Raw genomic sequence first — 411,426 nt, 5'->3', positions numbered from 1 at the left:
ACACCATCTTCTGGGGCATGATCTGTGGCGCGACCTTGCTGGCGGTCATCATCCCGCTGTCAGGGCATGGTTATGGTTTCCCGCTTACGGCACGCTGGCTGGGTGGCCTGCTCTATCTGGCCCTCTTCGGCTCGGTGGCGGGTTTTCTGTTCTATCTCGAACTGGTTCGTCGCATCGGTGCCGACAAGGCCGCCTATGCCACCATTCTCTCCCCCGTCATTGCGCTGGGCATGTCTGCCTTCTTCGAACAGGTCCACTGGTCCATTCCCATGCTGGCAGGGCTGGTCCTGATCCTGCTTGGCAACGTGCTGGCATTCCTGCGCCGCAAGCCCCTGCCCCAACCCGTCGAGGTGGAGCAGGGCTGAGGCCGGTTTGACAGAATGAGGGTCCGGTTTTCTGATGGTCGCCTGACACCCACCCTCGGGAGACGATCTGATGAAACCCGCCTCTGGCCAGACACCTGGCCTCGCCCTTCTGGAAAAAGAGGGTATTGCCTACACGCTGCACAGCCATGACTACGACCCCGATGCCAGTCGCAAGGGCCTGCAGGCAGCAGAGTCACTCGGTGTCGCACCGGAGCGCGTTTTCAAGACATTGATGGTCTGGGTAGACAAGGACAAACCCGCCTGCGCGGTTATCCGCTCGGACCATAAGCTGCATCTCAAGGCTGTTGCGGCCGCGTTGGGCGGCAAATCGGCCGCCATGATGGCCCCGCCCGATGCCGAGCGCCTGACGGCCTACAAGACTGGCGGCATCAGCCCCTTCGGACAAAAAAAACGCGTGCCGATCCTTCTGGACCGACACGCGCTTGAGCAGGAAACGATCTTCGTGAATGCAGGCCGCAGGGGGCTGCAATGCGAGATCACCCCCGAACCGACCGCCAGCCATTTTGGCTGGACGGTAGCGGCCCTTGCTGAATGATCAGAACCCGGTGGAGAGCGTGACCATCGCCGAGAACGGCGGGTTGAGGTAGTAGGACGGCTGACCACCTGAAGCGATCATGGTGCCATACACACCCTTGGTCGGGTTCAGGTTGGTGGTGAAGCCATACACACCGTTGCGGAACTTGGCGCCCGTGAGGTTGGTCATGTTCAGCTGGATCTGCGGTGACTTCATGAAACCCTTGTTCTTGAAGCGATAGCCGATACCCACCTGGTTGGTGACATATTGCGGGATCGAGCTGTCATTCATGAAGCTGGCATATTGCTTGCCGACATAGATGACCTGACCCGAGAACCAGAAGCTGCCATCGTCATAATCGAGGCCGAACTTGGCCTGCTTGGACGGCGAACGAATGGCAATCTTGCCAGCCGTCGGCAGCAGGTCACGGCCTACGCGAATGTTGTTGTCGATCGTCGAGTGCAGATATTCGAACGTCGCATAGGGGCGGATATGGTGCCAGGCGCGTGTGGCGATCTGGATATCGACGCCACGCGTAGTCTGGCCACCAGCGTTGACCGTCTGGCTGTAGCTCGCGCCTGCCGTCCCGTCATAGTAGTTGAGGGTCTGCTGACGGTTGGTCAGGTTATAGTTGAAGAACGAGATCGAGCCGACGATCAGCTCACCGTTATAGCGGTAACCGAGTTCTTCCTGGATGGTGTATTCCGGCTTGGAGGCCCCACCCTTCTGGGTCTGCGCGCCTGCCGTGTTGTAGTAATCGACCAGCGAGGTGTTGGACGGCGCCTTGAAGTTGGTGCTGCCCGACACGTAGATCTGGTGCTCCTTGTTGAAGTTCCAGGCGATGCCGATCTGCGGCAGCGGCTCAGGCGTATGCAGGTTGCGGTTGTACTGCGTGCCCGGCGTGTAGTTGTACATACGACGGGTGACCATCGCTTCCTTGAAGCCGATCTGGATGTTCAGGCGGTCATTGAAGTACTTCATCGTGTCGCCGATGAAGATCATGTTAACCTGCGTGAGCGACAGGAAGTCACGGGCGCGGAAAGGCTGGCCTGTGGTCGTCTTGATGACGTCTGTGGTGCCCCAGATGTTGTTCGCCTCACCGGTCGACTGGTTCACGATGCCATAGGGCGAGTACTGGTAGAGATTGGCGTACTCATACCACCAGCCCAGCGAGATATCGTGGTGATGATCGGGCTTGTAATGCAGCGAGATGGTATTGCCGGTGCGGAACTGCTCCTGGTTCGACGGCGCCAGTGCCAGAACGCTCTTGGCACCACCGAGATCAAGCTTGACGGCCTGGTTGCCCATATAGCTGGAGGCATTGATGACCGAGGCACCCGTGCCATTACCGATGCCGTGCCAGAAATACAGTGAATCCTCGAGAGTCAGCTTGGGCGTGATGACGATATGGGTCGGCAGGGCTGCAACCACGTTCTCGAACGGGTTGACGTGCAGCTTGTAATAATTCGCACCCGCTGCGGTCGGACCTGCATAATCCGTGGCGTAGTTGGTTGAATAACCGGTCGTGCGCCACTGGCTCAGATTCGGGGCCAGATAGAAATCGTTGGTCTGGTCGTTATAGGCTACGGTCAGACCGGTATGGCTTCCGTTGCGGAAGTCCTTCACCATCTTGAAATCGTAGTGGTACTTTTCGGCCTGGCCGGGGCCACGCCACGTGTTGCCCTTGGTGTGGCTGAACGCAAACATGGCGCGTACGCCGCTATTGCCGATATCGCCGGAGTTCAGGCGAATGAACTGACGGAACGTGTCGAACGAGCCGAAAGACACATCCATCACCCCGCCGAAGCGATGTGTGGGGTTGCTCATGGTCATGGTCGTCATACCAGCCGAGGCGCTCAGCACCGGGGTATCGAGATTGACCGAGCCCGGCTGCATCGAGACGCTCTCGAGGTTTTCGGATTCGAGCACTTCGTTGGCGTAAAACTGGCCACCACCGATATCGTTCAGCGGCGCGCCATCGAGCAGCCAGCCGATTTCCGTAGTGTCGAAGCCACGTACGTTGGTCTGACCCGTATAGAGACCGAAAGGATCGGCCTGGGTGACGTTCGCGGCGGGCATCATGGCGATGACCTGCTGCAGGTTCACGCTTGGCGCCAGCTTGGCGATGAAGTCATGCGTAATGGTCTGGACAGCCTTGGGGGCCGTCTCGACGCGCAGCAGGCCAGCACCCGGCTGACGGCTACGGCTGCTACGGCCGGTGACTGCAATTTCTTCAGGCTGCGAGCGGGCCATGACCGGCTGAGGCGCCGGGCGCATGACGGGGGCAACAGTACCCGCGGCCGGTGCCGTTGTAACAGACGAGGCTGCTACGGGCCTGGCTTTTGTCGTCCGGTGTGTGGACGCATGGTGCTTGTTACGGGTCGGCGCGGCGGTCGATACCTGGACGCTGCCTGCAAGGGCTGTGCCTGCAAGAAGCATCATAAGACAACGATGCGTGAAACTGGACGACATAGAGTGGCGTTTCCCTCGGCACTGGACAAAAAGGACTGGCTCTACTCGACATCAACAATATCGTTACGATATCGGACAGAAACCTACTTCCCGGCTACCAGTTACGTTGAGCAACAGCAACGAAAGCCGCGTGACAATTGCGCAGTCATGACAGAATCGTCACGCACTGTTACCCATCTGCATCATAGCGTGCTTCCTAAAGCGTTCATGGGCTGCTAATCGCTCCGCATATCCTGCGATGGAGCCTTGCCCTGCCTGCTTTCCGCCCCGCCGACCGCGTGCCGCCCAGAAACCTCTGGAAGCCCGCACTCACGATTATCGTTCTGGTGGGGCTGCTTGTGATCGCACGCGAATTTCAGGTGACACGCTCTGCGCTGACCCTGATCGAAAGCTGGAAGAACAATCCCGCCGCACCGGTGCTGTTTCTGCTGATCGGTATTCCCTACAGCCTGTTCGGGCTGCCGCGTCAGGCGCTTTGTCTCGCGGCCGGGCTGGTATTCGGCGCGGTCATCGGTTTTGCCCTGTCCACCATTGCCTCGCTCACGGGTGCCCTGCTCGGCTTTATATGGATGCGCCGTCTGGCCTCACCCCAAACGCGTGAGCGCTGGCAGGCGCGATTCAGGGGGAGGCTGCAGCTTATCGGGCATGTTCTGGCGAACTCGCCTTTTCAGGCTGTGCTGACCTTGCGGCTCCTGCCCGTGGGATCTGCCATCATGGTTACGGCAGCGGCTGGACTCTATGGTGTACCGCTGGCCGCTTTCGGCTGGGCCACGCTGCTGGGCGCCATCCCCCAGAATCTGGTTTTCGTCCTGATCGGTGCCGGGGCGCAGCTTGGGCAGAATATCCAGATCGGTCTCGGATTGCTGCTTTTTGCCGGATCATCCTTTCTGGCCTGGTTCCTGCTCGCCAGAGCGCGTCGAGAGGGTAGCGCGCTCGCCCAGTTGGCGGACAAGGCCGACCCCGATCAGCCTGTGTGATATGCCCCTGCGTCGCGCTCAAAATTGACTCCGGAGAGGGAGTTCTCGTGGGTGATATTTGCGGCAGGTCAAAAAAATCATTGAAAAACGGCCGGGCTGCGATATCTGACACCTCATCGCCAGAGACTGGCCAAAAAGCTGCCTTCTTAAAACCGCCTTCTCCCTGTTGCGCTTGATGAGCGTGACGCCCGGCCGAAACGGGGCATTCGTCCTTATCTCATAGTCCTTTATCCAGCAGGAGCGCCTCATGGCCTCTCCCGACGGGATCTCTCTTTCTGTTACCCCAACATCGGGGCGTCAGACCGACTCAATTCAGCCGCCTGTTGTCATGCCCAGCTGGCTTCCCCTGCTGCTCGGGTTTCTGACCGCGGTGGGGCCGGTCTCGACCGATATCTACCTGCCTGCCTTCCCCGCGCTGGAAAAGTCACTGCATTCCCCCGCAGGAAGCGCTGGCATGACGCTCTCAGCGTGGATGGTGGGGCTTGCCATCGGGCAGATCAGCATGGGGCCGCTTGCAGATCGCTTCGGACGGCGCATCCCGATGCTGCTTGGCATGATCGTCTATACGGCGGGCAGTGTCGGCTGCGCCATGGCGACCACCATGAGCGCCATGTGCTTCTTCCGGCTCATTGCGGCCATCGCCGCATCGGCCAGTATCGTGATCCCGAGTGCCTGCGTGCGTGACGTTTCCACGGGAAACGAGGCCGCAAAGCTCATGTCGAAGCTCATTCTGATACAGGGAATTGTGCCCATTCTGGCCCCGATGCTGGGTGGCATCGCACTCGACTACATCAGCTGGCGGGCCATTTTCTGGGTCTCGGCTGTCTATGGCGGCCTGTGTGTCCTGCTGCTGCTGCGTGCCTTTCCCGAGACGCTGCCGCCTGAAAGCCGGCGCGAACTGCGCCCCCTCTCCCTGCTGCATCGCTATCTTTCCATCGCCCGCGAGCGCTGCTTCATCACCAATGCCCTGGTCTGGGGATTCTGCGGCTTCCTGTCCTTTACCTATCTCACAGCCGCGCCGACCGTGTTCGAGCATATCTTCGGTTTCACGCCTGCCCATTATGGCATGTTGTTTGGTCTGTTTGCGGTCTGCATGATCGGGTCGTCACAGATCAACGGGGCTCTGGTAGGACGTGTCAGCTCATCGGCCATGCTGGGCTGGGCGCTGGCCATTTCGATTCTGGGGGCCATCGCGTTGCTGGTCGTGGTGATGCTGGCCGAGCAATATCCCGGCCCGACACATCATATCCGCCCCATCATGCTCATTCCCATCGTGGGCTGCATGATGATCACTCTGGGCATGACCGGCATTATCGGCCCCAATGCGATGGTCGGCGCACTCAGCAACCAGTCGCAGTTTGCCGGGAGCGCCTCGGCTTTTGCCGGCACCATGCAATATGCGCTGGGATCGCTCGCCAGCACGGCAATCGGCCTTCTGCCAGCCAACAGCCCGATGCCCATGGCCGCGCTCATGCTTTTTGCCGGGTTGATGATGGGCGTATTTGCCATATTGCGCCCCCACGGCCACAAGACGGTATCGTCAGCAAAATGATCGTCTGGCCCAATGGTGGAGAGTTAACTCATGTCCGATTCGCCTGTCCTTCTTGTCGAGGATGACGATTCTGTCGCCCTGATCGTCGAGACGATCCTCTCCACCCTTGGCAAGACGATCCTGCGGGCCGGCTCAGCCCAGCAGGCCATTGCGCTTGCAGGCTCTGATACCCCCGGCCTGATCATCACCGATCTCAATCTGCCCGGTGACATGGGGGGCGATGCGCTATCCCTGCATCTGCGCAAGGCTCAGCCCGCACTACCCGTCATCCTGATCTCGGGAGATTTCGACGATGATACTGCCCGCGATGATCTGGTGCCCGGCGCGGTGATCCTGCCCAAGCCTTTCCGGCGGGCTGCCCTGCTTGAGGCCATTGAAAAGGCCACGGCGCGCGCAGTCTGACATTTACTTTCGAGACCCGAACCGGCTAGATGCCGCGCCTTTTGATGATCTTGTAAAGCAGGGAAGAGAAGCAGGAACATGACCCAGACACCGATTCATGGCGATCAGCCCGAACTCGACCTCAAGAAGTATATTCGCGAGATCCCGGATTTCCCAAAGCCCGGTATCCTGTTTTACGATATCTCCACCCTCATCCGTAACGCCGATGCCTGGCAGATCGCGACAGCCCGTCTGGCCCGCGCCATCGCACCGTGGCAGCCCGATCTGCTGGCCGGGATCGAAAGCCGCGGCTTCCTGACGGCGGCACCTGTTGCCATGCGCCTTGGCTGTGGTTTCATCATGCTGCGCAAGCCGGGCAAGTTGCCGGGCAAGACCATTTCGCTGAAATACGGGCTGGAATACGGTCAGGACGAGCTGCATATCCAGGAAGACGCGATCAAGCCCGGTCAGCGCGTTGTGGTGCTGGACGATCTGCTTGCCACGGGTGGCACGCTCGCCGCCTCGATCCGCCTGCTCAAGAATGTCGGGGCCGAGGTTGTGGGCACATCGGTTCTGGTCGAACTTGACGGTCTGGGCGGCCGTGAGAAGCTGGACGCCCCCCTCCATTCGCTTCTAACCTACCCGGCCTGAGGGCCAGCCCAAGGCCAGACAGCCGACGCGTATGACCCGTGGGGGACGCCTTGTCCCCCCGATACGTTCTGGCGGTGATGGCAGGCCCCGTTCTGATGGAGCCTCGTCATGACAGATCGCCTCTCCTCGCTCTGGCAGCAGCGTTACCGCTCGCCCCTCCCCGCATCACTCGAGACGTCGCAAAACGCGGCCCCCATCTGCCAGAGCGCCGTTCTCGACAGCCTACTCTCCCACCGTTCGGTCAGAGCCTATCGGCCCGATGCCCTGCCAGAGGGCACACTGGAAGCCGCCATCGCGGCCGCCCAATCCGCCGCAACGTCGAGCAACCTTCAGTGCTGGAGCGTTATCGCCATTGAGTCGTCAGAGCGACGCGAGGTTTTCGCCCGACTCTGCGGCAATCAGGCGCATATCGCCGCCGCGCCGCTCTTTCTGGTCTGGCTGGCTGACATCTCACGTCTGGAACGCCTCGCCACTCAGGCAGGCCAGCCTGCCGAGGCACTCGACTATACCGAATCCTTCCTTATAGCGGCCATCGACGCGGCTCTCGCCGCGCAGAATGCCGTGGCCGCCCTCGAAGCAGCAGGTCTTGGAACTGTCTATATCGGTGGGTTGCGCAATCATCCGCTTGAGGTCGCAAAGGAGCTCGACCTGCCAAAGGGCTGCGTCGGACTTTTTGGCCTGTGCGTGGGCTATGAGGATGAGACACGCCCCGCCAGCATCAAACCGCGCCTGCCCCAACGCGCCGTGCTGCATCGAGACCGTTACGACACCACGCAGGAAGCTGGAGCCATCGCCAGCTTCGATGCAGCTGACAACGCCTTCCAGCAGGAACAGTCACTGCCGCCTCGCCTCTGGTCCGAGGCCATGGTCAAACGCATCGTTTCACGTGAAGGCCTGCATGGCCGCGATACCCTGCTTGCCTCTCTCAAGGCCCTCGGTTTCCCGATGAAATAGGCTTGCGCCCAGCCGGACAGCTTTCCTCGCCTCTCAGGAAAGCTTCGGCTTGGTTGCGTCCGGCCTGGCACCGCTCAGGATGATATCGATGAACTGGACGGCCTGTTCCGGACGGTCGCCCGCAATCGTGCAGACACCATAAACCGCGCGTAGCATATCCATCGGGTCCACGTCGTCGCGCAGATCTCCCTGCGCGACACAGGCGGCAGCGAGTTTCTCCATGGTTTCGACAATGGGACCGCCCGTGCGGGCGTAAAGTGCCGATGAACCACCGGAGAGCGTATTGAAGACGGGCGTCATGGCCTGCTTCGTGGCAGCATAGCCGACAAAAAGCCGCATCCATGCCCGCAAGGCCTCAAGCGGGGGATGAGCCGCACGAAGCGTATCGGCTGCACTGAGCAACTGGTCACGCTCATCCGCATAAACAGCCTCGATCAGGGCAGAACGATCGGCAAAGTGACGATAGAGCGTGCCGACACCCACACCCGCACGGGCTGCGATTTCGTCCATGCGTATATCGGTCTCACCGGTCACGAAGGCCTGGCGTGCAGCGGCCATCAATGCCTGACGGCTCCGCTGCCCATCGGCGCGGGGGCGCCTCTGGCGGGGCGTCTCGCCCATGATCATTGTCCCCTTGTTAAACGGAATTTGATTCCGTATATGTAAAGCGGAGTATGCTTCCGTTTAGCGCGCGTCCTGTCGGCCGGCAAGATGTGCGCGCCTTATGCCCTGCGAGGCTGTTCATGTCTGCTCTAACTTCTTCTCCCGCTACTCCGGCGATGACGCCGGACACCAAGTTCAATGCGCAATCCACCACCGATGATGTGCTTGCCGGTCTCTCCCTGGCTGGGAAACGCTATCTCGTCACCGGTGTTTCTGCCGGTCTCGGGGTCGAGACTGCCCGCGCCTTGGTGGCTCATGGTGCCGAGGTTATCGGCACGGCCCGTGATCTGGCCAAGGCAGCAAGGGCGACTGCCAGCATCGACCCGACACGCCTGCAAATCGAGAAACTTGCGCTCGATGATCTGGCAAGTGTCCGTGACTGCGCCGAACGATTGCTGGCACGGGGCGTGACATTCGATGCGATCATTGCCAATGCGGGTGTCATGGCCACACCGCAGGGTGTGACGAAGGACGGTTTTGAAACCCAGTTTGGCACGAACCATCTGGGTCATTTCGTCCTGGTAAACCGACTGATCCCGCTGGTCAGGCCCGGTGGACGCGTGGTCATGCTTTCCTCTGCCGGGCACCGCTACAGCGATGTCGATCTGGAGGATCCAGGGTTCCTGACAACAGACTATACGCCCTTCGGCGCTTACGGACGATCCAAGACAGCCAATATCCTGTTCGCGGTCGCGCTGGATGCCCGACACAGGGCTCGCGGCATACGGGCCGTTGCCATGCATCCGGGCGGAATCGCCACCGAGCTGGTGCGCCACATGGCTGAAGGTGAGATCGAGGCCATGATCGAGCACATCAGCCAGCAGGAGGCCGAGGCAGGTCGACCGCCTTTTCGCTTCAAGACCATTCCTCAAGGGGCTGCCAGCACTGTCTGGGCCGCGACCCGCGCGGAACCGTCAGAGATTGGCGGCCGCTATGGTGAAGATTGCAGCATCAGCGCGGTTGTGCCGGATGACCAGCCGCTTGGAATCACCATTCCCGGCGTGCGGGCCTATGCGGTCGACCCCGAGCGGGCCGAGGCTCTGTGGACCCTGAGCGAGAAAATGGTGGGTGAAACCTTCCCCACACCGTGATCTGTGGAAGCGGCCTCGCCAATCACACGAGGTCGCGCACCCTCCGGGAACATTGCACCATTGACTGGGCAGGATCGCCCACGCTCATTGCTATTGGCGGGAATAGCTGGCCCCGCTCTGTCGCCAACAGCCTGATCCGCCTATCGACCGGGTGGAGCCAAGGCTTCAGCGAGCGGTGACGGCAAATCCCGAGTTCTCCCAAGGATCAGATCGGTCCCTGCCCTCACCCCCGGCTCATGCGCTCAGCCAAGAGCCTTGACGAGGCTTTCCGATGTGATCTGATCGATGGAACGGGCGCCGGTCAGGGTCATCGCCACACGCAACTCCTTCTCCATCAGGTCGAGCAGCTTCTCCACACCACGCTGACCGTCTGCGGCAAGGGCATATACAAAGGCGCGTCCGAGCAAAACAGCATCGGCGCCAAGAGCGACCATGCGGGCGATATCAAGCCCCGAACGCACACCGGAATCAGCCAGAATAGCCAACTCACCCTTCACGGCATCGGCGATGGGCGGCAGGGCGCGACAGCTTGAGAGGACACCATCGAGCTGTCGGCCGCCGTGGTTGGACACCACAATGCCATCTGCGCCAAAACGCACAGCGTCACGGGCATCTTCAGGATCGAGAATACCCTTGATGAGCATCGGGCCTTTCCAGAAAGTCCGGATCCATTCCAGATCCTTCCAGCTGATCGACGGGTCGAAGTTCTGCGCCAGCCAGCCGATATAGTCCTCGAGACCTGTCGGATTGCCACGATAAGCCGATATATTGCCCAGATCATGAGGCTTGCCTCTGACCCCGACATTCCAGGCCCATTCAGGGTGGAGCACAGCCTGGGCAATGCGTCGTGCTGCGGCATAGGGACCGGACATACCCGAATGCACATCGCGGTACCGTGCCCCCGGTGTCGGCATATCGACCGTGAAGACCAGCGTTGTCACCCCGGCGTCACGCGCGCGCTCCAGCACATTGCGCATGAAGCCTCGATCCTTGAGTACATAAAGCTGGAACCAGATCGGGGCCGGGCTCTGGCTCTGCACCTCTTCGATCGGGCAGACAGAAACCGTGGAAAGCGTGAAGGGTATGCCCTTGCGCGCCGCAGCCCTGGCTGCCTGAACCTCGCCGCGACGCGCATACATACCTGTCAGACCGACCGGCGCCAGGGCCGCGGGAATGGCAAATTTCTGCCCCAGCAGCGAGACCGATGTGTCCAGACCCGAGACATTGCGCAGCACGCGTTGCCTCAAGGCGACATGGGAGAGATCCGCCTGATTCCGACGCATCGTATATTCTGCATAGGCCCCCCCATCGATGTAGTGGAACAGGAAAGGCGGCAATTTGCGTCTGGCAGCCTTGCGATAATCCGTCGGGGCGGAAATCAGCATCGGGTCGGACTCCTGGGGTCGTATCGTTACAATTGCATAAGCAAGGCCCGATCGCCCGACCGGGTCCAGTCACATCCCTGTGGCCCGCCCCGGCTGTCTCGTCTGCCGGGGAGCGACGAGAGGGCGTGCCCTGCCTCGAACACACGGCCTTGGGCGGAGCCGAAAGGCTACCATTGGACAATCGATCGTTTATCCACGGTATTCGGGCGCCAGGGAGGTTGGCGCCGTATGACCCGTCGAAGAATAACAGGCCTTCCATTCCGGGCGGCATGGCCGAAAGCCGCCCGGATGGCATAGACTTAACGCAGGATACCGGTGTGACCCACGCTGTAGCGGCCCGGCTGCGGCCAGACGGTCAGACCATGCGGTTCAGCCCCTACGGGGATCTTCTTCACATCGCCGGTCTCGGTGTTAATGGCATAGGCCACATCATCGAAACGGCCGGAGAGCCAGAGCAATTTTCCATCCGCACTGACATTGCCCATATCCGGGCTGCCACCGCCGGGGATCGGCCAGGTCTTGACGACCTTGTCTGTCGCGAAATCGATCACTGACACGCTGCCGGGGCTGTGGCGCGGGCCATGAATCCTGTGTGAACCACGATTGGCCACATACATGAACTTGCCGTCACGGCTGGGGTATTCGCCATGCGTACCGGGGCCAGTCGGGATGAAGCCGGTTTCCTTGAAGCTGTCACCATCGACCACGAACACACCATCGGCATGCATATCGGCAATGTAGAATTTATGGCCGTCCGGGGCAGTTAGGATATCCTGCGGCATCCCACCCTTCGACAGCTTGAGATACCCGATCAGGCTGCGGTTGACCGTATCGATCTTGGCCAGATAGCCACCAAATTCACAGGTGAAAATGGCATAACGGCCATCGATCGAGAAGTCGGCGTGGTTGATGCCCTTGCACTGCGGCGCCTCAACCGAGCCGATAAGGGCCATGGTATGCGGGTCACGGAAATCCAGACGCTCATGCGCTTCAGCCACCACGATGGCGTATTTGCCATCCGGGGTGAAATACATGTTGTAGGGGTCGTCCACCGTGACAGCAGGGCCCGGCTTGCCCGTACGCGGGTCGATCGGGGTCAGGCTGCCATCATTGCTGCCTTCGGCGTTATTGGTGACCCACAATGTCCGCAGATCCCAGCTGGGCACCACATGCTGCGGGCTGCGACCCACCTTGAAGGTGTCGACCACCTTGAACGTTGCGGGATCGATGACCGAGACGCTGTTGCCACGCAGATTGGGCACATAAACCCGCGCCAGATCATCCTTGATGGCCGGCGAGATCTTGCCCGAAATCGTCTCGCTATAGATGTTTTTGGGGTCAATGACCGCAGGCATGCCGGGAATTGTCTGCACGGCACCGGCAACTGGGGTGGCCGCGCTCGTTGCGGCCGGGGGCGTCACCTGAACGACGGGGGCGACTGGCGCTGTGCTGGCGGGCGTTGTGCTGCCGGCCGTAGTGCTGGTCGGGGTAGCGCTGGATGAAGGCGCGGCAGACGGCGTTGTGGCGGCAGAAGCCGGGGCTTGTGAGGTTACACCCGAAGCCGCCGATGATGCTGTAGCCGGTGCGGATGCCGCCTGTGCCGGAGCTGCAGGGGTTTCCTGCGCACGTGTCGCCTGGGCGGTGGCCAATGACAGGCCAACCAGCGAGACGATGAACGCGTGATGTGAAAACTTCATAGATGCTCCTTGATAACGGTTCTGCCTAGCGTGACGCGCCGAGGGCATCGAGCGCCGCCTGAACCTGAATCGCTGTTCCGATCTGCCCCAACGCCACAGTCGCCGGGCGCGGGTCGCCTCCATAAACGCCCTGTGCGCTGTCTGGCAGCGCAGCACTGTGCAACGCCTGCTCACGCACCATCGTCGGATCGATAGCAAGCATGAGCGCTGTATCGCTCAGATCCGCATGTTTGCCCAAATCCTTGCCATATCCCTTTTGCCGCAGGATCTCGGCATAGCGTGTGCCGATACTGTCATAATAGGCTGCGAGGTAGATGGCCTCGCCCTGACCACGCCACTTATTGTTCAGCTTGTCCACCGCCGCCTTGAGATAGGACAAATACCCGCCATGGTCGGCAATAAACACGACACGCCGGAAGCCCTGAACATGAAAACTGTCCCCCGCCCCCATGATCAACCCCTCAAACACAGCAGGCGGGATCGAGATCGTCCCGGCAAAACGCATATGAGAGGTGCGGGGGGAGGTTCCGCCTTCAGGTACGTAGGCAATGACCGGGGCAACAAGCGTATGGCCCAGCCGGGCGGCGATACGATCCGCCTGTACTTCGGCCCGCACATTGTGCTTGCCGACGGCAATATAGGGGCCGCTTTGCTCGGTTCCCCCTACGGGTACGATGATCGTGTCTGTACCGGACTGGATGCGGGACTGGATTTCGGTCCAGGTCAGTCTTGCAAAGGACACTGTCTCGGCATGACCTGTCGACGGATGAATGAGGCAGGTCAGCGCCGAGGCAACCAACAGACAGGCCGCACGCCTGACATCGGGAATAAAAGCCAAACCGAGATCTTTCACCGGAAAACCTGACACATGATACGCCTTGCCCTGCGTCTGCGGGGCCTGAGCGGATCAGGTTTTAACATAGCTGAAGCGGTGCGCCAGAGAGGCGCACCAAAAGACCAACTTCAGGGTGCGATGCCCCTGCTTGCCACTATATCTGGCTTCATTCTGCAACCGGCCCTTGCTCCCGGCCCGCCAATGCCGTGCCCCCATCGGGGCAAACCGCATGACGCGGCACCGGGAGCAAAACCACCCGCCCCTTGCGCTGTCATGTTGCAGAGTTTTGCTAGCACTGTAAAACCTGCTGGCTCCCATACAGTCCCGCTTTCACGCCTTCACTTCAGGATACCATTTTCATGGCGCTCGACCCCGTTGGCCTCAACGCCCTTCTGGCCCCCGAACCCATCGACAGTGTCGCCCATGTCATTCAGGTCGCTCTGACACCTGTTTTCATGCTGTCAGGTGTTGCCTCGCTGCTGACCCTGTTCAATACGCGTCTGGCGCGGGTTTCAGACCATGTTGAGGAAGTCGCCCATCGCCTGCAGGACGACCATGAGGGCGACCCGGATGAGACAGCGCGACTGAAGCGGCACCAGAATCGACTGCGCCGGCGGGTGTTTGCTCTGGATTGTGCCATCATGCTGGGCGGCGTTGGCGGGGCCTCCACCTGCGGCGCGGCATTGGCCCTGTTTCTGGGCAGCCTGCATAATAGCCAGACTGTGGCCTGGCTGATCTTCCTGTTCGGGGGTGCGCTGTTCTGTACGGTCGGAGCGCTGTCGTCTTTTCTGGTGGATACGCTTCTGGCCTGGCATGGCCTGAAAAGAGATGGAGCCCTGCCTAAGCCCGTGACCACCATCAAAGCAACAAGATAGGCCTTGGGACACCTTGGCGGGATATTTTATTTCGCCAAATACCCGTAGGTAAAATCCAAATAGAAACCGAAGTCGTTCCATGCGTTTATTGCATTGCTGGAGCGCGTTTTGAGCGATTGCTTCGGGCCGGTTTTGGGCGCTCTTACCGCGCCCACACACCAGATACCTTAGGAATAGCTTATGTTCACCGTTGAAATCCTCAACCTCGTCTCTCATCCGCTCAGCGCTCTGAGCGCTCTGACGATGGTTTCTTTCATTCCCGTTATTGGCGCTCTGCTGGTTGCCACGATCGCAGCCGATCGTACAGCCTGATTTAACGTCGGAAATAATTGTGAATACTTGAAGAAGAGATTAATCACCCGTTTGGGCGTCATCCCGTCTTCAAGAAATTCATCACTGTTGTTTGCTCACCGCCCTCAACGGCGGGTCGGTGCAAACAATCCCAGATCCAGCTTATGACCATTGGAATAGTTGAGCCCGGTCACGCGGCCATATTCCGTCAGGGCAACACCCTGCGCATCCAGCGCTGAACGAAGCGCTGCTTCATCCTTGCGATCAACCAGCACCAGAGAACACGCCATATTGGCTGTGAGATACCGTGCGGCATCGGGCACACCGAGCAGCTTCGTGTTCGATCCGGCCAGAAACGCCAGGCTGGGCTCGGAATAGGATACCGAGACGAGCGTGCTCTCCTCACAAGGCTTGTAATCCTCGTAAAGCGCCGCAGCGCGGGGCGCGAGCTGCAACAGGCCAAGATTGGGTATGACCGTAAGGAAGATGCCGGCATGGATCACAACAGCCGCGCTGATCATGACCCAGGCCGCCTGAAGGCGTCGCGCTTTCCACAGAAGCCAGAACCCGTAAATCACCAGAGGCAAAGCGCCTGCCACGGCAATCGACGCTCCAATATCGAAGCGATGTTCGCTCTGCCATAGCAAGGCGAGTCCAGCCACGGCAAAGACTAGAGCCAGTGCGCCCCAGAGCAGTCCATAGACCCCCATCAGCCCCCGTGCCCACAAGGCAGAGGGTCGGCGCAGCGGCCACCTGACTAGCGTGGCCGCTACCAGAATGGCAATTGCGGGGTAGGTGGGCAGAACATAATGCGGCAGCTTGGTCGCAATTGCCTCGAAAACCAGCCAATGGGGGACAATCCAGCACAGCAGGAAGCGCACAGCTGGTTCGCGGTGACGCGCCCAGATGGCAGGCAAACCCAGCACCAGAAAGAGCGATCCAGGCCAGAAAGCGAGCAGGAACACCACGGCATGAAAGCCCGGCGGCAAACCATGCGCCTGCTGCCCGTGTCCGATCTTGCCAAGGAAATTGGTTCCGACTGCGCGTGAGAAGAAGGCACCGTGGCTGACCACGCCAATCGCGATGCACCAGGGCAGCACGACAGCCAGAGTGACCAGCCAGCCCCATGAAGGGCGCAAACGCCGGAACCAACTTGCCTGCTTTTCAATCACACGCAGGGCGAGCGGCGTGGCAAGCCCTGGAATGAGAACGACCGGCCCCTTGAGCATGAGCCCACAACCCAACGCGCCCCAATACAAAAGTGCGATGGTGACCGGCGTTTCGCGGTTGCGCTGGGCATCGAGATAAGCGCGCAGCAAGGCCGTCTCGACCAGAAGGATATCGAGCAGCAAGACGGTGTCGATGGTCGCCATCCGCCCTTCGGCCGTCAGCAACGTCGAGACCGCCAGCAGGGCCGCGGCCACAAGGCCGGTCATTCCACCAAAAAGCAGCGCGCCCAGATAGGCTGTCAAAGTTACCGCAGACACGGCGGCAATCAGGCTCGGGATTCGATAGGGCCAGGCAACATGACGGTCATGAGGACCGCCGAAGATTTTCTGAGCCGTTGCCTCCAGCCAGTAAATCCCAGCGGGCTGCAGATAGCGGGGCTGATCGAGAAAACGGACATCGATGAAATTGCCGCTTTCGAGCATCTGGGCCGACGCTTCCATATAGCGTGGCTCATCGCGATCGAGCGGCACGAGGCTCATCCGCCCAGGCAGAAAAATTGCCAGCGTCAGCAGCGCTACGCCAAGGTAATGGCGCCAGGTCAGAGTCATGAGAGCCCTCAGCGTTCGGTTACGCGGCCCGGCAGTCTCGTGCGATTGAGCAGCCACATGACACCCAGAAGATCACGGATGCCGACGAGCGCGCGATTGAGATTGGTATATTTGGACTGGCCGTGCAGACGCGCCCGGTGACGGGTCTCGACACAGATCAGCTTTGCCCCGTAGCACCCGAGAAGGGCGGGCAGAAAGCGATGCACACCCTCGAATTGCGGAATACGCAGGAAGGTATCACGCGCGAACAGCTTCATGGGGGCGCCCGTATCGGGGCAGCCATCATTGAGCAGTCGACGACGCAGCCCGTTGGCCAGTCGCGTGGCGATCACGCGTGAAAGACGGTCATTCCGCTTGAGGCGAACGCCCACAACCAGAGGTTCGCCCTCTTTGAAGGCTTCGGCACGTTTGAGCATGTCGATAATGACCGCGGGATCATCCTGACCGTCGCCATCCAGCGTGGCAATCCAGCGTCCCTGGGCCGCCTCGATGCCGGTACGCAGCGCCGCAGACTTGCCCCGACACCGATCATGACTCAGCAGGCGCAGGGCAGGAAGGAGGCTTTCACGGGCAGAGAGGAGTTGGGGCACCGTCGCATCGCGGCTGCCATCATCAACGAAGATGATTTCGATATCCGGCGCGTTCTCGAACACATTCGCGAGTTCCTCGCAAACGGGGCGGATATTCTCGGCCTCGTTCAGAACGGCGATAACGATGGAGAGACGAATAGTCATGGCAGGAACCGCCTATGAATTGTCCGGGCCATGGAGCCCGGACAGATGATCAGGCCGCGTTCTGGTTGCGCGATCCGGCTTCGTTGGAAGCCTTCAAAGCCTGTGGCAGATCACTGATGCCACGGTCAAGCAGGGCTGAAGCGCCTGCCTGCTCGGCAGTAAGATGCTGGGTCAGCAGGCTGCGTGTCGCCTGAATGGCTGCATCGGCTGCCATTTCACGCACTTCGCGAATGGCTGCGCGCTCGGAAGCCGCAATACGGTCACGGGCCATCTGCTCGCGGCGGGCTGCCACGGCTTCTGCCTCGCGACGGGCGTTTTCGGCAATGCTGGCCGCCTCGGCGCGCGAACGCTCGATCAGGGCACGGGATTCGGCCAGAGCCTGCTCACGCTCACGCGTGGCATCTTCAAGCATCTTCTCGGCCTCTCGGCGCAGGCGGCTTGCCTCGTCCAGGTTGCTGCGCACCTGATCGGCACGTGCATCGAGAACGGCTGCAATGGCCGCCCAGAGCTTGCGTCCGAAGAACAGGAAGAACAGGACGAAGGAAATAGCGACATAGAAACGCTGATCATGAAACATCGCGTATTCTCCTCAGCCCTTGCTGGCCGCAAGCCCGGCCTGGACTGCGTCCTGCACCTGGGCCCGGGAAACCGCATTTTCCAGACCTGCGGGACGCAGCAGCTTTTCGATCAGGCTCTGGGCCGTTTCGGTAGCGACTGTCGGCAGGCTGGCAAGCGCTTCGGCACGGGCAGAAGCAATGCGCTTTTCAGCTTCGACAATATCGGCATGAAGCCGATGGTTCATTTCGTGGGTCTGTGCCTCGGCAGCCATACGGGCTTCGTGAACGACCCGGTCGATATTGGCCTGAGCCTGTGCAGCCGCGTCGTGGCGGGCGCGTCGCAGTTCGTCAACGGCGCGGTCAGCGTCGTCACGGGCACGGCGGGCAATATCGAGATCGCCCTCGATCCGGTTGCGTCGATGGGTCAGAACCCCTTCGATGCGCGGCAGGGCCGAGCGGCTCAGAATGACGTAAAAGACCGCGAAAATGACAGCGCCCCAGACCACCTGCCCGATGAGCAGGGGGTTGGAGAAGTCAAGCTGCGGCATGCCAACGGCCCAGGCCCGTCCCGGCACAGTGCCGAGCGCAAGCACGACGGCAAGCGTGGCAGCGAGATTTCGAGACGGAAGGCGCATGACTGTTACCCCTGCCTCTGGATCAGACGAAGAGGATCAGGAAGGCGATGAGGAGAGCGAAAAGCGCAACGGCTTCCGTCAGCGCGAAGCCGAGCATGCCGAGGCCGAACACGTGCGGGCGTGCGGCCGGGTTGCGGGCGATCGAGCTCACCAGCGTCGAGAAGATGTTGCCGAGGCCGATGCCGACACCGGCAAGAGCGATAACAGCAATACCGGCGCCAATTTCGCGAGCAGCAGAGACGTCCATGAGTCAGGTTCCTTGGTTACGACGATACAACAGTTGAGCGTGGGTCGCGGCGTGCACTCAGTGCGCCACAGCCTCACGCAGATAAATGCAGGTGAGGATGGCGAACACATAAGCCTGCAGAACGCCCACCAGCAATTCCAGAGCCGTCAGTGCGACATTGATGACGACAGGCGCCACAGCCAGCACCGACCCGAATGCCCCAAGACCCGCCAGCATCAGGGTAAAGCCGGCGAAAACTTCGAGCAGAACGTGACCAGCCATCATGTTGGCGAAAAGTCGGATCGACAGGCTGACAGGTCGCGAAAGGAAAGAAAGGATCTCGATCGGCACCAGAAGCGGCGCGAGGAACACAGGGGCGCCATCGGGCAGGAAATGCGCGAAGAACTTGAAACCCTGGTGCTTCAGCGAAGCGAGAATAGACACCACAAAAACCAGCAGGGCCAGCGACACGGTCACGGCAATATGGCTGGTAAAGGTGAAGCAATACGGGATCAGGCCGAGATAGTTACCGGCCAAAATGAAGAAGAACAGCGCGAATACGAACGGGAAGAAGGCCGTGCCTTCCTTACCGATCGTCTCTGTCGCCATGTTATGGATGAAGTCATAGCCCAGTTCGGCTGCTGCCTGCAGACGACCCGGGACAACAGCCGCGGGGCGCATGCCGATATACAGGAAGGCCAGAACAAGGATGACAGCCACCAGCATGAAAGCCGGAGACTGACTGAAGCGCAGCGCCTCGCCAATCTGCCCGAGAACAGGATGAAGCTCGAACTGGCCGAGCGCGTCAATCGTTGATCCGGCGGCCAAGCTGCCTCTCCCGTTTACGATGCAGACTTCCAGGCTCATGCCGGAAATCCATGAAACTCACAGTTTAAAGGGTGCAGCTTGCGGCTTCACCCCGTCAGACGTTGGCGTTTTTCACCGCACGCCAGACATTCAGCATTCCTGCTGCACCGCCGATGAGCGAGAACAGGATCAGGAAGAGCGGTCTGGTGCCACACAGGCGATCAAGCCCGTATCCCATAACCACACCGACAACCAGCGCCGCGACCATTTCGGTCCCGATCCGCATTGCCAGCCCGAATGCCGAATAATCGGCATTGCTTTCATCCCCTGTGGAAACCGAGTCCGACTTTCCGCTTTTGCCGCGCATCCGGAGTTCTGCATCGGCCAGCCTCTTGTTGAAGCTGTCGGCGCCTTGCTCCGCCTGCGAGGAAACGTTCAGGTCGTCCTGTGCGCCCACGATTCCATACCTCGCTTTTCTCCCCTGTGCGGGGAGTCCTTGGTGCGCGTCTGCTACCCATGTCGACGTGTCGTGTCAACGCCTCGTAACTGCAGGACAATGATTTCTTGGCCCTGTCATGACTGCGTTACTGGCCCCTCACCTCGCCTGTCAGCTCACGTCTCGTTCTGTCCAGTGCCTCTGCGTAACGACGCAGCACATATTTCTCGCTCAGCAGCCCCACGACACGACGCGAGAGACGATCGGCGATCACAACAAGGGCATCGGCCTCGGCCTGCTCGAAAAATGCGGCTGCTTCCCGGCAGGTCATCTCCGGCAGCAGCGTCAAATTCTGATGTAGGGCCAGGTCGCCAAGCATCCTGTCATCGGGGTGATCGGGCGCATGGACCTCGGAGAGAAGTACGATCCCACGATATGTTCCGGATGCATCAACGAGCACGATCTGCGGCGTTGCACCAAGAGGGCAGCATTGCCGCGCCTGGCCAAGCAGGGTGTCGGGGGTGAAGCAGGTCATCTCCTGGCGCATCATCCGCCCCACGGTCAGTTCACGCAGCCAGCTGATATCGATGGCAGAGCGAATCGATTCGCCGCGTTGATGGAAACGCCATGTGGCAAATGAGTAGCCAAACAGACGCCGCACCGTGAGCAGGGACATCACACTGGCCAGCAGAACACCGCTTGCCAGAGAGAGATCAGCCGTCATCTCAAGGATAAGGCAGGTCATGGTCATCGGCACACCGATGATCGCCACCGCCGTGGCACTCATGCCGAGAATGGCGCAGGTGGTCATTGACAAGGCTGCCGGGAAGAGCGCTGTCAGCCCATGCCCGAAAATCGACCCTGACAACACGCCGAGAAAAAGCGAGGCGAAGAAAAGGCCGCCGCGAAAGCCGCTCCCGATCGAGATGGACGAGGCAACAGCCTTGAACACCAGCAAAATGACGAGTGTCGAGACTGGCAACCCTTCGACCAGCACCTTGCGGACGGCTGCGTGGCCCGCAGACAGGATGGATGGCGAGTAAAGGGCGAGGGCACCCACCATCAACCCGCCCAGACCGGGCCTGACCCAGCCCGGCAGAGACAGCCGCCTGAACAGGCCCTCGGCAAATGTCACGCCATACATGACGGCAATGCCCGCGAGACCACATGTGACGCCAAGCAGCATAACCGGCAGGCTGTCACGCATTCCCAAAGCAGCATGCGGTAGCATGGTGACTGTCGCTGTTACCCCGCCAAGCAGGCGCACAACACCGACAGCACTGATGCTCGCGATCGCGACAGGGGCCAGATTGACGAGAGAATACGTCCCGATCACCAGCTCAAAGGCATAGAAGGCCCCTGCCAGGGGAGCATCGAACGCCGCGCCAATAGCGCCCCCCGCACCGCATCCCACCAGGATACGCATATCGGCGCGGCGCACGCGGAACAGAGCGCCACATCGTGAGCCCAGAGCCGCAGCAATCTGCGAGAACCCGGCTTCTAGGCCGAGCGAGGCACCACAGCCATTGGACATGAAGGTCTGAAACGCCACGATGGCACTGTCACGCACCGACATACGCCCACCGTGAAGGGCATTGGCCTCGATCGGATCAACGGGGCGATGTCGGTAGCGCCGCGCGACGATCAGCCCGAACATGCCGAGCGCAAGACCGCCAAGGCAGGGCATGAGCACGGTGCGCCAAGGGTCGAGACGGTCAAGCCCTGAAAGTCTGCCATCATTATGCAGGTCGTAAAGCAGCCTGTGGGCCAGCAGCGTTGCCCGCGTCATGAGCCAGACACTCAATCCAGCAAAAATTCCGACACAAGATGATAGGACAGTCAACCAGATTTCATTGGATCGGACGAGGGCGCGGGCATAGTAGGGCACATGCACCCTGTGGCGAATACGCCTAAAAGCCTGTCGCCGCGCAGTTCTGTGGAACCCTGAACCCAAGAGAGATCCTGACATGACTTTGAGGACCGAAGGAAAGCGCTGTCCTTATTGTCGTCCGGACTTGTCGCAGGCAACAGAAAACCCCAGACTTCCGCTCCATTCCGCCTTCAAGGCCCCATACCGGCCGCATTGCTGCCCCCATCGGGCAGCGCTTCACGCAATGGCCCCCGTCGTCCCTCTGCTCATAAGGACTCACCCATCGTGCTTCTGAACGTTATCGAGCGCCTCCCGGCCCAGCCCGCGGGTCATCCGCCGGTCGTGTTCCTGCATGGCCTGTTCGGACGCGCACGCAATATGGGGTTCCTCCAGCGCCAGGTGGCGCGTACCCATCGCACGCTTGCGCTCGACTTACGCAATCATGGCGAGAGCCCTCACGGGCCGATGGACTACCCGACCATGGTGGATGATGTGGTGGAAACCCTGCGTGCGCAGGAAGCCCTGCCCGCCATACTGGTGGGCCATTCCATGGGCGGCAAGCTCGCCATGATCATGGCGCTGCAATATCCCGAGCTCGTGGCAGGGCTGCTGATCGGCGATATGGCACCGGCCCGCACCGGCTTTGGGCAAGCCGCCCTGGCGGAAGCGATGCTGCATATCCACTTTCCCGACCATCTCGACCGGCAGGAAGCCGACCAGCTTCTCGCCCGGGAAATTCCCAACCGAAGTGTGCGTGACCTGATGCTCCAGAATGTTCGCCTCGGCAGCGATCCGGGCTGGCAGATCGGCCTGCAGGACATCACCAACTCGATGCCCAACATCGAGAACTGGCCTTACATGCCCGAAGGCTATGTTTATGAAGGGCCGACGCTTTTTCTGCGTGGCGAGCATTCGCCTTATATCGGCAAGGATCATGAACCGGTCATGAGGCGGCTCTTTCCTCATTATCGTCTGGAAACGATCCCCGATGCTGGGCACTGGCTCCACGCGGATAATCCCAAGCTGTTCACCGAGAAAATGCTCGCTTTCATCGATACGATATGACCACTCGCCTTTTTGCACCAAGGTTTCGACCCGCCATGATCAAACGCGCTGCCCTGTTGCTGCTGCTGTTCCAGGCTGGCTATGCCCAGGTTGGGCATGCGCGGGCCGAGCCTCTTCCCGCCCTAACCCGTGAAGGACTCCAGGCGCTCAATCTCGCCCAGGCCTCCATGGCGTTTCACTCCGTCGCGGGTGCCAATAATGAAACCCCGGCCGTGGCCGATCTCTACCAGACGGCCCTGATCAATGGCGGCTTTGCCGCTGACACCATCACCATTACCCGACAGGATGATACCGCCTATCTGGTTTTACGCTGGCAAGGTCATGACCCGTCGCTCAAACCGCTGGTGATTTCAGGCCATATGGACGTCGTTGCGGCCAATCCCTCTGACTGGATGCACGACCCGTTCAAGCCCGTCACGGAGAATGGCTATCTTTATGGTCGCGGGGCGAGCGACATGAAGATGAGCAACGCTCTTGCGATTACGGCGCTCATTCATCTCAGGCAGCAAGGCTTCGTTCCGGATCGCAAGATCATCCTGGCGTTATCAGGCGATGAGGAAACGGAAATGAAAACGGGCCAGACCCTGGCCCGTATGTTCTCCAATGCCGCCGAGGTTCTCAACCTCGATGTTGGGGGAGGTGTGCTGGATGAGGAGACAAACCGCCCCCTCTTCTACACATGGTCCGGCGCCGAGAAGACTTACGCTGATATCAATCTCAGCGTAACAGACCCAGGCGGGCATTCCTCCGAGCCACGCCCGCGCAACGCCATCAACGTGCTGGCAGCGGCCCTGCTCAAGATCCAGGCCCATCCCTTTCGGCCGGAACTTAATGCGCTGACACGCAGCTATTTCATGAATGCTGCACGTTTCTCGTCCCCACGCCTTGCTGCGGCCATGCGGGTCTTTGCTGCAACGCCTGACAATGCCAAAGCCGTTTCGATCCTGCGCGCCGAGCCCTCTCTGGTGGGCAGCATTGGCACGACCTGTGTTGCAACAACCATCCGTGGTGGCCATGCGCTCAATGCGCTGCCCCAGCATGCCGATGCCAACATCAATTGCCGCATCTTTCCCGGTCATTCGCGTCTCGACATCATTCACGACCTGATCGAGATCATAGCGGACCCCTCCATCCATCTTCAGGATCAGAGCGCTGGTACGGTCGAGACACAGCCTTCACCGCTCGATACGCCCTTTGCCAGCGCCGTAACCCGCGCAGCGCAAACTGCTTATCCGGACGTGCCAGTTTTTCCGAGCATGAGTTCGGGGGCGAGCGACAGCATGTGGTTCAGAGCGCGCGGGATACCGAGTTATGGCGCCTGCCCGATTTTCATGAAAGCCTCGGATAACTTCAGCCATGGGCTCAATGAGCGCGTCCCGCTTTCCGCCATCACACCGGGGCTCCATTTCCTCCTGTCCCTGATACCCACCCTCTCAGGGCGCTGATACCCTCAAGGCGAGGGGGAATTCTCCTCGCGGGCCTTATCTCGACAGGTGGAAGACTCAATGAGCCGGGACAGCCCCCCGTTTCATCCGGTCAGGGCATTACGCACCGACTTTCCTTCCTCCGAGAGACGCCACAGATACCATGCCAGTGCAGAGCGCCAAGGCGTGAAACGTGCGCCCTCAACCCGCAATTGCGCCGGCTTCGGAGGCAAATCGAGGCCGCGCAGTTTTTGCCATCCTGCCCGTACGGCAAAGTCATCGACAGGCAGCACATCGTGCCGTCCCAGTGTAAAGATGAGTAACATCTCTACGGTCCAGCGCCCCACCCCCCTCAACGCAGTCAACCGGGCGATCAGGGTTTCGTCGTCCAGCAAGGCGGCCTCTGTGGAACCTGGCACGATGCCGTCCAGACGCGCCTGCGCGAGGCCACGTAAAGCGAGATACTTGGCCGCAGAAAGACCGCAGCCCCTGAGCGTTTCTTCCGGCAGGGAAAGCAGAAAGCCGGGCTCGGGCATGTCTCCGCCTGACAGGGCACAGACGCGCCCCAGTATGGCCTCTGCCGCGCGCCCGTGGAGCTGCTGGCCGATGATGGCCCGTATCAGGGCCTGATAGGGTGTCTTGCCATCAGCCCCCCGCAGGCGGCAGGGGCCGATGCGGGCCATGACTTCCGCCAGAGCCGGATCCTGCCCGAGACAGGCATAGAGAGCTGGGTCTTCGAGCACCGGTTTTTCCTCTTATGTAACAGGCAAGACGTTCACGCGCTTGGCAAGATCATGGGTCCAATGTCATGATAGCGCCAGATGCCAGATCGTGTCGTGATCCAGGGAAATCTCCCTGCCCGGCCACGTGGCGGCGTGTGTTCTGATTCTTGCAGGTGTTCTTCTGAAACGCACCCGACCCGTCGATCCGGCGCCCCCTTCATCCGGTGCGGCCCCTATGCCGCGCCCGGATAGAAAACGGGCACGAAACGAGCCGTTGCTTTATGCACCAACGGCAAAGTCGATGCGCGCCCTGCCCCCGATGCGTGGCACGCGCGCACCCCTGACCCATTACGAGCCAAAGACCGGGCTTGAACCCGATCTCAAACCGGCTGGCGCGTCGCTCATTCGCCCCCAGATTCTGGAAGATCAGGGCGTTGTCACCGTTCTCATTGCCTCGGCCATTACGCACGCAATCATCCTGGGCCTGCTGATCTATGAAGGCGCCCGCCATGCGCGAGGCCTGCCGGAGGGAATCGAACAGCCACAGGTCGAGATGATGTTTGCGCCGCCCTCGCGCAGTGGCATGGCGGGGCCGCATGAAGACAAACCCGGCGGTGAGGAAAAACCATCGCAGAGTCATGATGCGCCTTCAGCTTCCAGCCCCGAGAAGGAGCAGGAACAGCAGCCAGACCAAGCCGAATCTACGCCCACCCCGGCCATGCCCACGCCAACACCGCCTGCAGCCCCCCCTGTGCCCGATGGTCCCTCAACCGAAATTCCCAAGACACAGACCGACCGGCCCGTAAGCCCCGGCATCGCCAAATCGGGTACGAAAACCCAGACGCGTGCCCACAGCCATCGCTCCAGCCGACGCCCGACCACGAAACAGTCGGATAACCCGTTTGCAAACATGACGACGCTCGATTTCGGCGAGGCCCCCTCCACCCCGCGCCGCCAGCGTGGACGCCGTGGCGGCTCGGGTGCGCCCATCGACATGTCGCTCGGCCCGCTTTCGACCAATGGCCAGATCAATGCGCCCTTCATGACGCGCAACTCCATACGCGGCGTGAGCGACGATTATGGCAGCGAGATCGACCGCTGGATCCGTGCGCACCTCTATTACCCTGAGGACGCCATCAAGAACGGCGAAGACGGCCCCTCTTCTGTTCATGTCGTGCTCGACCGCACAGGCCGTGTGAAATCAGTGCGCCTTACTGGGCAGTCGGGCTCCTACTCGCTTGATGCCGCAACGACAGGCATGTTCCAGGGCGCGCATCTGCCACCCGTTCCGCCCGATATGAAGGGCGACCATTTCGATATCGACCTCACGATTAACTACATCCTGATCAGACGCTGAGACCCGTATGAGCCTGGACTCCGTTCGCGACGAACTCGCCCGCCTCGCCCCCGATCTGTCGATCATCGATGACGGCCGCAGCACCGCCACCGTTCTCGAAGCGGCCGATGTGCACGGTGTCGTACCAGACCAGATCGCGAAAACCCTTTGCGTGGATGTAGGCGGGCGTATTGTCCTGGTCGTCATGGCTGGAACAGCGCGGCTCGATAACAAGCGCGCCCGCGAGGCTCTGGGCGGCAAACCCCGCTTTTTGGGACCCGAAGCTGTGATGGACGTCACCAGTCACCCTGTGGGCGGTGTCTGCCCCTTTGGCCTGCCCGCACCTCTCCCGGTCTATTGCGACGAATCCCTGCGCGCCTTCGAGGAAATTATCCCCGCCGCCGGATCGATCACAGCCTCGGTGCGCATGACGCCGCAACGCCTTGTCGAACTGACAGACGGTGTTTGGGTGCATGTAAGGCAGGATAGAAGATAAGGCGGCCACTCGTTTTTCACGAGTCCCAAACCAAGGTGAGCGGGTCACCCCGTTTATAGACGTCTTGACCCGCACCACATTTGCGCAAGCATGACACCTTGCGACTGTATCCCTATCTCAGCAGAAAGCTCGGACCTTATCGGGTAGCAGCTCTCTCAAACATCATCGCAAATAAATGCTCGTTGACTCTCCATCCCGCGCCTTGGGGTGCAAAATGCATTTACGCCTCCACAGAGCTTCATGATCGCCAAGGGTGCCCATTGGAAGCTACGGCTTTTGCTCGTGGCACGGGTGCGCCCCAGCTTACGAAACTCAACTTTCCGATACGGAAAAGAAAACATGCGTCTATTTGAGTGACCATGAACCTTGATACTGCCAGCTCGGTCTCATCTGTATCTTAATGCAGGAGTACACAGCTTTTACGTGAGACTTAACGGTTACTCCGCAACCGAGCAGAGCGCGATCCCCAACGAACTCCAAAACCAACTAGATAAATCGTAATATAATATACAAATCTTACAAACGAAAACTTCTCACATGATGGGACAAGTATAGATTCATGTATATAAATATAACATCATGATGTTACAATATTAATTTGTTGTATAAAACTATATTAAACGATTATTAACGTTTATTTGTTGATAACAAACAAATGTCGTTATTGAATTGCCAACAGATTATTACTAAGTCCTTTCAACGGGATTGAACATTTCGTTCAGGCACACAACGGCATACACAAAGAAGATACGATACTATTGTTGTATGTTTATTGTATTATATTGTCTGTTTGTGGCCATATAGTTGATTACACCATAATGGACGCTGCAGAACGTGTCAAATTCTTCTAAAATTAGTGGCCGTGATACTCAAGTTCCTCGTCGCGTCTATCCCGCGATTGTGGAACCTCCTATCGAGAAACCAGCTCCGGCAAAACCGAAGAAATTATGGCAATATAAACGTTTCTGGTTGCTGTTTGGCCTCCCCAACATTTTTGCCATTGTCTATTATGGCCTGATCGCTTCTCCCATCTATGTATCCCATGCGTCACTTGAAGTATCCGGGTCAGGGCGCAGCAGTGATGCCTTGGCTTCGCTGCTGACTGGATATTCTGCATCTGGCGGGACGGGCGCCTACGTCGTACAGGATTTCATCGCCACTCCTGATGAATTCAAACGTGTCGACTCACATTTCGATCTTGCTGCGCAATACAAGCAATACGATTTCATCAGCCGTTTTGGCAGCTTCGGCAGCATGTTTTCACACAGCGATATCGCACTATGGTCGAGTTATAAAAAGGCTGCGCAGGTTACGATCAGCAAGAGCGGCATCGCGGAAATTGCCGTACATGGACCGACGGCCCAACAGGCCCATGATGTTGCCCTCTTCATTCTCAACGATACGGTCGACCATATCCGCAACCTGAACCGTCGTGAGCAAGTCGACTATACCAGCGCCGCCAATGGCGAGGTCGAACGTCTCGAGAAGGCACTCCAGGAGGACCAACGGACATTGCAGGCGTTCAGGGTCAGAACCGGCATCTATCAACCCGCCTCCTATTTCACGACAATGACGACCCATATGACCGAGCTTTTGCTCAAACGCCTGGACACGTCTGCCAAGATAGCAGGACTCCTTGGTGCAACCCCGAACAGCATAGCCGCAAAGGCTTTCACCTCACAGCTTTCCATCATCGATTCCATGATCGACAAGGCCCACGGCAATATAGCCGAGATCAATCAGACCTCGGCCGAATTCGCCGCGCTTGAGACGAAGCAGGATATCGATGCGCGCCTTCTGGCACAGGCCCAGGCGGCCCTGATGCAATCGAGCATCAAAGCCAGCCAGGATCACTATTATATACACAAGATCGGATATCCATCTCTGCTTCAGGGGTCAGAGTATCCAAACCGCCTGTTCAATATATTCCTCGTGTTTTGCATAAGTGCCCTGGTGATCGCGGTGGCGCGTCCCACACGTTGATCGCTCCGTACAGACGTGTAGCGCCGTGGCCTTCGCAGGCAATCGCCTGAGGGAGCGGCTTACATGGCCAATTCGAGCCCTTGTCAGGCCCATGCCCGTCATGACGCGGGCAACAGTCTCGAAAGACCTATCATGCGTATCCCGCCCTATCATCTCCTCCTGTCTCTGGCAGCCGGCCTGAGCCTTGCTGCCTGCACGATGCCAGAGGCTGGCCCCTCCGTGAAAGCGTTGAAGAAAACTCCCGACGTTACAATCATACCGGCAACGCGCTCGCTTGTTGACACACTGGCCCAGAGCGCCAGAACCCGCCGTGACGAACGACTCAGACAGGCACTATCTGCCATTCGCGGTCGTGGCAGCTTCGCACACGATCACAAGCTTGGCGTGGGCGACACAATTCATGTCGGTCTGTGGATATTCTCCCAGGGTGCCGGCCAAGAAGGCGATGTGTCATCAGCGCCAGGGCCCACAGTCACCGATATCGGTACGTTTTCGGTGGCAAGCGACGGTACGATCACGCTGCCCTACGTGCATAAGGTTCGTGTCGTTGGCATGAGCGTGCCGCACGCACAGGAAGTCCTGACAAGGGCCTATCAGAAGCTCGGCACCATGCAAAACCCTGCGGTTGCCCTGACATCCGGGCCGGCTACGGGCGAGAGCGCCGACTCAGACGGCATCATCGTGACAGGAGCGACCGGACGGCCGATTGTTCTGCCCTGGAATGCGGGAGGGGTGACGATGGCACGCGCGCTGACCGCAGCGATGGGCGACGGAACCACGGTTTTCAGCGCCAAGAACAATGCTGCCGGTGATCATGCCGATGCCTCTGTGAGCGTCTCGAGACATAACCAGACCATCGCGCGCCTTCCTATGCTGGAGGCGCTTGAGCAGGACATTCCCTTGCGACCCGGCGATCATCTGATCGTAAGACATGATGCGAGCGTGCGCGTCACGACTCTTGGTGGTGGTATTACCCATAACACGCTGCTTGGCTTCTCGGAATCGCCGACCCTTATCCAGGTGATTGCAGCCGCTCAGGGCCTGAATGTTGAAACCGCCAATGATCGTGAGATCTTCGTATTGCGTCGCACAGCGGGTACCGTCACGCCTATACTCTATGTCTTCCCGATGCATTCAGGCGATGGCCTGATTACCGCGCAGCGTTTTCCTATCGAGGATGAAGACGTCGTCTATGTCGGTGAAGCGCCCATTGTTCCGGTCGAACGCGTGATCACGACCTTTTTGCAGCTTGGGCTGATTGCTGCCGTCGCCCGATAAAGAAGACCGCTCGCTCTGCTCCAGCAGCGGAGAATCCAGGATATCTGACGCGCATGACCGATTTCACCCGTTTTCTGATCGATGGGGGCATCCATCCTGATGATGCTGCCGCCATTGGCCCCACCATCAGGTCACACGAAGAACTGGAACACTGGCTGGATAGCCACTATCCGGATGAGTTGACCCCTGCGCCAGAGCGGTTCCCGATTGGTGCGCCCTATGTCGAAACACGCTGGAAACATAACGTCCGCGCGATGTTCGCCCGTTTCAAACAGAACGATTTGCCAGCGGGCACGCCGCCGGACTGGATACGCGTTGCATCGCGTCGACGCCTCCGGGCCAGACTAGCGACGTTTCTGACAACCTTCATCATGGTCTGGCTGACATACTCGACAATGCACTTCCAGATTGGCGCTCACACGCTATCGGGGCAAGTGTTCTACTGGGTATGGAGTGCTCTCAACGCTCTCATGATCTATCTGATGGTGACGAGTTTCTATAAACTCGTCATCGGCAGTTATCACGCTTCGAAAGGGGCCGAGGGAAACCCTTATCACCCTATGCATACCGCACGCGATCCAGGCCCTGAGGCACGCGTCGCGATCATTTATCCTGTCTATCATGAGGATGCGACGGCGGTCGCAGCACGTCTGTCTGCTGCATGGACAACTCTCGTCGAGCACGCCCCGAAGCACGCGCATCTTTACGATCTGTTTATCGTCTCCGACTCCCGCAAGATCGAATACTGGGTTGCTGAGCAGGCTGCTGTTTACAACCTGCGCACCATGCACCCGGATGCGCGTGTATATTACCGATGGCGCCCTTCGAACCATCATGCAAAGCTGGGCAATATCGTCGATTTCTGCAGACGTTGGAGCAAACGCTATCGCTACATGTGGATGATGGATGCTGATTCGCTGATGGATGGCAAGGCGATCCATACCACTCTACGCATGATGGAAGGCAATTACAGACTAGGCATTCTGCAAACAAACCCCAAGCCCATTCTGCGGACCAGTCTGTTCGGCAGAATGCAGCAATTCACTTCGCATATCTGCGGCACAGCCTTCTCCCACGCTATGACCGCCATGCATATGGGTCATGCTGCCTATGTTGGGCATAATGCCATGATACGCATGGAACCTTTTGTTCAGCATTGTATGCTTCCCGCCCTTACCGGGGCGGCTCCCTGGGGGGGCAAGCCTCTTTCCCACGACATTCTGGAAGCAGCCATGATGTCGAGGGCCGGGTATGAAGTCTGGTTCCTGCCCGAAATTGAAGGAAGTTACGAGGAAATCCCGTCAAATCTCGGCTCGTTCCTCCAACGTGAACGCCGATGGATGCAGGGCAATCTTCAACACATGCGCTTTCTGCTGATGCAGGGGATCACAGGGCTCCATCGGGAGACCTTCTTCAATGGCGTCATGGGCTATTTGACCTGCCCAATCTGGTGCGTGTTCCTGCTGATTGCCTTGCATAACACGACGTCATTCCTGCAATCAGGCACTATTGCCCCTCAGTTCATAACGTCGATCGAAGCTCCGGCTCTCATGCTTTTATGTGCAACGGTCGTATTTCTTTTCCTGCCCCGGATCATCGCGATCGCCACACATATGCGCCATCGTGAGGCAATGCGTTATGCGGGACAGGACAAGATCATCTTTTCGACTCTGCTCGAAGTGATTTTCTTTTTCTTCATTTCGCCGGTCATCATGGTCTGTCTCTCACGTTTCTTTTGGTTGTGGCTGAGGCGTAGCACGATTTCCTGGGGCACCCAGCAGCGCGATGATGCAGCCACGCCCTGGAAAGATGTCTGGACCCAGTTCGGCTGGGTAACGCTTCTGGGCCTGCTGCTTGCCTGCTACGTCAATTACCAGATCTCTATCGTGCCGGAGCAGCAACTCGTCCGGCTGGACATGCTCTCAAATCACCGGCTTACGCCTGTATCCATCCTGTTCTGGTTTTTGCCACTCATTCTTGGATTGACCCTAAGCCCACTTCTGGCGAGGATTTCATCCGAAACTTACCCGGTCATGCGTCGTATCGGACTGTTCTGTATCCCTGAGGAGCTCGAACAGCCCCGGGTGATTACATTGATGTTCGAAGCTCTGGACCATCTGAAGAAGTTCATGCCTGATCCAGAAGACCAGGTGGCCACGGTGCAATATGCTGTGAGCAACTCTTTCTTCTATCTCAATCACCGGCCCCAGACACGAATCAAGCCTCATCTGGCCAAGCGCCTCGAGCCGAAACTGACTTCAGGAACACCCTTGACGATCGCCGAGCTTGGTCATGCGCTCAGGGAGCGTCATTGCTTCGACGTTCTCAATGCTCGCCATGGAGGAGGACTATTGTCATCGGAATCAGCCGATGATCGGGGCTGACAGCGCCAGGACGTCCTGCTAACGAGACGTTCCAGATCTGCGACCAAAAGGCGCATCGCTATAAAGCATACCCGACCGGCAGGACTCTTGCTGCTTCCTCAGTCGGCTCCCTGCCGCACTCCACGGCAGGGACCTGACGGGTTTACTCCGCAGCTTCGGCGTAGCTGGAGATATCCGGGCAGGAACAGACCAGATTACGGTCACCCCAGGCATTGTCGATACGATTGACCGGCGCGAAATACTTCACGCGGTCCAGCCCGTTGGGGAAGCAGCCCTGCATACGGTCGTATTCGCGGTCCCATTCACCCACCAGATCGGCAGTGCTATGGGGCGCGTGACGCAGGGGGCTGGCTTCCATGGCAATGCTGCCGGACTCGATCGCACGGATCTCCTCACGGATAGCGATCATGGCATCGCAGAAGCGATCGAGCTCAGCCTTGCCCTCGGACTCGGTGGGCTCGATCATGAAGGTGCCTGCCACAGGAAAGCTGACCGTCGGGGCATGGAAGCCATGGTCGATCAGGCGCTTGGCGATGTCATCCACCGTAACGCCCACAGCGTCTTTGAGCGGACGCAGGTCGATGATGCATTCATGCGCCGTGCGGCCACTGGCGCCACGATAAAGCACGGGGTAGTGCGGCTCGAGGCGTGCTGCGATGTAATTGGCATTCAGGATGGCCATTTCAGTGGCCTCCCGCAGGCCGTCATCGCCCATCATGAGCACATACGCGACCGAAATCGGCAGGATCGAAGCTGAACCGAAAGGGGCAGCCGATACGGCGCGAGCATCGCCGCGCTCAGGACGGCCAGGCAGATGCGGGGCGAGATGCGCCTTGACCCCGATCGGCCCCATGCCCGGTCCGCCGCCGCCATGCGGGATGCAGAAGGTCTTGTGCAGGTTGAAATGCGACACATCGGCGCCGTACAGCCCGGGGCGGGCCAGACCGACCTGCGCATTCATGTTCGCGCCGTCCAGATAGACCTGACCGCCAGCCTCGTGAACGAGATCACAGATCTCCATCACCGCTTCCTCATACACGCCATGCGTCGAGGGATAGGTGAGCATGAGGGCTGCAATGCGCCCTTCGTGCTGCGCGATCTTCTTGCGCAGATCCTCCAGATCGACATTGCCCGCGGCATCGCAGGCGGTCACGACCACGCGCATGCCGACCATCTGGGCGGAAGCCGGGTTGGTGCCGTGCGCCGAGGCCGGAATGAGGCACACATCGCGTTCGCTCTGGCCATTGGCCTGATGATAGGCGCGAATGGCGAGAAGCCCGGCATATTCACCCTGCGCACCGGAATTGGGCTGGAGCGAAACCGCGTCATACCCGCTCACGGCGCAAAGCGCATGTTCGAGGATACCGAACAACTCGAGATAACCTTCAGTCTGATCGGCAGGCGCAAAGGGATGAAGCGCCCCGAATTCCGGCCAGGTGATGGGGATCATTTCGGCTGTGGCGTTCAGCTTCATGGTGCAGGAGCCGAGCGGAATCATGGTGCGATCGAGCGCCAGATCCATGTCGGACAGACGACGCATATAGCGCAGCAGGTCCGTCTCGGAGCGATGCGCATGGAATACGGCGGCCGTCATGAAGGCCCCGCTGCGCGTCAGCGCTTCCGGGATCGTGGTGGCGCCATCAAGCTTGGCCTCAAGCGCGGCAAGACGCGCCTCATCGGGGCAGAAGCAGCGCCACAGCGCCTTGATATGGCTCGCCTCAGTGGTTTCATCACACGCAATGCCAAGACGCCCCTGACCGGCATCGCGCAGATTGATTCCGGCCTTGCGGGCGCGCTCCAGAACGAGAGCCGCGGATTCACCGGCCTCGACCGTAATGGTGTCGAAGAAAACGCTGGTCTCGACCTTGACGGCGAGTTCGCGCAGGCCTTCAGCGAGAATGGAGGCAAGGCGGTTTACACGATGCGCAATGGCGCGCAGGCCCTCAGGCCCATGATAGACGGCGTACATTGAGGCAATGACCGCCAGAAGCACCTGCGCCGTGCAGATGTTCGAGGTCGCCTTCTCGCGGCGGATATGCTGTTCGCGGGTCTGAAGCGCAAGGCGATAGGCAGAAGCCCCGCGGCTGTCACGCGATACGCCAACCAGACGGCCCGGCATGGTGCGCTTATAGGCGTCACGCACGGCCATGAACCCGGCATGGGGGCCACCGAAGCCCATTGGTACGCCAAAGCGCTGCATGGAGCCGATGGCGATATCGGCACCCAGCTTGCCTGGCGCTTCGAGCATGACAAGGGCCAGCGGGTCGCAGGTAAGGGCCGCAATGGCACCCTTTTCGTGCAGCGAGGCAATCACCCCACGGAAATCACGCACTTCACCCGAGCTGCCCGGATAGGAAAGCAGCGCACCAAAAACGGCGGCCGGATCGAGATCGGTTTCAGGGTTACCGAGCTGAATGGTCCAGCCCAAAGGCTCGGCGCGCGTCCGCAGCACCGCAAGCGTCTGGGGATGCGTGTCGGAATCGACGAAGAATACCGTGCTTTTGGTCTTGGCGTTGCGCTGGGCGAGCGCCATGGCTTCGGCGCAGGCTGTGGCCTCGTCCAGAAGCGAGGCATTGGCGATATCGAGCCCGGTCAGGTCACAGACCAGTGTCTGGAAGTTCAGCAGCGCTTCAAGACGGCCCTGGCTGATTTCAGGCTGATACGGCGTATAGGCCGTGTACCAGGCCGGATTTTCTAGAATGTTGCGCTGGATCACGGGGGGCAGGATCGTGCCGTGATAGCCCTGCCCGATCATGGATTGCATGACCACGTTGCGGCTTGCAATCTGCTTGAGCCGCGCCAGCGCCTCGCTCTCGGTCAGCGCGGGACCGACGCCAGAGGCCTTGCGGTCCAGAATGGCAGAAGGCACCGTCTGCTCGATCAGCGCGTCGATGCTTGGCACACCGAGCGTCTTGAGCATGGAAACGACTTCGCCAGGGCGCGGGCCGTTATGGCGTGAGACGAACTGGTCGTCTTCATGCGCGGGCCACAGCGATGTATTGGGCGACGTATTGAGTGGGGCGTTACGGGTCACGTCTCGGCAGATCCTTGTCAGGAACGCAAACGAGTCAGGACGGCACGGGCCACCCTGTGCTCGGAAGGAAACATCAGACCGGCCATCCGGATCTGACGGTACAAAAAAAGCCGGACCGGCAAGCCAGCCCGGCGGTCAGATCAGAGCGATGCCTTGTAGGCATCCGCATCGAGCAGGGATTCGAGCTGGGCGGTATCGCTCACGCGCAGCTTGAAGATCCAGCCTTCGCCTTCCGGGTCGGTACCGACCAGGGTCGGCTCGTCGGAAAGACGGGTGTTGAACCCGGCCAGAACGCCGCTCACCGGGGCATAAATGTCCGAAGCGGCCTTGACGGATTCGACAACGGCGGCGGGCTCACCTTGCGGCACTTCAGTGCCTTCGTCCTTGGCTTCCACAAAAACCAGCTCGCCGAGTTCGTCGGAAGCATGGGCCGTGATACCGACCGTGGCGATATCGCCTTCGAGACGGATCCATTCATGGGACGGGGTGTAATAGGTGGTGCTCATTGATCGCGTTCTCTCAGTTGACGGGTTTCAGCGTTTGAAGCCGGGCGGGACGAAAGGCAGGGCGCGCACCTGAACCGGCACGAACTTGCCGCGCAGGGCGCCGTAAAGCGTGGTGCCGAGGACGGCATGAGCCGTCTCGACATAGCCCATCGCCACAGGGGCGTTGATGCTCGGACCGAAGGCACCGGAGGTGACGACACCCACCTTCTGCGTGCCAGCCTCATCGGCAAAAAGCTCGGTGCCGGCGCGCACGGGCGCACGCCCTTCCGCTGCCAGACCCACGCGCAGGCGGGACACACCTTCGCGCGCCTGCTTCATGATGATCTCGGCGCCCGGATAGCCCCCGGCACGCGCGCCGCCTTCGCGGCGCGCCTTCTGCATAGCCCAGCCAAGGGCGGCTTCAACGGGCGTGGTGGTTTCATCCAGATCATTGCCGTACAGGCACAGACCGGATTCGAGACGCAGGCTGTCGCGCGCACCGAGACCGATAGGCAGAACGCGCTCATCGGCCAGAAGCGCACGGGCGATCTGCTCGGCATGTTCGGCCGGGATGCCGATTTCATAGCCATCCTCACCCGTGTAACCCGAGCGGGTCAGGGTGCAGGCAACACCATCGATGTCGGCCTCGATCGCGTCCATGAAACGCATTTCAGCGGCTTCGGGGCAGAGATCCTGAAGCACGTTGACGGCTTCCGGCCCCTGAAGGGCCAGCAGGGCGCGATCATCGAGCTTCTCGATCACCACCCGATCCCCGAGTGCCGCTTCCATCAACGCGGTATCGGCAGCCTTGCAGGAGGCGTTGACCACCACGAACAGCCAGTCGCCCATATTGGCGACCATCAGATCGTCGCGGATACCGCCGGCGTCGTTGGTGAGAAAGCCATAGCGCTGGCGGTTGGCGCCCAGACCGGCCAGATCGACCGGAATCAGGCTCTCAAGCGCGAGGGCGGCATCGTGCAGCGTTCCCTGCTTTGGTGTGATACGCAGCTGCCCCATATGGGAGACATCGAACAGCCCCGCGCTTTTGCGCGTATGCAGGTGCTCTGCCATGAGCCCGGCCGGGTATTGCAGGGGCATGGAATAGCCTGCGAACGGCACCATACGGGCGCCAAGTTCGATATGCAGGTCATTGAGCGGCGTGAAACAGAGCGCGTCGGACAACGGGCGGAATCCCCCAAGGCAGAAAACGAAAAAATCGTCGCCCCTTCTGTCGCCTTTGCCTGAGATCGCTATCCCGTCGGCGGACACCCCACAGGGATGCCTCTCTCCAGAAGTTCCAGCCGATCGCGGTCCTTTTGCCTGAGAGTTTCCGGGGCGGTTGCTCCTTCGGCGCCGGAAAAATTGTCCGGTCTCTCCCGTGAATCGGTGTTTACTCTTCGCAGAATTGGAGCAGAAAAGTCAATTCCGGAAACTGATCGGATTCGTTTCATGTCTGAAAGCTTCACAGTCATCGCTGAATTCGCCGCACCGGCCGAAAACTTCGATAAATTCCTCGAAATCTGCAGTTATGACAGCGATCGTTCCCTTGCTGACGAGGAGGGCTGCCTGGCCTTCGATGTGCTCACCCAGCAGGACGCTCTCGACATTATCGTCCTGCACGAGGTCTATACAGGACGCGCTGCCTTCGAGGCGCATCTCAAGACGCCCCATTTCGAGAAATTTGCTGCCGCCCTGCGCGAATTCGGCATCGAAGAACGCAATGTGCGCCTCTTTACGCATCGTCACCCCTGATACTGCCTGTCTGACACGTCAGTGTGACATTCCGGTGAGCCGGATCTGCTCAAGGTCATGAGCCACGGCCTCACCGGACGCGTTTCTGACATCTGGCTACGCGCATGACCGGAACGTAACGCGGCGAGGGTTTTCCTGCCCTTTGGCCTCGCCTAGTCTGCGTGCTTCGTATCCCCGCGTGATGATGCGGGGGGCGTATGATTGACGCGCCCGATTTGCATGACTGAGCCAGCATGACTTTGTTCTCAAGCTTTCTCCCCCGACGCCCGGCCCTGTCGCCCTCGCGGGAGGCTATTGCCCATGCTGCGCGTCGCCCCGAGGCGGAAGCCTTTGCCGGGCTGCTCACGCGAGCCACCTTGCCGGAAAACCTGACAGAGCGGGCGGAGTCACAGGCTCGTATTCTCACGACCCATTGGCGCACTCATGCCGAGACAAACGGCATCGAGACCATGATGCAGGCTTTCCCCCTTGCCTCTCCCGAAGGCAAGGCATTGCTCTGTCTCGCGGGCACCCTCCTTCGCATCCCCGACCCAGCCACGCGTGACGCGCTGATACGCGACCAGATCGGTCAGGGTGACTGGCATCATCATGGCGGTGATGAGCCTCCCCTGTTCCTGAATGCAGCAAGCTGGGCCATGTCGACCTCATCGAAGCTCCATGCCGCCCCGGGCGGTTTGCGCGGCCTCGCCATGCGCAGCGGAGCGCCTTTCATCCGCCATGGCGTCGAGAAAGCCATACGCATGATGGGCAGCCAGTTCATTCTGGCAGAGACCCTCGGGCAGGCCCTGCGACGCCATCGGCCGGCTGAGCAAAAGGGGTTCAGCCTGGCCTGTGCGTCCCTGCATGGCAGCGCCCAAACGGCAGAAGAAGCCGATCGTGCACGCCATGACGCATTGGCGATGGTGGAGACCCTCGGCCGGCATGGCAGGGGGCAGACCCTGTATGAACGCCCTGCCCTGTCGCTCCGGCTGTCCTCACTGCATCCCCGGTTCGAGACCACCCAGCGCGACCGCGTCATGAACGAGGTCCTCCCTGTTCTGGTGATGCTGGCCCAGCGTGCCATGGCAGCCAATGTGATCCTCCAATTTGATGCCGAGACGGGAGACAAACTCGAGCTGTGCCTCGATCTGTTCGATGCGCTCTGTCACGCCCCTGAAATTGCAGGCTGGAACGGTCTTGGCTTCACCGTACAGGCCTATGACAAGCGGTCCCTGCCCCTTATCGAGCATCTGGTGGCGCTCGCCAGCGAGACCCGGCGACGCGTGGTGCTGCGTCTGGTCAAGGGCAGTTATCGTGATGAGGAAATCCGGCACAGTCAGGCCAGGGCAAACGCCGACTACACTGTCTTTACCCGCAAATGCCATAGTGACGTCAGCTATATCGCCTGCGCCCGTCGTGCTCTGGAAGAAGAGGCTGCGCTCTACCCGCAATTCGCAACCCATAATGCCCGCAGTATAGCGACCATTCTCGCCATCGCGCCCGAATGGCGGCCGGGGCTTTACGAATTCGGCTGCCTGCATGGCATGGGGGAAACGCTCTATACCCCTCTGGTCTCGACACGTCCGCGCAGCGCTGCCTGTCGTATCCTGTCACCTGTCGGAGCCGATTTACATCTTGGCCCTTATCTGGTGCATCGCCTTCTCGAAAATGGCGCGCCTACCTCCTTCATCAATCAGGTCGCCAACCGGGCCGTCTCTCTTGATGCACTCATTGCCGATCCCGTGACGCTGGCACGCGCACCGTTGCCCCACGGCTCACCGGACCCATCGCTCAGCCTGCCTGCCGATCTCTACGGGGCAGAACGACAGGGGGCCATCGCGCCGGATCTCGACAACCCGCTCGATCTGGAAAACCTGATCGCAGGATTTACCGCGACAGCCCGCGTTTTCAGGGCCATGCCCATTGGCCCGGCCATGCCAAGGTCCGAAGGGCGCGCGCGCTCAATCACCAATCCGGCGGCACATGACGATCATGTTGGTGTCGCCATCTATGCCAGACCACGCGATATCGATGCTGCCCTCAATACTGCCGAGGGTGAACAGATATGGCGTCGTACCACCGCACAGGAGCGTGCGGACTGTCTCGATCGTGTCGCCGTGGCCATCGAGCAGGATCGCGCGACGCTGCTCGAGCTTCTGATTCGCGAGGCAGGAAAGACACTCGCCAATGCGACGCAGGAACTCTGCGAGGCCGTGAATTTCCTGCGCTACTATGCGGCGCAACTACGTCAGCTGGATGAAACAGGGTGGCACGGCGCACCGCTTGGCACGATACTGTGCATCAGCCCGTGGAATTTCCCTGTTGCCAGTTTTACCGGTCAGGTTGCCGTCGCCCTGGCTGCGGGCAATGCCGTCATTGCCAAGCCTGCGGAAGAAACACCGCTTGTCGCAGCCCATCTGCTCTCGCTTTTTCTAGAGTCGGGCCTGCCGCCAGCGGCCCTCCAGCTCCTGCCGGGCGAAGGCAATGTCGGTGCTTCGCTGGTGGCCGACCCCCGTATCGACGGCGTCATGTTCACTGGCTCGACCGCCGTGGCCAAGACCATCAGCCGCGAGTTGCTGGGACGCACCGGGCGAACCGGCCAGCCTGTGCCCCTCCTGTCCGATACCAGCGGGCAGAATGCGATGCTCGTCGATAGCAGCGTACCGCTCGATCAGGTCATTCCCGACATCCTGACCTCCGCCTTTGACAGTGCCGGCCAGCGCAGCGCTTCCCTGCGCGTCCTTCTGGTGCAGGAAGACGGCGCAGATGAACTCATCGAACGTCTGCGTGGTGCCATTATCGAACGTCACCTCGGCGCACCGGACAGGCTGTGCTGCGATATCGGCCCGCTGATTTCGGCCGGGGCGCGTGTTCGGGTGGAAGCCCATGTCGATCGGATGCGCCGCGCCGGTTATCCCGTCTGGCAGCCCGACATGCGCGTCGAGACATTGAAGGGCCATTTCGTCCCTCCCACACTTATCGAGATTGGCCGCGTTGCCGATATCGGGCAGGAGGTATTCGGCCCGGTTCTGCATATACGGCGCTATGCGCGTCACGAGCTCGACGGCGTCGTCGATGCCCTCAATGCCACAGGCTATGCCCTGACCTTTGGCGTGCAGAGCCGTATCCAGGAGAGTATAAACCGTGCCTGCGCACGCAGTCGCGCTGGCAATATCTATGTCAATCGCGGCATCATCGGCGCACGAATCGGGACGGAACCTTTCGGCGGGCGCGGGCTTTCCGGCTCTGGCCCCAAGCTGGGTGGTCCCCTGCTCCTTCCACGCCTGATGCATGGCGCACCCTGCCCGCTCGAAGCGCCGCCCGAGGCACCTGTCCCCGCCACGGCGCGCGCCTTTCTCGCCTTTCTCGAACCCCGGGACCCGCCTTCGGCTCGCCGGGTGAGAGCCGTCATCGCCCACAGATTATGCGGCCTTACCCTCGACATGCCTGGCCCGAATGGGGAAACCAGCCGCTATATGCTGCGGCCCAAAGGCGTCATTCTCTGTGCCTGCGAAAGCTGGCCTGCCCTGCTGCACGCCGTCGGGCTCGCGCTTGGCGCAGGGAATCAGGTTCTGGTTCTGGCTCCCGATAACGCAGTGGAGTGGCTGAGGCAGGTCTCTCGCCAGCTGGCCAATGTCATTACGCGCGTCGATCCCGGTGCGCTGCCGGAATGTGACGCCATGCTCATCCAGCGTGGTGCCGAGAGTGCCGAACAGGCCGCCCTGACCGTTACGGCACGCGAGGGCATGGTGGTCCCGGTCTATGATCTGGATACGGTCCGGCCTGAGTGGCTGCTGAGTGAAACCGTGATCACAACCAACGAAGCCGCCTGCGGTGGTGATATCACCCTGCTGATACAACAGGATCCCTGAACGGTTTTGTCTTGGGTCTTGTGAAATCCTGATGGTCCTGTCGCCTGAATTGCGCCCCCGATATGTCCGGCAGTTGAGGGACGATGACGCTGCAACGACACAGGATTTCGCAAGGAAGAGTCATATCGAACCCGGAATATGGGTTGTCAGCCGCGTGCGTTTGCACTTTGGTAATGAATGCACATGATCGATCTGCATCTCGTGGAGTATCACGCTTGACCATTCGCCTTTTTCGCGCGGGCACATTTCTGGCTGCCCTCGTTCTCGGCACGCATGCCGTGCCTGCTTTCGCGGCCCCGGCCAGTGCCTCCGCACAGGGCCAGCCGCAGCCGGAAGCCACACCGCTGCCTTCGCCCCTGCCGCAACCCAAGGACATTGCCTTTCCCGGCACGCTCAAGCTGAGCGTCAATGCCACGGATCTGGATCATCATGTCATGACCATGCATGAGACCGTGCCGGTGCCGCAGAGTGCCCGTGAAGCCGGTGAACTAGTGCTGCTCTATCCCAAATGGGTACCGGGCGGTCATGCGCCGGAAGGCACAATCATGCAGCTTGGTGGCCTGGTTGCGAGCGCCGGTGGCAAGACCATTCCCTGGCTGCGTGACCCGGTGGATGTGTTTGCCTTCCACGTGCCCGTCACCAAGGACCAGACGCAGCTCGACCTCGACTTCAAGCTCCTTTCGCCGGTGACGGATGATGAAGGGCGCGTGGTCATGACGCCCCATATCGTCAATGTTCAGTGGAACGAGGTCTCGCTTTACCCGGCGGGCTACTACTCGCGTAACATCCCTGTTCAGGCCAGTGTGACCCTGCCGCATGGCTGGCAGGCTGCAACGGCGCTGCGCACCAATGGCAACGCAACCGGCGACACCCTCAATTATGGCGTGGTGCCGTATAACACGCTGGTCGATTCACCGATCTTCGCCGGGGCCTATTTCCGCAAGGTTGCGCTCAATGCACCGGGCGGCGTGCCCGTCACACTGAACATGGTGGCCGACAAGCCGGGCGATCTGGCCTATGACGATGCCGAATTGCAGATCCATCGCAATCTGGTCACGCAGGCCATTCTGACCTTCGGCTCGCAGCACTACGCCCATTACGACTTCCTGATGGCGCTGACGGACGAGCTTGGCGGGATCGGGCTCGAGCATCACCAGTCGAGCGAAGACAGCGTAAGCGAGGATTACTTCACGGACTGGAAGCATTCCTTCCCGCAGCGCGACCTGCTGGCCCATGAATATACCCATTCATGGAATGGCAAGTATCGCCGCCCGGCCGATCTGTACGGCCCCACCTTCAACACGCCCCAGCGCGGCTCGCTGCTGTGGGTGTATGAGGGTCAGACCCAGTTCTGGGGCAATGTCCTCGCGGCCCGTTCCGGACTGGTATCCAAGGATCAGGGCTTCGAGGCGCTCGCCCTGATGGCGGCCAGCTACGACGCCCAGGCCGGACGGGCATGGCGCCCGGTTGCCGATACCACCAATGACCCGATCATCGCCCAGCGTGCCCCCCAGTCCTGGCGCGACTATCAGCGCTCGGAAGATTACTATGTCGAAGGTCAGCTCGTCTGGCTCGATGCCGACATGATGATCCGCAAACTTTCGCATGACACGAAATCGCTCGACGATTTCGCCAAGGCGTTCTTTGGCACCAATAACGGCAGCATCATCGTCAGCACCTACACCTTCGATGATGTAGTCCTCACCCTGAACAAGGTCGTGCCCTATGACTGGGCGAAGTTCCTGCATGAGCGCATCAGCACCGTGCAAAAGCGCGCGCCTTTGGGTGGGCTCGAAGCCGGTGGCTACAAGCTGGTCTTTACCGACAAGGAAAACGCGTTCGAGGCGCAGGCTGGCAAGAACCGCCATCGCCTCAGCCTGCGTTTCTCGCTGGGTGTGATCATCAGCGCCAAGAACGGCAAGCTCGGCACGGTCGCCTGGGACAGCCCCGCCTACAAGGCTGGTCTGGCCATTCATGACGAGATCGTTGCCGTCAATGGCGATACGTTCTCACCCGAAGGCCTGATCGATGCCATCAAGGCTGCGAAAACCGACAAGGCGCCCATCACGCTTCTGGTCAAGTCGGGCGAGCATTACCGCACCGTGGCCATTCCCTACCATGACGGCCTGCGCTACCCGCATCTGGAACGTCTGGACAATACCCCCGACCGCCTGACGACGCTCTATTCGCCGCGTCACTGAGCCGGCATCGCAAACGAGGATATTCAGGGGGGCGTTACAGCCCCCCTGTTTTTTTACACCTATTACGCGCTGGCGTCTGACGGGACAGATCGCTCCGCAACGCGCCTCTACGGCGTGACTTCAGGCCGAGGCGATAAAATTGAATTCCAGCCTCTGCCCCGGCACGTCGAAGCTCGGTTTCAGGCGCAGCGTCATGGCAGGCCGGGCCGGACCAAGCGCCTCGGCAATGATCCGCTGGCAGGCCGTAAACACCACGCTATCGGGTATCATATACGCCAGATGCGTGATGTCCTCAGGCACAAGCCCATGTGTCGCCAGAATATCGCGTATGCGGGCAAGGGCATTCTGACATTCCTCAATCAGGCTCTCGGGCGGTTTGCCGTCCGGGCCCAGCCCTGTCACACCGTAATAGGTCACGCTGTCCTGCAGGACGGGACGAGGAGAGAGGGAAGAATGGTCGTGCATGACGGCACTCATAACCTACAATCACGGGACTGCACATCGCCTTTCAACATTCCCCGAGACGGGCAGATCCACGCATCCTGTGCGAGCCTTGCAGGGATAGGTGTTGTGCTCACCGGACAATCGGGATGCGGCAAATCCAGCCTCCTGCTCCGTCTGATCGACTCAGGCCTCGATCTGGTGGGAGATGATCGTCTGGTCATCCGCGATCTCCATGCCTCTGCGCCCCCGGCCCTTGCCGGGATGATCGAGATTCGTGGGCTGGGTCTGGTTCGGATGCCCTATCGCGCTACGGCGAGGCTTGGCCTGCATGTTCATCTCTCGATCCCGTCCAGGCCAGTACGCCTGCCAGAGAAAACTGTCGAACCTGATACAGGGTTATGGCAGATGACTCTGAACGGCTTTCACGCGGATGCAGTGGCGATCATTCGCACGGCGCTGCGCTGCCGCCTGGGTAATTTCACGCTTCTTTGCGGCCTCAATGGGGGAAACGCCTCCTGTCTCCCCCTCCCCAGCGACCTCGAAGAAGGTTAAGGTTCTGGTGGTCTTTCTTCCGTCCGGTAACTGGAGTGGCGATTTGTGAGTTCAGCGCGGCGCATCCTGCTGGTGACCGGCCTTTCAGGCGCGGGGAAATCCTCGATCCTGCGTATCCTTGAGGATATCGGCTACGAGGTCACGGATAACCCGCCCCTGACCTTGCTCGATGCTCTGGCCGCCCGAACGGTGGAGCCTCTTGCCATCGGCATTGATGTGCGCACCAGAGGGTTCGAGGCCAAAGCCGTCATCATGGCACTGGCGCAGCTGCGTACTCAGCGCGACCTGCATGTGGAATTGCTTTACGCAACGGCCGAGACAGATGTGCTGCTCAGGCGTTATACGGCAACGCGCCGTCGTCACCCGCTGGACAACAGTTCGGAAATCGCACCGGGCCTTGTGGCGAGCATCGAGCAGGAGATTGCCCTGCTGGCGCCCCTGCGTGACGAAGCCGATCTCGTGATCGATACATCCGACCTGCCCCCCCATGATCTGCGTCGCCTGATCGAGTCGCGTTTTGGCCATCAGAATGATGGCGACTCGATGACAGTCACCCTGCTTTCCTTCGCTTACCCGGCCGGTCTTCCCCGCGAGGCCGATCTCGTATTCGATGCCCGGTTCCTGCGTAACCCGCATTACGACCCGGAACTGAAAGCCCGCACAGGGCTTGAGGCTGTGGTGCGCGAATACGTGCAGCAGGACCCCGATTACCTGATTTTCTTTTCACGCATCATGGGGCTGCTCGAACTTGTTCTGCCTCGTTTCGTGGCTGAAGGAAAAAAGCACGCCACCGTGGCTATTGGCTGCTCGGGCGGTCAGCACCGCTCCGTAACACTTGTTGAAGAGATTGCCGCGGCGTTAAGTCGTGCCGAAGAGATTAAACTCTTGTCAGATGGGCCAATCGTCGTCATGCATCGGGAACTGGCACGTCAGGGACGCAGCTCATGGCGATGGGTCCGCGCCCCTCAGCAACTTGCCATACCGGATGAACAGATACGGACAGAGCCGTCTTGATTACCGTGATGGATGACCAATATCTCTCGGGGTCGCTACGAAAATGGCGTCATGCACCCCTTGAAGGAATGCCCCGATGATCGGGATCGTTCTTGTTACCCACGGTTCCCTGGCTCAGTCTCTCCTTGAAATCGTGACCCATGTGGTCGGTCCCCAGCCACAGATAGAAGTCATGGGTGTCAGCCCCGACGACGATGTCGTTGCCGCGAGAGCCCTTCTTGGTGCTGCCATCGCCTCGGTCGATACAGGCGACGGCGTACTTCTCCTGACTGACATGTTTGGCAGTACCCCTTCCAATCTGGCCCTTTCGCTGCGTCAGGAAGGCCTCGTGGAGGTACTGGCCGGTGTCAACGTGCCGATGCTGGTCAAGCTTGCCAAGACGCGCTGCACACGCAGCCTTGCCGAATGTGCCGAGCTGGCTACTCTGGCAGGACGCAAATACATCGCCGCCGCCTATGAGCTGCCGCCTTCCTGTTTGCAGGGTGGCAAGAGCTGTGAAATGGTTGTGACGACGACCATGAGCTATGTTCCCCCCCTCACCCCGCTGATTACACCGCTGCGCCAGGTTGCCCGTTGATGTCGGGCACGGTTTCAGGCCCGACCCTTGAGCGTGATGTCACGATCGTCAATCGCTTGGGCCTGCATGCCCGGGCCGCCGCGAAATTCGTCACAGCGGCCGAAGGCTTCAAGGCTGATGTTGAGGTCAGCCGTCATGGCCAGACCGTGTCTGCCCTGTCCATCATGGGGCTGATGATGCTTGGCGCGGGCCGGGGTGAGACCATATTGCTCTCCGCCAAGGGGCCCCAGGCCAGCGCGGCGCTCGATGCCCTGATCGCCCTCGTTGCTGACGGCTTTGGTGAACGTGATTAAGCGACTGCGCCGCCCGTCGAGCGAAGTTGTCCAGCCTGATACCGATCTCCCCATGCAAATCCTGCAGGGTGTCGGGATTTCGGCAGGTGTCGTTATCGCGCGTGCCAGCCTGACCTATGAGCGCCCCCTGCCTGTTATTGAGGCCCTTCCCTCTTTGCTGGGAAGTGACGCAGAGCGGGCGCGGCTGGATGAGGCCATAGCTCTCACGCTCAAGCAGTTGCGCAAGCTGCGCACCAAACTCAATGCCCTGCCGGAAGAAGGGCGTATCGAAATCGATGCGCTGCTTTCGGTGTATGAGCGCATGCTCAACCATTCGCGCCTCGTTCGGGCGGCGCATCGCCGGATTGGGGAAGACGGGCTGACCGCCGAAGCCGCTGTACAGATCGAAAGCGACGCACTGGCGGCCATGGCCGGGCCGCAGCCCGACATGCCTGAAGAGGAAATCGAAGGCGCAAGGCGTCGCGAGGGGGAGTTTCGCGAGGTGGCCAGACGGCTCCTGCGCAATCTGACCGGTGTTTCGTTCAAGGCATTCTCCGATGTCCAGGGCGGCTCCATTCTCGTTGCCGAGCAGATCAGACCGGCCGATGCCGCCGTCATTGACCCGAACCGCATTGCAGCAGTGCTTTCGGAAGGCGGCGGGGTGACCGACCATACCGCCATCATGCTGCGTGCGCTCAATGTGCCTGCCATTCTTGCCATTCCCAATCTGACTGATCGCATCAATGACGGTGATCTGCTGATTGTGGACGGGTCGAGCGGCAGGATCATCCTGCACCCGGACTCTACCACGCTGGCTGAGGCACGCTCGGCAATGGCCGAGGAGGCCAGGGAACGAAAGGGAATTGGCAGGTTACGACGCCTGCCCAGCCGACTGGTGAGCGGCGAGGATGTCGAGTTGCTGGCCAATGTCGAGATCCCGAATGAACTCCCCCTGCTGCATCGCAACGGCGCAGCAGGGATTGGCCTGCTGCGAACCGAATTCCTGTTCGATGAAACTGCCCCCCTGCCTGATGAGGATGGGCAGTACGAGGTGTATTCCGGCATTGTCGCAGACATGCCCAACATGACCACCACCATCAGGGTGCTGGACTGGGGTGGTGAAAAAGGGCTGTCGCGGCTGCGCCAGCTTGGGATTCAGGGCGAAGAGGAAGAGGAAAACCCGGCGCTTGGCGTGCGTGGCCTGCGTCTGCTGCTTCGTCATCCGGAAATTCTCGAAACGCAGCTCTGCGCCATTCTGCGCGCCAGCCTGCACGGCCAGCTACGCATCCTCCTGCCCATGGTCAGCTCGGTGAACGAGGTTATCGCCACACGACAGATTTATGAGCGCTGCGCCAAAAGGCTGCGTCGTCGTGGTGTGAAACTCCCTGCCGATCTGCCACCTCTTGGCGTGATGATCGAGACACCGGCTGCTGCCCTCACGGCGGGTGCCCTGGTGCGACAGGCCGAGTTTCTGGCGCTCGGCACCAACGACCTGACGATGTACACGCTGGCCGTCGATCGGTCTGCTGCCATGGGTTCCGAGCTTTACACGACCCTGCACCCCGCCCTGCTCCGATTGCTTCGCCTCACGATCGACGAGGCGCTTCGCGCACACCGACCCGTCTGTGTCTGTGGTGAGATGGCATCGGACCCACGCGCTGTCGCCCTGCTGATCGGTATGGGGCTGCGCTCATTCTCGATGTCGGCGGCGCTTCTCCCGCCGGTCAAGCGCATGATCCGCTCGCTCAGCCTTGACTCCTGTGATGCTCTCTACCGTCAGGCCATGCTTGTGGAAGATCCCATCGAACTGCATCGCATCATTCGCGACTTCGCGGTCTGATTTTCAGGCACCTACATGTGTTTTCATTGCTGTCGGGAAAGACCTGACTGCAAACGAAAAAAGGGAGCCATAGGCTCCCTTTTCCGGCTGGATGATTATGAGGGCGTGAAGGCCCTTAGTGACGCAGCTCTTCCGGAACCTTGCCGCCGTTTTCGGCCAGCTTCTGCATGACCTGACGAATGAGCCAGACATTCATGCTGGCCGTGTCCTCGGTGCTTTCCGTGTAATGCAGCTCCTGCGCCAGATGCTTGCGGGCATCGAGCGAGCTGTCCATGTCGAGCAGCTTGAGCAGATCGACAATCGACGTGCGCCAGTTGAGCGTTTGGCCCTTATCGGCTGCCATCTGGGTCAGCACGGCGTCAACGTCGACCGGCGCACTCGGTGCCGTCGGCGTGGTGGAACCCGGTGCAGCAGGCGCCTCAGAGCCAGAAGCCGCCCCATTCGAGCCACTGGCAGGGGCTGCCTCCGCGTGACCGAAGATCTTGCTCATGATCGTGCTGAAGATACCCATTGATCGCTTCTTCCTTCTGACGGATCTGCCAGCCAGCAGTGCTGGACCGACCATATATTTCATTCAGTAACGAAAAGTGACATGTGACCCTGAGGCCTCACAGCCTCTCTGTTCAGCACTATCGCCCCAGCGCGCAAAAGGTTTTTTCTTTGACGTGATATTTTGGCAACATAGTGAGGTTCGGACGCCCAATTGCATAGCCATAAGGTGCCCTCTACGCGAGCCATGCCCCTCATCGTGGAAAAACCTCCTCATGCCCCACGCCAATGCCGTTCATTTCATCGCCGGCCTGCCTCGCTCAGGGTCCACGCTGCTCTCAGCCCTTCTGGCCCAGAACCCCGCCATTGTAACGTCCGGGCGCAGTTCACCCGTTGCCCCCATGATGCTGCGTGTCGCGTCCCTGATGGCTGAGGGAGATTACGCCGGTGATTTCGATGCGGCGAAAAGGGACCGTGTGATGCGCCGCTTGCTGGAGAGCTACTACGCCATAACCGACCCCCAGCAGATCGTCATCGACACGCATCGCGACTGGTGCGCCCGGATGGGGCTGATCGATGCCGTATTTCCACAAGCCAAAGTCATTTGCTGCGTGCGTGATCCAATCTGGATTCTCGACTCGCTGGAGCGACTGATCGTGCGCGATCCGGTCCTTTCCTCCAATCTCGTACCACTTTCCAGAAGGGCCACGCAGCACGACCGACTGGAGTATATTCTCTCACCCGAGGGCGTCTTTGGCTATGCGTGGCGCGTCCTGAACGAAGCGTTCCACGGCCCATACGCGCATCGGCTCATTCTGGTGGATTACGATTATCTGATCCGCTCACCATGTCAGGCTCTGGACAGCCTGACACGGGCGCTGGGACTGCCACCTCATGACTACGATCCCGACCATGTGGTGACACCCGATACGGACAAATTCGATCAGGCTCTCGGCACACCGGGTCTGCACGCGCTACGCCCCCGTGTTGCACCCGAGCCCAGACGCTCGATCCTGCCGCCCGCCATGCGCGAAAGGCTGGAAGGCGGCATGTTCTGGCGCAGCGCACAGGCCCGCGAGAGCGGAGCACTCATCCTGTGCTGATCCCGCCGTCCAGCGCGCCGGACTGAACAGCGCCGGCGCATCGGACGTCAGAACACCAGAACGGATTTACCGATGCTCTTTCCGCTCTCGCTCTCGCTGTGCAGCCTGCCCAGTGCCGCAGCACTGAGGCCCTGAGCCCGGTGATACTCTGTCGCCACCACATCTCCGGACTGAACAAGCGAGGAGATCTGCTCGAGAATATCATGTTGCCTCGCCTGATCGGGCGTGGCGAAAAGCGAGCGTGTGAACATGAATTCCCATGAGATCGTGGCGCTCTTTTTCTTGAACCCCACGATATCGAAATGCGCGGGATCGTCGATCACGCTCAGATGCCCCTGAGGCGCCAGGATTTCCTCATAAAAAGCCTGATGGCGGTCCGTTGCTGTCAGGGCGGCGGTATGGGTGACCTGCTCGAAACCAAGGGCCCGTATCTGGGCCGCCATATCCTGCCGATGATCGATCACATGATGCGCGCCCATCCTGAGCACCCAGTCACGCGTTTCATCCCGTGATGCTGTGGCGATGACGGTAAGACCCGTCAGCTTGCGGGCCAACTGAATGAGGATCGAGCCCACACCCCCAGCGCCGCCGACAACCAGCAGGATGCCTTTTGTCAGGTTGGTGACCGCCATGCGGTCAAAGAGCATTTCCCATGCTGTCACGCTGGTCAGCGGCAGCGACGCGGCCTGCCCCCAATCGAGACGGTCCGGCATATGGCCGACCAGTCTCTCATCGACCGTCTGCATCTCGGCATTGCTGCCCTGGCGCATCAGGGCACCGGCATAGAACACCTTGTCACCCGGTTTGAAAAAACGGACCTCCGGGCCCGTGGCCTCGACGATCCCGGCGGCATCCCATCCCAGAACGCGCCATGCCTCGCCATCCAGCGTACCGGCCCGCACACGTATCTTGGTATCGACGGGATTGATCGAGACCGCTCTGACCCGCACGAGCAGGTCGTGCCCTTTCGGGGCCGGAGGATCGGGCAGGGTAATATCCTGCAAGACGTCAGGCGCACCGGGCGCCTTGTAGCCAACTGCTTTCATGGAAGTGATCCCTCCCGGAAACATGTCCTTGGAGCAATCAGACTAGACCATCACCCGTGCTGATGGAATTCCCTGACGGGTGACCCGGGGCACTTACGCTACGGGCACTCATGCTCAGGGCTCTCCAGCGATGGGCACTCCCGCCGCATGCATCAAGCCGCGAGCATGGGTGCCGTCACGCAGCAGGTTGGGCATGACAAGGAGCCATGCCTCAAACCCGCAGGAAATCAGGCAGGGCGAACCAGCTCATAAAGTGCCACAGCAGCAGCATTGGAGACGTTGAGGCTTTCCATGTCACCGGGCATGTAGACGCTGGCGATCTCATCGCAGCTTTCCCGGGTCAGGCGCCTGAGGCCCGCCCCTTCTGCACCCAGCACCAGCGCCACGCGACGACCCGCAAAACCCTGACCGTTCAACATCGAGCCGCCCGCATCCAGACCCACCGTCCAGAGACCCGCATTTTGCAGCTGGGCAATGATGCGCGAGAGATTGACCTCACGCAGGATGGGCACGACATCCAGCGCTCCTGAGGCCGCCTTGGCCAGCGCCCCGCCTTCCTGAGGTGTATTGCGGTCCTGCACCACAAGAGCAGCTGCCCCGAATGCCGCTGCCGACCGCAATATCGCACCGATATTGCGCGGATCGGTTACCTGATCGAGAATCAGCAAGGGACCCTCGCGGCTGGACAGCACGTCATCGAGATAGGGCGGGGTCAAGGGTTCGACGCGCATGCAGACGCCCTGATGCACGGCGTCACGCTCACAAAGATGGTCCAGTCGCTGGCGCTCGACTACGTTGGGGGAAATACGGATCGGAACCTGTCTGGCTTCGAGTGCCGAGAGGGCTTCTTTCGTGACCAGCAGCTCGTGCACGTCGCGGTCTGCATTGCGCAGGGCTGCTTCAACGGCATGCAGGCCATACATCCAGTATCCGGCGGCGGATGAGCGCCCACCGGAGGAACGGCCGCCTGAAGAACGGCCGCCTGAAGAACGCCCCTCGGAAGAGCGTTCGCCAGAGGGGCGATCCTCTGGAGCGCGGTTTTCAGAAGCGCGGGCAGCGCGCGAGACGGATGAGCGTGAAGGGCGTCTGGACATGAGCGCTCTATGAAAGCAAGCCGCCCGTCATGCAACAAAAATGAAGAAAGCTTGTTGACACCAACCGTGATCCGCCATATTCCCCGTCCCGACCTGGAGAGATGCCCGAGTGGCTAAAGGGGGCGGACTGTAAATCCGCTGGTGTACGCCTACGTTGGTTCGAATCCAACTCTCTCCACCAGGTCCCCTTCCTTCAGAAAATTCAATCACTTGCTCTCGATGCGCCAATGCGCTCCGGGCTGTTCGAGGCAATCAGCAGACCTTGTCGCCGCGTGAGGCCGAGACCGCCTGCTCTGCGTTCTGTACGAGCGATCGGCGACCGGACAAGTCCTTCCAGCGCCTCCCCCCCCCCCCCGTCAGCTTACGTTCGTTTTGATCACGCATCGTCGCCAGGGCGGATTGCGCCTTGCGCCTGTCTCATTGCAAACAACTATTGCTTCGTTGGTCGGGTCGAAAGGCGCCCCCTCCGAGTCAGGAGCCCGATGCAGGACAATGAACCAGGGAAGTAACGGCACATGCGCTGCAAACCGAATTTTTCGAGACTGATGCCCGCCGCGCGACGTGGCCGGGATGCCGGTATCGCGCGTATGGGCATAGCCTCACTCGCTCTGCTTGGCCTTGTCGCCTTCAATGGGGTTGCCATCAGTGCGGCGCATGCCGAGCCACGCCTGGTCATTCTCGATGATGACGGGTTTGCCCTCGCCCAGTGGATGGTCATCAAGGCGCCGAATGTGAAGGTTCTGGGCGTCACGACCGTGACAGGCGATGCCTGGGCGAAAGAAGCCACAGCCGATGCGCTTCGTGGTGTGGAAATTGCCGGCCGGCCTGATCTGCCTGTCTATACAGGGGCCACCTATCCACTGGCGAACACCGAAGCGCAGACCGAGCGCTGGGAGACCCTTTACGGCAAGCTGGTCTGGAAAGGCGTGTGGATGAAGCACTGGGTAGAGCCCACTCTTCAGAAACTCCCACCCTATCACGGTCCGGATGTCGTGCCGGACCTGCCTCAGGGCAATCCGACCATCAAGGCGCAACACGAACGCGCTGCTGATTTCATGATCGACATGGTGCATCGCTACCCGAATCAGGTGGCGATCATCGCCACGGGACCGCTGACCAATCTGGCTCTGGCCCAACGCCTCGACCCGGAATTTGCCTCGCTCGCCAAGGAGTTGGTCTATATGGGCGGCAGTCTCAACCCGCGTCAGACACGCCCTGATGAAGTTGCCCATCAGTTCGCACGCGAATTCCTCAATGCACCAAGGCGCGAATTCAACATTCGCTTCGACCCTGAGGCTGCAAGCATCGCCCTGCGCGCGCCCTGGCCCCGGATCACCATGATCCCAGTCGACCCCTCGACGGATACCGAGCTGACCCCCGATTTGCTCAAGCGTCTTTCGCGCTCCGACACCCCGGTTTCGCGCTCCCTCAAGACTCGCGAGCCGGGCTTTCCGCTCTGGGACGAGATTGCTGCGGCTGTCTGGCTGAACCCGGGCCTGATCACCCAGAAAGCCGACCTCTATGTTGACGTGAACACGCAGTTCGGCCCGTCTTATGGCGACATCCTTTCCTGGTCGCCCGGCTATCAGCCCGGCCTCGGTGAGGGACGGACAATCGTGGTGCAAAAAATCGACGTGCCCCGCTTTGAGGATCTGATGGACAGGCTGGTGGCCGCCCCCCAGCCTCCACTGAGCGGCAAGCCCCTGCCCTGAGCGATCTTGCCGACAAGAGGGCCTGAATGACCTGTCAGGCCCTGTGCGTTGTAATGGCCTGTCGCAATTCTGCACCACGCACAGGCCGCTTCGATTGCTGTTCGGCCTCGCCCCTTGAAGCCGCAGGCCGAGAGAAGGGCGCTCCCCTGGCCTTTACGGGTATGACCCGAATGCGTCAGAAACCTTTATTGCGGCCCTACCCGGACAGAACCGCAATTTGCCAGCAATGAAGAAAAAGAGCCCCATGGCCCATCCCCAGACGATCCAGATTTTCCTTCCCGATGGTGACCCGCAGGGCATACGCATTGCCTCGATCACAACCCGCATTGTTCAGTTGATCGAGATCCCTCGCCTGAGGCTGACTGACTTTCTTGCCATGTCGGAAGCAGGCCATGTGGGGCTCTACCTGCTGTTTGGTGAGGATGACGAGACGGGTCACGCCAAGGCCTATATTGGTCAGACGGGTAATCTGGGCGCACGGCTCAAGCAACACCATGACGGCAAGGATTTCTGGAACCGCGCCCTCGTTGCCCTCTCACTGACGCATAGTCTTACGGTAACCCATGCGCATTATCTGGAATGGCTGGCGATCAGCCGCGCCGCGCAGGCGGGCCGCTGCAAGCTGGAGAACAGCACAACAGGCACACGCCCGCACACCCCGGCCGCGATGGAAGCTGAATGTCGCGAGATTTTCGAGACGATCGATATCCTCCTGACGACGCTCGGATTCCCTGTTTTTGAAGCGCTTGTCAGCAACAAAGCCGCCAAGCATAGCCTCGAAGAAGTAAGTCATCTTTCTCGAATAACTGAGCGCGATCACCCCGAAAAGACCGTTTACCTTCGTAATGAAAAAGCTAATGCGACAGGTGTCTATACAGAAACGGGCTTTATCGTTTTAAAGGGTTCATGGGGGCGTGCTCCAAGCTCCCATTTATCTCTTACCGCAGCCACCCAAAAGAAGCGCCAAGATCTCCTCGATAACGGCCATCTGCAGGTCATCGAGGAACGCCTCTGCTTTCTCACCGATTTGAGTTTCAACTCACCAAGTGCGGCAGGAACCATGGTGAATGGTCGCTCAACCAACGGATGGGTCGAATGGAAAGATGACTGTGGTCGTCCCCTCTCCGAAATGATGGGCCGCAATGCAAGCAAGACCTCCAGCGACATATGATTCTTCTCTATCGTCTCTCCCATACTCGAATTCAGTGATTTGAAATCAGCGCTGCAGGCTGATTATGACGGTCGTTCTCGAGGCGACTCTCGCCACGGTGAGTCGGCACCGCGACGCGCACAGGTTGCACTGGCGATGGTCTGCCCGTAAGCGAGGGCCGTATGCAGGGCTGTCTCATCAAGCGCTTCCAAAGCCTCCGGCGCCAGAAATCCTGTATCGGATAGACCCGCAAGCAACCCCGCCATGAAGCTGTCGCCCGCACCCACCGTGTCCACCACATTGGTGGGTATGGCGCTGGCATGAGCCTGCGCTGTGGGCGTCCAGCCGCTGACACCCTCCTTGCCATGCGTGATCACCACGAGACGTGCCCGATGTCCAAGCCAATCGCGCGCTGCATGCTCATGAGCAATACCCGGATAGAGCCAGTCCAGATCAGCCCCGCTGATCTTGATAATATCGGCATGATGCAGGAGCCGCTGCATACGGGTGCGATAACCCTGTTCGTCGCGGACCAGCGACGCGCGGATATTCGGGTCAAAACTGATGAGCCTCGCCCCGCCGGCCTCCCGCATGAAAAGCGCCTCATAGGCGCTCGCCGCAGGTTCTCTTATCAGCGCAATCGACCCGAAATGAAGGGTCCCCACGCATGAGAGATCGTCACTCTCCGGCATGGTCTTACACAGGCGATCGGCTGCTCCCTCGTCGAAAAACGCGTAGGCCGGTTCAGCCTGATCGAGATTGACAAAGCCGAGGGTGGAGGGCGCATCGAGCCTCTGCAGAAAGTCCAGCCTGACCCGGCTCTGTTCAAGTGCAGCAACAAGCTGGTCGCCAAACAGATCTGTCGAGACGGCGCTACCAAACCAGGTCTTGACGCCCAGACGCCCCAGCGCACGCGCTACGTTGTATGAAGAGCCGCCCGGACAGGGCCGATAAGCACCCACTTTTCCTGATGGCCCGTCTGGCAAATCGACCGGAATGAAGTCGATAAGGGCTTCACCAAGACACAAGACTGAACCACTCATGACCAGACTTTCAGCGAGACATCAGCCCGCCATCAGAGAACTGATACTGACTACGCCCCGCATGTTCGCAGCAGCAGGCGGGCACGGTCATTGACCAGCAGCTGTTGTCTCGAAAGCCGCCGCTGCGTCTGTCGTCAGCGGATCGCTGAATAATTGCTCGGCGACAGCCGGGCTGAAGGTGAAGGTGTCGCACCCCGAGGCCGCAAGAGCCGCGAGATCATCGGCTTTTCGCAGGCTTGCAACGAGCAGACGCGTCGGACCCCCGCAAGCGCGCAGGATGCGCTGCATGGCCGTGACGATTGCGAGGGCATCGCCCCCATGATCACCAATCCGGCCAAAATAGGGGGCCACGTAATCCGAACCCGCAGCAGCAGCCGTAAGGGCCTGATGCGCTGCATAAACAGCGGTCAGGGTGGTCCTCACGCCATAGGCATGCAGCGCCGAAACAGCACGTATGCCGTTCTCGGTGATCGGGACCTTAACGACCATACGCGGATCGAGCGCCGCCAGCGCCAATCCGGTCTCAATCAGCCTCTCTGTTTCCACCCCCCAGCATTGGGCCTGCACCTCGCTGACCGGATAGCTGAGGATATCGCTCACCAGCGGTGCAATGGTCGCGAGGGTGCAGGGCAGGCCCGCCCGGTCAAGAATGGTCGGGTTGGTTGTGACGCCATGAAACAGCCCTGTAGGCAACCAGCGTCGCAGGGCATCGCGATCTGCAGTATCCAGAAAAAATCTGACCCCGGGCTGATTTTCGGGGTTGGCTCTCAGCGTCATGACAAATTCCTCGAAGTAAAAAACATGAATCGGAAGTTGTTTCATGAAGCTTGAAAGAGAAACTATGGGCCTGTCAGCGCATAATTGCGTGTTTGGCCCACACTTATACGTCACTAGCACTCAAAGTACCATCGGGGCATTGCAGCACATGCCAACTCTCGCATTTGTGCCCCCGTGCCCGATGGGTCTCCACCGGGCTGAAGATTCCCGGAATGATAATGCGGCTTGTCTGCGCGCGGTGGCTAAGAGAGCATCTTCGCCGCCCGATCAGATTCCGGGAACGTCTCGAGCACGCTCAGGCGCAAGGCCGTATAGAACCGTCCAAAACAGGGAATACCGATGGAGATAACGCTGAATTTGACTTCGTCCCTGACCTGATAATGGAGCCGGATTTCGCCACCACGTTCAGTTTCGCGATCCGGGGCAACAACTGTGTAGTGATGCTGATTATCATACAGGACAATGCGCTCCGCTATACGGCGTGCGCTGTCGTGACTGTCGAAAGACAGGATGAATTCACTTACTGGCACACGACAGGAAAGATAGAGGTAGCCCGCCAGCGCCGTGCTCAGCCTCTCATCCGGGTACAGGCCGGTCGCCACGATCTGAAGGCCATCCTCCCCCTCGGTCATCGATATTGAGAGATCAAAGGGCCTGTGTGATTGTTCGGTGAGAAAGAAGGGAGCGAACGCCTCGACGGGCTGTGGAACATCGTCAATGATCGTCTCAGATTGCCGCCCAAGATTGATCTGCCCTTCCACCAGCACGCGCCCCGTCCATCCGGGCAAGGCATTCCAATGCCGCGCAATACTAATCTCGGCGTCTGGTTCATATCCACCAGCGCCAAGTGCTTCGATACTCTTGCGCATCTGCGCGAGAAGGACGGATCGCTTGGCTGGTGCAACGCGACATGCCGCGAGCAGGGAGCGACCGGCATCAGTGCCGACCAGCGTCGAGGCCGGATCAGCAATCTGCCGATCAAACCACTTCGCGCAACAGAAATGAGAGGGAAGATCAGGAAGAACGGTGAGAAGTTCCGTAGGCCCCACGCGGCCAAGACCGTTCCAGAACATATAGCAGAGATGAGTGTAACGCTTGCTGCCGAACTGCAGGATAAACGTCGAGAATAACATCTCTTCGACGGCCATATAATACCGAGCATCATCCGGGTCCTGAGCCAGAGCATGACGCAGCGCGCTGATCTCCTCGTGATGATCCAGGATGATGTCCCAGTCCTGTTTTCTGGCAAACAAACCTTCGATCTGCGTCACTGAGCAACGCTCGATCCTGCACCTCTCCTCCAGGACGCGTCGGAAATTCTCGGACTGATTGAAACCTGTCCAGGCCCAGGTACCACCGTCACCCTCATATCCCTTGACAGATATGTCGTGATCTTTGGTGTAATCACGCCCGGAGGTAACAGGGAAGATATGGCCTGCGTCCAACTCCCTTACGACTGCATCGAAATCAGGCTTCCTGAAGAACATGGCATTCGAGGCCGTGGTACAGAAGAAATCGAATGCACCCAGTTGGCTTGAAGCGTAAGCGAAAGACTCAAGATGCCCCATGGCGAGGCCCATACCCCATTTGGCACGCTCGGTATGGCCATTGATGATATGGATACGCTCATGAGCCGCAAGCGCCGGATCAACCAGGCGGCGGCCAGGCGACAGGTTGATGATCAACTGACAGTGGTGGTCAGTATAGTGCAGAAAATTGTTGATGTAGAGAGAGAGGTAGTCCTCTCCTTCGTTATAATTGGTCGCGAAAACAACCTTCTGCACGATAAGCGTCCTTAATCCATAATGGCATAAGATTCACCCGGGTTTTCCAGCCCTCATCAGCATATCGCCATTTCGCGTTGGATTATTCACCCGATGTTGATATTTATAGTTATATAGATTTTTCTGTCACGAATAATAGTCTTATTATCGCAGGATAATCGTCGTTTTTTCTTTAAATGCATGGTTTTTTCTAGTTGTTAATGCAAATTCGCAACGAACTTCATCCAGCATTGGCAACCCTGCAAAGGCCGGGTTATCAGCCCTCCGCACCGCAGAGCCTGGTTGTTCTCATTTGCGTTGATATGATGCGGCACCAGACGCGGCCAAACCCCTCGACGAGCGCTGGCTATGCCTCTGACATCGCCTCAGGGCCTGACGCCCCACCTGATCCGGGCACAGATCAGGACCGGAAGGACGCCGATGTTGTCGATCACCCACCGTTTGTTGGAAGAGGCTCAGACATAAAAAAAGGCCCGTTTCCGGGCCTTTTTGCTTATTTCAGCTTGGCGTTGCATTGGGAGTAATACCCACCGCCCTTCTGGATCCATTTCAGAGAACCGTTTCCGCCGGATTGCTGGTTCGCATGATACTGGTCGAGGCAGGTCTTCATGCGTGCCTTGCCCGCCGGAAGCTTGGCATAGGCAGCAGAGACAGAGGTCGGAAATACCACGTTGCCAGACGCTGTCGTGGAAGGCTTCGAAGCGATTCCTGCACCCGGTGAGGCGGGTGCCTCGGTGGTTACAGGCTTGTCTGCCGCTGCTTCCTTTTCTGCCGGAGCCATGGATGTCTGCGCGGTGCTGGTCGAGACATCGCCACACTGGGCAGCCTTGAAATCCTTGTATTTCTGGCCATTCAGGGTGCCAGCTTTCTCGGCAGCCTGAAACTTCGCATGACATTCCTTCGCCGTCAGCGCCAGGGCGGGGGAGCTGGCACAGGCCGCTCCACCGAGCATGAGACCGGCCAGCAGAACGTGGCCATGAGAGAGTTTCAGCGCCATTGGCAAATTCCCGTTGGGTAAGGAGTGCGGATCAGTTGATCCGCTCACCATGCAGAACCATGTCCAGACCTTCGAGTTCCTCGTCACGCGTGACACGTAGCCCGATTGTGAGATCGATAACCTTCAGGATGATGAAGGTGAAGATCACGCACCAGACGATGGTCACACCCACAGCTTCGGCCTGACGAACGAACTGCGCGAAGGAGCCGACGACACCTGTCGGGTTGGCATCCGTTGCCGATAGCGGCCCATAGGCAAACACGCCGGTCAGCAACGCGCCTACGATACCGCCCGTACCATGCACACCAAAGGCATCAAGGCTGTCGTCATAACCAAGGCGCGGCTTGAGAATGGCCGAGGCCCAGAAGCACACCACGCCAGCCACGAGGCCGATGATCAGCGCCGGACCTGCCAACACGAAGCCTGCCGCAGGCGTAATGGCCACAAGACCCGCCACAGCGCCGGAGATGATGCCAAGAGCCGTCGGCTTGCGGGAGTGGATCCACTCGGCAGCCATCCAGGCCATGGCACCACCTGCGGTCGCGATCTGTGTGGTCAGCATGGCCATGCCTGCACGACCATTGGCACCACCGGCAGAACCGGCATTGAAACCGAACCAGCCCACCCACAGAAGCGAGGCACCGATGATGGCGTAGGTTAGGTTAAAGGGCGAGAAGTCGTCATGGCCCATGCCACGACGCTTGCCGATCACGAGGGCAGCGACAAGACCCGCGACACCCGAGTTGATATGAACGACGGTACCACCGGCAAAATCGACCGCGCCAATACCGGCCACCCAGCCAAGCGGGCTCCATACCCAATGGGCAATCGGCGCATAGACCAGCAGGGACCACAGCACGGTAAACACGCACAGGGCCGAGAACTTCATGCGTTCGGCAAAGCTGCCCGCAATCAGGGCAGGCGTAATGATCGCAAAGGTCATCTGGAACATTACCCAGACGCTCTCGGGAATCGTCATCGCCACAGGGTTGGCCGAATTGGCCCCCATGGTGAAGGCCTGATCGACCCCCTTGCTGATATGCTCGGCCACGCCGTTCAGCATGAAGCGCGACATATCGCCAATCCAGGGCGTGCCCGTGCCGAAGGCAAGGCTGTAGCCGATCACCAGCCATACGATGCTGGCAATACAGCAGATGGCGAAGGACTGGATAAGGGTCGCAAGCACATTCTTCTTGCGGACCATGCCGGCGTAGAACAGGCCGACACCCGGAATGGTCATCAACAGCACAAGGGCGGTGCTGACCAGCATCCAGGCCGTGTCACCCGTGTCAATCGCGGCAGGCGCTGCGAAGGCAGGCAGGGGAAGCGCGCACAGAGCGAGAGGAGCAAGGGCCTTGAAAACGCGGCTCATATGGCAGTTTCTCCCGTTTCGCCGGTTCGGATGCGGATGACGCTGTCGAGAGGCGAGACGAAGATCTTGCCATCGCCGATCTTGCCGGTGCGGGCGGCGTTGAGAATCGCATCAACGACTTCATCGACGATGTCATCACTGACAGCGATCTCGATCTTGACCTTCGGCAAGAAGCTGACCTGATATTCAGCGCCTCTGTAAATCTCCGTCTGTCCTTTCTGACGGCCGAAACCCTTGATCTCGGTAACCGTTAGGCCCTGTACCCCTAATGGGGTCAACGCTTCACGGACGTCGTCCAGCTTGAACGGCTTGATGATCGCCGTAATGAGCTTCATTACATTCCTCCGCACCGCAAACGGCTTCTGTTTATAGAAACAGCTCCGCCAGTTCTCATGAACGCAAATCGTGCCAGTTTCATAACGAGATTGGCAAGGGTCTATGACGATCCATTTCCCATTTCCTGCGACTGCATTAAAAAAGCCACGGTCAACAATGCTGCGGAGAAATGAACCCCATGCGACAGGTCGATATCTGCATCAACGGCGCTGGCCCGGTCGGGGCCACTCTGGCCTGTCGCCTTGCGGCCTCGGGGCTTCGGGTTCTGCTCATCGACCGGTCTCCCCTGCCGGGCATGGAACATCCCTCGCTCGACGGGCGCGCCTATGCCATCACCGAAGGCTCACGCCGCATGCTGGTGGCGGCCGGTATCTGGCAGCACCTCCCCTCCCCCTCGCAGCCCATACGCAGCATCACCGTCAGTGATGGCCGCCCCGGCGAGCCAGCTTCCCCCCACGGCCTGCGCTTTGGCCCGGAGGATGCACCGATCGAAAATGGTGAAGCCACGCCATTCGGATGGATGATCGAGGCGCGCGACCTGCGTGCGGCCCTCAACCATGCCCTGACGACGCATGAAGGCGCTCTCGACATTGCCGCGCCTGATACGGGGCGCTTCGAATTTGGCGCCGATCATGTCGAGATCACGCTCAAATCCGGACCGGTTTATCGGGCGCCGCTCGTCATCGCCGCAGAGGGGCGGCAGAGTCCGTTACGCCAGCAGGCGGGCATCATGGTCACGCGCCTGCCCTACAACCAGTGCGGACTGATCAGCATCATTCATCATGAGCGCCCACATGACGACAGGGCGCTTGAACACTTTCTCCCTCAGGGGCCGTTTGCACGCCTCCCCCTGCCGCCCACGGCCGAGCATCCCTATCGTTCAGCGATCGTCTGGGCAGAGGCGACACGACGCGCCGAGCGGTTCTACGCGCTTGATGAAGCAGCCTTTGCCAATGCCATCATGCAGCGTCTTGGCGATGATGTAGGCAAGGCCGTTCCGGTCGGCCGACGCTGGATCTATCCGCTTTCGGCGCAATATGCCCAGCGTTACACGGCACCGCGGCTTGCGCTCGCGGGCGATTCCGCCCACGGCCTTCACCCGATTGCGGGACAGGGCCTGAATGTCGGGTTCAAGGACATCATCGCCCTTTCCGCCCTTGTGGAAACGCGGTTTGCCAGCGGGGGCGATCTCGGCGGCGCCGATCTGCTTGCTCGCTACCAGCGTCAGGTGCGCCCCCATAACATGGCGATCATGGCGGCTTGTGACGGGCTTGAACGCCTGTTCGGCAATGACAATCCTCTTTTGCGTTTCGGGCGTGATCTTGGGCTGGGCGTGATGAGCCGCCTGCCAGGCCTGCGCCGCACATTCGTGAAGAAGGCCATGGGATTATGAGCACATTACCCGATCAGACATCGCCCAGAGCGCCCGATCTGGGCGTCGTATGGCAGGAAATGCTCAAGCAGAGCGATGTCTGCTGCGATGTGCTGATTCAGGGTGTGTTTGCGACAGGCATCAGCGATCACCGCAATTTCCAGGGGGCTCTCGCGGCGCTGCTCGGCACCAAACTGGCTGACCGCGCGCTTTCGGCTCCGGTGCTGTCTGCGCTCGTCACATCGGCACTGGCTGAAAAACCTGAAATTGCTGAAGCCGCCGCCGAAGACATGATCGCGATCTGCGAGCGCGATGCCGCTTGCCCGGATTACGTGACCCCCTTCCTGTTCTTCAAGGGCTATCACGCCATACAGGCCTATCGTATCGCCCACTGGCTCTGGTGCCATAACCGCCAGCATCTTGCCCGCCATCTGCAAAGCCTTGTGAGTGAACGCTTCGGTCTCGACATTCACCCCGCCGCCCGTCTTGGACGGCGTCTGGTGTTCGATCATGGCGCAGGCATCGTGGTGGGTGAAACCTGCATTATTGAAGACGATGTTTCGCTTCTCCAGGGCGTTACGCTCGGCGGGACGGGCAAGGAAACCGGCGATCGTCACCCCAAGGTCCGGCGGGGCGTTCTTGTCGGAGCCGGAGCTATCGTGCTGGGTAATATCGAGCTTGGCGAGGGCGCCAAGGTGGGCGCTGGCTCTGTCGTGCTCGAGAGCGTACCACCTTACACAACGGTTGTGGGCAATCCCGCACGTCGCATCGGCACGCGCCATACCTCCATGCCAGCTCTGGGGATGGATCAGCGTCTGCCTCCCGTGGATTATGTGATCTGACATCGGGGCCTTCAGGAGTGCCTCCGGCAACAGCGCCCTCGCGTGTGAGGACGCTGTTGCTTTGGCTGCGCCGTGGGGCGCTCGCTCTGGCTGGGCTGTTTGCCACCTATCTAGGTGTTCTGGCTTATCCTGAACCGGCTTTTGCCTATCGGACGCAGTATCGGCAATTCGATCTCTGGTCGGATCGCCCTATCGACAGCCATATCACTATCATTCTGGATGACGCGACGCGGCGCTTGCAGACATCGAGCCTCTATACGCCACAGCAGCACTTCCACGTCTTTTTCTGCAACGCGCGCTGGCGGTTACAGCTCTATGGGCTGTTTCACCCAGGCGTCGGGGGCATCGTGATCGCGCCGCTCACATCCAATATCTACCTTCGTGAGACGGATATCCCTCATGACAGGATCATTCCTCCCCATGCCGGACCAAAGGCAGATGCGAAGGAACGCCCGCTCGCCTATTACATTGCTCATGAGGCGACGCATGTGATGCAGGGCCGCAGCTTCGGACGTTTCTTTGCCCTGACCCGCCCCACATGGCTCAATGAAGGCTATGCCGATCTCGTCGGCAAGGGCGGTAACTTCGATATGCGGGACAATCTCGCGCGATTCCAGACGCATGATCCCTCAATGGATGTGCGCCGGAGCGGACTCTATCGACTCTATCATCTGGAAGTCGCCTGGATGCTCGGCCATGATGCTGTTCCTCTGGAAACGCTCTACGCGCATCCTCCGGCCGAGAAAAAGCTCCTCGCCAGATTGCGCGAGGCGCGACTGCCCTGAGACAGGGCGTATCGCGCGGCGTATGGATCAGTCGAACGCCTTACGCACCAAGGAGCCGAGCAGAGTGCCTTCAGCTGCGCCTGTCGCTTCCGTCATCCCGAGATAGGGGCTGAGTGCTCCGGCGAGATTGGACAAGGTGAGTGTCTGCAGCCAGATGCGCCCCGGCCCGGTCAAACGGACCAGAAACACGCCATCGCCCCCGAACAGCTTGTTGCGTATGCCGGGCAGTGTCGTGATATCGAATTGCACACTCTCCTCGAACATGCCGACATGACCGGGGTGCACATCGATCTGTTCTCCGGGTGCAAGATCATGGGCCACGATCTCGCCGCCCAGCTCCGCCCAGAACTGACCGTAACCCGAGATGCGCTGGAGGATGAATCCCTCCCCGCCAAACAGGCCCGCGCCGAGCTTGCGCTGGAAAGCCATTTCGAGGCGGACCCCTTCGGTACCAGCGATGAAGCCATGACGATGCACAAGATAGGCCCGCGATCCATCGAGCGTATGCTCGGTGATATGCCCCGGTATCTTGGCGGCGAAGGCAACGATGCCGGGAGCCCCTTCAGCGCGATAACGGGTAATGAACAGCCCGCCTCCTGCAATCATGCGCGAGATTGTGCCCATGAATCCGCTTTGCCCGGCCCCTGACGTACTGGTTTCCAGCGTGACATGGGGGCTTTTCCAGGAGAGCTCGCCCGTCTCAGCCATGAGCGTCTCGCCGGGCTGGAGGGCGATGCGGAGTACAGGGAACAACGAACCATCAATCTGGGCATCCATGAATCATTCTCCGGGAAACATAACGTCACAGAGCATGGCACGGCGGAGCCAGTCGATGCATTGGCAAAAATGCAGGCGACCATGAAAGATGCGTTCTCAACCGATCATGACCATCAGGCCGGTTCCGGTTGTTCAGAGGAACTCCACATGGGACTTGAAGCCGAGCAGGACAGCGTCTTTGAGGTTTCCCTGCCCGTTGGGTCGCACGAACAGCTCAACCATCGGCTGCATGAGAATACCGCGCCAGGCATGCCAGCCGTAATTGGCCTCCATGACGACGGCATGACGCTGGATACCGGTGGCACGGTAGGGCAGTACCTCCCCCCTCGCGCGCAGCAATTCTTCGGTGCGCTGCACGCCCGGCGACATTGCCGTGTAGCTGAAGGCCAGAGCGATAGTGTCCTCAGGGCGGGAGGCGAAAGTCCCACGGCTGATGAGACCGCCATAGACCTGCCAGTGGCGCAGCGCCACGCGCCCGTCATTATAGAGAAAGCCCCAGAGCGCCGTCAGGCCGGAATCTGTATCCTGTCCCGCCTTGTCCTTGCGATAGGTCGTGATTTTCTGATCCATCAGCACCCAGGCATTATAGCTGGCACGATGCTGACGCTGGTTCAGCCCTGTCACGGCATAGGGCTGGCCATACTGGTCCTCGTGGATATCGGAAAGCGGGGTGGTCGTGAGTGCCGCACCAATCTTGTAATGGCCGGGTAAATGGCCGCGCGCCCTTGGCTCCCATCCCAGTTCGAGCGGCATACGCACGCCATTGATATAGGCGCTGTTGAACTTGAAGCCGCTGCGGTTCATCGAATAGGCAAACATGCCCTCTTCGGTCAGATACAGGCCAAGCTGGATATAGGATTGAGGCAAGGGGCGGCCGCGCACACGCAGACCCCAGTTCCCGGCCGGAAAGGTCGAGGCATATCCAGTATCGGCTGCCGCACGGGGGCGACCGCAGATGGCGTTGATCTGGAACGTACAGAAAAGCGGGCTGGCCACGAAGTCGGAGAGTTCAGCCATGCGCCCTGCCGCAATCGAGAGCTTGCCGCCATACAGCGTCTCTTCGCCATAGGCCATGACGAGATGCACCACTACATTGCCGCCCCCGCCATAGATTTCAGAGGAGTGGTTCAGCCAGTCGCCGAACATGCGGTTGGCAGGCGTGCCATAGCGCCCCGTCACGACCATATGCGTGGCAAAGCCCCTGATATGCGCAATGCGCTCCCAGTCCACATTCAGCGAAAGGGCATATTGCCCGGCATTGCTCGAGCCCTGACGGTAATCGCCGACATGGCGTGTGGGTGTGGTGACGGCGGCTGCATATTCATTGATATTGTCGAGCAGCAGCCCGATCCCGTGGCGACGCAACCAGTCCGTCAGGCCAAAGGGATTATAGAATACGGCCTTGGGCTCACCGAATGCCGGTACGCTGGTGGGCTGCAAGGGCCGGTCAGGAAACGGATCATTGATCTGATAGCTGGGTTCCGAGCCTGTTTCCTCATCGTCATCATCGGCGGCCCAGCCCGGCATCGGGGCTGACATACCTGCAAGACAGGCGGCGGCCAGGCTCCAGCGGAAGAAGTGACTCAGAACCAAAGAAACTGCTCACGGAAACGTTAGGCCTCGGTCCTAGCATCGCCAATCCGTGCCTGACCAGTCCGATTTTTTTTCCGCAAACCCGGAACCAGGGAAGAGCAGCCCACGGGGGTCACAATGCCTCGGCTTTGGCAGGCGCCCCCGTCTTGCCAGATGAACCGGCTATTCCTTGTCGATGCTGCGCTTGGGCAGCAGGGCGGGAATGAAGGTCAGCGTTGCAAGCAATGTGCAGGCCAGCGACATGAGCAGTAGCCGCCCCATACTGGCCGTGCCCGGATGCTGCGAGGCGGCAAGCGACCCGAATGCCGTCCCCGTTGTCAGGGCCGAGAACAGGACCGCGCGCGCCGTCGGCGATGTCAGCGGGCTCTTGATGCCCGCACGCCAGTTCATCACGAAATAGATGTTGAACGACACCCCTACGCCAAGCAGCAGGGGCAGCGCGATGATATTGGCGAAATTCAGTGTCTCGGGCACCGTCACGATCAGAATAACCGTGATCAGCGCAGAAAGCAGCAGGGGTGCCAGAACGAGCGCCATATCCAGCAGGCGGCGCAGCGCCACAAACAGGATGATGGCGATCATGACCAGAGCCGAAATCGCCGCTGTCGAGAAAGCATGAACCATCGTATGGGCGCTCTCGACCACCTCAAGCGCCGTGCCTGCCGTATTCTTGTCCACCGACTGCATGTCGCGCAGGAAGCGATAAAGCACCTTGCTGTCGGACATCCGCCCCTTGGGCAGAACCTTCAGCAGGGCGCGTCCATCCGGCGCCACATAGTCACGCGCAATATCCTGCGGGATGCTTTCCATCGTCACAGGCGTGGGCTGAAGCACATCGACAAGCTGGGCCAGCTGCTCGGGCAGAAAGCGCGTAAGCGCCGTATCGGCCGCCATGATCCGGTCATCCGGCGCCTTGGCGAGTGTCGCAAGGGCTTTCTGGATGTCGCGCAGCGGTGAGTCGGGCGCGGTCTTGTCGATCACGGCGCCCAGCTTGGCCGCTGCCGAAGCCGCGCTGGCGCGAAGGGCATTGGCATCGGGCGCAGGCTGCACTTCCTGACCCACCAGCGTCGGCAGCAGGATCGACGCCGTGTCCTTGATCATCGCGAGCTTCTCGGTCTGATCTTCCGGCACGAACATGCCCAGCCACATGACCGAGGAAACACTCGGCAGCGCGTCGAACTGCTTGGCCCGTTCTGCGGCCACCTTCAGGTTCGGCACGATCACCTCGCCATCATAGGGCGAGGCGCGCGGGTCCTGCTCCAGCAGATGAAGCGCGCGCATTCCCTCGGTGTCCGGATTCTTGGTGTGCAGAGGATCAGCGTCAAAGCTGAGGCGCGGAATGAGCGCAATGCCGGTCAGGGCCAGAATGGCGTAGAATGCCAGGATGGGCTTGCGGAAACGACGCAGGAAACCGTCGGCCGGTGCAAGGCTGGCGAAACCGGGCATGCCGCGGCTCAGACGCGCGCGGAACAGATGCAGCAGGGCCGGCAGCAGGGTCATGGTGCACAGGAAGGCGATGATCATGCCAATACCGGCAATCAGGCCAAGCTGGGCCACGCCCACGAAATTGGTCGGAACGAAGGCAAGGAAACCCGCCGCCGTTGCCAGAGCCGCCACCAGGATCTGATGCCCCGTCTCGCGGCCCGTCTCGGCCAGTGCCTCGGCAGGCGCCATGGCTTCACCCGATGCCAGACGCTGCCCCCTGAAGCGGACAGAGAACTGGATCGCGAAATCGACAGCGATACCGACAAAGAGAACGGCAAACGCGACAGAAATCAGATTGAGCTTGCCAACGGCGAGGGCGGCAAAGCCTGTCGTCAGCAGCAGACCGATAACGAGCGTGATCAGGATCGGCACGATCACGCGTACAGAGCGCACGGCCAGAACCAGCCAGCACGCCACCAGTACGAGCGAGGTCAGCAGACCAAAACCCATGCCATGGGCAACGGTCGAGAACTCCTCATCGCTGAGCTGCACCGGGCCGGTGATCATGGCGATTGCGTTGCCACTCCTGACGAATGGCAGGGAATCGATGGCACGGCGCATGGCGGCGCTTGCCTCACCACCCGGCTGAAGCGAGCCGAAATCCTGATGCGGCTGCGTGATCACATACTGGTAGTTGCCCGCCATATCGCCCAGCGGACCCGCCAGAAGATTCTGCCATGACAGATCTTTCGGGTGGCCGCTGGCGGCATCATTCAGTGCTGTGGCAAAGCCGCGAAGCTCTGGCGTGAAGCTCTCTGGGATATCCTCACCCGCCGACAGCCCCTCGCCCATCAGCCCAAGGGCCGTGAAGATACCGCGCGATGACGGATCGGCCGAAAGCGTCCCCAGAAAGGGCTGCGCTGCCACGATGGAATCGAGCAGCGTGCCCAGAACCGGCTTGTCGAGATAAAGCAGCCCATGATTTTCAAGGAAGGGCGAGTCGTCAGGCAGGCGAACGGTACGGAAATTCTTGTGATCGGCGCGCAGGATACGGGCCAGTTCGCGCGCTGTCGCCCGGCCCTGCTCTGGCATGTCGGCCTTGATGATGGCCACCATCAGGTCGTCATTCTGCGGGAAAAGCTGGCTCAGCTCTGCGCCACGCTGTTTCCAGGGCAGGCTGGCTGCAAACATTTCATCAGTATTGGTTGTCACACCAAGGCGTTGCGCCGTCAGCACCAGACTGCCGGCTGTAAGCACCGCAAAGAGAGCGACGATAACAAGGGCGCGCCTTGCGCAGAACGAGACGATCGATCCGATGAAATTTGCTAGCATTGACGTGTGATGAACCCTGCCACGGAAAGACGCCAGAGCGTCATGGTCCGGGCAGGTTTAGAGCATTGTCACCCGAATGGGAAACCACACCCGTCACAGCGTTGTAACAAATGCCTCAGCTCCGGGTGTTGCGCAGGAAAGCCAGGGTCTCGACACAGGCGGCCGAAGCCTCGCGACCCTTGTTGTGCACATCCTTGCGCGAGCGGGCCTGGGCCTGCTCATCCGTGTAGGTCGTAAGCACACCGAAGGAGATGGGCGTTTCAGTGGCAAGCTGGGCTTGCATGATGCCGATGGTGGCCCCGAGGCTGATGAACTCGAAATGGGCCGTGTCACCCTTGATCACGCAGCCAAGGCAGATGATTCCCTCATATGTTCCCGTCTTGGCCAGAGCCTGCGCCATCAAAGGCAGTTCGAAAGCTCCCGGTGCATCGAACACATCGACATCGCGGATATTGTGTTCAGCGAGCCATTCCAGCGCGCCATCACGCAGACCATGCGTGACATCCGTGTTGAAGCGGCTCACCAGCAGAGCGAGCTTGGGCGTGGGAACGAGTGTGAGGTCGGGAGCGACGGGGATGGATTTGCTCATGGAAGATCCTTACTTCTGAATCACTGAATCAACGAGTTCGGGCCAGACATCGCTGAGCTGATGCCCCATCCGGGTACGCTTGGCGTGAAGATACGCCCGGTTGAACGGGTTGGACCCGGCTTCGAGGCGTTCCTGACTGATGACCTTCAGCCCTGCCGCCTCCAGTCCCGAGACCTTGCTGGGATTATTGGTGAGCAGCCTGAGCGTGTCGATACCAAGCGACTGCAGAATGGCCGCGCCTGTCACCCAGTCACGCGCATCGCCCGGCAGACCCAGTACCAGATTGGCTTCGAGCGTGTCCTTGCCGGCATCCTGCAGGGCATAGGCCCGTATCTTGTTGCCGAGTCCGATCCCCCTGCCCTCATGCCCGCGCAAATACACCAGCACGCCGGAAGGGGCTGCGGCGATACGCTCAAGCGCCTCACGCAATTGCGGGCCGCAGTCGCAGCGCAGTGAGCCCAGCGCATCACCTGTCACACATTCGGAGTGCAGACGCACTAGCGGGGTGCCGTTAGCGGGATCACCCTTGATCAGCGCCACATGCTCGATGCCATCAGGGGCACGAAACGCCTGGATACGCAGGTCGTGACCGCCATAGACGCTGGGAAGCGCTGCCTCGGCAATACGCTCGACCGCTGGCGGAACGGGCGCCGGCAGAATGACATCCCCCAGCGCTTCGCGGCCATGCACACGGCACCAGGCGGCAATTTCCTCAATGCTGATGACGGGAATGTCGTGACGGGCCGAGAATGCGCGCAGTTCCGGCAGACGTGCCATCGTGCCGTCATCACTCATGACTTCGCAGATCACCGCCGCAGGAAACAGGCCTGCCAGCCGAGCCAGATCCACAGCGCCTTCCGTATGCCCGTCACGGGCCACCGTACCTTCGGGATGCGCTCGCAGGGGGAAGATGTGGCCGGGGGTGCTGATATCCTCGGGCCTTGCATCGGGGTGGCCCGCAACCTGAATGGTTCGTGCCCGATCGGCCGCCGAAATCCCCGTCGTGATCCCGGTCGTGGCCTCGATTGAAACGGTAAACGCCGTTCCACGTGGATCATGGCCACGCCGGGGCATCATGGGCAATTCAAGACGTTCAATCTGCTCCGGCTCCAGCGGCAGGCAGATCAGCCCACGCGCGTGGGTTGCCATGAAGTTGACGGCATCCGGCGTAGCAAACTGGGCGGCAATCACCAGATCGCCCTCATTCTCACGGGCTTCGTCATCCACCATCATCACCATGCGCCCTTCACGCAGGGCGGTGATGGCATAGGCCAGACCGGGCGAGGGAAGCGTGTTCATGACCGTACCCCGTATTTCAGCAGGCTCTCGACATATTTGGCCAGCACATCGACCTCGACATTGGCCGGATCGCCCTCGCGGATTTCGGAGAGCCCGGTATGGTCCCATGTGTGCGGAATGATCATGAGGGCGATGGTGAAGCTGTCATCCAGCACGTCGCTCACCTCATTGACCGTCAGGCTGACGCCATCGAGCGCGATCGATCCTTTCTCAACCACATAGCCACGCAAGGCAGCGGGAAGGCGGAACGTGATGTGATGCGACTCCCCGACCGAGCGGATCCCCACCAGATGGGCAAGCCCATCGACATGCCCCTGAACGATATGCCCCGAGAGACGTGTCGAGGGTGTGCTGGCCCGCTCAAGATTGACCCGCGCTCCGGCAGCCAGTCTGCCTAGAGCCGTGCGCGACAGCGTTTCAGCACTGACAAAGAAATCCGCCAGCCCTGACGAGTCATAGGAGGCGACTGTCAGACAGACGCCATTGACGGCAATGCTCTCGCCCAGATCCATATCTGACAGTCCCGTCTCGACCTGAAGCAGGATCGCCTGATCACGGGGTTCGACAGCCTTGATACGGCCGATATGTTCGATAATGCCTGAGAACATCAGAAAGCAGCCTTGTCAGCAGGAAGGGGACGCGCCCCTTCATCAAGTATGAAACGCAAGGGGGTGGGGCCGTGGGAGTAGACCCGGTGCCGGTCAGGACCGTCCGGGGTGGTCTGGATGTCCAGCCAGTCATCCCAAAGGCCAAGCCGCCTGATTTCGCCGAGTAGCCCGGGCCCGGCTTCGACCATCGCCCAGTTCACGCCATGATCGGCCAGAAGCGAAGGGATCTCGCCTAGGTCACGCGAAACAAGCACGCGAAAACCGCTACCGATCATCTTCTCCCGCCAGGAATCGGGAAGGCGATTCTGCCTGTCACACACCACGACCAGTCGCGGCGTCCGGTCCTCATGATCGGGAACATGGCGCACATCGAAACGTGGGCTGTCGGACAGGATCGTGCCAATACCCGTGATGATCGCATCGCTGGCGCGGCGCAGGCGATGGGCAATCTCAAGCGAAGCCTGGCTGGTAAAAGTCTTGCGCCCGGCAGGGGGAATCATCGAGCCCTTATTGTCCCGTGCCTGCTTGACCGTGATCCACGGGCACTGGCGCACGATACGTGTTGCAAAAGGCGCCAGAAGCGCTGCGCAGCCATCATGCACATCGGCGAAGGCCGGAAAATCCTCGAGCAAAAAGACATTCCGCCCCTCAGGCATCTGCCGCAGGCGCGCAATGCCGCCCCCGGCTACCGGGTTCGGGTCGCTCATGCCCACCCAGACATCCTGAACAGGACTGTCGCGCAGCGCCTCGCTGCAGGGGGGCGTGCGTCCGACATGATTGCAGGGTTCGAGGGTAACAAGGGCTGTCGCAACGCGGTCGATCACGCCGGTCTCGCGCGCCCGGTGCAGGGCAAGCGCCTCGGCGTGGCGGGTTCCGGTACGGTGATGAGCCTCGGTGACGAGTATGTTGCCCTCGTGGTCGAGCAGACAACAGCCAACAGCAGGATTGGGAGAGGTGGCGCCAAGATAACGCGCCGCTTCGTTCAGCGCGGCCTCAAATCCCGAACGAACCGCCTCACGCTGGGCCAGGCTATGGCCCTTTTGTGCGGAGGCAGAACCGGGGGCGAAAACTCCCGACACGATGATACGGTCCCATCCATCAAGGACGGTCTCCGGGCGTGAACATTCTGTATCTCGGCCACGAACATCCCTGGCGGGATGCGCCATGACAGAGGCAAGTCCTGTTCTCTTCCATCCGGACTATGACCGTCGGCTCCGGATTTGGACCGGATCTGCTGACCCCCGGGCCTGAAGGGCCTGAGGCGCTCGCGGGCTCGTGCCAGAGGCACCTACCGCCGGTGGGGAGTTTCACCCCGCCCTGAGAACGTCGAATTCTGCACCGGTCGACATGACCGGACGGTCACTATGTGCCCCCTTTAACGCCTTTTGCAAGGGGCAAAGCCAGTCTGGCATCCTGACACAGATCCCTGCCGTCACCCCGGCAAGATGAGCAGGCGCAAAAAAGGGCGGGGAAATCCCCGCCCTTCATGCTTGAACCATGTGTGGTTCAGATGGCTCAGTGCGTTGCAGCCTGCGGCACCGAGTTATGAATGGCGCCCTGGGTTGCGCCTGCGCCACGGCTCACGTCATGACCGATGGAGCTGACGTCACGGCCAGCACCGTCAACCGTGTTGCATGCGGTAAGGCCAAAGGCAGGCAGCGCCAGCATGACAGCAAGAGCACCGGTGCGGAGGAAGGAAGCCGTAGTCATGGAAGAATTTCCCTTTTTTATAGGTTCGGGCCTTAACAACGCCTCACCAGCATATGGGTTTGCTTCGTTACAAATTGGCATCGTCATGTGATGCCCCTGCCCTGAGACCTCCATGCCTCGTCCACACGCAGAAAACAGCCGAAAATGCCCCTGATTCGAACCTCATGCGGCGTGATGCGCTCATCCTGTTCACCTTTTTGTGCGAACGCCGAAGCCCCGCTTCCGGCCCCCGCAATGGCAACACAGGCAGCCCTTTCATGACCGACACGCCTCCCTCGATAGTATGGTTTCGCGATGACCTCAGGCTTCAGGATCATCCTGCACTTGATGCGGCCAGTGGGCGCGGCGGCAGAATTCTCTGTGTCTATGTGCTCGACCGTTCGGGTACGACCCGGGCACAGGGCCGAGCCAGCCTGTGGTTTCTTCACGGCGCTCTTGGCAGTTTACGCCAGACGCTGAAGAAACACGGAGGAGATTGCCTGATCCTTGAGGGGGATCCCGCCGAAATCCTGCCCGCTCTGGCAAAAGAGACGAAGGCCGACATTCTTTACTGCCATCATCGCTATCAGAAAGAAGCCAACGCGCAGGATGACGCCGTCTCTCAGGCGCTTGAAAAGGTTGGATGCGACATGAAGCGCCTGCACGGTACCGTGCTGCGCCAGCCGGAGTCCGTCGTGACCAAGACCGGCACACCCTACAAGATCTTCTCTGCCTGGTGGAAAGGATTCGAGGGATTGGGGGCCCCGCCTTCCCCCATACCTGCGCCTTCTGGCCTCTCTTTCCTGCCTCTCTCATTCACGCATGGCAAAAAGACGAAATTCGCGCCTTGCGATATCGACAAGGCCTTGCTTCCCACCAAGCCAGACTGGGCTTCGAAAATGGGGGAGTACTGGGATCATGGCGAAGAGGCCGCGCATGAGGCTCTGGACGATTTCGCCTCCGGCCCCCTTGCCCATTACGATACGGGCCGAAACGACATGGCCGCCGAAGAGAGTTCGCGGCTCTCACCCTATCTGCGTCATGGCGTGCTCTCACCCCGGCAAATCTGGCATCACTGCAAGAACAAGGGCGAGCCAGCCGATCGCGAGACCTTTCTGTCCGAACTCGGATGGCGTGATTTCTCGTGGTATACGCTGTTTCACAATCCGGAATTGCCACAGCGCAACCTCAAGAAGCAGTTCGACTCCCTGAACTGGCGCAAGAGCCGCAAGGATCTGCAGGCCTGGCAGAAGGGAAAGACGGGCATCCCGGTCGTGGATGCCGGGATGCGCCAGCTTTGGGAAACCGGCTGGATGCACAATCGGGCGCGCATGATCGTCGCCTCGTTTCTGGCCAAGCACCTGCTGATTGACTGGCGACAGGGAGAAGCCTGGTTCTGGGACACATTGATTGACGCCGACCCGGCGTCCAATGCTGTCAACTGGCAGTGGGTCGCGGGGACGGGCATCGAGGCATCACCCTTTTTCCGGATTTTCAATCCCCTTCGCCAGTCCGATAAATTCGACCCGAAGGGTGATTACATCCGGCGCTGGGTGCCAGAACTGGCCAGATTGCCCGATGACGCCATTGCTGCGCCATGGCAGGCAGACAAGGATGTTCTCGAGCGTGCCGGAATCAGGCTCGGGCGTGACTATCCAGAGCCGATTGTCTCTCTCGATGAGGGACGTGACAGGGCCATGACCGCCTATCGCAAGACGAAGGGTAGCTGAAAATGGGCCGTGCAGGCCCAACCTGCCGTGACACGCCTAGTGGCGGGTGACGGTCAGCGTCCGTGTTTCACCATTCGTCAGTCTGAGCGTCAGCTCTGTCGATGCACCCGGCTCAAGCCCTGCAAGATCCTCAAGTGCGGGCAGGTTGGCCGCGAGGGAGAAGCGACAGGGGCCGATTACGCCAGCATGTCCCTGCACGAAGGTCATGGGGGGCAGGCTCGTGCCATCGGGGGTGGTGATCGTGCTCACCTTGTCCTGACTGAGAATGGCATAGGCATGCATCATGGGCTCACTGAGAATGAAAAACTGCTCCCAGTCATTTGCCACGGTCGCATGGAAGTCGATCCCGGCATTTTCCTCACTGCGCAGATAGCGCCCCGACCCATCAAGACGCTGTAACGTGACCAGGCCGCTGGGCAGGCGAGTCGCCTGAAGCTGGGGAATCGGCATGGGCAGTGAGACAACCTTGCGCAAGGTCACCGTAAACTGCTCCTGCGCCACAGTATCCGCGAAGAAAAACAGGCCCGGATAGCGTCCCGGCGACGGCACAACAGAAAACAGACAGTCGCGCAGCGGATCGTGATCGACCACTTGCCCGAAAAAATCGAGTAGCCAGAAGCGGGCAGAGGCGTAGAGCATGGACAGGCGTCCCTTTCGTCAATCGGTTATCGCTGTCTTACACGATCTCCGGGCAGGGCTCACGCCGGCAGGGCAAGACATTTCTGCATGACGCTCGGAAGAGCCTGTTTGCCTAGAGCGTCATGCGGGCAGGCAAAACCCTCCTGATTATGGAGCGGCCCGAAATCATCCATCTGCACAGCGATGACCGTCAGATTCAGCCCGAAATGTGTGAAAACATGCCGGATCTGTCCAGCGACTTTCCATGTCAGATCATCAGCCATGCTCAGGGCAACTGGCGCAGCCTGCAACGCCGCCTCGATGGCGACGGGGTCATCCTGCCAGGCAGTGCCCGGTAGTTCAGCCATGCCACCCAGCAATCCCGTCGCCGGACGATGACGCAACCAGACCGCGCCCTGACGATCTACAAGCCGGAAAACAACGCCATAGCGTTCAGGCCTGACCTTGCGTGGCGCGCGAACCGGAAAACGTGCCGGGTCGCCCGAGGCATGGGCCTTGCAGGGCTCACGCCAAGGGCAGACGAGACAGGAAGGACGACGCGGCGTGCAAATCCCTGCCCCGAGATCGAACAGGGCTTGTGTGAAATCACCGGGAGCCTCCTGCGCCGCAGGATCGAGATTGAGCGATGCCGCGAGCCGATCGAGATGTTTTCTAGCGCCCGGCAGGGGCGCGTCGACCGCGTGCAGTCTGGCCGTGATACGCTCGACATTGCCGTCAACCGGAACGACCGGCACGGCAAACGCAATGGACGCAATAGCCCGCGCCGTATAGGCCCCGATACCGGGCAGCGCCTGCAGCCCTTCCACCGAACGCGGAAACGCGCCGATTGCCGCCACCTGCTGCGCACAGGCATGCAGGTTACGCGCCCGGCTGTAATAGCCAAGCCCCGCCCAGGCCGCGAGCACCTCCTGCAAGGGTGCGTGGGCCAGATCTTCAATGGTGGGATAATGCTTCAGAAACCGCTCGAAATACGGCATAACCGTAACGACCGTCGTTTGCTGCAGCATGATCTCGCTCAGCCAGACGGCATAGGGATCGGCAGTCTGCCCTGCGAGGGCACGCCAGGGCAGAACGCGTCGTTGGCGCGCATACCAGTCCAGAAGGGCAAAAGCAGAAGGAGTCACAGGGGCGATATGAAGCGTGATTCCATAACGGACAAGGGGTTGAGTGCGCCGGGCTCCGTTCGACCCGCCCGGACACGGTCTGGCACTGGCAAATCAGCCACGGCCTCAGGCAGCTCGACCGCTCAGCCCACGGTAGATCGCGAGAGGCGCACCATGACAGGGCGCGCGCTCGGGGCGATCCTGCCTCAGGTCACACGTCCCGCCTTCAACCGCAAGCCCGCGCCGGCTGTCCGGCTTATTCTCGACTGGGCAGAAATTGTCGGGCCTGCCCTGGCTGCCCAGACCGAGCCACGCAAAGTGAGTGCGGGCACGCTGACGATTGCCTGTACCGGCCCGGTTGCGCTGGAACTCCAGCATCTTGCGCCCCAGCTTATCGAGCGGATCAACAGCCATTGTGGCCCCCTGCGGTCGGGGCGTGATCTGCGCTTTGATGATGGCAACCAGCTCGTCAGGAAGATCAGGATCCTGCAGGACCCGGGCATAGTAAGACCCGCCACGCCTGCGGCACGACCGGCGCCGCGACCCGTGGCCATTACGGGTATGAAGGAGGGGGAATTGCAGGAGGTTCTGTCGCGCCTGGGCGGGCATATCCTTCGCCGCCCCCGACGCTGAAATCGACAGGGTACCGCGCCATCATGCCCCTGTTTGGGGCCGCACGGCATCGTCATCATCCCCGGCGCGCATGATTTGTCACGAAACGATATCCTGCTGTTACGCTTTCGACTTTTTTCCGCCCCCTCGCATGACGATATCTGAGAAAACGAAGACGTTTCTTCAGCGCTTTCGCCGGAAGGAAAAATCCAGACCATGCGCAAACAGTCTATCTTCAGGGTCGCCCTGCTCATCGCGCCGATGCTTGCAGCCCTCCCCGCTCAGGCCCAGCGGGGTGGTGGCGGTTTTCATGGAGGTGGACCCGGTGGTGGTGGCTTCCATGGTGGGGGCCCTGGCGGAGGGGGCTTTCACGGCGGCGGGCCGGGCGGCGGCTTTGGTGGGCGCCCCGGCGGCTGGGGTGGTGGCGGTTTTCACGGGGGGCCCGGTGGTGGCTATGGCCGTGTCGGCTACGGCCGCCCAGGCTGGGGGGGACCTGGCCGAGGTGGGCCGGGCTGGGGCGGACCCGGTTGGGGTGGTCCCGGCAGAGGCTGGTATGGTCGTGGCGGATGGGGCGGCGGCTGGCGTGGCCCTGGCTGGGGCTGGGGCGGCCCGGGCTGGGCGGGCTATGGTTGGGGCATGCCGGGTTGGGGCGGCGGCTGGGGCTGGGGCGGCTGGGGTTGGGGCGGAGGCTGGGGCGGCCTTGGTCTTGGCCTTGCCACAGGTGCCGTCATCGGCGCAGCTGTCGCGCAACCCTACTATGCTCAACCCTATGCGGCAGCGCCCTACACCTATGCCTGTGGTGGCTACGCCAATTGCGACCCGCAGCAGGGATATGCCTATCCAGGAGATCCCTATCCCGGTGGATACTGAGCTCTCTCGACGCTCTACCTGACGAAAAAAGGGCGGGGATGATCTCCCCGCCCTTTCTCGTAATGGTACCCTCCCTCTTCAGATGGAGACGAGGCTGTCTGGCTGTAATCCTTATATTCAGCGCATGCGGCCTCTGCCAAAGACGAAGCTGAGGACGAACAGCACGAGGAAGATAAAGAACAGGATCTTGCCGATCGACGCGAAGTCGGCCGAAATACCGCCAAAGCCGAGGACACCGGCCAGAAGGGCGAGAATCAGAAAGACGATAGTCCAGCGCAGCAGATCCATGACGGTAACTCCATTTGGGAACATAACATAATCGTCATGATCCATGATGGGTCGTGAACGGACGAAAGCCTTGCAGGTTCATCCGGCTCGAGGCTCGCCCTTGTATTTTAATCCGGAAAGACGTTTCTGGTCTGTCTCCCGTCCCGGCACACCGGGTTCAGGGCACCATGTCGATGCAATGAGATGACAGGCCCTCCGGCCAGCCTGACGAGATGACAGGAGACGACCCCATGAGCACGTTCCGATCGCTTTACCGGCACGGCTTTGCACGTGTTGCGGCCTGCACAGTCCCTGTTCGCCTCGCAGATCCACAACATAATGTGGAACGGATTGTCGCGCTGGCCTCACATTGTGCGAAAGAGGGGGCCGTACTCGCTGTCTTTCCGGAAATGTGCCTCTCCGGTTATGCGATCGACGATCTGAGGCAGCAGGACGCTCTACTTGATGGCGTTGTCAACGCCCTCAAGTTGCTTGCCGATCGCTCAAGGGACTGGAGCAGTGTTGTTATAGTCGGGGCGCCGCTTGTCCAGCGTGGGCGGCTGTTCAACTGTGCGGTCGTTCTGCATCGCGGAAAGGTGCTTGGTGTCGTGCCCAAGACCTATCTGCCCAATTACCGCGAATTCTATGACTCCAGACATTTCATCTCGGGCGCGGGGATTATCCAGGAGACCATCAGACTGGGTGAACAGACTGTGCCTTTCGGCACTGACCTCTTGTTTGAAGCCGATGACCTGCCCGATTTCACCCTCGGCATAGAGATCTGCGAGGATCTCTGGGTCCCCAGCCCGCCAAGCACCGCCATGGCCATGGCCGGTGCTACGGTGATCGGCAACCCGTCAGCCAGCACGATCACGATCGGCAAGTCGGAAGATCGTCACCTGCTGTGCCGCGCCCAGTCGCAGCGTGCCCTCTGTGCTTATGTCTATGCAGCAGCCGGTGCCGGTGAATCCACGACCGATGTCGCATGGGATGGACAGGTCTCGATTTATGAGGCTGGTCGCCTTCTTGGTGAATCGGCTCGTTTTCCAAAAACCGCTCAGGTGACGTTCGCTGATATCGACCTGGATCTGCTGCGCCAGGAACGCATGCGTATGGGCAGTTTTCATGACTGCGCGCGTGCGCAGGAGCAACGGAGCTGGCGGCGTATTGCCGTGACACTCGCCCCGCCACAACGTGATCTCGGTTTTCAGCGCGACGTACCCCGATTTCCCTTCGTGCCTGAAAACGAAGCGCGGCTCGATCAGGATTGCTATGAAGCCTGGACCATTCAGGTTCGCGCGCTCACTCAACGACTGGAGACCAGCGGCGTTGAACGCGCCGTGATTGGCGTTTCAGGCGGTCTGGATTCGACGCTCGCCCTTCTGGTGGCCGCACGAGCGGCCGATGAGATGGGCTGGGACCGCAATCGCATCCATGCCTACACCATGCCGGGATTCGCGACGGGCAGTATGAGCCTCTCCCTGGCACATGAGTTGATGAAAGCTCTCGGAGTCGAGGCCCATGAGCTCGACATACGCCCGACCGCCATGCAGATGCTCGAGACCATTGAGCATCCTTTTGCAGCGGGCGAGGCCGTGCATGACGTCACGTTTGAAAACGTGCAGGCCGGTCTGCGTACGGACTTTCTGTTCAGACTGGCGAATCAGTGCAATGGCATCGTGATCGGCACCGGTGATCTGTCAGAGCTTGCGCTGGGCTGGTGCACCTATGGTGTTGGCGACCAGATGTCGCATTACAACGTCAATGCAGGCATGCCCAAGACGCTGATCCAGCATCTGATACGCTGGCTCGCGCAGCAGCAGAATCTCGGGCCAGGCATCGCCCCGGTACTGGAGCGCATTGTCTCGGCCGAAATAACGCCAGAGCTGGTGCCCGCGGACGATAAAGGCGTACAGAAAACAGAAGAAAAGATCGGACCTTATCCGCTTCAGGACTTCAATCTTTACTATACGCTTCGCTATGGCTTCAGACCTGACAAGATTCTTTTTCTTGCATTACAGGCTTGGGAAGACAAGGACCGCGGTATCTGGCCCGCTCACTATCCCCAGGATCGCCGCGTGGCTTACGACGCTCCTGAGATAAAGCGCTGGCTGACCCTGTTCATCAAACGGTTCTTCGGGTTCAGCCAGTTCAAACGCTCGGCTATGCCCAATGGGCCGAAACTTTCTTCGGGTGGAAGCCTGTCGCCACGTGGCGAGTGGCGCGCCCCTTCTGACGGGACTGCCGCGGCATGGCTTGCGGAGCTGGAGACTCTCGAGTTCTGAAGCCTTGGGCCGCAACCTTGATGCGGCCCGCACCTCATTTAATCGTGAGGTTCTGTTTAGTTATCCGATTATACTATTCGTTGTTCGTTTACCTGATAATCGGCGTTTTTTAACGCTCAGGTCGACCTGGCTAGTAGGCCTAAAACACTGAATTTCTTTATAATTCGCTTAATGCCACTCTATTTTATGTAACTCAACATGTCTTTTTTGCAACAGGGTCATGAGGCATTCACGTCACTTCCATATTCACATGCGTAAGATAGTCGTTCATTACTTGGCTCGCGAAGATGAACTACAATTCATTTTCGGCCCGCATAACTATGTCGAAATATGTATAGGTCGCAAAGATGTGATGTAAATCAAGGTGGGAAAGACATAGTTTCCTAGAGATACCGGAAAATCAACAATCTGCGATTTCAGTTTAGCATTTCAAACCATTTCCAAACCTTATCTACCAATCCCACATTGTGATTTGCTTCATAACCAATGTCGAATGATTTCCATTACCTTCATTTTATTGACTCGAAGCGAAGGTTAAGACATTCATAAAAAAGTTGGCGTTCAATGCGGGTCTTGCCAGACGACACAGCCATGCTGCCTGCCGAGGCTTAAAGGGGCCGGCGGCATGTAACAGTTTGCGTCTTGAAGCCTCCAAAAATAATAAGGAGATGATCGCATGGCGGTCGTAACGGTAGTTGGTTCGTCGGGTATGACCGTTCAGGTCACCGTCGAGGGTGCACGTATGCAGACGCTTGCGTCGAGCTACGCGACACAGATTCTCAATGCTTCAAATCGTGGCGATCTGACATCTGTCGATCTCGTCAACGGGTCCAATGCAAGCCCGTCCTCGAATGGCAGTGTGATCCAGGGTGTCATCACCACAGGCGGCGCCTTTTCGGTGCAGGGCAACTATACGAACCTGATCATCGGTTCGCAGGGTGCGCCCCTGGGTTCAACCGCCCAGAATACCCCGGTATCCCCCCTCTCCGCCCCAGTGACGGTCGATGGCACGGGCATCACGGCCAGCAATCTCTCGGTCATGGCAGGCACGACGGCTGGCACAAGCTTCTATGCCGGCAACTACAACGGCACGTTCGTTGCAACCATGGGCAACAACCTGTTCGATGGTTCGAACCACAAGGGCAACTGGACGATCGCAACGGGCGATGGCAATGACACGATCATTGCAGCGAACGGCGTGAACAACATCCGCGCAGGCGACGGTCAGAACGTCATCACCTTAGGCTCAGGTACCAACTTCGTGGGGTCGGAAGGTCAGGACACCATCACGGGCGTCGAAAACTCGTCCGACACCGTGACCCTGCTCGGCGGCAACTCGATCGTCACGCTCAAGTCCAACTCGCTGGTTGTCGACTCGGCTCTTTCGGGAAGCCAGATCTCGGTCGGCATCAACAGCACGGTCTTTGGCGGTACGGGTTCGACCGTCAACTTCACAGGGTCGACGGGCACCATCGCTGGCGCGATCGGCGATACCATTTCGGCCGCCGGCAATCTGCAGGTCTACCACGGCAGCGATCAGGCGATCAGCGTCTCGGGTGCCTTGCAGTTCATTTCCGGCACGGGCAACACCTCGATCAATGCTGGCCTCGGCACGATCTGGGGTGCAAACGATCTGCACGCCAACGTCAACACCAGTGGCTTGGCGCTCTTCACTGCGAACCAGCCCAGCACCACAGGCAGCCAGTACATCGATGCGTCCTCTTCCAAGGGCACGCTCGAGGCCTGGACGGGCGCAGGCAACAACACGGTTATCGGCACCTCGGGTTCCGATCACTTCGTGTTCGGCACGCAGTTCGATGGCTCCAATGGCGACAGCTTCGCAACCGTGACCGGTGGTGACGGTGCAGCCAACACCTTCGGTGTGCTGGCCGGCCATAACGGTGGTGACATCACCATCACCGACTTCGGCAGCGCTGCTGGCAACATGTTCTTCATGTATAACTACAAGCCTGCCGATGCCGATCAGGCCGTGAAGAACCTGCTCGCTACGGCAACTGTGGCCGGTGGCAACACCACCCTGCAGCTGGACAACAACATGAAGGTTACGTTCCTTGGCGTGACTGATCTGAAGGCTTCGAACATCGTCATCAGCTAAAAGCTGAACCCGATTACGAGAGCTGACTAGTCGAAGGCCCGATCCAATGGATCGGGCCTTTGTTTTTCCAGATAGTAAAATTCGTTTATAGACTCAGTTGGCCTCAAAAATCCGGCCAATCCCGAACTCGTCCCTGAGTGAGCACGTCTTGCACGATTTTACCAATACGAAGACATCTTCCGGTTTTGATAATCCTGAAGCTTCGATCGAGGCGCTGCGGGCCTCTGCCTATCTGGCGACGACCCGCGCGGACTCACTCCAGGCCGAACTGCGTCTGACCAATCAGCAACTCAAGCTTATGCGTCGCTCACTCTCCTGGCGCATGATGGAGCCATTGCGCTGGGTTCGCGCCCTCACCCTGGGCCGCTTGCCACGCGGTGTACCGCTTGATGAAGCGTGGGAGCAGTGGCAGGATTCTTACCGTACCGAGGGTTTTTTCAAAGCGATGAGTCGCTTTATCGACATCGGACGCGTCAAACGCAGACTTTCACGTCATAGTGATCAGGCAGGCGATCCGCTCTTCGTTCCGACAAAGCGCCAGGAACAGATCATGCGTCGGCCAGCACCGCGGGCCGACCGGTTTCTGCGCCCTCATTATTTGCTGATCGCCGATCTCGGACTCCAGCAATGCACCAAATATCGCGTCACGCAAAAAGCCGAGCTGATGCGAAAGCTTGGCTGGACGGTCCAGATCGTGGATTGGCAGGATAGCGGTGAAGCGCTCTCCGCCCTCCAGATCGCAACGCACGTCCTTTTCTATCGCGTCCCCGGCGTTGCCTCGGTCCTGTCACTCATCAGTGAGGCCAAGCGTCTCGGTTTGCAGCCGCGTTGGGAAATCGATGACCTGCTTTTCAGCAAGGCTCTATATCGCCGCAACGGTAATCTAGATACGTTGGATAACACCGAGCGTCAGGACCTTTATCAGCTTGCCGATTCTTATCTGCTTGCTTTACAGGCCTGCGGCCGAGGCATGGCCTCGACCGAGGCTTTGGCCAAGGAGATGCGTAAGATTGGCATCGAGGATGTTCTGATTCTCGAAAATGCGCTTGATAACCAGACGCTCGATGTCGCGCGCCAGATCCTTGCGAACCGGATGCCTCGGGGCGACGACCGCATCATCATATGCTATGGCTCGGGAAGCCGTGCGCATGACATGGATTTCAAGATAGCCGAAACGGGACTGATCGCGGCCATGAAAGCCGAGCCGCGTCTTGAGCTTCTGCTGATCGGACCGCTCAAGATCTCAACCGGTTTTGCCCAGTTTGGCTCTCGTGTGAAACGGGTCAATGAACTGTCCTATGCAGCTTATCTCGAAGCCCTTTCCAGGGCCGACATAGCCATAGCACCGCTTGAGGAGACGCTTTTCAACGACTGCAAGAGCAATATCAAGTTCCTCGAGGCGGCGATTCTGTCCTTGCCCTCCATCTGCTCACCGACCGACACCTATAAGCGCGTTATCAGGACCGGAGAGAACGGTGTGCTTGCGCGTAGTGCGGAGGAATGGCGCGATGCGCTTCTTACCCTAGCCCATGATCCTGCCCTGCGTGAGCGTATGGGAGAGACCGCGAAAGCAACCGCTCTGAATCTCTACGCCCCGGAGCGGATTCTGACCCAGCAGGCAGAACCTGTTTTCGGTCGCCCGCCGTCTTTCGGACACAAGGCGCCTCGCATTCTTCAGGTCAATGTCTTCATGGCACCGCGTTCATTTGGCGGGGCTACAATCGTGGTAGAGGCACTTCTTGGCCCGCTTGCCAAGGCGGGGTTTGAAAACAGTGTCATGACCACGCGCCCTGTCTTCCAGGATCTGCCTGACGGCGCCCTGCGTTACAGAATTCTGGATACGGATGTTTTTTCAGTCGTCGCAGGCCGCAACGGGTCATCAGATAATGTCACTGTGGCACGACAGATCGAGCGATGGATTGACGCCTGGAATGTTGATCTCGTGCATTTCCACGCCATTCAGGAAATGGGGACAGGCATGGCACGGGCCTGTCAGAAACGCGGTATCCCCTATGTGATCAGCCTTCATGATTGCTGGTGGCTATCGGATAATCTGTTCATCACACGTGACGATGGCCAATATCACCTGGAGAGAAACGACGTGCCCTTGGCACCCGGCGAATCCACACGGGCCAATTACCTGAACGAGCGCCGCAAAGTCATGCGTCAGGCTCTCGCCGGCGCTGCCGCCATCTTGAGCCCGTCGGAGGAACACAAGAACCTCTATGTGCGCAATGGCGTCCCCGCCGAGCGCATCATGATCAATCGAAACGGATTCACCTGGCCGTCCCGCCCCAAGGCGCAGCGAGAGCCCGGCACGAAGTTGCGTTTCGGATTTGTAGGTGGCATCGGCTTCGTCAAGGGTTTCGAACTGATACGCAAGGTGTTCGAGAAGCTCGATCGCGACGACTGGGAGCTGGTACTCGTCGATAACACGCTCAATCTCGGCTTTCCCTCAATCGACACCTCGGAATGGCTGGTCAAAGGCACGATCAAGACCGTTCCTGCCTATAATCAGGCTGGTCTTGATGATTTCTACGATCAGGTTGATGTGCTTCTTTTCCCTTCGCAATGGCGCGAAAGCTACGGCCTGACAGTCCGTGAGGCTCTCTCACGTGACGTATGGGTGATCTCCACCGCTCCCGGAGGACAGTCCGAGGAGATCGTGGATGGCGTGAATGGCTCGCTGATCCCGATCATCAACGATCCTGCCCCGCTTCAGGCGGCTGTAGAGGCGATTCTCGACCAGCAGGAGCGCTTCGATCATTATGTAAACCCGAACAAGGCGAGTCTCCCCAACTATGAGGATCAGGCCGCAGAGCTGGCCGCTCTGTATAACTCTCTCCTCAAGCGCTCAGCCTGACCAAGCCCTGCATAGGACCGCGCAGTAGAACGCCCCCCTGCCAGACCCGGCAGGGGTTTTTTATGCCTGCAACCCTACGAAGCGGGCCTGAGGCGCGATGATGCTCTCAGGAGTGATCGGCTGTGCGGCATGCATGGCGGTGAAAAAGCGACGACCCGTGATCATCGGCACCACCTTGCCGGTGGAGAGAAGGCGGCCTGTCCTGCCCTCGTCAGAGCGGAGACAAAGCAATGGGTACGTGCGGAGCGGAATATTCAGTCGCTGCGCGGCGCAACCGTAACGCTCATATCATACGGCTCCTTGCCATATGACCCGTGTTCCGTCCTGCTTGCGAAGGACGGAAACTGCCTTACCCGGCAATCATGATACCGGGTAAGAAGGCCGGTACCTCAGGGCGCTGAGGGTAACGCGTAGGACAGAACATAGTCGCCCTTATTGGCGTTCGTGCCTGTGCGTGTCGCCCCGCCCGCTACAACCAGAACATATTGCTTGCCGTTCTGGACATAGCTCATCGGCGTACCCTGACCACCTACCGGCAGGCGCTGACGCCAGACTTCCTTGCCACTCTTCAGATCAAAGGCGCGCAGGTAATTATCGAGCGAGCCATGGAAGAAGGCGAGATCACCGCCTGTCAGCAGCGGGCCACCCATGGTGGGCATACCGACCGGAATATAGATGTGCGGAATGATTCCCTTTTGCCCGAAAACCCCGTGAATGGCGGCATCCTGAATACTGCCCACTGGCACCTGCCAGAGCGTTTTCTGGGTTTTGAGGTCAATGGCCGTCAGTGAACCGTAGGGCGGTTTGAAGCAGGGTGCTCCCATGGGCGAAACGAACATCGAGCGCTCCACACCCCAGGGTGTGCCCAGCTGCTCCGAATATTCACCTTCGGTGGAGGGAACGAGACCCGCATGGGCGGCTTCCTCGCGCTTGATGAACTGACCCCACATAGCCATGCGAATATCATTCACCACCAACACGCCGGTCTGCGGGTCGAGCGCGCCACCACCCCAGTTGGACCCACCATAATAACCGGGCCAGATCAGGGTTTTCTGCTTGTCGCTCAGAGGAGTCCATTCACCCTCCCAGCGCATTTTCTTGAAGGCGATGCGGCAATAGAGCTGATCGAAGATCGTTGCCCCCCACATGTCGCTTTCCTTGAGCGGCGCAACACCGATCGACAGGTCGGAATAGGGCTGGACCGGGCTGATGCGCTGGCCGGGCATACCATCGGTTGCAACCTTGCGGTCTGTCACCTTGACCACAGGCTTGCCGGTCCGGCGGTCGAGCACGAAAATCTGGCTGCGCTTGGTCAGGCCAACCACAACCGGAACCGTCTCGCCATTCGCCCCGGGCAGATCGTACAGGATCGGCTGCGACGTCACGTCATAATCAAACATGTCGTTATTGGCGGTACGGAAATGCCAGTGTTCCTGACCCGTGCGCAGATCGAGCGCCAGGATGGTATCGTTGTATTCATCCGAATAGGGATGACGGTTACCAGTCCAGAAATCGGGTGTCTGATTGCCCATCGGAATGAAGGCAAGGCCGAGCTTGGGATCGTAAGACGCCGTGCCCCAGAAATTGGGCGTCTCAGGCGCATAAATCTGACCCGCAGGAAGCGGGCGGCTGTCGCGGTTTCCGCGCGAGGCATCCCAGGCCCAGACAAGACGACCCGTACGGACATCGTAGCCACGAATGACGCCGGAAGGCTCACCCACGGTCATGTTGTCGTTGATCTTGCCACCCACCATGATCACGCCATCTGCCACCAGCGGCGCAGATGTCAGGTAATAGGATCCCGGTGCCGTGGGGCCAAGACCCTCGAGCAGGTTGACCATGCCATGGTCGCCAAAATCCTGACACAGGGCACCCGTAGCGGCATCAAGCTCGAAAAGGCGGGCATCATTGGTGGTGCTGACAATGCGTCTTGCGCAAGGCGCTGACGCATCGATTGGCGCAGGCGCAGCCGGCAAGACGGAAGCGGCAGGCGCGATGTCTGCGGAGGCAGCGGCCCCGGCAGCAGACGGCGCTGTAGTGGTATCGGCTACGTCCTGCGGGCCGAAAGCCTTGGCATCCGGTGCAAGCAGCGACATGGTTGTCATATCCGCGTAGCTTACGCCACGGCAGCGCTTCCAGCCCTTGTTGCCGCGCGTCACCTGCATATGCGGGTCAAAGCGCCATTTCTCCTTGCCCGTGACCGGATCAAGCGCAATCACCTTGTTGAGCGGCGTGCAGAGATAAAGCGTGTCGGCAATCTTGAGCGGGGTGACCTGATACTCGGCGCCATCGATGGCAAGATCGCCGGTATGGAAGCTCCAGGCGAGCTTCAGGTCCGAAACGTTCCCGGCATTGATCTGCACATAGGGTGCAAAGCGGTCACCCGTGAGGTTACGCCCCCAGGCTGGCCAGTCATTGCCGTTCTGCTGGCCAAGGGCCGTGTCAGGCTTCGGCGCGTCAGCTGCATTGCCTGTGACTTCGGCATGGGGCTGGAACATGCCCAGCGAGATCCCGCAGAAAATGATCGCATAGAGGGAGGCAATGCCGAAACCCCAGGCGCGCGGCACAGCGCTTGAACGCAATGCCCCCTTTTCGCCCGAACGCGACGAGGCACCGAAACCCGGGGCCAGCAGACCGACGACAATCGGCAGGGCAATGAACACGACGACGCGCGGCACAACCAGCCAGAACACATCACCCACTTCACTGAACGCCCAACCGGCGGCCACAAGACTGAGCAGAATGGAGACTGGCAAGGCGATCGCCTTGCGGGCCATGACGGCAAAGCCGACAAAGGCCATCATCAGCCCCAGAAGAATATACGCCCAGCTACCGCCCAGCCAGGCGAGGTCTATACCTCCCAAGGTCAGGCCGACGCCCAGCAGGCCTATGACAAGGCCTACAAAAAAACTCAAAACACGTATGGAGCTACTCACGGCTCATCCTCGAGCTAGGCTCCGGGGGAAGGTGTAATCTGAAAGACGAACCCGCCACGCCGCAAGCCAATGGTATTTCGAGCCTCATAGGATCAGTAAAACCATGCCATATACCCTAGCGCAGCACTGGTCCCTGAAGCTCAAGGCATACAGAATATTGGCTCAATATATGAATGAATTGTCATAACAAATTCACCACATCGCAATTTTCACTAAAATTTGTTCGTTAACGTCTGATGATACTGCCGCTCGCTACGCTGAACCGAGGCTTAGGCATGCGCTATTTGTCATCTTCGGCAGTCGAAATCGTCATCAGACGGGGATATATGCCTGCCGCCGCTTACCGATATGAACACTCCTATAGCGGTCATTACGCTCCCACTCGACAATCCCCGGCCAAGGCGCGTTGCACTACGCTCGAAGCATATTCCCCTTTCGTCTGAGTTACTTGCATTCTTCTCGGGGAGGAGTGCCACGTATCCCAGCGTCGAGCCGGTCCAACACACCCTCTATTCACTGAGCAAGCATGAATCCTATGAATGCGGCAGAGCAAAATGATCTCGCTCGGCAAGCTCCCCGTATCGCCTCCAAGGACACCACTTCGCTTGATGACACCTTATTTGATCTGTCGATCAAGAGGCCCAACTTCCGTATCAGATGGTCGTTCAACGCCTCTTTTTGAATGAAGACTGGGCACAGGCCACCCCGATCAGCACCAGCCCCCAGATGGCGAGTGTCAGATAATCGCTGAAGCCGAGCAGATTGAACCCGGTTGCGATCAGCTGAAGCATGATCATGGCCAGAACCAGCCCTGTCACCCGCCCGAAACCGCCATTGGGGTCGACCCCACCCAGAACGGCCGCCAGAACCGTGACAAGCAGATAGGATTTGGCATAGGCAGCACTGGCCGAGTTGAACCGCGCCAGCATCAGGCAGGCAGCGCAGAAGCACAGGAAGCCTGAAAGCGCGTAGATCCTGATTGTCACGCGATCGACATCGATTGCCGAATAGCGTGTGGCCAGCGCATTCGACCCGATCATGCGGATCGAAATCCCGAAGGCCGTATGCTGAAGCAGCAGATGAACAACCCCCGCGACCGCCAGAAAGGCGAGGAAGGCCAGCGGTATCTGGACCAGTGAGGCGTTGCCGATCTGGCCATAAAGGGCCGGCAGGCCCGACACCACCTCACCGCGTGTCAGCCAGATGCTCGTGCCCTCGACAATCGACATGATCCCGAGCGTGACCAGAATAGGATGGACTTTCGTTCGCACGATCAGCCATCCGGTGACGCCCCCCAGCGCCGTCCCCAGCACCGCCCCTGCCATGAGAGCGATCACGATGCAGAATCCCACGTAACCCGCACCATGTCCCTCCAGGGGTAGATGGCCAAGTACCGTCACCATGGCGAGTCCGCAGGCATTGGCAATCGCGATGATCGCCAGATTCAATCCACCCGACATCATGGGAATGGCCATGGCCAGGGCCAGAAGGCCAAGCTGCGGCAGCTGAAACATCATGGAGCGCATGGAACCGAGGCTGAAAAACCCGGGTACGATGAGGCTGAATCCGATGGCGAGCGCCAGCGTGGCCAGAGTCTGCCCCGACACAGGCGCAGGAAACAGCCTGCGGAACGGGGTGGCGAGATCAGTCATGGAGGCAGAATGTCCTGTCGTATTCCCGGTGACCGGCAGATTTTCAGACATGGGCTTGCTCCCCCATTGGCGCTTCCTCGACAAGCCGGGAGCGCTTGCGGCTCTGGACCGAGAGGGCCGTAAGCGTCGTGGAGGCGAGAATGATCGCGCCGGTGATGATCTCGAAGCAGTAGGGAGAGATATCGAGCAGATTGAGCCCGTTCTGGATGATGGCGAGCAGCAGGATACCCAGTGTGATCCCGCCAATGGTACCGACACCACCCAATAGCGACGCCCCGCCCAGAACAGCAGCGGAGAGGACTGATAATTCCGTACCATAAAGTGCGTTGGGAACAGCTTCACCCACGCGATTAGCCTGGACCAGCCCCGCTAGAGCCGCCATGAAACCGGCAAAGCCATAAGCAAAGAACTGCAGCTTCGAGATATTGAGGCCGATGCGACGCGCCGCCTCGGCATTGCCGCCCATCGCGTAAAGCTGCCTGCCGGTTCTGGACAGGGTGAGCAGGACCCAGCAGAGCAGGAGCGACACCATCATCACCACGATGGGCAAAGTGATGCGTATGAGATCGCCACCCGATGTCTCGAATTGCAGGAACGTCACGCGCTCGCTCCACCAATCGGGCAGATTATAGATGGAATGCCCACCCGTGGCGTACATCAGCAGGGCGAAATAGACATTCATGGTCGCGATGGTGATGATGATGGAATTAACACGCGCATAATGGATAAGCGCGGCGTTCAGAAAGCCCAGCCCCGTCCCAACGACAAGGCCTGCGGGAATAACGAGAAAGGGCGAGAGCCCATAACGCGTGGCCAGTAGAGCCGCGACATATTGCGCCACCGAAGCCGTCGCCGCGAAGGAGATATCGATGCCTCCTGCGATAAGCACGACGAAAAGCCCGGTGGCCATAATGGCCTGTACGGCATAGCTCTCAGTCAGATCGACGACATTCGACAGGCTGAGAAAACTTGGCGTCAACAAAGACAGGGCGGCGCCGAAAATGACAATCACACCAGCCAGCCAGAATTCAGGCCGGCTGCGCAGCGTAGCAAAATCAGGCATAGATCCGCGCCTCCAGCGCCTGTTCGGTAATGTGTGCGGGGGAGTAGTCACCCGCGATACGGCCACTGCGCATATGCAGGATGCGGTCACAGGTGGCGAAAAGCTCGATCATCTCGTCGGAGATCACGAGAATACCCACACCCTGAGCGCTCAATTCGCGGATCAGAGCGTAGATCCCCTCCTTGTTCTTGATGTCCACCCCCACTGTGGGGCTATCGAGGATGAGAATTCTGGGATGGGATGCAAGCCAGCGTGCCAGAATCACGCGTTGCTGGTTACCACCTGAAAGCGTGTTGATGGCATCATGCACCGAATTCAGTTTGATATTGAGCCGTGCCACCCAATCCTGGGCAAGCTGCGCGCGCGCCTGATCGGAAATATAGCCAAAACGATTGGCCAGACTTGGCAGAACGGCAACATCGAGATTATCGACGATGGATTGCTCCGCATTGATCCCGAGATTGAGCCTGTCTTCAGAGACGTAAGCCAGACCTGCTGCAAGGGCGTCCTGATTGGTCTGAAAACGACATTCCTGGCCATGAACCAGCATTTTGCCGGAATCCGGTCTGGTCATGCCGAAAAGTGAGAGGGCAAATTCGGTCCGTCCAGCTCCCAGCAGACCGGTCAGGCCCAGAACCTCGCCCTCATGCAGCGTGATCGAGACGTTTTCATACTCGCCCTTGCGCGTAAGCTGGCAGGTTTCGAGCAAGGCCGGACGAGCGCTGCAATCGCGGGGAACATGATGGGTCGCAATCTCGATCCCGGTCATGAGATGGATCAGCGTTCTCTGGTCGAGACTGGCGGCAGGATACGTACCCACCATCCGGCCATCGCGCATCACCGTGATACGCTCGGCAATGGCGGAGACCTCATCAAGGCGATGCGACACGAAGACGATCGCAATCCCCTCCGATGAGAGCTTACGCACCAGATCAAGCAGGCGGCGTACCTCGGCGCGCGTGAGCGACGCCGTGGGCTCGTCCATGAAAATCAGGCGCGCTTCACCCGCCAGGCCACGCGCAATGGCCACGATCTGTCGCTCGGCAATCGAGAGCGCATCGACAGGGCAATCCAGCGGCAGTTCATGCCCCAGACGGGACAGTATCTCCCTGGCCTTTTGCCGGATTGAGGCACGCGGACTGAAGCCGCGCCCAAGGTTGGCGTCAAAGGCGATGTTTTCAGCCACACTCAGATTGGGGAAAAGGGCGAGATCCTGAAACACCACCTGAATGCCCAGAGCACGGGCGCGCATCGGATCAAGCGGCAATACATCCCGACCACCAATGCGGATTTCGCTCCCCGGGTCGGGGGCGTGGACGCCTGATACGGCCTTGATCAGCGTGGATTTGCCGCATCCGTTTTCGCCCACAAGACAATGGATTTCGCCTTCGCGCACATCCCAATCGATCCCGCGCAGCGCCTGGAAACTGCCGAATGTCTTGTGCACATTCCGCAGTTCCAGAAAGACCGCGCCGGTCACAGCCCTAGCGCCACCAGCGCATCAATGGTCGATCGATCAATGATCTGCATCTTAGGTGCAAGAATGCTGCGCTGGGCCGGATCAACCTGCAAGGCACCGATATCGGTCAGGTCCATGCCATTGGTGATGGGCTTGTCTGTGGCCATCATCATGGCCAGACGCACGAGGGTCTGCCCAGCCAGAAGCGGGTTCCAGATATAGCCACACCGTATTGCGCCTGAGCGCACATATTTCGCCCCCTGTCCCGGCGAAAACGGTCCCACCACCGAGACAGTCCTGATCTTGCCACGCGCATCCACCGCGCGCGCAGCCCCGATCGGCCCCTGCGACCCGAAAGCAAGCACGCCGGTCAGGTCGGGATGGGCGCGCAACTGATCCATGACGGTGCGATAACTGTCATCCACGCTCTCACCGCAGCCAAAGCGATCACCAATCAGATGCATGTCGGGATATTTGGCCTTTTGTAGTGCAATAGCCGCATCGGCACGCAGCTTGTGCTGGGGAACAGTCAGCGACCCGACGATGATGATATAACCGCCCTTGCCACCAGTGGCCTTGGCCAGCGCCTCCATATGACGCTCGCCATCTGCCGCAGGGGTGGTAAATTCCAGATCCCATTCCGCACCCTGCTGGCCGGGGCTTTCATGGCTGATGACATGAATACCTGCCGCGCGCGCGCGTTGCAGCACGGGCACCAGTGAACTGGCATCATTGGGCACGACACCGATCACATCGACCTTGCGGGCAATCAGATCCTCGATCGCGCTGACCTGCTGAGCCGCATCGGCCTGGGTGGGACCGATCATCCAGGCATTGCACCCGGCCTCCTTGCCGGCGCTCTGAATACCGCGCTCCATGGCATTGAACCACGGAATACCGCCAATCTTGGCGACGATGGCGATTTTCTTCTGGGCCCCTTCGGCATGTGCACCGGAGAAACGCGCAGAGGCAAAAGGCGTGAGAGCGGTCAGACTGGCGGCGACGCCCATGAAACCGCGACGGGAAAGGGTCATGATCTCGACCTTTTCAGAGCATCACAGGGTGTCGTCAGGACACCCTCGTGACGGGATGGGGTTCAGGAAAATAGGCCGTAGGTTCAGCGCTTTTGGCGGCCGAGCGCCTCGCGTGCCGATTTCATCTGCACGTCGGTGAAGGCCTTGGCATGGGCGGCCAGATCGCGGCTGTCCTCCCAGAGATTGCGCCAGATGCCCAGGATTCCTTCGAGCGGCTGACCGACCACAGCAGAGGAGAAGGACTCGAAGGTAATCGGTCCCTTATACTGAATGCTCTCCAGCGCGCGGAAAATGCTGGGGAAATCGACAGACCCTGAGCCTAGATAACCACGATGGGAATCTCCGGTATGGAAGTACCCCAACAGATCGCCTGCTTCACGAATAGCCTCGGCTGAATCAGCTTCCTCGATATTCATGTGATAGCAATCAAGATGCAGCTTCACGTTGGGCATCTCGACACGTTTCACATAGGCAATGGCCTGACGAGCCGTGTTGAGTACGTTGGACTCGTAGCGATTGACCACTTCCATACCCAGCGTGATACCACTGGCCTGCGCCTTCTCGGCGACGCGACGCACCACCTCGATGGAGCCGCGCACGCCATCTGCCGTGACCGGCGTCGCGTATTTCTGGAAGGCGGAATAAAGAATACCGCAGACATGGGTTGCGCCGACATCGCGCGCGAGAGACATGGCATCAAGCAGATGCGCCTCCCCGCGACGGATACGCTCGGGGTCACCCGAGGAGATATCCATATCTGCAGTCAGACCAAAGGACATGGTGATCCCAAGACGATTGGCTTCGAGTTCGCGCAGCGTGGCTGGCACGTCGAATGCCTTGAGATCCATGGTCGATGCCTCGATCAGATCGAAACCGAGTTCGGCCGTCGAGCGGATCGCCATGGCGGCGTCTTCTGGCGTCCAGCCAGCAGTCCAGACGAAAGCGTGGAGTCCAAGCTTGTTCATGAGCGTTTTCCTGTTCTGGGAGGTGCGGTCGACCCGCGCACCGCAAGCGTGCAGGACACCCGGACCTGCAGATAGGCAGTGCTTTCGCCCGCAATACGTTGCATGAGGCGCGTCCAGCCCTGTGCCCCAAGCTCTTCCACCGGTTGGCGTATCGCTGTGATGGGCGGGAGCATGGCACGCATCCATGCGTAGTCATCGTAACCGATAAGCGACACGTCATCGGGCACGACATATCCGCTCTGGTGCAGGCACCGCAGCGCCCCCAGAGTGATGGAATTGGTCAGCGCAATAATCGCCGTGGGCGCGTTTTCCCCCACCAGCAAAGCGCGCAGAGACGGGATATCGTCCTCAACATGATGGCCAACTTCGAGAACCTGCGGCTCGGGCAGGCCTTCACGGGCACAGAATGTCCGGATCCCGGCGCAACGCTCGCGAATATTGGCCAATGAAAGCGTCGTAGCCACAATGGCAATACGACGATGACCCAGCCCGGCAAGACAAGAAGCAGCTTCGGCGGCAGCATATTCGTTTTCTGCGGCAACCGTATCGGCCCGACAGGCAGGCGGCAAACGATCGATCACGACATAAGGCACCCCTGCCGCATCAAGCAGGGAAGAGTCCTCAAAACGATCGTCGTTGGGCAAAACAATCATGCCAGCCGGACGCCACGCCAGCAGGGCCTTGAGCCGCGAGGAGGCCAGTGCGGTATCCTCGCCAGCGCTGGCAACGATGATATCGTAACCATCACGAATTGCGCAGTCCTCGAGGCAGGCGATAATGGCCGTGAAAAACGGATTATCAAGGCTCGGCACAAGAACGCCGATGATGCGGGTGCGCCCTTCACGAAGCTGCATGGCTGCCCTGTCAGGCAGATAATTGAGGCTCTCAATGGCCGCCTCGACACGACGACGCACGGTATCGGAGACGTTTTTACGGTTGCGCACCACATTCGAAACGGTGGCTACAGAAACCTCTGCGGCTTCTGCAACATCCCGGATCGATACCTTGGCGGCCTTGCGAACCATTACGATACTCTTGGTTAAACGTTTAACCTTCTTCTTATGCGTAGATGAATCCTTGCTATCCTGTAAATGACATTTCTGTCATCATTGTATTTCCGTGCCAGGTTGCGCGGTTAAGAACATGCTTTCACACGACCCGTGTGCCCGTGCGGCTGCCCGTGCGGCGCAACCCCGCGCATGTGCCTTCTGCGCCTTAGGCAGCAGGTCAGGCTTAACAACTCTGCGCTGCGCCATGCGTAAAAGGTCAGATTCCGGACCCAGCCCCAAGCGGAGAGTATTCTTGTCAGCCAAGTCATGTGTAAGCGCTATTGTCATTGTCGCTGACGACCACCATTCTTCCTGCCGCACCCTCCTGCGCGACATCGCTGTTCTGGCGCGTCAGGACGCGGGATGCCTGAGATTCGTCGTTTACGAGGATCGTGAAAACAGGGGGCGATTTGCCATCAACGAAGAGTGGGAGGATGAAGTCAGCCTCCAGCACCACCTCGAAACCGACCACGTTCTCAAGGTCTTCGATGAAATTGGGAAACTCGGTGGCAAGATAGAGAATATGTGGTGCGCAGTCGTGGAGTAGTCGGCAAAGGCCGGCACCTATCCCGCCGTCGCACCGCGGGTACGTGAGGACGCTGAGATCATGATGATTCCCTGAACGGGAGCCATGAGGCCGTCTTCACCTCACACAGGAGACAGTGCAGGCATCAGGCGGGCAGTCGTCTCCCGCACGTTGATGCGATGCCATACGCCATCAGACGGTTCCCTCAGATCGCGGGAGCAGCGGGCAGTTCGTTTACGGTCACCACACGCCAGACACCATTGATCCGCTCGATGATGGATACCGAAAGGTTCTGGATGGAAAAGCGCAGCCCCGTATCGGGGTGGACATTGAGCGCGTGGGACAGGGCAGCACGGATCGCTCCGCCATGACTCACCACAACCGTATCCTGACCAGCATGACGATCAGCCATTTCATCGAGCGAATGGCCAACGCGGGCGCAGACATCCAGCATGCTTTCACCGCCTGGCGGCTGCTCGGAGGCTGAGAGCGACCAGAAATTATGGGCGGTCTGACGCAGCTTCAACGGGAGTTCCTGATGGGGCAGATTGTGCCACTCCCCCATGGACTGCTCGGTAAAGCGCGGCTCGATGGTCATGGTTCGGGGGCCATACCCGGCTTCGAAGATAGCGCGTGCCGTGTCCTGCGCCCGCTTGAGGGGCGAGACAACCCAGTTGGCCTCTGCAGGAAGACGACGCCCGAGTGCCGTATAATAGGGCACCTGCAACGCCAGATGCTCGGTGCAGAGCTCGACATCCATCGAGCCGTAGACTCGCATCCGGGCCGAGGCCTCAACGATGGCATGACGGATCAGCCAGAAACGGGTGACGCCCGATGGCAGCTGCATGGAATCGAGAAAATGACCATGGGCCTTGGGGTCGGTAGCAGGGGCCTTGTCAGTCTGGGTCATGAGGCACGGGGCTTTCTCGGCTGGTGGGCATAAGGGGCATAGCGCGGCTGCGGATCGACCGGCGCGAGGCGGGTCCAGTGATCGAGGATGACCGTAATCTTTGCCAGAGCCCGACGCACATCAGCAAATTCACGCTCCAGCCGAACAGCATTGGGCAGACCGGCATGGGACGGCTCGCCGGAAACCAGACGCGCCCCGGCGCAAAGGCGCAGCGCCCCGGCATTCTCGCCACCAAGGGCCGGATGGGGCACGGGCACGGGCTGACCCAGATGACACAGGAGCGGCGCAAGGTCCTCACCTGGCACCCAGGGGGAAAGATCCGCGTTCAGCCAGCGATGCAGCGCGCGCGATCTTTCGAGATCGAGCGGTTTCTCCGGATGGTCAGGGTCGTGCACCAGAAAGGAGAATACGGTCGGGATCGTATCCCACAGGACCTCGCCTTGCACGTCACGCCGGTCGAGAGACGGCATGGTGAGCAGGGTCAGCGCAGGATGGGCCGCGATTACCTCATGGGCATGGCGCTCGAAGCGACGCAGCGTATCGACAATCTCCTCATCCGGTACAGCGGCAAGAGCCTCGCTCTCGGCCAGGGCAGCCTGCCAGCGCAGGGCGAGGCCAAGATTGCCATCGCAGCCAAGTGGCGTGGGCGACGCCGTATGAGGCCAGTCACATTGATGGAAATAGGCGCCAAGGCCCTGCGGCAGGCTGAAATGCGGGAGGGCTGCCGTAAAGGAATCCGGCAGCAGGATCGCGCCGCAGAAAGGTGGCCCTGTGAGGAATTTGGAGCCCGTGGTCATGACAAGCATGCCGGCGCGCACGAGAGAGGTGATCCGATGCGGTGCCAGCCGGGCCTGACAGGCATCGACAACGAGCGTGATCCGCTCGGGGTAGCTGGCCGCGAGGCGACACAGCATGTCGGTACAAGGCCCGACCAGCCCGGTCTTTGACATATCGAGCTGATGCAGGATGACATGGTGCCCGGCTTCAAGCTCCTCCCTTACCCCGGCCTCAACCTCCTTGTTGAGATCGGTGCAGGTTCGTGGTGTGCCATCAGCCAGACGTATGGCAATGCCGCGTATGGTCGTCTCGGCAGGAAAGCCTTCAAGATGACGGGCCTTGTCGGCCGAACTGCCTAAGGCGGTTCCGGCAGCAAAATGCCGTCCCTGCGCCGCCAGCGGAACACCACTACCCGTTTCATCGGGGGCGATCAGGATATTGACGATGGCACGCCCCTGCGCACGCATCAGCCCCATGGCCAGCACGGCCAGTTCGCAATCCGTGCCCGATGCGGCAAGGATGACATTGTCGCGTGATCCCAGCCCGTATAGCGCAGCGATCTTCTGACGCACCTGCAGGCACGCCGCCTCGCGGGATGCCGCACCATCCCCACCGGTCAGCGCATCCAGCACGAAAGCGCGCCTTGCCCGCTCGGCCCCCAGATATCCCCGCTCAGACAGGGATGACGCGGTGGAGGAGGAGAATGTCACCGCCCAGGGTCGGGGCCGATGGGAACATCCGTACCGGTTCAACCCGGTTTCAGGGTTGATGACGAGACGTTCGTCGCCGCCATCGGCCATCAGATATTCAGCGGGGGCCAGACACGACCAGAGGGGAGCAAGGCGGGCAACAAGACCATGACTGTCGCAGCCATCGCGCAGGATTTCAGGCGCGACATCAGGCAGAAACTGCGTGAGGGCAGGCCAGAGTGCTGCAAGGCGCTCGGGCGGCGGCGGCTGGCTGGCAGCAAAGTCGCTCAGCCATGTCAGTTCGAGCGGTAGATGGGGCGTGACACAATCGAGACGGTGAAACAGGGCGGCCACGCGCGCAGCGACCACGATGGCGACAGCCTGATCGTCAACAGGTAGTCCCCGGCACAGGAAATCCAGTTCAAGCGCGTAGCGCAGCAAGACCGGCGCGATATCCGGATGCCCGAAGGCAATGGCACCGAGGGTGATTGACCGATCCGAAACAATGAAGGGCCGTGTAAGGCGGGGCGACAGATTGAAGACGACCTGATCGGACAGGGTTTGCAGGTCAGGCCGGTCCAGTGCCGCCAACAGGCTGTCTGTAATGTCTTCTGCCAACACGCCGTTTTTCCCCCTTTGAGGCGGTGGTTTATAGCTCAACCCCGGATGAACCCCAAATCACCGAATGTCACAGATTGCCCTGCCTGTCGGGCTCACGACATCCATCCGGCAATCATCATTGCGGCGAGAGATACCCCCACATCCGGTCTTTTAGCCCTCCCGGTCGGGCCTGAAACTCATACCCCCTCAGGCATCATGCCCTGAGGAATGATGGGTAGTTGTTCCCGGCATAGAGCGATCAGTCTTTCCCTGAACCAGCGATGCGCCGGATCGGCAGAAAGTCTGGGGTGCCAGAGTGCAGAAATGGTAATGGCAGGCGTCTCAAACGGCAGGTCGAAAACACGAAGGCTCCGATCCGCCCGGATGGATGATCCCGGAACAAGCGCCACCAGATCGGTGGCGGAGGCCAGACGCAGGGCATCGTCAAAGGCTGGCACCACCACTTTCACCGTGCGGGTCAGGCCCTTCTGCGCCAACGCCCCGTCAACGGGGCCCGCTGCGCTTGCGTGGCGCGAGGCCACAACATGATGACATTGTGCATAGCGCCCCGCCGTCACAGGGCCATCGAAAAGAGAGTGGGTGCGCGCCGCCACCCCATAAAACCGGTCATGGAACAGGGTCTTCATGCGCATCTCGGGCCCGAAATCACCGGGACCGATGACGCCAACCTCCAGATCCACCGTCCCTTCCCGCATGGATGTCGCTTCCTTGCTGCGCCTTGGCAGAAAGACGAGATTCACCCCCGGTGCCTCTGAGAGGAACACCTGTACCAGCCGCGTTGCGCAGGCCTCGATGAAGCCTTCATTTGTCCGCAGCGTGAACTGCCGCTTCAGCGTCCGCGGGGTAAAACTCGCCTGCACAGGCGAGAGAAGGGCCTGTGCTTGCATCGCCACCTCCCGCACGGACTCACCCAGTGCAAGCGCGTGCGGCGTTGGCACAAGCCCCCGGCCACCGCGCACCAGAAGAGGGTCGCCTGTACTCTCGCGCAGCCGCATGAGCGTGCGGCTCATTGCTGAAGGGCTGACGCCCAAGCGCCCTGCCGCCTTTACGACGCTGCGCTCTGACAGAAGGGCATCAAGCGCAATCAGAAGATTGAGATCCATTTTCATTACCTGGTGGTCTTTCCGGATGTCGGATTCGCAGCGATCCAACATATCCAACCTTGCTGAAGAGGCGTTTGGTGCACTGTTAAGTTGCATGCGATGCGTCTGGCGCAATTGATGGAGTCACCGCATTTCTGGCCGGTCTCGAAACCGCGCAAGGAATTTCCGGCATGAGCGACCTCAACTCTCCCGCCCGCCCCCCTCATCTGCTTCTGATCGGCGCTTCGCGCGGTCTGGGCCTGGCCCTTGCCGAAGAATTCCTGACGCGAGGCTGGGAAGTTACCGCGACAATACGTGGAAATCCGGGCGCTGACCTTCGTCAGTTGGTCGAACGCTTCGCGCCTTGGCTGCATATCGAAAAGCTCGACATGACCGAGGCGCCCATGATCGAAGCCCTGCGGTCTCGTCTGAGTGACCCGTTGACCTCTGCTGTGTCCGAAAGCCCGGATCATCTGGCAACACCTCTCAGGATGCGCCCCTTCGACATGCTGTTCGTCAATGCAGGGACGACAAATGCCCAACCCGATCAGCCCATCGGTCAGGTAAGCAGCTCGGATTTCATGCAAGTCATGATGACCAATGCCCTCGCCCCCATGCGCGTGATCGAGACACTGGATTCTCTCGTGACCCCGCAGGGACTGATAGGGGTGATGTCTTCAGGACAGGGCAGCGTCAGCAATAATAACGCAGGACGGCGTGAGCTCTATCGGGGCAGCAAGGCGGCACTGAACCAGTTCATGCGCTGCTACGACGCGCGGATCGGCCAGTCACGCCCCCTCGCGCTCATTGCTCCGGGCTGGGTGCGTACGTCGCTAGGTGGGCCTGATGCACGTTTCTCGATTGGGGAGAGCATTCCCGGTGTGGCGGATGTCCTGATTACCCATCAAGCCGGCAGCGGACTCATCTATCGCGATTTCAAGGGCCGTGATGTTCCCTGGTGAGGCTTTCCCGCTTGAGGGATTGCGCGCCCGTGGGGGAAGAACAAGGCGATATCAGGGTAGAAACAGATATGAAACGATAGCGGAACATGTATTGGACGCGGCTTCATAACAGGAATATGTTGCGTATGTAACGTTTCATGTGACGCTACACTCGGTATCCGGAGATCTCCCCAGCCCCGATACAAGCCAACGGGCAGCCGGACCATGCAGTGGCGTCAGCGAGGTTTCACCATGTGCAGTCCAGTGACAAACAAGACGCCGACCGACAAGAGCGATACCTCAAACCGCGATGAGGCGCCCGGAACATCGCGCACCGGGCGAACGACGCGGCCGATCATGGCTCTTGCCTCAGGCAGTCTTGCCGCTGCCCTCTCGCTGGCTTCAGCCCACGCCGCAACCATGAGCGCGTCACCATTTGGTACGACGCAGGCCGGGCAAAAGGTCGAAGCCTATACCTTGAGCGCCCCTAACGGCGTGGAAGTGACCATCATGACTTATGGTGGAGTCATTTTGCGCATCATGGCCCCTGATCGTCAGGGCAAACGCGACAACGTGGTGCTCGGCTATGCGTCGCTCGCCGAATATGAGGCCAAAAGCCGGGCCAATGGGGTGTTCTTCGGCGCGACAATCGGACGGTATGCCAATCGCATTGCGAAAGGTCGCTTTACACTCGATGGTCATGATTACGCAGTGCCGGTCAATAACGGCCCGAACTCACTGCATGGCGGCAAGGACGGCTTCGACCGGCGTATCTGGAAAGCCCATGAGATCGCCCGCTCTGGCAATAAGGTAGGCGTTGCCCTCTCCCTGATCAGCCCGGACGGTGATCAGGGTTATCCCGGTGCGCTGAATGTGACGGTCACCTACACGCTCGACGATCAGGGCGCGCTGGGTATCGAATACAAAGCGACCACATCCAGGCCTACCGTGCTCAACCTGACCAATCACTCCTACTTCAACCTCGCCGGGGCAGGATCGCAGGACGGTATTTTCGGCCAGATGCTGCAGATCGAAGCGCATCATTATACCCCGACAGATTCGACTCTCATTCCGACGGGCGAAATTGCTTCCGTCGTCGGGACACCTTTCGATTTCACCACAGCAAAGCCAATCGGGCGCGACATACGCCTCGCCAATGCACAGCTGCTCATGGCACATGGCTATGACCATAACTGGGTGGTTGATGACTCTTCATCACCAGACGGCCTCAGACACGTCGCCACGCTCTGGGACCCGAAAAGCGGTCGCAGCATGGAGTGCCTGAGCACCGAACCGGGTGTGCAGGTCTATACCTCCAATTTTCTTGACGGCTCGGACTCAGGAAACGGCCATATCTTTCGCCAGAGCGACGCTGTGACCTTTGAAACCCAGCATTTTCCCGACAGTCCCAATCAGCCGAATTTCCCCTCGACACGCCTGAACCCGGGGCAGGTTTTTCAAAGCCGTACGGTCTTCCGCTTCGGCCTGCATGAAAGTGATGGGAAGTGACCACCATTGAAACGCACGAAGGTCGGCTTGATTTCAGGAAATGACCAGGAAGCAAATCCTGTGATGCCGCGTTGAGCCCGGGACGTAGCGCCTGTTTTGGCAGGCGCTATGAACCACCGGCCACGCAGACGGCATGAGCTTTTGCCCGATGGCGTCGCCTTCTCAGTTGAGAGGTTGTCATGAACGCTGTCTGGGCTCTCCCCTTCATCCTCATTGCCGGGGCGCTTCAGGCGCTGGGCGCTACCATGAACGGGGCATTGGCGAAATCCCTCGTCAATCCGTGGCTTGCGACCTCGGTTTCGTTTCTGCTCGTGCTGTTTTTGTCAATCAGTCTGTTTGCCTGCATGCCGCGCCCGCTGCCCAGCGCGGGTGATCTGGCCAGCATGCCCTGGTGGGCGCCGCTTGGCGGCATCACGGGGGCCGTGGCCGTGTTTGCAGGGCTTCTGCTGATCCAGAAATTAGGCGCCGGACCGGTCAATGGACTGACCATCACCGCCAATCTCGTGACCAGCCTGCTGATCGATCATTTCGGGCTTCTGCGCATGGAAGTGCACAGCCTCAACCCCTATCGCATCACCGGCGCGGCGCTGATGATCGCAGGGGTCGCGCTGATCGCACGGTTTTAAGAGCAGTCCAGGCCAGAGGCTCCCTGACAATTGTCCAGACGCAGGGCCTTGGATCAGGCGGAGCACTCAGCGCCGCATTACCCTGCCACGCCTATCGAGTGCGGACAGAGAGATCCTGCCAGTTGAGTGGCGGTTGAATAGTCTGGCACAAAAAAGGGGGCCGAAGCCCCCTTTTTCGGTTCTTTCTCCCGGTAGGAGAAGACCTCAGTTCTTGGCCTTGTCGACCAGCTTGCCCTTGGCGATCCAGGGCATCATGCCGCGCAGCTTCTCGCCGGTCTTTTCGATCTGGTGAGCATCGTTGCGGGCACGAATAGCTTTGAAGCCAACGCCGCCGGACTGGTTTTCCAGAATGAAGTTGCGCACGAAGGTGCCGTCCTGGATGTCGGTCAGAACGCGCTTCATCTCGGCCTTGGTTTCAGCCGTCACGATGCGCGGGCCGGTGACATATTCACCATACTCGGCCGTGTTCGAGATCGAGTAGTTCATGTTGGCAATGCCGCCTTCGTAGATCAGATCCACGATCAGCTTCATTTCATGCAGGCACTCGAAATAGGCCATTTCGGGAGCGTAGCCGCCCTCGACCAGCGTTTCGAAACCGGCGCGGATCAGCTCGACCAGACCGCCGCAAAGCACGGCCTGCTCACCGAAAAGATCGGTTTCGACCTCTTCCTTGAAGCTGGTCTCGATGATGCCAGCGCGGCCGCCACCATTGGCCGAAGCGTAGGACAGGGCGATCTCGAGCGCCTGACCCGTTGCGTTCTGGGCAACAGCCACGAGCGACGGCACGCCGCCACCCTTCTGGTACTCGGAGCGAACCGTGTGGCCGGGGCCCTTCGGTGCCACGAGGAACACGTCCAGATCGGGACGGGCTTCGATGATACGGAAATGGATCGACAGACCATGCGCGAACACGAGCGCTGCGCCATGCTTCAGGTTCTTTTCGAGCGAATCCTTGTAGAGTGCGCCCTGGCCTTCGTCAGGCGTCAGAACCATCACGACATCGGCCCATGCCGCAGCGTCGGCAGGGGTCATGACCTTGAAGCCAGCGCCTTCGGCCTTGGCAACAGCCGACGACTCAGGACGCAGGCCGATGACCATATCGGTCACGCCGCTGTCCTTCAGGTTGTTGGCATGGGCATGGCCCTGGCTGCCGTAACCGATGATGGCAACCTTCTTGCCCTTGATCAGGCCCAGATCACAGTCACGATCATAATAGACGCGCATCAGAAAGACTCCTCGATGGATTGAAAGACTTCGGTACCACGGCCTATAGCGGCGATTCCGGTCCGGGACACTTCCGCAAGACCAAGCGGTTGCATCAATTCGACGAAAGCATCGATCTTCTCGGCGCTTCCCGTCAGTTCAAAAACAAAAGACCCTGCCGTCGTATCGACAGCATGAGCGCGAAATGCCTGGGCAATACGCATGCCTTCGGTACGCATCTCGCCCTTGCTGACAACCTTGATCAACGCCAGCTCACGGGCCACGTGCGGCCCGCTCTCGGTCAGGTCACGTACACCATGCACCGGGATCAGGCGCGCAAGCTGTGCCTTGATCTGGGCAATCACCATTTCGGTGCCCGAGGTCACGATGGTGATACGCGAGAGGTTGCGCGTGGCATCGATGGCAGAAACGGTCAGGCTTTCGATGTTGTAGCCACGTCCTGAAAACAGACCGACGACGCGGGCCAGGGCGCCGCTCTCGTTTTCGATCAGAACCGCAATGACGGCTCTCTGGATATCCTGTGCCATCAGACCAGCATCATGCCTTCTTGAGTAATCCGGGCCGCATTGGCTTCCTGATCGGGGCCAAGCAGCATCTCGTTATGCGGGGCGCCCGACGGAATCATCGGGAAGCAGTTTTCGTCCTGCGCCACACAGATATCCGCCACCACCGGGCCATCATGGCGCAGCATCTCGTCAATCACGCCATCCAGCTCGCCCACGCAGGTGGCGCGCAGCCCCTTGCCGTGGAAGGCTTCGGCCAGACGGATGAAGTCGGGCAGCGCCTCGCTATAGGATTGTGAGTAGCGCGAGCCATGCAGCAATTCCTGCCACTGGCGCACCATGCCCATATAGCGGTTGTTCAGGATGAACAGCTTCACCGGCAGGCGATACTGCGCCATGGTGCCGAGCTCCTGAATATTCATGAGCGTCGAGGCCTCACCGGCAATATCGATCACCAGTGCATCGGGATGCGCTACCTGCGCACCTACAGCGGCAGGCAAGCCATAACCCATCGTGCCAAGACCACCAGAGGTCAGCCAGCGATTGGGCTTGTCGAACTGGAAGTGCTGCGCCGCCCACATCTGGTGCTGGCCAACTTCCGTGCTGACAAACGTATCGCGCCCAAGCGCCTGCGTGGCTTCATAAAGGCGGCGAATGGCATATTGCGGGCGGATGATGGCGCTCGGGGCCTGATCCTGAACGAAACCGAAGGAGTCCAGCGCGCGCCAGCCCTCGATCTGCGCCCACCAGGGGCTCAGATCCTGCCCTTCGCCATCCCAGGCCGCCAGCAGCGCCTCGATGGTGCGACCGACATCGCCAACCAGCGGCACATCCACGCGAATGATCTTGTTGATCTGCGAGGGGTCGATATCGGCATGGACCTTGAACGAATTGGGCGAGAACGCATCGACGCGCCCCGTCACACGGTCATCGAAGCGCGAGCCGAGCGCGATCAGCAGGTCGCAGCCATGTGTGGCCAGATTGGCCTCGTAGCTGCCGTGCATACCCAGCATGCCCAGAAACTGACGGTCGGTCGTCGGGAAGGCGCCAAGCCCCATCAATGTGGACGTGACCGGGAAATTGGTGCGACGGGCAAGCTCGCGCAGACCTTCCGACGCCTTGGGGCCCGCATTGATCACGCCGCCACCCGTATAGAGAAGCGGGCGCTTGGCGCGCTTCATGGCAGCGATGGTCTGGCGGATTGCCTCGCCATCCGCATCGAGATTCGGACGATAGGGGCGATGCAGACGGCCCTCGCCCGGGGCAGGCAGAGGCGCACTGCCGACCGTGATATCCTTGGGCAGGTCAATCAGCACCGGGCCGGGGCGACCGCCTGCGGCCACCTCGAAGGCCTCACGCACGATCGGCGCCAGATCCTGACCGCGACGCACCAGATAATTATGCTTGGTGGCCGGACGCGTGATGCCGGTCGTATCGGCTTCCTGAAACGCGTCATTGCCGATCAGCGCCGTCGGCACCTGGCCGCATAGGCAGATCAGCGGGATGGAATCCATCAGCGCATCGACCAGACCCGTCACGGCATTGGTGGCACCGGGGCCGCTGGTGACCAGCACAACGCCGACCTTGCCGGTCGAGCGCGCATAGGCCTCTGCCGCATGAACGGCCGCCTGCTCATGGCGCACCAGAACGTGGCGGATATGATCCTGCTTGAACAGCGCATCATAGATGGGCAGCACCGCGCCGCCGGGATAGCCGAAAATGACCTCGACGCCCTGCTCCACAAGCACGCGCAGGAGCACCTCGGCACCATTGAGCGGCGCTGTCGAAGTTTTTCCGGTCTGCTGTGTTGACGCGTTCATGCGAGCGCACCCCTTTCATTGAGCGGGCGGGTTTATGACGGGATTGAGGATTCGTCAATGGTTGATTGTATGAAAGTTGCTATTTTTTCGAATTCTCTTTCCGAAAATTGCGTACTCTCGTCATATCTTTGCAAGGAAATCATGCAATCCTGCTCTGCGCCCAGCGCATGGTGATTGAACCACGTGGCCTGACGTCGCGTGTACTGCCCCGTGGCGATCACTGCACGGGATATCGCTTCCTCCAGCCCCAGGGTTCCGGCAAGAGCGGCGCTCAGCTCCGGCACACCATGCGCCCGCATGGCGGGCAAAACGGGCGAAAGCCCCCGTGCCACAAGGCATTGCACTTCCTCCATCGCCCCCCGTTGCATCATGCGTGAGAACCGTTCCGCAATCGCCGCACGCAGCGCCTCACGGGGCGGATGAAGCCTTACGGAGACAAAGCGAAACGGGGCTGGCGGCAGGCCGGGCTGATTGCGCCAGTACGAGAGCCCATGCCCTGTGCCACGCAACACCTCGAGCGCACGGGCCACACGCTGCCCATCGCCTGGCCTCAGCGTCTGGGCTGTATCAGGATCATCCTGCATCAGCAGGGCATGAGCGGCCTCGCTTCCCTCTTGCTCCACAAGGGAGCGCGCCCAGTTGCGTGCGGCATTGCCGGGTTCGGGCACCTCGACCAGACCATCGAGCAAGGCCCGCAGATACATGCCTGTGCCGCCACACAAGATTGGCAGCCGGTCCTGCGCCCGTGCCGCCTGCATTTCCGCCAGTGCGGCCTCGCGCCACCACGCCACACTGCCCGGTCGCGCTGCATCCAGTACGCCGTAGAGACGATGCGGCGCACGCGCTTCATCCTGTGCATCGGGGCGGGCGGTCAGCACATGCAGATCCGTATAGACCTGCATAGAATCGGCATTGATGACGGTGCCTCCAAAGCGCTCTGCCAACCCAAGCGCCAGCGCCGACTTGCCGGAACAGGTCGGTCCCGCCACAATAAGGGCCACCGGGGCCAGGGCAATCGACGCGTCAGCCATTCTGTCTTGCTGTCCCAAGCGTTTCTACCAGATGGGCCAAGATGACCTTACCTTACGTTCTCGTTCTCGTTGCCGACCCTGCACAGGGCACCCTGTCCAAAGATGCCATCGACATTGCGCGGAACATGGTCAAGGGCAAGAACCCCATCGTGCTTTCGCCGGGCGAAGCCGTCGAAATCCCCTGCCCTACCCCGGCACCGGGCGCACCAACCATCGCGACCATCCGCGCAACACTGGCCCGTCATAAGGTGGATGCCCTGCTGGTCAAGACACGCGGCCGTCGCAAGGCTGTGCTCGTAGCTGATATGGACAGCACCATTCTGGACGGTGAAACCCTCGATGAGGTCGCAGCCCTGCTGGGCGTGGGTAACGCCGTCGCCCAGCTCACCCTCGACACCATGAACGGCAAACTGGATTTCGAGGAGTCCCTGCGGACACGTGTCGCACTTCTGGAAGGCAAATCCGCCTCCTGCCTCGAAGAAGTCTGGCAAAATTCAAGGCTCAATACGGGTGCCCGTACGCTTGTGCAGACCATGCACGCCCATAACGCCCGCACAGCGCTCGTCTCGGGTGGCTTCACCTATTTCACCAGCCGCGTGGCAGAGGCCTGTGGCTTTGACGAGCATTACGGCAATGAATTCGACATCGTGGATGACGTGTTTACAGGCAAGCTCGCTGCCCCCGTGCTGGGGCCGAACAGCAAGGAAGAGCATCTGAGCCGCCTCCTTGAAGAGCGCGGCGTGAAGGCTTCGGCAGCCCTGACGACAGGCGATGGCACCAACGACCTGCCCATGCTCGCCGTCGCCGGTCTGGGCATTGCCTATAAGGGCAAGCCAAAAGTGCGCCAGATGATCGACATGCAGGTCAATCACTCGACCCTGCGTGCCCATCTGTTCGCTCAGGGTTATCCGGCAAGCGTTTTCGTGGAGTAAGGGTTCACGGGGCGCTGCCCCATCCCCCGGAAAGGGGCTCGCCCCTTTCATCCCGTTCTGCCTACGGGGTAAAAATGGCTTCGATGCTCAGATCGAAGATTTTCGCAATGGCGAACGCCAGAGGCAGGCTCGGGTCGTAACGCTCGTTCTCAATCGCATTGATGGTCTGCCGCGAGACGCCCAACGCCTCGGCCAGCGCATTCTGGCTGAGGCCCTGAGCCAGACGCAGATCGCGCATGCGGTTTTTCACCGGTATCTCCGGCAAGCAACGACCATGCCTGCGAGCCACAGAAGCGCCATAAGCGGCCAGATGGCGAAGGCGCGAATATGAGGGGCACCAGCGTTTTCAGCGAAGCCCCATCCTATGGTGATGAGGGCCGTGCCAAGAAAAGCCGTCGCTATGGCGTCGAACTGAACGCGACGCTGAAGTTCATCCATGCGCCGCAGTGCTCGCATGATAACCCATGCCACGGCCACGGCTCCAAGCGTGGGCGCCATGCTCAAAGCGAAAAGAAGCGTCCCTGTGGGGCGAAGCAGATGCTCCAGCGCACCTGACGTGAGGAGCAGGAAAAGATACAGCAACAATGCCGCGCCAAGCTCGATCCCGTACTGTCTGGGCCTGAACATACGTTTCTCCATGTAAAGCATACTTTCCATATTCCTCATTTTGGGGTGGAAAGCAAGCTTTACACGAACAACCTGTCATAAAATCCGGACTCCGATGGATACCTGCTCTTTGGGTAAATCAAGACGGCGCCTCGGAAACCCCTGTCTCACTGACAATCGGATGAAATCGCATCGCCTCGCAGGCTGCGATCGGCGAAAGCCTGTGCTTCACTCTCGGCCGCGTTCAGGAGCGGTGAATGTTCCACACGATAGTGGTGCACACTCACAACCGTTCCGGCAGAGCATAGCGCCTGCTTCAGCTTCTCCTGCTGGGCGGGGGGCACCTGCGTGTCACTGGTGGCAATCCCGAGCATGACGGGTGAAGGCAGCTTGAGCGAAGGATAACGCGCCCATTGCAGTGCCGGAGCCAGCGCGTTTTCGGCATCTGGCTGGAAAGTGTTGTCAGGCGTCAGGCCCGCATGTTCGACAGCCCCAAAGAAATCGCCACGGCAGAGTTCGCTGGCCTTGCGGTACAGCGGCAGGGCACGGGGCTTGAAGGCGCTGGATGGGTCGAAAGAGGGATCCGCAGCCCCAAGCGACGCCCCAAGCAGCAGGCCATAAACCACGCCCGGGGCAAAGCGACGGGCCCCATGAGCCTGGGTCAGGATATGGCCTGAATCGCCATCGAAATACGGTGCGCCAAGCGCGATCGTACCCTTGATCTGCAGGCTCGGTGCATAGGATTTTGCCAGCGCCGAGGCTGCAAGCACAGCCTGCGCACCCTGATCATGCCCCAGCAAGACGACATGGCCGCTCAGCGCAGAGAAGCGGCGACGCGCTGCACGAACCGAGTCCAGCACAGCCATGCCTTCTGATTTGGCATTCAGGTAAAGCGCTGCCCCTGGCTCGCCCAGACCCGGATAATCGGTAGCGACAACGGCATAGCCCCGACGCAGCCAGCTTCCGTAAAAGCTTGCCTGCGGGCCGCCAATCCCCATGATGGAAGGCGCACAGGTAAGGCCGATCCCGCTTGTGCCGTGAGCCCAGGCCACGACAGGCCAGCCACCTGCGGGCGGTGTGCCGCGCGGGACCATGACCTCAGCCGAAACCGCCACCAGATGCGTCGGGTTATGCGCATCGGTGCTGCGATAGGCCATGCGATAAGCCGTGCCGGGAATGGGCGCATTTTTCTGTTCGAGCTTGATGGCCTGCCCGGCAGCGACGGGGGCATAGCGCGATTCGGCATCCTCATCGGCATCCATCGCGCAGGCGGTCAGGGTCAGGGCGGAAACAGCCATCATGGCAAGGACAGAACGCATCAGACCTCTTCGATCTAGGGGTAACGAGGGATGGAAAGTCTCAGGAGTGTCGCGCGGGGGCAAGCCCCGACAGCCCAGCGAGCCAAAAACACCCCGCATGCGATGGGGGCCATTCGGGGCCGGGTCAGGGAACCGCATACGGCAAACGCAGCGCTCACAGGCCGGTTCGGCTCCCCGGGACGTTCCCATGATGGGGAATCAGGGCGACTTCATGGTCGCTCCTGCTGGTTCGATGTAACCAGAGGCAGAAGATGCCCGGTGGACGGGCGGAGATTTGACAGGACCGACCCGGGCGCGGTCCGGCCGCAGATGTTCTGAAAGAGAGCCGCCAAGCTGATCCGAGCCCACGTCGCTTTCTGACCATTGCGGCGCAGTGTCATCCCGCAGACCGCCGAGACGGGCGAAACAGCAGCAAGCCCATCTATCGGAGCGGCAGAGGGCTCCTTACCGCCGCAATGCCCCTGCCATGCCTCTGACTGCCACTCACCGGAACGTGACCCTGATCATCAGGAAATAGAATTATTTTTCTTTTCCAACGACAAAAGAGAATATTAATTTCGATACAGGTCAGGAAAGCGGCCTCACGCGGGAGTTGAAATTCGCGTGGCTGGGCCGATGCTATAAGGCGGATGAGGGGAGCGGGTCCATAAGGGCGCGTCACAAGGCCGCAAGGAAGAGGAAGACGTTCATGAGCAGTCTGATTCAGCATTACATCAACGGGTCCCGTACCGAGGGTCACGGCGCCCAGCGCGGAGAGGTCTTCAACCCTGCCACAGGCAAGGTGACGGCGCAGCTCGCTCTGGGTGACACGCGCGACGTCGATGATGCCGTTGCTGCCGCCAGGGCCGCCTTTCCCGCATGGTCACAAACCACCCCTCTGGCCCGTGCCCGTGTGCTGTTCCGCTTTCGTGATCTGATCGAGAAGCACGCGCGCGATCTGGCGGCGGTCATCACCTCGGAGCATGGCAAGGTCCTGTCAGACGCGCTGGGCGAAGTGACGCGCGGCATGGAAGTGGTGGAATTCGCAACCGGCGCCCCTGAACTGCTCAAGGGTGAATTTACCGAACAGGTGGGACGCGGCATCGATGCCTGGTCGATGCGCCAGCCACTCGGGGTTGTGGCAGGAATCACGCCCTTCAACTTTCCGGTCATGGTGCCGCTCTGGATGGCACCGATGGCGCTCGCCTGCGGTAACTGCTTCATTCTCAAACCTTCCGAGCGCGACCCTTCCGCGTCGCTCGTTCTGGCCGATCTGCTGAAAGAGGCCGGTCTGCCTGATGGCGTGTTCCAGGTGGTGCATGGTGACAAGACCGTCGTGGATGCCCTGCTCAAGCACCCGGATGTGCAGGCGATCAGCTTTGTGGGCTCCACCCCCATCGCCCGCTACATCCACGAGACCGGTGTAGCCCACGGAAAGCGCGTTCAGGCTCTGGGCGGTGCCAAGAACCATGCCGTCATCATGCCTGATTGCGACCTCGACAAGACCGTCGATGCCCTGATGGGCGCGGCCTATGGCTCGGCAGGCGAACGCTGCATGGCCATTTCCGTGGCCGTGGCTGTTGGCCCTGTGGCCGATGCGCTGGTCGACAAGCTGATCCCCAAGGTCAAGGCGCTGAAAATCGGCAATGGCACGGATGACGCGACCGAAATGGGCCCGCTGGTCACCAGAGTCCATCGCGACAAGGTAGCTTCCTACGTCACGCTCGGGGCTGAGGAAGGTGCCAAGCTGCTGGTCGATGGCCGCGATTTCAAATCGACGCAGAACCCGGAAGGCTTCTTCCTTGGCGGGTCGCTGTTCGATCATGTGACACCGGAGATGCGCCTCTATCGCGAGGAGATCTTTGGCCCCGTTCTGGCTGTCGTGCGCGTGCCCGATTTCGAGACCGCGCTGAAGCTGGTCAACGACCATGAATTCGGCAATGGCACCGCCATCTTCACCCGTGATGGCGATAGCGCCCGTGCCTTCACCCATCGCGTGCAGGCTGGCATGGTCGGCGTGAACGTACCCATCCCTGTACCCATGGCGTTCCATTCCTTCGGCGGCTGGAAGGCTTCGCTGTTTGGCGATCACCACATGCATGGCGCCGAGGGTGTGCGCTTCTTCACCAAGTACAAGGCTGTCACCTCGCGCTGGCCGACAGGCATTCGTCAGGGTGCAGATTTCGTCATGCCCACGCTTGGCTGAGCCGAACGCCTGAAAACAGCCTGAGGCAACAACCCCTCAGGCCCTAAAACAGCCGCAAACGGGCGCGAGGGTGCACACCCCCGCGCCCGTTTTGCGTTCCGGCGCTTTGCGCGAGCCGGAACTCGGGCTATGTCCCATGACAAGAACTGGAACACGCGCCAAACCGGAGGAATTCCCATGAGCGACACCATGCCAGACCGTCTGAGCGCCACACCGGGCAGCCCGTTTTATGACGAGGCCCTGCTCGAAAAGGGGATCGGTATCCGCTTCAATGGCGAAGAACGTACCAATGTGCAGGAATACTGCATCAGCGAAGGCTGGGTGCGTCTGGCTGTCGGCAAGACGCTCGACCGCAAGGGCAACCCGATGACCATCAAGGTTTCCGGCACGGTGGAAGCCTGGATCAAGGGCCCCGAAGCCGAGGAAGCCGGCAAGGAGTAAACCCATGACGCCCACACGGATCATCATCGATACCGACCCCGGACAGGACGACGCCGTTGCCATACTTCTGGCGCTGGCCTCGCCCGAGGACATTACGGTCGAGGCGATTCTGACAGTGGGCGGCAATAGCGGCATTGCCAACACCACACGCAATGCCGCCGCCATTCTCGAACTGGCTGGCCGCGCCGATATTCCGCTGCATAGCGGATACGACCTGCCCATGAAGCGCCCTCCCGTCCGGGCCGATCATGTGCACGGCGAGAGCGGGCTTGATGGGGCAGACCTGCCTGCACCGACAAAACAAGCTGACTCACCCCATGCGGTGGATTTCCTGATCGAAACGCTGCGCCGCGAGCCGGAAGGCAGCCTGACCATCGTGACACTGGGCCCGATGACCAATCTGGCAACAGCGTTGCAGAAGGCTCCCGATATCGCACCGCGCATCAACCGCGTTGTGTCCATGCTGGGCGCCTGTTTTGAAGGGGGGAACATCACCCCCAATGCCGAATTCAATGCCTATGTCGACCCGGAAGCCGCAGCCATTGTTCTGGGCTCTGGTGTGCCGGTAGTCATGCTGCCGCTCGATATCACTCATCAGGTGCTGACGACCCCTTCACGACTTGGGCGCATCCGCGCCATCGGCAACGAGGCCGGGCGCTGTGTGGGCGGTATGCTCGGCTTTTCAGAGCGCTTCGACCTCGAAAAATACGGCTGGCCCGGCGCGCCGTTGCATGACCCCTGCACGATCATGTGGCTGCTGCGCCCCGATCTGTTTCAGGGCCGCCTCGTCAATGTCGAGGTCGAGACACAAAGTGCGCTCTCATCCGGTCAGACCGTTGTCGATTACTGGAGCGTGACGGGACGCCCCGCCAATGCGCTCTATATGCGCGATGTGGATTCAGACGGATTTTATCAGGTGCTGACGGAACGCCTGTCGCGTCTGCCCTGAACAGACGACACCCTGTCCATCAGAAAACCCCGGACCGCAAAAGCGCTCCGGGGTTTTTCATGTGAACAACCGGGCCGTCTAACGGCCCGGTATTGCGCTTTTCACCAAGCGAAACCGATCGTGCCCTGAGCATTGCGGCGCTCGCCGTAATAGCAGAACTCCTGCCCGTAAGACGCATAGGCCAGGCAGTTGGTCACGTAGTTCTTGTCGAACAGATTGCGTACGCTGGCACCGACTGTCCAACCCTTGAGCGATTTCGAGACGTTCGCCAGATCGTAACGCAAGGAGGCATCGAACAGCGCATATTGCGGTACCTTCACGCTGCCATAGCTGGCTTCACCGCCATAGGCCGAGGCGGAATAGCGCATGCCTGCACCAAGACCGAGTGATTTGAAGCGGCCCTTGGGAATGGTGTAAAATCCGAAGAGCGAGGCATTTCCACGGCCAGACTGGATAAGCGGCTTGCCGGTGGAGTCATCATGTACGCGCTGCACGCTGACAGCAGCTTCGACCATCAGATTGTGCCAGTTGTCGATATGGGCTTCGAATTCGAACCCGTCTGAATGCACCAGCCCCTGCTGTGTATTATAGATCGAGTTCGGCAGGGAAACGAGCACATTGGTCTGCTCGATATGGAAGCCTGCGGCCGTCAGCAGGATGGGCGTGCCCGGCAGCTGATATTTCAGACCGCCCTCAAGCTGCTTGCCAATGGATGGATCGGCCTGATGCGTCGCGCCACTGGTCTCAAGCACCACGCCAGTCTGGGGCTGGAACGAGGTGGCGTAGCTGATATAGGGCGCAAGGCCGAACTTGAAGTGATAAAGGCCACCAGCCCGCCATGTGATCTGGCTCGGGCTCTGCTTGGAGTTCGACGCCGAATAATACTCGATCTGGCGTGAGCGGAACCAGTCATTACGGATGCTGCCTGTCAGCACCAGCCCGCCCCAATGGATCTCATCCTGACCGTAAACGCCGATCTGATGCGAGTTCACCTTGTAGCGCGCATAGGTTTCGAGCGGGTCGATGCCCATATCGTAATTCGGGGCGAAGACATTCAGATCCGGGGCCGCACTCTGCCCCGCCGTTTCGTTGGCCCATTGTTGCTGATAGTCGAAACCCGCCATGATCATGTGCGTGAGCGGCCCCGTGCGCAGCTTGCCATGCACATTGCTGTCAAATGCCAGATTGCGCGTGTGCTCGGTGGTGCCGAACCCATAGCGCGGCAGCATCCCGTCGGCGCCCCAGTATCCCGCATTATAGACGCTGCGATATTGCGTCTTGATGTCGTCATAGCGACCGCGTGTCGAGAAATTCCAGTCGCTGTTGAATCGGTGATTATAGATGTACGTAATGCCGCCATGCTTGCGGTTGAATTTCTCGAAGCGTGCATCGCCATCATAGAAATTACGGGGCAGATAGCCGCCAAAAGGCGCAGGCTTGAGCGAGCCTTGAAGCGGTACACCGCCATAGGTGCCGGCCTCGGGATCGTACTGGTAGTTGCCAAGCAGGGTGAAGGTGTCCGGTCCGTTACCGCCAAACGTGACCGAAGGGCTGATCGAGAAGCGGCGACTGCCGGTGCGTGACAGCTGGGTGTGCTGACCATTGACCGTGCCGTACAGGCGGTAACGGATGGATCCATCCTTGGTAGCAAAGCCACCCATATCGGCGTCGACACGATACAGATCGAACATGCCGCCCGTGGCGTTGACCGAACCGTAAGAGGCACGATCGGTCGGCAGTTTGCTGGACAGGGCGACGAGACCACCGGGGCTGGACTGGCCGTAAAGCGCCGAAGCCGGGCCTTTCAGGATCTCCAGGCGCTCAAGACGCGACGTGTCGATCTGCGCGATCGCATAGCCGGTCGGGCTGTCCTGCAAGCGCAGCCCGTCGAGAAATTCGGGAATGGTGAAACCACGCAGCTGGAACAGGTCATAACGCGTACCGACACCACCACGCAGATCGGGCGTGATGCCTGCTGCATAGCGGACGGCCTGATTGAGCGTCAGCACGCCACGAATGTCCATTTCATTGCGGGTGACCACCGTTACGGATTGCGCCGTCTCGATGAGCGGCGTGCTCGATTTGGTCGCTGATGAAGCAATGGTTGCGCCTTTCTGACCACGCACCACAAGCTCCTCAGCCTTCGGGTGAGAGGCAGCCGGGGCCGCATGGGCAGATGACGTCGCATGTGACCCCGCGGGGCCTGAAACTGCCGCGTTCTGAACCACCCCGGACGAGGCACTACGCGCCCTGACTGTTCCAGCCCCGCTTTTGCTGGAGGATTGCTGTGTCTGTGCATGGGCGCTGCCAGTCATCAGCGCCATGAGGGAAACACACATTGCCAGACCCGAGCGGGTAAATTCAGCGCGCATAAAATATCCTGCCGTGAGAAAACGGCAGAGAGATAGCGATATTGCGAGTCATTCGCAAAGAAAGTTTGGGGAAAGTTAATTTTCCCTACCTACTATGTGGCTTAAATATCACCCTCGCGTGATCGAGCCTATGTCTGCCGGTGGCAGCCTATTCGACTTGCAGCATGTCTTTCACCTTGCCAGCCAGGACTTCGCCGAGCGTGCGGTTATTGTCAGGCGTAAAGTGAACGCCATCGCTGCCATCGGTGGTGATATGCTGGGCGGCGTCGAGGAACGCGGCGCCCCTTGCCCCCGCAAGCGCCTCATACTGGGTAGCGAGCGCCGCGATCTTGGGTACAGCCCCGTCGAACTGCGCCCTGAGCCAGGGGCCCGGTATATCGCCCGGCAAGGGCGGTGCGACTACAAGCAGTGCGGGCGCCTTGTAGCCGGTGCCAACGCCACCCGTGCTGGCAGCCACCTGCCCGACCAATCTAGCCATACCCTGCGCGATGTCATGGGCAGTTCGCCTGTAGGCGTTCTTGGCGTCGTTCGTACCAAGCATGATGATGACAAGATCGAGCGGCATATGGCTGGCCAACGCTGCCGGCAGATAGGCCGATCCGTCCAGACGCGGGTCGTTGGCGTCGAGTGCCGTCGTGGTCCGGGCGCTCAGCCCCTCCTCGATCACATAAAATCCGTCGCCTAGAGCCTTCGCCATGACACCGGTCCAGCGCTCATCACGCTCATATCGCGTGGTTGGCGTTCCCTCCGGCACAGGCTTCCAGCCCCAGGTCAGTGAATCGCCAAAGCAGAGTATATGTCTGATGGTCATGTCATGCCTCCAATCCGCTCGTTCAGGCATCGTCCACCATGCGCGTCGCTCCCAGGTTTTGCAAAAAGGGCCTCAACTCATCACCTGGAAAGGGGATCAGCGTTCGGAACCGAACCGGCGCACGGGCATAAAAGCCACATGAACTCCCTGGCGTCGTTTCGATAACAATTTGATAAAAATCAGCCCTCGGGTAACGGCTAGCGTCGGAGCGCATGACACGATCTGGCGATCGATCGATCAACAATCCTGCCGTGAAACGCTGTTACTGACCATGGGGGGGGCCGCAACCTCAAATCCGGTCTCCATGAAATAAAAGACCGTTTTGAGGAGCCATTATCGAACTGTCATCTGAAAAGCACAGTGTCGAACTAATTATGTTGCCTTCTTGATACAATTATCAAAGCAAAATAAATTCTTTTAGCTGATTGAATTGCCCCCAGGGGCTTCTGATAGGGATGGGTTATGGACCTGATTCGCGATATAACGAGCCGTTTCTGTAAAACCATTTCTGCAGGCGCCCTGATTTCAGGCGCACTAACCGCCCTTCCCGGCACAGCCCTTGCCGATATTCCTCTGTTCAAGACGGCCACCAACCCGTGGCTGCAGGGGGTCAATCTGTCCGGTCTGATCGAGGGTGGCATCATGGCAAACCCTGCCCGACCGGATAACGGCATCAATTTCGGTAACTTCCTTGGTGACCATGCCAATCAGGCCCAGCTGAACCAGATCAGCCTCACCCTGTCCAAGGCAATCGATCCGACGAAATCCGAATATCAGATCGGCTTCATGCTTGAAGCGCTCTATGGATCGGATGCGCGCTACTATCACCTGCTTGGCCTGTCGAACAAAATGACAAGCGATCGCTACCAGCTGCTTCCGGCGCAGGCCCATGTGGATGTGCACGCCCCGCTCTTGTCGAAGGGTGGCATCGACATGCAGGCCGGCATCCTGCCAGCCCCCATGGGCGTCGAAGTGCTGGATCCGACACTGCGTCCTTTTTATTCTCTGGCCTATACGTCTCAGTATTCCGTACCCTTCGAGCATCTCGGCGCCATGTTCCACTGGCATGTCACCCCGATGTTTGATTTCAATTTCGGGGTCGATACCGGTAATCAGACGACGTGGGGCCGCAACGACAACAACAATGCAGCCGCCGGCTATTTCGGCTTCAACCTCATTGGCCTGGCTCATGGAAAACTGAACATCAACGAATTGTCGCGTGTCGGCCCGGAAAATGCCGTTGCGGCACTTGGCCCCCGTGCCAATACGGCGCAGCGCTGGTGGAACGACATTGCCGCATTCTACACGGTCAATGACAAGCTCAGCCTCACAGGAGAGTTCAACTTCCTGCACGATGACGGTCTGCGTGCCGAAACCTGGAGCGTCGTCACCTTCGCTGCCTACAAGATCACACCGAGCCTGACCTTCAACTACCGCGGTGAACTCTATCGCGATAACAGCGGTCTGTTCGTCGTCAACTTCCTGACCAATCAGGCCTATATGAACGCCTTTCTAGGCGGCTACGCGCCCGCCGAGACGGCCCCTGCCACCACTTACGGTGCCCTGACACTCGGCGTGACCTACCGTCCTGACCTCGGGCACGGCATACGCGTCTTTGCCCTGCGCCCCGAGATCCGCTTTGATCGCTCGCTTAACGGCACGTCACCGTTCAACGATGGTCGCAATACCGGCATGTTCACCTTTGGTGGCGATGCGATGATCGGTTTCTGACACCGCATAACGAAACGCACAGAGAAAGGGGCGTCCGGCATGGCCGAGCGCCCCTTTTTCATGCTCGGTTATAAACCCGGATCAGAGCGCCTCGAGAAAGTGATCCACATCCCGCGCTTCGGTCGCCCAGCAGGTCACGAGGCGTATCAATACCCCGTCGATACCCGGCGGCGTTGTCCAGCGATAGAACACGAAACCCTGAGCCTCCAGCGCGGCCACGCTGCGTTCAGGCAGCACGACAAACACCTCATTGCTCTGCACCTCGAAGGGCAGAGACGCCGCAGGATGGCGGCGCAAGCCATGAGCGAGGCGCTGAGCCATGGTGTTGGCATGCAGGGCATGACGCAGCCACAGATCATTTTCCACCAGCGCCGCGAGCTGTGCGCTCAGATAACGCTGCTTCGACCAGAGATGCCCACCACGCTTGATACGCCGGGAAAAGTTTCTTGCCAGTTCTTCCTTGAAGATCAGCACGGCCTCTGACGCCATGCCGCCATTCTTCGTGCCGCCGAAGCTCACCATGTCGAACCCGGCCTTCCAGGTTATCTCGGCAGGTGTGCAATTGAGTGCAGCAATGGAATTGCCCAGACGGGCACCATCCAGATGCGTGGCAAGGCCGGACTCTCTGGCGCGTGACGTCAGGGCTGCAAGATGGTCAAGAGAATAGACCGTGCCCCATTCCGTACTTTGTGTCAGTGAAAGTGTCTGGATCGGGCTTGTATGGACTCCGCCTTCGCCATTGGTGACGAGTGCGCGGTCAAGGGCGGCGGGATCCATGCGCCCGTCAGGCGAAGGCAGGGGCATCAGCCTCGCCCCATGCATGAAGAACTCTGGTGCCCCACCCTCATCATTGGCGATATGAGCGCTCTGGTCGCAGATAACAGCACCGAAAGGCGCGGTGGATGCGGACAGCGCAAGACTGTTGGCGGCCGTACCGGTGGCCACAGGAAACACCCAGACCGGGTGATCGAAGGCGTCGCGCATGAGCGCTGTCAGTCTTTCTGTTTCGGAATCCTCGCCATAAGACGGCGCTGCCCCTTTGTTGATGCGTATGAGAGCATTCATCACCTCGGGGCAGACTGGCGCGATGTTGTCACTTGCGAAGTTCTTGCGTATTGCCTCGGTCACGTCCGTTCCTCACTCGTCTCTGAGGCCATCGTCCGGGTGCTTGCCCGTACCGATCGCCCTGCTACAGGAATTGCAGCCATGAAACACGATCCGGCGCTTTCAGAAAAGCTCATCGACGGCAAGGCCATCGCACGCCGCCTGACGGATCGCGTCAAGGCCGAGGCCGAAACCCTGCGCGAGCGCACCGGCAAGATTCCGGGTCTGGCTGTCGTGCTGGTCGGTGATGACCCTGCAAGTGAGGTCTATGTCCGGAACAAGGCCATCCAGACCCATCGTGCCGGTATGCGCTCATTCATGCACATGCTGCCCGAGACCACGTCGCAGGACGAGTTGCTGGAACTGATTGCCCGCCTCAACGCCGATCCCCAGATCCATGGTATTCTGGTCCAGCTTCCCCTGCCGAAGCAGATCGACCCGATTCTGGTGACTAATGCCATTGCCCCGCACAAGGATGTGGATGGTCTGGGCGAGGTCAATGCCGGCAGGCTGAGCCTGGGCATTGACGGGCTGGTGCCCTGCACGCCTCTGGGTTGCCTCATCCTGCTCAAGGAGACGCTGCCCGCGCTGCGCGGGCTTCATGCCGTCATCATCGGGGCGTCCAATCTGGTGGGTAAACCCATGGCGCAGCTGCTGCTCAAGGAAGGCTGCACGGTATCGGTCGGTCATATCGACACAAAGGATGCGAGGGCGCTGGCCCGCGAGGGGGATATCCTTGTGGTCGCAACAGGCAAGAACGGGCTGGTGCGTGGCGACTGGATCAAGCCCGGCGCGACAGTCATCGACGTTGGCATTACGCGCATCGCCCTGCCGGACGGCAAGACGCGCCTGGTGGGTGATGTCGCCTTTGACGAGGCCGCGCCTGTAGCTGGCCATATCACACCGGTGCCCGGTGGCGTTGGCCCCATGACCATTGCCTGCCTGCTGCACAACACCCTGCAGGCAGCGCGCCAGATTCTGGAAAATGGACAGGACGGCACGGGTCGGAGCGAACAGACTCCATGAGCCGTATCGCCATCGAGCTGATCCCGCGCGACACACAAAGCCTGACAGAGGATCTGGCCACGGTAAGGCAGATCGCGCCGGACGTAACGACCATCAACCTGCCCGACCTTCTGCGCCTGCCCCTGCGCTCATGGGAGGGTGCTGCGCTGGCGCAGGGTCAGGGCTATGCAGCGATCCCGCACATCCGTGCCATTGATATCGACCCCGATGCGCCCCTGCCCTGTGCGGAGCAGGAAGGACTGCGCGAAATTCTTGTCATTGCGGGCGATCCGCCCCCGGATTCGACGCATCGCATCTGGCCCAACAGCAGCGCTGACATCATCACACGGTATCGGCGTGAAGCCCCGCACCTGACGGTCTATGCGGCCTTCGATCCGTATCGTCGTGCGCCCTGGCAGGAACTGGAGACCATCCAGCAAAAACGCGATGCCGGTGCTGCTGGATTCTTTACACAGCCTCTGTTTGACCGCAGGCTGTTCGATCTGTGTGCCTCTTGGCTGGAGAATGATCAGGTATTCTGGGGGCTCTCACCCGTAATCGGCCCCAAGTCACGCGCGTATTGGGAGCGCGTCAATCACGTGGTCTTCCCATCGGATTTCGAACCCAGGCTCGATGCCAATATCGCTTTCGCACGGACGATCCTCGAAGCGGTGCATGCACGCGGCGAGAGCGCTTACCTCATGCCGCTGCGCGTGCCGCTGGCGGATTACCTCACTCCGCTGCGTGACCTTCTGACATTTTGACAGCGGCGCTCTCGGACTGATCCTGTCGCTGCGCGTCGCGGCTCTGCTGCGTTTCGCGAATGACATCATGGATGAAAGCCAGTTTCTGCCTTATCGCCCCCGTCAGGACGAAAGGATAGAAATCCTGAAGGCCCATGGAGCGGTTGAGGCTGTTCACGGCCATGCTCAGGGGGAGCCATGCATTCATGATCTCGTCAAAGCCAAGGGTGCGGTAGGGATTGCCGCTCACTGCCGGGGTTGAATATTGCGCTCCCTCGGGTGTCTGCGGGGCAATGGCAATGCCATAAAGCCATGCCGTTTCCAGCGTCGAGACAATGTGCAGATAATGCGCCCAGGTCTCGGCGAAATCCTCCCAGGGGTGAGAGGCGGCATAGACACTGACATGCGTCTCGCGCCAGTCTTCTGAAGGCGGCTTGGCGTAATGCGCCTTGAGGGCTTCCTGATAATCCTGCCGGTCATCGCCGAATACGGCGCGGCAGCGTTCCAGCCCTCCCCCATCGCGTATCAGCACGTTCCAGAAATAATGCCCGATCTCGTGCCTGAAATGCCCGAGCAGGGTCCGGTAATACTCGCCCATCTCCACGCGCATACGCTCGCGCTGGTCGTCATCGGCTTCTCGCACGGCAAGGGTGATCAAGCCGTTGTCATGACCGGTCATGACAGGAGCCGAACCGTCGGGCGCATCATCCAGAAAGTCAAAAGCCAGCCCGTTTTCAGGGTCCTGTCGCCGGTTGACCATTGGCAGGTCGAGCCGGATCAGTGCGTGGAAAAGGCGATGCTTGGCGACCTCGATCTTGCGCCAGCGCTCCAGATTATGCGGGTCCGACAGATCGGGGATCGTGCGATTGAACTGGCAGGCATAGCAATACGGGCCTTCAGCCGCTTCCTGCGGGCCGAGCAGCCAGTTGCAGGCGTCATACTGACGGTTGGCGCAATAGACATGCACCTGATCCTCAAGACCCGGCTCCATCGGATACCATTTTCCGGGTTCCTCGGCGGGATTGAGCGCTGTCAGATCGGCCAGCTTATGCAGATACCCCACTTCGTGATGGCATGACTCGCACCTCGTATTTTCAAAAAAGAGCGGCTGAGCGCAGCATTCGCACGAAAAAAGCTTCACGATCTGATCATCCCGATGAGGTTATGACCCGGAACTGCGCGTGACGGCTTTGGTTCCCGCCTCGTCCGCCATGATACTACGCCCGATGCAGAAAATGCGCCTGCATCATCACATCGAATTCCGCCTGACACTGATCCAGCAACCCTGAGATCGGTGCGGCGGCATCAGGCGTGTCCGAAGCGGCGAGCGGAATATGGTTCTGCGCTGCGATCAGACCCGATGTCGTGTCAAACCCCACCCAGCCATGCTCCGGCACCAGAATTTCGGCCCAGGCATGCAGGTCACAGGTCAGGCGGTCCGGATCAGCCTGAAGGGCAGAAGGCTCGATGAGATAGCCCGAGACGAAACGCGCTGCGTAACCCATATGACGCGCCAGGGCGATCAGCAGCCACGCGCTGTCACGACAAGACCCGGCCTCGCGTTTCAGGGTTTCATGAGGGCTCCAGACACCTGGCTCCATGCGGCGCATGTAGTGCAGCCTGGTCGCGATGCGACGCGCCAGCCTGGACAGGCGTTCGAGAGGGCTCCCGATCGGCGATGCGTCTTCGGCAGACAGAAACGGGACCAGCACCGCATCGTCCGTCACGGGGCGGCGATAGGCCTGATCGAGCGCCATTTCACCGTCAGACGATCTCACGCCCATGCCCAGCGGATCATAGGGGGCGAGATCAACAATCATGCTCACATCAACCACGAATTGCGACATGCGATCGGAGAAACGCACCTCGGAGACCATGTTGCCATGTCTGTCGTGATGCCAGTCCAGTCCGGCATGATCCGGCCCTATTGAAAGCGCATAGGTCATGATCGCATTGCGCGTGCGCGATGGCGGCCGCAAACGGATCGTTTGCGGGCCAAGCGACACCATCCGGTCGTAACGATAGGACGTGCGATGATTGAGCAGCACTGGCCGGCTCATCCTGCGCGCCCCGCTGGGCCTGGTTTCATGACACTCCCTTGCCTGCGCTTTCCCTGCATGTCTCCTGCCTGCCCCGATGAGGTGCCGTCAGGGACCATCGTGCGCCCTCCATGAGGCCTGCCCCCTGCCGCCCGCCGCCGGTTCAGGCAGCGCCTTGCAACCATTGGGCCGATATTCTGTTTGACAGCAATAAACCGGCGAACCCGCCCGGAACAGCCTTTCTTTTAGTGCTTGGCAAGTCACGAATTTTGGTAGTTTAATAAACAACCGTAACGTTTCGGTTCAGGATACACCAGACCCTCCCCAACAAGAAGGTGAGAAAATATGGCGCTCGACGCCTCGCCCATCCACGAAGCCGGTATTTTTTCGACCTATGACACGCCCGCCTTTTACTGCGAGCTGATGAACCGGGGCAGTGAACTGCCCGAAGCCCTGCAGAAGGTGCAGGAACGTCTGGCCCATCTCACCCTTTCCGACCTGCGCGAGCGAACGACTGACGCAGAAAACCTGCTCTGGCGTCTGGGTATCACCTTTACGGTCTATACTGAACGTGAGGCCATCGATCGTATCCTGCCTTTCGACATGATCCCCCGCCTGCTCACGGCTGAGGAATGGGCATTTGTCGAGAAGGGCGTGCAGCAGCGCGTCAAGGCCATCAATCTCTTTCTGTGGGACATCTATCACGAGCGCCGTATTCTGGATGATGGCATCGTCCCTGCCGATCTCGTGCTTAAGAATGCCAATTACTGCGAGGCGATGATCGGGGTGGACGTGCCGGGCGGTGTGTATGTCCACATCAACGGCACTGACCTCATACGCGACCGCTCGGGGCGCTTCCTCGTGCTTGAGGACAATGCACGCACTCCTTCCGGGGTCTCCTACGTCATCGAAAACCGCCACATGATGCTGCGCCTGCTGCCTGATCTGGCCTCGGGCATCAAGCTCCGCTCTGTCGAGGATTATGGCGTCAGGCTGCATCGCGCCCTATGCGACGTGGCCCCCAAGGGCGTGACGGACCCGCAAGTGGTTCTGCTTTCGCCGGGCATGTATAATTCCGCCTATTTCGAGCACGTGTTTCTGGCCCGTGAAATGGGTGTGCCGCTCGTCGAGGGGCGTGATCTGGTGGTTGAAGATCATCATGTCTTCATGCGCACCGTTGCCGGGCTGCGCCCTGTCCACTCGATCTACCGCCGTATCGACGACGCGTTCCTTGATCCACTAGCTTTCAATCCCGAGAGCCTGCTGGGTGTGCCGGGCCTCGTCGAAGCCTATTGTCGTGGCAATGTGACCCTCGCCAATGCGCTGGGCACCGGGGTGGCCGATGACAAGGCCATCTATGCCTATATGCCCCGCATCATTCGCTACTATCTCGACGAGGATCCTATTCTCGACAGTGTGGAAACCCACATCTGTGCTGAGCCCGAAGGCCTTGCCCACACGCTCGATAATCTCGCCAATCTCGTGGTGAAGCCCGTCGGCGATTCCGGAGGCTATGGTCTCATCATCGGACCCCATGCGACTGAAAGCGAGCTTGAGGCCTTTCGCGAGAAGCTGATCGAAAATCCGGCCAATTACATCAGCCAGCCCGTCATCGATCTTTCTGTCGTGCCGACACTCTGCCCCGCCGGTGTGGAAGGGCGTCACGTCGATCTGCGCCCCTTCGCGGTGACAGGGCAATCTACCTGGGTTCTGCCTGGCGGGCTGTCCCGCGTCGCGTTGCGAAAGGGGTCTCTGGTGGTAAATTCATCGCAGGGAGGTGGCTCGAAGGATACCTGGGTGATGTCAGCATGAGCCGCTTCAACCCCTATGTCTCAGGCATACAGCCCGACCTGAACACCCTGCTCTCGCGCTATGCCGAGAACATGATGTGGCTTGCACGCTATATGGAGCGCATCGAAAACCTCGCCCGCGTGCTCGAAGTAACCGAGGCTTTCGTGCGGGGTGCCGATGGCCGCCCGGTATGGGATTCAATCGTTCACATCAACAGCGATGAAGAGCGGTTTCGCGCCCTCTATCCTGCCGCGAGGGAGGAGGATTATCTGTGCTTTTACATCACGGATTGCTCCAACCCGAGTTCGATCCGGGCCATGGCCCACGCCGTGCGCGAAAATGCCCGCTCTGCACGCCCCCTTATCTCGACCGAAATGTGGATGCAGCTCAATGTATTCACGCGCTGGATGCTGGACCTCACGCCCGGCGACATACGACGCACAGGGCTTTCGGCCCTGTGCAACCGCATCAAGCAGGAGTGCCAGTCTCATGCCGGTGTGACGGAAGGGACGCTCTATCGCGATCAGGCCTGGCTGTTCTATCTGCTGGGTCGGCATCTGGAGCGCAGTGACCAGATCACACGACTGATCGACACGCGCTATCATACGCTCCTACCCGATGCTGCCGAGGTGGGGTCGGAAATCGATATGACACAATGGGCGTCCGTGCTGCGCTCGGCTGCGGCCTATCACGCCTTTCGCCGTCTCAAACCGGTGACGACTACGCCTGCCAATGTGGTCGGTTTCCTGCTCAAGAATGAGGGGTTTCCGCGCTCGCTCGCGCTCAACCTGCGTCATGCCGATTCTGTCCTGGGTGCCCTCGCAACACATTACAACCTGCGCAAGCAAAGCTCGGCGGTGCAGGAGCGCCTTGGCGAATTACGGGCCATGCTGGATGACCAGACAGCCGAGGAAATCATCATTCGTGGGCTGCATGAATGTATGCACTGGATTCAGGAACAGATCGAAATCTGCCAGAACGAACTGGCCGCCGCCTATTGGGCGCCCCCCAAGTCATTTGATGCCGGAGGCTTCAGCCAGTCTCAGGGTCAGGCGTAAAAACCGGCAGCGAGAGCTTGCCGTGCGGGCGTTGAGTCCCCCCGGTACGATATCTGGCAGTCTGCGCTGAATGACCCACAGAAAGACCCGCTGCATCGCCGGGGATGCAGCGGGTCTTTTCAATTCAGTCTCGCGCTACCCTGCCTGCGACAGGGATGACGGGACTCAGGCTTCGGCTTCGTCTTCCTGATCTTCCGGCGAGGTCATCATGGCCTCAGCCACCACGCCTGCCTGCTCGCGGATACGACGTTCGATATCGGCTGCCATCTCGGGGTGATCGCGCAGGAACTGCTTGGCATTCTCACGCCCCTGACCCACGCGGGTGCTATCATACGAGAACCAGGCACCCGATTTCTCGACGATATTGGCCTTGACGCCCAGATCGATCAGTTCGCCGACCTTGCTGATGCCCTCGCCGTACATGATGTCGAATTCGACCTGACGGAAAGGCGGGGCCATCTTGTTCTTGACCACCTTCACGCGTGTCTGGTTGCCCACCACCTCGTCGCGGTCCTTGATCGAACCGATACGGCGGATATCCAGACGCACCGACGCGTAGAATTTGAGCGCGTTACCACCGGTCGTGGTCTCGGGATTGCCGAACATCACGCCGATCTTCATGCGGATCTGGTTGAGGAAAATCACCATCGTGTTCGAGCGCGAGACTGTGCCAGTCAGCTTGCGCAGGGCCTGGCTCATCAGACGGGCATGAAGACCGACATGGCTGTCGCCCATATCGCCCTCAAGTTCCGCACGCGGCACCAGTGCCGCCACGGAGTCGACCACCAGCACATCGACGGCACCGGAACGCACCAGCGTATCGGCAATTTCCAGAGCCTGTTCACCAGCGTCAGGCTGGCTGAGCAGAAGATTGTCGACATCCACACCAAGCTTGCGGGCATAACCCGGATCGAGCGCATGTTCAGCATCGATAAAGGCGCAGGTTCCGCCCTTCTTCTGGGCTTCGGCAATAGCATGAAGCGCCAGTGTCGTCTTGCCGGAGCTTTCAGGGCCGTAGATCTCGATGATACGGCCGCGCGGCAGACCGCCGATACCGAGGCCGATATCGAGGCCCAGCGAGCCGGTGGAGATCACATCGGCCTGCTCCTTGGGGCGCTGCCCCATGCGCATGATCGACCCCTTGCCGAAAGCCCGTTCGATCTGGCTCAGCGCACCTTCGAGTGCTTTCGTCCTGTCCACGCTCATATCCTGTCCTCCGCTCACACCAGTGTTGCCGAACTCATGAAAATCGGCAATCGGGGCGGAGCGATTCGTGTTGATCGTTCACATTTGTTCTTGAGAACATATCATGATCACGCCCCTTTTACACAAGGGGACGGACATAAAAAATACCCCCTGTTTCCAGGGGGTATAAGTGTCGTTTCTGCAAACAATTCATACTCCCGCATCCGGCCTCGATGGCCCAAAAGCGAGAGATCACGCAGGATCAGTTGTTCACACTGCCCACCGAGAGACCGCCACCACGCGGATCGGTATCACCCTGACAATTGCCGCCCTTGCAAACCGAGGCATTGACGCGCCCCTGCCCTTCATGCGGCACCGTCGTGCCAGAGACGATCGCCCGTGCAGCCTGAGCCAGCGCATCGGCTGCATCGTTCTGACCGGAGGCGGCGGCGGCACCAGTCAGGGTGCCACGACGCTGCACGATGGCAGCAGCCAGAAGCGGTGCCGGATAGCGCCCCGGTGCCGCAGCCAGCAGCACGCCCGTTCCTTCAGCCATACGACCTGTGCCGAACAAATTGTTGTCGGTCAGGGCGCAGGCCACAGCGCCGCCCTTGTTGTCTGTCACGACAAAGGAGGTCGAGGCCGGAAGCGACGGCAGGGAGCCACCGCGGCTGGATCCGCCATTCACCAGGGTCTGCGCAGCGCTTAGGAGGGCGTCATTGCTCAGGCCATGACGGTCTTCGCTGCGCCACGTTGCCACCACGCTCTGCGCGGAAGCGCCGGAGTGGAACGCCGCCGCGGCACCAAGCCCACCATCAGCAGGCGGCGGCAGGAACGAGGCCACATAGCCATCCTGCTCGACCTGAAGCGGCGCGATCTGCGCTGGCATGGCGTTACGCAACGCTGTGGTCGAAAGGCCGCCCCCTGCCTTGTTGGCCCCTTCAACGAAGATCCCGCCAAGCGCCCCGTTATACAGATCGCCCACACCAACATTGGTCATGCGTTCCAGAAAACTTGCCAGCTGGGGCTGCACCAGCGCATCGCCATTTTGCAGCGGCGCGCCATCGGGACGGCTGAAAACGCTACGTGCGGCGTCATCGGCGAAGAGGGGGTTCTGTACCGCAGCAATATCGTTGGCCAGCACGCGGCTGACTGTGGTGCCGCTGCGGGCAAGGCGAACGGACGGACCAAGAATATCAGCAAATTCGACGGTGCCGTAGCGAAGCTGCATGGTGAACAACCCACGCGGCGTCATCGGTATCGCCGCCTGACGCGTGGCTGCACCCGAAGCGCTGGCTGAACCGGGCAGGAACACGAAAGCCTGGGGGGCCTCGTTGGCGCGTGTGGCCAGGCAGGCGCCACCACCGCCCAGAGAGGCACGCGATGGCAGGGTGACCGACAGTGCCATCCCCACCGCAGCCGCAGCATCGGCTGCGTTGCCGCCATGCACCAGCACATCGCGCCCGATCAGGGCCGCACGTGGCTCATCGGCGACTACCGTGCCGATATAGCCCGTCACGATGGGGGTGGTCTTGCCAAACAGGCTGTGACCGATATGCGCGACATCGCTGCACCCGGCGAGCAGCATGGCTGCCGTAAGGGCACAAGCCGGGCGCAACCCTGCCTTGAGCGCAAAGCGCCCTGCGGGGCGACAGGGGGCATTCGACTGACGATGCGCCACGTGCGGTGTCTCCATGACCCGGCAAGCCTTTTCTCTACTGTTCCGGACAGGGATGGTATCTTCGGGGGCCGAAGAAGCAACTGTCTGGAAATTGGGTTCGTTAACGCATCTAACCGTGATCCGGACGATGGGCAACCGCGCGCCCGGCTCCGGTTTTGCGAAATCGCTTTTGCTGGCCTATGCAGGAGCGCGTTTTCTTCACGCCCATGTCTTTCACGACCAGCAGGATCGTCCTCATGACCCGCCCGACCCGTGCCCGGCTTGCCGGCACTTTTCTCGCCCTTGGTCTGACCGTGTCGACCGCCGTTCCGGCCCTTGCTGCCCCCAGTACTGCGTCTGCCGCTGCGGAATCGTCTTTCAGCCCGGCCCAGCGCGCCGAGATCGTGACGATCCTGCGCGACGCCCTGAAGAATGACCCGAGCATTCTGAGCGATGCCATCGTAGCCCTGCGTCAGGGCGCCCAGCAGAAAGCAGCAGATGACGCCCTCACCCATGTTCGCTCCGATCGTGAGCGTCTGCAAAAGGGGCCCGACTACACGGTGCGCGGCAACCCGCAGGGCGATCTGACCATTGTGGAGTTTCTCGACCCGCGCTGCGGCTATTGCCGCAGCATGGTGCCCGTTGTCGATGCCCTTCTGAAATCGGACAGCAAGCTGCGCCTAGTCGAAAAGCTGGTACCGGTGCTGAGCGAGAAAAGCGTGCTGGACACGCAGGCCATTTTCGCCGCCGCGCTGCAGGGCGGCTACGAAAAGATGAAACGCGCCCTTATGCAGGACACGACGCCCCCTACTCTGGATCGTATCCGTCAGCTCGCTACGGCCAATGGGCTCAATGCGGACAAGCTGGTGACTGACATGCACGCCTCGAGCGTTGCCGCGCAGATCAACGAGAATCTGGCCGAAGCAAGGCTGATCGGCCTCGATGGCACACCGACCTTCGTTTTCGGTACGAGTGCGATCATTCCCGGTGCCATCTCGGCTGAGGAGATGCGCGAGCAGATCAGGACGGCGCGTAAGGAGGCGCACTGACAACCCTTACGCTTCCACCCTGCAAGGGCCGCCAAAGGAGGCGACCTTGCAGGATGGGTAAGATCAGCCGAGTATCTTGCTCGCCTTGATCTTGGCTTCGAGCCGACCGAGATTTTCGAGAATCTCAGGCGAGGGCGGTGGTGGCTCCGGGCTCAGGCTCTCAAGCCTTGCAATCAGAGCTTCCATCACCACCAGACGCGAATACCATTTCTTGTTTGACGGCACGACAAGCCAGGGCGCGTGCTCGGTCGCCGTCGCCCGGATCGCTTCTTCATAGGCTGTCTGGTAAGCGGGCCAGAACTGACGTTCCGCCAGATCGCTCTCATCGAACTTCCAGCGCTTGTCCGGCCGATGAAGACGACGCAGCAAACGCTCCTGCTGACACTCGGGCGACATGTGCAGCATGACCTTGAGAATATGGATGCCCTGCCGGCCCAGATAGGCCTCGAAATCGCGGATATCCTGCAGGCGGTGGTCCCAGAACTCCCGCTTTGTCGGATCACCCTTCATGCCTCTCGCATCGAGCGTGTCTGCATGAACTCGGGCAACGAGTACATCCTCGTAATGGCTGCGGTTGAACACCCCTACCTGGCCACGGCTCGGTATCGCCATGTGAACGCGCCATAGATAGTCATGAGAGAGCTCGATATCGCTCGGCTTCTTGAATGACACGACCTTGGTACCCTGCGGGTTCATCCCGGTCATGACATTGAGAATGAGGCTGTCCTTGCCCGCACCATCCATGCCCTGAAGAACCAGAAGCATGGAATGGCGATGCTCTGCCGCGAGCCTCTCCTGTAACGCTCCGAGATGAGCACGCCGCTTGTCCAGCCACGCCTCGACATGGCCCTTGTGCAAACCGCCATGATCCTGGGGACGGACGGATTTCAGCTCGAAATCGCGCCCGTCGCTGACGAGATACTTGCCAGGAAGCTTGCGGGCCAGGCCCAGGGTCAGTTCAGTCACTGCTTCGATCCACTGCGAGGCCACCGGCAGCCTGACAGACAGGCATCATCTCGATGGCGTTGATGTTGACATGAGGCGGAAGGCTGAGCAGCCATGAAACGGTTGCTGCGATATCCTCAGGCGTCAGCGGGTCAGTCCCTTTATAGACATCCGCTGCCTTCTGATTGTCGCGCAGCCGCACATTGCTGAATTCACTGCCCCCGCATAGTCCCGGTTCGATCGTGCTTGCACGGATCTTCGTTCCCAGCAGGTCAGTGCGCAGATTACGCATGAACTGACCCACAAACGCCTTGGTGGCTCCGTAAACATTGCCCCCGACATAGGGGTAAGTCCCTGCGATACTGCCAAGTGTGATGATGTATCCATGATTGCGTTCGACCATTTGTGGAAGAAACGCGCGAGTGACATCCACGACACCCGTCACATTCGTGTCAATCATGGTTTTCCAATCCTTGAGATCGGAGTCCTGCGCCTTGCCTACACCGAGGGCCAGACCGGCATTATTGATCACCACATCGATCTGACGCCAGGCGGGTGGCAGGCTTGCGGGCAGGGCCTGAATCTTTTCGGCATCGGTCACATCGAGCACCTGCGGCAGGAACGCCTCGCCCAGCTCTTTCTTCATGGCCTCAAGCCGTTCCGCCCGTCGGCCGGTCCCGATCACACGATGGCCTTCCTTGACCAGACGCTTTGCAATAGCCTGACCAAACCCGGCTGTTGCGCCGGTTACCAGAATAATCGCCATCGTTTTCTCCATTTCAGGTTCAGGACACACAGGGGCCCACGCTATAGCAGACGGGGCAGCCGCTCCAAGGTTGCCACACTCTGTATCGTTGCCACGGAGCGCCGCCCTTGCAAAACCCCCTGCAATGGCCGACATTTTCCCTCATGGCTTCAGATTTTCAAACGCCCGACGAGACCACATCCGAAACCCTGGCAGGCCGTCTGCTCATTTCGAGCCCCATGCTTGGAGAGTCGGAATTTGCGCGCAGCGTGGTCTATGTCTGCGCCCATTCGCGGCGGGATGGCGCCATGGGGCTGATCATCAACAAGCGCGCATCGCACCCCACGCTCGAAACCCTGTTCGAGCAGCTCGACATTACCCCCTCACCGCCCAAGCGCAGGATCAATCTGTGCATGGGCGGCCCCATGGAACCGACCCGTGGCTTCGTGCTTCACTCTGCCGACTGGCGGCGTGAGGACAGTCTCGTGATCAACAACGAGAACTGCCTGACTGCCAGCCTCGATATCCTGCATCAGATCGCCGCTGGCGAAGGGCCACGCCATGCCCTGCTGGCGCTGGGCCATGCCTCGTGGGAGCCCGGTCAGCTGGAAGATGAAATCATCCAGCAGAATGCATGGCTGAGCGCCCCAGCCATGGATGATCTGATTTTCGGCAGCGATCAGATGGTGAAATGGCGCAAGGCCCTGGCCACCATCAATATCGATCCTCTCTCCCTCTCCAATCTCGTCGGCCACGCCTGAGGGCCGCCTAGCCCGGGCATGCACCGGGCTCGAGGGGCCGCACATCGAGAATACGTTCTGCCGCCTCGTTGCTGAGGGGGTGGTGATAGAACTGGCGGTAGAAATCCCGGATCTGTGCCAGCATCGCAGCGCGGTCAATCGTCCCTTTCCCGATCAGCTGACGCGCCCACAGGCGTTGCAACAGCAATTCGGGGCTGTAGCGATCCCAGTTGAACACCCCTGACGGATTGCGAAACACATGGTGCTGCGCCACGGCAGCAAGTTGTGCCCAGAGCGGCGATGACGCGATTTCGGCCTCGCTGCCTGCATCTGCCCCCAGAATGATGATGTCGGGCTGCCAGCCCAGGATCTGCTCCAGCGAAACCGGGCGCTTGTTGCCATGCACACCGATCGCGGCATTGCCGCCACCGGCATCACGTATCCACTCATCCACGATACTCGCATCACCATCCACGGTCAGGGGATCGAGCGAGGCGATATGCAGCACACGCGGCACCGGCACTGATTTCTTCTCCGCTGGCGGCCTGTCGAGCGCAGCAAAAGCCGTGCGATAGCGGGCGGCCTGAGCCCTTGCCTCATCCGTCCCCAAAAGGGCCGCCGTCTGATCGATTGTCGCCAGCATCCCCGCGAAATCGGTAAAGCCGACAGGCTCTGCTTTCAGCCCGACAGATTGCAAGGCACCTGCCACACCGGAATCACGGGTGACAAAAACCAGATCGGGGTGAAGGGCGAGAACAGTTTCGGCATTGAGCACCATGCTGCCAAAAACATGGGCCTGATGCAGGGATGGGGCGACGCAATACATCCAGGCAAAGCGCGACGGCGAGACGACCGTACCGACAATCCTGTCTGCTGCGCCCAGCATGATCAGCGTGGCATTATGGGCGTACCATCCATCCACAATCCGCGCGGGAGGCGGCGTTGCTGGCAGGGCCGATGCCTCCTGAAGCGTGGCCACCGCCAGAAACCCGCTCAGTACAGCGCCCCAGCCGAAGACTCTCATTCCGCCCTATCCCTTTGTGCAAAGAAGCGCTCAGCGCCATGATCGTAATGTTGAAGGGCAATTTCATAAAACGCGCTCAGGCGCTCCGCCTCAAGAACATCACGCGGTCGTCCCTGTGTCACCACGCGCCCAGCCTCAAGCAGGACGACATGGCTCGCGTGACGGTAGATCATCTCAGGCTGATGCACTGTCATGATGACCAGACGGCCCTGCTGCGCCAGGGTGGAAAGCAGCCCCATCAATCGATGCTGATAGCCGTAATCGAGCCCGGCCAATGGTTCATCCAGCACGATAACCGGTGTCTCCTGCGCCAGCGCCCTTGCCAGAAGAACGCGCTGATACTCGCCCCCCGATAGTGCGGTGCAGGGCCGTCGCGCCAGATCGTGCAAACCGAGCTGCGCAATGGCGCGCTCAATACTGTCATGGTCAGCCCTCGACAGGCGCGTTGTCAGCCCGCCATGCGGCAGCCTGCCCATCTGCACCACCTGCATCACGTCATAGGGCGGCAGATGTTCCCTGTTTTGCGGCACGTAGCTCAGCAATCGGGCCCGATCCATGCGTGACAGATCGGTCAGGGGCACATCATTGACCCGAACCCCTCCCCGGTCGGGCACGATAAGACCGAGCATCAGCCGCAGCAGCGTCGTCTTGCCAGCGCCATTCGCCCCCATCAGGCTGACCAGTTGCCCGCCCGAGAAATTCAGCGTCACGTCATCAAGTATGGGACGCCCTCGCCGGGTAAAGCCGAGAGCCTGTGTCGCAAGGGATGTCACTTATAACTGCCCTTCGCGACGCAGATGCCTCAGCACCACGATGAAGCCTAACGCCCCGAAAAGCTCGGTCATCATACCAAGGGGAATCTCGGACGCTGTCAGGCTTCGCGCTGCGGTATCGGCCAGCATCAGCCCCGCCGCCCCCATCAGCGCCGCGAAAGGCAACATGAGGCGATGTCCCGGCCCGATAATGAGCCTGGCCATATGGGGTACAATCAGCCCAACCCAACCGATAATCCCGGCCATGGAAACCGTCAGAGCGCCGAGCGACGTGGCGAGGGCCAGCACGACGAGCCTCATGACCCCAACCGGCAGGCCAAGGCTCCGGGCTTCGTCATCGCTCAGAACCAGCGCATCCAGCGCCCGCGAACCCAGCCACAGCAGCGCCATGCCCAGCACACAGAAGGGTGCCACCCAGGCAAGCTGCGCCCATTGCGTCCGGGCCAGGCTCCCGAGCAGCCAGTAGATGATGGCTGGCAACTGATCGAATGGATCAGCCACATATTTGAGTAACGAGAGAAAAGAGGTGAACAGGGCAGCGCTGATCAACCCGCCCAGCAACAGCGGTAAGATACCCTCGCGCCCCACCAACCGCGCGATGCCAAAGCCGCAGGCCACGGCGCAACACCCTCCGGCGAAGGCCGCAAACCCCACTACCGCACTACTGCCATGCAGCAGGATGGCCAGCGCCGCCCCGAAAGCCGCGCCACTCAATACCCCCAGCAGATCGGGCGAAACGAGCGGATTACGGAAAACCGCCTGAAACGCGCTTCCTGACACTGAGAGCGCCGCCCCGACCACCATGGCCCCGATCAGCCTTGGCAGGCGCGCATAGAGCAGCACGGCCCGCGTTTCGGCAGCACCATGCCCGGCCATCATGGCCCCGATTGCGTGAAGTGAAAGCGGATAGCGTCCAATAAGAATTCCGGCAGCAAAAGCGCCGATCAGGATGAGAGTGAGCATCAGAAAGCACAAACGATTGCGCAATGCCCCTCCCCCCTTTTGCCATGATGGACCTGATCAACCCGATACCGGGTCAGGGCTCGTCTGGCGAGAGGTTCATGGCTCGTGCAGACAATCGTGCAGCATAACCAACGAAGAAACGCAAAGTCTCTGATGTGATCCAGATGATATCGGAAATAATCGGTGGGCGGATGGTCTGCCTTTTCAGCAATACCAGACCGCCAGAATGACCAGAATTATGGAAATTCTGGTCGGAGTGAGAGGATTCGAACCTCCGGCCCCTGCGTCCCGAACACAGTGCTCTACCAGGCTGAGCTACACTCCGAACCGATGGATGGGGCTATACTGCCAGATGGGCGGCTCTGCAAGGGGGGCAGACGATCAAAGTCGGCCTGTCTCGATGTTTTCCTCGCTCTTTCTGGTTTTACCCAGAATTTCGAGAGCTTGAGCCACGTCGGGCACAACCTGATAGAGCCTGCGTGCCGAGGCATCTGCCAGGCCCTGCTCAATTGCTGCCTCCAGAGCCGCAATCACGTGCACAGCCCAGCTCGCGACGTTGACGATCAGGATAGGCTTGTCATGCAGCGAGAGCTGACGCCACGTCATGATTTCCATGAGTTCGTCAAAAGTGCCGAGCCCGCCTGGCAGCACCAGAAACGCATCGGCCTGCGCGAACATCAGCCGCTTGCGCTCATGCATCGACTCGGTAACGATCAGATCCGTCACCTGTTCGTTCATGACCTCGCGGCCATGAAGAAATTCGGGGATGATCCCGGTTACCTGGCCTCCAGCCTGCAACGCGGCTGCGGCCACCACACCCATAAGCCCCACTGCCCCGCCACCATAGACCAGATGGATGCCACGCTCCGCCAGACCGGCTCCCATTGCGCGGGCGGCTTCACCGAAAGCCGGGACAGAACCATGGCGCGAGCCGCAAAAGACAGCGGCGGCAGCGATTGTCATTTCTGGATTTTCCTTTGACCTGTGACGTCAGGGCCTTGCAGCACGCTGCAATCTCAGCACCTGCACGATGCCGAGGAATGTAATGCAAGCTGTGAAGACGAACAGGGCCATATAACCCGCAGAATGGATGACGAGCCCCAGCAACGGGCCGGACACGCCAATGGCGAGATCAAGAAATACCGAAAAGGCCCCAAGCGCGGCACCGCGATTCTCCGCCCCGGCGCGATCAACAGCCAGAACGCCCAGTGCCGGAAACACCAGTGAGAAACCCGCTCCGGTTACTGCGGCGCCCAGAGTGGCCGCTTCAGCAGAGGGAAGAAAGGCCAGAATCAGCAATCCGAGTGTTTCAACACCAAGCGAGATAAGCGCGACATTTGTCCCGCCGATACGTCCGATCTGGCGCGCGAAAACGAAGCGTACGATGACGAAGACCATACCGAATACAGCCAGGGCCTGCGCTGCATCCGGCCAGTGCTCCGCCGCAAAATAGAGTGCAAGGCATGACGAGATGGCCCCGAATCCGACGGATCCCGCAGCCAGCGCGCAGCCATGAGGCAGCACCAGACGGAACACCTTGGCGAAAGACATGGCGGGGGCGTCATGGCGTATGGGAGCAACCGCGGGATAGGTGCTGGCCAGCGCCGTGCCGATGGCGGGGAGCAGGGTCGAGAGCACACCCAGACTTACCAGCCCGCCCCAGCCGCCACCGAGATGCGAAAGCTGCTCGCCAATCGTGGCACCCAGGGCGATACCGCCATAGGAGGTTATTCCATTCCACGAGATGACCTGAGCCGTATTGGCTGCCCCTGCGCGGCGTATGTTCCAGACGATTGCGGCTGTCGAGGCCCAGCTTTCTGCCCAGCCAAGGGCCAGACGACTGGCGAAAAGGCAGATCAGGGAAAGCGGGATGACCGATTTGCCAAGTCCTGCCACCAGAAGCAGCAGGCCGGAAAAGACACCAAGCGCCAGACCCAGCACCGCAACCGGCTTTGGCCCCTGGGTGTCGATACGTTTTCCCGCCGATGCGCGCGACGCAAAGGTGGCGAAATACTGCAGCGACACGGCAAACCCGGCGATGACCGTGTTGCAGTGCAGGACATTATGCACGAAGAGCGGAATGACTGCCATCGGCAGGCCGATGACGACATAGATAATGAGGTTCAGTGAGACGACCGGCAGGATGATGCCAAGTGGCGATCGTGTCGCCTTTGCCTGCCCGGCACCCATCACAATTTCCCCAATCCTATTTTCTGGTCGCTAGAGGCTCAGCTTTGCCAGCCCCTGCGCCTGCTGTCACCCCGCCCGGTCAAGTTTACGTCAGGTTTAAGCGTTCAGCCTGCGCCAAGTGCGCAGATCAGTACGGAAACGACGGCACCCAGCCAGAGCGATGAGGTGGAAAAAACTGAAATCATGACGGCAGATCCTTCCACAAGAGAGCATTGGACTCAGTGAACGCTGCATCATGCAAAAAGTCAGCAGGGTGATTCACCAAAAAGTGTCAATTGTGCGGTTTTTTCTTCTGCCGTGCCCTCGGCCTCATCCTGACCGAGCCCGGTCAGCGTGACGCCCATCAACCTGATGGCACGCTGAAGAGGAAAGAACCCTTCTAGCAATGTCACAGCCTGCTCGCGCACCGCATCCCGGCTTGCGAATGGAGAAGGATTGGACCGGGTGCGTGTCGTGATCTGGAAATCGGCATATTTGAGCTTCAGAACCACAGTGCGTCCACGCAGTGACTGCGCCTCACAATGCCGCCAGAGCTTGTCGCACAGCCCGTCGAGCACCGTGCAGGCGCTGGCAAAATCCGCCAGATCGGCCTCAAAGGTCGTCTCGGTACCAATCGACTTGCGCACCCGGTCCGGCACGACAGGACGATCGTCAATGCCCCAGGCGATGGACGCATAGAACGCAGCAGCTTTGCCGAAATGACGGGTCAGCACGTCACGCGGGATATCACGCAGGTCAGCACCGGTAAAAATGCCCAGCCGGTTCATTTTCGCCCGCGTCGCGGGGCCAATGCCGTGAAACTGCTCGACACGGAGCGAGGCCGAAAAATCCGGCCCCATGGCGGGCGTGATGACGAATTGTCCATTGGGTTTGCGATGATCCGACGCGAGCTTCGCCAGAAACCGGTTGTAGGAGATCCCGGCCGAAGCCGTCAGTCCGGTTTCCTCGGCAATTTCTGCCCGGATACGCCGTGCAATATCGGTGGCCGACCCATGCTCGCGGTAGCTTTGCGTCACATCGAGATAAGCCTCATCGAGTGAGAGAGGCTGTATAAGCGCCGTATAGCGCGCGAATATCTCATGGATCTGGCGTGAAACGGCGCGATACGTGTCAAAGCGAGGCGGGACGAAGACCAGTTCCGGACATTGCCGCAACGCCGTACGCGATGGCATGGCCGAACGGACACCAAACCGGCGGGCCTCATAGCTGGCCGCCGCGACAACGCCTCGTCCCTCACCCCGCCCTACGGCAACAGGACGACCACGCAACTCCGGTGCATCGCGTTGTTCAACCGAAGCGTAAAAGGCATCCATATCGATATGGATGATTCGACGCACAGCCCCGTGACCTGTTGGCTCAGACATGCTGCCCTTATGCCATCAGGTTCGAGAACAAAACAAGATCATCACGCGTCAGGCTGACAGAACCGGCGATGGTTCAGCCACAACGCATCAGGCGGAAGTCAGGCCGGATTTCTGCCATGCGGGCGGGCAGGCTTCGCGAATCAGTGCTTCGAGCAGATCGATCGCCATATCGCTGTCGTTCAGACATGGAATGAGGGTCAGTTCCTCACCTCCCGCCTCAATGAACTCGTCACGCAATTCGTGGCCGATTTCGTCCAGCGTCTCAATGCAGTCGCTGATGAAGCCGGGCATGATGACAGCGATACGGGTTATCCCCTGTTCTGGCAGCGCCGTCACGAAAGGTGCTGTATAGGGCTGCACCCATTCCATCGGCCCAAAACGCGACTGGTAAGTGATCGGCATCTGCTCTTCGCTCACATTCAGAGCGTCACGCAGGGCGCGGATCGTTCTGACGCAGTCATCGGGGTAGTAATCCCCCTTATCCACGCAGAGCTTTGGCAAGCCGTGAAAGGAGGCGACAATACGTTGCGGTTTCCAGCTCAGCCCCGCCAGATGGTCACGCACGCTCTTTTCGAGCCCGGCGATATAGACAGGATGATCAGGAAAAGCCGGGATGGTTTGAATGGCGGGCTGACGGCGCAGCGTCATGAGCGTGCGAAACAGCTGATCATTGGCTGTCGCGGTCGTGGTGGCGCTGTATTGCGGATAGAGCGAGAGATAGAGGATGCGATCACATCCCTGATCCATCAGCTCCTCGACAGCCTCACCAATTGAAGGTTTGCCATAGCGCATACCCCAGGCCACCGGCACATCGACGCAAAGGCGCTCGGCCAGCTTCTCCGCCTGGGCACGGCTGTAAACGCGCAGCGGGCTGGCGTCTTCTTCACGGTTCCAGATACGGGCATAGGCTTCGCCGCTTTTGGAAGGGCGCGTGGTGAGAACAACGCCTTGCAGAATGGGCTGCCAGATGGCTGGCGGTGCCTCGATCACGCGACGGTCAGAGAGAAACTCGCCAAGATAGCGACGGACCGAGAAGAAATCGGTGCCTTCAGGCGTGCCAAGATTGGCAATGAGGACACCCGTCTTGCCTTCCGGCGGTGTCGCAGTCGCGGGGATCTTGTTATTGAAGGCCATGTCTCTCTATCGGCTTACTGACTCAGGAGAGACAAAAACCGCTCAGCGCGCTGACGGTTTCCGTTTGACGCGCACCGGAATGGCTTTGGGTACAGGCGCCATGCGCAGGAGACCAAGCGCAGCGAGGGCAAACAGACCAGCGGCCAGAGTGTCGATAACAGCCATTGTCATCTCCGTTCGGACCCTTGCAGCACAACCCTGCATCCGCCCTTGAAAGGAGTTTGGCACTGCGCCGGGTCTGCGCAATGCCAAAATTACAATAATGACAAATATGTAATATAAGAACCCGTAATTAGGCCTTCTGCTTGATCAGATCGAGCGCAATCAGGGCTTCAGCGATCTGTACTGCGTTCAGCGCAGCACCTTTGCGCAGATTATCCGAGACACACCACAGCGCCAGACCGTTCTCCACCGAGTCGTCGATACGTAGGCGCGAAACATAGGTCGCATCCTCGCCCACGCACTCGATCGGGGTGACGTAGCCGCCATCGTCACGCTCATCGCGCAGAATCACACCATCGGCCTCGCGCAGGGCCTCGCGGGCACGCGCCAGATCGACGGGTTCCTCACATTCGATATTGATCGCCTCGGAGTGACCGATAAAGACGGGCACACGCACACAGGTTGCCGCAACCTTGATGTCGGGATCGAGAATCTTGCGTGTCTCGACCGCCATCTTCCACTCTTCCTTGGTGGAGCCATCGGGCATGAAGCTGTCGATATGCGGAATGACGTTGAACGCAATCTGCTTGGTGAACTGGGCGATGGTCGGCGGATCGCCTACAAAGCTGCCCTTGCACTGGGCAAACAGCTCATCCATGCCATCCTTGCCGGCGCCGGAAACCGCCTGATAGGTCGACACCACGATACGCTTGATGGTGAACAGATCATGCAGCGGCTTGAGCGCAACCACCATCTGCGCTGTCGAGCAGTTGGGGTTGGCGATGATGTTGCGCTTCATCTTCTTCAGCGCATTCGCGTTTACTTCAGGCACCACCAACGGCACGTCCGGCTCCATGCGGAAATGCGAGGTGTTGTCGATCACGATGCACCCGGCCGCTGCCGCACGCGGCGCATGCACAGCAGAAACCGAAGCGCCAGGTGAGAACAGGGCAATATCCCAGCCGGTGAAGTCGAACGTCTCGAGGTTCTGGATCTTGAGAATTTTCTTGTCGCCAAACGAGACGTCCTGCCCCGTGGAGCGGGCCGAAGCCAGCGCTGCCACTTCGGACACAGGAAAATCTCTCTCGGCAAGAATGCGCAGGAGTTCACGACCTACAGCACCAGTCGCGCCAACGACCGCAACGCGGTATCCCATAATCACATTACCTCAGTCAGAATTCGATCGTCATCACGCCGGGCGTCATGACCGTTTCATCGGGCGAATGACAGGCGCTTGAACAGCGCTGACAGCCGATGACGGCGCAGTTCATAGCGCGCCTTGTTATTTGTGGCCATGTAATTCAGCTGAATAGTGTAGCGCGGACCGACATACTGCCTGTGACCGTGCCAGGTTTTCGGCCCATTCGGGAAAATCAGCAACGTACCGTGGGCGGGCTTCACCTCAACCTCGTAATCCTCAAGATTATCGGGGCCGTTCAGCAGGCGCAGGCAGCCTTCCTGTGCAGACCAGGCGGCGCTTTCGGGATTCAGGTAAAGCAGGATCGTAACGAGCTTGGCTTCTGAATCACGATGGATACGCCCGTCCTTTTCACGGGTGCGGCCGCGCAGGGTGAGCATGCTCGGTGCATCTTCGATATCGAGGCCGAATTTCTGCGCCACGATCTTCTTGAGCCGCGGCCCCTGCAGTTCCTTCGTCAGTGCCCTGACTGTCGGGTGCAGCCGCAGACCCTCCGGGGGGAAGGACCCGCCGGACTTCATCTCGGGCATCAGATTGATGAGTGTCTGGAGGTCCTCTTCGCGTACGAAGTTCGGGACAACCACATGTCTGAACGGTGCCTCGCTAATCGGGGTCCGTTCAAGGGCTTCATACTGAAGAGCGATCTGTGACATGGAGGGCGAGCCTATTCCTGCCCCCCCCGGCGCACAAGAGGCTTGCTAGCCCTTCATGCGGTGATGCAGGTGGCGCACCGCACTGTTGCGTACATACTGTGTATATCCTGCCCCGATACGGTCAGTATCGGAAAAGCAAGAACGCATGGACACAGCCCCTTCAACGGGCTTTTCGTCGGGGGTGTAGGCGGTTCTGACCAGATGGGGCGCGCGCGTGCAGCGCAAGGGGGCCCGGCTATCGAAATCGAGATGACGCCCCTGCTGCTCGACCGGGCGTTCGGGAGTCGCCCAGGCACAGGACACGCCCTGTGACAGTAGCGAAATCGTGAATACCGCGAGTGCGGGCATGCAGCGCATGACAGACCCCTCCAAACTGCAATATCGGAATATCATGTGATGGGTTAGACCACACGACGCTCTGGTGCGGAGTCTATAGACGGCAGGCAGGATTGAAAGTTTCGACTCTTTCTGATGCCGTCTGCAGAACGTGCGATTGTGAACTGAAATCGTTCGGAAAAGTTTTATGCTTGTTGCTGATCGGCAAGAGTTTCATGGTTGTTTTCGCCATGAGGGTGCCATTTTAAGTCGATATCCAGTTCCGGACGAGTCAGCCGGGGAGGGCTGCAAGCATGGGTGAGATCGGTTCGTTACCAACGGCGCTGAATGGCGCCAACACCGTCTATCTGGCGGATCTGCATGCGAAGTGGGCTGCCGATCCCCGCAGTGTGGACCCCTCCTTCGCCGATCTGTTCAGGGCACTCGATGCCGAACAGGAAGCAGCCCAGCAAGCCGCCAAGCTGAACCCCGCCGACCGGGCCGCCTGGGGTGAGCAGGCATCGCTGCTCGACGCACGCAGCCCTGCGGGACCGGCAGCCCGGGCCGCCGGCGAATTTTCGGCCACCGATCTGCTCTCAAGCGTGGATGACAGTGTTCGCGCCATTCAGCTTGTCCGGGCCTATCGTGTGCGTGGCCATCTTGAGGCGCGTCTCGATCCGCTGGGCCTGCAGGTTCCGAAATCCTACACCGAGTTGGACCCTGCGACATACGGGTTTGGTCCCAATGACCGCGACCGCCCGATCTATCTGGGGCAGATGGTCAGTTCGCTTCTGCCCGAACGCGCCAGCGCCACCATCAACGAGCTTCTTGCCGCGCTGCGCCAGACCTATTGCGGCCCGATCGGTGTCGAATACATGCATATCCAGGACGCGGCCCAGCGTCTGTGGCTTCAGCACCGCCTTGAGGGCGATGACTGGCGACGTATGTTCTCGGCAGCCGAGAAAAAGACCATCCTCAATCAGCTGACCGAGGCCGAAGGCTTCGAAAGCTTCTGCCAGAAGCGCTTTACCGGCACGAAGCGCTTCGGCCTTGAAGGCAGCGAAGTCACCATTCCAGTGCTCCATGCCATCATCGAGCAATCCGCGCAGCAGGGCACACGCAGCGTGTCTGTCGGCATGGCGCATCGTGGCCGTCTGAACGTGATGGCCAATGTGGTGCAAAAGCCCTTCGCCGCCATATTCTCGGAATTCGCCGGGGCCTCGTTCAAGCCGACCGATGTGCAGGGCTCGGGCGATGTGAAATATCATCTGGGCACCGCCGCCACGCTGCATGTCTCGAACGAGAAGGTGCGTGTCACCCTTCTGCCCAACCCATCGCATCTTGAGGCGGTCGATCCGGTCGTAGTGGGACGCGTACGCGCCATCCAGGATTCAGAAGGCTGTGTCGGGCTCGAAAACCGCTATCGCCATCTCGGCCTGCTGATCCACGGCGATGCCGCCTTTGCCGGTCAGGGCATCGTTTACGAGACGATGGCCATGTCCCAGCTCATTGGCTATCGCACGGGTGGCACGGTTCATGTGGTCACGAACAACCAGATCGGTTTCACGACCATTTCGGCCCATGCCCATTCGGGCTTTTACTGCACCGATATCGCCAAGGCCGTGCATGCGCCGATCCTGCATGTGAATGGTGACGAGCCCGAAGCCGCCGCCTATTGCGCGCGCCTTGCAGCCGATTACCGTCGCGAATTCGCGGCAGATGTGGTGATCGATCTGGTCTGCTATCGCCGTCATGGACATAATGAGGCCGACGAACCGGCCTTCACCCAGCCCACCATGTACAAGGCTATTGCCGCTCGCCCGACCACGCGCGCGCTCTATGCCAAGAAGCTGGCACGCCAGAAGGTGATCGATGCCGAGACGGCCGATGACCAGTTCCAGTATTTCCAGGATCATCTGCAGGAGCAGTTCGAGGCCGCTAAATCCTACGAACCCAGCCGCGAAGACTGGCTGGAGTGCAATCAGGACCCATCGCGCCTGTCTGACGAACCCCTGCGTGAGCAGCCGGTAACCGGCATCAGCATTTCGGGCCTGCAACGCGTGGGCGCAGCCCTGACGCGCATCCCGGAAGATTTTGCCCTGCACCCGCGCCTGCGCCGCGTCATCCAGGCACGTGGCCAGGCCATTGAGACGGGTGCTGGAATCGACTGGGCGCTGGGTGAAGCCCTCGCCTTCGGTTCGCTGCTGCTTCAGCATCATCCTGTGCGCCTGTCAGGCGAGGATTGCCAGCGCGGGACATTCAGCCAGCGTCACGCCGTTCTGGTCGACCAGATCAATCAGAGCGACTATGTGCCGCTGAACAACATTGCCGATGGTCAGGCCCGCATCGAGGTCTATAACTCGCTGCTGTCCGAGTTCGGTGTGCTTGGCTTCGAATATGGCTACACGCTGGCCGCACCCAACTCACTGGTACTGTGGGAGGCGCAGTTTGGCGATTTCGCCAATGGGGCGCAGGTCATCATCGACCAGTTCATCGCATCGGGCGAGACAAAGTGGCTGCGTACGTCGGGCCTCGTGATGCTGCTACCTCATGGTTATGAGGGCCAGGGGCCGGAGCACTCTTCTGCCCGTCTCGAACGCTATCTGCAGCTTTGCGCCGAGAACAATCTGCGCGTGTGCAATATCACCACCCCAGCAAACTACTTCCACGCCCTGCGTCGCCAGATTGCGCGTGAATGTCGCAAGCCGCTGATCATTATGACGCCCAAATCGCTGCTGCGTCACAAGGAGGCCGTGTCGGAACTGGCCGATTTCGGACCCGAAACACGTTTCCGCACCGTCCTGCCCGAGACCGATGCCCTGCTGCCCGATCAGGATATCACCCGCGTGGTGCTGTGCTCGGGCAAGGTCTATTATGATCTGCGTGCTGCCCGCCGTGACAGCAACCGTGACAATGTGGCGATCCTGCGCCTTGAGCAGCTCTATCCCTTCCCCCGTGATGTGCTGTCGCAGCAACTTGCCCGTTACCCCAATGCGCAGATCATCTGGTGTCAGGAAGAATCGCAGAATGGCGGAGCCTGGGCCTTTGTCGATCGTCGTATCGAGAACTCGGCCGAACGGTGCAATCACGCTCGTCCGCGCCCGATCTTTGTCGGCCGCAAGGCGTCTGCCTCGCCAGCCACCGGTCTTGCAAGCGAGCATCTGGCCGAACAGGCGGCGCTCGTGCAGGAAGCTCTGGGCTGATATTACTCCGGCGGGGCATCATGAGCCCCGCCCCGACGCCTTCAAACCAGGCGTTTTTCCGCCATCATAAGCTTGCACCATGAGACTATCCGAAAACGGGAGATACTCATGGTTCAGCGCAGGCACTCTTTCTTGAGGTTGCTGTCGGTCGCTTGTGGTTTGGCGCTTACGGCGCCTGCATGGGCTGATGATGTTGATAACAAGATCAAGGCTGCCTTTGCGCCACTGGCCAGCCGCTATAACGTGCCGGGTCTTGTGGTTGGCGTGACTCAAAATGGGGTTCATCATTTTTACGCGGTGGGGCTCGCCTCGCGGGCAGATCATCGACCGGTCACGCCTGATACGCTGTTCGAGCTGGGCTCGATGAGCAAGATTTTCAACGTTACCCTCGCCGCTCTTGCTGTTGACCACGGCAAGATGCGCCTGAGTGATACGGTCGCCCATCATCTGTGCAACGATCAATGCCGTATCGGTCATGATCTCACGCTTCTTGATCTGGCGACCCACCATTCCGGGGGCCTTCCCCTGCAGGTGCCAGAGACGGTCACTGGTATCAAGGGCCTGACCCGATGGCTCGAAGCCTGGCATCCGCCGCAACCCGGCGCGCGGAGTTATTCCAATATCAGCATCGGCCTGCTGGGCTACATCTCAGCCCAGTCACTAAGCATGACCTACACCAGAGCCGTTCAGACAGTCCTCTTCCCCGCGTTTGGACTGAGACACAGCTGGATCGAGGTACCGGCCAGTGAGATGAAAAACTACGCCTACGGCTATGACAAAAAGACCGATGCCCCCGAACGGGTGCACCCCGGTGTGTTGGCAACTGAGGCTTATGGCGTCAAATCGACACCCAGCGACATGCTGGAAATGCTGGATATCGAACTCGGTCTTGGCCATCCCCCGGATGACTTGCGGCGCGCTGTAAAGATGACGCAGCAAGGGCGCTACAAGACAGAATTCTTCACCCAGGACATGATCTGGGAGCATTATCCCTGGCCGACGCCTCTACAGCCGATGCTGCTCGGCAATGGCTATGATTTCATCATGAAACCGCATCCGGTTACGGCCATCGAACCGCATCAGGCTGACGATCAGAATGTCATTTTCAACAAGACTGGCTCAACCGACGGTTTTGGCGGCTATGTCGCAATGATCCCGAGTCAAAGAATTGGTGTTGTCATGCTGGCCAACAGAAATACACCGAATGAAGCCCGCGTCGAAGCGACCTATAAGCTTCTGAACTCCCTGATGGCCCCGACGAAGACAGAATGAAACCCGGTCGGCCGCGACATCAGACATCGACGAAAAATCGCCCTTATCATGCCCCGTGACAAACGGGGCATGCCTTGCCGCTCTCAGAGATGCAGGGCCCGGTCGAAAGCCCCCATAGACGCTTCCTTGAAGGCTTCGGACAGGGTGGGGTGAGCGTGGCAGGCCAGAGCAACGTCCTCGGCACTGGCCTTGAAGGTCATAGCCAACGTGGCCTCGGCAATCAGCTCGCCCGCACAGGCCCCCAGAATATGCACACCGAGAATACGGTCTGTCTTGGCGTCTGTCAGAACCTTTACGCCGCCATCTGTCGCCGCAATGGCACGGGCACGGGCACTCGCCATGAAGGGGAAGCTGCCCGTCTTGTAGGCAATGCCCTCCTGCTTGAGCTGTTCCTCGGTCTTGCCCACCATCGCAAATTCCGGCTGGGTATAGATAACCGAAGGGATTGCATCATAGGGAACATGCCCGACGCGCCCTGCCAGTTGCTCGGCAAGCGCCAGACCTTCTTCCTCGGCCTTGTGCGCCAGCATCGGCCCGGCGATGACATCACCAATGGCATAGATGCTGGGGCAGGACGTGCGGAAATGCCCGTCAACAGGAATACGACCGGCCTCGTCAGGATCGATCCCGACAGCGCCCAGATCGAGACCCTGCGTGTAGGGTTTGCGACCGATCGCCACCAGAACCACCTCGGCCTCCAGCGTCTCGGTTTCTTCCTTCCCAACCTTTTGCAGCGTCAGGGCGAGGCTTTCACCCTCTGTCGCCACCTTGGTCACGCGGGTGGAAAGGCGGAATTTCAGGCCCAGCTTTTCGAGCGAACGCTGGAACTGACGCCCCAGACCACGGTCGAAACCCGGCGCGATATGGTCGCCATATTCGATGACCGTCACTTCACTGCCGAGGCGCTTCCAGACGCTCCCCAGCTCCAGCCCGATCACACCCGCACCGATGACGGCCAGACGCTTCGGCACATTGTCCAGGCTGAGTGCGCCGGTCGAGGAAACAACGCGCTTCTCGTCAAAACTCACACCGGGCAGGGCTGCGGGGGCGCTCCCTGTCGCAATTACGATGGATTGCGCCGTCACTGTCTCGCCGTTGATTGTGAGGCTGTGCGGCCCCGTCAGAACAGCCTCGCCCACACGAAAGGTCACGTTGTTCTTGCGAAAGAGATAACCGATGCCTTTAACCGTATCGCCCACCACGCGCTCCTTGCGGGCCATCATCTGGCCAAGATTGAGCGTTGGCTTGACGTTATCGATGCCGAGCGACGCAAATTCGGTCTCGGCCTCGTGCAGGCGTTCCGAGCTGTGCAGCAGTGCCTTGGAGGGAATACACCCGACATTGAGGCATGTGCCGCCCGGCGTCTCGCGACGATCGACGCACAGCACCTTCAGACCACGCTGCGCGGCCTTGAGCGTACAAACGTAACCGCCAGGGCCTGCGCCGATAACGGCCAAATCGAAATCACGGGTTTCGGACATGGCAGCTGCTTTCTCTTCGGACATCGGGATTTTCAGGGCTCGGGCTTTTCAGACGTGACAGGCTTCAGACATCAAGCAGCAGGCGACGGGGGTCCTCGACATATTGCTTGACGCGCACAAGGAAGCTGACCGCCTCACGCCCATCGACCATGCGATGATCATAGGACAGGGCCACATACATCATCGGACGGATGACCACCTGACCATCCACGGCAACCGGGCGGTCCTGGATGGCATGCATCCCCAGAATACCCGATTGCGGCGGATTGAGGATCGGGGTGGAGAGCAACGAGCCGAACACGCCGCCATTGGTGATGGAGAATGTGCCGCGTGACAGCTCGTCGAGCTTGAGCGTGCCAGCGCGTGCGCGCGCACCATAATCGTTGATATGACGCTCCAGCTCAGCAAAGCTCATCTGATCGGCATCATGAAGCACCGGCACAACCAGCCCGCGCTCGCTACCCACAGCGATGCCCAGATTGACGAAGCGACGATAGATGATTTCGTCACCCTCAATCGTGGCGTTGATTGCCGGGAATTCCTGAAGCGCACGGATACAGGCGCGCGCAAAGATCGACATGAAGCCCAGCTTCACGCCGTGCTTCTTCTCGAAAATCTCGCGATATTCGGCGCGCAGGGCCTTGGCCGCGCTCATATCCACCTCGTTGAAGGTGGTGAGAATGGCTGCCGTGTTCTGCGCATCCTTGAGGCGGCGGGCAATGGTCTGACGCAGGCGCGTCATGGGGACGCGCTGCTCACGGCTGTCCTGCTCGGTCTTGCCCAGCAGGGTCGCAAGGGCGCTGGCCACCGCCGGTGAAGGGGCAGCCGGGTTATAGGCCGGTTCGGGCGTAGCCGTCTGTGCGGGGACTGCACCGGGTGCAGTCGCGGGCTTCTGCTCCATGTGCGTCAGCACGTCACCCTTGGTCACACGACCATCCAGCCCGGTGCCATGCGTCACGGATGACGGGTCGATATGTTCCTCCGCCATCAGGCGGGAGGCTGCGGGCATGGGGTCACGCCGGGCGGTACCTGCCGCGCCTTGCGCCGCCGCAGCAGGCTGGGCCTGCACGGGCTGGGCCGGAGCAGACTGTACCGGGGCAGACTGCACCGGCGACGACTGACCTGAAGCCGAGGCGGACGACGAAGCCGGCTTGTCGGCGGGTTTGGCATCGGCCTTGCCATTGGGGTCCAGCGTACCAAGCACGCTGCCAACAGCCACTTCGGCCCCCGAGGCCATAAGGTCATGGCCGAGCACCCCGGCCTGCGGCGCGGGAACCTCGACACTGATCTTGTCGGTTTCGAGCTCGACAACAGGCTCATCGGCGGCCACGGCCTGGCCGGGTTGTTTCAGCCAGCGGGTTATCGTCGCTGATGTGACACTCTCACCCAGAACCGGCACCCTTATCTCGACCGACATCATCTCTCCCTTAGCCCGCTCGGACTTCTGTCGTGCGTCTGTTCGACCCGCCATGCCATGACGGCCTGAGACTGGCGACCATAAACAGGAACAACCGCCATGCCTACTCCGGCACCGCTGTCACATCGTGCTGAAATGGGGATGAATGGCCGGAAATGTCAGGTTCCACCGCCCAGGGGGCCCATTCCGCCCCCTGATTTCACCCGATTGTGACGCGACAATCCTGCAAGGCGCGGTCTTTCATCCTGCCCCGAGGGCTTTACCTGAACCCGGAACGGGCATGCCCTTGCGGTCAGAGTCTGTGCGTCGGGAAAAAATAACCACGAAACCTGTACGCCATCTTGTCGCGTTTCCATTTCTGCCCCGACAGGATGGCGCGTGTCAGAGGCGGCGCTCATCTGCCTTTCGTCGACGCCACCCCTGATTTTCAAGCATCCCGCTCCCAGAAACCCAAGACGCTTTCAAGTCCCAGACCCGAGGTTCGCTGCATCATGGCATCTGACACACCCTCCAACGCCACTGCCGGTACTTATCTCGGCATTGATCTTGGCACGTCCGGAATCAAGGCTGTTCTGGTTGATACGAACCAGAAGGTGCTGGCTGCCCATACCGAGAAACTCGATGTCAGCCGGCCGCATCCGGGCTGGAGCGAGCAGGACCCCGAGGACTGGTATGAAGCCACCCTGCGCGCGCTTGATGCGCTTCATGCCAGCCATCCGCATGAACTGGCCGAACTCCGTGGCATTGGCCTGTCGGGGCAACAGCATGGTGCCGTGCTCATGGGTGCACAGGGCGAGGTCTTGCGCCCCTGCCTTCTGTGGAACGACACCCGGGCCGAGTCGGAGTGCTCGTTGTTCGAGCATCGCTTTCCGCTTTGTCGTCAGATCACCGGCAATATCGCCATGCCGGGATTTACCGCCCCCAAGGTCATGTGGGTGGCCCGTCACGAACCTGAGATCTTTGCAAAGGTAACGCATGTCGTCCTTCCCAAGGCGTGGCTCAGGTTTCGTCTCACAGGCGCGCTGATCGACGATATGTCCGATGCTTCCGGCTCTCTCTGGCTCGATACCGGGCGGCGCCTGTGGTCCGACGCAGCCCTCGAGGCCTCCGGGCTGCGTCTTGCCGCCATGCCCGCGCTTTGTGAGGGAACGGCGCCTGCCGGTCGGCTCGATGCGTCACTCGCCGCACGCTGGGGCATGAAAGGGGCACCGGTCTTCGCGGGTGGCGCAGGGGATAATGCTGCGGGTGCTGTCGGGCTTGGGGCCATTCACACGGGTGATGCCTTTCTTTCCTTAGGCACATCGGGGGTGATCTGGGTCACAACCGACAGCTTCCATCCGGGCGGCAACCACGCCATTCACTCCTTCTGCCATGCTGTCCCCGATCAATGGCATCAGATGGGTGTCACACTCTCAGCAGCGGCCTCGCTCGCCTGGTGGTCGCGTGTCACCGGCCTTGATGAAAAGACCCTCCTTGCCGAATTGCCCGAAGCCCCGCTTGCCCCCTCGCCCGTGTTGTTTGCCCCTTATCTGTCGGGCGAACGCACGCCGCATAATGACGGCACGGTACGCGGCGGATTTGTCGGGCTTACGCAGGACACGACACGCGCCCAGATGACGCAGGCCGTGCTTGAAGGCGTCGCCTTCTCGTTTCGCGACGCACTGGAGGGACTCGCCGAGTCTGGCACCGTGATCACTGAAGCGGATGTGATTGGCGGAGGGTCGCGCAGCCCGCTCTGGACCGCCATTCTCGCCAGCGTTCTGGGGGTCAGGCTGCATCGTCTGGCCAATGGCGAGCAGGGCGGCGCATTCGGCGCAGCACGGCTCGCCCGCATTGCCGTTACGGGCGAGGATGTCGCCAGTGTCTGCCTGCCGCCAGAGCGCGTGGCCACCATCACGCCGGATGAAACGCTGAGTGGCCCCTATCGTGCAGCCTACGCACGGTACAGAGCGCTTTATCCGGCTCTCAAATCCATTCCCTGATCATCCCACGCCGGAACGGGCAAGCGCCGGCGACGGCTCGAATATGTTCCTCAGGGCTCGGCCGGACAGACCCGGCCGATAAATCGCTGTAACACGGCAAGCCCACCGCTCTCGATCAGGGTGGAATGGCTGCCCTGTTGCGTCGTCCAGATCTGTTTCGGCTCGGGGGCGGCCTCGAATACTGCGAGGCTCTGGGCCGGTGGCACCGTATGGTCCTGCAATGTGCGCATCACCAGCAGCGGCATTTTCAATGCGGGAATACGGCCAAGCGTATCAAAGCGGCTGCGCAGGAGAAGCCGGACAGGCATGTAGGGATAACGTGAGGCGGCCACATCCACGATGCTTGTATAGGGCGCATCCAGAACCAGCCCGGCTGCCGGGAAAGCCAGGGCCGTGCGCAGGGCCACATTCGTGCCCAGGGACTCCCCATACAGAATGATCTGTCTCGGCTCGATGCCCTGCTGGCGCAGGAACGCCATTCCGGCAGCGGCATCCATCATCAGACCTGCTTCTCCCGGCTTGCCAGGATTACCGCCATAACCGCGATACTCAACAGCCAGAAGCCCGGTGTTTCCTTGCGCCATAAGGGCCAAGCGGCGCGCCCTGCTGGCAATCGTCCCGGCATTGCCGTGCAGATATATGATGACCGGTCCCTGCCCGACCGGCGGCCGGTAATAGGCTGAAAGCGCCAGCCCATCCTGCGTGTGCAGGGTGACGCGGCGCGCGCCGTCAATCAGATCGTCGGGGCTGGCGAGGGGTGTGGTGTCGGCAGGAAAAACCAGACTGTCCTGACGCAGGTACAGAAACGCCCCCATGACGAGATAGGCAAGAATGACGAGACCGACAAAAAGGGAGAGATATCTGATCAATTCAAGGGTCTCGGAACCAATGCGACGATACAAGCGTAAGCAGGGAAATGTGACCTGCCCATCCCCAGATTGTCGAGAGCCGGATCGATGAAATATTTATGGCCCGTACCCGTTTTTCTGGCTTTCCTCTCTACTGCCGTGATGGTGCAGGCTGCCGACAAGGCTCCCCCCAAGCCACTGCGCAGCTATCAGCATCTCTGGACAGACGACAACGGCGTGAGCCACATCGCCCGTTGCCCGGTGTCGAATTTCTTTCTCAAAAGCATGTCGCCGCCTGCCGGACCTCAATGGCAGGACCCCATGGAGCCCCAGACGGCAACCGTGATGATGACCGTGCAGCCGCAGCACTGGAATGGCGCATGGCACCCCGACCCCAAGCCGCAATGGATCATCCCGCTCAAGGGGCGCTGGTGGGTGCGCGCCATGGACGGCACGCGCGCCGAAATGGGGCCGGGCGATATTCTATTCGGTGAGGACCAGAATGTGCGCCCCATGGAAAGCGGCCCCTACAAGGGCAAGAAAGGCCATGACGCCGGCAATGTGGGTGATGATGAAGTAACACTTCTTGTCATTCAGTCCGCCAACCCACCCGAGCGCAACAAGCCTTGCCGCTACCACTGAGGGCCCTGCTCTTTCGTCACGTCAGGCCTTGTGCCCTGCACGCTGCGATCGGGCGGGATCGCGCAAGGGCCATGAACTGTGTCATGATCGCGCCATGACCAGACGTGTGATCACCTCTATCGATGTTGCCCGTCATGCCGGGGTTTCCCAATCGGCCGTCTCCCGCGCCTTTTCCACGACGGCCAGCATCTCGCCGGCCATGCGTGAACGCGTTTTCAAGGCGGCGGAAGAGCTCAACTACAAGCCCAACCGCATACCGGCCATCATGCTGACTGGCCGTTCGGGCATGATCGGCGTCATCGTCGGCGGGCTCGGTAATCCTCTTTACGGTTATGCGCTCGAAAAGCTCTCCGCAGGCATCAGGGAGGCTGGTTTTCAGGTCCTGCTGGTTCAGGTCATTGACGACGTGACGCTCGATGCTGCCCTCGACCAGCTTGCAAGCTATCGCGTGGACGCCCTTATCACGGCGCTGGCAATCGGCACTGAAGAGACGGTTCAGGCCATCTCGGCCCTGAATATTCCGGTCATCTGCTTCAACTCGGCGCTGACGGGGCCCGGAATCTCGTCGGTGCAATCCAGCAACACGAAATCCGGCCATCACGCGGCCACGCTTATGCATAGTCTCAAGGTGAGACATCCCGTCTGGCTGGCAGGCCCCCTCCAGAATGCCGCATCCCGCGCGCGCGAAGCCGGGTTCATGCAGGGCTGCGCTGAACACGCGCTTGAGGTCACCCGGATTCAGGGTGCCGATGACTATCAATCGGGGTTTGACGCCATGTCAGCCGCCCTCGCACAGGGCCATCACCCTGATGGGCTGTTTGCCAGTAATGACCTCATGGGGTGCGGCGCACTGGATGCGATAAGGCAACACACCGATCTGCGTTGCCCGGAGGATGTCGTGGTGATTGGCTACGACAATATCCCACAGGCCGCATGGCAGGCCTATCAGCTCAGCAGCTTCGACCAGCGCCCCGATGCGCTCGTTACCGCGGCTCTGGACATTCTTGCCCGGTCCTTCTCCACCCCGGATGAGCGTCTGTCCGAACGTCACAAGATCGAAGCGGAACTCGTGCTCAGGCGCAGCACCGGGCGGGTGTAATTCATCCTGTAACACTTGAATCCTGCAACCATCTTTCCTTCTGGCGTTAGTTTGCATAGCTATGCATTTCAGTTTGGGATGAGGAGGCTCTGTGCTCCCGTCCGGCCACCCCAGGAGATTGCCTCATGACAGACCGTTCCTTCCGTTCGACCCTGACCGGATCCTTTTCCACCCCCTGCGCGAAGAACCCCACCGTTGCGATGATGGAAGCGGGTTACGCCAAGGCCGGTATCGACGCCCGCTACATCAATTGCGATGTCAAACCGGAAAATCTGGCTGCCGCTATTGCTGGTGCAAAAGCGATGGAGTGGGCGGGATTCAACTGCTCCATCCCTCACAAGATTGCCGTGATCGATCATCTCGATAATCTGGCTGAGTCAGCCAAAATCATTGGCGCGGTTAATTGCGTGCAGATCCGTGACGGCAAACTGACCGGCAACAACACGGATGGAAAAGGCTTTCTGGCTTCGCTGCGCAAGGTGACAGAGCCCAAAGGCAAGACCATCGTCATTCTGGGCGCGGGAGGGGCTGCACGGGCCATTGCGGTGGAACTGGCCCTCGCCGGTGCCGCCAGAATCACCATTGCCAATCGCAGCCCCGACAAAGCTCAGGCCATTGCCCGGCTTCTCACCGAGAACAGCAAGGTCGAGGCCCATGCCATGACATGGGAGGGCGAGTTCGTCGTGCCGGAGGGCACCGATGTGCTGATCAACGCGACTTCCATCGGTCTGGGCGACGCCGAAGCAATACCCGCCGTTAAAATTTCGAGCCTTGGTCATGCTGCCATCGTGGCCGATGTCATCCCCAACCCGCCCATGACAAAGCTGCTGCGTGAAGCAAAGGCACAGGGCTGCCAGACACTCGACGGACTCGGCATGCTGGTCAATCAGGGCATCATCGGGGCGGAACTCGTGCTCGGTGCAAAGCTCTCGCCAGACGTTATGGAAAAGACGCTCGCCACCCTGTTCAGGGCGCAGGACTGACCCCAAACGTCGATGAAGCCGAGAGAGCGCCATGCTGACACGGCGCCTCTCAGGCTCCTGACACCACACGCAACGCGCACCCGTCGAGGAGCAGGATGATGACTGACTCACATGACGCGCAGCCGCCATCGCACCCCGAGACTGTCGAAGTGGCCCTGCGGCGCCTTGAAAAAGCGCCCGACCAGCGTGACCACGCGCATCGTATGGTGGCCCTTGCAGCAGCCATTGCTGCCATTGGCGGACTGCTTTTCGGCTACGATACCGGCATCATCGCCTCAGCGCTGATCTATATTACCCATAGTTTCAGCCTCGACAGCACGGGACAACAGGGCATCGCCGCTGCACTCAATCTGGGTGCCGTGTTCGGGGCAGTCATGAGCGGCCCGCTCTCAGACAGGATCGGCCGTCGCTCTTCGGTGGTAAGTGCCGCACTGGTCTTTATCCTTGCCTCGCTGGGCTGTGCGCTCTCACCGGATGAAACATGGCTGATTGTCGCGCGCTTCGCGCTGGGCTGGGCTATAGGCGCCACAACACAGATCGTCCCCGTCTATGTGGCTGAACTGGCCCCGGCAGAGCGTCGTGGCGGGCTGGTTTCACTCTTCCAGCTCGTTTTCTCGCTTGGGCTGCTCGTCGCATTCTTCACAGGGTATTTTCTCGCCGGGCCTGCCGATTGCTGGCGCCTGATGTTCGGGCTTGGTGTCATCCCGGCGATCTTGCTGGCTCTGGGCATGATGTTTCTGCCCGAAAGCCCGCGCTGGCTGCTCGAACATGGGCGCGAGGCGCAGGCTGTGGCCGTGCTGTATCGCCTGCGCGGTCATCACGAACCCATCCGTCAGGAGCTTGACGCCTTGCGTGATGCACAGTCGAAATCCGCCGACATACCCGGCTGGTCGGCCCTGCGTGCACGCTGGCTCCGCCCAGCGCTGATTGCTGCTATCGGGCTTGCTGCGCTGTCACAGCTTTCGGGCCCGAATGTGATTGTCTATTATGCGCCCATCATTCTTTCCGAGGCCGGGCTGGGCCATGCGGCCTCGCTTCTTACCTCGGTGGGCGTGGGGGTCACATCGACAATAACCACCCTCATGGGGATCATGCTGATCGACCGCGTCGGCCGACGACGCATGCTGCTGGTCATGCTTCCTTTCGCTGCCCTCGCCCTGTTCGGGCTTGGGGCCTTGTTTCTTGACCACGCGCCCCTCGGTGGAACGCGGCTCGTCCTCGTCATTATTGCGTTGCTGGCCTATATCTTCTTCAATTTCGGCTCGCTCTCGGTTGCGGTGTGGCTGATTGCCTCCGAGGTTTTTCCGCTGATCATACGCAGCAAGGCTATGGGGCTCGCCAGCGCCACGGTCTGGCTGTCTGACACGCTGGTCTCGCTGTTCACCCTGTCACTGGTTCATGATTTGGGGCGGAGTGGCACATTCTGGCTTTTCGGCGCCATCAACGCCCTCGCTTTTCTGTTCGTCCTGCGCTTTGTGCCCGAGACGAAAGGCACCACGCTCGAAGCTATCGAGACCCGTTTGCGTGAGGGGCATTTCCGCCCCTGATACGCTTCCCGACCCGAAGCGGGGGGCCTGTAGCTCAGACGGATTTCTGGCGTTTTTCGGCAGCACGACGCCAGAAATTACACAGCACCATGCCCGTAATGCCAGCCAGCATACCGAACGCCGTGGAGCTGAGCCGCGTTGGCGGCAGCAGTGCCATCAGGATACCGCTCGACCCGCCAATGGCGAACGCCATCGTACCCAGCAACGCCGAGGCCGCCCCCGCCTGATGCCCATGATGGGTGAGCGCCAGTACGTTGGCGTTGGGACCAATGAAGCCAAGCATGAAGGTTGTAGTGATAATCAGCGCGCAAAGCGGCCAGGGGTCGCTTTGCCCCACGATATGACTGGCACTGACTGCCAGCAGGATCAGCCCTGACACGAGGCAGGCCACAAGCCCTGCCTGCATGACCGTCGTGAATTCATAACGATGCGACAGACGTCCGTTGATCTGCGTTGCCAGAATGAACCCGCCAGCATTGATGCCAAAGAAAATGGCAAAGGCGCGAGGCGTAAAACCAAGCAGATGCTCGAACAGGAGCGGCGCATTGGAAAGATAGGCAAACATCACGAAAGTGCTGAAGCTCGACAGGGCGGCGGAGGACATGAACACAGGCTCACGCACCAGACTGACATAACGGCGCAGAATCTCGACCGGCGGCAGGGCATAACGCCGCTCGGGCGGGAGTGTCTCGGGCATGACGGTCAGCCAGAGCCCGGCCAGCAAGGCAGCGGCGACGGCACCCGCCCAGAAAATCAGGCGCCAGCTGCCGAAGGCGAGGAAGATACTGCCCAGCGTAGGTGCGAGAATAGGCCCGACGCCAAAGACGAGGGTAAGCTGCGACATCAGGCGCACAGCCTCATGCCCGGTTGCCACATCGCGCACGATGGCACGCGGGATGACACTCGTGATGGCGCCGCCCAGAGCGGCAACCAGCCGCAGAAGACAGAACGACCAGTAGGAACTGGTTGTCGCCAGCGCGATGGTCGCGGCTACATAGATGGCCAGACCCACCACCATGGGCTTGTGTCGGCCAAAGCGATCGGAAAGCGGACCCAGGCAGAACTGCCCGATGGCAAGCCCGATGAACCATGCTGCCAGCGTAAGCTGCGCAGAGCCTGGCCCCTGCCCCAGATCCTGTTCCAGCTGGGGAAAGGCTGGCAGGTACATATCGGTCGAAATCGGACCGATCGTACTGACAAGCCCGAGCAGGATGATCTGCCCGGTGGAAAAACGTATGGCGGGTTGGGTCGATGAGGTCAGCACGGGAAAACCGGGTCCAATCAGTCTTGGCCATCGAGACACGAAAACGAACCAAAGGCGCATGGCGCGCCCTGGCCGTCACCCGGAAGGAGGGCTGAGCCCGGTTTCTCAGGGGGAGTCGTGTCTGTCAGACATAGAAACCTCTTCTCCTCCTCCCCTGCCAGAAAGGCAACCAGCCTTTTTACCCTTACGCCCTGTGCCGCCTGCATATAACAGGTTTGTGTGACTGCCTTGTTCTGCTGCGGAGCTTGACCAGCCCCAACCACGAGGATCGAGCGCCCTCACTGACGCGACCCGGATCGGGAAACCCTCATCGACGAGCGCTCCATGTCATGACATGCGACCTTCGTCCTGTTCCTGCCGCGTGGCTCGCACATACAACAAGAGTGCATGCTTTATCTATACTCATCTCTTTTTTTTGTAAATACTATAATAAAGACGTCTATTATCTTTTAATTCAATATATCATGTATAGACTATCCAAATAATGAAATCGCTGATACGCTCTTTTTTGACGTTCATCATGATCATGACCGGAGCGTCCGGTTATGCGTAGGCCAATGCCCTGCCCCACTGCATCAGTCCTCAGGAAGTGGTGTCAGGCACCCGACTGACCATCAATCGCGCCGAAGGATATTTCGACTGGCAAAGAACGCGTGAGGTATTCAGGTTTCACCCGGTGTTCCACCTCGATTTCGTTTCCTGCATTCCTGATATCGTCTCATTCAATACCGGTGCGTTCGCAACACGTGATCGCCAGATCTTCGAACTCAGTCCACAGGGTTTGAAGCATCGAGGAACTGGCAGGGCCTTCGATCCCGCATTTGACGATCAGGGTGAAACCAGGCGTTGCAACGAATACTCGACAACAGCCGATATCTGCCTTGAGCGCGGTGTCGATCATGCTGTCATCTTCATCGAGAACCATCGCCCGCCCCGGCAACGCATTGAGCTCATCATCTCCAGAACCAGAGCCATACGAAGCTTCGCGTTTCTCCCCTCCCCCGATACGCCCGGAGGTCTCGTCAGTCTCATGATTGATGGTCCCACCGGTTATGATTGCATCACGGCTGACATCTGGCTGCAGTCAGAACAGCCATGGTCAGAAGCACGGTCAAGGCCAGCTCAGACACCATAGAGGAGGCGAGCCGCCCCCCTTTCCAGCACGCGAGCTTTATCCCGTGCCCGGTTTGGGCTACGCCCTGCACAAAGAGAGTTCGCACAGGATAAGAGATCACATGCGCATAGCGATGATTGGCGGCGGTTATGTCGGACTGGTTTCCGGCGCCTGCTTTGCTGAGTTCGGCACCGAGGTCGTGATTGTCGAAGCGGATCAGGACAAGCTGGCCGCGCTCCGCGCCGGGTCCATTCCCATCTACGAACCGGGTCTCGACAAGATTGTCTCGGCCAATGTCGCAGCCGGTCGCCTGAGCTTTACCGATGATCTCGCCACCGCCATCGCGCAGGTCGAGGCTGTCTTCATTGCCGTGGGTACACCGACACGGCGCGGCGATGGCCATGCTGATCTGACCTACGTGTATGAGGCCACGCGCCAGATTGCCCGTCATGCCCGTACGGGTCTGCTGGTTGTGACGAAATCAACCGTGCCGGTGGGCACAGGGCGTGAAGTCGCACGCATCCTGCGTGAGGAACGCCCCGAACTCACCTTCAGCGTGGCCTCGAACCCGGAATTCCTGCGTGAAGGCAATGCGATCGGGGACTTCATGCGCCCTGATCGCGTCATCATCGGCATTGACGACACTGGCGTCGACAAGGGCGAAACTGCCAGCGCCCTCATGCGACAGCTCTACCGCCCGCTTTATCTGATCGAGACGCCCATCGTCATGACCGGTCTTGAGACGGCCGAACTGACGAAATACGCTGCCAATGCCTTCCTTGCCATGAAGGTGACCTTCATCAACGAGATGGCCGATCTTTGCGAAAAAGTCGGTGGCAATGTTCATGACGTGGCGCGCGGTATGGGCCTCGACCAGCGCATCGGCCGTAAATTTCTCCATGCGGGACCGGGCTATGGCGGCTCCTGCTTCCCCAAGGACACACGCGCCCTGACCGCCATTGCCCGTGATGCCGGGGCGCCCTCCCTTCTGGTCGAGGCCACGGTCTCCATCAACGAGTCCCGCAAATCGGCCATGGCCGAACGCGTGATCGCCCTGTGTGGAGGCACGGTCAAAGGCAAGAAATTGGCCGTACTCGGTCTGACCTTCAAACCCGACACCGATGACATGCGCGAGGCCTCTTCCCTTCCGCTCATTCATCGCCTCGTGGAAGAAGGTGCCATCGTTCAGGTTTTCGATCCGGAAGGTATGAAACCGGCCCGCCCCCTCCTGCCAGAGAGCGTGATCTACGCAAATTCTGCCCAGGAGGCCGCAACGGATGCCGATGCGCTGATCGTCCTGACCGAATGGAACGAATTCCGCGCCATCCCGCCCGCCAAGCTCAAAGCAGCGATGCGCGGCAGGGTGATTGCCGATTTCCGCAATATCTGGGACCCCGCCACCCTGCGCGACGCAGGGTTCACCTACCGCTCCATCGGGCGCCCCTGAGCGATCCCGCCCATGAATACGGTGAAGTCAGTTCCCTGACGTCACCGCACTTGGGTCGACCCGGTTTCTGTACCCATGTCCCTGACGCGGTACGGGCCGGAGTCAGGCATGGCAGGGGCAACGCCCCCTGCCATGCATAAGTGAAATGGTTCAGATTGCGCGTTTGGCCATAGCAGCAGCACGGGCTGCCGCCTTCTCTTCATCGGTCCAGATCTTGCGCTCACGTATTTTCGGCACCTTGATCTGCTTCACCGGGCCGCCGCCCAGCACCGGTGCCCGTGCCGTGGAATGGCGTGCTTTCTCGCAATGCCATTCGTGATTTTCATGCACTGTCAGTGCGCGTCCGATCGTGCGCTCCACATCGTGCAACCAAGCGCGCTGCTCGGCATCGCACAGGGTGATGGCCCGCCCGCTCCGTCCCGCACGGCCCGTACGGCCAATACGATGGACATACGCCTCAGGCAGGCTGGGCAGATCGTGATTGACCACATGCGTCACCGTATCGACGTCGATACCGCGTGCGGCAATATCCGTGGCGACAAGAACCCGTGCACGGCCTTCGCGGAATGCTTCGAGCGCCCGTTCGCGCTGACCCTGCGACTTGTTGCCGTGCAGGGCTTCAGCCGTGATGCCCGCTTCGGTAATATGAGAGCAGACCTCATTGGCGATGTTCTTCTGAAGCGTGAACACGACAGCCTGCCCGACATCGGGGGCGCTGAGAAGCGATAGCAGGGCCGCTTTCTTGTGCTCAGCATCGAGAAACATGACTGTCTGCTCGATACGATCCACCGTGGTGGAAGGCGGGGCGATTTCCACCTTCGCCGGATCGCGCAGCAGGCTGTCTACCAGTGCCGCAATGGATTTCGGCATGGTTGCGGAAAAGAGGACCGTATGGCGCTCAGTCGGCGTTGCAGCAACGATCTGCTCGATAGGCTTGGCAAAGCCCATATCGAGCATCTGGTCTGCCTCATCCAGCACCAGGGCTTCGAGAGTGGACAGGTCGCAAAGCCCCTGCTCGATCAGATCCAGCAAACGACCGGGCGCCGCGACGAGAATATCGACGCCTTCCTTCATCGCATTGACCTGATGAAACTGGCTGACACCCCCAAAGATTGTGGTCACGCTGAAATCCAGATGGCGGCCAAATGCCTCAAACCCATCGGCAATCTGGCTGACCAGTTCACGCGTAGGCGCCAGAACAAGAACACGGGCACCGTTTTTCGGCGCGGGACGTGGGTCAGCAGCCAGGCGATGAAGCAGGGGCAGCGCGAAGGAGGCGGTCTTGCCCGTTCCCGTCTGGGCCATGCCCAGAAGATCTCGGCCTTGCAGCAGCAGGGGTATGGATTGCGCCTGGATCGGCGTAGGCGTTTTGTAACCAGCCTCGGCCAACGCCTTGAGAATAGCGGGCGCAAGGGCCAGTTCGTCGAATGTCATGGTCAAGATGAAACAGCGCCTCCGGCGCACAAATTGGTTGCGCCTTGGCGGGCATTTAGACTGTGGAAGTGCTCTTTTGCGGGCGAATGGTCGTCGCGTCAACGCAATCGCGCATTCATGTCCTTATGGTCATCCATTGTGGCAATAAGGATGCGTTTCACGCCTGTCCTGTCCATCGCACAATACCCGGACCGCACTCTCCAGGAAAACGCGCCGGCGTAATACAGCCGATCCAGCAAGGCATTTACACCCCTCGAGGCGACAACAATGCCGAACTCGGGACGACAGCTTATCCCTGCCACCTGTCAGAAAAGCAGCGTGGTACACATCCTGACTGTGTCATCCCTAAAAAAAACCCCTGTCAGGATGCATGCTCGCACATCCTCCTAGCGTCGATCGCGCCAGCATACGGTGGGCAATTTATCCCAAATTATGGTAATTCTCACCACATCAAAACGAGCAAAGGCGGACACTCCTCAGGAATAATAACTTTGGCATGTTTTTTGCAAGATTGAGATCATGGTCAAGATCCCACCCCTTTCAGGCTTCGGTTCCGACGGATTTACGAGCGTTACGCTCGGCGAAGCCATGCGCACGGAGCAGGTGCCGGAACTGGTAATAGGTCAGCCCCAAAGCCGTGGCGGCCTGCTTCTGGTTGAAGCGCGCATCGCTCAGGGCGTGTTCGATCAGGGCACGTTCATAGGCGCGCGTGGCTTCGGTGAAGGTCAGCCCCTCAGGGAGGGAAGCAGGCAAAGGCGCGGATGGAGCTTCACGCGCGGCCGGCGCGGCGGCGTCCTGCACGATGCGCTCCGTCATGACGGGCAGCTTCGTGGCCGTCACTCCCTCGGGGGCGAGAGGACGCAACCAGTCGGGCCCGTTGCGGAAAGGATCGAACACGATGTCATCGAGAGGGCGCTCAGGACGCTCCATACGATAGACGCTGCGCTCCACAACGTTGCGGAGCTCACGCACATTGCCGGGCCATTCGTACTGCATGAGACGCTCGCGGGCCTTGTCGCTGAACCCGGCGAAAAGCTTGCGACCGAGGCTTGCGGTCATACGGGTGGCGAAATGCTCGCAGAGAATCAGGATATCCTCGTGTCGGGCACGAAGGGGCGGCAGCATGACCACATCGAAGGCAAGACGATCGAGCAGATCGGCTCGAAAATCACCCTTGCGGGCCATGTCGGGCAGGTCGGCATTGGTTGCGCCGATAATGCGGACATCGACATGGATGGTCTCGTTCCCGCCCACGCGCTCGAAGCTGCCATACTCGATGACACGCAGGAGCTTCTCCTGAACTGCCATGGAAGCAGAGGCAATCTCATCGAGGAACAGCGTGCCACCATGCGCCTGCTCGAAACGCGAAAGCCTGCGACGCTGGGCCCCGGTAAAAGCGCCAGCCTCATGACCGAACAGCTCGCTATCGAGAAGGGTATCGGGCAGGGCTGCACAGTTGAGCTTGATGAGCGGCCTGTCCCAGCGCGGCGAGAGCAGGGCCAGTCGCGCAGCGACAAGCTCCTTGCCTGTACCGCGCTCGCCGATGATCAGCGCCGGCCGATCAAGCGGTGCGAGACGCGAGATATGGTCGAGCATCTCCAGAAACGCGGGAGATTGTCCGATCGGTGTCGGGTTTTCTTCGTTTCTGGCAGATCGCGCCATTTTCTGGCCAGTCTCATCCGTGGTGTTGCAAGAACTCTATCTTTCACCCCGGATCGTTACGCTTGCAAGAGAAGCCTGTGTTCTCCTGCCCCGATTTCCTGTTAAATTCGTTCCAGCAAAGAAAGATCGTCACATGGGTATCTTCTCCCGCCTTGCGGATATTGTGAACTCCAACCTCAACGCCATACTGGCCAGCGCCGAAGACCCGGAGAAAATGATCCGGCTGATCATCCAGGAGATGGAAGACACGCTGGTTGAGGTACGCAGCCAGGCTGTCACCATGATTGCCGAGCGCAAGGGGCTTGAGCGTCGTGCACGCACGATGGTGCAGGAGGAAGACGAGTGGCTGCGTAAGGCTGAACTGGCCCTGACCCGCGACCGCGAAGATCTGGCCAAGGGCGCACTTGCCGCCAAGGCCACCATCGAGCAGTCGCGCAAGACGCTGGAGCAGCAGATTGCACAGGTCAATGAAAGCCTTGACCAGCAGCACGACGATATCGGCAAGCTGCAGGCCAAGCTGGCGGACGCGAAATCCCGCGAGAAATCGCTTTCGCTGCGCCACAAGGCTGCGACCAATCGCATCAAGACACGCGAGCGCCTGTATGACACGCGCGTGGAAAATGCCTTCAACCGCTTCGAGCAGGTCGAGCGTGCGCTTGACGCCCTTGAGGGGAAGGCCGAAGCCTATGATCTCGGCCGTGGCCCCGGTGGCACACGCAAGCCGAGCCTGCAGGAAGAACTGGCGGGCCTCGAAACCGATATGGCGGTCGAGAACGAACTCGAAGCGCTGCGCGCCAGAATCAAGAGCCGTCAGGGATGAGGACAAGCATGAGACGCGTTGCAAGCAAGGATAGGCCGTCATGAGTCATGGTTCCGGAACCGATCTGGGTGATCTGATCGGCCTCGCTGCGGTTGTGATGCCCTTCGTCATGATCATGTATATCGTGACCATTCGCACGCGCGCGAAGGCGACAGCCAGCAAGTTGCAGGAATCGGACCTCGCTGCGCTCAATATGGCGCATGTGCAGGCGCGCCGCCTTGAAGAACGTGTCGATCAGCTCGAGCGTATTCTGGACGAGGATGTCCCTGGCTGGAGAACGCGGAGCTTTTCATGATGGCAGACTGTCTGTATCGCCGCCCCGCCTCTCGTCACACGCGCCGCGTGGCGCTTGCGGCCCTGCTTCTGGCTGGCCTGGCACCGCTCGGGCCGGGAGGGGCCGGGTTTGACGGCCATGCCATGGCTGCCCCGGCTCATGCCGGTTCGCCGGTCGTGATGGATGCTGAGGATCTCGATCTCAGCGTGCCCTGCCTGGGGCGCTTCGAGATCATGGTCGATCCGGCCATGAGCGACGGGGTATCGATCGACAGCTCTCCCTCGGGTGGGGCGCATCTGACCATGCGCACAGGCAAGACGCAGGGATCGTCCAAGGTTCTGATCACCAGCCGGACCTGTGCTCCCAATGCCCGCGTCTCCATTCTGGTCGCACCGAATGTCGGGGTGATGATCCATGACAGTCATGACACCCATATCATCATTCACGGCACGCTGGCCTCGCTAGAGGCCAGCCTTGAAGCCGGTCAACTCGATGCCGACACCATCCAGTCGCTCGATCTGAGCCTGCGTGGCACCGAGCAGGTCCATATCGCCAGCCTCAACCGCGCCGCGCAGGTGGTCGAGACCGGGGCTTCGGGTCTTGTCGTCGATCACGCCGATCTCGATGCCTTTTCGGCCCAGCTTTCCGAGACCAGCCATCTGACCGTGACGGATGGCCGTTTCGACGTGTTGACCCTCATGGTCGAAAACGCCGCCAGCGCTCGCCTTGGGGGGAGCGCCAATACGGCCACCGTCTCCGCCTCTGGCACAGGCCTCGTCGCCATACCAACGGTGAGCGGTGCCCTGACACGCACGGGCAACGTACAGATCGGCCCGGTCGCCTCGCCACCGCCCGATGCGGGATCACCACCCCAGAGCCCCTCTGCTCCGACAGCCGCACCGCCCGCCCCTCCTGCTCCCGGGGACAAGACCCTGCCGCAGGATCATGCTGCGCAAGGGAGCGTTCCCCATGATAGCGCTACCCCGAGCGGCGCCCCTCAGAGCGGTGTCGCAACGGGAGGCGCTTTCCCTGCCGGAATACCGCAGGGCAGCCCTGTGCAAGGCAATGGGGTTTCTGGCCCGACACAAATTGCACCGCAGGGCATGACGCCCCCCAGCACGCCGCCCCTCCCCCCGGAAACATCAGGCCAGAATGTGCCGACACCGCCCACACCGGCACCTGCTACAGGGAATCCGGGCCAGAGTGGCACGGTAACAGCACCTGCAGCAAGCTCGACTTCGGGCATCGCGACGCCCCCTCCCGTCTCGCCCTCTGTCGCGACGGTGCCAAACACGGGTGTTGCGTCCCAGAGCCCAACAGCGGCCACACCGGGAGTAGCCAACAGTGCGCCGAATAGCGCCGGGCAGCCCTCAGGCACAAACACGCCCGCCACGCAGCCCGTGACGAATGGTGCAGCCCAGAGCAGTCCTCAGGATTCCTCAGGCGCGGCGACGCGTACGACAGGGAGCGTCACGCCCGCTATCCCTGCCGCTCCCTCCGCATCAAAGGGAGATCAGACGAGGTGATCCGCCTGCCCCTGCCCCGTTATCCGTATGCAGCCGTGAGCCGGATCCTGCCGCAGGTCATAGGCCTTACGGGTCTGTGCTTCCTGCTTCCCATCACAGCCCTTGCCGATCCGACACTTTCGAATACGGCCCTTTCGAGCGCGGCCACGCCTCAGGCGCTTCTTGATGCAGCCCCCTATACGCTGCGCCTGAACACCTCATGCACGTCGTCCATCACGATCGAGGGGGCCAGCGAGGGTCAGGGTGACGCTGCCCTGCTGGAGGACCGGGATGGTGGGCAGATGGCAGGGCTGACGATTGCCGGCTCGGGTCATGAAACAACTGTCGATGGCAATCAGTGCGAGCGTGCCTCGACCCTGCATGTCAGACCGGGTACAGCCATCATCGCGTCCATGCGTGGCTTTGGTTCGCTGCATATTTCCGGCGTCAACGGGCCGGTTTCGCTCACTCAGCGTGGCAGCGGCACGATTTCCATCGATCAGGCAACGGCGCTTGTGCTGAACGAGAACGGCTTTGGCAGTTTGCGGCTCGGCTGGCTGAACGGCCCCGCCACCCTGACCACTTCAGGCAGCGGCAGTGTCACGATTGCCCGCGTAGATGCCTCACACCTTACGGCAAACTCGGGAGGGTTTGGCTCCATCACCCTGAATGCCGGGACCATCGGGGCACTCAACGCCGATATTCATGGTTCCGGGCATCTGAAATTCGGCGGAACAGTCGGCACGGCAAACCTTGTCGCTTCGGGCTATGGCGGGATCGACATCGATAGGGTAACGGGCGAACTGCACCAGGAAGCCCATTCCCCAGCGACGATTTCACTCAATCATGCGTCGTCCCTCCGCAAATCGTCTCATGCAAGCCATGCTATCCTCACCCTGCCTGATGGCACCGTCATCACGGCCCATAGTCTGACGCGGCCCGACGGCACGGTTATCAGCTTTGACAATGATGAAAGCGACGACCGGGCCACAGCCGGTGATGACGCGACACCGCGTCACGGCCATCGGCGATGGCTGGGCTGGGGCCTCTTGGCGCTGATCCTTATCGTGTTCCGTCGGCGTATTGCAGGCTTCGTACCGGTGGATTTTCTGTCGCGCATCAGGCGTTCTGCCGGCTCGTCCCATGCGCCCCTGCCCTTGGCGGCGAGCGCGCCGGAAATTGCTACACTGGAAGCCCGTTTGCAGCGTCTCGACAAACGCGTGAGCGATATCGAGCAATGCGTGACCTCGCGCAATTTCCACCTGCATCGAGAATTTCATCATCTCGCCAGAAATCACGGGTGATGCAGAGCGTGCCTGGCGGCGACAGGACAACCGACGCCTGCGTGCGGTCAGCGGGTCCGAACTGCGGCCCCATGAAAAAAGGACAGACGTCATGAGCCGTATCAGCCTGGGCGTTTTTCTCGTCCTGACCATATCGCCCGCCCTTGCAGAAACGAGCTTGCCCACGACACCGGAGGCCGCACTCGCCGCCGCACCCTATACGCTGCATATCGAGGCGGGATGCGCCGCCCGTATTCACGTCCGGGGTGCCGGGGCGCTCCAGCAGAATGCCGACATGCGGGAGGTGCCAGCGGGTCTCTCCTTCGAGGCAGGTCACCACGACGCGTGGCTGACCGGCAACGCCTGCGGTCAGGATGCCACAATTCAGCTACGCGAGGGGGCAGCCATTGTCTCCACCGCGATGAATTACGACAAACTGGATATCGACTGGGTCAACGGACCGCTCTCCCTGCGTCAGGGCCGGGGCGATATCTCGGTCGACAAGGCGAGCGCCCTTCTGCTGAGGGGCAGCGGTCCAGGCGCGCTTTCCCTGGGCACACTGACCGGGCCGGCAATTCTTGCCACCTCCGGGCCGGGCGAGGCGCAAATCGATACCGCGACTGCGCCCTCGGTCGTGATCGGCACGACCGGTCCCGGCGATGTCGTCATACGCGGTGGCACTATCGACCAGCTTGCCGTGTCGTTGTCCGGTCCGGGTGACGCCATCTTTGACGGCGTGGCACGCAACGCCACGCTACGCACCAGCGCTTCGGGCGATATCCGCGTGCATCAGGTGCTGGGAGACGAGCACGCCCATTCGAGCGCGAGCGGCAGTATCGAAATTGCCATGCCGTCCGGCCATGGCGAGCGCTTTACCGGCGTGGTGCGCGACAGCAACACGAATAATGGCACCCGCATCACGCCCGACGACATGCGTCTGGCCGATGGGACACGCATCAACAGCCATCGCCTGATCAAGCCAGATGGCACGATCATCGATTTCGATGCGCTGCGTCGCATGGGAAGTGAGAGTGTTCACGTCTCCACCCCTGAGCCTCCAGAGCCACCAGAGCCACCAGAACCTCCCGAGCCACCGGCAGCGTCAGTCACGTCGAGGGCGGCCCATCCCAGCACGCAACATACGCCCTCCAGCCCATACACATTCGGAATGACCCTACCTACACTGTCCGATAACGGCAGCATGGCCTCCGGGCTGGTTGCGCTGAGTGCGCTGGCCATTGCCTTGATGCGTCGGCGTCTCATCCCGAAGATCATCGCGGCCCTTCAAAGCCATCATCCGGCACTTGCCCGCAAGGTCGAGCCTTTCCTTCTGTCGCTCATGACCCGTGTGTCAGACCCGATGCCACAAACCCAGCTTCCGCAGTTGCTTGATCTGACAGAGCGTCTGCAAAAGCTCGACAGGCGTGTAGGGGCCGTTGAGACCTGCGTCACCTCGCGCGACTTCCACCTGCATACGCAGTTTCGCGATCTGGACCGGCGTCAGAACGGGGCCTGACCGCCCCTTCTGACGCACATGCCCTGCCTTTGGGAAACGCCTGACAGGGCTGACAGAATTCAGCCTTCTCACACCCTGTCTCCCCAATCCGGTTTGTCACAGGTGCCATGCGCGGAAAGGCAGACGATCGGGGTGCATCCTCGCGTCACAGAGGGCTTTGACGTAGCGCGTCAGGCAGGCTAGGGCTTGAAGCATGACCTTCCCTGATGGCAGCTGCTGACCGTGAATTTCCTACTCGATCCCGTTGCGGCCATCGGGCGTGCCTTTCTCGGCATCGTGCGCAAGGCTGGTGCTCTGGCGCTTTTTGCCCTGGCAGGCCTGTCGCATCTGCTGCGACCGCCCTTCTACTGGGGCGTGTTCTTCAACAGCCTGATTGAAATCGCCTTCTATTCGCTGCCAGTCGTGGCGCTGACCGCGATTTTCTCTGGCGGCGTGATCGCGCTTCAGTCCTATGCAGGCTTCGCCCAGTACCATGTGCAGAGCGCCATTGCAGGCATCGTCGTTCTGGCCGTGGTTCGTGAACTTGGCCCGGTTCTGGCCGGTCTGATGGTGGCGGGCCGCGTCGGTGCGGCCATGTCAGCCGAGATCGGCACCATGCGCGTGACCGACCAGATCGACGCGCTGCGTACCCTTTCGACCGACCCGATGAAGTATCTGGTTACGCCGCGCCTTCTGGCTGGTACGCTGGCCCTGCCCTTTCTGGTGCTTATTGCCGATATTCTGGGCGTGCTCGGCGGCTTTACCGTTTCGGTTTCCAAGCTCGGCTTTGACCCGCAGAACTACATCATTGCCACGTTCAACGCGCTCAAGCCGCTGGACGTGCTGGTCGGTCTTTCCAAGGCGGCCGTGTTCGGGTTCATCATCAGCCTGATGGGCTGCTATCATGGCTATACCAGCCGCGGCGGCGCCGAGGGCGTGGGTTCGGCCACCACGGCTGCGGTCGTGGCCGCCTCGATCCTGCTTCTCGCTTTCGATTACCTCCTGACGGATCTGTTCTTCGCCCAATGAGCGCCCTGCCCAAGATCCGCATTCGCGGCCTGACCAAATCCTTCGGCTCCAAAACCGTACTGGATGGCATCGACCTCGATGTCGAAGCCGGAACGTCAATGGTGATTATCGGTGGTTCAGGCAGTGGAAAATCGGTGCTCCTGCGCTGCATCCTCGGTCTGATCACCCCGGATTCCGGCACGATCGAGATCGACGGCGAAAGCGTGCTTACCGCCTCCCCCGCACGACGCGATGCCCTTGTCGAACAGATTGGCATGCTGTTCCAGAATGCTGCCCTGTTCGACAGCATGAGCGTGGCCGATAACATCGTGTTCGGCCTGCGCGCCAAGGGCCGCGGCAAGGCTCACCGCTTGAGTGCGGCACAAGCCCGTGCCCAGGCCGGTGATATTCTCAAGCAGGTCGGGCTCGATCCCTCGGTAGGAGCACTCGCGCCTTCCGAGCTGTCGGGCGGTATGCAAAAGCGCGTGGGGCTTGCCCGCGCCATTGCAGGCACACCCAACATCCTGTTCTTCGACGAACCGACAACGGGCCTCGACCCCATCATGGGGGCTGTGATTGACGGACTGATCGTGGATTGCGTCAAACGCCTTGGCTCAACCGCTGTCGCCATCACCCATGACATGGCCTCGGCGCAGCGTATCGGCGACCGTGCGGCCATGCTCTATCATGGCAAACTGGTCTGGCAGGGGCTGGCGTCAGAACTGATGGACAGCGGAAACGCGATGGTCGATCAGTTTACCCATGGGCGCAAGGACGGACCGATCGGGATGGAATTGCGGCGTTAGAGGATAAAGAAGCGTTCTTTTTTTTGCAAAAAAGAACCAAAAAACTCTTTCCCGTGGTGGGGATCAAACCCCCCCGGTTTTTCTCCGACTAGAATCTGAAAGTCTTTTTGCTTCTTTTTCCCTTGGAAAAGAAGAACCTCCTCCCCGTTCTTGTTATGTTTCCCCATCTGCCCTATCTTCCGATCTGAACCCCATACCGGAAGATGTTCCTCATGGCCAAGCGTCCCACAGCCCGTTTCGTATGCCAGGCCTGTGGGGCAGTCACCAGCAAATGGTCGGGTCGCTGCGATGCCTGTGGCGAGTGGAACACCATCGTTGAAGAGGCCGTCGAGCCTACCAGTCGTGAAACACGCAAGCGCGCCGGTCGCCTCACGCTCATGCATCTGGATGGCGATCTTACTCCCCCGCCACGCATCCAGACCTCGATTGCCGAATTTGATCGTGTGCTTGGCGGCGGTCTCGTTCCGGCCTCTGTTGTGCTGGTGGGCGGTGATCCGGGCATTGGCAAATCCACGCTCCTGCTTCAGGCCACCTGTGCTTTGGCGCAGGCAGGCCGGCGCGTTCTGTATGTGTCGGGCGAAGAAGCGGTGGACCAGATACGCCTGCGCGCGCGCCGCCTGAAACTCGATGCGCCGACGCTCGATCTGGCAGCCAGTATCAATGTGTCCGAAATTGCGGGTTCGCTGGAGCAGGACCGCGTTCATCATGTGGTTGTTATCGACTCGATCCAGACCATGTGGCTCGAGACGATTGAGAGCGCGCCGGGCTCTGTCGCTCAGGTGCGCGCCTGCGCTTTCGAGCTGATCCGACTGGCCAAGACGGTCGGGTTCTCGCTCGTTCTGGTCGGTCATGTCACCAAGGAAGGGGCGCTGGCAGGCCCACGCGTGCTCGAACACATGGTCGATGCCGTCATGTATTTTGAAGGCGATCGCGGTCACCAGTTCCGCATCCTGCGCGCCGCCAAGAACCGCTTTGGTGCGACAGACGAAATTGGCGTGTTCGCCATGACCGATACAGGGCTAACGGAAGTCCCCAACCCCTCGGCCCTGTTTCTGGCAGAACGGCGCGGCAATATTGCGGGATCGGCTGTTTTTGCGGGCATGGAGGGTACACGCCCTGTCCTGCTGGAAATTCAGGCCCTCGTCTCGCCCAAGGCCGGTGAAGGCGCAGCCAGACGTGCAGTGGTCGGGTGGGAAACGGCGCGACTGAACATGCTTCTGGCTGTTCTTGAAGCCCGCTGCGGCCTCAAGATGGCTGGAATGGATGTGCACCTCAACATTGCGGGCGGCCTGCGGATCAGTGAGCCAGCCTGCGATATGGCGGTGGCAGCTGCATTGATCTCGGCCGCGACGGGCGTACCGACATCGGCGGGCTCGACCTATTTCGGCGAGGTCGGGCTGTCCGGTGAGGTGCGTCAGGTCTCGCAAACGGATCTTCGTCTGAAGGAAGCCCAGAAACTCGGCTTCGCACAGGCTATCCTCCCCCGGCGTGTGGCCAGCGGAGGCGCACGCCCGAAACCTCCTGAAGGTCTGGCGCTGAAAGAAATCGGTCATCTTAACGATCTGGTGGAGCTGTTCCAGCCGCTTGACGAATAAGCGCATCGTCCTGAGCCGTCGGGCAATGAGCGTCCGCATAGGATGTGCCGAACAGGTGCAAAAGACTGCCTGGTAACCGGGGCACCCGCTCCTTTTCAGGCCTCGTGCGCAATCACCGCGCCAAGGTCGGCGTTATGGCAGAGGCAACCTCATAAGCACGGGATTTTTGAAAAGCCACGATCATGTGGCCCGAGCAGGACCGCGACACACCTGTTTCCACCGCCCTTGCAAAACCTGTTCAGGCCTGCTTCCTGACCGGAGAAGAACCGCAACTCAGAACCCGAAAAGGGCGAGGCAGGATTTAGGACGCATGACCCGAACTCTGGTGGCTGAAACGCAGCAGGACACTGTGGTCAAGAAGAGCCTGTTTCGTGTCCATGCTGCGCCGATTACCCATGAAGCCGAGGCACTGGCTTTTTTCGAGCGCGTGCGTGTGCCAGATGCCACTCATAATTGCTGGGCATGGCGCATCGGGGGGCGGTATCGCAGCTTCGATGATGGCGAGCCGGGTGGCACGGCGGGACGCCCCATTCTGCAGGCCATCGACTCACAGGAATTCGACCGGGTGGCGGTCATTGTCGTGCGCTGGTTCGGTGGCATCAAGCTGGGCGCTGGCGGTCTCGTGCGCGCCTATGGCGGGGCAGCGGCTTCCTGCCTGAAACAGGGCGAGGCGGTTGAGATCGTGCCAATGCAACGTCTTGGCTTTCATGCCTCGTTCAGCCTGCTGCCCATCATTCAGGCCAGACTGACGGAGTGGGAGGCGACCCAGGAGAGCTGCTGTTTCGATGAGACCGGGGCCACGCTCTCGCTCGACATTCCCCTCTCACGCTCCGGGGTCGTGCAGGCTGTTCTGCAGGATCTGCTGCGCGGCGGCCCGATCCGCGTGCTGGATGATGATGAGCAGGACCTTCCCGGTGAGCAGGATAATCCGGTACGTTAGCGGAACATCATGCAGGCGGTTTGACGCCTCTTCGTTTCCTTCCTACGGTAACATATCATGTTACGATCGTAGGATCCTTGTTCATGCCCGTTTTCAGACACGCTGCGGCTCTGGCAGCTGTTGCCCTTCCCCTTCTGTCTTCCACAGCGCTGGCTGCCCCTGCCAACCCGCTGTTTCAGGCAAGCCCGCTGCCCTATCAGGCGCCCCCCTTCGACAAGATCAAGGACAGTGATTACGTGCCGGCCTTTGAAAAGGGCATGGCCGACCAGCTGAAGGAAATGCAGGCGATCGCCAATAACAAGGCTGCGCCGACCTTCGACAACACCATTGTCGCCATGGAGCGTTCGGGCCAGTTGCTGAACCGCGCCCAGAGCGTGTTCTACGGTGTCTACTCGGCGGACAAGGACGACGCCATGGACGCTATCGACAGCAAGGAAGCGCCCAAGCTCAGCCAGCATCAGGATGAGATCTATCTCAATCCCAAGCTCTTCCACCGCGTCAAAACCCTTTATGACAACCGCGCCAAGCTGAACCTGAACGCCGAGCAGGCGATGCTGCTGGAGGTTTACTACCAGCAATTCGTCCATTCGGGCGCTGAGCTGAATCATGCCGACCAGCAGAAGCTGCGCGCCATCAATACCCAGCTTTCCAAACTCGAAACCACCTATAACCAGAAGCTGATTGCCAGCGCCAAGGCCGGTGCTCTGGTGGTGGACAAGAAAGAGGCGCTCGCCGGGCTCGATGACGGTGCTGTTGCCTCTGCCCAGAAGGCCGCTGAAGGGCGCAAGCTGTCGGGCAAATATGTCCTGCCACTGCAGAACACGACGCAACAGCCCGATCTCGCTTCTCTGAGCGACCGTAGCACGCGTGAAGCCCTGTTCAACCAGAGCTGGACCCGTGCGGAAAAGGGCGACGCCAACGACACCCGCCAGACGATTGCAGAAATCGCCCAGCTGCGCGCCGAAAAGGCCGCCCTGTTCGGTTACCCCAATTACGCTGCCTATACGCTGTATGACCAGATGGCCAAGACGCCGGCAGCTGTGAACAGCTTCATCCACCAGCTCGTGCCGGCAACGGCGGCCGAACAGCATCGTGAGGCTGCCGAGCTGCAAAAGGCCATCGGTGAAGACCATCAGAATTTCACACTCAAGCCGTGGGACTGGAATTACTACGCCGAGCGCGTCCGCAAGCAGAAATTCGATCTCAACCAGAACGATGTGAAGCCGTATTTCGAGCTGCACACCGTGCTGACAGATGGCGTATTCTACGCAGCGAACCAGCTTTACGGAATCACCTTCGAGCCCCGCAAGGACATCCCGGCCTATAACCCCGATGTCATGGTCTTCGAAGTCAAGGACAAGGATGGCTCGCCGCTTGGCCTGATGTATTTCGACTATTTCAAGCGCGACAACAAATCGGGTGGCGCCTGGATGTCGAATTTCGTGGGTCAGAGCGACCTGCTTAAGACGCGTCCGGTTATCTATAACGTGGCGAACTTCACCAAGGCGGCGCCCGGCCAGCCGCAGCTGATCACGTCAGACGACGTGACGACCATGTTCCATGAATTCGGTCATGCGCTGCATGGTCTGTTTGCAAGCCAGACCTACCCCACGCTTTCCGGTACGGCGGTTGCGCGCGATTTCGTCGAGTTCCCCTCGCAGTTCAATGAGAACTGGGCGATGGACCCGAAGGTGTTCGCCCATTATGCCCGCCACTACAAGACCGGCGCCCCGATGCCGGCCGAACTGGTCGCCAAGATCAAGAAAGCCGCGCATTTCAACCAGGGCTATGCACTGGGTGAAATCGTGGCTGCGGCGCAGCTCGACATGTCATGGCACGGTCTCTCGGCCGATGCGCCGCGTCAGGATGTGGATCAGTTCGAAGCCAAGGCACTCAACGAGACCGGCCTCGATGTCGCGAACGTTCCGCCGCGCTATCGTTCAAGCTACTTCCTGCATATCTGGGGCAATGGATACTCGGCCGGATATTACGCTTATCTCTGGACCGAAATGCTCGATCAGGATGTGTTCTCGTGGTTCCAGTCGCATGGCGGCCTGACCCGTGAGAACGGCCAGCGCTTCCGTGACATGATCCTGTCCAAGGGTCACACCATGGATTACGGCCCGATGTTCAAGGCCTTCTACGGCAAGGACCCCGAAATCGGCCCCATGCTGGCCCATCGCGGCCTGGTTTCTGACGGCAAGTGAGAAATCCTCGTTCCACGGGCCTCCTTTTTTGGGCCCCTGGAACCCTATCCTGCTTAAATACAAAAAAGGCGGCCTGTGCATCACACAGGCAGCCTCGCCTCCGGGCATCACGTCAGGCTGATTGCTTCAGATCCATGCAGATGGCTTCGGGCATCCGGTAAGGGCCCGCCTGCCGGATCTCGATAGAGAGTCTGGCAAGCCCCTCGTGCTCCCGCTCCGGGAGTGGCAGCAAAGCACCTCCTGTGGTCCAGCGCATATCCCTGGCAACCCTGGGCTGCCAGCCCGCTAGATCGCTCTGTTCGATATGCGTGCGCACCGGACTACAGACACCACCCTTTTCCATCATGATGGCTCCCACAAGCACGCCCAGAAGACGACGATCGTCGACAAAGGGGCCATAGACATCGCAGGGGCGACTGGCCCGGCTCATGATATGAACAGCGCGCACCGCATGGGGAACGGCGAAATGGACGACGCCATTCGTTCCCCGCAGTCCCTCAATGCATTTGCCTCCATCCGTCACAAGATACAGTCCCGGATCGTCACATACCGGCGCAAGCGGCAGAGACCTCTCGCCGGTTATCAGGCTGGCTCGTGCTTCCAGTTCTCTGTAAAGCGGCTCGACAAACCTGCGCTCTGTATTCAGAGGGGCAGCCGCACTGTTCCAGTCACCCATGAGGACGGGTGATCCGGAACCTGCCTGATCGTGCAGCAAGGCACTATGACCCATACCGATAAGCGACTCACTCAGGGCGCCATTCGCGCGGACGATGGCATGGGGCTCCATACTGATATGGTAGTAATTGAAACAACTCACGGTCTTGTCGTAGAAAATGGTGAGACCATTGACCAGCATTCTCACAGGAACGAAGCACCCGTTGAGGTATAAACAGTGCTCCGAGGTGACAAGCAGATCCTTGTAGGGAACGCCCTCCGACAAGGCTCCCTTGAGTATACGTACCGGCCATCCTGACAAATCGTCGAAAGCGGACGCACAGACATTCGACTGGCCGCAACCGATCGAAGTGATCGTTCTCGTTGACCGTTCGTCAGCGCTATAGACGATGATCTCGTCTCCGGCACGCAGCGATTCGACGGCACGCTCCCCGTCTGGGGTCTCGATCATGGTGCCTGGAAGATAGCATGGCGCAAATTCCACCTTGCCTGAATATGGCCCCATGTAATTCGCCAGATTACTGATAGCAATTGGCTGCCCCTGATATTCCACCGGGATATCGAAGTAATTATACTCTATATAAATATATATCCCATTTTCCTGCCCATTCGTCTTGTAATGGATGACCGTAGTATAATTCGGCATGAACGTTACTGTTGTCTGCAAGCACTCAGACGGATCGATGTATATCGCGAATTTTCCCCTGAGGTAGGTTGGGTTGTTGGCGCTTCCTGTCCACGGCTCAGGAATTGAGTCGTTACACCCGTCAAAAACAACACGTGCATCATCCGAAACGGCTGTATAAATTGTGAGATAGTTCCAATAAGTGGGGCCAAAGACACTGGTATGAAGATCACCAGAGAATTCCCTATAGATCTGCATGGGGGCCTCTTTCACTTTTTTATTATTGATTGCCGCATCACGGTGAGTCGATATATCGCATCATAAATACAATTCGAACATGACTTCTACAAAAATTTCGGTGATTCTGTATTTATCAGATTATTTTACTCATCACCCCCTACACGGCATGGCACCCCAAGCTCGGAGACCTCATGCTTTACTGCAGTAAATCGGATGATCTCCCCTTCCGATAGCAGCGGCTTGATTTCTTGCGATCGGTCACGGGCTATCAACAGCACCGGACCTGAGCTGGATGCGCCCGCAGGGCGGACGACCCAGAGCAGTGATCCCGTTGGGATAGAACAAACTGATCGGGATGCCCTGCCCCCCCTATCAGACCAGGGCATGGAAAGACTTACGCGCCTACCCACCCACTCGACCGCATTTCATCCAGGCGCGAAGCTGTCCGCTCGAACGCCTTTGCATTTTCACCGGTCTGGTACAGCGCTTCTGGCTCTGCCGCGGCACTGGCAAATAATACCGTGTGGTTTTCATACATGACATCAACCAGCGTGATGAAACGCCGCGCCTTATCGAACTGATCCGGCACAAGGGCGGGGATCCCCTCGATGAAAAGCGTGCGAAACCTGCCCACAATAGCCAGATAATCCGCTGGCCCAAGCGCCTCGCCGCACACCGCCTCGAAGGTAAACCACGCCACGTCACCACTGCATGCCGGGACCCTTATGTGACGCGATCCGATGGCCACAGAACCGGGTTCGGCACGGGTATCGGTCAGGGTTTCAAAGCGCTGTCGCAGATGCGCACGGTTTTCTTCCGAATCCGGAACAAGCCATGTCTGTGCATCGATCTCGCGTCCCCGGCGATAATCACGGGCGGAGTCCAGCGTCATTACCGTCATGCAGCCTGCAAAGGCCTCTAGATAGGGCCGCATGGTCGCGCGGTTCTGGACCTGATGCTTCATCAGGTCGACAGGGGCTGTGTTGGATGTCGCGACAACCACAGTCCCCAATGCCATGACCCGGTCGAGCAGACGCAGGACAAGCACAGCGTCGGACATATCGTTGATCTGGAATTCGTCGAAGCAGAGCAGCTCATATTGTTCATGAATCCGGTCCGCCAGCTCGTGCACCGGGTCCTCACGGCGCTCGGCCCGGCTCTGCCCCTTGTGCAGGGCGCGAAGCACCTCCTGCATGAACACATGAAAATGGATGCGCCGCTTTTTGGTGAGACTGACCTCGCGGCAGAACAGATCCATGAGCATGGTCTTTCCCCGTCCCACCTGCCCGACAAGATAAAGCCCGCGGATCGGCTCGGGCTTGCGTCTGGCAAGACGGGAGAACAGCCCCGGTTTTGCTCCTTCGCGCGCCAGGAGCGCCTGCGCGAGCCGGTCCAGAGCAAGTGCGGCTTCCCGTTGCGCGTCATCGGCCTCGATCTGTCCCTGATCGACAAGACGTTGATATGTGCCAAATACCGTGCCGGTCGTCGAGGAAAGCGGGGCGAAACTCACGTCAGACATCGAACTCTCTCTTGTCGCGCATTACCGGTTTGTGCCCCCCTCCTAACACGCCAACGAACAGAACGCGCCCCTTGTGAAATGTCACGCATTGGTGAGGCGCAATATCGGAAAAAACGGGCCAAATCCGTAACATACAAGACAAAATCAGTGCCAATTCTCACATCAATATGCACATGACGAACCATCTGAATGAGACTATGTGGGTAATGTATCGCCCAGCCCGAACACAGAATTCAGAGGTATCGCCATGGCTTCCGACGGACGTGAAGCGTTCTATCACGGCACCGACACAGAGGGGCGGCCCATCAGACGGCCCATGTCGCCGCATCTGGATATCTATCGTTTCCGCCTCTCCATGGCGCTCTCGATCGGCAATCGCATATCGGGTGTCGCCTCGTCCCTCGGTGCAGGTCTGGCTGTGGCATGGCTTGCTGCCCTGGCACAGGGCCCACGCGCCTTTGCACGCGCCCAGCGCGTGGCAACGCATCCTCTGGGCCGGCTGGTGTTTCTCGGCTGGGGCGTCGCCACACTCTACCATTTCGTCGCCAGCATCCGCCATCTGATCTGGGATAGCGGCGCACGCTTCGAGAAGAAGGAAATCGACGAGGACGGGCGGCGTTCGGTCTTTGCCACGGCCGGGCTGTCGGTTGCGCTTGTCACCGCCTTTGTCGCCCTCTCCCGGCTGCGCAGCAAGGGAACAAAAGCATGAACCGTTCTTCCGACATGCGCACGCCTCTGGCGCGTGCAAAGGGGCTTGGCGGCATGGCCGACGGGGCCGAGCACTGGACGGCTGAGCGTATCTCAGCCGTGCTGCTTGGCCCGCTTTCCATATGGGGTGTCGCCCAGATCCTGCGTCTGGCCGGGCACGACCGCGCTGCCATTCTGGCCTGGGCAGGCTGCGTGCAGAATGCTGCCCCGCTTGGGTTGCTGATTGCCCTGACAGGCCGCCATGCCCAGCTCGGACTGGAAGTTGTGGCCTCCGATTATTCGCGTGGCTGGCGGCGCTTCGGGCTGCGTCTGGTCATCCGCCTGAGCACGCTTCTTTTCGTGGCGCTCGGTTGCGCCTCGCTCGCCCGTATCCTCATGACCCGCACGACGGAGACAAGATAATGAGCGCGGAATCCGCCAAGAAATACCGTATCGTCGATCACGCCTATGATGTCGTGGTCGTCGGTGCCGGGGGCTCGGGTCTGCGCGCCACGTTGGGTATGGGCGCCGGAGGCCTGCGCACGGCCTGCGTTACCAAGGTTTTCCCCACACGCAGCCATACCGTGGCCGCCCAAGGTGGAATTGGTGCCTCGCTAGGCAACATGTCCGAGGATAACTGGCGCTGGCATATGTACGACACCGTCAAGGGGTCGGACTGGCTGGGCGATCAGGACGCCATCGAGTTCATGTGCCGCGAGGCCGAAAGCGCCGTGATGGAGCTGGAACATTTCGGCGTTCCCTTCTCGCGCACGGAAGACGGCAAGATCTATCAGCGTCCGTTTGGCGGCCATATGAGCGAATATGGCAAGGCCCCTGTGGCCCGCGCCTGTGCCGCTGCCGACCGTACGGGCCATGCCATCCTGCACACGCTGTATCAGCAATGCCTCAAGCATCGCGTCGATTTCTACGTCGAGTATTACGTGCTCGACCTGATCATGGATGATGAGGGCGTCTGTCGCGGCATCGTGGCCTGGTGCCTCGATGACGGCTCCATTCATCGCTTCAGCGCCAAGATGGTCGTACTCGCAACCGGCGGTTACGGGCGCGCCTTCCAGAGCTGCACCTCGGCCCATTCCTGCACGGGTGATGGTGGCGGTCTGGCCATGCGCGCCGGTGTGCCGACTCAGGACATGGAATTCGTGCAGTTTCATCCTACCGGCATTTTCCCGGCGGGCTGTCTGCTCACGGAAGGCTGTCGCGGTGAAGGCGGTTATCTGACCAATTCCGAGGGCGAGCGCTTCATGGAGCGCTACGCGCCCACCGCCAAGGATCTGGCCTCGCGCGATGTCGTGTCACGCGCCATGACCATCGAGATCAATGAAGGCCGTGGCTGTGGTCCCAAAAAGGACCATATCATGCTGCATCTGGAACATCTCGGCCCGGAATTGCTGCACCAGCGTCTGCCCGGCATCTCTGAAACCGCGCGCATTTTCGCCGGGGTGGACGTGACCAAGGAGCCCGCTCCGGTGCTGCCCACGGTCCATTACAATATGGGCGGTGTACCGACCAATCTGCACGGCGAGGTCCTGCGCCCCACCAAGGACAATCTCGAAGCTGTCGTGCCCGGACTGATGGCGGTCGGTGAGGCTGCCTGCGTTTCCGTGCATGGTGCCAACCGTCTGGGGACGAACTCCCTGCTCGATCTGATCGTGTTCGGTCGTGCGGCTGGCAAGCGTGCTGCCGAGATCATCGATCCCAGCGTGCCGGTACCACCGCTGCCCAAGGAGGCGGGCGAGGCCATTCTGGCCAAGTTCGACCAGATCCGCGAGGCTTCAGGCAAGTTCACCGTGGCGGAACTGCGTGAGCGCCTTCAGCGCATTATGCAGAGTCATGCGGCCGTGTTCCGCAATACGAAATCCCTCGCTGACGGATGCGAGAAAATCCGGGAGCTTTGGAAAGACGCGCAGCATATGGGGCTGGCCGATCGCTCGCTGATCTGGAACAGCGATCTGATGGAAGCCCTGGAATTCGCGAATTTGCTGGCCAACGCGACGGTGACCATCGAAAGTGCCCATGCACGCCATGAAACGCGTGGCGCCCATGCCCATGACGATTATCCCGAGCGCGATGACGAGCACTGGATGAAACATACCGTCTCCTATCTCGATAAGGATGGTGCGGTGAGCCTGCTCTACCGGCCGGTGCGGATGCAGACCCTGACCAATGATGTCGAGGTCTTCCCGCCCAAGAAACGTGTTTACTGAGGAGCCTCACCATGGTTGAACTCCGCCTGCCCAAAAACAGCACGACCCGCCCCGGCAAATTCTATCCGGCGCCTGCCGAAGCCAAGCGCAAGGCCACGTTTCAGGTCTATCGCTGGTCGCCCGATGACGAGTCCAATCCGAGCCTCGACAGCTATGAACTCGATCTCGACAAGGTCGGGCCGATGGTTCTCGATGCCCTGCTCTATATCAAGGACCATATCGACGCGACGCTGACCTTTCGCCGCTCCTGCCGCGAGGGGATCTGCGGGTCCTGCGCCATGAACATCGATGGCGAGAACACGCTGGCCTGTCTCAAGCCCATCAGTTCGATCAAGGGCACGGTCAAGATCAATCCGCTGCCGCATATGCCAGTGGTGAAGGATCTAGTGCCCAACCTGAACGGCGCTTATGCCCAACTTGAGTCCATTCAGCCCTGGCTGAAAAGCGACACCCCGCCGCCGCCTGATACCGAACGCCTGCAAAGCGTGGAAGAGCGCGAAAAACTGGATGGCATGTGGGAATGCATCCTGTGCTTCTGCTGCAGCACGTCCTGCCCGTCCTATTGGTGGAATGGCGACCGTTATCTCGGGCCCGCCACGCTGCTGGCCGCCAATCGCTGGATCATGGACAGCCGCGACGACCATACGGGCGAGCGACTGGAAGCGCTGGATGATTCCATGAAGCTCTATGGCTGCCGCACCATCATGAACTGCACCCAGACCTGCCCCAAGGGTCTGAACCCGGCCAAGGCCATCGCCAATATCAAGAAATTGCAGGTCGAGCGGGAATAGGCTCGACACCCTTGCAGATCAGAAAAGAAAAGGCCGGGATACTCTCCCGGCCTTTTTTATTTCCAAACGTTTATCCAACTTGGCGCGGGCTACGTTCGACATAGGGCCGCGACACAATGGCAGCGAGCAATCCACACGCCGCCGCCGCAGAAAGCCACAATGCGGGCATGGCCCTGTCCTGGGTCTGCAAGATCAACCAAGTGCATACGACTGGGCTAAACCCACCGATGCAGGTGGCTAGACTGTAGGCCAGGGAGAAACCCGTCGTGCGTATACGCGGCGGTACGATCTCGGTCAGCCAGACGATGGCGGCCCCGTTATAGGCACTGTAGAGTATCGCCAAAGCCAGCTCGACACTGAGCAACCTGCCGAAGCTCGGCGCAGCCACCAACCATTTCATCATCGGCCATGCCAGACACAGCACGAGCGCTGTGGCGCCAATCAGCAGCTTCTTGCGCCCGATCCTGTCAGAAACCAGCCCGAAAACAGGGACCAGAACCAGATTGGCGAGCCCCGCGCAAAGCGTGACCAGCAGCGCATCCTGCCGTCCCAGATGCAGCACGCGCGTGCCAAAAGCAGGGCAATAGGCGGTGATTACATAAAACGAGACCGTGCTCATCACACCGGTCAGGATACCAATCAGGCCTACATACCAGTTACGCACCAAAGACACCGCAATCTCCCAAATGCCGGGATGCGTGGCCTGAGAGGAAAAAGCCTCGGTTTCCTGCAGATTGCGCCGCAGGAATATAAGCACAGGCACAATCATGCAGCCCAGCGCGAGAGGAATTCGCCACCCCCAGGCCGACATGACCGGACCGCCCAGCAGGGATGTCAGGCCAAATCCGATTGCCGCGGCCAGCACGACGGCCAACTGAATGGAGGCAGACTGGAAAGCCACGATGAAACCACGATTTTTCTCCGTGGCGATTTCGGACAGATAGACAGAACTCGATCCCACCTCGACCCCGGCAGAAAACCCCTGGATCAGCCGCCCGAGCAACACCAGAAGCGGCGCGAGAATACCGATCCTCTTGTAACTGGGCGTCAGGGCCAGGGTCATGGTGCCAATGGCCATGAGGGTGAGCGTGAGGATAAGCCCCTTGCGCCGCCCGATACGATCAACATAGGCGCCAAGCACGAGCGCGCCCAGAGGGCGCATCACAAATCCTGCGCCAAATGTCGCAAAGGAGGCCATCATCTGGGTCTGCACATCGGCCGTTGGAAAAAATGCGTTGCCGATATCGAGCGCGTAATAGCCGAACACCATGAAATCGTACATTTCGAGCATGTTGCCGCTCGCGACCTGGCCTACGGCCTTGGCAAGACGACGGCGTGAGGGCGGCTCGTTTGTCATGATGCGGGTTCGCTTCTGTCGTGATGGATGTCAGATCTGCCAGGCCGGGGGTTCCGGCCCGCAGGATGAAATCCATCCTAACGACAAACAGGCATCATGCGAAATGATGCAGGCAAAGTGCAGGTATACTGTCAGTACAGAGCAGTTATCACCACGCGCACCCGGCCCTCAGCCGGGCTTGTTCGCCTCGTATTCCTTCATAAGATCTGCCAGGCCGTGCTGACGCTTCGTTTTAAGCCTCGCTGCGACCAGAATCGACTGTGCCTCCCGCACGGCGCGATCAAGTTCAGCATTGACGATCACATGATCGAATTCGCTCCAGTGCGAAATTTCGGCCAGAGCCGCGCCCATGCGCTTGTCGATTTCGGATTCCGCATCCGAAGCCCGCGAGCGCAGGCGGCGATCGAGCTCCTTCATCGAGGGGGGGAGCACGAAAAGGCTTACCACGTCGTCCGGCAGCGCCGCGCGCAGGAGCCTGTGCCCCTGCCAGTCAATATCGAACACCATGTCCCGCCCTCTGGCGAGCGCGGCCTCGACCGGCGCACGGGGTGTGCCGTAACCGCGACCGAACACCTCGGCCCATTCCAGCAACTCCCCTTTCGCGGCCATGTCGCGAAACTGGTCCATGCTGCGAAAATGGTAATGTACGCCCTCTTTCTCGCCGGGACGCGGGGCACGCGTGGTGACCGATACGGAATGGGCAAGGCTGGAATCACCCGCGCGCAGCGCATTGGCGATGGTCGATTTCCCTGCGCCGGAGGGTGCCGAAATCACGAGGCAGACGCCACGTCTTGCTATGGTCGTCATGTCACACCTCCAGTCCCACGTCATCACTCGTGCTGAGCCATAGCCGTTCGGGCAGGATTTGAAAACATGGGAGCATAGGTCCCCCCGCGCCGTGGACAGAGCGCGGCGATTCGTCTGGCGTTCAGGGCCGCCCCTCCCCGTCATCCACTATGAGCGTCATCGTTACAAAACAGCTGTTTTTACGCCACAAAGCGCCTACACAGTTCGACACAATCAAAATGCATCCCGGTCACCACGCATCCCGGTCCTCGTCAGGAGAGATCATGCAGGCTGTCGATATGGAAAACCGCTTTGGCTGGGGTGCTTGCCCCGATGCCCCAACGCCTGATTCAGGGCGTCACTGGCTGATGGCGCAGCTTGAAGGCCTGCAAAGCCGGTCCTGGGGTGCCCTTGGCACGAGCGCCGATGGTCTGGTGGCACTGCGTACGCAGCGACAGGAAAAGCTGCGTGGCAACCCATTGGTCAAACCCATTCTGCAAGCGGAGATAACCGCCCAGCTCGCGGCTGTGCTTGATGGCGTGCAGCCCTTTCGCGAGAGGCTGGTGTGGTTCTGGTTCAATCACTTCACGGTCAGCCAGAAGCAGGATCGTACGAAAGCGGTCATCGGGGCCTATATGCGCGAGGCCATACGCCCGCATGTGACCGGACGCTTCGTCGATATGCTGACTGCCGTCATGCGCCATCCGGCCATGCTGATGTATCTCGACAATGTCGCCTCGATCGGGCCGGACAGTCCCGCCGGCCTGAAGCAGCATCGCGGCCTGAACGAAAATCTGGCGCGGGAATGTCTGGAGCTGCACACACTCTCGCCGGCCTCTGGCTACACACAGAACGACGTCACGAATTTCGCGGCAATCCTGACCGGCTGGGGCGTGGACATGAAAGCCGAGGCACCGGGATTCCGCTTCAATCCCCGTGCCCACCAACCGGGTAGCAAGACGCTGCTTGGCCAGGTTTTCCCCGAGGGCGAGGCAGGCGGCGTTGCGGCCCTGCAGTTTCTGGGTACGCATCCCGCAACGTACAAGCATATCGCCACGCAACTCGCCCGGCATTTCCTGACCGACACCCCGACACCTGCCCAGATCGCCCCCATCATGACCGCCTTGCAGCGTAGTGGCGGCAATCTGCAGGATGCGACCCTTGCCCTTGTCGATCTGGCAGGAGCAACACCGCACGGCAGCAAGCTGCGTACACCCATGGAATATGCAGCCGCCGCCCTGCGTGCCACGGGAACGATACCGGCTCTGACCGGCGCGAATACGAGCAACCCGCACGACCCCCACGCCCCTGCCATGATACTGGCGGCCGCCTGTGCCGCGATGGGTCAGCCGGTCTGGAATGCCCCCATGCCCAACGGGTGGAGCGACCTTGCGCCGGACTGGTCGGCCCCTGCCGATATGATGGCCCGAGCCGACTGGGCCTATCGCTTTGCTGGCAGGCTGACCGAACAGAACCCCGAGACCGTGGCTCAGGTCGCATTAGGCCCCCTGCTACGCCCCGCCACAAATCTGGCCATGCAACATGCCGGATCACGGCGCGACGCTTTCACCCTGCTTTTTTCTTCACCCGAGTTTCAGAGGCGCTGACCCATGATGCTCCGTCGTCGTTCTGCCCTTCTCGGTCTGGCCGCGAGCTGGTCTCTCGGTCGCTCCTCCCTTGCTTTTGCGGCGCCATCCGCCGTCTCGCCCGGTCAGACTCAGGATGCGCGACTGGTCGTGATCCTGCTTCGCGGTGCGCTCGATGGCATGGCGGCTGTCACCCCCTATGGCGACCCCGGGCTCGCTGCGCTGCGCAAGGCGCTTGTCCTGCCTGAGCCGGGGCAGGATCAGGGATTGCTCGATCTGGGTGGTACATTCGGGCTGCATCCCGCCCTGGCGGGGCTGCACGACCTATATGGTGCCGGGCAGATGCTTCCAGTCCATGCCGTTGCCGCGCCGTATCGCACGCGCTCTCATTTTGACGCCCAGGATTATCTTGAAAGCGGGGCGGATCATCGTCTCTCCAGCGGCTGGCTCAATCGTGCCGTTTCTTTCCTGCCAGGGCAGAGGCAGCACCCCGAGGGGCTGGGTCTGTCGCTTGGGCTCGATGTACCCCTGTTATTGCGTGGTCCCGCCCGCATCGGCAGCTATGCCCCGGCGGGCAGCCAGCATCCCACAGACGAGCTTTACCGCCAGATTGCAAAGCTGAATGAGCATGACAGGCTGACCGGCCCGGCCTTTCACAACGGCCTTCTGACCCGTGGTTTTTCAGACAATGCCCTGGCGCAGGGCGCCATGCAGGTCGGACGCAAGGAGGATGGTTTCACACGTCTGGCCTCGGCAGCAGGGCTCATGATGTCACGCGACGACGGGCCACGTGTCGCCGCCCTGGAAATAGGCGGATGGGACACCCATGCGGGCCAGATCGGGGCGCTCAAGGCCCCGCTTGCCCGGCTCGATCAGGGAATAACAACTCTGAGAAACAATCTGGACGCATCCTGGTCACGCACAGTGGTGCTGGCCATGACCGAATTCGGCCGAACCGCCCGCATGAATGGCACGGGCGGGACCGATCACGGCACGGGGGCCGTGGCCTTTCTGGCGGGCAGCGCTGTGCGTGGCGGACGTGTCGCCGGAACATGGCCGGGATTGCGCCCCGGGCAGCTTTTTGAAAACCGCGATCTCGCACCGACAACCGATCTGCGCAGTGTCATAGCCGGAATCCTGTGTGCTCACATGCATCTGCCACGCACAGCGCTCGCGCAGGTCTTTCCCGATGGCACACCCGATCTGATGACAGGCCTTGTAGCGTAGCAATACGCCGGGGCTGAATTGCCCCGGTGCAACAGCCAGTCTCAGGGGATGAGTTTTCGCGCCTGCAGCAGGGTAAACAGATCGGCAAAGGAACGCCGTGTATCGTGATACCCTGTAAAGCCGAACAGACGGCTTTTCGTCATGTCGGTCACACATTCCACCGGGCGGCCCAGATCAGCATCCGTATGCCAGGGCGAGGCCAGACGGGTCAGGTCAGGCTCAACCAGATCATGCTTTTGGGCGAGCGCCGACCATACATCTTCCTTGCCGCCCATCAGGGCTTCGAGCGAGGTTGCCTCACCGGGATAGGGCGCAGCCTCGATGCCAAACCAGTTGGCCAGTTCACCCCATAGGCTCGACCAGCGAAACACGTCACCATTGACCACATTGAAAGCCTGGTTACGCCCGGCCGGATTTGTCGAGGCCCAGTGAATCTGGCTCGCAAGCTGCCTTGCATCCGTGACATCTGTGAGTGCGTTCCACTGGGTAGGGGAACCGGGAAACACGAAGGGCATCCCTGTCTCGCGGCATAGCGAGGCATAGACAGCGAGCGTTGTGCCCATATTCATCAGATTGCCAATGGCAAAGCCGATCACCGTATGAGGGCGATGCACCGACCACGTGAAGTTGAGGCTGCGCGATGCCTCAAACAGCACGTCTTCCTGCGCGTAATAGAAATTCTCGACATCCAGACGCCCCATGCTTTCGCGGAAGGGGGTGACCGGCGGTGCGCCTTTGGCGTAGGCATCGAATGGCCCGAGATAATGCTTGAGCCCGGTAACAAGCGCTGCATGGACAAGAGCTTCCGGCCTGGGCAGCGCCTCGAACACATTGCGCAGCATGGCAGCATTGGCGATGCAGTTCTCACGCTCGGTTTCGCGCCGCGTCCATGTAGTGAAGAACACATGGCTTGGCGCGATATCCGCCAGCGCCGCCTTCAGCCCCTGCGGGTCGAGCGTGTCGGCCTTGATGGGCAACACCGTGGCGGGAAGCGCCTCAATGCGGCGGGCAAGGCCATAAACGGTCCAGCCTTCGGCCACCAGACGATTGGCAAGATTTTGCCCGACCAGACCGGTCGCACCGATGATAAGGGCAGTATGGGTCATCAGAAATACTCCAGCGTCGTTCCTGTCTTTCCGAAGCTGGGGCGAGGGAATAAAAAACACAATCCGGCACCTTTTTGTGCCCTGGTTACCTGAAGGGCTCCATGACCGACCCCACCCCGTCTCCTGATCTGCTGGCAGGCTACCGTCAGGCCCCGTTTGCCGAGGATTGCGCCCCACGACGCCTGCTCAAGCTGTTTTCAGGCAAATGGGTGACCATGATCCTGCATGCCCTGCATATATCCGGGGGGTCAGCCCGCCCTGGCGCCCTGCAGCGCAACCTGCCTGGCTTGTCGAAAAAGATGATGACCCAGACGCTACGCGATCTTCAGACGGCCGGTCTGGTCGAACGGGTCGTAATCCAGACCATGCCACCCAATGTGGAATACAGGCTGACCGCGCTTGGCCAGCGCTTTATCGAACCGCTGGAAATGCTTTATTGCTGGGGTGTCCGCCATGCGGATCTCCTGCAGCAGCTTGGCCAGCAACCCGACTGACCAGCGCCCGAGTGATCCGCACCCGAGTGATCCGCACCCGAGTGATCCGCACCCGAGTGATCCGCACCCGAGTGATCCGCACCCGAGTGATCAGCGTCCTACGAGCGCTTTCATGCTGGCGGGATAACGTTCACCCACAACGTCGATCTGCGTCAGCGCCTCGTCGATCGCCTGCGATTCATCGGAGCCAAGTGCCAGTGTCGCGCCGCCGAGATTTTCCTCCAGACGCGACAGGCGACGCGTACCGGGAATGGGCACGATCCACGGCTTGCGGGCCAGAAGCCAGGCAAGCGCAATCTGCGCCGGGGTGGCCTGACGCTGCGCCGCAATGGCTTCGAGCTGCGTGACCAGCGCCTGATTGGCCTGCAACGCCTCCGGAGCAAAGCGTGGCACGATCTTGCGGAAATCCTGATCGCTGAACTGTGTGCTCGTGTCGATCTTGCCCGTCAGGAAGCCCTTGCCCAGCGGGCTGAAGGGGACGAACCCGATGCCAAGTTCTTCCAGCAGCGGCAGGATTTCCTGTTCGGGCTCGCGCCACCAGAGCGAATATTCGCTTTGCAGGGCAGCGACTGGCTGCACCGCATGGGCCTTGCGAATGGACGCCGCACCCGCCTCGGACAGGCCGAAATGGCGGATTTTACCCTCCCATATGAGTTCCTTGACTGTCCCTGCCACATCCTCCATCGGCACATCAGGATCGACACGATGCTGATAGAACAGATCGATCACATCGGTACGCAGGCGCCTGAGCGCGTCCTCGGCAACCTGACGGATGCGGGCCGGATGACTGTCGAGCCCATCGCCCGGCCTGCCATTGCGAAAGCCGAACTTCGTGGCAATCACCACATCCTTGCGGAAAGGCGCGAGCGCCTCGCCCAGCAGGCTCTCATTGGTGCCGGGGCCATAAGCCTCGGCAGTGTCGAAAAACGTGACCCCGCGCTCATAGGCACCGCGCAGGAAGGTGATGGCGCTTTCATGATCTTCGGCGGGGCCATAACCAAAACTCAGCCCCATGCACCCCAGACCAAGGGCAGAAACCTCGAGTCCGCTTTTTCCCAAAACCCGCTTTTCCATGTTCCGGTCTCTTTCCGATGATTATGATGTGTGTAAGGACCTGTTCAGCCCTGAACCTCAGTCAGCGCGGCGGTACTGTTCGTCGCTCACCTTATCCAGCCATCGGGTGGAAACACCCTCGACGCTCTCGGTAATGGCGACGTGGCTCATCGCACATAGCGCCGAGGCACCGTGCCAGTGTTTCTCATCGGGCTCGAAAAACACGATATCGCCGGGGCGCACTTCCTCTACCGCGCCGCCGTCGCGCTGCACCCAGCCCAGCCCGGAAAGCACCAGAATGGTCTGTCCCTTGGGGTGCGTATGCCAGGCCGTACGGGCACCGGGCTCGAATGTGACCGTTGCACAGGCCAGCGCACCGCTTCCCGAAAAAGGCGCGTCCACACGCACCCTGCCGGTAAACCAGGCGTCATTTCCCTGCGCAGAGGCTGTGCTACCTGAACGTGTGATCTGCATGGTGATCCCTTTCCCGAAATTCCCGGATCAGCCGCCTTGCGGGCGCGACGGGGCGATGAGGCATAAAACCATTATCCTGCGCAAACGATTAGCGCGTATAATCGGCACGTACCTATGTTGGATTTTCATGAATGAAACGCGATGATCTGGTCGATCTGAACGCCTTTCTGGCCGTAGCGGAAGAGCAGAGCTTTACGCGTGCGGCGGCAAGGCTTGGCACGTCGCAATCGGCACTCAGCCATACGGTCAGACGGCTCGAAACCCGCCTTGGCGTGCGGCTTCTGACACGCACCACGCGACGGGTCTCGGCCACCCTCGCCGGTGAAAGGTTACTCCAGACCCTTGTCCCTGCGCTTGACAGTATCAGCGACGAAATCGCTGCCATCAGTGAATTGTCCGAGCGTCCCTCAGGCACGATCCGGCTCACCACCTCCGACCATGCCGCCCGAACCCTGATCTGGCCCGCATTGCGGCGCCTGCTGCCCGGATACCCGGAGATACAGGTGGAACTCGCCATCGATTCAGGCCTGACCGACATCGTGGCCGAGCGCTTCGATGCAGGTGTGCGACTGGAAGAAACCATCGCACGTGACATGATTGCGGTACCGATCGGGCCACCGTTGCGCATGGCCGTTGTGGGCGCCCCTGCTTATTTCGCGCATCAGGCACCTCCCCGGCAGCCGCAGGATCTGTCACAGCATCAATGCCTGAAACTGCGCATGGCCAGTTCGGGGGCGATCTATGCCTGGGAGCTGGAAAAAGGGCGACGCAGCCTGCGTGTTCGCCCCGAGGGGCCCCTGACATTCAACAATGCTCCTATGCTACTCGAAGCTGCACGAGACGGGTTTGGTCTGGCCTGCGTCATGGAGGATCAGATTCTCGATGATGTGGCAGCTGGGCGGCTTGTTCGCGTGCTGGAGGATTGGTGCCCCCCCTTCCCCGGCTACCATCTCTATTACCCGAGCCGCCGCAATACCTCGGCAGCCTTTCGACTGCTTGTCGAGGCCTTGCGGTATCGCGCCTGAAACAGAGCCTCTTGCTCAGTATTCCTGAGCGGTCGGGCGGAACAGGATTTCGTTGATATCCACCGCCTCGGGCTGGCTCATGGCAAACACCACACATTCCGCAAAGGATTCCGGCGGAATGGCGTAATTCTGGTAGAACGCCTTCATCGATTTCGCCGTATCCGGGTCGGTGATGCTGTCTGTCAGCTCTGTCGCCACCGCGCCGGGGGAGATGATGGTGGTGCGGATATTATAGGGTTTGACCTCCTGCCGCAGCCCTTCAGAGACAACACGCACAGCCGATTTGGTGGCGGAATAGACCGCCCCGCCCGGCCCGACCTTATGCCCCGCTACGGAAGACACGTTGATGATATGGCCGCTCTTCTGCTTTTGCATCTGCGGCAGCACGGCGGCGATGCCATAAAGCGTGCCCTTGAGATTGACATCGATCATGCGATCCCAATCCTCGATACGGCGCTTTTCAAGCGGCGAATGAGGCATCAAACCGGCATTGTTGATCAGCACATCCACACGCCCATGCAGCGCGATGGCGTGATCGACCAGAGCCTGCACTTCGGCGCTGCGGCTGACATCGGTTTTCTTGACAGCATAACGCCCGATGGAAAGGGAATCCGCCAGGGCTTCAAGCCTGTCGAGACGCCGAGCCCCCAGAACGATTTTGGCCCCTTCTGCAGCAAGACGTCGCGAGACTGCCTCGCCCAGCCCGCTGCTCGCCCCGGTCACCACAACGACCTTGCCTGCAATTTCCCTGGTCATGATCAGGACTCCTTTCTGTCAGCAAAAACCTGTCTCGCAATGCCCAGCGCGGTCGAGGCGGTAGGCCAGCCGGCATAGAAAGCGAGATGGGTGATGATTTCGATGATTTCCGCCTCGGTCACACCGGTCTCGAGCGCCTTGCGCAAATGAAAACCGAGTTCATTGCCTCGATAGAGGCTGATCAGGCATGTGACGGTGACGATACAGCGCTCACGCGGTGCAAGGCCGGGCCGGGCCCAGACCTCGTCAAAAAGCACCGTATCGGTATAGCGCGCCAGATCCGGCGCAATATCACCAAACGCCTTGCGCGCCGTTGTCGAGGCAGGAATGTTCTGCTCTGTTCGGGGCTCGTTCATGACCTGACCCTCCCTGTCATTATTGGCAAGGGCTTAATCTAGAGCGGGAAAGCCCATGCCAATTAGATCATGAATTCTGCATGGTCCTATATCGACCATTCATGAAACCGGGAGAGGATCAGGCGAGCCATGCCGTGGCCCGCCTTGCCTTCACCCTGCCACCAGCAGACCCGCGAAACATGCCTGTATATGAGCGCGCGCCCGTATTACCGCCGCCAGTGGGGGGGCCTTGTCGGGGTCCTGCTCGGCCTCAACCACCATCCAGCCCTGATAGCCGCTCTGGGCGACAAACGCTGCGAGTGGGCCAAAATCGATGCAGCCATCACCCGGCACGGTAAACACCCCCGCGCGTACGGCGTCATTGAAACTCAGATCATCACCGCGCACACGCTCCAATACCGCCGGGCGCACATCCTTGAGGTGAATATGACAAATACGTGCGCCATAGCGATCGATCAGGCGGCGATAATCGAACCCTGCCGCCATTGCGTGCCCGGTATCGAGCAAAAGACCCACCTCGGTCGAGAGCGCATCGAAAACCTGACAGATTTCCGGAAATGTTTCTGCCACCATCATCAGATGATGATGATAGGCAAGCCGTATGCCGTACCGCGCGCGCAGCATGGCATCGAAAACACTCAGCCGTCCGGCATAGTCGCGCAAGGCCTCACGCGACAGTTTCAGGCGGCGTGACATGGGCTCATCGAGCGGCGCGGCAGACGGGGCCATGGCGCCACATTCACCATAAACCATGACCTGACAGCCCATCGCCCGCAGAAGCTGGGCATGACTTGCGACATCCGCCCATTCCTCCTCCACATCGCGCTCACCCAGCCGGCCCGAATACCAGCCCGAAGCCAGCGCCAGGTGATGGCGCTGCAGAACAGGTGTCAGATCCTCGGCATTGCGCGGATATTTTCGCCCCAGCTCCGTCCCCTCATACCCGGCGGCGGCGATCTCGCTCAGACATTGGTCAAGCGGCGTCTTATTGCCCAGATCCTCCAGCACATCGTTCGTCCATGAAAGCGGGCTGCATCCCAGCCTGACGTTTGGCGGCAGACCCGTGCTGCCTGATGTCTCATCCATCATCACCCCTCCGCTCACAGGTGCTCGTCGTTCCGATTGCCTGAGGCTAGGGCAGAGCGTGGGGCTGGACACGCATAGATTTGATGTGTTCGCATCACTCGGGTGAGATATATAACATCCGTCATAACAGATGGTCGGATATGCCATGTCGCAGCGCGCCACGATCCACGATATTGCCCGGTATTCCGGAGTTTCAACGGCGACAGTCGATCGGGTTATCAATGGCCGCGGCGGCGTAAGACCCGACAAGGAACGTGTGGTGCTTGAAGCCGCCCGCGAACTGGGTGATGGCCGAAGGCTGATCGCCCTTCATGCACGGCTTGCGCGTATTGCTGTTGTCACCCAGCCGCCAGTCAACCCGTTTCATGCGGCATTGCAGGATGCCTTTCGCGTTATCATGCCTGCCTACAGGGAACAGAATATCGCGTGTTTCGAACACCATGCCAGCATCGAGCATCCTGACCGGGCGGCAAGTCTCATCCGCACGCTGGCACGTGAATATGACGGGCTCATCCTGTGTCTGCCCGATCACCCAGGCATCAGGCAGGCCGTAAGCGATGCCTGTGCGAGACTTCCCGTTGTGACGATTGCTTCCGACATCACGGCTCCCGAGCGTCTGGCCTATATCGGCTCGGACAACTACCGTGCGGGTCGTATTGCGGCTGACATGATGGGCCGCCTGCTCGGCCCGCGTGAGGGACGCGTGGCCCTCATTGCGGGGACGATGCATTATATCGGGCATCAGCAGCGCTATGCAGGCTTCATGGCCGCACTCGATGAGCGCTACGCAGCACTCAGTGCCACACCTGCGCTGGAATGTCTGGAAAACGACGACAGGGCAGCCGACGCCGTTCATGCCCTGCTGCAGGAGCATCGCGATATTGTCGGGATCTATCATTTCTCGACCGGGGCCGACGCCATTGCGCGTCTGCTCGAAAAACAGGGCATGGCCGACAGGCTGGTCTTCATCACACACGAACTGACACCCCACCGCGCCACGTTGCTGCGCTCAGGCACGATCGACATTGTGCTCGACCAGAACCCTATGCTCGAGGCGCGAACGGCACTTTCCACTCTCAGCCACTATCTGGGGCGCTGCACAGCCCCTCTTGATGGCCCGATCATTCCCCTGTCGGTCCATACACGTGAGACGGTCTGAGCATTTCATCGGAACTGCCCGTCAAATCCCTGCTTCCCGCCCCGGAAAAGCGAGGTTAGGACCCTATTCTCGTCCGGGACGCGCCCGTGCCGGAAAGTCTTCCGTATCAAAGCGTCGTAACGCAGTGATTTTCGCATCGTCCAGCTTCTGCTCCCTTCCCGCAAACCGGGCTGTGATGAAGTTTGCGAGAGCTGCAATCTGATGATCGGTAAGATCGTGACGAAACGCCGGCATGAAGGCAACGCCATCAGCACCCTGGCGATGCACGCCGGCCAGAATGGTCATGACGAGATTATTGGGCCGGTCGGATAACACGGCTCGGCTCTGCGTGAGCGATGGATAATAATCATCAGCTGTCCCGCTTCCGTCGAGTTGATGACATGCCGCGCAGGCAGCCATATAGAGCGCGGCACCACCTGAAATATCGCGATAATTGCGTCGATCCGCGTAAGCGGCGGGAGACGCCTCGCGTTCGCTCCGAGCGGCCGCGCGTGTCTGACGGTCTTGAGGTGAGTCAATCGAGTAAATGGGGCGTTCATGCGAGGCATTGGCCGGGACAATGGCAGACGCAGAAATGCCCTGGATAGCCGCCTCTGGAACTGAGGGGCGCTTCAGCGTACGCAGATAGGCCGTGATCGCTGAAAGATCCTGAGGAGTCAGGAACCGCAGGGAATGCTCGACCGCCTCGCCCATCGGTCCTGCAGCTACCCCTTTATTGCGGACATGCCCGTCACGTAGATAGGTTTCGATGTCCTGATCCCGCCATGATGCGAGTGGCGCATTCTGCCCGGCAGCGATATCGGGGGCATACCACCCCCCGACCTGAGCCCCTCTGAGCGCATGGCCCGTGCGCGCAGCCATCATGAAGTTGCGCGGCGTATGGCAGGTTCCGCAATGAGCCACAGCCTCGACCAGATAACGCCCCCTGGCCTGTTCCTCCGTCTCGTCTTGCCAACGGGCAAAGACACGACGATCGAGATACAGCCAGTTCCAGACCCGCATCAGCCCTCGAATATTATAGGGAAAACGCAGTGACGTGACCGGCCTTGCCGCGTCTTCGATGGGCTCGATGGCGGTTTGCATATACGTATAGAGCGCGTGAATATCCTGATCCGTCATTGCCGCATAGGAATCATAGGGCATGGCCGGATAAAGAGAGACACCATTCGACGAAACACCGCCGCGAACAGCACGCGCAAACGCGGCCTCGGACCAGCGCCCGATGCCCTGGGTTTTCGATGGTGTGATATTACTCGAATAGATCACCCCCATAGGAGTCTGGATACCATATCCTCCTGCATAGGGCGCCCCGCCAGGCCGGGTGTGGCAGGCAACGCAATCCGCAGCACGAGCCAGATAGGCACCACGATCGAGCACTGTCTGATCTGCGCTGAATGCGGGGCATATCATTGCAACACCAAGCATCAGCAAGGCGCCAGAGTGCCATTGTCTTGCCCGGCGCTGCTTTCTGGGCAGCGTTTTGAAGGATTTGTCTCGCATGGCCCCATGCCGGGACTGACAATCCGCCATGACTCAGATCTCCTTCAGCATGATGGCGGCTGAGCGCAGGGACAGGGCGCAACCTGTCAGGGTCGGATTGACCACTGACGCCGCCGGCATGATCCCTGTCGTGGCGATGAAAAGATTATCGTGGTCATGGCTGCGACCCTCCGCATTCACCACAGAGTTACGCGGGTCATTACCCATGATTACCGTGCCCATCGGATGATCGCGGTTTTCCCATGTCGTGAGATTCTGATCGAAAATCTCGCCACCCAGCAGGCTGAGGAAGCGGGCATAATCGTCTTTGATCACGGCCCCGGCGGCCCGGGCATAATCATTGACGTCGTAATAGATATCCATGAGTGGCAGACCATGGAAATCCCGTTTGCTGGTACTCAGTGTCATACGGTTGCCAGGCTCGGGCAGCATTTCGATATTGGAGTCCATAAAAACCCAGCGCGCCGCCATGTGCCTTATTTTCTCGTCAAGCTCCGGGCCGATAATCCCTTGTGACAGCAGGCGCTCGGTGATCTGCACATTACCGACGAAATTGCCGACTTCGTGACGGATGCAGCCATGAAAACGGCGGAAATCGCCATCGCGCCATTTGAGTACGTCGCCCTGCTGTACCGGGCCGCGGCCCGACCACATGGGTTCATCCGCGATCATCGCCAGAGAAAATGCGTTATGATCCATGAGATTTCGACCCACCATGCCCGAGGAATTACCGACGTCGGACAGGAGCATGAGACGCGGCGTTTCCAGCGCATGGGCTGCAACCATTACCTGGCGGGCCGTCAGACGGATCGATTGCTTTGCAGGCGTATAGTAATGCACCGCCGCAATGCGCTTACCATCCGGCGTCTTTTCCAGACGATAGACTGTTGCATCGCTGACAAGTCTGGCCCCGGCACGCTCGGCCTTCGTGGCGTGGCGGTCACCGCTATACTGAGAGCCTATCGGGCAGATCGGTGAGCAATTATTGTTCCCGACGCATGCCGGTCGATCGTCATACGGATCGGTTGCGCGCCCATTGGGCTGATAGGTGAATGGATACCCTCCCACGGCCACACGATCGCGAAAACGCTGGCTGAAATAGCTGAGCGCCTGGGGCCTTACCGGAAACGGCGCCTGACGTGGAGGGAACGCTGCGCCACTCTTACCGCTGTAATCGGCATTATCATCGCCGGAGACCCCCATCTCGATTTCGGCCTGATGATAGAACGGCTCAAGATCGTCATACGATATCGGCCAGTCGCGCCCCACGCCGTAGAGCGTCTGCAGGCGGAAATCATTGGGAAGCAGGCGCCAGCATGCCCCTCCCCAATGCCATGTGGTTCCCCCAACCATACGCAACATGCCAGGCACATAATCGACAGGGCCGTGATTGGTGATGTAGCCCGGCACAAATGAACTCGGGGCCCAGGGCTCATTTGGATAAGGCTGATTGCGATTGCCGGCATCAGTGCTCACATTCCCGCATTCCCGAAAGCTCTCGACGATCTTCCAGCGTGGTACACGGGTGCCTGCTTCGAGAATAATGACCGACTTACCATTACGGGCGAGGTGATGAGCCGCCAGACTACCGATCACCCCCGAGCCGACCACGATCACGTCGGCATCATAATCATGCTGTACCATCAGAATTCTGATCCATTGCTCTGGGAGACGCTCGCCCCCGCCGGACGGCCATTCGGCAGCCCGCCCTGCTGTTGCCGGTCTTTCTGCTGCCTGTCCTCAATGGGGGGTGGGTCCGCCCAGTATCCGGGGCCGCCACGCGCGTAGGTGGGAATAACTGTCACGTCGATCGTGGGGCGCCACATCAGGGCCCCTTCATAGGTGATGAATACCGGCGTACCTGTCTCGGCGCGTGGCAGCATCGGGCCGACACGCCCCAGATACCAGGCACTCACAATATCGACAGCCACAGCGTGCAGCATTTCATGTGCACGGGCTTCGGAGTGCTGGTAGTCACGCCAGGTTTTTACGCCCGCCTTGCTCAGGGCTGTCGCAAGGGCGCTATAGCGGCCCGGAAACTCCCCGTCGCGCATGACGAGGCCGGACCACACCTGCCTGGCCAATGCCGGATCCAGATCATCGTGACCTATAAGCGTGAAAGAAAGCGCGTGAAACCCGTCAGGACAGGGCACAGCCTCGCCGACAAGCGGGCTGGAACGAGCTTTGCCATACAACGCCACCACAGGAACAAGCGCCATGCCGCACCGCAAAATACTGCGTCTTGTTGCCTCGCCCATAGCGTCATCCCATCTCCGGCACGTCGGAAAACCGGCACTGAGGCACCCCAGGCGCCGCGCATCGATCCGTTGTCCCGTCACACCTGTTTGATCGGGCCTGTATGCCCGGGACTGCTATCTAGACGGGGGGACAGGATCAAAACGATCATCATGATGATCTGATTTCATCATGACGGTGAGACGAGCGTGCGAAAATGCTGGACAAGGTCGAGATCAACAGAAGCCGCAGGAAGCGTGCCACATTAAAGGATATCGCAGCTCTGGCTGGCGTTGGAACTGCGACTGTCGAACGTGCGCTGCACAGCAGGGGCAATGTACGACCGGAAACCTGTCGGCGCATCCTGACGATCGCGCGCGATCTCGAATATTTTCCGACCCTGCCCAACCTGCATCAGGGCGTGTTGCGCATTGATGTATTACTGGTACGTCCGGAAACGCTTTTCTACGCGCGTTTGAGCCAGGCCTTCAAAACGCTGGCGGCCTCTCTGGGCAAGGATATCCAGGTGCATCGCAATTTCGTGGGCGAAGCGGATATTGCTGCTTTTGTCGCCCGTATCCTCGACGCCCCTTACAGACGCTCGGCGCTGGTCATTGCCTGTCCTTCCCATCCCGATATACTCGAAGCGCTGCATCATGTTGCCAGCGATGGGCTGCCTGTGATCCAGATCGTCACGCGCAACCTGCCCGGGCTGCCTTACGTCGGCATCGATAATCACGCGGCAGGGCGTACAGCAGCCCTGTGCCTTACGCGCAGTCTCTCGCAACGATCGGGTTCACTGCTCGCGCTTTGCCATTCCATGACCTATGCCAATCATCGCGAGCGTATAGAAGGTTTTTCCGGTTTCCTCTCCGGGCAGGCTGCGCAGCAGCACCGACTGGCTGACATTCTGTTCGATGGAGATGATCCCGACGAAGCCGCGCGCCTGCTGCATCAGGCCATCCTGGATAATCCGGACCTCATCGGTGTTTATACAGCGGGTGGCGACAACCTGCGTATCGGCGAGGTTCTGCGTCGCCACAGACAGCGCAGCCTGTGCTGGATAGGGCATGAGGTCAACCCGGTGACACGCGCATGCCTGATCGACGGCACGATGAGTTTTGCCATCGATCAGACACCCGAAACCCAGGCCGGCCTGGCACTCCACCTCAGCTTGCAGAAACTTGGTATCATTCCGGCTCTTATTGGCTTCGATCCGCCTCAATTCCGGTTGGTGACCTCTGAAAATATTGGTTAGCGACGCCGAAATATGTCGCTTCATTCTCTACCCGGCATAAGCCCGTGACACAGCACAGAATAAGGCGTTGAAAGCGGCTCGGGCCCTTCGCGTGCGCTGCGCATGCAAACGATGGCAACCGAAGAAGAATCGCGACAATATTACCCGCGGCAGGGTGAAATAAAAAATTAACTATGCAATTCTTCCGTCAATAATGACAGCGCTGCGTGTCGCGGGTATCGTGCGCAACGTGCTGTACGACCTGCCCGCTGATCCTTTCATCGTGCGACGTTGACAGCGCGTGAGCGCTGGCAACCATCACGTCTTTCTTCATGCCAGATTGCGCCCGCTTCGCCCCGCAAGGGCGCTGATATCTGACGAGAACGAGTAGAACCATGTTTCTGAAAAATGCGCTTGTCACCCTGCTCACTGCCACGACCCTCGCGTCACCCCCGCTCGCCATTGCTGCGACGGATACGAGCAGCCTTGCCACGGCCCAGGTGACGATGGTGCCGCAATACACTCTGGCCTGGCCGCATGCGCTCGGGCCCGTCGATATCTTCGTATCCCGTACCGCCAGCAAAGAGGGTATGACCCTCGTGCAACAGCACAATGACAGCAGCGCAGCGCGCGTGATTTCCCCGTTCCCGGGACAGAGGCGTGTCTATTTCTTTATCAAACCGGTTGATGGCAAACCGGGGCAGTGGGTTGCGAACCGCATTCTGCCGCTGGATGGCGTGGCAAACTTTCGCGATATGGGCGGTTATGAAACCGCAGACCACCATCATGTGCGCTGGGGCGAATTCTATCGCTCGGCCGCGCCCGGCGGCCTGACGAGCGCCGATTATGCGCTGGTCGACACGCTGGGCATCAAAAGCGTGACCGATCTGCGCACGCAGGCGGAACAGCAGAAACAGCCGACACACTGGCAGGTCAGCGGGCAGGAAAAACCACCCGCTTTCTATCCCTCGGAGAAGCCTGTTCTGCCGGGTGACATGACGGACAAATCACGTCTGGCGAAGATGGATCAGACCCAGGCCAAGGCGCTGATGGAGGCATTTTATGCAAAGATGCCGGATTACTATGCGCCGGAGCTGAAGGCGCTATTTGCCCGCCTTGTCGCGCACCAGACCCCCACCCTGACACACTGCACCGCGGGCAAGGATCGCACCGGATTTGCCTCTGCACTCATTCTCTATGCTTTGGGTGTGCCCGAGCAGACGATCCTGAGCGATTACGCCATGAGTGGTGATCTGCTTCGCGCGCATATGACGCCCAGCTTCAAGGCCGCGATGAATGACCCCAAAAACGGTGGGGCCATGGCAGCGTCGCCTGCCATGAGTGCGCTGCTCAATTCCGACCCTGCCTATCTCGAAGCCGCCTTTGCCTCGATCCGCAAGCAATATGGTTCGATCAATGCCTATCTGGCCAAGGCCCTCGATGTCGGTCCGACGCAGATCAAGGCGCTGCGCGACGCCTATCTCGACTGAGCGCCCGGCCGAAAAGCGGTATCAAACGGGTATCGGCAATACGTCGGTGCCTTCGGAACGGATATGAGGGCCCACAATGCAGTGTGCCCTCGTTCTATCAAATGGCGCTCTAATGGCGCGACAGTGCACACGCTGCCGATAGAACCTTATCTGGATGTCCCATCCACAAGCGTGGCGCGATAGACGGCCCCGCGAAAGCGATGTTCACGGGCCTCGCGATAGGCGTCGCTTTCATACCAGGCCATTGCGGCTGCACGATCCGGGAATTCGAGAATGACGATGCCTTCGGGTCCTTCGCCTTCCAGACATTCCTGCGCGCCATAGAAGACGATCGGGGTTAGAGGGTGCTTGTCGATCGTTGCAGCCGCCAAACCCGAATAGATATCCATCTCGCTCTGGTCGATCAGGCGTTCCTTGGTGAAAACGATATAGACGCTCATGATGTGTATCCCTTCTGAAATGCGACAGATGATCGGGTCCTATGGACCTCAATGTCCGATATAGCGGCCCGGTCGGTGATAGGCGATCAGCACACCGCTCGTGGCCACAGCGCTGAGAGCCGACAAGGCAGCCTTGTCGAGCGGCAGATAGAACGCTGAAACAGAAAGAATGACGGCATCGATTGTGATCTGCACACGCCCGGCATTGATTCCGCGTGCCTTCTGCAACCACAGGCATATGATGCCCGTCCCTCCGACGCCCGCCTGATGGCGCGCCAGACATAATATCCCAAGCCCGATCATCGTGCCTGAAAACAGGGCAGAGAACAGCGGGTTTATGTAGGACAGGTTCATCACCAGTGGCATTTCCCCGGCGGCGAAGGTCACGCCCAAACTCGCCAGCATGGTTCTGAAGGCAAACCCCGTGCTCATGGCGCGTATGGCAAAAAGCAGGAAAGGAAAATTGATCAGGGTAAACAGATTACCCGGTGAGACAGGCACCAGATAGGACAGCAAAAGAGCGATCCCGGCCATGCCTCCCGTAACCAGCCCAGCCTTGTGCAGGCACAATATGCCCATGACGATCAGGGAACACCCGATGAAAAAGGCGTAGATATCTTCTGCGAGCGAGTGCCGCAGGGCCGGTACGTGCGGCGTGGTCATTTCCGGATCTTGTCCTTGGTGCAGGGTCGGGCGGTCCGCTGTTGCAAGCAGCAGACCGCCGGGTCGATGTCATTCTTCAGGAATGTGCAGGGGGCTAGTTGCCGTAGAGCGTTCCCACGGCATCATGCATCGCCAGCGCGACGGGTGCCGCATCGTAACGCCTCATGCGGACCTCGATGAAATGACCTCGTGAGGTATCCGCGTTGCAGGCGGCAAAAGCGGCCTCGAGCTCATCGCGTGTCGCGACGGTGCTGACGGCCCAGTCGTCGCACCCCAGCGCGGCAGGCAGGAGGTGATAGCGCCACTGGGCGAGGTCATTGTAATAGGTCTCACCGTCCTTGCACAAAAGCCGCTCAATCAGATAGCCATCGTTATTGATGACAACCACGACAGGGTGTTTCCTGAAGCGACCGAACTGGCTCAGTTCCTGGGCCGTCAGCTGATGCGACCCCTCGCCTGTCACAAGGATTACCCGGCGTGACGATGCGGCCATCGCCATACCGAAAGAGGCAGGAGTCGCCCAGCCGATAGACCCCCACAGGGTCTGGTTATGATAGCTCACATCCTCTGGCAGGCGGATTTCCGCCATACCCATTGAGGCATTGCCGGTTTCGGCCGCAATGATATCACCCGGCCTAATGAGCGACTGAAGATCATGATAAAGCGTCGCGGAGGAAATGAAGGGCTCATTTCCCGCAACGGGACGCGCCTGTACAGGCAGTTCGCCCTCGAAACGCCGGATCGTGTCTGCCTGGGCGCAAAGCCCATCGAGGACATCGTGCATCATCACGCCATTGATAATCTCATGACCAAAAACAACATGGTCCGGCATGATGTTGATCAGATGTTCTTCGGAGAGTTTTGCCGTAAACGCGCCGGTGTTGAAATCTGTCTGCTGCATACCGATCCCGAGCACCAGATCGCACCCTTCCACGAAATCGGCGATATTTTCATGAAGCAGATGGCCGTAATAAAGGCCGAGATAGTGCGGGGCGGTTTCTCTCACCACGCTTTTATCGGCAAACATGGTCGCGTGGGGAAGCGCCGTGCGATCGAGAAAATCCTGCATGCGGGCCTGATTGCCAAAACGCGTAGCCAGAATACCCGGCAGAACGCAGGATCGCGCGCTTTTCTCCAGACTGGCGAGAATACGGGCAATGACCGAGCCGAGGGCGTCGGGACTGCTTTGCGCTGGTTGCAGGATGAGTGGCGCAGCCGCCACCACTGGCTTGCCCGCGATATCGGAGGGAATACCGAAATAAATGGGGCGTCGTTCAGCGCACATGGCATGAATGGCACGCTCGACTTCCTGGATACAGTTTTCCGGAGTGAGAATGACGCGGGCGCAGGTAAAATCGGCGGCAGCATTGTAGAAGGCCAGAAAATTACCGTTGGCCAGTGAGTGATGAACCAGCTTGTCGGAGCCCAGCACCGATGAGGCGGGCATACCAACGATATGGACAATCGGCAGGCGCTCGGCAAAAGCCCCGGCGACACCGTTCAGGGCACTGAGCTCACCCACGCCGAACGTCGTGCTCAGAGCCGCAACGCCATTTACGCGCGCGTACCCGTCAGCACTATAGGCGGCATTGAGTTCATTGCAGCTGCCCACCCAAATCATGTCATCGCGGGCACAGACAGCATCTTCAATCGGGAAGGCGTAATCACCTGCGACACCGAACACGTGGCGGATGCCCAGATCGGCAACGCGGTTCAGCAGATGCTCTATGACAGTCACACTCATGGCTTGCCTCTCGTCAAACAAGAACAGGCCGGTCATACATGCTTCGCAATATATAATATAATATGATATTTTTATGCCGAATATAGGATTTTGGCTATGTCGCCTGCGCAGATCACCTTTCGCGAGCTTACCCATTTCCTCGCCGTGATCAGCGAGGGAGGCTTTGTGCGTGCCAGTCAGGCGCTCAATATCAGTCAGCCATCGATCAGCCAGAGTGTGCAGAGTCTCGAGGCCAAGATCGGGGCCAGCCTGATCGTGCGTGGCAGGAAAACCATTCAGTTGACCGAGAAGGGCCAGATATTCCGCCGCTATGCGGAAAGAACGGTCAATGACGAAATAAACCTGAGAGAGCGGCTTTCAGAAACGAGGGAAACCGTGGAAGGCCCGCTGCGCGTGGCTGTCCCTCCGGCCATCGCTTCGATCTGCTTTCCGGCCATTATCGATGTTTTCTGCCGCAGATATCCGGATGTGATGCTGGAAATCGACGAATGTCCGTCCGATCGACTGATACCGCGCCTGCGTAGCGGCAAAACGGAGATTGCAGCGCTCATCCTCCCCGCAGCAGAGCGGGATTTGCGCCTTTATCCGCTAGGGCGAGATCATCTCTCCCTTGTCGTGCCAAGCCAGCACCCGCTGGCCGAAGCGCATCATTGCCGTCTGGACGACATTCTGGACGAACGCATCGTCCTGCTGCGTGAGGATTTCAAGATCAACGATTTCATCATGAGTGCCTTTGCCAGCCATTCGACGCAGCCTCATGTCACCGGGCGCACGAGCGATATCCACCTCCTGATGGCCATGGTGCGGGCGGGGGTCGGGCTGGGGATCGTACCCTCGCTTCTCTGCCGGGATAGCCGCATGAATGGCCTGACCGCCCTCAAGCTTTTATCACCCAGCATCAGCTTCGATCTGGTTATGGCGACACGCAAGGATCGCACGCTCTCAAAAGCAGGCGAGGCCTGGAGGCGCGTCTGCCAGGCGCATTTCATCGAAACTGATACCGCTACCGAGAACTGAGACGCACTTCATGCGTGATATCGCGGCCCGGCTTCGCGTGTAAGTGGCTACGACCTCCCGTACGCCTGTGATGAGCCGGCGTCGTGGTGGCAGCACATACCGTTCCTGTTACGCCTCAACCGCGCGCGGTCTTGTCAGACAGAACAGATAGAGTTGGGGAATGGCCGACAGGGTTATCGCGAGATAACTGCCCCACACCATGAAAACGACGCCCCAGCCGACGAGCGCCATCACGTTCACGAACCCGATCAATTGCAGCGGTGAGAGCACTCTCCTGAAACTCTCGCGTATCGCCTGATATAAACCGAATAATGCGATCAGAAACAGGACATCACCGAGGCTGAGAAATGGTTCAGGATTAGGGTAGGACGCCATGGCCCAGAATGATTCATGCCCATTCCACATTGGTACCCGTCCGTCCATGCTCATCCTTCCTGCGCCGTGCACATTTGCGACCCTTGTTTCGATAAAGATACAATCGGGTGGCAATCCGGATGATGCAATTAAAAAAGGGGCGCCTTGCGGCACCCCTTTCCTGCGAAAGTCCTGAGCTGGTACGATCGACGCGGCCAATCAGCCTTTCTGGGACAGGACAGCGTCCTTGATACGTTGCCCGATCTTCTCATCGACGTTGGACCAGTACTCGAACACACGCGACAGCACCGGCTCCTCGACGCCACCGGCAATATGACCAGCAGCATTCTGGACCAGACGCTCGCGAGCAGCGTCATCCATGACCTTGTTCACCAACGCATTGGCCTGACCGAAATCATCGTCATCCGGGCGCAGCGTGTAGGCCGCACGAACGAACTCACCATCCGCGGCCCAGACGGCATTTTCCGGGAAGCGCTCACCATTGGCCACCGGGCCACCCTTGGAGTTCGGCGCATAAACCGGATCGGACACATTATGCGAACGCATCGTGCCGCCCTTGGAGTAGGAATGGACCGGACATTTTGGGGCGTTGACCGGGATCTGCTTGTAGTTCACGCCAAGGCGGGCGCGATGGGCGTCAGCATAGGCGAAGGAACGCGCCAGAAGCATCTTGTCCGGTGAAAGACCCGTGCCAGGCACATAATTGTTCGGCTCGAAAGCGACCTGTTCGATCTGGGCAAAGAAATCCGTGGGATTACGGTCGAGCGTGAGCTTGCCCACCTCGATCAGCGGATACTCACCCTGCGGCCAGACCTTTGTCAGGTCGAAGGGGTTGATATGATAGGTCTTGGCATCCTCATAGGGCATGATCTGCATCTTGAGCGTCCAGCTCGGGTTTTCACCGCGCTTGATCGCGTTGAACAGATCACGACGGTGATAATCCGCATCGCTGCCTGCCAGCTTGTCGGCCTGATCCTGCGTCAGGCACTTGATGCCCTGATCGGTCTTGAAGTGATACTTGACCCAGAAGCGCTCACCCGCCTCGTTGACCCACAGATAGGTATGGCTCGAGAAGCCATCCATGTGACGCCAGCTTGCCGGAATACCACGATCGCCCATGAGCCACGTGACCTGATGCGCTGATTCCGGGCTCAGCGTCCAGAAATCCCACTGCATGTCATTATCGCGCAGGCCGTTATCGGCACGGCGCTTTTGCGAGTGGATGAAATGTTGGAACTTCATCGGATCGCGCACGAAAAAGACGGGGGTGTTATTCCCCACCATGTCGAAATTGCCTTCCTCGGTGTAGAACTTCACCGAGAAGCCACGTGGGTCACGCCATGTGTCGGGGCTGCCGGACTCGCCAGCCACCGTGGAGAAACGCACCACGGTTTCGGTCTTCTGGCCCTTTTGCAAAAATTTCGCCTTGGTATAGGCGCTGACATCATGCGTGACCTCGAAATGACCGAAGGCACCGCCACCCTTCGCATGGGGCTGACGATCGGGAATCATTTCCCGGTTGAAGGTCGCCATCTGCTCGATCAGATAATGATCATGCATCAGGATCGGGCCGTCGGCCCCGACACTCAGTGAATAATCGGTGCTGGCGACTGGCGCGCCAGAATCGGTGGTCGTGTTCTTCAGACGTTCATCAGACATCGGAGCTCTCCGGTGGTGGAATACGTGTGGCTATAAGCACGTATCCGCTTGCTGGTTCCGAAGATCTCTTATCGAGAATATTTATGAAGAAAGCCCGTAGAACGGATTCAGGATCACACCAACCCTAAATGCGAATGACTATCATTTGGTCTGTATTGTTGTGCCAGCCCGCCATTCTTGCTGGTGAGTCGTCAACGCTCCGAAGATTCGGCAGTTGCACCAGACGACGCACAGAACTTTCCGGTACGTGCTGACATGCTCGCAATGTTCTAAAGAAACAGGAACGAGCCTGACCAGACAGGACGCGGCCCTTTACAGCCCCACCTGAAAACTGGACGCGAAGCGTCGCAACGCGCGCTCGCTATTGCCATCCTCAGCCCAGGATTCGAGCCCGATCACGCCCGTATAGCCCAGTCGCTTCAACGCACGGGCAATAGCCGGATAGTTGATCTCGCCCGTCCCCGGCTCACATCGGCCGGGCACATCGGCCACCTGTATTTCCCCGATATAGGGAAGCGCCTGCTCGATCAGGGCGATCAGATTCCCCTCGCCAATCTGCGCATGGTACAGATCGAGCATCAGGCGCAGGGACGGTTGATCGACGCTTTGCACCAATGCCAGACACTCCTGTGCGCGGCCAAAGGGCACGCCGGGATGATCGACTGCGGCATTGAGATTCTCAAGCACGAACATCACGTCGTTTCTCGCCGCCAGTTCGGCAAGACGCGCCAGCGTGTCACGCGCCTTCATCCACATGCTTCCATCGGCACCGTTCGGACTGGGCCGCACAGGTAGCCCGCGGGAGTCGAGGCCAGTGCCGTGCAGATTAAGCCTTGGTGCCCCCAGCTCATGCGCAGCGCGGATTGACTGCGCCGCCGTGTGCAGCATTTCCCGTGCGCCACTTTCGTCAGCCAGCGTGCCGCGTATATAGCCGGTCATGGACGAGAATTGCGCCCCCGTAGCGGCGAGCCGCCTGAGATCGTGGCGCGTCCAGTCCCATATCTCGATCATGAATCCTTCACGCGCGATATGTCTGACACGCTCGATAAAGGGCAGATCAAGAAACTGCATTTCGGCGCAGACAGCCAGCGTGAAAGGCTGTGCATCCGTCTGATCAGGCAAACCGGTCTCGGGGGGCATCATGGCTCTTCTCCCTGGAGGCGAATGCTCACAATTCTCCAGTCAGGAACTGGGCGCGACCATGGCCGAAGGACCAATGGGCATCGTTGTTCTCGACCACTGAAACCATGACATCCGAAGGGGCCATACCACAGCTTGTCTGGAGTCTCTCAGTCAGACATTTATAGAATGCAGCATTTTTGGCATCACCTCTTGGTCTTGTGAACATTTGCAAAAGAAGAACCTTGTCTGTTCTTGGGATATCGAGACCGGTATCTTCAACAATCAGATGTGTTTTCTTGTGTTCCGAAACGATCTGATAGCGATCGCCACGCGGTACCTCGAACGTTTCGAGCATGGCCTCATGAGCCGCGTCGAGCATCGCCTTGATATCGTCGTCGCTTCGCCCTTCGACCACGTGGAAATGAAGTAGCGGCATTGTTTTTTCCCGAATGGTGGATGCCAGTACAACGCATGACCGGCACCCTGATGATGTGTTGAAGCAGGGACGATGACAGGCGCACCGCCCCATCATCCCTGCGGGGCGTCCGTTGTTGTCCCCCGAGCAGCGTTCCTTGACGGCACCCCGGCGATACGCGCCGAGGATACAGTCTCAGGACGCGTCAGAGCGTGATCCAGCTCTTGTCCCTGTCGGACATCACCGCTGAATCGATGAGGCGCTGAACTTCCCAGGCTTCGCGGAAATCGGGGCTGGCCGGCCTGTTCTGATCGATGGCGCGGATAAACTCGGCCATCTCGATCGTCTTGAGATCGTTGAAGCCCAGATGATGCCCGCCCGCCACGCAGAACGCGCCATAGGGCGCATGCTGCGGTCCGGACTCGATCAACCTGAAGCCGTTGCTGCGCGGATCTTCACCAGCCTTAAAATACTGGAGTTCATTCATCCGCTCCTGATCGAAAGCAAGCGTGCCCTTGCTGCCGGAAACCTGAAACGCAAGCTGCATGTTGCGACCGGTCGCGAGCCAGTTAGCCTGTAATGTGCCAGAGCATCCCCGCTCGAACGAGACCAGCATACGCGCGATATCATCCACTCCCACCTGGCGGTGCTCGCTGGCACCGGGGCTGACGGGACGGGTTCTGATGGGTGTGTCGAGCTTGGCAAAGACCGTATTGACCGGCCCCAGAAGATAACGGGCAATCGCGATGATGTGGCTGCCCACATCGGCAATGGCTCCCTGCCCGCCTGCCGGATCGCAACGCCATGACCAGGGCGTGGCCGGGTCAGCCATGAAGCCTTCGGCGTGGATCCCGTTGAAATCGGTAATCTCGCCCAGTTCGCCCGAGGCGATCATGTCACGGGCATATTTCAGGAGAGGGTTCTTGATATAATTGAATCCGCTGGCGCTGCGCACACCGGCCTTTTCAGCTGCCAGCGTCATTTCCAGAGCGTCGGCCGCGCTGATAGCCAGCGGCTTTTCGCAATGGACATGCTTGCCTGCGGCAATGGCGGCAAGGGCCATCTCCTTGTGAAACAGCGTCGGTGTCGTGATCGAGATCACATCGATTTCAGGATCAGCCACCAGCGCCTGCCAGTCAGTCAATGCCTTAGCGAAACCGAACTGGTTTTTGAACTGCTCGGCCCTGCTGCCATCGATATCAGCCACGGCGTGCAGGACCGGGCGCGAGATATCATCAAAAACGTTGCCTGCAGCCTGATAGGCCAGAGCGTGGGCCTTGCCCATGAAACCTGTGCCGATCAGGCCGACACGAATGGACTTTCTCATCAGATTTCCCCTCGCTCAGACATGACGGGTGGAGTTGGCCGCGACACTGGCCGCCGTATTCGACTGGGCACGATGATTGATCATCGTATCCTCAATTTTCTCGAGGGAAACGCCCTTGGTCTCAGGCACAAATTTCATGACGAACCACAGGGCAAACAATCCAAGGATTGCGAAGAGCCACATGGAGAAGGCGCCATGGAAGTGCTCGGTCAGATATTTGTTTTCGCTCAGCATCGGGAAAAACTGGCTGACCACGAAATTCATGCCCCATTGCGACGTGACAGCAAGGCTGATGCCGACCGCACGGAAACGATTGGGGAAAATCTCTGAAATCAGGATCCAGCATACCGGGCCCCATGACAGGCCGAACATCAGCATGAATACCAGCATCCCTGTCAGCGCCATGAGGCCAGTGGACTGGGTGTAGAGCCCCCATGACACGACGAGCAGACCCAGCACCATACCGATCGATCCCCAGAGCATCAGCGGCTTGCGACCCTGACGATCCACGATCCAGGCGCCGATGATGCAGCCGGCCAGTAGCGCAAAACCGATCCAGATCGTCTGGAACAGCGCAGCCTGAAGGCTCCCGCTGGTCGATTTCAGCACCATCGGGGCGTAATACATCATGACATTGATGCCGGTGACCTGCTGCAGCGCAGCAATGCTGGCCCCGACGAAAATGATCCAGCGTGCACGCGCATCACCCAGAACCTTCGTAAAGCCCAGGGACGATTGTGCGACGGCACCCAGAGACTGCTTGATTTCAGCATGAAGGTTGCGGGCGTGATGCTCATTCGAAATACGGGTGAGCGTTTTCAGCGCCTCGTCGTGACGGCCCTTGAGGACGTGCCAGCGTGGTGATTCCGGAATGAAGAAGATCGTCGCGCAGAACAGGATGCAGGGCACGATTTCAGAGCCGAACATCCAGCGCCAGCCCATATCCAGCAGCCATTCCGGCGTAGCGGAACGCGCGATCAGGTAATTGACGATAAACACAACCACCTGACCGAACACGATGGCGAACTGCTCCATGCTGAGCGCACGGCCACGCATATCCTTGGGCGAAACCTCGGACATGTACATGGGCGAGATAGCCGATGCGACACCCACAGCGATGCCACCGAGCATGCGATAGACCACGAACCAGGTGAGGTCTGTTGCGAGCGCTGTCCCGACCGATTGCAGGCTGAAAAGCAGGGCGCAGATGAACAGCGTCATGCGCCGCCCCAGTTTGTCGGCCATCGTGCCGGAAATCATGGCGCCGACCATGCAGCCGATCACCACGTTGGATACGGCCCAGCCAGTCTGCGCAGGGGAGAGGTGGAAATATTCCTGCAAGGGCGAAATCGCCCCCGAAATGACCGATGTATCGTAACCGAACAGAATTCCGCCCAGAGCGGCAATAGCGCAGATACGCAGGACATAGCCTACGTCATGTCGCTCGGACGCGACCATGACGACGTCTTTTACTCTTCTCATCGAAGATTCTCCTGTCCCGACGGTTTTTCCGCCGGGTGAGACAGTCAGAGACCGGGTTTCAGATGGCCATGGTGATCCTGAGCGCCCTGCGCTGCATCGCACCCCGTTGCGAGAACATGCGACAGACCCGTCCGGCCTCGTGAGATATCAGTTTTCCAGATCGATCGGCTTTCAACCGCCATACAGGCCAGGCCTGGGTGACATGGTAATTGGCTCGATCCTGCCGCTTTCCTGCGCCTTGACGCAGGCATCGGCGGCGACCGACGCGCAATATCCATCCCAGGACGTGGCACCGTTGAGCTTGCCGGCTTTCACACCATTGATGAAATCCTGCACCTCGACATCATAGGCAGCGATGAAACGCTCCTTCCAGTCAGTCATGATTTCAGTGGAGAGCGAGGCCGCCTTGCGCAGTTCCACGGCTGGCGGTGCCGGCAGGCTGGCCTCGCCAAGTTCGCCGACGACGGCGCATTTGATGTCATAGCCGTACTGGCAGTTCACGAATATCTCGACATCGATACGGATGCCTTTTTTCGTCTCCAGCAGGACGATCTGCGGATCGCGCATATGCTCCATGGCCTTTGACGTGCGGCGCGGGAAAATCACCTGCGCGCTCACATAGTCATCGCCGAGCATCCAGCGAAAGACATCAAGCTCATGCACAAGCGTATCGGTAATGCCCATATCGGTCTTGTAATTCGCACCGACACGCTGATTGCGATGGGCTGCGTGAATCATCAGCACTTCACCGATCTCGCCCTTGTCGATCAGAGCCTTGAGGGCGCGATACCCGGAATCATAGGGGCGCATGAAGCCCACCTGAACAAGGCGCTTGCCATGCGCCGCCTCGGCTTCGACGATTTTCAGGCAATCTGCAGCCGTGGTCGCGAGCGGTTTTTCGCAAAACACGTATTTACCGTGGCGGATGGCCTCGAGCACATATTGTGCGTGCGTCCCACCCCAGGAGGTTACGATCACGGCCTCGACTTCGGGCAGGGCAATGAGCGATTCACCATCCTCTGGCACCTTGGCCTGAGAGGCATATTTGTCAGCCACTTCACGGGCTCGCACGAGGTTCACATCGGTAACGGCCACAATTTCCGCGCCCGAGAGTGACTGCATGCAGCGGCGGATATGGTCTTCACCAATCGCGCCTGTGCCGATAACGCCAATTTTGAGAGTCTCGGTTTTGTAAGACATGGGTCTGTGCTCCGGTATGTCGGATCAATAGGGAAGATGGGCCTGGTCGGGATCCATGGAGAATTTCCACACCCGCCGCGGGCCTGCCATGACATTGAGATAATAGAGATCGAAACCATGAGGGGCGCCGACCGGATGGTACCCTTTGGGCACCAGAACAACGTCGCGGTCAGCAATGGCCATCGCCTCGTCCAGCGAACCATCCTTGGTATAGACACGCTGGAGGGCGAACCCGCTGCCGCGCTTCAGGCGGTGATAATAGGTCTCTTCCAGATAGGTCTCGTTCGGGAAGTCATCCGTGTCATGCTTGTGCGGTGGATAGCTGGACCAGTGACCGCCCGGTGTGATGACCTCAACCACCAGCAGCGTTTCAGCCGGGGCCGTATCGGGCAGGATATTGCGCACAAAACGCTGATTGGTGCCTGTGCCGCGTGTCAGTTCACCCACCTCTTCGGGCGGGATCAGCCTTGCCGGATATTTTCCCTTGGCGGGCGACGCGCAAACAGCCAGCTCAACAGGGGTCTCGGCCTCAACGCGCCAGTCTGCCCCGGAGGGCAGATAGACCGACCAGGGTGCTCCGCTGAACGGGTCCATGCGCTCGCCGATCACACCGAAATCCTGATCTGCGCCGATGATGCGGGCCTTCCCGCTGATCAGGACAAGACAGGTTTCGTTCGGGCCGGTACGGTCCGCCACCTGTTCACCCGCCTCAAGCACGCGCACATTGAAGCTGATATAGCCCCAGCCCGCCGATTGCGGTGTGACCGAAACCGTGCATTTCGAATCATCGCGCTTGTGGGAATGGACCAGAAGCTTCGAACTCATAATGCCGCTCCTGTCATATGGCCTGTCGCAATCAGCGTATCGACCAGATAATTTCGGCCCATGCGGGCATAGACGAGCGGATTGGCAATCTCGGGGTCCTGCTCGGCTTCCAGCACAATCCAGCCGGAATAGTCGGGCAGTTCGCGCATGACGCGGGCATAATCGATGCAGCCATCACCCGGCACGGTAAAGACGCCGGAAAGGACAGAGCGCAGGAAGCTCCAGTCATACACATCGGCCTGGGCCCGCTTGAACGGTCGGATATCCTTGCCATGCACATGGCGGATACGATCACGATAGGATCGTGCCAGCTCAGCCGGGTCAGACCCGCCCCATAGCGCATGGCCGGTATCGAGCAGCAGCTTCACCGAGGGGCCCGTCAGATCCATGAAGCGTGCGATATCCTCGCGCGACTGCACCACAGTGCCCATATGATGATGATAGACAAGGTCGATGCCATGATCGGCAAGGAAGTCAGCCACCACGGTCATGCGGCGTGTAAATTCGGTCCATTCGCCGCCCTTCAGATAGGGGCGTGCCGAGAGCGGTGTGTCGATCTGGCCATGAATGGCATTCGAGGTTTCGGCCGCAATACAGACCTTGCAGCCCATACCCTTGAGCAGTTCCAGACGGGGCTTGAGCGCGGCAATTTCCTCATCTGCGCTGCGGGTCAACAGCTCGGTGGACCACCAGCCCGAGATGAACTCGAGACCGAACGGGTCGAGCGCGGCCTTCATGCCTGAAACGGTCTGGGGAAATTTATGCCCCAGTTCCATACCCTGTATGCCCGCCTTGCGAGCCTGGGCCAGGCACATCTCCAGCGTGGTGGATGCCCCCACCGATTGCATGTCATCGTTGGACCAGATGATGGGATTTGCGCCGATCTTGATGGTCATGTCTGCCTCCAGAATGAGGATTGATGCGTCAGAAGGGATCAGTTGCCGATACGCTGGGTGCCACGCTGGCGCTCATAGCTCTCGCGGGCCTTGCCGACCTGGCTTCGCGGCGAGACCTCTGGCACGGCCACATCCCACCAGGCGCCCCCATCGGTAGTCGTGGGTGCGGGATCGGTATCGATCACGATCACCGTGGTGCGGTCGGCAGCGCGGGCACGCTCGACAGCGGCTGTCAGGGACGGCAGATCGGGCACTTTCTCGGCATGGGCACCGAGCCCGTGAGCGAGTTGCACAAAGTCGATCTTGAACGGCTGAACCTGCCTGCAATCTTCCCATAGATTGTTGAAAGGCGCCCCGCCACATTCCTGCTGAAGGCGGTTGATACAGCCATAACCGTGGTTATCGAGCAGCACGATGATCAGCTTCTGATCGAGCACCACCGAGGTGGCGATCTCGGCATTGAGCATCAGCCAGGATCCGTCTCCCAGCATCACGATCACCTCGCGCTCCGGGCAGGCCATCTTCACGCCCAGTGCCCCGGCAAGCTCGTAACCCATGCAGGAAAAGCCATATTCCATATGGTATCCGCCCGGTTGTTCAGCCCGCCAGTGCTTTTGCAACTCGGCAGGCAGACCGCCTGCGGCGCAAACCACCGTATCGGTGGGTCGCCCTGCCCGCTGCACGGCGCCAATCACCTGGGCATCGGTTGGCAGGGAGGTCTGGCTCGCATCGGGCAGCGCCTGATAACGCGCCGAGATGTCCATCCAGTCGCGATACGCACGCTCGGCCTTGCCGGTCCATTCCGGTATGGCTTTCCAGTCTTTCAGCCCTGCTTCGAGGGCAGAGAGCGACTTGCCGGCATCGCCCACCACGGCCAGTGCCTGATGCTTGGTGGCATCGAAAGGCTGGATATTGAGCGAGACGATCCGCATATCCGGGTTGGCGAACAACCCCCAGGAACCCGTCGTGAAATCGGCAAGACGCGTTCCGACGGCAATGACGAGATCGGCCTCGGCGGCCATTTCATTGGCGGCTGAACTGCCGCTCACCCCGATACCCCCCATGTTGAGGGTGTTCGACGTGGGCAGAGAGGACCGACCGGCCTGTGTCTCTCCAACCGGGATACCCTTAGCCGCGCAGAAAGCCGCAAGCTGCTTTTCGATCCCGGCATAAAGGACGCCGCCCCCTGCAATCACCAGCGGCTTGCGCGACTGGCTGATCAGGGCAATGGCCTCTTCCAGTTCGACTTCGTCGGCAACCGGGCGGCGTATGCGATGGATGCGCTCTGCAAAGAAGCTTTCGGGATAATCGAAGGCTTCTGCCTGCACGTCCTGACAGAGCGAGAGCGTCACCGGGCCACATTCAGCCGGATCGGTCAGCACGGTCATGGCGCGGTTGAAGGCCGGAATGATCTGCTCGGGACGTGTGATACGGTCGAAATAGCGCGAGACAGCCCTGAAGCAGTCGCTGGCACTGACCGTGCCATCGCCGAAATCCTCAACCTGCTGCAACACGGGATCCGGAATACGATTGGCAAAAACATCGCCCGGCAGCAGCAGGACAGGCAGACGGTTCACATGAGCAACGGCAGCGCCGGTAACCATGTTGAGCGCACCCGGCCCGATCGAACTCGTGCAGGCCATGACCTGACGGCGGCGGGCGGCCTTGGCGAAAGCCGTGGCCGCATGGACCATGCCTTGCTCGTTATGACCACGCAATGTCGGCAGGATGTCACGCTGCGCATGAAGCGCCTCGCCCAGACCGGCGACATTGCCATGACCGAAAATGGCCCAGACACCGGCAAAAAAGGGCTCGATGCGCCCGTCGATCTCGGTTTTCTGCGCCATCATGGCCCGAACAAGGGCCTGGCTCATGGTCAGACGGATGGTTTTCATAGGCGTATACTCTTCCCTGACGTCACGCACTGGCCCCGGAGAGCACCGCCTGATCGCGGGACTCCCAGGCGGTCACGAAGGCCTGAAACCGGCGCGCCATTTCGGCCACGGCCTGGTCGTCGGTTGTCTTGCCGGCAAGCCAGTCGCGGGCAGGCTGGGCGAAAATGGTGCGACCGATTGCAAAGCCCTTGACCCAGGGCGTCGCGGCAGAAGCCTCGAAGGCTTCCATCAGCTCCTCGGCTGGCGCATCGAGGCCAAGAATGACCACGCCACGGCAATGCGGATCGCGCGCCTCAATCACAGCACCGATTTTCTCCCACGCCTTCCTGTCGCGCTGCCCCTCGAGCTTCCACCAGTCGGGGCGCAGCCCGGTATCGTAAAGACGCGAAAGGATGGACGAGACGGTATCGGGATTAAGCGCGCCGTTCTTGCCCGCAATGATCTCGATCAGAATTTCCTTGCCCAGCTTGCGGCAGGCATCCTGGGCCCGGATCAACTCGCGCTCCTGACGCTGCTTCAGTTCCTCAGGATCATCGGGGTGGTAGAAACACAGGCACTTGATCACCTGCTCACTCGGCCACTCCACCAGATGCGCCCCAAGCGACCCGCCGCACTCGAAATCGAGCGGACGCGAGCCGGTTTTCTCGATAGGGCGTGCAGTCCATAGCCCGGCATGAGAGGCCTCGAACAACGCATCCTGCCCGTAGCGACCATCCATGAATACACCAAAACCGGCACGCCCCTGAGAGACAGATTTTGCGGCTTCGACAGCGAGTTTCTTGAATTTGGGAATACGGTCGAATGAGGCTCCCACTGCCGTGGCAATTTCCTCAAGCTGCAACCGGTGGTCGCACGCAAGCGCCATGATGGGCGTTGTCTGCTGACGGCGCGTCGTGACCCAGTGCAGGTGATTGATGGCAGTGTCGCGACGCAGGGCGCGCTCATTGCTGCCCTTTTCGAGGAAGTAGCTCAGTTCCTCCCATGTCGGAATTTCCGACGAGCACAGAAGGCGCGAGACAGCAAAGGCCCCGCAGGCATTGGCGAAGCGACAGCACTCGGCAATCTTCTCGCCCCTGACCCAGCCGCGCAGGAAGCCCGACATGAAGGCATCGCCCGCCCCGAGTGTATTATAGACCTCAACCGGAAAGCCGGGGCCCGAAATACCGTCTTCGAGCGTATCGGGAATGGCACCATCGAACACGACACATCCCATCGGGCCACGCTTGCAGACGATCGTGCCACTGGAAACAGCCCGGATGGCCCGAATGGCCTCAAGCGTATCCTCGCTGCCCCCTGCAATATGCAGCTCTTCCTCGGTACCGACGATCAGATCGCATTCCGGCAGGATTTCCATGAGATGCCGCGTGACATTCTCGGATTTCACATAGCGCGACTCACCATCGCCAATGCCGGCCAGACCCCACAGATTGGGGCGGTAATCCACATCGAATACCACCTTGCCGCCATGCGCATGCACAAGATCCATCGCCTTGCGCTGCGCCTTGGCCGAAGCCGGGCGCGAGAAATGCGTGCCGGTCACGACAACTGCTTTGGCGCGGGCGATCAGTGCGGGATCGATATCGTTTTCGTCCAGCGCTGCATCGGCACAATCGGTGCGATAAAACAGAAGCGGGAAGTTTTCACGATCACGCACCCCAAGAATGGCGAGCGCCGTAAACCGATCGGGATCGACGCGCACACCATCGGTGCACACACCCTCGCGCTGCAATTGCTCGGTGATGAAGCGCCCGAAATGCTCATGACCCACACGGGTGATGATGGCCGATTTCAGGCCGAGCCGCGATGTGCCGATAGCGATATTGGCCGGGCAACCACCGACTGCCTTGCTGAAACTGGCCATATCTTCCAGCCGGCCACCAATCTGCTGCCCGTATAGATCGACTGAGGAACGTCCTATGGCGATGATATCGAGATCCTGTCCGCGCATCCCCGACTCCTGCAAGCATGTTACGTTGCGCATGATAAGAACATACATTCTGTTCTTGGTCACGTCATAGAACGTACATTCCCTAATTTTCTTTAACTTCGCACGCTGATGTGATTAACTGCGTGGCAAGGGCGTCATGAGCGACCGGGACACTTCGCCCGGATGCCCGGTTTTGCTATGGAATATCCATTCCCTTTTGCGGATCACCTTGCCTTGACCGATATTGCTGAAGACGCCGTGCCGACCCAGTCCGATTTTGACGCGTTCCACCATCGCCTGCGCCAATGCTATGCGCAGCTTCCCAAGAGGCTGGTCCAGCTTGCTGATTTCGTGACCGAGGATCCCGATGAAGTGGCGCTCGGAACGGTCAGCTCCCTGGCAAGACAGGCCGGCGTGCAGCCCTCGACCGTCGTGCGTTTTGCCCGCACGCTGGGTTTTGGCGGCTTTTCGGAAATGCAGGCGGTTTTTCGTGACCGTTTGCGCGTGCGCAACGTGACCTATCGCGAGCGCGTCAATGCGCTGCATCGCGTCGATGGCGAGCCGCTCGAAGCCTCAGTTATTTTCAATGGTTTTTACGAGGCAGCGCATGACTCCCTGCGTGCCTTGCAGGCCCATCTGCTGCCTGAACGGCTTGAGGCTGCTGTCACCACCATGGCGCAGGCCAACTGCCTCTATCTCCTGGGGCTGCGCCGTTCCATGCCAGTCATACGCTATCTGTCCTATCTTCTGGCAAAACTCGATATTCGCCATCAGATCATTGGGCTCGAAACCGGTATGGAAGAGGAAAGCTTTGCCCATGCCGGACCAGAGGATGCAGCTCTGGTGCTGAGCTATACGGATTACGCACCCCGCACGATCGAGCTGTTTCAAGCGCTCGAGGCGCGCCATGTGCCGGTTATCGCCATGACGGACAGCGCAGCCAGCCCGGTCATCCCGCAGTCAGGCCTGTGGCTGGAAGTGCATGAAGCCGATTTTCAGGGATTTCGCTCCAACGCAGCCTCGCTGGTGCTCGTTTCAACCCTTGCTGCCGCCATTGCCGAACGCCGGGGCTAGGCGATCAGCAGAGCGCGCCGGCGTACTGGAAATCCCGCATCCGGCTTCAGACCAGGCGGCCTGTCACGCGTGGGCTGATAGTGGAGATCGTCTTGTCATTGGGCGAGAGGGCAAGCGGCGGAAAAGCGCCATAAGCCTCTAGCTGGGAAAAATAATAGGACGTCACGACGTCGATACCGACATTACGCACCATCCGATCCAGACCGAGTTGCTGATATTCCTGCGCCCGCAGCGGCAGACAACATTCGAGCAGCCGGCGCGCGCCCTTGGGCGACACCACATAGGCGCATAGACCGAACGCCTGAAGCAGACGATAGGCAACGCTCTGACGATCCTGCGCCACAAACGATGCAGCGTTTTTCTGCATGCGCCGCTCATCAAACGTGATCACGCTGCGTGTCACGCCTGGCAAGGCGTCGATCGTGATCGGTGCATTGAAATTATAACCCAGCAGGACAACGTCCCACTCGGGCGGAAGGGTCGCGATCAATCGCGCGGATTCCGCCTCGAAGTTTCGGCACAACAGGGCGTCATCCTCGAAAATCATCAGTGCTTCGTTCTGATGCGCTGCATGGCTCCACAACCCCAGATGGGACAAGGCTGCCCCTATGGCGCCAGGCTTATAGACCAGCCCGGCATCGGCCATGCCACGCTCGACCAGTGACGCGAGCGGGATATCGCGCCCCTCTGTTCCCTCAACGCGTTCAATATCGGGCATATGGGCATTGGCAAGCCGAAATGCCTGCAGTCTCTCCGTATCACATGCCCTGTTGATGACGACCCTGCGCATAATACTCCCCTGCCATACCTGCCACCATTGCAGGAAAGCCATTCTAGCATAATGCCGGGCGACGGGAAAAACGCAGGGGTAAAATCATACCGGGACACTGACAGACAGTTGCCCCATGGGGCGAGCCACATACCCGTCAGGGCTTGCGCAGATCACCCAGCCGCGCATGAGCGAAGCAGTCAGTACCCACGCTGGTGGTCATAGAGAAGCGACGGATTTCCCCCGCGTTCCATCTCACGAATAACCTCCGCCACATAACGGACCTGTTCCTCCCGTGAGGCTTCGGAGGCCACGTGGGGGGTCAGCGTGATGGCCGGGTGATCCCATAGCGGCGAATGCGTAGACAGGGGCTCTTCGGCCACCACGTCCAGCACGGCACCGCAGAGATGCCCCGCATCCAGCAGGGCCAGCAGATCGGCCTCTACCAGATGATCGCCACGACCGACATTGATAAGCCCTGCACCGCGCGGCAATTGCGTTAGGGTTGCCTCGTTCAGGAGGTGTCGTGTCTGGGGGGTGCTGGGCAGGAGATTGACCAGCAGATCGGCCTGACCGAGAACATGCTCAAGCCCTTGCGACCCGCTGAAAAGACTGACAGGCCCGTCTGCGGTTTCCCCTCGCGAGCGACGCCAGGCGCAGACTTCAAATCCGGCACGCGCTAGGCTTTGCGCCACCACCGCCCCGATCTGCCCATAACCGAGCACAGCGACGCGGGTATTGGCGCTGGTACGCGAAACCAGATTACGCGCCCATTCATGCCGCGCCTGCTGCAAGGCCCATGTCCGGGCATCACGCAAGAGGGTCATGCACGCCCATAAAACATAATCGGCCATCAGCCGCGCCGTATCGCCACCCCCCATGCGCACGAGCGGCACATGACGGGGAAAGGCCGGACTTCTGACGAGGTGATTGACGCCTGCGCCCGTGCACAGGATACCGTGCAGATGCCCCATGGCGCGCAAATCATCGTCATCGGCCTCCCAGACCAGCGCATACTGCGCCGCATCACGGGGCGTGGCAGGATCGAACCAGGACAGGATCTCGATATCGGGCGCATGGGTGGCAAAGGAATCGCGCCAGCCTGCAAAGGCTTCCGGCCCATCAGCACTGATGATCAGACGTGGTGCCATGAATACGCTCTCCTGCCTGCATCAAAAAACATGATACCGTGTCGTCAGGCCAGACTGGCACGTCTGAGCGGCATCGTCATGCAGTGTATGCTGCCACCGCCTTGCGAGAACTCGTCAAGTTCAGGCTCCAGCACGGTCAGACCATGATCGCGCAACATGGCGTTGACGCGGCGCGAATGTCGGGGGCTCACCACACGCCCCTCACCCAGCGCCAGCACATTGCACGCCATATCACGCATGGCCTCCTTGTAGGTCACGGGAAGAATACGGATGCCCTGCGCCTCGAACCAGGCAAGGTCTTCATCCTCCAGCACATCCGTGACGCCAATGGCGAGGCCTTCGGTCACCATCGTGAAAATCACATCCAGATGCAGGAAATGCTCGGGGAAATGGACCATGCGGCATATCCAGCCTGCCGCTTCGAAAGGCTTGAGAAAGGCCTGCGCCCCCTCGACGGTTGTACGGCCGCCACTGACACCCACCACAACCAGGCCGGGACGGATGATATGGATATCACCCCCCTCGACATAACCCTCGGTGCAGTATCCGGTGATCTCGTCTTCGGCGTAAAAAGCCTCGATCCCCTCCTGCTCGGGCTGGCGCTCGGGGCGCATCAGGCGCGTGACAACCGTGCCCCATGGGGTCGTTTGCGACGAATCGCGTGTATAGACCTGATAGGGCTGGCCCTCCCGCGGGGTGAGGAAATGGCAATGAACGCCAGCCTCTTCCAGCACGTGTACCAACCCGGCAAATTGCGCTTTCAGCTTTGCCGGGTCCGGACGTGCGCCCGTGGCAAGGGTGCGTATGGCGATATCGTTGCTCGGGTTCCAGGTGTAGAAATCAGGCGGGCAGAGCAGCACATCCGACAATGTTCCGGTTTCGCTATCAATGAACCAGCGATTGGCAGTCATGCACGGCGCTCCTGTTGAAGGCAGACCCGGCGGGGCAGGTTCTGCCGGCTGCGACCCTGCCTGACGCAAGGCCCGATGAGGCATCTGGCAGGCCATCAACGCCCGTCAGGTATGAGCGAGGCTAGAAGCCACTGGATCATTTCTCAATTACAATGAGATGGAGTTTGGTTTGGCGTTTCATAAATTATCGCCTGCGCTCCACCCGGCATACTCCCTGTAACCGACCTGGCTTTTGCCAAAGCCCGACAGAAGGCTGGCAGATGAACGGTTGATCGTGTCGCAAGGGGAGATATCATCACGTGTTTGCTGAAGCAGGATTCCCGCCTTTGTCACGTATCCGCCCCAACGCCACGCCACGACGCCCACCTCGCGCCAGCGGGTTTCAGGGGCGTATCGCCGAGGTCGATCTGCGCCTTCTGCGTGTCTTTGCCTGCGTGGCCCAGCATGGCGGTTTCGCTGCGGCAGAACTGGCGCTGGGCAAGAGCAAATCCTCGATCAGCATTGACATTGCCGCCCTTGAAAACCGGCTGAGCATGGTGTTGTGCCACCGTGGGCGCGCGGGTTTTGCCCTGACGAATGAGGGCCAGGGGGTACTCGATGCCACGACGCGCCTTTTTACCGATATCGATCTGTTCCAGCAGCGCATCAATGATGTCAGCGGAACGCTCTCGGGACGGTTCTGCCTCTATCTGCCCGACAACATCCAGTTTCATGGCGAAACCGCCCTGTTGCGGGCCATCCAGATCTTTACCAGCCGCTATCCTGCGGTTGAGATGGATGTGCGCTCGGCCTCGACACGCGATGTGGAATTTGCCGTGCGTAACGGGACGGCAACGGCCGGGATTACGCTCTATCCGCACCAGCAGCCCGAAATGGAAGCAACCGCCCTCTTCAGCGAACGGTCCAATCTTTACTGCGGCGCCCGCCATCCGCTTTTTGACCGCCCGGAAGACACGATCGATATCGCCGCCCTCGCCGAGGCACGCATGATCAGTGTCAGCGATGCCGCATCTTCCCCGCGATGGGATGAACTGCGCCCCTCCATGAATTTTGCGGCGCGCGCCGATAATATCGACTCACGCGCCCTGCTGATCCTGTCGGGCATGTATGTCGGTTTTCTGCCCGAGCTGTTCGTGACGCAGATGGTCCAGCAGGACAGGCTGCGCCATATCGTGTTCAATGACCTGCATCTGGTGAATCATTTCTACTTCCTGATACATCCCACCCCGGAAAACGGGCTCATGGCCGAAACCTTCCGCGCCATTCTGGAAGAGACATGCTGATGCGCCGCCTCATCGCCTGCCTCGCGCTGCTGGTCGTGTTCCTCTCGCCAGCTTCAGGCTATGCCCAGGAACGCCCGGCCTTCATCGAAAACGGAACGCTGCGTATCTGCACCAATCCGACCCTGCCCCCCATGACATTCGTCAACGGGGCAGATCTCTCGGCGCTGGACGGGTTCGATATCGCGCTGGCGCGTGAGCTGGGCGCCTATTGGCATGTCCCCGTTCAGTTCGAGACGATGGATTTCACAGGGCTTTTCCCGAGCCTCGGGGCGGGGCGGTGCAGTCTGGTCATGAGCGGGGTGCTCAAACAGGCGTCGCGCGAGCGGCTGTTTGATGCGGTTGCCTATCTCGAAACCTCGCCGGTTGTGGTGGCCCCCAGCCAGATCGCTTCGGTAAGTAGTTTCGACGCCCTCGCGGGGCAGAGCCTCGCTGTTGAATCAGGCACGAGCTATGCCGCCCGTATCGAGGAAATCAACCAGGGCCTGGCTGCACGCGGCAAGGCCCCGATCATGCTTCAGCAATATCCGAGCGAAGATCAGGTGGTGCAGCAGGTTCTGGTTGGACGGTCACAGAATTTCCTGAGTCAGGATGTCGAGCTTTTCTATCGACAGGCCCAGCTGGGCAGCAAGCTCCATGTCATCTTCACCCCTTCCCTACCGGGCTATTCGGAGTTCGCGATCTATCTGCGCCGCACCGGGCAGGACAAGGCGCTGCTGGATGGGGCCATCGCCACGCTGAAGCAGCAGGGCAAGATCGCAGCCCTTGAGAAAAAATGGAATGTCGGCCCGGCTGCTCGAGCGGCGCTCGGTGTGCACAGTGAAAGACCGCGCTTCAACACAACCACGTTTTTCTCAGCCCTTTTTTCGATGGCGTTCCTCAAGGGCGCCGTCATGACGCTGGCGATTGCGCTCGCCTCTCATGCAGCGGCCATCGTTATTTCCATTCCCATTGCCCTGAAACTCAATGCCCCGCGCTCACTCTGGCATCCTTTCCTGCGGGCCTACGTCGCCGTTTTTCGTGGTGCGCCGACATTGCTGCAGCTTCTCTTCATCTGGAATGCGCTGCCGCAATTCTTTCCGGTATTTCGCGAGAGCTGGTTTTCGCCTTTTCTGGCCACATGGATCTGTCTGTCGATCAATGAATCGGCCTATCAGGTCGAGATCAATCGGGCGGCGCTGAGCGCCATCGACCCCGGACAGCTGGCAGGGGGGCAGGCTCTGGGCATGAGTCAGGCACAGATCTACCGCCATGTGATCTTTCCCCAGGCCCTGCGCGTGGCACTGCCGCCTACCATCAATGAATTCATTTCACTGCTCAAGACAACCTCGCTGGCTTCGGTCATCTCCCTGCAGGAGCTGCTGTTCATCACGCAGGTTCAGGTGGCGCGAAGCTTCGAGTTTACCGAATATTACGCTGCGGCGCTGGTCTATTACCTTGTGATGGTATTTGCCTTCCTGCACCTGCAAAAGCGCATTGAAACACGCTTTGTCTGGGCAAGCCGCGCCGGGAGCGCCGCCAGACCCGGGATGACCACGGAAAACCCTGCAGACAGGGCAGCGGCTGGCACCGCAGCTGTGGAGACATCAAACCATGTTGCATAATCTGCCCCCCAACCCCGATTGCGCCCTCAGCCTGCGCAAGCTCAGCAAATTCTATGGCGAGTTTCTCGCGCTGGACCGGGTGAGCCTCGATATCGATCATGGCGAGAAAATTGTCGTTCTGGGGCCATCAGGATCAGGGAAATCGACCTTTATCCGCACACTGAACCGTATCGAGCCCCATGATAGTGGGGTGCTCATGATCGATGGTGAGGTGATCGACAACAAGACAAGCCTGCCCCTGCTGCGCGGGGCAGTGGGGATGGTGTTCCAAAATTATAATCTCTTTCCGCACCTCACCGTGCTGGAAAACTGCACACTCGCCCCGCGTCTTGTCCGCAAGGCCCATCGCGATGCAACGGAATCGCTCGCCCGAGGCTATCTGGAGCAGGTGGGTATCGGCGAACAGGCCGATAAATACCCGATCCAGCTTTCAGGCGGGCAGCAGCAGCGTGTCGCGATTGCCCGCGCCCTGTGCATGGCGCCCGATATCATTCTCTTCGACGAACCTACTGCGGCTCTGGACCCGGAAGCCATCAAGGGTGTGATCAGCATTATCAACGCCCTGGCTGAGCGACGCATCACCACAATCTGCGTCACGCATGAAATGGGGTTTGCGCGCCATATTGCCGACCGCGTGGTGTTCATGGACAAGGGCGTCGTGCTGGAGGCTTCCCCCCCGGAGAAGTTTTTCACAGCACCCGATACGGCCCGTGCGCGCCAGTTTCTGGACCAGATGATTCACCACACGTGACAAAGGCGTCTCAAAACGCGTGATCCCGGAAGATTTGCCATAATTCCATGAATGACGCGATATGGGTAACGATCTGACAAAGTGAGGTTTGGTTTTTTTCAATCGAACAGGATGTCGTTTCGCCTCTTCAATGACTGGGAAGCCACTGACGGGAGTCCTTTTCATGATGACGCGCCTGCCCAAAGGATTTCGCCGCCTCACCAGCACGGCGCTTTCGCTCTCTGCCGGGATCGTTCTGGTTGGCTCGGGATTGGAGGGGTCCTGTATGGGCGGTGTGGCCCATGCAGCAACAAGCCCGTACACCACGACACCCAATCATCCCCTTCATGGCGCTTCCCCATCCCGCGCCACCCATACGCCGCGCAGCAGCACCCATGCCTGGCGCCATGCAGCACCCCATTCCGACCCGGAGGCCATTCAGGTCACGGGATCACGCGCTCAGCGCTTCCTGACAACGGCGGCCACGGTCAATGTGCTGAGTGGCCGCGAGTTGCAGGAACTGCACATCACCAGCCCCAAGGATATTGCAGCCTATACGCCGGGCCTTACCGCGGTGAATGCCACTTCGGGCAGCACGCCTGTCTTCTCGATCCGCGGGATCGGGCTCGACGATTATACCGGCAATAACATGGGCGGGATCGGCATCTATCAGGACGGCGTCTTTGCCCCCTATCCCGTGTTCTATACGGGGCAGATGTTCGACACCCAGTCCGTCGCCGTCGAGAAGGGGCCGCAGGGTTTCGATTACGGGCGCAGTTCGACAGGTGGGAACATTGCGGTCGAGACGGTCAAGCCCGATGGCAAATTCGGCGGCTATGTGGATTGGGGCTATAGCAGCTATGGCACCAACACGGCGAGTGCAGCGGTCAATGTGCCGATCTCCGACCGTGTCCAGAACCGCACCGCCTTTTCCTATATCAATGGCGATGGCTGGCAGCGCGATATCCACACGAACAAACGCTATGGCTCGCAGGATCAGCTGGGCTTGCGCAATCTCACGCGCTTTCTGATCGATGACCGTTCCAGCCTTTTGCTGAACATCCATTACACGCGCGACAAGGGCATTTCGATGTCGCCGCAGGATACGGATGGCGATGCGGTCAACGGCTTTCCGACCGGAACGGTGGGTGTGGGGCCAAATGCGTCCTATAACGCGGTCAATGTGGGTACGAACCGCGTCGGCCGTAACGAAAATGGCGGCGGCGTCTCGATCAATTACACCCATGATTTCAACTGGGGGCAGTTCGTCTCGACCACCGCCTTCGACGCCTTCCGTCGCAGCGATTATGATAATTACGATGGCGAATCAATCAACGTCGGTGATTATCACTGGAATGACACGTCCCTCGCCCAGTCCCATGACATGCATCTCAGGATGGATCTGGCGAAACGTTTTCACCTGACGGTGGGCGTCTATGAATCCTGGGACAAGATCAACGGGGCCTATACGAGCTACCGTTCCTTTCTGCTCGGCGTGCCCAACGGCAATCTGACAGACCGTTTCGTGCAGCAGAATGTCTCGACCGGGCTCTATATCAACACGGTCACCAATGTGCTGCGTAATCTCGATTTCATCGCCTCGGGCCGTTTCTCCTGGGATGATCGTGGCTTCAATGGCGGGACGATCGACGATGCTGGCGCACTCACGACCAAGGGTGCCTATCTCTCACGCCTCGACACCACCCATTCCTATGCCCGCCTGACAGGGCGCGTGGGGCTGCGTTACACTATCATGCCCGGCACACAGGTCTATGCCACCATTTCCAACGGCTACAAGGCGGGCGCCTATTTTGCGGCCCCTGTTTCTGCCCCTCAGGCACTCGATTATGTGCGTCCTGAAAACATGATCGCTTATGAAGTCGGCGCCAAGACAAGCCTGCTGCACAACCATGTGCAGATCGAAGGCGCGCTGTTCGATTACGAATATCACAACCGCCAGACGCTGTTCGTGGCTGAAATGCCCATGAACATCACCTCACTCAGCCTTGGGCCTATCCCCCGTGCCCGTACCCGCGGCGGCGAATTGTCGAGCACATTGCATGATCTGATCCCCAATCTCGATCTGCGCGGCTCCTTTGCCTATCTCGATGCACAGGCGACCAATGCGGTGAATGATATCGGCGGTCTGCCGCTGCTTTCCTCCGTCACCGCTCATTCGGTGCTGCCTTTCGCCCCGCGCTTCTCCTGGAATGCCGTGGCACGTTATGGCATCGACCTGCCCCGCGCCTATCGCATGACGCTCCAGACCAGCTATACCTGGAAAGACAATATGCTGGTGGCCTTGGGTGACCCCAATGGCGTGACCGACAAGATCAGCTCTTTCGGGATGCGGATGGAGGTGGGGCCGAAAACCGGCAAATGGACGGCCGCCGTGTATGTCGACAACATGCTCAACAAGCACGGCAACACCTATTCCTTCACAGGCTCGGATAATTCCCGCGTGCAGTTCCTTCAGACGCCACGCTGGATCGGCTGCGATCTGCGCTATAATTTCTGATCCGATACAAGCATGACGGGAGACGACACGCCGATGCGCCTCGACAGCTTCCTAACACTCTGGGGCGATACGCGTCCCTGGGTTGAGGCAATCGCCGATGCCCATCGTCGGGGTTATGACGGGATCGAGGCGCGTATCCCGGAGCCGGAAAACCTCGCTACCTGCCGCACGGCCCTGCGCGACACCGATTGCCCCTATATCGCCATTGCCCTGACCGGCGGCGGGGTCATCCCCCGCCAGTGCGCGACGCTGGACGACCATCTAGCCGATCTGGATGAGGCCCTCGGGCGCGCCGTGCTCCTCTCCCCCCGCTTCGTGAACGTGCTGGGCGGCAATGATCGCTGGAATGCTGCGCTTCAGGCCGAATTCATCGGTCGTGCGATGGGGCTGGGACAGAAGCACGGGCTGACGCTCAGCTTCGAGACCCATCGCGCCCGGCTCTGCGCCACGCCCTGGATCACGCTCGATGTTATCGTGCAAATACCCGAAGCGCTTTTTACCGCCGATATCAGCCATTGGGTGGTGGGCTGCGAAAGACTGCTCGATGACCCCTGCGATGATTTCAGTGGATTCATCGCGCGTGTGCATCACGTTCAGGCACGCGTGGGCTATGATCAGGGACCGCAGGTTTCGCATCCGGCGGCACCTGAAAACCAGAAGGCACTCGATTTTCACCGCGATTTCTGGCGCCGAATCTGGGTGTCGCAGCGCGCACGCGGCTACGATGTCACAACGCTGACACCGGAATGTGGCCCCGATGGCTACACCCATACCTTGCCCTTCACCGATCTGCCCCTTGCCGACCGCCATGCCATGAATGACTGGCTCAGGCAGGATCAGGTCAGATCCTTTGCGGGGTGCTTCCCCGCTTCAGCAGGAGAGTCCTGACATGACAGAAGAGACCTTCACGTCCATTCCGGTAATCAATATTGCCGGGCTGTATTCGGCAGACAAGACCGATCGTCAGAAAGTGGCGGCGGCGCTGCACGAAGCAGCCAGCAGGATCGGGTTTTTCTATATTGCCGGCCATCGCGTTGCGCCCGAACTCATCGCCGATCTGCGCCAGGCGGCGAAGGATTTCTTCTCCCAGCCTCTGGAGGAGAAAATGAAGCGCTATATTGGTAGTTCCGCCTCTCATAAGGGCTTCGTTCCGGAAGGGGAGGAAATCTACAACAAATCCCGCCCCGACCATAAGGAAGCCTTCGATATTGGCTTCGAGGTTCCTGCCGATCACCCTCTGGTCCAGGCCGGAACGCCGCTTCTCGGCCCCAATGACTGGCCCGACATCCCGCTGTTCCGCGAGCGGGCGAGCGCCTATTACAAGGCCGTTTTCGAGTTGGGGCGCGTGTTGTTTCGTGGTTTCGCCCTCGCGCTGGGGCTCGATGAGCATAGTTTCGACGATGTCGCGCAATTTCCCCCGTCGAAGCTGCGCATGATCCATTATCCCTTCGATGGTGAGGCGCATGACGCACCGGGCATTGGCGCGCATACGGATTATGAGTGCTTCACCATCCTGCTGGCTGACCAGCCGGGTCTGGAAGTGCTGAACGGCAAGGGTGAGTGGATCGATGCGCCGCCCATTCCGGGGAGTTTTGTGGTCAATATCGGCGATATGCTCGAAATGATGACGGCGGGGGCTTTTGTCGCCACCGCCCATCGCGTGCGCAGCGTGAAGGAGGAACGCTATTCCTTCCCGCTTTTCTATGCCTGCGATTATCATCACGAAATACGCCCCCTCCCCGCTTTCGAGAAGGGCGACACCGCCTATGAGGCCGTGAAAATCGGGGATCACATGTGGGCGCAGGCCATGCAGACCTATTCCTATCTCATTGCCAAACGCGAGCGGGGTGAAATTGCCTTGCCTGAGGGAACACGACGCACCAATACATTTGGGCATTTCAGCAAGACGGGAGTGACCGCATGACCGCCCAGACCGAAAAGGAATTGCGCGAGGAACTGGCCGCCGCCTATCGGCTCTACGCGCAGTTCGGCCTGACCGACATGGTCTACACCCATCTTTCCGTGCGTTTGCCCGGAGAGGGGCATCGCTTTCTGGTCAATCCCTATGGGCTGCTTTTCGAGGAGATCACGGCGAGCTCGCTCGTAGTGGTGGATTCAGAAGGGCACCCCCAGCAGGAGACGAGCTGGCCGGTCAATCCGGCTGGGTTCGTGATCCATTCCGCCGTGCACCGGGCCCATCCCGAGGCAGACTGCGTGATGCACAGCCATACTCTAGCGGGCATGGCCATTGCCGCGCAGGAAGAGGGAATCCTGCCCCTGAACCAGATCAATATGGAGTTCTACGGGCGCATCGGCTTTCACCCCTATGAGGGTATTGCGGCGGACGACAATCTGAGCGAGCGCGAGCGTCTGGTGCGCGATCTGGGCGACCATATGGGGCTGATTCTGCAAAATCACGGCCTGCTGACCATTGGAAGCACCGTGGCTCAGGCCTTTTACCGCATGTATTATCTGGAACAGGCCTGCCGCGTGCAGCTGGCCGCGCAATCGACCGGGGCCAGGCTGCATTGCCCGAGCGAGGCCGAGGTGCTGCGCGCGCGCCAGCAATTCGAGACAGACCCCGATCAGGGGCAGATGATCTGGAAGGCCCTGCGCCGCAAGCTGGATCGTGAGCAACCGGATTACAAGAACTGAGCCAGGGAATGCGCCCTTTGCAGGGCATGAGGCAACCGCTCGGAAAATTAGTCGCCCTCACAAGACGCCCATCCGGAAGCCTATTCCATGGGGCACTTCCCATGGCTCTTATCCGGGCTGTGCATCCGGATGCCTGAGAGCGGCCCAGAACGTAAAAAACCCTCCGGGCTTCGCGGCCCGGAGGGTTTTTCATGTCAGACGAGCGAGAGGATCAGAGAACGACCTTCACGCCGAACTGGAAGGAGCGAAGAACGACACCGTTCTGGGTCCAGGAAGAGTTGTAGAGATAACCGCCATAGGTGCCGAAATCGTAAGGCGATTTGAAGCCAAGCAGATTGTAGACGTTGGCATAGGCGCTCCAACGGCGGTTGAACTGATAGTTCACCGTCAGGTCGACATCCCAGAAGCCCTTGACCTTGCACTGGCCCAGCGGAACGAAGCTGCTCGACTGGAGCGCGTCTGCGCAATTGCCTGCCGTACCAGATCCGGTCTGATCTTCAGCCGTCGTGCGATAACCGCTGGTGTAATAGACTGTCGGCGTGACAGCCAGCTTGCGCCATGACAGCGTGTTGGACCAGTTGGCGCGCCAGCGGGGCGTTCCCGAGGCCGAAACCGCACCATACGGCCCAAGCGTTCCGGCATAGCGATAGACCGAGCCATCCGGATTGGTCAGGTTCATGCGACGAACGAAGGTTGCTGTGCCCTTGCTGTACCAGTGGACTTCATGAAACACGCCGGGAAGCTGCGTGTTGGCTTCGAAGGACAGGTCGAAACCGTCAGTCACGAGCTTGTTCGTGTTGACGTAGCCCAGATTGATGATGCCGGGGCGCAGCTGACCGCTGGGGTTCTGCGGATCGGCGATATCCGGGGTAACCGTTACACCGGTCGGCAGGGCTTCGCCTGCGAGATAGGCATTGGCCACGTTGGTGGTGCCAACCGGGTTAGGCGCGATGTAGTGGTTCTTGCGGATATAATAGTAATCCGCCATCAGGGTCAGCCAGCGGGTCGGGCGGAAGATCGGCCCACCCGAGAAATTGGTCGAGGTTTCAGGACGCAGGTTTGGGTTACCGGCCGTGTTCGAGCCGATATAGTAATTCTGCGCGTAGTTGTTGGGCGTACCGTTGGCGTTCAGATGCTGGCTGATGAAGTTGGCATTGTTGGGCGTGTAGGTGGTGTAGCCTACATTCGACCCGCCCGTTTCAGCAAAGCTGGGAACGCGGAAGCCCTTCTGGAACGTGCCGCGGATCGTCAGCTTTTCGGTCGGCTTGAACTGCACGCCGAATTTCGGCGAGAAATGGCTGAAGCCTTCTGAATAATGATCGTAACGGCCCGAGGCATCGGCACTCAGCATCTTAACAATCGGCGCCTCAGCCTGGAAAAAACCTGACTCGACCCAGCGGCTGCCCTGAGCATTCACAGGATTGATATAGCTGGTGTACTGGTTGGCCGGATTGGCCGTATCGAGCGGGTTGGCGTTCGGATCGTTCAGGGCTTCGTAACGAATGTTGCCGCCGATGGCGAGCTTGGCCATACCACCCGGCAGGTGGAACAGACCCTTGCTGAGCGTGGCTTCGCCTGAATATTCCTGTGTGCGCGCATTGATGACATTACGCGGCGCGATGGCGTTCAGCACCGACTGCGAGTTCTGCGACGGATCCACGAAATTGTAGCTGCCGCTGGTAATGGCGTTCTGGATGCCGGAGATGGTCGGCACGCCCGTGATCGTCTGGTTCAGCAGCGTGTTCATGCCAACGAAGTTGACGTCGTAATTCCAGTCTGAACCCCAGCGCGACGGATGCCAGCCATTGTAGCGCACCGAGCCACGGAAGTTCTGGCTCGTGTCCATGGTGGTCGGAATCAGATCGCCGAAACGGTAATTGACCTGAGCCTGCTCACCCTGTGCGGCGTAAGGGTTGTTCGGGTTGAGCGAGCCATCAGCCAGATAGACAGGCAGATAGGTGTTCTGCGCTGTCGCCAGCTTTGCCTGGCTGTAGGACGTGCCGCCATAGGTCGAGTAGGGCGTACCGGTGATGATGGAACGCGCCTGCGACCAGGTGAACATGGCTGTCAGCTGTGAACGCTCGGTGACATTAGCCGTGAAGTGAGCCGTGGCACTGACGCGACGCAGGTCAGGCGCGACCTGGGCGTATTTCTGTGTATTCCACGAGCAGGCCTGGCTTATGCCGGTGCTTCCGCCAACAGTTCCTGTAACCAGGCCATCGAGGCCACGGCAACCCGCCTGCTGGTTCAGAAGCGACCAGGGTGCCGTATTGGTGCCGGTTCCCGTTACAGGACGTACGAGCGCTACGGTCGACGGCGCGAAATTGGTGATCGAGCCACCCGAGACGATGTTATCGTTACCGTTGCTGCCACCGATCCCGGTCAGGTCACCATTGTTATACGGTGAATTGAGCTGACGGTAATAAAGCGGATCGTCCTGCTGATATTCCGAGTTGATGTAGAAGTTATAGCCGTCCTTGTGCAGGTCGCCATGACCCCAGGTGGCGTAGAGGCGCTGATGCCCCGCATCGCCACGCTGCGTCAGGCCACCTTCGGCGTTACCCTCGAAACCCTTGATTTCCTTACGGGTGATCATGTTGACCACACCGGCAACGGCGTCAGCACCATAGGTTGCCGAGCCGCCATCCTGCAGCACGTCCACGCCCTGCATGATGGATTGCGGCATCCAGTTGGTGTCGACAAAGTTGCGCTCGCCGTCATCGGCCAGCGGATAGTACGACAGGCGCTGCCCATCCATGAGGACCAGCGTCGAATCCGTGCTGAGACCGCGGAGCGACGGAGCCGATGCACCGGCGGCAAAGCCACCACCCGCCGACCAGGCATTGGTCAGATTACCTGCACCGTTGGAAGACAGGAGCTGCAGCGCATCGGTCACGGTCTTGATGCCACGCTGCTGCATGTCCTTCATGGTGATGTGCGTAATCGGTGACGCACTGGTCGTGTTCGGATCGCGGAACAGCGAGCCCGTCACCATGATGGTTTCGGGGCGCGAGGTCGCAGGAGCGTCCCCAACCGGTGCGGAAACAGCCCTGGCACGCGTCGAGCGGCTCTGGGCATTGACCTTCACCTTGCTCTTGGCAGGAGCCTTGGCAGCATTGACAGGGATTGTCGATGTTTCAGAGGCCGAAACACTCTGTGCCCGTGCGTCACTGACGAAATGCAACAGAGCGACACAGGCTGTGGCACTCATGAGACCGGCGGCAAGCGGTCGCTTGCGTCGGGTTGACGGGGCGACGATCGGGTTATGGCGACCCGAATCGTGCGTCTCTCTTGGGAGCAGCGTCATGGAACGTTCCGTCAAAATGGGTTAATTCGCGATATTACGCATCGCAACGTTCCCAAGCCGTAACGGAAGATTGTTAACGCCCGCAAGGCGCGTTACATTTATATTACATAGTTCGAGCAATGCTGTGCAACAAAGTCACACTGCCTGAAGCACCGTTACCAATCAGAAATCATTTTCTGTCAGTTACTTACAACGATCACAGATCATCGGGCTCTCGGGTGGCTCAGCTCTATTTCGAGAAAAACCGAAATTTTTGGGAACCATTAATCGTTAACTATTGACAGGAGCACACATCATTCCCCTGCGCGGGCATCGGCATGAATGGGGGTCGCATGAAACAAAAAAGGCGGGGCTTCGCGCCCCGCCTTTTTCTCCTTCGTCTCAAGAAGGAAACCGGTCACTCAGTGGGAGAAACCCTTGGCTGAAGCGCGGGTGGAGTGGAGATGAGCTTCCACTTCCGGGTCCAGCTTCAGGAAGTAGGTCAGAACCGCACTGATGAAGTAGATGATGGAGTAGACAACCATCACACCGAACACCCCGAAGGCAGGCTCGAAGATGTAGACGATGGCCGGGCCGATCCAGACACTGGCACCTGCACCGAGGTTCAGCAGCGACATGGCGGCTGCCTTGTTCTCGGGAGCGAGGTAAGGCATCAGCGCGGACAGCGGCACATAGCCAGCCAGGGTCATGCCATAGAAGGCGCCGGCAATCATGACGATGAACAGGTGGTCAGGGCCCAGCAGCGTCGGTGCGAAATACAGTGCCATGGTGCTCAGCGTCGAGCCGATACCACCCATGATCAGCACCGTGTAGCGCCAGCTCAGCTTGTCACTGATGATACCCAGGAACAGGTTGAAGAAGATGTTGCTGATGAAGATGGCCTGAAGAACAGCCAGCCACTGCCCCATGGTGAAGCCGAGCGTATGGGTGAAGTAGAGCGGCATGAACACCAGGAAGCCGAACTCGGCTGAAGTGTTGATGGCGCGCACAATGCAGCCAATACCCACTTTCGGACGCTGCCAGCCGATGGCCAGCGACATGAACAGGGTCTTGATGGCTCCCTTGTTGCCAGTTTCGACGCGAGGCACGCGGTTCATGCCGAGCAGGGCCAGCGCACCACCGAAGACGACGAAGCTCAGGGCGACCCAGAGGGTTGCATAACCACCGATGATGGGCAGCAGGACACCGGCAATCGTCGTACCCAGCGTGGGCAGGCCTGCCGTGAAGCAGAACCAGAACCAGCCGACGGCGGAGCCCAGTTTCTGCACGGGCGCCGTGTTCACAACCCAGACGAGAAAGCCGAAGGCGAAGAGCGGATAGCCAAAGCCACGCAGACCGTAGAACAGCGTGATCAGTGTCCAGGACTTGGACGGCAGGGCGAAACCCAGGAACCCGATCTGGAACAGGATCCAGATAGCCAGACCCACAAGCATGACCTTGCGGCTGCCCCACATGTCGGAAAGGGCACCCGAGGCCCAGGCCGATACAGCTGCCGTCAGGCCATAGATGGTGAACAGGCCGGCGACGTCATGCTCCTGAAAGCCGAGCGAGACGAGATAGGGAGAGAGGTAACCACTCTCTACGCCGTCCCCGATCATGAAGAGCAGAGTACCGATAAAGCCCCAGATCATGATCGGCGGAATGCCGGCCCATGAGATGAACCGTCCGAAAGCCGTCTGTGGCTCAATGTCTGGCAAAGTGTCGGTTGCGGACCGTGCCCCGCCGACGAATGTCCCGCCTGCCATTGTGTTTCTCCTGAGTCTCAAAAAAGGCATCTTGCTGCCCTGCAGCGTGCCTGGCCCGTCCTCCTTTGCGCGGGTTGCCCCCCTCCGGCAAATCACAAAAAAGAGTTATAGTTACCAGACGGTCTGTTCGTATGAGACATTCAGGCTGTCAGAGTTGGTATGATAAACGTTTTTTAATGAGATCATATAAGAACTTTTATAGAACGAAATATGTATTACCACCCCAAGATGACAAGAATTTGAATTGTCTACCCATGAAACTATGTATTCCACAGATATAAGTCTTACGCTTATACCTAGGACGCATTCCGACTAACCATCACGCTATCGTGCATGGATTGTATGAAAATCTCATAGTTAGATATTTTTATTCGATGGCTACATTGCTTTTGTAGTATTCTCTTAATGCAACAAAATGGGTATTATTCATGCTTCGCAAAACAAGCTTCATGAACAGAGTTTAATACATATCATTTCATCAGCCGAATCTAACATTGCGGCCACTGGCCGGATCAGACCGAGGGCTTCTCATGACAACCCGCAAGCAACGCGCCAACGCCATCCGTATCCTGGCCATAGATGCCATCTTCAAGGCCCAGTCCGGCCATCCCGGCACGCCAATGGGCATGGCTGATATCTCTGAAGTGCTGTGGCGTGAGGTGATGCGCTACAACCCGGCCAACCCTGGCTGGTGCAACCGTGACCGCTTTGTCTATTCCAACGGCCACGGCTCGATGCTGCTCTATGCCCTGCTTCATTTGAGCGGGTTCGATCTGACAATCGAGGACATCAGGCAGTTCCGCCAACTCCATTCCAGAACGCCCGGACATCCCGAATTCGGCTATGCACCCGGGATCGAAACCACCACCGGCCCACTGGGACAGGGTATCGCCAACGCTGTCGGGATGGCGCTGGCAGAAAAGACTCTGGCCGCCCAGTTCAATCGCCCCGGTCTACCCATCGTCGATCACCACACCTATGCCTATGTGGGTGAAGGTTGCCTGATGGAAGGCATCTCGCATGAAGCCTGCGCTCTGGCGGGCACGCTCGGGCTCGGCAAGCTGATCACCCTCTATGATCGCAATATGGTCACCAATGATGGGCCGATCGACGGGGTCTATACCGATGATACGCGCAAGCGTTTCGAGGCCTATGACTGGCAGGTAATCGGCGAGATTGACGGGCATGACCCCGATGCTGTGCTTGGCGCACTCAATGCGGCACGCGCCGAAACCACGCGCCCTAGCCTGATCATCTGCCGTACCACCATCGGTCAGGGTTGTTCCGAAGGCTATGCCGGCACCAACAAGGTGCATGGCGGTGTTCTTCCTGCCGATGAGATCGCCAGAATTCGTGAGCGTCTGGATTGGGCCAGTCGGGCTTTCGAGATTCCTGACGCCATCTATCGTGACTGGGATCATCGCCCTGCCGGTGAGGTGGCCGAGGCCGCCTGGAACGATCTGTTCTCCCGCTATCGCGATGCCTACCCGGATCTGGCTGCCGAATTCACCCGCCGTCAGGCCGGCGCCTTCCCCGCAGACTGGGCAACCCTGTCGCGTGAGTTCGTCGCTACCCTGCAGGCAGCCCCCAGGGATATTCCCTCGCGCAAGGCATCGCAGAACGCCATTGAGGCCTTTGCCCCCCATCTGCCCGAAATGTTCGGCGGCTGTGCCGATATAACCCCAAGCTGCCTCACACGCTGGTCAGGGTCTTCCTCTGTCTGCTTCGACGCAGCCGGCAATTACGTCGATTACGGGGTGCGCGAATTCGGCATGGTCGCCATGGCCAATGGCATTGCCCTGCATGGCGGCCTCATTCCTTACACCGCGACCTTCCTGATGTTCATGGAATATGCGCGCAATGCCGTGCGCATGGCAGCACTCATGAAACAGCGTCAGATTCTGGTCTATACGCATGATTCCATCGGTCTGGGCGAGGACGGGCCCACCCATCAGCCTGTCGAACAGCTCGCGAGCCTGCGCCAGACGCCCAATATGGTCACCTGGCGCCCCTGCGATCAGGTCGAGACGGCCATCGCTTGGGTCAGCGCGCTTGAACGTCGTGACGGACCCACCGCCTTTTCGCTCTCGCGCCTGCCGCTCAAGCAACACAGCCGCAGCGAGGAACAACTGTGCAATGCCTGGCGCGGTGGCTACATCCTTTCCGACTGCGCGGGCATCCCTGACCTCATCCTGATTGCTACAGGCTCGGAGGTCACACTGGCCATGGACTCCGCCACCCTCCTGCGCAACCGGAATCTCGCGGTCCGGGTGGTTTCCCTGCCCTCACCCGAAACCTTCGATGCCCAGGACGCAGACTATCGCGAAAGCGTCCTGCCCGATGGCGTGCGCACCCGTCTGGCCATCGAGGCCGCAAGCACGATGTACTGGGCACGCTATGTGGGGCTCGATGGTGATGTCGTGGGCATGACGGGCTTTGGTGAATCCGGCCCGGCACAGGATCTGTTCCGCCATTTCGGCTTCACGACGGCCAATGTCGTCACGCGCGCCGAAGCGCTTCTCGCCCGTCACGCCAGGCGCCTTAGCGCCTGACAGCACGCTCTTTCCCGGCATTTCTGCGGGCGGCACCCACCCATGCCGCCCCCACCCATACTGGATAAATTCATGGACCTTTTCGATCTCTCCGGCGATGTCGCTTTTGTCACCGGGGCCGGAAGCGGCATCGGGCAACAGATCGCCATCGGCCTTGCCGAAGCCGGAGCTTCGGTTGCCTGTTTCGACCTCCCCGGCTCACGTCAGGGCCTCGACGAGACTGCCGACCGTATCCGCGGTCTCAAACATGCCGCGCTGGTCTGCACGGGTGATGCAACCGACGAAACCAGTCTGGCCGATGCCATTGCGGCCACACAGGCCGAGCTCGGCCTGCTTTCGGTTGCCGTCAATGCCGCAGGCATCGCCAATGCCGCCCCGGCCGAGGAGATGGGACGCGACCAGTGGCAGCGCGTGCTCGATATCAATACGACAGGCGTCTTTCTCTCCTCTCAGGCCGAGGGTCGCGCCATGCTGGCCAATGGTCGTGGGTCAATTGTCAACATCGCCTCCATGTCCGGCGTGATCGTCAATCGCGGTCTGATGCAGGCGCATTACAATGCGTCCAAAGCCGCCGTCATTCATCTGAGCAAGAGCCTTGCAATGGAATGGGCAACGCGCGGCGTACGTGTGAACACCATCAGCCCCGGCTATACCGCTACCCCCATGAACACACGCCCCGAATGGGCCGAGCGTGTGAAGGTGTTCGAGAACGACACCCCCATGAACCGCATTGCCGTCCCGCGCGAAATGGTGGGGCCCGCCATTTTCCTCTCCTCCCGCGCTGCGTCCTTCTGCACCGGAGTCGACCTGCTTGTAGATGGCGGTTTCTGCTGCTGGTGAGGGTGCGCAGGGTTCTGCCCCGAGACCCTCAGAGGGGCGGAAACCTGCGAAACCTGTTTTGCGTCATCCTGTCTTTCGCCCGTTCCGCCGTTCATCTGTGGATGGGGAAATCCCTGTTGCTGGCACGGCTGTTCAGGGCGCTGCCCTGGTACCCGCAAAGGGGCGTTGGCCCCTTTAATCCCGCATTATTGTGCCGTTCAGTTTTTACTCATGGGGCGGGACGTAAGGCCGGACATATCGGCCTTGTAAGCAGAACCCATTCGACGCGCCCTTCACGCCTTGTCCTGCGTCACTGCGTTTCGTGTCGCAGAGGATCTGCGCGCTCGGACTCGAAAACAGGCCCTTATTTTCGGCCTTCAGGAGGCAAGACGCTCTATGGGAAGTTCGAGCGTGTGCTTGATTTCCGACAGAGCCACCATTGAGTTGACCTCCTGTATTCCCGGGATCAGGGCCAGTCTTTTCAGAAAGAACTGCTCGTAGGATTCGATATCCCGCGTCACGATGCGCAGGATGAAATCAACCGAGCCAAGCAGAACGTAGCAATCCTGCACTTCAGGGAATTCACGTATGGCCTCCTCGAACGCAGCCAGATTGGCGCGGGCATGGGCTGTGAGCTTCACCAGAGCATAAACCTGCGCGTTCAGCCCGATCTTGCGCCGATCCACCAGATAGACCTGTTTTTGCAGGATTCCGGATTCCTTGAGGCGCTGTATGCGACGCCAGCATGGCGCCTGCGAGAGCCCGACAGATTCGGCCAGCTCGGCCGTCGGGCGTGATGCATCCTGCTGGAGCAACTGCAGCAGATGGCGGTCAATCGCATCCAGATCTTCAAGCATCTTCATACCTCAAAAACGGTCTCTATCCGCATATTTTATGCGTATGATCCATATTCTGGAAGCTGAAAACGCAATTTTTATCAGAAGATTGCATGATACCGTTCCGGCAAAAGGATGCTGGCTCAACTGGCCAACATCCCGCAAAAACGCCCTTTCTGGAGCCAGACCATGTCAGCCAGCTTCGCCAAGACAAGCACGCTCGACGCCCGCAGTGGTGCCGATATCCTGCTCGAAATCCTCGCAAGCGAGGGGGTCGAGTATATCTTCGGCAACCCCGGCACGACGGAGCTTCCTCTTATGGATAGTCTGCTGCGCCGGCCCGATATCAGCTACATCCTCGGCCTGCAGGAGGCGAGCGCCGTGGCCATGGCCGATGGCTATGCCCAGGCAGCGGGCCGACCAGGTTTTCTCAACCTGCATACAGCAGGCGGCCTGGGTCATGGCATGGGTAACCTGCTCAACGCCCATGTCTCGCAAACACCTCTTGTCGTCACGGCAGGGCAGCAGGATCTGCGCCACGCCGTGACCGATCCGCTCCTGTTTGGTGATCTTCTGAAAATTGCCGAGCCTGCGGTGAAATGGGGCAAGGAAGTTGCCTCTGCCGAGCAACTTCCCACGCTGGTTCGGCGCGCCTTTCATGACGCCGATGCCGCACCTTCCGGCCCGATCTTTCTGTCCTTGCCCATGGACGTGATGGAGGAGATGAGCACCGTCAGTGCCGGGGCCCCTTCACGCATCGACCGCAATGCCGTCGCCGGCGCCCTGCCAGAACTGGCAAATGCCCTTGCCGCCATCGCGCCCGGGCGCCTTGCCCTGATTGCAGGCGACGAAATCCATGCCAGCCGCGCCGCCGCCGAAACGGCCGCTCTGGCCGAGACACTGGGTGCGCCCGTCTATGGCTCTTCCTGGCCCTCGCGCGTCCCCTTCCCGACCGCCCATCCGCTATGGCGTGGCAACCTGCCCACCACGGCGCGCGGTATTGCCGAAGTGCTCTCCCAGTATGACGCCATTTTCGCCATTGGCGGCAAATCGCTCATTACCATTCTCTATACCGAAGGCTCGGCTATTCCTGAGGGGTGTACCGTCTATCAGCTTTCTGCCGATGTGAACGATCTTGGGCGCACCTATCCCACGGCGCTCTCGACCTGCGGCCATCTGAAGGCATCGCTCAACGCGCTACAGTCATTGGTGGAAAACGCCTCGCTTGCCCATGCCCCCGCCTATGACGCCCTGCGCCGCAAAGCGGCCACGCAACGCGCCTCGGAGCGCGCCACCCTTCATGGCCGCGCTGATGCGGCCATGAATGAGGCAGTTATCCCACCCATTCTTGCTGCGCGTGAGGCTGTACGGGCCGTCGGCCCCGACACCCCGATCGTGGATGAGGCCATTGCAACATCGGGTTTTGTCCGCAGCTTTCTCGAAAGCAGCGATCCGTCCCAATACTCCTTTCTGCGCGGCGGGGCTTTGGGGTGGGGCATGCCCGCTGCCATCGGCTGCTCACTCGGCCTGAAGCGCGAGCCTGTCGTGTGCCTCGTGGGTGATGGCGCGGCGCTTTATTCGCCCCAGGCGCTCTGGACGGCCGCTCACGAAAACCTCCCCATCACCTTCGTTGTCATGAATAACTGCGAATATAACGTGCTGAAAAACTTCATGCGTGGTCAGCAGAACTACACGGCTGCACAGACCGGACGCTTCATCGCGATGGATATCGTCAACCCCACCATCGATTATCAGGCACTCGCCACCTCCATGGGCCTGCCTGCCCAGCGCCTGACACGCGCTGGCGATATCGCCCCCGCCATCCAGGCCGGTATTGCGAGCGGCAAGGCCAATCTGATCGAGATCATGATCAGCCGCTGAATGTTGCGGCGAGGGTTCTGCCCTCGCCTCGACACGGGGCCTCGCTGCGTTAGACCCACTTTTACAACGCCAGATGGAAGAACTGGTTATGCGCGGTGGCCTTATACGGGCCGAAGGGCGGACCACTCTCGAACCCGTAGCGGCGATAGAGCCTTATCGCAGCCTCGAACGATGGTGACGTCCCGGTTTCGAGGCTCAATCGCAACAGACCACGCGCTCTGGCAGCCTCGATAAGCGTGCCCAGTATGGCCGCTCCAGCGCCACGCCCGAGAAAATCGGGGTGGGTCCGCATGGATTTGACCTCTCCCACACCCTCACCGAACTGCTTCAGCGCCCCAATGGCGGCGACACGCCCCTCCATACGCGCAGTCCATACCGTAACCTCGGGCGTGGTCAGTCCGGAGAGATCAAGGGCAAAGCGAAACGCCTCTGGCGTGCTTTCCGCCATGCCCGACAAATGCAAGGCCAGCAGCGCCCGACTTTCCGCGCTGGAGAGATCGTCGATCCCTATTTCCATGAGCCAATATGCCTCCCCTGTTGCCTGAGCAGATCCAAAGCAGGAGAATGATCGCAAAGTAGTCCGTGCCCCCTGCGCTCTCCTGCATTTGCCTGATGATGGGCACACCTTCCCAAGGATCGTTACCTTTGTCAGCCATTTTTCCGCACAGCGTTCTCGACCAGGCCGAAGCGTATCTGGCTTCCCAGCCAATTCAGGGTGGAGGCACCTTGCTCGATGCATCCGGCGCCGTCCTCTATAGCGACGTCATGACGCTTGTACCGGGTCCGGTCTATTTCCTTGGCCTTAATCCCGGGGGGAGCCCTGACAACAACCGTGACGGCACCATACGACACTCACTAACTGCCAGCCGAGCAGGGATAAATGCGTTTCTGGATCAGTCATGGGGTGACCCGCCAAGAAACTCGCCCTCAGGAGAGGCGCCATTACAGTGCCGTATACGCAAACTGTTTGCGATGATGGGGCTGGAGACACGCAAGATTGCCGCGAGCAATCTAGTATTTACCCGGTCACGCAATCTGCGTTTGCATATGAATTTTGAGAACGCCATTGCGCAATGCCGCCCTGTTCATGAATTCTTTATCGACGCTATCCAGCCGGAATTAATTCTTACGCACGGCAACCGCGATACATTCAGACGGGGAATAGGCGCGCATTTTACCGAAAATCACGAGGCGCATCATGCTGGCTGGAAGATTCACTCAGGCACATGCGCGATTGCCGGTCGGACCATTCCCGTCATAAACATGCCTCACCTTTCATTCTGGGCCATCAACGCGGAAACGCCAAAAGCCAAGCGACGACGTGCCATTCTTCGCACCCTTTTCAAGGAATATGGTTTTTCACCACGATAACCCGCCATCAATGACCCGCTCCGCAATCAGACCCATTCGCCCGATCACGGCACTTCAAACTTGGTCAAAAGCCAGCCATAGCCAGCCAACAGATCCTCGGGATGCCGGCGTGTCAGCGCGGCCAGACAGGCGACATCCTCAAGGGGGCCCGCTGTTCCACCGCCATAGCGCCCATATTCGGCATGGCAGAGCTGGTCCCGGTAGACCAGCCACAAGCGCTCAGCCTGCCTCAGCGGCTCACGATCGCTTAATCGCGGCTGGTCGCTACGCTAAAAAAGGGCAATAATTCGTTGATAATACCTGTTGAGCGCAGCGTCCTCCTGCCGCCTGACCTTTTCAAGACAGTCATAGGTTCCAGCCTGTCCCATTTGCCCATTCTGGCCCCTACAGGCTTCCATGAGCGGCTCGTCCTCGTTCATCCTCTGGGCATGGGCGCCAGGGGAAATGCCGCAAAGCACAGCGATGGCAAACTGGCGTACGATCCTCTTCATCGTTCATGCTTTCTTGAGAAAACATTGAACTGAAACGCCTGAATCGTGCCGTTCGGCGTTTCATGTAAGTGATCGACCGTTCGGAGCAGGGTAAAATCTTTCCCCAACAGGGCACACAGCGATGCGCTGTCATAACGCATGACAGGCAGGCCGGAACAGCGAAGGGGCCCATCTGGGGAAAAACCGCCTATGACTGCAATGCCACCGGGCAGGAGAGCTGATCGCAAGGCGGCAACGTAGCGTGCCTGATCGGCGGCTTCTGTCAGGAAATGCAGCGCCGCGCGGTCGTGCCAGACCGTGTAGTGCCTGTCTGGCGACCATGCCGTGACATCAGCGACAATCACATGATGCCGCGTGCCGAAAGGCGCGAGCCGTCTGGCAACACCAGACAGGGCGACAGCAGAAAGATCGAGGCTCGTGACCTCGGAAAATCCAGCTTCAAGAAGCCTATCGGGCAAGAATGAGGCCCCGCCCCCGATATCGATTACCGGCCCCTTCCCGGGGGCCGCTTGCATAATCAGGTCAAGCGACAGGGTTGGATAGGGCTCGTACCAGCTACAGCCTGTCGAGGGTTTGTCCGTATAGACCCTGTCCCAGTAATCCTGACGACGCTCCATGTTCTCTTGCCCTTCATACTACCCCCGGTTCTCTATCCTGCCGAGCGACTCGATAAAATACCGGCCTCCAGCCCGGGTGGGCATATACAGACCGCACAAAGACCATTCCATTTGACGCGATGACAACCCCAGCTCGTGCCCGATCAATCGCCAGGCAACGCGTGATGCGTTCTGAATAACCTTGCCTGCGTGCGGGCCTTTGCAGGTCTCTCCCATGCGTATCGATCCGCGGCAGTACAGTTCACTGCCTGCTAGAGCTGCATTATCAACCAGTCACGCATCAACCCGAGACCAACACTATATGTCGAATTGAATTCTGTTCGATGAATTCTTGATGACTTCCCCGTTTTAAGTAGTCGGTCCTTCTGCAATGCTCTTTGATGCGCCGCGTCATTCCCTGCCTTTTCAGGATCTGTCGATGCGCTTTCGCCACCTACTTCATTCATTTCCAACGATCAGCCACACGATGCTTGTCTCGGGGCTTACCGTGGGATTTGCCTCTGCCCCGGCATCATGGGCCCAAGATCATGCCCCGTTGGAAACGCACGCAATCTCGCACGCCGTGGACGACGCCGTACATGTCAATCAGATCCAGGTGATCGGCACCCATAATTCATATCGGCGCGATATCTCGCCGATGACACTGCAATGGCTGACCAGCCTCTCCCCTCAGGCCGCGATTGCACTCGATTATCATCACGACACCCTGACAGCCCAACTCGATCACGGTGTCCGCCAACTCGAGATCGACATCTATGCCGATACGCAAGGCGGCCGTTATGCCCATCCCAAAGGTGCCGAATGGGAGCGAAAGGCAGGGCTGACACCCGATGCCGATCCGACCCCGGCACAGGCCATGCAAGGCACGGATTTTAAGGTGATGCATATTGTCGATATCGATCAGAGATCGAGCTGCCAGCCTTTCCGCGCCTGTCTTGAACAGATCAGGGCATGGTCGGACGCCCACCCCAACCATGTGCCGGTCTTCATCGATCTGGAAACCAAGCAGGATATCCCTTTCGGCGGAGGCAAACTGCCCTTCACGCCTCCTGAAGTTTTCACACCAGCCACGTATGACCGGCTCGACGCCGAACTGGTGGCAGTTTTCGGTCGCGACCGCATCATCACCCCCGATGACGTGCGTGGCGATGCCCCGACACTCGATGAAGGGGTCAGAAAGCATGGCTGGCCTGCACTGTCACAGGCACGGGGCAAAATCGTGTTCCTGTTCGATCGCCCGCATGACACGGCGCGCTACGTCCAGGATCACCCGGCCCTGCGCAATCGTATCGTGTTCACCAATGCACATCCCGGCGATGCGGATTGCGGCTTTACCGAAGTGAATGAGGGATTCATCGGGGCCAAGGGCAATGGCAGCGATGCGGTGGACAACAAGGCAGCGGCAACGACCATCCCTGCCCTCGTGAAACAGGGCTATCTCGTGCGCACCCGGGCCGATGCCAACACGATCGAGGCGCGTCAGAATGCGCTTGAGCGTCGTGACGTGGCTTTTTCATCCGGCGCACAGTTGATCAGCACCGATTATCCGACCTTCGAGCCAGCGCCCTGGCACAACTACTCGGTCGGGTTCGGGCATGGGCTGGTGGCCCGATGCAACCCGGTCAATGCGCCAGCCTCCTGCCGCTCTCCGGCTCTTGAGCCATAAGGCACTCGGCGCCGGCGTCACGCTGGTCTGTTAATCTTTGATGACGGCGGGAATGTCATGCCGATATTTCCGCCTCTTGCTTCATTTCTTCATGTCCAGGCCAAATGATCCGAGACATGTTCATGAAACGCTTATCTCTTTTTCTCGCCGCCTCCGCGCTCACGGTACTCTCATCGTCCGGTCATGCGCAGAATGCGCCAGGCGCCGTGCCGGCATCGCCCGACGAGACGGTTCACCTCAACGAAATTCAGGTGATTGGCACACATAATTCCTACCGTGCCGCCATGTCGCCCGTCACCATGCAGTGGCTTTCAAAAGTCGCTCCTGACGCCGCAATCACGCTCGACTATCAGCACGCGCCGCTTGCCGTGCAGTTCGATCACGGTATCAGGCAAATCGAGCTCGACCTTTATGCCGACATGAAGGGCGGGCGTTATGCCCATCCCAAGGGTCCCGACTGGCTGCGCAAGGCAGGCCTCACCCCGGAGGCCGATCCTGTCGATCCAGCCATCATGCAAGGCAATGACTTCAAGGTCATGCATATCGTCGATATCGACCAGCGTTCGACCTGCCAGCCGCTCAAGGCCTGCCTTGGCATCATTCGCACCTGGTCAGACGCGCATCCGGGGCATTTGCCGATTTTCGTCGATCTGGAGACGAAGCAATCTGCGCCACCGGGAAAAGTCCCCTTCACGCAGCCTGAAATTTTCACTCCGGCCACCTATGACCGTCTTGACGCCGAGCTGCTGGAAGTTTTCGGACGCAACCGCATTCTGGCGCCCGATGATGTGCGTGGTGACGCGCCTGACCTGAACACCGCCATACGCAGCAAAGGCTGGCCCAGCCTCGCCAAAGCCCGGGGCAAGATTGTCTTCGTGTTCGAGCGCCCTCATGACACTGCGCGCTATCTGGTAGGGCACCCAGCGCTCAAGGGACGGCTGATCTTTCCCAATGGCAGGCCCGGCGAGCCGACATGTGCCTTTACCGAAATCAACGAAGGTTTTGTAGGCAAGAAGGTCGGTGATTTCGAGGCGGTAGATAATGCCAAAGCGGCAAAGATCGTGCCCGATCTGGTCCGACAAGGTTATCTCATTAGAACACGTGCCGATGGCGATACGCTGGAGGCGCGTCACAACGACCTTGCTCGTCGCCAGACCGCGTTTGAGGATGGTGCACAGCTGATCAGCACGGATTATCCGCTTTATGCCCCTGCCCGCTGGCACGATTACAGCGTGTCATTTCCGGGTGGGGCCATGATGCGTTGCAACCCGGTCAATGCCCCTGCTTCCTGCCGCGATTCGGCGCTGGAACCCACCGCGCCCAAACTCTGAGCGCCGCCCCGGAACACAGGAAAACAGGGGCAAGGGGAAGAAAATGCAAAATTCTTTCTTTCCCCCTGTTGCCAAACACAATGAGGGCTGGTAGTTCCCCCTTCACCGAAGACGAGGTCGCTACAAGCCTCCTCCGACACGGTCGCCGGAGCGGAAACGCTCCATGCGGGTGTAGCTCAGTTGGTTAGAGCGCCGGCCTGTCACGCCGGAGGTCGCGGGTTCGAGCCCCGTCACTCGCGCCACTTTCCCATGAAAATATGAGAAAATGGTGCATTACGCTGCCATCGTGCGCGTATTACCCATTGATCGACCGATCATGCCGGGCCGAGGCGCCCTGCCTCAGCCCCGGGCACCACGCGACCTTGTCTCATGTCGCGAGATAGGCATCCAGCACCGCGCTGGATGGACCATCGAGGCGGATACGCCCTTCCTCAAGCCAGATCAAACGCGTGCACCATTTACGCATAATTTCGGGTTGATGCGATGACATGATGAGCACATCCGCGTCCTGTACGAGCGCTTCCAGACGCTTTTTCGCCTTTTCCATGAAGGTGATGTCACCCGCCATGAACCATTCATCCATCAGCAGCACGTCGGGCGTGATGGCTGTCGCAAGCCCAAAAGCCAGACGCACCAGCATGCCGCTGCTGTAGGTCTTGACTGGCAGGGCGATGAAGTCACCCAGTTCGGCGAATTCGGCGACATTCTCGAGCACGGATTTCGTCCCCGCGCCGCTCATGCCATGAGAGAGGCAGCGCAGTCGCACGTTCTCCAGGCCTGTCAGCTCCATGTTCATGCCGAGCTGGGTATCAAGAAGCGTACCGATCGTACCGCGGATGCGCACCCGGCCTGCAACAGGCTCATAAATACCGGCCAGCGCCCGCAGCAGGGTCGTCTTGCCAGCACCATTGCCACCGATCAAACCGAGCCGCTCACCGCTCTGCAAGCCAAAGGTAACGTCCCTGAGCACGTCTACTGTAACGCGATGACGGGCATCCTCGATGAGGGCACTTCCCGCGCGATGAACCGACCGGTTGGCCACAGCCCGGGCCATGGAGCGTTTCAGGGTTCGGCTGTCCGCGTGATAGACCGGAAAACTGAGCGAGAGGCCATCTACAAGAACTCTGGTCATGTTCAAACCCAGTACGCGATGCGTGCGCGAAAGCGCGTGAAGACGAGAACCGCAAAACCGATCAGAACAGCGCTATGCGCCAGGGCGACCTCCCACAGGGCAAGAGGGGTTGGTTCTCCCAGCAGCGGCGTGCGCATGATGGCGATCAGCGAATAGAACGGGTCGAGCAATATCCAATGCTGGAGCGTCCCGACCAGTTCGGGGCGCCAGATGATGGGGGTGATAAAAAAGAACACCTGAAGCAGGGATTGCACAATGGGAGGGATATCGCGAAAGCGCGCCCCCAACAGACCCAGACACAGCATCAGTGCGAAGCTGTCCACCAGCCAGAGTGCCAGTGCTGGCAGAACCAGCCAGATATGAAGCGGTGTCACATGGAAGATGAGAAACACGACCAGCACGACCACCGCATTATGCAGCAGAACAAGGATATTGCGCGTGATGGCCTGCAGGGCAAAGACACTGAACGGCATACGTGCCGCCTGGATCATGCGACTTTCCTGAGAAAATACTGTCGTGCTTTCTCCGATCAGTGTTGAGATATACCCCCACAACACCAGCGACAGCGCGAGAAAGGGCAGATAATCCTTGATGACCATGTTGAAGAGTTCGGCATAGAGAAAGCCGAGCGCTGCCACCATGACGGCAGTGGTGATGGTCAACCAGAACGGCCCCAGCATCGAACCACGATATCGCATCTTGATATCGAGCCAACCGAGCATCATCGCAAGGGGCAACAGGCGTAGCCCTGCACGCAAATCGGCCAGGGCTGCCCTGAAACGTCCGGCGGCGGTCAGGGGGAACAGATCGAGGATAGGCTCTTTTCGACCTGACTCTGCCTTGATTGTGTTCATGCTTCTTGCTCTTCGCTGGATCAGGAGGAAAGCTCTACCTGCTCCGCCGCCTTCCTCCAAGAGCGGGCGCGCGCGATGCATTCCGTTCCGGACAAAATCCGGTGTCCTGCGGCGGCAGACGAGGTCTTGAGATGGATTCACGACGGTAGAGTCGGCTATGATTGCTGTTCATTGTGCGGGACAAGCAAGCAGGCATGGACGGTGGCGATTACTTCATGATCGGTTTTGTCTTCGCGACATACGCGATCGGCCCGCTGCTGGCTGCCTTTCTGGTACGACGTATCAACCGGTCAGGCCTGTTTGAAGAGCAGGACGACTAGATCAGGCGTCAACCTGCCACGCCTTTGCCTGGCTCGCGCTTTCAAGACAGGGGGAGCTGCCCGAACCACCCTCCTCATACACTTTCGCTGTTGATAAAAGGCACTCCCAAAGCATCAAAGACGCAGCGTCATTCCCTGTCTGGCCAGAGTAAAATGAAATCCCAACCGGTTATCCCGATCCAGATCGTTGCGGATACGCGTTTGCGCCGTCGGTCCGGCGTCAAGCAGGGGCTTGATGTGCGAAACCAGAACGGGAAAACCCGTCATGGACACGCCTGCAAGGGCCTGAAGTGCGGCGAGCTCTGACAGCAGCCATCGAGGCGTCAGATGACCAAAAAGCTGTTTATCCGCCCGTCGGTTGTCATACGAACATTCGATGATGATCCCGCGCAAATGGCCAGTTCTTACCAGTGGGGCCACCTCGTGCCAGAGCGCCGCCAGATGGCCTCCCGGTTCGATGGCATCCGGGCCGGTATCCCCGAGATAAAGCAGGGCATCCTGACCGGAATGGAGGAGAAAGGCCGTGGATTCCACCCCGCCATGACTCAGCGGATAAGCCGTGACGCTCAGCGGCGTTCCTGAGAGCGGCATTGTCTGACCCGGCGTGAGGTCATGATAGTGAAGCAGCCCGAAAGCCGGTTTCAACCCTCTGTCACCCAGATTGGGCCAGACACGGTGATTGAACAGATCCTCCTGAAGCACCGACAGGACCGACGGCAGGGCATAGACTGACTTGCCCGGATCCTCAGGCGAGATGGCCACCAGACCTGCCACATGATCGAGATGGGCATGGCTCAGCAGATAGCCCTTGATCACACGATGGAGGATCACCCCACTGCGTGAGGCTGATGGGTCGGCGCCCAGATCCAGGCCATCGAAGGCATGGGCCGCATCGGCTTTTTCGATGCCGTTGAGCACTGTGCCTGCATCCAGAAGCACACCGGACGACGTTCCCGCTTCCCGGACCAGATAGGCGCTCAGATTACCATCCTCGAGCCCGCCGGCCGCCCCCAGGACAGTTATGTCAAACTCATGCGCCTGAACGGTGGCAACCGGTACCATCAGGGCAAGCAGCAGCAATAGCCTGATCATGCTTGAAGGGAGCGCAGGCAATAGATTCGCGGGTAATCGGTAAGAAATCATCGGGCCTCCGGCATCATGACGACTGAACCCCATGCCAGCTTCTCCCCGCATGACGGAAAATATTTGGCAGCGATACCAGTAAGCCGCACCCGATTGGCAGGGCTCAGGCGCAGTTCAGTCCGGCATGAAAACAACCCGGTCCTGACCCGCAGCAAAGCGGTGGCACCGGCTGATCAGCAGTAATAAAACGCGTCATGACTGGCAAGCAATCGCAACGCATGTAACAGTTGGACGAACCGCCTTGGTAAAGAGCGCCGAAATGTCCCGCAGAAACACCTTCATATGCTGCCTGCCCCTGATGATGGGCCCTCTCTTACTGGCAGGGTGCGATGACCAGCCACCGCTTCAGCCCGGTCATTGCGAGATCCGGACATTGGGCCGCCTGAGGCTGCGCAGTCTGGCGTCAATCCCGGTTGTCGAGGCCAGGATTGATGGCAAGCCCGTATTGTTCATGGTCGATACCGGCGCTTTCAACTCTGTCATCTTCAAAAAAAATGCCAGCATGCTCAGCCTGAACTACACAGGCGCGACAGCTCAGGTAAGAGGTGTGCATGGCATCGAAAGCAGCGCCGTTGTTCGCATCGACAGGCTTGATCTGGGCTCCGGAGCCACGACCGACCATGCATTTGTCCTCACAGAGTCGATGGCGCCCCGAACGCCCAAAGGGTTGCCCCCCATTGTCGGACTGCTCGGCGCAGAGCTGCTGATGGCGTCCGATCTGGTGATCGATATGCCGCATCATGCGATGTACATGCTCGACATGCGCCGGTGCCCCTATATCACCCCCTACTGGCAGGGAACGGTTCATAAGATACCGATTGAACGGGACTGGGACGACAACAAGGTTCGCCTGACATTCACCATTGATGGCAGCAAACCGATCCCGGCAATTTTCGACACAGGCTCATCCCACGTTCTGCTACCCTATTCGCTGGCCCATGAGAAACTCGGAATCACCCGTCGCGACCTCAAGAAAGACCCGTCAAGCACGGACAGCATGGCCGTTGGAGATGACACGGTTACAAGCTATCATCAGCAATTCGACCATCTCGATATGGCAGATTTCCGTATCAGCAATGCGTGGGTGACCATTGATGATGCAGATAATATCGACCATGCCCTGTTCGGTGCGCGTTTCCTGCATCAGACCCGCATCTGGCTGACCACGAAGGATGTGATGTATGTGCAGCACGTCTCGGAAATGAAGGATGCTCCGCCCATTCCCATCACCCCGGTCGCTGGCGTTACACCGGTAACGAAATAACCCGACCGCCCCTTATTCGTTGTTTTTTCACTTGCATATACAGCCCGCCTCGCCGACATGCGGAGCATGCCATACGCTGTGAAGGAAATGTTTGCGACACTGCAGGGAGAAGGGGCTCATACCGGGCGTGCCTCCGTGTTCTGCCGCTTTACCGGATGCAATCTCTGGTCGGGTCGCGAAGAAGATCGTCACAAGGCGGCCTGTCAGTTCTGTGATACCGATTTCATCGGAACAGATGGCGAAGGCGGCGGGCGTTTCGCAACAGCCGACGCTCTGGCTGAGGCGCTTGTGCAATGCTGGAAGAGCGAGGCGGGCGATCAGGCAGGACGCTATGTCGTGTTCACAGGCGGCGAGCCGCTCTTGCAGATCGATCCCGCGCTGATCGCTGCTGTCAAGGCAGCGGACTTTGAGATTGCAATCGAGAGCAATGGCACGATCAACGCCCCTCAGGGGATCGACTGGATCTGCGTGAGTCCAAAACCGTCCAGCGTTGTCACGCAGCAGACCGGCCAGGAACTCAAGCTGGTCTTTCCGCAGGAAAGCTTGCCCCCCGAGCTGTTTGAGGGCTGGGATTTCGAGCATTTCTGGCTGCAACCCATGGACGGGCCGGATCGCATCGCCAATACCGCCAAGGCCGTCGCCTACTGCCTGAAGCACCCGCGCTGGCGTCTGTCCCTGCAAACCCACAAGCTGATCGGGATTCCCTGATGCTCTCTGATGACACGGCCATCGTTCTTTTCTCAGGTGGGCAGGATTCGGCAACCTGTCTTGCCTGGGCGCTCGACCGCTTTGCCCATGTCGAGACTCTCGGTTTCGCCTATGGCCAGCGTCATGCGATCGAGCTGGAATGCCGCGATACCTTGCGCGATGCCATGATGCGCCAGAACCCGCAATGGCGTGAGCGTCTTGGTCCGGACCATACGCTCGATCTCTCGGTGCTGGGGCGGATTTCGGAAACGGCCCTGACGCGCGAAGCGGCGATCGAGATGAACGAGAACGGCCTGCCCTCAACCTTCGTGCCGGGGCGCAATCTGCTCTTCCTGAGTTTTGCCGCGACGCTTGGCGTTCGGCGCAACGCACGACACATCGTGACAGGCGTGTGCGAGACTGATTACTCCGGTTATCCTGATTGCCGCGATGACACCATCAAGGCCCTTCAGGTCGCGCTCAATCTGGGCATGGAAACACGCTTTGTGCTGCATACGCCCCTGATGTGGCTCGACAAGGCGGAAACCTGGCGTCTGGCCGAGCGTATCGGGGGTGACGGGCTGGTGGCGCTCATCAATCGTGAGAGCCATAGCTGCTATATGGGCGACCGCGCCCATCTGCATGACTGGGGCTATGGCTGTGGCACCTGCCCTGCCTGTGAGCTTCGTGCCAAGGGATGGGCCAGTTATGTCAGCGCTTGAACTAAGCTTCACAAGGCGGTTCAGCATGGGGCATCGGCTGATCGCCGGTAGCTCGGAGCGTTGTGCCATTCCCCATGGCCATAATGAATTCGTGACCGTCACGTTGCAGGCTCGGGAACCTGCACGGCTGGACGGCGCGCAGAACATGGTCATCCCGTTTGCTGACGCGAAACGGCGTTGGCACGATTTTATCGATACACGCCTCGACCATGCCTTTCAGATTTCTTCATCAGATCCATTGCTGAGCTGGTTTCTCACCAATGAGCCCGCCCGGGCAGACAGGCTGGTCGTGACACCGGGGGATCCGACCACGGAAATGATGGCCGCACTGCTCTATGCAAAGCTGCAGGCCTTCCTGCGTGCTGATGGTGACGTGCTATGCTGCACCAGCCTGTCACTCGAGGAAACACCGACCAACACGGTCTGCCTGACTGGCGGCCCTGAATTCTACCTGCCGGTGACAGAAGCTCCTCCGGAGTCCTGTTGGTGGAACCGTGCGGACGATACGATTTCCGATCTTCTGACGCAGAACTGACGAGACGCCTGCCCCGTCAGGTCCGCCTATATCTGCTCCAAGCGAAGCTGGGCAACACAACGCGCTCCTGGTCGTCCGGAGGTTCACCGGTTACAGTCGGGTCAGGCACCGGCTATCAATGCGTCTGTGACCACTCATGACCGAGCAGCTGCACATGGACACGAAAAGCGCCATGGTCATCGGATTTGATGTCACGTGGTGATGTTACGCCCAGCTTGGCAGGCTCGCTGCTAGCGGGCAGTTCAGTCTGAGGCAGGGTTACCGTCTTGCTCATGACTATCTCCTTCACTGGAACGACAACAAGGGAACGTGGCGCCAATCTGGCATTGCCATGAAAGAATGGGGCATGAGCCCATCGATTTGTTCCCGTGCCTCGTTAACGCCCAATGCCCTGAGCGGTTCTGAATCATCGATGGATCGAAGGATTTAATTTCTTGACGTCACGGGAGGCAGATCAAGAAACCAGGCGTTCAGGACTCGCGCTCCATCAGAAAAACAGGTCTAAACAGAGCCATGAGACTGCGCGTTATTGATCTTGAAACATCCGGGGCTCACCCCACCGCCTCTGAGGTCATCGAGTTCGGCTCGGTCGATCTTGTCCTGCAGGGCGATACATGGCTGATCGAGCCTGTCCACACGCAACTCTTCAAACCGAAGGCGCCGCTGACACCGGAGACACAGGCCGTTCACCATTTGATGGACGAGGATTTTTCCGATGAACTGCCCACGGCCACGCCGGAAACCCTGAGTGCGCTGGTGCGGCGCAATCCCGTGCCGGACATGCTTTGCGCCCATCATATCGCTTTCGAGCGGCATTTTCTGACCGACACGATGACGGAAGGTCTGCCCTGGCTCTGTACGCTGCGTATCGGTCAGAAACTCTGGCCCGACGCCCCACGACATACAAACCAGATCCTGCGCTACTGGCTCAAGCTCGATCTGGACCGCGCAAGTGCCTCACCCGCCCACCGGGCAGGACCCGATGCCTATGTCACCGCCCATATCCTGCAACGACAGCTTGCCCTGGCCGACCCCGAGGCGCTGCTGCGGCTCACACAGACGCGCCATATCCGCCGTGGCGCGGCCTTGCGTGCCGGGCGCGATATGCAGCGTCAGGAGCAGCTTTTTACCTGACGCCCCATCGTGATCCAGTACATCAGGCAGCCGCGCCGTATCGTGCTGTTGCCTTGATGGTCAGGCCCAGCACACCCGGCGCCCCAGCCCGGCGCATCCCCAGAGGTAGCCGTGCATTGCCTCCGGTCCAGCGCATCGGGGCCGCTTCGAGCCCATTCCAACCCTCGAGGGCAGCATCGCTCAGATGGGTGTCGATCCGGGTCATGCCGCAGCTATCCCAGAAATGGACATCGCCCACCAGCACGCCAAGATGGCGCCTGTCATCCACAAACGGCCCCTCGGCCATATCGGGACGAGCTGCACGTGAGCGTATGCGGACCTCCTCCAGTTCGGACGGGATCTGGAAGATCACCATATCATCGATTCGCCTGACCGGCTTGATGATCTGTCCATCGGCACTCACAAGATGCAGCTCGGCATCTTCATGACCCGTCGCACTTCCTTCCCGCGGGGCTTCGGATGACAACAGGCTTGCTCGATCGGCCAGTGAACGGTGCAGGGGCTCGACAAAGCTGCGCTCGACACGCAAGGGAGCAGCTCTCTCGGGTTCTGCAATAGCCGGAAGCAGCGGAAGGGGGCTGCCTGTGACGTCCCCCCGCGCGACAGGTATCCCTGCCGAAATCGCAGATATTGGCGCCTCATGGGGCTTCAGACCCATGATCTCGCCATGATCGAGAAGGGTCTCGGTCGGCATATTGTTCGACCAGACAATCGCATGGGTCTCGGTACGAAAATGATAGATCTTGAAGCGGGTCCGCGTACGGTCATAGGCAATGCTGTGACCATTGACCAGCATGCGCGCCGGTACCAGAGCCCCCTCAATATAGACGCAGTGCTCGGGCGTAATGAAGAGATCACGATCTGGAACGCCACCGCCCAGAGCCCCGGCCCTAAAGCGAATAGGGTATCCCGCAACATCATCAGAACGCGCCGGGTCAACCACGATTTCAGCCGAACCGACCCACTCGATCCGACGGATATTGGACCCGCCAGCACCATTCACCGAGACCAGATCACCAACGCGCAATGTCTCAACCGCCCGCTCGCCCTCAGGCGTGCGGATCATGGTGCCAGCCAGGAAGCACTTGTCATAGACGAGTTCGGTACTGCCATCGCTATCGGCTTCCAGATGGAAATCACCCGCCTTGTACGAGCCAGTGAGCGCCGTGGACCAGCTCGTGCCGTCTGAGTGGGTGACTGTCAGGATACCGTTGCTGACTGTGATCTTGCCGCCCGGTTTGTACGCCAGTCCCTCGATATCGATACGTCCACGCCACCCGACGCTCAGATTGGTGAGAACAGCACCGGGTGAGACTGTCAGCAATCCCGCTGCCCCCGTGCTGGACGTCGCGCCGGCCACCACCAGGCCAGCGATGGTCGCCCCGGATGCCACGATCATGGAGCCACCGGCGGAGATGACGGCCTTCTGGACTGTAGCTCCTGAAGACACGCTCTGGGTTCCACCCGAGAGAATGGTCGCGCCGCTGACCACCCCGCCGGAAAGAACAGTTTCCGACCCACCGGACGCGATTGTGGCACCACTGACTACGCCGCCAGATGACACGACGGCCAGACCGCGTGCAGCGACAAGCTGATTGACGACAAGACCACCCGATAGCGTCAGCCCGGTGCCGCCACTCCCGATCGTCAGGCCACTGATCGTGCCCCCGCTTCCTGCGACAACCGTTCCACCGGCGGAGACAACCGAGCTCGACGCCAGGCCACCCTGCACCAGCTGCACGCCCGCACTGAAAATACCCCGGACTGCCAGAGCACCCGACGAGACAACCTGTGTGCCGCCAAAGATACCGCCGATATCCGTCCCGCCGCTGGCAAGCTGTTCGGTCGAGCCCACCTCGAAAGTCCCGCCGGAAACAACCCCGGATCCGGCAAAGGTCTGGCCCTTGATAGTGAACCCGCCGCCAACAATCGCCTGACCGCCATTGAGCACATGAGGGGCAATCGCACTGGCCTGTGCGCCGTTGTAACCGGACAAGTTACCAACAGCGAGACCAGCGCGTGAGGTGATGGTCGCGCTGATGACCACACCCTGATTGAGCGCCGCAAACGACCCGCTCTCATAAGCCGTACCGCCGTAAGTCGTGCCATTGGCGGCAGCAGCAACCACGCCACCGGAGAGAACCGTTGCCCCTGATATGGTACCACCCGAGGCGAGATCGACCGCCGGATAATCGGTGCCGCCATTAAGGCCGTAAACAAGATCGCCCGACGTCACCTGACCGCCAGTGACGTAATTGGTCGCCCCACTGGTGATCGTGGCGCCACTTGTTGTACGGCGAATAGGCAAGGCTGCTCCTTAACGATAATTAATGGATATTAATTAATACTCACCAAAATATGGGAGAATATCCTGATATTTAACGGTAACGGCGCCGTGATAGAGGATTATGTCGCTGCATGACAAGCGATTTCGCATGGTGCATGCGACATTCCTGCTTGTTTGTTCTGTATATAAACTATTTCAGGCACTCTGAATGGGACCCAGCCATTTCCATATGGCCATGATAACCAATCGTAATGATTATTTATTTGAGATCTCGTCCAGGGCATTCCGGTCGAGCGACCGCGTCGTGTTCCATCGTGATCAATAAGAATGTTTGTTGTCCGTCATCCTGCTGACCTGGTGCGCAATTCCACGCAGGATACGGTGCCTGATCAAGCCACTGACAGGACGTATGAGAGCCCAGTAGAGCGCCATTTGCCGCCGCTCTGCCTCATCCGGGCATGCAATGAGAGTACGGGTTACGAGATATGTCCGGTCTGGTCCGTCAGGGTGAGCCTCAAACTCCAGCAGGAGGCGGGTCAGGCCACACGCCGCCTGCCATGCCTCTGGCGTACACATCCCACTTTTGGACAGGCCGTAATCCGCACGCCAGAATTGCCCGCTGAGCCCATAACGCAGGAACCTGTCCCCTTCCCGACCGAGAAAGACGAAGCTCTTCTTGCTGAAACGATGAGCCTCTCGTCCCTTGAGCACCCTGCCGGGCAGATCGCGCAAGGCGAGGCAAAGCCTGATCAGCCAGTCCTGATCGATCTCAAAGGCCTCGGCTGCATCCAGACAGGATTTTGCATCAGCTTCGATGACACGCGCATGCTCTTCCCGAAAATCCGCATGTCCCAGGGTGGAATTCTCCGTATCCCCGCGCGACCGATGCGTTCGCAGCCCTGTCATCCAACCCACTCCTGTTTGTTTAAGCCTGTTCTGACGGGAGCCTGTATGATCCAGCCGGGAAACAACCGGAACATAGATCCTGAGAGCAGGAGAAAGCCATGCGCCGTCTCGAAAACAAAACCGCCGTTATCACCGGGGCGGCCCGCGGCATCGGGCTGGCCATCGCCCGGCATTTTCGTGACGAAGGCTGCAAGGTGATCATGACCGATATCGACCGCGAAAACGGCGAGCAATCTGCCGAGGTGCTGTCATGTCGTTTCATACCGCTTGATGTGCGGCGCGAGGCTGACTGGCTTGCGCTCGAAACCCTTTGTCCTGAACCCGATATCGTTGTGAATAATGCGGGAATTACCGGCTTCGAGCAGGGCATGGTGGCGCATAACCCCGAACATGCCACCCTTGCCGACTGGCACGCCGTCCATGCCACCAATCTGGATGGTACCTTTCTGGGGTGTCGCTACGCCCTGCGCCAGATGGGCGGCAGGGGCACGGGCTCCATCATCAACATTTCATCGCGCTCCGGGCTCGTCGGTATACCCGCCGCAGCGGCCTATGCCTCATCCAAGGCCGCCATACGCAACCACAGCAAGACGGTCGCGCTCTATGCCGCGCAGAAAGGCTGGGCGATACGCTGCAACTCCGTACACCCGGCCGCCATTCTGACCCCGATATGGGATGCCATGCTGGGAGAGGGCCCTGACCGCGAAATGCGTATGGCAGCGCTGGTTGCCGATACGCCACTCAGGCGCTTTGGAACGGTCGATGAGGTAGCCTCACTCTGTGTCATGCTGGCTTCCGATGAATCAGGCTACATAACGGGGTCGGAATTCTCGATTGATGGCGGTCTGCTTGCTGGTTCTGCCGCCCAGCCAGGCTGAGAGCCTCAGAACGTCCAGACCAGATATCGGCCAGCTGCACAAAGCACGTTTACAGATATTCCCCTTGCCTAGCGCCATGTTCTAGACAGGCCGGACCAGCCCATGATCAAGACTGGAGCGCCCGATGCGCTTTATCGAAACGTTCGACCTTCATTCCTTCACTGATTCGAGCATCAGCCTGCTCAGCGCCTTCGTGTTCGGCACCCTGATCGGTGCCGAGCGGCAATACCGACAGCGAACAGCCGGTGTGCGCACCAATGCGCTGGTGGCGCTTGGGGGCGCGGCTTTCGTCGATCTGGCGCAGCGTATTGCCGGCGATGTCGAATCCCTGCGGGTTATTGCCTATGTCGTGTCAGGCATCGGCTTTCTGGGGGCCGGTGCGATCATCAAAGAAGGGGCGAATGTACGCGGCATGAACACGGCCGCCACGCTCTGGTGTTCGGCAGCGGTAGGCGCGTGCGTAGGCAGCGATATGCTGGCAGAAGGGTTCCTGCTCACCTTCTTCATCATCGCAGGCAATACCCTTCTGAGACCGATCGTGAGAGCCATCGATCGTATTCCCTTGCAGGCCAAGACCATGGAGACGGGATACGCTCTGCGCATCGTCACCTGCGCGCTCGATATCCAGACGGTGACGGCGCTGATCAAGGAACGTCTGGAAGAGGCCGATTATACGATCGGCAAACTGGCGCTCAGCGATGAGAAAGACGACCAGACTGCCATCGCCATTTCCCTCATGGTGTCATCGAATGGCCCCGCTGCGCTGGAACAGCTTGTCGCCAGTCTGATGACTGACAGCCGTGTCACAGCCGCGTCGTGGTCGCTCAACACCGATAACTGAGCGACCACGAAGAGATAAAAACACCAGAACAGGCAAATTCACACGGCTGTAAGCGGTCCAGCCCGTAACGTTCTCAGGGTGCCGGGGATGGCAGGGTGATCTTGACCACAAGCCAGGGGCGCTGCTCCTGGTTTACCCCATTATGGAAAGCAGGCTGACGCGACCATTGGCCGATCGTCGCATAGAGTGCGTTGCCCTGATAGGCCAGACCATCAGGGGCGATCAGTCTCGGGTCATGGGCAACAACAGAAATCGTGCCATCCGGCGCCCTTTGCAGGATACCGTGACGCTCGATATCGGTCAGGAAAAGGCGTCCATCGGGAGCGGTGGCCATGCCATCACCCATGCCTGCCTCGCCCTCATCCTTCACGCTGAACTCGATTTCGGTTTCGGTCGCCCGTGGGTCTGCCAGAACGGCTGTCGGGGCTGAGTAGAGTTCACGGCTGGTCAGAGGCTGCCAGAAAAGCGTTTGCTGATCGGCACTCAGCCCGATCCCGTTGGCGCCTGCCTGCGCCATTGTCGGCTTGTCCGGGTTGTACCGCGAGGCCTTGCCATCGAGCACGGCCATGAAGCCATGACGGGGCATGACCGGCTCTGTATCAGCCAGAAGGCGACGCTGATGGCCGGTGGCGATGTCGACCACGATCAACGCAGGATGCACGGTCAGGGAAGAATCGGTAATGAACGCCGTCCCCCGATCGCCATGCGTCAGATCGATGCGAACATCGTTGGGATGGCTGTCAGAGCGCAATGCCGGCGCCGTGAGCGCGATCTCCTCCACAATCCGGCCTGCTACCGGGTCGATATGAAACAGACGCGCTGCCCCCGGCACAGTGCCCTTCTCTGCAAGAATACCCTCATCCAGCACCCAAAGCTGCCCGCTTGCATCGACGGTCATGCCCAGCGGCGACACAAACCTTCCCTGGCTTTCAGCATCGGGGAAAGGCGTGAGCTGGCCATGACTGTAAAGGGCAAGACGGGGGCCATCATGATCGTGCAGGCTGCGGGGAAAGCCCAGCACCATGCGATGATCGGACAGAATGGCGATGCCGGAGGGCTGGGCATCGTGAAACCGGCCGATGACCGTCACATTGCCGCTGGGCTTGTAGCCAGCGTCGATACTGTCGGCAGGCGGATCGCCCATGCCGGTCATATCCGGCATGGAGGCGTCGTCAGCCCCGTATGAGGGCGGCGCTACAAGTGTGGCTGCGAGAGACAGCGCAAGGGTACACAGGGTCAGACGTGTTTTCATATTCCCTCTTCCTGTCCGTCATCAAGGCGATCAGGGCTCTCGCGTCAAACCACAGCAGCGTGACGTTCAGCCCTTGAGCAAGGACATGATCTCGGCACGTAACGCCGCATCACGCTGCCAGGTGCCACGCACAACTGTCGTAACCGTACGACTGCCGACATTGCGTATGCCGCGCATGGCCATGCACATGTGCTCGGCCTCGACCAGCACCATGACTGCCTTGGGTTCGAGAACCTCGATGATGGACGCGGCTATCTGGTCTGTCAGGCGCTCCTGCAACTGGGGGCGACGGGCCAGAACATTGACCGTGCGCGCAATCTTGCTCAGCCCGGTCAGGCGCCCGCCCTCAGGCAGATAGGCCACATGAGCCTTGCCGAAAAACGGCAGGAGGTGGTGCTCGCACATCGAATGGAAGCCGATATCGCGCACGATAACTGCCCCTTCATGCTGGTCCGCCAGAAACTGCTTGTGCAGATGGTCGCGCGGGTCCTCATGCAAGCCACCCAGCACGTCCAGATACATGCGCGCCACACGACCCGGCGTCTCGAACAGCCCTTCCCGGTCAGGATCCTCACCAAGAGCCTCAAGAATTTCGCGCACGGCACCGGCGATGCGTGTCTCGGCATCATCCGGCCTGGCAATCGGTGCGATGGGGCGCTCGCCACCCTGCCCCTTGTGGCGGGCGGCATCCAGCGCCACGAGATCGGCAGTCGGTTTGGTCATTTCTGGTCCTCGGCAATGCAAGACGGGTCTTCCGCGCAGGGGACAACGTCATCAGCCTCGCGGGGGAGCCTGTCCAACATGTCCGAAACCGAAAGTCCACTGATTTTCTGTTCCGATGCGATTTCTGCAAGGGGAACGAGCACAAAAGCCCGCTGCGCGATACCGGGATGCGGCAGGGTCAGAACGGGATTGCTGATTTCCTGCGTCCCCAGATAAAGCAGATCGACATCCATCGCGCGCTGCCCCCAGCGCACCGAAGGCACGCGCCCGAGACGGGTCTCGATATCCTTGCAGACGCGCAAGAGCGCCATGGCATCGAGACTGCTGCGACCCGTGACGCAAAGATTATAGAAATCGGGCTGCTCAACCCCACCCCATGGCGCCGTACGATAAAGGCCTGACACCGCGGTGATTTCCAGACCCGGCGTAAGGCCAAGCCATGTGACCGCAAGCGCGAGCGCACTCTGCCGATCCCCCATATTGCACCCAAGCGAAAATCCGACCGGCAGGGTTCGCTCTCTGGTTGTCTCGACACTCACCATGCCGAATGGATGGGCGATGGGTGCACCCGGCTTGCTGACCCGCACGGTCAGGCGCGCAATGGTGGGGAAATGCGCCAGCAGATCCTGCGCGATGCGGTCGGCCAGCGTTTCGATCAGCTGCACCGGCTCACCAGCGGCAATCGCCATCACATGGTCGCACAGCGCTGCATAACAGACTGCGTGACGATAATCGTCGTTGGCCGTGGCCTGGGCGGTATCGGCTGTGACAACCAGATCGATCAGGAATTTCTGCCCGAGCCGTGTTTCTTCAGGCAGTACGCCGTGCCGGGCAAAGACCTGTATGCCGTCAAGGCGAATGACCGACTGGGTCATGACAGGGGGGACCTCTCGGGTTGCGGGCGGAAGGTGCCCAGCATTGCAGCAATACGCACCGCATCGACATGCGGGGCCACATCATGAACACGCAAAATGGCCGCGCCCTGTGTCAGACCGCCAAGATTGGCGGCCAGAGTACCCGCCAGACGCTCATTCACGTCGCGGCCAAGCAGGCGGCCGAACAGCGATTTGCGCGACAGGCCCAGCAGCACCGGCACGCCATATGTCTCACGCAGGAAACCGATCAGCCGGATACTCTCAAGATTTTGCGGGTCTGTCTTGCCAAACCCGACACCGGGGTCGAGCACGATATGCTCGCGCCTGATGCCGGCACGCAGCGCCTGCGTCAGGATGGCATCGAAACAGCGCCGGAATTCGTCACGCAGGTCCAGTCCAGGGTCGATGGTCTCGCGATTATGCATCAGCACGGCCACTGCCCCGGTTTCGGCCATCACCGACGCCATGGCGGGGTCGCGCTGCATGCCCCATACGTCGTTGATCATGACCGCCCCGGCACGCACTGCTTCACGCGCCACACTGGCCTTGTAGGTGTCGATGGACAGGAAACAGGGTTGGTCGCGCAGCGCCAGCATGACAGGGCGTGTGCGCATGATCTCTTCAGACGCGGGGACAAAAGCCGCGCCGGGCCGTGTGGATTCACCCCCGACATCGATCAGGGCCGCCCCTTCGGCAATCAGCTGGCGCGCATGGTCGATGGCCAGGTCGGGGGCGTCGTGCAAGCCGCCATCGGAGAACGAGTCAGGCGTCGCATTGACGATACCCATGATCAGCGGTTCATGCGCCTCATGCGCACCCCATATCGCGGCTTTGAGCGCATCGCGCCTGTCCTGCCACTGGGCCTTGTGAACCGCGGAGCCGACCGCTTCCATAACATCCATTCATGTCGGGACTGAGGGAACCACGCTCTTAGAGTATGGGAGCGGACAGGTCCAGAAAAACGAACCGGCCCCTTCGCCCGCTGTTCTATCCTGCGAGAAGGAGACGCATCATGGCCAACGACCAGTTCGACACCCCCGTATTCGATGGGGAAGACAACAAGCATCACAGCGCCCGCGCCCTTGCAGAGGCGGCCCTGCGCGCCGAGGAGGAAGGCGAACAGGAAAAAGCGGAGCAGCTTTTCCGTCAGGCAGAAGCCGCTGATCCATCAGCGCTCGAGAGCGTCCTGCTTGAACGACGCAGCGAGCACCCCGGCTTCAGCCCGCAGCCAGCCTCGAAGGATGAGGAAGTGGCTGCCATGAGCCGCACCATCGAACCCGAGCGTCATGCCCCGCCCCCGGAGGCCATGGACGAAAACTACTGATCACGTAACGCAGGTCAGAACGAGACAGGGCCGGTCGGATATCATCCTGACCGGCCCTGTCCGCATAAAATACGCCACTGATGGGCCCTGCCATGACAGGGCCCTTCCACGAAAGGATCCCTGGCAACCCTGGAAACTGGTTTCAGGTGATGGCGTGGATCCAGCCATGCGCATCATTGGTCTTGCCAGCCTGAATATCGGTCAAGGCTTTCTTGATCGCAAGCGAGACCTCACCCGGCGTCTTGCCGTCGCCAAAGACAGCCTCGCCACCCGTGCGACGCAGGGCGCCGATCGGGCTGATAACGGCAGCCGTTCCGCAGGCAAAGGCCTCCTTGTAGCGGCCAGAAGCGGCACCGGCGAAAATCTCGTCGATCTCAAGCGGGGTCTGCTCGATTTTCAGACCGCGATCCTTCGCAAGCTGCAGGATGGCATCGCGCGTAATGCCTGGCAGGATGGTGCCCGTCAGCGGAGGCGTGACCAATGTGTTGTCATCGCGCAGGAACATGACATTCATGCCCCCCATCTCCTCGACGAAACGCTGTTCGCGGCTATCGAGGAACAGCACCTGATCGCAGCCATGCATTTTGGAACCGCGCTGGGCCACAAGGCTTGCAGCGTAATTGCCACCACACTTGGCAGCCCCCGTGCCACCCGGTGCGGCACGCGTGTAATCTTCCGACACCCATACGGAGACGCAGCCGGAACCGAAATAGGCGCCCACAGGACAGGCAATGACGATGAACAGATATTCGGATGCAGGCTTGACGCCAAGGAACACTTCCGTCGCGATCATGAAAGGCCGCAGATAGAGGCTCTTGCCCTCACCGGTCGGCACCCAGTCCTGATCGATCTTCACGAGTTCATCGACGGCCTGCATGAAAATTTCCTGCGGCAGGTCGGCCATGGCCATACGCTCTGCCGAAGCCCGGAAGCGCCTGGCATTCTCCTCGGGACGGAAAGTCGCAATACCCCCTCCTTCGGTGCGGTAGGCCTTCATGCCCTCGAAAATTTCCTGCGCATAATGCAGGACCGAAGCCGCCGGATCGAGGGTGAGCGGCTTGCGCGCGGTGATGCGCGCATCGTGCCAGCCGCGGCCCTCGGTGTATTTCACAATGGCCATATGGTCGGTGAAGACACGTCCGAAAGCGGGATTGGCAATAAGATCCGCACGGTGATCCGCAGGAGTCGGATTACTGGTGGGCTCGATGGTGAAATGCAGGGCTGCGCTCTCGGAAACCATGGTCTGATCCATTTTCGTGTCAACAGTCAGCGCACTCTATCCCGTTCGCTGCATCTTGACACCCTTTGATAGGGAGAGAGAAGAACAGCCCCTCGCCTGACGCTTTCGTGAGCCTTTCCTGCCACCCGGCAAGGTGGAGGGCCATGCTGGCGGCAACTCCCTAAACGGATCAGGCAAACGGACCATAGACAGGCCTGTGACAGAGGCTGATGAGCAGAAGGGCGTATCATGAGCGCATCGACCCCCATCCGGACCCTCACCCCGCAGGCCGTAAAAGCGCAAAAAGGTGGCGCGCCCCTTGTGTGCCTTACCGCCTATACGACACCGGTGGCACGCCTTGCCGATGCGGCCTGCGATATCGTTCTGGTGGGCGACAGCGTCGGTATGGTCCTGCATGGCCTACCCTCCACGCTGGGTGTCAGCATGGAGATGATGATCCTGCACGGGCAGGCCGTCATGCGCGGCATCACGCGTGCCCTGTGCGTGGTGGACATGCCCTTCGGCTCCTATGAGGAAAGCCCGGCCCAGGCCTTTCGCAACGCGTCGCGCCTGCTGGCCCAAACCGGCGCGAGCGCGGTCAAGCTCGAAGGCGGCGTGCATATGAAGGAGACAATTGCCTTTCTGGTGGCACGCGGCATTCCGGTCATGGGCCATGTAGGACTTACCCCGCAGGCCGTGCATGCTCTGGGCGGCTACAAGGTTCAGGGCCGCGACGAGGATGCACAGCGCGTCATGGACGACGCCCGGGCTGTGCAGGAGGCGGGCGCTTTTGCCGTCGTGCTCGAAAAACTGCCTCGCATACTCGGTGAATCCATCACGCAGGCTCTGACGATCCCGACGATCGGTATTGGCGCCGGACCTGAATGTGACGGCCAGATACTCGTCATTGACGACATGCTCGGGCTTTTTGCCGATTTCAAGCCGAAATTCGTCAAGCGTTATGCCCATCTTGCCGAGCAGGCCGAACAGGCTCTTGCCGCTTATGCGCAGGACGTTCGGGCGCGCGCCTTTCCGGGGCCCGAGCACAGCTTTGGAGAGCGCTCATGATCATTCGCGATATCGCGACACTGCGCCAGACCGTCCGGCGCTGGAAAGAGGGTGGAGAGACGACAGGGCTCGTTCCCACGATGGGTGCCTTGCATGAAGGCCATCTGAGCCTCGTCAAACAGGCGCGCAAGCAGGCCGACCGGGTGATCGTCTCGATTTTCGTCAACCCGACGCAGTTCAACAATCCGACTGATCTCGCCACCTATCCCCGCACGGAAGAGGCCGATATCGCCCTTCTGGGCGATGCGGACGCGATTTTCATCCCCTCGGTCGACACCATGTATCCGGCGGGGTTCAACAGCCGTGTGCAGGTCATGACCATGACGGAAATGCTGGAGGGCGCCCACAGGCCAGGCCATTTCGACGGCATGGCGACCGTGGTGACCAAGCTCTTCGGCATTACGCAGGCGGATATCGCTTTTTTCGGTGAAAAGGACTGGCAGCAGCTTCAGATCATCCGCCGGTTCGTTCAGGATCTGAATATATCGATCAACATTGTGGCGTGCCCGACCCTGCGCGAAGCCGATGGTCTGGCAATGTCCTCGCGCAACCGTCGGCTCTCCCCGCAAGCGCGTGCCATCGCGCCCGAACTGCATGCCACGTTGCAGGAAACTGCCGCGCAACTGCGAGCGGGCACCCCTGTCACCGAGGCGCTGGCTCAGGCCAAAACGAGGCTTGCCCGGTCCGGTTTTCAGCCGGTTGATTATCTCGCCTGCTGCGAGGCCGAGAGCCTGACTTCCATCAATGATGTATTCGCAACAAAATATGACCGGGGATCGCTCCGATTACTGGTAGCTGCCGCTCTCGATTCTGTGCGCCTTATTGACAATATCGTTATTTAGTTCTGCGGCGGGGCCGTGCCATGATACCCGCATATTGAGGCGCGACCCGAATGTCGGGCCTCCGGTGCCCTCCTGCCGGAAGGCACCGATGCACAAGAAGGTATGCAAGCATGTCGCTTCCGCTACAGGACAAGGTCGCCGCCGTTACGGGTGGTGCTTCCGGCATCGGTCTGGAATGCGTTCGTCATCTCATCAAGGCTGGCGCTATCGTCTATGTCCTCGACCGCGACAAGGCGGCCATGGAAAAGGCCCGCGAAGAGCTCGGTGAAAAGCTGCACGGCGTCGAGGTCGACCTCTTCCGTCATGCCAGCATCCAGCAGGCTGTCGATACCGTACTGGCCGAGCAGGGCCGCCTGGACATCATGTTCGCCAATGCTGGCTCCTATGTCGGTGGCAACGCCTGGGAAGGCGACCCGGATGTGTGGGACCGTATGCTGAACCTCAACATCAATGCGGCATTCCACTCGGCGCGCGTCGCCATGGTGCCCATGATCAAGCAGGGCAGCGGCGATATCATCATCACCAGCTCGGTGGCAGGCGTTGTGCCGATCGTGGCTGAGCCGATCTATACCGGCTCCAAATATGCCGTGCAGGCTTTCACCCATACCTGCCGTCGCCAGCTGGCACCGCATGGCGTTCGCGTCGGCGCGATTCAGCCCGGCCCGGTTGTCACGCCGCTGATCAATGACTGGGACCCCGAGCGCCGCAAGGCTGCTCTCGAAGGCGGCGGCATGATGCAGCCTTCCGATGTGGCCGAAGCGCTGATCTTCATGCTGACGCGCCGCAAGGGTACGGTCGTTCGTGACCTGGTTCTGCTGCCGAACGGCTTTGACGTCTGATTTAGAGATCAAGGGCGTCCAGGCTCGCTGAGCCCGAGCGCCTGCGAGACTCTGCTGGACAAGAACATGACCCCGCCCCATAGGCGGGGTTCTGTTTTTTCACGGGGCCGATAGAAGATGGACCACGCTTCACCGATCATCGCCGCATACCCCCCCAAACATCGTCCTATGGCATGCCCGGCTGCGCCTTATATCGCCTTCGTACGTTCGAAGGCCCGGTTCCAGCCTTATCGTCATATTGCGATTGACTATTACTTGCGCACTCACTAGCCAGAAGCGAGCTCAAGCCTTCGTGACTGGAACGGCCCCATTCCCAGCGTGCCAGCCCCCTTGCGGCCTCGCGCCCCCCGTCAAACGGACCGCGGCCGGCATATTGACCGCTTCATGTGGCCGCTGCGCCCTGCGCGCCCCATCCTGCTGGCCTTTCACCGTTATCTCGGTCTGGTTCTGGCCCCACTGCTTATTGTGCTCGGTCTGACGGGCAGCATCAGCGTATTCCGGGTCGAGCTTGACCGGATACTCAACCCTGATCTGTTTACGACGACGCATGGCGATAGCCATCTCGCGCCATCTGACCTGATCAGAACCATCGAAACGCGGCACCCCGGTCAATCGCTCATCCTGCTCGATTACAGGCCTGCCCGCTTCGAGACGATCCATGCCTATCTCTCACCGCTCAGGGACCATGCCGGACACCCGTTATGGGACGAGATCTTTCTCGATCCATCGGATGGTCATGAAATGGGGGGGCGACTGAGCGAGGGGTGCTGCCTCGGGCGGCGCGCCCTGATGCCCTTTATCTACCGGCTGCATTATTCGCTGGTTGCCGGTCAGACAGGGCTCTGGATTGTCGGCATCACAGCGCTGATCTGGAGTCTGGATTGCCTGAATGGCCTCCTCCTCACCCTGCCGCCTGCCCTTGCTCCGTGGCGGCAGCGCTTCTGGCCGGGATGGAAGAAATCATGGCTGGTGGCCTCTCCCCGCAATGCCCTGCGCCTGTTTTTCGACCTGCATCGGGCTGCAGGATTATGGTTGTGGCTGCTGTTTCTCGGCATGGCAGTCAGTGGCGTGGCGCTGGCACTCGGCCCCCAGATCTTCCAGCCTGCTGTCAGTGCCCTGTTCCCTCTGGCCCCGCCGCAAGCCGAGATTGCCCTGCCCGGGGGCCCGCATGCATTGACCTTAGAACAGGCCGAGAGTCGCGCCCACAAATGGGTTATCACGCATGGCTGGTCTGCCCGACCCGCTGCCCTCATGCTGACCCACGCGCCCGATACCGCCCTGTTCTATCTGTTCAGTGACTCGGATCGTTTTCCTGCCGGGTTTGGCAGCCCGCTCGTCACAGTGGATTTGCAGACAGGTGCGACGAAGCAGGCCGTAATGGCGCCCCAGGGCCGCCTTGGCGATATGATCCTGCAGATACAGGACCCTTTTCATAGCGGGCGGATCGCAGGACTGCCGGGGCGTATTCTGGTTTGTCTGAGCGGTGTCGCTACGGCGGCTCTTGCCGCTACAGGCGTGCTGATCTGGCTTGGCAAGCGACGTGCCCGCCGTGTCGCAACACGCAAGACGGGTCGCCGGTCCTGAACCTGACACCTGCGCTTCCAGCCGTTTGCGACATTGTCCAGCCGCAAGAACATCACAGCATCAGGTCTTAGAGATCGTCGTCCTCATATGTTTCGTCAGACAGGATCTCGACCGAAAGCACACCGGGGTCGATCTGGTCCTGATCACCCAGAGACAGCATTGCATCCCCCGAAGTCCAGCGTGACTGGGCTGAGTGTTTCTCACACCAGCCGTCTAGCGCAGGGCTGTCGAGATGCTCGGTCATCGTATGGGTCCGGTTTGAGTCGAAGAACGTGATCTTGCCGACAAGCACACCGCGCGATGGGCCGTAATGACTGCCCTCAGCCCAGGCAGGATGAAAAAGCCTCGACACCAGTCGTACGGTCTGGATCTGCCCTGGCACCATGAATATCCAGACCCTGCCGTTCTTGCGTGCGGCTCTTATGCGTCGCCCTCTCTCATCAAGCAGATGGAGATTGGGATCATCGGAACGAGTCAGGACCAGGCTCCCTGAAGAAAACAAAGGCACGCGACACGAGGTTGACAGCGCGACATAACGGATCCGGGAAACGTGTCTTCACCTGATCGACTGGCGCGATCCCCCCAGCGGGCGGGACAGAACGCAGGAAAATCTCTCTAGCCTTTTACATCCTTGTGAACCACCCCCTTTTGCCCGTGCAACACCATGCTCGAACAGGACAGTCTTCCCCCATCAGCCTGACATCGCAGAGGGCGGTCGGATGAACGTTTCAACGTAATGGAATTTCCATGAAACCTCTCTGGCGATCAAAGAACACGCTTCAGGCTGCCGCTCCCTTCTTGTGAGCAGGGTCGTTCACAACGGGTTGAACACTGTGACCTGACGGAACATCACGCCATGTGAGGCATTCTTCACGGGTCCGTGAAATCGTATCCGTGGTCATTCGACCCAAGGAGCCAGCCGATGCCAGAGCAGATCCCTCCCCAGTCGCAATCCCATCAGCCCGGTGTAGAAAAGGCAATGCGCCCGCTCGCCGTTCATATCCGCGATGGTTATCGTGGCAGTGGCAAGCTTTCGGGCAAGACGGCGCTGATCAGCGGGGCTGACAGCGGGATCGGCCGGGCTGCCGCGCTGCATTTCGCCCGCGAAGGGGCCAATGTCGTCATCCTCTACCTTGAGGAACATGAAGACGCGCAGGAGACCGTCAGCCTGATCGAGAAAGAAGGGACCAAGGCGCTTGCCATCGCCGGTGACATACGCTCCAGCGCCTTCTGCAATGACGCTGTAAAACAGACGATCGAGCAGTTCGGCACTCTGGATATCCTCGTGAACAATGCCGGCTGGCAGGTGGTCAACCAGAACAGCGCCACCATCACCGATGATGAATGGCAGCGTCATATGGACACCAACATCAACGGGTATTTCTATCTGACGCGCGCGGCCCTTGCCCATCTGGGTGAAGGCAGCGCCATCATCAATACCTCATCCATCAATGCCTATCGCGGCAGTGCAGGATTGCTGGCCTATTCCACGACGAAAGCCGCCGAGATGGGTTTCACCCGCGCTCTGGCACTCGAACTCGTTTCCAAGGGCATAAGGGTCAATGCGGTCGCGCCAGGACCGGTCTGGACACCGCTGCAGCCGGCAAGCTGGGGACCTGTCGACCCGCAGGAAGTCTCCGGGCTGGCCAATTCCGTGCCGATGGACCGATGCGGCGACCCGGCTGAACTCGGGCCGGCCTATGTCTATCTGGCGAGCGCTGATTCATCCTTCGTGACAGGCCAGACGCTGCATGTGAATGGCGGGACGATCATCAACGGCTGATTTTCTCTGCGGGCATGGTACTCCTTTTGCGCCATGCCCCGGCACACGCGAGTTTGACCGGTTGAGACCTCGCTCCGCATTGCGCTAGCATAACATATCAATTAATCCAGATATATGGAAACATCAGAAGCCCTTGCAGCTTTCGCTGCGCTGTCACAGGCCACACGCCTGAAGATCATACGTTTGCTCGTGCGTCACGAGCCGGACGGCCTGCGTGTCGGCGAAATTGCGACCCAGCTTGAGCAACCACAGAACACGATTTCAACGCATCTGGCCATTTTGCAGCGTGCGGAGCTCCTCACCTCAGAGCGCCAGAGCCGGGCGGTCATTTACCGGGCAGCCGTGGGGCAGCTTGCAGAGCTGATGGCGTTTCTGCTGTCGGAATGTTGCACAGACCGCCCTGATCTCGCCTCGCCAATCTTGTCCGGGCTGCATCTCTGCACGATGGGTGCAAAGCCGAAAAGCTGAACGCCTGTGTTCCTGATGAACATAATAAAGGACGCCCCTACATGCCGGATGCCCCGCTCTACGATCCCCGCCATCTTCATCCTGTCGACCAGGACAGGCTTGAGCCTCGTAGCGGCGCCACGCATCGGCCGCGTATCCTGCTGCTTTACGGTTCGCTGCGCCAGCGCTCGTTCAGCCGCTTACTCGTGATCGAGGCCTCCCGTATTCTGGAGGCGCTCGGAGCAGAAACGCAGATTTTCGACCCTATGGACCTGCCCATAGTCGATTCCGTGACGGATGACCATCCGAAGGTGCAGGAATTGCGCCGCCTGTCCCTGTGGTCAGAAGGTCAGGTCTGGTGCAGCCCCGAACGCCACGGCACATTGACGGCTGTTTTCAAGAACCAGATTGACTGGCTCCCGCTCGAAACCGGTTCCATACGCCCGACCCAGGGACGAACGCTCGCCGTCATGCAGGTTTGCGGCGGTTCGCAGAGCTTCAACACAGTCAATGCCCTGCGCATTCTGGGCCGCTGGATGCGCATGATCACCATACCCAATCAATCCAGCGTGCCCATGGCCTACAAACAGTTCGACGAGAATGACCGGATGATCCCCTCGTCATTCCATGACCGGCTGGTTGATGTCATGGACGAACTCGTCAAGTTCACCCTGCTGACCCGTGACCGTGCCGATTATCTTGTTGACCGCTATAGTGAACGCAAGGTTGCCTTCGAACTACCGGGCGGCCTGTAACGGGCTTCACTCCGTTCGGCGGGGCAACATGTCACAGCTTTGGCTCTCCTCCCAGGCAGAAAGCAGCCCTTCGTGACTCTGCCTGATGACGGTGGCCAGATCACGGTCGTAGAGGCTGTCTTCAACGCCGGAAGAGAAGATTTCGACTGTGCAGGCGCCGCGATAGCCAGCATCGTAGGTTGCCTTCATCAGTGCCCCAAGCGGAATGGCCCCCTCCCCGGGAATAAGACGGTCCATACCGGAACGGGGCGTGCGCCAGTCACTGGCCTGCACAACAAGGATTGCCGTGCCTGCCCGTCTAATTGCTCCGGCACAATCGGGCTGCTGCCAGATGTTCCAGTAATCCAGGCAGAGCCCGCATGAGGAATGCCCAACGGCCTCGATCACATCCAATGCCTGATCAATGGTCCAGATGGCCGTCTCGACATTGATCGAGACGGGATTAAGTGGCTCGATGGCCAGTTTGACTCCGAGATCGGCCGCAAGCGGAGCGAGAGTGCGCAGATGTTTTTGCGTCTCGTCCAGGCAGCGTTGCATATCGCCTTCGGGTGGTGCGCCGGTATTCATGACAAACGACGCGCCCTCGGCATAGGGTGCAAGGCGCTTCAGGCTATCCGCAAAAGCCGTTACACGCGCTTGGGTAGCCTGAGGCTCGGGTGCCATCTGACTGCCGAAAAACGTGCGTATCGACGGCTGCACCGCACTGATGGCAAGTCCGGCCTCCTTCGCCATTTCCATTTGTCGGGGGGCGTTATCCGCATCGAGCTTTGCTTCGCAGATCTCGATCGCCTGCACGCCGAGGCGGGCATAATGCTCAACATCCTGTTCGAATGACCACGGCTGGGTGGTGAATTGATTCATGCCGAATGCAAAAGGGAAAGGGCTCATCGGTCGAGAAACTCCAGCACGGCCTGATTGAATTTCGCTGTTTCATCAATGAAGAGCATGTGGGAGCTGTTCTCGAAATGGAGCACGTCGCATTTCGGCATGTTCTCCGCCACCCAGGCAGGGCCTTCGGGCACGAGTACGGCGTCCTTGCGGGCGACCATCATCAGGGCAGGTAGATCGATATGGGGCAAAAGGTCTCGCCAGTCATGCATTGTATGGTCCGCCATCATTGCGGCGCGGGCATGAGCAGGGCTTTTGGCCATTTCGGCCAGGAGCATGGTGCGCTCGTCATGCGACAGTGTGGTGGCCAGACAATCTGCAAGATTCTGCTGGTCGAATGCCTCCGGCGTCAGGGTCAGTTTCTGGATGGTTTCAGCCAATCCGGCCTGATCGTAACACGCAGCATGACCGTATTTCCATTCAGCAGAGAAATACTGACGGGGCGTTTGCTGCACAAAGATGGTGTTACGCAGATGCGCCTTTCCGAACAGCTCGAGATAAGACCAGATGATCGGGCAACCGATGGACCAGCCCAGAACCGTCACATCATCAAGCTCAAGCTGCGCGATCAGGTCGCGCAGATCCGCCGCGAGGCGGGCGATACGGTAGGAGTGGTCCGGCTTGCCAGACTCGCCATGCCCGCGCAGGTCGAGTGTGATGACACGGGCTTTTTCAGCCAGTGCCGGAATATTGCGATGGAAGAACCGGCCTGAAAATGTCCAGCCATGGATCATGATCAGCGGGCGCCCGCTGCCCTGCTCCTTGTAATGAAGGGTCGTTCCGTCACTGGCAGTAATTTTTGGCAAGGGCCGTTCCTCCGGATGAGGCGGCATACAGGATGCCGCCAGTGCTTCGAGCTCACATGGCTGCGCAAGCGTCCGGAGACGGGATCGGGTTTCATGAAACGATCGTCACGCAACAGCACGAAAACCTGCATGCTCTCGGGCGTTCTGATGGATCGCTCATCGAAGGAAAAACGTTATGGCCCGCGGAAAGGGGCACATTCCACCCCGGCCAGACAAGGCAGATCTGCCCCAGAAAATATGCCCCGTGTGCCACCGCCCTTTCTCCTGGCGCAAGAAATGGGCTCGTGACTGGGATCAGGTGCGTTATTGTTCGGAACGCTGCCGACACGAGGCCGGCAGCGCTACCCGATCGTAACCACGTACCCGGTCAGGCTTGACGCAATGCCTGAGCCGTAACGGTCGTTGGCGTTCGTCCTGCGGAATGGAGGCAATCATCCTGCAGGTGGAGAATGGCACGTGGTGATTCGTGATTATGCCGCTGTTCTCAGATCCCGGGATGTGTTGCGATAGAAAGACGTGTCAACAACATCAATGCTCAGCATGGCGTCATCAGACCCCAGATATCTTGCCAGTGGCAAAAGACCGTCACCCTGTGTCCATCGATAGGCCGAGCTTTCAAGATCGGACCATCCCTCAAGGTAAGGGCGCTCGCGATGCTCGTTGATGGCATGACACCCGTTTTCCCTGAAAAGATGGATATCTCCGATCAGGACACCCAACTCCCTGCGATCGTCGATATAGGCTCCCCTGGCGAGGTCGGGCCTATCGCTGCGTGAGAGAACGCGCACAAAGCGGGTATCTCCTGGCACCTGGAATACGTAGCCCTTGTCGTTGCGGCGCAATGGCCTCAGGCGCTTTCCGCTATCTGTCACGAGATGCAAGTCCGGTTCACGCGTGACGTGACCCTGTGTCAGGCTAACCTTCACCCGGGCGGCGAGTCTGCGGGCAAGAAGCTCTACAAACTCACGTGTCGTATCGAGCGGAGCACAGCGGTTCATTCCCGAGGAGCCCTGCACGTCGTCCACATGACCCAGTCGCTGTAATGAAGCGGCCTGGTCACTGCTTCCGTCGTCAAAATAGCTTTCCGTGTGCGTGTTGTTGGCGAGAAGAACGGAATGGTGCGGCATCTTGATATGATGATAGCTGTAGGACGGCAGTCCGGTCTCGAAGCTTATCGATTCACCGTTTACCAGCATTCGAACAGGAACAAGGCGCCCGCCCAGCAGGAAACAATGCTCGGCTGTCACCAGCAGATCGGCATCCGGCACATTCTCGGCAAACGCTCCCCGACGAATACGAACCGGGTAATGCTCCATTTCCTGCGCATCGGTCATCTCGCCCTTGCCAACCCACTCGATAGCGACCGCGCTCACGCATCTATCCGACCCAACAGTGCAGACAAGATCCCCCGCTACGAGAGTTTCTACGGCGCGGTCTCCGGCAGGGGTACGGATCATGGTTCCGGGCAGGAAGCAGGCAGTGACAACCAGACTGCCATCCGCCGCCATACCAAACGTATAGCCCGTCGCCTTGATCCCCTTGATGTTGAGCGTACGGGTCGACCCGTCACGCATGGTGATCCTCATGGTGTCAGCCGTCGGAAAGTCTACGCTCACCACGTCCTCGCGACGCAACCCGACCAGCTTGATGCTGTCGCTTGCCGCAGTGGTTCCGTTGAATCCCGTTATGATCGAGGATGGCATGCTGTCGGAAAGTATGGTCAACGTGGCATAATTGGCGCCTGCAAGATCAATCGTGCCACCGACTGCCCCATCGATCACAGCGGTTGCATTCGCCTGAACCGACAACGTGCCGGCGAGAACACCTCCCGCATTGATTGCCACGGTCGCTCCGGACATGACCGTCTGGTTGGCGATCGTGGCACCACTATAGACCCGCTCGACCGTTCCGGCCCCAAAGACCGAGCCACCCGAGACGATACCACGCACGTTGATCGCCCCCTGTAACTTGCCACCCGCAAGGCCGGTAAGGGTCGCCCCTGCCGCGATGTTCGCGTCCTTGACCACACCGCCATTGCTGACGGTGGCAATACCCTTGCTGGTGACGTTGAGGCCGGAAGCCACACCGGCAACGCCAATCGTTCCCCCCGCAGTAATCGTCTGGCTGAGCGCCAGACCTCCGGCAGCGACAACATCACGACCTGCATTGGCCGTAACGCAGTTAACGAGTGTGCCGCCAGCGGCTGTCGTTCGGGATCCTCCATTGCTCTGTCCCGTGATCGTACCGCCAGAGTCATTGCTGACAATGGCGGTCGAGGCAACGCCCCCTCCTGAGATATGACCACTATTGTATACTCTGCCATCAAGACCCGAAGAGGCGCTCGTCATATCGAGCACACCACCATTCTCGATCTCAACTCGGGATAGATAGCCTCTGGTATTGACTTTGAAATAAGCATTCGTGCCGATCGTCACGTTCCGCGCCTCACCATCGAGATAGACGCTCCCTCCGGCCCGTACGGAGTGCTCATAGATGACCGCACCACTCAGGATATTATCGATCGCATAATAATCTGTTGAACATCCGGAAAGTTTTCCACCGTTGGATACAGTTCTTTTTGCAGTGTTTTTCTGGTAATAAGCGGCCCCACCATTCATAATATTTGTATTAACTGAATTACCACCGCTGACCGTACCGTATACCGTCAACTCATCTGTGTAATCTTTTCCATATACAGTCGATCCTGCTCCGATATATGACATTTCCACAATCTCCGTCCGAGTTGCCTATCCATAGAAATGTATCAGGATGCTTTCTACCCAATATATGCGCTGCAATATTTCAAAATACCCACAATATGAAAAAAATTCTCACTGCAACAAACTGTGTTATATTATTTATATATTATTTATGCACATAAGTGTATCTCTTTATATTGTATTTATTTATATAATCTATGGAGATCCTGTTCAGTGCAATATTCCTGCCTTAAGATCGTCATAAGACATGGAACCGCCCATGTGTCCTTGGAGCTGGTTTCAGACATCCGGAGGTCGTGGTGGCCATCACGGTTCTGACGGACTCTGGCAGAGCAGGAGGGACACTGCGCAAGCAGTCAGGCGGTTCATAAGACCTTGCCGGCAAGCCAGACAGGAAGCGCCCATGAGTTGTACAAGCCTTGCATGGCATCGTAGCCATGGGCGCGGGGCAGAGAGTTAAACCTGCCTTCACGCAGTCATGGCAGCGCCGATAGCGGCACCAGGTAACCCGGAACGAGAAAGCAGGCATGAAAAAACCCGCCCTCTTGCGAGAGCGGGTTTTTCCAAAACGTCCCGCACAAACGGGTCGATTCCTGCGGGGCCGAAGCCCCGAAGTATCAGCGCTTCGAGAACTGGAATGAACGACGAGCCTTGGCGCGACCGTACTTCTTGCGCTCGACAACGCGGCTGTCGCGGGTCAGGAAGCCTGCAACCTTCAGAATGCCACGCAGAGCGGGGTCATAATGGGTCAGGGCGCGCGAGATGCCGTGACGCACTGCACCAGCCTGGCCGGACAGACCGCCGCCCTTGACCGTGCAATACACGTCGAACTGGTTGTAGCGATCCGTCAGCAGGAAGGGCTGCGTGATCAGCATGCGCAGAACCGGACGGGCGAAGTACGTCGTGACCGGACGGCCATTGACGATGATGTCACCCTTGCCCGGCTTGACCCATACGCGTGCCGTGGCGTCCTTACGACGACCCGTTGCATAGGAACGGCCCTGTGCATCGCGCTTGACTTCGTGAACCGGAGCAGCCTGCGTGGCAGGAGCGATACCGGCGAGGTCCTGAAGCGTACCTGTGCGCTCTTGAGTTTCAGACATATCTCTCAGGCCTCGATCACATTGAGGGTGTTCTTGCGGTTCATGGACGCAACATCCAGCTTGACCGGCTGCTGGCCTTCATGCGGGTGCTTGTCACCGGCATAGACATACAGATGCTTCATCTGGGCGCGCTGCAGGGGGCCGCGCGTGATCATACGCTCGACTGCCTTCTCGATCACGCTGCCGGGGTTCTTGCCCTCGAGGCGCTGCGTGATGGTGCGCTCCTTGATGCCACCGGGATGACCCGTGTGGTAGTGGAACAGCTTCTGGCCCACCTTGTTGCCGGTCAGGACGATCTTCTCGGCGTTGATCACGACGATGTTGTCGCCGCAATCGACATGCGGGGTGTACTGGGGCTTGTGCTTGCCGCGCAGGCGGGTCGCGATGATGGTGGCGAGGCGGCCAAGAACGAGCCCTTCGGCGTCGATCAGGGTCCAGCCTTTCGTCACCTCTGCAGGCTTCAACGAAAGTGTGGTCTTCATGATTCTGACTGATCCAGCAACATGTGTTGGTATTGGGGGCGCCTTATGGGGCGTGCCCGCTCGCAGGTCAAGCTTTTTCGACTCTGGCTACCACACGAAAAATGGCTGTTTTCCGCCATTTTTCGCATAACGGTATCATGATACCGCATAAAAAACACCTGAGATTGTCCCTGTTGCAAAGCCGGACTAACATGCAGCCAGTCGATTGAGGCCGTTTCAAGAGGATGATCTGACGTGAAAAGACCCTTGCTTGCCGCAGGCCTGTGCCTTGTTGTCATCGGTCTGGGTGCTATCGGGGTACGCCACGAATCCAAGGCTGAGTTGCAACGCGCCCTTGCGAGCCTGCGTGCCAACCTGCCGCCCGACTCACGTTTCGAATATGATCAGGCCTATCCGCGCTTTCTCGCACGCGGTGCCGGTTTCGAGAATGCCCGCTTCATCCGCGGTGATATTGTCCTCGCGGCAAGACATCTCACCATCAACAATCCCACGGGTTATCTTGCAACGGGGCTGAGCTTTTCACAGATCCATGCTGATCATGTGACAGTTCAGGGGCCTGTGAGCGGTACCATTGGCGAAGTGACGCTCAAGAAGCTTCTGCTACCGCCCTTCAGCCGCGAGAGACGCGATATCGTCACCCTGCCGCCGGCCTCGCAAATTCATTTTCGTCATGGTCAGATCCATGACATCGCCCTGACCGCATCGAGCGGTTGCACGCTCACGATGGGCTACGCCTCTCTCGATAATTACGGCCACGATGATGGCAATGCCGGAAGCCTTCACGAAGGTCATGTGCTTTGCGCGAAAGACAGCATGGTGGCGGGCCTGTTGTCCCGTAGCACCCACCAGGCAACCGCACCTGTCAGCCTCGATATTACCGACATGCATGAAAGTGGCATACGCTACGCCCGCTATGTCGGTTGGGCGGAGCAATTCAGGGGCGGCACCCTGCCGGCTCACGTCGCGCTTTTGTCCGATGCGCTGGAAACCCCTGCAAGAACCGAAACCAAGGGTCTGTCCTTCTCATTCCTCAACCTGCAACTGACATCGGAGACCAGCGACATGCGCCGCTGGAAAGAAGGCGAGACGATCGAAACACGGGGAGAGACGCGTAATTCCTCTCTCAAGATCGGCCCTGCGTCTCCCCTCTCGCTTGTCCTGCCCCCGGTTGTCCACATCAACACGGTCAACCAGACCATGTCCTTCAACACGACCACGCGTACAGGAATGATTGATCTGACGGCCACCACCCCGAAATCCTTCACGGTCAATGCCCGGCTCGCCATGAACAATCTCGAGAATTACGATGCGGAGCATCTGCCCGCCCTCGTTTCGACCGATCTGACCTACACGGATGAAGGGGGCAATCTCGATGCGCTCCTGACGCGCATCGCCGCCCAGCGCAACATGACCCTTGAGGATCTCAAACCGACGCTCCTCATGTCACTGGCCTTCGTCGTACAGAAGGTCCCGGGGCTGAGTGCGGTCCCCGAATTCGTGCAGTCCCCTACAGGGAAAAGCCTGACGCTCTCCTTCCGACCGCCAGTACCCCTCGATAATTCCAGCATGATCAGAATGATCAAGCCGCTATCGCAGGATCCTGCCATGGCACGGGCCTGGTCATCACCGCCCGTCCTTTCCACGACGTTGCACTGAACATGGCGTCACCCATCCATCTGATCGGGGCCAGTGGTCGCTCCGGCTCCGCCATCGCCCGGGCGCTTGCCGCGCAGGGCGACACGGTGATTGCCGTCATACGGTCCCCGAAAAAACTCGAAAGCGCCCAACGTCGTACGGCGCGCATGGCCGATCTGAACGACGCCACCACCCTTGCCACGGCTCTTGAGGGGGCTGAACGGATCGTCTCGACTGCCCATGCCCGCTTCATTCCTGCCATTCTTGCCGCCGCCCCGGCCACTGCCAGCCTGATTGCCCTTGGCAGCACACGAAAATTCACGCGCTGGCCGGACGCGCATGGCAATGGGGTGCTGGCTGGCGAATCTGCCCTGCTGGCGTCAGGGCGCAAAGGCATGATCCTGCATCCGACCATGATCTATGGTGCACAGGGTGAGGACAACGTGCAGCGCCTGGCCAGCCTGCTAAAGCGCCTGCCTGTCATTCCCTTGCCCAATGGCGGACGCTCTCTGGTGCAGCCTATCTATCAGGATGACGTGACACGCGCGGTTCTTGCCGCGCTGGAACTGGCCGAAACAGGCAGGCTGACCGGCCCAGAAGCGCTCGTCATTGCCGGCCCCGAGGCCGTCACCTACCGGCAATTCATCGAGGCGATCCTCAAGGCTGCCGGTCTGGGGCGTCGGCTCTTTCTGCCCCTGCCCGGCCCCTTGCTCGAGGCCCTTGCCCCCCTCGCAGCGAGGCTGCCAGGCTTTCCCACCATAGGGCGCGCCGAGATACGACGCCTGCTCGAGGACAAGGCTTTTCCCGTCCAGCCCATGCAGGACCGGCTGGGCATAACGCCCGTTCCGCTCGAGGTCGGGCTGTCCCGTCTCTTCTCCCCCGCCTCCGAACAGCCCCCCCTCTCCTCTGGAATGCGCCCATGACCCGCCCGATGCCCCAGTCCGTACCCCGCGCCCTGAAAAGCCTGTCCCGCCTCGGCTGCCTGATGCTGGCGATGGTGTCATGCACCACACTGGCGGGCTGCACCGACCCGACAGGGCCGGTTTTCGGTGACTGGTACGGGTTCAACCCACTCCCCACGCCGCAGGGTAATATCTCGATCGAGCTGGTTCTGGATGGCGCCCCAACCGCGACATCGGGCCGCTATCGTCTGCATCGCCAGTCATTCTGGGCAGAGGACATGATGTTCAACCGGGCCGATACGCTCGATGGCACATGGACGCTCAGGGAATATACGGTGGACGGCAAGATCTGGCGCAATGTCTTCCTCAAGGGGCCAGAGCTGCACATCACCCACTACGTGCTGCTGCCCAATGGTTACCTCACCCCCGCAACCGACCAGAACACGCCGGATATGGGTGAAGGGGGATGGAAATGCTGCCGTCTGGCGCCCCGCGCGCGCGACAGCTTCGGCTATGGGCGCGTATAGGACCGGACCCGGACGGCAGGAGCAGCACGCCCATGTCTGACGCTTCGACAATCGGCGCCTGGATGACCCGCTCGGGCGTCGGTTTCGGCACGAGCGGTGCGCGTGGTCTTGTTTCGGCCATGCGCGATGACGTGTGTTTTGCCTATGTGCTCGGATATCTGCAGCATCTCGGCACACTGGGCGAGTTCATGCCCGGCTGCCCGGTTGCCCTGGCGGGAGATCTGCGTCCCAGCACGCCGCGCATCCTCTCCGCCTGCGCGGCCGCCATTGAGCATGCGGGCGGTGTGCCGGTCTTTTGCGGTTATGTGCCAACACCTGCTCTCTGCCTTCATGCCTATGCACGCGGCATACCGTCCTTGATGGTGACAGGCAGCCATATTCCCGCTGATCGCAACGGTATAAAATTCAACCGTGCCCGAGGGGAATTTCTGAAAGAAGACGAGCCCGGGATGCGGGAGCAAAGTGTTGTGCTCCCTGCCGGACTTTTCGACGACCATGGTGCCCTCGTCCAACGTTTCACGTTACCGGACCCCATTGATGTTCTGACGCCTTATATCGCCCGATATCGCGATTTCTTCGGGGCCGATGCGCTGCGGGGCCTTCGCCTTGGCGTCTATCAGCATTCCGCCGTGGGGCGAGATTGCCTGGTCAGTGTGTGCAAGGCACTTGGCGCCAGGGTGACACCGCTGGCCCGGTCGGAAACATTCATGCCGGTCGACACCGAGGCGGTTCGCCCCGAGGACGTCGCTCTGGCCGGTACCTGGGCAGCGACAGGGGCTTACGATGCCCTTTTGACGACAGACGGCGATTCCGACCGCCCCCTCATTGCGGATCGACAGGGCCGATGGCTCCGTGGCGATATCCTCGGCATTCTCGCCGCCCGTTATCTCGGGGCCCAGGCCGTCGCCACACCCATCAACAGCAATACCGCCCTTGAAAAAGCCGGGTTTGCTCGTGCGATTCACCGCACACGCATTGGCTCACCCTATGTCGTTGCTGCCATGACGCAAGCCGCGCAATCGGGGCTGGCTCCGTCCGTGGGCTATGAGGCCAATGGAGGGTTCCTCCTCGCCACACCGGTCATGCGCCCTACGGCCACAGCTCCCGGCGGCGCGCTTGCCGCTCTGCCAACACGTGATGCGGTTCTCCCGATGCTCTGCGCCCTCATGGCTGCGCGCGACCACGGGGATGATCTTGCAGCTCTGGTCGCGACGTTGCCTCAGCGCTACACGTTGAGCGACCGGATCACACCACTGGCAACCGACCGCAGCCTTGAGGCCATCGCGGCCCTGCGCGACTCACTGGCCACCCACCGGCATCTGCCCGCCTTCGCGGCTCTTTGTGGTGACATCGCTCACGTCGATGAGACGGATGGCCTACGCCTGACCTTCGCGTCGCAGGATGTCGTGCATTTCCGTCCCTCAGGCAATGCGCCAGAACTACGGCTTTATGCCGAGGCTGCCACCCAGACACAGGCCCGCCTTCTTCTCGCAACCGCTCTCACGCTTGCCACCTCTTGGCGCGACTGACCATTAGGGATTAGGGTCGGCGCAACGGACAGCCCGCAAGGCTCTGGAAATCCTGCATCAGAGTGTCGCCCGGGCAGACCCGCCGCAGCCCAGTCTCCAGAGCAATTTCAACTGGATCGAGTCTTGTCTTCTTCATCCCTGACGACCCCTCATCGCATTGTTCCTGTCATCCTCTCCGGTGGCTCAGGGAGTCGCCTCTGGCCGGTGTCCCGCAGCAGCTTCCCCAAACAGTTCTGGCCGCTCCTTACAGACAAGACCCTGCTGCAGGAAACCGCCATGCGTGGCATGGCTGCCGGGCTGGAAGCGCCTATTGTTGTGTGCAACGAGTCACATCGCTTCATCATTGCCGAACAGTTGCGGGCGATCGGAATTGATGACGCCAGAATCGTGCTCGAGCCCTCGGCGCGAAATTCGGCCCCGGCTATTGCCGCGGCAGCTTTTCTCGTCGCTGAGCACACGCCAGACGCCATTCTCTGGGTCATGGCTGCGGATGCCGCCATCACCGATATGGACGCCCTTTTCTCGACACTGGCCATTGCCGCAGAGACCGCAGAAAAGGGCTATGTCACGATATTTGGCGTCGAGCCGACCAAACCCGAAACCGGCTATGGCTATATCGAACGCGGTGATGCCCTGGCAGACGTATCGGGCGCCTTCAGTGTCGCGCGTTTCATGGAAAAACCCGATCTGGCAACAGCGACACGGCTCGTTCAGGATCAGCGCTATTCATGGAACTCAGGCATGTTCGTTGCACGTGCCGATATCCTTCTGCGCGAAATCAGCACCTTCGAGCCTGATATTCACGCCCATGTCGAACAGGCCGTTGCAGGCCGCAAATCCGATCTCGACTTCGAACGCCTCGACCCTGAAGCATTCAACCGCTCGCCCGATATCTCCATCGACTACGCGGTCGCTGAACGCACCTCTCATGCCGCCGTCGTGCCGGCACGTTTTGGCTGGTCTGATATCGGCAGTTGGGATGCCCTGTGGGAAATCAGCCCCAAGGACGACGATGGCAATGTGACGTCAGGCGATGTGTTCCTGGACGGCACACGCAATTGCTACGTCCGCTCCGATGGGCCGGTGACAACGGTTATGGGGCTGGATGATCTTGTTGTGGTCGCAACAGAAGACGCCGTGATGGTGTCGCATCGGGACCGGGCGCAGGATGTCAAGAAAATGGTCGCCCGCCTAAGCGAGGCAGGCCGTGCCGAAGCCCTGTCGCATAACCGGATGTACCGCCCCTGGGGCTTTTATGAAAGTTTGATCCAGGGCGACCGTTTTCAGGTGAAGCGGATCCATGTCGACCCCGGTCACACCCTCTCCCTGCAAAAGCACTTTCACCGTGCCGAACATTGGGTGGTGGTTGCCGGTACGGCCGTCGTCACACGCGATAGCGATGAGATTATTGTAAGAGAAAACGAGAGCATCTATCTGCCACTTGGATGCACCCATCGTCTTGCCAACCCAGGCCGGATCCCGCTGACACTGATCGAAGTGCAGTCCGGCCCTTATCTTGGTGAGGACGATATCATTCGTCTTGAGGATGTGTACGCGCGCCCTTGATCCGCAAAATTAGCCTGGCATACACGATCGTGTGCCGGGTTTCCGAAAGAGCCGACATTCAGGTGCGGTGACTACTCGATGCTCTGCATGCCACCGGGTAGTCCGGCAAACTGCATGAAACCACCGTAGAGCAGGGCGCAGACATGAGATGCGCGAGCACTCACGATGCTTTTTCTGATCATATTTTGTGGAAAATGCTGGGGCGAATGACGGGACTCGAACCCGCGACCACCGGTACCACAAACCGGCGCTCTACCAACTGAGCTACATCCGCCACACAGCGACGCCCGATTTAGAGAAATGCAGGGCTGTCGTCTAGTCCCTTTATCGAGATTCTTTTCCACCCCGAGAGGAAACCGGCCATCGACCTGTTCTGGCTGGCAATACCTGCCGGATATGTTGCTCTGTCCCTCAACGCCCGCAGAGGCACGGTACGCACGAAGCACGATTGCCTTTCTGCTGATCGATACCAATCAGGGCAGCATAACTCGCAATCCCGGACACGTATTCCAGATAGCCCCCCTTGCTAAGGGAGACGGCTCTTTCTAGGTTCTGCACATCATTGCCGCGTCGGGCCGGAATACGACGAGACCCTGCTGATCTTTGACCGACGAAAGGAATCGTCCCTTGAACCTCTCGACTTATCGCGCACAGTGGGCTTTCAGCCCGCTGCGCGAGGTGCTGGCTGGCATGGTGGGCACATTTGCGCTCATTCCCGAGGTCATTGCCTTTTCATACATTGCGGGTGTTTCGCCGGCTGTCTCACTCTACGCGTCATTTGTCATCAGCGTCGCGATTGCCATTACGGGCGGCCGACCGGGCATGATTTCCGGCGCTGCCGGTTCGGTGGCGCTTGTTGCCGCAGCGCTCGTGCATCATCACGGTATCCAGTATCTGTTTCTGGCCACGCTAGTCGCTGGCGCCATGCAGATCGTATTCGGCCTGCTGAAACTGCATGTGCTCATGCGCTTCGTCTCGAAAGAGGTGCAGACCGGTTTCGTCAATGCGCTGGCCATCCTGATTTTCTCGGCGCAGGTGCCGCAGATGCTGTATGTGACATGGCACACCTATGCCCTGATCGCGCTTGGTCTTGCCATCATCTACCTGCTACCGAAGCTGACAACGGCCATCCCCTCCCCCCTGATCTGTATCGTCGTCCTGACACTCATCACCATCTGGTACCCGATGCCTGTGCATGTGGTGGCTGATCTTGGCGCCCTGCCTACCGGCCTGCCTGGCTTTACCCTGCCGCATGTCCCCCTTACGCTCGAGACATTCGAGATTGTCATGCCCTACGCACTGGCGATGGCCTCGGTGGGTCTGCTTGAATCCCTCATGACCGCGGGTGTGGTGGATGACCACACAGATACCCACGGCGCACCGCGTATGGAATGCACCGGGCTCGGCATTTCCAATATACTGGTCGGACTTTTTGGTGGCATCGCAGGCTGCGGCATGATCGGCCAGACGGTCGGCAACCTTCGTTATGGCGGCCGCGGACGACTCTCCACCTTCACGGCAGGTGCCTTCCTGCTGATCCTGATGGTCCTCCTGCACAGCTATGTTGCGCGTGTTCCCATGGCAGCGCTTGTTGCCATCATGATCATGGTGTCAGTCAGCACATTCGCATGGGGCTCGCTGCGTGATCTCATGCGTCACCCCAAGCTTTCCAGCCTGGTCATGATCATCACCGTGATTGTCACAGTCACCACGCATGATCTCGCGGCTGGCGTGGCGGTTGGCGTGCTGCTGAGCGGCGTTTTCTTTGCCTGGCGGGCCATGGGTATGCTGCGTGTCGAAACCCGGCAATCGGCTGAAGCTGATCTGTATCTGGTACACGGCCAGGTGTTCTTCGCCTCGGCTGACATGCTGTACGATGCGATCGACTTCCAGACAAAGGCACCGGTGGTCGAAATCAATCTCGCCGATGCGACATTCTGGGATATCACATCGGTCGATATTCTGGAGAAAATCGTCAGCAAGCTCCAAGGCAGATCGATCACCGTTCGCGTCGAGGGGCTGCATAGCCGGCGTCATGGTCTTATCGCCGAGCAGTCAGACGAGCCCCTTCTTTCAATGTGAACCGTGGAGGCGTTTCGCCAGAGCCTCCCGCTCTGGCGACGCAACAAGATCGGCAAGGCTTTGCCGATCCAGCACGGCCATGAATGCTTCTAGCGCCTCGCCCAGCACCCCCTGCAAGCGGCAGACGCCGGTGAGAAGACAGGTCTGGCCCGTCTGAAAGCAGGCGACGAGGGCCATATCCTCCTCGGTAAAGCGCACAAGCGCTCCGATATTGATCTCTTCAGCAGGGCGGCCAAGCACGAGGCCGCCTCCACGCCCACGCATGGTCGTAACGAACCCTCCCTGCCCCAGCCGGTGCACAATCTTCACGAGATGATTCTCGGAAATGTCGTAGCGCTGGGCAATCTCATGAATCGACACACGGCGATCAGGATTGAGGGCGAGGTAGAACAGGGTGCGCAGGGCATAATCGGTATGAAGGGTCAGGCGCATATTTGAAGATATATCATATTTACATGTTAAGTGCATTCACCCTAAAAGATGTATGTTATTTGCATCTTTTAGGAGTCGAAGGATGATCACACCGCTCAAATCCGGCACTGCTGGTATCGTCAAGGCGACAATCCCCGCTTTGGAGGCCCATGGTGTAGAGATCACCAAGACCATGTATGGCGCTCTGATGCGCGATCCTGCGATTGCAGCCATGTTCAATCAGACCGATCAGGCCAATGGTCGTCAGCCCCACGCATTAGCGGCAGCGGTTCTGGCCTATGCACGGCATATCGAACACCCTGAAAGGCTGGAGGCCGCGCTCAGTCTTATCACCGAGCGTCATGTCGCCGTTATGGTCAAACCCGAGCAATACCCCGTGGTAGGCAGGGCGCTTCTGGGCGCGATCAAGACAGTGCTGGGTGATGCTGCGACTCCCGAGATTATCGACGCCTGGGCAGATGCATACCGGTTTCTCGCCGATGTGCTGATTGATCGGGAAGCCAGGATTTACGCTGAGCGCGCGGCGCTGCCCGGTGGATGGCGCGAATGGCGCACGTTCCGGGTTGCCTCCAAAACGAAAGAGAGTAATGCCGTTGCCTCTTTCTGGCTGGTACCTGTGGATGGCAAGCCGGTTCTGCGCCATGAGCCCGGCCAGTTCCTGACATTCCGCTTGGACCGTGATGGCCTTTCCACGCGGCGCAGTTACAGCATTTCAAGCGCGCCCGATTCGAGCGCTTACAGGATTTCGGTCAAGCGTGACCCCTTGGGCAAGGTATCGCGCTGGTTCCACGACGTGCTCAAGGAGGGTGACGCACTCGATGTGGCGCCGCCCGCCGGAGACTTCACACTCGCCCGAAGCGGCACATCGCCTGTCATTCTGGTCAGCGCGGGAATTGGTATCACGCCCTTCATGAGCATGATCCTGGCGGCAGGCGACCGCAAAAGCAGTCCAGCAATACGACTGGTACACGGTGATCACGATTTTGCCCGCATGGCCTTCAAATCTACCTTCGTTGACGCCGCGACCAAACCGGAAGCTTGCCGGATCGATCTGTTCAGCAGTTCGGGCGAAGGCAACAACCTGCCAGTGCCAAGCCATAAAGGGCATATCTCGGCCCAGTGGATTTTCGACCAGATGGGCGCCGACACGCATGTTTTCGTCTGTGGTCCCAGAGGCTTTCAACGTGACCTGATTGGCGGCCTGCGCCAACTCGGCGTCCCAGGCGCGCAGTTGCACCACGAATTTTTTGGCTCGGACGAACCACTCCTGGGCTGACGCTCTCTGCGCACATCGCGATCGGTTCAACCTGCGATGTGCGCCGCAACGTTGCGGGCAATGTTACCGAGTTTCGACCAGAGATCGTCGTTATCGTCTTCCCGACCCAGCGACAAACGCAGCGTGCGCTTTTTTCCTGCTCTCTTCCTCAGAGAGACTATTGTGTATGGATCTGAGATTTATTTCTCATATTTGAGATACCGAAATATGTATTGTTCGATACAATATATAGTCCACTAGTATACACTACACATAATATTTTATCGGAATCGTTTGCATGATAGAAACGTTATATTACTTTATTTTTTTCTTATAGATCTGTACCTCGTTAAGGCTTGTTATCAGGGGAAGGGCGTAATGGCTGTTATCTTCGAAGGTGACGATCTGGTCGTCCACGAGATTGAAGGCGATAGTCAATACGCCGTCGTTACATTCGGGGCCGCAGATCAATGCCACCGGGCAACAGATGAATTTTTTGCTGAGCGGCCGCTTCGGATCGGTAATATACGTAGTATTGGTATCACCACCAAGAAGGTACTCTGGTTCATTTCCCCTGAAGTAGAGCAAGTGATCTCGCTCGTTAATGATCGCCTTTCTGACGTCGAGAACAGGATCATCTTCGGATATTCGATGGGTGCCTACCCGGCGCTGAAATGGTCACGCCGGCTGAATGCGAAAACGGTGTTTTCCATGGCGCCGAAGTACTCACTGGACCCAGATCTCTGCGATTTGGATCCAGATTACATTGATCGCTATTTCAAGGACGAGCTACGAGGCATGTTCATCGGCTCGGAAGATGTCGGGGGACGCATATTCATTGTTCATGATCCAGACCACCGACACGATACGTATCACGTAGGACTTATTGCAGAGAAGCTGACAGCTCACGATGTGACCCTGATCCCAAGCTTCTATTCTGAGCACTTTATTCCCCGGGCTTTTACGGGACGCCACAAGTTCCTTCGTCTCATGGATGCACTCGCAAATGGCACGCGGGAGACCGTCTGCCACACCTTTGCGAAGGAGCGCCGCACAAGCCTGAATAATGTCGAAGCGCTATTTACACGCACTATACATCATCGCCCGGATTGGTCCTTCAGGGCCCTTTTGGCACCCACAATTTTTGTGCATGATAATCTCAAGCCACTCTTCGAGAAGGCCCTTGATATCGGTCGTCTCGCCCACCGTCTGTCCGAGCGAGGCAGCTTCGGCAGATCTGCGATTTGTCGCAACCTTCCTCTGATTTACGCCCGTTACGGCAGAAATATTGAACGATCACAGGTACTCGCCGCAGGAATAAAACGTCTCGTACCGGCGCCACTGGGCTTCCACGGGCACATCCTGTGTTACGATATTACCAATCATACGTTCATCGGCGGGGACCTGGTCGGGAGCGCTCCATTGCATCGACCTGTGATCTTGAAGCGCTTCGGTGGCCACCTGTTTTTCCAGATCACGATTGGTGAGGAGACATTATACCTTTACGAGCATGAGGGCGATATCATGCTTTCGGATGAAGCACGCCCATCGGGGTTTCACCTTGTGAAAAGTGCCCGCAACGCGCACCACCATATCAGGTCACGCCTGGGCAATCTGTGCTCACACCCGAACGGCACATATGAACTGAACTCGAAGAACAACCTCGAATGGGAAGAATTCTCAATTCCATCAGAATTCCCGACCTGACCGCAGTTGGCCACGTACCTCCCAGTTACATCAATGGGCAGATAGGGAAATGAAAAATGGGGAGACAAGCTCCCCGTCATGCTTTCCAGCGAGACCAAAAACCTGACTCAGGGTTTCGGCCAGCCAGTCGCGGGGCGGTCGAAATGTGACAGAAGATCCTGATCGGGGATATTCGTCAGATCCTTGCTCTCACTCTTGATCAGCTTTTTGCTGGTCGCTTTCGACAGATGCTCGCGAATATCGTGAAGCACGTGAGGTGCCGCCGCAAGTACGAGCCCTTCGAGGGCAGGGTTGTCGTTTAGTGCCGTCTCGATTTCATCTGCAATCTGTCGGGCGAACCGCTCCTTGACCTGCACTTTCGGATCCGAACGCGGCTCTTTTATCGAAGCGACATCACCCGCTGCGTCCGTCGCCTTATCGTGGGCTCCAAAGCGCTGGATTGTACGCATCTGCTGGCCATCATAGCGCAGAAAGCGTGCCTTTTCTCCATCGCAGACTGCATAAAGTACTGGGTCCTGAACGGCCATAAAACTTCTCCTGTGTTCACGAATAATGAACGCAATCTGGTAAAGGCAGTTTCTGCTTACACAGATACTTGAAGCAGGCTCAGCAGGACAAGGCCAACGCGTCACGGACCATTTGCCAGGACGCTCGGTCGGGCGCGTAAAGCAGGCCCCTTCCCGGCACCGCAGGATGGTAAGGCACATCGTTCAAACGCGCACCATAAGCCCCGGCTTCATGCATAAGCAGCCAACCCGGGCAATGATCCCACAGACACGTGCGACTGTAAGCCAGCACATGCCCGTGCCCCCCTGCCACCAGGCGATATTCATGCGCGGCGCAGCGCAAATCCCATAAACCGGTCATGGAACGCAGCGCCTGGTCGGCGCGCTCTGTGTCACCCATGGGCAGCGTACGCCAGGCAATTTTTCCGGTTACATCCTCAATACGGGAAAAAGGCCGTGCCGCCCGCATGGGACGGGTTGCCCCACAAGGGTCCTCCGTCCAGGCGCCCTCACCCATCAGGGCAAGGGCAGAACTGCCTGTGACAGGGTCATGAATGACACTCGCAACCGGCACGCCGTGCTCGAGAACCGCCATCATCACGCCAAAAACCGGCAAGCCGGCGGCATAATTGGCTGTGCCATCGATAGGATCGATGGTCACACTTAGCGGGGCTCTACCGGCTTCTTCGATCAGGGCCGGTTGGGTGCAGCATCGCTCTTCGCCAATCAGGACAGCCTCTGGCAACAGGCGCGCCAGCTCCCCCGCAATAAATTCTTCCGAGAGGATGTCCGCAATCGTCACCAGATCGGATGGGGACGATTTCGTACGTATGTCAGCTTCGGACAGACGACCAAAACGGGGCATGATGATCCGTGTCGCCGCATCACGGGCGATCACGGATAGATCCTCCAGCACCGCTCGCGTCACGGTGCGTGTCCGCACCGGTGTCATGATCGCCTCACCCTCGCTCAATCGTTCCTCCCTGGGAGAGACCGTTATCCTCCCTCAATCCACTATCAGGAGGATTTCAGGCAGATACAAGGCAATCCGGGTAGAGTTGGCCAAAGCGTGACCGGTCCTGTTCGAACAATCGGACATCGAGTGTGATCTCGGTTTCCTGGTCCAGACGTTCCAGAACCTCGCCATGCTCATAGAGCCATGCCAGCGCGGCACCGTTGCTGATATCAAGGCTCACACGTGTCAGGCTCATCGACGCCGTCATATGCTGATCGAGCATCGAATAGAGATTAGGCAGCCCCTCGCCTGTCATGGCCGATATGGCCACACAGCCGGGATGACGCGGGACAGCCTCGATACCGCCCATGAGGTCGGCCTTGTTCAGAACCTCGATGGTTCGCTCGGGCCAGTTTTCATCCAGCATGCCATCGCGCACCATGCCATCCAGCACGTTGATGACATCAGCACGCTGGGCGGCACTATCCGGGTGAGCAATATCGCGCACGTGGAGAATGATATCAGCCTCGGCCACTTCTTCGAGTGTCGCACGAAAGGCCGCAACCAGCTCGGTTGGCAATTCACTGATAAATCCGACCGTATCCGACAGAATGACCCTGCGCCCTGACGGCAGACGCAAACCCCGCATGGTCGGATCCAGCGTCGCAAAAAGCTGATCCTGCGCATGCACGGCGGAGCCGGTCAGTGCATTGAACAGCGTCGATTTGCCCGCGTTGGTGTAGCCCACCAGAGCGACCACCGGGAAGGGCACTTTCTTGCGGGCGGAGCGATGCAGGCCACGCGTGCGGCGTACCTGATCGAGATCCTTGCGCAATCTGACCAGACGCTCATCAATCATGCGACGATCAGCCTCGATCTGGGTTTCACCCGGACCGCCAAGAAAGCCGAAACCACCGCGCTGACGCTCAAGATGGGTCCATAGCCTGACGAGACGTGAGCGCTGATATTCCAGATGCGCGAGTTCGACCTGCAATACGCCCTCACGGGTCGCTGCGCGCGCGCCAAAGATATCCAGGATGAGCCCGGTGCGATCGAGCACTTTGCAGTCCAGTGCCTTCTCGAGATTGCGCTGCTGGCCGGGTGAGAGTTTGGCGTCCACGATCATGACCTTGACGTCATTCTCGTGCACCAGCTCGGCCAGTTGCTCAACCTGCCCCTTGCCGAACAGGGTCGCAGGGCGGACCGCACGAATCGCCAGAACGGCCTGCCTGACGACAACGAGACCAATGGAAGAGGTCAGCCCGACAGCCTCTTCAAGACGGGCTTCCGCAGCACGGAACTCGTCATTGGGTGTCGGGCGCGCCCAGGGTAGAATGACCGCAGCGCGTGTCGCGGGGGGTGTCGTACTTGTCGTCACTGACACGTCTTGGGGAAACTCCAGTCCTTAAAGGCTCAGTTCGCCATCCTGAGCAAAAAGCGCCAAGGGAGCGACAGGCATGATCGTGCTTACCGCATGCTTGTAGACAAGCTGGGTGTGGCCGTCACGACGCAGAATGATGGTCTCGTGATCAAATTGAGGGATGACGCCCTGCAATTTCACGCCATTGACGAGAAAAACCGTCACGGGAAGCGCATGTTCCTGCAGATGCTGGAGGAACAGGGATTGTACGGTTTCACCCTCCTGAAACTCGGCAAAGGGGGCGGTCTGGGGCGATGGGGTGGGGTTTGCTCTGGCCAAGATTGCTCTTCTTCTTTTCAGGTGTTTGCAGGGGCCCCTGTCCGGGGGGCCGGGAGACAACGCGTGAAACAGGCTCCCGGCTTTATGGCCCCTACCTTATCTTTATTGAGATAGGGTTTCCAGACTCACAAAGTCCGGTCTTCAGGTGTCACGCCAAGCTGCTTGAGCTTGCGATGAAGGGCGCTACGCTCCATCCCGACGAAATTCGCAGTACGGCTGATGTTTCCGCCAAAACGCAAGAGCTGCACCTGCAGATATTGCGTTTCAAACAGGTCGCGCGCCTCACGAAGGGGCAGCGCCATGACATCCGCGCCGGCATCGAGACGCGTCATGGAGGGGGCGCCCTGGCTGACCGTGCTGGGCAGCATATCCGCGCGAATGAGATCCTGACCATTGGGCATCATGATCAGAAGGCGCTCCATAAGGTTGCGCAGCTCCCGGATATTTCCCGGCCATTCATAGGATTGCAGCGCAGCCAGCGCATCGACCGACAGTTCGCGTGGCGCAAGGCCGGCATTCTCGGCGTAACGACGCAGGAAATGCTGCGCGAGGGACGGGATATCCTCACGACGTTCACGCAGGGAGGGCAGACGCAGCGGCACCACAGCCAGACGGTAGTAAAGGTCCTCGCGGAAGCGCCCCAAGGCAATTTCACCCTGAAGATCGCGGTTTGTGGTGGCGATCACACGCACATCCACCTTGACCCTTGTCGAACCACCCAACCGCTCGAACGTCTGGTCCTGCAACGCGCGCACGATCTTGCCCTGGGTCTCCAGCGGCATGTCCGCCACTTCGTCGAGCAGCAGCGTTCCCTTATGGGCACGCTCCAGCACGCCGGTGCGGCGCATCACACCATCGGATTGCCCCTCGATGCCAAAAAGCTCTTCCTCGAAACGGTTTGGCGCAAGCGTTGCACAGTTCAGGGCGATAAACGGCCCCGTGCCCCGGCGCGAGCGGGCATGGACCATACGCGCCGCAATTTCCTTGCCCGACCCCGCAGGGCCGGTAATCAGCACGCGTGAATTTGTGGGCGCCACACGCTCGATCTGCCCCCGCACGGCGCTGATGCCGGGGCCGTCACCGAAAAGCAGCGTCTCGTTTCCCGAGCGCAGACGCAGCTCGGCATTCTCGCGTTCAAGGCGCGCGGCTTCCAGCGCACGCTGGACAACAACAATCAGACGATCAGCCTGAAACGGCTTCTCAATGAAATCATAGGCCCCGTGCTGAAGGCTCGAAACGGCAGTCTCGATGGTGCCGTGGCCGGAAATCATGACGACCGGCAGACCCGGCTCCTCCGCCTTGATCGTCTTGAGCAGATCGATGCCATCAAGGCGCGATCCCTGCAGCCATATGTCGAGGATGACCAGCGACGGACGACGCGCCCGGAACGCCGCCAGCGCCTGATCCGAATTGGCGGCAACGCGCGTTTCATATCCCTCATCACGAAGGAGCCCCTCGATGAGAAGCCGGATATCCGGCTCGTCATCGACGATCAGGATTTCATGCTCCATGCGCATTCCTCATCAGAAGTTCACTGCTCCCTGCTCGTCTGGACCATAAGGTCGGGCTGTGCATCGGACACCTCGCGCACAGGCAGGGTGAGCGTCGAGACGGTTCCACGTCCGTCCGGTCGGTCCTCCAGCCTGATCCCACCTGTGTGATCCTCCATGATCTTCTTGACGATGGCGAGCCCCAGCCCCGTCCCTTTCGGTTTGTGCGTGATATACGGTTCCGTCAAGCGGTGGCGGTCAACAGAAGGCAAACCGATGCCGTCGTCAATGACCTGCACCATGGCTTCTCCCCCCGCAACCCCCAGAGCCACGCGTATACTTCCCTGGGTCGCCCGCCTTTCATTCCCCGCTTCGCCCTGTCGGTCCATCTGACTGGTGTCGCCCTGCTCTTCACGTTCCTTCGCCGCCATGGCCACGGCATCGGCGGCATTCTGCAGCAAATTGGTCAGGGCCTGGCCAATCAGACGTCTGTCGCAATGCACGAGAGGACCACGAGCCGGCATATCGGTCGTGTCATAGATGATCTCGGGATGAGCATTGCGCTGGAGGACCAGAGCTTCTCGCACCAGACGCGACAGATCCTCGTCCTTGAGAACGGGTTGCGGCATGCGGGCAAAAGACGAGAATTCATCCACCATACGCCCGATATCGCCAACATGACGCACGATCGTATCCACGCACTGACCAAATGTTTCCGGATCGGAACTGATCTCGCGCAGGAAGCGACGCTTCAGCCGCTCTGCCGAGAGCTGGATGGGCGTCAGCGGATTCTTGATTTCATGAGCGATGCGTCGGGCCACGTCGGCCCAGGCTGCCTTGCGCTGGGCCGCGAGAAGCGCCGTGATATCATCGAACGTGACAACATAGCCTGTCGAGTCATCGCTTCCTTGCTCACCCACCACGCGCACCAGAAGCGTGCGGCCGGATGTACCCACACTGGGGCCATCACCAAGCACAGTCCCTCTCTCAGCGACATCGATCTGGATTTCCGCGGTATGCGCCTGTCCGGGCTCTGCTCGCGCCTGATCGAGCATGGTGCCGAATTCCGGCACAACATCGCGCAGGGCCTGTCCCTTGCCACTGTCCAGGTCACGCTGGAGCAGTCTGGAGGCGGCGCGATTGGGTAATTCGATCACCTGATGCGCATCGAGACCAATCACGCCGGCCGACACACCCGAAAGCACCGTTTCGGTGAAGCGACGCCGCTCATCAATTTGCTCATAGGCTTCCATCAACTCGGTACGCTGGGTAGAAAGCTGATCGGTCATGCGGTTGAAGGCACGCGACAGGGTGCCAACCTCATCATCACGCCGGGCGTCGCGGGCCCGTGCTTCGGGCACACGCACGCTCAGATCGCCCTCGCTCACCCGTCGCGCTGCAAGGATCAGGAGCCCGAGTGGCTGGGTGATCTGTTTGGCCAGAACCAGCCCCGTCAGCATGCCGATGCTGAGCACCAGCAGGCCCAGTAGCGCAAAGATCAGCGCAAAACTCACCTGTATGGCCGAGCGATGCGCGTCGAGACGCTGATATTCCGAAACGACCGCATCGGTATGGCGCATATGCTCGAGAATCTTGGCATCGACCGGGCGTGTGATGACCAGCATCAGCCCGGAACTTGGCCCAAGGCTAACGACAGCGCGTACAGTGCGCTCATCGGGACTGTCGAGAATCGCCACGTCATTGGTGCGTGCCAGGGTCGTGGCATCCTTGGGCGGCAGGGCAAGCTGCTTGCCCTGCAGCGCCGCCAGCCCACCCGAGGCCACCACCTTGTTGGTGTAGGAATCGAACACCACGGCCTCGTTAAGGCCGCGTTCGGTGGCTTCCACATCCAGCATCATCCCAAGCTGACCCGGATCACGCATCAGATCCACGCCGTGGCGATACATCTCGTCATTATTGGCGGTGATGATGATGTTCGCGAGGGCAAAGGCCTCGGTGCGGATGTTGTCGTTATGCTCCTGCAGATAGCCTGCTGCCACGTCACGCGCTTCGGTCAGCGCCGTGTTCACCCGGTTGGAAAACCAGATCTGGATCCCGAAATGGAAGAACAGGGCTGCAAGCCCCCCGATCACCACCGTCGGGGCCACGGCGACCACGCCGAAAAGCGTAATCAGCCTGACATGGAGCCGCGCCCCTGCCAGACCGGTACGGCGCTCGGCAAGCATGCGCCCGACGCGCATGATCACCGCCGCCCCCAGAAGAAGCAGCACCACGAAATCGAGCAGAAACACGACGGATTCGATCTGGGGCCGGTAAGCAAAGGAGAGGCCACGGGCCAGAACAACAAATGTCGTGATCAGCAGAACCAGCGCCGCGCAGGCCAGAACCATTGCCGTCTTGAGACGGCTGACACGCCGTATAACCCGCAGGATGGCGGAATCATGCTCTATCTGCGATCCGCTCCCGGGCATGGGATCATCCGGGAAGGGGTCGGACACATGCGTGATTACGGGCTTGTCCCTGTCTGTCATGACCGTGTGCGCCCTGTCTCGATGCCTAAAAGCTGCAGCCGTTTACGCAGCGTATTGCGATTGATCCCCAGAAGGGCAGCCGCCCTAATCTGATTGCCCTCTGTCGCTCTGAGTACCAGGCGGAATAAAGGTCGCTCGACCTCTGCCAGCACGCGGGCATGAAGCGACCCCTGAACATCGCTTTCAAGATCGAGCATGGAGGGAAGATAACGCGCCAGAAGCCCCTGAAAAGAGGCGGCATCTGCCGTTGTGTCCACACGATGCAGCGCAGCAAGACGCGCCGCCGTCACGACCCCGCCCGCTCTGGATTGCGCAGCATGAGACAGAAGCTGGCGTATCTGGCGGAAATTACCGGGCCAGTCCTGCTGGGCCAGCCAGGCGGCGCAATCCGGATGAAAAACCGCCTCTCCGCCATTCTGTTCGGCCCAGACGGCACAAAGCGCCCCTATATCGTCGTGGCGCTCCCGCATGGCCGGAACGGTGACACAGTGCCGGCTCAAAAGGGTCGCCAGGGCCTCATCCATGCGGCGATCCTGCACAAGGCGCGCAGGCGCCCATGTACTGGTGCAGATCACCACCGGGCGTTCATTGGCCGGTTTATTGCACAACAGCAAAAGCAGACTGGCTTGCAGGCCTGGCTCCACAAGGCCGATCTCACCGATGAACAGGCACCCAGCCTGATCCGCCAGAGCCTCTTCAAAGGAAAGGCGGTCAATGACCGGCACGAAGCGCCCCGGTCGGGCAGACTGCACCCAGAGATAACGTGCAGCTCTTGTTCGGCCGCTGCCTGCCTCACCGCACAGCATGAGTGCGTCGAGCGATGGCGGGCAGGCATCAAGCCGATCTCGCAATTGTCGGACCGCTTCAGACTGCCCGTCAAAACCAAGACTGGCCGGTGCGGGATGCTTCAAGGCATGAGGCGCAACGCTTGCCGCGCCTCGGAAATCTGGCTCTGCATTTTCAGAAAGCATGCCGGGAGAGGCGCGATCGTGCGGCATCAGGAGCGCACTGACACGGTTGCGATCATCATGCGCCCGACTGGCCTGAACCGGTAGGGCAAGGCGCGGTCAGATCTTTCTCATTCAGAGAATGCAGGAGTCCAGAATACAAGGACGCATCATGATGCAGCGAACGCGTCATTCAGGCAGCTTCTTCAACCGCATCGCCGGAATCGGGGCGCTGATGCGTGGCTTCACGGTCGCGCACGACCCCGTTGGCGATCTGTTGGTCGTAAAACGCCGTGAGGTGGTCGATCACATCCTGCGCTGTATCCATCTTGTTGATGCTGGCACGAAACGCGGCTGAACCGGGAAGGCCGTGCGAGTACCAGGAGACGTGCTTGCGGGCGAGACGCAGGCCGGGACGCTCGCCGAAATGGTCCAGCATCATCCCGTAATGGCGCAGAACGATGGCTTTCTCTGTCTCGAGGTCCGGATCCGGCATGTTCTCGCCCGAACGAAGCGACTGCGCCACCTGGGCCAGAAACCACGGGCGCCCATAGCAGCCGCGACCAATCATCACACCATCCGCCCCCGAGGCCGCCAGCGCATCGCGGGCGTTCTGGATGGAAACGATATCCCCGTTGACGATCACAGGCAGGGAGACGCTTTCCTTCACCGAGCGAACGAAATGCCAGTCTGCCGTGCCGTTATAAAACATCTGGCGCGTACGCCCGTGGACGGTCACAAGGCGAATACCAACATCTTCGGCAATGCGGGCCAGACGCGGGGCATTGAGCGACTGATGATCCCACCCCATGCGCATCTTAAGCGTCACCGGCACTGAAACGGCCTTGACCGTCGCTTCCAGTAAAGCCGCAGCCTTGACCTCATCACGCATGAGCGCGGATCCGGCAGATTGCCCTACCGCCACTTTTTTCACAGGGCAGCCAAAGTTGATGTCAATCAGGTCGGCGCCCTGATCCACAGCAATCCTGGCGGCCTGCGCCATCGCCTCGGGGTCACATCCTGCCAGCTGAACGGAGTTGGGGCCGTTCTCGGCGCTGCGTGCCATACGCAGGGTGTTCTCGTTCTCACGCACCATGGCCCATGAGGCGATCATTTCCGACACCACCAGCCCGGCACCGAGATCACGCGCCAGCTGACGGAAGGGCAAATCCGTAACACCCGACATCGGCGCCAGAATAACCGGCGTTTCGATCACGACACCGCCGCCAAGATCGATCGGGCGTAGTTCAAGGCCGCGGCTCGACCCAGCCACGTCGGAAGAGGAAAGATTGCTCATGATGGGCCTAGGATACCGGCGGCCCTTGCACGAAGCAATCAGAGATCGTCTCTCGTGGCACAGAGAGTCCCTTGCACAACCCCGCCCCATCGCATCGGGATCGTTCAGCTTGCCGGGCTTGTCAGCGCTTTGGTCAGACGGGTCAGAGCACCCTCATCCGCAGGCAGGCCGAAACGCAGCAAGGTTTCATCCCATGCAAAGCGCCGCACCAGTATTCCAGCCTGCGCCAGCCTTTCCCATATCTCCTGGGCATGGGCCGTTCGCCAGAGGCTGAAAAGCAGCGTTCCTCCCACAAATGACAGGCCAGCATCATGCAAAATATGGCGCAGGATTTGCGTCTGATGCGCGAGACGCAGGCTCATCGAGTCGCGCCAGGCCGTGTCCAGCAGCGCCTCTCGCCCGATCTGGCAACCGGCTGTGTTGACGGCCCAAGGGCCCATGACTTCCCGCATGGCATGAAGCACCGGATGGGTACCCAGCAGAAAGCCAAGACGGACCCCCGCGAGACCATAGGTCTTGCCGAAAGAGCGACAGACGATCAGGGCTCTGTGCGGCAGCAGGGACGCTGCACTGACGGGTTGGAAATCGGCAAAGGCTTCGTCAATGACCAGCACCCCGTCCGCATGGCCGTGACTTTCGGCGAGAGAGGCTATCTCTCCGGCACTCAGAACGTGCCCTGTCGGATTATTGGGCGCACAGATGATTGTAACGATGTTTCGTCCCGGCATCGGCAGGGATGCACCATGCGGAATGAAGGTGATCGGCACCCCCGCTGCTGCCCACGCGGTCTCGTGCCCGCTATAGGTGGGCGTAAGGATACGAACACCCTCTACCCTTTGCTGCCGCGAGAGCAGAATGGGCAACAACCCGATCAGCATCTGCGTGCCCGGACCCGCCAGCACATGGTCTGGCGACACGCCGTAAGCCTGTGATGCGGCAAAGCGCAGCGCCTCTTCCTCCGCCGGATCAGGCAGGCGCGACAGGGCATCCGCCCCGGGCGGGGTGAACGGATAGGCGAACGGATTGATGCCGGTTGAAAGATCGATCAGGGGGGTGGGAGCCTGCGGAAAGTGACGCGCCAACGTGCTCAGCTGGCCCCCATGCGCGGGCCAGGGCGTCATGCTATGATGCCGTTCCTCATGCTTTGCGGTCATCTTGCTCCATGTTCCTTCTCCTGACCCTTTGCGCTCTCGTGACAGAGAGCGTGTTCGGGTATCCGGACGCCCTGTTTCGCCTCATTGGCCACCCGGTAACATGGATTGGCCGGCTGATCACGGCACTGGATAAGGGGCTCAATCCGCCCGTTGTCTCCTCCTGCGCGTCATCCCCCCGAGGGCAACGCTCGATCGTCGATATCCGGGCGCGTGGTTTACTGGCACTTGCCCTCATCATCGCTGTTCCGACGGGGCTTACGATCGGGGCACAGGCTCTTGCCCGTGCCGTCCTGCCCATGCCGGTCACTTTCTGCCTCGAAATCTGCGCGGCCAGTACACTAATTGCCGGGCGATCCCTTCATGATCATGTACGGGCTGTTCTGACCGGGCTGCGCGCAGCTGGCCTTGACGGTGGGCGCAAGGCGGTCGCGATGATTGTCGGACGCGACCCCGAGGCTCTCGATCTCGCCGGCGTGGTTCGCGCTGCCACGGAAAGTCTGGCCGAAAATTTCTCTGACGGTGTTGTGGCCCCTGTTTTCTGGCTGGCCGTTTTCGGTTTGCCCGGCGCAGTGGCCTACAAGGCCATCAATACGGCAGACAGCATGATCGGCCATATGACGCCGCGCCATGAGGCTTTCGGACGCGCAGCAGCGCTCTGCGATGACTGCGTGAATATCCCGGCATCCCGTCTGACCGCGCTCTGGCTCGTTCTAGCGAGTTTCGCGCCGGGCTATTCGACACGGGGTGCCCTGCGCACGGTATGGCGTGATGCCTCCCACCATCGCTCCCCCAATGCGGGATGGCCGGAAGCAGCCATGGCTGGCGCGCTGGCTTTGCGTCTGGCAGGCCCCAGGCAGTATGGTGGCACAGTCATTGCCGATTCCTGGATGGGCGATGGGAAAATGACGGCCGACACCCGCGATCTTGCCCGCGCCCTCACACTCTACCGTCTGGGGTGCCTGATACAGGGCGGCTTCCTGCTCGCCCTGTTTTGTGGAGTATGCTCATGAGCCCCCCCGCCTGTACCAGTGCGCCGGTTTTCGATCAGGATTTTCGCGACAGGCTCGACACGTTGTTTCAGTGGCGCCGCGATGTCCGCCATTTCCGGCGCGACCCTGTCCCTGAAGCGGTGCTCGACCATCTGCTGGCGGTGACCTGTGCTACTCCGTCGGTGGGACTCAGCCAGCCATGGCGTTTCATGCGCATCGACGCGCCCGAGCGCCGCGAGGCCGTGCGTCAGGAGTTCATGCTGCGCAATGCCGAGGCTCTGGCCGCGAGAAGCGCTACAGATAACACGGCCTATGCCCGCCTCAAGCTCGCAGGGCTTGAAGATGCCCCGCATCACATTGCCGTCTTCTGTGACCCCGACCCCGCTCAGGGGCGCGGTCTGGGGCGCATGACCATGCCTGAAACAGTCCAGTGGTCGGCGGTCATGGCCATTCATGGTTTCTGGCTGGCAGCGCAGGCCCATAATGTCGGGCTTGGCTGGGTGTCCATTCTCGACCCGGCGCATATGAACCCGCTTCTGGATGCCGATCCGCACTGGCAGTTCATGGCCTATCTCTGCGTAGGCTATCCCGAGGAGGAGCACAGCACCCCCGAGCTGGAAAGACGCGGCTGGGAGCAGCGCTCAGGCGATCGTCATCGCTGGATCCTGCGCTGAGCCCCGCCCCTCTGGGCGACTGACCGCCCCACGCTGCCCCCCCCCTTCAATCGGGAAAGGGCAGCCCATGGGCGGCGCAGCTCATCCAGTCGATGAACAGACGCACCGCCGCCGAGCGCTGTTTTGTCGGGTAGGCATAAGCCAGGATATCCCCGCTCTGGGCTGACCACTCAGGCAGGATCTTGACCAGCTGAGATGCGACGCTCGGATGATCGTAAAGAAAATCCGGCAGGACCGAATAGCCTTGCCCGGCCATCAGACTCTCGAGAATCAGGTTGATTGGCCCCAGCGACAGGTAAGGGCTCGATCCCAGACCGCGGGGCTCACCCCCGGCAGACAGGCGCCATCCATCCCGCCCGGGATCATCGACATAGCCAATGAACGGCAAAAGGGCGAGCTGATCGAAACTCTCCACCGGGCCGTACTGATCCATAAAGCCACGCCCCGCCACCAGATGCCGCTCATACCCCCCGATCCGTCGCACATGCAGTGAAGGATCGTCGAAGGGCCGGGTGCGTATCGCCACATCGAACCACGTCATCTTGGCCTCGGACACATCATCGCCCAGCGCAAAACTGATCTGACATGACGGATATCGTGCGGCGAAGGCATGAACCACCGGCAGGACGACATATCGCCCATAGGCGGCATTGGCGAGGATATGGAGTTTGCCCTGGGGAATGGAGCCATGATTCTGCGTATCGAGAAAAGCTGTCTCGATAGCCTCTACACCCGAATTGCAGCGCCGGTAGAACACCTCGCCAGCCCGGGTCGGGAGAATCTGTTTTGACGTTCTGATCAGCAGATCGGTCTGCAGAAAGGCCTCAAGTTCGATAATCGCCTTGCTTATAACGCTTTTTGACACGCCAAGCGTCCGGGCCGCACCGGAGATCGACCCCGCCTCAACCACCGATATAAAGTAAACCATGCCATTGAAATTTATCTTTTTTCTCATGGATTCCCTCAGGCATCGTTCTAAAAAACCGCACGATCCGTCGCAAAATTTTTCCTTGTTTTTACACAGCATTTCAGCCGATGCTCAGGATCGTAAAAACACGATGAAACTTCAGATACTCAACAGTCTTATTCGTTACACATCGTTAAATACGCCGAACGAACCAAATAGGTAACACCGCCTTTACGAATGTCTCTCTAGAAAACGCGGCCCACGATAAAAAACAAGACCGGAGATTGAGATGCACAGATTTAACCCACCCTCGACATTGCATAATGAAACTGTGAACAGCTGGAATAATTCCTTGGGGAATGCCGCATTCGTTCGCAATTTTTCTGACTCTCACCACGAGTATTATGAGTCGAAGATGGTATTCGATGGCGCTTCGCACGCGCTTGACGATGACAGCGAAACCCATTGCGCCGTGAATGACGGTCTGGACGACGCCATTTCTTTCCTCGGCACGGACACAGGGCTTCTCGACAACGCGCAGAACGATCCTGTATCGATCCGAGTTGTCTGGAACCTGCTCGAGAATGTCTCGCGGGTTTACCTCCCCAAGGTTTCCGCTGCCAGCGCCGATGAGACGGTTTGCCTCTCGGTCAAGGGCGATCCCTATTCAGTGCGCGAGAACGGCGTCATGCTCGACGCGCTGAACTACGTGCGCATGCTGTTTTCCGAAACGGCACGGGCCGTGCCCGCTTTCTGAATTCCGGTTTTCTGCATCTCATGGCCCGTGCCGGACGGGCCACCGGTAGCGCGTTCCGGCTTCATACCGGCGTGCAACCTGAAAAAGCGCCCCGTAAGCCATCCGTCAGATCGACAAGAGACGATCGATCGCGACATGCTCCTCAAGATGATCCGCTAGTGCATCGAGCACCGTCTCGATACGGGCCCTGTTATCGAACGGGGAGGATCCAGCGCCAAGCCATGACAGGAATGTAGCGCGCGCTGCTGCCTGATCGAACAGGCCATGCAGATAAGTGCCACGAACACGGCCATCCTCAGAACAGGCACCATCCAGCCGCCCATCGGCAAAGCATAATACGGGCCGCGACAGGGCTGGCCCCTGTGTAATCCCGGCATGAATCTCGTAACCTGAAACTGCGGCACCTGACGGCAGAAGATGGCCGCCTGTCTGACGCACGGTCTTGCCTGGCATCAGACTGGTCTCGATATCGAGATATCCAAGCCCCTCGCGGGTTTGAGGTGCGCCCTCCAGACCGTGCGGGTCACTCACGCTGCGCCCAAGCATCTGGTACCCGCCACAGATCCCCAGAATACGACCACCACGCCGATGATGCGCTGCGAGATCGATATCCCAGCCCTGCCCCCGGAAAAAATTCAGATCGGCAATCGTCGCCTTCGATCCCGGCAGAATGACCAGATCGCAGACAGGCAGTGCCTCACCCGGCGGCACGAAGACCAGCGACAGCGCTGGCTCGGCGCGCAGGGCATCCATATCATCGAAATTGGCAATCATAGGCATGAGCGGCACCGCGACACGCCACGTACCTGCCCCCTGCCAGCCGGTGGGCAGATCGCCCGTATCCTCTGGAGGCAATTCGCGCATCGCAGGGAAAAACGGGACCAGACCGCAGGGTGTCCAGCCGGTATGCTCAGCAATGAAACTCATGCCACTAGCAAACAGGCTGGCATCGCCACGCATACGATTGACGATGAACCCCTTGATGCGTGCGGCATCCGAGGGCGGCAGAACCGTGCGCGTTCCAACCAGGCTGGCAATGACGCCTCCACGGTCGATATCGCCTATCAGGATCACGGGGAGATCGGCCGCCTCGGCAAACCCCATATTCGCGATGTCATTGGCGCGCAGATTGACCTCTGAGGCTGATCCCGCCCCTTCGACAAGCACAATATCCGCCTGAGCTTGCAGGTGATGGAAGCTCTCAAGCACGGCAGGCATCAGAAGAGGCTTTACCGCCTGATACTCACGCGCCTTGCGCTGCCCCCATATCTTCCCTTGAAGGATGATCTGCGATCCATGCTCTGATTGCGGCTTGAGCAGGACCGGGTTCATGTGCACGCATGGCGCCACCCCGCAGGCCAACGCCTGAAGCGCCTGGGCACGGCCGATTTCGCCACCATCTGGCGTTACGGCAGCATTGTTGGACATGTTCTGGGGCTTGAAGGGCCGTACACGCAGCCCGCGCCGGGTCAACGCCCGAGCCAGACCAGCCACCAGAACAGATTTACCGACATTGGAGCCCGTTCCCTGAAACATCAGGGCGCGAGGGCTCAAAATTCGAAACCCTGCTGGGCTTTTACACCATCACGGAAATGGTGTTTCACCAGGGTCATCTCAGTGACCAGATCGGCAGCCTCGATCAACCATGCCGGAGCATTGCGCCCGGTAATGACAACATGCTGATGGGCGGGGCGGCTGCCCAGACCTGCCAGCACCGTGGCCTCGTCGAGATAGCCATAGCGCAACGCGATATTCAGCTCATCCAGCACCACCAACGCCACATCCTCGCGTGCCAGCGCCACACAGGCCTGCTCCCAGGCCCGCTGGCAGGCGGCAATGTCCCGCTCACGGTCCTGCGTCTCCCAGGTGAATCCCTCCCCCAGTGCATGGAACTGGGCCAGATCGCCAAAGCGGGCGAGTGCCCGCCTTTCGCCTGTATCCCATGCCCCCTTGATGAACTGCACGACAACCACCTTGCGCTCATAGCCAAGCATACGCAGGGCAAGGCCGAAGGCTGCTGTGGATTTGCCTTTACCGGGGCCGGTATGAACCGCGATCAACCCTTTCTCGATCGTCTTTTCAGCCACCTCACGATCCTGCACCTCCTTGCGGCGCTGCATTTTCGTGCGGTGACGATCGCGTTCGGCCTCCGAAGGATCCCCCTCAGGGGTGGCGGGCATGTCACTCATCGCATTCGTCTCCAGACACATCATCTTCAGGGAGTAGCCGCCGGAAGGAGGCCACATGCATGGTCATTTCATTTCGAGCGCACAGCCTGCCGCGACAAACAGGACGCGCTGCGCCCGCAGGGCCAGTTTCTGGTGCAGCAGCCCTGCCTCATCCCTGAACCGTCGTGCTAGGGCGTTTTCAGGCACGATGCCGAGCCCGACCTCATTGCCGACCAGCACCGTCAGGGCGCTGCGCCTGTCCAGCGCATCAAGCAGGGTTTCGGTCGCCTGTTCAATATCGCGCTCTTCGAGAATTAAATTGGTGAGCCACAAGGTCAGGCAATCCACAAGCGCCGGTTCGGGCCCGTCCAGCGCCGTGGCCAGATCGAGGGGGGCCTCGAACGTTTCCCAACCGGCGCCGCGTTGTGCCTGATGCAGGGCAATGCGGGAGCGCATTTCATCATCCCAGGCACGCCCCGTCGCGATATAGCGCCACGGCCCCGGTTCCGCCGTTACGAGCGCTTCGGCATGGCGGCTCTTGCCGGATCGGGCACCACCCAGAACAAGTATGGTTTTCATGACCGCTCCCCCCTTGCAGAACCGCGCTTATCCCAACACAAAGGCGCCATGTCACCTTTCTGCTCTCTCGAAACCCTCCGGAACGCGTGCGAAACCCTGCCGGAACCCGATGCTGCGGCACAAGACGCCATCAGGGAGCGAGAGGCACGGCTGACAAAACCCGCGGGCAGCCTTGGGCGTCTCGAAACCCTCGTTTCCTGGTTCGGCGCCTGGCGCCCCCTGCAAATCAATCAGGCAGCCATCTGCCTTTTTGCCGGTAATCACGGCGTTCTGGCGCAGGGCGTCTCGGCCTGGCCGGCCAGCGTGACCACTGCCATGATCAGCAATTTCAGACAGGGTGGAGCCGCCATCAACCAATTGGCCCGTCAGGCCGGTGCGTCGCTTCACGTCGTGCCCGTGGGGGACCTCACCCCCAGCGCGGACCTGACATGCGCACCGGCCCTCACGACAGAGGCTTTCCTTAAGGCCGTTTCAACAGGGTATGACGCCGTCCCGGCACAATGCGATCTGCTCGCCCTTGGTGAAATGGGTGTGGGCAATACCACCGCAGCATCGGCGCTGGCCGCTGCCCTGTTTGGCGGCGATGGCGCAACATGGGCAGGTCGCGGCGCAGGGCTGGATGACGACGGTATCGCGCGCAAGGCCAGCGCCATCGATACGGCGCTGGCCCTGCATGGTCGTGAACACCCGCCTCTGGAACTCGCGCGACGCTATGGCGGATGGGAACTGGCCGCCCTGCTGGGGGCCACGCTGGCCGCCCGTCACCGGCGCATACCTGTCGTGCTGGATGGCTTTGTCGTGACGGCTTCGGTCGCGCCTCTGGCGCTGATGCATCCATCAGGCCTGTCTCACACCGTGCTGGGCCATTGCTCGGGCGAGCAGGGCCATAGCCGTCTTTCCGCACATCTCGATCTTGAGCCATTGCTCGATCTGGGGCTGCGCCTTGGAGAGGGGTCCGGGGCCGCTCTGGCCATCCCGCTTGTGCGAGCGGCCCTCGCCTGCCACAATGGCATGGCAAGTTTTGATGATATTGCCGTTCTTGATGAGAATAATCGATCAATAAAGAGCTAGATGCCTATCATTCGCGCAGATTTCGCTGCGGGTCTCAGCCTGCTGACACGCCTGCCAACAGGCTGGCTTCTTGCCCCTGGCAGGAAGATAGACCTGACACGGTCCAGCTGGTGCTGGCCTCTGATCGGGGGTGCCATCGGTGCGCTTACCGGCACGGTGATGGTGCTGTGCATACGCCTTGGCATGCCAGCCATCGTTGCCACGGGCTGGGCCATCGCCTTCCAGCTTTTCCTGACAGGCGCCCTTCATGAGGATGGGTTTGCCGATACAGTGGATGGGTTTTTCGGCGGCCGCACGCCAGAGCGCAGGCTTGAAATCATGCGCGACAGCCGGATCGGCAGTTATGGTGGGCTCGCCCTGAGCCTGCTGATGCTGCTGCGGGCTGGCACCATGACAACCCTTGCCACCCAGCCGATCCATATCATCTCGATTCTGGCGACAGCCGGCGCCTTCTCACGTCTGTCGCTCATGCTGCCCCTGCTCTGGCTGCGTCCTGCCCGAGCCGATGGGCTGGCCCATGAGCTGCGCCATCTGCCAGCGCGTGGCCTGCTGATTGCCATGATCCTGACCGCCCTGATCGCCAGCTCGCTTTCCGTACTTGGCGCGCTATCTCTTTTTCTCGTGGCCTGTCTGGCCACACTTGGCCTGTGCAGCGTCGCCTATCGCCTGATTGGCGGCTACACGGGCGACGTGCTGGGGGCGACAGCCATCATCACCGAGCTTGTGGTTCTGACGGGGGCCAGCCTGCACGGGTTCGACAAGCTGCCCCTGTAGAGGTCAGGGCCTCTCACTCCGCGCAGAGTTAAAAGGCCCGAACGCTGTCAGTCGAGTACGGCGCAGGCGATACGCGCACCGGCGCCACCGATCGGCTGGGTCGTATAATCATCGGGGCTGGTGTGGATGATCAGTGCCGCACCATCAGCATCCTTGAGTGCGGGCCGCTCGCCTGCACCATGCAGCGAAACAAGCGTCGAATACAGCTCGACAGTCGCCGTGCCATCGGGCGCCACATAAAGATTGGGCAGATCACCGGCATCATTCGCGTTTGGCGTAAGCAGACCATGCACGACAGGCGTCACTGCATGAACATGACCACCCGCGCTGGTGAATTTCGGTGGGGTGCAGCTGCCTTTCTCATGGAAATGCATGCCATGCCAGCCAGGCGCCAGACCCTGGGCCGTGATACGCAGCAGAACACCCCGCGGGGCTTCGGTCACGCTGACCGTTCCATGCGCCTTGCCGTCCGTGCCCAGCAATGTGCCCTTGGCACTGTCTGCCGCCTGCGCCCGTGACAGAACGGCAGGGGAGAGAGCGATGACCGCGCCCCCCAGAAGAAAAACAGAAAGCATCTTGTTCATGGCATGACGCATGAGATCTGACCTCGACGTTGAAGAGAACGCTGCTGCTCCGAAACGGATGACAGCCAGGAAAGGTTCTGGGCGGGAAACAGAAAGCTTGCCTGAGTTGAGACCGCTTCGCAACATACCGTCTTGACGCATCGTCCCGGTTATTCCCGGTCCAGAACCGTGCGCCACGCTTGTGCCGCCCGCGTTCCTGCCCGAAACTGGTTTCGCTCACCCCCTGGCACAAAGAGGCAACGCCATGCTCGAACTCAGGCCCAATTGTGAATGCTGCGACGCGGATCTCTCCCCCGCTGCGAACGATGCCATGATCTGCTCTTTCGAGTGCACATTCTGCGTGCGCTGCGCCACCGATCACCTCAAGGGCGTATGTCCCAGTTGCAGCGGTGATCTGGTGCCCCGCCCTGTTCGGCCATCACGCTTTCTGGCCTCCAGCCCCGCCTCGACGCGCCGTGTGTTACGGGAGCAACCCTGCCCCGGCCTTTGAGCCGTTCCTGAAGTCGTTTTTAAACCGGAATTTTCTAACACCCTGCGTGTCGATGCTCTAGCCTCAGGCCATGCGTATGCCGTGAGCCTTGCCAGCATGGTGCTGACAGTTCATGGCGCACCCGAAGGCACACGAGGCTGATTGGTCATGGCAGACAAGGCTTCCAGCCCCTCCTCCGGTGCGTGGCGCTGGCTTGGTGTGGTGTCTCTTCCCTGCCTTCTGGCCCTCGGCTTCGCTGTCGCTGGCGGGTGGTTGAGCCCCCACAGGGTCACACAGAACACACTGCTCGGCGCCTTGCAGAGTGTGGCCGGCCATCATCCGGGCTTTCGGCGCAACCATGCCAAGGGTGTCTGTGTCACCGGGTGGTTCGAGGGCAATGGTGCCGCCGCCACCTATTCCACAGCCCCCTTCTTCGAGGCAGGTCGCGTGCCGGTCATCGGGCGCTTCGCTCTTGCCGGTGGCATGCCCTATCAGGGTGACGCACCGGGCAAGGTGCGCTCGCTGGCGCTGAGTCTGGAAGCACCGAACGGGCAGGAATGGCGCATGGGCGTCAATGACATCCCTGTCTTTCCGGTTCGCACACCGGCGGAGTTCCAGTCACTCCAGATCGCTGTTCGCCCCGACCCGGCCACGGGCAAGCCGGACCCAGCGCGCGTGCAGGCTTTCAAAGCGTCCCATCCGTGGCTCGCTGAAGCCGGCGCGGCGCTGGCCAAAAGGCCGATTACCCCCGGATTTGAAAATGATCGCTATAACAGCCTCGATTCCTTTCTGCTGCACGATGCCAAGGGGGGCACGACCCCTATGCGCTTCGCCCTGCGCCCCACGGAAAATGTCGTAACCATCCCCCTGACAGGCGATGACGCCCTATTCGAGCAGCTTGCCGCGGCCATGAGTGCCCACCCCCTGCGCTGGACACTGGTGCTTACCCTTGCCGGTCAGGGCGATGCCATCAATGACCCGAGCAGGGCCTGGTCTGCGCAGGACAGGCAGATCGAGGCTGGCACCCTGACGCTTGACAGGATCGAGAGCGAGGAGACCGGCCCCTGCACCGGCATCACCTATGACCCGTTGATCCTGCCGCAGGGGATAAGCGCCTCGGACGATCCGGTTCTTCAGGCCCGTTCAGCGGCCTATATGCGCTCTTTTGCCGAACGGTCACGCGAGCCCGTGCCTCAGCCTGCCGTCACACCCACGACGCTTGAGCAGAAGATGCCGGAGAAAGCATCATGAGCCCTCACCCTGTTTTCAGCCTGACATCGCGCCTGCTGCACTGGCTGATGGCTGTACTGATTCTGATCATGATCTTTGCCGGTCTGTTCATGGCCTCCGGTGTAGGGCCGCACTACCACAGCCTTGTGTCGTTTCACCGCCCGCTGGGCATGGCCATTCTGCTTCTGGCTGTCCTGAGGTTGCTCAACCGCTGGCTGAACCCGCCTCCTGCCCTGCCCGCCGATCTGCCGAATCTCATGGCACTCATGGCCCAAGCGTCGCACTGGGCGCTTTACACCCTCATGATCGGGTTACCTCTGGTCGGCTGGGCCATGCTCTCGGCGGGCGGTTACCCAATCCCGCTTTTGGGCCACAGCTTTCTTCTGCCCCCGATCCTGCCGCATGATGCAGCGCTCTGGGGCTGGCTACGCCTTGCCCATACCATACTGGCCTTCTGTCTTTTCGGGCTCATCCTGGCTCATAGCGGGGCGGCGCTTTTTCATTTCCTGATCAGGCGCGACAGGGTGTTCCAGAGCATGACGGGGCAGGATCACGAGATCTGACATCGGCGCCTTCCCGTGCCCTCTTGCAAAGCCGCGGGGCAATGGTTCATGGGAGGCAAAACATCTCCGGATCCTCCTGCCATGCCGCGTGTCCCTTCCCCCGCCTATGGTCTCGCCCTTGCCCTGCTGGCGTGGCAGCCCCGCCCTGCTCTGGCCAGTGAGACAACCGACAGGGCTCTTAGTGTCAGCCGGGTCGATACACTCTGTGCGGCCGTGCAGCAGAGTGCGCCCCCTGCGAGCGACCGGCCGGATCCGGCGCAACGCGAGGCGTTGAGGGGATGTGACAGCGAGGCCCTGTATTTTGGTATCGGCATGAAGGCCGATCCCGTCAGGGCGCGACTCTGTGCCTTTACCGAACAGTCCCGGGAATCATCCCGGGTCGTGTGGGGTTATACAGGCAGCCATCTGCTGATGATGATCTATGCCAATGGCGAGGGGACCGCCCGCAACATTGCCTATGCGCAGAATCTGGCCTGTTCCACCTCTTTTGCCCCGGCGGAGCGCGACCTGCGAGTGTTGCATCTGCAGGCCATATCCGAAGGCACGGACAAGGCCCCTTTCGATTACTGCCATGACGCCACGGCGGGCGTTACGGGCGGCTATTGCGCAGCCCATCAGGCAAGGATCGCGAGCGAAGCCGAGGACCGAAAAATCCGGGATTTTGCGTCCAGCCTCCCTCACTCTGCCCACCCGGCATTTTCCGCGCTCGTGGCGCAACAGAAACTCTGGGGAGACGCCCGCGCCGCCAACGAGACAGATCTCTCAGGCACGCTGCGCGCGGCTTTCGTGATACAGGAGCGCATGCTGCAACTGCGCGACTTCACCCAGATGCTGGCGCGCCTCGGGCATAGGCCCCTGCCGCCTCTCGGCAGCGCCCAACTCAATACCGCCAATACGCGCATGCAAGCGGCCTTGAAACGCCTCGCTGGCCATCAGAACATTGGCGGCACAACCATCAACTCAAGCGACATCGAAAAGGCCCAGAGCGCTTTTCTGACCTATCGGCAGGCATGGGGCAGTTTCGCCGCCGTAGCTTATCCTCACTGGGGGCGTGACGCCGCCGAAGCCTGGGTCACGATGAAACGGGCCGACATGCTGGAGCATCTTGCCGCCTTGCTGGATTGAAGAGCGCAGGCAGCGGAAGAACTGGTGCCAACTCAGCAACAGGCTCCCGGATATGAAAAAAGCGGCCGGGTGGCCGCTTTCTCCCATTTCAGTCCGGCTGAAACGCTTAGTCAACCAGCTGGAAAGACAGACCCTGACCGCCAGCGGCGAGATGCGCCCCGCGTGTTGCGGTCGTGATCTTGATCTTCACGCCATTGCTGTTGCTCAGAATAGCGCCACCGATCCCACGATCCAGCGTCGCGTCGCCGTTCAGAGCGCCGTAACCACCATCGAAATCGTGCAGGTTCTTCAGGTTATAGACGACACCCGTTGCCTCGATTTTCGAGAAACCGACAGCAGCAATATTGCCACCCGAAATCTTGAAGCGATAGGTCTTGTGACCATAGGTCAGCGTGCCCTGGCCCCAGGTATAGCCAATGCCCACATCGGCGGATTTCGCCATCAGGGTGATGTGGCCAACGGGGGTGCCCAGTGCATCAGGTGCCTTGGGATCTGCATGCGCTACCGGCATGACGGCCAGAGCCGCAGCGGCAAAGGTCGAAGCAGCAAGGGCACGGCGGGTAAATGAGCGCATTGTTATTGTTCCTCTCAGAAAGGGAATGCGTTGCGGTTCGTTAACTCCCTGCATCGCTTTTCGTTCCCGCCCCGCCTGCATGATCGCGAGGCGTTGACCTCAAGGCGGGCCAACCCGGCACAAAGGGCGCGCGGGGGATGGTTCAGTCGCGCTGCGGCGGGGCCATGAAATCCGGCTCGATGGCATTAGGCACATTGTCACGCAGGATGGTCTCGATCTTGGCCTTGTCCTGATCGCTCAGTGACCAGCCATAGGCCTCGGCCACACCATCAATCTGCTCGGGCTTGCGTGCGCCCCAAAGCGCCACAGTCGGTCCCTGATCGAGCACCCAGCGGATGGCCAGCGCCAGCATGGATTTGTCGTGACGCGCGGCAATGGCCTTCAGCGCCTCGACAGCAGCGAGGTAACACCCGAATACCGGCTGCTGGAATTTCGGATCGCTGCTGCGCAAGTCATCCTTGGGGAAATGCGTTTCAGACGTCATCTTGCCCGCCAGGAGGCCGCGACAAAGCGGACCATAAGCCATCACGATTGCGTCATGAGCCTTTGCGTAAGGCAGGATGTCGCGCTCGGTGGTGACGCGCTCGAACAGGTTGTAGGGCGGCTGGATGGTGCTGATCGGGGTGATGGCCCCGAACCGGTCCATATCATCAACCGAAAAATTACTGACCCCGATGGCACGGATCTTGCCTTCGCGGCGAAGCTTTTCCAGCTCATGGGCTGTTTCCTCAACCGGGGTCTTGCCGTCGGGCCAGTGCACCTGCTCCAGATCGATCACATCGGTCCCAAGGCGTCGCAGGGAGTCTTCCACCTCCTTGCGGATGCGCTCGGGACGGCTGTCACGATAGACTTTCTGATCATCTGTCCAGGCCAGACCAAGCTTTGTGGCCAGCACGACCTTGTCGCGTCGACCGCCCTCCAGCGCCCGACCGATTACCTCCTCGCTGTGGCCAAAACCGTAAACCGGCGCTGTATCGATGAAGTTGATGCCGTTATCGATCGCCTTGTGAATGGTGCGTATGGCGTTGTCGTCATCGGGGCCACCCCACATCCAGCCGCCAATCGCCCATGTTCCCAGGGCAATGCGGGTTACAGGCTTGTCGATATTCCTGATGCTGATCGTGTCGGCTGTCATGAGGGGTTTCTCCATTCGTGTGAGGTCACATGCTGTTTCATACGGTGGAGAACCGTGTTCGTTGCCTCACTTGCGCCTGATGCGCCGAGCGGGCATCACCGCAGATCATGACACGCCGCGCCCGCCTTACTTCCGTGCTTGATCGCCTTGGTTTCGGGGCGACGCTGCTTCTGCCTGTCTTTCTGACTCATGGCAGGCTGTTTTCAGAGATCATGATGGACCTGCTGGCCGTCGGCCTGCTGGCGCGATCGGCGCTGGGGCTTGGCTGGGGCTGGGGTCGGCAGTTCTGGGTCCGTGTGGCCCTGCTGTGGTGGGGTTGGCAGATTGTTTGCTCCCTGCCCCATATCGGCATTGGCTCGTCGCAGGCGCTCACGCAATCCATTCTCGCCATACGGTTTCCCCTCATGGCGGCAGCCCTTCAGGTCTGGACGCTGCGCGATGAGCCATCACGGACGACAATGCGCTGGGTTCTGGTCACCTGTTGCGGATATTTCGTGCTGCAATTTCTGGTGCAGGCCATCTTCGGGCATAATCTCTTCGGCTACCCGCGTTATATCGACGGGACGCTGACCGGACCCTATGCCCATCCCAGAGCGGCAGCGCCTTTCTCCCGTCTGGTACTGCCGGTCATGATGCTGGGCTGCGCCTGGCTGATGGCCCGTCCCGGAAAGGCACCTGCCACAGGCACCCCGGCAATGCGCGATGGCAATCTGCACAGGACATCCCTCCCCGTCTTCATGGCCATGAGTGGGCTCGCTGTTGTTGTGCTGGGGATTATGGTCCTGGCCGGGCAGCGTATTCCCATGGCGCTTACCGCGCTCGGGATCGGCATTTGTGCCCTGTTCTATCGCCCTTTGCGCCCTGCTGCCCTGGTCGGAGCCCTCAGCCTGCCCGTTCTGGTCTTGCTGGTGCGCGTCCTCGCGCCTCAGGCCTTTCAACATCTCATCGTTCTGGCCGCTCATCAGCTCTCGCATTTCTGGGAGTCGCATTACGGTCTGGTCTTTACCCGTGCGATTGTCATTGCGCAGGCCCATCCCGTCACCGGGCTCGGTTACGACGCCTTCCGTCATGCCTGCGCCAATCCGGCCTATTTGCATGGTCTGCCCTGGCTCAGCACAGCCAGCGATGGCGGCGGCACGAGCATCTGCGTCCAGCATGCGCATAATCACTATCTGCAGGCGCTGACCAATGCCGGACTACCGGGGCTCTTCCTGTTCGGTGGGCTGGTTTTTGCATGCCTGCGCGCACTCTGGCCTGTGCAAGGGGCTCATCATGCCTGGCGCATCGGCCTGTTCGCGGCCTTCTTCGTTCAGGAATGGCCCTTTGCCTCAGCCAGCGACTTCCTCAACCTGCCTCTTGGCGGATGGGCCTTCATGCTGCTTGGCGTCGGACTGGCCGAGGCCGCGGCCCTGGGGGCCCCGACCTTGGGGGCCGCCTCTGTTCCTCGCGACAAGGCAACCCTATATGCTGTGCCGAACGTAACCTCTCGCTAAGACCCGGAGTGCCGATGTCCGAGACCAAGATCCCCGTCACCGTTCTCACCGGCTTTCTCGGTGCCGGGAAAACCACGCTGCTCAACCATATTCTCTCGAGCGAGCACGGGCGCAAATATGCCGTGCTCGTCAATGAGTTCGGCGAACTGGGCGTCGATGGCGATCTGGTGGTCGATGCGGATGAAGAGGTGTTCGAGACCAATAACGGGTGCATCTGCTGTACCGTACGCGGCGATCTGATCCGTATCCTCGGCAGCCTGCTGCGTCGTCGTGGCAAGTTTGACGGTATCATCGTCGAGACCACCGGTCTTGCCGATCCGGCCCCCGTGGCCCAAACCTTTTTCGTGGACGAAAACCTGCGCGAGAAATCACGCCTCGACGCCGTCGTGACCGTGGTCGACGCCTATAACGTCATCCAGACGCTGGACGAAAGCCCCGAGGCGATCCGTCAGGTGGCGTTTGCGGATGTGATCATTCTCAACAAGACCGATCTCGTGGATGAAGCCGGGCTTGAGGCCATCGAGGCGCGTCTGCGCGGGATCAATGCCAGCGTGCAGATCCATCGTGCCCAGCACAGCGCCGTGGCACTCAGCACTGTGCTCGATCAGGGCGGGTTCGACCTCGAACGCGCGCTGGAAACCATGCCGGACTTCCTTGAGAACAACGAGCACTCGCATGAGGAGGGCGTTACCAGCATGTCCTTCGCCGTCGAGGAGCCGCTTGACGAACAGCGCTTCCAGGCGTGGATCGGCGCGATCCTTCAGGAACAGGGCGCGGATATCCTGCGGTCCAAGGGCATCATGCATTTTGCGGGCAAGGATGAGCGCTTTGCGTTCCAGGCCGTGCACATGATGGCCGATGGCGACTATATCGGCAAAGGCAAGGAGGGCGAGAGCAAGGAATCGCGCATCGTCTTCATCGGTCGCAACCTCAACCGTCCGCAGCTTCGTCGTGGCTTTGAAAGCTGCCGCGCATGAACGAGATGACTGAACTCCTCGCCACACGCGGCGCGGAAAAGACCATTGGTTCGCCCGTTACCGTCGCCGCCTGTGCCCGCGATGGCCAGACCTTCGCGCTCGGCACGGTCGAAGGCGAGATCTTCCTAATCCCTGTTGCCGGGATCAAACATCCTGAAACATGGCAGCGCATCGAGGCTCATGACGGTGCCGTGCTCTGCCTCGCTGCCGATACCGGCAAAACAGGTTTCGTCAGCGGTGGCGAAGATAACCGCCTGTGCCGCACCCTGCCCGATGGCACGGTAACCGAACTGCACAAGGGCCGCCGCTGGGTGGATTGCGTGGCCACGACCCCTGACCATCTGGCCTTTTCGACCGGCAAGCAGCTTGAGATCCGCGACGCCTCTGGCGGGACGACCCTCAAGACACTTGAACACCCCTCGACCGTTACCGGCATCGTTTTTGACGCCAAGGGCAAGCGTGTCGCCGCGTCGCATTATAACGGCGTGTCGATGTGGTTTGTTGGCGCGAAAGTGGACACGGTTCGCCCCCTCGAATGGAAGGGCAGTCACACCACCCTCGCCATTCATCCGGCTGGCGAGGCCCTCGTGACCGCGATGCAGGAAAACGACCTGCATGGCTGGCGCCTGTCTGACAGCCATAACATGCGCATGAGCGGCTACCCCAAGCGCGTGACCTCGCTCTCCTTTACCCGTAGCGGGCGCTGGCTCGCGACCTCAGGCGCCGATGCCATCGTGCTCTGGCCTTTCTTCGGCGGCGGCCCGATGGGCAAACCCCCAACCGAGCTTGCGCGCCTGCCCGGCGTGTTCTGCTCGGCCGTTGCAGCCCACCCCAAAAACGATATCATTGCCGCAGGCTTTGAAGACGGCTCGGTTCTTCTCGCCGAACTCGGCTCCGAGCGTGTTCTGCCCATCTGCCTTGGCAAACGTGGCAAGGTAACCGGCCTGGTCTTTTCCCCGCTGGGTGGTGTGATGGTGTTCGGCACGGATGACGGCGTGATTGCCGCCATTGATCTTTCCTCGGCTGGGTAGGTCTTTCATGGGGCTTTGCCCCATCCCCCACCAAAGGACACGCGTCCTTTGGAAACCTGTCAGTCGAACAGAATCAAAGGGGGATGTCTGTGCCCGAAAGGCGAGGCATGCCCCTGAGAACTAAAGGCCGAGTTCGCTCAATGACAGATGATCATCCGGGCGACGGCCCTGCGGCCAGTGGAACAGCCGATCAGCGCTACTGATGGCAAGATCATTGATCGACGCCATACGCTGCGCCATCAGGCCTTGTGCGTCGAAAACCCAGTTTTCGTTCCCGTAGGAGCGAAACCACTGGCCCGATGCATCATGCCACTCATAGGCAAAGCGCACGGCAATACGGTCATCCTGATACGCAAAGAGCTCCTTGATCAGCCGGTAATTTTGCTCGGCGGCCCATTTGCGTTCAAGGAACGCGACAATTGCCGGGCGACCCTGCAGGAACTCATTGCGATTGCGCCACCGGCTCTCGACACTATAGGCCAGTGAGACCTGAGACGGGTTGCGGCTGTTCCATGCATCCTCGGCACGACGTACCTTCAGCTGCGCCGTTTCCGCGGTGAAGGGGGGAACCAGAGCCACAAGGTCTTTGGTCATGAACTTACCTTCCTGAACGCCCCCGCCTGCACAACAGTGAATATCGCCGTCGTCAGGCACGCCAGATCCTCTGGAGTGATCGTGAAGGCTGGTGTGAGATAGATGATATTGCGAAACGGCCTGACCCAGACGCCACATGCAACAAGCGCAGCCTTGAGCCCGGCCATATCCTCGATCGCTTCAAGCTCGACCACACCGATCGCCCCCAGCACGCGCACATCGCGCACGCCAGACAGAGCGCGACAGGGCTCCAGCTGGTCACGCAGCATCGTCGAAAGCGCGGCGACCTGAGCCAGACGCGGCTCGCGCTCGAAAAGATCGAGCGAGGCACAGGCGGCGGCGCAGGCCAGTGCATTGGCCATGAAAGTTGGACCATGCATGAGCGCGGCCATGGGTGAGTCGGACAAAAACGCCTCATAGACATGGCGGCGCGCAACGGTTGCCGCCAAAGCCATTGTGCCACCGGTCAGGGCTTTGGAGAGGGTGATGATATCGGGCACAATCCCGGCTTGCTCGCAGGCAAACATGGTGCCTGTGCGCCCGAAACCCGTGAAAATCTCATCGAGTATCAGCAACACGCCATGTTTGTCGGCCAGTTGCCGTAGTCGGGCAAGCACCTCGGGGGCATGGAACACCATACCGCCAGCACCCTGCACCAGAGGCTCTGTGATGATTGCCGCGATACTGCCCGCATGATGCGCCAGAAGCTGATCGAGTGCCTCATAGCGTGCGGCATCGAGGGGTAAATCAGCGATGACCTGTTCAGGAAACACACCGCTGAAGAGGCTGTGCATCCCCTCTTCAGGATCGCAGATCGACATCGTCGCAAGCGTGTCACCGTGATAGCCCCCGCGAAAGGAGAGCAGCTTCGTACGTCCTTTTTCACCGCGGTTGAGCCAGAATTGAATCGCCATTTTCATGGCCACTTCGACGGCAACCGAACCGCTATCGGTGAAAAAACAATGAGCAAGATCACCCGGCAGGAGTGCCGTCAGACGCTCTGACAGCTCCATGACCGGCCGATGAACCAGCCCGCCAAGCATGACATGGGGCATGGTATCGAGCTGGGCGGCCACTCGGGCACGTATATGAGGATGATTATAGCCGTGACAGGCCGTCCACCACGAGGCGATCCCGTCCACCAACGAGCGGCCATCTTCCAGAACGATGCGCGTATCCTGCGTCCGCGCGGCGATAAGCGGCGCAGGCGCTGTGTGCATCTGGGTATAGGGCAGCCAGACGGGGCTTGCAGAAGGCTTGTCGGATGTCATGCCTTACTGCCCGCTATCGGGCTCACGATCGGCATCGTAGAGCACCTGAAGCACGGCGCACCACGGATAGCGCGTATCGTAGAACTGACCCTCGGCGGTTGCGAGCGCACCGTTGGAATCGGTCGGGACGTGGGTCAGGGATACCGTGTCATCCACATTGCCGCCGATGATGCTCAGCTCATTGCCAAAAGGCGGGGCATTCTGATGCGTGGCAACCACGATGCCGCAATGGGAAGGAAACCCGTAGGAGGTCGGCAGCATGGCAAAGGTCACGCTGCGGCTCTTGCCGCGACCCACGCAGAGCAGATCACCCAACTGGGGAATATAGGTTTTTGGGTCCTGCGCGTGCAGACCCGTGGACTGTCCAGAAGCGGCGGCATTGATATAGGTCGAATGATTGGGCGAATAGGGAAAGCGGTCATTCGCACCGGCCACGCGCATCACATAGGAGATGAACGCCGCCGACCAGGCGTAATGCCCGTCATTCTCGGGGCGGAAGAGCTGACCATCTGCATTGTATTTGCCGCTCCATGAGACTTCCGTCTCATAGGGGTCCTGCCCGATCCACCAGTACTCGCCCACACGCTGCCAGAGGCCCGGAATACGCTCGGGTTTGAGCGAGGGAGCACTTGGCTCGGGACGATCCTCAGGATCGTCATCGCTGACGGGGTTGCCGAACATGCGCCATTCGCGCATGGCGATCGCCACAACATCCTGACGGTTGAACGGCACGAAATTGCGCGAGGCGAAGTCGGGCACATGGCCATCATAGCCATAGGCCCCGACACGCCCGTTGGCATATTGCGCCATTGGCGTCTGGGCCGGATGTTGCGCTGCATTCTGAACCGCGGTCGACGCGCACCCTGAAAGCAGCATGAGCGCACCAAGAGCGCCGACAACCCGGCTCTGCCCGGCAAGGGTATTCTGCGCATATGATCGTAAAGAAAACAGTCCGGCGCCCATGATGTGATTCTTCTCCCTGTATGCGCAACGAGCGCCGAACAGCGCCGGTTCATTACAGCGAGATAGGAACGAGAGCGGCGCTCCGGTCAAGTGCCGCCCTCGTCATGCCTTGGTGACTGCCTTGCAGGAAGCTGCCGGGCCTTCAGCCAGCCTGGTCAGGGAACAGGGAAGCAAGAGCCGCGGCAGTTGCCTCGCAGCGGCCACGCTCGGTAATCAGCCCTGAAACCAGTCGGGCCGGGGTGACATCAAAGGCCGGATTGGCGGCCTTGGTAATCCGGGGGGTGACGCGCACGCGGGCCGCCTGACCCTGCTCATCGATGCCATGAACATAGGTTACTTCCTCGCCCGAACGCTCCTCGATCGGGATTTCCTTCACACCATCGGTTACCCGCCAGTCGATGGTCGAGGAAGGCAGCGCGACCCAGAAAGGCACGTTATTGTCATGAGCCGCCAGGGCCTTGAGATATGTGCCGATCTTGTTTGCAACATCTCCCTGACGGGTCACGCGATCTGTTCCTACGATCACCAGATCGACCTCGCCATGCTGCATCAGATGCCCACCGGCATTATCCGCGACCAGCGTGTGCGGCACACCATGCGCCCCCAGTTCCCAGGCTGTCAGCAATGCGCCCTGATTGCGGGGGCGTGTCTCATCCACCCACACATGAACGGGCAACCCGGCATCATGGGCCATATAGATCGGGGCCAGGGCTGTGCCCCAATCGACCGTGGCAATCCATCCTGCATTGCAATGGGTCAGGATATTGAGACGTTCCTGACCGGGACGGCGCTTCTCCCAGAGCGTACGAAACAGCTCAAGCCCATGACGACCGATGGATTCATTGACCTGCACATCCTCGTCACAGATCGCATCCGCCTCTTCATAGGCTGCCTTCACGCGGGCATCAGGCGCCAGAGGCTGAAGATGCGCCACCATGCGTTCGATGGCCCAGCGCAGATTGATGGCCGTTGGGCGCGTCTCGACCAGACGCGCTGCTGCGTCCTTCAGCCCGACATCGGATGCGTCTTTCTGCAGGGCAAAGGCCAGACCATAAGCGGCAACCGCGCCAATCAGGGGAGCGCCGCGCACCTGCATGGTACGAATGGCATGAGCCACCTGATCCTCTTCGCGCAGGGCGAGAACATCGAGCGTCCAGGGGAGCTTGGTCTGGTCGAAGATATGCACGAGAGCCGGGTCTTGGGCGTCGCGCCAGACACTGCGATAGGGCGTACCGTTGATTTTCATGTGGGTATCCGTCTTGTGAGCCACGCAATGCGGGGGGAACTGCTTCCTGACAAGGGAGCCGGTGTCATGATCAGAGGGCTAGCATGTGGCAAATAAGGGGAAAGGACTCAAGTTCCTGCACCCTTATTTCCTGTAACGCACCGGGCGTTTTCATGAATCTGCCACGATACTGACAAGCTGTGGAACGACGCTGATGATCGGGAACAAGGTTTTACGACCGGGCCGATCCGGTCTATATTGGGGCATAGGCAAAAGGACCGGAATATGAGCGAACCGCAATGGCTGACCTGGGCACGGGACGTACAGGCGATCGCCCAGAACGGACTCACCTTCTGCCAGAATCCCTATGATCGCGAGCGGTACGAGCAGTTGCGCGTGCTGGCGTCTTCCATGATCGCCGCGCTGGGCCAGAACACACCCGAGACAGTGCTTGCCCTGTTCACGAATGAAAAAGGCTACGCCACCCCCAAGATCGATGTCCGTGGCGCGGTATTCAACGCGGCAGGCGAGATCCTGATGGTACGCGAAGCCATCGATCAGGATCGCTGGACCCTGCCTGGCGGCTGGGCGGACGTGAATTTCACCACGGCCGAAAACACGCTCAAGGAAGTCATGGAAGAGAGCGGGTACAGCGCGGAAATCATCAAGCTGGCCGCCCTTTGGGACCGCAACAGACAGGGCCACCCACCTGACGTCTTTTCCTGTGCCAAGGTGTTCTATCTGTGTCGTCTGACAGGCGGCACCCCCACCATCGACAACCTTGAAACCTCGGGGATCGGCTGGTTCAATCGTGACAACCTGCCGGATGATCTTTCCCTGACACGGCTCCTGCCCCATCAGCTTCGCCGCATGTTCGATCATTACGACCAGCCGGATCTGGCGACGGATTACGACTGACGCCATGAAGGTCATGACCATTCTCCCCCGCCGGGAGGGCTATGCGCCTGACCGTGCAGGGGCCATCGCGCTTCTGGTCTCCCGTCTGGCGTCCCCGGAAGATATCGTGATCGGCACTGAAATCACCGGTTCACCTTTGCCGGGTGGCCAGTTCATCGCCGTGACCGAACCGGGCGGGCTGCATCGCTGGCGCCGTGATGGCACGCGCTATCGGATTGCCTGCCAGCGTGAGATCAGACGGCATCGGCCCGATCTGGTGGAGGTCCATAACCGTCCGGCTCTGGCGCGTGCGCTGCGAGGGTGCGGTGTCCCGGTTCACCTTATTTTGCATAACGACCCACAGGACATGCATGGGGCCCGTCGGCCGCGCCAGCGCCAGGAGCTCATGCAGCATGTGAAAGTGTTCACGGTCTCTTTCTGGCTGCGACGACGCTTTCTGGAAGACCTCGATGACGGGCCGGTTACGGTCATGCCCAATTGTCTCGATCTGTCTGCCCTGCCCGCCCCCCCCGAAAAACGCGCGAAACTGGTGCTTTTTGCGGGCCGCATGGTGGCGGATAAGGGGGCCGACGCCTTCGTGCGCGCCTGGGCTGCGGTCAGCCAGAAGGCTCCGGGGTGGAAAGCAATCATGATCGGGGCCGATCGCTTTCGCTTCAATTCGCCGCGCACAACCTTTGTCGATCGGGTCGAGGCCAGCGCAAGCGCGGCCGGAATCACACTCTGTGGCTATCAGATGCATCATCAGGTGCTCGAAGCCATGGCTGCGGCCTCGATTGTCGTCGTGCCCAGCCGTTGGCCCGAGCCTTTCGGTCTGACCGCTCTTGAGGCCATGGCGAGCGGCGCGGCCGTTATCGCCTCACCACGCGGCGGCCTGCCCGAAGTCGTCGGTACGGCTGCGCTCCTGGCCCTCCCGGATGACGGTGATGCGCTGGAAAAGGCCATGCTCCGCCTGATTGATGATGAAGAACTCAGAGAAGAATGCATCAGACGCGGACATGAACAGGCGCAGAAATTTGATCTTTCTCAGGCACGTCAATTACTGAAGAAAATGCGTGAGAAATCGATAAACCTGAAAAGATCGCGCTAACCGGCGATTCGTCGCGCCGTATATTCGACACATTGGGATCATTGATTATCCTCGTACAGTATTTGACTGAGAGGACACATGTTCAAGACACGTTTTCTGCCCGCACTGGCCTTGACAGCTCTTGTTGCAGCGCCTGTCGCTCATGCGCAGACTTCCGGATGCAATAATGCAACGGGAAACGACACCATGATTGGCCGTCTGGCCAACAAGGAAAACTGCATGAATGAGCGCATGCAGAACTGGCAGAACAAGAACCAGGAGGCCGCTCAGGCTCGTCAGAAGAAAATTGACGATCTGCGCGATAAATATGCCAACGCGCCCCAGCACGAGCGCGAAAAAATCCAGAACAAGATCGACGAGCAGAAAAATCGGCTCAATGACCTGAAGCAGGATCGTACCCAGCGCATCGATCAGTTCAAGGCTGACCAGAAGGCGCAGCGCGACCAGATGAAGGCCCTGTCCAACAAGACGCGTCAGGATTTCCGCAATCTTGGTCGTTTCAACTGAGTACCTGACCACCTGACAGCACCGCGTCGCTTCCGGCACGACCGGTTCTTTTGCCAGCCAGCCTTAACGAAGGCTGGACTGGCTCGGGGTCAAGGGCTTCGGGTATGACCGATAACCGGGTCATACCCTCCGGCACGTAACATCCTGATTAAAAAAGACCCCATACGACCGAATTCCCATGTCTCGCTTCGGCATTCGGCGTTAAGACAATGCCCATGACGGCTTCTCCCCCCCAACAAGGCTTCCGCCCTGTCGCTTCTCCGCGTGGTTCAGTACACGCGCCGGAACAGTGGCAGAACGAGCGAAAACTGGTGGTGCTTACGGGAGCCTCGGGGGGAATTGGCGCCCTGATCGGCCAGACCCTTCTGTCACAGGGCTACGATCTCATAGCGGTTTGCCGCTCGACGCCCGATCTTGATTCCGGTCGTACCCTCCATATTGCCTGCGATTTTTCCCGGACCGAAACGCTCGCTTCGGTCAGCGAGAGCATCGAGCACTTCGATCGACCCGTTTTTGCCCTCATCCATTGTGCAGGGCTGATCACGCCATCCCCGCTTGCCGAGGCCGAGAGCGCAGCAATCGAAGCCCAGATCGCCCTCAACCTTACTGCACCCGTTCTCCTCACACGCCACCTCCTGCCCCTCATGAGCCGTGGCGCGAGCAGAGAGAAAGCGGGTGGTCATATCGTTTTCGTCAACTCCATGGCAGCGGTCATGCCACTGGCCGGAAGCGCGGCCTATGCTGCAGCCAAGGCAGGCCTGCGAAGCTTCGCGCTCTCCCTCGCTCAGGAACTGCGACCAACAAGCCTGTCGGTCAGCACTGTTTTTCCGGGTGCAGTACAGACATCCATGCTGCACCGTGAAATGGCAGAGGGTGGCTCCGTCCTGAACTACGTCAGTACACCCCTCAACCCTGCCAAAGTCGCGCAGGCCGTCGTCAACCAGCTGGGCAGAAACCGGCAGAATACCTGCCGCGAGCAATTCATGCCCGCTATTGATGGGGTATTTGGCAAGATGTGCATGGCCGCTCCTGCACTTTTACGCCTGACACTGCCTGTGCTCTACGCAATCGGACGACGTAATTACGAGAAGGCCCGGCATCGCGGCTGAGCAGGGACACCCATACCGGGGTCGGGTCATGCCGAAGAATTGACAAGGCCACGCCATAGCGGCAGGGACAAGCCATGACGCGCTTTGATCCGCTTCTCAGACAGGCACTCGACACGCTGGAATCCCGTTCCCTGCGACGCACCTTGCGCCCCCTGCATCGCACCCCCGATGCGGTTCTGCGTCAGGGCCGCGAAGTGCTCGATTTCTCGTCAAACGACTATCTCGGTCTCTCAGGTCATCCGCTCCTGCGAGACCGCGCCGCCGACTGGGCCGTGCAACATGGCACGGGAGCGCGGGCGTCACGGCTGGTCAGTGGCACGCTGGATCTGCATCAACAGGTCGAGGGGCGCCTTGCCCACTTCAAGGGCGCGGAAGCCGCTCTGCTTTTCGCTTCGGGCTGGCAGGCCAATGCTGCTGTTTTGCCCGCCCTGTTCCGCCTGGCCCGTGAACAGACCGGCATGGCGCCGCTGGTCTTTGCCGACAAGCTCAATCACGCCAGCATGCATCACGGTTGTGCTGCGGCCGGGGTGAAGCAGATCAGATTCCGTCACAACGATCTGGCCCATCTCGAGGCCTTGATTGAGCGCCACGCCGAACAGCCCGGCATGCGCTTCATCGTGACAGAGAGCGTCTTTTCCATGGATGGCGATACGGCCGATATCGCCGCGCTGAGCGCTCTCGCCAAACGATACAATGCCTTTTTCTACCTTGATGAAGCCCATGCAACGGGCGTTCTGGGCCCCCAGGGTCGCGGCCTGTCTCATGGCCATGAGGTGGATCTCGTCATGGGCACATTCAGCAAGGCGCTGGGCAGCATGGGCGCCTATATTGCCGGTTCACGCGCCCTGTGCGACTGGATCATCACGGCATGCTCGGGGTTCATCTACAGCACAGCCCCATCCCCGCCGATGCTGGGCGCCATGGATGCGGCTCTGGAACTCATGCCTGATCTGGAGGCGGCCCGCCTGAGACTGCGGCAGAACGCAGGGCTCCTGCGTCAACGGCTCAACGAAGCCGGGATCGAGACAGGCGGTTCAACCACGCAGATCATTCCCGTCATGATCGGTGATGAAGAGGCGACCCTTGCTCTTGCTGAAACGCTCGAAAAGCAGGGCCTGCTGACCATTGCCATCCGTCCGCCAACAGTCCCCGCCGGGTCGGCGCGTCTGCGTCTGGCCCTCAGTGCCAGCCATGATGGAGCCGCCATCAACAGGCTTGCCGATGCCCTGACCGGAGTCCTGCGGCCAGGCCGGTCATGAAGCTCGTCTTTGTTCATGGATGGAGTTTCGATGCCCGGTTCTGGTCCCCGGTTCACGAGGCACTCGGCCATCCTGACTCGGTCTTTCTCGATCGCGGCTACACAGGTGCGCCCGAAACACTGACCCTGTCCGACGCCCCCTATCTTGCCATCACCCACTCAGCGGGCACGACAGATCTTCTCGCCCGCGACCTCACAGGGTGTCGCGGCATCGTGGCATTCAACAGTTTCGCCCGTTTCACCCGGTCGGACGATTTTCCCGAAGGTCTTCCTCCCCGTATCCTCTCCCGCATGGCCAGTCGCCTGTCCGATGATCCGGCGGGGGTGGTTACGCAGTTCCGTCAGCAATTCGAGCCCTTCCTGCCCTGCACCACGCTGGCACCCGACAGGTTGCAGGCCGGGCTGGATGCGCTGATCGCGGCCGATGCCAGAGCCGAAGCGCGCCGCTGGGGGGCCAGTCTGACAACAATCAGCGGCACGAATGATCCGCTGGTAACGCCTGCCATGACCCAGGCCGGTTTCCCTCTGGCGAAGACCATGCAACGCGAAGGCGGGCATCTTCTGCCCCTGACCGATCCTAAGGGTTGCGCAGCCATCATCCAGGACTGGCTGGAGCAAGGCGCATGAGTGAGGAAGCCAGCCGCCTCGCCCCGATTGCCGCGCGTTTCGACACGGCCGAGCATTATGATCAGGCTGCACGTGTTCAGGCCCTCACGGCCATCGCGCTTGCACAGCGTATTGCCTCGCGCGTCACGCCGGACAACCCGCCTCGCCGGATTCTGGAGCTGGGCTGCGGCACTGGGGCCCTCACCCGCCTCCTGCGCGGGCTTTTCCCGGCGGCAGAGATCACCGCCATCGACCTTTCACCCGGCATGATCGCCCGCGCGGCACGCGCCGTGCCCGATATCCGTTATCATGTAATGGATGCCGAGCACCCGACCCTGCCCGGGCCGTTCGATCTCATCTGTTCCAGCTTCTGCATGCAGTGGTTCAGCAATCGGGAAGCCGCCTTTCGTCGACTGGCCCATCTTCTTGCACCGGGTGGGCGGCTTGAGGTGACAACGCTGGCTGAAGGCAGCTTTGCCCAATGGCGCGAGGCCTGCGCCGCGCAATCCCTGCCCTGCGGCTTCCCGGATTATCCCACGGCCAGAACGCTTCTGGCTGAACTCCCCCCGTCGCTTCAGGGCGAGTGGTCGCTTGAGACGCAGCGTGATCCTGTAGGTTCCGCACGCGCGTTTCTGCTCGACCTCAGGAAAATCGGGGCGACAACGCCCAAGGAGGCCAGCCGCAAGCTGACAGCCCCCGAACTTCGGCGCGTGATGCAGCATTTCGACAGGATGACCAACGAGATGGACTACCAGATCGCTTTCGGCAGCGCCGTAAAGACACGGGGCGTTTTCGTCACAGGCACGGATACCGGGATCGGCAAGACCCTTGTGTCAGCCATTCTCACCCGTGCGCTCGATGCCACCTACTGGAAGCCCTTTCAGACCGGGCTGAGCGATGAAGCAGGCGACACGCATAGCGTCAGCACGCTTGCCGCCCTCCCCGCTTCACGCGTGATGGCCCCCGCGCATGCCTTTCTCGCCCCGCTTTCACCGCAGGACGCAGCGGCGGCAGAGGGCCGGACGGTCAACCTGGAGGGCCTGACCCTGCCGGATTGCACAGGGCCTTTGGTGGTCGAGGGTGCTGGCGGGCTGATGGTGCCGCTCAATGACGAGACCCTGCTGATCGACTGGGCGGCCACACTGGGCCTCCCGGTCATTCTTGTCACACGCTCCACACTGGGCACGATCAATCACACGCTGCTCAGTCTCGAAGCCTTGAAGCGCCGCAGTATCGCCATTGCCGGCGTGGTGATGAGCGGCCCCCCGAACGCTGCCAATCGGGCGGCCATAGAGCATTTCGGGCGGGTGCCTGTGCTGGCCGAAATCCCTCTGCTGGACGCCATCACGCCGCAAAGCGTGGCCCAGGAGGCAGAACGCCTGCGCGAAACCCTGAGACTACAGGGTTTCTGACCCATTCAGCGCCGCTCTCAGCCGGGAAAATACAGGGGCAGATTCTCGTATTGCCAGCCACAGACCCGGCCGCGCTGACCGTTTGCATCCGGCTGGCCTTCATATCCCTCGACCACATTGACCGCCTCGACATAGCCGAGATGCGCCGCGAGTTCCGCCGTCTGCTGCGAGCGCACGCCTGAACGGCACAGGAACAACACGGGCGTCTCCAGCGACGGTACAAGCTCACGCAGAGAGAGCGCGAACCCATTGGCATCGTAAGGGTCCCAGCTCAGGGTTTTGACATCCTTATCGAGGGTTGAGAGGTCGGGCAATCCAACCAGCTGCCATTCGCCGGGGGTGCGCACATCGATCAGGACGGCATCCTTGTCTGCCGTCAGGCGTTCCCAGGCAGCTCGTGCCGAAATACAGTCGACCATCGTTTTTCCTCATTTATTTTACATGTCGCGACGTTAAACTCTCAAACTGCAGACGTATAGGATGGAATGTAGATGACCACGCAGAACGTGACCCCCTCCCACGCCACCAGTGTCATTCCGGGCTGGCAGCACCCTTCAGAGGGTATGATCGGCGCCATTGGCGGCACGCCGCTGATCCGTCTGAAGCTGGCGTCGGAAGCGACAGGCTGCGAAATCTACGGCAAGGCCGAGTTCATGAATCCCGGAGGGTCGGTCAAGGATCGTGCGGCTCTGGCTATCATTCTCGATGCGGAGAAGCGGGGCGCCCTCAAGCCGGGCGGTGTGATCGTCGAAGGCACGGCAGGCAATACCGGTATCGGCCTTACCCTCGTCGCCAAGGCCCGTGGCTATCGCACCATCATTGTCATGCCGGAAACGCAGAGCCGCGAGAAAATCGATTTCCTGCGCATGATCGGGGCCGATCTGCGCCTCGTGCCTGCCAAGCCCTTTCGTGACCCCGGCAATTACGTGCATGTCTCGCGCCGTATTGCCGAGGAAACCGACAATGCTGTCTGGGCCAACCAGTTCGACAACACCGCCAACCGCGAAGGCCACCGCACAACCACGGCGGTCGAGATCTGGCAGCAGCTCGATGGTCGTGTCGATGCCTTCACCTGCGCCTGCGGCACGGGTGGTACGCTGGCAGGTGTTGCGCTGGGCCTTGGTGAACTGGCCGAGGCGGCGGGTCGCAAGCGCCCCGAGATCGTTCTGGCCGACCCGGAAGGCTCAGGGCTTTACGGTTGGGTCAAATCGAACGATCTGAGTGTTTCGGGCGGCTCGATTACCGAAGGGATCGGGCAATCCCGCGTCACGGGCAATCTGGAGGGCATCACGATTGACGATGCCGAACGTATTCCCGATGCCGAGGCGCTTGAGCAGATCTTCTCGCTTCAGGATCGCGAGGGAATCTCGCTGGGCGGCTCGGCGGGAATTAACGTGGCGGCAGCGATTCGCGTGGCGAAACGCCTCGGTCCAGGCCATCGTATTGTAACAATCCTCTGCGATGGTGGGGCACGCTACCAGTCCAAGATCTTCAATCCTGAATTCCTGCGGGCCAAAAACCTGCCGACCCCACCCTGGCTCGATTGAGACAGGTTTTCGCAAGTTGTGACGGAATGAAACAGCCCCTTGAAGGGGACATTCGATTCGGACCAATGTTACATTCATGGAAACGACCCCGCACCTTCTCATCGTTGATGATGACCGCGAGATACGCGAGCTGCTCTGCCGCTTTCTCGAGCGCAACCATTTTCGCGTGACCGCCGCACGCGACGGGCGTGAAGCCCGTCGTGCCTGGGCGGCCGGTCATTATCAGCTTGTGGTGCTCGACCTGATGCTCCCTGGCGAAAGCGGGCTCGACATTGCCCGCTGGCTGCGCAGCCAGGACAATGTTCCGATCATCATGCTGACCGCCATGAGCGATGAGACAGACCGTATCATCGGCCTCGAATTTGGCGCTGATGACTATGTGGCCAAGCCGTTCAACCCGCGTGAATTGCTGGCTCGTATCCGTGCCGTGCTTCGTCGCACCGCCGACAGTTCCGACAAGAAGCTTTCGGCGGATTCACGCATGATCCGCTTTTCGGGCTGGACACTCGAGCCTGCGCGCCGTCGTCTGCTCAATCCGGACGGGGCCGAAGTGCCGCTGACGGGTGGCGAATACGACATGCTTCTGGCGTTTCTCGAACGCGCCAACCGTGTCCTGACACGTGACATGCTGCTGGAAATGCTGCGTGGCCGACAGGCCGGGCCGTTCGATCGCGCCATTGACGTTGCGGTGAGCCGTCTGCGCCGCAAGCTGGAGGATGACGGGCGCAACGCCCAGATGATCAAGACGGTACGCGGGGGCGGCTATGTTCTGGCCGCCGATGTCGAACGCCTCTGACACCGTGATCCACCTTCCGCCGCGCTCGCTGCGAGCGCGCACCAATCTGCTTCTGATTGCGGGGCTTTGCGTGGTTCAGGCGGCCGGCCTGACCATCCATGCCCTCGATCATCTCAATATTGCCGACCGGGCGGAGATGCATGACAACGAGCATCATGCCTTTTCGATCTATCATACGCTGGTCGAACTTCCGCCCGCTGATCGTCAGGCCGGGCTCGATGCGATAGAAATCCCCTCGAATTTCAAGATCGTTCTCGACACCAGACCGGACACTCATTTCCCCAACTCTTTCATACCCCTGCCATTCGCCATGAACCCCATGATGCGCGGCAATCCGCCTTCCGAGCGGCAGGAGGAAGGGGGATTTCCCCCACCGGGCGACATGGGCGGTGAAGGACACAACCCCTTCCCCTTCGAGGGGATGCCCCCCCCTCCGGCAGGTTTCGATCCTGGCGTTTCCGAGGAGCGGAGACCACCGCCCTTCATGCCCCCGGCCCTTTCCGGCATCGGCATGCTGCCTGCACGTCTGCGCCCGCAACGCATGATAATGGGCCATAAGCCCGGCACACGCCATTATGCAATGTCGCTGCAGATGCCCGATGACCATCGCTGGCTGGTCATGAACTACACGGTGCGGCCGCCCAATCCGTTTGGCTCACCCACCTTCATGATCTCGTTTGCTCTGATGACGATCTGTGGAGGCGGCCTGATTCTCTGGGGTTCGCTCCGGCTCATCGCCCCTGTCGCAACGCTTGCCAATGCGGCCACGGCACTCGGCCGTGATGTTCATACGCAGCCATTGCCTGAATCCGGGCCAACCGAGATCCGTCAGGCTGCAATGGCCTTCAACACGATGGCAGCGCGTATCCGGCGTTTCGTTACGGATCGTACCCTGATGCTCACTGCCATTGGCCATGACCTGCGCACGCCCATCACGCGCCTGAAGCTGCGTGCTGAATTCATCGATGATGACGAGTTGCGTGACAAGTTTCTGGCCGATCTGGACGAGATGGAAAGCATGGTTGCTGCGACCCTCGCCTTCGGTCGTGACAGTTCGACCCAGGAGCCCATGACTGCTCTCGATCTGGGCGCACTCTTGCAGACCATCGCGGATGAAGCGGCCGAGGCCCGCCCCGACCTTGCCGATCAGGTAAGTTACCAGGAGCCGGATCATGCGATCCGCATCAAGGCACGTTCGCTGGCGCTCAAACGCGCCCTGACCAACCTCGTGATGAATGCGCTTAAATACGGTGGTTCCGCCGCAATCAGCGTGACCTGCGCCCGTGGGCCGGGTCAGGAAAAGAACGTCTGTATCCGCATCGACGATCATGGCCCCGGCCTGCCGCAGGAAGACCTCGAGCGTATGTTCGAACCCTTTGTGCGCGCCGAAACCAGCCGCAACCGCGAAACCGGCGGCACCGGCCTTGGTCTGGCCATCGCCCGCTCTACCGTGCGCGGTCAGGGCGGGGATGTCACCCTCGTCAACCGCCCCGAAGGGGGGCTGCGCGCAAGCGTCATCCTGCCTTTGTAAGCAATCCGGGTTCTGCCCGAACCCGGCGGCCTTTCCCTGCCCTTCAGCTTGATGACCGGCAAACCCGGTCCGGAAGTGCGCTACGGGCACCGCAGGGCGCGGCGCGCGAACGCTGCATCAGCCTGATTGCCATGCGCTTCCTGCTTTTTCGGTGGCAGGAGGCAGTGACCACTCTAACTGGCTCGCCTCGTTATCTAATCGAGTCCAGAGGCGCGCCTCTGGCGGGGTGCGGGGCAGCGCCCCGCGTCACCTATTGCCTAGCGCTTGACTGTTCGCACCGCCAGGGTCCCCGCTCCCTGAATAAGCCCCACAAGGAGGATCAGCACAGCCACCACAGCGAACATGATGGTGGTGTTGAAGCGCTGATAGCCGTAGCGGATGGCCAGATCGCCCAGACCGCCTGCACCGATCGCCCCTGCCATGGCCGAGGCGCCGACAAGGGTGATGGCGGTGACGGTTAAACCTGAGAGTAACCCGGGCAGGGCTTCGGGAATCAGCACATAGCGGATGACCATCCAGCGCGTGCCACCCATGACACGCACAGCCTCGATCAGCCCGGGCTCTATTTCCTGAAGGGAAATTTCGGCAATGCGGGCGAAATAGGGAATGGCTGCAATCGAGAGCGGTACAATGGCCGCCAGCGTGCCCAGAGACGTACCGGCAATCAGCCGCGTGACCGGAATGAGCAGGACCAGCAGGATGATGAACGGAATGGCCCGGATGGCGTCGATCAGCCAGCCGATGGGGTAGCCAAGCCACGGCACGTCATACAGGTCCTTGCGACGGGTCGCGATCATCAGCACGGCAAGAGGCAGGCCAAACACAAGGGCCACCAGTGTCGAGGCTGCGACCATTTCCACCGTCTGGAGGGTGGAATCGATGATGAGCTTACCGATCAGCCGGTACATAACCGAGTATCTCCGTCACATGGGCCTGCTGGTCGAGATAGAGGCTGAGCGATGGGCTCAGCGGCGCGGATAGGGCCAGGATCATGTCGGTCAGGGGTTCTCCCCCGCAATCGAGCGCCCCGCCCTGTACAAGCGTGATATCCTGATCGAAACGACGCGTGATCTCCGACAGAAACGCCGTGCAGGCAGCCTGTGCGCCAAGCACGACACGCAGCAGGGTTCTGTCTCCGGGGCGCGGATCGGGCGAAAGCTTCTCACGGACATAGGCTGGGAGGGTCGGCCGGATATCGGCCAGAAGCCGTTCCAGACGCTCATCGCCGCGACTGTCACGCAGCAAGGTGGCCATCGTGCCGTTTTCGATCAGTGCGCCATGGTCGAGCACCAGCACGCGATGGGCAAAACGTCGCACAACATCCATCTCATGCGTGATCAGGATGATCGTCAGGCCCAGATCACGGTTGATCTGCGCCAGCAATTCGAGAATGGAGGACGTCGTGTGGGGATCGAGGGCAGATGTCGCCTCGTCGCACAGAAGCAACGAGGGCGAATTGGCAATGGCACGCGCAATGCCCACACGCTGCTTCTGACCGCCTGACAATTCGGAGGGGCGCTTGTGCCCGTGCCCTTCAAGCCCGACCAGTGTCAGGAGTTCCGCCACGCGTGGGGCAATCCGAGCACGGGGCCAGCCGGCAATTTCGAGCGGCAGGGCAATGTTGCCAGCCGCATCGCGTGAGTTGAGCAGGTTGAAATGCTGGAACACGAGCCCGACCTTGCGGCGCACCGCCACGAGGTCGCGTTCGGGCAGGGCAGCAAGATCCGCCCCGTCGAGCAGGATTCGCCCTTCCGAAGGGCGCTCAAGCGCGCAGAGGCAGCGCAGCAGCGTGGATTTTCCGGCGCCGGAGCTGCCGATCACACCGATGATCTCGCCTTTATCAACCTGAAAACTGATATCGCTCAGAGCGGTCTGCGTCCCGAAACGGCACGACAGACCTGAAACATCAAGAAGCGTCATGAAAACGCAGGAATGACAGTATTGGCATAAACATCAATGAGCGCCTGACGGATATTGGGCTGCTGATAGGCACTGACCAGCGGCTTTACCCAGGGCGCCTGCACATCATCGGTGTTGACGGCTATCACGCAGATATAGGGATTGTCCTTTACGCCCTCGCGCGCCAGCCGCTCATGCACCACATCGACCCCGGCCTTGTGCGCCCAGTCGGTGTTGATCACCGCTGCATCCAGATCCGGCAGGGCACGCCCCACCACCCCGGCATCCAGCTCGCGTATCGTGAATTCATGCGGATTCTCGGTGATGTCCAGCGGCGTCGGCAGCAGGCCCGCAGATGGTGACAGCTTGATGAAGCCCAGTGTCTGAAGCAGCAGCAGCGCACGCCCTTCATTGCTCGGGTCATTGGGCACACCGATCACGGCACCCTTGGGGAGGGCGGCGAGCGTTTTCCATTTGCGCGAATAAAGGCCGATCGGTGCGACATACGTTTCCCCGACAGGGGTAATACGGTAGCCATGCGCGTCGCACTGCGCCTTGAGAAACGGCTTGTGCTGAAAGGAATTGGCATCGAGGTCGTGCGACGCCAGCGCCTCATCCGGTGTCGAGTAATCAGAGAACGTGACGATCTTGAGCGCCAGCCCCTGCTTCTGCGCGTTCTGGCTGACCAGACGCCAGATATCCTCATCTTCGCCCGCCATGATTCCCACACGGATGGGCTTGCCTTCAGCATGGGCGCCGCGCAGGCTTAGAGCCATGGACGCACCAAAAAGCGAGGACAACACCGTACGACGCGGGAGCGAGGCGAAGGACATGAGAAAGATATCCGGTTCCTGGCGCGAGCCGATAAATTGAACGATTTTTCTTCGTTAATAATATCAGTCTCGACGCATTCAACGATTGATCTGTGTCTTATACAGAACGCTCGATAAAGCAATGTTCCATCGCGTTCGAATGGCTCACCCCTCCGTTCCAGTCCCTGATACTATCCCGCTGATCCTCTCCGAAAATGATGGCTCGGCCATTCGAGGTCATATGTTGGGGGTACAGGAGAGGCTCCCATCCCGTCGCTCGACCACAGGCAGGTTCTGCATCACCGCATGTTTCGCCGCAGAATAGTCCCTTGCATGAGGCCGACCTGAAGGATTTCTGCAAGAAGAGACGCAGCGAAATGCGCATTCCATTCAAGGTCACGCCATGCTGACGTTCTTCTACTATGTTGCCGCCGCCTTTGCAGAGATTGCAGGCTGCTTTGCTTTCTGGTCCTGCCTGCGGCTGGGGCGATCGATGCTCTGGCTTGTACCCGGCATGGCGAGCCTCATGTTTTTTGCCGCTCTGCTGACACGTATCGACAGCGACAGCGCGGGACGCGCCTTTGCAAGTTATGGCGGCATCTACATCGTGGCGTCGCTGCTCTGGATGTGGCTGATCGAAAGCCGACTGCCCGATCGGTGGGATCTGCTTGGCGCCACCATATGCCTTCTGGGTGCCGGGGTTATTTTATGGGCACCGCGCTCGACATGACGGGGTTCTTGAGCCATTGACCTGAGGTCTGCCCCACCCGGAGTCGCCTCTTGTTTCACGCCCTCTACCAACGCACCCTGGCACTGGCGGCTTCGCGTCATGCCAGCTGGTGGCTGTTTGCCGTCGCTTTTGCCGAGGCCTCTTTCTTCCCGATCCCGGTCGACCTGATGTTGATCCCGATGATTTTGGCGGCCCGTGAGCGCGCTTTCAGACTTGCGGCCATCTGCACGGTCGGCTCCGTCACCGGGGCGATGCTTGGCTGGGTGATCGGCGCCATGCTGCTTCAGCACGTCGCGCTACCCATCGTTCATTTCTATCATGCCGAACATACACTGGCCGTCATGCAGGAGAAGTTCCGCCAGTATGGTGTGGCCATCATCCTGCTCAAGGGGCTGACACCCATCCCCTTCAAGATCGTCACGATCGCGGCAGGTGCAGCGCATTTCGCAATCCTGCCATTTATCGCAGCCAGTCTGGTCACACGCGGGGCGCGCTTCTTTCTGGTCGCGACCCTGCTCTGGTTCTACGGTGCACCTATCCGCGATTTCATCGAACGCCGCCTGACCCTCGTTCTCGCAGGCTTTCTCTTTCTCATCATCGCTGGCATTCTGGCTGTCACCCTTTTGTAGACCGAATGAGGATTGCCGCCATGCCCAACCAGATTGCCGTCGTCACAGGCGCCGGAGCCGGTATCGGGCGGGCCACCGTGCGTATGCTGGCGTCCTATGGCTTCGACATTGCCCTGATTGGACGAAACGAGCAGCGGCTTCAGGATGCCGCTCAGGAACTCGAGGCAAGCGCGGTGCGCACCCTCACCCTGCAGGTGGATGTGTCAGACGCCGCAGCGCTCGCCCAGGCAGCCGAGCAGGTCGAGCGCAATCTGGGTCCGATCACGGTCTGGATCAACGCTGCGGGCGTTACCGCCATCGGCCCGGTCCTGTCGCTCGATGAGGCCACATTGCGCCGCGTGACCGATGTGACCTATCTCGGCTCGGTTTTTGGCACGCAGGCAGCGCTGGCCTGCATGCGCCGCCGCGGCAGCGGCACGATCGTCAATCTGGGTCTGGCTCACCCGCTGCGCGGCCTGCCCTTGCAATCTGCCGTCAATGGCGCTCATGCGGCAATCAGTGCCTTTTGCGACAGTGTCCGCCCCGAAATCCGCGCACTTTCCGATCGCATCGACCTGACGGTCGTGCATCTGCCCTCCATCAACACGACAAGACTGGGCTGGAGCCGCAACCTCTCGGGTCATACCCTCAAGCCAGTCGGGCGCATCTACGAGCCCGAGATTGCAGCCCACGCGATCTGTCAGGCTGTCCTGGGCCATCATCGTGACATCTGGGTGGGGGCATCATCCATTCTGCCAAGCCTGATCAACGGGCTTGCCCCTTCGCTGCGCGACCGCTTTCTGGCGCGCAAGGGTTTCAAGGCACAATTTGGCGCCGGCGCACCGGAAGACGCACCGGACTCCTTTGTGGAGAGCGTCGAGGGCGCTTACGCAGCGCACGGCCCCTATGAGGGAATTCCGCTCCGCGAACAGGGTCGCAAGCCACTGCTGCTGACAATTCCGCGGCGTATCGGTCTGGGTGCGTCCCTGCTGGGTCTGGCCGGGATCTTGGCCTTGTGGCGCGCTGCACGGGGCAAGAACTGACGCCACGCCCCGTCTCCTGAAAGCCTTGCCTCCCTGATTGTCAGCAAACTGACAATCAGGGTTGTCATGCCTAGCTCGGTCGGCGGCTGGTGTTCGTCGACATGATCGCACGATGGTGTTTGAGGCCATTGATCAGCTTCTCGGCATCCTCCGGCCCGAACACCAACCCGACCGGCCCGAATGCCGGGTGCTGGAAGGCCAGCGTCGAGCCCTCGGTCAGGGCATCGATCTGAAGCGCCCAGTTCGTGCTGTAAACCGGCAGGAATGGCGCATTGCCGATGGGGGGCTGAGCCTGCCCGGCCGTCATGGCAAAACGTACCCGTCCGAGGCTGGCAATCAACTGGCTCAACTGGTCCAGGGTCAGGTCGATTTCCCCTTCCAGGCCGCTCCCTTCAAGAAAGCGCAGCGTCGCCCCTGTGCCATCATCCTTCTGCACAACCTGCATTCTCGCACCCATGTCGTGATCGTCCTCTTTCCGGGTTTTCAGATCAGTTTAGTGGCGTATGGATCCATCCAGCCTCGGCCCACCAACCGTGATGACGCAGGCTGGCAACGGCACGCATCGCCTCAGGCATATCTTCATATAGCCCGAAACAGGTCGCGCCCGAACCGCTCATGCGTGAAAAGAGGCAGGATTCGGTGTCGGCAAGGGCTGCCAGCACATCACCGATAACCGGGTAGAGCGTGATCGCAGGGGGTTGAAGGTCATTCGATGTCGCTGCCAGCGCCGCACACATGGCATGAACATTCTCCCAGCGTGCGGGCAGACTGGCTGGCGGTCGAAACCCTGTGCCTGATTCCTTCCATGCTTTGAATACGGCGGGCGTCGGCACGGCAATACCGGGATTGACCAGCACCATGGCACAACGCGGCAAGACCGGCGCGGCCACCAGCGTCTCGCCAATACCCTGCATGCGCTGTGTCTTCTGAGCCAGACAGACAGGCACATCAGCCCCCAGCCCTGCCGCAACCGTGGCAAGATCAGCCGATTCACACGACCATGCCTGAGAGAGGAGGCGAAGTGCAGCAGCAGCGTCGGCCGAGCCACCGCCGATGCCCGAAGCGACAGGCAGGTTCTTGGTCAGGCGCATATGCCAGTCAGGGGTCGTGGATGGCACCGTGGCAGCTTCGCGCAAGGCCGCGGCGGCGCGGAGCACCAGATTATCCGGACCGGCATCCAGCCCGGCCCCGAAGGGCCCATCGATAACAAGACGGCCTTTTTCACCGGGTAAAGCCGGTGCCTCCAGAACCAGACGGTCGGCCGTGTCTGCGAAAACGGCCAGCGAATCCAGCTCATGGTAACCGTTTTCACGTCGACCCGTGACATGGAGAAACAGGTTGATCTTGGCGCGGGCGCTGGAGTGATAGGGGGTCATGCCGTCTGGGCTCATGGTCTGTCTCATCGTGACGGGGGGATGGGCCGACCACGCAAAACAGGCAGATCAGGCCCGTTGGCGAGCGCAGCCTCGATCAGGGCCTTCGTTTCCGGCTCGGGCTTGTTGTTGAGCGCCTGGCTCCACTGGTCGCGCGCTTCGAGCTGGCGCCCCTGATACCAGTAGGCCACGCCCAGATGATACGCGATTTCGGCGTCGCCCGGCGCTGCATTGACGGCGGAGAGCAGAAGCGGAAGCGCTTGCGCCAGATCACCATTCTGCTTGAGAAGCGCCCAGGCATAGCTGTCACGTATCTCGGCGTCATCCGGCGCAAGGTCCATGGCGTGACGAAGCAGCTTGAGCGCCTGCTCCGGTCGCTCGCCATGCAGCACATCGGAGTAACCCGCATAATTGAGCAGCATTGGCTCCGAAGGTGCAAGCGCAAGCGCCCGGTCAAGATCGGCCTGCGCCTTGTCCCGCCGGCCCATATGATCCCACGCCATCGCGCGCCCAAGCAGCAACGGCCAGACCCGTGCCTCCATGACGCTGACATGATTGAGCGCCCGCGTATAGGTATCCACCGCGGCCTGATACGCACCAAGCTGGTCCTGCGTGGCACCCAGTTCGTTGAGGATATCGGGGTTATCGGGATTGGCCCTGGCCACACGCTCGAGCGCCCGCAAGGCTGCTTTCAGGTCATGCCGTTTGAGGGCGATCTGAGCCTGCGCGTGGTCTGACAGGGGGGCCAGCGGATCATCATCTGCCACATGGTCGAGTGCTGTCTGGGCCAGGTCGGCCTGACCATCGTTGCGAAGTTCCTCGGCCAGAAGAATCTTCGCCAGGGTCAGATCCGGCCGGAGCAGCAAGGCCTGACGCAGGAGCAGGATCTTGAGTTGCCGGATATCCTTCAGCTTGTCATCATTCTGATCGCCCTGATCGGCGGGGCTGGCAGTCCCCTCCTCATTACGGTCACGGTTATTGGTGTCACCCAGAAGGGTGGTGATACCAACATAGAATTCCGCCAGCCCCTGGGAGGGGTCAAATCCGGTGCCGAGTTCCTGCGGGCGCAGCCGGTCAGCCACGAGCTGGAACGCGGGGAGCACCCCACCAACCTGATTCAGTCTTTTGATGGCAGCGTCACGGTGGTGCCTGAAGGCCAGCCAGTCCGCTTCGAACTGCATCGTCTGTACCCGCAGAAGGGGGGGCATGGATCCGGCGCTGGCATCCAGGCGAGCAAACAGCCCATCGGTGCGGGCCTGGTTGCGCAGCGAAGCGATACGCGCCTGTTGCAGCAGGGCGAGATAGGCCACCGGGTCGAGCGAGGCCGCGGATTGTGCCGGACGGCTGGCATCATCCTGCGTGGGGGAGGCCCCGTACTGGCACCAGTCCAGCAATCCCTGTCCAGCCAGACGCAGGAAACCCTGAGACGCCTTGCTATGCAGGGAGAAATAGGCTGCTGCGTCTTTCCACTGCCTGTTACGAAAGGCTGCGGTCCCCATCACGATGCGTGAGAGGCTCTCCTTTGGCAGTAGGCGTGCCAGCGTCAGAGCGTGACCGGCAGCTTCCTCGCCCGCATCCATGGCGTTGTAGCGCAGGGCCATGAGCATGAAATCCGGCTCGCGATAGCCGTGCATCACAGCACCGAACAACGCTTGGGCCGCATCGGGAATATTATTGCGCTGAACCGATACGATACTACCCAGCAGGCTACCCGTGAGCGACCAGGCCGGAGCGGCGGCCTCCCGCATCTGAAAGGCTCCGGCCTGATGGTCACGTGCCGACGGGATTGCCTCGGCCGCATGAGGGGCAGCGCCCGGCACCATCGCGAGGGGCATGGCTGTCAGACTGGCGAGAAGAACGCGCCGGAGCGGAGAGTGCTTGGTTTGCATCGTGCGGCAATCTAGACTGAACGCGAGCAGACACCAAACTGATAAGATATGATGCCTCTTTCCCTGTCCGGTCAGGACCAGTCCGAAATTCTCGCCCTGCTGGAGCTCTACCGGGAGTGGGGGGTGGATTGCCTTCTGGATGAGACCCCGCCCCAAAGGCTCGATCGTCCCGCCCCGCTCACAGCACGACCGTCAGGACGCGTCGTCGCTGGGGGTAATAGCCGCGCGGGAGACCGTGCGCATGGCGGCGCACAGGGCAGTGCTGCGCCGGCGGTCACAGCACGCGCCGCACCGGTCGACCCTGAAACAGCGCGCATGTGGGGTGTGGAGGCCTTTCCGGAGTGCGCCCTGTCACGCACCGCCTCAACCAGTGTCCGGCCTCATATCGTGCCCGACGCGAAGCTGATGCTCATTGGCGATGCGCCCGACGCCGATGAAGACCGGTCGGGCGATGTGTTTGCCGGAGAGACAGGCAAATTGCTCGACATGATCCTGCCTAGCATCGGGCTTGAACGCCATGCGCTTTCGCAGGCACCTGCCCTTCCCTGGCGTCCGCCGGGCGGGCGTGCTGTCTCGACCATTGAAGGCCGGGAATGTCGTGCCCTGCTCAATGCGGTCATTGCTCGCGCTCGGCCGGAGCGACTGATTCTCCTTGGACCGACCCCTCTGCGCATTCTCGTTGATGAACAGGCGAGCGTGGCACGCTCACGAGGCGCATGGATTACTTTGCGACTCGACAATGGCCATGACGTTCAGGCGCTCGTTCTGCAGCACCCCCAGCAGATGATTGCGAGTGCCCGTGCCCGCCGGGAGATGTGGAAAGACCTTGTTTTCATGGCAGAAAGCCTCGACGCTGCGGGCTGACACGGACAGTTGCAAAGCCTTAATAAAAAAAATTGATTTTTGCCCGGAAAAACGCGGTTTTTGTCCTGTATCCCTCTGGTAGAATTCAGCAAACAATCTTAGAATAGCGAACTCCTTTGGTGTGACCTTTCGGCCACTCTTGCTTTGACATGCAAGAGGGGCTACGAGCATCCCCACCATGCGAGGAATTTCTTATTTCGCGTCGAGTAATAGCGCCCGTGCTTTCATGCTGTGCGCGATGCTTGTGGCGGGAGCGACGTTCAACCCGCTTCGTGCCCAGGAAAGCAAACCGACGCTTAACCCTGCCGATCATGACAATGCCCAGAGCGAGGAAACGGCGTTTGCTACGCCGCGATCCTACATGCCTGGGGGTTCGAATGGTCTTCCCCATCCCCTTACCGCGTCAGATGCCGCGCTGCTGAAAGAGGCGTTCCGCGCCCAGCGTGCCGGTGATTTCGAGACCGCCATTGCCCGTTCCCGTGCTGCCCATGATGGCATCCTGATGGGTGACCTTCTGGCGGAGCGCTATCTCAACCCAGCCTATCACCCACAGCCGGTACAACTACGCCTGTGGCTCAAGACCTTTTCAAGCCTTGCCGATGCGGGTGCCATACAGAGCCTGCTGGTCTCACTCAGCCCCAAGGGCAGCGTGACCCTGCAGAACTTCCCAACGTCTCTTGCCCCTTCGGATACCGCGTCAAACGCAACGACAGGGACGACAGACCCGCTTTCTCACCTTCTCAACCGTAATCCCCTGCTGGACCGTACCGTGAGCGAGCGTGTTTCGTGGGGGCTCAAGGGCGGTCAGAGCGCTGTTAAACTTATCGATTCCACCCCAGGCATGACGCCGCTCTATGCGGCGCAGCTCAAGGCAGAAGTCGCTCTGGGCATGTTGAGTGCCGGTGAGACGGGCTTTGCCCTGCAGACGGCCCGAAAAGGATTTGCCCAGAGCGAAAGCCAGCTTGGCTATGCCGGTTACGTGGCTGGCCTTGCCGCCTGGCGTCAGGGCGAACTGAGCGATGCGGCCCAGCTTTTCGAGCAGGCCTCACGCGCCCGGACGACCAATAACGACATTCGCGCTGCCAGCGCCTACTGGGCGGCTCGTGTGCATCGTCATCTGCCGGGCCCTGCCACTCTGGCAACGTCGTGGTTGCAGCGCGCTGCGGCTGAACCCGGCACATTCTATGGCATCCTGGCCAGACAATCCCTTGGGCTGCATCATGCTGGCAAGATCGCTGCCAGCACAGAGGACGCCACGGCAGGAAATGCCACGGCGCTTCAGTCAGATGAGACCGCGCTCCAGAATCCGATCCCGGTGATGGGTGAAATCGATATCGATGCCGTAGCCGCCACGCCGCAGGGACCGCGCTTGTTCGCCCTGCTTCAGATTGGCGAAACAGCCCGTGCGGAAGCCCTGCTGCGCCGTATGTGGCCCGACATCGTTTCCGATACCGCACTCTGTCATTCCGTGCAGCTGGTTGCCGCTGCGGCCGGCCTGCATGACTTGTCAGAGCAGATTGCCACCATCCTTGGCTCACGCGACGGGCGTCCGGCCCATCTGGCCGGGTTCCCCACCCCGCAGCTTTCGCCACGTCATGGTTTCAAGATGGACCCGGCGCTCGTCTATGCCCTGACGCGTCTGGAATCGAATTTCGATCCGAAGGCGTCATCGAGTGCCGGCGCACATGGCCTGATGCAGATTCGCCCCCTGACGGCGAGCTTTGTGAGCGGGCCCAAACCTGCTCTCGACTCCCACGGCGTCGCAATCATCAACGTCCCCGCCGATATGGTCGGTCGCCTGCACAACCCGGCGGTCAATCTCGAAATCGGCCAGCTTTACGTTCAGTATCTGGCTGGCCTTTCGGAGCGTTCCGACACAGCACCCAAGGGAGGCGATCTGATCCACACCCTTGCCTCCTACAATGCCGGGCCGGGTGCGATCGCGCGCTGGGAAAGCGGCACGCCCCACGAGGCAGAGCTGGCCCATGATCCGCTTCTTTTCATGGAGCTTCTCCCCAACGGCGAGACGCGTGACTACGTCCATCACGCTTTTACCTATCTTTGGATCTATGCCGATAAGCTCGGCTTGCCCGCGCCGTCGCTCCATGCTCTGGCCCACGCCCAGTGGCCGGCCTTCGCCGAGGAACAGGAAATCGCCAGCGCACGGCCGGTGACCTATCACTGAAGGTCTCAGGTCGTCCGGCGTCGCCTGACCTCCACCACTTGATGCCTGCCTCAGGCAGGTAAGCAGATCATGACGAGGGCGATGCCGGAGCACGGTGTCGCCCTCAGTCTTTTCCCAACGTTTCCATTCTGATGATCCGCGCCCCAAGCGCCTCGAGAAAGAGGCTGTCATGGGACGAGAGCAGGATACAGGCCGATCGCGCTGTTTCTGCCAGCAGCATCATCAGATAATCGCGTGAGGCCGCATCGAGCCCGTTGCCCGGCTCATCCATCAATAATAGCTGCGGTGTACCTATAAAAGCCGAGGCGATGAGCATCTTGCGCCGCGTTCCGAGCGACAGCGCGTCATAGCGCTTGTCGAGATGCGGCGTGAGACCGAACCCCTCGATCAGATCCGGCGAGACATCAGGCGCCTTGCGTGCCCAGGCGCACAGGGCCATGAGGTCGCGCCCGGTCATGAACGGATAGACCGCCCCTTCGTCCGGGACATAGGCAAGGCATGATTTGGCTGCGACGGACTGGCGAGCGAGGTCATGTCCCGCGATCATCACCCGGCCCTTCTGCAGTTTTGCGACCCCGGACAAACCACGAAGCAGGGTTGATTTCCCTGTGCCGTTGCCGCCCCAGAGCCCATGCAGACCCACACCCAGTGCGAAGGTCACTGAAGAGAATACGGGCCGTCCCTTATAGGCCATCTCAAGGTCGGTGCAGAGCAGTATATCGGTCATGCGAAAGCCCCAAAGAGGATGACTGAAATCCATAGCGCAGAAAGGGCGAGCGCAGGCATGGGCCGCCAGCGTGGATCGATCGGGATGGTCGCTCTAAGCGCCGAAACCAGGAGCAGATAGGAGGCGAGCACGAGGAACGCGCCCAGCAGCGAGATCAGTCCATGCAGAACGAGAGGCAGCAGACAAAGCAGCCCCGGGCTTACAAACAAACCGACTACGAGGCCAATATCGCTTCTGACCCAGAAGAACCGCAGCAGAGGCAAGGCCTGACAGAATCCCGAGGCCCGCTCATGTGCTTCGGCAAGCGCAGCGAAAGGCACCAGACTACCTTGCGCGATGAGCCCCATGGCCACGATCTCAACAGGCATGGAGCGGGAATCGTAATCAAAGCCATGCAGAAGCGCCCATAAAGCAACCGGCAGGACCCAGACGATCAGCATGACACCGAGCGTTGTGTTGCCGCGCTCGATACAGCACCGTATCTGCAGACGCAGAATTGGGTCCAGGCGGCTCAGCCCTTTGAGGGGAAACGATGAGACCCGGCGTGCGTACCGCCCGGCGTCGTTCCAGTCCCCCAGACGCGCACTCAGGCGCAGGCCTGCCCCGGCAATGATAACTGGCAAGGCGAGCATCGACAGGGCGGCGCCAGACGCCGCCATACCACACACCATCGCGAGTGCCGCATCGGCCATTAGGACGAAGAGCACCAGAACTGGCGCAGCTTCGATACGAGCGGCCTGCACCATGATGGTCAGCCCCGTAAAAACCAGGCCTCTCATTATATAGAGTAGAACAACCATCGGGGCCTTCAGACCGATCAGCACAAGGCCGACCGGCAGGGGCAGCAGCAGGGGAAGATCGAGCAGGAAGGCAAGCCCTGCGGCAATCGCTAGACGCTCGCTCAGTGTGATGGGCAGGCTGTCCAGATAGCCTCGAAAGGGTCCGCCACGCAGGATCGGCCGCAGCCCCTCCACCCAGAGCAGGGCGCTGATCTGCGCAAAAGCCATTGCCCCGAGATGCAGGCCGATTGCCTTCGGAAAAACGCCCGGCGTGGCGAACAGGAAAACCATGAAATGCGCCGCCCGCACCAATAGGGCGATGATTGGCAGGGCCGGGGAGAGGAAAACAATGACAAGCAGCCCGAGCCAGCGCTGCATGAGACGCGCCTTGCCCGCATGCAGCAGGTAACGCAGCCTCAGGCGGAAGAAGGCAGAAAGGCTGCAAGGGGCAACAGCCATGCGCGTAGGAAGGGATTTCGCCGAATGGGAAGAGGACGGTGTCGCGTGCTCTGTCGTCACATTCTTCCCTCACGCCATCCAGAGGCCAGAGCGCTAGACTGAACCTCAGTTTTCAGCCAGAACCTGCCGGCTTGCGCGCACCTTGGTCACCCGGCGCTGCTCCATTTCAACCACCTCGAACAGCCAGCCCGCAAAAACCACCTTGTCGCCCTTGGCGGGAACGCGACGCAGCAGAGCGAGTATGGCCCCGGCCAGCGTATGATAGCTGCCTGCAGCCGGCAGATCGGGCAGATCCAGCACCGAGCGTACCTCATCGGCAGGCATGAAACCATCGAGCACATATTCGTCGCGCTGCTGCGGATTCTCGCGCTCGGTCTTGTTCTTCTCCGCGCTTTCATCGCCTACGATCGCTTCGAAGATATCAGACGGTGTCACGATGCCCTCGAATGAGCCGTATTCATCCAGCACGAAGGCAATGCCGAGACGCTCGCCGCGCATCCGCTCGATCATGTCCTGTGCCGTCAGGCTATCGGGTACAACGATGGGCTGGCGCAGGGCCGCTTCAATGGAAATCGGCAGCCCCTGAAGCAGACGATCCATCAGGTCCTTGGCCAGCACCACACCCACAGGATGATCCACATCGCCCTCGCAGACGAGAATACGTGTGTAGGTGGACTGGCGTAGCTTCACGATCAGTGCATCGCGGCTTGCGTGCCGGTCGACCCAGAACAACTCGTTACGCGGGGTCATGATGGCACGCACAGGACGATCAGCCAGACGAAGCAGGCGCTCGATCATGATGCGCTCTTCGGTCTCCAGCACTCCGGCCTGGGCACCTTCTGCCAGAATGGCGCGCAATTCCTCCTCGGTAATGGCGGCACGGGTCAGGCCGCCCACCCCGAATACGCGCAGCACGAGATTCGATGTGCCGCTCAGCAGGGCCACAATCGGACGCGAAATGGTGAGTAAGGCAGAAAGGATGAAGGAAAGCCGTGCCGCCATTTTTTCGGGCTGCTGAAGCGCCAGTTGCTTGGGCACCAGTTCGCCGAACACCAGCATGGCGAAGGTAATGGCCATCACCACAATGCCAATCGACAATTCATTGGCGAAGGGCCGCAGCATGTCGCTGCGTCGTATCAGCAGGGCCAGATCCTCTTCAATCTGGCTGCCGCCGAAGGCACCTTCGAGAATCGAGACGAGCGTCATGCCGATCTGCACGGTGGGCAGGAAGGCATGCGGCTCATCAGCCAGACGCAACGCCCGCTCTGCGCCACGCACCCCACGCTTGACCAGCGCCGCAAGCCGCGGCCGCTTGGCCGAGATCAGCGCCATTTCACCCATGGCGAAAATGCTGTTCAGGGCAATGAGAAGACAGATGACCAGAATGGGGGTGAGCATGGGGCCCTTCGTTCAGAAAAAAGAAAAGGCGGACATACATAGCGTATGTCCGCCCTCTTAGGATAAGGCGCTCATGCCTGTCTTGACCAGTATGCAGGGCATGGTTGCCCTGCCCTGTAGAGACCGGTCCGGACGCAACGCCCGTTAGTCAGCGGCGTCAGCAACCTCGACCGGCTTTTCCTCGGCCTTGTGGACGCGCACGCGCGGGCCACGGGCCGGCTTGCGGGATTCGAGCAGAGTTACCTGCTCGGCCACCTGAGCCTCGTACTTGTATTCCGCCGGGCGCTGGTTCTCGAGCGAGATCTCGGGGACCATCGGCTTTTCGGTCTCAGGGCCGAACAGCGCGACCTTGGCGATGTGCCAGGGGCGCTTGACTGCATCCATGACGGCTGTGGATTCGTAGCCTGAATGGACCATGCAATCGGCGCATTTTTCATAAGCGCCGGTGCCGTACTGTTCCCAAGCCGTATCGTCCATCAGTTCCTTGAACGTCTTGGCATAGCCTTCGCCCAGCAGATAGCAGGGACGCTGCCAGCCAAACACGGTACGCAGGGGCTTGCCCCAGGGCGTGCAGTGATAGTTCTCGTTGCCAGCCAGGAAGTTCAGGAAGAGCGGCGACTGCGTGAAGCGCCACTTCTTGCCCTTGCCCAGACGGAAGATGTCACGGAAGAGCTGCTTGGTCTTCTGGCGGTTCAGGAAGTGTTCCTGATCGGGCGCACGCTCATAGGCATAGCCCGGTGCAGTCATGACGCCATCAACGCCGAGCGCCATGACCTCATCGAAGAACCGTGCCACGCGCTCGGGCTGAGCACCGTCAAACAGCGTGCAGTTGATCGAAACGCGGAAGCCGCGCTCTTTCGCCTTGCGGATGGCTGCGACCGCGCGCTCATACACGCCTTCCTGACAGACGGACGAGTCGTGCATCGCCTTGTCGCCATCGAGATGGATATCCCACGAGAAGAACGGGTTCGGCTCGTAATCATCGAGCTTCTTCTCGAGCAGAAGGCCGTTCGTGCAGAGATAGACGTATTTCTTGCGCGCCGTCAGACCCTTGACGATCTCGGGCATCTCCTTGTGCAGGAGAGGCTCACCGCCAGCGATGGCGATGACGGGGGCGTCGGCTTCGGCGTCGGCATCCAGACATTCCTGCAGGCTGAGGCGCTGGTTCAGAATCTGGGCCGGATAATCGATCTTGCCGCAGCCCGCACAGGCGAGATTGCAGCGAAACAGGGGTTCGAGCATCAGAACGAGCGGATAGCGCTTGCGACCCAGAAGATGCTGCTTGACCACATAGCGCCCGACACGGACGGCCTGCATCAATGGAACGGCCATGTAACTCTATGCTCCTACACCAGGTGACAGGCTCTGGCAGCGCGAAAAAGCGCCATGACCCTGCCACTCAGACGTCATACGTTGAGACCCGTTGGCGTTGAGACCCGCCGGTTCTTGTGGATCCGAGAAAAAGACACCGGGATAATGACAGGCGTGCCAGACCCGATACAAGACCCGAAACGAGACGAACGGGATGGTAAAACGTGGGCTATACACCGTCCCGTGGTCGCATCTCAACATCTGCGACGTTTCATTGCACAGGCTGTGTCATTTTGGCGACATCGAAGCGTAATGACTAACCAAATTTTAAGCTGAAACAAGTTGCACAACACCAAACGATGCGCTCATTCCCACCCATCGTTACTGGAGAAGAGTGAGAAGATTGCACTTTTCGACATTATGTCGGACATATGCCCACGTGGTCAGGCATCTGATGACTTGTAATTGATATGAGCCATCCCAGTTTTCCGACTACGGATCCAGATATATGTCGATCCCGCCGAACGGGCCCGTCGTACGGGAAAGATTTTGAGGACGCAGCATGACACAGCTTTCCAGCATAACGATCAAAGCCGCCTCCGCCGGGCGCCGCAAAGGAGCTGCGTCCCGTTACGCGGCCCTCGGTGTTCTGGCCCTTCTCTCGGCACCGGTCGCCTCTGCTGCGCTGATCACGCCCGCTCTTGCCCAGACGGCGGCACCATCATCGGCAGCCATCGCGCCAATCAACGATCTTTATGCGGCGCTCGGCCAGATCCAGGCCACATCTAGCGGCTCCAACGAGGCGCGGGCGCAGATCATGGCCCCCGTCATCGATAGGGTTTTCGACCTGTCGACTGTCCTGCACAACTCGATCGGCATGCGCTACACCACCCTCTCGGCCGATGAGCAGACGAAGCTTCTTGCTGCTTTTCGTCAGTTCACCATCGCGCGCTATGTGTCGAGCTTCAAAAAGGGTGGCAGCGCCAAGTTCACCGTCAGCCCGACCACGCGCCCAGCGCCCAGCGGCGGCAGCACCCTTGTCAACACCACCATTGGTGACGGCTCCGATACGGCCACAGCCATCAACTATGTCATGATGCCCTCAGGCGGCGGCTATCGCATTGTCGATATCCTGCTGAATGGTCACATCAGCCAGGTTGCGGCCCAGCGTGCCGATTTCAGCTCGACCCTCGCCCGTGGCGGTGCCGATGCCTTGGTAACTCTGCTGAATCGCAAAACCGCAAAGTTCATGAACAACTGAGATGCGCTGCCGGTCACCCGAGATGAAAAGCCCCGTCAGGGGCAGAGGTGTCGCGTGACCCACGCCCTGAACTGGGCCGGCGCTCTTACCGTGCTGGGCTATGCCTCAGCCTGTCTCGCCCTGGCGGGCTGCGCCCAATCCGTTATCGGCGCCGGGCTGCTCGCGGCCTTTCGTCGCAACGAACGCAACATCCTTCAGCAAACGCCTGTCGACTCAAGTGCACAGGCACCAGTGACGGTGCTCAAGCCCCTCCACGGGGACGAGCCGCTGCTTGAGGAAGCGCTGCGCAGCTTTTGCGAACAGGATTACGCCCAGTACCAGATCGTCTTTGGCGTTCAGCGCGGTGATGACCCTGCGATTGCCATCGTGCGTCGCCTTCAACAGGATTACCCTGACCTTGATCTGGACCTTGTGATTGATGGCACCACGCATGGGGCCAACCGCAAGATTGCCAATCTGATCAACATGTTTCCCGCAGCCAGACACGACATTCTGGTCGTGTCAGACTCGGACATTCATGTTCAGCGCAGTTATCTGCGCGATGTCGTTCAGACCCTTTCGGCACCAAAGATCGGGCTGGTCACCACACTCTATGCCGGTCTGGCCGCAACACGCAGCGTAGTGCGTCAATTTGCCGCCAGTCAGATCAACCATAATTTCATGCCGGGCGTCATGATGTCGCGCCTTCTGGGACGACAGGATTGCCTGGGCGCCACCATGGCCTTTACCCGGGCGACGCTTGATCGCATTGGCGGTCTGCAAGCACTGGCAGACCATGTGGCTGACGATGCCGTTCTTGGCCAGCTTGTCCGCGCTCACGGTCAGAAAATCGCGCTTGCTCCATGCCTGACATGGACAACGGTGGCCGAAGCCTCGGCACGCGACATGATCGATCATGAATTGCGTTGGGGCCGTACGGTCAAGAATGTCGAGCCCGTCGGCTATGGATTATCCGCCATCCAGCTTCCCCTGTTCTGGGCAAGCGTCACGCTGGCCTGTTTTCAGGCCACGGTGTGGGCAGAAATGTTTTTTCTGGCCGTCTGGATGATCCGCAGCGCCACAGCGTTTTTTATTGATCGGCTGGTGGGGCAATCAAGCCCGGCTGTCTATGCCCTCTTCCCCCTGCGTGAATGGCTCTCCGCTAGCATCATGGTGGGCAGTGCGCGGGGGCAAAAAGTGGAATGGCGCGGTCAGACGCTTCACATACGTCGCACTGTTCCCGTGACCCCACCCGTACAACCTGTCGAACCCGGCGATTAGACTTTTTACTGTTTCCGCCCCATATGCAGGGGCATTCGTCAGGCAATTCTGATTTTTCACTCCCACGGGATCTTACGACCCGACCGTTATTACCGAGGAAGCCTTCATCATGATGCGCACGCTGTTCCTTCAGCCCCCCTCCTTTGATGGTTTCGATGGCGGCGCCGGGTCGCGCTATCAGGCCAAGCGCGAAATCCGTTCCTTCTGGTTCCCGACCTGGCTGGCCCAGCCTGCTGCCATGGTCGAGGGCTCGCGCCTGATCGATGCCCCCCCGGCCGGTATGGGCATGGAGCCGATCCTCAAGGACGTGATGAATCGCGACCTGGTGGTGATGCACACCTCAACCCCGTCTTTCGCTTCCGACGTCCGCGTGGCGCAGATGCTTAAAGATGCCAACCCCAAGCTGATGATCGGCATGGTCGGTGCCAAGGTTGCCGTGCAGCCGGACGAGTCGATGGCCAAGGGCAGCCCGATCGATTTCGTAGCGCGCAACGAGTTCGACTTCACAATCAAGGAAATTGCCGAAGGCCGCGACCTGAAGGACGTAGACGGCATCACCTGGCGCAACAAGGATGGCGAGATCATCGCCAATCGTGACCGCGCCATGATCGAGGACATGGACTCCCTCCCCTTCGTGACGGAAGTCTACAAGCGCGACCTGAAGATCGAGGACTACTTCATCGGGTATCTGATGCACCCGTACATCTCGATCTATACGGGCCGTGGCTGCAAATCGCGCTGCACCTTCTGCCTGTGGCCGCAGACGGTGGGTGGCCATCGCTACCGCACGCGCAGCCCCGAGCACGTGGCTGCCGAAATCCGCCTTGCCAAGCAGTATTTCCCGCAGGTGAAGGAGTTCATGTTCGATGACGACACCTTCACCGATGACCTGCCCCGTGCAGAGGCCATTGCGCGTGAAATGGGCAAGCTTGGCGTCACCTGGTCGTGCAACGCCAAGGCGAACGTGCCCTATGAAACGCTCAAGATCATGAAGGAAAACGGGCTTCGCCTGCTTCTGGTCGGCTATGAAAGCGGCAACCAGCAGATCCTTCACAACATCAAGAAGGGTATGCGCGTTGAAGTGGCGCGCGAGTTCACCAAGAACTGCCACAAGCTGGGCATCAAGATCCACGGCACCTTCATCGTCGGCCTGCCTGGCGAGACGAAGGAGACCATTCAGGAAACCATCCAGTTCGCCCGCGAGATCAACCCGCACACGCTGCAGGTTTCGCTGGCAGCCCCCTATCCCGGCACCGCACTGCACAAGCAGGCCACCGAGAATGGCTGGTTCAACGAAGCTGAAGCCGAACTGATCGACGAGAATGGCGTGCAGATTGCCCCGCTGCACTACCCGCATCTGTCGCACACCGAGATCTTCAACTCGGTTGAGGAATTCTATCGCAAGTTCTACTTCCGCGCGCCGAAGATCGCCTCGATCGTCAACGAGATGGTCCGCAGCCCGCAGATGATGAAGCGTCGCCTCCGTGAAGGCGTGGAGTTCTTCCAGTTCCTCAAGGGCCGCAACGCCGCCTGATCACTCAGGCGTCGTTTACTCCCATGCGTCGTCTGATTATCTCGGCCGATGATTTCGGCCTGAGTGAAGAGGTCAACGAGGCCATCGAGATCGCCCATCGTGACGGGTTGCTCTCGACGGCCAGCCTCATGGTTTCCGGCCCGGCCAGTATGGATGCCGTGCGCCGGGCCAGGCGCTTGCCCAATCTGCGGGTCGGGCTGCATCTGGTGGTGATCGAGGGCGATACCGCCCTGCCCGGTGCCACCATACCGGCCATCGCCACCCCTGATGACCGTTTCGGCACGAGCCAGCTCGGCCTTGGCGTCTCCTATTTCTTCCGTCCTGCCGCGCGCAGGGCGCTGTCGCGCGAGATCGAGGCCCAGTTTCGGGCTTTTCTGGCGTCAGGGCTCACCCTCGATCATGCCAATGCCCACAAGCACATGCATCTGCATCCGACCGTGGGGCGGCTTCTGATCGAGACCGGGCAGCATTACGGCCTTCGCCATGTCCGGACACCCTGCGAGCCTCCGGCGCCACTGGCAGCGGCAGAAACATATTTCGATTCACTGGGTGCTGCGGCCCTGCGACGCTGGTGCAATGTCTTGCGCCATCAGATTGCCCACGCCGGAATGACCACCAACGATCATTGCTTCGGACTGGCATGGAGCGGACAGATGCGCGCCGGGCGCGTGGCGGGGCTGATCCCGCATCTGCCCGAGGGACTGTCAGAACTCTATTTTCATCCGGCCCTGAGCCAGAATGACCTGCTGCACAGCCTCATGCCGGATTACGACCAGAGCGGCGAGTTCGATGCCCTTGTGAGCCCAGAGCTTCGTCAGGCTGTGCACTCAGCCAATATCAGGCTGAGTGACTGGTCAGGACAGACACTCAACGCGGCCTGAACCGGTCGCGTCTGCGCCAGAACGGGCTGCTGTGCCCGCCTTACCGACCGCCCCTTCCACAAAGCCGGTTCGGCTCCCCGGAAAGGGCGGGACGTTTCAGAGGGCGGAATCCACCCAGGCCTTCAGGGCGCTCTTGGGCAGGGCGCCGGTCTTCTGGGCGACAACTTCACCATTCTTGAAGACCATGAGCGTCGGGATGCTGCGAACGCCAAAGCGCGTCGGGGCCTCAGGGTTCTCGTCGATGTTGATCTTGGCAACCGTCAGACGGCCCTTGTACTCACCACCGATCTCGTCGAGCGCAGGGGCGATCATCTTGCAGGGGCCGCACCATTCTGCCCAGAAATCGACCAGCACGGGGCCTTCGGCCTGCAGCACGTCCTTGTCAAACCCGCTGTCGCTGACAGCAACGGTGTTCTCGCTCATCTTGTTCTCCATTACAGCTGCGAGCCATTACAGGCCCACCTGAATGGGACATATCAGCAGTTCGGCCGCAGCCTTCAAGAGCTAGTGAAGGCTCAGACGCAGCATTTGGAGAAACACAAACCTTCGGCAGACGTTTTATCCAATAACGTCATAACGTTACTGGAGATTTTCTCTTGGCCAAACAATCTGCTTTTCAAAAGCTCTGGGTGGGGATGCTCTGCAGCACCAGCGTCCTTGCCGCTATCCCGTCCGCCATGGCGCAGCCAGCACCAACCCAGCCCTTCGCCCCGCTCAGCGCCCCGGCGACCCACCGGATTCTGCCTGGCAAGATCGTCTTCTCGATGCTGGTGACCCCTGATCTGACCAAGGCACAGGTGTTTTACTCCCGGCTTTTTGGCTGGAGCTTCCGTGCCGTCGGTGATGGCAAGACGCCGCGGGTCGAGATCCTGTCAGGTACTCAGCCCATAGGTACGATGGTGGCCCACACCCTGCGCCATCCTGACCGCGATACCCCATTCTGGATGCCTTTCATCTCGACCTCCGATACTGCGACAGTGGCACGTGTGACGCGGCAGCAGGGAGGCAAGGTGCTTTTCGGGCCGCGCCAGATTGATGGTCTTGGCCAGACGGTGATCGTTTCCGACCCGCAGCATGGCATTTACGCAGCGCTCAGCGCCCTGGCGGGCGATCCCGCCGACCAGCCCGGAAGCCCTGCGCTCAACAGCTGGTCCTGGGCCACATTGTTGGCCCCGAACCCCGGACAGGAGGCGGGATATTACCAGCTTCTGTTCAATTACAAGGTCATGGCAGCACCTGGAGCCGATAACGGGAGCCATTACATCATCGCCTCACAGGACAAGGAACGCGCGAGCCTCAACACCCTGCCCGATGGTGTGACGCAGAAGGACCGTGCCCGGTGGGTACAGTTTGTCCAGGTTCAGGACACGGCGGATGCCGCCAACCGGGCAACTGCGCTAGGGGGGCAGGTCATCGTACCGCCCCATGTCGATCGGGATGGCGCCATCGTCGCTATCCTGGCCGATCCGTCCGGTGCCGTATTCGGCGTCATCGAGGCCCAGAAAGACATGCTGGAAATGGGAGCTCCCCAATGAAGAAACGCTCTGCCTGTTTTGCTCTTCTGGCCATTTGCACCCTCGGCCTGAGCGGCTGCGGCTACGATGATTATTACGGTGGCGATTATTACGGCTATCCGGGCGGCTGGAACCGTCAGGGCTGGAACAATGGCTACTCGGTCGGCCCGCATTATACTGGCCGTGGCTGGGGCGGACCCGGCTATCGCCGCAATTATGACCGTCGCGACAACCGTCACGACAACAATCGGGATCGTCGGGACAACCACCGTAATGACTGGCGCCGTCATTAACCGGGTCTGAAATCCATCACCCTCCCGTGCTGAGGATCAGGCTGCCCAAGCCCCTGTCCCCCCTCAGCACGGACGGCCCCCTCATGATGAGGCGTGTGGGGGAATGAAGCTGATAGTGGGGCCTTCGGTCCATACTAGCGCCATGACGAGCTCATGATCGGGGTAGATCTGCTTCAGCACCGCGCCATAGGCTTCCATCTGCCGTCGATAGGCGGCGGGTATCGCCTGACCGGGCCGAGGCGGGTTCTGCCCCGTCTTGTAATCGCACAGCATGATCTGACTGTCGCTCACGCAGAGGCGATCCACTTGCCCCAGCACCACCTGACCGAAAGCCACGCCGGTAACCGGCTGCTCCGAAAGACTGCCCGGGCCGAAAAGCGGCGCAAGCGCCTTGTCGGTGAGTATGGCCAGCACCTGCCCGACAAGACGCGTCACATCGTCAGGCAACAGATCATGCGACGGATGAGAGAGCCAGGCATGGGCCAGATCCCGCCATTCCGCTTCCGGCCTGTCAGGCAACCACTGCAGCAGGCGATGAACCAGTGTGCCGCGATCGATCGCACGGGCCCGCCTGTTTTCACGCCCGGCCACCAGCCTGAGGGGCGAAAGGGCGGGCGGCGCGGCGCCATACTGCGCATTATCGGGGCGGCTCGGAGCCAGGGGGCGGGTCAGAGGTGATTCCTGGGGGGCAGCCAAAGCATGCCATTCCGGTGCCTGACCGAAAATGGCCGGCATGGCGTCCGGCACGACCGGTGAGACCGCTTTGGCCTGACGGGCCTGTTCGGCAGGGGCCGCCTCAATGATCAGGGTCTCCCCCTCCCAACCGCCCTCAAACGGTGCGGGAACGGCAGCGAGCGACTGGAACCCGGCCTCACATAATGCATACCATGACGTTTCCGCAGGCTTCTTCCTTGGCTCCCAACCGCACACCACCAGCCAGTCACTGGCGCGTGTCAGCGCCACATAAAGCAGTCGATTACGTTCGGCCTGGGCTGCGGCCTTCTCCTCAGCCTTGAGCCTGTCACCCAGATCAGATGCCAGCTCCTTGCCGGGCATCCAGACTGGCAGATCAAGGCCGTTCTGATGTGTCCAGAGCAGCTTTTTCTCACCCTGCACATCACCAGTCATATCGGGCAGCACCACCAGACGGGCCTGCAACCCCTTGGAGCCATGCACCGTCATGATGCGTACGGCATCGATCTCGGCCTCCGCTTCACGCTTGACGGTCAGGCTGCTTGACGCCAGCCAGTGCAGAAAGCCCTGCATGGACGGGGCGTGCAGCGCCTCAAAGCGCAAGGCGGCGGAAAGCAGATCATCAAGCGGTTCGGCGGCTTCAGGACCGAGACGGGCGAGAGCCCTTGCCCGCCCCTCATGACGGCCCAGCGCGTCGGCGAGAATCTGATAGGGCGTGGCGAAATCGATTCGGGTCTGTAGCGCGGACAGACGCTCCCAGGCGCTCTGCCATTCCGGACGTTCACGATGGCGCTCCCGCAGGGCTGTCCAGAGCGGTATCTCCCCTCGCTCCATCGCCAGATCCATCAGCGAATGGTCACTGACGCCCCCGAATGGGGAGGTCAGTACGGCAGCCAGGGTGAGATTGTCCTGAGGCAGAAGCAGGGCATGACAGAGCGCCATCATATCCTGCACGGCCAGTGAGTCCGTCAGCCCGACCCCGACCAATGTGGCAACCTCCACCCCCTGCCCCTTCAGGGCACGGATCAGGGCACGCAGGAAGGATGAGCGACGTGGCACCAGAACCAGCACCTCCCCGGCCCGCAGCGGCGTCTGACCGGGCTGGGGCGGTTTGCCAATCTGGGCGGCAATCCACTGGGCAAGATGATCAGCCAGCTTCTGCGGTGCGCGGCTTTGCCCCGCATTGCCTGTCGGCGCGGCCCAGGGGTCGTCGATGCCGTCTTTCTCATCCTTCGGCACCAGAGGCCACAGCTCGACGCGTCCCCCCTGACCGGGGCGGGCAGAGCGATGGGGCGGCAGGGTATCGCGCCCCGGCTCGCGCAGTCCGTCTGCGGCGAGTGGGTTGGTAAAGACGGCATCGACCAGATCGAGAACCGGGGCAACCGAGCGAAACGAGACCCCGATTTCGGGCGTTCGCCATTCCTGCTCGGCACCGATGACCATGTCACGAAAGCGGTCGCGCGCACGGAACAATCCCTGAGGATCGGCCCCCTGGAAGGCATAGATGGACTGCTTGAAGTCACCCACGGCAAAAACCGTTCGGGGCCGCCCTTCCATGTCGCGGGCGCTTTCACCCACGAAGAATTCCTCGATCAGGGCTGTGGCAATTTCCCATTGCGCGGCAGACGTATCCTGCACTTCGTCCAGCAGCAGGTGGTCAAGTCCGCCATCGAGCTTGTAGAGCACCCATGATGCGCCCGGGTCGCGCAGCAGATCGCGCGTGCTGGCAATCAGATCGTCATAATCGACCAGCCCACGGAGTGTCTTGTCCTGTGCGTAGCGTTCGAGCGTGGGGGCCGCCAGCGCAAAGAGGGCCAGATTGAGCGCGATCAGACGCTGGACAGCAATGCGGCGCCCCAGCGCAATCTGTCGCTCGGCCTCGCAGGTAAACGCCTCCATGATATGGGGGCGATCCCGGTTGATGGCGGCGGGCACGAAGCCCTTAGCGGCACGGGGGGTACCGGTACCGGTGACGAAAACCGCATACCAGTCCTCTGCATCCCGTTCCTGCGGTGTGCGGGACAGAGCATCCAGCATCCGGCCCAGCATAGCCTGCATGGTCGGTGTACCGAGGGGGAGAGCCTCCTGGGCGCAACGCCGCAGCGTCGCCTCATCAGGTGAGGCCGTGCGCTGGGCCAGAAGGTCGTCAAGACTTTCCTCACCGGCATCGAAAGCGCGCCGATAGGCCCGCTCGATGCGCCCCGGCTCGATCTGCCATCGGGCAAAACTCTGACGCAGCCGCGCCGCACGCCCCTGAAGCGCCCTGATGCGATCGAGATAGTCTTCAAGCCCGACCTGCCCGGCCAGCAGGGAAAGCCTTTCTTCCATAACGGGGTCACGGGCGGCGCGTGAGAGCGTCTGCTCGATGGCATTGGCCAGAGCGAGACCGGAATCCGTCTCTTCCATCAGGGTGAAATGCGGGTTGATTGCAGCTTCCAGCGGGAAACGACGCAGCAATGACTGACAGAAAGCGTGGATCGTGCCGATCTTCATGCCGCCGGGCAGATCAAGTACCCGCACGAAAAGCGCGCGTGCCGCCTGACGCGTCTCAGGGGAGACGGGTACGCTCAGCGCATGCAATTCACCATCCAGCGCCGCATCGGGTAGCGACACCCAGCGCCCGAGGCGGGACTGCAGGCGATTGGCCATTTCGGCGGCTGCCGCCCGCGTGAAGGTCAGACACTGGATGCGGGCAGGGTCGCAGCCGGGCAGGAGCACGGGGGAGCCTGTTTGCGGGTCGGTCACCAGAACAGGCAGCATGAGCCGCAACAGGCGGTCGATCAGAAGCTTCGTCTTGCCACTGCCCGCCGAGGCCGAGACAAAAACCGAGGCCAGCGGATCGGACGCCAGACGCTGGATGTCATTGGCCGATGCAATGATCTGGGCATTACCTGGTGGAGTATTGTGCGCCGGAGCGTTACTTGCCGGGATCTGACTCATTCCCCGCCCTCCTCACGTGCTGCACTCCATTCCGACACACGCGCCAGATGGGCGTAATCGCTGTAGCGCGGCACATAATCCGGGTGCGGGTGTGAGCGATACGCTGTTGTCGGGTTATCGAAAGCCTCGATACGTCGGCGCAACCTGTCGAGGGATGTCTCGACCAGATCGGCCAGATCCTCCGGTTTGCGCGGTACCGAAAGTTCCTCACCGCGGTTCCGGTCGCCGGTCAGCCGCCAGTAAAGCAGAGAGGCTGTCTCGGCGGGCGGCAGGCCGACAAAACCACCAAGGCGCAGCATGGCGGCTTCCAGCACAAGTTGCGAGCTCCAACCGGCTTCCACATCACTTACCTTTGGCAGGCTGCCTGTCTTGTAATCGATGATGGTCGCGCGCCCGCCCGATCCGATCTCGATCCGGTCCGCGCGTGCATTGAGTTTGAAGGGTGCATAGGGCGGCGTCAGGGTCAGGGTGCCTTTCTGCTCCGTACTGATCCGGGCCGGTTTCTCTCGCCCGGCCTCGCGCTCGCAAACCCAATCGGCAATACGCATCAGGCGCGGGCGCCACCAGGCTGCAAGAGCTGGCCGAAGGTCTCGCCCCTCCATCGCCTTGAGCAACGCTGCATGAAGCGCCCTGCCCCCGTTTTGCCCTGCGGCCAGCCAGGCATCGATGCCGTCATGCACCACCACACCGATATCCGAGCGGTCCGCTGCCTCTTCCAGAGCGGGCAGGGCTCTCAGGCCCAGCACATGACGGGCATAGATGGCATAGGGATCACGCAGCCACAGATCGATTTCCGTTACCGAAAGCCGCCTCGGCCTGCGGGCCACAGGCGGGCGCGGTTCAGGCGGCGGCACCGGACGGGCTGCCCCTTGCGGCTGGTCCAGATGGGCCTGCCAGAAAAGGGCCGGATGGCTGGGCAGGTTCTGCCCGCGTCCTTCAAGCAGGGCATCGAGCCGCACAAGCCAACGTGCCGGAACGGCAGGTGCCCCATCGCGTCGCGATGCGCTCGACAGGACAATTTCCTCACCCGACAGGAACGCTGTGGTGAAGTCATGCGCCGCCGTGCCCACCAGTCGTTCTGGCGAAGGCAGGCCTGCGCGCGTGCGCATCGGGCGGCTGAGCCACGGGCCGGGATCGGTGGCAGGCGGCCATATCCCCTCATTGAGCCCACCCAGAATGACAAGATTGGCAAACTGCAACCGGGCCTCAAGCACACCCAGTATCGAGACCCGGGGGTGAAGAGCTTCGCCATCGCGCCCCTGCAACACGCGCTGGCCAAACACCATCTGCCCCGCCATCGAGGCGAGCAGGAAGGCAGGCATGCCCGCCAGACCCTGCGGCGGCAGAACGGCACCATGAGTCATCAGGCTGGCGACATGGCGCGACAGGGCGTGGCCCTCTGCCCCGAGCCAGAGCCGCTCTTCACCCGGCTGATCCTGTGTCGTGGCCAGCGCCTCTGCCGCACGAACGAGCAAGGTGAGCAGATCCGGCAAGGGAAGATCCCCACATTCCAGAAGAGGCGACATCGCTTCCGAAAGCCGTTCCAGAAAATCCGATAGTGGCTCGGCCTGATCGGGGCTGTCTGCCGTCTCTGCTGCGCTCTGATCCTGCTTTTGCAGCGCAAGGCGCAGTCCGGCCATGCCGGGTGGTGGCGCAGGACCGCGCAACACCAGTCGCTCGAGGCGACGCGCCGTGGCACGACAATTGCCCGGTGTGCTGCCCAGCGCGACAAGCGGATGCTTGAGCAGCGCCAGCAGGGCAACGGGGGCCAGATTGGCGACAGCCGCTTCAGCCACAAGCCGCAGCAGGACGGAAGCGGGCGTGAGTGCCAGCGCCTCACCTGCGCTGTCATCCGCCACGATGCCGTAACGGAGCAGTTCCGTTGCCACGCGACGCGCCAGAGCGCGGTCAGGCGTTACCAGTGAAGCCGTCCGGCCGGGAGTCTCGACCGCATGACGCAGGATCATGGCGAGACTGGCGGCCTCCTGCTGCTGGTCATCGGCATCGACACGCGTGATGCCGGCCAGTGGCAGGGGGGTCGTGCTTTCTCCCCAGGCCGAAAGGCCTTCCATCGGGCGCATGAACAGGCTGGTCAGGGCCGCACGTGCCTGAAGGGCCTGTGAGGCGGCCTTGTCCGCATTGGGCGGAAGGTCGTCCCAGAGCGCGATGGTTTCACGGGAAACACCCAGATCGCTGACCAGACGTCGGAATCCGGATTGCGGATGGCTCTCCGGCAATGTGTCCCACAGCGTTTCCGGCAGATCGAGATCCACACCGGGCAGAATGACACAGCCCTGGGGCGCATCGAGCACTGCACGCAGGATGGCACAGACGGCAAACATGCCATCGGTGAATCCGACAGCCCAGAGCGGCCCCTGAGGCGGGGCATCGCGCCAGCGCGCCGCCTGCGCCTGCAGGACCGCCACCTGCCGCGCGACAGGGTTCATCAACCCGGTTTCCTGCAGCCATTGCGGCCAGGCCTCGGTGACGATGTGCAGAAACTGCAGCGTTTTATGCCAGTGATCGGCAAAGCGTGGCTCGGCGGCATCGGGCAGACGCTCGCGCAGATCGACACCAACGCGCTCGGCATCATCCATCAGCTCTGCAAGGGCAGAAGCCAGCGGCCAGGCCTGCTCCAAGGTCAGGTCAGCGCTGAATACGCCTTTGGCCTGAAGCACCAGTGCCGCCAGAACCGACAGGCGGCGCAGCTTGTCCACCGCAGGCGGGAAGGAAAACGCCTCGGCTCCCGAAAGCGCCAGATCCTCCTCGTTCACATCACCAACCGGCACGATGCGGGGTAGTAGTGCTGCCTTACCATCCAAAGAGCGCAAAAACGCCTCGGTGAGATTACGGGCAGCGCGTCGGCTCGGCACGAGAATCAGCGCGTTATCGGCCTCCTGCCGCGCCGGTCCGGCCAGCCAGCGACGCGCCACATCGTCGAGAAAGGAACGGTCGGGTGGAATCGTCGCCAGTGTCACAACCGGTCGTCCCATCCCGTGACCTGCGCCAGCCTTTCTGTTTCTCCCGCCCCCGGCAAAAGGGTCAGATGCAGGGCACGAGGCGGAAACTCATTACTTGATCGCCCCAACTCTACCAGACGGACAGCAAGGACTTCGGTTCCGGGCTGACTGGGGAGGACAAAACCATAACTGGACATATGCGCGGTCTAAGCTCCTGCCGAGAGAATGACATGATACGCCCCGACGAGCGAGCGTCCACCCATTGCCGAATGCAGACGCTGTCTGTTGTAATGCGAGAGAGGTGGCCCCCAATTTTTGGACAGTGGCGTAAGCTATAGACCCGCCTGAGAAGAGACGGGTTTATGAGCAAGGTTAAACGGAAACGATATTCAGGTGAGTTCTGCATCGAGGCGTTGCAGGAGGCCCCGGTTCGCGAACGTGCTGGAGAAGCGCCAGATCCGCATCAGCATAGATCGCACCACAGGCAGCGTTCGGCTTTGGCTGAACGCACGCCCGATGAGGCGTGTCATAATGCGCCGACACCGTTGGGTCCGGGATTAACCCTGGACCCAATGGCCAACAGCAACACCGCCAACCTGGCGGCATGACAAAAACCGGCTATAACTTATCAGGCCCGTAAAGCTGTCCTAAGGGATGGGACCACCTCTTATATCTATATGGAGAAATCCCCGTGAAATGACTTAATATCTGCATAAATGGTCTAAACCTGAATGATATGTTGTGTTGCCCACTCGGAACACAGATAGCTCTCATGTATCCGTCAGCACGATAAATTGGAACCTCATGCTGGTCGATGTAGGCATGCCAACCCGCAGTCGCGGGATCCGTAAGTACAACCCAGCCAGATCTAGCGGTTACATATGCACTCAGATATACGTCCGTATTGCGATACTTCGTTATTTTCAAGTCTGTGATCTTCGTCGAAGAACACTCGTTGATGATGTCTTTATTCGCTTCGATGACGATTGTTTCAGCTGGATCTGAGATGGATGCTGTCGCGTGCGCGGCCTGGTCTACAGTGGTGGGCAAGACTGCACTTGGACTGAAAAGACGCGGAACTCGATTTGGGTTCTCCCAATAATCTTTTCCGTCCGAAGTGTATGCTGGTGTCAAATGAGAGTTCCGCGCGCGTTTATCAGCCAAACTTCCAATCTCGGTAACCACGTATTTTACACTGAGCATCGCGAACAATGGCGAATCGAAGTCAGAGTTCCATTTCGAAAAAGGCTGCGGCGCGTACGGGTCGAGCGTGGTACCAAACACTTCGTTGTAACGAGCATTCACTAACGGATTGTATCCATTAATCGAATAGAAATGAGACACCGCAGGCATATTTGGCGTGTATGGTCCAGCTTGATCGAAAGCAACTCGCCAGTCTGGCTGTCCCAGCTGCTTAAGATTGTTACGAAGCCAATTAGCTGAATGGTCTAAATCGCCAGATAAGTATTTAGCATCACTAGGAGCGCCATTTGTAAAGTTCGGAGTGAGCGTATACCTTCCAAGATCCCATACGCTAAAAATTATCAATAAGCATATCGTAAGAACTCGATATCCAGCGTTGGAGTAAAGGGGCTTGAATTTGCCCAATACGTATTCTGAACCATTCGCCCCCAGTATTGCGACACTTATGGTTACGATGAACATTGCATCGACAGGTCTACGGAAGAGAGAAAATCCGGGTAAATTTCCATACAGAATTTCATATAAAGGTGTATTGAGGCCCAAGCTATAAACCACCGCAAATACACATACAATCAAACTAAATATGCATATGCCGTTTCTGCCGTTTGAAGAGTATCTCGATATTTTAACAAAAATGAATTTGTGAATAGCGGAAAAAACACCAACGATAACAAATAATGTTCCTATAATACCATAGTAAGATACCGATTCCGCTCTATTCAATACCCCATTGTAAGTTTCGGAAAACGTATTCATTGCGTTTGGGTCAATGAATGTAAGTATTAGTCGCAATGGAGCCGAACTGGCTGCACTCGCCATCACGGGAAGCTTTGTTCTAGTAGTATCCTCGAGAAACGTGAACAAGCTTGCGATCTGAACTCCGCATATCATGACAGCAATCAATGCGGCAAACCCGAGAGACATAAAAAGCTTGCTTAGCTCTCCCTTGAATAGGATACGGCGTATAGCTAACGTGACACAAAAAAAGGTGGCGATGTAAACTGCCAAGAACGTGGTCTGTACCAAGTGTAGCCCCATCCAGCCGGTGGCAACACCCAATCCCAAACTTCGAAGCAACGTAGGACGCCTTACAACCGCACAGAAGGCTAGCGCAAACCACGGCAAAGTTGCCGTGGAAACTATGAGAGCTGAGTGCTCAAGCCGGGCAGGGAGGCATCCCCCCCCCAAAGCTATTACTGCTCCAAATAGAGATGAGCCGACGGAAAAACGCTCGAAGCGCAACAAAAAATACACACCAAGAGCGCATATTAATACATGAAATAATATTACTATATCAAAATAATGTGGGGTTGGATTCGATATCATAGCCATTGGCAACATAACCAATGGCGAGAAGATCAGCGCTTGTGGATCCGATATGATCGGGAAACCTACGAAGTTATAGGGATTCCACCAGGGCGCCTGTCCATTACGATATGATTGAGATATAAAATAAGTAAAGGGATAGAACTCATCTAGAGAGTCATAGGGTATAATAACTCGACCAACTATCCATTCTAAGTACATGTATATCCATAATATGGATATTAACAGAACAGAAAATATATTTTTCATATTGATGTACCTACATATTACTATCAAACTCGTGTATTGACTTCAATACATATATTGGCCTCTGCTTTACCTCTATATAAATTCTTCCGATATACTCACCGAGAAGTCCAATACTAATGAGCTGGATAGAACCGAAGAATGTGATAGACACAAATATGGATGCATACCCGGGTACTGGACTACCAAATAGTACCGTCGTTGATATAATATATACCGCATAAATTAAACACAGAACCGCCCCCACAGCTCCAAGATAGGTCCATAGTCGCAAAGGTACAGTAGAAAAACTCGTAAAACCTTCGAGCGCAAAGTTCCAGAGCGAAAAGCCGGAAAACTTAGTCTTACCCGCTGCACGTTCTGCGCGAGCATAGTCGATAGTAATCGTCTTGAAGCCAATCCAGGAGAAGAGCCCCTTCATGAATCTTTGTCGTTCCGGCAACTGTTTCAGTGCATTAACGACTATTCGGTCCATCAACCGGAAATCGCCAACATTTTCTGGTAGTTTCGTCTTCGAAAGTTTATTATGTGCTTGGTAGAACCAGGCTGCTGTCTTTCTCTTTAAAAAACCGTCGCTGGAACGATCTACGCGTCGAGCGAGGACGACTTCAGAACCTTCCCTCCAAGCTTTCACCATCCGGATAATCAACTCAGGTGGATCTTGTAAATCTGCATCAATCGGGATTACGGCATCGCCCTTTGCCAGATCGATTCCGGCTGTCAAAGCTGCCTCTTTCCCAAAATTGCGTGAAAATTCGATCACCTTAATACGGCTATCGCGGGATGCTGCAGCTATAAGCTTAGGCAGTGTCTCATCCTGACTTCCGTCATCAATACAAATAATCTCCCATGCTGTACGTTCGACAGAGTCGAGCACGGGAGTGATCATATCAAAGAATACTGATACCATACTCGACTCGTTGTAAAAAGGGACAACGAGAGACAATAATTGAACCACGTTATTCCTCGAGTGTTTCGGTTTAGGTGAGTCATTATCACGGATTAATGCACAGTGCAAAAGATTGCCTTTAGATGCAAGGGGGTTAGCTTTCCATTCAGCTGAGCACTATCACCACGTGCAGAGCGTAGCTCTAGGCTCAGGACTCATATCCAAAACCTGACGGTAGCGACGAGAATCATGGCCTGTGAGACGTCGATACGACGCTCATAGTCACGCACGAGACGTCACCATTGTCACAGCCGGTCATCCCATCCCGTGACCTGCGCCATCCTCTCCGTTTCCCCCGTCCCCGGCAGCAGCGTCAGATGCAGGGCATGCGAAGGAAGCTCCTCACCCGCGCGCTCGGGCCACTCCACCAGCATGATTCCTTGCTGAACCTCGTCCCATCCCAGTTCGAACAGGGCGTCAGGTCCGTCCAGCCGCCAGAGGTCGAAATGCGCCACGGTGGCCTTGGGCAACTCATAGATCTGCACCAGAGAGAATGTCGGGCTCGGTACTTCGAGCGAAGGATCACTCGCCAGCGCACGCAGGAACGCCCGGGCAAAGACACTCTTGCCCATACCCATCTCTCCACGCAGCGCAATCACATCCCCCGGTCTCGACAACTCTGCCAGACGGACAGCAAAGGCTTCGGTGGCGGGCTGATTGGGCAGAGACAGGACATTCATGGAGATCAGTCTAGAACCGCATAGGTGTGATGGGTAGGGGAAAGCATATCAGGCCGCGACGGCCGGCTTACCCGCTCACGGAGATCAGTGTTGTTTGTCGTGGCGAGGACCGAAGCACCGTGAATAACCAAACGGTCTCGTTTCACGTGTCATCGTCAAGCATTGTGGAGTACTACGGTCAGCTCCAGAAAAATCTCTCCTCAAGGCGCAGGCCTTTCCTTGACAGGGCCTCTTTCGCGCCGAACTCGAGGAAAAGGCCTTACAGCCCCCTATCGTCGGTAAGCAGGCAGATCAACCTTGTGCAGGATCGCATGACCACGCAGGGCAAAGCCCAGAACGACCGCGACCGCGCCAGCCAGGATAGGCTGCACACCCATCCCGGTCAGGCCAACATAAAGTCCGGCAGCCAGCGCGGCGGCGGTGACGTATAATTCCGGACGGATCACGATCGAGGGGAGGCCGGCCAGAACATCGCGTATGATGCCGCCCATACAGGCTGTCACCACGCCCATGATGGCGGCAGGTAGCCAGGGGATACCGTAGGCAATGGCCTTGGCTGCGCCGTAAACGGCATAGGATGCCAGCCCCAGCCCATCGAACCAGTCGATCGCCCGTTCGTGCCAGTAGCGATGCGGCGTGAACCAGACCAGCAAGGCGATGCCCAGACACACAGCCAGAGGCGCTGTCGCATGCATCCAGAACACCGGAGCGCCAATCAGCAGGTCACGCAACGTCCCGCCACCAACCCCTGTCATGGCCGCAAAAAAGGCAAAGGTCACGATGTTCTGCCGTGCCTTGGCTGCCACGAGCGCACCGGAGATCGCAAAGACCGCCGTTCCTGCCATATCGAGATCCGACAGGGTGGAGGCTGATAACGCATGGATGGAAGCAAGTGTCGCTGGGCTCACGCGGCAAGGGCCTCAATATCATCGGCCAGCTGCGTCACGCGGGCCGGATCGGCATCCCATGCAAACATGAAACGCGCCCCCCCACCGATGAAGGTGTAAAAACGCCAGCCCCGCTCGCGCAGCCCCTCCAGCACGGCCTCCGGCGCCTTGAGGAACACTGCATTGGCCTGCACGGGAAACATGAGCGACAAGCCCGGAAGCGCCTCGATACGCGAGGCCAGGGCACGGGCGCAGCTATTGCCATGTGCGCCGTTGCGCAGCCAGGCCCCGCTTTCAAGCAGACCGATCCAGGGCGCGGAAATGAAGCGCATTTTCGAGGCCAATTGCCCGGCCTGCTTGCAGCGATAGTCAAAGCCTTCGGCAAGGGCTGAGTCGAAAAACAGAATCGCCTCGCCTACCCCCATGCCGTTCTTGGTGCCCCCGAAACACAATACATCCACACCCGCCTGCCATGTCATTTCGGCAGGGGTGCAGCCCAGTGCCGCACAGGCATTGGCAAAGCGTGCGCCATCCATATGCAGACGCAGCCCGAGCTCGCGACAGGTTTCTGAAATGGCGCTTATCTCGGCCAGGGAATAGACCTCGCCCGTCTCGGTTGGCTGGGTGATCGTCACCACCTTGGGCTTGGGGTAATGGATATCGCTGCGACAGGTTGCCAGCGCCCGGATATCCTCGGGGAAAAGCTTGGCATGATCGGTCCGCGCCACCAGCAGCTTGGAGCCATTGGAGAAGAACTCGGGGGCTCCACACTCATCGGTTTCGACATGGGCGAAAGACGAGCAGATCACACTGTTATAGGACTGGCAGAGCGCCGCCAGCGCGAGTGAATTGGCTGCCGTGCCGTTGAAGGCAAAGAACACCTCGCAGCGCGTCTCGAACAGCGCACGAAAGCTGTCAGCGGCGCGGCTGGTCCATTCATCATCGCCATAGGCCGGAACGGAGCCTTTATTGGCCTGATGCATGATGTCCCATACTTCGGGGCAGATACCGGCATAATTGTCACTGGCAAATTGCTGGGCCACAGGCTGGAAATCCTTGCGCTTCTGAAAAAGCAGTATGGGCTTGCGGCAAGGAGGGTGTGGCGTGTCCCGAGATTGCCGGAGCGGCCACATCTCTCCGGTTGCCCGGAGATACCACCTTGCCCGGGAGCAGGTTGGCGCCGGTGAAACGATACCGGCTCTTGATGCTGGGTCTCTCGTATCAAAGCCCCAGCGCCACGGCAAGGGTAAGCCTCTCCGGACGTCTATCAGCCGACAACCGCCTGAAAACAGAGTGACACGACCCAACAGGCACAGAAGCCATGTGAGGGGGGTGCATCGCAGGAAAGAATGTGGTTTCTTTCAGCCTCGTTGCGAAGCATGACCGGGCCAGCAGGCCGGACAGATATGGATGACAGCTGACATGGGCCAGACCCCTCTCGACATCGATGTGGCCATTATCGGTGCAGGGCCGACCGCGCTTTTTGCCGCGTTCGAGTGCAGCATGCTCAAACTTTCCTGCGTGCTGATTGACGCGTTGAGCGAGATTGGTGGCCAATGCGCGGCGCTGTATCCTGAAAAGCCGATCTATGACATTCCGGCGCACCCCTCGATTGAAGGCGGTGCCCTGATTGCCGCGCTCGATGCCCAGATCGCCCCCTTCGATGTACCCCGCCTTCTGGGCCAGCGCGTGGAAAAGCTGTCGGGCCAGCGCGGCGCCTTCACGCTCGAGACAGACAGGAACAATGTGGTGACGGCGCGCGCCGTGATCATCGCGGCAGGAGCGGGTGCGTTCGGCCCGAATCGCCCGCCGCTCGATGGTCTCGATGCCTATGAGGCGAGTGGCGCTGTTCAGTATTACGTGCGCAAGCGCGCCGATTTTGCAGGCAAGCGCATTGTGGTGGCAGGCGGTGGCGATTCCGCCCTCGACTGGGCGCTGTCGCTTTCCGACATTGCGGAAAAGATCTACCTGCTTCATCGCCGCGACCGCTTCCGTGGTGCGCCCGAAACCCTCTCCCAGATCGAAGCCCGTGTGGCTGAAGGGCGTATCGAAAAAGTCGTGCCCTATCAGCTTCACGCATTGCAGGGCGAGAATGGCGCCCTTACCGCGGTCGATGTGATCGATCTCGAGGGCCAGACCCGTCGTATCGAAGCCGATACGCTGCTGCCTTTCTATGGTCTCTCGACCGATCTCGGCCCGATTGCCACCTGGAATATCGATACCGTGCGCAGCACGATTCCCGTCACGCCCTCCAGCATGGAAACCAGCCTGCCCGGCGTTTTTGCCATTGGTGACATCGCCACCTATCCCGGCAAGCTGAAGCTGATCCTGCAGGGGTTCAGCGAGGGAGCCATGGCAGCCCATGCCATTCACCCTATCGTCCACCCCGATCAGGCCCTTCACTTTGAATATTCCACAAGTAAGGGTGTGCCGTCAGGGTCTTGAGCCGTGACAGGGCCCCGGTTTAGTATGATCCCGAAATGATCGAAAGACGCGAACCCTGATGACAACCCAGCCAGACGAGGCGCAAACCGACGCAGTCAGACGTGCCGGTGGATGGCTTCGTATCGACCTCGACGCCATCAAGCAGAATTACCAACTGCTGAAATCCCGTGTGGGACCCGATGTCGCCGTCGGGGCCGCGGTGAAGGCGGATGCCTACGGGCTGGGTGTGACGCGTGTCGCCCCAGCCCTCTATCGCGCCGGATGCCGCCGGTTCTTTGTTGCCACCGTTCAGGAGGGGCTGGAGCTACGCCCCGTTCTGGCGGCCGATGCTGCCATCTGTATCCTCAATGGCCCGGCTCCCGGCAGCGAGGCGCTTTTGCAGGACAAAGGCCTCACCCCGGTTCTGAACAGCCTCGACCATGTCCGCCGCTGGGCCGCGCTATGCCGCGATACGGGCGTGCGCTCCCCCTGTCTGCTTCAGCTCGACAGCGGCATGTCGCGCTTCGGTCTGTCCGAAGCCGATATCGATACGCTTATTGCCGAAAACACCCTTGCCGATCTGGCCATTGATTACATCATGAGCCATCTGGCCTGCGCGGATGAACACCATTCGCCGCGCAATGAGGGACAGCGCCTGCAATTCGAGGCCCTGCGCCGCAAGCTCCCGGCCCTGCCTGCCAGTCTTGCAGCGTCGAGCGGTATCTTTCTGGGGGAAGCCTTCCATCATGATCTGGTCCGGCCCGGTTATGCCCTCTATGGCGGCAACCCGACCCCGGATCGCGCCAATCCCATGCATCCGGTTGTCACCCTGCTGGCCGGCATGGTGCAGGATCGCTGGATCGCCCCGGATGTGGCAGTAGGCTACAGCGCGCGTTTCATCGCGACAAAGCCCACGCGCATCGCAACCCTTTCCGTCGGCTATGCCGATGGTTTCCACAGACGCGGCGGTGGCCTTGCCAGCGCCGTTCTGCCTGACAGCCCTGATATCCTGTTGCCCATCGTGGGGCGGATTTCGATGGACTGCATGGCGCTGGATCTGACCGCGCTGGGAGACAAACTCCTGCCCCCCGGCACCGGTTTCGAGCTGATTGGCCCCCATCGTCCGCTGGACGAACTGGCCGCGGCACTGGATACGATCGGATATGAGTTGCTGACCGGACTCGGGAAGCGCTTCCATCGTGAATATATCGAGAGTTCACAATGAAGATCATCGTCATGGGCGCCGGTGTCATCGGCGTCACCACAGCCTGGTATCTTGCCGAGCAGGGTCATGAGGTCGAGGTCATCGACCGCCAGCCGGGCGTCGGGCTCGAAACCTCTTTCGCCAATGCCGGTCAGGTCTCCCCCGGCTATTCCACGCCTTGGGCCATGCCGGGCCTGCCCCTCAAGGCCATGCGCTGGATGCTCGAAAAGCACGCGCCGCTGGTTGTGCGTGCTGCTGCCGTCAACATGCCGATGCTGCGCTTCATGACGCAGCTTCTGACCAACTGTACGCATCATGCCTACGACATCAACAAGAGCCGTATGCTGCGCATTGCGGAATACAGCCGTGACTGTCAGGCCGAACTGCGCCGCAGCACCGGCATTACCTATGACGATGGACAGAAAGGCCTGATCCAGCTTTTCCGCACCGACAAGCAGATCGAACATGCCCATGAGGACATGCGCCTGCTTGAGGAAAGCGGCGTTGCCCACGAATTGCTGGGCATGGACGATGTGCTGAAATACGAGCCCGGCCTCGCCGGCGCGCGTCAGATTCTCAAGGGTGGCCTGCGTCTGCCCGGTGACGAATCCGGAGATGCCTATCTCTTCACACAGCGCCTTGCCGCCATGGCGGCGGAGAAGGGCGTGAGCTTCCGCTTCCGCACCGAAATCGAGGCCATCGAAGCGGCGAGCGACGCCATCTATGGTATCCGCACCAGTGCGGGCCGCCTGACAGCCGATGCCTATGTGCTGGCACTGGGCAGCTACTCGCCCCGCCTGCTCAAGCCCATCGAACTCGATCTGCCGGTCTATCCGGTCAAGGGCTACTCGCTGACAGCCCCGATCACCGATGAGAGCCGTGTCCCGACCTCCACGGTCAATGACGAGACCTACAAGGTTGCCATGACGCGCCTTGGCGATCGTATTCGCATTGGTGGTACGGCGGAGCTGACGGGGTGGCGCCTCAAGCTGAGTCAGGACCGTCGCGAAACGCTCGAACTGTCGTTCAACGACATGTTCGGCGGTGCCGATCTGAGCCGTGCCCGCTACTGGACCGGGCTGCGCCCCTGCACGCCGGATGGCACACCCGTCATTGGTCCGTCCGGGCGCTACAGCAATCTGTGGCTGAACACGGGCCACGGCACGCTTGGCTGGACCATGGCCTGCGGCTCGGGCCGCATCCTCGCCGACCGCATCAGCGGCAAGCGTACCGATATCCCTTCGCTGGATCTGTCGCTGGACCGCTACACGTCCTGAAGCCACACAAGGCTTTGGCCTAAGTATGAGAGGGGGATCCTCCCCCTCGAATGCCTTCCTGCCGGGCCTGGCGGAAACACCAATGCTCAGCCCGGTGCAGATAGTTGCCCCGCACGCATGGCCGCGATAACACCGCCATCGATCAGCAGATCACCCCCCGTAATGAAACCGGCATCCTGCCCAAGCAAAAAATGAGCTGCGATTGCGATCTCATCAGGGGGTGACATACGTTTCGCCGGTGAGGCCTCGACCATGGCGCGATAGGCGTCACCCGATGCGGAAGCCAGTTCATGCGTGGCAAGCGGGGTGACCACAATCCCTGGGCTTATGGCGTTCACCCGCGCACCGCGTGTGCCCCATCTCACCGCCTCGGCCTGCACCCTCAGACTGTTTGCGCGCTTGGCAACGATATAAGCCATCATACTGTCAGTGATGACATCAGGTTGCAGGCAGGGCAGCTCAAGCAGCGCGGCCGCAGGGGTCAGCGCCAGTTGCGTCTCGTCCGACGGGGAAAGTGGATGGGGCATATGCCCTGCCATGCTGGCAACGATCAGGCCTGATCCACCAGAGGCAATCACCTCGCCAAAGGCCTCAAATACCAGTGCAGCACCGTAAAGGTCGACTTCAAGCACCTTGGCGGGTGGGGCCATATTGGGCGAAACGCCAGCCGTATTGATCACCTGCATGACCGGCCCCATTGCAGCAGCCATCTGGGCAAGTGTGTGAACGCTTTCTGGCGAGCAGACATCGATCACCTGGGTTGCCACGTCATAGCCGGCGTCGCGCAGGGTCCCAGCCGTGCGTTGCAACAGAGCCTGATCGATATCGACCAGGAGCAGATGCTTGCCCATGCCCTGTCGTCGCGCAATGGCCAGACCAATACCACCCGCACCGATGACGACCACGATTTCCCTGCTCACTATCCCTGTCTCCCGTTCCCGTATGGGTATGCCTCCTAAAGAAGCATCGCCGATGGAGAGAGGTATAGAGGCGAGCATTACCGGTGATTAGACGCCCCGTTCAGCGTGAACCTATATCGATCATTCATCAATCGGCCAAGAAACCCATGAGATAGACCCGAAGTAACAGGCACAAAAAAACGGGGCCTTTTCGGGCCCCGTCTTTCAAACTCGATCATGTGATCGATCAGTTGCCTGCAGCGTCCTTCTCGGCGGCAGCTGCTGCACCCTTCTTGTGGTGCTTGTGCTTGTGCTTGTGCTTGCCCTTATGCGTGGCAGCCTTGTCTTCCGTCGGAGCAGCGGGAGCTGCTTCAGAGGCCGGAGCCGGGGCCGTAGCTTCCGGAGCAGCAGGCGCGGCTGCCGGGGCAGCGGAAGCTGCAGCAGCAGGGGCTGCCGGGGCTGCTTCCTGCGTGGTCTGAGCGAAAGCAGGAGCGCTCAGCGTCATGGCAAGAGCGGCAACACCGGTAAGAAGACGACGATTGAAAACGAGCATAAAACAAGCTCCAGAATACGAATTCACATAATCACAGGCGTCAGTCAGACTGTAGAACAGGCCGCCTGCACTTATGACGTAACGAACGCTATCAGTATTTTTCAGTCTCGTCTTGAAGAAAATTAGATAAAATACGTGTAATCGCACCGTAAAGGCATGTTTATGCCTTAATGCCGACATGATCATAAAAAAAGGCCACCGAATGGTGGCCTTTCCTTAGTGTCAGGCGTCTGACTTGACTTTCGACATACGCTTGCGCTCGTTCGGGTCCAGGTAGCGCTTGCGGATACGCACGGCAGAAGGCGTCACCTCAACCAGCTCATCGTCCTCGATATAGGCGATAGCCTGCTCAAGGCTCATCTTGCGCGGCGGCGTCAGAAGCAGCGCATCGTCCTTGCCTGCGGCACGGATGTTGGTCAGCTTCTTTTCACGGACAGCGTTCACATCGAGATCGTTCTCGCGCGAATGCTCACCCAGGATCATGCCCGTGTAGATCTTCTCGCCAGCTTCGACGAACAGCGTGCCACGATCCTGCAGCGAGAACAGGGCGTACTGCGTGGTCGCACCGTCTTCTGCCGAGATCAGCGAGCCGTTGCGACGGCCATCGATCGTGCCTGCATAGGGCTTATAGCCCGCGAACAGACGGTTCATGATGCCCGTGCCGCGCGTGTCGGTCAGGAACTCGCCGTGATAGCCGATCAGGCCGCGCGACGGGATGAGGAAGGTTAGACGGACCTTGTCACCACCCGACGGACGCATGTCCTGCATCACGCCCTTACGCATCGACATCTTTTCGACGACCACGCCCGAATAGGGCTCGTCAACGTCGACCAGAACCTCTTCGTACGGCTCTTCACGCTCGCCGGTCTCTTCGTTGTTACGGAAGAGAACGCGCGGACGACCGATGGTCAGCTCGAAGCCTTCGCGACGCATGGTCTCGATCAGCACGCCAAGCTGGAGTTCACCGCGACCGGCAACCTCGAAGGCTTCGCTTTCGGCACTCTCGGTCACCTTGATGGCCACGTTGCCTTCGGTTTCCTTGAACAGACGGTCACGGATCTGGCGCGACGTCACCTTCTTGCCTTCGCGACCGCCCAGAGGGCCGTCATTGATGCGGAAGGTCATGGTCAGGGTCGGCGGATCGACCGGGGTCGAAGGCAGCGGCGCATCGAGAGCCGGGTCTGCAATGGTGTCGGGAATGGTGGCGTCGGACAGACCGGCCACAGCCACGATGTCACCAGCTTCGGCTTCATCCACCGGCACGCGGTCCAGACCGCGGAACGACAGCAGCTTGGTCAGACGACCCGTTTCCACGATCGTGCCATCGGGGCGCAGCACGCGCACCGGCATGTTCACGCGGGCGCGGCCCTGCTCGATACGACCCGTCAGGATGCGGCCCAGGAAGTTGTCGCTTTCGAGAATGGTCGAAACCATGCCGAACGGCGCTTCCTTGTCGAGGCCCGGCGTCGGCACGTGGCGCAGCACCAGGTCGAACAGCGGGGACAGATCCTTGCGGGGGCCGTTCATTTCCAGATCGGCCCAGCCCTGACGGCCCGAGGCGTACAGCATCGGGAAGTCGAGCTGATGCTCGTCGGCGCCCAGAGCTGCGAACAGGTCGAAGATTTCTTCATGAACTTCGTCGGGGCGGGCATCGCCACGGTCGATCTTGTTCACGACCACGATCGGACGCAGGCCACGGGCCAGCGCCTTGCCCAGCACGAACTTGGTCTGCGGCAGAGCGCCCTCAGCCGAGTCGACCAGGATGATCGCGCCGTCCACCATGCTCAGGATACGCTCGACCTCACCACCGAAATCGGCGTGGCCCGGCGTGTCGATGATGTTGATACGCGTCTCGTTCCAGACGACCGAGGTGCACTTGGCAAGAATGGTAATGCCGCGCTCACGCTCGAGGTCATTGCTGTCCATCGCGCGCTCAGCAACGTGCTGGTTTTCGCGGAACGAGCCGGATTGCTTGAGAAGCTGGTCAACAAGGGTGGTCTTGCCATGATCGACGTGCGCGATAATGGCGATGTTACGGATTTCCATGAAGCGGTCCTGATCGGGCTTGCAGGGTCATGCCCTGCCGGATCGCTCCCTGGGAACGACACAAAGCCGGGACTGACGGATTGGCCGTGTTCTGCACAATTTCCCGTCAGAGTGCAATGAAAGGATCGGAAAGACCGGGTTTTTTAGCATTTCCGGGCCTTCTTCCAACGTAATACGGGCCCCTGCCCCGCCTCTTTGAAAGAGTTAAGCCCTTTCTTCCCTGTGTAGTAAGGCAAGGTATAGAGGCGCGGGTTTCGAAAGGGCGACTGCCCTTTGGCAGAGTTCGGGGCGGCGCCCCGAAACAGCCCTCAGGCCTTGAGCGCGAAATCCGCGGCAGGGCGTGCCCCCATGCGGGTGATGATCGCACCAGCAGCTTCGTTGCCCAGACGACCACATGCTTCGAGGCTGCGGCCCTTGGCCAGTCCAGCCAAGAAACCGGCAGCGAAGGCATCGCCCGCACCCGTCGTATCGACCACCTTCACGGGTTCCGTCGGAACGACCAGCTTCTCGCCATTGGAGAGAATGACCGCGCCCTTCTCACTGCGGGTCAGCACGACAAGGGCAGCGTCACGCCCGGCCTGCGTGGCGGCGGCGTCGAAATCCTCGGTCTCGTAGAGGGCACAGATCTCGGCCTCATTGGCAAAGAGAATATCGATATGCCCGGCGACCAGCGCACGGAAGGCAGCATGATGGCGTGCCACGCAAAACGTATCCGACAGGGTCAGGGCCACGCGGCGACCGGCCTTGTGCGCCGTCTCGGCCGCAAGGATGAAAGCGGCCTGCGCGCGGTCCTTGTCGAACAGATAGCCCTCCATATAGGTCACGGCGGCGGCGGAGACGGCTGCCTGATCCACATCCTCGGGTCCGAACTCGGTGCAGATGCCCAGATAGGTGTGCATGGTACGCTGCCCGTCAGGCGTGACGAGAATGATGCAGCGCGCGGTGGGGCGATCGGCGTTCTGAACGGGGGCTGAGGGGTAGAACAGCTTCTGCGCGGCGATGTCTCGGGCATAGCCGAGCCCTGCCTCATCATCTGCCACCTTGCCCAGATACCCGACGCGAGCGCCCAGACGGGCTGCAACGACCGCCGTGTTGGCGGCGGAACCGCCACCCATGATTTGCTCCGGGGTGATCTTTGCCTCGATAGAAGCGGCCTGATCGGCATCGATCAATGTCATGCTGCCCAGTGGCGAGCCGAGCGCCGTCAGTGTCTCGTGCGAAACCTGTGCAAGGATATCGACAATCGCGTTGCCGACGCAGAGCAGATCGAGAGTGGGTGCAGTCATGAGGGCTCCGATGCGATGAAATTAAGTGGAGAAAACAGAGTTCACGCCATGAAATCAACATGATCAGACGTGATCGTAATGTTGCGTGAACGACAGGTTCGGCATTCTTTCCGACAGGCCATGACACAAGACCGGGTCATGGTCAAAAACCGCGAAAACCTGCTGTTTATCCGCTTGTCGCTTGCGCAACATAACGTGTAAGCCGGGTTAGGGCGTGAAGCACCTCTGAGGTGATTTTGCGCCTGTCACCAGCCGCCAGCGGCACCCGAACCGCCACCTTTCAGAACGCGCAGCGGGGTTCTCTTGTTCAAACGACGCAAACCAGAAGATACAGCAACGCCCTCATCTTCAGGTGCATCGGCCAGTATCGGCCAAAAACCGGCTGCCCCTACGACGGGCAGCGCTTCGCTTTTCCCCGAGCGTCCGGCCCCAGCGGCTGACGCCTCACCAGCCTCACAAGTCAAGGATTCTGCCGCGATGGGTCGTTCGCCGTTCCCCACCCCTCCCTCACCTGCCACGCCTGCCACCCCGGCAGCCCCTGCCCGCCCCGCGGCAGCAGCGGCTTCGGCACCTGGCGGGCGTCGTGAAGCGACCGACCGCCGCACGCTGGTCGTTGGACGCGGCATTTCGGTGCAGGGTTCGATCCAGGATGCCGAGCGCCTTGTTGTCGAGGGAACGGTTGAGGCCACGCTGCTTCAGGCCACCGAGCTTTCGGTTGCACAGGGCGGTGTCTTCCGCGGTGAAATCGAAGTTGAGGATGCCGACCTTGCGGGCACGATCGACGGCACACTGACCGTTCGTGGCAATCTGACCGTGCGTGCTACGGGCCGTCTGATTGGCAAGACGCGCACCCGCCGCCTGCAGGTCGAGGATGGTGGCCAGATCACGGGTCATCTGGAAATGATCACAGGCGACATGCCTGCTCGCCCGGCCCCTGTCGAAGCCCCCGTCCCCGCAACTGAGAAGACTGAAGAGACCACCCCTTCAGCCTGATCCGTTTTTGGCGACATGCAACAAAAAAAGCCCGGTCCAGCAGGACCGGGCTTTTTTCATTCATCCTTGTTCGGGCCCGTTTCAGCCAACGCTTTCGCGACGGTCACGCAGCTTCACATAAGCAATCGCGCAATGCTCGGCGCAGTAGGGCTTGCCGGGAACGGGCTTGGCTCCGCAGAAATGGAAACCGGGGGTTCCAGGATCGCCGTTGGGCCAGCAGCAAGCCGGACCACGACGCGGTGACGTGTCAGCCGTCAGCGGGCGCAGGAGCGGGCGGAGCATCAGATCTGGCGCCATGGTCTTGGCCTCTGCGGATTTGCGGGGCGGAGCGGATTTCGCGGCAGTGGCAGGCTCATCTTCGCTTGTCGCAGCGGGACTGGCCGAAGCCGACCCGGCAGCAGACGATGTCGGCGTGGTGGCGGTTGGACGGCCAGCCATGACCGGGGCCGGCGCATCCTCTACCAGTGCGACAGGTGCTGTCTTGACGCCGACAACCTCGCTGGCCTTTTCCTGCACTGCCTCGACGGGTTTTTCAGCAGCTTTGGCAGGCGGCTTTTCAATGGCCGGGATTGTGGCCGGTTCCGCAGCTTTTGGCGCGACAGCTTCAGCGGACGGCGCCGACGTGGTATCCACGCCCGTCTCAGGAGCAGCATCCTTGCGGGACTTGGCTGCAGCACGGATGGGCGAAGGGCGTGGCGGCAGACCAAGACGATGAGCCTTGCCCACGACAGCATTTTTCGTGATCGAGAGCTGTCGCCCGATCTCGGCTGTCGATAGTCCTTCCTGCCAAAGCGTCTGAAGACGGGAGATTATTTCGTCAGTCCATTCCATCGCCCGTGCTCCTCATTCAGTCCTGTGACGTAAAACTAGGGTGTCGATACGACTTGCTCAATCCGTAAATCGGATTTTTCTATAATGAGACTGGCGCATAAACACAGAGCTCTTGCTCAAGTCAATCTGAACCCGCGTGAATTACCAAAGAATGACGTGACAATCTCTGACAGGGGCCGCCGGTCGCTGATCCCCTGCAGCATTTCTTCTCAGGCTTCGCCTGAGCCGCGCCCTGCCTCCGGATGATGCCTCCGGGCGCTACCGCAGGGCAGGATCTGACACGAGATCAGAGCAGTCTTCAGGCCTGATCGTCGCGGATCAGCCTAACCAAACGACCTTCAACGGCAAGCTGGATATCACCTCGCAGAAGCGCAAGGGCATCCTCGCCGAAAACGGCGCGGCGCCATCCCTTGAGAACCGGGCTATCGGTTTCACCCAGCGCCAGACTGTCCAGATCCTCACTCGTCGCGACAAGTTTGGGAGCCACGCGGTTGGCCTCGCAACTGGCGGCAAGCACGACCTTGAGCAGCGCAACCAACGCCGCAGAAGGCTTGGCCCCCTCGGATTTGCGCGGCGGTCGCGGGAGGTCCTTCTCGGGCAGATCAAGGCCTGTCTGGATTGCCGCCAGAAGACCCGGTGCGGCCTTGCCCTCGGCAAAGCCACGAGAGACACCACGCACGCGGGAGAGAGCGTCAGTATCCTGCGGGCGAACAGCCGCAATTTCGAGCAGGCTTTCATCGCGGATAAGGCGCTGACGCGGGATATTCAGCGCCTGCGCCTCAAGTTCACGCCATGCCGCAACCTCGCGCAAGACGCCAAGCATGCGACGGTTATTGGTGCGGGCCTTCAGCCGCTCCCACTGGCGGCGCGGATCGGGGCGGAAGGTTGCCGGATCGTTCAGGACAGCAAGCTCGGCATCAGCCCAGTGCAGACGGTTCTGCTTTTCCAGTTCGTCATGCAGGGCAAGATAGACATCGCGCAGATGCGTGACATCTGCTGCGGCATAGGCGATCTGTGCCTTGGACAGGGGGCGCGCTGCCCAGTCGCTGAAGCGATGGGTCTTGTCGATGCTCGCGCCGGTAATGGCATTGACGAGCGTGTCATAACCTACCTGATCGCCATAGCCCCCCACCATTGCCGCCACCTGTGTGTCGAAAATAGAGCGCGGCAGGACATCGAACAGATGCAGGAAGATTTCCAGATCCTGACGGGCAGCGTGAAAGACCTTCACACAGCTTTCCGTTGCCAGCAGATCGGCCAGCGGCGCAAGGTCGATCCCCGGCGCCAGCGTGTCAATCACGGCGACATCGGACACGCCGCCGAGCTGCACCACGCAAAGTTCAGGCCAGTATGTATGCTCCCGCACGAACTCCGTATCGATCGTAACGAACGGCTCCTGCTTGAGTCGGGCGCAGAGTTGCGCCAAATCGTCTGTAGAAGACACGATGACTGGGGCTGGGAAACCGGCTTGAGACACTTGCATTTCCCATCCATACATCAGGGCAGACCCACATGACCACATCAGAGAACGATCTCGCGGCACTCAGCCAGCTTGGCCGACAGACCGTGCAGCCGGACAGCCCGGAAACCGCAACGCTCGAGCGTGTGCCAAGCCCGCATAAGGGCCGCGATTATGTGGTGCGTTTCACCGCACCTGAGTTCACATCGCTCTGCCCGGTAACGGGTCAGCCCGATTTCGCTCATATCGTGATCGATTACATTCCGGATGAGTGGATCGTCGAAAGCAAGTCGCTCAAGCTCTATCTCACCAGCTTTCGCAATCATGGCGCATTTCATGAGGATTGCTCTGTCAGCATTGCCACGAAACTGGTCGAGGTGCTGAACCCGAAATGGCTACGTATTGGTGCCTACTGGTATCCACGCGGGGGTATTCCCATCGACGTGTTCTGGCAGACTGGCCTGCCGCCCGAGGGCGTGTGGGTGCCTGCACAGGATGTTCCCGGCTATCGCGGCCGCGGCTGAGAGCACGAGATACAAACCCGGCAAATACGGCCTGTGCCGTACCAACCTATTGGTGGTACCGGCGTGATGTAAGGATCAGACCACCTTACGTCTTGGCCTCAGGCCGGACCTGATAGCGATGAGCCGCAAGGCCAGTGCGTAATCCCTTGCGGTATCTGAAACCGAATCAGTCGAGAGCCAAACAAAAAGGCCGGCACCCTGGGGGGAGCCGGCCTTTTCGGTAACGGGTATGCCCGATCAGTAGATCGGGTGTGCAGCCTCAGCCGCCTCGATTGCAGCCCGGGTGGACTGGATCTTGCGAGAGATGCGCTCGATATCCGCAAGGTCATCAGCTGCGACATTGGTCAGCTGAAGCTCGAGGGTCTCGAGGCGGGACTCTGCTTCGGTCAGGACGATGTCCTTGATCGGCAGGGCCTCGTCAGCGAGAATCGTGCAGCGATCTGCCGTAATGTCGGCGAAACCACCGGAGACGAAGAAGCGCTCGGTTACGACGCCTCCCTCATAGAGGGAGACGACGCCACCGCGCAGCAGGAGCATGATCGGCGCATGATCCGGCATGGCCGCGATATCGCCTTCCTCGCCCGGGATGACTGCCATTTCGACTTCCTTGCGGAAGAGCAGCTTTTCCGGGCTGATGATTTCGACCTGAACCGGCATGGGCTTACGCCGACTCCTTCATCTTCTCGGCCTTGGCGATCGCTTCTTCGATCGGCCCGACCATGTAGAAAGCGCCTTCCGGCAGGTGGTCATACTCACCGGCCACAATAGCCTTGAAGCTGCGCACGGTGTCATCGAGAGCGACGAGCTTGCCCGGCGAACCCGTGAAGACCTCGGCAACGTGGAAAGGCTGCGACAGGAAGCGCTGGATGCGGCGCGCGCGCGCCACGACCTGCTTGTCCTCTTCCGACAGCTCGTCCATGCCCAGGATCGCGATGATGTCCTGCAGGCCCTTGTAGGTCTGGAGAATACGCTGCACGTCACGCGCCACCTGATAGTGCTCTTCACCAACGATCTTGGGGTCGAGCGAACGCGAGGTGGAGTCGAGCGGATCGACAGCCGGATAGATACCCATTTCCGCGATCGAGCGGTTCAGCACGGTCGTGGCGTCAAGATGGGCGAAGGTCGCGGCAGGTGCCGGATCGGTCAGATCGTCGGCAGGCACGTAAACGGCCTGAACCGAGGTGATCGAGCCCTTCTTGGTGGAGGTGATGCGCTCCTGAAGGGCGCCCATCTCGGTGGCCAGCGTCGGCTGATAGCCAACGGCAGAAGGAATACGACCCAGCAGAGCCGAGACTTCCGAACCGGCCTGCGTGAAGCGGAAGATGTTGTCCACGAAGAACAGCACGTCCTGGCCTTCCTCATCGCGGAAATATTCTGCGAGGGAAAGGGCGGACAGGGCAACGCGAGCGCGGGCACCCGGCGGCTCGTTCATCTGGCCATAGACCAGCGCCACCTTGGAGCCAGCCGTCGAACCGTCTTCACCGATCTTGATCACGCCGGCATCCTGCATTTCGAAATACAGGTCGTTGCCTTCACGCGTACGCTCACCGACACCGGCAAAGACGGACACGCCGCCATGAGCCTTGGCGATGTTGTTGATCAGCTCCTGGATGATAACGGTCTTGCCAACGCCAGCGCCGCCGAACAGGCCGATCTTGCCGCCCTTGAGGTACGGGCAGAGCAGATCGACAACCTTGATTCCGGTGACCAGAATCTCGGAAGCCGCAGCCTGGTCCTCGAAAGAGGGAGCCTTGCGGTGAATCGGATAGTGCTTGTCGGACACGACAGGGCCGCGCTCATCGACGGGCTCGCCGATGACGTTGAGGATACGGCCGAGCGTCGCCGGGCCAACCGGCACCGTGATCTGGGCACCGGTATCCTTCACTTCGCTACCACGGACCAGACCATCGGTGCTGTCCATGGCGATGCAGCGCACTTCGCGCTCACCAATTTCCTGTGCCACTTCGAGCACAAGGGTCTGGTCGCCAATCTGGACGTGCAGCGCATTAAGGATATGCGGCAGCGTGCCTTCGAACTGGACATCGACCACGGGACCGCGGACCTGCGTCACGCGACCCACGACGTTGCTGCTGGCAGACGACAGAGTTTCGGACATCGTATTTCGGCTCCTGCGTAAAAGTCTCAGACGGCTTCAGCGCCGGAGATGATCTCGATAAGTTCTTTGGTGATGTTGCTCTGACGGGTGCGGTTATAGCGCTGCGACAGAGAGTCGATCGCCTTGCCTGCATTCCGTGTCGCGTTATCCATGGCCGTCATGCGTGCACCCTGCTCACCAGCCGCACTTTCAAGAAGCGCAGCGAAGAACTGGACCTGGATATTACGCGGCAGAAGCTGAGCGAGCAGCTCGGCTTCATTGGGCTCAAATTCATATTGAGCGGTATATTCACTGGCGTTGTCGTTCTCGGCCACGGGCAGCGGAACGAGCGCCTCTTCCGTCGGGATCTGAGTCATGGCGTTGACGAAGCGGTTGAACACCACCGTCACGCGATCGACCTGACCATCGGTAAGCAGTTCGGTAACGCGCTGGCCGAGGTCGACAGCCTTCTGGAACTGTACCTCGCGGCCAGCCGTGCCTTCGTAACGCTCGATCAGCTTGCCAGGGAAGATGCGCGCCATGGCCTCACCGCCCTTGCGGCCGACCGGCAGGATACGCACCGTTTCGCCCTGCGATTCGAGACGCGAGACGATCTGACGCACCGAGCGCACCAGATTGGCATTGAAGCCACCCGCCAGACCGAAATCGCTGGTCAGCAAAACGACAAGATGGGTCGAACCCTTGCCGCCTTCGAGAAGCACGGGCAACTCGCCCTGGCCTGAAGTTGCCGTCGCAAGCTCGGACAACATGCGGCGCATGGCGGCAGCATAGGGACGCGAGGCCTCGGCGTGCTTCTGAAAACGGCGCAGCTTGGACGCTGCGACCATCTTCATGGCACTCGTGATCTTGCGCTGCGATTTCACGCCCGCGATCCGGGCGCGCAGTTCCTTCAGCGAGGGCATGGTCCGTCCTTAGGCTGCAAAGCGCTTGTTGAACGCCGTCAGCAGTTCGGTCAGCTTGGCTTCGACTTCCGGCTTGATCTGACGATCAGTGCGGATGGCGTCGAGGATGACCTTGCCCGAGCTGCGCATTTCGGCCAGCAGAGTGGCTTCGTAACGCACGACCTGATCGACCTTGACCACGTCGACAAAGCCACGCGTACCGGCGAACAGCACGACAACCTGCTCCTCAACCGGCAGCGGCGAGGTCTGGGGCTGCTTCAGCAGTTCCGTCAGGCGTGCGCCACGCTCAAGCTGCTTGCGGGTAGCGGGGTCGAGATCGGAAGCGAACTGCGAGAACGCAGCCATTTCACGGTACTGGGCGAGGTCGAGCTTGATCTTGCCGGCAACCTGCTTCATCGCCTTGATCTGGGCAGCCGAACCAACGCGCGACACCGAACCACCGACGTTCACGGCGGGGCGGATGCCCTTGTAGAACAGGTCGGTCTCAAGGAAGATCTGACCGTCAGTGATCGAAATCACGTTGGTCGGGATATAGGCGGCAACGTCACCAGCCTGCGTCTCGATCACCGGCAGAGCCGTCAGCGAACCACCGCCGAACTCGTCGGACATCTTGGCAGCGCGCTCGAGCAGACGCGAGTGCAGATAGAACACGTCACCCGGGAAAGCCTCACGGCCCGGCGGACGACGCAGCAGCAGCGACATCTGGCGATAGGCCACAGCCTGCTTCGACAGATCGTCATAGCAGATCAGGGCATGCATGCCGTTGTCACGGAAGAACTCACCCATCGAGCAGGCCGAGTACGGTGCGAGATACTGCATCGGTGCCGGGTCGGACGCTGTGGCGGCGACGACGATGGAGTATTCCATCGAGCCTTCTTCCGTCAGCGTGCGAACGAGGTTGGCAACGGTCGAACGCTTCTGGCCGATAGCGACATAGATGCAGTAAAGCTTCTGCTTCTCGTCACCCGTGGCGTTGACAGGCTTCTGGGCCACGATGGTGTCGATCAGAATGGCGGTCTTGCCGGTCTGACGGTCACCGATCACGAGTTCACGCTGGCCACGGCCAATCGGCACCAGGGCATCGATCGCCTTGATACCGGTCTGCATCGGCTCGCACACGGACTGGCGCGGCATGATGCCCGGAGCCTTCACTTCGGCGCGCTTCATGACGACGTCGGTCAGCGGGCCCTTGCCGTCGATCGGGTTGCCGAGCGCGTCAACAACGCGACCCAGAAGCCCCTTGCCGACCGGCACTTCAACCACGGCGCCCGTACGGGTGACGGTGTCACCTTCACGGATGCCATCGCCATCACCGAACACGACGATACCGACGCTGTCCTCTTCAAGGTTCAGCACCATGCCGCGGTCGCCCGTAGCCTGGAAATCGACCATTTCGCCGGACATGGCATTCGACAGGCCATAGACGCGCGCGATACCGTCGCCGATGGACAGGACGGTGCCCGTCTCGGAGACCTGCGCTTCGTCATTGAAGGACGCGATCTGCTGCTTGAGGATGTCCGAAATCTCTGCGGGACGGATATCCATCACGCGGCTCCCTTCATGGCATTCTGGATGCGGGTCAGACGCCCGCGAATGGAGGTATCAAAAAGCTTGGCGCCAATCTGCACGACAAGACCACCGATCAACTCAGGCTGAACGCGCTCGATCATGGAGACACGGGCATAGCCCGCCTCGGCCAGACGAGTCTGCAAGGCGCTGCGCTGACCAGCCGTCAGAGGCTGCGCGCTGCGCACTTCGGCAATCGTCTCGCCACGGCGCTTGGCGTCGAGGGCAAGAACGGCACCGAGAATTTCATCAATGCGTGATGCACGACGGTTGCGTGACACCACACCAACAAAGCGCTTGAGCGTCTCGCTGAAGCCCTGCGCCTTGAGAACAACTTCCAGGCCCTGGCCTGCCTGGCGGGAATCGAGGCTCTGGTCGGCCAGAAATTCGCGCAGTGCCGCACTTTCCGCGATCAGCTTGCGCAGGGCGCGCACCTGATCCAGCACTTCAGGGAGCACCGATTTCTCTTCAGCATATTCGTAGAGCGCGAGAGCGTAGCGTTGCGCCATGCCCCCCGACGCATCCATGCTGACCTGCGGTGCCTCGGCTGTTTCGACCACTGTCACGTCCGGCGTTCCCACCCCAATTACACAAACATCCTGATGACCATCGCGACCATAGTGCAGGGCATGTGCCCAACGCATCGTTCATGGAACCGATTGATCATGACTCAGATAACGAGACTGTTCGTCCCGATTCCGCAATAACGGATCAGGCCTCGCGGGGCGTCTAGCACGCAGGCCGCGCCAAGTGCAACTGACACTCTGGGCCCCGAGGCGCTGAAATCGCCGCCTTGCCTTTCTTCTGGCGGGAAGCCCCTGCCCAAATACCGGCCTTGCCAGGACCTGCACCCATGCAGGCTCAAGGCAGCGTCATGACTCTCTCGCGGGGATACCCGATGCGAGACCGGTTGGTTCCCGAGGTTGCACTTATGCGTGTGATTTTGCCAAAACCCCGCCACCACCCCCAACCAAGAGCCAAAGGCCCCCTTACCTGATGTTTGCCGCCTACCTTGCCCGCCCTCTACCCTGTCGCCGCACGCTATCTTCTATTTCGATTCTGGCAGCGATGATGCCCTTCACGGCTCTCGCCCAACCCGAGATGCCATCCGTCGAGCAACCTGCCGGTGTGCCTTACTGGGATAACTGGACTGATGAGCAGGGTGTGAGCCATCTCACGAAATGCAAGCTGAAGAATTTTACCCTGAGCCGCCTTGCTGCCCACGCCGATCCGCAATGGGTGAACCATGCCCAGCAGGGTGAGGCGCGCATGGTGACCAGCATCCAGCCCGCCCACTGGAAGGGTGGCTGGCACGCCCCTGAGAGCGTGCAATGGATCATCCCCATTCAGGGTGTGTGGTTCGTGCAAAGCATGGATGGCACGCGCGTCGAGCTGAACCCTGGCGATGCTCTTCTCAGTGAGGATGTCGGGGCGAAGTCCGATGCACAGGGCCATATAGGCCATCTGTCCGGGAATGTGGGTGACGCGCCAGTTGCGCTCATGATCACGCAATTCGCCTCGGCCCATGCGAGCCACAGGCCCTGTGCGACCGAATGAAAGGCGACATGCATTAGCCCACGGCAGGGCGTGAGACATTAGCCTTTAAGAAAGACTGATTTTTCCGGAGGGATATCGGCTGGAGCGGGCGAAGGGAATCGAACCCTCCTCAGAAGCTTGGAAGGCTACTGCATTACCACTATGCTACGCCCGCGCTTCAGCTGATGGCTCTCCCTAACGCTGATCCCGCGTTGAAGCAAGAGACAGTTTTGCTCGAAAAACTGCAAATGATCTCTTGACTTAAAAGCCCGAGCGCCGCATTACGCCGCAAGTGGTCTCGTCATGACCCAACCCGACCGGATGTTTCATCCTCGACGGTTGACCAGGCGGACGACGCTAGGGGTGTAGCTCAATTGGCTAGAGCGCCGGTCTCCAAAACCGGAGGTTGAGAGTTCGAGACCCTCCGCCCCTGCCACCACGCCGCAGCCGCTGGTTTACTCCAGCGAGCGGAGTCGGGCGCGGTATTCCGCCACGCGCGGCTTTCTGAAGAATATGAGGATGACGGTGTCGGTCACTACCCCAAAACACGGGTCGCAGCAGTCTTCGCCCTCCAAGGGAGGCGCTTCGAAAGACGCCCCGAAACCCTCGTCCAAACCAGCCGTCCGTTTCAATCTGGTTCAGTACCTGAAGGACGTACGTACGGAAGCGACCAGGATCACCTGGCCGACACGCCGTAACACGCTGGTCACTACGGGCGCCGTCCTTGCCATGGCTGCCCTTACCTCAGTTTTCTTTTTCGTTGTCGACCAGGTCATCGGGCTTGGCGTGCGCGAACTCTTTGGCGTTGGAGGCTAAGACGAACAACCATGGCTAAGCGTTGGTACGTCGTGCATGTCTATTCCGGGTTCGAGAAGAAGATTGCGACCCACATCAAGGAACAGGCAGCCCAGAAGGGTCTGAGCGACCAGTTCGAGGAAGTGCTGGTTCCGTCAGAGGACGTCACCGAGGTTCGTCGTGGTCGCAAGATCAATGCCGAGCGCAAGTTCTTCCCCGGTTATGTGCTGGTGAAAATGGAATTGACCGATGATGCATGGCATCTGGTCAAGGACACACCCAAGGTCACCGGCTTTCTGGGAACGCGCAATCGTCCATCCCCCATTACCGAAGCCGAAGCCGAGCGTATGCTCAAGCAGGCGGAAGAAGGTGTGGAGCGTCCGCGTTCCGCGCTTACCTTCGAGATTGGCGAGCAGATCCGCGTGGCCGATGGCCCGTTCACCTCTTTCAATGGCGTTATCGAGGAAGTGGACGAAGAACGTTCGCGCCTCAAGGTCAGCGTCTCGATCTTCGGTCGTTCCACCCCGGTGGAGCTGGACTATACACAGGTCGAAAAGCTCTGATCGTCTCGCGATAGACAAAAAAACCCGCCCCCGAAAGGAGGCGGGTTTTTTTATGTCCTCTGCCGCTAGGCAGGCAAACCTGTCTCCCCAGCGGGAGCGGGGCAAGGCCCCACTTACCCTCAGGGCGTGATCGGCAATACCGGCAGAGCGCGGATTTTCTGCGCAGCCAGATCGGCGAGCTGACCGGTTAACGTACTGAGCCCCGCCACGAGCGTGTTGGCCCGTTTGTTGTCCAGATGGGCCTGAAGCTGCACCGGCACAGTGAGGTTGGGGCCGATGCCCGGCTTGTCGCCATGCACCGAGAGCGATCCTGTCAGCAGGGCGTTGCCCTGCTGATCCGCGTTGAACGCCGTGATCGTGACCTCGACAAAGGCCTGCGCCTTGGTCGAGACGGCATCGTTCTGCGCAAAGACCGTACTGCCCGGCAGGCGCTGGGCCAGATCATGCGTAAGCACACGGCCGATCATGTCACCAATCGGCTCGCTCCACGCATTTCCCTTGGCGATTTCCAGCTTGTAGTCCTTGTCCTGTCGCACGATTTCATCGCGATCTAGGCTGGCCGTCACGACCGGGGTTCGTACTTCAACCGTGACCGGCCCGCCGGGTTGGGCCGCGCCGGGAACAGCCGCCACAGAATAAAGCGTCGGGTCGCTGCCACAGGCGGTCAGTGCAGTGCCCATGACACCCAGCATCAATGCGCTAGCGCATAGTCGAGGCATCACGCGCCCCACCGACCGGGAACGCGATTGACCGAGGAGAGGGAAGGAAAAAATCTGCACGTCAGTGGCGTCCCGTAATCAAGGCTGAAGGATGATGGTTGAGATAATCCGTCAGGAAACGAATGGAGCGTGCGGCCTGGCTGAGCTGCGTGATCATGGCCTGCAGATCCCGGTGGAAATCGGTATCGCCACCATAGCTTGCGAGAACGGTCTGCGCATTTTTCAGTGTGCCCTGAAGGGCGTCGCTCATGGCAGGAAGCTTCTTGAGAAGCGGCTTCATCCCTTCGTTCGCATTCTGGGTCAGCTCCGAGATATGGCGCAGTGAATCGCGTAGCGCGACGATCGACTGCTTGACCTCGGGGCTGGCCAGACGTTGGTCCGCATGGGCCAGAAGATCATTCAGATGCTCGCCAATCTGGGTGAGGGGCATGGCGGCCACCTTGTCCATGGTCGTGGCGGCTGAGGCCATGATGCCGTCAATCCCGCCAGGCTGGCTCGGGATAATGGCCACATCATCCTCATAGGTCAGCGACGCAGACTTGGCGTTCTTGACGAATTGCAGACCGATCATCGATTCGCCCGTCAGGAAGCTGGCGCTCTCGACTGAGGCGCGCATCCCCTTGGCAACGAAAGCCTCCAGCAGCTTGTGCTGCGAGTCCCGCGATGTTTCCTCGCTGTTCAGAACGCGTTCGGGTTCAAGCTCCATTTCCACGCGTACCCGTGCTGTGGCGTCCTGCTCGTTCACCTTGAGTGAGACATCGGTCACGCTGCCCACCTGGATACCGAACATGCTGACCGAAGCTCCGGAGGTCAGTCCCTTCACCGAACTGTCGATATAGGTCGCTGCCTTCACACGCTGATGGTAACGCGCATTGTCGGCTTCAGCCTGACTTGCATAGAGACGGAACACCGAGTTGGCCGGCGCCTGCGGGGCATCGACTTTAAGGCGACGCGTCGGAAGGCCAAAGGCCACACCACCGGAGAGGAGCGCCTGAAGTGACGTCAGCTGGACCTTGAGGCCGCCGGCACCGAGCCCCACCTGCACGCCCGAGACATTCCAGAAACGCGAATCGGTGCGAAGGTAATGGTCATAGGGTGATTTGACGAAAACCTGGACCATGATCGGCCCCTCGCCCCCCGGCGGCATGGTGTAGCCAAGAACCTCGCCTACAGACATATCGCGGAAGAATACGGGAGCCCCTTCACCGATGGACCCCAACGTTGGCGTGACCAGCATGAAGGTGGAGCCGGGCTGGTCGGAACGCACGCCGGGTGCGGCTTCGAGCCCTGTGAAGTTGGTCTCATAACGACCACCCTTCTCACCCGGATCGATTGCGATATAGGCCCCTGAAAGCAGGGTTTCGAGCCCGGTAATGCTGGCCCCATTGATGCGGGGTCGCACCACCCAGAAGCGCGTATGATCGGTCAGGATGTCTTCCGTATCCCCGTTCATGCGCACATGAACGATCACACGGCGCATGTCCGGTGTCAGGCTGATGTCCTGAACCGTACCCAGCGTGACAGCCTTGTTCTTCACCTGCGTCTGCCCTGCGGTCAGGCCGGACGCCGTATCGAAGGTGATGGTGATGTCAGGACCGCGATTGGCGATGCTACGCCACGCAAGCCACCCTGCGATGACGATAGCAATAATCGGAATCAGCCAGACAATAGAAAAACGTGTCTTTCTGATTCCCGCCTTTTTCGGGCCGGGGGTCTGCTGCCGGGTTTGATCGTTAGTGTCGCTCACGCGCGCTCAGGCTCCATATCGTGAGGAGGAAAAGAAGAACCGGCCTCGGAGATCCCTCCTTGACCGGAATTTTGTCTCGCCTCGTCGGGGGCAGGCACAGGGCCGTTCTCCCCTGCGGCATCCCACATGCTGCGTGGGTCGAAGCTATGCACCGCAAAGATCGTCACGATGACGACGATGGTGAAGAAAACCACACCCGGATCCGCCAAAACATTGGCGAGAAAATTAAAATGAACGATCGCAACAAGAATTGAGATCATGAAAACATCGATCATCGACCAGCGCCCGATGATATCGATCAGACGATAGAGCTTGGTCAGCAGACGCAATCCACGCTTCTGCTTGCGCCACGTCCCGAGAACCATCAGCGCCAGCGACACGATCTTGAGTACCGGCACGGTGATGGAAGCGAACAGCACCAGCAGGGCAAGCGGGATCAGGTTGGACTGCCAGAGTTCGATCACACCGTGGATGATGGTGCTGGTGTCGGGCTGACCCATCTTGGTGTAGGTCATCACAGGCAGCATATTGGCCGGAATGTAGCAGATGATCCCCGCCAGCAGCAGGGCGGCTGCATTGGTCAGGCTGTTCGATTTCCGACGACGCAGGATCTGATGGCATCGCGGGCAATCGCCCATATCGCCCTCGCGCGACACCTCATGATCGAACGCCATGACCAGTCCGCAGGAGTGACAGGACAGCATATGCTGGATGGGTGGCATCGAATCGTCGGTGGCCGTCAGATGCTCGACAGGCAGGATCCGTCCCTGACCATCCGCCATCTCCTCGCGGATATCGCGGTTGTCCCAGATACGCTCGACATCGAGGGTGGAATCTGTGGCCGCCATGGTGATCATGAGCGCGGCAATCAGAAAGACACCGGCCTGGAGATCGACAATCGCCAGGTCGATCAGCTTGGTATAGGCGACGAAGACACCGAGGATATAAACCTCGATCATCGACCATTCGCGCAGTCTTTCGTACCAGGACATCAGACGCGGCGCCCAATCGGGCATGGTACGACGGCTGGCGCCCACCAAAATCGCCCCCATGAGGGCAATAACCACACCGGGCATGATGAGTGTCGTCAGCCCGACGATCAAACCGATCTCGCCAAACCCTTCCCGACCGAGTTCGATCGGCCCGGTGAGAATGGTGACTGTATTGACCCGCCCATGCACATTGATGGTGAGAAGCTGCGTGATGAGCAATGCGATGTAGAGCGCTGCCGAGGCCAGGCAGAAGGCGGTAGGTGCCGCAATCGGCGGCGTTCGACGCCTGCGTGCCAACTGGGCATCGCAGCGCGTGCAATAGGCCACCTGCCCCCGCCTCAGGCGAGGTACCGTCTGGAACAAGCCACAATCAGGGCACTCTCGCAAACCTTCCACAACCTTGAGTGTCGGTGTGGGAGGCACTGCGGAAGCCATGGTGACAGCGTTGCGCCAGAGACGCTTGTGGAAGCGATCAGACATGAATCATAGTCTAGCGGACGATTCCATTGAGAGATAGGTGTTTGCCCTGTTGCAGTCGGCCCCGGTCTCGGCTATAGCACCGCGCCAAGGACGCCGACATAGCTCAGGGGTAGAGCAACTGATTCGTAATCAGTAGGTCCTCGGTTCAATTCCGAGTGTCGGCACCATCCCCCCCCTACATTTTGCGCTCGATCAGTTTGATGCATGACCAGGCTTGGTTTGCCTGCGCCCAAGCAACCAACCGGCGACGCAATACAACGCGAGAAACCCTAGCGGGATCCACTCGCCGCGCAGGGTTTGCGCGATCAGGTCGGTCAGTACGGTCGCCAGATTGATCAGGCAGGCCAGTATGGCCAGAACCGGCACGATTCCGATCCAGAGCCCACCAAAACGCGTACCGCCCAGCGGCACCCGGAACCGTGCCTGAGGCAGGCCTTCATCACCACGCAGCTTCATGACGGCGAAGGCGATCACCAGAAAACCGATCATCGTGCCGATACTGACGAGATCGGCCAGCAAGGTAATGGGAAGGAGCGCGGCCGTCAGCGCGGTCAGGCCTGTGGTCAGCGCAATGGCGAGCACTGGCGCACCCGTCCTGGCATCGACCAGACAGAGGCGCGGGCTGATAAGGCGATCATGGGAAAGGATGTGGCAAAGGCGGGACTGACCATAAAGGCTGACAAACAGCACCGAGCCCAGACCAATGACGGAACCGAATTGCAGCACGAGCGCCAGAGCAGGCATGGCCAGCGCCTGCACCGCCAGCGCAACAGGGCTTGCCGTGCCAAGCTGGCGAAACGGCACAAGCCCGGTCATCACCAGTGAAACCATGACGTAGAGCACCGCACTGATCGCCAGAGCGCCGATCAGCCCGAACGGCACATCCCGCCCCGGTTGCCGCGCTTCAGAAGCCGCAATCGAAATCGAATCGAAGCCAAGATAGGCAAAAGAGACGACAGCCACCGCACGCAACAGCCCGGCGATGCCAAAATGGAACCCGCCTTCTGAAGGCGGCAGGAAGGGGTGCCAAAGAGCCGGCTTCACCTGCGAACACCCCACCCCGACAAAAACCACCAGCACAGCGAGCTTCAGCAATACAAAGGCGACATTGGCCCTGCTTGCCTGACGGATGCCGCGTGACAGGACCAGGCCAAGAACAAGCACCAGAAAGAGCGCCACCGCATTGATCTGCGCCACGAGATGGAAACCGCCATCCTGCCAGATGACGGTCGACCCGCTCAGAGAAGCAGGCAGGGTAATGCCACAGCCCGACAGGAATTTGGCGAGATAGCCCGTCAGCCCAACCGAAACAGCCGATCCGGCCAGCGCATATTCCAGCACCAGCATCCAGGCGACCCACCAGGCAGGCCCCACGCCCAGCACCGCCCGTGCATAACCGTAAGCCCCGCCCATGGAACGCGGAAGCGCCGAGGCAAGCTCGGCATAGCAGAGCCCGATGAAGCCGCAGCTGATGGCCGCAAGAACAAAGGAAAGGGAGACAGCCGGACCAGCATATTGCGAGGCAGCGACACCGGGGAGAACATAGATGCCCGCACCCACGACGCTACCGATCCCCATCATCAGCAGGCTGAATGGACCGAGCTGGCGATGAAGAGTGCGAGACGGGCCGTCTGTCGCCATGAAAGAGTTCCTTGAAGCGGGATAAGCGCCAAGCTGTGGCGTGCTCTCGCATCCAAGGCAAGCCCTCTTCGGGCGGCTGCCTTCCATTTCGCAATCAGAACATCATGTTAACTGCGATCTGCGGTGCAACATTCATGTTGGTATTATGGCCGGCATAGAAGACCGATGCGCCTGCAATGACGCCGAAACGGGGCGACCAGCTGAATTCGAGTGCCGGTGCCACCATCCAGTCGCCTGATGACCCATTGATTCGATCGATACGCCGCCCCCTCGCGTCAGAGCCCCAGATGCGCGCGCCATTGGCCCAGTCGCGCACCATATCGACAGCAAGCACCCAGCGCTGGTTGAAGCCATATTCGAGTGAGAAGCCAGTCTGGCCACTCATGCCAGGGCGCCCACGCCCCACGAAACCCTTGGTGGTGCCATAGCTCGTCACGTTATCAAGGCGGGCCGAGGTGACAGCGCGCCGAAATGTCGCCCACATACGCAGCCGCAACGTGTGATCATGCGGCAAATCATAGGTTGATTGCTCTACCAGTGCCGTGCGGAAAACATAGGCGCCATTGCCCACGCCGTCCTGACTTCGGCCCAGATTGGAATAATCACCCGTCGGCATGAGCATGCCGACAAACAGGCTTAGCGACGGAATATACCGTTTGGGGTTGGGGTCCAGAAAGCGCCAGAGAAAGTCGACCGGCATATCACCGAATTTCAGACTGCTGGTCGTGCCATCTCCGCGCTTCCAGCCATAGGAGATGGCAGGAAATATCTGGATACTGACATTGTCGGTCAGCCCGTATTTGACCATCGTCGAATTGCTGATGGTTCTCTGGCCAGGTCCGGAGGACATGGAGCGCCCATTGGCCCCGAGATAGTCAACGGGCTGATTATAGGTCAGGTAGGGTTCGATCCCGAGCACACCCGCCTTGAATTGCGGTCCGGACGGCGAAATGAGAGAGCCTGTGTACCACTGCTCGCGCTTTGGCTGAGGCTCGGCATCAGATGCCCAGACCTTGCTGCCCATGCCCCAGGGAAATGACAGGGCGGACATCAGGCCCGCAATAGCCGGAACTGACCGCAAAAAGCTCTTTATGGTGGGATAATGTCTCAAAATCTCGCCGCGTTATTTTTTTGTTACCCTGCGACGGTTAAAAACCTTCCGAGGATGACGCAACCTGTCCAAAGCGAGATTTTACTGATCAAAGAGTCAGGTTCATTGGTATGCAAGGCGTTTGAGCGCACAAGATCACAAAGAATTCAGGAAAGTAATTCTTGCTCTTCGTAAAGTTCTAAAAATTTTCTTTGATATTTCGGAAGCGTCGCTCCAGATAAATCAGCAGATTATCTGGAGCGGGCGATGGGATTCGAACCCACGACCCCAACCTTGGCAAGGTTGTGCTCTACCCCTGAGCTACGCCCGCGTTCCGTTGGACGGGTAATTACTGCCTGAGGCCGTGGGGCGCAAGAGGGTTTTTTGAAAAACATGCTTTTTTTTTTGCTTTTCTTTCTTGAGAGCCTCTCCCGACGCCGCGCACCCAGGCTCGGGCTTGCGTCCTGCACGCTTCAGAACAATCTTGTAGCCATGATGATCAACAGGTGATGCCAGCGAAAAGCCGCGCATCATCGGGACAGAGAGATTCCATGGACTATATCATTGGGCAGAATCGCCCCCAGCCCGGAAACGACGCAGGCCTAACCCCGTCCCCCGGCGCTCCCGGCACACAGGCTGCACTCATCGTCGATGCTGATCAGCGCAGCTTCATGCCTGAGGTACTCGAAGCCAGCCGGCAGCTTCCCGTACTTGTGGATTTCTGGGCGCCCTGGTGCGGACCCTGCAAGCAACTGACCCCCGTGCTCGAGCGCGCCGTCACGGCGGCCGGCGGTCGGGTCAAGCTGGTCAAGGTCGATATCGAGGCCAATGCCGCGCTTGCGGCCCAGCTTGCGCAGGTCGGTCTGCCCATCCAGTCGATCCCGCTTGTTGCGGCCTTTTACAAGGGCCAGATTGTCGACATCCTGCAGGGCGCCCAGCCCGAGAGCGAAGTGCGCCGCTTTATCGAGCAGATCGTCAAGGCAACCGGCGCCACGCTGCCAAGCGCGGATATTCTTGCAGCGGCCTCGGCTGCCTTGCAGGAAGGTCAGGCAGAGGAAGCCGCCGGGCTGTTTGCCTCGCTGCTCGAAATCGAGCCGGAAAACCCCGAGGGCTGGGGCGGCATGATCCGGGCGCTGACGGTACTGGGTGATGATGAGGGTGCGGACGAAGCCCTGAGTCAGGTACCACCCAAGCTGGCGGAGCACCCGGCCGTGACAGGCGCACGCGCGGCCCTGGCCCTGCACAAGGAGAGCCATCAGGCAGCCTCGGCGCTCGACGGGCTCCGGGCGGAGTGTGCGGCTTCTCCCGACGATCTCGCTTTACGCTTCCGTCTGGCTGGCGCCCTGAATGGTGCAGGCCACAAATCAGAGGCAGCAGACACGCTGCTTGCCATCATCAAACAGGACCGCGAGTGGAATGACGGCGCAGCACGCGCCGAATTGCTGCGCTTCTTCGAAGCCTGGGGCAATACCGATCCGGCAACCTTGCCCGCGCGACGCAAGCTGTCAGCCCTGCTCTTTTCCTGAACCACGCATCGCGGCTGCCATCCTGCCTTCTTCCCCTTTAAAAGAGGAATGACGAAGGCAGGGTCGAGGCCATTCACCCCCCCGCTCCCATCCATCAGAAGGATTCACCTATGGCTCAGGATCTCGATCCCCACCTTCTCTCCATGCTTGTCTGCCCGGTGACGAAGGAAGCGCTTATTTATGACCGCGAGGCACAGGAGCTTGTCAGCAAGGGGGCCCGCCTTGCGTACCCTGTGCGCGACGGCATTCCGGTGATGCTGCCGGAAGAAGCCCGCCCCCTGGCCGACTGACACGCCATGACCGGCACTGCGCCTTAACGTACCGTAAAAAGCGCCGTATCGAGCGTAAAGCTCCCGTCAGCCTCGACAGCAAAATGCTGTCGGGTTCCGGCATCCGTCGCCCTCTGAAGCGACAGGATGGCCTGCTGATGTAAGGCGGGCGTCCGGGTTCGCGCGACCCATGAGACGAAGTCAAGCTTCAGACGCAAGGGCTGATAGTCTTCCAGCGCAAATCCAGCGCTTTCAAGACTGCGCCTCCACTCCGAGACGCGATAATTGCGCATGTGCGAGGGATCGCGCAGGGTTTCGATCGCCTGCAGCACGGAATCGGCCATAGGGGCCTCCGGTGCGACCGTGTCGATAAAGATCCCCAGACCGCCCCGTCGCAGCACGCGGCGCGCCTCACTGAGCCCCGCTTGCAGGTCGCGCCAGTGATGGGCACTAAAGCGGCTGGCCACCACATCAAAAATGCCCTCTGGAAAGGGCAGGGATTCCGCAAAACCCCCGACAGGACGTATCCGGGTCAGCCCACGGCGCTCTGCCTCGTTCCTGACGGCATTAGCCATGCTCAATGTCGGGTCATAAGCCACGACCTGCCCGCAGAACGGCGCCATGGCATAGCTCACATGGCCGCCGCCACAACCGAGATCGAGGGCCACACCAGGGGTCTCTTCACGCAGCAGCGCAACGAGACGCTCCAGATCCTCCCCGACTGCGTGGGTCTGGCTGCTGACATAATCCTTGGCGCGCGGGCCATAATGTCCGGTGACGAAGTCGCTCATGGATTCCCTCTCTTGCCGTAGGAGACTTCGGCATCGGGCACGGCATATTGGGGTTTGACCTCACTGGTCGTCACGGTCTCGGTGGCGAGGCCCGGCAGAACCGGCGGACCCGACGCCCCGTCCATGCCCGGTATGGCAACCGGCAGCGAAGCATAGGCGCGTGCCATGCGATCGCGATGGGGTGGCTGACCGGGCGGATGGCCCGGTGGACCATTGACGGCCAGATCCGGCTTCGGCGGGCCGAATGTATTATCCGCGCAGCCGGCAAGAACCATCAGAGAGAGGAGGAGCGAGGCTGAACGCATGACGAATCTTGTATCAACCTCATTCACTGGCGGCAATTGACGGATGATGCCGGGTGCGGCAGGCATCGCACAGCAAATCGGGGGAGAGTTTTTCGTGTTTGATGGATCGCTGGCAACTGCCACAGGCCGACGCAAGGCGTGGATCGACAGTCTCTTCGTCGATCATGCCATTTTCCGTCTACCCTGGACCAATCTCGCCACCGTCGTGCCGGGCAAGGTCTATCGATGCAATCACCCCACACCCGCACGGCTGGCCCGGCTCAAGCGAAAGCTGGGCCTGCGCACGCTGGTCAATCTGCGCGGGCATCGGCGCTGCGGTTCAGATGCCCTCTCACGGCAGGCGGCGCAGACACTGGGCCTCGATCATGTCGACATGGCTTTCGAAAGCCGCGGCGCACCGCACCGTGACAGGATCCTGCGCTTTGCCGGGTTGTATGCGCAGATCGAACGCCCGATGCTCATGCACTGCAAGTCAGGTGCCGACCGCGCAGGCCTGGCCTCGGCACTGGTCATCCTGTTCGAAGGTGGAACAGCCGCTCAGGCGCTGCGCCAGCTGCACTGGCGTTTCGGGCATTTCAACCGGGCACGTACCGGCATTCTTGACGCATTTGTCCTGCGCTATCAGGCCGAGGCTGAAGGGCGCATCCCCTTTATGCATTGGGTCGAGCATGAGTATGACGAGGTCAGACTCAAAAAGGATTTCACGGCGGGTAAACTGGCCTCTTTCGTAACAGACAAGGTTTTGCGCCGGGAATAAACTCCCATCGGGCTCAGAACCCGCGCTTTTGTCTCAATCCGGGAACGCCATGCTTTTCACCAGGTTGACCAGCTGAAACCTCACCTTCGCGTCTGAGATATTCTGGAAGGCGTGCAGGAGTTCAACGGACATTGTATCGAGGCGTAGTGCAGGCATGGGTTCCGCTGACAGGCCTACGGGGGCAAGCCCATCTTCGCCTGTCGCCGACCTGAAACCGGATGGTGCCTCTGAAAAACCGGTCGCCGCCGAAGGGGCGCTATCAGAGCGCCGCATGGACCCGTTTCCCCCACCAGCCAGATCATCGAAGAAGAACCCGATCGGCACATCGAGAACGCGCGACATTTCATAGAGGCGACTTGCCCCTACCTTGTTCGCGCCTCGCTCATATTTCTGCACCTGCTGAAAAGTAAGTCCCAGCGCCGCGCCGAGCTTTTCCTGCGACATGCCCAGCACGGTCCGCCGCAATCTGATCCGTGCGCCGACGAGAGCATCGATCGGACCCGCTGCCGAGGCGCTTTTTGCGGTATTACTCATCAAGCATGGACTCTTATTGGTGGTTAATCAGATATACCCAACGGCATAGATTAACTTTCTATTATCTACTGTCGGCGATACCCAAGAAAAACAGCCACCAAGACAGCCATAATGCAGAGACTGACAGGGACTATTCTTCCATAGATCGAGAATATTGTTGGCCGGTGCGGCGAGGGTATGGCGAGAACAAGGCTATCTGCCTTACCCCAGGGCAAGCGGGCAATTTCGTGCCCGGCGCCATCAAAAGCGGCCGTGATGCCCATATTAGCAGACTGAACGACAGGGAGTCCCTCTTCGACCGCCCTGATTCTTACGGTCGCCAGATGCTGGCGCGGCCCTGCACTATTACCGAACCACGCATCATTGGTGATATTCGCCAACCAGTCTGGACGCTTGGCGCCTGCGACATGGCCGGAGAATATGATCTCGTAACAGATCAGGGGTCCGACAGCCCCTAGCGCTGGCAGCGACCAGGTGGCTAGCCCCTTGCCCGGCGTCAACTGACCTGGAAGCAGATTGAACGGTATGAAACGCGGCTGATATTCTCCAAACGGAACCAGCGTGGACTTGTCGTAGACGGCCCTGATCTGCCCGCTTTCATCCAGCGCGAAAATACTGTTGTAAAACCGGTTATCCGCGTCGCGCCGATCCGACCCGATCATCCCCCAAGCGCCATCTGCCGCCTGGGCAATCATGCGCCTTGCAGGCTCATCTTCGTCCAGAAGTCCGGGAAAGCCCGACTCAGGCCAGAGATAGACAAGACCTCGATCCTCATTGAGGGCCCTTGCTTTCGCTACGGCTTCATTGGTGAGGCGCAGATAAAGCCTGAATGCCTGCACGGCACCATCGCGCGAGAGAATGTCGCGCTCACGCACATTCCCCTGCAACAGCGCCACCACGGGATTCCTGACGGGCAAGAGTCGGGGGTGGCTCAGGCTGTACGCCCCCCATACGCCCCACACGCAAATGCCCCCGATCAGACCAAGGCGGACTGTGCGCCCATGCCAGACCAGCAATCCGCATAGAGCAGCGACCAATGTCAGCCCGTCCACCCCTATAACGGCAGCAGGCTGGATGAGAATATCACCCACCAGACCCGGGATCTCGAACACGCTGCCGGTCGGGTTCCAGGGAAAGCCCGTGAAGATGAATACACGCGCCATGTCAGCCAGCGTCCATAGCGCAGCCAGCATGACCATGCGTGACGCGCCTTCCGGCATGAGGCGGCATAGCAGGACGGGCACCATGATGAAGGGCGCAAGAATCAAGGCGCAGCCTGGGGCGGCAATGGGCACAGCCCACCAGAAATCATGCGCCCGCGTCAGTATGGCATTCGTCAACCAGGACAATGCCGCCGTGTGATAGCCGAGCCCGAAGAAGAAGGCGTGTACCGCAAGCTGACGGGGGCTCGCTGCGTCCTGTGTGCAACGATAAAGATAGAGCAACCCAAGGGCGAGCGCAGGCAAGCAGTACAGAGGCGGGAGCGCCAGCGAGGCAAGCGCCCCGACGACGAGATCAGCCAGAATCATTTTCCCAGTGGAAAATGGAAGCCGGCTCGACGGGAAGGAAGCGTTCCAGAGCCGGAAAGTCACATTTTACTCCTGGTCTTATTCTAGGGCGTCTCTCAGGCGACGCTCATAATGACGATAATACTTGTCCGCCAGGAGCTCGCTTTTAACGAGAACGGCCACATCCGTCGTATTGAACTGTTCATCCACAACGGCCCCGTCACCAATGAAACCACCCAGACGCAGATAGCCCTTGATGAGGGGCGGCAGCTTCGACAGGCATTTGCGATGATCAAGCAGATGCGGATCGCTACGCTGCATATCAACATACCGGTCCGGCAGAGCGCGAATGCGGAGCGCCGGCGGAGCGAGATGATTGTGATACAGATAGGTCAGCTCATCAGCCATGAGATCGGGATTTGTCCCTGGCAGGCTGGCACAGCCAAACAGAACGTCGATGCGATGCAGGAAGATGTACGAGGCAATGCCACGCCAGAGCAACTGCATGGCCGAACGACCACGGTAGCGCTGATCGACACAGGAACGCCCGACTTCAAGCAGTCGACCAGGGAATTCCGTGAGCGTCGAGATATCGTACTCGCTCGATGTGTAGAAACGCCCGAGTTGAGCGGCCTTGTCGCTGGTCAGGAGGCGATAGGTCCCCACTACGCCTTCGGCACCCGAAGAGACAGCATGATCGATCACGAGAAGATGGTCCGCAACCTCATCGAAATCGTCGATATCGCGCTTCAGGCGGGCCGTGCGTTCATCCGCATGAGCTCCCATCTCCTCGAAGAACACGCGGTAGCGCAGGGCCTGAGCGGCTTCGCGTTCGGCATCGGTCGTTGCAATACGCACGCCAAGCTGCCCCCCCCGGAGTTCGGGAAAGGCGTCCCGGGACAGATCGAGGCTGGAAAGCGACTGACCTGCAGCAGCACTGTTTTCGCCGTCCGTAACAAGAAGACGCAGGATCTCGGCGTGGGAAGGTTTGGCGCTCATCAATCCTGACCTGTTGAGCCGCCTGCCTTCTGGGGCATACGGCGGCCGAAGAGTTCGAGACGATGCGACACGAGATCAAAGCCGAGGCGACGGGCCAGGGCCTCCATCAGGGCAGCATGGTCCTCATCCTCGAATTCGACGACATGACCGGAATCGACATCGATAAGATGATAGTGGTGCTGGTGGCCAGGTTCGCTGGCCTCATAACGTGCACGACCACCACCAAAATCACGACGCTCGAGGATCCCTTTTTCCTCTAGCAGACGGACCGTGCGATAGACTGTTGCGATGGAGATACGCGCATCGAGCTGCGAGGCACGACGATACAGCTCCTCGACGTCCGGGTGATCTTCAGCTTCGGACAGGACGCGCGCGATGACGCGGCGCTGCCCTGTCATCTTGAGGCCCCGGTCGATACATAATTGCCCGATGCGTGACTCTTCCTGAGCCCGCCCGCTTCGCTTTGCGTCAGCTTTCGCTTCAGATACCATGGAATACGGCGTAGCCGAAAATCCGGTCCTTTGCCAACGTTAAGTATCGGACAAAGGGCGCCTTTCTCATCGACGGTGGCCAAGACCGATCTTGCGCGCCAGATTCGAGCGGTGGCTCGCATAATTCGGTGCGACCATCGGATATTCCGGCGGCAGATCCCAGCGCTCGCGGTATTGCTGAGGCGTCATGTCATAGACGGTCTGAAGGTGGCGGCGGAGCAGTTTGAGCTTTTTGCCATCTTCGAGGCATATGATATAATCGGGAAATACTGATTTCTTCGGCGGTACCGCTGGTGTCGGCTTGATAATTTCGGGCTTGGTATTGGCAACATTGGACAAGGTCTGATGGATTGTCCGGATGAGATTGGGCAGGTCCTGACCCGAAACTTCATTATGAGCCACATAGGCAGAGATAATCTGTGTTGTTAGCTTCTGCAAAATCAAGTTATCCGGATCGCTCGACATATAAATTTCCCTCAATGAATATATCTGATCGATAGAAATACACTCACCAAACGATATAGTCCAAGAAAATATATCGAACAACTAGGGGTACTCAATACAATGTCCGTGCAAATTATTGATATCACAGACAAGACCTGCCCCATGACCACAGTTTACGTTCGCCTCGCGCTCGATCGGTCCCAGATTGGCCAGGATCTTGTCGTGCTGCTCAGAGGAGAGGAAACACGCCGCAATGTGTTGACCCTGCTGGAAACGCTTGGACAGAAGGCAGAGTGGGAGGTCGCGGAGAACCCGGTCGAGAGCGATTACCGTATAGCGCTATGTAAATCATGACGCATGACCCGCGCATTGCTTCCGTCGGGATAGTATGAACGCCTGATCCCGCAATCCTCAAATCCGAGTGCGAGGTAAAGAGCGCTTGCCGGACTATTGTTGACTGACACCTCAAGGAAGAGGCTCGTCACCCCCTGCCCTGCAAGAAAAGTGAGGCTTCCCTCGATCAACGCGCGCGCAACCCCCTTGCGGCGGAACGGCGGCAGCACAGCAACAGTCAGGATCTCTGCCTCATCCATGCAATGCCGCACGAGAAGAAGGCCGGCCGGTCCAATGTGATTGGTGTAGACCCAGCCTGCAACACCCGGCATCGAGAGTAACCCGGTAAAGGCCTCGGCCGTCCATTGCTCGGGTTCGGGAAAGGCATCCCGGTGCAGGGCGGCACAGAGTTCCCCATGGGCCGTACCCAACATGACCATCGGGCCGCCGTCGGTCATCCCTGCGGTGCAGGACGCAATCCACGGGCTGGCAACTTGGCCTCCGGTGCGTCGATGTAAAGGGGCTCAAGCATGGCGCTGTTGGCTGTCACCAGGCCCGCTTCCAGAATCATGTGGATGTCGGGTCGTGCTGTTTCAAATGCCCCTGATGGAACCGTATGTCCTGCCAGCATGGCGACGCCATTGCCGACCAAGGGCCCTTCCCGGCCCGCACCCTGCCTGGACAGAAATGCGTCCGGTGATCCGGCCCAGAAGGAACCGTCAGCCCATTCGACAAACAGACGATCACGACGTGCCTGCGTCAGACAGATGGCACTTTCCAGACCTTGTCGCGTACGGAAACAGGCACCTGTCGTGACACCCCTCAACTGCGCACCGAAACCAAGCGCCAGGCCGTTCGCCAGAGCAAGACTGGCCCGCAGGCCAGTGAACGACCCAGGCCCTATGACGGCGATGATCAGTTCCGGTCCCTGATGCCAGCCCGGCATCTTGAAGAAGTCACGGCAATGCGCGGCCAGGGATGCCGTCGCCCCGAGGTCTTCGATCGCTACATGTGCAACACAGCGACGACCCTCGAAGATTGCCAGATCCCCCGCGCTCGATGGACCCAGTGTTGCGCCATTCAGCACCAGGCTGCGCGTACCCGCCGTCAACACCATCAGAGAACGAGGCAGGCTTCGTCAAAGGCCAGACGCATGGCGCGTTCCGCCGGTGGCGGCGCCTCCGCATAACCCAGACCGGCGATGAAATTGATGCGCCAGCCTGTATCGGAGAGAAAGTCGTCTTCGATTGTGTAGCTGTCGAACCCTGAGAACGGTGCGACATCAAGACCAAGGGCACGGGCCGCAAGGATCATATAGCCGCCCTGGAGAGAACCATTGCGAAACGCCGTCTCTTCCGAGAGTCCGACATCAGCGGCAAACCAGTTCCGCAGGTTTTCCTCCCGGCTCAAGCGGGGCAGATGCTCGAAGAACAGAGGGTCATGACAGACGAGCACCACGACAGGCGCGCTGAGACAACGCTCGATATTACCCGTGGACAAGGCCGGTCGCAGGCGCTCCTTCATATCGTCAGAAGTCAGGAAAACGAGGCGTGCGGGACAGCAATTGCCCGATGTCGGACCAAGCTTGACGAGATCGTAAAGCGTGACCAGCGTCTCGCGTTCGACCGGAAGGGCTGACCAGCCAATGGGTGTGCGGGCCTGTCGAAACAGGCGATCGAGTGCCAGCGCATCAAGAGCTGGTGGCAGGGCGCGCGCATCACCCGGTGCGGCGTCATGATCACGCCGGGTGCTGCCAGCCCGGACTGTCTGATCAGGGCTCGAGCCATCCAGCGACACCGGGACAGGGGACTCTGGCTGACTCTCACTCACGGCTTCAATCCTCGACTTGCTCTACGGCTACCACTTCAGGGACGTAGTGACGCAGCATGTTTTCGACACCATGCTTCAGTGTGGCACGCGACGAAGGACAACCAGCGCAGGCGCCCTGCATCGTCAGGCGCACAACACCGTCACGATAACCCCTGAATACGATATCACCCCCATCTCCTGCAACGGCAGGGCGAACGCGCGTATCGAGCAGTTCGCGGATCTGGGCGACAACAGCTTCGTCCTCAGGGGCAATCGCCTCTTCCTGAGCTTCTGCAACCGATTCAAGGCTTGGCTCACCGGAGTCGAAATGGCTGGTAATCGCAGCAAGAAGCAGAGGCTTGAGCGTGTTCCAGCTGAATTCGTCGGTCTTGGTAACGGAAATGAAGTCACCACCAAGGAAAACACCGCACACACCCTGTACCGCGAAGAGGGTGGTAGCGAGGGGCGAGCGGCCCTCAGCTGCGCGGGCATCGGCAAAATCAGCCGTACCACGGTGGCCGGTTACGGCCCGACCGGGGAGGAACTTGAGGGTGGCGGGGTTCGGGGTATCTTCGGTCTCGATAAACATCACAGCTCTCAGATCACAGTTGTCGCTGTGACATGTGCCATCAATCGTGACTCCGCAAGTCCTTTATCCCCCGAATCAGGCCTGGGCGACGCCCAGTGGCAGCATGATCTGCACGCACAGGCCGCGTCCGGGCACATTGTGCAGATCCACCTTACCCTTCGCCCGCCCGACTTCACGTGTGACAATGGCCAGACCCAGCCCCATCCCGCCAGTGGCGCGTGAGCGCGACCCTTCGACACGATAGAAAGCCGAGAGAACGTTTTCGAGCTCTGCTTCCGGAATTCCCGGTCCGTCATCGACGACGGAAACGATGACTTCCTTGCCATCCGTCTCAAGCGTCACATGCGCATCGCCGCCGTAATTGCAGGCATTGTCAATGAGATTGGCAAAAACCCGCTTGATTGCGAGAGGACGCACCATTGCCTGACAGCGATCCGGCCCGGTGTAGCTTGTGTCGCGGCCACGATCGCTCTGGGAGTCGAGCAACGTATTCAGGATAGCGACGAGATCGACCTGCTTGATCGGCTCGGGGTCCAGATCGCCAGCCAGATAGGCCAGAACCCCTGTCACCATAGCCTCCATCTCGTCGATATCGGCCTCGATCGCCGTTTGGGTTTCCTCGTCATCCATGAACCCGGCGCGCAGGCGCAGTCGGGCAAGTGGCGTGCGCAGGTCGTGCGAAACGGCAGCGAGAATTTCGGTGCGGTCGTTGATAAGACGCCGGATGCGGTGCTGCATCTTGTTGATGGCCTGGGCAAGTCCACGCACTTCTCGTGGCCCACGCTCATCGACCATCGTCCATTGCATGTCATCGGACTTGGCGATGCTGTCCGCCACCTGCGCGAGCGCACGCAGGGGCGTACTGAGCGCCCGTACGATCATCGCCGCAGCAATGGCGACGGCACCCGCGGTGATGGCCGCCGAGGCCAGCCCCCCCGTCATGTGCCTGTGCTTGAGAATCCCGGGCACGTTGAAGGCCAGACGGCTTCCGTCTGCCAGTTGGAGGCTTCCGTGAATGCTCGATGAGTCGGCCCGATCGGCCCAGACACGGATATCGGCCTTGCCGAGATCGCGATCATTGGCGATCAGGCTTTCCTCGACCTGACGCAATCTGTGCGGCTGGTCGAGGTCGATTGGCTGGTTGGCCGAACGCCAGCTCACACTGATACCGTTATCCGAGAGAAGGGCGCCCAGCAGACCGCGCTGACTGATCGGCGTCGTGCGCAGCACACGCAGATCAGTGCTCAATTCCTCTGCAAGCTGGGTAATGCGGCTGTCGTCATCGATATAGGTTTCCGCCTCTTCATAGAAAAAGGCGCTGGCCACGAAGACCAGAATGACGGCAGCGAGCAGAACCACGCTGACCCGGCCGACAAGGCCGACCGGCCACAGACGGATGATGCGGGGCGTATTTCCCCCTCCAAGACTGAACGGCATGGGGGTTTAGACGCGCTCGACTTCTGCCACGAATATATAGCCCAGGCCGCGCACAGTGCGGATCAGCGCGTCGGCGTCGGCACCAAGCTTGCGGCGCAGACGGCTGACGAGCACGTCGATGCTGCGGTCCGAAACGTCGCCAAGGCGCGTGCGCGAGAGTTCGAGCAGCCTGTCACGCGCGATCACGCGCTGGGGATTGTCGAGGAAGCTTGTGAGCAGGTCATGCTCGGCACCCGAGATGTCGACCACAGCGCCCGAAGGATCTGTCAGCTCGCGGCGACGAAGATCCAGCTTCCATCCTGCAAAGAGGATTGTCTCCTTGCGCGATACCTCGGTCGGAGCGGCACCCTGACCGCGGCGCAGCACGGCGCGAACACGCGCCAGGAGTTCACGTTGGCCGAAAGGCTTCGCGACATAGTCATCAGCGCCGATTTCGAGGCCAAGGACGCGATCACGCTCTTCGCCACGGGCAGAAACCATGATGATCGGGGTTTGGGCCAGAGGCGCTTCGCCGGGGTGGTTCGTTCCCTGACCGTTGCGAATGGCGCGGCAGAGTTCCACGCCACTGGTCTTGGGCAGCATGACGTCCATGACGAAAAGATCGACGGGGCCAACCGCAAGGGCATCCCACATTTCGTCGCCTGAAGCGACACTGCGGACCCTGAAGCCATCGCCCTGCAGGGCGCGCTGGATCAGGGTGCGCATCCCCGGATCATCTTCTACGATAAGGATACGCGCCGGCAGGTCGGGAGCGGGGGAGGGAGCAGTAGGAGCTGTCGTCATTATCCCATCGATCATTCTGTGGTAAACGAGATTTGATACAATTTATGTCTCAGTTCACGCAAGAACAACCGTATTGATGGGATTCGACGAATTTTACCTCATTTTGATGATTTGGTAAGCAATAGGGTCCAGAGCTGCGCGAGATCCTGCGACCCATGATCGCCATGGACATCGGCAAAGCTTTTTATTGCCTCAGCCTTGCGACCACCATCCATCTGCGCCATGGCGTATTGCAGCTTTGCGCCTTCGGGAGCGATCGGCTTCTTGGCCAGCCCTTCGCGCATCAGGGCAAGGCCCTCGTCCACCTGGCCATTCAGCACAAGATTATATCCCGCGGTGAGCGACGGTGCTGCGTTGGGCATCTTGCGCGCCGACTCAGCATCCGCAGCCAGTGTGGCCTTCGTATCGGCGGCACGCTTGACCACCATCGCTTTCAGGCGGGCTTCACGCGCAGCGCCCTGGTCCTTGCCCAGCGCGCCGGAAGCATAGGCCTGGTTCATCAGGTTGAGCCCCAGCTGCGGCAGACCGGCCTGAACAGCGCGCTCGACCATATCCATGTAATCTGACGGGTCCTTGAGCACGCCTGTCGTCATGCGCAGACGTTCGAGGTTGAACTGCAGGGCGTCAGGCATCTGGGGGTCAGCTGCGAGATTATGGATCAGCATCGCCCAGTAATCAGGTTTGGAGTAGTATTTGGCGAGTAGCACATAGGCATGCGTCTCGTTCGCCGCATCCTTCATCTGATGATAGCAGGTCGCCAGGAACTGAAGCTGGTTCTCGGGCGGGATACGCTTAGCCTTGATCTCGTCGTTGATCTGGTCCTGCTGTACACGCGCAGCGTTCTTGTAGTCCTGCTGCAGGTAGTAGGACTGGACCAGAAGCGTCTGCATCTGGGCGTTCGGGCCGGCAATCTTGAGATAGCGCTCGATAGCCGGGACAGCGTGCGCATAATCCTTGGCATTATAGGCCATGGTCGCGTTGGCCATCAGCATCTGCTGCTTGGCTGCCGCAGGTGTGCGCGGTGACGCGATCAGCACGTCATAGGCCTTAGAGGCCGCGGCCACATCGCCCGACGAGGCAGCAACCGCCGCGCGCATCTGGGCAATGGTGTATTTCTCGTATTCGGTTTTCCCCGGAATCGCATCAGCCGCGTTCACGGCGCTCATGGCCTTGGCGTAGTTTTTCGCGCCCAGAGCCGTTTGCGCTTCCTGCAGGGGTTTGCCGACCTTGGCACTCAGCTGGTCTTCAGCATGAGCGATCGTGACGAGCGAAGACCCGATGACCGGAACGAAAGAGGAGGTTGCCAGAAGCGAGCTGGCAACCAGGAGGGCGCGAGAACAACGGGGAAAACGCACTTACTGTCCTTCCATGAACTGGTCTTGACCGACGATACCGAGCTTGGTGATGCCAAGACGCTGGGCGTCGGCAAGCACATGGGCAACCGTCTTGTAGTCGGCCAGGCGATTGGGGTGAATATGCATCTCGGGCTGATCGGGCAGGTTTGCCGCGTTCATGAAGCGCGCCTGAAGATCGGCTTCGGAGGAGACGGGTTCGCCATTCCAGCTGATGGAATTGTCGAAATCGACCGCAACCGTGACAACCTTGGGCTCTTCGGTGCTCGGCGGCGGATTGCCCTGCGGCAGGTCCAGCGCGACCGAATGCGTCTGAAGCGGAATGGTGATGATCAGCATGATGAGCAGCACGAGCATGACGTCAATCAGGGGCGTCGTGTTGATATCGACGATGCCCTCGTCTTCATGCGTGCTGTCGGATCCGACGCTCATGGCCATGAGAGAACTCTCCAACAGGCGGAAAGCCGGCCAAGACCGGCATCCGGAAAAAACGGAGCCGGAGCCCCCTGCGACCCTGCGGGGTCAGCAGAAGGCTCCTGAAGCGGGGTC

General features: G+C 60.0%; 371 protein-coding genes, 8 tRNA genes, 1 pseudogene and 3 riboswitches (1 of these 383 cut by a window edge). Of the genes and pseudogenes, 170 read left to right on the top strand and 210 right to left on the bottom strand.

Annotation, left to right across the window (positions count from 1 at the left end):
* Both Asbog_RS02615 and ybaK read left to right on the top strand, forming a co-directional pair.
* A protein-coding gene (locus Asbog_RS02615; RefSeq protein WP_062163985.1) for a DMT family transporter crosses the window boundary here: on the top strand, positions 1–365 show its end. 535 nt of this gene lie to the left of the window's left edge; only the last 365 of its 900 coding nucleotides appear in the window; its start codon lies off the left edge, out of view; its stop codon occupies positions 363–365.
* Between the two features lie 70 nt (positions 366–435).
* Entirely contained in the window at positions 436–921 is a 486-nt protein-coding gene (gene ybaK, locus Asbog_RS02610) for a Cys-tRNA(Pro) deacylase (RefSeq protein ID WP_051395801.1), read from the top strand.
* On the opposite strand, the gene Asbog_RS02605 is transcribed toward ybaK, so the two are convergent.
* On the bottom strand, positions 922–3,372 hold the full coding sequence (locus tag Asbog_RS02605; protein ID WP_083510669.1) for a TonB-dependent receptor: 2,451 nt from the start codon (positions 3,370–3,372) through the stop codon (positions 922–924).
* Between the two features lie 278 nt (positions 3,373–3,650).
* On the opposite strand from Asbog_RS02605, the gene Asbog_RS02600 reads away from it, so the two are divergent.
* The 5 genes from Asbog_RS02600 (at position 3,651) to Asbog_RS02580 (ending at position 7,887) form a co-directional block, all read left to right on the top strand.
* Positions 3,651–4,349, top strand: coding sequence for a TVP38/TMEM64 family protein (locus tag Asbog_RS02600; protein ID WP_171840649.1), 699 nt, complete (start codon positions 3,651–3,653; stop codon positions 4,347–4,349).
* 328 nt (positions 4,350–4,677) lie between these two features.
* Positions 4,678–5,901 carry a multidrug effflux MFS transporter gene (locus Asbog_RS02595; protein ID WP_062165672.1) on the top strand — a complete coding sequence of 408 codons (1,224 nt, stop codon included), beginning with the start codon at positions 4,678–4,680 and terminating at the stop codon, positions 5,899–5,901.
* 30 nt (positions 5,902–5,931) lie between these two features.
* Positions 5,932–6,303 carry a response regulator gene (locus Asbog_RS02590; protein WP_062163982.1) on the top strand — a complete coding sequence of 124 codons (372 nt, stop codon included), beginning with the start codon at positions 5,932–5,934 and terminating at the stop codon, positions 6,301–6,303.
* 78 nt (positions 6,304–6,381) lie between these two features.
* On the top strand, positions 6,382–6,933 hold the full coding sequence (locus Asbog_RS02585) for an adenine phosphoribosyltransferase (protein WP_062163981.1): 552 nt from the start codon (positions 6,382–6,384) through the stop codon (positions 6,931–6,933).
* 108 nt (positions 6,934–7,041) lie between these two features.
* A complete protein-coding gene (locus Asbog_RS02580; RefSeq protein ID WP_062163980.1) occupies positions 7,042–7,887 on the top strand; it encodes a nitroreductase family protein in 846 nt (281 codons plus the stop codon).
* A gap of 33 nt (positions 7,888–7,920) precedes the next feature.
* On the opposite strand, the gene Asbog_RS02575 is transcribed toward Asbog_RS02580, so the two are convergent.
* Positions 7,921–8,508: a TetR/AcrR family transcriptional regulator gene (locus Asbog_RS02575; RefSeq protein WP_231944642.1), complete on the bottom strand. Its 588-nt coding sequence runs from the start codon at positions 8,506–8,508 to the stop codon at positions 7,921–7,923.
* A gap of 122 nt (positions 8,509–8,630) precedes the next feature.
* Here Asbog_RS02575 and Asbog_RS02570 point away from each other — a divergent pair, with 122 nt between their 5' ends.
* Entirely contained in the window at positions 8,631–9,641 is a 1,011-nt protein-coding gene (locus Asbog_RS02570) for an SDR family NAD(P)-dependent oxidoreductase (RefSeq protein WP_231944641.1), read from the top strand.
* A gap of 242 nt (positions 9,642–9,883) precedes the next feature.
* Here the strand turns inward: Asbog_RS02570 and lldD are convergent, their stop codons facing one another.
* The 3 genes from lldD to Asbog_RS02555 form a co-directional block, all read right to left on the bottom strand.
* Positions 9,884–11,026, bottom strand: coding sequence for an FMN-dependent L-lactate dehydrogenase LldD (lldD, locus tag Asbog_RS02565; RefSeq protein ID WP_062163977.1), 1,143 nt, complete (start codon positions 11,024–11,026; stop codon positions 9,884–9,886).
* Between the two features lie 299 nt (positions 11,027–11,325).
* Positions 11,326–12,723 carry a YncE family protein gene (locus Asbog_RS02560; RefSeq protein ID WP_083510666.1) on the bottom strand — a complete coding sequence of 466 codons (1,398 nt, stop codon included), beginning with the start codon at positions 12,721–12,723 and terminating at the stop codon, positions 11,326–11,328.
* Between the two features lie 25 nt (positions 12,724–12,748).
* Positions 12,749–13,561, bottom strand: coding sequence for a creatininase family protein (locus Asbog_RS02555; protein ID WP_307723599.1), 813 nt, complete (start codon positions 13,559–13,561; stop codon positions 12,749–12,751).
* Between the two features lie 356 nt (positions 13,562–13,917).
* Between Asbog_RS02555 and Asbog_RS02550 the strand changes: the two genes are divergently transcribed.
* Complete coding sequence (locus Asbog_RS02550) at positions 13,918–14,433, top strand: DUF2721 domain-containing protein (RefSeq protein ID WP_062163976.1); 516 nt, start codon at positions 13,918–13,920, stop codon at positions 14,431–14,433.
* A 180-nt stretch (positions 14,434–14,613) separates the two neighbouring features.
* The gene (locus Asbog_RS14725) at positions 14,614–14,745 is read left to right on the top strand and encodes a hypothetical protein (protein WP_023977846.1); all 132 of its coding nucleotides are present in this window, start codon (positions 14,614–14,616) and stop codon (positions 14,743–14,745) included.
* A 104-nt stretch (positions 14,746–14,849) separates the two neighbouring features.
* Here the strand turns inward: Asbog_RS14725 and Asbog_RS02545 are convergent, their stop codons facing one another.
* The 8 genes from Asbog_RS02545 to Asbog_RS02510 all read right to left on the bottom strand — a co-directional run bounded on the left by Asbog_RS02545 (position 14,850) and on the right by Asbog_RS02510 (position 21,686).
* Positions 14,850–16,502, bottom strand: a complete 1,653-nt coding sequence (locus tag Asbog_RS02545) for an ArnT family glycosyltransferase (RefSeq protein ID WP_062163975.1) — start codon at positions 16,500–16,502, stop codon at positions 14,850–14,852.
* Positions 16,503–16,510: 8 nt separating this feature from the next.
* Positions 16,511–17,236, bottom strand: coding sequence for a glycosyltransferase (locus Asbog_RS02540; RefSeq protein WP_062163974.1), 726 nt, complete (start codon positions 17,234–17,236; stop codon positions 16,511–16,513).
* Between the two features lie 49 nt (positions 17,237–17,285).
* Positions 17,286–17,813 (bottom strand): F0F1 ATP synthase subunit B family protein, encoded by a 528-nt coding sequence (locus Asbog_RS02535; protein ID WP_062163973.1) that lies wholly within the window; start codon positions 17,811–17,813, stop codon positions 17,286–17,288.
* Positions 17,814–17,825: 12 nt separating this feature from the next.
* The gene (locus tag Asbog_RS02530) at positions 17,826–18,428 is read right to left on the bottom strand and encodes a F0F1 ATP synthase subunit B family protein (RefSeq protein WP_062163972.1); all 603 of its coding nucleotides are present in this window, start codon (positions 18,426–18,428) and stop codon (positions 17,826–17,828) included.
* A 22-nt stretch (positions 18,429–18,450) separates the two neighbouring features.
* Entirely contained in the window at positions 18,451–18,675 is a 225-nt protein-coding gene (locus Asbog_RS02525; RefSeq protein WP_023977841.1) for an ATP synthase subunit C family protein, read from the bottom strand.
* Between the two features lie 57 nt (positions 18,676–18,732).
* Positions 18,733–19,482, bottom strand: coding sequence for a F0F1 ATP synthase subunit A (locus tag Asbog_RS02520; RefSeq protein WP_062165669.1), 750 nt, complete (start codon positions 19,480–19,482; stop codon positions 18,733–18,735).
* A gap of 94 nt (positions 19,483–19,576) precedes the next feature.
* Positions 19,577–19,918, bottom strand: coding sequence for an AtpZ/AtpI family protein (locus Asbog_RS02515; RefSeq protein ID WP_231944640.1), 342 nt, complete (start codon positions 19,916–19,918; stop codon positions 19,577–19,579).
* Positions 19,919–20,045: 127 nt separating this feature from the next.
* Positions 20,046–21,686, bottom strand: coding sequence for a chloride channel protein (locus tag Asbog_RS02510; RefSeq protein ID WP_231944639.1), 1,641 nt, complete (start codon positions 21,684–21,686; stop codon positions 20,046–20,048).
* Positions 21,687–22,052: 366 nt separating this feature from the next.
* Between Asbog_RS02510 and Asbog_RS02505 the strand changes: the two genes are divergently transcribed.
* Complete coding sequence (locus Asbog_RS02505; protein ID WP_062163971.1) at positions 22,053–22,832, top strand: alpha/beta fold hydrolase; 780 nt, start codon at positions 22,053–22,055, stop codon at positions 22,830–22,832.
* Positions 22,833–22,867: 35 nt separating this feature from the next.
* Positions 22,868–24,277 (top strand): M20/M25/M40 family metallo-hydrolase, encoded by a 1,410-nt coding sequence (locus tag Asbog_RS02500; RefSeq protein ID WP_083510664.1) that lies wholly within the window; start codon positions 22,868–22,870, stop codon positions 24,275–24,277.
* A gap of 83 nt (positions 24,278–24,360) precedes the next feature.
* Here Asbog_RS02500 and Asbog_RS02495 read toward each other — a convergent pair whose 3' ends face one another.
* Entirely contained in the window at positions 24,361–24,999 is a 639-nt protein-coding gene (locus Asbog_RS02495) for a DNA-3-methyladenine glycosylase family protein (protein WP_371861655.1), read from the bottom strand.
* 280 nt (positions 25,000–25,279) lie between these two features.
* Here Asbog_RS02495 and Asbog_RS02490 point away from each other — a divergent pair, with 280 nt between their 5' ends.
* From Asbog_RS02490 to mdoH, 5 genes are all read left to right on the top strand, one after another.
* Entirely contained in the window at positions 25,280–26,335 is a 1,056-nt protein-coding gene (locus Asbog_RS02490) for an energy transducer TonB (RefSeq protein WP_231944638.1), read from the top strand.
* Positions 26,336–26,342: 7 nt separating this feature from the next.
* The gene (locus Asbog_RS02485) at positions 26,343–26,810 is read left to right on the top strand and encodes a YbaK/EbsC family protein (RefSeq protein WP_062163970.1); all 468 of its coding nucleotides are present in this window, start codon (positions 26,343–26,345) and stop codon (positions 26,808–26,810) included.
* A gap of 1,086 nt (positions 26,811–27,896) precedes the next feature.
* On the top strand, positions 27,897–28,793 hold the full coding sequence (locus tag Asbog_RS02480; RefSeq protein ID WP_146926446.1) for a hypothetical protein: 897 nt from the start codon (positions 27,897–27,899) through the stop codon (positions 28,791–28,793).
* A 63-nt stretch (positions 28,794–28,856) separates the two neighbouring features.
* Positions 28,857–30,071, top strand: a complete 1,215-nt coding sequence (locus Asbog_RS02475) for a polysaccharide biosynthesis/export family protein (protein WP_062163968.1) — start codon at positions 28,857–28,859, stop codon at positions 30,069–30,071.
* A 53-nt stretch (positions 30,072–30,124) separates the two neighbouring features.
* Positions 30,125–32,455, top strand: a complete 2,331-nt coding sequence (gene mdoH / locus Asbog_RS02470; RefSeq protein ID WP_062163967.1) for a glucans biosynthesis glucosyltransferase MdoH — start codon at positions 30,125–30,127, stop codon at positions 32,453–32,455.
* Positions 32,456–32,597: 142 nt separating this feature from the next.
* On the opposite strand, the gene gcvP is transcribed toward mdoH, so the two are convergent.
* From gcvP to gcvT, 3 genes are all read right to left on the bottom strand, one after another.
* Positions 32,598–35,489, bottom strand: a complete 2,892-nt coding sequence (gene gcvP, locus Asbog_RS02465) for an aminomethyl-transferring glycine dehydrogenase (protein WP_062163966.1) — start codon at positions 35,487–35,489, stop codon at positions 32,598–32,600.
* A 140-nt stretch (positions 35,490–35,629) separates the two neighbouring features.
* Entirely contained in the window at positions 35,630–35,995 is a 366-nt protein-coding gene (gene gcvH / locus Asbog_RS02460; protein ID WP_062163965.1) for a glycine cleavage system protein GcvH, read from the bottom strand.
* A 27-nt stretch (positions 35,996–36,022) separates the two neighbouring features.
* Entirely contained in the window at positions 36,023–37,156 is a 1,134-nt protein-coding gene (gene gcvT, locus Asbog_RS02455; protein WP_062165663.1) for a glycine cleavage system aminomethyltransferase GcvT, read from the bottom strand.
* Between the two features lie 116 nt (positions 37,157–37,272).
* A riboswitch (glycine riboswitch) is annotated at positions 37,273–37,363 on the bottom strand.
* A 60-nt stretch (positions 37,364–37,423) separates the two neighbouring features.
* Here gcvT and Asbog_RS02450 point away from each other — a divergent pair.
* The 3 genes from Asbog_RS02450 (at position 37,424) to Asbog_RS02440 (ending at position 43,778) form a co-directional block, all read left to right on the top strand.
* A complete protein-coding gene (locus Asbog_RS02450) occupies positions 37,424–37,726 on the top strand; it encodes a putative quinol monooxygenase (protein WP_062163964.1) in 303 nt (100 codons plus the stop codon).
* Positions 37,727–37,959: 233 nt separating this feature from the next.
* Positions 37,960–41,577: a bifunctional proline dehydrogenase/L-glutamate gamma-semialdehyde dehydrogenase PutA gene (putA, locus tag Asbog_RS02445; RefSeq protein WP_062163963.1), complete on the top strand. Its 3,618-nt coding sequence runs from the start codon at positions 37,960–37,962 to the stop codon at positions 41,575–41,577.
* A gap of 215 nt (positions 41,578–41,792) precedes the next feature.
* Positions 41,793–43,778, top strand: coding sequence for a M61 family metallopeptidase (locus tag Asbog_RS02440; RefSeq protein WP_231944637.1), 1,986 nt, complete (start codon positions 41,793–41,795; stop codon positions 43,776–43,778).
* Positions 43,779–43,898: 120 nt separating this feature from the next.
* Here the strand turns inward: Asbog_RS02440 and Asbog_RS02435 are convergent, their stop codons facing one another.
* Positions 43,899–44,243 carry a RidA family protein gene (locus tag Asbog_RS02435; RefSeq protein ID WP_062163962.1) on the bottom strand — a complete coding sequence of 115 codons (345 nt, stop codon included), beginning with the start codon at positions 44,241–44,243 and terminating at the stop codon, positions 43,899–43,901.
* A gap of 48 nt (positions 44,244–44,291) precedes the next feature.
* Between Asbog_RS02435 and Asbog_RS02430 the strand changes: the two genes are divergently transcribed.
* The 5 genes from Asbog_RS02430 to ptsP all read left to right on the top strand — a co-directional run bounded on the left by Asbog_RS02430 (position 44,292) and on the right by ptsP (position 48,477).
* Positions 44,292–44,774 (top strand): HPr kinase/phosphorylase, encoded by a 483-nt coding sequence (locus Asbog_RS02430; protein WP_261763181.1) that lies wholly within the window; start codon positions 44,292–44,294, stop codon positions 44,772–44,774.
* A gap of 45 nt (positions 44,775–44,819) precedes the next feature.
* A complete protein-coding gene (rapZ, locus tag Asbog_RS02425) occupies positions 44,820–45,788 on the top strand; it encodes an RNase adapter RapZ (protein ID WP_231944636.1) in 969 nt (322 codons plus the stop codon).
* 76 nt (positions 45,789–45,864) lie between these two features.
* The gene (locus tag Asbog_RS02420; RefSeq protein ID WP_062163959.1) at positions 45,865–46,365 is read left to right on the top strand and encodes a PTS sugar transporter subunit IIA; all 501 of its coding nucleotides are present in this window, start codon (positions 45,865–45,867) and stop codon (positions 46,363–46,365) included.
* Positions 46,365–46,658 (top strand): HPr family phosphocarrier protein, encoded by a 294-nt coding sequence (locus Asbog_RS02415; RefSeq protein WP_023977821.1) that lies wholly within the window; start codon positions 46,365–46,367, stop codon positions 46,656–46,658. Before Asbog_RS02420 ends, Asbog_RS02415 begins: the two co-directional genes overlap by 1 nt.
* Complete coding sequence (ptsP, locus tag Asbog_RS02410; protein ID WP_146926444.1) at positions 46,645–48,477, top strand: phosphoenolpyruvate--protein phosphotransferase; 1,833 nt, start codon at positions 46,645–46,647, stop codon at positions 48,475–48,477. The genes Asbog_RS02415 and ptsP overlap by 14 nt, the downstream gene beginning before the upstream one ends.
* 115 nt (positions 48,478–48,592) lie before the next feature.
* Here ptsP and Asbog_RS02405 read toward each other — a convergent pair whose 3' ends face one another.
* Positions 48,593–48,988 (bottom strand): DUF3597 domain-containing protein, encoded by a 396-nt coding sequence (locus Asbog_RS02405; protein ID WP_062163957.1) that lies wholly within the window; start codon positions 48,986–48,988, stop codon positions 48,593–48,595.
* Positions 48,989–49,241: 253 nt separating this feature from the next.
* On the opposite strand from Asbog_RS02405, the gene Asbog_RS02400 reads away from it, so the two are divergent.
* Positions 49,242–50,069: a sulfotransferase family protein gene (locus Asbog_RS02400; RefSeq protein WP_062163956.1), complete on the top strand. Its 828-nt coding sequence runs from the start codon at positions 49,242–49,244 to the stop codon at positions 50,067–50,069.
* A gap of 47 nt (positions 50,070–50,116) precedes the next feature.
* Here Asbog_RS02400 and Asbog_RS02395 read toward each other — a convergent pair whose 3' ends face one another.
* Together Asbog_RS02395 and rlmB are read right to left on the bottom strand one after the other, a co-directional pair.
* Positions 50,117–51,115 (bottom strand): zinc-binding alcohol dehydrogenase family protein, encoded by a 999-nt coding sequence (locus tag Asbog_RS02395; protein WP_062163955.1) that lies wholly within the window; start codon positions 51,113–51,115, stop codon positions 50,117–50,119.
* 227 nt (positions 51,116–51,342) lie between these two features.
* Positions 51,343–52,209 (bottom strand): 23S rRNA (guanosine(2251)-2'-O)-methyltransferase RlmB, encoded by an 867-nt coding sequence (gene rlmB / locus Asbog_RS02390; RefSeq protein WP_083510661.1) that lies wholly within the window; start codon positions 52,207–52,209, stop codon positions 51,343–51,345.
* Positions 52,210–52,304: 95 nt separating this feature from the next.
* Here rlmB and Asbog_RS02385 point away from each other — a divergent pair.
* From Asbog_RS02385 to Asbog_RS02375, 3 genes are all read left to right on the top strand, one after another.
* Positions 52,305–52,390: transfer RNA gene (locus tag Asbog_RS02385), tRNA-Tyr, on the top strand.
* Between the two features lie 334 nt (positions 52,391–52,724).
* Positions 52,725–53,921, top strand: coding sequence for a nucleoside hydrolase (locus Asbog_RS02380; RefSeq protein WP_231944635.1), 1,197 nt, complete (start codon positions 52,725–52,727; stop codon positions 53,919–53,921).
* 244 nt (positions 53,922–54,165) lie between these two features.
* The gene (locus tag Asbog_RS02375) at positions 54,166–55,092 is read left to right on the top strand and encodes a GIY-YIG nuclease family protein (RefSeq protein ID WP_062163953.1); all 927 of its coding nucleotides are present in this window, start codon (positions 54,166–54,168) and stop codon (positions 55,090–55,092) included.
* A gap of 62 nt (positions 55,093–55,154) precedes the next feature.
* Here the strand turns inward: Asbog_RS02375 and Asbog_RS02370 are convergent, their stop codons facing one another.
* The 6 genes from Asbog_RS02370 to glnK form a co-directional block, all read right to left on the bottom strand.
* Positions 55,155–56,114 carry a carbohydrate kinase family protein gene (locus Asbog_RS02370; RefSeq protein ID WP_083510660.1) on the bottom strand — a complete coding sequence of 320 codons (960 nt, stop codon included), beginning with the start codon at positions 56,112–56,114 and terminating at the stop codon, positions 55,155–55,157.
* A gap of 87 nt (positions 56,115–56,201) precedes the next feature.
* Positions 56,202–56,891 (bottom strand): transaldolase family protein, encoded by a 690-nt coding sequence (locus Asbog_RS02365; protein WP_062165660.1) that lies wholly within the window; start codon positions 56,889–56,891, stop codon positions 56,202–56,204.
* A gap of 242 nt (positions 56,892–57,133) precedes the next feature.
* Positions 57,134–58,675 carry a hypothetical protein gene (locus Asbog_RS02360; RefSeq protein WP_062163951.1) on the bottom strand — a complete coding sequence of 514 codons (1,542 nt, stop codon included), beginning with the start codon at positions 58,673–58,675 and terminating at the stop codon, positions 57,134–57,136.
* A 493-nt stretch (positions 58,676–59,168) separates the two neighbouring features.
* A complete protein-coding gene (locus Asbog_RS02355; RefSeq protein ID WP_023977811.1) occupies positions 59,169–59,672 on the bottom strand; it encodes a hypothetical protein in 504 nt (167 codons plus the stop codon).
* Positions 59,673–59,703: 31 nt separating this feature from the next.
* A complete protein-coding gene (locus Asbog_RS02350; RefSeq protein WP_062163950.1) occupies positions 59,704–61,044 on the bottom strand; it encodes an ammonium transporter in 1,341 nt (446 codons plus the stop codon).
* Positions 61,041–61,379 (bottom strand): P-II family nitrogen regulator, encoded by a 339-nt coding sequence (gene glnK, locus Asbog_RS02345; protein ID WP_023977809.1) that lies wholly within the window; start codon positions 61,377–61,379, stop codon positions 61,041–61,043. Before glnK ends, Asbog_RS02350 begins: the two co-directional genes overlap by 4 nt.
* 170 nt (positions 61,380–61,549) lie before the next feature.
* Here glnK and Asbog_RS02340 point away from each other — a divergent pair, with 170 nt between their 5' ends.
* The 3 genes from Asbog_RS02340 to Asbog_RS02330 are packed head-to-tail and all read left to right on the top strand — an operon-like array spanning position 61,550 to position 64,379.
* Entirely contained in the window at positions 61,550–62,773 is a 1,224-nt protein-coding gene (locus tag Asbog_RS02340; protein WP_062163949.1) for a UbiH/UbiF/VisC/COQ6 family ubiquinone biosynthesis hydroxylase, read from the top strand.
* Positions 62,770–63,594: a serine O-acetyltransferase gene (gene cysE / locus Asbog_RS02335; RefSeq protein ID WP_062163948.1), complete on the top strand. Its 825-nt coding sequence runs from the start codon at positions 62,770–62,772 to the stop codon at positions 63,592–63,594. The genes Asbog_RS02340 and cysE overlap by 4 nt, the downstream gene beginning before the upstream one ends.
* Positions 63,595–63,650: 56 nt before the next feature.
* Positions 63,651–64,379, top strand: a complete 729-nt coding sequence (locus Asbog_RS02330; RefSeq protein WP_146926442.1) for a hypothetical protein — start codon at positions 63,651–63,653, stop codon at positions 64,377–64,379.
* 27 nt (positions 64,380–64,406) lie between these two features.
* Here Asbog_RS02330 and Asbog_RS02325 read toward each other — a convergent pair whose 3' ends face one another.
* From Asbog_RS02325 to Asbog_RS02290, 8 genes are all read right to left on the bottom strand, one after another.
* Positions 64,407–65,156 carry an AIM24 family protein gene (locus Asbog_RS02325; protein ID WP_062163946.1) on the bottom strand — a complete coding sequence of 250 codons (750 nt, stop codon included), beginning with the start codon at positions 65,154–65,156 and terminating at the stop codon, positions 64,407–64,409.
* Between the two features lie 132 nt (positions 65,157–65,288).
* Positions 65,289–66,749: a carbohydrate porin gene (locus tag Asbog_RS02320; protein ID WP_062163945.1), complete on the bottom strand. Its 1,461-nt coding sequence runs from the start codon at positions 66,747–66,749 to the stop codon at positions 65,289–65,291.
* Positions 66,750–66,911: 162 nt separating this feature from the next.
* Complete coding sequence (locus tag Asbog_RS02315; protein WP_062163944.1) at positions 66,912–69,506, bottom strand: MMPL family transporter; 2,595 nt, start codon at positions 69,504–69,506, stop codon at positions 66,912–66,914.
* Positions 69,507–69,621: 115 nt separating this feature from the next.
* Positions 69,622–70,095, bottom strand: coding sequence for a 6,7-dimethyl-8-ribityllumazine synthase (gene ribH, locus Asbog_RS02310; protein WP_023977802.1), 474 nt, complete (start codon positions 70,093–70,095; stop codon positions 69,622–69,624).
* A gap of 9 nt (positions 70,096–70,104) precedes the next feature.
* On the bottom strand, positions 70,105–71,394 hold the full coding sequence (locus Asbog_RS02305) for a bifunctional 3,4-dihydroxy-2-butanone-4-phosphate synthase/GTP cyclohydrolase II (RefSeq protein WP_062163943.1): 1,290 nt from the start codon (positions 71,392–71,394) through the stop codon (positions 70,105–70,107).
* Entirely contained in the window at positions 71,391–72,002 is a 612-nt protein-coding gene (locus tag Asbog_RS02300; RefSeq protein WP_023977800.1) for a riboflavin synthase, read from the bottom strand. The genes Asbog_RS02305 and Asbog_RS02300 overlap by 4 nt, the downstream gene beginning before the upstream one ends.
* Entirely contained in the window at positions 72,002–73,168 is a 1,167-nt protein-coding gene (gene ribD / locus Asbog_RS02295) for a bifunctional diaminohydroxyphosphoribosylaminopyrimidine deaminase/5-amino-6-(5-phosphoribosylamino)uracil reductase RibD (RefSeq protein WP_083510659.1), read from the bottom strand. The genes Asbog_RS02300 and ribD overlap by 1 nt, the downstream gene beginning before the upstream one ends.
* Positions 73,169–73,180: 12 nt before the next feature.
* Positions 73,181–73,331: riboswitch (FMN riboswitch) on the bottom strand.
* Between the two features lie 186 nt (positions 73,332–73,517).
* Positions 73,518–73,712, bottom strand: coding sequence for a hypothetical protein (locus Asbog_RS02290; RefSeq protein WP_062163942.1), 195 nt, complete (start codon positions 73,710–73,712; stop codon positions 73,518–73,520).
* Positions 73,713–73,969: 257 nt separating this feature from the next.
* Here Asbog_RS02290 and Asbog_RS02285 point away from each other — a divergent pair, with 257 nt between their 5' ends.
* A complete protein-coding gene (locus Asbog_RS02285; protein WP_062165658.1) occupies positions 73,970–75,421 on the top strand; it encodes a cryptochrome/photolyase family protein in 1,452 nt (483 codons plus the stop codon).
* Positions 75,422–75,457: 36 nt separating this feature from the next.
* Here Asbog_RS02285 and Asbog_RS02280 read toward each other — a convergent pair whose 3' ends face one another.
* Entirely contained in the window at positions 75,458–76,060 is a 603-nt protein-coding gene (locus Asbog_RS02280) for a hypothetical protein (protein ID WP_062163941.1), read from the bottom strand.
* Positions 76,061–76,119: 59 nt separating this feature from the next.
* On the bottom strand, positions 76,120–77,184 hold the full coding sequence (locus Asbog_RS02275; RefSeq protein WP_062163940.1) for an A/G-specific adenine glycosylase: 1,065 nt from the start codon (positions 77,182–77,184) through the stop codon (positions 76,120–76,122).
* A gap of 9 nt (positions 77,185–77,193) precedes the next feature.
* Here Asbog_RS02275 and Asbog_RS02270 point away from each other — a divergent pair, with 9 nt between their 5' ends.
* Positions 77,194–77,796, top strand: coding sequence for a DUF721 domain-containing protein (locus Asbog_RS02270; RefSeq protein WP_062163939.1), 603 nt, complete (start codon positions 77,194–77,196; stop codon positions 77,794–77,796).
* 195 nt (positions 77,797–77,991) lie between these two features.
* Complete coding sequence (locus Asbog_RS14610) at positions 77,992–78,645, top strand: hypothetical protein (protein WP_186820076.1); 654 nt, start codon at positions 77,992–77,994, stop codon at positions 78,643–78,645.
* A 117-nt stretch (positions 78,646–78,762) separates the two neighbouring features.
* Here the strand turns inward: Asbog_RS14610 and Asbog_RS02260 are convergent, their stop codons facing one another.
* Positions 78,763–78,933 carry a DUF1328 domain-containing protein gene (locus tag Asbog_RS02260; protein WP_023979726.1) on the bottom strand — a complete coding sequence of 57 codons (171 nt, stop codon included), beginning with the start codon at positions 78,931–78,933 and terminating at the stop codon, positions 78,763–78,765.
* Positions 78,934–79,163: 230 nt separating this feature from the next.
* Here Asbog_RS02260 and Asbog_RS02255 point away from each other — a divergent pair, with 230 nt between their 5' ends.
* The 3 genes from Asbog_RS02255 (at position 79,164) to Asbog_RS02245 (ending at position 86,176) form a co-directional block, all read left to right on the top strand.
* A complete protein-coding gene (locus tag Asbog_RS02255) occupies positions 79,164–81,197 on the top strand; it encodes an NAD(+) synthase (protein ID WP_062163936.1) in 2,034 nt (677 codons plus the stop codon).
* A 676-nt stretch (positions 81,198–81,873) separates the two neighbouring features.
* Positions 81,874–83,313, top strand: coding sequence for a beta strand repeat-containing protein (locus tag Asbog_RS02250; protein WP_062163935.1), 1,440 nt, complete (start codon positions 81,874–81,876; stop codon positions 83,311–83,313).
* A gap of 148 nt (positions 83,314–83,461) precedes the next feature.
* On the top strand, positions 83,462–86,176 hold the full coding sequence (locus Asbog_RS02245; RefSeq protein ID WP_062163934.1) for a glycosyltransferase: 2,715 nt from the start codon (positions 83,462–83,464) through the stop codon (positions 86,174–86,176).
* A 389-nt stretch (positions 86,177–86,565) separates the two neighbouring features.
* On the opposite strand, the gene Asbog_RS02240 is transcribed toward Asbog_RS02245, so the two are convergent.
* From Asbog_RS02240 to Asbog_RS02210, 7 genes are all read right to left on the bottom strand, one after another.
* Positions 86,566–89,112, bottom strand: a complete 2,547-nt coding sequence (locus Asbog_RS02240) for a membrane-bound PQQ-dependent dehydrogenase, glucose/quinate/shikimate family (RefSeq protein ID WP_062163933.1) — start codon at positions 89,110–89,112, stop codon at positions 86,566–86,568.
* A 665-nt stretch (positions 89,113–89,777) separates the two neighbouring features.
* The gene (locus tag Asbog_RS02235; RefSeq protein ID WP_146926440.1) at positions 89,778–90,815 is read right to left on the bottom strand and encodes an ABC transporter permease; all 1,038 of its coding nucleotides are present in this window, start codon (positions 90,813–90,815) and stop codon (positions 89,778–89,780) included.
* Positions 90,808–91,827, bottom strand: a complete 1,020-nt coding sequence (locus Asbog_RS02230; RefSeq protein ID WP_035443963.1) for an ABC transporter permease — start codon at positions 91,825–91,827, stop codon at positions 90,808–90,810. The genes Asbog_RS02235 and Asbog_RS02230 overlap by 8 nt, the downstream gene beginning before the upstream one ends.
* The gene (locus Asbog_RS02225; RefSeq protein ID WP_062163931.1) at positions 91,820–93,307 is read right to left on the bottom strand and encodes a sugar ABC transporter ATP-binding protein; all 1,488 of its coding nucleotides are present in this window, start codon (positions 93,305–93,307) and stop codon (positions 91,820–91,822) included. Before Asbog_RS02225 ends, Asbog_RS02230 begins: the two co-directional genes overlap by 8 nt.
* On the bottom strand, positions 93,304–94,320 hold the full coding sequence (locus Asbog_RS02220) for a substrate-binding domain-containing protein (RefSeq protein WP_081866704.1): 1,017 nt from the start codon (positions 94,318–94,320) through the stop codon (positions 93,304–93,306). Before Asbog_RS02220 ends, Asbog_RS02225 begins: the two co-directional genes overlap by 4 nt.
* 83 nt (positions 94,321–94,403) lie before the next feature.
* Positions 94,404–95,285 (bottom strand): sugar phosphate isomerase/epimerase family protein, encoded by an 882-nt coding sequence (locus Asbog_RS02215; RefSeq protein ID WP_062163930.1) that lies wholly within the window; start codon positions 95,283–95,285, stop codon positions 94,404–94,406.
* Complete coding sequence (locus tag Asbog_RS02210) at positions 95,282–96,310, bottom strand: LacI family DNA-binding transcriptional regulator (RefSeq protein WP_062163929.1); 1,029 nt, start codon at positions 96,308–96,310, stop codon at positions 95,282–95,284. Before Asbog_RS02210 ends, Asbog_RS02215 begins: the two co-directional genes overlap by 4 nt.
* A 118-nt stretch (positions 96,311–96,428) precedes the next feature.
* Here Asbog_RS02210 and Asbog_RS14770 point away from each other — a divergent pair, with 118 nt between their 5' ends.
* Positions 96,429–96,881: a putative quinol monooxygenase gene (locus Asbog_RS14770; RefSeq protein ID WP_083510658.1), complete on the top strand. Its 453-nt coding sequence runs from the start codon at positions 96,429–96,431 to the stop codon at positions 96,879–96,881.
* Positions 96,882–97,065: 184 nt separating this feature from the next.
* Here the strand turns inward: Asbog_RS14770 and Asbog_RS02200 are convergent, their stop codons facing one another.
* The 3 genes from Asbog_RS02200 to Asbog_RS02190 all read right to left on the bottom strand — a co-directional run bounded on the left by Asbog_RS02200 (position 97,066) and on the right by Asbog_RS02190 (position 100,966).
* Positions 97,066–97,770 (bottom strand): histidine phosphatase family protein, encoded by a 705-nt coding sequence (locus tag Asbog_RS02200; RefSeq protein ID WP_062163927.1) that lies wholly within the window; start codon positions 97,768–97,770, stop codon positions 97,066–97,068.
* A complete protein-coding gene (locus tag Asbog_RS02195) occupies positions 97,767–99,857 on the bottom strand; it encodes a hypothetical protein (RefSeq protein WP_062163926.1) in 2,091 nt (696 codons plus the stop codon). The genes Asbog_RS02200 and Asbog_RS02195 overlap by 4 nt, the downstream gene beginning before the upstream one ends.
* 176 nt (positions 99,858–100,033) lie before the next feature.
* Entirely contained in the window at positions 100,034–100,966 is a 933-nt protein-coding gene (locus Asbog_RS02190) for a LysR family transcriptional regulator (RefSeq protein ID WP_062163925.1), read from the bottom strand.
* 164 nt (positions 100,967–101,130) lie between these two features.
* On the opposite strand from Asbog_RS02190, the gene Asbog_RS02185 reads away from it, so the two are divergent.
* The 3 genes from Asbog_RS02185 (at position 101,131) to Asbog_RS02175 (ending at position 104,015) form a co-directional block, all read left to right on the top strand.
* Complete coding sequence (locus Asbog_RS02185; protein ID WP_062163924.1) at positions 101,131–101,901, top strand: SDR family NAD(P)-dependent oxidoreductase; 771 nt, start codon at positions 101,131–101,133, stop codon at positions 101,899–101,901.
* 243 nt (positions 101,902–102,144) lie between these two features.
* Positions 102,145–103,389: an aldose epimerase family protein gene (locus Asbog_RS02180; protein WP_231944634.1), complete on the top strand. Its 1,245-nt coding sequence runs from the start codon at positions 102,145–102,147 to the stop codon at positions 103,387–103,389.
* Positions 103,390–103,568: 179 nt separating this feature from the next.
* Positions 103,569–104,015, top strand: a complete 447-nt coding sequence (locus Asbog_RS02175) for a DMT family transporter (protein WP_062163923.1) — start codon at positions 103,569–103,571, stop codon at positions 104,013–104,015.
* Positions 104,016–104,219: 204 nt separating this feature from the next.
* Here the strand turns inward: Asbog_RS02175 and ilvC are convergent, their stop codons facing one another.
* From ilvC to miaA, 4 genes are read right to left on the bottom strand one after another with little or no spacing between them, the layout of a single operon-like run.
* Positions 104,220–105,239 carry a ketol-acid reductoisomerase gene (gene ilvC, locus Asbog_RS02170; protein ID WP_062163922.1) on the bottom strand — a complete coding sequence of 340 codons (1,020 nt, stop codon included), beginning with the start codon at positions 105,237–105,239 and terminating at the stop codon, positions 104,220–104,222.
* Positions 105,239–105,766, bottom strand: a complete 528-nt coding sequence (gene ilvN / locus Asbog_RS02165; protein WP_023979706.1) for an acetolactate synthase small subunit — start codon at positions 105,764–105,766, stop codon at positions 105,239–105,241. Before ilvN ends, ilvC begins: the two co-directional genes overlap by 1 nt.
* Positions 105,766–107,562, bottom strand: coding sequence for a biosynthetic-type acetolactate synthase large subunit (gene ilvB, locus Asbog_RS02160; RefSeq protein WP_062163921.1), 1,797 nt, complete (start codon positions 107,560–107,562; stop codon positions 105,766–105,768). Before ilvB ends, ilvN begins: the two co-directional genes overlap by 1 nt.
* A 32-nt stretch (positions 107,563–107,594) precedes the next feature.
* A complete protein-coding gene (gene miaA / locus Asbog_RS02155) occupies positions 107,595–108,593 on the bottom strand; it encodes a tRNA (adenosine(37)-N6)-dimethylallyltransferase MiaA (protein ID WP_062163920.1) in 999 nt (332 codons plus the stop codon).
* 41 nt (positions 108,594–108,634) lie between these two features.
* Here miaA and serB point away from each other — a divergent pair, with 41 nt between their 5' ends.
* Positions 108,635–109,525, top strand: coding sequence for a phosphoserine phosphatase SerB (serB, locus tag Asbog_RS02150; protein ID WP_035443964.1), 891 nt, complete (start codon positions 108,635–108,637; stop codon positions 109,523–109,525).
* Between the two features lie 61 nt (positions 109,526–109,586).
* Here serB and Asbog_RS02145 read toward each other — a convergent pair whose 3' ends face one another.
* The 3 genes from Asbog_RS02145 to Asbog_RS02135 form a co-directional block, all read right to left on the bottom strand.
* The gene (locus Asbog_RS02145) at positions 109,587–109,775 is read right to left on the bottom strand and encodes a helix-turn-helix transcriptional regulator (RefSeq protein ID WP_023979703.1); all 189 of its coding nucleotides are present in this window, start codon (positions 109,773–109,775) and stop codon (positions 109,587–109,589) included.
* Positions 109,772–110,152 (bottom strand): hypothetical protein, encoded by a 381-nt coding sequence (locus Asbog_RS02140; RefSeq protein WP_031241454.1) that lies wholly within the window; start codon positions 110,150–110,152, stop codon positions 109,772–109,774. Before Asbog_RS02140 ends, Asbog_RS02145 begins: the two co-directional genes overlap by 4 nt.
* Before the next feature lie 146 nt (positions 110,153–110,298).
* On the bottom strand, positions 110,299–111,450 hold the full coding sequence (locus Asbog_RS02135) for an alpha/beta fold hydrolase (RefSeq protein ID WP_062163919.1): 1,152 nt from the start codon (positions 111,448–111,450) through the stop codon (positions 110,299–110,301).
* A 688-nt stretch (positions 111,451–112,138) separates the two neighbouring features.
* On the opposite strand from Asbog_RS02135, the gene Asbog_RS02130 reads away from it, so the two are divergent.
* The 3 genes from Asbog_RS02130 to Asbog_RS02120 all read left to right on the top strand — a co-directional run bounded on the left by Asbog_RS02130 (position 112,139) and on the right by Asbog_RS02120 (position 115,025).
* Complete coding sequence (locus tag Asbog_RS02130; RefSeq protein WP_023979700.1) at positions 112,139–113,635, top strand: CoA-acylating methylmalonate-semialdehyde dehydrogenase; 1,497 nt, start codon at positions 112,139–112,141, stop codon at positions 113,633–113,635.
* A 177-nt stretch (positions 113,636–113,812) separates the two neighbouring features.
* Positions 113,813–114,076 carry a DUF3297 family protein gene (locus Asbog_RS02125; protein WP_023979699.1) on the top strand — a complete coding sequence of 88 codons (264 nt, stop codon included), beginning with the start codon at positions 113,813–113,815 and terminating at the stop codon, positions 114,074–114,076.
* Between the two features lie 4 nt (positions 114,077–114,080).
* Complete coding sequence (locus Asbog_RS02120) at positions 114,081–115,025, top strand: nucleoside hydrolase (RefSeq protein ID WP_023979698.1); 945 nt, start codon at positions 114,081–114,083, stop codon at positions 115,023–115,025.
* A 101-nt stretch (positions 115,026–115,126) separates the two neighbouring features.
* On the opposite strand, the gene Asbog_RS02115 is transcribed toward Asbog_RS02120, so the two are convergent.
* Both Asbog_RS02115 and Asbog_RS02110 read right to left on the bottom strand, forming a co-directional pair.
* Positions 115,127–117,397, bottom strand: coding sequence for a TonB-dependent siderophore receptor (locus Asbog_RS02115; RefSeq protein WP_231944633.1), 2,271 nt, complete (start codon positions 117,395–117,397; stop codon positions 115,127–115,129).
* 148 nt (positions 117,398–117,545) lie between these two features.
* On the bottom strand, positions 117,546–118,208 hold the full coding sequence (locus Asbog_RS02110; RefSeq protein WP_062163918.1) for an SGNH/GDSL hydrolase family protein: 663 nt from the start codon (positions 118,206–118,208) through the stop codon (positions 117,546–117,548).
* Between the two features lie 462 nt (positions 118,209–118,670).
* Between Asbog_RS02110 and Asbog_RS02105 the strand changes: the two genes are divergently transcribed.
* Positions 118,671–119,939, top strand: coding sequence for an outer membrane beta-barrel protein (locus Asbog_RS02105; protein ID WP_062163917.1), 1,269 nt, complete (start codon positions 118,671–118,673; stop codon positions 119,937–119,939).
* A gap of 81 nt (positions 119,940–120,020) precedes the next feature.
* On the opposite strand, the gene Asbog_RS02100 is transcribed toward Asbog_RS02105, so the two are convergent.
* The gene (locus Asbog_RS02100; protein ID WP_062163916.1) at positions 120,021–121,067 is read right to left on the bottom strand and encodes a threonine aldolase family protein; all 1,047 of its coding nucleotides are present in this window, start codon (positions 121,065–121,067) and stop codon (positions 120,021–120,023) included.
* A gap of 78 nt (positions 121,068–121,145) precedes the next feature.
* On the opposite strand from Asbog_RS02100, the gene folD reads away from it, so the two are divergent.
* Both folD and Asbog_RS02090 read left to right on the top strand, forming a co-directional pair.
* Positions 121,146–122,069 (top strand): bifunctional methylenetetrahydrofolate dehydrogenase/methenyltetrahydrofolate cyclohydrolase FolD, encoded by a 924-nt coding sequence (gene folD, locus Asbog_RS02095; RefSeq protein ID WP_062163915.1) that lies wholly within the window; start codon positions 121,146–121,148, stop codon positions 122,067–122,069.
* Positions 122,066–122,812, top strand: a complete 747-nt coding sequence (locus Asbog_RS02090; protein ID WP_062163914.1) for a methylenetetrahydrofolate reductase — start codon at positions 122,066–122,068, stop codon at positions 122,810–122,812. Before folD ends, Asbog_RS02090 begins: the two co-directional genes overlap by 4 nt.
* Here Asbog_RS02090 and Asbog_RS02085 read toward each other — a convergent pair.
* On the bottom strand, positions 122,781–123,932 hold the full coding sequence (locus Asbog_RS02085) for a zinc-binding metallopeptidase family protein (RefSeq protein ID WP_062163913.1): 1,152 nt from the start codon (positions 123,930–123,932) through the stop codon (positions 122,781–122,783). The genes Asbog_RS02090 and Asbog_RS02085 overlap by 32 nt on opposite strands.
* 76 nt (positions 123,933–124,008) lie before the next feature.
* Entirely contained in the window at positions 124,009–124,851 is an 843-nt protein-coding gene (locus Asbog_RS02080; protein WP_062163912.1) for a transglutaminase family protein, read from the bottom strand.
* Positions 124,852–125,175: 324 nt separating this feature from the next.
* On the opposite strand from Asbog_RS02080, the gene Asbog_RS02075 reads away from it, so the two are divergent.
* Both Asbog_RS02075 and Asbog_RS02070 read left to right on the top strand, forming a co-directional pair.
* Positions 125,176–126,642 (top strand): circularly permuted type 2 ATP-grasp protein, encoded by a 1,467-nt coding sequence (locus Asbog_RS02075; RefSeq protein ID WP_062163911.1) that lies wholly within the window; start codon positions 125,176–125,178, stop codon positions 126,640–126,642.
* Positions 126,639–127,679, top strand: a complete 1,041-nt coding sequence (locus Asbog_RS02070) for an alpha-E domain-containing protein (protein ID WP_062163910.1) — start codon at positions 126,639–126,641, stop codon at positions 127,677–127,679. The genes Asbog_RS02075 and Asbog_RS02070 overlap by 4 nt, the downstream gene beginning before the upstream one ends.
* A 165-nt stretch (positions 127,680–127,844) precedes the next feature.
* Here Asbog_RS02070 and recA read toward each other — a convergent pair whose 3' ends face one another.
* Together recA and Asbog_RS02060 are read right to left on the bottom strand one after the other, a co-directional pair.
* A complete protein-coding gene (recA, locus tag Asbog_RS02065; protein ID WP_062163909.1) occupies positions 127,845–128,885 on the bottom strand; it encodes a recombinase RecA in 1,041 nt (346 codons plus the stop codon).
* A 241-nt stretch (positions 128,886–129,126) separates the two neighbouring features.
* A complete protein-coding gene (locus tag Asbog_RS02060; protein ID WP_062163908.1) occupies positions 129,127–130,560 on the bottom strand; it encodes a gamma-glutamyltransferase in 1,434 nt (477 codons plus the stop codon).
* Positions 130,561–130,781: 221 nt separating this feature from the next.
* Between Asbog_RS02060 and Asbog_RS02055 the strand changes: the two genes are divergently transcribed.
* Positions 130,782–131,573 (top strand): DsbA family protein, encoded by a 792-nt coding sequence (locus tag Asbog_RS02055; RefSeq protein WP_062165655.1) that lies wholly within the window; start codon positions 130,782–130,784, stop codon positions 131,571–131,573.
* 63 nt (positions 131,574–131,636) lie between these two features.
* Here the strand turns inward: Asbog_RS02055 and Asbog_RS02050 are convergent, their stop codons facing one another.
* A complete protein-coding gene (locus Asbog_RS02050) occupies positions 131,637–132,539 on the bottom strand; it encodes a PPK2 family polyphosphate kinase (protein WP_062163907.1) in 903 nt (300 codons plus the stop codon).
* Positions 132,532–133,284 (bottom strand): SDR family NAD(P)-dependent oxidoreductase, encoded by a 753-nt coding sequence (locus Asbog_RS02045; protein WP_171840647.1) that lies wholly within the window; start codon positions 133,282–133,284, stop codon positions 132,532–132,534. The genes Asbog_RS02050 and Asbog_RS02045 overlap by 8 nt, the downstream gene beginning before the upstream one ends.
* Before the next feature lie 143 nt (positions 133,285–133,427).
* On the opposite strand from Asbog_RS02045, the gene Asbog_RS02040 reads away from it, so the two are divergent.
* Positions 133,428–134,024, top strand: coding sequence for a YqgE/AlgH family protein (locus Asbog_RS02040; RefSeq protein ID WP_023979686.1), 597 nt, complete (start codon positions 133,428–133,430; stop codon positions 134,022–134,024).
* Positions 134,025–134,031: 7 nt separating this feature from the next.
* On the opposite strand, the gene Asbog_RS02035 is transcribed toward Asbog_RS02040, so the two are convergent.
* The 12 genes from Asbog_RS02035 to Asbog_RS01985 form a co-directional block, all read right to left on the bottom strand.
* The gene (locus Asbog_RS02035) at positions 134,032–135,027 is read right to left on the bottom strand and encodes an ABC transporter substrate-binding protein (RefSeq protein ID WP_062163905.1); all 996 of its coding nucleotides are present in this window, start codon (positions 135,025–135,027) and stop codon (positions 134,032–134,034) included.
* The gene (locus tag Asbog_RS02030) at positions 135,024–135,800 is read right to left on the bottom strand and encodes an ABC transporter ATP-binding protein (protein WP_062163904.1); all 777 of its coding nucleotides are present in this window, start codon (positions 135,798–135,800) and stop codon (positions 135,024–135,026) included. Before Asbog_RS02030 ends, Asbog_RS02035 begins: the two co-directional genes overlap by 4 nt.
* The gene (locus Asbog_RS02025; protein ID WP_062165654.1) at positions 135,801–136,763 is read right to left on the bottom strand and encodes a FecCD family ABC transporter permease; all 963 of its coding nucleotides are present in this window, start codon (positions 136,761–136,763) and stop codon (positions 135,801–135,803) included.
* 248 nt (positions 136,764–137,011) lie between these two features.
* A tRNA-Pro gene (locus Asbog_RS02020) sits at positions 137,012–137,088 on the bottom strand.
* A 56-nt stretch (positions 137,089–137,144) separates the two neighbouring features.
* On the bottom strand, positions 137,145–137,726 hold the full coding sequence (locus Asbog_RS02015) for an LOG family protein (RefSeq protein ID WP_062163903.1): 582 nt from the start codon (positions 137,724–137,726) through the stop codon (positions 137,145–137,147).
* Positions 137,727–137,753: 27 nt separating this feature from the next.
* Positions 137,754–138,953: an MFS transporter gene (locus Asbog_RS02010; protein WP_171840646.1), complete on the bottom strand. Its 1,200-nt coding sequence runs from the start codon at positions 138,951–138,953 to the stop codon at positions 137,754–137,756.
* 245 nt (positions 138,954–139,198) lie between these two features.
* A complete protein-coding gene (dinB, locus tag Asbog_RS02005; protein ID WP_062163901.1) occupies positions 139,199–140,317 on the bottom strand; it encodes a DNA polymerase IV in 1,119 nt (372 codons plus the stop codon).
* Between the two features lie 87 nt (positions 140,318–140,404).
* Positions 140,405–141,451 (bottom strand): ferrochelatase, encoded by a 1,047-nt coding sequence (gene hemH / locus Asbog_RS02000; protein WP_062163900.1) that lies wholly within the window; start codon positions 141,449–141,451, stop codon positions 140,405–140,407.
* Positions 141,452–141,493: 42 nt separating this feature from the next.
* Positions 141,494–141,616, bottom strand: a complete 123-nt coding sequence (locus tag Asbog_RS14720) for a hypothetical protein (RefSeq protein ID WP_255493486.1) — start codon at positions 141,614–141,616, stop codon at positions 141,494–141,496.
* Positions 141,617–141,743: 127 nt separating this feature from the next.
* Entirely contained in the window at positions 141,744–142,769 is a 1,026-nt protein-coding gene (locus tag Asbog_RS01995) for an aspartate-semialdehyde dehydrogenase (RefSeq protein WP_062163899.1), read from the bottom strand.
* A gap of 56 nt (positions 142,770–142,825) precedes the next feature.
* On the bottom strand, positions 142,826–143,464 hold the full coding sequence (locus Asbog_RS01990; RefSeq protein ID WP_062163898.1) for a 2OG-Fe(II) oxygenase family protein: 639 nt from the start codon (positions 143,462–143,464) through the stop codon (positions 142,826–142,828).
* Between the two features lie 45 nt (positions 143,465–143,509).
* On the bottom strand, positions 143,510–143,821 hold the full coding sequence (locus Asbog_RS01985) for a hypothetical protein (RefSeq protein WP_062163897.1): 312 nt from the start codon (positions 143,819–143,821) through the stop codon (positions 143,510–143,512).
* A 272-nt stretch (positions 143,822–144,093) separates the two neighbouring features.
* Here Asbog_RS01985 and Asbog_RS01980 point away from each other — a divergent pair, with 272 nt between their 5' ends.
* Both Asbog_RS01980 and ampC read left to right on the top strand, forming a co-directional pair.
* Positions 144,094–146,982, top strand: coding sequence for a 2-oxoglutarate dehydrogenase E1 component (locus Asbog_RS01980; RefSeq protein WP_062163896.1), 2,889 nt, complete (start codon positions 144,094–144,096; stop codon positions 146,980–146,982).
* Between the two features lie 108 nt (positions 146,983–147,090).
* The gene (ampC, locus tag Asbog_RS01975) at positions 147,091–148,254 is read left to right on the top strand and encodes a class C beta-lactamase (RefSeq protein ID WP_062163895.1); all 1,164 of its coding nucleotides are present in this window, start codon (positions 147,091–147,093) and stop codon (positions 148,252–148,254) included.
* 83 nt (positions 148,255–148,337) lie between these two features.
* On the opposite strand, the gene lpdA is transcribed toward ampC, so the two are convergent.
* Both lpdA and odhB read right to left on the bottom strand, forming a co-directional pair.
* On the bottom strand, positions 148,338–149,759 hold the full coding sequence (gene lpdA / locus Asbog_RS01970; protein WP_231944632.1) for a dihydrolipoyl dehydrogenase: 1,422 nt from the start codon (positions 149,757–149,759) through the stop codon (positions 148,338–148,340).
* A 40-nt stretch (positions 149,760–149,799) separates the two neighbouring features.
* Positions 149,800–151,152, bottom strand: a complete 1,353-nt coding sequence (odhB, locus tag Asbog_RS01965) for a 2-oxoglutarate dehydrogenase complex dihydrolipoyllysine-residue succinyltransferase (RefSeq protein ID WP_062165652.1) — start codon at positions 151,150–151,152, stop codon at positions 149,800–149,802.
* A gap of 491 nt (positions 151,153–151,643) precedes the next feature.
* Here odhB and xylB point away from each other — a divergent pair, with 491 nt between their 5' ends.
* Positions 151,644–153,134, top strand: coding sequence for a xylulokinase (gene xylB, locus Asbog_RS01960; RefSeq protein WP_062165651.1), 1,491 nt, complete (start codon positions 151,644–151,646; stop codon positions 153,132–153,134).
* Positions 153,135–153,184: 50 nt separating this feature from the next.
* On the opposite strand, the gene Asbog_RS01955 is transcribed toward xylB, so the two are convergent.
* Positions 153,185–154,003, bottom strand: a complete 819-nt coding sequence (locus Asbog_RS01955; protein WP_146926436.1) for an alpha/beta hydrolase — start codon at positions 154,001–154,003, stop codon at positions 153,185–153,187.
* A 141-nt stretch (positions 154,004–154,144) separates the two neighbouring features.
* Here Asbog_RS01955 and Asbog_RS01950 point away from each other — a divergent pair, with 141 nt between their 5' ends.
* From Asbog_RS01950 to Asbog_RS01935, 4 genes are all read left to right on the top strand, one after another.
* Positions 154,145–154,624: a cupin domain-containing protein gene (locus Asbog_RS01950; RefSeq protein WP_231944683.1), complete on the top strand. Its 480-nt coding sequence runs from the start codon at positions 154,145–154,147 to the stop codon at positions 154,622–154,624.
* Positions 154,625–154,718: 94 nt separating this feature from the next.
* A complete protein-coding gene (locus Asbog_RS01945; protein WP_062163892.1) occupies positions 154,719–155,723 on the top strand; it encodes a LacI family DNA-binding transcriptional regulator in 1,005 nt (334 codons plus the stop codon).
* 125 nt (positions 155,724–155,848) lie between these two features.
* Positions 155,849–156,706: a shikimate dehydrogenase gene (aroE, locus tag Asbog_RS01940; protein WP_062163891.1), complete on the top strand. Its 858-nt coding sequence runs from the start codon at positions 155,849–155,851 to the stop codon at positions 156,704–156,706.
* A 98-nt stretch (positions 156,707–156,804) separates the two neighbouring features.
* The gene (locus Asbog_RS01935) at positions 156,805–158,253 is read left to right on the top strand and encodes a sugar porter family MFS transporter (RefSeq protein WP_062163890.1); all 1,449 of its coding nucleotides are present in this window, start codon (positions 156,805–156,807) and stop codon (positions 158,251–158,253) included.
* A gap of 34 nt (positions 158,254–158,287) precedes the next feature.
* Here Asbog_RS01935 and Asbog_RS01930 read toward each other — a convergent pair whose 3' ends face one another.
* Positions 158,288–159,517: a multidrug effflux MFS transporter gene (locus tag Asbog_RS01930; RefSeq protein ID WP_062165650.1), complete on the bottom strand. Its 1,230-nt coding sequence runs from the start codon at positions 159,515–159,517 to the stop codon at positions 158,288–158,290.
* Between the two features lie 718 nt (positions 159,518–160,235).
* Positions 160,236–160,442: a hypothetical protein gene (locus Asbog_RS14335; protein WP_146926431.1), complete on the bottom strand. Its 207-nt coding sequence runs from the start codon at positions 160,440–160,442 to the stop codon at positions 160,236–160,238.
* Positions 160,443–160,752: 310 nt separating this feature from the next.
* Between Asbog_RS14335 and Asbog_RS01920 the strand changes: the two genes are divergently transcribed.
* Complete coding sequence (locus Asbog_RS01920) at positions 160,753–162,078, top strand: UDP-glucose dehydrogenase family protein (protein ID WP_171840645.1); 1,326 nt, start codon at positions 160,753–160,755, stop codon at positions 162,076–162,078.
* A 150-nt stretch (positions 162,079–162,228) separates the two neighbouring features.
* Here the strand turns inward: Asbog_RS01920 and Asbog_RS01915 are convergent, their stop codons facing one another.
* Positions 162,229–163,512 carry a DEAD/DEAH box helicase gene (locus Asbog_RS01915; RefSeq protein ID WP_197669061.1) on the bottom strand — a complete coding sequence of 428 codons (1,284 nt, stop codon included), beginning with the start codon at positions 163,510–163,512 and terminating at the stop codon, positions 162,229–162,231.
* Between the two features lie 540 nt (positions 163,513–164,052).
* On the bottom strand, positions 164,053–165,174 hold the full coding sequence (gene pspF, locus Asbog_RS01910) for a phage shock protein operon transcriptional activator (RefSeq protein ID WP_062163887.1): 1,122 nt from the start codon (positions 165,172–165,174) through the stop codon (positions 164,053–164,055).
* 133 nt (positions 165,175–165,307) lie between these two features.
* Here pspF and pspA point away from each other — a divergent pair, with 133 nt between their 5' ends.
* The 10 genes from pspA to Asbog_RS01860 all read left to right on the top strand — a co-directional run bounded on the left by pspA (position 165,308) and on the right by Asbog_RS01860 (position 177,107).
* Positions 165,308–165,994, top strand: coding sequence for a phage shock protein PspA (gene pspA / locus Asbog_RS01905; protein ID WP_023979662.1), 687 nt, complete (start codon positions 165,308–165,310; stop codon positions 165,992–165,994).
* A 40-nt stretch (positions 165,995–166,034) separates the two neighbouring features.
* Positions 166,035–166,289, top strand: a complete 255-nt coding sequence (pspB, locus tag Asbog_RS01900; RefSeq protein ID WP_062163886.1) for an envelope stress response membrane protein PspB — start codon at positions 166,035–166,037, stop codon at positions 166,287–166,289.
* Positions 166,286–167,794, top strand: a complete 1,509-nt coding sequence (locus tag Asbog_RS01895) for a hypothetical protein (RefSeq protein WP_062163885.1) — start codon at positions 166,286–166,288, stop codon at positions 167,792–167,794. The genes pspB and Asbog_RS01895 overlap by 4 nt, the downstream gene beginning before the upstream one ends.
* Entirely contained in the window at positions 167,791–169,077 is a 1,287-nt protein-coding gene (locus Asbog_RS01890; protein WP_062163884.1) for a GIN domain-containing protein, read from the top strand. The genes Asbog_RS01895 and Asbog_RS01890 overlap by 4 nt, the downstream gene beginning before the upstream one ends.
* A 91-nt stretch (positions 169,078–169,168) precedes the next feature.
* Positions 169,169–170,572 (top strand): head GIN domain-containing protein, encoded by a 1,404-nt coding sequence (locus Asbog_RS01885; RefSeq protein WP_062163883.1) that lies wholly within the window; start codon positions 169,169–169,171, stop codon positions 170,570–170,572.
* A gap of 222 nt (positions 170,573–170,794) precedes the next feature.
* Positions 170,795–171,580, top strand: coding sequence for an MlaE family ABC transporter permease (locus tag Asbog_RS01880; RefSeq protein ID WP_023979657.1), 786 nt, complete (start codon positions 170,795–170,797; stop codon positions 171,578–171,580).
* Complete coding sequence (locus Asbog_RS01875; protein WP_062163882.1) at positions 171,577–172,365, top strand: ABC transporter ATP-binding protein; 789 nt, start codon at positions 171,577–171,579, stop codon at positions 172,363–172,365. The genes Asbog_RS01880 and Asbog_RS01875 overlap by 4 nt, the downstream gene beginning before the upstream one ends.
* Positions 172,366–172,577: 212 nt before the next feature.
* Positions 172,578–173,960 carry a DNA repair protein RadA gene (gene radA, locus Asbog_RS01870; protein WP_062165648.1) on the top strand — a complete coding sequence of 461 codons (1,383 nt, stop codon included), beginning with the start codon at positions 172,578–172,580 and terminating at the stop codon, positions 173,958–173,960.
* Between the two features lie 310 nt (positions 173,961–174,270).
* Entirely contained in the window at positions 174,271–174,900 is a 630-nt protein-coding gene (locus Asbog_RS01865; RefSeq protein ID WP_062163881.1) for an IMPACT family protein, read from the top strand.
* 83 nt (positions 174,901–174,983) lie between these two features.
* The gene (locus Asbog_RS01860) at positions 174,984–177,107 is read left to right on the top strand and encodes a M3 family metallopeptidase (protein ID WP_083510657.1); all 2,124 of its coding nucleotides are present in this window, start codon (positions 174,984–174,986) and stop codon (positions 177,105–177,107) included.
* Positions 177,108–177,219: 112 nt separating this feature from the next.
* Here the strand turns inward: Asbog_RS01860 and Asbog_RS01855 are convergent, their stop codons facing one another.
* Both Asbog_RS01855 and zapE read right to left on the bottom strand, forming a co-directional pair.
* Complete coding sequence (locus tag Asbog_RS01855) at positions 177,220–178,428, bottom strand: Hint domain-containing protein (protein WP_171840644.1); 1,209 nt, start codon at positions 178,426–178,428, stop codon at positions 177,220–177,222.
* Positions 178,429–179,041: 613 nt separating this feature from the next.
* Positions 179,042–180,166, bottom strand: a complete 1,125-nt coding sequence (gene zapE / locus Asbog_RS01850; RefSeq protein WP_062163879.1) for a cell division protein ZapE — start codon at positions 180,164–180,166, stop codon at positions 179,042–179,044.
* A 247-nt stretch (positions 180,167–180,413) separates the two neighbouring features.
* Between zapE and sdhC the strand changes: the two genes are divergently transcribed.
* The 4 genes from sdhC to Asbog_RS01830 are packed head-to-tail and all read left to right on the top strand — an operon-like array spanning position 180,414 to position 183,869.
* Complete coding sequence (gene sdhC / locus Asbog_RS01845; RefSeq protein WP_231944631.1) at positions 180,414–180,875, top strand: succinate dehydrogenase, cytochrome b556 subunit; 462 nt, start codon at positions 180,414–180,416, stop codon at positions 180,873–180,875.
* Positions 180,872–181,276: a succinate dehydrogenase, hydrophobic membrane anchor protein gene (gene sdhD / locus Asbog_RS01840; RefSeq protein WP_062163878.1), complete on the top strand. Its 405-nt coding sequence runs from the start codon at positions 180,872–180,874 to the stop codon at positions 181,274–181,276. The genes sdhC and sdhD overlap by 4 nt, the downstream gene beginning before the upstream one ends.
* Complete coding sequence (gene sdhA / locus Asbog_RS01835; protein WP_062163877.1) at positions 181,276–183,078, top strand: succinate dehydrogenase flavoprotein subunit; 1,803 nt, start codon at positions 181,276–181,278, stop codon at positions 183,076–183,078. Before sdhD ends, sdhA begins: the two co-directional genes overlap by 1 nt.
* Positions 183,079–183,089: 11 nt before the next feature.
* Complete coding sequence (locus tag Asbog_RS01830; RefSeq protein ID WP_023979649.1) at positions 183,090–183,869, top strand: succinate dehydrogenase iron-sulfur subunit; 780 nt, start codon at positions 183,090–183,092, stop codon at positions 183,867–183,869.
* A gap of 70 nt (positions 183,870–183,939) precedes the next feature.
* Here Asbog_RS01830 and tcuC read toward each other — a convergent pair whose 3' ends face one another.
* Positions 183,940–185,226: a tricarballylate/proton symporter TcuC gene (gene tcuC / locus Asbog_RS01825; RefSeq protein WP_062163876.1), complete on the bottom strand. Its 1,287-nt coding sequence runs from the start codon at positions 185,224–185,226 to the stop codon at positions 183,940–183,942.
* Between the two features lie 168 nt (positions 185,227–185,394).
* Entirely contained in the window at positions 185,395–186,033 is a 639-nt protein-coding gene (gmk, locus tag Asbog_RS01820; protein ID WP_083510656.1) for a guanylate kinase, read from the bottom strand.
* 263 nt (positions 186,034–186,296) lie between these two features.
* Here gmk and Asbog_RS01815 point away from each other — a divergent pair, with 263 nt between their 5' ends.
* Complete coding sequence (locus Asbog_RS01815) at positions 186,297–187,619, top strand: DUF1800 domain-containing protein (RefSeq protein WP_083510655.1); 1,323 nt, start codon at positions 186,297–186,299, stop codon at positions 187,617–187,619.
* Between the two features lie 3 nt (positions 187,620–187,622).
* Positions 187,623–188,825 (top strand): DUF1501 domain-containing protein, encoded by a 1,203-nt coding sequence (locus tag Asbog_RS01810; protein WP_062163874.1) that lies wholly within the window; start codon positions 187,623–187,625, stop codon positions 188,823–188,825.
* Between the two features lie 41 nt (positions 188,826–188,866).
* Here the strand turns inward: Asbog_RS01810 and Asbog_RS01805 are convergent, their stop codons facing one another.
* A complete protein-coding gene (locus tag Asbog_RS01805) occupies positions 188,867–189,931 on the bottom strand; it encodes an SDR family oxidoreductase (protein ID WP_062163873.1) in 1,065 nt (354 codons plus the stop codon).
* A gap of 101 nt (positions 189,932–190,032) precedes the next feature.
* Between Asbog_RS01805 and Asbog_RS01800 the strand changes: the two genes are divergently transcribed.
* Positions 190,033–190,425 (top strand): winged helix-turn-helix transcriptional regulator, encoded by a 393-nt coding sequence (locus Asbog_RS01800; RefSeq protein ID WP_062163872.1) that lies wholly within the window; start codon positions 190,033–190,035, stop codon positions 190,423–190,425.
* Between the two features lie 90 nt (positions 190,426–190,515).
* Here Asbog_RS01800 and Asbog_RS01795 read toward each other — a convergent pair whose 3' ends face one another.
* Both Asbog_RS01795 and Asbog_RS01790 read right to left on the bottom strand, forming a co-directional pair.
* A complete protein-coding gene (locus Asbog_RS01795; protein WP_062163871.1) occupies positions 190,516–191,499 on the bottom strand; it encodes an aldo/keto reductase in 984 nt (327 codons plus the stop codon).
* 57 nt (positions 191,500–191,556) lie between these two features.
* Positions 191,557–191,952, bottom strand: a complete 396-nt coding sequence (locus Asbog_RS01790) for a (R)-mandelonitrile lyase (protein WP_062163870.1) — start codon at positions 191,950–191,952, stop codon at positions 191,557–191,559.
* A 131-nt stretch (positions 191,953–192,083) separates the two neighbouring features.
* On the opposite strand from Asbog_RS01790, the gene Asbog_RS01785 reads away from it, so the two are divergent.
* The gene (locus tag Asbog_RS01785) at positions 192,084–192,977 is read left to right on the top strand and encodes a LysR family transcriptional regulator (RefSeq protein WP_062163869.1); all 894 of its coding nucleotides are present in this window, start codon (positions 192,084–192,086) and stop codon (positions 192,975–192,977) included.
* A 15-nt stretch (positions 192,978–192,992) separates the two neighbouring features.
* Here Asbog_RS01785 and Asbog_RS01780 read toward each other — a convergent pair whose 3' ends face one another.
* The 3 genes from Asbog_RS01780 to iolE (Asbog_RS01770) all read right to left on the bottom strand — a co-directional run bounded on the left by Asbog_RS01780 (position 192,993) and on the right by iolE (Asbog_RS01770) (position 195,178).
* Positions 192,993–193,733, bottom strand: coding sequence for an SDR family oxidoreductase (locus Asbog_RS01780; RefSeq protein ID WP_062163868.1), 741 nt, complete (start codon positions 193,731–193,733; stop codon positions 192,993–192,995).
* Between the two features lie 2 nt (positions 193,734–193,735).
* Positions 193,736–194,089 (bottom strand): carboxymuconolactone decarboxylase family protein, encoded by a 354-nt coding sequence (locus Asbog_RS01775; RefSeq protein WP_062163867.1) that lies wholly within the window; start codon positions 194,087–194,089, stop codon positions 193,736–193,738.
* Positions 194,090–194,239: 150 nt separating this feature from the next.
* Positions 194,240–195,178, bottom strand: coding sequence for a myo-inosose-2 dehydratase (gene iolE, locus Asbog_RS01770; RefSeq protein ID WP_146926429.1), 939 nt, complete (start codon positions 195,176–195,178; stop codon positions 194,240–194,242).
* Positions 195,179–195,320: 142 nt separating this feature from the next.
* On the opposite strand from iolE (Asbog_RS01770), the gene Asbog_RS01765 reads away from it, so the two are divergent.
* Positions 195,321–196,334 (top strand): LacI family DNA-binding transcriptional regulator, encoded by a 1,014-nt coding sequence (locus tag Asbog_RS01765; RefSeq protein ID WP_171840643.1) that lies wholly within the window; start codon positions 195,321–195,323, stop codon positions 196,332–196,334.
* A gap of 63 nt (positions 196,335–196,397) precedes the next feature.
* Here the strand turns inward: Asbog_RS01765 and Asbog_RS01760 are convergent, their stop codons facing one another.
* From Asbog_RS01760 to Asbog_RS01750, 3 genes are read right to left on the bottom strand one after another with little or no spacing between them, the layout of a single operon-like run.
* Positions 196,398–197,864, bottom strand: coding sequence for a c-type cytochrome (locus Asbog_RS01760; RefSeq protein ID WP_083510654.1), 1,467 nt, complete (start codon positions 197,862–197,864; stop codon positions 196,398–196,400).
* A 3-nt stretch (positions 197,865–197,867) separates the two neighbouring features.
* Positions 197,868–199,478, bottom strand: a complete 1,611-nt coding sequence (locus tag Asbog_RS01755; protein WP_062163864.1) for a GMC family oxidoreductase — start codon at positions 199,476–199,478, stop codon at positions 197,868–197,870.
* Complete coding sequence (locus Asbog_RS01750; RefSeq protein WP_083510653.1) at positions 199,478–200,092, bottom strand: sugar dehydrogenase complex small subunit; 615 nt, start codon at positions 200,090–200,092, stop codon at positions 199,478–199,480. The genes Asbog_RS01755 and Asbog_RS01750 overlap by 1 nt, the downstream gene beginning before the upstream one ends.
* Before the next feature lie 194 nt (positions 200,093–200,286).
* Here Asbog_RS01750 and Asbog_RS01745 point away from each other — a divergent pair, with 194 nt between their 5' ends.
* Both Asbog_RS01745 and Asbog_RS01740 read left to right on the top strand, forming a co-directional pair.
* Positions 200,287–201,327: a LacI family DNA-binding transcriptional regulator gene (locus Asbog_RS01745; protein ID WP_062163862.1), complete on the top strand. Its 1,041-nt coding sequence runs from the start codon at positions 200,287–200,289 to the stop codon at positions 201,325–201,327.
* A 374-nt stretch (positions 201,328–201,701) separates the two neighbouring features.
* A complete protein-coding gene (locus Asbog_RS01740) occupies positions 201,702–202,796 on the top strand; it encodes a tyrosine-protein phosphatase (RefSeq protein WP_062163861.1) in 1,095 nt (364 codons plus the stop codon).
* Between the two features lie 146 nt (positions 202,797–202,942).
* Here the strand turns inward: Asbog_RS01740 and Asbog_RS01735 are convergent, their stop codons facing one another.
* The 3 genes from Asbog_RS01735 to Asbog_RS01725 form a co-directional block, all read right to left on the bottom strand.
* Positions 202,943–203,236, bottom strand: a complete 294-nt coding sequence (locus tag Asbog_RS01735; protein WP_035443981.1) for a DUF1330 domain-containing protein — start codon at positions 203,234–203,236, stop codon at positions 202,943–202,945.
* A 48-nt stretch (positions 203,237–203,284) separates the two neighbouring features.
* Entirely contained in the window at positions 203,285–203,899 is a 615-nt protein-coding gene (locus tag Asbog_RS01730) for a YitT family protein (RefSeq protein ID WP_023979629.1), read from the bottom strand.
* Positions 203,900–203,993: 94 nt separating this feature from the next.
* Entirely contained in the window at positions 203,994–205,643 is a 1,650-nt protein-coding gene (locus Asbog_RS01725) for an alpha-keto acid decarboxylase family protein (protein WP_062165643.1), read from the bottom strand.
* A 96-nt stretch (positions 205,644–205,739) separates the two neighbouring features.
* Between Asbog_RS01725 and Asbog_RS01720 the strand changes: the two genes are divergently transcribed.
* Positions 205,740–206,660 carry a LysR family transcriptional regulator gene (locus tag Asbog_RS01720; protein WP_062163860.1) on the top strand — a complete coding sequence of 307 codons (921 nt, stop codon included), beginning with the start codon at positions 205,740–205,742 and terminating at the stop codon, positions 206,658–206,660.
* Positions 206,661–206,768: 108 nt separating this feature from the next.
* Here Asbog_RS01720 and Asbog_RS01715 read toward each other — a convergent pair whose 3' ends face one another.
* The 11 genes from Asbog_RS01715 to Asbog_RS01665 form a co-directional block, all read right to left on the bottom strand.
* Positions 206,769–207,083 carry a hypothetical protein gene (locus Asbog_RS01715; RefSeq protein WP_146926427.1) on the bottom strand — a complete coding sequence of 105 codons (315 nt, stop codon included), beginning with the start codon at positions 207,081–207,083 and terminating at the stop codon, positions 206,769–206,771.
* A gap of 150 nt (positions 207,084–207,233) precedes the next feature.
* Positions 207,234–208,694 carry a catalase gene (locus Asbog_RS01710; RefSeq protein ID WP_062163858.1) on the bottom strand — a complete coding sequence of 487 codons (1,461 nt, stop codon included), beginning with the start codon at positions 208,692–208,694 and terminating at the stop codon, positions 207,234–207,236.
* Between the two features lie 312 nt (positions 208,695–209,006).
* Positions 209,007–209,837, bottom strand: coding sequence for a TIM barrel protein (locus Asbog_RS01705; RefSeq protein WP_197669051.1), 831 nt, complete (start codon positions 209,835–209,837; stop codon positions 209,007–209,009).
* A gap of 25 nt (positions 209,838–209,862) precedes the next feature.
* The gene (locus Asbog_RS01700) at positions 209,863–210,252 is read right to left on the bottom strand and encodes a tautomerase family protein (RefSeq protein ID WP_062163857.1); all 390 of its coding nucleotides are present in this window, start codon (positions 210,250–210,252) and stop codon (positions 209,863–209,865) included.
* 184 nt (positions 210,253–210,436) lie between these two features.
* Positions 210,437–211,558: a Gfo/Idh/MocA family protein gene (locus Asbog_RS01695; protein WP_062163856.1), complete on the bottom strand. Its 1,122-nt coding sequence runs from the start codon at positions 211,556–211,558 to the stop codon at positions 210,437–210,439.
* A gap of 15 nt (positions 211,559–211,573) precedes the next feature.
* Positions 211,574–213,040, bottom strand: coding sequence for a sugar porter family MFS transporter (locus Asbog_RS01690; RefSeq protein ID WP_231944630.1), 1,467 nt, complete (start codon positions 213,038–213,040; stop codon positions 211,574–211,576).
* Positions 213,041–213,211: 171 nt separating this feature from the next.
* The gene (locus Asbog_RS01685; RefSeq protein WP_062163854.1) at positions 213,212–214,240 is read right to left on the bottom strand and encodes a Gfo/Idh/MocA family protein; all 1,029 of its coding nucleotides are present in this window, start codon (positions 214,238–214,240) and stop codon (positions 213,212–213,214) included.
* 24 nt (positions 214,241–214,264) lie between these two features.
* The gene (gene iolB, locus Asbog_RS01680; protein WP_062163853.1) at positions 214,265–215,065 is read right to left on the bottom strand and encodes a 5-deoxy-glucuronate isomerase; all 801 of its coding nucleotides are present in this window, start codon (positions 215,063–215,065) and stop codon (positions 214,265–214,267) included.
* Positions 215,062–215,961, bottom strand: coding sequence for a myo-inosose-2 dehydratase (gene iolE / locus Asbog_RS01675; protein ID WP_062163852.1), 900 nt, complete (start codon positions 215,959–215,961; stop codon positions 215,062–215,064). Before iolE (Asbog_RS01675) ends, iolB begins: the two co-directional genes overlap by 4 nt.
* Before the next feature lie 38 nt (positions 215,962–215,999).
* A complete protein-coding gene (gene iolD, locus Asbog_RS01670) occupies positions 216,000–217,856 on the bottom strand; it encodes a 3D-(3,5/4)-trihydroxycyclohexane-1,2-dione acylhydrolase (decyclizing) (RefSeq protein ID WP_062163851.1) in 1,857 nt (618 codons plus the stop codon).
* Between the two features lie 22 nt (positions 217,857–217,878).
* Positions 217,879–219,804 (bottom strand): bifunctional 5-dehydro-2-deoxygluconokinase/5-dehydro-2-deoxyphosphogluconate aldolase, encoded by a 1,926-nt coding sequence (locus tag Asbog_RS01665; protein ID WP_062163850.1) that lies wholly within the window; start codon positions 219,802–219,804, stop codon positions 217,879–217,881.
* 213 nt (positions 219,805–220,017) lie between these two features.
* Between Asbog_RS01665 and Asbog_RS01660 the strand changes: the two genes are divergently transcribed.
* A complete protein-coding gene (locus tag Asbog_RS01660; protein ID WP_231944628.1) occupies positions 220,018–220,857 on the top strand; it encodes a MurR/RpiR family transcriptional regulator in 840 nt (279 codons plus the stop codon).
* 46 nt (positions 220,858–220,903) lie between these two features.
* Here Asbog_RS01660 and Asbog_RS01655 read toward each other — a convergent pair whose 3' ends face one another.
* From Asbog_RS01655 to Asbog_RS01645, 3 genes are all read right to left on the bottom strand, one after another.
* Complete coding sequence (locus Asbog_RS01655) at positions 220,904–221,647, bottom strand: glycosyltransferase family 25 protein (RefSeq protein ID WP_062163849.1); 744 nt, start codon at positions 221,645–221,647, stop codon at positions 220,904–220,906.
* Positions 221,648–221,826: 179 nt separating this feature from the next.
* Complete coding sequence (locus Asbog_RS01650) at positions 221,827–222,777, bottom strand: 2-hydroxyacid dehydrogenase (RefSeq protein ID WP_062163848.1); 951 nt, start codon at positions 222,775–222,777, stop codon at positions 221,827–221,829.
* Positions 222,778–222,821: 44 nt separating this feature from the next.
* A complete protein-coding gene (locus Asbog_RS01645) occupies positions 222,822–223,688 on the bottom strand; it encodes a dimethylarginine dimethylaminohydrolase family protein (RefSeq protein WP_062163847.1) in 867 nt (288 codons plus the stop codon).
* A gap of 326 nt (positions 223,689–224,014) precedes the next feature.
* Between Asbog_RS01645 and Asbog_RS01640 the strand changes: the two genes are divergently transcribed.
* From Asbog_RS01640 to Asbog_RS01610, 7 genes are all read left to right on the top strand, one after another.
* Positions 224,015–224,971 (top strand): LysR family transcriptional regulator, encoded by a 957-nt coding sequence (locus Asbog_RS01640; protein WP_062163846.1) that lies wholly within the window; start codon positions 224,015–224,017, stop codon positions 224,969–224,971.
* Complete coding sequence (locus tag Asbog_RS01635) at positions 224,971–226,572, top strand: ABC transporter substrate-binding protein/permease (RefSeq protein WP_083510910.1); 1,602 nt, start codon at positions 224,971–224,973, stop codon at positions 226,570–226,572. Before Asbog_RS01640 ends, Asbog_RS01635 begins: the two co-directional genes overlap by 1 nt.
* Positions 226,562–227,323, top strand: coding sequence for an amino acid ABC transporter ATP-binding protein (locus Asbog_RS01630; RefSeq protein ID WP_062163845.1), 762 nt, complete (start codon positions 226,562–226,564; stop codon positions 227,321–227,323). Before Asbog_RS01635 ends, Asbog_RS01630 begins: the two co-directional genes overlap by 11 nt.
* A gap of 163 nt (positions 227,324–227,486) precedes the next feature.
* Complete coding sequence (locus tag Asbog_RS01625; RefSeq protein ID WP_231944626.1) at positions 227,487–229,820, top strand: TonB-dependent receptor; 2,334 nt, start codon at positions 227,487–227,489, stop codon at positions 229,818–229,820.
* 12 nt (positions 229,821–229,832) lie between these two features.
* Positions 229,833–230,708, top strand: coding sequence for a sugar phosphate isomerase/epimerase family protein (locus Asbog_RS01620; protein ID WP_231944625.1), 876 nt, complete (start codon positions 229,833–229,835; stop codon positions 230,706–230,708).
* Position 230,709: 1 nt separating this feature from the next.
* Positions 230,710–231,744 (top strand): isopenicillin N synthase family dioxygenase, encoded by a 1,035-nt coding sequence (locus tag Asbog_RS01615; RefSeq protein ID WP_062163843.1) that lies wholly within the window; start codon positions 230,710–230,712, stop codon positions 231,742–231,744.
* A complete protein-coding gene (locus Asbog_RS01610) occupies positions 231,741–232,475 on the top strand; it encodes a class II aldolase/adducin family protein (RefSeq protein ID WP_062163842.1) in 735 nt (244 codons plus the stop codon). Before Asbog_RS01615 ends, Asbog_RS01610 begins: the two co-directional genes overlap by 4 nt.
* A 211-nt stretch (positions 232,476–232,686) precedes the next feature.
* Here Asbog_RS01610 and Asbog_RS01605 read toward each other — a convergent pair whose 3' ends face one another.
* Together Asbog_RS01605 and Asbog_RS01600 are read right to left on the bottom strand one after the other, a co-directional pair.
* On the bottom strand, positions 232,687–235,782 hold the full coding sequence (locus Asbog_RS01605) for a TonB-dependent receptor plug domain-containing protein (protein WP_062163841.1): 3,096 nt from the start codon (positions 235,780–235,782) through the stop codon (positions 232,687–232,689).
* A 401-nt stretch (positions 235,783–236,183) separates the two neighbouring features.
* Complete coding sequence (locus Asbog_RS01600) at positions 236,184–237,527, bottom strand: MFS transporter (protein ID WP_062163840.1); 1,344 nt, start codon at positions 237,525–237,527, stop codon at positions 236,184–236,186.
* A gap of 530 nt (positions 237,528–238,057) precedes the next feature.
* On the opposite strand from Asbog_RS01600, the gene tkt reads away from it, so the two are divergent.
* Positions 238,058–240,079, top strand: coding sequence for a transketolase (gene tkt, locus Asbog_RS01595; protein WP_062163839.1), 2,022 nt, complete (start codon positions 238,058–238,060; stop codon positions 240,077–240,079).
* A gap of 72 nt (positions 240,080–240,151) precedes the next feature.
* The gene (locus Asbog_RS01590; protein ID WP_062163838.1) at positions 240,152–240,919 is read left to right on the top strand and encodes an SDR family oxidoreductase; all 768 of its coding nucleotides are present in this window, start codon (positions 240,152–240,154) and stop codon (positions 240,917–240,919) included.
* Between the two features lie 356 nt (positions 240,920–241,275).
* Here Asbog_RS01590 and Asbog_RS01585 read toward each other — a convergent pair whose 3' ends face one another.
* Positions 241,276–241,761: an Lrp/AsnC family transcriptional regulator gene (locus tag Asbog_RS01585; protein WP_231944623.1), complete on the bottom strand. Its 486-nt coding sequence runs from the start codon at positions 241,759–241,761 to the stop codon at positions 241,276–241,278.
* Positions 241,762–241,923: 162 nt separating this feature from the next.
* On the opposite strand from Asbog_RS01585, the gene Asbog_RS01580 reads away from it, so the two are divergent.
* Positions 241,924–243,615 (top strand): thiamine pyrophosphate-binding protein, encoded by a 1,692-nt coding sequence (locus Asbog_RS01580; RefSeq protein WP_062165638.1) that lies wholly within the window; start codon positions 241,924–241,926, stop codon positions 243,613–243,615.
* Between the two features lie 61 nt (positions 243,616–243,676).
* Here Asbog_RS01580 and Asbog_RS01575 read toward each other — a convergent pair whose 3' ends face one another.
* Positions 243,677–244,132, bottom strand: coding sequence for a GNAT family N-acetyltransferase (locus tag Asbog_RS01575; protein ID WP_062163837.1), 456 nt, complete (start codon positions 244,130–244,132; stop codon positions 243,677–243,679).
* A 128-nt stretch (positions 244,133–244,260) separates the two neighbouring features.
* On the opposite strand from Asbog_RS01575, the gene Asbog_RS01570 reads away from it, so the two are divergent.
* Complete coding sequence (locus Asbog_RS01570; protein ID WP_062163836.1) at positions 244,261–244,986, top strand: uracil-DNA glycosylase family protein; 726 nt, start codon at positions 244,261–244,263, stop codon at positions 244,984–244,986.
* Positions 244,987–245,030: 44 nt separating this feature from the next.
* On the opposite strand, the pseudogene Asbog_RS14140 reads toward Asbog_RS01570, so the two are convergent.
* Positions 245,031–245,222 (bottom strand): annotated as a pseudogene (locus tag Asbog_RS14140) (lysozyme inhibitor LprI family protein); the annotation flags it as partial.
* 251 nt (positions 245,223–245,473) lie between these two features.
* Positions 245,474–246,094, bottom strand: coding sequence for a class I SAM-dependent methyltransferase (locus Asbog_RS01560; protein ID WP_062163834.1), 621 nt, complete (start codon positions 246,092–246,094; stop codon positions 245,474–245,476).
* Positions 246,095–246,629: 535 nt separating this feature from the next.
* On the opposite strand from Asbog_RS01560, the gene Asbog_RS01555 reads away from it, so the two are divergent.
* The 3 genes from Asbog_RS01555 to Asbog_RS01545 all read left to right on the top strand — a co-directional run bounded on the left by Asbog_RS01555 (position 246,630) and on the right by Asbog_RS01545 (position 249,333).
* Positions 246,630–247,760: a phosphatidylinositol-specific phospholipase C1-like protein gene (locus Asbog_RS01555; RefSeq protein ID WP_062165637.1), complete on the top strand. Its 1,131-nt coding sequence runs from the start codon at positions 246,630–246,632 to the stop codon at positions 247,758–247,760.
* Between the two features lie 122 nt (positions 247,761–247,882).
* Positions 247,883–249,091 carry a phosphatidylinositol-specific phospholipase C1-like protein gene (locus Asbog_RS01550; protein ID WP_062165636.1) on the top strand — a complete coding sequence of 403 codons (1,209 nt, stop codon included), beginning with the start codon at positions 247,883–247,885 and terminating at the stop codon, positions 249,089–249,091.
* Between the two features lie 165 nt (positions 249,092–249,256).
* Positions 249,257–249,333, top strand: a tRNA-Asp gene (locus Asbog_RS01545).
* A gap of 125 nt (positions 249,334–249,458) precedes the next feature.
* On the opposite strand, the gene Asbog_RS01540 is transcribed toward Asbog_RS01545, so the two are convergent.
* A complete protein-coding gene (locus tag Asbog_RS01540) occupies positions 249,459–250,223 on the bottom strand; it encodes an ABC transporter ATP-binding protein (protein ID WP_062163833.1) in 765 nt (254 codons plus the stop codon).
* Positions 250,224–250,225: 2 nt separating this feature from the next.
* Entirely contained in the window at positions 250,226–251,077 is an 852-nt protein-coding gene (locus tag Asbog_RS01535) for an ABC transporter permease (protein ID WP_023977934.1), read from the bottom strand.
* 173 nt (positions 251,078–251,250) lie between these two features.
* Between Asbog_RS01535 and Asbog_RS14460 the strand changes: the two genes are divergently transcribed.
* The gene (locus Asbog_RS14460) at positions 251,251–251,397 is read left to right on the top strand and encodes a hypothetical protein (protein ID WP_171840641.1); all 147 of its coding nucleotides are present in this window, start codon (positions 251,251–251,253) and stop codon (positions 251,395–251,397) included.
* Positions 251,398–251,511: 114 nt separating this feature from the next.
* On the opposite strand, the gene Asbog_RS01530 is transcribed toward Asbog_RS14460, so the two are convergent.
* Positions 251,512–252,489: an MBL fold metallo-hydrolase gene (locus Asbog_RS01530; RefSeq protein ID WP_171840640.1), complete on the bottom strand. Its 978-nt coding sequence runs from the start codon at positions 252,487–252,489 to the stop codon at positions 251,512–251,514.
* Between the two features lie 310 nt (positions 252,490–252,799).
* Between Asbog_RS01530 and Asbog_RS01525 the strand changes: the two genes are divergently transcribed.
* From Asbog_RS01525 to Asbog_RS01510, 4 genes are all read left to right on the top strand, one after another.
* Positions 252,800–253,804 carry a retroviral-like aspartic protease family protein gene (locus Asbog_RS01525; RefSeq protein ID WP_062163832.1) on the top strand — a complete coding sequence of 335 codons (1,005 nt, stop codon included), beginning with the start codon at positions 252,800–252,802 and terminating at the stop codon, positions 253,802–253,804.
* A gap of 66 nt (positions 253,805–253,870) precedes the next feature.
* Positions 253,871–254,512: a 7-carboxy-7-deazaguanine synthase gene (gene queE, locus Asbog_RS01520; RefSeq protein WP_062163831.1), complete on the top strand. Its 642-nt coding sequence runs from the start codon at positions 253,871–253,873 to the stop codon at positions 254,510–254,512.
* Positions 254,512–255,213, top strand: a complete 702-nt coding sequence (gene queC / locus Asbog_RS01515) for a 7-cyano-7-deazaguanine synthase QueC (protein ID WP_062163830.1) — start codon at positions 254,512–254,514, stop codon at positions 255,211–255,213. The genes queE and queC overlap by 1 nt, the downstream gene beginning before the upstream one ends.
* A complete protein-coding gene (locus Asbog_RS01510; protein ID WP_062163829.1) occupies positions 255,200–255,748 on the top strand; it encodes a 6-pyruvoyl trahydropterin synthase family protein in 549 nt (182 codons plus the stop codon). The genes queC and Asbog_RS01510 overlap by 14 nt, the downstream gene beginning before the upstream one ends.
* Before the next feature lie 115 nt (positions 255,749–255,863).
* Here the strand turns inward: Asbog_RS01510 and Asbog_RS14455 are convergent, their stop codons facing one another.
* Positions 255,864–256,022 carry a hypothetical protein gene (locus Asbog_RS14455; protein ID WP_171840639.1) on the bottom strand — a complete coding sequence of 53 codons (159 nt, stop codon included), beginning with the start codon at positions 256,020–256,022 and terminating at the stop codon, positions 255,864–255,866.
* A 239-nt stretch (positions 256,023–256,261) separates the two neighbouring features.
* Here Asbog_RS14455 and Asbog_RS01505 point away from each other — a divergent pair, with 239 nt between their 5' ends.
* The gene (locus tag Asbog_RS01505; RefSeq protein WP_062163828.1) at positions 256,262–256,882 is read left to right on the top strand and encodes a 3'-5' exonuclease; all 621 of its coding nucleotides are present in this window, start codon (positions 256,262–256,264) and stop codon (positions 256,880–256,882) included.
* 22 nt (positions 256,883–256,904) lie between these two features.
* Here Asbog_RS01505 and Asbog_RS01500 read toward each other — a convergent pair whose 3' ends face one another.
* Positions 256,905–259,190, bottom strand: a complete 2,286-nt coding sequence (locus Asbog_RS01500) for a Hint domain-containing protein (RefSeq protein ID WP_062163827.1) — start codon at positions 259,188–259,190, stop codon at positions 256,905–256,907.
* Positions 259,191–259,487: 297 nt separating this feature from the next.
* Complete coding sequence (locus Asbog_RS01495) at positions 259,488–260,075, bottom strand: hypothetical protein (RefSeq protein ID WP_062163826.1); 588 nt, start codon at positions 260,073–260,075, stop codon at positions 259,488–259,490.
* A gap of 98 nt (positions 260,076–260,173) precedes the next feature.
* Here Asbog_RS01495 and Asbog_RS01490 point away from each other — a divergent pair, with 98 nt between their 5' ends.
* Complete coding sequence (locus Asbog_RS01490; protein WP_062163825.1) at positions 260,174–260,953, top strand: SDR family NAD(P)-dependent oxidoreductase; 780 nt, start codon at positions 260,174–260,176, stop codon at positions 260,951–260,953.
* 124 nt (positions 260,954–261,077) lie between these two features.
* The gene (locus tag Asbog_RS01485; RefSeq protein ID WP_062163824.1) at positions 261,078–261,794 is read left to right on the top strand and encodes an MgtC/SapB family protein; all 717 of its coding nucleotides are present in this window, start codon (positions 261,078–261,080) and stop codon (positions 261,792–261,794) included.
* A 73-nt stretch (positions 261,795–261,867) separates the two neighbouring features.
* On the opposite strand, the gene Asbog_RS01480 is transcribed toward Asbog_RS01485, so the two are convergent.
* The 4 genes from Asbog_RS01480 to folP form a co-directional block, all read right to left on the bottom strand.
* Complete coding sequence (locus tag Asbog_RS01480) at positions 261,868–263,046, bottom strand: SMP-30/gluconolactonase/LRE family protein (RefSeq protein ID WP_083510649.1); 1,179 nt, start codon at positions 263,044–263,046, stop codon at positions 261,868–261,870.
* Between the two features lie 66 nt (positions 263,047–263,112).
* The gene (gene folE, locus Asbog_RS01475; RefSeq protein ID WP_122038643.1) at positions 263,113–263,769 is read right to left on the bottom strand and encodes a GTP cyclohydrolase I FolE; all 657 of its coding nucleotides are present in this window, start codon (positions 263,767–263,769) and stop codon (positions 263,113–263,115) included.
* Positions 263,766–264,644: a 2-amino-4-hydroxy-6-hydroxymethyldihydropteridine diphosphokinase gene (folK, locus tag Asbog_RS01470; RefSeq protein WP_062163823.1), complete on the bottom strand. Its 879-nt coding sequence runs from the start codon at positions 264,642–264,644 to the stop codon at positions 263,766–263,768. Before folK ends, folE begins: the two co-directional genes overlap by 4 nt.
* A complete protein-coding gene (gene folP, locus Asbog_RS01465) occupies positions 264,641–265,537 on the bottom strand; it encodes a dihydropteroate synthase (protein WP_083510648.1) in 897 nt (298 codons plus the stop codon). The genes folK and folP overlap by 4 nt, the downstream gene beginning before the upstream one ends.
* A 119-nt stretch (positions 265,538–265,656) precedes the next feature.
* Between folP and Asbog_RS14605 the strand changes: the two genes are divergently transcribed.
* Positions 265,657–265,968, top strand: a complete 312-nt coding sequence (locus Asbog_RS14605) for a hypothetical protein (protein WP_062163822.1) — start codon at positions 265,657–265,659, stop codon at positions 265,966–265,968.
* Positions 265,969–266,110: 142 nt separating this feature from the next.
* Here the strand turns inward: Asbog_RS14605 and Asbog_RS01455 are convergent, their stop codons facing one another.
* A complete protein-coding gene (locus tag Asbog_RS01455; RefSeq protein WP_062165631.1) occupies positions 266,111–267,208 on the bottom strand; it encodes a branched-chain amino acid aminotransferase in 1,098 nt (365 codons plus the stop codon).
* Between the two features lie 228 nt (positions 267,209–267,436).
* Between Asbog_RS01455 and panB the strand changes: the two genes are divergently transcribed.
* From panB to Asbog_RS01435, 4 genes are all read left to right on the top strand, one after another.
* Complete coding sequence (gene panB / locus Asbog_RS01450; RefSeq protein WP_062163821.1) at positions 267,437–268,255, top strand: 3-methyl-2-oxobutanoate hydroxymethyltransferase; 819 nt, start codon at positions 267,437–267,439, stop codon at positions 268,253–268,255.
* Complete coding sequence (gene panC, locus Asbog_RS01445) at positions 268,252–269,097, top strand: pantoate--beta-alanine ligase (RefSeq protein WP_062163820.1); 846 nt, start codon at positions 268,252–268,254, stop codon at positions 269,095–269,097. The genes panB and panC overlap by 4 nt, the downstream gene beginning before the upstream one ends.
* A gap of 110 nt (positions 269,098–269,207) precedes the next feature.
* On the top strand, positions 269,208–269,936 hold the full coding sequence (locus Asbog_RS01440) for an SDR family oxidoreductase (protein WP_023977913.1): 729 nt from the start codon (positions 269,208–269,210) through the stop codon (positions 269,934–269,936).
* A gap of 384 nt (positions 269,937–270,320) precedes the next feature.
* Positions 270,321–271,520 (top strand): PepSY-associated TM helix domain-containing protein, encoded by a 1,200-nt coding sequence (locus tag Asbog_RS01435; RefSeq protein ID WP_062163819.1) that lies wholly within the window; start codon positions 270,321–270,323, stop codon positions 271,518–271,520.
* Positions 271,521–271,587: 67 nt separating this feature from the next.
* Here the strand turns inward: Asbog_RS01435 and Asbog_RS01430 are convergent, their stop codons facing one another.
* Positions 271,588–271,905, bottom strand: a complete 318-nt coding sequence (locus Asbog_RS01430; protein WP_062163818.1) for a hypothetical protein — start codon at positions 271,903–271,905, stop codon at positions 271,588–271,590.
* A gap of 537 nt (positions 271,906–272,442) precedes the next feature.
* Between Asbog_RS01430 and Asbog_RS01425 the strand changes: the two genes are divergently transcribed.
* The 3 genes from Asbog_RS01425 to arsH all read left to right on the top strand — a co-directional run bounded on the left by Asbog_RS01425 (position 272,443) and on the right by arsH (position 274,505).
* Positions 272,443–273,303, top strand: coding sequence for a glucose 1-dehydrogenase (locus Asbog_RS01425; RefSeq protein ID WP_062163817.1), 861 nt, complete (start codon positions 272,443–272,445; stop codon positions 273,301–273,303).
* Positions 273,304–273,417: 114 nt separating this feature from the next.
* On the top strand, positions 273,418–273,771 hold the full coding sequence (locus Asbog_RS01420) for an ArsR/SmtB family transcription factor (RefSeq protein ID WP_062163816.1): 354 nt from the start codon (positions 273,418–273,420) through the stop codon (positions 273,769–273,771).
* 41 nt (positions 273,772–273,812) lie between these two features.
* Positions 273,813–274,505: an arsenical resistance protein ArsH gene (gene arsH, locus Asbog_RS01415; RefSeq protein WP_062163815.1), complete on the top strand. Its 693-nt coding sequence runs from the start codon at positions 273,813–273,815 to the stop codon at positions 274,503–274,505.
* Positions 274,506–274,511: 6 nt separating this feature from the next.
* On the opposite strand, the gene Asbog_RS01410 is transcribed toward arsH, so the two are convergent.
* On the bottom strand, positions 274,512–275,393 hold the full coding sequence (locus Asbog_RS01410) for a sugar phosphate isomerase/epimerase family protein (RefSeq protein ID WP_062163814.1): 882 nt from the start codon (positions 275,391–275,393) through the stop codon (positions 274,512–274,514).
* Positions 275,390–276,199 (bottom strand): alpha/beta fold hydrolase, encoded by an 810-nt coding sequence (locus Asbog_RS01405; protein ID WP_062163813.1) that lies wholly within the window; start codon positions 276,197–276,199, stop codon positions 275,390–275,392. Before Asbog_RS01405 ends, Asbog_RS01410 begins: the two co-directional genes overlap by 4 nt.
* A 175-nt stretch (positions 276,200–276,374) precedes the next feature.
* On the opposite strand from Asbog_RS01405, the gene Asbog_RS14135 reads away from it, so the two are divergent.
* Positions 276,375–276,554, top strand: coding sequence for a DUF2256 domain-containing protein (locus Asbog_RS14135; RefSeq protein WP_083510647.1), 180 nt, complete (start codon positions 276,375–276,377; stop codon positions 276,552–276,554).
* 115 nt (positions 276,555–276,669) lie between these two features.
* On the opposite strand, the gene Asbog_RS01395 is transcribed toward Asbog_RS14135, so the two are convergent.
* From Asbog_RS01395 to rplM, 3 genes are all read right to left on the bottom strand, one after another.
* Complete coding sequence (locus Asbog_RS01395) at positions 276,670–278,817, bottom strand: Hint domain-containing protein (protein ID WP_171840638.1); 2,148 nt, start codon at positions 278,815–278,817, stop codon at positions 276,670–276,672.
* A 719-nt stretch (positions 278,818–279,536) separates the two neighbouring features.
* Entirely contained in the window at positions 279,537–280,022 is a 486-nt protein-coding gene (rpsI, locus tag Asbog_RS01390) for a 30S ribosomal protein S9 (protein WP_023977906.1), read from the bottom strand.
* Positions 280,023–280,027: 5 nt separating this feature from the next.
* Positions 280,028–280,504 carry a 50S ribosomal protein L13 gene (rplM, locus tag Asbog_RS01385; protein ID WP_023977905.1) on the bottom strand — a complete coding sequence of 159 codons (477 nt, stop codon included), beginning with the start codon at positions 280,502–280,504 and terminating at the stop codon, positions 280,028–280,030.
* Positions 280,505–280,738: 234 nt separating this feature from the next.
* On the opposite strand from rplM, the gene Asbog_RS01380 reads away from it, so the two are divergent.
* From Asbog_RS01380 to Asbog_RS01360, 5 genes are all read left to right on the top strand, one after another.
* Positions 280,739–282,160 (top strand): hypothetical protein, encoded by a 1,422-nt coding sequence (locus Asbog_RS01380; RefSeq protein WP_146926423.1) that lies wholly within the window; start codon positions 280,739–280,741, stop codon positions 282,158–282,160.
* A 2-nt stretch (positions 282,161–282,162) separates the two neighbouring features.
* Entirely contained in the window at positions 282,163–283,062 is a 900-nt protein-coding gene (locus tag Asbog_RS01375; RefSeq protein WP_062163809.1) for an SDR family oxidoreductase, read from the top strand.
* A complete protein-coding gene (locus Asbog_RS01370; RefSeq protein ID WP_231944621.1) occupies positions 283,059–283,568 on the top strand; it encodes a hypothetical protein in 510 nt (169 codons plus the stop codon). Before Asbog_RS01375 ends, Asbog_RS01370 begins: the two co-directional genes overlap by 4 nt.
* A gap of 62 nt (positions 283,569–283,630) precedes the next feature.
* Positions 283,631–285,097, top strand: coding sequence for a phosphomannomutase (locus tag Asbog_RS01365; RefSeq protein ID WP_062165630.1), 1,467 nt, complete (start codon positions 283,631–283,633; stop codon positions 285,095–285,097).
* 123 nt (positions 285,098–285,220) lie between these two features.
* Positions 285,221–286,663 (top strand): mannose-1-phosphate guanylyltransferase/mannose-6-phosphate isomerase, encoded by a 1,443-nt coding sequence (locus Asbog_RS01360; protein WP_231944620.1) that lies wholly within the window; start codon positions 285,221–285,223, stop codon positions 286,661–286,663.
* Between the two features lie 198 nt (positions 286,664–286,861).
* On the opposite strand, the gene Asbog_RS01355 is transcribed toward Asbog_RS01360, so the two are convergent.
* Positions 286,862–286,937: transfer RNA gene (locus tag Asbog_RS01355), tRNA-His, on the bottom strand.
* Positions 286,938–287,290: 353 nt separating this feature from the next.
* Between Asbog_RS01355 and Asbog_RS01350 the strand changes: the two genes are divergently transcribed.
* Positions 287,291–288,745: a SulP family inorganic anion transporter gene (locus tag Asbog_RS01350; protein WP_062163807.1), complete on the top strand. Its 1,455-nt coding sequence runs from the start codon at positions 287,291–287,293 to the stop codon at positions 288,743–288,745.
* On the opposite strand, the gene Asbog_RS01345 is transcribed toward Asbog_RS01350, so the two are convergent.
* Complete coding sequence (locus tag Asbog_RS01345) at positions 288,737–289,177, bottom strand: RrF2 family transcriptional regulator (RefSeq protein WP_062163806.1); 441 nt, start codon at positions 289,175–289,177, stop codon at positions 288,737–288,739. The genes Asbog_RS01350 and Asbog_RS01345 overlap by 9 nt on opposite strands.
* An 82-nt stretch (positions 289,178–289,259) precedes the next feature.
* Here Asbog_RS01345 and Asbog_RS01340 point away from each other — a divergent pair, with 82 nt between their 5' ends.
* Positions 289,260–290,453 (top strand): globin domain-containing protein, encoded by a 1,194-nt coding sequence (locus Asbog_RS01340; protein ID WP_062163805.1) that lies wholly within the window; start codon positions 289,260–289,262, stop codon positions 290,451–290,453.
* A 357-nt stretch (positions 290,454–290,810) separates the two neighbouring features.
* A complete protein-coding gene (locus tag Asbog_RS01335; RefSeq protein WP_062163804.1) occupies positions 290,811–292,139 on the top strand; it encodes a hypothetical protein in 1,329 nt (442 codons plus the stop codon).
* Between the two features lie 107 nt (positions 292,140–292,246).
* Here Asbog_RS01335 and Asbog_RS01330 read toward each other — a convergent pair whose 3' ends face one another.
* The 9 genes from Asbog_RS01330 to cobD all read right to left on the bottom strand — a co-directional run bounded on the left by Asbog_RS01330 (position 292,247) and on the right by cobD (position 302,646).
* The gene (locus Asbog_RS01330; RefSeq protein WP_023977894.1) at positions 292,247–292,666 is read right to left on the bottom strand and encodes a host attachment protein; all 420 of its coding nucleotides are present in this window, start codon (positions 292,664–292,666) and stop codon (positions 292,247–292,249) included.
* Between the two features lie 79 nt (positions 292,667–292,745).
* Positions 292,746–293,618 (bottom strand): inositol monophosphatase family protein, encoded by an 873-nt coding sequence (locus Asbog_RS01325; RefSeq protein ID WP_062163803.1) that lies wholly within the window; start codon positions 293,616–293,618, stop codon positions 292,746–292,748.
* 55 nt (positions 293,619–293,673) lie between these two features.
* Positions 293,674–294,978 carry a GTPase HflX gene (gene hflX / locus Asbog_RS01320; protein ID WP_031240186.1) on the bottom strand — a complete coding sequence of 435 codons (1,305 nt, stop codon included), beginning with the start codon at positions 294,976–294,978 and terminating at the stop codon, positions 293,674–293,676.
* Positions 294,979–295,005: 27 nt separating this feature from the next.
* Entirely contained in the window at positions 295,006–295,299 is a 294-nt protein-coding gene (hfq, locus tag Asbog_RS01315; RefSeq protein ID WP_023977891.1) for an RNA chaperone Hfq, read from the bottom strand.
* Positions 295,300–295,424: 125 nt separating this feature from the next.
* Complete coding sequence (gene ntrX, locus Asbog_RS01310) at positions 295,425–296,810, bottom strand: nitrogen assimilation response regulator NtrX (protein WP_023977890.1); 1,386 nt, start codon at positions 296,808–296,810, stop codon at positions 295,425–295,427.
* Positions 296,811–296,830: 20 nt separating this feature from the next.
* Positions 296,831–299,221: a sensor histidine kinase NtrY-like gene (locus Asbog_RS01305; protein ID WP_062165628.1), complete on the bottom strand. Its 2,391-nt coding sequence runs from the start codon at positions 299,219–299,221 to the stop codon at positions 296,831–296,833.
* A gap of 56 nt (positions 299,222–299,277) precedes the next feature.
* On the bottom strand, positions 299,278–300,279 hold the full coding sequence (locus tag Asbog_RS01300) for a helix-turn-helix domain-containing protein (RefSeq protein WP_062163802.1): 1,002 nt from the start codon (positions 300,277–300,279) through the stop codon (positions 299,278–299,280).
* Between the two features lie 142 nt (positions 300,280–300,421).
* Positions 300,422–301,525, bottom strand: a complete 1,104-nt coding sequence (gene dusB / locus Asbog_RS01295) for a tRNA dihydrouridine synthase DusB (RefSeq protein ID WP_062163801.1) — start codon at positions 301,523–301,525, stop codon at positions 300,422–300,424.
* Between the two features lie 104 nt (positions 301,526–301,629).
* Positions 301,630–302,646, bottom strand: coding sequence for a threonine-phosphate decarboxylase CobD (gene cobD, locus Asbog_RS01290; protein WP_062165627.1), 1,017 nt, complete (start codon positions 302,644–302,646; stop codon positions 301,630–301,632).
* 41 nt (positions 302,647–302,687) lie between these two features.
* Here cobD and cbiB point away from each other — a divergent pair, with 41 nt between their 5' ends.
* Together cbiB and bluB are read left to right on the top strand one after the other, a co-directional pair.
* On the top strand, positions 302,688–303,689 hold the full coding sequence (cbiB, locus tag Asbog_RS01285; RefSeq protein ID WP_062163800.1) for an adenosylcobinamide-phosphate synthase CbiB: 1,002 nt from the start codon (positions 302,688–302,690) through the stop codon (positions 303,687–303,689).
* Positions 303,686–304,342 carry a 5,6-dimethylbenzimidazole synthase gene (bluB, locus tag Asbog_RS01280; RefSeq protein WP_062165626.1) on the top strand — a complete coding sequence of 219 codons (657 nt, stop codon included), beginning with the start codon at positions 303,686–303,688 and terminating at the stop codon, positions 304,340–304,342. The genes cbiB and bluB overlap by 4 nt, the downstream gene beginning before the upstream one ends.
* Positions 304,343–304,388: 46 nt before the next feature.
* Here bluB and Asbog_RS01275 read toward each other — a convergent pair whose 3' ends face one another.
* The gene (locus tag Asbog_RS01275) at positions 304,389–305,297 is read right to left on the bottom strand and encodes a LysR family transcriptional regulator (protein WP_062163799.1); all 909 of its coding nucleotides are present in this window, start codon (positions 305,295–305,297) and stop codon (positions 304,389–304,391) included.
* 367 nt (positions 305,298–305,664) lie between these two features.
* On the opposite strand from Asbog_RS01275, the gene Asbog_RS01270 reads away from it, so the two are divergent.
* A complete protein-coding gene (locus Asbog_RS01270) occupies positions 305,665–306,006 on the top strand; it encodes a hypothetical protein (protein ID WP_062163798.1) in 342 nt (113 codons plus the stop codon).
* A gap of 105 nt (positions 306,007–306,111) precedes the next feature.
* On the opposite strand, the gene Asbog_RS01265 is transcribed toward Asbog_RS01270, so the two are convergent.
* The 3 genes from Asbog_RS01265 to cobU all read right to left on the bottom strand — a co-directional run bounded on the left by Asbog_RS01265 (position 306,112) and on the right by cobU (position 308,753).
* Positions 306,112–307,542: a cobyric acid synthase gene (locus Asbog_RS01265; protein WP_062163797.1), complete on the bottom strand. Its 1,431-nt coding sequence runs from the start codon at positions 307,540–307,542 to the stop codon at positions 306,112–306,114.
* Between the two features lie 14 nt (positions 307,543–307,556).
* Complete coding sequence (cobO, locus tag Asbog_RS01260) at positions 307,557–308,195, bottom strand: cob(I)yrinic acid a,c-diamide adenosyltransferase (protein WP_062165625.1); 639 nt, start codon at positions 308,193–308,195, stop codon at positions 307,557–307,559.
* Between the two features lie 63 nt (positions 308,196–308,258).
* Positions 308,259–308,753, bottom strand: coding sequence for a bifunctional adenosylcobinamide kinase/adenosylcobinamide-phosphate guanylyltransferase (gene cobU / locus Asbog_RS01255; protein ID WP_062163796.1), 495 nt, complete (start codon positions 308,751–308,753; stop codon positions 308,259–308,261).
* Between the two features lie 48 nt (positions 308,754–308,801).
* Here cobU and cobT point away from each other — a divergent pair, with 48 nt between their 5' ends.
* Both cobT and Asbog_RS01245 read left to right on the top strand, forming a co-directional pair.
* Positions 308,802–309,824 (top strand): nicotinate-nucleotide--dimethylbenzimidazole phosphoribosyltransferase, encoded by a 1,023-nt coding sequence (gene cobT, locus Asbog_RS01250; protein ID WP_062163795.1) that lies wholly within the window; start codon positions 308,802–308,804, stop codon positions 309,822–309,824.
* On the top strand, positions 309,825–310,598 hold the full coding sequence (locus Asbog_RS01245) for an adenosylcobinamide-GDP ribazoletransferase (RefSeq protein WP_062163794.1): 774 nt from the start codon (positions 309,825–309,827) through the stop codon (positions 310,596–310,598).
* Positions 310,599–310,645: 47 nt separating this feature from the next.
* On the opposite strand, the gene sodC is transcribed toward Asbog_RS01245, so the two are convergent.
* Positions 310,646–311,173 carry a superoxide dismutase[Cu-Zn] gene (gene sodC, locus Asbog_RS01240; RefSeq protein WP_371861657.1) on the bottom strand — a complete coding sequence of 176 codons (528 nt, stop codon included), beginning with the start codon at positions 311,171–311,173 and terminating at the stop codon, positions 310,646–310,648.
* Positions 311,174–311,426: 253 nt separating this feature from the next.
* Here sodC and Asbog_RS14130 point away from each other — a divergent pair, with 253 nt between their 5' ends.
* The 4 genes from Asbog_RS14130 to Asbog_RS01225 all read left to right on the top strand — a co-directional run bounded on the left by Asbog_RS14130 (position 311,427) and on the right by Asbog_RS01225 (position 314,569).
* Positions 311,427–311,672 carry a DUF1272 domain-containing protein gene (locus Asbog_RS14130; protein ID WP_083510643.1) on the top strand — a complete coding sequence of 82 codons (246 nt, stop codon included), beginning with the start codon at positions 311,427–311,429 and terminating at the stop codon, positions 311,670–311,672.
* A 147-nt stretch (positions 311,673–311,819) separates the two neighbouring features.
* Positions 311,820–312,902 (top strand): catalase family peroxidase, encoded by a 1,083-nt coding sequence (locus tag Asbog_RS01235; RefSeq protein ID WP_062163793.1) that lies wholly within the window; start codon positions 311,820–311,822, stop codon positions 312,900–312,902.
* Entirely contained in the window at positions 312,899–313,444 is a 546-nt protein-coding gene (locus Asbog_RS01230) for a cytochrome b (RefSeq protein WP_062163792.1), read from the top strand. Before Asbog_RS01235 ends, Asbog_RS01230 begins: the two co-directional genes overlap by 4 nt.
* A gap of 81 nt (positions 313,445–313,525) precedes the next feature.
* The gene (locus Asbog_RS01225; RefSeq protein ID WP_062163791.1) at positions 313,526–314,569 is read left to right on the top strand and encodes a hypothetical protein; all 1,044 of its coding nucleotides are present in this window, start codon (positions 313,526–313,528) and stop codon (positions 314,567–314,569) included.
* Between the two features lie 106 nt (positions 314,570–314,675).
* Here Asbog_RS01225 and Asbog_RS01220 read toward each other — a convergent pair whose 3' ends face one another.
* Both Asbog_RS01220 and Asbog_RS01215 read right to left on the bottom strand, forming a co-directional pair.
* On the bottom strand, positions 314,676–315,143 hold the full coding sequence (locus tag Asbog_RS01220) for a hypothetical protein (RefSeq protein ID WP_062163790.1): 468 nt from the start codon (positions 315,141–315,143) through the stop codon (positions 314,676–314,678).
* A gap of 142 nt (positions 315,144–315,285) precedes the next feature.
* A complete protein-coding gene (locus Asbog_RS01215) occupies positions 315,286–316,278 on the bottom strand; it encodes an aldo/keto reductase (protein ID WP_231944619.1) in 993 nt (330 codons plus the stop codon).
* Between the two features lie 107 nt (positions 316,279–316,385).
* Between Asbog_RS01215 and Asbog_RS01210 the strand changes: the two genes are divergently transcribed.
* From Asbog_RS01210 to Asbog_RS01200, 3 genes are read left to right on the top strand one after another with little or no spacing between them, the layout of a single operon-like run.
* Positions 316,386–317,771 carry an O-antigen ligase family protein gene (locus Asbog_RS01210; protein ID WP_083510642.1) on the top strand — a complete coding sequence of 462 codons (1,386 nt, stop codon included), beginning with the start codon at positions 316,386–316,388 and terminating at the stop codon, positions 317,769–317,771.
* Between the two features lie 14 nt (positions 317,772–317,785).
* Positions 317,786–318,748, top strand: a complete 963-nt coding sequence (locus Asbog_RS01205; RefSeq protein ID WP_062163788.1) for a CobW family GTP-binding protein — start codon at positions 317,786–317,788, stop codon at positions 318,746–318,748.
* 5 nt (positions 318,749–318,753) lie between these two features.
* On the top strand, positions 318,754–319,779 hold the full coding sequence (locus Asbog_RS01200; protein ID WP_062163787.1) for a WD40 repeat domain-containing protein: 1,026 nt from the start codon (positions 318,754–318,756) through the stop codon (positions 319,777–319,779).
* A 120-nt stretch (positions 319,780–319,899) separates the two neighbouring features.
* On the opposite strand, the gene Asbog_RS01195 is transcribed toward Asbog_RS01200, so the two are convergent.
* The 4 genes from Asbog_RS01195 to mtnA all read right to left on the bottom strand — a co-directional run bounded on the left by Asbog_RS01195 (position 319,900) and on the right by mtnA (position 323,853).
* Positions 319,900–320,373: a nuclear transport factor 2 family protein gene (locus Asbog_RS01195; RefSeq protein ID WP_062163786.1), complete on the bottom strand. Its 474-nt coding sequence runs from the start codon at positions 320,371–320,373 to the stop codon at positions 319,900–319,902.
* A complete protein-coding gene (locus tag Asbog_RS01190) occupies positions 320,370–321,644 on the bottom strand; it encodes an adenosylmethionine--8-amino-7-oxononanoate transaminase (RefSeq protein WP_062163785.1) in 1,275 nt (424 codons plus the stop codon). Before Asbog_RS01190 ends, Asbog_RS01195 begins: the two co-directional genes overlap by 4 nt.
* Before the next feature lie 3 nt (positions 321,645–321,647).
* Positions 321,648–322,520 carry a DUF2272 domain-containing protein gene (locus Asbog_RS01185; protein ID WP_062165623.1) on the bottom strand — a complete coding sequence of 291 codons (873 nt, stop codon included), beginning with the start codon at positions 322,518–322,520 and terminating at the stop codon, positions 321,648–321,650.
* Positions 322,521–322,749: 229 nt separating this feature from the next.
* Positions 322,750–323,853 carry an S-methyl-5-thioribose-1-phosphate isomerase gene (gene mtnA, locus Asbog_RS01180; protein ID WP_062163784.1) on the bottom strand — a complete coding sequence of 368 codons (1,104 nt, stop codon included), beginning with the start codon at positions 323,851–323,853 and terminating at the stop codon, positions 322,750–322,752.
* Positions 323,854–324,117: 264 nt separating this feature from the next.
* On the opposite strand from mtnA, the gene Asbog_RS01175 reads away from it, so the two are divergent.
* The 7 genes from Asbog_RS01175 (at position 324,118) to bioD (ending at position 330,729) form a co-directional block, all read left to right on the top strand.
* Positions 324,118–324,750 carry an NUDIX hydrolase gene (locus Asbog_RS01175; RefSeq protein WP_023977864.1) on the top strand — a complete coding sequence of 211 codons (633 nt, stop codon included), beginning with the start codon at positions 324,118–324,120 and terminating at the stop codon, positions 324,748–324,750.
* A 13-nt stretch (positions 324,751–324,763) separates the two neighbouring features.
* Positions 324,764–325,837, top strand: coding sequence for a glycosyltransferase family 4 protein (locus Asbog_RS01170; protein ID WP_307723598.1), 1,074 nt, complete (start codon positions 324,764–324,766; stop codon positions 325,835–325,837).
* 78 nt (positions 325,838–325,915) lie between these two features.
* Complete coding sequence (locus Asbog_RS01165) at positions 325,916–326,344, top strand: hypothetical protein (protein WP_023978771.1); 429 nt, start codon at positions 325,916–325,918, stop codon at positions 326,342–326,344.
* Positions 326,345–326,559: 215 nt separating this feature from the next.
* The gene (locus Asbog_RS01160) at positions 326,560–327,453 is read left to right on the top strand and encodes an SDR family NAD(P)-dependent oxidoreductase (RefSeq protein ID WP_083510641.1); all 894 of its coding nucleotides are present in this window, start codon (positions 326,560–326,562) and stop codon (positions 327,451–327,453) included.
* A 74-nt stretch (positions 327,454–327,527) separates the two neighbouring features.
* Positions 327,528–328,712, top strand: a complete 1,185-nt coding sequence (locus tag Asbog_RS01155; RefSeq protein ID WP_062163781.1) for an aminotransferase class I/II-fold pyridoxal phosphate-dependent enzyme — start codon at positions 327,528–327,530, stop codon at positions 328,710–328,712.
* Positions 328,709–329,338: an alpha/beta fold hydrolase gene (locus Asbog_RS01150; protein WP_062163780.1), complete on the top strand. Its 630-nt coding sequence runs from the start codon at positions 328,709–328,711 to the stop codon at positions 329,336–329,338. Before Asbog_RS01155 ends, Asbog_RS01150 begins: the two co-directional genes overlap by 4 nt.
* Positions 329,335–330,729 carry a dethiobiotin synthase gene (gene bioD / locus Asbog_RS01145; RefSeq protein WP_062163779.1) on the top strand — a complete coding sequence of 465 codons (1,395 nt, stop codon included), beginning with the start codon at positions 329,335–329,337 and terminating at the stop codon, positions 330,727–330,729. The genes Asbog_RS01150 and bioD overlap by 4 nt, the downstream gene beginning before the upstream one ends.
* Positions 330,730–330,746: 17 nt before the next feature.
* Here the strand turns inward: bioD and Asbog_RS01140 are convergent, their stop codons facing one another.
* Complete coding sequence (locus Asbog_RS01140; RefSeq protein ID WP_062163778.1) at positions 330,747–331,148, bottom strand: rhodanese-like domain-containing protein; 402 nt, start codon at positions 331,146–331,148, stop codon at positions 330,747–330,749.
* 144 nt (positions 331,149–331,292) lie between these two features.
* On the opposite strand from Asbog_RS01140, the gene Asbog_RS01135 reads away from it, so the two are divergent.
* The 3 genes from Asbog_RS01135 (at position 331,293) to Asbog_RS01125 (ending at position 334,603) form a co-directional block, all read left to right on the top strand.
* A complete protein-coding gene (locus tag Asbog_RS01135; protein WP_231944680.1) occupies positions 331,293–332,276 on the top strand; it encodes a cysteine synthase A in 984 nt (327 codons plus the stop codon).
* A 76-nt stretch (positions 332,277–332,352) separates the two neighbouring features.
* Positions 332,353–333,072: a response regulator gene (locus Asbog_RS01130; RefSeq protein ID WP_023978778.1), complete on the top strand. Its 720-nt coding sequence runs from the start codon at positions 332,353–332,355 to the stop codon at positions 333,070–333,072.
* The gene (locus Asbog_RS01125; RefSeq protein ID WP_062165622.1) at positions 333,056–334,603 is read left to right on the top strand and encodes an ATP-binding protein; all 1,548 of its coding nucleotides are present in this window, start codon (positions 333,056–333,058) and stop codon (positions 334,601–334,603) included. The genes Asbog_RS01130 and Asbog_RS01125 overlap by 17 nt, the downstream gene beginning before the upstream one ends.
* A 257-nt stretch (positions 334,604–334,860) precedes the next feature.
* Here the strand turns inward: Asbog_RS01125 and Asbog_RS01120 are convergent, their stop codons facing one another.
* The 3 genes from Asbog_RS01120 to Asbog_RS01110 are packed head-to-tail and all read right to left on the bottom strand — an operon-like array spanning position 334,861 to position 337,335.
* On the bottom strand, positions 334,861–335,511 hold the full coding sequence (locus Asbog_RS01120; protein WP_023978780.1) for a methionine ABC transporter permease: 651 nt from the start codon (positions 335,509–335,511) through the stop codon (positions 334,861–334,863).
* Positions 335,492–336,523 (bottom strand): methionine ABC transporter ATP-binding protein, encoded by a 1,032-nt coding sequence (locus tag Asbog_RS14760; protein ID WP_062163776.1) that lies wholly within the window; start codon positions 336,521–336,523, stop codon positions 335,492–335,494. The genes Asbog_RS01120 and Asbog_RS14760 overlap by 20 nt, the downstream gene beginning before the upstream one ends.
* On the bottom strand, positions 336,520–337,335 hold the full coding sequence (locus tag Asbog_RS01110) for a MetQ/NlpA family ABC transporter substrate-binding protein (RefSeq protein ID WP_062163775.1): 816 nt from the start codon (positions 337,333–337,335) through the stop codon (positions 336,520–336,522). Before Asbog_RS01110 ends, Asbog_RS14760 begins: the two co-directional genes overlap by 4 nt.
* 382 nt (positions 337,336–337,717) lie before the next feature.
* Between Asbog_RS01110 and Asbog_RS01105 the strand changes: the two genes are divergently transcribed.
* The 3 genes from Asbog_RS01105 to Asbog_RS01095 are packed head-to-tail and all read left to right on the top strand — an operon-like array spanning position 337,718 to position 339,695.
* Positions 337,718–338,044 (top strand): YnfA family protein, encoded by a 327-nt coding sequence (locus Asbog_RS01105; RefSeq protein ID WP_023978783.1) that lies wholly within the window; start codon positions 337,718–337,720, stop codon positions 338,042–338,044.
* 50 nt (positions 338,045–338,094) lie between these two features.
* Positions 338,095–338,673: a YqaA family protein gene (locus Asbog_RS01100; protein WP_062163774.1), complete on the top strand. Its 579-nt coding sequence runs from the start codon at positions 338,095–338,097 to the stop codon at positions 338,671–338,673.
* A gap of 20 nt (positions 338,674–338,693) precedes the next feature.
* Positions 338,694–339,695 (top strand): SDR family oxidoreductase, encoded by a 1,002-nt coding sequence (locus Asbog_RS01095; protein ID WP_062163773.1) that lies wholly within the window; start codon positions 338,694–338,696, stop codon positions 339,693–339,695.
* Positions 339,696–339,765: 70 nt separating this feature from the next.
* Here the strand turns inward: Asbog_RS01095 and Asbog_RS01090 are convergent, their stop codons facing one another.
* Genes Asbog_RS01090 through Asbog_RS01080 form a run of 3 tightly spaced genes read right to left on the bottom strand, consistent with a single transcriptional unit; the run spans position 339,766 to position 342,957 of the window.
* Positions 339,766–340,152 (bottom strand): hypothetical protein, encoded by a 387-nt coding sequence (locus Asbog_RS01090; RefSeq protein ID WP_062163772.1) that lies wholly within the window; start codon positions 340,150–340,152, stop codon positions 339,766–339,768.
* Between the two features lie 31 nt (positions 340,153–340,183).
* Positions 340,184–341,086: a 4-(cytidine 5'-diphospho)-2-C-methyl-D-erythritol kinase gene (locus Asbog_RS01085; RefSeq protein WP_062163771.1), complete on the bottom strand. Its 903-nt coding sequence runs from the start codon at positions 341,084–341,086 to the stop codon at positions 340,184–340,186.
* 8 nt (positions 341,087–341,094) lie between these two features.
* Positions 341,095–342,957 (bottom strand): tetratricopeptide repeat protein, encoded by a 1,863-nt coding sequence (locus Asbog_RS01080; RefSeq protein ID WP_062163770.1) that lies wholly within the window; start codon positions 342,955–342,957, stop codon positions 341,095–341,097.
* Between the two features lie 48 nt (positions 342,958–343,005).
* Here Asbog_RS01080 and Asbog_RS01075 point away from each other — a divergent pair, with 48 nt between their 5' ends.
* Both Asbog_RS01075 and Asbog_RS01070 read left to right on the top strand, forming a co-directional pair.
* Positions 343,006–343,821: a uracil-DNA glycosylase gene (locus Asbog_RS01075; RefSeq protein ID WP_062163769.1), complete on the top strand. Its 816-nt coding sequence runs from the start codon at positions 343,006–343,008 to the stop codon at positions 343,819–343,821.
* Between the two features lie 178 nt (positions 343,822–343,999).
* Entirely contained in the window at positions 344,000–346,006 is a 2,007-nt protein-coding gene (locus Asbog_RS01070) for a transglycosylase SLT domain-containing protein (protein WP_062163768.1), read from the top strand.
* A gap of 103 nt (positions 346,007–346,109) precedes the next feature.
* Here Asbog_RS01070 and Asbog_RS01065 read toward each other — a convergent pair whose 3' ends face one another.
* From Asbog_RS01065 to hpnH, 4 genes are all read right to left on the bottom strand, one after another.
* Entirely contained in the window at positions 346,110–346,733 is a 624-nt protein-coding gene (locus Asbog_RS01065; RefSeq protein ID WP_062163767.1) for an ATP-binding cassette domain-containing protein, read from the bottom strand.
* Positions 346,730–348,031, bottom strand: a complete 1,302-nt coding sequence (locus Asbog_RS01060) for a hypothetical protein (RefSeq protein WP_146926420.1) — start codon at positions 348,029–348,031, stop codon at positions 346,730–346,732. The genes Asbog_RS01065 and Asbog_RS01060 overlap by 4 nt, the downstream gene beginning before the upstream one ends.
* Positions 348,032–348,076: 45 nt before the next feature.
* Positions 348,077–349,369 carry a hemolysin family protein gene (locus Asbog_RS01055; protein ID WP_023978793.1) on the bottom strand — a complete coding sequence of 431 codons (1,293 nt, stop codon included), beginning with the start codon at positions 349,367–349,369 and terminating at the stop codon, positions 348,077–348,079.
* Between the two features lie 144 nt (positions 349,370–349,513).
* Positions 349,514–350,701 (bottom strand): adenosyl-hopene transferase HpnH, encoded by a 1,188-nt coding sequence (gene hpnH, locus Asbog_RS01050; RefSeq protein WP_062163765.1) that lies wholly within the window; start codon positions 350,699–350,701, stop codon positions 349,514–349,516.
* Between the two features lie 541 nt (positions 350,702–351,242).
* Here hpnH and Asbog_RS01045 point away from each other — a divergent pair.
* From Asbog_RS01045 to hpnK, 4 genes are all read left to right on the top strand, one after another.
* Positions 351,243–351,941, top strand: coding sequence for an ABC transporter substrate-binding protein (locus Asbog_RS01045; RefSeq protein WP_083510638.1), 699 nt, complete (start codon positions 351,243–351,245; stop codon positions 351,939–351,941).
* A gap of 54 nt (positions 351,942–351,995) precedes the next feature.
* Complete coding sequence (gene hpnI / locus Asbog_RS01040) at positions 351,996–353,201, top strand: bacteriohopanetetrol glucosamine biosynthesis glycosyltransferase HpnI (protein WP_231944618.1); 1,206 nt, start codon at positions 351,996–351,998, stop codon at positions 353,199–353,201.
* A gap of 109 nt (positions 353,202–353,310) precedes the next feature.
* Positions 353,311–354,735, top strand: a complete 1,425-nt coding sequence (gene hpnJ / locus Asbog_RS01035; protein WP_023978797.1) for a hopanoid biosynthesis associated radical SAM protein HpnJ — start codon at positions 353,311–353,313, stop codon at positions 354,733–354,735.
* 23 nt (positions 354,736–354,758) lie between these two features.
* Positions 354,759–355,616, top strand: coding sequence for a hopanoid biosynthesis-associated protein HpnK (hpnK, locus tag Asbog_RS01030; protein ID WP_023978798.1), 858 nt, complete (start codon positions 354,759–354,761; stop codon positions 355,614–355,616).
* A gap of 96 nt (positions 355,617–355,712) precedes the next feature.
* On the opposite strand, the gene trxA is transcribed toward hpnK, so the two are convergent.
* The gene (trxA, locus tag Asbog_RS01025) at positions 355,713–356,039 is read right to left on the bottom strand and encodes a thioredoxin TrxA (protein WP_031240847.1); all 327 of its coding nucleotides are present in this window, start codon (positions 356,037–356,039) and stop codon (positions 355,713–355,715) included.
* A gap of 173 nt (positions 356,040–356,212) precedes the next feature.
* Between trxA and Asbog_RS01020 the strand changes: the two genes are divergently transcribed.
* Both Asbog_RS01020 and Asbog_RS01015 read left to right on the top strand, forming a co-directional pair.
* Positions 356,213–357,151 (top strand): VOC family protein, encoded by a 939-nt coding sequence (locus tag Asbog_RS01020; RefSeq protein ID WP_146926418.1) that lies wholly within the window; start codon positions 356,213–356,215, stop codon positions 357,149–357,151.
* On the top strand, positions 357,148–357,423 hold the full coding sequence (locus Asbog_RS01015; protein WP_023978801.1) for a hypothetical protein: 276 nt from the start codon (positions 357,148–357,150) through the stop codon (positions 357,421–357,423). The genes Asbog_RS01020 and Asbog_RS01015 overlap by 4 nt, the downstream gene beginning before the upstream one ends.
* An 81-nt stretch (positions 357,424–357,504) precedes the next feature.
* On the opposite strand, the gene addA is transcribed toward Asbog_RS01015, so the two are convergent.
* The 7 genes from addA to Asbog_RS00985 all read right to left on the bottom strand — a co-directional run bounded on the left by addA (position 357,505) and on the right by Asbog_RS00985 (position 370,350).
* On the bottom strand, positions 357,505–361,056 hold the full coding sequence (addA, locus tag Asbog_RS01010; RefSeq protein ID WP_062163763.1) for a double-strand break repair helicase AddA: 3,552 nt from the start codon (positions 361,054–361,056) through the stop codon (positions 357,505–357,507).
* The gene (gene addB / locus Asbog_RS01005; RefSeq protein ID WP_062163762.1) at positions 361,053–364,049 is read right to left on the bottom strand and encodes a double-strand break repair protein AddB; all 2,997 of its coding nucleotides are present in this window, start codon (positions 364,047–364,049) and stop codon (positions 361,053–361,055) included. Before addB ends, addA begins: the two co-directional genes overlap by 4 nt.
* A 585-nt stretch (positions 364,050–364,634) precedes the next feature.
* Positions 364,635–366,794 (bottom strand): YfhO family protein, encoded by a 2,160-nt coding sequence (locus Asbog_RS14325; protein WP_146926416.1) that lies wholly within the window; start codon positions 366,792–366,794, stop codon positions 364,635–364,637.
* Positions 366,795–366,804: 10 nt separating this feature from the next.
* Positions 366,805–367,749 (bottom strand): glycosyltransferase family 2 protein, encoded by a 945-nt coding sequence (locus Asbog_RS01000; protein WP_146926415.1) that lies wholly within the window; start codon positions 367,747–367,749, stop codon positions 366,805–366,807.
* Between the two features lie 236 nt (positions 367,750–367,985).
* Positions 367,986–368,420, bottom strand: a complete 435-nt coding sequence (gene tsaE, locus Asbog_RS00995) for a tRNA (adenosine(37)-N6)-threonylcarbamoyltransferase complex ATPase subunit type 1 TsaE (RefSeq protein ID WP_062163761.1) — start codon at positions 368,418–368,420, stop codon at positions 367,986–367,988.
* A gap of 269 nt (positions 368,421–368,689) precedes the next feature.
* Positions 368,690–369,328, bottom strand: coding sequence for a trimeric intracellular cation channel family protein (locus Asbog_RS00990; protein ID WP_231944617.1), 639 nt, complete (start codon positions 369,326–369,328; stop codon positions 368,690–368,692).
* Entirely contained in the window at positions 369,325–370,350 is a 1,026-nt protein-coding gene (locus Asbog_RS00985) for a threonine aldolase family protein (RefSeq protein WP_062165617.1), read from the bottom strand. Before Asbog_RS00985 ends, Asbog_RS00990 begins: the two co-directional genes overlap by 4 nt.
* A 58-nt stretch (positions 370,351–370,408) precedes the next feature.
* Positions 370,409–370,520, bottom strand: a riboswitch (SAM-I-IV-variant riboswitch).
* Between the two features lie 209 nt (positions 370,521–370,729).
* On the opposite strand from Asbog_RS00985, the gene Asbog_RS00980 reads away from it, so the two are divergent.
* From Asbog_RS00980 to Asbog_RS00970, 3 genes are read left to right on the top strand one after another with little or no spacing between them, the layout of a single operon-like run.
* The gene (locus Asbog_RS00980) at positions 370,730–371,752 is read left to right on the top strand and encodes an NAD(P)/FAD-dependent oxidoreductase (RefSeq protein WP_062165616.1); all 1,023 of its coding nucleotides are present in this window, start codon (positions 370,730–370,732) and stop codon (positions 371,750–371,752) included.
* 58 nt (positions 371,753–371,810) lie between these two features.
* A complete protein-coding gene (alr, locus tag Asbog_RS00975) occupies positions 371,811–372,956 on the top strand; it encodes an alanine racemase (RefSeq protein ID WP_062163760.1) in 1,146 nt (381 codons plus the stop codon).
* Positions 372,953–374,212, top strand: coding sequence for a D-amino acid dehydrogenase (locus Asbog_RS00970; protein WP_023979251.1), 1,260 nt, complete (start codon positions 372,953–372,955; stop codon positions 374,210–374,212). The genes alr and Asbog_RS00970 overlap by 4 nt, the downstream gene beginning before the upstream one ends.
* Before the next feature lie 86 nt (positions 374,213–374,298).
* Here the strand turns inward: Asbog_RS00970 and Asbog_RS00965 are convergent, their stop codons facing one another.
* The 4 genes from Asbog_RS00965 to Asbog_RS00950 all read right to left on the bottom strand — a co-directional run bounded on the left by Asbog_RS00965 (position 374,299) and on the right by Asbog_RS00950 (position 378,996).
* Positions 374,299–375,132 carry an SDR family oxidoreductase gene (locus Asbog_RS00965; protein ID WP_062163759.1) on the bottom strand — a complete coding sequence of 278 codons (834 nt, stop codon included), beginning with the start codon at positions 375,130–375,132 and terminating at the stop codon, positions 374,299–374,301.
* A gap of 226 nt (positions 375,133–375,358) precedes the next feature.
* Entirely contained in the window at positions 375,359–375,664 is a 306-nt protein-coding gene (locus Asbog_RS14450; protein WP_062163758.1) for a hypothetical protein, read from the bottom strand.
* A 222-nt stretch (positions 375,665–375,886) separates the two neighbouring features.
* Complete coding sequence (typA, locus tag Asbog_RS00955; RefSeq protein WP_062163757.1) at positions 375,887–377,710, bottom strand: translational GTPase TypA; 1,824 nt, start codon at positions 377,708–377,710, stop codon at positions 375,887–375,889.
* Between the two features lie 308 nt (positions 377,711–378,018).
* Positions 378,019–378,996, bottom strand: coding sequence for an adenosine kinase (locus Asbog_RS00950; RefSeq protein ID WP_062163756.1), 978 nt, complete (start codon positions 378,994–378,996; stop codon positions 378,019–378,021).
* A gap of 477 nt (positions 378,997–379,473) precedes the next feature.
* Here Asbog_RS00950 and Asbog_RS00945 point away from each other — a divergent pair, with 477 nt between their 5' ends.
* Positions 379,474–379,989 (top strand): bactofilin family protein, encoded by a 516-nt coding sequence (locus tag Asbog_RS00945; RefSeq protein ID WP_035444197.1) that lies wholly within the window; start codon positions 379,474–379,476, stop codon positions 379,987–379,989.
* A gap of 81 nt (positions 379,990–380,070) precedes the next feature.
* Here Asbog_RS00945 and Asbog_RS00940 read toward each other — a convergent pair whose 3' ends face one another.
* Positions 380,071–380,820 (bottom strand): GcrA family cell cycle regulator, encoded by a 750-nt coding sequence (locus Asbog_RS00940; protein ID WP_062163755.1) that lies wholly within the window; start codon positions 380,818–380,820, stop codon positions 380,071–380,073.
* A gap of 298 nt (positions 380,821–381,118) precedes the next feature.
* On the bottom strand, positions 381,119–382,303 hold the full coding sequence (gene rnd / locus Asbog_RS00935) for a ribonuclease D (RefSeq protein ID WP_062165615.1): 1,185 nt from the start codon (positions 382,301–382,303) through the stop codon (positions 381,119–381,121).
* A 29-nt stretch (positions 382,304–382,332) separates the two neighbouring features.
* On the opposite strand from rnd, the gene queF reads away from it, so the two are divergent.
* The gene (gene queF, locus Asbog_RS00930; RefSeq protein WP_023979818.1) at positions 382,333–382,803 is read left to right on the top strand and encodes a preQ(1) synthase; all 471 of its coding nucleotides are present in this window, start codon (positions 382,333–382,335) and stop codon (positions 382,801–382,803) included.
* A gap of 237 nt (positions 382,804–383,040) precedes the next feature.
* On the opposite strand, the gene atpC is transcribed toward queF, so the two are convergent.
* From atpC to atpH, 5 genes are read right to left on the bottom strand one after another with little or no spacing between them, the layout of a single operon-like run.
* Positions 383,041–383,460 carry an ATP synthase F1 subunit epsilon gene (gene atpC / locus Asbog_RS00925; protein WP_023979816.1) on the bottom strand — a complete coding sequence of 140 codons (420 nt, stop codon included), beginning with the start codon at positions 383,458–383,460 and terminating at the stop codon, positions 383,041–383,043.
* A gap of 4 nt (positions 383,461–383,464) precedes the next feature.
* Complete coding sequence (gene atpD / locus Asbog_RS00920; protein ID WP_023979815.1) at positions 383,465–384,919, bottom strand: F0F1 ATP synthase subunit beta; 1,455 nt, start codon at positions 384,917–384,919, stop codon at positions 383,465–383,467.
* A gap of 26 nt (positions 384,920–384,945) precedes the next feature.
* The gene (locus tag Asbog_RS00915) at positions 384,946–385,821 is read right to left on the bottom strand and encodes a F0F1 ATP synthase subunit gamma (RefSeq protein ID WP_062163754.1); all 876 of its coding nucleotides are present in this window, start codon (positions 385,819–385,821) and stop codon (positions 384,946–384,948) included.
* 9 nt (positions 385,822–385,830) lie between these two features.
* Positions 385,831–387,366: a F0F1 ATP synthase subunit alpha gene (gene atpA / locus Asbog_RS00910; RefSeq protein WP_062163753.1), complete on the bottom strand. Its 1,536-nt coding sequence runs from the start codon at positions 387,364–387,366 to the stop codon at positions 385,831–385,833.
* On the bottom strand, positions 387,366–387,914 hold the full coding sequence (gene atpH / locus Asbog_RS00905) for an ATP synthase F1 subunit delta (RefSeq protein ID WP_062165614.1): 549 nt from the start codon (positions 387,912–387,914) through the stop codon (positions 387,366–387,368). The genes atpA and atpH overlap by 1 nt, the downstream gene beginning before the upstream one ends.
* A 469-nt stretch (positions 387,915–388,383) precedes the next feature.
* On the opposite strand from atpH, the gene Asbog_RS00900 reads away from it, so the two are divergent.
* Positions 388,384–388,944 (top strand): cupin domain-containing protein, encoded by a 561-nt coding sequence (locus tag Asbog_RS00900; RefSeq protein ID WP_062163752.1) that lies wholly within the window; start codon positions 388,384–388,386, stop codon positions 388,942–388,944.
* Positions 388,945–389,024: 80 nt separating this feature from the next.
* On the opposite strand, the gene Asbog_RS00895 is transcribed toward Asbog_RS00900, so the two are convergent.
* A tRNA-Gly gene (locus Asbog_RS00895) sits at positions 389,025–389,098 on the bottom strand.
* Positions 389,099–389,282: 184 nt separating this feature from the next.
* Between Asbog_RS00895 and Asbog_RS00890 the strand changes: the two genes are divergently transcribed.
* The 3 genes from Asbog_RS00890 to nusG all read left to right on the top strand — a co-directional run bounded on the left by Asbog_RS00890 (position 389,283) and on the right by nusG (position 390,281).
* Positions 389,283–389,359, top strand: a tRNA-Trp gene (locus tag Asbog_RS00890).
* 83 nt (positions 389,360–389,442) lie between these two features.
* Positions 389,443–389,739 carry a preprotein translocase subunit SecE gene (secE, locus tag Asbog_RS14445; protein WP_081866850.1) on the top strand — a complete coding sequence of 99 codons (297 nt, stop codon included), beginning with the start codon at positions 389,443–389,445 and terminating at the stop codon, positions 389,737–389,739.
* A gap of 11 nt (positions 389,740–389,750) precedes the next feature.
* Positions 389,751–390,281, top strand: coding sequence for a transcription termination/antitermination protein NusG (gene nusG, locus Asbog_RS00880; protein WP_023979810.1), 531 nt, complete (start codon positions 389,751–389,753; stop codon positions 390,279–390,281).
* A 119-nt stretch (positions 390,282–390,400) separates the two neighbouring features.
* On the opposite strand, the gene Asbog_RS00875 is transcribed toward nusG, so the two are convergent.
* From Asbog_RS00875 to Asbog_RS00865, 3 genes are all read right to left on the bottom strand, one after another.
* Positions 390,401–390,961 (bottom strand): PqiC family protein, encoded by a 561-nt coding sequence (locus tag Asbog_RS00875; protein WP_231944613.1) that lies wholly within the window; start codon positions 390,959–390,961, stop codon positions 390,401–390,403.
* A 100-nt stretch (positions 390,962–391,061) separates the two neighbouring features.
* Positions 391,062–392,747, bottom strand: a complete 1,686-nt coding sequence (locus Asbog_RS00870; RefSeq protein WP_062163751.1) for a PqiB family protein — start codon at positions 392,745–392,747, stop codon at positions 391,062–391,064.
* The gene (locus tag Asbog_RS00865) at positions 392,744–394,219 is read right to left on the bottom strand and encodes a paraquat-inducible protein A (protein ID WP_062163750.1); all 1,476 of its coding nucleotides are present in this window, start codon (positions 394,217–394,219) and stop codon (positions 392,744–392,746) included. The genes Asbog_RS00870 and Asbog_RS00865 overlap by 4 nt, the downstream gene beginning before the upstream one ends.
* A gap of 92 nt (positions 394,220–394,311) precedes the next feature.
* Here Asbog_RS00865 and Asbog_RS00860 point away from each other — a divergent pair.
* Positions 394,312–394,386: transfer RNA gene (locus tag Asbog_RS00860), tRNA-Thr, on the top strand.
* A gap of 25 nt (positions 394,387–394,411) precedes the next feature.
* Here the strand turns inward: Asbog_RS00860 and Asbog_RS00855 are convergent.
* From Asbog_RS00855 to Asbog_RS00845, 3 genes are all read right to left on the bottom strand, one after another.
* The gene (locus Asbog_RS00855; protein ID WP_062163749.1) at positions 394,412–395,860 is read right to left on the bottom strand and encodes an APC family permease; all 1,449 of its coding nucleotides are present in this window, start codon (positions 395,858–395,860) and stop codon (positions 394,412–394,414) included.
* A 94-nt stretch (positions 395,861–395,954) separates the two neighbouring features.
* A complete protein-coding gene (locus tag Asbog_RS00850) occupies positions 395,955–396,911 on the bottom strand; it encodes a hypothetical protein (RefSeq protein WP_231944612.1) in 957 nt (318 codons plus the stop codon).
* A gap of 295 nt (positions 396,912–397,206) precedes the next feature.
* Positions 397,207–397,281 (bottom strand) — tRNA-Gly (locus Asbog_RS00845).
* 220 nt (positions 397,282–397,501) lie between these two features.
* Between Asbog_RS00845 and Asbog_RS00835 the strand changes: the two genes are divergently transcribed.
* Together Asbog_RS00835 and Asbog_RS00830 are read left to right on the top strand one after the other, a co-directional pair.
* Positions 397,502–398,476 (top strand): tetratricopeptide repeat protein, encoded by a 975-nt coding sequence (locus Asbog_RS00835; protein WP_062163746.1) that lies wholly within the window; start codon positions 397,502–397,504, stop codon positions 398,474–398,476.
* A 110-nt stretch (positions 398,477–398,586) separates the two neighbouring features.
* The gene (locus Asbog_RS00830; RefSeq protein WP_062163745.1) at positions 398,587–398,766 is read left to right on the top strand and encodes a Trm112 family protein; all 180 of its coding nucleotides are present in this window, start codon (positions 398,587–398,589) and stop codon (positions 398,764–398,766) included.
* Positions 398,767–398,789: 23 nt separating this feature from the next.
* Here the strand turns inward: Asbog_RS00830 and Asbog_RS00825 are convergent, their stop codons facing one another.
* Both Asbog_RS00825 and Asbog_RS00820 read right to left on the bottom strand, forming a co-directional pair.
* A complete protein-coding gene (locus tag Asbog_RS00825; protein WP_062163744.1) occupies positions 398,790–399,536 on the bottom strand; it encodes a class I SAM-dependent methyltransferase in 747 nt (248 codons plus the stop codon).
* Positions 399,533–399,841: a hypothetical protein gene (locus Asbog_RS00820; protein ID WP_062163743.1), complete on the bottom strand. Its 309-nt coding sequence runs from the start codon at positions 399,839–399,841 to the stop codon at positions 399,533–399,535. Before Asbog_RS00820 ends, Asbog_RS00825 begins: the two co-directional genes overlap by 4 nt.
* A 94-nt stretch (positions 399,842–399,935) precedes the next feature.
* On the opposite strand from Asbog_RS00820, the gene Asbog_RS00815 reads away from it, so the two are divergent.
* A complete protein-coding gene (locus Asbog_RS00815) occupies positions 399,936–400,598 on the top strand; it encodes a tyrosine-protein phosphatase (protein WP_062165612.1) in 663 nt (220 codons plus the stop codon).
* A 33-nt stretch (positions 400,599–400,631) separates the two neighbouring features.
* Here Asbog_RS00815 and Asbog_RS00810 read toward each other — a convergent pair whose 3' ends face one another.
* The 5 genes from Asbog_RS00810 to Asbog_RS00790 form a co-directional block, all read right to left on the bottom strand.
* The gene (locus Asbog_RS00810) at positions 400,632–401,132 is read right to left on the bottom strand and encodes a helix-turn-helix domain-containing protein (RefSeq protein WP_062163742.1); all 501 of its coding nucleotides are present in this window, start codon (positions 401,130–401,132) and stop codon (positions 400,632–400,634) included.
* 65 nt (positions 401,133–401,197) lie between these two features.
* Positions 401,198–402,724, bottom strand: a complete 1,527-nt coding sequence (lnt, locus tag Asbog_RS00805; RefSeq protein WP_307723597.1) for an apolipoprotein N-acyltransferase — start codon at positions 402,722–402,724, stop codon at positions 401,198–401,200.
* Between the two features lie 15 nt (positions 402,725–402,739).
* On the bottom strand, positions 402,740–403,639 hold the full coding sequence (locus Asbog_RS00800; protein WP_023979765.1) for a GNAT family N-acetyltransferase: 900 nt from the start codon (positions 403,637–403,639) through the stop codon (positions 402,740–402,742).
* Positions 403,639–404,130: a Fur family transcriptional regulator gene (locus Asbog_RS00795; RefSeq protein ID WP_023979764.1), complete on the bottom strand. Its 492-nt coding sequence runs from the start codon at positions 404,128–404,130 to the stop codon at positions 403,639–403,641. The genes Asbog_RS00800 and Asbog_RS00795 overlap by 1 nt, the downstream gene beginning before the upstream one ends.
* A 66-nt stretch (positions 404,131–404,196) precedes the next feature.
* Complete coding sequence (locus Asbog_RS00790) at positions 404,197–404,595, bottom strand: MucR family transcriptional regulator (RefSeq protein ID WP_031241519.1); 399 nt, start codon at positions 404,593–404,595, stop codon at positions 404,197–404,199.
* A 99-nt stretch (positions 404,596–404,694) separates the two neighbouring features.
* Here Asbog_RS00790 and Asbog_RS00785 point away from each other — a divergent pair, with 99 nt between their 5' ends.
* Positions 404,695–404,928 (top strand): sulfurtransferase TusA family protein, encoded by a 234-nt coding sequence (locus tag Asbog_RS00785; RefSeq protein ID WP_062163740.1) that lies wholly within the window; start codon positions 404,695–404,697, stop codon positions 404,926–404,928.
* On the opposite strand, the gene Asbog_RS00780 is transcribed toward Asbog_RS00785, so the two are convergent.
* From Asbog_RS00780 to Asbog_RS00745, 8 genes are all read right to left on the bottom strand, one after another.
* Positions 404,901–405,341, bottom strand: coding sequence for a GNAT family N-acetyltransferase (locus Asbog_RS00780; protein ID WP_231944609.1), 441 nt, complete (start codon positions 405,339–405,341; stop codon positions 404,901–404,903). The genes Asbog_RS00785 and Asbog_RS00780 overlap by 28 nt on opposite strands.
* A gap of 20 nt (positions 405,342–405,361) precedes the next feature.
* Positions 405,362–406,024 (bottom strand): hypothetical protein, encoded by a 663-nt coding sequence (locus tag Asbog_RS00775; RefSeq protein WP_062163738.1) that lies wholly within the window; start codon positions 406,022–406,024, stop codon positions 405,362–405,364.
* On the bottom strand, positions 406,024–406,614 hold the full coding sequence (locus Asbog_RS00770; RefSeq protein ID WP_062165611.1) for a malonic semialdehyde reductase: 591 nt from the start codon (positions 406,612–406,614) through the stop codon (positions 406,024–406,026). The genes Asbog_RS00775 and Asbog_RS00770 overlap by 1 nt, the downstream gene beginning before the upstream one ends.
* 127 nt (positions 406,615–406,741) lie before the next feature.
* On the bottom strand, positions 406,742–407,305 hold the full coding sequence (locus Asbog_RS00765) for a NifU family protein (protein WP_062163737.1): 564 nt from the start codon (positions 407,303–407,305) through the stop codon (positions 406,742–406,744).
* Between the two features lie 75 nt (positions 407,306–407,380).
* Entirely contained in the window at positions 407,381–408,742 is a 1,362-nt protein-coding gene (locus tag Asbog_RS00760) for an ATP-binding protein (RefSeq protein WP_031241513.1), read from the bottom strand.
* A 6-nt stretch (positions 408,743–408,748) separates the two neighbouring features.
* Positions 408,749–409,525 (bottom strand): response regulator, encoded by a 777-nt coding sequence (locus tag Asbog_RS00755; RefSeq protein WP_231944608.1) that lies wholly within the window; start codon positions 409,523–409,525, stop codon positions 408,749–408,751.
* Positions 409,526–409,623: 98 nt separating this feature from the next.
* Positions 409,624–410,880: a tetratricopeptide repeat protein gene (locus Asbog_RS00750; protein ID WP_062163735.1), complete on the bottom strand. Its 1,257-nt coding sequence runs from the start codon at positions 410,878–410,880 to the stop codon at positions 409,624–409,626.
* On the bottom strand, positions 410,881–411,315 hold the full coding sequence (locus tag Asbog_RS00745; RefSeq protein WP_023979755.1) for an ExbD/TolR family protein: 435 nt from the start codon (positions 411,313–411,315) through the stop codon (positions 410,881–410,883).
* Between the last annotated feature and the right edge of the window lie 111 nt (positions 411,316–411,426).

The organism is Asaia bogorensis NBRC 16594 (genome assembly GCF_001547995.1).
In the GTDB taxonomy this organism is placed as follows: domain Bacteria; phylum Pseudomonadota; class Alphaproteobacteria; order Acetobacterales; family Acetobacteraceae; genus Asaia; species Asaia bogorensis.
This window is presented reverse-complemented; position numbering and strand designations above follow the sequence as displayed.

What these genes read in the sequence shown, in the direction of transcription:
- ilvC (WP_062163922.1), bottom strand. Translation starts at nt 105,239, where the DNA reads ATGCGCGTCTATTATGATCGTGACTGTGATCTGGGCCTGATCAAGGGC.
- Asbog_RS01780 (WP_062163868.1), bottom strand. Translation starts at nt 193,733, where the DNA reads ATGACCAGGGAAATTGCAGGCAAGGTCGTTGTGGTGACCGGGGCGAGC.
- Asbog_RS02235 (WP_146926440.1), bottom strand. Translation starts at nt 90,815, where the DNA reads ATGTCTGAAAATCTGCCGGTCACCGGGAATACGACAGGACATTCTGCC.
- Asbog_RS01895 (WP_062163885.1), top strand. Translation starts at nt 166,286, where the DNA reads ATGATGGCAGACTGTCTGTATCGCCGCCCCGCCTCTCGTCACACGCGC.
- Asbog_RS01800 (WP_062163872.1), top strand. Translation starts at nt 190,033, where the DNA reads ATGACCGACCCCACCCCGTCTCCTGATCTGCTGGCAGGCTACCGTCAG.
- Asbog_RS02175 (WP_062163923.1), top strand. Translation starts at nt 103,569, where the DNA reads ATGAACGCTGTCTGGGCTCTCCCCTTCATCCTCATTGCCGGGGCGCTT.
- Asbog_RS02125 (WP_023979699.1), top strand. Translation starts at nt 113,813, where the DNA reads ATGAGCGACACCATGCCAGACCGTCTGAGCGCCACACCGGGCAGCCCG.
- Asbog_RS02595 (WP_062165672.1), top strand. Translation starts at nt 4,678, where the DNA reads ATGCCCAGCTGGCTTCCCCTGCTGCTCGGGTTTCTGACCGCGGTGGGG.
- Asbog_RS01455 (WP_062165631.1), bottom strand. Translation starts at nt 267,208, where the DNA reads ATGGTTTCCGAGAGCGCAGCCCTGCATTTCACCATCGAGCCCACCAGT.
- Asbog_RS02070 (WP_062163910.1), top strand. Translation starts at nt 126,639, where the DNA reads ATGAGCCGCTTCAACCCCTATGTCTCAGGCATACAGCCCGACCTGAAC.
- aroE (WP_062163891.1), top strand. Translation starts at nt 155,849, where the DNA reads ATGACAGACCGTTCCTTCCGTTCGACCCTGACCGGATCCTTTTCCACC.
- Asbog_RS01270 (WP_062163798.1), top strand. Translation starts at nt 305,665, where the DNA reads ATGGTATTCGATGGCGCTTCGCACGCGCTTGACGATGACAGCGAAACC.
- Asbog_RS01830 (WP_023979649.1), top strand. Translation starts at nt 183,090, where the DNA reads ATGGTTGAACTCCGCCTGCCCAAAAACAGCACGACCCGCCCCGGCAAA.
- Asbog_RS02115 (WP_231944633.1), bottom strand. Translation starts at nt 117,397, where the DNA reads ATGCGCGCTGAATTTACCCGCTCGGGTCTGGCAATGTGTGTTTCCCTC.
- Asbog_RS00875 (WP_231944613.1), bottom strand. Translation starts at nt 390,961, where the DNA reads ATGGGCACTGCACTGACCGCCTGTGGCAGCGACCCGACGCTTTATTCT.
- Asbog_RS01790 (WP_062163870.1), bottom strand. Translation starts at nt 191,952, where the DNA reads ATGCAGATCACACGTTCAGGTAGCACAGCCTCTGCGCAGGGAAATGAC.
- Asbog_RS01150 (WP_062163780.1), top strand. Translation starts at nt 328,709, where the DNA reads ATGAAGCTCGTCTTTGTTCATGGATGGAGTTTCGATGCCCGGTTCTGG.
- Asbog_RS01885 (WP_062163883.1), top strand. Translation starts at nt 169,169, where the DNA reads ATGAGCCGTATCAGCCTGGGCGTTTTTCTCGTCCTGACCATATCGCCC.
- Asbog_RS01170 (WP_307723598.1), top strand. Translation starts at nt 324,764, where the DNA reads ATGACCATTCTCCCCCGCCGGGAGGGCTATGCGCCTGACCGTGCAGGG.
- Asbog_RS00830 (WP_062163745.1), top strand. Translation starts at nt 398,587, where the DNA reads ATGGCTCAGGATCTCGATCCCCACCTTCTCTCCATGCTTGTCTGCCCG.
- Asbog_RS14770 (WP_083510658.1), top strand. Translation starts at nt 96,429, where the DNA reads ATGCTTTCACACGACCCGTGTGCCCGTGCGGCTGCCCGTGCGGCGCAA.
- Asbog_RS01410 (WP_062163814.1), bottom strand. Translation starts at nt 275,393, where the DNA reads ATGAGCCCTTTCCCTTTTGCATTCGGCATGAATCAATTCACCACCCAG.
- Asbog_RS01525 (WP_062163832.1), top strand. Translation starts at nt 252,800, where the DNA reads ATGTCCCGCAGAAACACCTTCATATGCTGCCTGCCCCTGATGATGGGC.
- Asbog_RS02400 (WP_062163956.1), top strand. Translation starts at nt 49,242, where the DNA reads ATGCCCCACGCCAATGCCGTTCATTTCATCGCCGGCCTGCCTCGCTCA.
- Asbog_RS01990 (WP_062163898.1), bottom strand. Translation starts at nt 143,464, where the DNA reads ATGTCACAGATCGCTCTTCAGTATGAAGCCCTTGAACGGACCCCGATT.
- Asbog_RS01130 (WP_023978778.1), top strand. Translation starts at nt 332,353, where the DNA reads ATGGAAACGACCCCGCACCTTCTCATCGTTGATGATGACCGCGAGATA.
- Asbog_RS02315 (WP_062163944.1), bottom strand. Translation starts at nt 69,506, where the DNA reads ATGCTAGCAAATTTCATCGGATCGATCGTCTCGTTCTGCGCAAGGCGC.
- Asbog_RS01215 (WP_231944619.1), bottom strand. Translation starts at nt 316,278, where the DNA reads ATGACAGCCGACACGATCAGCATCAGGAATATCGACAAGCCTGTAACC.
- Asbog_RS02120 (WP_023979698.1), top strand. Translation starts at nt 114,081, where the DNA reads ATGACGCCCACACGGATCATCATCGATACCGACCCCGGACAGGACGAC.
- Asbog_RS02590 (WP_062163982.1), top strand. Translation starts at nt 5,932, where the DNA reads ATGTCCGATTCGCCTGTCCTTCTTGTCGAGGATGACGATTCTGTCGCC.
- Asbog_RS02185 (WP_062163924.1), top strand. Translation starts at nt 101,131, where the DNA reads ATGAGCGACCTCAACTCTCCCGCCCGCCCCCCTCATCTGCTTCTGATC.
- Asbog_RS00810 (WP_062163742.1), bottom strand. Translation starts at nt 401,132, where the DNA reads ATGAGTAATACCGCAAAAAGCGCCTCGGCAGCGGGTCCGATCGATGCT.
- cobO (WP_062165625.1), bottom strand. Translation starts at nt 308,195, where the DNA reads ATGAGTGACATGCCCGCCACCCCTGAGGGGGATCCTTCGGAGGCCGAA.
- Asbog_RS01120 (WP_023978780.1), bottom strand. Translation starts at nt 335,511, where the DNA reads ATGTACCGGCTGATCGGTAAGCTCATCATCGATTCCACCCTCCAGACG.
- Asbog_RS02380 (WP_231944635.1), top strand. Translation starts at nt 52,725, where the DNA reads ATGCGCTGCAAACCGAATTTTTCGAGACTGATGCCCGCCGCGCGACGT.
- Asbog_RS02255 (WP_062163936.1), top strand. Translation starts at nt 79,164, where the DNA reads ATGAGCACGTTCCGATCGCTTTACCGGCACGGCTTTGCACGTGTTGCG.
- Asbog_RS01550 (WP_062165636.1), top strand. Translation starts at nt 247,883, where the DNA reads ATGAAACGCTTATCTCTTTTTCTCGCCGCCTCCGCGCTCACGGTACTC.
- Asbog_RS02270 (WP_062163939.1), top strand. Translation starts at nt 77,194, where the DNA reads ATGAAGCGTGATTCCATAACGGACAAGGGGTTGAGTGCGCCGGGCTCC.
- Asbog_RS00820 (WP_062163743.1), bottom strand. Translation starts at nt 399,841, where the DNA reads ATGCGTTCAGCCTCGCTCCTCCTCTCTCTGATGGTTCTTGCCGGCTGC.
- Asbog_RS01610 (WP_062163842.1), top strand. Translation starts at nt 231,741, where the DNA reads ATGACCGCCCAGACCGAAAAGGAATTGCGCGAGGAACTGGCCGCCGCC.
- trxA (WP_031240847.1), bottom strand. Translation starts at nt 356,039, where the DNA reads ATGAGCGAGAACACCGTTGCTGTCAGCGACAGCGGGTTTGACAAGGAC.
- Asbog_RS01495 (WP_062163826.1), bottom strand. Translation starts at nt 260,075, where the DNA reads ATGACAGGGCTGCGAACGCATCGGTCGCGCGGGGATACGGAGAATTCC.
- Asbog_RS01580 (WP_062165638.1), top strand. Translation starts at nt 241,924, where the DNA reads ATGTCAGCCAGCTTCGCCAAGACAAGCACGCTCGACGCCCGCAGTGGT.
- Asbog_RS02060 (WP_062163908.1), bottom strand. Translation starts at nt 130,560, where the DNA reads ATGGAGACACCGCACGTGGCGCATCGTCAGTCGAATGCCCCCTGTCGC.
- Asbog_RS02510 (WP_231944639.1), bottom strand. Translation starts at nt 21,686, where the DNA reads ATGACGCGGGCAACGCTGCTGGCCCACAGGCTGCTTTACGACCTGCAT.
- Asbog_RS01865 (WP_062163881.1), top strand. Translation starts at nt 174,271, where the DNA reads ATGACCCGAACTCTGGTGGCTGAAACGCAGCAGGACACTGTGGTCAAG.
- Asbog_RS01265 (WP_062163797.1), bottom strand. Translation starts at nt 307,542, where the DNA reads ATGTTTCAGGGAACGGGCTCCAATGTCGGTAAATCTGTTCTGGTGGCT.
- mdoH (WP_062163967.1), top strand. Translation starts at nt 30,125, where the DNA reads ATGACCGATTTCACCCGTTTTCTGATCGATGGGGGCATCCATCCTGAT.
- Asbog_RS02010 (WP_171840646.1), bottom strand. Translation starts at nt 138,953, where the DNA reads ATGGGTGCCGGGCAGGCAAAGGCGACACGATCGCCACTTGGCATCATC.
- Asbog_RS01540 (WP_062163833.1), bottom strand. Translation starts at nt 250,223, where the DNA reads ATGACCAGAGTTCTTGTAGATGGCCTCTCGCTCAGTTTTCCGGTCTAT.
- Asbog_RS01430 (WP_062163818.1), bottom strand. Translation starts at nt 271,905, where the DNA reads ATGGTGCCAGGGCAGATCCAGACCGTACGACTGGTGTCGAGGCTTTTT.
- bioD (WP_062163779.1), top strand. Translation starts at nt 329,335, where the DNA reads ATGAGTGAGGAAGCCAGCCGCCTCGCCCCGATTGCCGCGCGTTTCGAC.
- pspF (WP_062163887.1), bottom strand. Translation starts at nt 165,174, where the DNA reads ATGGCGCGATCTGCCAGAAACGAAGAAAACCCGACACCGATCGGACAA.
- typA (WP_062163757.1), bottom strand. Translation starts at nt 377,710, where the DNA reads ATGGAAATCCGTAACATCGCCATTATCGCGCACGTCGATCATGGCAAG.
- Asbog_RS01815 (WP_083510655.1), top strand. Translation starts at nt 186,297, where the DNA reads ATGCAGGCTGTCGATATGGAAAACCGCTTTGGCTGGGGTGCTTGCCCC.
- nusG (WP_023979810.1), top strand. Translation starts at nt 389,751, where the DNA reads ATGGCTAAGCGTTGGTACGTCGTGCATGTCTATTCCGGGTTCGAGAAG.
- Asbog_RS14610 (WP_186820076.1), top strand. Translation starts at nt 77,992, where the DNA reads ATGCGCAAACAGTCTATCTTCAGGGTCGCCCTGCTCATCGCGCCGATG.
- Asbog_RS02550 (WP_062163976.1), top strand. Translation starts at nt 13,918, where the DNA reads ATGGCGCTCGACCCCGTTGGCCTCAACGCCCTTCTGGCCCCCGAACCC.
- Asbog_RS02075 (WP_062163911.1), top strand. Translation starts at nt 125,176, where the DNA reads ATGGCGCTCGACGCCTCGCCCATCCACGAAGCCGGTATTTTTTCGACC.
- Asbog_RS14325 (WP_146926416.1), bottom strand. Translation starts at nt 366,794, where the DNA reads ATGAAAAATATATTTTCTGTTCTGTTAATATCCATATTATGGATATAC.
- Asbog_RS00940 (WP_062163755.1), bottom strand. Translation starts at nt 380,820, where the DNA reads ATGGAATGGACTGACGAAATAATCTCCCGTCTTCAGACGCTTTGGCAG.
- Asbog_RS00850 (WP_231944612.1), bottom strand. Translation starts at nt 396,911, where the DNA reads ATGTCCGCCCTGTCATTTCCCTGGGGCATGGGCAGCAAGGTCTGGGCA.
- Asbog_RS14720 (WP_255493486.1), bottom strand. Translation starts at nt 141,616, where the DNA reads ATGGCTGTTATCGACACTCTGGCCGCTGGTCTGTTTGCCCTCGCTGCG.
- Asbog_RS00765 (WP_062163737.1), bottom strand. Translation starts at nt 407,305, where the DNA reads ATGTTTATCGAGACCGAAGATACCCCGAACCCCGCCACCCTCAAGTTC.
- Asbog_RS01750 (WP_083510653.1), bottom strand. Translation starts at nt 200,092, where the DNA reads ATGGGCGAGGCAACAAGACGCAGTATTTTGCGGTGCGGCATGGCGCTT.
- glnK (WP_023977809.1), bottom strand. Translation starts at nt 61,379, where the DNA reads ATGAAGCTCATTACGGCGATCATCAAGCCGTTCAAGCTGGACGACGTC.
- pspA (WP_023979662.1), top strand. Translation starts at nt 165,308, where the DNA reads ATGGGTATCTTCTCCCGCCTTGCGGATATTGTGAACTCCAACCTCAAC.
- mtnA (WP_062163784.1), bottom strand. Translation starts at nt 323,853, where the DNA reads ATGAAAATCAACGGTACGCCCTATCGCAGTGTCTGGCGCGACGCCCAA.
- Asbog_RS01090 (WP_062163772.1), bottom strand. Translation starts at nt 340,152, where the DNA reads ATGGGTGCGAGAATGCAGGTTGTGCAGAAGGATGATGGCACAGGGGCG.
- Asbog_RS02105 (WP_062163917.1), top strand. Translation starts at nt 118,671, where the DNA reads ATGGACCTGATTCGCGATATAACGAGCCGTTTCTGTAAAACCATTTCT.
- Asbog_RS14605 (WP_062163822.1), top strand. Translation starts at nt 265,657, where the DNA reads ATGGCCAACGACCAGTTCGACACCCCCGTATTCGATGGGGAAGACAAC.
- Asbog_RS00835 (WP_062163746.1), top strand. Translation starts at nt 397,502, where the DNA reads ATGGACTATATCATTGGGCAGAATCGCCCCCAGCCCGGAAACGACGCA.
- Asbog_RS02500 (WP_083510664.1), top strand. Translation starts at nt 22,868, where the DNA reads ATGATCAAACGCGCTGCCCTGTTGCTGCTGCTGTTCCAGGCTGGCTAT.
- Asbog_RS01045 (WP_083510638.1), top strand. Translation starts at nt 351,243, where the DNA reads ATGACACAGCTTTCCAGCATAACGATCAAAGCCGCCTCCGCCGGGCGC.
- Asbog_RS00865 (WP_062163750.1), bottom strand. Translation starts at nt 394,219, where the DNA reads ATGTCTGATCGCTTCCACAAGCGTCTCTGGCGCAACGCTGTCACCATG.
- sodC (WP_371861657.1), bottom strand. Translation starts at nt 311,173, where the DNA reads ATGCTTTCTGTTTTTCTTCTGGGGGGCGCGGTCATCGCTCTCTCCCCT.
- queF (WP_023979818.1), top strand. Translation starts at nt 382,333, where the DNA reads ATGACCACATCAGAGAACGATCTCGCGGCACTCAGCCAGCTTGGCCGA.
- Asbog_RS01875 (WP_062163882.1), top strand. Translation starts at nt 171,577, where the DNA reads ATGAGCGCCCTGCCCAAGATCCGCATTCGCGGCCTGACCAAATCCTTC.
- Asbog_RS01600 (WP_062163840.1), bottom strand. Translation starts at nt 237,527, where the DNA reads ATGGCAGGCGGGACATTCGTCGGCGGGGCACGGTCCGCAACCGACACT.
- tcuC (WP_062163876.1), bottom strand. Translation starts at nt 185,226, where the DNA reads ATGACAAACGAGCCGCCCTCACGCCGTCGTCTTGCCAAGGCCGTAGGC.
- Asbog_RS02135 (WP_062163919.1), bottom strand. Translation starts at nt 111,450, where the DNA reads ATGCGTTCTGTCCTTGCCATGATGGCTGTTTCCGCCCTGACCCTGACC.
- Asbog_RS01690 (WP_231944630.1), bottom strand. Translation starts at nt 213,040, where the DNA reads ATGAGAAGAGTAAAAGACGTCGTCATGGTCGCGTCCGAGCGACATGAC.
- Asbog_RS01775 (WP_062163867.1), bottom strand. Translation starts at nt 194,089, where the DNA reads ATGAACGAGCCCCGAACAGAGCAGAACATTCCTGCCTCGACAACGGCG.
- Asbog_RS01755 (WP_062163864.1), bottom strand. Translation starts at nt 199,478, where the DNA reads ATGGTACAGCATGATTATGATGCCGACGTGATCGTGGTCGGCTCGGGG.
- arsH (WP_062163815.1), top strand. Translation starts at nt 273,813, where the DNA reads ATGCCGGATGCCCCGCTCTACGATCCCCGCCATCTTCATCCTGTCGAC.
- Asbog_RS01200 (WP_062163787.1), top strand. Translation starts at nt 318,754, where the DNA reads ATGACTGAACTCCTCGCCACACGCGGCGCGGAAAAGACCATTGGTTCG.
- ribD (WP_083510659.1), bottom strand. Translation starts at nt 73,168, where the DNA reads ATGGCGCATCCCGCCAGGGATGTTCGTGGCCGAGATACAGAATGTTCA.
- Asbog_RS01160 (WP_083510641.1), top strand. Translation starts at nt 326,560, where the DNA reads ATGACGGCTTCTCCCCCCCAACAAGGCTTCCGCCCTGTCGCTTCTCCG.
- iolE (WP_062163852.1), bottom strand. Translation starts at nt 215,961, where the DNA reads ATGACCATCAAGATCGGCGCAAATCCCATCATCTGGTCCAACGATGAC.
- Asbog_RS01205 (WP_062163788.1), top strand. Translation starts at nt 317,786, where the DNA reads ATGTCCGAGACCAAGATCCCCGTCACCGTTCTCACCGGCTTTCTCGGT.
- Asbog_RS00790 (WP_031241519.1), bottom strand. Translation starts at nt 404,595, where the DNA reads ATGTCGAGCGATCCGGATAACTTGATTTTGCAGAAGCTAACAACACAG.
- Asbog_RS00775 (WP_062163738.1), bottom strand. Translation starts at nt 406,024, where the DNA reads ATGGTGTTGACGGCGGGTACGCGCAGCCTGGTGCTGAATGGCGCAACA.
- sdhC (WP_231944631.1), top strand. Translation starts at nt 180,414, where the DNA reads ATGGCTTCCGACGGACGTGAAGCGTTCTATCACGGCACCGACACAGAG.
- Asbog_RS01860 (WP_083510657.1), top strand. Translation starts at nt 174,984, where the DNA reads ATGCCCGTTTTCAGACACGCTGCGGCTCTGGCAGCTGTTGCCCTTCCC.
- Asbog_RS02045 (WP_171840647.1), bottom strand. Translation starts at nt 133,284, where the DNA reads ATGGCGATTATTCTGGTAACCGGCGCAACAGCCGGGTTTGGTCAGGCT.
- Asbog_RS01175 (WP_023977864.1), top strand. Translation starts at nt 324,118, where the DNA reads ATGAGCGAACCGCAATGGCTGACCTGGGCACGGGACGTACAGGCGATC.
- addA (WP_062163763.1), bottom strand. Translation starts at nt 361,056, where the DNA reads ATGAGTCAGATCCCGGCAAGTAACGCTCCGGCGCACAATACTCCACCA.
- Asbog_RS02560 (WP_083510666.1), bottom strand. Translation starts at nt 12,723, where the DNA reads ATGAAGTTTTCACATCACGCGTTCATCGTCTCGCTGGTTGGCCTGTCA.
- hpnJ (WP_023978797.1), top strand. Translation starts at nt 353,311, where the DNA reads ATGATGCGCACGCTGTTCCTTCAGCCCCCCTCCTTTGATGGTTTCGAT.
- Asbog_RS02080 (WP_062163912.1), bottom strand. Translation starts at nt 124,851, where the DNA reads ATGAGCCGGCCAGTGCTGCTCAATCATCGCACGTCCTATCGTTACGAC.
- rplM (WP_023977905.1), bottom strand. Translation starts at nt 280,504, where the DNA reads ATGAAGACCACACTTTCGTTGAAGCCTGCAGAGGTGACGAAAGGCTGG.
- atpD (WP_023979815.1), bottom strand. Translation starts at nt 384,919, where the DNA reads ATGTCCGAAACTCTGTCGTCTGCCAGCAGCAACGTCGTGGGTCGCGTG.
- hpnH (WP_062163765.1), bottom strand. Translation starts at nt 350,701, where the DNA reads ATGGCCGTTCCATTGATGCAGGCCGTCCGTGTCGGGCGCTATGTGGTC.
- secE (WP_081866850.1), top strand. Translation starts at nt 389,443, where the DNA reads ATGACGGTGTCGGTCACTACCCCAAAACACGGGTCGCAGCAGTCTTCG.
- Asbog_RS01510 (WP_062163829.1), top strand. Translation starts at nt 255,200, where the DNA reads ATGTCAGCGCTTGAACTAAGCTTCACAAGGCGGTTCAGCATGGGGCAT.
- Asbog_RS01950 (WP_231944683.1), top strand. Translation starts at nt 154,145, where the DNA reads ATGGTGCAGGCTGCCGACAAGGCTCCCCCCAAGCCACTGCGCAGCTAT.
- Asbog_RS01530 (WP_171840640.1), bottom strand. Translation starts at nt 252,489, where the DNA reads ATGATCAGGCTATTGCTGCTGCTTGCCCTGATGGTACCGGTTGCCACC.
- Asbog_RS01375 (WP_062163809.1), top strand. Translation starts at nt 282,163, where the DNA reads ATGGCGTCACCCATCCATCTGATCGGGGCCAGTGGTCGCTCCGGCTCC.
- Asbog_RS00745 (WP_023979755.1), bottom strand. Translation starts at nt 411,315, where the DNA reads ATGGCCATGAGCGTCGGATCCGACAGCACGCATGAAGACGAGGGCATC.
- Asbog_RS01195 (WP_062163786.1), bottom strand. Translation starts at nt 320,373, where the DNA reads ATGACCAAAGACCTTGTGGCTCTGGTTCCCCCCTTCACCGCGGAAACG.
- Asbog_RS02475 (WP_062163968.1), top strand. Translation starts at nt 28,857, where the DNA reads ATGGCCAATTCGAGCCCTTGTCAGGCCCATGCCCGTCATGACGCGGGC.
- bluB (WP_062165626.1), top strand. Translation starts at nt 303,686, where the DNA reads ATGAGCCCCCCCGCCTGTACCAGTGCGCCGGTTTTCGATCAGGATTTT.
- Asbog_RS02025 (WP_062165654.1), bottom strand. Translation starts at nt 136,763, where the DNA reads ATGCTCACTCTCATCCTGATCGGCGCTTTTGCTGCCGGAATTCTTATT.
- queE (WP_062163831.1), top strand. Translation starts at nt 253,871, where the DNA reads ATGCCATACGCTGTGAAGGAAATGTTTGCGACACTGCAGGGAGAAGGG.
- Asbog_RS02605 (WP_083510669.1), bottom strand. Translation starts at nt 3,372, where the DNA reads ATGTCGTCCAGTTTCACGCATCGTTGTCTTATGATGCTTCTTGCAGGC.
- cobT (WP_062163795.1), top strand. Translation starts at nt 308,802, where the DNA reads ATGTCACCTTTCTGCTCTCTCGAAACCCTCCGGAACGCGTGCGAAACC.
- folK (WP_062163823.1), bottom strand. Translation starts at nt 264,644, where the DNA reads ATGACCCAGTCGGTCATTCGCCTTGACGGCATACAGGTCTTTGCCCGG.
- atpC (WP_023979816.1), bottom strand. Translation starts at nt 383,460, where the DNA reads ATGCCGGTTCAGGTCGAAATCATCAGCCCGGAAAAGCTGCTCTTCCGC.
- Asbog_RS02580 (WP_062163980.1), top strand. Translation starts at nt 7,042, where the DNA reads ATGACAGATCGCCTCTCCTCGCTCTGGCAGCAGCGTTACCGCTCGCCC.
- Asbog_RS02395 (WP_062163955.1), bottom strand. Translation starts at nt 51,115, where the DNA reads ATGAAAGCAGTTGGCTACAAGGCGCCCGGTGCGCCTGACGTCTTGCAG.
- serB (WP_035443964.1), top strand. Translation starts at nt 108,635, where the DNA reads ATGACCTTACCTTACGTTCTCGTTCTCGTTGCCGACCCTGCACAGGGC.
- Asbog_RS01630 (WP_062163845.1), top strand. Translation starts at nt 226,562, where the DNA reads ATGTTGCATAATCTGCCCCCCAACCCCGATTGCGCCCTCAGCCTGCGC.
- Asbog_RS00945 (WP_035444197.1), top strand. Translation starts at nt 379,474, where the DNA reads ATGGGTCGTTCGCCGTTCCCCACCCCTCCCTCACCTGCCACGCCTGCC.
- cobD (WP_062165627.1), bottom strand. Translation starts at nt 302,646, where the DNA reads ATGACGCCCTGGCCCGCGCATGGGGGCCAGCTGAGCACGTTGGCGCGT.
- Asbog_RS01605 (WP_062163841.1), bottom strand. Translation starts at nt 235,782, where the DNA reads ATGACGCTGCTCCCAAGAGAGACGCACGATTCGGGTCGCCATAACCCG.
- Asbog_RS01995 (WP_062163899.1), bottom strand. Translation starts at nt 142,769, where the DNA reads ATGGGATACCGCGTTGCGGTCGTTGGCGCGACTGGTGCTGTAGGTCGT.
- Asbog_RS01275 (WP_062163799.1), bottom strand. Translation starts at nt 305,297, where the DNA reads ATGAGAAAAAAGATAAATTTCAATGGCATGGTTTACTTTATATCGGTG.
- tsaE (WP_062163761.1), bottom strand. Translation starts at nt 368,420, where the DNA reads ATGAATGTCCTGTCTCTGCCCAATCAGCCCGCCACCGAAGCCTTTGCT.
- Asbog_RS02220 (WP_081866704.1), bottom strand. Translation starts at nt 94,320, where the DNA reads ATGACCCTTTCCCGTCGCGGTTTCATGGGCGTCGCCGCCAGTCTGACC.
- Asbog_RS02250 (WP_062163935.1), top strand. Translation starts at nt 81,874, where the DNA reads ATGGCGGTCGTAACGGTAGTTGGTTCGTCGGGTATGACCGTTCAGGTC.
- Asbog_RS01810 (WP_062163874.1), top strand. Translation starts at nt 187,623, where the DNA reads ATGATGCTCCGTCGTCGTTCTGCCCTTCTCGGTCTGGCCGCGAGCTGG.
- Asbog_RS02575 (WP_231944642.1), bottom strand. Translation starts at nt 8,508, where the DNA reads ATGGGCGAGACGCCCCGCCAGAGGCGCCCCCGCGCCGATGGGCAGCGG.
- Asbog_RS01075 (WP_062163769.1), top strand. Translation starts at nt 343,006, where the DNA reads ATGATGCCTCTTTCCCTGTCCGGTCAGGACCAGTCCGAAATTCTCGCC.
- Asbog_RS01730 (WP_023979629.1), bottom strand. Translation starts at nt 203,899, where the DNA reads ATGACCACGCCGCACGTACCGGCCCTGCGGCACTCGCTCGCAGAAGAT.
- Asbog_RS01300 (WP_062163802.1), bottom strand. Translation starts at nt 300,279, where the DNA reads ATGCCGCACGATCGCGCCTCTCCCGGCATGCTTTCTGAAAATGCAGAG.
- panB (WP_062163821.1), top strand. Translation starts at nt 267,437, where the DNA reads ATGAGCGCATCGACCCCCATCCGGACCCTCACCCCGCAGGCCGTAAAA.
- ilvB (WP_062163921.1), bottom strand. Translation starts at nt 107,562, where the DNA reads ATGAACGCGTCAACACAGCAGACCGGAAAAACTTCGACAGCGCCGCTC.
- Asbog_RS02340 (WP_062163949.1), top strand. Translation starts at nt 61,550, where the DNA reads ATGAACCCCATGCGACAGGTCGATATCTGCATCAACGGCGCTGGCCCG.
- lldD (WP_062163977.1), bottom strand. Translation starts at nt 11,026, where the DNA reads ATGCTGATTTCCGCCCCGACGGATTATCGCAAGGCTGCCAGACGCAAA.
- Asbog_RS14135 (WP_083510647.1), top strand. Translation starts at nt 276,375, where the DNA reads ATGGCCCGCGGAAAGGGGCACATTCCACCCCGGCCAGACAAGGCAGAT.
- Asbog_RS01165 (WP_023978771.1), top strand. Translation starts at nt 325,916, where the DNA reads ATGTTCAAGACACGTTTTCTGCCCGCACTGGCCTTGACAGCTCTTGTT.
- Asbog_RS02545 (WP_062163975.1), bottom strand. Translation starts at nt 16,502, where the DNA reads ATGACTCTGACCTGGCGCCATTACCTTGGCGTAGCGCTGCTGACGCTG.
- folP (WP_083510648.1), bottom strand. Translation starts at nt 265,537, where the DNA reads ATGGAAGCGGTCGGCTCCGCGGTTCACAAGGCCCAGTGGCAGGACAGG.
- Asbog_RS14725 (WP_023977846.1), top strand. Translation starts at nt 14,614, where the DNA reads ATGTTCACCGTTGAAATCCTCAACCTCGTCTCTCATCCGCTCAGCGCT.
- Asbog_RS01245 (WP_062163794.1), top strand. Translation starts at nt 309,825, where the DNA reads ATGCCTATCATTCGCGCAGATTTCGCTGCGGGTCTCAGCCTGCTGACA.
- Asbog_RS01330 (WP_023977894.1), bottom strand. Translation starts at nt 292,666, where the DNA reads ATGGCCGTTCAGGACCCAGTACTTTATGCAGTCTGCGATGGAGAAAAG.
- gmk (WP_083510656.1), bottom strand. Translation starts at nt 186,033, where the DNA reads ATGACGACCATAGCAAGACGTGGCGTCTGCCTCGTGATTTCGGCACCC.
- Asbog_RS01645 (WP_062163847.1), bottom strand. Translation starts at nt 223,688, where the DNA reads ATGACTGCCAATCGCTGGTTCATTGATAGCGAAACCGGAACATTGTCG.
- Asbog_RS01765 (WP_171840643.1), top strand. Translation starts at nt 195,321, where the DNA reads ATGTCGCAGCGCGCCACGATCCACGATATTGCCCGGTATTCCGGAGTT.
- ilvN (WP_023979706.1), bottom strand. Translation starts at nt 105,766, where the DNA reads ATGGCACAGGATATCCAGAGAGCCGTCATTGCGGTTCTGATCGAAAAC.
- Asbog_RS02300 (WP_023977800.1), bottom strand. Translation starts at nt 72,002, where the DNA reads ATGTTCTCAGGCATTATCGAACATATCGGCCGTATCAAGGCTGTCGAA.
- Asbog_RS01760 (WP_083510654.1), bottom strand. Translation starts at nt 197,864, where the DNA reads ATGGCGGATTGTCAGTCCCGGCATGGGGCCATGCGAGACAAATCCTTC.
- Asbog_RS01105 (WP_023978783.1), top strand. Translation starts at nt 337,718, where the DNA reads ATGCTGACGTTCTTCTACTATGTTGCCGCCGCCTTTGCAGAGATTGCA.
- Asbog_RS00855 (WP_062163749.1), bottom strand. Translation starts at nt 395,860, where the DNA reads ATGGCGACAGACGGCCCGTCTCGCACTCTTCATCGCCAGCTCGGTCCA.
- Asbog_RS01225 (WP_062163791.1), top strand. Translation starts at nt 313,526, where the DNA reads ATGCCGCGTGTCCCTTCCCCCGCCTATGGTCTCGCCCTTGCCCTGCTG.
- Asbog_RS01685 (WP_062163854.1), bottom strand. Translation starts at nt 214,240, where the DNA reads ATGTCTTACAAAACCGAGACTCTCAAAATTGGCGTTATCGGCACAGGC.
- Asbog_RS01110 (WP_062163775.1), bottom strand. Translation starts at nt 337,335, where the DNA reads ATGTCCTTCGCCTCGCTCCCGCGTCGTACGGTGTTGTCCTCGCTTTTT.
- Asbog_RS02280 (WP_062163941.1), bottom strand. Translation starts at nt 76,060, where the DNA reads ATGCTCTACGCCTCTGCCCGCTTCTGGCTACTCGATTTTTTCGGGCAA.
- pspB (WP_062163886.1), top strand. Translation starts at nt 166,035, where the DNA reads ATGAGTCATGGTTCCGGAACCGATCTGGGTGATCTGATCGGCCTCGCT.
- Asbog_RS01535 (WP_023977934.1), bottom strand. Translation starts at nt 251,077, where the DNA reads ATGAACACAATCAAGGCAGAGTCAGGTCGAAAAGAGCCTATCCTCGAT.
- Asbog_RS02570 (WP_231944641.1), top strand. Translation starts at nt 8,631, where the DNA reads ATGTCTGCTCTAACTTCTTCTCCCGCTACTCCGGCGATGACGCCGGAC.
- Asbog_RS02090 (WP_062163914.1), top strand. Translation starts at nt 122,066, where the DNA reads ATGAGCCGTATCGCCATCGAGCTGATCCCGCGCGACACACAAAGCCTG.
- dinB (WP_062163901.1), bottom strand. Translation starts at nt 140,317, where the DNA reads ATGTCTGAGCCAACAGGTCACGGGGCTGTGCGTCGAATCATCCATATC.
- Asbog_RS02355 (WP_023977811.1), bottom strand. Translation starts at nt 59,672, where the DNA reads ATGGCGCTGAAACTCTCTCATGGCCACGTTCTGCTGGCCGGTCTCATG.
- Asbog_RS00755 (WP_231944608.1), bottom strand. Translation starts at nt 409,525, where the DNA reads ATGACGACAGCTCCTACTGCTCCCTCCCCCGCTCCCGACCTGCCGGCG.
- folE (WP_122038643.1), bottom strand. Translation starts at nt 263,769, where the DNA reads ATGACCAAACCGACTGCCGATCTCGTGGCGCTGGATGCCGCCCGCCAC.
- Asbog_RS01590 (WP_062163838.1), top strand. Translation starts at nt 240,152, where the DNA reads ATGGACCTTTTCGATCTCTCCGGCGATGTCGCTTTTGTCACCGGGGCC.
- hpnK (WP_023978798.1), top strand. Translation starts at nt 354,759, where the DNA reads ATGCGTCGTCTGATTATCTCGGCCGATGATTTCGGCCTGAGTGAAGAG.
- Asbog_RS01340 (WP_062163805.1), top strand. Translation starts at nt 289,260, where the DNA reads ATGATCACACCGCTCAAATCCGGCACTGCTGGTATCGTCAAGGCGACA.
- Asbog_RS01725 (WP_062165643.1), bottom strand. Translation starts at nt 205,643, where the DNA reads ATGAGTGTGACTGTCATAGAGCATCTGCTGAACCGCGTTGCCGATCTG.
- Asbog_RS01485 (WP_062163824.1), top strand. Translation starts at nt 261,078, where the DNA reads ATGCGCTTTATCGAAACGTTCGACCTTCATTCCTTCACTGATTCGAGC.
- Asbog_RS01230 (WP_062163792.1), top strand. Translation starts at nt 312,899, where the DNA reads ATGAGCCCTCACCCTGTTTTCAGCCTGACATCGCGCCTGCTGCACTGG.
- zapE (WP_062163879.1), bottom strand. Translation starts at nt 180,166, where the DNA reads ATGTCTGACGTGAGTTTCGCCCCGCTTTCCTCGACGACCGGCACGGTA.
- Asbog_RS01915 (WP_197669061.1), bottom strand. Translation starts at nt 163,512, where the DNA reads ATGACATTCGACGAACTGGCCCTTGCGCCCGCTATTCTCAAGGCGTTG.
- Asbog_RS01505 (WP_062163828.1), top strand. Translation starts at nt 256,262, where the DNA reads ATGAGACTGCGCGTTATTGATCTTGAAACATCCGGGGCTCACCCCACC.
- Asbog_RS00980 (WP_062165616.1), top strand. Translation starts at nt 370,730, where the DNA reads ATGGGCCAGACCCCTCTCGACATCGATGTGGCCATTATCGGTGCAGGG.
- Asbog_RS14335 (WP_146926431.1), bottom strand. Translation starts at nt 160,442, where the DNA reads ATGGTTCTCGATGAAGATGACAGCATGATCGACACCGCGCTCAAGGCA.
- Asbog_RS01185 (WP_062165623.1), bottom strand. Translation starts at nt 322,520, where the DNA reads ATGCTGCTTTCAGGGTGCGCGTCGACCGCGGTTCAGAATGCAGCGCAA.
- Asbog_RS01125 (WP_062165622.1), top strand. Translation starts at nt 333,056, where the DNA reads ATGTCGAACGCCTCTGACACCGTGATCCACCTTCCGCCGCGCTCGCTG.
- Asbog_RS01070 (WP_062163768.1), top strand. Translation starts at nt 344,000, where the DNA reads ATGCGAGGAATTTCTTATTTCGCGTCGAGTAATAGCGCCCGTGCTTTC.
- Asbog_RS01135 (WP_231944680.1), top strand. Translation starts at nt 331,293, where the DNA reads ATGATCGGCGCCATTGGCGGCACGCCGCTGATCCGTCTGAAGCTGGCG.
- addB (WP_062163762.1), bottom strand. Translation starts at nt 364,049, where the DNA reads ATGGGACGACCGGTTGTGACACTGGCGACGATTCCACCCGACCGTTCC.
- Asbog_RS01370 (WP_231944621.1), top strand. Translation starts at nt 283,059, where the DNA reads ATGACCCGCCCGATGCCCCAGTCCGTACCCCGCGCCCTGAAAAGCCTG.
- Asbog_RS01935 (WP_062163890.1), top strand. Translation starts at nt 156,805, where the DNA reads ATGACTGACTCACATGACGCGCAGCCGCCATCGCACCCCGAGACTGTC.
- Asbog_RS01015 (WP_023978801.1), top strand. Translation starts at nt 357,148, where the DNA reads ATGAAGAAACGCTCTGCCTGTTTTGCTCTTCTGGCCATTTGCACCCTC.
- Asbog_RS01920 (WP_171840645.1), top strand. Translation starts at nt 160,753, where the DNA reads ATGCGCATAGCGATGATTGGCGGCGGTTATGTCGGACTGGTTTCCGGC.
- Asbog_RS01785 (WP_062163869.1), top strand. Translation starts at nt 192,084, where the DNA reads ATGAAACGCGATGATCTGGTCGATCTGAACGCCTTTCTGGCCGTAGCG.
- odhB (WP_062165652.1), bottom strand. Translation starts at nt 151,152, where the DNA reads ATGTCGGTCGAGATAAGGGTGCCGGTTCTGGGTGAGAGTGTCACATCA.
- iolE (WP_146926429.1), bottom strand. Translation starts at nt 195,178, where the DNA reads ATGATGGATGAGACATCAGGCAGCACGGGTCTGCCGCCAAACGTCAGG.
- Asbog_RS01425 (WP_062163817.1), top strand. Translation starts at nt 272,443, where the DNA reads ATGCCAGAGCAGATCCCTCCCCAGTCGCAATCCCATCAGCCCGGTGTA.
- Asbog_RS00760 (WP_031241513.1), bottom strand. Translation starts at nt 408,742, where the DNA reads ATGCCGTTCAGTCTTGGAGGGGGAAATACGCCCCGCATCATCCGTCTG.
- Asbog_RS01740 (WP_062163861.1), top strand. Translation starts at nt 201,702, where the DNA reads ATGTTTCTGAAAAATGCGCTTGTCACCCTGCTCACTGCCACGACCCTC.
- Asbog_RS01705 (WP_197669051.1), bottom strand. Translation starts at nt 209,837, where the DNA reads ATGATGCCCCCCGAGACCGGTTTGCCTGATCAGACGGATGCACAGCCT.
- iolD (WP_062163851.1), bottom strand. Translation starts at nt 217,856, where the DNA reads ATGAAAACCATCCGTCTGACCATGAGCCAGGCCCTTGTTCGGGCCATG.
- Asbog_RS00780 (WP_231944609.1), bottom strand. Translation starts at nt 405,341, where the DNA reads ATGTTGGGTACGGCCCATGGGGAACTCTGTGCCGCCCTGCACCGGGAT.
- cbiB (WP_062163800.1), top strand. Translation starts at nt 302,688, where the DNA reads ATGTTCCTTCTCCTGACCCTTTGCGCTCTCGTGACAGAGAGCGTGTTC.
- Asbog_RS01480 (WP_083510649.1), bottom strand. Translation starts at nt 263,046, where the DNA reads ATGAAAACACGTCTGACCCTGTGTACCCTTGCGCTGTCTCTCGCAGCC.
- Asbog_RS02375 (WP_062163953.1), top strand. Translation starts at nt 54,166, where the DNA reads ATGGCCCATCCCCAGACGATCCAGATTTTCCTTCCCGATGGTGACCCG.
- Asbog_RS02535 (WP_062163973.1), bottom strand. Translation starts at nt 17,813, where the DNA reads ATGTTTCATGATCAGCGTTTCTATGTCGCTATTTCCTTCGTCCTGTTC.
- Asbog_RS02415 (WP_023977821.1), top strand. Translation starts at nt 46,365, where the DNA reads ATGTCGGGCACGGTTTCAGGCCCGACCCTTGAGCGTGATGTCACGATC.
- Asbog_RS01700 (WP_062163857.1), bottom strand. Translation starts at nt 210,252, where the DNA reads ATGCCGCTACTTCATTTCCACGTGGTCGAAGGGCGAAGCGACGACGAT.
- xylB (WP_062165651.1), top strand. Translation starts at nt 151,644, where the DNA reads ATGGCATCTGACACACCCTCCAACGCCACTGCCGGTACTTATCTCGGC.
- Asbog_RS02210 (WP_062163929.1), bottom strand. Translation starts at nt 96,310, where the DNA reads ATGGTTCGCAAGGCCGCCAAGGTATCGATCCGGGATGTTGCAGAAGCC.
- Asbog_RS00785 (WP_062163740.1), top strand. Translation starts at nt 404,695, where the DNA reads ATGTCCGTGCAAATTATTGATATCACAGACAAGACCTGCCCCATGACC.
- hemH (WP_062163900.1), bottom strand. Translation starts at nt 141,451, where the DNA reads ATGGCCTTCAATAACAAGATCCCCGCGACTGCGACACCGCCGGAAGGC.
- sdhD (WP_062163878.1), top strand. Translation starts at nt 180,872, where the DNA reads ATGAACCGTTCTTCCGACATGCGCACGCCTCTGGCGCGTGCAAAGGGG.
- Asbog_RS02540 (WP_062163974.1), bottom strand. Translation starts at nt 17,236, where the DNA reads ATGACTATTCGTCTCTCCATCGTTATCGCCGTTCTGAACGAGGCCGAG.
- Asbog_RS01065 (WP_062163767.1), bottom strand. Translation starts at nt 346,733, where the DNA reads ATGACCGATATACTGCTCTGCACCGACCTTGAGATGGCCTATAAGGGA.
- Asbog_RS02325 (WP_062163946.1), bottom strand. Translation starts at nt 65,156, where the DNA reads ATGGATGCCCAGATTGATGGTTCGTTGTTCCCTGTACTCCGCATCGCC.
- rpsI (WP_023977906.1), bottom strand. Translation starts at nt 280,022, where the DNA reads ATGTCTGAAACTCAAGAGCGCACAGGTACGCTTCAGGACCTCGCCGGT.
- Asbog_RS01805 (WP_062163873.1), bottom strand. Translation starts at nt 189,931, where the DNA reads ATGACCCATACTGCCCTTATCATCGGTGCGACCGGTCTGGTCGGGCAA.
- Asbog_RS02420 (WP_062163959.1), top strand. Translation starts at nt 45,865, where the DNA reads ATGATCGGGATCGTTCTTGTTACCCACGGTTCCCTGGCTCAGTCTCTC.
- Asbog_RS02485 (WP_062163970.1), top strand. Translation starts at nt 26,343, where the DNA reads ATGAGCCTGGACTCCGTTCGCGACGAACTCGCCCGCCTCGCCCCCGAT.
- Asbog_RS02405 (WP_062163957.1), bottom strand. Translation starts at nt 48,988, where the DNA reads ATGGGTATCTTCAGCACGATCATGAGCAAGATCTTCGGTCACGCGGAG.
- Asbog_RS01085 (WP_062163771.1), bottom strand. Translation starts at nt 341,086, where the DNA reads ATGAGCCCAGACGGCATGACCCCCTATCACTCCAGCGCCCGCGCCAAG.
- Asbog_RS01220 (WP_062163790.1), bottom strand. Translation starts at nt 315,143, where the DNA reads ATGCGCTCATTTACCCGCCGTGCCCTTGCTGCTTCGACCTTTGCCGCT.
- Asbog_RS14450 (WP_062163758.1), bottom strand. Translation starts at nt 375,664, where the DNA reads ATGCTCGTTTTCAATCGTCGTCTTCTTACCGGTGTTGCCGCTCTTGCC.
- Asbog_RS01055 (WP_023978793.1), bottom strand. Translation starts at nt 349,369, where the DNA reads ATGCTCACCCCCATTCTGGTCATCTGTCTTCTCATTGCCCTGAACAGC.
- Asbog_RS01655 (WP_062163849.1), bottom strand. Translation starts at nt 221,647, where the DNA reads ATGCGCAGGGTCGTCATCAACAGGGCATGTGATACGGAGAGACTGCAG.
- Asbog_RS00800 (WP_023979765.1), bottom strand. Translation starts at nt 403,639, where the DNA reads ATGAGCGCCAAACCTTCCCACGCCGAGATCCTGCGTCTTCTTGTTACG.
- rlmB (WP_083510661.1), bottom strand. Translation starts at nt 52,209, where the DNA reads ATGTCCAGACGCCCTTCACGCTCATCCGTCTCGCGCGCTGCCCGCGCT.
- dusB (WP_062163801.1), bottom strand. Translation starts at nt 301,525, where the DNA reads ATGAGCAATCTTTCCTCTTCCGACGTGGCTGGGTCGAGCCGCGGCCTT.
- iolB (WP_062163853.1), bottom strand. Translation starts at nt 215,065, where the DNA reads ATGAGTTCGAAGCTTCTGGTCCATTCCCACAAGCGCGATGATTCGAAA.
- Asbog_RS01440 (WP_023977913.1), top strand. Translation starts at nt 269,208, where the DNA reads ATGTCGCTTCCGCTACAGGACAAGGTCGCCGCCGTTACGGGTGGTGCT.
- Asbog_RS01635 (WP_083510910.1), top strand. Translation starts at nt 224,971, where the DNA reads ATGCGCCGCCTCATCGCCTGCCTCGCGCTGCTGGTCGTGTTCCTCTCG.
- putA (WP_062163963.1), top strand. Translation starts at nt 37,960, where the DNA reads ATGACTTTGTTCTCAAGCTTTCTCCCCCGACGCCCGGCCCTGTCGCCC.
- Asbog_RS01715 (WP_146926427.1), bottom strand. Translation starts at nt 207,083, where the DNA reads ATGGACGGACGGGTACCAATGTGGAATGGGCATGAATCATTCTGGGCC.
- Asbog_RS01980 (WP_062163896.1), top strand. Translation starts at nt 144,094, where the DNA reads ATGGGTGAGATCGGTTCGTTACCAACGGCGCTGAATGGCGCCAACACC.
- ribH (WP_023977802.1), bottom strand. Translation starts at nt 70,095, where the DNA reads ATGAGCAAATCCATCCCCGTCGCTCCCGACCTCACACTCGTTCCCACG.
- Asbog_RS01210 (WP_083510642.1), top strand. Translation starts at nt 316,386, where the DNA reads ATGACACGCCGCGCCCGCCTTACTTCCGTGCTTGATCGCCTTGGTTTC.
- Asbog_RS02110 (WP_062163918.1), bottom strand. Translation starts at nt 118,208, where the DNA reads ATGACCATCAGACATATACTCTGCTTTGGCGATTCACTGACCTGGGGC.
- Asbog_RS02130 (WP_023979700.1), top strand. Translation starts at nt 112,139, where the DNA reads ATGAGCAGTCTGATTCAGCATTACATCAACGGGTCCCGTACCGAGGGT.
- panC (WP_062163820.1), top strand. Translation starts at nt 268,252, where the DNA reads ATGATCATTCGCGATATCGCGACACTGCGCCAGACCGTCCGGCGCTGG.
- Asbog_RS02525 (WP_023977841.1), bottom strand. Translation starts at nt 18,675, where the DNA reads ATGGACGTCTCTGCTGCTCGCGAAATTGGCGCCGGTATTGCTGTTATC.
- Asbog_RS01435 (WP_062163819.1), top strand. Translation starts at nt 270,321, where the DNA reads ATGTGGCCGCTGCGCCCTGCGCGCCCCATCCTGCTGGCCTTTCACCGT.
- Asbog_RS01395 (WP_171840638.1), bottom strand. Translation starts at nt 278,817, where the DNA reads ATGAATGGTGGGGCCGCTTATTACCAGAAAAACACTGCAAAAAGAACT.
- Asbog_RS01855 (WP_171840644.1), bottom strand. Translation starts at nt 178,428, where the DNA reads ATGCCGAATTATACTACGGTCATCCATTACAAGACGAATGGGCAGGAA.
- Asbog_RS00970 (WP_023979251.1), top strand. Translation starts at nt 372,953, where the DNA reads ATGAAGATCATCGTCATGGGCGCCGGTGTCATCGGCGTCACCACAGCC.
- Asbog_RS01420 (WP_062163816.1), top strand. Translation starts at nt 273,418, where the DNA reads ATGGAAACATCAGAAGCCCTTGCAGCTTTCGCTGCGCTGTCACAGGCC.
- Asbog_RS02040 (WP_023979686.1), top strand. Translation starts at nt 133,428, where the DNA reads ATGGCTTCAGATTTTCAAACGCCCGACGAGACCACATCCGAAACCCTG.
- ntrX (WP_023977890.1), bottom strand. Translation starts at nt 296,810, where the DNA reads ATGGAGCATGAAATCCTGATCGTCGATGACGAGCCGGATATCCGGCTT.
- Asbog_RS01615 (WP_062163843.1), top strand. Translation starts at nt 230,710, where the DNA reads ATGACAGAAGAGACCTTCACGTCCATTCCGGTAATCAATATTGCCGGG.
- Asbog_RS00825 (WP_062163744.1), bottom strand. Translation starts at nt 399,536, where the DNA reads ATGAGCGACTTCGTCACCGGACATTATGGCCCGCGCGCCAAGGATTAT.
- atpA (WP_062163753.1), bottom strand. Translation starts at nt 387,366, where the DNA reads ATGGATATCCGTCCCGCAGAGATTTCGGACATCCTCAAGCAGCAGATC.
- Asbog_RS02200 (WP_062163927.1), bottom strand. Translation starts at nt 97,770, where the DNA reads ATGACCCAGACTGACAAGGCCCCTGCTACCGACCCCAAGGCCCATGGT.
- Asbog_RS01745 (WP_062163862.1), top strand. Translation starts at nt 200,287, where the DNA reads ATGCTGGACAAGGTCGAGATCAACAGAAGCCGCAGGAAGCGTGCCACA.
- Asbog_RS00950 (WP_062163756.1), bottom strand. Translation starts at nt 378,996, where the DNA reads ATGACTGCACCCACTCTCGATCTGCTCTGCGTCGGCAACGCGATTGTC.
- Asbog_RS02260 (WP_023979726.1), bottom strand. Translation starts at nt 78,933, where the DNA reads ATGGATCTGCTGCGCTGGACTATCGTCTTTCTGATTCTCGCCCTTCTG.
- lpdA (WP_231944632.1), bottom strand. Translation starts at nt 149,759, where the DNA reads ATGTCCGAAGAGAAAGCAGCTGCCATGTCCGAAACCCGTGATTTCGAT.
- Asbog_RS01080 (WP_062163770.1), bottom strand. Translation starts at nt 342,957, where the DNA reads ATGCAAACCAAGCACTCTCCGCTCCGGCGCGTTCTTCTCGCCAGTCTG.
- Asbog_RS00795 (WP_023979764.1), bottom strand. Translation starts at nt 404,130, where the DNA reads ATGGTATCTGAAGCGAAAGCTGACGCAAAGCGAAGCGGGCGGGCTCAG.
- Asbog_RS01490 (WP_062163825.1), top strand. Translation starts at nt 260,174, where the DNA reads ATGCGCCGTCTCGAAAACAAAACCGCCGTTATCACCGGGGCGGCCCGC.
- Asbog_RS01155 (WP_062163781.1), top strand. Translation starts at nt 327,528, where the DNA reads ATGACGCGCTTTGATCCGCTTCTCAGACAGGCACTCGACACGCTGGAA.
- miaA (WP_062163920.1), bottom strand. Translation starts at nt 108,593, where the DNA reads ATGGCTGACGCGTCGATTGCCCTGGCCCCGGTGGCCCTTATTGTGGCG.
- Asbog_RS01365 (WP_062165630.1), top strand. Translation starts at nt 283,631, where the DNA reads ATGACCCGCTCGGGCGTCGGTTTCGGCACGAGCGGTGCGCGTGGTCTT.
- Asbog_RS01625 (WP_231944626.1), top strand. Translation starts at nt 227,487, where the DNA reads ATGATGACGCGCCTGCCCAAAGGATTTCGCCGCCTCACCAGCACGGCG.
- Asbog_RS01620 (WP_231944625.1), top strand. Translation starts at nt 229,833, where the DNA reads ATGACGGGAGACGACACGCCGATGCGCCTCGACAGCTTCCTAACACTC.
- Asbog_RS01985 (WP_062163897.1), bottom strand. Translation starts at nt 143,821, where the DNA reads ATGCGCTGCATGCCCGCACTCGCGGTATTCACGATTTCGCTACTGTCA.
- Asbog_RS01305 (WP_062165628.1), bottom strand. Translation starts at nt 299,221, where the DNA reads ATGCCCGGGAGCGGATCGCAGATAGAGCATGATTCCGCCATCCTGCGG.
- ybaK (WP_051395801.1), top strand. Translation starts at nt 436, where the DNA reads ATGAAACCCGCCTCTGGCCAGACACCTGGCCTCGCCCTTCTGGAAAAA.
- Asbog_RS02285 (WP_062165658.1), top strand. Translation starts at nt 73,970, where the DNA reads ATGACCGACACGCCTCCCTCGATAGTATGGTTTCGCGATGACCTCAGG.
- Asbog_RS02435 (WP_062163962.1), bottom strand. Translation starts at nt 44,243, where the DNA reads ATGCACGACCATTCTTCCCTCTCTCCTCGTCCCGTCCTGCAGGACAGC.
- alr (WP_062163760.1), top strand. Translation starts at nt 371,811, where the DNA reads ATGACAACCCAGCCAGACGAGGCGCAAACCGACGCAGTCAGACGTGCC.
- Asbog_RS01095 (WP_062163773.1), top strand. Translation starts at nt 338,694, where the DNA reads ATGCCCAACCAGATTGCCGTCGTCACAGGCGCCGGAGCCGGTATCGGG.
- Asbog_RS00900 (WP_062163752.1), top strand. Translation starts at nt 388,384, where the DNA reads ATGTTTGCCGCCTACCTTGCCCGCCCTCTACCCTGTCGCCGCACGCTA.
- Asbog_RS02140 (WP_031241454.1), bottom strand. Translation starts at nt 110,152, where the DNA reads ATGTTCAGGCCCAGACAGTACGGGATCGAGCTTGGCGCGGCATTGTTG.
- recA (WP_062163909.1), bottom strand. Translation starts at nt 128,885, where the DNA reads ATGAGCGTGGACAGGACGAAAGCACTCGAAGGTGCGCTGAGCCAGATC.
- Asbog_RS01695 (WP_062163856.1), bottom strand. Translation starts at nt 211,558, where the DNA reads ATGAGAAAGTCCATTCGTGTCGGCCTGATCGGCACAGGTTTCATGGGC.
- radA (WP_062165648.1), top strand. Translation starts at nt 172,578, where the DNA reads ATGGCCAAGCGTCCCACAGCCCGTTTCGTATGCCAGGCCTGTGGGGCA.
- gcvH (WP_062163965.1), bottom strand. Translation starts at nt 35,995, where the DNA reads ATGAGCACCACCTATTACACCCCGTCCCATGAATGGATCCGTCTCGAA.
- Asbog_RS14130 (WP_083510643.1), top strand. Translation starts at nt 311,427, where the DNA reads ATGCTCGAACTCAGGCCCAATTGTGAATGCTGCGACGCGGATCTCTCC.
- cysE (WP_062163948.1), top strand. Translation starts at nt 62,770, where the DNA reads ATGAGCACATTACCCGATCAGACATCGCCCAGAGCGCCCGATCTGGGC.
- Asbog_RS02350 (WP_062163950.1), bottom strand. Translation starts at nt 61,044, where the DNA reads ATGAGCCGCGTTTTCAAGGCCCTTGCTCCTCTCGCTCTGTGCGCGCTT.
- Asbog_RS14455 (WP_171840639.1), bottom strand. Translation starts at nt 256,022, where the DNA reads ATGAGCAAGACGGTAACCCTGCCTCAGACTGAACTGCCCGCTAGCAGC.
- Asbog_RS01710 (WP_062163858.1), bottom strand. Translation starts at nt 208,694, where the DNA reads ATGTCTGATGAACGTCTGAAGAACACGACCACCGATTCTGGCGCGCCA.
- Asbog_RS01345 (WP_062163806.1), bottom strand. Translation starts at nt 289,177, where the DNA reads ATGCGCCTGACCCTTCATACCGATTATGCCCTGCGCACCCTGTTCTAC.
- Asbog_RS01945 (WP_062163892.1), top strand. Translation starts at nt 154,719, where the DNA reads ATGACCAGACGTGTGATCACCTCTATCGATGTTGCCCGTCATGCCGGG.
- Asbog_RS02365 (WP_062165660.1), bottom strand. Translation starts at nt 56,891, where the DNA reads ATGACGCTGAGAGCCAACCCCGAAAATCAGCCCGGGGTCAGATTTTTT.
- Asbog_RS01665 (WP_062163850.1), bottom strand. Translation starts at nt 219,804, where the DNA reads ATGCGCGGACAGGATCTCGATATCATCGCCATAGGACGTTCCTCAGTC.
- Asbog_RS01795 (WP_062163871.1), bottom strand. Translation starts at nt 191,499, where the DNA reads ATGGAAAAGCGGGTTTTGGGAAAAAGCGGACTCGAGGTTTCTGCCCTT.
- tkt (WP_062163839.1), top strand. Translation starts at nt 238,058, where the DNA reads ATGACAACCCGCAAGCAACGCGCCAACGCCATCCGTATCCTGGCCATA.
- ampC (WP_062163895.1), top strand. Translation starts at nt 147,091, where the DNA reads ATGGTTCAGCGCAGGCACTCTTTCTTGAGGTTGCTGTCGGTCGCTTGT.
- sdhA (WP_062163877.1), top strand. Translation starts at nt 181,276, where the DNA reads ATGAGCGCGGAATCCGCCAAGAAATACCGTATCGTCGATCACGCCTAT.
- Asbog_RS01190 (WP_062163785.1), bottom strand. Translation starts at nt 321,644, where the DNA reads ATGACATCCGACAAGCCTTCTGCAAGCCCCGTCTGGCTGCCCTATACC.
- Asbog_RS02190 (WP_062163925.1), bottom strand. Translation starts at nt 100,966, where the DNA reads ATGAAAATGGATCTCAATCTTCTGATTGCGCTTGATGCCCTTCTGTCA.
- Asbog_RS01650 (WP_062163848.1), bottom strand. Translation starts at nt 222,777, where the DNA reads ATGGCACCACGTCTGATCATCAGTGCTGATGGGCCGGAAGCCTTTGCA.
- Asbog_RS01575 (WP_062163837.1), bottom strand. Translation starts at nt 244,132, where the DNA reads ATGGAAATAGGGATCGACGATCTCTCCAGCGCGGAAAGTCGGGCGCTG.
- Asbog_RS01560 (WP_062163834.1), bottom strand. Translation starts at nt 246,094, where the DNA reads ATGGAGCGTCGTCAGGATTACTGGGACAGGGTCTATACGGACAAACCC.
- Asbog_RS02290 (WP_062163942.1), bottom strand. Translation starts at nt 73,712, where the DNA reads ATGACTACGGCTTCCTTCCTCCGCACCGGTGCTCTTGCTGTCATGCTG.
- Asbog_RS01235 (WP_062163793.1), top strand. Translation starts at nt 311,820, where the DNA reads ATGGCAGACAAGGCTTCCAGCCCCTCCTCCGGTGCGTGGCGCTGGCTT.
- Asbog_RS00915 (WP_062163754.1), bottom strand. Translation starts at nt 385,821, where the DNA reads ATGCCCTCGCTGAAGGAACTGCGCGCCCGGATCGCGGGCGTGAAATCG.
- Asbog_RS02490 (WP_231944638.1), top strand. Translation starts at nt 25,280, where the DNA reads ATGCGCGCCCTGCCCCCGATGCGTGGCACGCGCGCACCCCTGACCCAT.
- Asbog_RS01720 (WP_062163860.1), top strand. Translation starts at nt 205,740, where the DNA reads ATGTCGCCTGCGCAGATCACCTTTCGCGAGCTTACCCATTTCCTCGCC.
- Asbog_RS01585 (WP_231944623.1), bottom strand. Translation starts at nt 241,761, where the DNA reads ATGAAGATGCTTGAAGATCTGGATGCGATTGACCGCCATCTGCTGCAG.
- Asbog_RS01335 (WP_062163804.1), top strand. Translation starts at nt 290,811, where the DNA reads ATGGCTGTTATCTTCGAAGGTGACGATCTGGTCGTCCACGAGATTGAA.
- Asbog_RS14760 (WP_062163776.1), bottom strand. Translation starts at nt 336,523, where the DNA reads ATGACGCTTCTTGATGTTTCAGGTCTGTCGTGCCGTTTCGGGACGCAG.
- queC (WP_062163830.1), top strand. Translation starts at nt 254,512, where the DNA reads ATGCTCTCTGATGACACGGCCATCGTTCTTTTCTCAGGTGGGCAGGAT.
- Asbog_RS02035 (WP_062163905.1), bottom strand. Translation starts at nt 135,027, where the DNA reads ATGAGAGTCTTCGGCTGGGGCGCTGTACTGAGCGGGTTTCTGGCGGTG.
- atpH (WP_062165614.1), bottom strand. Translation starts at nt 387,914, where the DNA reads ATGGATGCGTCGGGGGGCATGGCGCAACGCTACGCTCTCGCGCTCTAC.
- Asbog_RS02585 (WP_062163981.1), top strand. Translation starts at nt 6,382, where the DNA reads ATGACCCAGACACCGATTCATGGCGATCAGCCCGAACTCGACCTCAAG.
- Asbog_RS02055 (WP_062165655.1), top strand. Translation starts at nt 130,782, where the DNA reads ATGACCCGCCCGACCCGTGCCCGGCTTGCCGGCACTTTTCTCGCCCTT.
- Asbog_RS01735 (WP_035443981.1), bottom strand. Translation starts at nt 203,236, where the DNA reads ATGAGCGTCTATATCGTTTTCACCAAGGAACGCCTGATCGACCAGAGC.
- Asbog_RS02370 (WP_083510660.1), bottom strand. Translation starts at nt 56,114, where the DNA reads ATGAGTGGTTCAGTCTTGTGTCTTGGTGAAGCCCTTATCGACTTCATT.
- rnd (WP_062165615.1), bottom strand. Translation starts at nt 382,303, where the DNA reads ATGCAAGTGTCTCAAGCCGGTTTCCCAGCCCCAGTCATCGTGTCTTCT.
- cobU (WP_062163796.1), bottom strand. Translation starts at nt 308,753, where the DNA reads ATGAAAACCATACTTGTTCTGGGTGGTGCCCGATCCGGCAAGAGCCGC.
- Asbog_RS02305 (WP_062163943.1), bottom strand. Translation starts at nt 71,394, where the DNA reads ATGAACACGCTTCCCTCGCCCGGTCTGGCCTATGCCATCACCGCCCTG.
- Asbog_RS02215 (WP_062163930.1), bottom strand. Translation starts at nt 95,285, where the DNA reads ATGAACAAGCTTGGACTCCACGCTTTCGTCTGGACTGCTGGCTGGACG.
- Asbog_RS02230 (WP_035443963.1), bottom strand. Translation starts at nt 91,827, where the DNA reads ATGCCTGATTTTGCTACGCTGCGCAGCCGGCCTGAATTCTGGCTGGCT.
- Asbog_RS02450 (WP_062163964.1), top strand. Translation starts at nt 37,424, where the DNA reads ATGTCTGAAAGCTTCACAGTCATCGCTGAATTCGCCGCACCGGCCGAA.
- folD (WP_062163915.1), top strand. Translation starts at nt 121,146, where the DNA reads ATGAAACACGATCCGGCGCTTTCAGAAAAGCTCATCGACGGCAAGGCC.
- Asbog_RS02015 (WP_062163903.1), bottom strand. Translation starts at nt 137,726, where the DNA reads ATGACAATCGCTGCCGCCGCTGTCTTTTGCGGCTCGCGCCATGGTTCT.
- Asbog_RS02530 (WP_062163972.1), bottom strand. Translation starts at nt 18,428, where the DNA reads ATGCGCCTTCCGTCTCGAAATCTCGCTGCCACGCTTGCCGTCGTGCTT.
- Asbog_RS01140 (WP_062163778.1), bottom strand. Translation starts at nt 331,148, where the DNA reads ATGGTCGACTGTATTTCGGCACGAGCTGCCTGGGAACGCCTGACGGCA.